We start from the raw sequence: 461373 nt of genomic DNA, 5'->3' as shown, positions 1-461373 counted from the left end.
AGCACATCCAGATCGCTGTCGCCACGCTGGTAGACGTAGGTCTCCGGCAGGAAGCGACCTTCCGGATGCTGGCCACCGAAGCCGAGGCGCTGCATCAACGCGGCGTCATCGAGGTTGTCGGTGGTGTGCAGCAGCGGCTCGGCGCGCTTGAGCGCGGCACGCAACTGGCGGATGTTCCAGCCTTCAATGATCGTGACGCGGTGCTGCAGCACCTTGCCGGCGCGCATGCGCAGCAGCAGATCACGCGGGGTCAGGTCGCTGCTGAGCGCGTACTCACCCACCTTCAGCTTGCCGGCCGCATCGAGCTGGCGCGCCAGCAGCTGCCACTGCGCGTCCTGGCCCTCGTCCACGCCGGCGTCGCGCAGCTTGCGCAGCACCGTGCTCATGCCATCGCCACTGGCGATGACCACGCTTTCGGCGGACGGGGTGATCGGGGCGTCGGCGAACCGGGTCTGCTGGTAGAAGAACCACGCGCCCGCGCCGGCCACGACGGCGGCCAGCACCACCACCAGCGTTACCACGAACAGACACCCGCGCTTGGCTCCCGCCATGGACTACCTCTGAACTCGATTCCGTCGTGCAGGATACCGTGCCGGTGGATTGGGGTCATGACCGGGGGCATGCGCCTGTGCCGACCGACGGTCGGCACCCACCCGAACAATGGCACCCACCGGTACCGGTAGTGCCGGCCGCTGGCCGGCAATCGCGCGGATCATGGGTGCATGAGGTTGCCGGCCAGCGGCCGGCACTACCGGAATACGCCTACCCCTGCTGGCCGAGCGCGCGCAGCAGGCCGCGGGCCTTGGCGCGGGTCTCGTCCAGTTCCTTGTCCGGGTCCGAGTCGACCACGATGCCGGCGCCGGTGCGGAAGCTCACCTCGTGGCCATCCACTTCGGCGGTGCGGATCAGGATGTTCAGGTCCAGGTCGCCATCGCGGTTCAGCCAGCCGAACGCGCCGGTGTAGGCACCACGCGGCACCTGCTCCAGCTCGCTGATGATCTGCATGCAGCGCACCTTCGGGCAGCCGGTGATGGTGCCGCCGGGGAAGGTGGCGGCGATCACCTCGCCGGGGGTGACCTCCGGGCGCAGATGGCCGCTGACGTTGCTGACGATGTGATGCACGTGCGCGTAGCTCTCCACGGTCATCAGCTCATCGACCACCACGGTACCGGGCAGGCAGATACGGCCCAGGTCGTTGCGTTCCAGGTCGATCAGCATCACGTGCTCGGCACGCTCCTTCGGGTGACCGACCAGCTCCTGGATGCGCGCAGCATCATCGTCCCCCTCGAAGCGCGGACGCGTGCCGGCAATCGGACGGGTCTGCGCGTGGCCGGCATGCACCGACACCAGCCGCTCCGGCGAGGAACTGACCACATGGCGGCCGTGCGCGTTGAACAGGCCGGCGAACGGGGCCGGGTTGGCGCGGCGCAGCTGCGCGTACAACGCCTGCGGACTGACCGGTGCGGCAAACTGCGCGCTCCAGCGCCGCGACAGGTTCACCTGGAACACATCGCCGGCACGCAGGTACTCGATCACCCGGCGTACGCCGTCGGTGAAGCGCTGCGGCGCATCCTCGCCCACCGACTGCGGCGGCTGCCAGCCCTGCCCGGCTTCGGGCAGCGCGACCGAGGCCAGTGCCACCAGCGCATCCAGCAACGCCTGCTCGCCGGCTTCGGCAATGACGAAGCTGGCCTCGTGGTGATGGTCGTGCAGCACCGCGGCCGGGCAGCGCAGTGCCAGCGCGGTCGGGCGGCCGTCCTCGCGCGCACGCGCCGGCAGCACCGGTTCGATCTGGCTGGCCACTTCGTAGTCCAGCATCAACGCCCAACCACCGCGGAACGGCAGGCTGTGGCTGCCGTCATGCGGCAGGCGTTCGTGCTGCCAGGCGCGGTCCAGCACCTGCAGGAAGTTGCCGGCCTGCACCGCATCATGCTGGTCGCGCACCTGGCCATCGGCATCCAGCCGCAGGCTATCGCCCTGCGCGGCCAGCAGCAGGCTCCAGCGGCCCTGGGCGGTGCCCGAAGCGGTGGATTCCATCAGCAGCGGGAAGCGCGACGGGTCGTGCTGCTGCAGGGCCAGCAGATCGATCGGGTGCGGCAGCGGGTGGATCAGCGGTGCGTGGGTCATGGCAGCCAGTTCGGGGATTCAGATGCACGGAAGCCGCCTTGCGGCGGCCTCCTCGTGCGTAACGCACGTTCAGTCGAGCATGGCTCGACTCTACACAAGGGCGGAGTCGAGCAAGCTCGACTCTACAACGTCGGTCAGACGCGCTTGAAGATCAGCGTGCCGTTGGTGCCGCCGAAGCCGAAGCCATTGGACATCACCACGTCGACCTTGGCCTGGCGTGCTTCATTGGGCACGTAGTCCAGGTCGCAGCCTTCGCCCGGCTGCTGCAGGTTGATGGTCGGCGGGATGACGTTGTCCTGCAGCGCCATCACCGAGAAGATTGCTTCCACGCCACCGGCAGCGCCGAGCAGGTGGCCGGTCATCGACTTGGTGGAGCTGACCATCATCTTGTAGGCGTGGTCGCCGAAGGCGGTCTTCATCGCCATGGTCTCGCCCAGGTCGCCCAGCGGCGTGGAGGTGCCGTGCGCGTTGAGGTAGCCCACCTGTTCCGGGGTCACGCCGGCGTCCTTCATGGCCATGACCATGCAGCGGGCGGCGCCTTCGCCGTTCTCGCTCGGTGCGGTCATGTGGTACGCGTCGGAGCTGGCGCCGAAGCCGGCCAGTTCGCAGTAGATCTTCGCGCCACGTGCCTTGGCGTGCTCGTACTCTTCCAGGATCAGGATGCCGGCGCCGTCGCCCAGCACGAAGCCGTCACGGTCCTTGTCCCACGGGCGCGAGGCCTGTTCCGGGGCGTCGTTGCGGGTGCTCATGGCCTTCATCGCGCAGAAGCCGCCCAGTGCGGTCGGCGACGAGCCACGCTCGGCACCACCGACCACCATCACGTCTGCATCGCCGTACTGGATCATGCGCATGGCGGTGCCGATCGAATGGTTCGAGGTTGCGCACGCAGACACCGCCGAGAACGACGGGCCCTTCAGGCCGGTGATGATGCTCAGCTGGCCCGGCAGCATGTTGATGATGGTCTTGGGCACGTAGAAGGGCGAGATCTTCTTGCCCTCATGGAACTCGATGGTCTGCTCTTCGATGCCGAGCAGGCCGCCGATGCCGGCGCCGACGATGGCGCCGATGCGCTCGGCATTGGCGTCGGTGATTTCCAGGCCCGAGTCGTGCAGGGCCATGAACGAGGCACCGAGGCCGTAATGGATGAACGGGTCCATCTTCTTGGCATCCTTGCCGCTGACCCGGAACTTGCCGAACAGTTCATTGTCGGCGGTGATGTCGAATCCCTTGACCTCACCTGCAATCTTGGTGGTGAACCGATCCAGATAGGCATCAGAAACGTTGGTCAGCGGACCGATGCCCGAACGACCCTGGGTGATGCCTTCCCAGCTGCTGGCCAGATCATTGCCCAACGGCGAGACGATACCCAGGCCGGTTACGACGACGCGACGCTTCATTGCTGATTCTCCTGGCCCGGATGATTTCAACGGGCAACTCGGTTTGCTTCGGTGTGATGCTCAAACACACGGGGCCGCAACAGCGGCCCCATGGGGTGCGGTGCGCGGCGAGCGTGAGCCCGCGCGCACTGCCGTCTGACATCAGGCCTTGACGTGGGCCTTGATGTAGTCGATGGCGGCCTGCACGGTGCTGATCTTCTCGGCTTCTTCGTCCGGGATCTCGCACTCGAATTCTTCTTCCAGGGCCATCACCAGCTCGACGGTGTCCAGCGAGTCAGCGCCCAGGTCATCGACGAACGATGCGCTGTTGGTGACTTCTTCTTCCTTGACGCCAAGCTGTTCGACGACGATTTTCTTGACGCGTTCTTCGATGGTGCTCATGGGATCTCGCTCCAGATGGAGTTGTGGTTCAAAAGTGGTCGCCATCAAAGGCGATGGCCGTGGGATAGTGTAGTGGAAACCGGCGCGGCCTTGCATCGCAGCAAAAACCTCCGCAGATCAACCACTTGCGGCGCAATCCCTGCGCCCCTTGCTTACGGCATGTACATGCCACCGTTCACATGGAGGGTTTCGCCGGTGATGTAACCGGCAGCCGGGCCGGCCAGGAAGGCCACCGCATGGGCGATGTCTTCCGGCGAACCCAGGCGTTCGAGGGCGATGTCGTTGATCAGCGCGGTACGCGCTTCTTCCGGCAACGCCTTGGTCATGTCGGTGTCGATGAAGCCGGGTGCGACAACATTGACGGTGACACCGCGCGAACCGATTTCCTTGGCCAGCGACTTGCTGAAGCCGATGATGCCGGCCTTGGCGGCAGCGTAGTTGGCCTGGCCGGCATTGCCGGTCACGCCCACCACCGATGCGATGTTGATGATGCGGCCCTTGCGCGCCTTCATCATGCCGCGCATCACCGCCTTGCTGGTGCGGAACACGCTGGTCAGGTTGGTGTCGATGATCGACGCCCAGTCCTCGTCCTTCATGCGCATCAGCAGGTTGTCGCGGGTGATGCCGGCATTGTTCACCAGGATCGAGATCGGGCCGAATTCCTTGGCGATGCCATCGAGCACACTGTCCAGCGCAGCTGCGTCGGTGACGTTCAGCGCGCGGCCGTGGCCACCGTGGGCGGCCAGGCGCTCACCGATCGCGGCGGCGCCGGATTCAGTGGTGGCGGTGCCGATGACGGTGGCGCCCTGGGCGGCCAGCAGATCGGCGATGGCGGCACCAATGCCACGGCTGGCGCCGGTGACCAGTGCGATTTCACCCTGCAGGGGCTTGCTCATGATGTTTTCCTCAGGCTGGGACGGCCGCCGTACCCGTACCGCTTGCAGCGGCCACCGGTACGGTCGGCAGGAACAAGGGAGATCAGGCCGACCATGCCTCGCGGGCGGCTTCGAAGTCGCCTGGCGTGGCCAGCGAACGGCCGTCGATGGCCTTGTCGATACGCTTGACCAGACCGGTCAGCACCTTGCCCGGGCCGCACTCGGCGATCCGGGTGACGCCACGGCCAGCCAGCGCCTGCACGCACCCGGTCCACTGCACCGGCTGGTACAGCTGCTGGACCAGCGCGGTACGGATCGCGTCAATGCCGTCATGCACCTTGGCGTCGACGTTCTGCACCACCGGCAGCTGCGGCGCCTGCCAGGCCAGGCCGGCCATCACTTCGGCCAGGCGGTTGGCGGCTTCGCGCATCAACGGGGTGTGCGAGGGCACGCTCACGGCCAGCTTGACCGCCTTGCGCACGCCCTTCTCGGCCAGCAGCGCCAGCGCACGGTCGACCGCGTCGGCGTCGCCACCGATCACGATCTGGCCCGGCGAATTGAAGTTGGCCGGCACCACCACCTGGCTGCCTGCGGCTTCGGCGCAGACGTCCAGCACCAGCTGGTCTTCGGCGCCGAGCACGGCGGCCATGGCACCGACGCCGGCCGGTGCGGCTTCCTGCATCAGCTGGCCGCGCAGGCGCACCAGGTGCGCACCGTCATGCAGGCTCAGCGCGCCAGCGGCAACCAGGGCGGTGTACTCGCCCAGGCTGTGACCGGCCAGCACCGACGGGCGCGGACCGCCCACGGCGTTCCAGGCGCGCCACACGCCGATGCTTGCGGCCAGCAGGGCCGGCTGGGTGTATTCGGTGCGGTTGAGCATTTCCTCCGGGCCACCCTGGGACAGCGCCCACAGGTCGACGCCGGCACCATCGGATGCCTCGGTGAAGGCTTCACGCACCTGCGGGTGCAGTTCAGCCAGCTCGGCCACCATGCCCACAGACTGCGAGCCCTGGCCGGGGAAGACAAAAGCGAGGGTGGATACGGTCACGCGGTCATCCGCTTGTTGCAATCGAAGCGGGCCATGATAAGGGGGAACATGCCGTGTCGTCTGTACGTGCGCGTATGCACGCGTATGGTGGGCCAGCCGCGGAACGCCGCCGGGCATGGCCCGGCGGACGCACAGTCAGCAGAACAGCTGCAGGACGTCCAGATCGCCGTCGGCGAGGAAATCCACGCACAGGCCCACCAGCATCAGCACGCCAGCGGTGCTGGCGCCATGGGCGATGAAGATCGAATGGGCCAGCGCGCGCCGAGCGCCCCAGCTTCATGCAGACCCGGGCCAGGCTGCGCAGGCGGCCAGTGACCGCGTGCACGTGCTCGCGCACCGGCGCCTGCGCATCGCCCATCGCCTCGGCCATCATCGCCTGCAGGTGCTCGGGGCGGTCGGCGTAGTACTTGGCCACGCCATAGCCGAACATCAGCCAGTCGCGGGCCTGCGCTTCGGACAGATCCATCACTTCCAGCGGATCTTCCTCGAAGTCGATGAAACCGACCTTCTCGCCATCCCAGGTGAGATTGCGCGGCAACGGCTGGCCGAAATAGGCGCCGCGCGCATGCGCTGCGGCAATGGCCAGCATGGCCGCCATCACCAGGCGGTCGCGACCGGCCTCGTCGGCTTCGCGCAGGCAGGTATTGAACGAACTGCCGTTGTCGCCGATCACCAGCGCAGCATGGCCGGTGCCCAGCACATCGGGCACGTTCACGCCCTGCGCCTGCAGTTCTGCAAGGCGACGGGCTTCGGTTTCGCGCGCGGCGTCACCGCCACGGTGCGGCGGCGGGCGCAGGGCATCCAGATGAAAACGACGGGCAACAAAATTGAGCAGGCCAAGGGCCAGCGCGGCTTCCCTTGCCGTACTGCTTCAGCCAGGCACGTTGCCCTTCGATGACGATGGGCTCAACCATGACAGGTCCTCCTTAAACGCGTTACGGCCCCAGAGGGGCCGCAACGACAAAGCTTCACGTTGTCGTAACTTGCACTATCAATAGCGCAGCAGAGCCGAACCCCACGTGAAGCCGCCGCCGAAGGCTTCCAGCAGCAGCAGCTGGCCACGTTCGACCTCGCCCGAGCGCACGGCGGCATCCAGCGCCAGCGGCACCGAGCCGGACGAGGTGTTGCCGTGCTTGTCGACGGTGACCACGACCTGGTCCATCGACATGTCCAGGCGCTTGGCGGTGGCTTCGATGATGCGCAGGTTGGCCTGGTGCGGAATCAGCCAATCCAGGTCGGACTTGTCCAGGCCGTTGGCGGCGAGGGTCTCGTCCACGACCGAGTCCAGCGCCTTGACGGCGTACTTGAACACGTCGTTGCCCTTCATGTTGATGGTGCCGCCGCCATTGGCGCCGTCCTTGAAACCACTCGAGACGCCAACCGGGTTCCACAGCAGTTCCTTCTTGCTGCCATCGGCATGCAGGTGGGTGCTGAGGATGCCGGTTTCTTCGTCGGCCTTGAGCACGACGGCGCCGGCGCCATCACCGAACAGCACGCAGGTGGTGCGATCGTTCCAGTCGACCATGCGGGTCAACGTTTCGGTGCCGATCACCAGCACGTGCTTGCAGTCGCCGGAGCGGATGAATTTGTCGGCCACGCCCAGCGCGAACACGAAGCCGGAACAGGCTGCATTGACGTCGAAGGCGGGGCACCCGGCCACACCGAGCTTGGCCTGGATCAGGCACGCGGTGGACGGGAAAATAAGGTCAGGGGTGGTCGTGCCGACCACGATCATGTCGAGCTGCGAGGCATCGATGCCTGCGGCTTCAAGCGCGCGCAGGGCAGCGTTGTAGCCAAGGTCGCTGGTGGTCTCGCCTTCGGCCGCGATGTGCCGTTCACGAATTCCGGTGCGCGACTGGATCCACTCATCCGAGGTTTCGACCATTTTTTCCAGGTCGGCATTGGTCAGGACTTTCTCCGGCAAATAGCTACCGGTGCCCGCGATCCTCGAATAGATCCGCTTGCTCATCATGTTTCCTGTTGCGCGGGCCGCCGATCACCGGCACGCCCGGGAAAGAAGGCAAAGGCCGCTGCCCGGAGGCAGCGGCCTTCCCGGCACATCAATCTTCTTCGACGGCCGAGGTCTTGGTCTGGATGACCTTCTTGCCGCGGTAGAAACCATCGGCAGTGATGTGGTGACGCAGATGCACTTCGCCGGTGGTCGGGTCGGTCGACAGCTGCTTGGCGCTCAGGGCGTCATGCGAACGGCGCTGGCCGCGGCGGGACGGGGTAACACGGGATTTCTGGACAGCCATGGGATTGCTCCAAACTCGGTTCGTTTTGCTTCGTCGTTTCGTCGCACAGGACGCCAGCGCCCAGCACACTTTTCGCTTTCGCCGCAGCCGCCGACGACAACCGGCTGCTATTGTTTCTTCAATGCCGCCAACGCCGCAAACGGGTTGGCCTGCTTTGTTTCTTCTTCGCTCGGTGCCCAGTCCTGATCGACTGCCTCACCGTCGGGCGACAGCGGCACCACAGGCACCGCCAGCACCAACTCGTCCTCGACCAGGTCCAGCGGACGCAGCTGGCCGTCTTCCGGCACCAGCAACGCCTCGTACTCCTCCGGCAGGGACGATTCCTCGTCCTCGTCGCGGATCAGGCCAAGCCTCTGGGTCACCTTCACCGGCAACAGGAATCGCTGCATGCTGCGCTGACACGTCAGCGGCAACGCGGTGTCGATGGTCAGTTCCACATAGGATACCCGCAAGACGTCGTCGCGACCGAATTCAAGCGAGTAATTGCACTCACCGTCGGTATCTGCGACCAACCCCTGCAGGCGGGTCAATTCAGCCAGGGACACCTGACCGTCGAAGCGCCTTCGCGCTACAACCATCCGCCAGGCATCCAGCGTTTCGGGCACGTTCGCGGACATAAGCCGCTGAATACTAAGGATCGGGGCGGCGGCTGTCAAATGCCCGCCATACAGGACTTGCCGCTGGCGCTGCGGACACGCCAGACTGCCGCGCCCTGCCCCGGTATTCTCGCATGTCACTGGTCCTGGCCTCCACCTCCCGCTACCGCCGCGAGCTGCTGCAGCGATTGGGCCTTGCCTTCGACTGCGCGCCCGGAGGTGGATGAAACCCCGTTGAATGGCGAAGCGCCGCGGGCTCTGGCCACGCGCCTGGCTGCGGCCAAGGCCGCCGAGGTGGCTGCCCGCCATCCGGGCGCCTGGGTAATCGGCTCGGACCAGGTCGCGGACCTGAACGGCCAGCCGCTGGGCAAACCCGGTACGGTCGAGGCCGCCTGTGCGCAGCTGGCAGCGATGTCCGGGCAGACCGTGCGCTTCCACACCGCCGTCTGTCTCAACCGTGATGGAGAATCATTCACGGCCGTCGATCTGACCGAAGTCTGCTTCCGCGCACTGGAACCGGACGAGATCGCCCGCTACGTGACCACCGAGCAGCCACTGGACTGCGCCGGCAGCTTCAAATGCGAGGGCCTGGGCATCAGCCTGTTCGACGCCATCGACAACCGCGACCCGACCGCGCTGGTCGGCCTGCCGCTGATCGCGGTATGCGGATTGCTGCGCAGGGCCGGTTTCGCGGTGCCCTGAACTGCAGCGTCGAGCCCTGCCCGACTGCTTCTGCTGTAGATGGCAGGCGGCCCGGAAAAAGCAGTCGAGCATGGCTCGACCCTACAAAAGCAGAAGCCTCAACGGACCTCGAACGGCTGCTCCTGCCATTGCTCCACGCTGCCATCGCGGCCATACAGGCGCAGGCCCAGCCAGTGCCTGCCCGGCGCCAGCGTGGTGGTATCCAGCGATGCGTCGAAGCCCACCGCCGGGTGCTGCGGATCGGTGCTGTCCGGCCACACGGGGCGCACGTCGAATACACGCCCATAGCGGGCGTCACCGATGGAACGGCCATCGACCAGCACTTCGACGCGTGCCAGGCCGACGCCATCCTTGAACGCCCAGCCCTTGATCGCGAACGTGCCGGACACCTTCTCGCCATTGGACGGCGCATCCAGCCACGCCATCGCCGGCGTCACGCACGGCCCTTCCGCGCGCTGCACCGGCAGGCGGAACAACAGGAAGCGCTGGAACCCGTGATCACTGCTGACCACGCGTGGCGCAGGCATCGGCCCCACCTGATCGCAGATGGCGTGATAGCGCTCCAGCAGTTCGCGATAGCGCTGGTCGCTGGGTGACAGCACCAGCAGCATCGGCGCCGTGCGCTCGCTCTCATGCAGCAGGCCCCACTGTGCCAGCTGCGCGGTGCGGCCATGCTTGTCATTGAGCGGATGCGGCAGCACCTCGATGTTGCCATTGCCCAGCTGGAAGCCCAGTTCGGCGCCGACCTTGAAGTTGCCGGCCAGCACGCGCGTCCCTTCCGGCATCTGCCGAAGCTCTTCATGGACCGCTACGGCCAGTGGTTGCCAGCCAGCGAAATTGCGCGGGTAGTACTTGCTGCCGGCCATCTGCTCGCGCAGTGCCGGCGTGGATGCCATCAGGTAGTAGCCGAACGCCAGCACCATGCCCGCGCCTGCCAGCCACCAGCCGGTGCGGCGCAGCCAGCGCGGCCAGCCGTTGAGCACTACCGGCACCGCCACCAGCAGTGCGAGGTAGCCCGGCAGCGGCCAATGGAAACTGATCCGCTCGACGTCAGTGAAGAAGCCAAGCACGAAAATGCCCAGTGTGGATACGCCGCCCACCAAGCCGAAATAGCGCCACTGCACGCGCGCACCGCCACCGCTCCGGGTTCCTGCCAGCGCCACCTTCCACATCGCCATGCACAGGATCGGCGTCACCAGCATCGGCTGGATCACCAGGAACCACAGCCCGCCCCATTCAAAGGCCCAGGGATGACGCTCGACCACCTGGAATTTCAGACCGGCATCGTGGTTGTCCGCATTCCACGCCAGCAGTGGCAGCCATGCCAGCACGCCCACCGCCAGTGCGACCCATACGCGCGGATCGGCCAGCATGCGCCGCCCCTGCGGCAATGCCAGCAGCGCGATGAAACCGACGCCGATGACACCGATGAAACGGTAGTGGCTGAGCGCACCGATCAGCAGGCCCAGCGCCAGCTTCATCGCCGAGGAGGCATCCACGTTGTGCAGCAGGCGCGCACCGGCGTGCAGGCAGATCACCGCCGCCAGCGCCATCGGCACGTCGGGTACCGCCAGCAGGCCCAGCGTCGCCGACAACGGCATCAACAGCGTGAGGCTGCCCGCCTGCCAACCCGCCACATTGCCGAACCAGCGCGTGGCCGTGCGCACCACCAGCAGCGGCAACAGGGCACCGATGGCCAGGAACGGCAGGCGCAGCGCAAGCACGTGATGACCGCCGAGCTCCACGCCCAGGCGGGCCAGCCAGGCGGTCAACCCGGGCAGATCCGAATAGGCCGCGGCCAGATGCTGGCCTTCCTGCCAATAGAACGCTTCGTCGACGAACAGCGGCAAGCGCGCGGCAACGATCAGCTTGGCCGCTGTGACCAGCGTCCATAACCAGAGAAATATCGTCCGTGCGCGCTGTTCGCCTTGCATTGCTCTATGGATAATCGAGTGGATTCCAGATCTGAGACGATCATGCCAGCTTCGTCCCCCAATCCCAGCATGCTAACCGATCAATTGCGTCAGGCCCTGCGGGAGGCACAGGATCAGGTGAACGCACTGGTACTGGGCAAGGTGCCGGAAGTCAGGCTGGCGTTCGTCGCATTGCTGTCCGGCGGTCACCTGCTGATCGAAGATCTGCCCGGCCTGGGCAAGACCACGCTGGCGCATGCGCTGGCCAGCAGCCTCGGCCTCAGCTTCCAGCGCGTGCAGTTCACCTCCGATCTGTTGCCCGCCGATGTGCTGGGCGTCTCGGTGTATGAAGCCGGCAGCCGTCAGTTCCAGTTCCACCCCGGCCCGGTGTTCACCCACGTACTGCTGGCCGACGAGATCAACCGCGCACCACCGCGCACGCAGAGCGCGTTGCTGGAAGCGATGGCCGAGCAACAGGTCACCCTGGACGGACAGACGCATCCGCTGCCCGACCCGTTCTTCGTGATCGCCACGCAGAATCCGGTGGACCTGTCCGGCACGTTCCCGCTGCCGGATTCGCAGCTGGACCGCTTCCTGCTGCGACTGGCGATGGGTTACCCCAGCGCGCAGGCCGAGCGCGAGCTGCTGCGCGGCACCGATCGCCGCGACCTGATCGCGCGTGCCGTACCGAAACTGGATGACACCCAGGTGCGCGCTGCGCGACGCGGTGAACCAGGTGCATGCCAGTGACGCGCTGATCGACTATGTGCAGGCGCTGCTGACCCGCAGCCGCCAGCATGCCGGTGTGCGCGTGGGCCTGTCACCGCGTGCGGGCCTGGCCCTGCTGCGTGCGGCCAGAGCACATGCCCTGCTGCTGGGCCGCGGCCATGTGGTGCCCGAAGACGTGCAGACCCTGTTCGTGGCGGTGGCCGGTCACCGACTGGTGGCGGAAGCCGAATCCAGTTCGGGTCCGGCACTGGCGCGCGATCCTGCAGACCGTCGCGGTGGACTGAGCGTGGCCACACGCTGGGCACGCATGCAGCTGCTGGCTCGGCCACGCAGGCCCGAAGCCTTGCCGAGGCGGCTGGACCGCCATCGCATCTATGTGCTGCCCACCCGCTTCGGCCTGTTCGTTGCCACCCTGCTGACGGCCATGCTGCTGGGCGCACTGAACTACAACAACAACCCGGCGCTGCTGCTGGCCCTGCTGCTCGCGGCAGCAGCAATCGCCAGTGCCATTGCCGCGCATCTCCAGTTGTCCGGCGTGCAGATCGATGCGATCTCCGCCGAGCCGGTAGCGGCCGGGCAACCGTTGCGCCTGCGCGTGGACCTCTCACTGCGTGACCCGCGTGCGCGGCATGGCCTTCATCTGCAGCTGGGTGACAGCAACGCCTGGACCTCGCTGCCTGCGCACGGCCGTGGCGAAGTGGAACTGGACGTTCCCAGCGAACGCCGTGGCTGGCTGGAACTGCCGCGCATCCGACTGTCCACCACCCAGCCGCTGGGCCTGGTGCGGGCGTGGTCGTGGGTGTGGCCGGAACAGCCGCTGCTGGTCTACCCGCTGGCCGAAGCCGTGGCGCCTGCACTGCCGGAGAGCCGCAGCGATCCGCTGCACACCCGCGCCCATGCCAGCGGCGAGGAACTGCACCAGCTGCGCCCCTACCGGGCGGGCGATGCGCCGCGCAGCATTTCCTGGAAGCACTCGGCTCGCCGCGACAGCCTGCTGGTGCGCGAGTACGAAAAGCCGGTCGGCATCGAAGTGATCCTCGACTGGCGCGCATTGGCGCCGTTGGGCCGTGAAGCACGCATCGCTCGATTGGCGCGCTGGGTGGATGTGGCAGAGCGCGAGGGCCGCCGCTACACCCTGCTGCTGCCTGCACACCCGCCGTTCGGGCCCGGTCAGGGCGCCAGCCACCATCACCTGTGCCTGCGCGCTGGCGCTGATGCCGCATGACTGAGACCCCCGCCCTGCTCGACCGCAATGCCCGCAACTGGACCCTGGCCAGCGCAGCGCTGGCCTTGTTGCCGTTGCTGCTGCAGCTGCCGCCACTGCTGGCTGGTGTGATCGCGCTGGCGGCGATCATCACCGCCGCCCTGTCGTGGCGGACAGTGTTGCCGATGCCGGTACGCCTGCTGCTGGTGCTGGGCATGCTCGGCGCCATCGTCTGGCAGATGGGCATGGTGCGCCCCGGGCGCGATACCGGTTGCGCACTGCTGGCCGCGATGCTGGCGATCAAGTCCAGCGAGCTGCGCAGCCTGCGTGATGCCCGCAGCCTGCTCGGCTTCGCGCTGTTCTCGCCCTTTGCAGCATTCCTGCTCGACCAGGGGCCGCTGACAACCGCGCTGGCCGCGCTGGCCGGGGGCAGCGCACTGATCGCGCTGCAACGCCTGGCCCAGGATGAAGGTCATGCCGGCCGCCTGCCACTGCGCGGGCAGCTGCATGGTGTCGGCCGCCTGTTGGCGATCGGCCTGCCGCTGGCATTGGCCTGTTTCTGGCTGTTCCCGCGCCTGGCCACACCACTGTGGGGTGTTCCCGAGCGCGCCGTGGGTACACCGGGGTTGTCCGACAGCATGGAGCCCGGCCAGTGGTTGGACCTGATGGCCGACGACAGCCCGGCGCTGCGCGTGCAATTCTTCGGCACTCCACCCGAGCCGGCGCAGCGTTACTGGCGCGGCCCTGTACTGACAGCCTTCGATGGACGGCGCTGGACACGCGACCGCGCGAGCGGCGGCCTGCTGCCGTGGTTGAAGCAAGTACACAGGGCTGGGATTACCAGATCGACTACGAGCCGACCGACCGCCGCCAGCTGGTGGCGCTGGACCTGCCCAGCCGCGCGCCTGCAGGCAGCATGCTGGATGCGGACATGAGCCTGAGCAGCGAACGCCCGCTGGCCTCGCTCAGCCGCTGGCGGTTGCATTCGGCCCCTCCCCTGCGTTTCGACAGCACGCTGTCGCCCTATCTGCGCCGCGCGACGCTGCAGCTGCCGACCGGCTTCAACCCGCGCACCGCCACGTTGGCGCAGCAATGGCGACAGGAGGCTGGCAGCGATGACGAGGCCATCGTGCGCCGCGCGCTGCAGTGGATCACCACCGACTTCTCGTACACGCTGGACACCCCTGCGGCGGGACGCGACCCGATCGACGAGTTCCTGTTCGGCTACAAGGCCGGCTTCTGTGAACACTTCAGCTCGGCCTTCGTGGTGCTGATGCGCAACGCCGGCCTCCCGGCGCGGGTGGTGACCGGTTTCGCCGGCGGCACCCGCAACCGCATCGGCGACTACTGGGTAGTGCGGCGAATGGATGCCCACGCCTGGGCCGAGGTGTGGCTGCCGCAGCGCGGCTGGGTCCGGGTCGACCCGACCGCAGCCGTGGCACCGGAACGCATCCTGGACACACTGGATGACCGCCTGCAGGCCGGCACGGACACGCCACTGCAGCAGCGTTGGCTGCAGCTGGGCCAGCTGGGCGACTGGCTGCGCCGCGGCTGGAACGACCTGGTGCTGTCGTTCGATGCGCGCCGCCAGCAACAGCTGCTCAAGCCGTTCGGGCTGGACGATCTGGGCCCTGGGCAGCTGGTCGCTGGCTTCGTGGTGGCCGCACTGCTGGCGCTGGCGTGGATGGCCTGGCTGCTGGCCCGTGGCGAGCGCGAACGCGACCCGCTGCTGCGCGCCTGGCACCGGCTCGGACGGCGCTACGCCCGCCTCGGCCTGGCCCGTGAACCGCACGAAACCGCCCAGGACTGGGCACAGCGCGTACACCGGCAGCGTCCTGACCCGGCCCTGCTCGCGCTCAGCCAGCGTTTCGCTGATGCGCGTTACGCTGGAACTTGCACCGACCTCGCTTCATTATTGCGGGACCTGCGCAGGCATCGCCCGACTTCCGGAGCCTCCCCATGAACACCAAGTTCCTTCTCACCGCTGTGGCCACGCTGGCCCTGTCGGCCTGCGCCACGGCCCCCAAGCCGCTGCAGGGACAGTTCAGCCTGGTCTCCCCTCGCGATTCGGTCGCTACCCAGCAGGTCGGCACGCCGGTCCGTTGGGGCGGTCGCATCATCGAAACCAAGCCCGGCCAGGGCGAGACCTGCTTCCAGATCATCTCGCGCCCGCTCAATGGCAGTGGCCGCCCGAACACCACTTCGTCCGATGCCAGCGACGGTCGTTTCATCGCCTGCCGTGCCGGCTTCTACGACCCGGCGGTGTTCGAAGCCGGTCGTGACGTGACCTTCATCGGCAAGATCGACGGCTACCAGAACACCCGCATCGGCGAATACGACTACCGCCTGCCGAAGCTGTCGGCCGATGTGATCTACCTGTGGCCGGAACAGCGTCAGGTCGACGTGGTGCCCTACCCCTATGGCCCGTGGGGCCCGAGCCCGTATGGCCCGTACTGGGGCGGCTATGGTCGCTGGGGCTGGTGGTGATCGTCACCGCACAGGCATGACGGAAAAGGCCGCCCTCGGGCGGCTTTTTCCATCCTCGTCGGGATACGGTAGATCCACGCCAGGCGTGGATAGGGGCTTCAACGCCCCGGGGTACCGAAGTGCCCCAGCGGCGCACCGGCCAGCAGGTGCATGTGGATATGGAACACGGTCTGCCCGGCGTCCTCGCGGCAGTTCATCACGATGCGGTAGCCGTCCTGAGCAAAGCCCTCGCGGCGCGCGTACTCGGCGGCAGCCAGCGCCAGCTTGCCGATCAGGTGCGCCTGCGACGGCTGCAGGTCATCCAGGGTCGGAATGATCTCGTTCTTCGGAATGAACAGCACGTGCACCGGCGCCTGCGGTGCGATGTCCTTGAAGCCCAGCACCTCGTCATCCTCGTAGACGATGGTGGCCGGGATCTCGCGACGGATGATCTTGCTGAAGAGGGTTTCGTTGCTCATGATCGGCCTCGGCGGGGATGTCTCCCGCATTGTAGGCCGCCCGCGCCCGGCCATGCCGACCGTTGCTCAATCGCGGAATTCGCTGCGCGTCCCGAACGCGTGCGACAGCGTGCCACGATCAACGTATTCCAGTTCGCCGCCCAGCGGCAGGCCCTGCGCCAGGCGGCTGGGCTGCACCTTGCGCGCGCGCCAGCTGCGCCAGGTAATGCGCGGTGGCCTCCCCCTCCACAGTGGCGCTGGTGGCGATGATCAGCTCCTGCACCTCGCCTTCGGCCAGCCGCCGCTCCAGCTGCTCCAGGCCCAGCTCGCGCGGGCCGATGCCATCGAGCGGCGACAGCCGCCCCTGCAGCACGAAGTAGACACCGCGGAAACCGGTGGCGTTTTCGATGGCCAGGCGGTCGGCCGGCGATTCGACCACGCACAGCTGGCTGCGCTCGCGGCTGCCGTTGGCACAGGTCGGGCACAGCTCGGTTTCGCTGAAATCGCGGCACTGCACGCAGTGGCCGATTCGCTCCACCGCCAATGCCAGTGTCTCGGCCAGACGCTGGCCACCTTCGCGCTCGCGCTCGAGCAGGTGATAGGCCATGCGCTGCGCCGTCTTCTGGCCGACGCCAGGCAGCACCCGCAATGCGTCGATCAATTGTTCAAGCAGGGGTGCGGACACGGCGGCATGCTTTCATGGCGTCGAGCACGCTCGACAGCTGTTTGTAGAGTCGAGCCATGCTCGACTGAAGGTTGGAACAGTCGAGCAAGCTCGACTCTACGGGATCCGTGGCACCCGGTTACACGGGTGCCACGCTGAAAATCAGAACGGCAGCTTCATGCCCGGCGGCAGCTGCATGCCGGCGGTGGCCGACCCCATCTTCGACTTCGACTCGGCATCGATCTTGTTCGACGCATCATTGAAGGCGGCGGCGATCAGGTCTTCCAGCATCTCCGGGTCGCTGGTCAGCGACGGGTCGATGCGCACCTTGCGGCATTCCTTGGCACCGGTCAGGGTCACGCTGACCATGCCGCCGCCGGCGCTGCCGGTCACTTCGATCTTGGCGATTTCTTCCTGGGCCTTCTGCAGGTTTTCCTGCATCTTCTGGGCCTGCTGCATCAGTTGGGCGATGTTTCCGCGCATGGTGTCTTACTCGTCAAAAGAACGGATGGAATCGGAAACAACCCGGGCACCGTGCTGTTGGATCAGCACCTGCACTTCCGGGTCGTCCATGAAAATGGCCTCTGCCACCTGCTGCCGCTCACTACGCTGGCGGTCGGCACGCTGGTGCAGGGTCTCGGCCGGAACGTGTTCGGTTTCCACGGTCTCGACCACGATCTTCGGCGCCTGGCCGAGGGCCTTCTCCAGCATCTCGCCCAGGGCGGCCAGCGCGCTCCGAGCGCAGGTATTCAAATCCGGGCGAAAGGCCCAGTTTCAAGGTCCCGTGCTGGCAACTGATGAAGGCAGCGTTGGCGGCCAGCTGCCGCGACGGGCCGCTCAGGCCACTGTTGGCGACCAGATCCAGCCAATCCTCGGCGCTGGCCAGATCGCTGACACCTTCCTGCGGCACGGCATCACGTGCCGGGGCCGGCTCGGCCGGCGCGATGGCAATGCCTTCAGTGCGGAACGGGCGCTCGGGCGGCGCAGGCTCGCTGGGAGCCGCGACGGGAGCTGGCGGTTCATGCCAGGGCGCCACCATGGCAGCGTCCGGCCCAGCCATCTCGGCCGCCAGCGCCTCGTCACGCGCCTCGGCTTCGTCGGTGGCCCACGGCGGCGGGTCGTCGCCCGCTTCGGCTTCAACGGATGCCGGTGCCGCTGCTTCGGCCTTCACCGGCGGCGGTGACACGGGCTCTTCCACCGGAACCGGCTCGGGCTCCGGGGTCGGGTCCGGTTCGGGTCGTGGGGCCGGCTCAGGTTCGGGTTCAGGTTCGCGCGGCGCGACCTGCGCCGGAGCGGCCACCTGCGCTACTACGGCCGGGCTTGCCAAAGTGGCGGCAGCCGCCGGTGTCGCTTCGTGGGTACCCGTACCGCTGCCACCACCGGCAGTATTGCCACCCGGCGCATTGCCTGCACCATCCACCGACTTCGGCACCGGCGGGACCGCCGCGGCCGGGCGGAACGCAAGCATGCGCAGCACAGCCATTTCAAAGCCCGCGCGCGGGCTAGGTGCCAGCGGCAGGTCGCGACGGCCGTTCAAGGCCATCTGATACCAGAGCTGCACCACTTCCGGACGCAGGCGTTCGGCGAACACCGTCGCATCCAGGCCTTCGGCAGCCGCTGCGGCACCCGGTACCAGCTGCTGCACCTGGATGCGATGCAGGCCTTCGGCCAGCGCTTCCAGTACGCCGCTCCAGTCCGGCGAGAACTCCGCCAGCGCAGCCACCACCTGCAACAGGCGCGGACCATCGCCTTCGGCCAGCGCATCGAGCATCGCTGCCACCTGGGTGCGGTCGACCGTGCCCAGCATGGTGCGCACCACGTCCTCGCGCAGCGCGCCGCCGGCGTAGGCGATCGCCTGGTCCAGCAGCGACAGGCCGTCACGCAGGCTGCCGTCGGCGGCCTTGGCCAGCTGCACGATGGCGCTGCCGTCGGCCTCGATTTCCTCAGCCGCCAGGATGCGGGTCATCTGGCCCTGGATCTGATCCTCGTCCAGGCGCTTGAGGTTGAACTGCAGGCAGCGGCTGAGCACGGTGACCGGCAGCTTCTGCGGGTCGGTGGTGGCCAGCAGGAACTTCACGTGCTCCGGCGGCTCTTCCAGCGTCTTCAGCAGCGCGTTGAACGCCGCCTTGGACAGCATGTGCACTTCGTCGATCAGGTAGACCTTGTACTTGCCACGCGAGGGCATGTACTGCGCGTTCTCGATCACCTCGCGCACGTCATCCACACCGGTGTTGGACGCGGCGTCGATTTCCAGCAGGTCGATGTAGCGGCCGGCGTCGATGTCCAGGCAGGCCGCACACTGGCCGCATGGGTCTGCGCTGGTGCCCTGCTCGCAGTTCAGCGACTTGGCGAAGATGCGCGCGATGGTGGTCTTGCCCACGCCGCGGGTACCGGTGAACAGGAACGCATGGTGGACCCGGCCGCTGTCCAGCGCGTTGCTGAGCGCACGGACCACGTGTTCCTGGCCCACCAGCTCGGCAAAACGCTTCGGACGCCACTTGCGGGCAAGGACGAGATAGGACATCAGGCCACCGTTTTCCATCGGATGTTCCATTGTGCCATGCCTGTCCAGCCCCCTCGCCACCCATTGCCATGGATACGCCGTTGATCGGGGTGCTTGTGTCCGGCCGCGCCGCCCGCTAGAATCTGCGCCCCTGCTGAGGCGTTTGCCGATGGCAGGGATCCGGAGAGGTGTCCGAGTGGTTGAAGGAGCACGCCTGGAAAGTGTGTAAGCGTCTAAACCGCGCTTCGGGGGTTCGAATCCCCCTCTCTCCGCCAAATCCAATAAACCATTGATTTTTCAGTGGTTTATAGCAAAACGAGGCAAGTGCCACAGGGTCAAACCTATGGGACGCTTGCATGAACAAACTGCCTCGTTACGTCGTATGCCACGGCAGTGGCTACGCTTTTCGCATCATCGTTCCTTCCCACCTCCGCCAACAGGTGGGCAAGAAGGTCATCAAGCGAAGCCTTCGCACACGTGATCCACGTGTTGCGCAGGCGTGGGCGATGGTGCTCGCTTATCGCTACTCTATGGCCTTCAAACTCGCTGAACGTGCGGACATGATCAAAGACGCTGACGACCTGCTGGCCAGTGCATTGAATGCAGTGGACGGGCCGAGCCAGCAGTACAAGATCAGCCGGAACCGCCACGGAACCTTCTCGGTCCAGACGGACGGCACCGAGCATGACCACAAGCAAGCACTGGAAATGCTGGCGCTCCTGCAAAGCCAGCCATCCGGCCCCGCCGTGGAAGCAATGCCTTCCCCTGCGGACGTGGAGGCTGTCGCGACCAGGGGCCTCAAGCGCATTTCCTTGCGGAAGGCCGTCGAGGAATACAAGGCGCGGATCAAGCCCGCACCCAAGTACAGGGCGAAGGTCAAGACCTTCAACGGCCCTATCAGCAAGGTCTTGAGCGAGTTCGAGGACTGGGCAGGCGCCAACTCCTACGTCTACAACCTCACCCGCAACGACGTAAGCAAATTCACAACCCGCCTGTTAGGGACGGGGCTGGCGAAAAGCACAGTTAGAGATAAGTTGAGTTATCTGAGCGGGTTCTTTGAATTCGCCCAATCGAGCCAGTATTTCGCCAACGGCGACAATCCCGCCTCTGGCCACATCACCGTCACAAAGCGCGACAAGCGCGAGTCAGCAAAGCGCGGTTGGAAGCGTTTCAGCGCCGAACAGTTGAAGACAATTTTTCACCCCGACAATTTCGACCAGATCAAAGACCGAGACACCCGATGGTTGGCTTTGCTCGCCCTTTACACCGGAGCAAGATCAAACGAACTGGCGCAAATTGATCTGGTCGATTGCGCCAAGATTGCAGGCTTGCCCTGCATCACGATCACGGACGAGGGCGAAGACATGAGCGTGAAGGGTGGTCATAGCGTCCGCAATGTCCCCATCCATCCCGACCTTATCGCGCTGGGATTTTGGGAGATGGTGGAAGCGATGCAGACCCGTGGGGAAAAGCAACTGTTTCCCAATGCGAACCGGAAAGCCCTCAACGGCCCCGCCCAAGCCATGGGGAAGAAATTCAGCGCCTACTTGGCCAGCCTGAAAATTTCTGCGCGGGGCGAGGGCAAAGTGGGCTTGCGCAGTTTCCGCCCCACGGTCATTTCGCAGATGGCGGAAAACGGCATCTCCCAAGGCTGGCGAGAACTGTACGTGGGGCATGAGCCAAGCGAGGGCATTAGCACCCAAGAAACCAGCCATGTCATTTCCTACACCAAGACCCAACTGATTGAACAGATCGCCAAGCAATGCCATCCGTCCCTTACATGGTCGAAGACCGTGATCAACCTTCAGGAACTGCGCTTGATGCTTACGCATCAATGATCCAAATGACCGATAGCAATGTCTCACCCAGCGAGACCTCACATTGCTACTTTGACCTGCAAATGACCCGATTTGGAACCGACTCAATGACTTCTTTCGCTCAGCCTCCTGGTCCTATTGTTGGACCCGCCAGCCGTTCATTGGCGAACAAGAAGAACAACGGCCAAAAGGTTCGCCACAAGGTGGTATCGCTGTTTTCTGGTTGCGGTGGAATGGATCTTGGCTTTCTGGGGAATTTTTCCTTCCTCGGGAAAAAGTACACGCGCAATCCCTTCGAAATCATTTGGGCGAATGAACTAAGTCCGGAAGCGTGCAAGACATACGCCCACAACATTGGACAACACATCCACTGTGGTGATATCTGGGAAATGATTGACGCCCTACCCCCGTCCGCTGATGTCGTTATTGGCGGGTTCCCGTGCCAAGACATCAGTGTCAATGGAAAAGGCGCAGGCGTGGAGGGCGCCCGCAGTGGACTTTATCGGGCCATGGTGGAAACGGTTCGCAAAGTTCAACCGAAGATCTTCATCGCCGAAAACGTCAAAGGCTTGTTGATGAAGCATCACAAGTCAGCGCTGGAAAAGGTCATTTCCGACTTCCGAGCGTTGGGCTACGACGTCAATTTCCGCCTTTATCACTCTGCGGACTACGGCGTTCCGCAGACCCGTGAGCGCGTGATCATTGTCGGCACCAAGGGAAAGCAATCGTTCCAGCACCCCGCTCCGACCCATTCAAAGGACGAGTGGGTTACGGCTCAGGAAGCACTGCATGACCTGATCGACATGGAAGAAGACGAGGCGTTCAGCCATACGTGGAGCCGAGCGAGCCGGTCGCCCGAACAAGGCAACCGTCGTCTTGCGCCGGATCGACCGGGTTACACCATCCGAGCGGAGTGCCATGGAAACATTCAATGGCACTACTCTGCCCCGCGACGCATTTCCATGCGGGAGGCCGCGCGCATTCAGTCCTTCCCAGACGACTTCGTCTTCAAGTCCAAACTTCGCCAGACGGAACGCCAGGTCGGCAACGCAGTGCCCCCAGTAATGGCTTGGCACATTGCCCGCGCCGTGGCCAAGCACATTGACCAAGGCTGACCCGTAGCCCACAGCGCAACCATCTTGTAGCCTACGGCTCTTTCAGGGCCGTGGGCTACGGATGAACAAGGCACAATTTGAGAAGGCGCTGGATTGCATCTGCGCCCAGTTGACGGCTGAGGCGAGGCAGGCCCCGTTTCGCGGGGCGAAGGACTTTGAGAACAGGGTCCGAGAGGTTGCACAGCAAGCCCTTCCCCATGTCCAGATCAATCTAAACCCCGCCGATCAAGCGTTTCCGGACGTATGCATCGGGGAGTTCGGCATTGAAGTGAAGTTCACGACCAATGACACTTGGCGAAGCGTCGCCAACAGTGTTCAAGAAACCAATCGCGACCAGAACGTCCGGCACGTCTATATCGTCTTCGGAAAGATGGGAGGACTGCCTGAGGTGCGCTGGGGTCAATACGAACTCTCAGTCGTGCATGTTCGTACTTCCCACGTGCCACGATTTGAGGTTGAAATCGGAGCACAGAATTCGCTTTTCGACACCATGGGCGTAGGTTACGACGACTTCCGCCAGCGACCCATGCACGAAAAGATGGAGTACGTGCGGGCGTATGCCCGACAAAGACTCAAGCCAGGTGAGCGTCTTTGGTGGCTGGAAGATCGCGAAGACGAAGACGCCCATAGCCTTCCGATCCAAGCAAGGCTCTACACCAAACTCCCTCAAGAAGAAAAGACTCGGCTTCGTGCAGAAGCAATCTTGCTCTGTCCCCGAATCGTCTCCTCAGGTCGATCACGAGACAAATACGACGACGTTGTCTTGTATTTGCTTACCTACCACGGCGTGTTGTGCCACCAAGCCCGCGATCTTTTCTCTGCCGGTAGCGTCGCCAACCCAGACAACGATGACGAAGGCGGGGTTTATATCGCCCGTTCGATTAAATTGATCGAGCAAGAATTGATCCTTGCCTCCCTCAGAATGGAAAGCGAACTTTTTGTCGAGTACTGGGGGAACGATGTGCCCAAGCACCAACGCATTCAAGAATGGGTTCGCTTGGCTGACCGCTATGCAAAGGACTGGACGCCTTCCGAATACTTATTCGACGGGCGGTTTGCCTAAACTTTCCACTTGACAGATAAGAAGCGTTTGTTAATTTGCTCTTGTCGGCACGTTGAACGTCACGCAGACGGCTTAACACTTTATCTGTCGTCCAGACGGCTTAGAAGAAATTCGGAAAGGCCTAGCCTTTGACGCCGACCCGAGAAAAAGCCCCCCAGCGCTGGGGGCTTTTTTTTACCTCGCGATCGGTGTCGTCGGCGCAGGACCCGGCGAGACAGGGCGGGTTTGCGACGCCTTCAACCGCGCATTCTCCTTCAACGCCTCGGCCAAAGCCGTCTCCGTTTCTGACTGGCGAAGATATCGCTCAGTCTCGGCAATTTTCGCTTTTAAACCCGCGCACTTTGCCTTTAACGCTTTGATCTCTTCTCTGTAGAAGTCGGGGCTCTTGAGTTGCTTGTGGGATGCAGACATGGGTTTTCTCCTGAAGGAAATGAGGTTTCCTTCAGTTAAAAAGAAAAGCCGGATATGTCAAGCCTTGGGCAAATCTTGAGCCCTGAAGAGCAGACGCAGAAAATCAAAATCATTTCATGTTGAAAAATACTTTTTCAATACACACCTGCACCAAGGTGCGACGCCTTCGGCCCGCAGGCGTGTATCTGTGGGGTTTTCCTGTAATACATCCTAAATTTGTACACGCTTGACATATATAGCTTTTCTGTTTGGATGAAAGGAACAAAGCAATAAAGGGGCAATTCATGGACGAGACAAAAAGCACCATCATCCAAGCCAGAGTCACAATCAAAGAAAAGCGAGAACTGGAACAAGAAGCCCAGCGCCTTGGCTTGTCCGTTTCAGAACTGGTCCGAATGAAACTCACTTCCAACCTGACGGAAAAAATCGCTCCAATCCTTCAAGCGCACTCGGCAATTCTGACCCGAAAAATTGAAAGCGTTTTGAAGCAAAACGCCGAGGAACATGCGCGAACAAACTACGAACTTTACGCCAATCTTCACCATCTCCTTTATTCCAACAAATGAAGGAAAAGCCATGATCAGTTTGGAGAAGTTAAAACTCAAGAATGGATCAGTGGACGGCATCGCCAACTACCTGCAAACCACCGCTAAATACTACGAGCAGACGGGGATGGATCTGCCGGCGAGATGGATCACCAAGGGAAGCGCAGGCGATGCCTTGAACGATCCCGCCCGTGATCCAAATGACGACTTCGCCAGGATGCTGGCAGGCATCGACCCCTTGACGGGCCAAACGCTCCGCAAATCCACCACCGCTAAGACCGTGCTTGCGTTCGACGTGGGCACCAGTTGCCCCAAAGCGTTTTCTTTGGCCTTGGCCACAGCAGACGAACCACTTCGCGGTCAGATCGCCAAAGCGATGGAGAAGGCGAACGGCTTAGCCCTTCAGTACGTAATGAGTGAACTCACCTCACGCACGGGGCAAGGTGGAAAAGGCTCCACCATGCAAGTCCAAGAATGCTTCGCCAGAAGCGTGATGCATTTGGACAGCAGGGAGGGCGACCCCCAAGCGCACTTCCACAACGTCCTGATCAATGTCGCCATCGGAACGGACGGAAAAGCCCGCACGCTGGATGGAAAAAAACTCTACGCCTTGCAACGATCCGCAGGCGCGATCTTTGACCAAGCCGTGGCAAGAGAATTGCAGGCATTGGGCTTTGGCATCACCCGCACCATCGAAGACTCAGACAAAGGAACAATTCGCTGGGGAATTGTTGGGATTGATCGGGAGGTGGAGAAAGTTTTCTCCATGCGTCGAAACCAGATCATTGAACACATGGAGCGAACGGGGGAGAACTCCGACACGGCGAGCAAAAAAACCCGCAAGAGAAAAGACAACGAACTCACGCCTGCCCAAATCTGCGACAACACCGCCAAAGTTATGGCCCAGTTGAAGCAGGAAGGGCTTACACATTGGGAAAGGGCTAAGGACTTGGCAGGGGCAAGGAGCCAGATTGAGGAACTGGACCACATGAAAATTTTCCAGCAATTGCACAAGACCGAAAGCGCCTTTGATCGTGCCCAATTGATCGAAGCCGTGGCCAAGTATGAGGCATTGGGCTTTGATCCAGAAAAAACCGCCGACAACACGATCAAACGATGCCTGTTTGATGGGTCAGTGATCCCGTTGCAAAGCACAGCAGACGGGACAAAACGCTTTTGCAGTCGGGAACAGTACGAACTTGAAGTCAAAGGCGTGGTGTTGGCGCAACGCCTACACGCCAACAAGAAACACGACCTTGATCCGAAACTGGTGGACGAAGCCATCAAGGCCCAAGAACAAGAACTGGGATATGGCCTTGCCGACGAGCAGAAAAACGCCATCCGGCAAATGTGCGGAACCGGAGGGTATGGAAACATACAAGGCTGGGCCGGAACGGGCAAATCCGCATCCGCTGGCGCTTACGTCAAAGCCCACCATAGCGCAGGCTATACCGTTATCGGCTCTTCCACATCGAACGTAGCGACAAAGAACCTTGCCGAAGAAATCAACAAAAACGCACCCGATGGGAAAAAGATCAAGGCCCTAAACACCACCAGATTGCTCAACGCCTTGGACAGTGGGGAAACGATCTTGTCCGACAAGCACCTGATCGTTTTGGACGAAGCGGGAATGATTGGGGCGGAGACACAAACCCGCTTGCTTAGCCACATCGAGCACGCAGGCGCAAAGGTGATTTGCGTTGGGGATTTGAACCAACTTCAACCCATCAATGCAGGCAACAACTTCCGCTACACCTTGGATGCATTGGGAGGCGCAAGCCAGCAAGAGATCAAGCGCCAGAGGAATGAAACGCATCTGGCGCTGGCCAAAGAATTCTACGACGCCAAGAAAACCGGTCAGCAGATCATGGATGAGATGAGAGCCAAGAACATGCTTGTCCAGTGCAAAGACCAAGGCAAAGCCGTCCGCGAACTGGTGCAGGACTACCAAGCCGACCCGAAAGGCCACGAGCAGAAACTGATCTTGGCCACAACCCATGACGAAATCGCCAAACTGACGGACGTTCTCCGCGAGGACATGAAGCAAAAGAAACAACTGGACACAGAGCAATCCAAGTTGATCGGCGTGACCACACCTGGGAAGGGTGGAAAAAATCCAGAAAGCGCCGAAAAAGAGTTCTGCGCGGGTGATCGCATCCGCTTCACCAAGAACAATTCAGCCCTTGGCGTCAACAACAACGACATGGCCACGCTGGTGCGATTTGATCACGAACAAAAGGCCATGATCGTGAAACTGGACGGCAAGCCAAACGAAATGAGCGTGGCGCTTGACCCCAAGATCAACCACTTTACCCACGGCTACGCCCGAACGAGCCACAGCGCCCAAGGTTTGGGCGCAGATCACGTTTTCGCCCTTGGAACCGGAAGCCAGAGTTTTGACCGAAATATGGGACTGGTGAACTTCACCCGCACCAAGGAACAATTTCGGATGTATGGAACCAGCAAACAATTCAACAGCATGGCCGAAGCCATGGACGAATTCAGACCCAAGGAAGGCGTGTTGAGTCTACTCCGACCGGAACAAGCCGAGATGTTTAGGCATGACGTGGAAAGCATGCACCGCAACATCAACGCCAAAAACTTCGTCAAAGACTTCAATGCGAAATTGGTCGAGAAAGCAAACGCGTTAGAGAACGAGCGCAATTCGGCTTTGGCGTTCGTTTCATCTTATGAGGACAAGATGGAAAAGAAGGCTACTCTGACCGAGACCACAGAACTCAAGCGGGGCAAGAAAACAGCCATTGACGGCAGATGCAAAGCCATCAACGAAGAATTGTCCAAGGTCCCGTTCTATGAAAAACTAGGAAAAGAGGCAAGGGAAAAGAGAAAGGAACTGAAGATATTAGGGGAAGAACGTGAGGAAGTGGACAAGTCCCACCGACAGGTTTACCAAAAGATCGAGGAATTGAACGGCGATTTGAAGAAAGACAAGAGCGAGTACGAAGAGAAGACACAAGCCCTTTTCCAGTTGGATCAGGAGCAACAACAGTTGAAGAACAACTATCAGAAGAATGTAAGAGCAGAAGCAACGGCCAAGGGCATGAACTTGGATCGGGACATGAACCAAAAGCCCCTGATTGAAATCATCAGGGAAGCCCAAGCCAAGGAAGAAAAGAAGAAGAAGCAACAGCGCGAGGTCGAAAAGACGATGGAAAAATTGAGGGAGCAAGAACTCGCTCGGTGGGCATGGGAACAGCAAGAACGAGCAAAGCAGGAACTGGCCCGCCAGCAAACGCCCACCCAACAACACCAACCCACGCAACAAATCCGCCAACGGCGAGGTCGTGGGCTTTCGCTTTAATGCTTGTCCATGCTCTTGGCGCGTGATAAAAAACCCCTACTCACCACAAGCCAGGAGCATGGGCACGCATGAGCAAGCCGACGCGGGAGCAGTTGAAAAAGGAAATTGAAGAAAGGCAGAAGGCGCTGGCCAAACTAGACCAAGAAGAAGCATCCACCGCTTTCGCTCAAGTGATGGAATTGCTGGAAACATTTGGCCAGCACTTCAGCAAGGCGCAGAAGAAAGAAATTTCCCAAGTGTTCGGCGAAGTCGGCAAGGGGAAGCAGAAGGAGAAAGCGCCTTCTGGCAACAAGCCCAAGAAGTACAAGATCGGAGACGTTGAATGGTCTGGACAGGGCGGAGACGGCAAAGCCCCGCAGGCGTTTAAGGAGTGGCGGGAGAAGAACCCGAACAAGCCTTGGCCTACCAACCCAGCCTATCAGGCATGAGAAAAGCCCCCGCAAGGGGGCTTTTTCTTGAATTTGTTGTCGAAATGTTGTCGACTTTTTTTCGCCATCAAAGCCTTGTCCTGCAAGGCTATTCGCCTTTTTTTGGCAATTATGAGGAGGGGGGGGGTGTTGCGCAATTATGGTTGTCAAGTTTTCAATATTGACAACAGATTTTTGTTTGGTAAATTTAAATTAACAACAACCGCAACAGAGGAGAAACTATGGGCGTGGTCTCAAAGAAAGGTCAAAAAAGGAACAATGATTTGAAAGAAGCAATCCAGTTAATCACTGGGATGTCGCCAGATGGAAAAGAGAACGCACTTGATGCGATCCGTCTGGCAGTTAATGCAAAAGATAGCGATGCCGATTGGCGCATTCGTGCTTGTAGCCCCAAAACAGGGCCAATCATCACCCTTCTCAACGCATTCAGGGCGGAAACGGACGCACCGTTGGAACTGCCCTTTTTTTGCGCCGTTCATTTGATCAGTGGACTCCTCCTCAAGAATGGCTCAACGCTTTCAGGTCCGATTGGAACGATTACACCAGAGGTTTGGACAATCGTTCTCGCGCCAAGTGGCTCATGCAAAACGCTAACCCACAAGTTGATTTCCGCTCAAGCGCCTATTTCTTCCGATTTCCCAGAATGTGCAAGTAGCGCAGCCTTCTTTGAGGCGCTGAAGAAGGCCCAGGACGAGCAAGGCTTCGCGCTTTGGTTTCAAGATGAATTTGCTCAAATCCTGAAGCAGATCGAAACCCCAAACAGCCCACTGTCTGAGGCGAAGAGTTATTTACTCCGTGCTTACGGGAACGATCGCATCGTACGCACCACGAAGAAATCCGGCGAGATCGTGATCGAAAGGCCTTGTCTGGGAATTTTCGCCCTAAACACGGTGGAAAGTTTCGTGGAAGCGATTTCCATGGAAAGCATGCTTGATGGTTTCGCCCAGCGCTTCGGCATGGTCTTGGCCAGAGAGGACATGAACCGGCCCATGACCGATTTTGCTCTTTATGACACCAAGGTGATTGAAAGCGTTGTCGCTGGCTTCTGGAACGAAATTTCAGGGGTTCGGATCAATTTGACATACCGACTCGGGGAAGATGCGATCAAGTTTTACAAGCAGTCTTTTCGCATGCTCCACGATGAGAAAATGAACAAGAGTTTCTATCGACGGATCATGTTTCGCGCTTTCAAGTACGCAATGATTTTTCATGTCTTGTTGAAGAAGGAAGGCGAAGAGATTGACACCGAGGACATGGCGTATGCCATGGATTTGGTGAAACTCCATCTCCAAGACATGAACCAGTTCATTTGCTTGAAAACCGGCATCAAGTCAGTAGTGGATATTGGTCGCAAAGCCAAGTTTACGATTGACATCGCCAAGCGAGCAGGCAAGAGCGTCAAGGCGCGCGATCTCACTCAAAACCTGCGCCAAGATATTGGGAACGCGGAAGAGGCAAAGTTCTTTCTTGATCTGTTCCATGGCGCGGAGGTCAAGAGTGTTCCCAAGGATCAGACGCCCTTCGGTTGAGGCTTTCCATTGTTCAGGGCGTCCGCTACACTGGGACACCGGTTGGGATGGTCCTTTGGGACACTCTCCCCTACCGGAAAGACGGCACTAAAGCCTTGTTTTTACTAAGGTTTTGAGTGTTGAGAGGGGCCAAGATTACACTCTCCCCTCTCTCCGCCAGATAACTGAAAAAGGCTGCCCCCAGGGGCGGCCTTTTTCAGTTATCTGGCGCGGGACGCGGAGTGCGCTGCGCGCGCTTCGCCCCAAACGTTGCTGCGCAACCTTTGGGCCCCTCCCTTTGCCGGCCTCTACCCGCCCCTGTCGGGGCAGCCCCTCAACAGAGGGGCTTGGTCCTCCAGATGCGCGACATGCACGGACAGATCACCGCAGGCGGGTCCCGAGGCGCAACGCGCATCGGGATCGGGTGCATGGATGCACACGACAATCCCCCCTCTCCGCCAGATAACTGGAAAAGGCTGCCCCAAGGGGCGGCCTTTTTCAGTTATCTGGCGCGGGACGCGAAGTGCGCTGCGCGCTTCGCCCCAAACGTTGCTGCGCAACCTTTGGGCCCCTCCCTTTGCCGGCCTCTCCCCGCCCCTGTCGGGGCAGCCCCTCAACAGAGGGGCGTGTTCCTCCAGATCCATCAGTAGATCCACGCCACGCGTGGATGCTTTTGATCGCCTTACGCACGCTCGTTGGCACTCCAAAACAAAGCTGAACGAAACCTGAAAATTCGCTATCGTAGGCGCCTTCATCCGACGCCTGGCCCATTGCCCATGAGTTCGACCGACAGCGCTCACGTCGACTGCGAGAACTGCAACACCGCCCTGCAGGGCCACTACTGCCATCGCTGCGGGCAATCGGCGCACAACCCGCTCAAGCACGTGGGCCATGCCATCGAAGAAGTGTTCGAATCCTTCTGGCACCTGGACGGGCGCATCTTCCGCACGCTGCGCGATCTCTGGGTTCCCGGCCGCATCACGCAGAACTACCTCAAGGGCCGCCGGGTCGGATACGTGCAGCCTTTGCGGCTGTTCGTCATCCTCACCCTGTTTACGTTCTTCATCGGCAAACTGTTCGTGCACGTCGACGACATCCGCATGGGCGGAGGCGATTCGCTGTATGCCAAGTCCATCACCGTTGAACAGGTCGAGGCCGCACGCGCTAAACAGCTGACGATGATCGATCAACAGCAGGCCAGCTCACCTGCCACCAGCAACGCCGGCTTCGCCATGGCCAGAGCGGCGGTGAATGCGGCAGCCGCACAGCGCAAAGCCGAGCTCACCGGCACCAGCAAGGAGGTCGCCACGACCGAGCCCGGCACCTTCTTCAACCACACCGTCAACGGCAAACCGTGGGACGCTGACACCAACCCCATCGTGGTGGCCGGCTGGCCCCGGTTCGCCAACAACTGGCTCAACAAGCGCCTGCACAACGGCAACGCCAACATCCAGCGCATGGGGGGCAAGACCGATCTGTACATGCAGGCGATCCTGACCGCATTGCCCGGTGCCCTGTTCTTCCTGATGCCGGTGTTCGCGCTGGTACTGCGCATCGCCTACGTGCCACGGCAGATGGGGTATCTGGAACATCTGGTGGTGGCGCTGTACAGCCACTGCTGGCTGATGATGGTGCTGCTGGCAACCTTCCTCATCGCCGGCATCAGCAGCGCGCTCGCATCCCCCGCCTTCGCCGCCGCCAGCCAATGGCTGTATGCCCTGCTGTGGCTGGCGGTCCCGGTCTATCTGCTGTGGATGCAGCAACGCGTGTATGGCGGCAACAAGGCGCTGACCGTGTTGCGCTACCTTGCCATCGGCGGCGTCTACCTGTTCCTGGTGAGCTTCGTGGTGATGTATGCGGTGCTGGCGGGAATCTCGGCCTGAGGGATACACGCACGGCATCCGGCCCATGAATCCACGTGTAGCGTGGATCTACTGACGATCGTCTATCGTGGGCCCATGAACCTCCGCCTCTACCGACCCGCAGATGCCAGCGCCTGCCTGTCGATTTTCGACAGCAACGTGCCAACCTACTTCGCGCCCGAAGAGCGCAGCGACTTTGAACGCTTCCTGCGTGAGCAGGCCATGGACTGCGCCTTCCAGGTGATCGAGCGCGACCACCGCATCGTGGCCTGTGGCGGCCTGTCGCGACGCGGCGATGGTAGTGCCGGTTTCTGCTGGGGCATGGTGCAGCGCGCTGCACCGGCATGGACTGGGCCGCGAACTGGCGCTGGCGCGCCTGCGCCAGGCCGAAGTGGATCCCTCGATCAATCGCGTCACGCTCAGTACCAGCCAACACACCCAAGGCTTCTATTCCGGTCTCGGCTTCCAGGTGACACGTGTGGTGCGCGATGGCCACGGTGCCGGGATCGACGCCGTGGAAATGGAGCGGGAGCTCTAGCGCTCCCGCCCCGGTCCCATCCACGCCCGCCGTGGTTCTACCGCTGGCCCGCTCCCCTCAGAAGCCCACTCGCAGGTTGATCTGCCCGCCGACGTCGCGGCGACCGTCGCCGTGCTGGCCCTGCACGAACATCGACAGCTGGCTGTTTCGGCCGAGCCCAACCGCCACGCCCAGCTGGCTGACCAGCGCGTTGCGTGCCATCACCGCGCTGTACACATCGAACGCATTGCCGCCGACCGCGAAGCGGTTGCGGCTGGCCACGTCGGTGTCACCCGAAGCATGCTGCCAGCCGAGGCCGACCGTCAGCTGTGCCGGGAAGCGCTCGCCGCTGCCCACGTCCCAGCGGCCCCGCACGCCCACGGTGCTGACATTGAGCGTGTCCTTGCCGCCTTCCAGCGCCAGCGCAGCAGTGCCGCCCTGCTCCACCGCGCGATCACTGTCGACCCAGTGCTTGGTGAACTGCACATACGGCTGCAGCTGGGTCCTGCCGTGGGTCCAGGTCCAGCTGCCTTCCACCTGGGCGATGGTCACATCCGAGTCCTGGCGGCTGTACAGGGTCTGGCCCAGCAGCGGCACCTCACGCGTGGTGCGCGTGCGGTAGTCGCCGCGCGACACGCTGCCACCGACCGCAAAGCCGTTGTTCCATTGACCCTGCGCATACAGGCCGAAGGTGTTGCCACGCAGGCGGGCGCGCGAGCTGCGATCGTACAGGCGCGTATCCAGCCGTTCGTTGCCGGCCGCTGCACCCAGCACCACGTGCTCGCCCAGCTGCCAGTCCACGCCGGCCATCAGCGCATTGCGGTTGGAGCGGATGTCGTCGCCGTTGCCATCACCATCCTGCCTGAACACCTTGCCGCTGCCGGCCAGCCAGGCCGAGGCACGCTCACCGCGCACGGTCGGCAGCTCACTGCCCAGACGCTGGCGGATACCCTCTTCCAGGTAATTGTCGTACAACAGCACCGCACGGCTGGCCGCATGCACTTCACCGGACAGCTGGTCGAAGAGCCGCGCGCGCGGTACCCGCGTCATACATCAGCAGCGTGTTGTACAGGCCCAGCGCCGGACCACTCTGCGGCAGGCTGTCCAGCGCTGCGGCGGTGTTGTACTGGTTGCGCGTCTTCGCCGCCGTGGTGAAGGCTGCGGTCTGCGCCACATCGATCTGCAGATTGGCCGTGTTCGCCGTGTAGACCGGGGTGATGGTCAGGAAGGCCGACGGCGTCTTCGCCGAAGCGAACTGCCCGCTCACGCCACCGCCCGCATTGACCACGGTGTACTGCTGGCCCTGCTGGTAGCTGGTGCTCGGCGAGATGGTATTCACCTGCACGCTGCTGCCACCCACGTTGGCACTGCCACCCACCTGCACCGTGTCGCTGCCGGTGGCACCCAGATCGATGCCCAGCGTGCTGCCCGGCGACAAGGTCAGGTTGCCACCCACCGTGATCGTGCCGGTGCCATTGCCCGCACCGCTGCCATTGCCTGGGCCATTACCCGGCGACAGCACGCCGCCACTGGATACCGTCACGCCACCACCGGTACCCCCGATGGTGCCGGTGCCGGACAGCGTGGTACCGCTGCCGATGGTCCACTGGCCGCCGATGTTGCCGGTGACATTCAGGCCACCGCCGGTGACCTGGCCGGTACCGCTGAAACCACCGCTGTCGCCGCCAAGGTTCAGGGCCCCCCGGACCGGCCTGCACGATGCTGCCGCCACCGCTGATGCTGCCGCCCAGCGTGGTGCCGCCACCGGTGTTGATGATCAGCCCACCGTTGTTGGTGATGTTACCGGTGATCGAGCCACTGGCGCCGCCATTGCCAACCTGCACGGTGCCACCGGCGTTGATGGTGGTGCCGCCGGTGTAGGTGTTGTTGCCGGTCAGGGTGATGGTGCCAGCGCCGGCCTGGGTCAGGCCACCGCTGCCGCTGATGGTGCCGCCAACGGTGGTATTGCCACCGACGTTGAACACCAGGCTGCCGTTGTTGCTGACGTTGCCGGCAATCGATCCGCTCGCGCCGCCGTTGCCGACCTGCAGCGTGCCGCCGGTGTTGATGGTGGTGCCGCCGGTATAGGTGTTGTTGCCGCCCAGGATCAGCGTGCCGCTGCCGGCCTGGGTCAGGCCACCGCTGCCGCTGATGGCTCCGCCGACGGTGGTGTTGCCACCCACGTTGAAGATCAGGCTGCCGTTGTTGGTGACGCTGCCGCCAATCGCACCGGTCGCGCCGCCATTGCCCACCTGCAGGGTGCCACCGGCAGTGATGGTGGTCGGGCCGGTGTAGGTGTTGTTGCCGGTCACGGTCAGTGTGCCGCTGCCGGCCTGGGTCAGGCCACCGCTGCCGCTGATGGTGCCGCCCAGCGTGGTGTTGCCCGCGACGTTGGACACAAGCGTGCCGTTGTTGGTGATGTCGCCGACGATCGAGCCGGTCGCACCACCATTGCCCAGCTGCAGCGTGCCGCCGGCATTGATGGTGGTACCGCCGGTGTAGGTGTTGGTGCCGGTCAGCACCAGCGAGCCACTGCCCGCCTGGGTCAAGCCACCCGTACCACTGATGGTGCCGCCCAGCAGGGTGTTGCCCGCGACGTTGGAGATCAGCGAACCATTGTTGGTGATGTCGCCAGCGATCGAACCGGTCGCTCCACCATTGCCCACCTGCAGCGTGCCACCGGTATTGATGATGGTACCGCCGGTATAGGTGTTGTTGCCGACCAGCGTCAGCACGCCGGCACCGGCCTGGGTCAGGCCACCACTGCCACTGATCGCGCCACCGACGCTGGTGTTGCCTGCCACGTCGAAGACCAGGCTGCCGTTGTTGGCGACGTTGCCGGTGATCGCACCGGTCGCACCGCCATTGCCGACCTGCAGCGTGCCACCGGCATTGACGGTGGTACCGCCGGTGTACGTGTTGTTGCCGGTCAGCACCAGCGTGCCAGCGCCGGCCTGGGTCAGGCCACCGCTGCCGCTGATGGTGCCGACCAGCGTGGTGTTGCCCGCCACGTTGGACACCAGCGCGCCGTTGTTGGTGATGTCGCCGACGATCGCGCCGGTCGCACCGCCATTGCCGACCTGCAGCGTGCCGCCTGCATTGATGGTGGTACCGCCGGTGTAGGTGTTGTTGCCGGTCAGCACCAGCGTTCCGCTGCCAGCCTGGGTCAGGCCACCGCTACCGCTGACCACACCACCTACGGTTGCGATGGTGCCCAGGTTGTAGACCAGGCTGCCGTTGTTGGTGATGTCGCCCAGCACCGAACCGGAGCTGCCGCCGTTGCCCATCTGCAGCGTGCTGCCACCATTGATGGTGGTGCCGCCGGTATAGACATTGTCACCGCTCAGGGTCAGCGTGCCGGTGCCGCTCTGCACCAGGCCGCCGGTGCCACTGAGCACACCGCCGAAGGTGGTGCTGCCGTTGTTGCCGCCGGTGGTCAGGGTCGCACCACCCAGCACCACGCTGGATCCGGCTACACCGGCCAGGCCACCAATGCTCTGGTTGCCACCGGCACTGATGTCCAGCGTACCGGCACCGGTCAGATTGACCGTGCTCGCACCCGACAGGGTGCCACCGGCCGCCACCGCCAGCGTGCCGCTGTTGATGGTGGTGTTACCGGTGTAGGTGCTGGCACCGCCCAGGGTGACCGTTGCTGCGCCATCCTTGAGCAGGCCGCCAGCGCCGCTGATCGGGCCGTTCAAGGTCAGCGCGTTGCTGCCGGCAAGGGTCAGCGTGCCGCTGGCCAGCTGCACGGTATTGGCCAGCGTCAGCGCGCTGGTGCCGTCCAGGCTGGCATTGCCGCCCACGGTCAGCGTGCCGGTTCCCAGTGCATTGTTGTTACCCAAGGCAAGGCCACCGGCGTTGAGTGCCACGCCACCGCTGAAGGTATTGCTGCCGGTCAGGCCCTGGATGCCTGCACCATTCTTCACCAGGCCACCGGTACCGGTAATGTCACCAGCGAAGGTCGTGTTTCCTACGCCATTGAGGGTCAGCGTGCTGCCGCCGAGCGCAACCGTACTGCCGGTAACACCCGCCAGTGATCCGATGCTCTGCGCACCACCGGCAGAAATATCGAACGCTGTTCCGGCGTTGGCCAGTGTCACCGCGCCATTCGCTGCCAGACTTCCTCCGGCGCCAATCGCCAGCGTGCCCGCATTGATGGTGGTGCCACCAGTGAAGGTATTGGCACCGGTCAGGGTCTGGGTGCCGGTGCCTTCCTTGATCAGCCCACCGGTGCCCCCCACCGAACCACTGAACGTGCCATCGACGGGACCACCAATTGTCAAGGTGTTGCCGCCCAGGTTCACCGTGCCGTTGCCGATCAGGGTACCGAACTGCTGCGTGCCGCTGCCCGCCGACAGATCGAAGGTCGCACCACTGGCCAGGTTGACGATGCCACTGGCATTCAAGCTCGCGCCGGCGCCCAATGCCAACGTACCGGCATTGATGAAGGTGCCACCGGTATAGGTATTGGCACCGTTCAAGGTCAGCGTTGCCGCGCCCTCCTTGGTCAGCGAGCCGGTGCCACTCAGGCTGCCGTTGAGGGTGAGGTTGTTGCTGCCGAGCACGGTCAGCCCGGCGTTGAGGACGAAGTTGTTGGCCAACGTCACCGCAGTGTTCGAATCGAGCGTACCGTTGCCACCCACCGTTACCGCCCCGGTGCCCAGCGCAGCATTGTTCCCGACCACCAGGCCACCGGCATTGAGCGTTACACCGCCACTGAAGGTGCTGGCGCCGTTGAGGGTCTGCACGCCTGCGCCGTTCTTGACGAGGCCACCATTGCCGGTGATCGCACCGTTGAACGTGCTGTCTACCGTGCCACCCAGGGTCAGCGCGCTGCCACCGAGTGCCACCGTGCTGCCGGCCACGCCGGCCAGCGAACCGATGCTCTGGTTGCCCGCAGAGATATCGAGGGTACCGGTACCTGCCAGGTTCACCGCGCCGGTCGACGCCAGGCTGCCGCCGGCGCCGATCGCCAGCGTGCCGCTGTTGATGGTGGTGCCTCCGGTGTAGGTGTTCGCACCGGTCAGGGTCACGGTGGCCGCACCATTCTTGATCAGCCCACCGGTACCGGAAACCATGCCGCCCAGGGTCAGTGCATTGCTGCCCAGCAGGTTGAGGTTGGCACCTGATGCCAGCGTGATGTTGTTGGCCAGGTTGGCCGCGGTCGAAGCATCCAGCGTAGCGCTGGCCCCCACCGTCAGCGCACCGCTGCCGAGCGCGGCGCTGTTGCCGACCACCAGGCCACCGCCGTTGAGCGCCAGGCCGCCGTTGAACAGGTTGGCGCCGCCCAGCGTGAGGATGCCGGTGCCGTTCTTGACCAGGCCACCGGTGCCGGAAATCGCGCCGTCGAACACGCTGTTGCCGTTGCCGCCGAGGATCAGCGACTGCGCGCCCAGAGTGACCGTGGAGCCGGTCACCCCGGCCAACGAACCAATGGTCTGGCTGGCACCGGACGTCGAGATGTCGAAGCCGGTTCCCGCTGCGGTAAGTGTCACTGCACCGGTGGCCGCCAGGCTGCCGCCCGGACCGATCGCCAGTGTGCCGGCATTGATGAAGGTGCCGCCGGTGTAGGTGTTGGCACCGGTCAGCGTCTCGATGCCCGCACCGACCTTGGTCAGGCCACCCGTACCTGCGATAGAGCCACTGAAGGTGCCATTGGTCGCCCCGCCGACTTCGATCGAATTGGCGCCCAGGTTGACCGTACCGTTGCCGACCAGGGTGCCGAACACCTGCGTGCCACTGCCGGCCGACAGATCCAGCGTCGCGCCGGTGGCGAGGTTCACGGTACCGCTCGCCGCCAGGCTGGCACCGGCACCCAGCGCCAGTGTGCCGGCGTTGATGTTGGTACCACCGGTATAGGAGTTGATACCGTTCAAGGTCAGCGTTGCGCCACCATCCTTGGTCAGGCTGCCGGTACCGGAAATCACCCCGTTGAGCGTCAGCGCATTGGTGCCCAGTACGGTCAGGCCTGCGTTGAGCGCGATGTTGTTGGTCAGTGCTGCCAGGCCGGTGGTGTCCAGCGTGGCGGCCCCGCCGACGGTAAGCGCGCCAGAGCCCAGCGCCGCGTCATTGCCGAGCACCAGCCCGCCTGCGTTGAGCGTCACGCCGCCGCCAAACGTGTTGGCACCGGACAATGTCTGCACGCCTGCACCCACTTTCACCAGGCCGCCGCCGCCACTGATCACGCCATCGAACGCAGCGTTCGTCGCTGTGCCGAAGGTCAGCGAGTTTCCGCCCAGGGCCAGTGTGCTTCCGCCCGCACCGTTGAGCGCGCCGATGGTCTGGCTGCTGCCGGCACCGGAGATATCGAAGCCAGCGCCTGCGCCCAGCATGACATCACCCGCCGCGGCAAGGCTGCCACCTGTTCCCAGTGCCAGCGTACCGGCGTTGATGGTGGTACCGCCGGTATAGGTGTTGGCACCGGACAGCGTCAGCGTGGTGGCACCGTTCTTGATCAGGCTGCCGTTGCCATCGATCACACCCGACAGCGTCAGCGCATTGCTACCCGGCAATGTCAGTGCGACACCCGAGCCCAGCGTGACCGCATTGCCGAGCGTCGCTGCAGCACCCGCATCCAGCGTGGTGCTGGCATTCACCGCCAGCGTGCCGGAACCGAGTGCGCCGTTCGCGCCGACCACCAGGCCACCACCGTTCAAGGTCAGGCCGCCACCGAAGGTATTGGTGTTGTTGAGCGTCAGCAGGCCTGCACCGTTCTTGATCAGGCTGCCGCTGCCGGCCACCACGCCTGCAAGGGTGAGATCGCTGCTGCCGCCCAGCGTCAGCTGCGTACCCCCACCGAAGTTCACGGCGTTGGCCAGGTTCAGTGCCGTCGTTCCGTCCAGGCTGACGTTGCCGCCGATGCCCAGCGTGCCCGTGCCCAGCGCCCCCGAATTCCCGAGGATCAGGCCACCGGCATCAAGCGCGACACCGCCACTGAAGGTATTGGCACCGGACAGCGTCTGCACGCCAGCACCGACCTTGATCAGCCCACCGCTGCCATCGATGACGCCGGCAAAGCTGCCATTGCTGGCGCCACCGAAAGTAAGGGTCTGCGTGCCCAATGCCACATGGCCGCCTGCCACGCCGTTCAACGCGCCAATGGTCTGCCCGGCACCCGCTGCGGAGATGTCCAGCGTCGCGCCGGCACCGGCGAGGTCCACCGCACCGATGGCGGCAAGACTGCCACCCGCGCCGAGTGCCAGCGTACCTGCGTTGACCGTGGCGCCACCGAGGAAGGTATTGGCACCGGACAAGGTCAGCGTCGAGGCGCCGTCCTTGATCAGGCCACCGGCACCACTCACCACACCGCTCAGAGTGAGATTGCTGCTGCCCGGCAGGGTCAGCGTATTGGCGCCCAGGTTCACTGCATTGACCAGCGAAACCGGGGCACTCGCATCCAGAGAAACATTGCCGCCGATGTTCAGTGCACCGGTACCCAACGCACCGTTGGCGCCGACCGACAGACCGCCCGCGTTCAGCGCCAGACCACCACTGAAGGTGTTGCTGTTGTTCAACGACAGCACGCCAGTGCCGGTCTTGATCAGGCCACCGGTGCCAGTGATCAGTCCGCCCAGAGCAACATTCTCATTGCTGGTCAGGCTCAGCTGCGCACCGGCATCGAGATCGATGGCATTGCCCAGGTTCAATGCCACCGTACTGCCCAGGGTCGCGTTCGCGCCCACGGCAAGCAGCCCGGTTCCCAGCGCGCCAGCGTTGCCCAGCATCAGGCCACCGCCGTTGAGCGTCAGCCCACCGGCGAAGTTGTTGGCGCCGTTGAGCGTGAGCGTGCTGGCGCCGTTCTTGACCAGGCCACCGGCTCCGGAAACCACCCCGCCAAGCGTGATCGCCTGCGAACCCGGCAGCGACAACACGGCCCCACTGCCCAGAGTGACATTGTTGACCAGGTTCAACGCCGTGCTGCCATCGAGCGATGCATTGCCACCCACGCTCAATGCGCCCGTCCCGAGTGCACCGCTGTTGCCCAGCAGCAGGCTGCCGGCATTGAGGTTCAGGCCGCCGCTGAAGGCATTGGTGCCGTTCAAGGTCAGCAGCGAGGCACCGTTCTTGGTCAGGCTGCCGGTGCCGGTGATGTTGCCGCCCAGGGTGAGGTTCTGGCTACCCGGCAGGGTCAGCACCGCGCCAAGGTTGATGGCATTGCCCAGATTCAGTGCTGCGGTTGCGTCGAGCGAGCCATTGCCGCTGACCGTCAACGCGCCGGTACCGAGTGCACTGCCGTTGCCCAGCAACAGGCCACCGGCCGCCAGGTTCAGGCCACCACTGAAGGTATTGCCGCCGCTGAGCGTCTGCGTGCCCGTTCCCTGCTTGACCAGGCCACCGGTACCGCCGATCACGCCGCCGAATGCCTGGTTGGTGGCATCACCGAAGGTGAGCGTGCTGCCGCCCAGCGAGAGGATGCTGCCTGCCGCACCGGACAGCGCACCGATGGTCTGGTTGCCGCCGAGCGAGATGTCCAGTTCGGCGCCGGCCCCCGCCAGGCTCACCGCCCCGGTGGCCGCCAGACTGCCGCCACTGGCCAGTGCCACCTTTCCTGCGTTCACGTTCAGACCGCCGGTGAACGCGTTGACCCCACCCAGCGTGAGCGTGGAGGCGCCGTTCTTGACCAGGCTGCCGGTACCACCGATCACGCCGCCCAGCGTCAGCGCGTTGGAGCCCAGCACGTTGAGCGAACCACCCACCCCCAGGTTGATGCCGTTGCCCACGGTCAGTGCCGAGCTGGCATCAAGCGTCACCGCGCCACCGACATTCAATGCGCCAGTTCCCAGCGCACCGCCGTTGCCGAGCACCAGTCCTCCAGCCGTGAGCGACAGCCCTCCACCAAACGTGTTGGCGTTGTTGAGGGTCAGGGTGGCCGCGCCGTTCTTGACCAGGCTGCCGGAGCCACCGATCACGCCATTGAAGGTCAATGCCTGGTTGCCGGACAGATTGAGAATGCTGCCCGCGCCCAGATTGACCGCGTTGGCGAGAGCGAGCGCCCCGGTGCCATCGAGAGACACGTTGCCGCCAACACTAAGTGTTCCAGTACCCAGCGCGCCTGCATTGCCCAGCAGCAGGCCACCGCCGTTGAGCGTGACGCCACCTGTGAAGGTATTGGCGCCCGACAGGGTCTGGGTACCCGTACCGACCTTGACCAGCGCGCCGCCGACACCGCCGATGACGCCGGAGAAGCTGGTGCTGGTGTTCAGGCCACCCAACGTGAGGCTGCGCGCCCAGGTTGAGCGCACCGGATCCGGCGAGTGAGCCGATGGTCTGGCTGGCCGCAACCGAGAGATCGAGGTTGGTACCTGCGCTCAGCGAGATCGCACTTGTCGGCGACAGGCTGCCACCGGCGCCCAATGCCAGCGCACCACCGGTGACCGCGAAGGAGCCCGTAAGCAGGTTGGCACCATTCAAGGTGAGGGTACCCGGACCCGCCTTGATCAGGTTGCCAGCGCCGGAGATCGAACCATTCAGGCCCAGCGCGTTGCTGCCCAGCAGGTTGAGCGTGCCGCCACCGTTGATGACGAGGTTGTTGCCCAGATTGAAGTTGGCCGAGGTATCCAGCGAAGCGTTGCCACCGACGGTCAGACTGCCGCTGCCGAGCGCACCGGCATTGCCGAGCACCAGGCCGCCAGCATTGAGGTTGACGCCACCGCTGAACAGGTTGGCGCCGCCCAGGGTGACAATGCCGGTGTTGTTGACCGTCAGCCCACCGGTACCGGATAGCACGCCACTCAAACCGAAGCCTTGGGCACCGCCCAGGTTCAACCCGCCATTGAGGGTGAAATTGTTGCCCAGCGACAGGCCTGCACCACTGGCCGCGATCGAGCCGCCAGTGACGGTAAACAGGCCGGAACCGAATGCGGCGTTGTTGTTGAAGTTCACCACGCCGCCACCGAGGGTGATCGCGCCCGTGCCCGACCACGGCCCCTGCAGGTTCCAGGTGCCGCTGTTGACGGTGAGCTTCTGGAAGCCGATGTAGTTGGTCCAGCCGATGCTCGACGCAGGCCCGTTGTTACTGGCGTTGTCCTGCAGCACCAGGGTGTTGTTGGCGGCACCGGTGCCGATGCCTGCATCAACCGTGCCCGCCGCTGCGACCTTGACCCCGGTTACGCCGGCGAGCAGGCCTGCAGGTGCGCTACCGCCACCGGTAACCACGGTGGACCCTGCCACGGCAGTGAAAGTATTGCCGCCGGTGGAATCACCCAGATGCACACTGCCCGAGATCGTGCCCGAATTGGTGAACGTATTGCCTGTCGAAGCACCCAGGCCGACACGACCGGTGATGCTGCCACGGTTGGTCACGTTGGCCTGTGCTCCGCCATAGGTCACCACCGACGTCGCATCCGCAAGCTGCCCTATCCCCAGCAGCGACATTCCAATCGAACCATCATTGACCAGCGTGGTGGTCCCACCTGCGGCATTCTGCGCGGTGACCGCCTGGCCGCCGAAACCCAGCAAAGTGCCGATGTTGAAGATGCCCTTGATCTGGCCGCCAGTCTGGTTGTTGACCGTGATCGCGCTGCCACCGGCGGTGTTGTTGCCGACCACCAGGCCGGCCGCGGCCAGGCTGAGACCACCGGTCAGGAACGGATCGATCGTGCCGGCGTTGTTGACCGTGGTGTTGCTGCCGCTCAACGTCACCGCATTGCCGCCCAACAGCAGAGGCACGCTGAACACCGCGCCATTGGCGATGTTCAACGTCAGGCCGCTGGTCGGGTTGACGTAGTTGTTGATGTTAGTGGAGCTGTCGCAGTTGACGGTCGTGGTGCCAGTGCACGCTGCGAAGGCCGAACCACTGGCCAGCGTGGCAGCCAATGCCACCACCAACTGGTGCGCCCGCAATCGCGGCACCCGCCCTGCGCAGACCGCGCTTCCGCCGGGATTCTGAGTGACCTCCGAAGCAACCTGCATTACGCCGAGGGCGCGATTGAAAACCAGACGGTAAATGCGGTTCATCGGTAAATCTCCATGAAAAGACCGGATGGCACTGCAGGCAGGTTTTTTGAAGACAATGCGGCCCACCCCGGCTCCCGACACGGGAACAAGGCCTGGCGTCATTAACTTCTGAAAATCTTCACATCTTCACGCGACCGCACCTGGAAAAGGCAGGTCAACGTGTCCGTCAAGGCGAAAACTCCCCGATTTCGCATGACGAATGGCGGCACTGTGCGGCCGATGGCGCCAGCGGCATGTGAATCACGCTCGTTATTTTCATGACGCACGTCAAATAAAACGGGAGGACAAAATGGTTTTGCCGAAAATGCATATACCTGCAGCAGGCGGAGATTCCTTTCTCCGCCCAACTAAATGCATTCAGCTGCTCGAGAGTTTCATCAGCACCAGGCCGGAAACGATCAGCACCGCCGCACCGATCCGCATCGGGCTGACCTGCTCACCGAGGAAGACGATGCCGACCACGAACGCACCGACCGCGCCGATGCCGGTCCAGATCGTGTAGGCGGTGCCCAGCGGCAGGCTGCGCATGGCCACCGCCAGCAGCCAGAAGCTGGCGATCATGCCGATGATGGTGACCACGGTAGGGGTGAGCTTGGTGAAGCCTTCGGACTGCTTCATGGACACGGCCCAGACGATTTCCAGCAGGCCGGCGAACAACAGATAGATCCAGGCCATGACAGCCCTCCTCTTGGTAGGGCCAGGCCGTCCTGGTCATTGATTCCCGATGTGGGGGAGGTCGTTCCTCCTGGCCGGCATTCTAGCAACGCCGGTCGGCGCGGGGCGTTGCCGGCAGACGCGGGTTACAGCCGATTCAGTGCACGAAGCTGGCGTCGATGTACCTGCCTGCGCTATAGTTGCCGTCTGCCATCGGCCAGCCGATGTGCAGTCCGGCTGTGGTCTCCGGCGCATCGCGCGCTGCTTCCCCTGATCCGTGAACCGGCCGCCCACTGGGCGGCCAACGTCTCTATGGTGGCCCCGTCGGCCCCTCGCGACGCTAGGTCGAAAATCCCGCCAGGGCCGGAAGGCAGCAACGGTATCGATCGACGCGGGCGCCGAGGTCAGCCGGCGGGGCCATCGCCTTTTCCGGCGACGCCCGCGCCTCTGGTAGATGCCAACCTTGGTTGGCGTCCTTTGCCGGGCATCGCCCACCACTACCCCGCCGCGGGCGTGCCCTGGTGAAACACCACCCTCCATTCCTGCGCATGCCGTCGCCACAGCGAACTGCGCAACACCCAGCCCTGGGCTTGGCCATCAACGTGATAGCGGCTGCGGTAGCGCACCTGGGCCAGATCCTCGGCCAACAGCCACACCGCGTACTGTTCCGATTCGATCAGCACCTGAGCGCGCTCCAGCGGGATCTCCTGCAACGCCGCATCACGGCCGTAGCATCGCCCGGAACTGCCGATCTCGCTGAAATCCTCGTCCAGAAGTGCCGCCAGTTGCTCGCGATCGGCCCGCACCTGCGGCGCATGCAGCGCGCGTTCCAGCGCCTCCAGCTCGGCAGCCAGCGCCGCGTCGGCGGGCTGGCCAGCACCGCTCACGGCGGATCCTGCACCAGCACGTGCGCTGCAGTGGGGTTGGCCAGCGGCACGCACTGCCCCGGCTGCGCCACACGGTGCCCCCGCGCGGCCAGCGCCTGGCCGTCGGCCGCGCTCGCATAGTGGTAGAGCATCATCCGCGCCTGCAGTTCGGCGCTGTACTCGCGCTCCAGGTCGTCCACGCCAGTATGCGACGGGTTGCCGTGCAGGCCGCAGTCGTGCGCGATCAGTTCATTGTCGTTGGCGAAGCGGGCCAGCATCTCCGGAATCGGCCGGGTATCGCCGCTCCAGGTCAGCGCGCCCTGCAGGCGCAGGCCATAGGCCGTCTCCGGCCAGTGGTGGCGCACCGGGAACACTTCCAGGCGCACGCCCTCATGCCAGAACGCCTCGCCCACCACGATCAGCTGGAACGCATCCCAGAAGTTGGCACCGCCCTCGGCCAGCACGTTCGGGTAGTCCCCGATGCGCTTGTGCAGCAGCGGCACCACGGTGGCAGGCACATACAGGCGCACCTTGCCGCGCCGGTGCACGTTGAAGAAGGTATCGACGAACAGGCGCTCGAAGCCCGCTACGTGGTCCAGGTGCACATGGGTGACGAACAACGCCTGCGGCATGTGGCCGTAGTGCGCCTTGAACGCGGTCAGGCCTTCGCCGCCACAGTCGATGGTCAGCCACGGCCGACCGTCCCGTTCGATCACCGACATCGGCGACCCCAGCTCGACCGCCGACGCATTGCCGACGCCGAGGAAACGCAACGACCAGTCCATCAGGTGCCCCGGTTCCAGGCCATGTCATAGGCGCGGCGCAGCCGCGCGTAATCCTTCTGCACGTCTTCCATGCTGCGCTCGCCGCGCAGCTTGATCAGCGAGCGCAGCAGGCGCTTGAGATTGCGTTCGCGCCAGGCGGTCGCCGGGATGCGGATCACCCCGCGGTCGAAGTCGATCAACCAGCCGTGGCCGTTGCCGTCGAACAGGATGTTGTGCGCATTGAGGTCGGCATGGTCCAGGCCGGCACGATGGAAGCGGGCAATCAGCCGCCCGGTCTCCTCCCACGGTGCGCCCCGCCCCGCGACCAGCGCGCGGTCGGCCAGCGAACGGACACCCTCGATCCGCTCCATCAGGATCGCAGCCCGGTAGCGCAGGCCCTCGCGCATGTAGAACGCCGCCAGTGGCCGGGGCACCGGCAGCTTTTTCTCGCGCAGCGCGCGCATCAGCCGGAATTCGGCGAAGCTGCGCGTCCGGTCCGCGCCGCGCCAGAGGTACTGGTCATGGCTGATCTTCGCCGCCAGGCCACCGCGCAGGTAGTGGCGCAGCACGCTGGCGCCGAACGGCGCATCGACGAACCAGGCGCTGCCACGACCGCCCTCGCCCACCGGCCGAGCCCTGCTGCCCCAGTGCTGGGGCGAGAACAGGCCGATCTCGGCTTGCCGCAGCCGCTCGCGGTCGAACAGAATGGCCCCGATGCCGCGACCCTCGCGGCATGGCGTCAGCGCTTCATTGGCGTCGAATGCGACCATTTCATTGAGTCTAACAACACATGGCATCAGCGTCCTCCTCCTTGTGCCTCCTGCGCCTGTCCGCACTTGGCGATGTCACCCACGTGGTGCCCCTGGTGCGCACCCTGCAGGCTGCGCGCCCGGATACGCCGATCCACTGGATCATCGACAAGGCCGGCCACAAGCTGCTCGACGGCCTGCCCGGTGTCACCTTCCATGCCTACGACAAGAAGAGCGGCATGGCCGGGGTCAAGGAACTGCGCAGGCAGCTGCCGCCGGGGCGCTTCGAAGCGCTGTTGCAGATGCAGGTGGCGTTCCGCGCCAACCTGCTGTCGGCCTTCATTCCCGCAGAGCGTCGCATCGGCTATGACCGCAGCCGCTCGAAGGACCTGCATGGTCTCTTCATCAACGAACGCATCCCCGACCGCCCCGGCATCCATGTGCTGGATGCCATCGGCAGTTTCTGTGAACCCCTTGGCCTGCGCCAGACCGAGGTCAGCTGGGACCTGGCGGTGCCACAGTCCGCGTATGAGTGGGCTGCCGCGCAATGGCAGGACGATGGCCGCCCGGTGTTGATGATCTCGCCCTGTTCCAGCCACGTGCGCCGCAACTGGTATGCAGACCGCTACGCCGCCGTGGCCAACCACGCCGCACAGCGCGGTTGGCAGGTGGTGCTGTGCGGAGGCCGCAGCGAACTGGAGCGCAGCATGGCCGATGCCATCCAGGCGCAGCTGCACACACCGGCGCTTGACCTGGTCGGCAAGGACACCTTGAAGCAGCTGCCGGCGCTGCTGGCCCGCGCCAATCTGGTGATGACCCCGGACTCGGGCCCGATGCACATCGCCAACGCGATGGGCGCCAAGGTACTGGGCCTGCATGCAGCCAGCAACCCGAACCGCAGCGGTCCCTATTCCGACCGCCGCTACTGCGTGGACCGCTACGACGATGCCGCGCGCAAGTACCTGGCCAAGCAGGCCTCGGATCTGAAGTGGGGCACCAAGATCGAGTTCGACGATGTGATGGAACTGATCACCGTGGAAGACGGTATCGCTGCGTTCGAACGCTACGTCGCCGACCACCTGGGGTGAGCAGCAGGCTGCCCCGGATTACGCGCGCTGCGCGTAATCCTGGTAGGACTTCTCTTCCACGTACGCCGAACCCAGCGCCAGGTTGATCGCCTTCTTGATGCGCGCGTTCGTCATTGCGCAGGTAGACGCTGCGCGCCAGGTCGATGAAACCCTGGTCGAACGCCTGCGCCTTCTCTTTCAGGCGGATGTCGTCCTCGATGTCCCACAGCTGCTCGTTGACCGCCTTCAGCTCGGCACGCAGCTTGGCGATGTCCTTCACCGCCGCCGGGTGTGCCATCCAGGTCTGCTCCAGCGCCGACAGTTCTTTGCGCACATTGGCCAGCTTGCCCTCGTCACTGATGCGCTCGGACTTGATCTGCAGGATCGAGATCTTGTCCAGCAGCTCGCCGAAAGAAACGGGGACGAGGATTTCAGCGGTCATGGGGAAAGCTCCAACAGGTGATGCAGGCAGTTTAACCCGCAGCTCGCGATGGAATGGGCAGATCCACGCCATGCGTGGATGAGCCTGCCAGCAGGAACAGCATCCACGCATGGCGTGGATCTACTGATGCACCTGCCCCGACAGGGGCGGGGAGAGGCCGGCAAAGGAAGGGGCCCACAGGTTGCGCAGCAACGTGTGGGGCGACGCGCAGAGCGCGGCGCGTCCCGCGCCAGATTAAAGAAAAAGGGCTGCCTTTCGGCAGCCCTTTTTCTTTAATCTGGCGGAGAGGGGGGATTCGAACCCCCGAGGCGCTATAAACGCCTGCCTGATTTCGAGTCAGGTACATTCAACCACTCTGCCACCTCTCCGGGTGGTCCCCGGCGGACCGGGGACGCGCATCATACGAGGAAGTGAGGCCGACGACAAGTCATTCCGGCCAACGAAGTGAAAATTTCCTGAGCACACGCCTTGCCGGATGCGCGCAGCCACCCGATGATGCCTGTCTCCCCAGCAACACCCCGCCCCAGCGCCCATGATCGAATTCGGACACCTCACCCACCCCGGCATGCGCCGCGAGCTCAACGAGGACACCTACTACGGTGACAGTGAGCTGGCCCTGTGGCTGGTGGCCGACGGCATGGGCGGGCACGCCTGCGGTGAAGTGGCCAGCGCGCTGGCGCGCGAGACCATCGTGCGCGAGATCCGCCGCGGCGCACCGCTGGCGCAGGCCATCCGCACCGCCGACGAAGAGATCATCCGCGCCTCGCGCCGGCGCAACGACACGTTGCCGATGGGCACTACCGTGGTCGCCGCACGGGTACAGGGCAACCGCTATGAAGTGGCGTGGGTTGGCGACAGCCGTGCCTACCTGTGGCGCGACGGACAGCTGGCCCAGCTCAGCCAGGACCACAGCGTGGTGCAGGAGCTGGTCGCGCAGGGCAACCTGACCGCCGAACAGGCGCGTGCGCATCCGCACCGCAACGTGGTCACCCAGGCGCTGGGCGTGACCGATCCGGCGCATCTGAACGTGGCCACCACCAGCGGCGAACTGCGTCCGGGCATGCAGCTGCTGCTGTGCAGTGACGGTCTCACCGAGGAAGTGGACGACCGCAGCATCGCGCGCACCCTCGCCTTCGAGGATGCCAGCGCACAGGAATGCGTGGACACGCTGGTCGCCGCCGCGCTCGATGGCGGCGGCCGCGACAACATCAGCGTGATCCTGGTGCGCTGCCACTAACCGGTAGATCCACGCCATGCGTGGATGCGACGCTGCCGGCCAGCGGCCGGCACTACTCCACTCCAGGCATTACGCGCTGGCGGGCTCTTCCACCTTCGGGCCATCCCACAGCGCGTGGCCAGCCTTCTTGCGCAGCCGCTCCAGTCGCGCCGCATGCGCTTCCAGCTCCGACGGCGTGGCCACCACGCGCGGGCGCGGCAGCAGCTTGCTGGTATCGAAGGCCTGCAGCGCCGCACCGGCAGCGCCGCCATCGTCATCGCCCAGACCGAAGCCGATTTCTTCCTGGCCCGAGGTCAGCGCGATATAGACGTCGCCCAGGATCTGCGCATCGAGCAGGCCGCCATGCAGCGCACGGTGCGAGTTGTCCACGCCCAGCCGCTTGCACAGCGCATCCAGCGAGTTGCGCTGGCCCGGGAAGCGCTCACGCGCCATCACCAGGGTATCGATCACGGCGCAGCGATCGGTGATCTTCCCGTACTGCGGCCCCAGCAGCGACAGCTCGTTGTCGAGGAAGCCGAGGTCGAACGCCGCGTTGTGGATGATCAGCTCGGCGCCATCGATGAAGGCCAGGAACTCGTCGGCGATCTGCGCGAAGTCCGGCTTGTCATCGAGGAACTCCAGGGTCAGGCCGGTGACTTCCTGCGCGCCCTGTTCGAACTCGCAGTCCGGCTTGATGTACTGGTGATAGTTGTTGCCGGTCGGGCGGCGCTTGAACAGCTCCACGCAGCCGATTTCGACGATGCGGTTGCCCTTCTTCCACTCCAGGCCGGTGGTTTCGGTATCGAGGATGATCTGACGCATGGGCTCAGTTTACCGGGCTGGCGTCGCGGATCTGGATCGCCGCGTTGCGGGCCAGCGTATCCACCCGCTCATTGTCCGGGTCGCCGGAGTGACCCTTCACCCAGCGCCAATCGATCTGATGCCGCAGCGTGGCCGCCTGCAGGCGCTCCCACAGCTCGCGGTTCTTTACCGGATCGCCGCCAGCCGTCTTCCAGTTCTTGCGGATCCAGCCCGGCATCCACTGGGTCAGACCCTGCCGCACATACTGCGAATCGGTATAGAGCACGATGTTGCACGGCTCGGTCAGCGACTCCAGCCCGGAAATGGCCGCCATCAGCTCCATCCGGTTGTTGGTGGTGTGCGCCTCGCCACCGCTCAGTTCGCGCTCGTGGCCCTTGTAGCGCAGCAGCGCAGCCCAGCCGCCGGGGCCGGGATTGCCAAGGCAGGAACCGTCGGTGTGGATTTCGATGGTTTTCAATACAACTCCAGAATCAGGTAGCTACGGTGCCGTGCCAGCGCACCGGCAGCGGTTTCGGCCCAGGCAGGGCCAGCGTACGTTTTTCCGCATGGAACAGGCAGGCCGCGCGCAGCGGTGCCCAACCTCCGGGACGACGGCTGCCCGCACCGCGCCAGAGCGGGCCCAGGTAACGCATATCGTCGCATTCCAGCCCATGACGGCCGAGCAGCAGGCGGATCCGCTGCGGCGTGCGCACCACCAGTCCATGCTGGCGCCATCGCGTGCGATACGGACTGAACGGATTGAGGCTGCTCAGCCACAGATGGCCGCCCGGCATCAGTACGCGCTCGCACTCGTCGAGCAGCCGATCAGCGTCGGCCGCGGTGACATGCTGCAGCACGATCGCATTGACGCTTTCATTGGCCAGCGGCAGCGGCAGCGCACAACGGGTGTCGCCGGCATAGCCCTGCCCCTGCCGGAACAGGCGCAGACCGCGTCCGCCCAACTGTGCATCGTCCAGCCAGGCCGCACTTGGTGCGATCCACAGCCAGGGCTGCGCCGGCAGCACCGACAGCTGCGGCAGCAGCAATTGCCGCTCCAGCACACGCAAGGCCTCCGCCGGTTCGCTGTCGAACCACGGGGTCTGGCTCGCTTGACGGGTGCTCTGCAGCGCGGGCATGGTCCAATTCTATGCGACTGACTGCCCTGCCCGCATTTGCGGATAACTACATCTGGACGCTGATCGACAACGAGGGCGCTGCCGTGGTCGTCGACCCCGGCGATGCCGCGCCAGTGCTCGCACTGGCCGATCAGGGCCTGCGCGTGGACACGATCCTGCTCACCCATCACCACGACGACCACATCGGTGGCGTGCCGGCACTGCAGGCTCGCTTTCCCGGTGTACGGGTCATCGCGCCGGTCGAAGAGCGCATCCCCACGGCCACCGAACGGGTCGGCGAAGGTGAACGCGTTCAGGCACTGGGCCAGACGTTCCACGTACTATCCGTGCCCGGGCATACCCGCAGCCACATCGCGTTTCACACTGCTGAACATCTTTTCAGCGGAGATTCGTTGTTCAGCCTGGGCTGTGGACGCCTGTTCGAAGGTACGCCGTCCCAGCTGCTGGCGTCGATGCGCAAGCTGGGTGCCCTGCCCGCGCAACTGCTGCTTTGTTGCGCTCATGAGTACACCGTGTCAAATGCCGTCTTCGCGCGGCATGTCGACCCCGCCAACGCTGCCCTGTGGCAGCGCCAAGAGGAGGCTTTGGCCATGCGCCGCGATGACCGTTCCACCCTGCCGGTAACCCTGGCCAACGAATTCGACTGCAATCCCTTCCTGCGTGTGCACGCTGCACCGATCCGTGCGTCGGTGTCGGCACACCTGGGCCGTGACGTCGTGGACGACGTCGACGTGATGGCCGGTCTCCGGCACTGGAAAGACGGCTTCCGCGCATGATGCGCCGAAGTCTGCCGCTGGCCCTGGGCCTTGCCCTGGGGCTGGCCGGAACCGCGGGCGCACAGTCGCTGGGCGCCGGCATCAGCCAGAACCTGACCGCCGCTGCGGCGCTGCCGCTGGATCCGTCCGCGCTGCCTGCGCCCTCGGTGCGCAATGGCCAGGAGATCTTCACCAGCTTCCGCGACGGCCTGGCCGAGCCCAGCTGCGATGCCGAGGCTACCAGCCCGCGCTGGCAGAAGCAGTTCGCCCACGCCCCCTCGCGCCTGGCCAACCAGGATGACGATGCGCTGGTGCTGTTCGGCTATGTGGTCGAAGAGCTGCGCAAGGCGAACCTGCCCACCGAATTCGCGCTGATCCCGTTCGTGGAAAGCGGCTATCGGCCCAATGCCCGCAACGGCAGCGGCCCGACCGGCCTGTGGCAGTTCATCGCCACCACGGCGCGCAACCACCGCGTCCCCATGGCCAACGGCTACGACGGCCGCCTGTCGGCGGTTGATTCCACCCAGGCCGCGGTGCGCTACCTGAAGACCCTACATGGCATGTTCGGCGGCGACTGGCGCCTGGCCACCATGGCCTACAACGCCGGCGAGTACCGGGTGCTGCAGTCCATGCGCAAGGCCGGCATGAACGCGCAGAACGCCAAGCCGGCAGCCCTGCCGGGGCTGTCGCCGGTTACCCATGCCTATGTCGAGAAGCTGCATGCCCTGGCCTGCGTGCTGGAAGACGTGGAGGACCAGCCTCGCGTGATGGCCTCGCTGGACCGCACAGTGCCGGTGTTGAAGGACCACACCCTGCCAGCCGGCACCAGCGTCCAGCAGTGGGCCGCACAGCGCGCCCTGGACCCCGCCAGGATCGCCCGCCTCAACCCGGCCCTGGCCGCCGGCAACCGCGCTTCGGGAACCACCCGGGTCCTGGCCCCGGTCTCGGCCGCCAATGCGACGGTGACGGAAGCCGCGACCACGCTGGTGGCCAGCACCGCACCGGTTGCCACGACCACGCCGACGCCGCAGGTGGCCAAGGCCGTGGCCGCGATCGCCGACCGCCCGCGCAGCCGCCGCCACACCGTGCGTGATGGCGAGTCGGCCTGGACCATCGCCCGCCGCTACGGCATGCCGGTAAAGGCCCTGCTGTCGCTGAACGGCCTGAGTGGCAGCAGCGTGCTGAAGCCCGGCGCAGTGCTGCGCGTCGAGGACTGACGCGCTCCAACCCCGCTGTATCTACTCTTTGTAGAGTCGAGCGATGCTCGACTGCATCTGCACGACTCTACAAAAGGCGGTCGAGCAAGCTTGACCACTACCAAAGCTCAAGCGCGCCACAGACGACGCGAAGTGACTCGTCCTGCCATAGGTTGACACCGATGGGTGGATGGTCCGGCCGCCGTCAGGCGGCCAAAGACGCCCGATGCATCGCATCGGGCGTCTGCATTTTAAGGGACAGGTGGGGGCGCTCAGCGTTGTAGATGTCTACGGCCTCAGCCACCATCTGGCGGGCTTGCCCCAGGTCCCGTGGGCGATGAAGCAGGAACTCGCACTTGAGGATCCCGTTGACTCGCTCTGCCAGAGCGTTCTGATAGCAGTCGTAGCCGTCGGTCATCGAGCAGGTCAGGCCGTGCCGCGCATGGATCTTCTGGTAGTAATCCGAGCAGTACTGGATTCCACGATCAGAGTGATGGATCAGCTTCTGCGGTGTCTTTCTCCCTTTCAGCGCCATCTCCAGCGCCTGAGCTACCTGCTCTGTCTGTAGCGTTTCATGCACGCTCCAGCCCACGATCTTGCGCGACCAGGCATCGGTGACCAGGCTCAGATACACGAACTTCCCCTGCGTCGGCAGATAGGTGATGTCCGCCACCCACACCTGCTCGCTACCGGTTGGTATTACGCATCCTTGGCCAGGTTTGAGCAGATTCGGATGCCTGCGAAAGCGATGATGGCTGTCGGTAGTCTTGTGATAAGCCCGACGTTTCGGTACCAGCAGGCGCGCTTCCCGAAGTACGTCAAACAACCGGTCACGTCCCATGGTGATTCCCGCCGCCTGCAGCTTCGGTCCGATCAAATGGTGCAACTTGCGCGTCCCGATCCGTGGCTGCCGCACGCGGCAATCGCTCACCAGCGCCAGTGCTTTGGTCTCGCTGGCGCGTCGTCGTTGATGCCGGCACCCCGCTTGATAGAACGCCTGTCGACTGATGCCGAAATGGCGGCAAGCCCTTGCCACGCTTACGCCTTTGAGGCGCCCTTGCGTGAGGACTTGCCTGAAGGCTTTTTTACGATGCGCACCCCGTAATCCTCTTTGAGGACATCCACGATGGCTTCGAAAAGCTGTGCTTTCTCGTTGGCCTCCCGCAACTGGACCTGCAGGGCCTTGATCTGTTGTTCCGGCGTCAGCGGCGTGGCCGGTCCACTTTTGGGAGAAGTCGTCATGGGGGCAGATGATGCACCACCTGACCAATCCTGCCGACCATGGCGGCGAAGCCACTTCAGAACCGTGCTGCTACCTTGGATACCGTATCGCTCCTGAGCCTTCTTATAGGTCAGTTCTCCACGCTCGACCTGATCGACCACGGACAACTTGAAGGCCAGCGAGTAATCCCGCTGACTGCGCCTGATTGTTGATTTCATTGAACATTCCTTTTCCAGAGGGAAAAGGTGTCAACCCAATTCAGGACGGGTCAAAGGCACAAAAAAGGCCCGGCATTGCCGGGCCTTCTTCGATCCTGCCCCGCCGCGAGGCTTACAGGTTCTCTTCGGTGGTCTGGATCACGAACTTCCTGCGCATCGCCTCGACGTAGGCCTTGGCTGCGGCCATGCCGTCGATCTGGCTCAGCTGATCCTTGAGCTGCTTCTGCTGCTCGGCGGTCACTTCCTTGATGTCGCCCGGGTTGACCTTGTTCACGGCGAACAGCAGCGCGTGGCCGTTGACGTCGACCTTGCCGTAGCTCGGCTTGCCTTCCGCCGGCACCGGCGCACTGAAGATCGCGCGGTTGATTTCCGGGGTCGGCACCGGCTGGCTGCGCGGCAGGCCCGGCATCGGGCTCAGCTGCAGCTTCTCGCTGGCGGCCAGCGACTGCAGGGTGGCGCCCGCCTTCAGCTTGGCCAGCACGGCGTCGGCGGCCTTGTCGCTGGCCTGGCGCTGGCGGTCGGCACGGATCGCGGCGATCACCTGCTCACGCGCCTTGTCCAGCGGCATCGCCTGCTCCGGGGTATGCGCGGCCACGCGGATGACCACGCTGTGGTTGGTGGCACCGCCCAGGGCGATCGGGTCGCTGGCAGTACCATCCTGCACCAGCACTTCGGAGAAGGCCGCACGCAGCACAGCCGGATCGGTGGCGATGCCACTGGCGGTTGCGCGGGTGATCGGGCCCAGGGTCTGCAGCGGCAGGTTTACTTCCTTGGCCGCAGCAGCCAGATCACTCGGGCTCTTGTTGATGGCATCGACCAGGTGGCCGGCCAGCTCGTTGAAGCCGCGCTCGCCGTCGGCCTTCAGCTGCTCGGCGGCCAGCGTGTCACGCACTTCCTCGAACGACTTGCCTTCGCCGCCACGCACCGCGGCGACCTTGATGATGTGGTAGCCGAAGTCGGTCTTGACCGGGCCGATCACGTCACCCGCCTTGGCGGCGAACAGGGCGTCTTCGAATGGCTTGACCATCGCGCCACGCTCGACCCAGCCCAGATCACCGCCCTGGTCCTTCGAACCCGGGTCTTCCGAATTGGCCTTGGCCAGTGCAGCGAAGTCGGCACCCGCCGCCTTGGCTTCGGTGGCGATCTTGTTCGCCTTGGCTTCGGCACCGTCACCGGTGATCAGGATGTGCGCGGCCTGGCGCTGTTCCGGCGAAGTGAACTTCGCCTTCTCGTCCTCATAGCGCTTGCGCAGGGTCGCTTCGTCGGCCGCGGTCGGTGCCGGCAGGTTGGCGCCATTGATCTCGACGTATTCCAGCGACACGCTTTCGGCCTGGCGGAAATCCTTGCCGTGGCTGTCGTACCACTGCTTGATCTGCTCATCGGTGACCGGCGCGGTATCGGCCGGAACCTCCGGCAGCGCGGCCAGTTCGACGTCGCGGGTCTCACCCAGCAGCTTCAGCAGGCGCTCGGTCTCGGCCTGGGTGACGAAGCCCGAATTCTGCAGGCCCGACGGGATCACCGACTGCTGCAGGCTCTCGCGCACCAGCTCCTGGAACTGCGTGGGGGTACGCGGCGGATTGCCACCGGCCAGAGCCAGGCGGTAGTTGTTCTCGTTGAACTTGCCGTTCGAATCGAGGAAGGCCGGGATGGTGGCGATGTACTCGCGCACCGCGCCATCGCCGATCACAACACCGGCCTGCTCGCCCACCAGGCGCACGACCTGCTCGTCGATCAGCTGATCGAGCACGGCCATCTTGTTTTCAGTGCTTTCGAACGCGCGCGGGTCGAAGTTCTCGCCCTGCTGCTGGCGCTCACGCATGCGCTCCTGCTCGAAGCGGGTGCGGAAATCCTGCGCGCTGATCTCGTGGTGCTGCCACAGCATGCGCACCGGCCACCACGACGGTGCCGAACGCCACCAGGTCGGAGGCGCGGAAACCTTGGCCACGTTCTGTGCGCCAACGCCACCCAGGTAGCTGTTGTCGATCACGAACAGGAACGGAATCATCAGCAGCCCCAGGATCACGGTGACGATCCAGCCTGAGGTCTTGTCGCGGAGTTTCTGCAGCATGGTGAGGAATCACAAGGCCTGATTGGCGAGCCCGGCAGTGTAACCCGCTTCGTCGCAGGGACCAAAAGCAGCGCCGGCGTGGCCTGCGCCGATCTCCGCGGACCTGTGCCGTCAGCACCTCGGCAGGCCTGCCGCAGGGCACAAAGAAAAAGCCCCCGGCTTGCGCCGAGGGCTTTTAAAGTTGGCGGAGCGGACGGGACTCGAACCCGCGACCTCCGGCGTGACAGGCCAGCATTCTAACCAGCTGAACTACCGCTCCGCGCTGAAACTTTGCAGGCGCCCAGTATATCCGAAGACTCCCTGGAAACCCAGCCCGATGAACACTTTTTTCAAAGTTTTTTCACAGGGACTTAAGAATTCTGCAATGGCGGAGCGGACGGGACTCGAACCCGCGACCTCCGGCGTGACAGGCCAGCATTCTAACCAGCTGAACTACCGCTCCGTTCTTGCAAAAACCTTTTCGCCTTCCTTCCGAACCTGTCGGTGAGAAGACAAGGCCCCCAGCTTTAGGCCGGGGGCCTCGATGTAGTGGCGGAGCGGACGGGACTCGAACCCGCGACCTCCGGCGTGACAGGCCAGCATTCTAACCAGCTGAACTACCGCTCCGCATTGTTGCTATTTCCTGTTTTCCCACCGGCCTGAACCGGGGAGAAAACAAAGCCTCCAGCTTTTGGCCGGAGGCCTCGTTGAATGGCGGAGCGGACGGGACTCGAACCCGCGACCTCCGGCGTGACAGGCCAGCATTCTAACCAGCTGAACTACCGCTCCACACTCAAACTTTTACCGCGGTGCTGTGGTGGGTGCTGAGGGTTTCGAACCCCCGACCCTCTCCGTGTAAAGGAGACGCTCTACCGCTGAGCTAAGCACCCCAGCGAGCCGCTTAGTTTACAGCATCCTTCAGGGCCTTACCAGCCTTGAACGACGGATTCTTCGAAGCAGCGATCTTGATGGTGTCGCCGGTCTTCGGGTTGCGGCCGGTGCGGGCAGCACGGTCGCGGACCTGGAAGGTACCGAAGCCAACCAGGGTGACCGCATCGCCGTCCTTCAGCGCCTTGGTGACGGCAGCAACGACGGCATCGACAGCGCGGCTGGACTCGGCCTTGGTCAGGTCGGCAGCTTCAGCAACGGCATCGATCAATTCGGTCTTGTTCATTCTCTACAACTCCTTTGGCGGTGGGTTCCGCTTATTCGACAGGGAAGCAACCGCACGCCTTCTGCATGCGGCCGCCATGTGGAAACGGTTCGCCGATTCAGTCATCGCTGACAGCGATCACTCATTCGCGAGTGCTGCTTTTATACCAGTGGCCCTACCCCCACGCAAGCTGGAAAGCCAGCAACGACGCGGGTTTCGGGCCATCGGACAGCGCGCGTCAATGCTTGACGCGCGCTTCCACTCGGTTTGGCCTTGCTGCGCACCGTGACACGCTGCGCACTCTTGCGCGCCTTCTTCGGTGCCAGCGGGCGCTCCAGCGCCAGGTCCAGGACTTCTTCGATGTACTTCACCGGCACGATCTCCAGATCGCGGGTGACGTTGGCCGGAATGTCTGCAAGGTCTTTGCGGTTCTCTTCCGGAATGATGACCGTGCGGATACCACCGCGCAGTGCGGCCAGCAGTTTCTCCTTCAAGCCACCGATGGCGGTGACACGACCACGCAGGGTGATCTCACCGGTCATCGCCACGTCGGCACGCACCGGCACCTTGGTCAGCATCGACACCAGCGAGGTGACCATTGCCGCACCGGCACTCGGTCCGTCCTTCGGCGTGGCACCATCGGGCACGTGCAGGTGCACGTCGTGCTTCTGCAGGAAGTCGCTGTCGATGCCAAAGCCCACGGCGCGCGAACGCACCACCGACAACGCCGCCGACGCCGATTCCTTCATCACGTTGCCGAGCTGGCCGGTCAGGATCAGCTGGCCCTTGCCCGGCACCAGCGTCGATTCGATCTGCAGCAGATCGCCACCGACTTCGGTCCACGCCAGGCCGGTGACCAGGCCGATCTCGTTCTCTTCCTCGGCGCGGCCGAAATCGAAGCGACGCACACCCAGGTACTTGTCCAGGTTCTTGCTGGACACGCTCACCAGCGCCTTGGACTTCTTCGCGCCCTTCTTCGCCTTCACCGGCTGCGGACCGGCCAGCGCGATCTCCTTCACCACCTTGCGGCAGATCTTGGCGATCTCGCGTTCCAGGTTGCGCACGCCCGATTCGCGCGTGTAGTAGCGCACGATGTCCTGGATCGCATCGCTGCCGATCTCCAGCTCTTCCGGCTGCAGGCCGTTGGCCTTGATCTGCTTCGGCACCAGGTAGCGGGTCGCGATGTTGAGCTTCTCGTCCTCGGTGTAGCCGGGGATGCGGATCACTTCCATGCGGTCCAGCAGCGGGCCGGGAATATTGAGCGAGTTCGAGGTGGCCACGAACATCACTTCGGACAGGTCCAGGTCCACTTCCAGGTAGTGGTCGTTGAACGCGTTGTTCTGCTCCGGGTCGAGCACTTCCAGCAGCGCCGACGACGGATCGCCACGGAAGTCCATCGACATCTTGTCGATCTCGTCGAGCACGAACAGCGGGTTCTTGCTGCCGACCTTGTTGAGGTTCTGCACGATGCGGCCCGGCATCGAACCAACGTAGGTACGACGGTGGCCACGGATCTCGGCTTCATCGCGAACGCCGCCCAGCGACATGCGCACGAACTTGCGGTTGGTAGCCTTGGCGATGGACTGGCCGAGCGAGGTCTTGCCCACGCCCGGCGGCCCGACCAGGCACAGGATCGGGCCCTTCATCTGCTTCACGCGCGACTGCACCGCCAGGTATTCAAGGATGCGCTCCTTGACCTTCTCCAGGCCGTAGTGGTCGGCGTCGAGGGTGTCCTGTGCGGCCTTCAGGTCCTTGCGCACCTTGCTGCGCTTCTTCCACGGCACGCCCAGCAACCACTCCAGGTAGTTGCGCACGACGGCCGCTTCAGCCGACATCGGCGACATCTGCTTGAGCTTGTTCAGTTCGTTGCGCGCCTTGGCTTCAACGGCCTTCGGCATGCCGGCTTCGGCGATCTTGCGGGCCAGTTCTTCCAGCTCGCCCGGTGCGTCGTCCAGGTCACCCAGTTCCTTCTGGATGGCCTTCATCTGTTCGTTGAGGTAGTACTCGCGCTGGCTCTTCTCCATCTGCGACTTCACGCGCCCGCGGATGCGCTTCTCCATCTGCTGCACGTCGATCTCGCCGTCGACCAGGCCGACCAGCATTTCCAGGCGGTCGCCCACGGCCAGCGTTTCCAGCAGGCGCTGCTTGTCGGCCAGGCGCACGCTGATGTGCGCGGCGATGGTGTCGGCCAGGCGGGCCGGCTCATCGATGCCCGACAACGTCTGCAGCAGCTCCGGCGGCAGCTTGCGATTGGTCTTCACGTACTGCTCGAACAGCGACATCAGCGAGCGGGCGATCGCCTCCACCTCGCGTGCTTCGCGCTCGTCGGTGGCGTCGATCTCCACGGCCTGGCCGTGCAGCGAGCCGTTGCGCTCGTCGACGTGGGTGACCTGCACGCGCGACAGTCCTTCGACCAGCACCTTGATGGTGCCGTCGGGCAGCTTCAGCAACTGCAGCACCTGCGCCAGCGTACCGACCTGGTAGAGGTCGGCCGCATGCGGGTCGTCGGTCTCGGCCGACTTCTGCGCCAGCAGCAGGATGCGCTTGTCCGCCTCCATTGCCTGTTCGAGCGCGTGCATGGACTTGTCACGGCCGACGAACAGCGGGATGACCATGTGCGGGAACACCACTACGTCGCGCAGCGGCAGGACCGGCAGGTCGAGGGTTTCACTTGGGGAACGGGCCATGGGGGCTCCAGGGAAGGGGGAAAACCGCCTCCGGGAGGGCATCTTCCGGAGACAAAAAAAGCCGATGGCCCCGTTATGGGGCCATCGGCTTTCAGATGCAAGGCATTCCTTGAAAATCCTTTCCAATCAACAACCTGGAAGGATCACTCGGCGCCTGCGGCCTTCTGTTCAGGGGCCGCCGGGGACTGGTAGATCAGGTACGGCTCGGACTTGTGCTCGATCACCGACTCGTCCACCACCACCTTGCTGACGTTTTCCTGCGACGGCAGGTCGTACATGGTGTCCAGCAGGACCGATTCGACGATGGTGCGCAGGCCACGGGCACCGGTCTTGCGCTTGAGCGCCTTCCTGGCGATGGCCGACAACGCGTCCGGACGGAACTCCAGTTCCACGTTCTCCATCTCGAACAGCTTCTTGAACTGCTTGGTGATGGCGTTCTTCGGCTCGGTCAGGATCTTGATCAGGGCCGGCTCGTCCAGCTCCTCCAGGGTCGCCACCACCGGCAGGCGACCGACGAACTCCGGAATCAGGCCGAACTTGATCAGGTCTTCCGGCTCGACTTCGGCCAGCACCTTGCCCACTTCCTGCTTGCGCTCGCTGCTCTTCACCTTGGCGCCGAAGCCGATGCTGCCGACGTCGGTGGAGCGGGCCTGGATCACCTTGTCCAGACCGGCGAACGCGCCGCCGCAGATGAACAGGATGTTCTTGGTGTCCACCTGCAGGAATTCCTGCTGCGGGTGCTTGCGGCCGCCCTGCGGCGGAACGCTGGCCACGGTGCCTTCGATGAGCTTCAGCAGGGCCTGCTGCACGCCTTCGCCGGACACGTCGCGGGTGATCGACGGGTTCTCGCTCTTGCGCGAGATCTTGTCGATTTCATCGATGTAGACGATGCCCTGCTGTGCCTTCTCGACGTCGTAGTCGCACTTCTGCAGCAGCTTCTGGATGATGTTCTCCACGTCCTCGCCCACGTAACCGGCTTCGGTCAGCGTGGTGGCGTCGGCCATGGTGAACGGCACGTTGAGCAGGCGGGCCAGGGTCTCGGCCAGCAGCGTCTTGCCCGAACCGGTCGGGCCGACCAGCAGGATGTTCGACTTCGCCAGTTCGACGTCGTCGTTCTTCTGCCGGCTCTCGATGCGCTTGTAGTGGTTGTACACGGCCACGGCCAGGGTGCGCTTGGCACGGTTCTGGCCGATCACGTACTGGTCGAGGACCTCGAGGATCTCGCGCGGCTTGGGCAGCGAACTGCGCGCCGACTGCGCCTTTTCCTCAAGTTCCTCACGGATGATGTCGTTGCACAGCTCCACGCACTCATCGCAGATGAATACGCTCGGACCCGCAATCAGCTTGCGCACTTCATGCTGGCTCTTGCCGCAGAAAGAGCAGTAGAGGATCTTGCCGGTGTCCGTGGAACGACCTTGGCGGTCTTCGCTCATGCTTCGCTTACCCAGTTACCCCACCCGCTGAACGGGGGTTCGATTCGAGAATAGCACAGGGCCGAGGGGACACCAGTCCCACCCGACCCTGCAGGAACGGGGCCTCCCTGGCCCCGTGAAGGCCGGTCAGCCAGCCTGGATCGACTCATCCGGACGACGCTCCAGGACCTGGTCGACCAGACCATAGGCCTGCGCCTCGAAGGCGCTCTTGAAGTTGTCGCGCTCGGTGTCGCGGGCGATCGTCTCCAGCGACTGGCCGGTGTGCTTGGCCAGCACTTCATTCAGGCGCGAACGCAGGGTCAGGATCTCGCGCGCGTGGATGTCGATGTCGGTGGCCTGGCCCTGGTAGCCGCCCAGCGGCTGATGGATCATCACGCGCGAGTTCGGCAGCGCATAGCGCTTGCCGGCTTCGCCCGCGGCCAGCAGCAGGGCGCCCATCGAGGCGGCCTGGCCGATGCAGGTGGTGCTCACATTCGGCTTGATGTATTGCATGGTGTCGTAGATCGCCATGCCGGCGGTGACCACGCCACCCGGCGAGTTGATGTAGATGTTGATGTCCTTTTCCGGGTTTTCCGATTCCAGGAACAGCAACTGCGCCACCACCACGTTGGCCATGTGATCGTCGATCGGGCCCACGAGGAAGATCAGGCGCTCCTTCAACAGGCGCGAATAGATGTCGTAGGCACGCTCGCCGCGGCTGGTCTGCTCGACCACCATCGGAACCAGGTTCAGGGCTTTGGTTCGGTTGTCCATTACGTGAGGTACCTATCTTGGGGGGCAACAACCCCGCGCCGGCAAAGGCGCGGGGCATCCGGTGATCCGCCCGGGCTTACTGGCGGATCGCGTCCTGGAACGACAGCTTCTCTTCGGTGTGCTGGGCACGCTCGGCGATCCAGTCGATCACCTGCTCTTCCATCACACGGTTCTGCAGGCCAGACATCAGCTGGGGGTCGTTGCGGTACATCTCAATGACCTGTTCCGGCTCTTCGTAGGTCGAAGCGATCAGACGCATCGTTTCGTTCAGGCGCTTGGCTTCCAGGCGCAGGTCGTTGATACGGGCCACTTCACCGACCAGCAGGCCGACCAGCACGCGCTTGGCGGCGGCGTCCTTGAAGCCCTCATGGGCATCTGCCGGGATTTCGCCGACGTTCTGGCCATTGCGGCGGATCTGCTCGACCTGCTGGGCCAGCATGGCGCGGGCTTCGTTCTCGACCAGGCGCGGCGGCATTTCCACCGAGGCGTAGGCCGCGATCAACTGCTCGCCCACTTCACGGCGCAGGCGGTTCATCAGGGCACCCTTCAGCTCGCGCTCCAGGTTGGCGCGGATGTCGCTGCGGAACTGCTCGACGTCGCCACCCTTCACGCCGAAGCTCTTGATGAAGGCTTCGTCGACCGCCGGCACGACCGGCTCGGACACTTCGGCAACCTTGACGGTGACCTGCACGGTCTTGCCGGCCAGCACCGGCACGCGCCAGTCAGCCGGGAACTCGACGTCCAGGGTCTTTTCTTCGCCCTTGGCCAGGCCGACCAGGCCCTTTTCGATGGTGTCGAACATCATGCCCTGGCCGAGCACGATCGAACCCTTCTCGGTGCCCTCGGCCGGCAGGCGCTCTTCGCCGGCCTGCGACCAAGTTTCCACCGCGACCAGGTCACCGTCCTGCGCGCCACGGCTGACCGGGGCCCAGGTACGACGCTGGTTCTGCAGGTTCTCGATCATCTGGTCGATGTCGGCGTCGGTGATCTCGGCGCTGTGGCGCACGACGGTCAGCTTGCTGACGTCGATGTCGCCGAAGTCCGGCACCACTTCCACGGTGGCCACGAAGGAGAACTCACCCTCGTCGCCCTTGTCGATGCGCGGGCTGCCGACGATGCGCAGGTCGTGCTCGCGCACGGCGGCATCGAAGGTCTCGCGCAGCAGGCCGTCCAGCGCCTCGCCACGGACCTGCGCGCCGAAGCGCTGCTCGATCACCTTGGCCGGCACCTTGCCCGGACGGAAACCCTTGATGCGGGTGGTGCGGGCGATTTCGCCCAGGCGGCCGACGATGTGGCTCTGCAGACGCTCTTCCGGCAGCGAGAAGCTCAGGCGGCGTTCCAGGTTGCCGGTGGATTCGATCGAAGCTTGCATGTTGACTCCTGCCACCGGTGGCCCAGGCCCCCGGCTCGATGATTGGGATGAAACGGTTGTAAGGACACGACGTCTGGGACGCGCCTGCTTGCCGCAGCCCTTTAGTTTCGCCCAATTCGGCCTGCACTGCCAGCGCGTGCCGGTCAAGGGGGCGCCGATGGCCCGATCAGGGCGGGGGACAGGCCGGCACTGGTGCGAAAGGGGGGACTCGAACCCCCACGCCTTGCGGCACTGGAACCTAAATCCAGGGCGTCTACCAATTCCGCCACTTTCGCGTGGCCGGCTCAGGCGTTCATTGTCGCAGGCGGGGGCTGGAAGCGGAAGGCCTGCACAAAACTGAATCTGCCGCGATGCGCGGCCCCTGCATCGCTGCCGCCCCGGCGGGCGCACCACCCGCCAGGACGACTGCGGCTTACTGCTGCGGTACAGCGCGGGCCGGTGCCATGCCTGCATGTTCGGCGGGCGCCTCCCCCTTGCGGATCTCCACGCCCCCGTCATCGGTGCGCCGCAGAGCCACCGACTCCGGCATGGCCTTGCGCACATCCACCGAACCGTCCGCATTGCGCTGCACATCCACCGCGTCAGGCAGGACCTCCGCTTCCGCAGGCTGAGCCGGCTGCATCTGCATGGCGTCACCCACCGGGCGCGCCGGAGTGCTCTCCGTGCCCGCGTCGCGTTCAACGGTCTTCGCGGGATCATTGGCTGGTGCGCAGGCAGCCAGCACCATCAACGCGAAGGGAACCCACAGCGTGCGGTGCAATCGATTGATATCAGCCATCAACATCTTCCTTCGTGCATGCGCCATCGGCGCGGAAGATCCATTGGGTGCGATACAGGACGCGATGCGGTGAGAAGCAGCGCACAGCATTGAAAACACTGATGACGCGTATGTCCCTGATTTCAGCATCGCTTCAGTAGATTCACGCCATGCGCCGTTTCAGCAGATCCACACCATGCGTGGATGAAGCGCAACCCGGCGCGCAGACAAGAAAAAAGCCACTTGGATGACCAAGTGGCTTTCGTCTGGTGGGCTGTCAAGGATTCGAACCTTGGACCTATTGATTAAGAGTCAACTGCTCTACCAACTGAGCTAACAGCCCGAAATCGGGGCGCGAATTATGACCCGATCCGCTCGGTGGGTGCAAGCACTTTTTTCAACATCGTTGAAACCAGCACTGCGGTCCCGCTGCATTGCAGATCCACGGCCAAGCGGGGCTCTGCAACCCGTGATCCATCGAAACGATGGGAGTCACACTTATAATAAAAAAGCCACCTGGGATACCAGGTGGCTTCTGTCTTGGTGGGCCGTCAAGGATTCGAACCTTGGACCTATTGATTAAGAGTCAACTGCTCTACCAACTGAGCTAACGGCCCGTGAAACTCAGACGCACATTGTAGCGTGCTTTCTGTTTATTGCAATACCGTTTCGGCTGCGCCGATGCGGTTGAATCAGTGGGGTGGCTGAGGGGATTCGAACCCCCGACCACCGGAATCACAATCCGGTACTCTAACCAACTGAGCTACAGCCACCACTGAAACTTTCGCTCCACCGCCGATGAGGCTGACGCTGGACCTTGATGCTTTGCTAGCGGGTGGAACCAGAAGTCCGTCCCCCGAAGCGAGTCCGGCATTTTCCGGGAGTCGCGAAGGAATTGCAAGCACTTCTTCACATTGATGTGCAGGGGCCGGAACAGGAGATCAATGCTGCTCCGCCGAGGTCACGCGCGCGATGTCCGCATGCCCATCCAGGAATGACAGCGTGGCCTCCCCTTTCGGCGTGACCTGCAGCTGCAGGCGTGGCTGGCCCGCTCCGTCGAGCAACTGAAGCATCACGTTGCGCGACTGCCTCCTGCCAAGAAGCAACTCGACGGGTAATCGCTTGCAGACCCTGCGCGTGCAAGCGCTCATCGTCGGCCCAGAACATCGGTCGCAACTGTCCATCGGCGACATCGTTTCGATCAAGTCGAACGACGTGTTGCGTTCGGCCGTCACCCCCATCAGCAGGCCAGCAAACGCCCGCAAGGCGACACCGCCGCGGCAGAAGGTAAGCCGCCGTTGGCGCCTGCGCCGCCGATGTACTTCGACCAGCACCTGCTTCACCTCACCCACGCCGTTCGAATCTGCATCCATCCCGAGCTAGAGAAGGCGCGTGCCGCACGCACCGGATGTCAGGCGCTGGCGAACAGCCCGCCTGTCGTCGGGCACGCCCCGAGAGCATGAACGTTTAGTGAACAAATCGTGAATGAATCTCAAATAGGAATGGGGGAGATCCATTCATACAACGTTAGCTGCAGGACATGGAACGCAGGGCGCGCGTTTGCAACCATGCCGATTCCTGCAATGAAGGTGAGATCAATAGATGAGCAAGCGGCTAATCGGATTCGTCGCGCTGGCAGCCGTGCTGGCAGTGGCAGCCGTTGCAATGTCCGGCTACCGGCAGCAGGCAACTGCGGATGCCACGGCAGAGGAATCCGGGAAGAGTGGCAGCCTCGATGAACGGCCTGACCAGGGAAGGCAGCTTCCGGCGTCAGGTGCGGCGGCCGCGCAAAGGCTTGAGCGGGACAACAAAATCCCGCCGGGCTCGTACAAGGCCGTGGGCCCCAAGGCCTACGAAATCGTAAGAGGCAATGAGTTCCGGCCTCCCGGTGACGCGCTTGCCCACGTCAAGCAACTGATGCTGCGCTCCGAATCCGGAGATGCCACGGCAACCTACGAAATCTATCGAACCATCGAGCAATGCCAGACCTTCATCTCGGATCGCGCTGACAAGCTGGCGGATTCGGCCACCACGGTCGGGGCCGGCAACTGGTTCCTGGAGCGGTCGGAACGAATCCTCAAAGAGTGTGAGTCGCTGGCTCTGGATCAGGACATCTATCACGCCGATTGGCTTTCGAAGGCCGCCGCCATGGGCTCGCAGGAAGCGATGCGCGCCTACTCGCGATCGCCGGAGAAAGTCATCGGTTCGCTTGATGACGCAATCCGTGATCCCGCGGCGCTCGAGGCGTGGAAGGACACCGCCACCGGATATCTGCGCGAACTGGAATCACAAGGGAACGTCAATGTCATCAGCGACATGGCGATGGCCTACACCTATGGCGGCATCGTTCCTGCGGACCCCGTTGCGGCCCTGGCGTACACCCGCGTCCTCAACCGGCTGGACCCACGTTTTGCCACCACCAATGACATTGCCAACCATGAGAAAAACCTGAGCAGCCAAGAGAAAGAGAAAGCCCGCATTTCATCGAACGAAATCTTCAAGAACTGTTGCATCCCACGATAAGGACCTATTGTGAAAGCTAGACTGATTGGGATTATCCCTTCGCTTGGTAGAAACTCCATTCCCGCCATTGCAGGCGTGCTGCTGTTCATGGCGGCCGGGAGCCTTCAAGCGAAAAAGCTTCCTGGCGTCATCAACTGCACCGCCGGATGCACGCTGACAACCCCGTATCCCGATCCGGTGACCAACCAGCAGCTTTCCCAAGAGGTCCAGAAGCTCAATGACGGCCGGACCACGGTCTGGACTGCCCAGACGCGCGTCCAGTCCGGCGATGTCCTGACCGTCTGTAACGGTATTTCCTGCGTCAACTACACGTGGCGAGGTGCAGGTTTCGACTCCGGCGAAGTGATTTCGACCGTCCTCCCGCCCAACTCCCGCGGTGGTGGCGGCGGCGGTGGTGGTGGCGGCGGTGGTGGCGGTGGCAGCGGCCCGATCAGCGGCGGCTGCCACGGCAACTGCGGCGGTGGCGGCAAGGTGCGGGTGGGCGAACTGGAACAGATGTGATCCATCCGGGGTGCACTCGACCAGAGTGCACCCATCGCGACCATCGCGACATGGAAAAGGCCAGCGCATAGCGCTGGCCTTTTTTCGTTGCCGGGCGCATTGCCCCATCCCAGGCGGCGCTGCTCAAGCACCTGCGGAGTGAGCCGATCGTCGCCAGATGCCGGTCAACCGCAACCTGCATGACATCACGCCGTGCGACTGCACCCCATACAAAGGGTATCTTTCATCGAAAAATAGGAAGGTGGAATGCTCGCCACCCAGGATTGCGCAACCATCGAATGGGAACCGGTGTTCACGGGCGTGAGCGCATAAATCATTGATTCCAATGGCGCGCCCGACAGGAATCGAACCTGTAACCGCCGGCTTAGAAGGCCGGTGCTCTATCCAGTTGAGCTACGGGCGCCCGAACCGGAACGGTGTCCAATCCGACGTTATGTGGGATTGGTCGGGGTAGAGGGATTCGAACCCCCGACATCCTGCTCCCAAAGCAGGCGCGCTACCAGACTGCGCTATACCCCGGTCTTGCAATCCCCTCGGGCCATGCCCGGGGAGCTGGTCATTGTCGCCAAGCGCATTGGGAACTGTCAACGCAGGATGCGTAGATCCGGCACCTGCCACAACGCCGAAAGCAGTCATCGGCTATGCTCACGCCCATCGGCCGGATGGCCGTCCTGACCCTCATTCGCACGGAGAACGCGTATGCGCAGCGGCAACCCGGCTCTTTCCGAGTCCACCTTCCTCGACCTCGCCAGTGGCTCGGTGGTGACCAGCCCCGACCAGGCCATGACCCTCAACGGCACCGTCAACAAGACCGGTTTCCTGCTGCTGTTGACCGTACTGACGGCCGCTTTCGCCTGGAACCAGACCATCGATGACTACGGCCAGGTCATGGCCGGAGCCAAGCTGTATGCCATGGGCGGCGCCATCGGCGGCCTCGTGCTGGCGCTGATCACCGTGTTCAATAAGGAATGGTCGCCGGTCACCGCACCGATGTATGCGCTGGTGGAAGGCCTGTTCCTGGGCGCCATCTCGGCCGTGTTCAACGCCAAGTTCCCGGGCATCGTGTTCCAGGCGGTGCTGCTGACCTTTGGCACCCTGTTCGCGCTGCTGTTCGCGTACCGCAGCGGCCTGATCAAGGCCACCGAGAACTTCAAGATGGGCGTGGTCGCCGCCACTGGCGGCATTGCCCTGCTCTACCTCGCGTCGTTCGTGCTGGGCTTCTTCAACATCGACGTGCCGGTGATCCACGACTCCGGCTGGCTGGGCATTGCTTTCAGCCTGTTCGTGGTGGTCGTGGCCGCGCTGAATCTGGTGCTGGATTTCGACTTCATCGAAACCGGTGTCGCCCAGCGTGCACCGAAGTACATGGAGTGGTATGGCGCATTCGGCCTGATGGTGACCCTGGTCTGGCTGTATGTTGAATTCCTGCGCCTGCTGTCGAAGATCCAGCAGCGCTGAGCCGAAACATGCCGTAGACGACAAAGGGCGCCCTTCGTGGCGCCCTTTTTTGTTCTTCCCTCAGCGCGCCAGCAGTACCGGCAGCGACGACGCCAGCAACGCGATGCCTGACGCGGTCAGCAGGCCCAGCACGACCTGCCGGAAGCGTGCCTCGCTGATGCCGATGTAGACCCGCGCGCCCAGCAGGGTCGGCACCAGCATGGCCGGTGCCACGATGGCGAAGTACGGCAACATCTGCCGGCTCACCAGGCCGCTGCCGACATAGGTGGCCATGGTCACCGCCAGCATCGCCAGGTTGAAGTTCTGGATGACCGCGCGCTGCTCGTCCTTGCCGAAGCCTCGCAGGGTGCTCCACAACGTCGGCACCGGCCCGGCAAAGCCGCCGATGCCACTGAGCACGCCACCGGCCATGCCAGCAATCGCATCACCGATACGGCCGCCGACGCGGACCGGAGGCAACGAGGCGCCATCAGCATCACCGGGCACCACAGCGCCAGGAAGCCACCCAGCAGCGCCTTGAACCAGTCCATGTCCAGCCGTGGCAGCACCGTCACGCCCAGCGGAATGCCGGCCAGCCCACCCAGCACGAACGGCAGCAGCAGGCGCAGGTTGAAACCGCGGCGCACGGTGAACACTGCGACCAGCTGCCCGACCAGCGCACCAAACACCGAAAGCGTCGCCGCCAATCGTGGCTCCAGCCCCCACGCCCAGAACGACATCGCCACCATGCCGAAGGCGAAGCCGGACAGGCCCTGCACGAATCCGGCGACGATCGCGCCCAACGCGACCAGCAGATACACCGACTCCATCACCACCCCGGTTGCAGCCGCGCGACTACCCTGCCGCGCCCACCTGTGCAGCGTAGTGCGCCGCAAGGTGCTCGACCAGCGCGCACCTTCGGCGCCAACGCCCGCGCGTGCGGATACAGCGCGAAGTAGCGCCGCTGTCCGGCGTGCCAGGCGGGCAGCACACGGATCAGGCGGCCGGCACGCAGGTCCTCCTGCACGGTCAGCGCAGTGAACAGGCTGATGCCCATGCCAGCCAACGCAGCGGCATACAACGCTGGCGTCGCATCCACCCGCAGGCGCTGCCCCGCCTCGATGCTCGCGGCGGCACCGCGTGGCCCCTGCAGCTGCCAGGGCGACATCGCCGCTGTGGGACTGAAACCCAGCAGCGTGTGCTGTGCGAGGTCCGAAGCCTGCCGGGGCAGACCGTGCCGCGCCAGATAGGCCGGTGCGGCGACCAGGATGCGTGGGCAGCTGGCCAGCTCGCGCGCGACCAGCTGGCTGTCCGGCAAGGAAGGCGCGATGCGCAGCGCCAGGTCGAAGCCGCCACCGACGACATCGACCAGTTGATCATCCGCCGACAGGTCAAGCGCGACCTGCGGGTAGCGCTGCAGGAACGACGGCAGCCAATGCGGCAACTCCTGGCTGGCCACCACCTGCGGCACGCTGATCCGCACGATGCCACTGGGCTGCGCCTGCCCGGCACGCACGCGATCATCCGCTTCCTGCAGGCGATCCAGCAGCGCTGCCGCCTCGCGGTAGTAATCGCGACCGGCTTCGGTCAGTGACAGCCGGCGGCTGTTGCGATCGAGCAGTCGAACCTCCAGATGTTCTTCCAGCTGCCGCAGTTGCCGTGACATCGCCGAATGGGTGGTACCCAGTCGTTCGGCGGCGGCGGTGAAACTGCCTGCATCGACGATGGCGCGCAGCGCACGCAGGGCGGCGAAATGGTCCATCGGCGGGCAGCTCCAGGTGGCGGGGCCCGCGGCGTGCGGGCCCCGTCAGCTTATCAAGCGCCGTCGCCGGCCTTGCGCACCGGCAGTGCCAGGATCGCGTCAGTCGCCATGACATCGCCGAAGGTGTCCTCAATCTGCGCCAGCGAGGCGTCATGCAGCGCGCGATGACCGATGCGCTGGCCTCCGGCAAGATCCAGATCACGGCTGGCAGTTGCATCGGACGACACGATGACGCGGTAGCCACGCGGTGCCGCTGCGGCATCGCGGGCGGCACCTGCCACGCAGGCATGGGTCTGCAGGCCGGTGACGATCAGGGTGTCGATGCCTGCATCCTTCAGCACCTGGTCGAGCACCGCGGCCGAGTCACCGGCGAACACGCTGACGTTGTCCTTCAGCACCACGGTCTCGCCCTTGCGCGGCTGCAGGTCGCGATGGAAGGCGGCATTGACGCTGCCCTGCGCGAACAGCGGCGCACCCGCCGGCAACACGTGCTGTACATGGATCACGCGGATGCCGTGGGCATCGGCGAACTCGACCACCCGCTTCGCCTGCCGCAGTGCGGCCACGCCATCGGGGATGACCATGCGGCCACCGGCGAAGCCCGGCGCAGCGCTGCCGTCGAAGTATTCGTTCTGGAAGTCGATCACCAGCACGGCGGTCTTCGCCGCATCCAGCGAAGCCACAACGGGTGCGCCAGCCATGTGGCGAATGGTGGGATGGGCCGGTTCGGCAGCGGTGACGGGGGTAACGGTGGCCATGCCGATCAGGCTGGCCAGACCAAAGGCGGTGAGGTTCATGTTCAAGCTCCTGTGCGGTGGAAATTGGGCACATGATGCGGAGCGGACGGCGCACGAACCAGCCATGTAAAAGCACATGATCTGTGCAAATTTCGCACAGACAATCCCCTGTAGAGCCACCCCATGGGTGGCTGCGGACCAAAGCCCCATCCACGCATGGCGTGGATCTACCGAGCCGACCCACAACGCAACGAGGCGCCCGAAGGCGCCCCGCTGTGGTTCCGTCAAGGAACGCCGGCCGCTTACAGGCGGCTGGCGATGGCCTGGGCAAAGCTCATGGTGGTGCCGGTGCCGCCCAGGTCGCCGGTCAGCGAATCCTTGGCTTCCATGGTCGCCACGATGGCCTTGCGCAGGCGCTCGGCATTTTCCGGCTGGCCGACATGGTCCAGCATCTGCGCGGCCGCCAGCAGCAGCGCGCACGGATTGGCCTTGCCCTGGCCAGCGATGTCCGGCGCGGTGCCGTGCACGGCTTCGAAGATCGCCGCGTCCTTGCCGATGTTGGCACCCGGGGCCAGGCCCAGGCCGCCGACGAGGCCGGCGCACAGGTCGGAGATGATGTCGCCGAACAGGTTGGTGGTGACGATCACGTCGAACTGTTCCGGACGCATCACCAGCTGCATGCAGCAGTTGTCGACGATCATTTCCTGGAATTCGATGTCCGGGTACTGCGCAGCCACTTCACGGGCGACATTCAGGAACAGGCCCGAGGTCGACTTGATGATGTTGGCCTTGTGTACGGCGGTGACCTTCTTGCGGCCGGTGCTCTTGGCCAGCTCGAAGGCGTAGCGCACGATGCGCTCGGAGCCCTTGCGGGTGATGCGGGTGCCGGAGAAGGCGGTCTCGCCGTCGGCCGACACTTCCTGGCCTTCGGCCAGGTAGGCGCCTTCGGTGTTCTCACGCACGGTGATCAGGTCGACGTTGTCGAAACGCGACTTGGTGTTCGGGAAGGTGTGGGCCGGACGCACATTGGCGTACAGGTCGAAGTGACGGCGCAGGCTGACGTTGATCGAGGTGAAGCCACCACCGACCGGGGTGGTCAGCGGGCTCTTCAGCGCGACCTTGTTGCGCGCGATCGATTCCAGGGTCACCGCCGGCATCAGGTCGCCGTGCTTTTCCAGGGCCACCAGGCCGGCGTCGGCGTCTTCGTACTCCAGGCCAGTCTTGAGCTGGTCGAGCACGAACAGGGTGGCGTCCATGATTTCCGGGCCAATGCCGTCGCCGCGGATGACCGTAATTTTCTGCGTCATTGATCGATGTTCCGAACAGGGGGAAAAACGCCGTCCGGACGTGCCCGGAAACGCCGGCGCAAAGGAAGTTTCACCGGCAATTATGCCTGAGCCGGGGCCGAGGTCCCAAATAGACCATGGTCCCAGTGCCCGGCTCAGGCAGAATTGCCCGCGCACCCCACCTTATCCCCGCGCCTGTCGGCGCGCCCCCTTGAACAACAAGGGGGCTCCTGGGCTGATGGATCGCGGGGAAGGCGCCCCGCACGTCCGGTAGTGCCGGCCGCTGGCCGGCAACCTCGGCCATGTGGGGTTCACGGGATGCCGGCCAGCGGCCGGCACTACCGGGAGGGCCACAGGGCCCGGTTCCCGGCGCCCGTCAGGTTCAGTGCGCGTGCGCTTCCGGGGCGGCGGCGCCGCCTTCGAGCTGGTCGAGGAAGTCGACCGCGCGGCGCAGGTGCGGGATCACGATGGAACCGCCCACCACCAGGCCGACCGAGAAGGTCTCGAAGAACTCTTCTCGGGTCACCCCGGCGTCCTTGCACTGGGCCACGTGGTAGCTGATGCAGTCGTCGCAGCGCAGCACCATCGAGGCCACCAGGCCCAGCAGTTCCTTGGTCTTCACATCCAGCGCGCCGGCCTGGTAGGTCTGCGTGTCCAGCGCGAAGAAGCGGCGCACCACCTGGTTCGGCTCGCCCAGGATCCGCTCGTTCATGCGCTTGCGGAAGTCGGTGAACTCGGCGATGCGGTCCTTGCTGCCGTCGTCGGCCGCGCTCATGCCTGGCCCTGCCCGGCCAACAGCGGCTCGAGCTTGCCTTCACGGTGCAGGGCCATCATGTCGTCGTAGCCGCCCACGTGGACGTCGCCGACGAAGATCTGCGGCACGCTGGTACGGCGGGTCAGTGCCATCATCTTCTCGCGCTCGACCGGGTCCAGGTCGATGCGGACCTCGGTCCACTGCTGGCCCTTGCTCTTCAGGAAGTTCTTGGCGGCCACGCAGTACGGGCAGACGGCGGTGGAATAGATGGTGATGGCGGGGGCACCGCCGGCGGTCTGGGCTGTCACGGGAAACTCCACGATGGATCGACGGTCTACATATGGTACCGGTGCGCTGGAATTTCCACGCCACGGCCGCAACACTGTGGATTAACGAATGGTTGCCCCCCACCCTGCCACGCTTGGCGCGCCCTGCCCGAGGACCCACTGCTTGCGAGCCCTGCTGCTGACTACCGCCGTCACCCTGGCCCTGGCCATGCCGCTCGCCCAGGCCCAGGAGAAGCTGCCCGACATCGGCTCCTCGGCCGGCGAGCTGCTGACCCCGGCCCGCCAGGCCGAGTACGGCGCGATGATGCTGCGCGAGCTGCGCAACTACGGCTACCTGCTGGATGACCCGCTGGTCAACGACTGGCTGCAGACCATGGGTACCCGGCTCGGCTCCAACAGCGACCAGCCTCGCCAGCCGTACACCTTCTTCGTGATGAAGGACCGCCAGATCAACGCCTTCGCCACGCTGGGCGGCTACATCGGGGTCAATGCCGGCCTGGTGCTGACCGCCGAGCGCGAGGACGAGGTGGCTGCGGTGCTGTCGCACGAAATCGCCCACGTCACCCAGCAGCACGTGCTGCGCGGGGTCGAGCGTGCCCAGCGCGACCAGATCCCGATCCTGCTCGGCATGCTGGCGGCGGTGGTGGCCGCACAGGCCAGCAACAGCACGTCGTCCGGCAACGCGACGATGGCCGCGATCAGCTCGGGCATGGGCCTGATGCAGCAGCGCCAGATCAACTACACCCGCTCCAACGAATCCGAGGCCGATCGCCTCGGCATCCGCACGCTGTCGCGCAGCGGTTACGACGTGGACGCCATGGCCGGCTTCTTCGAGCGGATGGCATCGGCGATGCGCGGCAACGAGGGTGGCTACAGCGTGCCCGAGTTCCTGCGCACCCATCCGGTCAACATCACCCGCATCAGCGAGGCGAAGGCCCGCGCCGACCAGATGAAGAAGGACACGGTGCTGCTGACCACCAGCACCCCCAGCGGCGAGCGCAGGGAGCGCGTGGACCCGGCCGATCCCAGCCTGGCCGAACCCCTGTTGCGCGGAACCAACCCGCTGCTGCCCAGCAGCGTGCTGCGCATCCCGATGGGCCAGCTCAGCCGCGGCGCCAGTGGCGACTTCGACTGGGCCCGCGAGCGCCTGCGCGTGCTCAGCGCGGATTCCACCCCCGAGCTGGAACGCGAGTATGCCGATCTGGCCAAGCGTCAGAAGGACGGCCTCAACGATGCCCAGCGCTATGGCCAGGCGCTGGCGGTGATGCGCAGCGGTCGCGCCGGCGCCACCCAGGCCCGGCAGACTTTGGCAGGCCTGCTGCAGACCCGCCCGGACAACCTGTGGCTGGCTCTGGGGCTGGGCGAGGCCGAATCGCGTGCAGGCCAGACCGCCCAGGCCAACAGCCGCTTCGAGCAGCTGCTGCGTCAGCACCCCAACAGCCGTCCGGTGGCGCTGACCTATGCCGAGATCCTGAACGAACAGGGCAGCCGCGAGGCGGGCCAGCGCGCGCAGGCCATGCTGCGGCCCCTGCTGTCGCAAAGCGGTAACGATCCGGTCTTCCAGCAGCGGTACGCCCGCGCCAGCGAGTTGGCCGGCGACAGCGTGCGTGCCAGCGAGGCCTACGCCGAGGCGGCCTTCCTCAGCGGCCGGCCGGAACAGTCGCTGATGCAGCTGCAGGCGCTCAAGCGCAATCCGGCGCTGGACTACGTAGGCCGGGCACGGGTGGATGCGCGCATCGAGGCGATCACCCCCACCGTGCTGGAGCTGCGCCGGCAGGGCGTGCAGGACCCGGACCTGGACCGCCGCTGAGCGCTGCATGACCGGCCGATGGCAATCCCGACCGGTTCCGGCCAGGCAGTCACAAACATGTCATCAAACCGTAGTCTACTGGCACCACTCCAGTAACCGAGCCCTACGGTGTCCTCGTGCAGAAACGCATCCTGATCGTCGATGACGAGCCCGCGATCCGTGAAATGGTCGCCTTCGCCCTGCGCAAGGGCGATTACGAACCGGTCCACGCCGGCGACGCCCGTGAGGCCCAGACCGCCATCGCCGACCGCGTCCCCGACCTGATCCTGCTGGACTGGATGCTGCCCGGCACCAGTGGCCTGGACCTGGCCCGGCGCTGGCGCAAGGAAACCCTGACCCGCGAAGTGCCGATCATCATGCTGACCGCCCGCGGCGAAGAGAACGACCGCGTGGGTGGCCTTGAAGCCGGCGTCGACGACTATGTGGTCAAGCCGTTCTCGGCGCGCGAACTGCTGGCCCGCATCCGTGCGGTGATGCGCCGCGCCCGCGAGGACGACGAGGACGGCAGCGTGGCGGTCGGCCCGATCCGCATCGACGGCGCCGCCCACCGCGTGTTCGCCAACGATCAGCCGGTACCGATCGGCCCCACCGAGTACCGCCTGTTGCACTTCTTCATGACCCACCCGGAGCGCGTCTACACCCGCGCCCAGCTGCTGGACCATGTGTGGGGCGGCAGCGTGTACGTGGAGGAACGCACCATTGACGTGCACATCCGCCGCCTGCGCAAGACGCTGGAACCGTTCAACGCCGAAAACATGGTGCAGACCGTGCGCGGCGCCGGCTACCGCTTCTCCACTGCCACCTGAGCCTCGTCGTGCCGGCGCCACGCACCTGCGGGTGCCGGCGCCGGCAACTCTGCTATAACCCTCGGTTCACCCCAGTGAACCGCCGCACCTCAACGACGAGATCGCAATGCCCCGCCACATCCGCTCTGCCTGGTTGAAGACCCTGGCCACCGTTGCCGCGGTACTGCTGTTCGCCGGACTGGTGGGGTGGTTCACGGGCCATCTGTGGTTGTGCATCGCGTTGGGCGCGCTGGCCACGCTGGCATGGCATTACTGGCGCCTGCGCAGCGTGCTGCGGCGCCTGACCGCGCGCCAGCGCTGGGATACCGCCGAGGAAGGCACCGGCGTCTGGAACGAGCTGGACCGCCTGCTGTACCGCAACCAGGTGGAAATGCGCGTGCGCAAGCGCCGCCTGCTGGACATGCTGCGCAGCTATCGCGCCGCGGCCGCCGCACTTCCCGATGCGGTGGTGGTGCTGGACCGCAACAGCCAGCGCGTGCAGTGGTTCAACGAAGCGGCCACCGCCCTGCTCGGCCTGCATCATCCCGGCGACCTCGGCGAAGCCCTGGTCGAACGCCTGCAGCCGATGCCGCTGGCGCACTGGCTGGCCGGCGGCCGCAATGCCGAGCCGATCCTCGACGTGCCTTCGCCGGTCGATCCGGCGATCCGCCTGAACCTGCGCCTGATTCCCTATTCGTCGGATTACTGGCTGCTGATCGCCCGCGACGTCAGCAAGCTGCTGCGCTTGGAACAGGTGCGCCGCGATTTCGTGGCCAACGTTTCACACGAACTGCGCACGCCGCTCACCGTGGTGCACGGCTATCTGGACATGATGGACCCGGAGGATTTCCCGGGAACCGGACCGATGCTGGAAGAAATGCGCAAGCAGAGCCAGCGCATGGCCCAGCTGGTGGAAGACCTGCTGACCCTGTCGCGCCTCGAATCGCAGGAACACAGCGAGGAAGAGACCGTGGCCATGCAGCCGATGCTGGCGACCCTGCGCCGCGAAGCCGAAGCGCACAGCCAGGGCCGCCACCAGATCAGCATCGACGACCTGGCCGGCGTTGACCTGCAGGGCTCGACCAAGGAACTGCACAGCGCCTTCTCCAACCTGGTCACCAATGCGGTGCGCTATACGCCGGCCGGTGGCCGCATCGCCGTGGAGTTCCGCCGCGAAGGCGACGGTGCCGTGCTGGCGGTGCGCGATTCCGGCTATGGCATCCCGGCCTCCCACCTGCCGCGCCTGACCGAACGCTTCTACCGTGTCTCCAGCAGCCGCTCCCGCGAAAGCGGCGGTACCGGCCTGGGCCTGTCCATCGTCAAGCACATCCTCGGCCTGCACCACGCACGGCTGGAGATTGAAAGCGAGGTCGGCAAGGGCTCGGTGTTCTCCTGCCATTTCGATGCCGACCACGTGCGCCCGCGCGAGTCCGCCCCCCTGACCTCCATCGAAGAATGACTCCATGAGCAGCCTCGGATCCCTCCCCCTCCCCGTGAGCCCGGACAACGATCCGTTGCGCGACCCGGCGCTGTACATCAACCGCGAGCTGTCGCAGCTGGATTTCAACTTCCGCGTGCTGGCCCAGGCGATGGACCCGCAGGTGCCGCTGCTGGAGCGCCTGCGCTTCATGTGCATCTCCTGCACCAACCTCGACGAGTTCTTCGAGATCCGCGCCGCTGCCGTACGCCACGCACAGGAATTCGGCCTGCCGCCGGCGCCGGACGGGATGAGCCCGCAGGCCATCCTCAACGCCATCCATGACCGCGCCGCGGAACTGGTGGACCAGCAGTACCGCTGCTGGAACGAGACGCTGCGCCCGGCGCTGATGGAGGCCGGCATCGGCGTGCTCGGCCGCCATTCCTGGACCGATCGCCAGAAGCGCTGGCTGCGTGCGTACTTCCGCAACGAGATCATGCCGGTGCTGTCGCCGCTGGGCCTGGACCCGGTGCACCCGTTCCCGAAGATCCTCAACAAGTCGCTGAACATCGTGGTGGTGCTGAAGGGCACCGACGCGTTCGGCCGCGCCGGCCACCTGGCCATCGTGCGTGCGCCGCGCTCGCTGCCGCGCATCATCCAGCTGCCGGAGAAACTCGGCGGTCCGCAGAACTTCGTGTTCCTGTCCTCGGTGCTGTCCACGTTCGTCGATGAACTGTTCCCGGGCATGGAAGTCCAGGGTGCCTACCAGTTCCGCGTCACCCGCAATTCCGAGCTGGTGGTGGACGAGGAGGAAGTGGAGAACCTGGCACTGGCACTGCGCGACGAACTGGTCGACCGCGGCTACCGGCCGGCAGTGCGCCTGGAAATCGCGCAGGACATGCCGCGCGACATCGTGCGCACCCTGCTGCAGAACTTCGGCCTGACCGAGAACGCGGTGTACCGCATCGACGGCCCGGTCAACCTCAACCGCATCATCCAGCTGTACGACCTGATCGCACAGCCAGACCTGAAGTACCCGCCGATGACCCCGCGCACGCTGCGCGACAGCGACGGCATCTTCGAGACAGTGGCGCGCCACGACCTGCTGCTGCATCACCCGTTCGATGCCTTCACCGCCGTGCTGGACCTGATCCGGCAGGCGGCGGTCGATCCCAACGTGCTGGCGATCAAGCAGACCCTGTACCGCACCGGCAAGGATTCGCTGATTGTCGATGCACTGATCCAGGCCGCACGCAACGGCAAGGACGTGACCGTGGTGGTCGAACTGCGCGCCCGCTTCGACGAGGAAGCCAACCTCGGCCTGGCTGATCGCCTGCAGGAGGCCGGCGTGCAGGTGGTGTATGGCGTGGTCGGCTACAAGACCCACGCCAAGATGCTGCTGATCGTGCGCCGCGAGGGCCGCAAGCTGCGCCGCTATGTGCACCTTGGTACCGGCAACTACCACAGCGGTACCGCCCGTGCGTACACCGACATCAGCCTGATTACCGCCGATGCGGACATCGGCAACGATGTGCACCTGCTGTTCCAGCAGCTGTCCGGGCTGGCCTCGAAGATGAAGCTCAAGCGCCTGCTGCAGTCGCCCTTCACCCTGCACACCGGCATCCTCGGCCGCATCGAGCGCGAGACGCGCATCGCCGCCGCAGGCCGCCCGGCGCGGATCATCGCCAAGATGAACGCCCTGAACGAACCGCAGGTGGTGCGCGCTGTACGCCGCCTCGCAGGCCGGCGTGCAGATCGACCTGATCATCCGCGGCGCCTGCACCCTGCGCCCGGGTGTGCCGGGCATCTCGGACAACATCCGCGTGCGCTCGATCGTCGGCCGCTTCCTGGAGCACAGCCGCGTCTACTGGTTCGGCAACGACGGCGCACCGGAGATGTACTGCGCCAGCGCCGACTGGCTGGAGCGCAACCTGCTGCGCCGGGTCGAGACCTGCTTCCCGATCCTCGATCCGGAGCTGGCCAAGCGGGTCTACCGCGAGGTCCTGCAGAACTACCTGGACGACAACCTCAATGCCTGGGAACTGGATGCCGACGGCATCTACCACAAGCGTGCGCCCGCCCACGACGAGGCACCGCATTCTGCGCAGATGGCACTGATGCAGGGTCTCTGACCCGGTAGGTGTCGACCTTGGTCGGCACGTTTGGATTCATCCACGCATGGCGTGGATCTACCGTGTCGACCAAGGTCGACACCCACCAACAGCCGCGCAGAACGCCGTCCCGGCAGATCGCAGAGAACTGTCGAAGGCGGGGTGGGTCCGGTGGCAGGGGTGTGAGCCGCATGGATGCGGCGACCAAGCCCCCATGGACGGGTTCACGGCGTCCCCTGCCATCGGACCCGCCCCGCCATCCCACGGATAGCCCGCTGTTGCTGTTGCTGTTGCTGTTGCTGTTGCTGTTGCTGTTGCTCTGGCCTCTGCGGGTGCAGGGCGCAGCCCTGCCGCACTCCCCTCTTCCAAAATGTGAAGGCCGCGCGGTGACGAGCACACCGCCCCTTCGGCTAACATTCGTCCATGCCGCACACCACCACGACTCCGCCCGCATTGCAGGATGGCGACCTGCTGGCCGCCATCGACCTTGGCTCCAATAGTTTCCACATGGTCATCGCGCGCTACACGCTCGGCCAGCTGCGGGTAATCGACCGCCTGCGCGAGACGGTGCGCATGGCCGACGGCCTGGACGGCAAAGGCGGGCTCTCCTCCGCTGCCCGGCAGCGCGCTGGAATGCCTGGCCCGCTTCGGCCAGCGCATCCGCAATGTACCGCCGCACCGGGTGCGCGCACTGGCCACCAATACCGTGCGCCAGCTGCGTTCACCGCAGTCGTTCCTGGTTCCCGCCGAAACCGCGCTCGGGCACGCCATCGAAGTGGTCAGCGGCCGCGAAGAAGCGCGCCTGATCTACCTGGGCGTGGCCCATGCACAACCGCCCAAGCCCGGCCAGCGCCGGCTGGTCATCGACATCGGCGGCGGCTCCACCGAATTCATCATCGGCATGGGCATGCAGACCCTGGAGCGCGAAAGCCTGCAGGCCGGCTGCATTGCCAGCACCCGGCGTTTCTTCCCCGGCGGCAAGCTGAGCAAGAAGCGCTGGAAGGACGCGCTGGCCGAGATCGGTCGCGAGTTCCAGCCCTTCGCCAGCAAGTACCGCGCGCTGGGCTGGCAGGAAGCGCTGGGTTCTTCGGGCACGCACAAGGCGATCAGCGAGATCTGCGCGACGATGAAGCTGAGCAAGGGCGCGATCACCGCCGAGGCCCTGCCGCAACTGCGCGACGAACTGCTGAAGGCCAAGAAGATCGACGACATCCAGTTGCCGGGACTGTCCAGCGACCGCCGCCCGATCATTGCCGGCGGCATCCTGGTGCTGGAGGCCGCCTTCCAGGCACTGGGCCTGCAGAAGCTGCTGGTCAGCAAGGCCGCGATGCGCGAAGGCATCCTGTACGACATCGTCGGCCGCGCTGGCGAGAACGATCTGCGCGATGAATCGGTGTCCGCGCTCAGCCAGCGCTACGGCATCGATACCGTGCAGGCCGACCGTGTGCAGGACACCGCGCTGTCACTGCTGGAACAGGTGCAGGAACGCTGGCGGCTCGATGCCGACGACGCGCGCATGCTCGGCTGGGCCGCGCGCCTGCACGAGCTGGGCCTGATGATCGCGCACAGCGGCTACCACGTGCATGGCAGTTACGTGCTGGAACACTCGGATATCGCCGGCTTCTCGCGGCAGGAACAGCAGATGCTGGCCGCGCTGGTGCGCAGCCATCGCCGCAGCGTGACCAAGACCGCCTTCGACGCCCTGCCCGAGCGCCTGCTGCTGACCGCTCGCCGGCTGGCCGCCCTGCTGCGCCTGGCGGTGCTGCTCAATCGTGCCCATGAGGACGATCCACTGCCGGCGTTGGAACTGACCGCCGACGACAACCGCCTGTCGTTGATCGTGCCGCAGGCCTTCATTGATGCCCGGCCACTGCTGCGCGCCGATCTGATCGGCGAGACCGACGGCATCGCCGGGCTGGGCATCCAGTTCCGGCCCTTCGTAGCCTGAGGCTCACGCTTTCCCGCGAGGGAAAGAAGGTCACACACCGTTACGGTTCGCGCATGCGCCCCCGGTTGACCTGCTGCGACGCAGCAGATCAAGTCGGGGGAGCGCATTCAGCGTTACAGCTAAGCGACTGCTTTTGTTGAGCTTTCGTGAAATCTGACGATGAAGCCTGGTACAAATCGACACGACCTCTTTACAGGGCATTAACCAACGAGACTACTATCGGGTCATCGGTCCGCTTGTGGGCGGCCGATTTCTTCGACGCCCCTTTTGGCGTCCCTGCACGACCTGAGAGAGAGAGCTCGTCATGACTTCACGTACCACCCCCCTGGGGCAGGCCATCCGCTACGCCCTGGCAACCACTGCGACGCTGGCCGCCCTGCCTGCGTTCGCCCAGAGTGGCAGCACCGCCGCGCCGACCACCCTGGATCGCATCGAGATCACTGGCTCGCGCATCCGCCAGGTGGACGTGGAAACCGCTCAGCCGGTCCTGGCACTGAGCCGGTTGGACATCGAGCGCCAGGGCTTCAGCTCGGTGGCCGACATCCTGCAGAACGTGACCGCCATGGGCAGCCCGGCGATCAGCCGTGCAAACGCACTGAGCTCGGGCGAAAACACCGGCGGCACCTACATCGACATGCGCAACCTGGGCGCGCAGCGCACCCTGGTGCTGGTCAACGGCAAGCGCCTGGGCATCAGCACCTCGGGCCTGCAGGACGTGTCCTCGCTGCCGGTGTCGGCGGTGGAGCGCATCGAAGTGCTGAAGGATGGCGCGTCGGCCATCTACGGTTCCGATGCGATGGCCGGCGTGGTCAACATCATCACCCGTTCCAACGTCAACGGCGTGACCGCCAACGTGTACCACGGTCAGTACAGCGAAGGTGACGGCGCGCGCGATCGCTTCGATGTGGTCGGCGGCTGGAGCAATGACCGGGTGTCGCTGACCCTGGCACTGGAGCACTCGGAAGAGAAGAGCGTCTGGGCCAAGGACCGCTGGTTCAGCAAGTACGGCGTGAGCGACCGCCACCCGAACGATGCCTCCAACTGGACCACGCTGAGCCAGTGGGGCCAGGTCACCGGCCTGAAGGGCGGCCCGGGCTGCACCAACACCAAGGACGGCTGCGGCTATTCGCTCAACCGTGGTGCTGACCCGACCAACCCGGCCAACTACCACCTGACCGATGCGACCCCGTTCACCGGCGACGTCAGCAACGCCAACGAACAGATGCACGTCATGTATCCGCTCAAGCGTGATTCGGTGTACTTCGACGGTCGCTTCAAGATCACCGACCAGGTCAACCTGCGCACCGAATTCGGCTACAACAAGCGTTCGGCCGAGCGCCAGATTGCAGGCTACCCCCTGCAGTCCAGCTCGGTGTCCATCTCGGGCGACCCGACCGCCACCGGCCTGATGTCCAAGGACAGCTACTTCAATCCGTTCGGCAACCAGCACGGCTATGCCAAGCCAACCGACGTGGCCTGGAACCGCCGCACCTGGGAAATCCCGCGTGTGAGCACCAGCGAACTGAAGACCTACCGTGCGGTAGTGTCGCTGGATGGCAGCTTCGAGATCGGCCAGCGCTACTTCGACTGGGACGTGGGCTACCAGTACAACCGCAACGAGCTGACCGCTACCGCCACCGGCAACCTGCACAAGAAGCGCGTGCGTGACGCCGTGGGTCCGTCGTTCCTGGATCCGGCCACCGGCAAGGTGATGTGTGGCCGTCCGGGCGCGGTGATCAGCGGCTGCACGCCGTGGAACCCGCTGGTGCCCTACGGCAAGAACGATCCGAACGGACTGACCGGCAATGAAGAACTGATGGCCTGGCTGTTCCCGGCGGAGCACACCACCGGCCGGACCACCACCAAGAACGCGTTCGCCAACCTGTCCGGCAGCATCATGACCCTGCCGGCCGGCGACCTGGGCTTCGCTTTCGGCGTGGAAAGCCGCAAGGAAGATGGCCGCTACACCCCCGATGCCCTGGCCCAGACCGGCGCTACCACCAACCTGGCCGCAGGCCCGACCGGTGGCAGCTACAACGTGAAGGAAGCCTACCTGGAGCTCAGCGTGCCGGTGCTGGCCGACCTGCCCGGTGCGCGTGAGCTGAGCTTCAGTGCCGCCACCCGTTACTCCAAGTACAACACCTTCGGCAACACGCTCAACAGCAAGTTCGGCTTCAAGTGGAAGCCGATCGACCAGCTGCTGGTCCGTGGTACCTGGGCAGAAGGCTTCCGCGCCCCGACCATCAACGACCTGTACGGTGGTGGTTCGGAAACCTTCGCGCAGTTCAGCGATCCGTGCGACACCGTGTTCGGCTCGGCCAAGGGCAGTGCCGAAGTCCGCGCGCGATGCGCACGTGACATCGCCGATGCCGCCAACTTCCGCCAGCTGAAGCAGGGCAACGCCCCGGTGACCACGGCGCAGGATGCGACCCCGACGCCGTTCGTGTCCGGTTCGAACCCGCTGCTGGTTCCGGAAACCTCGACCAGCAAGACGCTGGGCCTGGTGTGGAGCCCGACCTTCCTCAGCAACCTCAACGTGGCGCTGGACTGGTGGAAGATCCGCATCGACAACACCATCGTCGGTGACAGTCCGAACCAGATCCTGAGGGACTGCTACGAGCAGGGCATCGAATCGCGCTGCAGCCGCTTCAGCCGTGACCCGTCCAACGGCATCGTCACCGGCCTGAAGTTCGGCAACCGCAATGCCGGCTTTGCCGAGACCGAAGGTTACGACCTGGATGTCAGCTACCGCGTCGACACCAGCTACGGCAAGCTGAGCGCAGGCTGGACCAGCACCTACGTCAGCAAGAACGTCTACCGCTCCACCAACGATGTCCGCGAAGCGATCACGCCGATCAACGGCGTTGCCAACACCATCGGCACCGCCACCAGCCTTGCGTTCCGCGTGCGCTCGAACCTGGTGCTGGGCTGGGATGTGGGTGACTTCGGCGTCAGCTGGACGGCACGCTACTACTCCGGTGTGAAGGAGCGCTGCCTCAACGCCTCGCGTTATGCGGACGAATGCTCCGATCCGACCTTCCTGGCTCCGTGGCTGAAGTCGCCGACCGCGTACAACGAGCGCGGTGCCGTGACCTTCCACGACGTGCAGTTCCGCTACAACCTGCCGTGGGATGCCACCGTTTCGGTGGGCGCGAACAATGTGTTCGGCAAGGAAGCGCCGGTGATGTACAGCAAGCCGAACTCGTCGTTCTCCTACTACGGTGGCTACGACATCGGTCGTTTCATGTACATGAAGTACCAGCAGCGCTTCTGATCCATCCGCGCTGTTGAAGCTCGACGACCACGGCCCTTCGGGGCCGTGGTTTTTTTCTGCCTCCGCGCAGACTGTCGCTTTCCACATTGACCGTGATGCGTTCAATCAGGGACACGGTCCTCTGCGCTGCGTCCGCCGCGATGCCACAGGTTGGAGCAATCGATTGATTTGCTTCCGCTTTGTGCAGAAGCGTCACGGCCGTCTGCAGCGCTTTCGTCGCTTGCCCATACGTGTCCCCATCCATCTTCACTAGGTTCGAACATCCACCGCCGCGGTGGAGTTGACGCAGCCCCGCTTGGCTGTGTTCCGAAGACTTCGAAGACTGAGAGAGAGACCCATGACCATCCGTATTCCCGAGCTCGGGTTGGCGATCCGTCGTGCACTGGCGATGACGGCCACCACCGCACTGGCCGCCCCCGCATTCGCCCAGCACGCACCGGAAGCCACCACGCTGGACCGTATCGAGATCACCGGTTCACGCATCCGCCAGGTCGACCTGGAAACCGCGCAGCCGGTGCTGACCATCAGCCGCGCCGACATCGAGCGGCAGGGCTTCAATTCCGTTGCCGACATCCTGCAGAACCTGACCGCAACCGGCAGCCCGGCCTTGAGCCGTGCCAGCCCGCTCAGTGCGGGCGAGGCCGCAGGCGGCAGCTACGTGGACATGCGCGGCCTCGGTGCACAGCGCACCCTGGTGCTGGTCAACGGCAAGCGCCTGAGCATGACCACTTCGGGTTACCAGGATATATCCAGCATTCCCGCCGCTGCCGTGGAACGCATGGAAGTGCTGAAGGACGGCGCCTCGGCCATCTACGGTTCCGACGCGATGGCCGGCGTGGTCAACATCATCACCCGGCGCAACGTCCAGGGCGTGACCGCCAACGTCTACCACGGGCAGTTCAGCGAAGGCGATGGTGCCCGCACCCAGTACGACGTGGTTGCCGGCTGGTCGAATGACCGCGCTTCGATCAGTGTCGCCGCCGAGCATGTCGAAGAAAAGGGCGTTTGGGCGAAGGACCGCGGCTTCAGCGCCTACACCTATACCGATCGTCATCCGGACGATGGCTGGACCACGGTCGGGCAGTGGGGGCGCATCGTCGGCTTCAAGGGCCCGGGCTGCAGCAGCGCCCGTGGCTGCAGCTATTCGCTCGATCGCGGCAGCCAGCCGGGCGGGCCGGACAGCTTCCACCTCAGTGACAACACACCGTTCACCGGTGATGTCAGCAACAGCAATGAACAAATGCACGTGCAGACGCCGATCAAGCGCGATTCGCTCTTCGTCGATGCACGCATGGATCTGAACGACCAGATCCGCTTCAACACCCAGCTGGCCTACAACCGACGCACCACCACGCGCCAGATTGCCGGCTATCCGTTCCAGTCCGGTGCGGCCGGCATCTCGCCGATGTCCGCCGACAGCTGGTTCAATCCGTTCGGCCGCCACCACGGCTATGAACGCCCAAGCGACGTGCACTGGAACCGCCGCACCTGGGAGATTCCACGCGTCAGCACCAGCGAACTGACCACCTGGCAGGGTGTTGCAGCGTTTGAAGGCAGCTTCCAGTTCGCCGGTCGCGACTTCGATTGGGAAGCCGGCTACCAGTACAACCGCAGCGAGCTGGAGCAGCGTGCCACCGGCGACCTGCACAAGCAGCGCGTTGCCGATTCCACCGGTCCTTCGTTCTACAACCCGGCCACCGGCAAGGTGGAATGCGGTACACCGGATGCACCGATTGCCGGCTGCAAGCCCTGGAATCCACTGGTGCCGTATGGCCAGGATGACCCGTACGGCCTGACCGGCAATGGCGAACTGCAGGACTGGCTGTTCCCCGAGGAACTCACCCGTGGCCGCAACACCACCCGCAACCTGTTCGCCAGCCTCAGTGGCGGCCTTGCCACGCTGCCCGCCGGGGAACTGGGCTTCGCCCTGGGTGTGGAGAGCCGCCGCGAGGAGGGTCGCTTCACTCCCGATGCGCTGGCCCAGACCGGCGCCACCACCAATCTGGCGGCGGGCCCCACCGGCGGTGGCTACCGTGTCGACGAGGCCTATCTGGAGCTGAGCGTGCCGGTGCTGAGCGACCTCCCCGGTGCACGCCAGCTGACCCTGGACATGGCAACGCGCTACTCGGACTACACCACCTTCGGCGGAACCCTCAACAGCAAGTTCGGCATCTCGTGGAAGCCGATCGACCAGCTGCTGGTCCGTGGCACGTGGGCACAGGGTTTCCGTGCACCGACCATCTCGAATCTGTACGGTGGCGGCTCGCAGACCTTCACCACCGGCTTCCGTGACCCCTGCGATACGGTCTATGGCGCCGCCGCCAGCAGCCCGGAGGTACGTGCACGCTGCGCCGCCGACATCCCCAACGCGGACAGCTACCGCCAGCTCGGCCAGGGCAACGAGCCGATCACCGGCAGCAGTGGGCAGACGCCCCTGCCCTTCACCAACGGCTCCAATCCCGACCTGAAGCCGGAAACCTCGACCAGCCGCACGCTGGGCCTGGTCTGGAGCCCGACGTTTGCCGAAGGACTGAACATTGCGTTGGACTGGTGGAAGATCCGCATCGACAACACCATCGTCGCCGACCATCCCAACGACATCCTCCGCGACTGCTACGAACTGGGCATCGCCGAGCGCTGCGGCAGTTTCACCCGCGACCCGGAACTGGGCATCGTCAACACGCTCAACTATGGCAGCCGCAACAGCGGGTTCCGCCAGGCCGAAGGCTATGACCTGGAGATCGGCCACAAGATCGAAACGTCCTGGGGCACGCTGAGCGCCGACTGGAAGACCACCTATGTGGTCGCCGCGGAAGAACGGACCACCAACGAGGCGGATGCCCCGCCCATTCCCAGCAATGGCATCGCCAGCAACGGCGGCATCGGCTTCCGTGTGCGCTCCAACGCATCGTTGGGCTGGGAGCGTGGCAACCTCGGCCTTAACTGGGGCCTGCGCTATTTCTCCGCGGTCAAGGAGCGTTGCCTGGATGCAGCCACGTATCCGGGTGAGTGCTCGCACCCGGGCCAGCGCGCCGTGGTTCAGTGGCAGCCGTGACTACAACCGTCGCGGATCGGTCACCTTCCACGACGTGCAGGCGCGCTACAACCTGCCATGGGATGCGACCGTCTCGATCGGTGCCAACAATGTGTTCGGCCGCCAGGGACCGGCCATGTACAGCCAGCCGAGCGCCAACTTCTCCTACTACGGTGGCTTCGACATCGGTCGTTTCATCTACATGAAATACCAGCAGCGCTTCTGATCCACCGCGCCCCCTGCACGACCGCCACGGCCCTTCGGGGCCGTGGCTTCGTACAGGGACCTGACCACCGTCATCCCGTGGTCGCAAAGCGGTCATATCGGCTACATCGCCAGGCCCGAGCATGCCGGAAACCCGGAGGCCCGCCATGCGCTATGCCATCGTCACCGAGACCTACCCGCCGGAAGTGAACGGCGTTGCCCTCACCGTGCAGGGCCTGGAGCAGGGACTGCGCAATTCCGGCCATGACATCGACCTGATCCGGCCACGCCAGACCAGCGAAGCACTGGACTCGGCACCGGGCACGCTGCTGGTGCCGGGCGCCGCACTGCCGCGCTACCCCGGCCTGCGCTTCGGCCTGCCTGCACCGATCCGGCTCAACCGCCACTGGCAGCAGCAGCGTCCCGATGCGGTCTACATCGCCACCGAAGGCCCGCTGGGCTGGTCGGCGCTGCGCACCGCGCGCCGCCTTGGCATTCCGGTCGCCAGTGGTTTCCATACCCGCTTCGACGAGTACCTGCCCGACTACGGCGTGGCCTGGCTGCAGGCTGCCGCGATGCGCTGGATGCGCCGGTTCCACAACCAGGCCGATGCAACCCTGGTGCCCACCCGCGAGCTGCAGCAGTTCCTCGGTGAACAGGGCTTCGAACGCGTGCGCCTGCTGGCACGCGCGGTCGACAGCCAGCAGTTCGATCCGGGCCGGCGCGACCCGGCGCTGCGCGAGGAATGGGGCGTGGACGGCAACGGCCTGGTCGCGATCCATGTCGGCCGCATCGCTGCGGAAAAAAACCTTGGCCTGGCGGTGAAAGCCTTCCGCCGCCTGCAGCAGGTCCGGCCCAAAGCCCGCTTCGTCTGGGTGGGTGATGGTCCGGCCCGCGAAAAACTGGCACATGAAAACCCCGATTTCATTTTCTGCGGCATCCAGCGCGGCGAAGCCCTGGCACGGCATTTCGCCAGCGGTGACCTGTTCCTGTTCCCCAGCCGCAGCGAGACCTTTGGCAACGTGACCCTGGAAAGCATGGCCAGCGGCCTGGCCACCGTCGCTTTCGACTACGGTGCGGCCCGCGAATACCTGCGTGATGGCGAGAACGGTGCGGCCGTGGAAAACGATGAGCAGTTCATCGAGGCAGCGGTGCAGCTGGCCGCCGATGATGCACGGCGCCGCGAATTCGGCAGCAGCGCCGCGCGTGCGATGAAGCGCCTGCATCCACAGCAGGTGGTTGCCGAATTCGATGCCCTGCTGGCCGAGCTGGCCCAGTCGCGGAGGAGCGGCCATGCGCACCACGCCGCTTGAGCTGCTGGCTGGCCGCGAGGCGCGGCTCTGCCGCCGGGCCAACCACTACTGCCGGCGTCGCCGCGTGCGTCGCCTGTTCTCGGTCATCAGCCGGCTCGGCGATGGCGTGTTCTGGTACGTGCTGATGGGCGCGCTGGTGGCGCTGGACGGCTTCGACGGACTGCGTGCATCGGTGCACATGGCCGCCACCGGCCTGGCCGCCCTGCTGCTCTACAAAGGCCTCAAGCGGTGGACCCGGCGTCCTCGCCCGTATGCGGCCGATCTGCGCATCCGCGCCTGGGTGGCGCCGCTGGACGAGTTCAGCTTCCCCTCCGGGCACACCCTGCACGCGGTGTCGTTCACCATCGTCGCGCTGGCCTACTACCCGTGGCTGGCGCCGCTACTGGTGCCGTTCACCTTCGGCGTCGCGCTGTCGCGGGTGGTGCTGGGCCTGCACTACCCGTCCGATGTACTGGCCGCCACCGGCATTGCCATCCTGCTGGCATCGGCCAGCCTGGCCTGGTTGCCGCTGCCGGTGTAGCCCCCGGGGTCAGATCCCTTCGGTAGCGCCGGGCCATGCCCGGCGGTGGATGCCCTAGAATGCCTGCATGACCACGTTGTTCATTTCCGACCTGCACCTGGACCCCAGCCGTCCGGAGATCACCGACCTGTTCCTGCGCTTCCTGCGCGAGCAGGCGCCCGGCGCCGATGCGCTGTACATCCTCGGCGACCTGTTCGAAGCCTGGATCGGCGACGACACGCCCTCGCCTGCTGCCGATGCGGTGGCCGACGCGCTGAAGGTACTTTCCGACAGCGGCGTACCGGTGTACTTCATCCGCGGCAACCGCGACTTCCTGCTCGGCGAAGACTATGCGCGCCGTGCCGGCCTGCGCATCCTGCCCGACCCGTGCGTGATCGAGCTGTACGGCCGCCCGGTGCTGCTGCAGCACGGCGACCTGCTGTGCACGGACGACATCCCCTACCAGCAGTTCCGTGCACAGACGCGCGACCCGGTCTTCCAGGCGCAGTTCCTGTCGCAGCCGCTGGCCGCACGCATCGCCTTCGCGCAGAAGGCACGCGACGCCAGCCAGGCCCGCCAGACGGAAATGAAGCAGGATGATCGTGCGCAGTTCGAGTCGGTAACCGACGTGTCACCCGCCGAAGTCGATGCCACCTTCGTGCGCCATGGCGTGGACACCATGATCCACGGCCACACCCATCGCCCGGCGGTACACACGCTGCAGGCCGGTGGCCGCGCCTGCAACCGCATCGTGCTGGGTGACTGGTACGAACAGGGATCGGTGCTGCGCGTGGATGCCGGCGGCTGGTCGCTGGATACGCTCGCGCGCGAATGATGGATCGCGGGGTGCCAACCAAGGTTGGCATCTACCAGGGCAGGTGAACGCACCCGGGTAGACGCCGACCTCGGTCGGCGGTTGGCCTCAGCGGAAGGCCGCGATGGTGGCCTTGGTATTGACCAGCACGCGCTGGTTGTCGGCGGTGCTGGCATTGCCCATCGGGATGCCGTTGTAGTTGATGTTCGGGTTGGACCAGTAGTTCAGGCGCGGGCAGCCGGCCGAGCAGTCATAAGCCATGATCGTGCGCCAGCGCGAACCGGAGGACGGCTCGTAGCGATAACCGTGCCCATAGGCATAGGGCGACGTGCTGGGATCACTGGCGATATCGTGCCGCGCACTCTGCAGGTGGCCGATCTCATGCGCGAAGGAGTAGTAGCCGGTCGCGCAGTCCCAGTACACCGCCGCGAACGCCGTCGATGCCGTCGAACCGATGCCCGAGGCCAACCCGCAGTAGCTCGTGTTGTTGATCAGCAGCACGCCGACATCGGCCGCAGTGTTGTTGCGGCTGGTGTGGATGCTGTCCATGTAGCCGTCGCTGGTGTTGCGGAAGCGGGTCAGGTCGGTGGTGAAGTTGCCGGATTCGGTGTAGCTGGTGGTTTCATAGCCGGCCAGCTGCAGGGTGATGCCCACGTTGCTGTTGACGTAGCCCTGGTTGGATTCGGCCACCGCCAGCTGCACCAGCGACTGCATGTTGCCGCCATAGGCCGTTACCGCTGCATTGGTTGCCACCACCAGCACGCGGATGGTGGCCGGGGTACCGGACGAGGCCTGCGCGATGCCGATGCGGTCATTGTTGCCCATCGGGATTTTCGGCAGCTGGTTGTAGTCGGCCGGATGGTCGGCCGGCATCCGCGATTCATCCACTTCCACCAGTACATGGCGGTTGCCCAGTGGGCGCAGGCGATACAACTTGCCGTCCTTGCGGATCGAACCGGTGAGGGTGTTGCCCGAACGCACCAGGATCACTGAATTACCAGGATCATCCTGGCCATTCGAAGTGGCGGCAGTCAGCCGATCGGACGGCGAGCGCAACTGGCCGTACCAGATGCTGCCGCCATCGGGCAGGGCTTCCACCTTGCTGCGCACCGCCTGCACGCGCTGGCCAAGCAGTTCGAACTCCAGCTGCGGCTGCGCAGTGGCAGCAGCGTCGACACGCACTTCCTGTACCGTCGCGGTGGACGGGGTGGCCAGCAGCTTGCCCAGCGCGGGCTCACTGTTTGCCGATGCGCGGCTGATGACCGTCACCGGCTCGAACAACGGTGCCGCATGCGCGGCCGCTGCCACCGACAAACCCAACACCAGGCCACCTGCCGCTTTGCCAATCGATCTGGACAACATTGCGTCGCTCCTTGAATGATGTGAACAGCGTTGATGCAGCACGCCCGGGTCTACCGGGTCTGGCCATCTGGCCTGCGCGGGTCGTGTGAATTCAATAGAAGATGGGAATGAAAATCAGGAACTGTGATCGACCGCATCTGCGTTAAGTAAGGTCAAAAGCGTCACTACACTTCGCCAATACACCGCTTTCGCGCTACCGTGACGCAGCCACGACGGGGAACGCACATGGCACCATCGCAGGACACGGACGAAGATGTCGGCTTGCTGCGGATCGGCCTGTTCTTCGATGGCACCCGCAACAACGCACACAACCTGGCACGCGGTCGCCCACAGGTTCCGCAGCCACGCCCGGCGCAGCTGCGCGCGGATGATGATTCGACCTACCAGAGCCGGCTGACCAGCAGCTACGACAACGGCCTGACCAACATCGCGCGCCTGCAGCAGCTGTATCCGGACAGCCGCCGCGATGCGATGGCCGCGCCTTCGCTGTCGATCTATGTCGAGGGCGTGGGGACCCGCGATGATGCCGATGACGATCTGATCGGACTGGCCTTCGGCATCGGTGCCAGTGGCGTTCGCGCGAAAGTGCAGCGCGCGCTGCAGGTGCTGCTGCCGGCGGCACTGGCCGAGCTGTCCGCGCGCTGGCAGCGACCTCTGCGTGGCGTGCAGCTGGATCTGTTCGGCTATTCGCGCGGTGCTGCCGCGGCACGTGATATCGCAAACCAGCTGCAGGCCTGGGACAGCCGCGCTGGCGCCAGCTGCTGCAGGGCGCCGGCCTGCCCTGCACTGCGGACTTCGCCGCCGTCACGCCGGTGCTGCGCTTCATCGGACTGTTCGACACTGTGGTTGCAGTCAATGGTGGCCGCGCCGATGAACACCCGCAGCTCGCCCTGCGCAGTGGCATCGCGGCACACGTCGTGCAACTGGCCGCGCGTGACGAGCATCGCCAACACTATCCATTGACCAGCGTCGCGCCAACGTTCACCGAGATCGCCCTGCCCGGCGTGCACGCCAACATCGGCGGTGGCTACAACCAGCTGGAAGAAGGGCCCAAGCTGCTCAGCCGTCCGCGCCGGCAGCAGCTGCGTCGCCCAGCGGTTTCCGACTACCAGGTCCCTCCACCGGCGTTGCTGCAGGCCACCACGGCCTACGCCGAAACGCAGGCCGACGCCGAACGCTGGCGGCAGCAGCTGGGCGTGGGTGAAAAGGAGATCTGGGTGGATGTCTGGCACCAGTGGCAGCAGCAGCGTCGCGCCGGCAGCCGCAGCGTGCTGTTGTCGCCGGTGCTGTATGTGACCGCCGCGGTGGTGCTGCGTCGGCGCATCGACTGGCGTTACCAGCTGATCGCACTGCAGGTGATGCAGCAGCAGGCCATCGATGCTGGCGTGCAATGGACCGCCAATGCCGCTGGAGTTCCCGGCTGGGAGCTGCCGTCCGCCCTGCAGCCGATTGCACGCCGACTGGTGGCCGGACAGCCGCTGACGCAGACACAGGAGGCGCTGCTGCGACGGCGTTACCTGATGCAGTCGGCGCACTGGAACTTCGATGCACTGGGCGACACCGCACTGACCTACACCGCCGATGCCGGCGTCAGCGAACTGCCGTACCGGCCGGGTCCCGGCCTGTTCTACATCAACCGGCCAACGGTGGATGGCAAGCGCGTGGTGTTGCCGAACGCATGAAAAAAGGGACGGAGGGGGATTAAGTCGTTTGTGCCACAAACGACTTAATCCCCTCCGTCCCCTTTTCTTCAACCGGCCTGTTCAATCAGGTTGGCCAACTCATCCGCATCGAACCCGGCCAGCAGGCGCGCTTCGATGTTGAATGGCCCATGCAGGTAGCCGCCGGCGTACTCCACCAGCAGTTCCTTGAAGCGCGCACGCGGCTCGACAGCGGCGCGGTCGCAGTACCAGCGATACCAGCGCGAACCGGCAGCGACGTGCGCCACTTCCTCGCGCAGGATCACTTCCAGCACATCGGCGGTTTCGCCATCGCCGACATTGCGCAGCTTCCCGATCATGCCGGGCGTTACGTCCAGGCCGCGCGCTTCCAGCACGCGCGGCACCAGCGCCATGCGTGCCAGGCCGTCATGGGCGGTCTTTTCGCACATTTCCCACAGGCCGTTGTGCGCTGGGAAATCGGCATAGTCGTGACCATGCACCTGCAGGCGTTCGCGCAGCAGCATGAAGTGCCGCGATTCGTCGTCGGCACAGCTGACCCAGTCGGCATGAAACGCCGGCGGCAGGCCACGGAAGCGGTATACCGCATCCCAGGCCAGGTCGATCGCGTTGAGTTCGATATGGGCGATGGCGTGGATGAAGGCGGCACGCCCTTCCACACCGCCCAGTCCACGCCGCGGCACTTCACGCGGATGCACCAGCACCAGCTGCGCCGGCCGGCCGGGCATGCGGATCGGCTCCGGCGGCGGTGCATCGGCCGCCACCTTCAGGCGGCCAGCACGGAACGCGGCGGCATAGGCCTGGGTCAGCGCCACCTTGCGCAGCGGGTCGGCTTCGGCCAGGCACTGCTGCGCAGCGCGCAGCAGGTCGCCACCAACGTCGGGTACATCGACCACGCCTGGACCTCAGGCGCGGCGCTTGTGCTTGGCGTCGTCCGAACGCAGTTGCTGGATGCGCTCGAAATAGCCCGGCTCGATACCCGTCGGGTAGTGTCCGTTGAAGCAGGACGAATCGAAGTTGCGCAGCGCCGGATTGCCCTCGCTCACCGCCGCTTCCATGTCTTCCAGGTCCTGGTAGATCAGCCAGTCACAGCCCAGGTGGGCTTCGATCTCTTCCACGGTACGGTTGTGCGCGACCAGCTCTTCGGCCGCCGGCATGTCGATGCCGTAGATGTTCGGGTAGCGCACCGGCGGTGCCGCGCTGGCCAGGTAGACCTTGCGCGCCCGCATCACGGGCCATCTGCACGATCTGCTGGCTGGTGGTGCCGCGCACGATCGAATCGTCCACCAGCAGCACCACGCGGTTGCGGAACTCCAGGTGGATCGGGTTGAGCTTGCGGCGCACCGACTTCACGCGTTCGCCCTGGCCCGGCATGATGAAGGTGCGGCCGATGTAGCGGTTCTTGATGAAGCCTTCGCGGTACTTCACCCCGAGCACGTTGGAGATCTCCAGCGCGGCATCGCGCGAGGTATCCGGGATCGGGATGATGGTGTCGATGTCGTGGTCCGGGCGCAGGCGCAGGATCTTCTCGCCCAGCTTGATGCCCATGCGCATGCGCGCCTTGTGCACCGAGACGTTGTCGATCATCGAATCCGGGCGCGCGAAGTACACGTATTCGAAGATGCACGGGGTGTGCTCGGCCGGCTCGGCGCAGATCTCCGAGAACAGCTCGCCACGCGCGGTGATCACCAGCGCTTCGCCCGGCTGCACGTCGCGCACGCGCTGGAAGCCCAGCACGTCCAGCGCGGCCGACTCGGAGGCGACGATGTACTCGTCACCTTCGGCGTGGCTGCGCTTGCCCAGTACCAGCGGCCGGATGCCATGCGGGTCGCGGAAGGCGACCAGGCCCAGGCCGAGCACCACGCTGACCACCGCATAGCCGCCCTTGCAGCGGCGGTGCACGCCGGCCACCGCGCGGATCGCGGCTTCCGGGCTGAGCTGGCGCTGCTGCTCCAGTTCATAGGCGAACACGTTCAGCAGCACTTCGCTGTCCGAATCGGTGTTGACGTTGCGGCGGTCCTGTTCGAACACCTGCTGGCGCAGCGCTTCGGTGTTGATCAGGTTGCCGTTGTGGGCCAGCGCGATGCCGTACGGCGAATTGACGTAGAACGGCTGTGCCTCGTCCATGCCTTCCGAACCGGCGGTCGGGTAGCGCACATGGGCGATGCCGACGCTGCCTTCCAGGGTGGACATGGTGCGGGCATCGAACACATCGCGGACCAGGCCGGTGGCCTTCTGCACGCGCAGGCGGCTGCCGCTGGCGGTGGCGATGCCCGCCGCATCCTGGCCACGGTGCTGGAGAACGGTCAAGCCGTCATACAACTGCCCGGCGACGTTCTGGTTGCCGACGATTCCGACGATGCCACACATGGTGCGAGGTCTCCGCTGGGCTGTGCCCAGTTACAAGGAAGGTGGCCGTACCTGGCCGCGGTGGTCGCCGCGCGTGGTCGACGTTGGCCGGATCGCCCGGCTCGATACTGTCCGGCAGTGCAGGAGCGTCCGGGCGCACTTCGGCCGGATCGTAGGAATCGCCCTGTTCCGCTTTCGCAGGCCGCAGCCATCCGCTGCCTGCCACTACCTGGTTGAGGATGCCATTATCGCCTGCCGCGCCCGGCTTTCCCAACCCGGCGCCTGCGTTCTTGCCCAACTCCATCAATGCAGATGGGGACAGCGCGTCGGTCGGCAAGGCCTTGGGCAGCAGATCGGCCCCGGGAACCTCCCAGTGCGGCAGTTTGCTGTTCATCCAGGCCACGGTCGGGTTCAGCAACGGACGCACCGCCGAGCGCTGCCAGGAGGGTTCGGCGGTCAGCGGGGTGAAGCTGCCCAGCAGCAGCAGGACCGCGGCGATCAGGCCGCCTCGCACCGCGCCCAGCACCCCGCCCAGCAGGCGGTCCAGGCTGGTCAGCATGCTGCGGTGGACCAGGGCTTTGATGACCATGCCGATGACCGCGACCACGATCATCACGCCGATGCCGACCCCCAGGTAGCCACCGACGAAGTGTTCGCCACCGGGGGCCGCCGGAGCGGCCCACCAATGGGCGGCATCATTGCCGAAGGCGAAGGCCGCCCACGCGGCCAGCAGCCACGACAGGGTGCCGATGACGATTCCGACGAAGCCGCGCAGCATCCCCAGCAGGGTCGAGGCGGCGATCACGATCAGCAGCACCACGTCGATCATGGCGCCCCGCTCCTTCGGCGGCGCTGGCAACGGGGCTGCGCGTGGGTCATGGGTGCGGTCGGACCATGCCGGCCACGCCGACCTTGGCGGCGACCTGCGCCTTCAGCTGCTCGGCGTCAGCGCGGTTGGCCACCGGCCCGACGCGGACGCGATGCAGGGTGCCCTTGTCCGTGCGCACCTGCTCGACGAAAGCGCTGAAACCAGCGGCACGAACCTTGTCGCGCAGGGCATTGGCATCGTTGGCCTGACCGAACGCGCCCAGCTGCACGGCAAAGCCGACGCCGCTGGCAGCTGGTGCTGCCGGTGTGGTCGGCGCCGTCGCCGGCTTGCTGGCGGTGGCCTCCGGCTTCGGTTCGGGCTTCGGCGCCGGCTTCGGCGGTTCCGGCTTGGCGGCCGGCGGTGCGGTCGCCGTTGGCGTGCTCGGCGGCAGGCTTTCGCTGCGGACCGGGTTGCCGCTGGCCGAGGGCGCAACAGCTGCGGACGGGGTGCTGGCGCTCGGCGCAGCCGGTGCCGGGGTGGCCGCAACCGGGGCACTGCTGCCGGCCGCCGCATCCAGGGTGATCACTTCGGCCTTCACATCCGCACGGATCTTCACCGCCTGCAGGCGGGCCGCTTCGGCCTGGGCACGGTCGGCGTAAGGTCCAACGCGCACGCGCCATGCCTGGCGGCCGTTGATGGTGGCCGTTTCAGCGAAGCCCGGCAGCTGCGAGCGCTTCAGGTAGGCGATCACCGCATCGGCGTCGGCCTTGCTGCCGTAGGCACCGAAGGTGACCGCATAGTTGCCGGCGGCGACTGCCGGCGAGGTGTCCACGGTCGGCGGCGTAGCCGGCGTGGCAGCCTCCTGCAGCGGCTTGGCCTGCCCGGTCTGCAGGCCGGTGGCACCACCGGCCGGGGCGACCAGCGGCAGCTCACGGGTTTCGAACTGACCATCGGCCGGCGCATCCGGCGCGGCGATCGGCACATTGGCGACACCGCTGTCGGGTGCGGGTCCCTTGACCAGCATCGGCAGGAAAATCACGGCCAGTGCCACCAGCACGATGGCACCAATCAGACGCTGTTTCAGAGGCGTATCCACGTGAGGCAGGCAACTGTCCGGAGATTGCCGTCGATTATACGGGTGCCGGACCGGCCGGCGTCGGCGTTGGCTGAACGCGGGTCAGGCGTCGCCCTGCAGCCACTGCAGAGCCGCAGCGGCGGTATGGAAGGAGCCGAACACCAGCACCCGGTCACCCCGCTCAGCCTGGGCCAGCACCTGCGCCAGGGCCTGTTCGACGCTATCGGCCAGCGGTGCCTTGGCCGCCACCGTACCGCTCAGGCGTGCCTGCAGCTGAGCGGCGCTCTGCCCACGCGGACCGTCCAGCCCGGCCAGGGTCCACTCGGCCACCACGTCCTGCAGGGCCTGCACCACACCCGCCGCGTCCTTGTCCTGCAACGCGGCGTACACCGCCAGGGTGCGGCCCGCTGACACTTCGGCCTTCAGCGCACGCGCCAGCTGGCCCGCCGCCTGTGGGTTGTGGCCCACGTCCACGCGGATCTGCACGCCGTCGCGCTCGAATGCCTGCATGCGGCCGGAGATACGCGCTGCTGCGATGCCCGCGGCCCACGCCGCACGCGGCACCGGCTTGTCCAGCGCGCGCAGGGCGGCGATGGCAGCACCGGCATTGGCCAGCTGGATCGGGCCGGCCAGCGCCGGGGTCGGCAGCTCCATGCGCAGGCCGACATCGCGCCAGCGCCAGCGCTGGGCGTCGATCGGCTCGTAGAAGTAATCGCTGCCGCCGCGGATCGCATTGGCACCGACCAGATAGGCACGCGCCAGCACGCTGGACGGCGGATCGGTCTCGCCCAGGATCACCGGCTTCCAGCCACGGATGATGCCGGCCTTCTCGGTGCCGATCGCTTCGCGGTCTTCGCCCAGCCATTCGGCATGGTCGATGTCCACGGTGGTGATCACTGCCACATCGGCATCGATGATGTTGACCGCATCCAGTCGACCGCCCAGGCCCACTTCCAGTACCGCCAGGTCCAGCCCGGCGTCGGCGAACAGCTGCAGCGCGGCCAGCGTGCCGTACTCGAAATAGGTCAGCGTGGTCTCGCCACGCGCGGCTTCGACCGCAGTGAACGCAGCGATCAGCGCCGCATCGTCCACGTCCTGGCCATCGATGCGCACGCGTTCGTTGTAGCGCAGCAGGTGCGGCGAGGTGTAGGCGCCGACCTTCCAACCGGCAGCACGGCCGATGGCCTCGATGAAGGCCACGGTCGAGCCCTTGCCGTTGGTACCACCGACCACGATGGTGCGCTGGGCCGGCGTACCCAGGCCCATCGCTGCAGCCACGGCGCGCACGCGCTCCAGGCCCATGTCGATGGTCGCCGGATGCTGGCGTTCAATGTAGTCCAGCCAGTCGGCCAGGGTGGTCGGGGTGTTCGTCACGGCAGTGCTTCCAGCAGGTACAGGTGGTTCGGTGTGGCGGGTCAGAGTGCGCGGTGCTTGGCTTCGCCGAAGAACGGCGTGTGGTGGGCGCAGTCGTTCAGGCGCACCACTTCCAGGCTGTCCAGGTCGGCGCCTTCAAGCAGGTTGAGCGTGGTCGGTGCCTGGCGGAAGGTCCACAGGCGGGAAATCGGCAGGCCCAGCACCTTGCACAGGATCACGCGGTTGACCGCGTCATGGGCGACCACCAGCAGGGTGTCGTGCTCGCCAAGGCCTTCGGTGGCACGGGCCAGGCCACGCCAGCTGCGTTCCAGCACCAGCCGCAGCGATTCGCCACCGGGCATCAGCACGGTATCGGGCTCCTCGCGCCAGGCCTGCAGGCGCGACGGATCCTTTTCGTTGATCTCGCTGGCGAGCAGGCCTTCCCACTCACCGTGGGCGATTTCCTGCAGCTCCGGCTCGGTCAGCAGCATGTCGGCACGCGCGGCGCCAAGCGCCAGCTGCGCGGTGCGCTGCGCGCGCGACAGCGGCGAGGCGACGGCACGGGTGATGTCCACCGAGGCCAGGCGGGCACCCAGTGCCTGGGCCTGGGCTTCACCGATCGGCGAAAGCGGAATATCGATCTGGCCCTGGTAGCGGCCTTCGGCGTTCCACGGCGTTTCGCCGTGGCGGGCAAGCAGGATGCGCATGCGTGCAAGGGGTCCTGGGGGGAGGAGGTTTCCGCGTTTCGTTCACATCCTGTGAAGTACGCGGAACAGGGATGATACCTGTTCGGCGCACCGGGCCGGGCCAGGCATAAAAAAACCCCGCGACGTGGGTCGCGGGGTTTCGGAAACTCCGGCTATCTGGTCGAGGTTGCCGGCCAGCGGCCGGCACTACCCTCGGTACAGGCAGTAGATCCACGCCATGCGTGGATGGACCGCCCCGAACCGCGAACCTTACTTGACCAGGTTCAGTTCCTTCAGCAGCTGCGGCGCCGGCGCCACTTCCTGCATGATCCACTGCATGTAGCGGCTGTCGACGGCGATCATGCGGGTCATCACCGGGTCGAACACCCAGTTGGAGCTGACCGATTCCCAGTTGCCATCGAAGGCCAGGCCGACCAGCTTGCCGTTGGCATCCAGCACCGGCGAACCGGAGTTGCCGCCGGTGATGTCCAGGTTGGACAGGAAGTTCACCGGCACCGAACCAATGCGCTTGTCTTCCAGGCCGCCGTAACGCTTGGCCTTGACCGCATCGAGCAGCGCCTTCGGCGAATCGAACGGATCTTCACCGGTTTCCTTCGCCGCCACGCCTTCCAGGGTGGTGAACGGGGTGTACTTCACGCCGTCCTTGCCATAGCCCATGACGTTGCCGAAGGTGATGCGCAGCGACAGGTTGGCATCCGGATAGACGAACTCGCCCTGGCTCTTCTTGTAGTCGGCCACGGCCTGCAGGTACAGCGGGCGGGCGGTCAGTGATTCGCCTTCGCGGATCTTCTTCTGCTCTTCCTGCTTCAGCAGTGCCGGCATGACGGCCACGGCGTACTGGATGGCCGGATCGCTGCTGGCTTCAAACGCGGCACGGTCGGCCTTGAACCACTTCAGGCGATTGTCCAGGCTGCCCAGCTCGGTGCCGCCCAGCTTGTTCACCAGCGACTTGACCGCAGCGGCATCGCTGCCGGCCAGCCACTTGTTCAGCACTTCGTTGTCGCGCTGCGCGGCCGGCAGGGCCACGTACTGGTCCAGCCAGTAGGTCTGCAGCTGCTGGTCCATCTTTGCCACGTAGCGACGGTCCATCTGCTTCAGGCCACCTTCGATGGTGGTCAGGTCGCGTTCCTGGTAACCGGCCTCGCGCTCGGCATCCGGCTTGCTGCGTTCGATCGACAGGCGGTACAGGGTGATCGCTGCGCCAACGGCCGAGGTGTTGTTGAACTGGCCGACGAACAGGTCGCGTTCGCGGGTCGACTTGCTGGTATCCAGATGCTTGAGCAGCTGCGCGTGGGCGGCCAGGGCCGGCTTGCCGGCAGCACCCTGCTTCTTCAGCCAGGCCAGCACGGCGGCTTCTTCAGCCTGCTTCTGGCCGGCGGCGTCGATGCGCTTGAAGCCTTCCAGCTGGCCCAGGTAGTTCTTGGCCACGTTGTTCATGCTGGCGGCGGTCGCTGCGTACTTCACCTTGACGTCGGCGTCGGCCTTGCCGGCGTCGGCGATCATTTTCAGCACTGCGTTGTAGTGCTTGGCGATGGTCGGGTAGGTGAAGCTGGCGGTTTCGTTGAACTCACCGGCCAGTGCATAGCGGTTGGTGCGGCCCGGGTAGCCGGCCACCATCACGAAGTCGTCGGCGCCCAGCGGCTGGTCGGCGAACTTCAGGAAGTGCTTGGGCTGGTACGGCACGTTGTCGGCGGCGAAGGCGGCCGGCTTGCCGTCCTTGCCGACGTAGGCGCGGTAGAACGAGAAATCGCCGGTGTGGCGCGGCCACATCCAGTTGTCGACGTCGCCACCGAACTTGCCGACGCTGCCCGGGGGCGCGTAGACCAGGCGCACATCCTTGATTTCCATGTTGCGGAACAGGCGGTAGGTATTGCCGCCGGAGAAGCTGTACAGGCGGCAGCGGAAGCCGGCATCGGCTTCACAGGCGGCGACCTGGGCCTTGTCGAAGGCGTCCAGCGCGCGGCTGCGGGCCAGCGGATCGTTGCCGGCGCCAGCAATGGCGGCCTTGGCCTGGGCGGTGACGTCGGTGATCTGGTCGAGCACGAACACGCGGGCGTTCGGGCCGGCACTCAGTTCGTCCTTCAGGGTCGGCGCGTTGAAGCCGTCCTTGATCAGGTTCTTCTGCGCGGTCGAATTCAGCTGGATGGCGCCATAAGCGCAGTGGTGGTTGGTGACCACCAGGCCCTGCGGCGAGACGAAGCTGGCGGTGCAGCCGCCGAGGGCAACGACGGCGCCCATCGGGTCGCCGGTCAGGTTGGCCAGCTGTTCCGGGGACAGCTTCAGGCCGGCCTTCTGCAGCGGGCCGGCGATTTCCGGCAGCTGCTGCGGCACCCACATGCCTTCAGCGGCATGGGCGACCTGGGCCAGCCCAAGGCTGGCGACGATGGAGAATGCAAGCAGGTTCGAGCGCATGGAGCGGCCCCTGGTAGTGGAACCTTCGATTGTAGCCCGCCGCCCTGCCCCGGCCCGAACCCCGGAAGTCATGGGCCTGCTTCTTGCTCTGCCACGCGCACGTGGGCCGCGCACACGGAAATCGTCCAGAGGGGGCGTGGTCACCCTCCCCCGAACCAGGGAGGCGCTGCTGTTCGCAGCACGTTCGAAACGCCCGCCGGCGCACGCCTTTCGTTCCGCCACTGCACCCGCAGCGCAACATGGGAAATCCGCGCGGCACCCTATAATCCGCGCTTTCCCCCTGATGAGTTCCACCCCGATGGCGCAGCAAACGATGAAGGCCCTGGTCAAGCGCGAAGCGGCCAAGGGCATCTGGCTGGAAGAAGTTCCGGTTCCGACCCCGGGCCCAAACGAGGTCCTGATCAAGCTCGAGAAGACCGCGATCTGCGGCACCGACCTGCACATCTACCTGTGGGACGAGTGGAGCCAGCGCACCATCAAGCCGGGCCTGACCATCGGCCACGAATTCGTCGGTCGCGTCGCCGCACTCGGCTCGGCCGTGACCGGCTATGAAATCGGCCAGCGCGTCTCGGCCGAAGGCCACATCGTCTGCGGCCACTGCCGCAACTGCCGTGGCGGCCGCCCGCACCTGTGCCCGAACACCGTCGGCATCGGCGTCAACGTCAACGGCGCCTTCGCCGAGTACATGGTGATGCCGGCCAGCAACCTGTGGCCGATCCCGGACCAGATTCCGTCCGAGCTGGCCGCGTTCTTCGATCCGTACGGCAACGCCGCGCATTGCGCGCTGGAGTTCAACGTGATCGGTGAAGACGTTCTGATCACCGGTGCCGGCCCGATCGGCATCATCGCCGCCGGCATCTGCAAGCACATCGGTGCACGCAACGTGGTGGTGACCGACGTCAACGACTTCCGCCTGAAGCTGGCCGCCGACATGGGTGCCACCCGCGTGGTCAACGTGGCCAACCAGTCGCTGAAGGACGTGATGAAGGAACTGCACATGGAGGGCTTCGACGTGGGCCTGGAAATGAGCGGCAACCCGCGTGCGTTCAACGACATGCTCGACTGCATGTACCACGGCGGCAAGATCGCCATGCTCGGCATCATGCCCAAGGGCGCCGGCTGCGACTGGGACAAGATCATCTTCAAGGGCCTGACCGTGCAGGGCATCTACGGCCGCAAGATGTACGAGACCTGGTACAAGATGACCCAGCTGGTGCTGTCCGGCTTCCCGCTCGGCAAGGTGATGACCCACCAGCTGCCGATCGACGACTTCCAGAAGGGCTTCGACCTGATGGAAGAAGGCAAGGCCGGCAAGGTGGTGCTCAGCTGGAATTGACCCTTCGGGTCAATTCCCCCGCAGGTCTCCTTATCCCCGCGCCGTCGGCGCGCCCCTTGAACAACAAGGGGGCTCTCCCCCAGCCGGGGTAAGGCATGCTGCTGGAATTGAAAAAGGCGCCCATTGGGCGCCTTTTTCGTAAAGCGTGCCAGGCAAGCCTGGCACCTACCGTAACGCCTGCGGCGTTACTTGCCGACGGCGACGCTCAGCATCACGCGGCTGTGGGCCAGCTTGCCGGAGTTGTCGCGGCCGTTGCCGTCGGTGCCGTAGTAACCCAGGCCGACGTTGAACAGGCCGAACTGGCGCGCGACGCCGACGTTCCAGTCGGTGTAGTCCTTGGCGATGCCGTCCTCGAAGGTGCTGCGACCGACGTTGGCATTCAGGGTGAAGTCCTTCGGCAGGCCCCAGCTGCCGCCCAGGCCGAAGTACCAGCCATCGGTGCTGCTGTTCCAGACATCGTTGGTGTAGGCCACCGTCAGCTTGTAGGTGTCATCCAGCGTGGTGGTGGTGATCAGCTCGTTGTAGTTCTGGTGGCTGGACTTCAGGTAGGTGTAGCGGTTCAGCAGCACGTCGAAGTTGACGCGCTCGGTGACGTCCACGCCGTAGCCGATCAGGTAGTCGACCTCGGTCTTCGGGTCACCCGCACCAAAATCCACGCCCGAGCCCCACACGCCTGCGTACAGGCCAACCGGGCTGGTGTAGGTGAAACCGGCCTGCAGGGTCGGATCCTCGTCGGTCTGCGACACACCACGGAACAGGTAATCGGAAACAGCGGTGACGTTCCAGCTGTACGGCGATTCGTTTTCCTGAGCGCTGGCGGCGAACGGGGCGGCCAGGGTCAGGGCAGCGGCAATGGCGAGGCAGGCACGGGCGTGCTTCATGGGCGTCTCCGAGGGTGGCGGGGGCGGGAAGGGGGAGCGGGCAACCGGCGCCAGACAGGCGCGGTTCACGAATTTTTAACCCGTTTGCTATTGCGATGCAACATGTGCCACCCGTGGCGGTGCCCTGCCCGGCCCGGTCGAAGGCCGTCGTAGCCCGGTAGAATCAGCGGTTTCCCCGTTCAGAGCCGTGCCCACGCCATGACCGACGCCTCCTCCGCCCTGACCCGCCACTACGCCGAGGAACTGGACGCCATCCGCGCCCAGGGCCTGTTCAAGTCCGAGCGGATCATCACCAGCCCGCAGTCGGCCGAGATCACCCTCGAGGACGGCCGCACGGTGCTGAACTTCTGTGCCAACAACTACCTGGGCCTGGCCGACCATCCGGACCTGATCCAGGCCGCCAAGGATGCGCTGGATACCCACGGCTTCGGCATGGCCTCGGTGCGCTTCATCTGTGGTACCCAGGACCTGCACAAGCAGCTGGAGAAGCAGATCGCCGACTTCTTCGGCAAGCAGGACACCATCCTGTACGCGGCCTGCTTCGATGCCAACGGCGGCCTGTTCGAGCCGCTGCTCGGCGAGAACGACGCGATCATTTCCGATGCGCTGAACCACGCCTCGATCATTGACGGCGTGCGCCTGTGCAAAGCCAAGCGCTTCCGCTATGCCAACTGCGACATGGCCGACCTGGAAGCCCAGCTGCAGGCCGCCGACGCCGCCGGCTGCAAGACCAAGCTGATCACCACCGACGGCGTGTTCTCGATGGACGGCTTCATTGCGCCGCTGGACGAGATCACCGCGCTGGCGAAGAAGTACAACGCGCTGGTGCACATCGACGAATGCCACGCTACCGGCTTCCTCGGTGCCAGCGGCCGCGGCTCGGCCGAAGTGAAGGGCGTGCTGGAAAAGATCGACATCATCACCGGCACCCTGGGCAAGGCCATGGGTGGTGCACTGGGCGGCTTCACCTGCGCCAGCGCCGAGGTGATCGAGCTGCTTCGCCAGCGTTCGCGCCCGTACCTGTTCTCCAACTCGCTGCCGCCGCATGTGGTGGCCGCCGGCATCAAAGCGTTCGAGATGCTGGCCGCCGCTGACGATCTGCGCGACACCCTGGTGGAAAACACCCGCTACTTCCGCGAAAAGATGGTCGCCGCCGGTTTCGACGTGAAGCCGGGCGTACACCCGATCAGCCCGGTGATGCTGTACGACGCACCGCTGGCGCAGAAGTTCGCCGAGCGCCTGCTGGAAGAAGGCATCTACGCGATCGGCTTCTTCTTCCCGGTGGTGCCCAAGGGCCAGGCCCGCATCCGCACCCAGATCAGCGCCGCGCACAGTCGCGAGCATCTGGACCGCGCGATCGATGCGTTCACCCGCATCGGTGTCGAGCTGGGCGTGATCAAGGGTTGATCCCCACCGGCCAAAGCGTGCCGACCAAGGTCGGCACCTACCGGGCGTGAGGGCGTGCCGACCGAGGTCGGCACCTTCCCGGCATCACTTCTTTTTCTTCTTGCCCTTCGGCTCGTCCTTGCTGGCCACCACCACCGGCTTGGCGGCAGCATCCTGGCCGTTACCCTTGGCAACGCGGATGCCATTGGCCTTCATCCAGGCGTCGAACTCGTCGGCGGTCATCTTCTTGTCGCCGTTGCTCATCAGGAAGCGGTAGCTGCCGCGACCATCCAGCTCCGGGGTCTTCACTTCCACCACCGGGGTCTCGGCCGGCGTTTCCGCCTTGGCCACCTTCTTGTGGCCACCACAGGCGGTCAGCAGCACCATCGGCAGCAGCAGGCCTGCGCAGCGCAGGGTTTGGTTGAGGGTCGGGTGGTACATGGGCAGGCTCCGTTCGGGAAATTCAGCAGCCAGACGCCCCCTACGCCTGGAACGGTGGCCGGCAACCGCCGGCCGCGGGCGATGATCAGCCCGGTGCAGCGGCCCCCAGCCGCTGCTGGTCACTGACCTCCAGCACCCGCCACTGGCCCTTGCCGAGATCGCCGAGCTGCAGCCCGCCGATCGCAACCCGGACCAGGCGCAGCACCTGCAGGTCGAAGGCCGCCAACAGGCGGCGGATGTGGCGGTTGCGGCCCTCGTCGAGGACCACCTCCAGCCACGCGGTCTTATCGCCGCTGCGCAGCACGCGCACAGCCTGGGCGACGAGGAACTCGCCCTCGTCGTCCACGCCGGCCTGCAGGGCCGCCAGCGTGGCGTCATCGGGCAGGCGGTCGACCTGCACGTGGTAGGTCTTGTCCGGCCCGGTCTGCGGGTCGGTCAGGCGCGCCGCCCACTGCGGATCGTTGCTGAACAGCAACAACCCTTCACTGGCCTTGTCGAGGCGCCCGACCGGCGCGATCCACGGCAGGCCGGCACCATCGAAGCACCGGTACACGGTATCGCGGCCACGCTCATCCTGCGCGGTGGTCACCACCCCACGCGGTTTGTTGAGCATCAGGTACAGGCGCTGCGGCGCGCCCATCGGCTGGCCATCGACCTCGATCGGCGGCGCCGGCTGCCCAATCGGGAATTCGGGATCCCGCACGATGCGGCCGGAGACGCGCACGCGGCCATCGGCGATCCAGCGCGCGGCCTCGCTGCGCGAACACACACCGGCCTTGGACAGCACGCGCGCCAGGCCATGACGGACACCGGCGGCTGTGGCAGCGGGAGTCGCACGCCCACGCGGTGCGTGGGAGCGGGCGGCGGGGGCGGCAGGTGGGCGGCGCGTGCGCAAGCCTCTGCTCCCCGCGGTGCTTACTTCTTGTCGACCGGCTTGGTCTCAGCCGGTGCTTCGGCCGGGGCCGGAGTGGCGGCCGGAGCCGGACGCGCCTTGACCACACGCACGCCACGCGCCTTCATCCAGGCGTCGAACTCTTCGGCGGTCATGCGCTTGCCGTTCTGGCTCATGTCGAAGCGCCAGGGCGTGTTGTCGAATTCGGTCTGCGGCTTGTAGGCCGCCGGATCGTTCGGCTTCACTGCCGGGGCGCTCGGAATGGCCTTGGCGATGTTCTGGCAACCATCGATGCGCAGGCGCTGCAGCACCTGGTCCAGCGACTGCGACGGATCGTAGTTGCTGCTCAGCACGCCGGCCGGCATGCCCAGCTGGTTGCCACGGATGTAGAGCTCGTCGGCCACCGGCGCGATGGTCGTGGCCGGCAACGGCAGCGGCGAGGCGCTGGTGTTGACCGAGCAATCGACCGCAGCGTGGGCGGCGGGAACCAGGGCCAGCGCCAGGAAGGCGGCCGATGCAGAGCGCAGCATGAAGGGCATCCAGGAAAGGAAGTGACGCGGCGAGTTTAGCAATGCCGCGACAGCTTTCAAGCGCCACTTTCAATGAATACGGCAACTCATTGGTTTTACGGATAAAAACCCGACGAACGGTTGTTCCCGGACCGACGGACACGCGGATTCCGGGCTACGGAAACAACAAGACCCGGCCGAAGCCGGGTCCTGCTGTGTCCTACTGGCAGAGCGTCAGAACTTAGTTCTGGACGTTCAGCTCGGTACGACGGTTCTTGGCGCGACCTTCCGGGTTGTCCGAACCATCCGGGTTGGTGTTCGGAGCAATCGGACGGCTCTCGCCGTAGCCGATCGGGCCGACCAGGCGACCGGCGTCAACGCCGTTCTTGGTCAGGTAGTTGTACACGGCGGTAGCGCGACGCTCCGACAGCTTCTGGTTGTAAGCGTCGGTACCCTTCGAGTCGGTGTGACCGGCAACTTCAACGCGCAGATCCGGGTAACGCTTCAGGATCTCGGTGGCTTCGCTCAGGATCGCCACGGCGTCCGGACGCAGGTTCGACTTGTCGAAGTCGAAGTTGACGCCCTTCAGGTCGATGGAGACCGGAACCGGGCAACCGTCCGGACCGATGGTCTGACCCGGCTGCGAGTTCGGGCACTTGTCGTCGCAGTTGTTGACGCCGTCACCGTCGTCATCCAGGTCGGCGCAGCTCGGGGCAACCGGAGCCGGAGCCGGAGCAGCCGCGACCGGAGCCGGGCCCAGCGGGATCACGACGCCGACCGAAGCCAGCACGTCACCGAACCAGTCTTCCTTCGGAGCGGCAACGCTCTGGTCGTCGAAGTCAGCGCGGTAAGCCACTTCGGCGCGGACAGCAACGCGCTTTTCGAAGGTGGTCTGCAGGCCGACGCCCAGCTTGGCGGCAACGTTGCCGTCCTTACGCTGGCGCGGACCGTTGGCATTCAGCGCCGGGTACTCTTCTTCCGACTTCTGGTAGCCCAGGCCACCGACGATGTACGGGTTCCAGCCGCGGCCTTCCTTGATGAAGTGGCGACGCAGGTCCAGCGAGACGCCGTACTGCGACCAGTTCAGGTCCTTGTTCGAATCGAAGTTCGGGTTCTGATAGTTCAGCTCACCGTCCAGCGACCAGTTCGGGCTGATGAACTTGCCCAGGCCCAGGGTCACGAACGGAGCGTCATTGGTCAGACGGTCGCTGTCCTGGAAGTTGAAGCCGGCCGAACCGGTCAGGTACCAGCGGTCATCGAACTCCTGCGCCGAAGCTGCCTGGGCAAAAGCCAGGCCGCCCAGCAGCGCGGCAGTAAGGATCTTCTTGTTCATTGAGTACAGCTCCTATTTCGGGGGTATGAAACCGGTAGAGGCATGGGCCAGCACAAGTGCGTCGATGTACGACAGCCGATTCAGCACGCCACCGCCGCGAACATTATGCTCAGGCGGGTGAAGGCCATGTTAACAGTCCCGTAACATGTGAAGTGTTGCGCCCGACCGTCCGCCGGTCCGACGTTGAAACCCTATACAGGATGATGAAAATCCGCAAGACCCTCACGCTGCAAGGGTTTGACGGGGTTTAGGCGGGGAAAACGACATATTGCGCGGCGCGCTGCATCAAACGGTTCAGCGCGTCTGCGGAAACGTGAGGAACCTTATGATGGAGCCACGAACCCAGCCGGAGCCGTGATGAAAGCCGTCGCCCTGAGTCGTGAATCCGCCCCTGCCCTGTGCGATATCCACCTGCCTCCGCCGCTGCCTCCCCGGGGCCGTGACCTGCTGGTCCGGGTCGAGGCGGTTTCAGTCAACCCCGTCGATGGCAAGCAGCGTGCCAGCACGGATCCGGCCACGCTCCAGGCACCCCGCGTGTTGGGTTGGGACGCTGCCGGCGTGGTCGAGGCAATCGGCGACGAGGCGAGCCTGTTTGCCTCCGGTGACGAGGTTTATTACGCAGGCGATGTCACCCGCCCCGGCTGCAATGCGCAGTACCACTGGGTGGATGAACGCTTGGTCGCGCGCAAGCCAACCACGCTGGATTTCGCTGAAGCCGCAGCGCTGCCGCTGACCACGCTCACCGCCTGGGAGCTGCTGTTCGAGCGCATGCCGCTGCGGCTGGACGATCGCCGCCACGCCGGCCAGCACCTGCTGGTGATCGGCGGTGCGGGTGGGGTCGGCTCGATGGCAATCCAGCTGGCCCGCCATGCGGGTTTCGAGGTGATCGCCACGGCGTCGCGCGAGGCCTCGGCCGACTGGTGCCGGCAGATGGGTGCCCGGCACGTGATCGACCATCGGCAACCACTTCAGGCCCAGCTGCAGGCGCTGGGCATCGACACGGTGCAGGTCGCACTCAACCTGGCCGACACCGATCACTACTGGGAAGAACTGGGCCTGCTGCTGGCGCCGCAGGGACATGTGGGCCTGATCGTCGAGCCGCGTGGGCCGCTGCGCATCGGCGATCCCTACAAAGCCAAGTGCATCGGCATCCACTGGGAGTTCATGTTCGCGCGCTCGCGCTTTGCCACTGCCGACTGCATCGAGCAGCACCGCATCCTCAGCCGCACGGCCAGCATGATCGATGCCGGCCAGCTGCGCGGCACCCTCAGTGAAAGCCTGGGCCCGATCAATGCGGCAAATCTGGACATCGCGCATCAGCGCCTGGCCAGCGGACGCACGGTGGGCAAGCTGGCGCTGGCAGGCTGGGGCGACTGAGCCAGGCTGGAACGCCGCTGTAAAGCCGAGCCCATGCCCGGCCGTGCGGTCTGATCGTAGCGTCGAGCGTGCTCGACTGATTCATCAGGAGCAGTCGAGCACGCTCGACGACACTGTAGCGGCGGATTGGTCGGCATCTGTATCTATGGAAGTGACTGGATCGGAATTACGGTGGAAACAGATTCCTCTCCCCCGAGACCGCCATGCCCACCGCCCTGCCCTTGCGCCTGCTGCAACTGATCACCGGCCTGTTCCTGTACGGCTTCGGCGCCTCGCTGATGATCCGTGCGGCCATCGGCGTGGCGCCCTGGGATGTCCTGTCACAGGGCATCGCCGCGCAGACGCCGCTGTCGTTCGGCCTGGCGACCAATGTCATCGGCGCACTGGTGTTGCTGCTGTGGTGGCCGCTGCGGCAGAAGCCGGGTGTAGGGACCGTGCTCAACGTGATGCTGATCGGCCCCTCCGCGCAGTTCGGGCTATGGCTGCTGCCGCCGGCCGTCGGCCTTGGCTGGCAGCTGGCAATGTTCTGCGCCGGCATGCTGCTGGTCGCGCTGGCCACCGGCCTGTACATCGGCGCCAAGCTCGGCCCCGGGCCCCGCGATGGCCTGATGACCGGCCTGCATGCCCGCACCGGCTGGCCGATCTGGAAGGTGCGCAGCCTGATCGAAGGCAGCGTATTGCTGCTGGGCTGGTGGCTGGGCGGCAATGTCGGCCTCGGCACCCTCGCCTTCGCCCTGCTGATCGGCCCGCTGTGTGGTGTCACGCTGGGCTGGTTCGGGATCGGTCGCACCCCGGTAGTGCCGGCCGCTGGCCGGCAGCCGCAGTCCCCCTGAGCTGATCGGGATGCCGGCCAGCGGCCGGCACTACCGCCCCCGGAGTTCGGGGGCAGCGCCGCAGGCGCGGGGGCGTGGAGGCCGGTAAGTGGGGCCCGCGGTTCGCGCAGCGAATTGCGGGAGCGACAGCACGCATGTGCCGAGCGTACCCGGCCAGCGGCCGGCACTACCCCCCGGAGTTCGGGGGGAGCGCCGCAGGCGCGGGGGCGTGGAGGCCGGTAAGTGGGGCCCGCGGTTCGCGCAGCGAATTGCGGGAGCGACAGCACGCATGTGCCGAGCGTACCCGGCCAGCGGCCGGCACTACCCAAAGGCCGGCCCTTGCCCCGGCCGCCGTTTCGCGGCACGCTTCGCGCTTCCGTACGCAAGCGTATCGACAATGTCGCCAGCCAACGAAAGCGCCTACCCCCATCTGTTCGCCCCGCTGGACCTGGGCTTCACCCAGCTGCGCAACCGCGTATTGATGGGCTCGATGCACACCGGCCTGGAGGATCGCGCCCGCGACTTCCCGCGGCTGGCGGCCTACTTCGCCGAACGCGCCGAGGGCGGTGTCGGCCTGATCGTCACCGGCGGCTTCGCGCCGAACGTGGTCGGCTGGCTGAAGCCGTTCGGCGGCAAGCTGTCCTGGCCCTGGGAAGTACGCCCGCACCGTCAGCTCACCGCCGCCGCGCACCAGCACGGCGCGAAGATCTGCCTGCAGCTGCTGCATGCCGGCCGCTATGCCTACCACCCTTTGTCGGTGGCACCGTCGAAGCTGAAGGCACCGATCAACCCGTTCACCCCGCGCGCGTTGTCGGCCAGTGGCGTCGAGCGCCATATCGCCGACTACGCACGCAGCGCGAAGCTGGCCCGCGAGGCTGGCTACGACGGTGTGGAAGTGATGGGCTCGGAGGGCTACCTCATCAACGAGTTCATCGCCCCGCGCACCAACAAGCGCACCGACCGCTGGGGCGGCGATGCGAACCAGCGCATGCGCTTCGCGGTCGAGATCGTGCGCCGCATCCGCGAGGCCTGTGGCCCGGACTTCATCATCATCTACCGCCTGTCGCTGGTGGACCTGGTGGAGGACGGCAGCAACTGGGAGGAGATCGTGCAGCAGGCGCAGGCCATCGAGGCCGCCGGCGCGACGATCATCAATTCCGGCATCGGCTGGCACGAAGCCCGTATTCCGACCATTGCCACCTCGGTGCCGCGCGCCGCCTTCGCCGGGGTCACCGCCAAGCTCAAGCCGCATGTGAAGGTGCCGCTGGTGGCGACCAACCGCATCAACATGCCCGACGTCGCCGAGCGCATCCTCGCCAGCGGCGGTGCCGACATGGTGTCGCTGGCGCGCCCGCTGCTGGCCGACCCGCAATGGCCGAACAAGGCCCGTGCCGGCCGCGCCGAGGCGATCAACACCTGCATCGCCTGCAACCAGGCCTGCCTGGACCACGTGTTCGAGAACAAGCTGGCCAGCTGCCTGGTCAATCCGCGCGCCGCCCACGAGACCGAGCTGGTCTATCGCCCCACCGCCACGCCGAAGAAAGTTGCCGTGGTCGGTGCTGGCCCGGCAGGCCTGGCGTGTGCCACCGTCGCTGCCCAGCGCGGCCACCAGGTCACCCTGTTCGATGCCAACGAGGAGATCGGCGGCCAGTTCAACGTGGCCAAGCGCATCCCCGGCAAGGAAGAGTTCCACGAGACCCTGCGCTACTTCCGCCACACGCTGGCCGAAACCGGCGTGCAGCTGCGCCTCGGCACCCGCGCCGATGCCGCCACCCTGGCCGGCTTCGACGAGGTGGTGCTGGCCACCGGCATCACCCCGCGCAAGGTCGACTTCCCCGGCGCCGACCACGCCAAGGTGGTCAGCTACCTGGACGTGCTGCTGGGCCGGGTTGAAGTGGGCACCAATGCGGCGATCATCGGCGCCGGCGGCATCGGCTTCGATGTCGGCGAGTTCCTCAGCCACGCAGGTGAGTCCCCCTCCCTCGACCCGCAACGCTGGATGGCCGAATGGGGCGTGGACAGCGCGTTCGAGGCCCGCGGCTCGCTGGGCCGGCCCGAGGTCGAGGCGTCACCGCGTCGGCTCTGGCTGCTGCAGCGCAGCCCGGGCAAGCCCGGCGCGCGACTGGGCAAGACCACTGGCTGGATTCACCGCGCCACACTGAAGGCCAAGGGCGTGCGCATGCTCGGTGGCGTCGAGTACCTGGGCGTGGACGACGAGGGCCTGCGCATCCGCGTGGAAGGCAGCGAACAGCTGCTGCCGGTCGACCACGTGGTGATCTGCGCCGGGCAGGAACCGAACCGTGCATTGCAGGCCGAACTGCAGGCCGCCGGCATCAACGCGCAGCTGATCGGGGGTGCCGATGTGGCCGCCGAACTGGATGCGAAGCGGGCCATCGACCAGGGCAGCCGGGTGGCCGCCGCGCTCTGATGAGCGCCTGAATGGGGGGCGGAATGTGATTTCCGTCCCCCCTGCCGAACCTGAATGTCAAGCCGGGCGGTTCACGATGCGTTCGGCTATCCCCCCCTACCTTGCGCCATCTTTCCGCTCACCAGCCAGTTTCCGGTGAGCCGGCGCAGCCCCTCGATCGGTACTGATCGTTTCTTTTGGGGCTGCCCACGGGGCGGCCCCGATGGCCGCCTCCCCATGACGCCAAGTCGTACCCCGCCTCCTGTCGCCCCCGCGGCCGGAACCGGAGCGTGCGGCCCATACGGAGCAAGGAGTTATATGAAGCTGGCCTGGATTCTCTGGCTGTCGCAGTTGTTGCCTCAGCCGGCCGCTGATTCATTGTGTTTGAGCACCACCGTTTACCTGGAAGCCCGCGACCAGACCCTGCGTGGCCAGCAGGCCGTCGCCGAGGTCGCCCTGCGCCGCCTCGACAGTGGCCTGTGGGGCGACTCCATGTGCCAGGTGGTCACCGCGCGCAAGCAGTTCGCACCGACCATCGTCTCGCCCGGCACCCAGCTGGGCAATGATGCGGCCTGGAGCGAGGCGATGAACGTGGCCTTCGACGCCGAGCGCAACTGGGCGCTGCCGGCCGGCGAGCGCCGCGAGATCGTGCCCGGTGCCAGCCACTTCGCCGCGCTGTCCATTGCCAGCCCGAACTGGCGCAATGCCTACCAGGTGGCCACCATCGGCGATCACACCTTCTATAAGGTGCAGAACCTCAAGCCGCGGCAGTCGTAACGATCCGTGCTGGCGGCAGCGTTGCCGCCCGCTGGCAAGCTCTGGGATAGTGGGCGTTTCCCGCCCGCATCACCTGGAGTTTCCATGAAGCTGTACAGCAAGCCCGGTGCCTGTTCCACCGCCGACCACATCGCCCTGCAGTGGACCGGCAAGCCGTTCGAGGTTGAACTGCTGAACAAGGACACCCTGAAGGGCCCGGAATTCCTCAAGATCAATCCGGCCGGTGCCGTCCCCGCACTGGTCGACGGCGACTTCGTGCTGCTGCAGAACGCCGCGATCATGGGCTATATCGCCGACAGCTTCCCGCAGGCCGGCCTCGGCGGCGACGGCAGCCCGCGCCAGCGCGCCGAAGCCACCCGCTGGCTGGCCTTCGTCAATTCCGATGTGCATCCGGCCTTCTCTCCGCTGTTCGCGCCGGGCAAGTTCATTGCCGACGAGAGCCAGTTCGATGCGATCCGCGCCGCCGCGCACAAGCGCCTGCGCGCCCTGTTCGAGACCGCCGACAAGCAGCTGGCCGACAAGCCGTGGCTGGCCGGCTTCCGCAGCTTCGCCGACCCGTACTTCTACATCACGCTGCGCTGGGCCGCCGGCACCAAGGTCGACCTGTCCGGCTTGGACAACCTGGCCGCCTACAAGGCGCGCATGGATGCCGATGCCGGCGTGCAGGCCGCGCTGAAGGCCGAAGGCCTGGCCTGAGCCAGACCATGGGTCGGAGCCGTCTGCACAGCAGACGGCTCTGCCCCCATCGGTGCAATCGCCACACTCAGCCGATCTGGCGGATCACTTCGCCCTTGGCATCGCGCAGGTAGGTCGGCACCACTTCGATGCGCAGCGCCGCCGCCACCGGGTAGATGCCGCGCTCGGCACGCACGCCCGCCAAGGCTTCCAGACCCGTCTCGTCCAACGCCCAGCGCGCTGTCGGCCGATACCTCGCCGGTTTGACCGCGCGCGGCCGGAATGAATTCCCACTGCCGCTCGCGGCTGACCAGTTCCAGTGATTTGCCGTGGCGCAGGCGCAATGGCAGCAGCTCGCACACGCTGGCCACCTGGCCCGCACCGAGCACCAGGGTGGTGACGCCCGCCTCCTGGCGCCAGTCCAGCGTCTCGATGAACAGCATGCCGGTGCTGGAGCCCTCGCGCTCGCTGCCGGTCTGCACCTGTGCAGCCAATGCCGGATCCTCCAGCAGGTTGCCGCGATGCAGGTCGCTGATCCACAGCGGCATCGCCGGTTGCAGCGCCTGCAGCACGCCGCGCGTCGACCAGCGCTTGACCGCTTCCATCTCCTCATCGGTCAACCCGACCAGCTGCAGGAACTGCAGGTGGCCATTGGCGGTGTCGCGTGCGGGCAACTGCGGATCTGCGACGAAGGCCAGATGGCACAAGCGCGTGTTGGTCTCCAACGCGATCGGGCCGTTGGCGTTGAGGTGATGGCCATCCTCGAACACGTTGCCACTGCCGAACACATAGCGCGCCAGGTTCTGCAGCAGGTTCATCGGCCACACCGGCGGCGTGCTGCCGGCGTTCTCACCGGCGTCGGCAGCGAGGCGGAAGGTCAGCTCGAAACCATAGCCACTGGCGGTGGCATCACTGCTCTCCTTTGCGTACAGCTCGGAGAAGCCGTAGGTGATGTAATGCCAATGCGGTACCGGCGCATCCGCCCAGTACACGCTGATGCCATCGAGCGGATCCTGGCCACCGAGCGTGTACGGAAGCGCGGTGCCGAAGTGACGCGGTTCCTGCCCGGCATACAGCGGCGCCAGCGCCGCATTGATCGCGTCCCAGCCGGGGGTATCGGTGTCGTCGTGGTCGTCCTGCACGCGGGACTCCTTGTGGGGAAGTGAACCGATCACTTTACGCGGTGGCTCAGGCCTGCACGACCTCGCCGCCACCATTGACCACGGCCGCCTGGGTCTCCTGCCACCAGCGCTGCGCCAATGCCGGGCTACGCGCCTTGCCCACCGCCGCCAGCAGTTCCGGGCACAGGCGCTCCAGTGCCAGCGCATCGGTGCAGCGTTCGATCTTCAACTGCATGAAATAGCCCTTCAGGCCCAGATGCCGACGCACGGCCTCACTCATCGCGTCGTACAGCTGCTGGTACAGCGCCGGGTCCTGTTCACGGCCGGTGCTGATGCTGCGCGTCGGTGCGGTTTCGACACTTCCGCCGATCACTTCAATCAGGCCCAGCGCGGCCAACTGCTCCAGTGCATCCGGCGGTGCCCGCAGGCCTTCGAACAGGCCGCGCAATTCAGTGTCATCGCGATGGCCGTCGACCATCAGCAGGATCGAACGCAGTGCCGCCGGCAGACGCCGACCACGGTCTTCGATTTCCTGACGGCCAGCAGCCGTCTTGGCGTGCAGCAAAGCCATTGCCTCCCCCTCCCTCGATGCGCAATGCCGGCGCGCCCTGGCGGGCACGCTCCCCTGTGTGCCATCCCCGGACGGCACGCGCCTTCCCCGGCGCGCACCGTGTATTGCAGGTCGATGACAGGCCGAGCTTAGCGCAAGTGCTGCGGGTAGTGCCGGCCGCTGGCCGGCAACCTCGGGATTGATGGGGGGTGCCGGCCAGCGGCCGGCACTACCGGGTCAGCGTCCCAGCGCGCGGCGGATCTCCTCCAGCGCGCTGGGGTCGTCCAGCGTCGACAGGTCACCCGGGTCGCGCTGCTCGGCCAACGCCTGCAGCGAGCGCCGCAGCAGCTTGCCAGAGCGGGTCTTGGGCAAGGCATTGACCACGTGCACATGCGCAGGGCGTGCGACCGCGCCGAGCGAGGTGGTCACCGTAGCCATCATCTCGGCCACCACCGGCGCCGGATCCTCGCCATCCAGCCCCTGCTTGAGGGTGACGAACACCAGCGGCACCTGCCCCTTCAGTTCGTCCTTGACCCCGATCACCGCCGCCTCGGCCACGCGCGGATGGCTGGAGATAGCCTCCTCGATCTCGCGCGTGCCCAGACGATGGCCGGCCACGTTGATCACATCGTCGGTACGGCCGAGGATGAAGGTGTAGCCATCGTCGTCACGGATCGCCCAGTCCAGCGAGCTGTACAGCAGCTCCTTGAAATGGCTGAAGTAGCTCTGCAGGAAACGGCTGTCGTCGTTCCACACCGTGCTCATGCAGCCCGGCGGCAGCGGCGGCGACACCACCAGCACGCCCTTCTGCCCCGGTGCCACTTCCTCGCCGGTGTTCTCGTCGATCACCTTCATCCGGTAGCCGAGATTGGGGAACCCGGGCGAGCCGAAACGCACCGGCTTCATCTCCAGGCCCGGCAGCAGGGTCAGTGCCGGCCAGCCGGTTTCGGTCTGCCAGTAATTGTCGATGATCGGCTTGCCGAGCGCTTCGCTGATCCAGTGCGCGGTCGGTTCGTCCAGCGGCTCGCCGGCCAGGAACAGGTACTTCAGCGCGCCCAGGTCGTGGCGATGGATGAAATCCGCGTCGTGCTTCTTCAGCACGCGGATGGCGGTGGGCGACGAGAACATCGTGCGCACGTTGTACTGCTCGCACAGCGCCCACCAGATGCCCGGGTCCGGATTCGTCGGCAGCCCTTCGTAGAGCAGCGAGGTACAGCCGCCGATCAGCGGGCCGTACACGTTGTAGGAATGGCCGACCGCCCAGCCGACGTCGGAGGTGGAGAACATCACCTGGCCCGGCCTGCAGTCGAACACCGTTTCCATCGACTGCGCCATCGCCACCGCATAGCCCCCCACATCGCGCTGCACGCCCTTCGGCTTGCCGGTGGTGCCGGAGGTATACAGCAGATAGCTCGGCTCGCTCGCTTCCAGCCACTGCACCGGCACGTCGACTTCACCGATCTGCGCACGCAGCTCGGCGTAGTCCACATCGCGGCCCGGCACGCGTGGTTCGGCGGCATCCAGCCCACGCGACACGATCAGCACGTGCGGCGGTGGCGACGTGGCTTCGGCGCAGGCGGCGTCGACCATCGGCTTGTACGGAATCAACTTGCCACCGCGCATGCCGGCATCGGCCGCGATCAGCAGCTTGGGCTTGGCGTCGTCGATGCGCAGCGCCAGGTTGTGCGCGGCGAAGCCACCGAACACCACCGAGTGCACCGCACCGATGCGCGCGCAGGCCAGCATCGCGAACACGGCTTCGGCCATGTTCGGCATGTAGATCACCACGCGGTCACCGTGACCGACGCCGAGGTGCTTGAGCACGGCGGCGAAGTCGTTCACTTCGCGATACAGCTGGCGATAGGTGATTTCGCGGGTGCTGTTGGTTTCGGTGGAGATGGCGACCAGCGCGAGCTGGTCGGCGCGCTCGGCCAGGTGGCGGTCGACGGCGTTGTAGCAGAGATTGGTTTCACCACCGACGAACCAGCGCCGGAACGGCGGGTTGCTGTAGTCGAGCACCTGCTGCGGCGGTTTGTGCCAATGGATGCGCTTGGCTTCCTCGCCCCAGAAGGCCTCCGGCTCGTCGATCGAGCGACGGTAGGTTTCCTCGTAGTTCATGACGCAGCCCTCCCAGACAAAGTCATGGGTTCGAGGATAGTCCGGCGCTGGCGCGCGGGCCGCCCTACCTTGGTAGGGGGTGGGGTTCTGTTCTGCAGGGCTTGCAGCCCTGCACCTGCAGAATCAACGTCAACGTCAACGTCAAAAGCGGGGCCATTGAGGGATGGCGGGGTGGGTCCGGTTGCGGGGGGCGCCGTAAATCCGTCCATGGAGGCTCGGTCGCCGCGTCCATGCGGCTCACGCCCCCGCAACCGGACCCACCCCGCCTTCGACAGTTTCCTGCGATCTGTCGGAAAGGCGTATTGCTCTGGTAGATGTCGACCTTGGTCGACTGCTCTGGTGGGTGTCGACCTTGGTCGACACGGTAGATCCACGCCATGCGTGGATGATTCATTCGATATCTGACAGAAGAATCGTGTCGACCAAGGTCGACACCTACCAACAGCCGCGCGGAACAACGGCCGCAGTTACCAACAGCCGCGGGAACCTGTCGAAGGTGGGACGGTGTCGGAGTGCGGGGTGTCAGCCGCATGGATGCGGCTGCCAAGCCTACAGGGACGTACTTGCGGCGTCCCCGCACTCCGACACCGTCCCGCCAACCCACGGATAGCCCGCTTCTGACGTTGACGTTGATTCTGCAGGTGCAGGGCTGCAAGCCCTGCCGAACCCCTAGAACGGAGTCGCGGACTCGAACGCGAGCGCCTCGCCCGTCACCGGATGGGTGAACCGCAGGCTGCGCGCATGCAGATGCACACGCTGCGCCGGCGCGGCGTCATACAGCACATCGCCAACGATGGGATGGCCGAGACTGGCCATGTGCAGGCGCAGCTGATGGCTGCGGCCAGTGATCGGTTCCAACGCCACGCGGGTGCGCTGCGCTTCAACATCACGTGCCATTACGTGCCAACGTGTCAGCGCCGGTTTGCCGCGTTCGTGATCGACCATCTGCTTCGGCCGGTTCGGCCAGTCCACGATCAACGGCAGGTCCACTTCGCCGGCATCGCCTTCAAGCAGCCCCTCCACGATCGCTTCGTAACGCTTGCCAACCTGGCGCTGCTCGAACTGCATCGACAACGCCACCTGCATGTCCTTGCCGCGCGCATGCAGCAGCAGGCCGGAGGTCACCTGGTCCAGGCGATGCACGGTCAATGCATCCGGGTACAGCGCCTGCAGCCGCGCGACCACGCAGTCCTGGTTCTCGGCGCTGCGGCCAGGCACGGACAGCAGGCCGGCCGGCTTCTCGGCCACCAGCAGCGCGTCGTCGATGTAATGCAGGTGGATCATCAGTTCCTGTATTCCTCAAACAGCAACGGGGAAGCCTGAGCTTCCCCGTTGCTGCGTACCGACCAACGGTCGGTACCTACCTTCTGGATCACGTACCGGCCAACGGCCGGCACCTACCTCGATGGAAGACGTACCGGCCGGAGCCGGTACCGCCTGCATCAGCCCAGCAGGTGGGCGACGCCGGCGCGCTCTTCTTCCAGCTCGGCCAGGGTCTTGTCGATGTACTTCTGGCTGAAGTCGTCGATCGGCAGATCCTTGACCAGGGTGTACTTGCCGTTCTCGGTGGTCACCGCGAAACCGAAGATCACGCCTTCCGGAATGCCGTAGGAACCGTCGGACGGCACGCCCATGGTGACCCACTTGCCGTTGCTGCCCAGCACCCAGTCACGCACGTGGTCGATGGCTGCGTTGGCGGCCGAAGCAGCCGAGGACGAGCCACGGGCTTCGATGATCGCCGCGCCGCGCTTGCCGACGGTCGGGATGAAGGTGTTGGCGTTCCACTCCTGGTCGTTGATTGCATCGGCGATCGACGCACCATCGGCGGTGGCGAAACGGTAGTCCGGGTACATGGTCGGGCTGTGGTTGCCCCACACGACCAGCTTCTCCATGCCACCGACCGGCTTGCCGAGCTTGGTCGACAGCTGGCTCAGCGCGCGGTTGTGGTCCAGGCGCAGCATGGCGGTGAAGTTCTCCGGCTTCAGGTCCGGGGCCGACTTCATCGCGATGTAGGCGTTGGTGTTGGCCGGGTTACCGACCACCAGCACCTTCACGTCACGGCTGGCGACCTTGTTCAGCGCCGCGCCCTGGGCGGTGAAGATCTTGGCGTTTTCCAGCAGCAGGTCCTTGCGCTCCATGCCCGGGCCACGCGGACGCGCGCCAACCAGCAGGGCGATGTCGGCGTCCTTGAACGCGACTTCGGCATCATCGGTGCCGACCATGCCGGCCAGCAGCGGGAAGGCGCAGTCTTCCAGCTCCATCATCACGCCCTTCAGGGCGGCCTGGGCCTTGTCGACCGGCAGTTCCAGCAGCTGCAGGATGACCGGCTGGTCCTTGCCCAGCATTTCGCCGGAGGCGATGCGGAACAGCAGGGCATAACCGATCTGGCCGGCGGCGCCGGTCACGGCAACACGAACGGGTGCTTTCATGGGGGTTTCCTCTTGCTTGCAAGCGTTTGATGGGACGCCGCGGGCGTGGCCACGCAGGCCTGGCGGGCGGCGGGGAACAGGGAAACGGCCACCCGAGGGTGGCCGTTTCGAAGGGGGATCAGGCGGCGAGGTGCTTGTTCCACTCCGCGACGCGCTCGGCCTGGGCGGCCAGCACGGCGTCGACGTCGCCTTCCAGGGTGATCGAATGGATCACGTCGCCCTGCTTGACCGAATCAACGATGGCCTGGCCTTCCAGGACCTTGCCGAAGACGGTGTGGCGGCCGTCCAGCCAGTCGGTCTTGATGTGGGTGATGAAGAACTGGCTGCCGTTGGTGTTCGGGCCGGCGTTGGCCATCGACAGCGAGCCGACCTCGTGCTTCACGCCATTCTTCTCGTCTTCGAACTTGTAGCCCGGGCCGCCGGTGCCACGACCCTGCGGGCAGCCGCCCTGGATCATGAAGTCGGCGATCACGCGGTGGAAGATCAGGCCGTCATAGAAACCGTGCTTGACCAGGTTCACGAAGTTGGCCACGGTCAGCGGCGCCTTGTCGGCGAACAGCTCGACCTTGATCGGGCCCTGGGTGGTGTCGAAAGTGGCGATGAGGGACATGAAGATCCTTGATGCAGATGGGGAACGCGTCTAGCCACCTAGTTTACACCTGCCTCGTGGCGGCGGCGGCTTCGACCATGGGCGCAGATCCGGGCTTCAGCCACGGGACGGGGTGCCCCGCGGTGCAGGCCAGGCGGCCTCGACCGGCGCCGCGGCCCCCCAGCTGAATGGGCCCCATGACGGGTGTGAAATCCACCTTTTCGCGAATCGTCAAGTTCGACGTATAATGTTGGACTTCTTTTTCCAAATCCGGCGCCGACTGGCCCCCTTTCGTATGTCCATCGAAAATCTTCGCAACATCGCCATCGTCGCCCACGTCGACCATGGCAAGACCACCCTGGTCGACCAGCTGCTGAAGCAGTCCGGCACCCTGTCCGAGCGTACCGTCCTCGCCGAGCGCGTGATGGACAGCAACGACCAGGAAAAGGAACGCGGCATCACCATCCTGGCCAAGAACACCGCCATCACCTGGGAAGACAAGAAGACCGGCATCAAGAACCGGATCAACATCGTCGACACCCCCGGCCACGCCGACTTCGGTGGTGAGGTCGAGCGCGTGCTGTCGATGGTCGACACCGTGCTGATCCTGGTCGATGCGATGGACGGCCCGATGCCGCAGACCCGCTTCGTGACCCAGAAGGCCTTCGCGATGGGCTTCAAGCCGATCGTCGTGGTCAACAAGGTCGACCGTCCGGGCGCCCGCCCGGAATGGGTGATCGACCAGGTCTTCGACCTGTTCGACAAGCTCGGCGCCACCAACGAGCAGCTGGACTTCCCGATCGTCTACGCCTCGGGCCTGAACGGCTATGCCGGCCTGGAAGACACCGTGCGCGACGGCGACATGACCCCGCTGTACGAAGCGATCATGCAGCACGCGCCGCGTCCGGAAGTGGACCCGGAAGGCCCGTTCCAGATGCGCATCAGCCAGCTGGACTACAACAACTTCGTGGGCGTGATCGGCATCGGCCGCATCCAGCGCGGCACCCTGAAGAAGAACATGCAGGTCGCGGTCATCGACCGTGAAGGCAAGAAGCGCAACGGCAAGGTGCTGCAGGTGCTGGGCTTCATGGGCCTGGAGCGCATCGAGCAGGATTCGGCCGAGGCCGGCGACATCGTGGCCATCTCCGGCATCCAGGAGCTGACCATCTCCGACACCATCTGCGCACCGGACTTCCCGGAAGCGCTGCCGGCGCTGACCGTCGACGAGCCGACCATCTCGATGACCTTCCAGGTCAACAACTCGCCGTTCGCCGGCAACAAGGACCTGTCCGGTGGCAAGTTCCTGACCAGCCGCCAGATCAAGGACCGCCTGGACCGTGAAAAGGTCCACAACGTGGCCCTGAAGGTCGAGCAGCTGGAAGACGCCGACAAGTTCCTGGTCTCCGGCCGTGGCGAACTGCACCTGTCGGTGCTGATCGAGAACATGCGCCGCGAAGGCTACGAGCTGGCCGTGTCGCGCCCGGAAGTGATCATCAAGGAAATCGACGGCCAGCTGATGGAGCCGATCGAGCAGCTGGTGGTGGACATCGAAGAAATCCACCAGGGCGGCGTGATGGAAAAGCTGGGCACCCGCAAGGGCCAGCTGAAGAACATGGAATCGGACGGCAAGGGCCGTGTGCGCCTGGAATACTCGATCCCGGCCCGTGGCCTGATCGGTTTCCAGAACGAGTTCAAGACCCTGACCCAGGGTTCGGGCCTGCTGTTCCACGTGTTCGACCACTACGGCCCGAAGGAACAGGGCGCGATCGCCAAGCGCATCAACGGCGTGATGATCGCCAATGCGCCGGGCACCACGCCGGCCTACTCGCTGGGCCCGCTGCAGGAGCGCGGCAAGCTCTTCGCTGCTGAAGGCGACAACGTGTATGAAGGTCAGCTGGTCGGCATCCACTCCAAGGACAACGACCTGACCGTCAACGCGATCAAGACCAAGCCGCTGACCAACATGCGCGCTTCGGGCAAGGACGATGCGATCCAGCTGACCCCGGCGATCAAGTACTCGCTGGAACAGGCCCTGGACTTCATCGAAGACGACGAGCTGGTCGAGATCACCCCGAAGGAGATCCGTCTGCGCAAGAAGTTCCTGACCGAAAGCGACCGCAAGAAGGCTTCGCGCGGCGGCTGAGCCAGCACCCCGTGAACCAGAGCGGCTACAACCCGGATCCACACCGGCATCCGGGTCTCCATGTCATCGCCCTGCTCGAAGCGAGCAAGGCGATGCTGGCGCTGTTGGCCGCCACCGGGCTGGAAGTGCTCGGACCGCAGCCGCTACGGCACGGCATCATGGCCCTGATCCGGCGTTTCAGCCTGGATCCGGACCATGGCACCCTGCCCTCGCTGCTGCACATGATCAGCCCCGACGCGGTCCACCTGGCCGCGGCGGGGATGATCGGCTACGGCCTGCTGCACCTGGTCGAAGCCTGGGGCCTGTGGCGGGCCAAGGCCTGGGCCTCCTGGCTGGGCTGCCTGACCGCCGCCCTGTACCTGCCTTTCGACATCTTCGCGATCATCCGCCACCCCGGCTGGCCGTCGTGGACGATCCTGGCGATCAACCTGATCGTGGTCTACGTGCTCGCCCGCGACCTGCGCAAGCGCCACCGCTGAGCACCGGCTACACTGGGGATTGGAGCCGACCAAGCCGCCCCATGCGCCCGTCCTTGCCGCCTCTGCTGACCTGCCTGCTCGCCGCGCTGCCGGCGCTGCTTTCGGCTGGCTGCAGCCCGGCCACGCCCAGCGCGCATGCGGCCGAACCTGCGAGCCGCAACGTGCCGTTCCCGTACGCCGAAACCGATGTCGCCGACCTGCAGGCGCGGATGACCGCCGGGGAACTGGACAGCACCACCCTGACCCAGGCCTACCTGCAGCGCATCGCCGCGCTGGACCGCACCGGGCCGCGCCTGCGCGCGGTGATCGAGCTCAACCCCGATGCCCTGAAGGAAGCCGCCGCGCGCGACCGCGAACGCCGTGACGGCCGCCTGCGCGGCCCGCTGCATGGCATTCCCCTGCTGTTGAAGGACAACATCAACGCCGCGCCGATGGCCACCAGTGCGGGTTCGCTGGCCCTGCAGGGCTTCCGTCCGGACGATGCCTACCTGGTGCGCCGGCTGCGCGACGCCGGTGCGGTGGTGCTGGGCAAGACCAACCTCAGCGAATGGGCCAACTTCCGCGGCAATGATTCGATCTCCGGCTGGAGCGCGCGTGGCGGCCAGACCCGCAACCCCTATCGCATCAGCCATTCGCCGTGTGGTTCCAGCAGCGGCAGCGCGGTGGCCGTGGCCGCCAACCTGGCCAGCGTGGCGATCGGCACCGAAACCGACGGCAGCATCGTCTGCCCGGCGGCGATCAACGGCGTGGTCGGCCTGAAGCCGACGGTCGGCCTGGTCAGCCGCGAGGGCATCATCCCGATTTCCTTCAGCCAGGACACTGCCGGGCCGATGGCACGCAGCGTCGCCGACGCTGCCGCCGTGCTGACCGCGATCGCCGGCCGCGACGATGCCGATCCGGCCACCGCGACCATGCCCGGCCGCGCGGTCTACGACTACACCGCGCGACTGGACCCGCAGGGCCTGCGCGGCAAGCGCATCGGCCTGCTGCAGACGCCCCTGCTGAAGTACCGTGGCATGCCGCCACTGATCGAACAGGCGGCAACCGAGCTGCGCCGCGCCGGCGCCGTGGTGGTGCCGGTGGAGCTGCCCAACCAGGGCGCCTGGGCCGAGGCCGAGCGCACGCTGCTGCTGTACGAATTCAAGGCCGGGCTGGAGCGCTATTTCAGCACCCACCGCGCACCATTGCGCAGCCTGGCCGAACTGATCGCCTTCAACCAGGCGCACAGCAAGCAGGAACTGGGCCTGTTCGGCCAGGAGCTGCTGGTGGAGGCCGATGCCACCGCCGGCCTGGCCGACCCCGCCTATATCCGCGCCCGCAGCGATGCGCGCCGGCTGGCCGGCCCGGAAGGCATCGATGCTGCCCTCGCCGCCCACCAGCTCGATGCGCTGGTGGCGCCGACCACCGGCGTGGCATGGCCGATCCGCAGCGAAGGCGACGACTTCCCCGGTGAAAGCTACAGCGCCGCCGCCGTGGCCGGCTATCCCAGCCTCACCGTGCCGATGGGGCAGATCGATGGTCTGCCGGTCGGTCTGCTGTTCATGGGCACCGCCTGGAGCGAGCCGAAGCTGATCGAGATGGCCTACGCCTATGAGCAGCGCACGCGCGCGCGGCGACCACCGCACTTCGATACCGACGCACTGATCGACGCTGGCGAGCCGTGATCCGGTAGTGCCGGCCGCTGGCCGGCAGATCCCAGGTCGCCGGCCAGCGACCGGCGCTACCGCTCGGGTTCCGGCTCCACCGGCACGATCGCCGCCTCACCATCTTCAGCACCCGGCGAACGCACATCCGCGGTGCGTGCACGTGGACCGCGCGGCATATCCAGCTCATCTTCGTGTTGCAGCCGCGCACGCACCTGCGGCAGCGACTGCGGATGCTCGCTCGCGAGGAAATCGAGCATGCGCTCGCGCACCAGGCAACGCAGATCGAAGGCATCGCCCGAGCTTCGCGCGCTGACCAGCAGGCGCACCTGGATCGCACGCTCGCTGGTCTCGGTCACCTGGGTCACGCAGACCCGGCCATCCCACAGCGCTTCGCCACGGCAGATGCGTTCCAGCTCAGCGCGGATCGCGGCAATCGGCGCACGGTAGTCCAACCACAGGAACGCGGTACCGAGCAGGTCGGCGCTACGCCGCGTCCAGTTCTGGAACGGGTTTTCGATGAACCAGGTCAGCGGCACCACCATCCGTCGCTCATCCCAGATACGGACCACGACGTAGCTGCTGCCGATCTCCTCGATACGGCCCCACTCGCCCTCGACGATCACCACGTCATCCAGCCGGATCGGCTGCGTCACCGCAATCTGCAGGCCAGCGATCAGGTTGCCGAACACCGGCTTGGCCGCGATACCCGCCACCAGGCCGATCAGGCCTGCCGATGCCAGCAGCGCGGTGCCGATCTTCTGCACCATCGGGAAGGTCAACAGCACCAGCGATGCGCCGAGCACGATGATGCCGCCCATCAGCACGCGGCTGAGCACCCGCGTCTGGGTCTGGATGCGGCGCGCTTCCAGATTGTCGGCGACATCGATGGGATGACTGCGCAGGATCGCGCGCTCGCCCGCCGCCACCGCGCGTACCAGCAACCAGATGAAGCACGCGGTCAGCGCGATGTGCAGCACATGCTGCAGGTTGCCCAGCACCGGATCCTGCAGTGGCGTGGCCTGCAATGCGGGAATCAACAACAGCAGCGGCCATGCGGTGGCCAGTGGCAACCCGAGCACGCGACCGATGCGTGCGCGCCGGCGATCACGCCCTTTCAATCGATGGTAGATCCAGAGGATCAGCCACGCGCCGATACCGCCCACTACTGCTGCCAATCCCAACGGCCATGCGTAGGCCTGTGCGCTTTGCCATTGCACCGTTGCCACCTCCACTCGAACAGCCAAGCGGACAGCCTCGCGCATGACGCATGAGTGTCACGTCAGTCGTTCGTAAGAAGGGTGTTGGTCGGCAGGGCTTGCAGCCCTGCACCTGCTGCGAGCCGAAGCAACAGCCGAAGCACAAGCAACAGCAGAGGCTGGCATTCCGTGGGATGGCGGGGTGGGTCCGGTTGCGGGAGACGCCGTAAACCCGTCCATGGGGGCTTGGCCGCGGCATCCATGCCGCGGACACTCCCGCAACCGGACCCACCCCGCCTTCGACAGATTTCCGCGATCTGCCGGCACTTCTGTAGAGCCGAGCCATGCTCGGCTCAAATCGTTCCGATATCGAAATATTCGATTCTGATGGGAATTCATCCACGCATGACGTGGATCCAACAGCCGCGGAGATCTGTCAGAGGCGGGGCGGTGTCGGAGTGCGGGGTGTCAGCCGCATGGATGCGGCTGCCAAGCCTACATGGACGTACTTGCGGCGTCCCCGCACTCCGACACCGCCCCGCCATCCCACGGAATGCCCGCTTCTGCCGTTGCTGTTGCTTCGGCTTCTGGCAGGTGCAGGGCTGCAAGCCCTGCCGAAAACCCCTTACCGCACCTGCTCCTGCTTGCGCACGATCGCCATCGCGATCTCCAGCGACTGCTCGTAGTTCAACCGCGGGTCCACCGTCGAACGGTAGGCGCGCTCCAGGTCACGCTCGGTCAGTTCGCGCGCCACCGGTGCACTCGGTCACGTCTTCGCCGGTCAGCTCCAGGTGCACACCGCCCAGTCGCGTACCTGCGGCCGCGTGCAGATCGAACGACATCTCCACTTCGCCACGCACGTTGTCGAAGCGGCGTGTCTTGAAACCATTGGCAGTGCTTTCGGTGTTGCCATGCATCGCATCGCACACCCACAGCACGCGGCGGCCATCGCGCTTGACCGCATCCAGCAGCGGCGGCAGCTTCTCGGCGATCTGCGCTGCACCCATGCGGTGAATGAAGCTCAGTCGACCCGGCTCGTCATGCGGGTTGAGCACATCAATCAGGCGCAGCAGCTGGTCCGGCGTCACCGATGGGCCAACCTTGATCGCGATAGGGTTGCGCACGCCACGCAGGTATTCCACGTGCGCGCCATCGAGAGCGGCCGTGCGCATGCCGATCCACGGGTAGTGCGTGCTCAGGTTCAACCAGCCCTGCTGGCGCGGCACCTGCCGGGTCAACGCCTGCTCGTAGGGCAACAGCAGCGCTTCATGCGAGGTGTAGAAATCGATGCGGTTGAGGTTGTGCACGCGGGCCCCGGCCAGGGTCTCCATGAAGTGCACCGCATCGCCGATCGAGGCCACCATCTTCTGGTAGTCGGCGGCCAGCGGCGAGTGGCTTACCCACTCCAGGTTCCAGTATTCGGGGTGGTGCAGGTCGGCGAAACCGCCGTCGATCAGCGCACGCACGAAGTTCATCGTCATCGCCGAATGCGCGTGGGCCTGCAGCATCCGCTTCGGGTCCGGCAGGCGTGCTGCCTCGGTGAAGGCCGGCGCGTTGATCACATCGCCGCGGTAGCTGGGCAGGGTCACGCCGTCGCGGGTCTCGGTGTCGGCCGAGCGCGGCTTGGCGTACTGGCCGGCGAAGCGGCCCACGCGGATCACCGGCTGGCGCAGGCCGTGCACCAGCACCAGGCTCATCTGCAACAGTACCTTCAGCCGGTTGGAGATGGTGCCCGATTCGCAGTCGCTGAAGTTCTCGGCGCAGTCGCCGCCCTGCAGCAGGAAGCGCTTGCCTTCCTGCGCCTCGGCCAGCTGCTGCTTCAGCGCCAGGATCTCCCAGGAAGTCACCAGCGGCGGCAGCCGCTTCAGCTCGTGCAGGGCGGCGTCCAGCGCCACCGGGTCCGGGTAGGTCGGCATCTGCAGCGCGGTCTTGCCACGCCAGCTCTCCGGCGACCAGGCGGCGCCAGTGGCGGCTGCGGCGGGATCGGGCACGGGCGGAACGGCGGACAGGCTCATTGCAGACTTCCGGGATGGGGGGCGGTCATGGTCGCAGAGCCGGCCGCTGACGCAAAGGGCCGGTCCGGCCGACCTGCTCGCCTGAACGGCAGAGAAAGGCCGACGCCAGCGGCCAGATCCTGCATGGTCAGCCGCCCGGGACAGGCGCATGCTTTGTTATGGAGTAACACTTCCATGTCATGGACCGGCCCCTTCCACATCCAGCCGCCACCTCTCCCACCATGAAGCCCTCGCCCCTCGCTACCGGCATCACCTTCGCCCTGGCCCTGGCCAGCCTGCCCGCCCTCGCCTCGGCAGCCGACGACACCTCTTCGTCCGTCAAGGATCTGGATGCGGTCACCGTCCACGCCCAGCTCGACCAGGCCCGCAACACGCTGTCGCCGGACATCGGCAGCAGCCAGTACCAGATCACCGCCGAGGACATCCAGAAGCAGCCGCTGGGTGCCTCCGCACCACTCAGCCAGGTACTGCTGCAGGCCCCTGGCGTGGTCCAGGACTCCTATGGCGGCGTGCATGTGCGTGGCGACCACGCCAACCTGCAGTACCGCATCAACGGCGTGCTGCTGCCCGAATCGATCTCCGGCTTCGGCCAGACCCTGGACGCGCGCACCATCAAGAGCATCCACCTGATGGACGGCGCACTGCCGGCGCAGTTCGGCGAGCGCACCGCAGCGGTGGTCGACATCACCACCCGCAACGGTGCCGAGCTGGGCAATGGCGGCAGCGCGGGGCTGACCACCGGCTCGTTCGGCAAGATCAATCCGAACGCCTCCTGGTGGGGCAACCAGGGGCGCTGGAGCTGGTTCCTGACCGGCAACTACGACCAGCATGAGGTCGGCCTGGAGAACCCCACCAACTCGCGCAAGCCGCTGCACGACGATACTCACCAGGGAAAGGCCTTCGCCGACCTCACCTACCTGGTCAACGACAACACCCGCGTGAGCGTGTTCGCCGGCTTCGCCAACAACCGCTTCCAGATTCCGGTCAATCCGGGGCAGACGCCACAATTCGGCTATCTCGATACCACCACCTTCGATTCCAGCCAGCTGGATGAGACCCAGCGCGAGACCACCCGCTTCGGCATGCTGGTACTGCAGGGCACGCTGGGCAGCACCGCCTACCAACTGTCGGCCGGGCAGCGCTACAGCGATGCAGCGTTCAACCCGGACGTCGTCGGCGATCTGGTGTTCAGTGGCGTCGCCTCGAAGGTGCAGCGCAGCAACCGTGCCAACACCCTGCAGGCCGACTTCTCCACACCACTGGGCAACGACCACACGCTGCGCTACGGCTTGTACGGCAACTACGAGAACGCACGGGCCAGCAGCAACAGCTGGGTGTTCCCGGTTGATGACGGCGGCCAGCAGTCCAGCACCACGCCGCTGCTGATTCCTGACCACAGCGCCTTCCATGCCAGCACGCTGGCGTTGTACGTACAGGATGAGTGGAAAATCGGCGACGACTGGACCGTCAACTACGGTCTGCGCGGTGACCGCTACAAGGCCTTCGGCCGCACCGAGGGCCAGCTCAGCCCGCGCGTGGGCGTGGTCTGGAATGCCAGCGACAGCACCACCGTGCATGCCGGCTATTCGCGCTATTTCACGCCACCGGCCAGTGAACTGATCGCCAGCAGCGACATCGCCCTGTACGACGGCACCACCAACCAGCAGCCCAGCGGCGGCAACAACACGCCGCTGGCCGAGCGCAGCGACTACTACGACATCGGCGTCTCGCAGCAGCTGGGTGAACACCTGACCCTGGGCCTGGACGCTTACGACCGCCGCGTCGCCCGCCTGCAGGACGAAGGCCAGTTCGGCGCCGCCTACATCTACTCGACCTTCAACTACCGCCGCGGACACATCCGTGGTCTGGAGTTCAGTGCCGACTACAGCAACGGTCCGTTCAGTGCCTACTTCAATGCCGCGCTGAACAAAGCCATCGGTACGGATGTCATCACCAGCCAGTACAACCTCGATCCCGAGGCGCTGGCCTATGTGGCCAACCACTGGATCCACCTCGACCACGACCAGAAGCTGACCTCGTCGGGTGGCCTCAGCTACGCCTTCGCCGGACACAACCGGATCGGTGCCAACTACGTGTTCGGCAGCGGCCTGCGTTCGGACATCGAAGGCGTACCCAACGGCGGCGAGCTGCCGTCGTACCTGCAGGTGAACCTCAGCGCCGGGCACGATTTCAATGCCGACAGCAGCCATCCATTGCACGTGCAGCTGGCGGTGATCAACGCTTTGGACCGCAGCTACCAGCTGCGCGATGGCGGTGGCGTCGGCGTGTTCGCTCCGCAATGGGGACCGCGCCGCGGCGCCTACCTGAGCCTGCAGCAGGATTTCTGAGAACGGACCGTGGTAGTGCCGGCCGCTGGCCGGCATCTACGGGAAAGCTGCCGTCGTTCACGAGGTTGCCGGCCAGCGGCCGGCACTACCTTGCCTCAGCGCTTGACCTTGCGCAGCGACACCACGAGCGCCCACAGCGCCAGCAGCACGAACCACACGCCCGACCACATCGGCATGGTCAGACCCAGGAAGGTCCAGTCGATGTTGCCGCAGTTGCCAGTGCCGGTCAGCACCGTGCGGAACACTTCCAGCGGCCCCATGGTCTCGCTCAGGAAGGCCAGCGGCGGGCCACAGGTGGACCCCATTTCCGGCGGCAGCATCTGCACGTAGACGTGGCGCGCGGCGATGCCGACACCCACTGCGGCGGCAATGAACGCCAGCACGCCATAGGTCGCGCGTCCGGGGCGGTTGGACGGACCATGCAGTGCACCGATCAGGAACAGCAGGCCAAGCGCGGCGAACGCCAGGCGCTGGAAGATGCACAGCGGACACGGCTCCAGGCCCATCTTCAGCTGCAGGAAGATCGCGTAGCCAAGCAGGCCCGCGCAGATCAGGAAGCCCAGGAAGAACTGGGCGCGGAAGGGCCAGCGCAGTGGATTCATCGTCAACGCTCGAATGGATCAGGCGCCAAGCGTAACCGAGAGTGCGCGCCATTCGAACCGCCACAGGTGACGCCTGTCGGAACGGTGTGGGTCAGAGCCCTGTCCTGCGGAAAGGGATCCGACCCCGGAAACGCAAAAGCCCGGCAGAGGCCGGGCTTTCGCTGTGTCGCATTGGAGCGGTCCGATTACTCGGCCACTTCCTCGGCCACGACCGGACGGTCAACCAGCTCGACGTAGGCCATCGGCGCGTTGTCGCCAGCGCGGAAGCCGCACTTCAGCAGACGCAGGTAGCCGCCCGGACGGTTCGCGTAGCGCGGGCCCAGGATGGTGAACAGGTTGCCCACGGCTTCGTTGTCGCGCAGGCGGGCGAAGGCCAGACGGCGGTTGGCGACGGAGTCGACCTTGGCCAGGGTGATCAGCGGCTCGGCAACGCGGCGCAGTTCCTTGGCCTTCGGCAGGGTGGTCTTGATCAGCTCGTGCTTGAACAGCGAGGCAGCCATGTTCTTGAACATCGCTTCGCGGTGGGCGCTGGTACGGCTGAACTTACGGCCAGACTTCTGGTGACGCATGGTGATATTCCTTGGTTAATGATGAGACTGTGCGGATCGTTGTCGCCATCCTGGCGTTGCTGCGCGGACTGCGGTTGGTCCTGGCCACCCGTCCTGGGCGACCTGCCGCGCGAACCTGGGGTTCGTCATGGCATGGTGTGTTGCGTTGAAGGCCCCACCGCGAACGGTGGAGCCTTCAGGCATTACCGATATCAGCCCAGCATGCCGTGGCTGGCGACACCGGCCGGCGGCCAGTTCTCCAGCTTCATGCCGAGCGACAGGCCGCGCTGAGCCAGCACTTCCTTGATCTCGGTGAGCGACTTCTTGCCCAGGTTCGGGGTCTTCAGCAGCTCCACTTCGGTCTTCTGGATCAGATCGCCGATGTAGTAGATGCTTTCAGCCTTCAGGCAGTTGGCCGAACGCACGGTCAGCTCCAGATCGTCGATCGGGCGCAGCAGCACCGGATCCACGCCGTTGTTCGCCGGCTTGGCTGCACCGCGGTCGCGGTGGGTGAAGTCGCCGAACACCGACAGCTGGTCGCTGAGGATGTCGGCGGCGGTGCGCACGGCTTCCTCGGCGTCGATGGTGCCGTTGGTCTCGATATCGATGACCAGCTTGTCCAGGTCGGTACGCTGTTCGACGCGGGCCGCTTCCACGGCATAGGCGACGCGGCGGACCGGCGAGAACGAGGCATCCAGGACCAGACGGCCGATGGCACGGGTTTCTTCGTCCGGACGACGACGCGCGGCAGCCGGCTGGTAGCCGAAACCACGTTCGATCTTCAGACGCATGTTGATCGCCGTATCCTTGGTCAGGTGGCAGATCACGTGTTCGCCGTTCAGGATCTCCACATTGTGGTCGACCTTGATGTCGGCAGCGGTGACAACGCCCGGGCCCTGCTTGGACAGGGACAGGGTGGCGCTGTCGCCGGAGTGCATACGGATGGCCACGTCCTTGAGGTTCAGCAGGACTTCGAGCACGTCCTCCTGCAGACCTTCGACCGTGGTGTACTCATGCAACACGCCGTCGATTTCGACTTCCGTGATGGCGAAGCCCGGGATGGACGACAGCAGCACGCGACGCAGGGCATTACCCAGCGTATGCCCGTAACCCCGCTCCAAAGGTTCGATAACGACCTTTGCACGGGTGTCGGTAAGGCGTTCGATCTGCGGACCGCGAGGACGCAGAACCTGGTTGGCGGTAACCGTCATGTTGCGGGTTCTCCTAGTGAACCCCCGGCCGTCGCCCGGGGGCTCTCCAATGTGAATTACTTCGAATACAGCTCGACGATCAGCGCTTCGTTGATGTCCGCAGGCAGATCCGAACGATCCGGAACAGCCTTGAAGATGCCGGTGAACTTCCCGGAATCCACTTCAACCCACGACGGGCTCAGGTCATGCTGGGCGGCGACGGTCAGGGCTTCCTGGACGCGCAGCTGCTTGGCAGCCTTTTCAGACAGAGCGATGGCGTCGCCAGCCTTGACCTGGTACGAAGCCAGGTTGACCGACTTGCCATTCACGGTGACGCCGCGGTGCGACACCAGCTGACGGGCAGCCGGACGGGTCACGGCGAAGCCCATGCGGTAGACGACGTTGTCCAGGCGGGTTTCCAGCAGCTGCAGCAGGTTCTCGCCGGTGTTGCCCTTCTTGGTCGAGGCCTTCTTGTAGTAGTTGCGGAACTGACGCTCCAGCAGGCCGTAGATACGCTTGACCTTCTGCTTTTCACGCAGCTGGGTGGCGTAGTCGGACAGCTTGCCCTTGCGGGCAGTGGCGCCGTGCTGGCCGGGCTTCTGCTCCAGCTTGCACTTCGAGTCCAGCGCACGCGCCGGGCTCTTCAGGGACAGGTCGGCGCCTTCGCGACGGGCGAGCTTACAGGTAGGACCGATATAACGAGCCATTTCTTATCGCTCCCTTTAGACGCGACGCTTCTTCGGCGGACGGCACCCGTTGTGCGGGATAGGCGTCACGTCGATGATGTTGGTGATCTTGTAGCCGACGTTGTTCAACGAACGCACGGCCGACTCACGGCCCGGACCCGGGCCCTTGATGCGGACTTCCAGCGACTTCACGCCGTAGTCCAGCGCAGCACGACCGGCCTTTTCAGCGGCCACCTGGGCAGCGAACGGGGTCGACTTGCGCGAACCGCGGAAGCCAGCGCCACCGGAGGTCGCCCACGACAGAGCGTTGCCCTGGCGGTCGGTGATGGTGACGATGGTGTTGTTGAACGAAGCGTGGACGTGGGCAACGCCGTCGGTGACGACGCGCTTGATCTTCTTCTTGGTCTTAGCAGCGGGCTTAGCCATTTCTCAGTCCCTTACTTCTTGATCGCCTTGCGCGGACCCTTGCGGGTGCGGGCGTTGGTACGGGTGCGCTGGCCACGCAGCGGGAGGCCACGACGGTGACGCAGGCCGCGGTAGCAGCCCAGGTCCATCAGGCGCTTGATCGCGATGCCGATCTCACGGCGCAGATCGCCTTCCACGATGTACTTGCCGACTTCGGCGCGCAGGCGCTCGATTTCCGGCTCCGACAGATCGCGGATCTTGGTGGTCGAAGCAACGCCTGCGACTTCGCAGACCTTCTTCGAACGGGTACGGCCGATGCCGTAAATGCTTTGCAACCCGACCCAGACATGCTTCTGGGCTGGCAGGTTGACGCCTGCAATACGCGCCATGACGCGGTTCTCCAGCTGAGTGATGGCCGACAGCGCGCCTCGGGCACGCCAATCCGGCAGGATGGATCAAAAAAGTGAACTAGCGATACTAACAAGGTTCCGGTTTACATGGAAGCCCGTGAAACCATTGGTTTCATGAACCCGGCCTGGGGAGTGTGCCCAGGCTCCGGCGCCGGATGGGGTTGGACCTGGGGTTTCCCCCGGGGCCGCCCGCGCTACTCCAGCGCGGGACCACCTCATCACACCCCCACCCGGAACCGCTGCGGGGGCCGCCCTTCGTTTGTGTGGCCGGAGTCCGCGAAGCGGAGGGACCATCACGTCAGGAAGACGAAAGTATAACAGGCCAATCAGCCGCGGGCAAAACCGCCGCGGTTGCCGCCCTTCAGGTTGGCCTTCTTCAGCAGGCTCTCGTACTGGTGGGACATCAGGTGCGCCTGCACCTGGGCGATGAAGTCCATCACCACCACCACCACGATCAGCAGCGAAGTACCACCGAAGTAGAACGAGGCGTTCAGCTGCGTGCGCATCAGTTCCGGCAGCAGGCAGACGATCACCAGGTAGGCCGAGCCGGCTGCGGTCAGGCGGGTCAGCACGCCGTCGATGTAATCGGCGGTGGCCTTGCCCGGACGGATGCCCGGAATCAGCGCGCCCGACTTCTTCAGGTTGTCGGCGGTTTCCTGCGAGTTGAACACCAGCGCGGTATAGAAGAACGCGAAACCGGTGATCAGCGCAGCGAACACGATCATGTGCAGCGGCTCGCCCGGGCCGAGAGCATTGGCCACCTTCTGCAGGACCTGGCCGAAGCTGCTCTGGTTGGCAGCCTGGCCGGACCACATGGCCAGGGTGGCCGGGAACGCCAGCAGGCTCGAGGCGAAGATCGCCGGGATGACGCCGGCCATGTTGAGCTTCAGCGGCAGGAACGAGGTCTGGTTCATGTACGCGTTGCGACCGCCCTGGCGGCGCGTAGTTGACCGTGATCCGGCGCTGGCCACGCTCGACGAACACCACGAAGAAGGTGAAGGCGAGCACGACGATGGCGATCAGCAGCAGCTGGATGAACTGGATGTTGCCGTCGCGGTAGGCATCGAAAGTGTGGATGATCGCACCCGGCAGGCCTGCGACGATACCGGCGAAGATGATCAGCGACACGCCATTGCCGATGCCGCGTTCGGTGACCTGCTCACCGACCCACATCAGGAACATGGTGCCGGCGGTCAGCGCGACCACGGCGGTGAGCACGAAGCCCATGCCCGGCGCATACACGACCGGAGCGCCCGACGGCGAGACCTGGCCCTGCAGGGCCAGCGCGATCGAGCCGCCCTGCACCACTGCCAGCAGCACGGCGCCGATGCGCGAATACTGGGTGATCTTGCGGCGGCCGGACTCACCTTCCTTCTGCATCGCCTTCAGGGCGGGGAAGATGTGCACGGCCAGCTGCATCACGATCGATGCCGAGATGTACGGCATCACGTTCAGCGCGAAGATGCTGAAACGGTGCAGGGCGCCGCCCGAGAACATGTTGAACATGTCCACGATGCCGCCGCCCTGCTGTTGCATCATGGCAAGCATGGCATCGGGATTGACGCCCGGCACCGGCACGTAGCAGCCGATGCGATAGACGATCAAAGCCCCGACGACGAACAGCAAACGTTGGCGAAGTTCAGTGAACTTGCCCATTCCGCCCGCGAGGTTACCGATGCCAGCTTGCGCCATGATTTTCTTACTCCGTTACGCTGCCGCCGGCAGCTTCGATCGCGGCCTTGGCACCCGCCGTGGCAGCAATACCCTTCAGGGTGAACGCCTTGGTCACTTCGCCCTTGACGACGACCTTGGCCTTCTTGGCAGTGCTCGGGACCAGCTTGGCAGCACGCAGGGCGGCGAAGTCGATCTCACCGGCCGGCAGCTTGTCCAGCGCGTACAGCAGCACTTCAGCGGTGTCCTTGGCGATCGGCGAACGGAAGCCGATCTTCGGCAGACGACGCTGCATGGGGGTCTGGCCGCCTTCGAAGCCAGCCTTGATCTTGCCGCCACCCTTGCGGGCGAACGAACCCTTGTGGCCGCGGCCGGCAGTCTTGCCCAGGCCCGAGCCGATACCGCGACCGACGCGGGTACGCTCGGTGCGGGCGCCCGGTGCCGGGCTCAGTTCATTGAGACGCAGAGTCATGGTCGATTACTCCTCAACCTGGACGAGGTACTGAACCTTGTTGATCAGGCCGCGCACCTGCGGGCTGTCCTTCAGTTCACGCACATCGTTGAGCTTGTTCAGGCCCAGGGCACGCACCGACAGGCGGTGACGCGACTGGGTGCCACGCAGGCCACGCACCAGGCGGACCTTGACAGTCTTGTTGGACTCATTAGCCATGGTTGAGTTCCTCCACCTTCTTGCCGCGCTTGGCCGCGATGCGGGCCGGCGACTGCGCAGCAGACAGGCCCTTCACGGTGGCACGCACCAGGTTGATCGGGTTGCGCGAACCGGTGGCCTTGGCCAGCACGTTCTTCACGCCAACCGCTTCCAGCACGGCGCGCATGGCACCGCCGGCGATGACGCCGGTACCTTCCGAAGCCGGCTGCATGAACACGCGGGCTGCGCCGTGACCATCCTTGATGGTGTGCCACAGGGTGCCGTTGTTCAGGTCAACACTGACCAGGTTCTTGCGGGCCTGTTCCATCGACTTCTGGATGGCGACCGGCACTTCGCGGGCCTTGCCATAACCGAAACCGACCTTGCCTTCGCCGTCGCCGACGACGGTCAGGGCGGTGAAGGTGAACTGGCGGCCACCCTTGACGGTCTTGCTGACGCGGTTGACCGCGACCAGCTTTTCGATCATGCCGTCGTCGATCTTCTCTTCGCGGTTACGGTCGCGATCGCGACCCCGCTGCTGACGCTCTTCTGCCATGTTGATTCCTTGGTTGTTTGGGTATGTACGGCTCGAAGCCGCTTATGGTTGTGGCGTGACGCGGCGTTCCGGTGGGCCGCTGCAGAAGAGCGGCGCCGTCCAGCCTCACTCAGGCTGGCGAGCAGGCAGGCAGGAGGCCAATGGCCCCCTGCCCTTGTCCCTTAGAACTGCAGGCCGGCTTCGCGGGCGGCTTCTGCCAGGGCCTTGATGCGGCCGTGGTAGCGGTAGCCCGAACGATCGAAGGCAACCTTCTCGACGCCGGCGGCCTTGGCGCGCTCGGCGACGATGCGGCCAACCTTGGCGGCGGCATCGGCGTTCTTGCCGTTCTTCAGGCCTTCCATGACGTCGGTCTGGGTGGTGTTGGCGGCAGCCAGCACCTTGGAACCGTCGGCGGTGAAGACCTGGGCGTACAGGTGCTGGCCGGTGCGCAGCACCGACAGGCGGGCGACGCCGAGCTCACGGATGTGGGCGCGGGTCGACTTGGCGCGACGCAGGCGGGCGATGTTCTTGTTCATTTTGATTATTCCTTGAAAGCTGAAGGAAGAGCTTTTCCCTGAGAAGTCCGCACAGGGATGTGCGGGCTCTTGCGAGGGACTCGCGCTTATGCCTTCTTGGCTTCCTTACGGATGATGACTTCGTCGGAGTACTTCACGCCCTTGCCCTTGTACGGCTCCGGCTTGCGGAACGCACGGATCTTGGCGGCAACTTCACCGACGACCTGCTTGTCAGCGCCCTGAACCAGAATCTCGGTCTGGGTCGGGGTCGACAGGGTGATGCCTTCCGGCGCCACGAACACGACCGGGTGCGAGAAGCCCAGCGACAGGCTCAGGTCCTTGCCCTGCATGGCAGCGCGGTAACCCACGCCGACCAGCTCCAGCTTGCGCTCGAAGCCTTCGGACACGCCCTTGACCATGTTGGACAGGATCGCACGCACGGTACCGGTCAGTGCGACCAGGTCGGCGTTCTCGGTGCTCAGGGTGGCAACGCCGTTGTCGACGTTGATGGCAATACCGGCCGGCTTGGCCAGCGACAGGGTGCCCTTCGGGCCCTTGGCGGTGACGCTGTCCGACTGGACGTTCAGTTCAACCTTACCCAGGTCGATCGGCTTCTTGGCTACGCGGGACATAGTTCTACTCCTTTCGCCTTAGGCCACGAAGCACAGGACTTCGCCGCCGACGCCCAGCTGGCGCGCCTGCGCATCAGTCATGATGCCCTTGGAGGTGGAAATAATGGAGATACCCAGGCCGTTCATGACCTTCGGCAGCTCGCTCTTGCCGCGGTACTGGCGCAGGCCCGAACGCGAGAAGCGCTTCAGGGTCGCGATGACCGGCTTGCCTTCGAAATACTTCAGCACGATTTCCAGCTCGGACTTGTTGTTTTCCAGCTGGGTCACGCGCAGGTCGGTGATGTAACCCTCGTCCTTCAGGACCTGGGCAATCGCAACCTTGATCTTGGACGACGGGGCTTTCACCGTCTGCTTGCCAACCGCGGCCGCATTCTTGATGCGGACCAGCAGGTCGGCGATGGGATCAGTCATGCTCATATGAGTACCTTTGAGTGCACCGATATCCGCTTTCGCGAAAATCTGTTGTCTCCTGGAAACGGGCCAGGTCCCTTGTTGCAGCGGGCCGGAAGCCCACTCCTACAACCCCGTCTGCACAGGGCAAGACGCGGGAGTATACGCCAAAAGAGCCCGGCTTGCGCCGGGCTCTTCCGGTTTTTTGCGTCGGGAAAGCTGAATGCCTCCCCTGCCCGGTTCAGGAACCCCCGAAGGGGCGCCTGATCGCAGGGCCGGCTGGGATTACCAGCTGGCCTTGCGCAGACCCGGGACGTCGCCACGCATGGTGGCTTCACGCAGCTTGTTACGGCCCAGGCCGAACTTGCTGTAGACGCCACGCGGACGACCCGACAGCTCGCAACGGTTGCGCTGGCGGCTCGGCGACGAATCGCGCGGCAGCTTGGCCAGCTTGGTTGCGGCGTCGATCTTCTCTTCGTAGGTCGCGTCCACGGAGGACACGATCTTCTTCAGAGCTGCACGCTTTTCAGCGTACTTCTTTGCCAGCTTTTCCCGCTTGATGTCGCGGTTGACCATGGAGGTCTTTGCCATTTCGGTTTCCTCGACAGATCAGTTACGGAACGGGAACTTGAACGCTGCCAGCAGCGCCTTCGCTTCCGCGTCGGTCTTCGCAGTGGTGGTGATGGCGATATCCATACCGCGGATCGCGTCGACGGCGTCGAAGTCGATTTCCGGGAAGATGATCTGCTCCTTCACACCCATGTTGAAGTTGCCGCGGCCGTCGAAGGAACGACCGGAAACACCACGGAAGTCGCGCACGCGCGGCAGCGAGATGTTGATCAGGCGATCCAGGAACTCGTACATCTTGTGGCGACGCAGCGTGGTCTTGCAGCCGATCGGCCAACCATCGCGGATCTTGAACGACGCAACCGACACACGCGACTTGGTGACAACCGGCTTCTGGCCGGAAATCTTGGTCATGTCGCCGACGGCGTTTTCCAGGATCTTCTTGTTGGTGGCCGCTTCGCCGACACCCATGTTCAGGGTGACCTTGACCAGCTTCGGCACTTCCATCGGATTGGTGTAGCCGAACTGCTTCATCAGCGCCGGCACCACTTCGTCCTTGTAGAACTTTTCGAGACGGGAACTCATCTTCTCATTCCTCAGGCGTCGAGCGCCTCACCGCTGGAGCGGAACACACGCAGTTTGCGTCCATCCTCCAGCACCTTGAAGCCAACGCGTTCGCCCTTGCCCGAAGCCGGGTTCAGAACATTCACGTTGGAGATATGGATCGAAGCTTCGCGCTCGACCACGCCGCCGGCAACACCTGCCTGCGGGTTCGGCTTGGTGTGGCGCTTGACGATGTTCACGTTGGCGACGACCACACGGTCGCCGTCGACGCGGACGACTTCGCCCTGCTTGCCCTTGTCCTTGCCAGCGTTGACGACAACCTGGTCGCCCTTCTTGATACGGTTAGCCATGATTATCTCCTGTCGCTCACAGCACTTCGGGAGCGAGCGAGACGATCTTCATGAACTTCTCCGAACGAAGTTCACGGGTCACCGGCCCGAAGATACGGGTACCGATCGGCTCCTGCTTGCTGTTCAGCAGAACGGCAGCGTTGCCGTCGAAGCGGATCAGCGAGCCGTCGGCGCGACGCACACCCTTGCGGGTACGCACCACGACGGCGTCATACACTTCACCCTTCTTGACCTTGCCGCGCGGAATCGCATCCTTCACGGTGACCTTGATGATGTCGCCGATGCCGGCGTAACGGCGCTTGGAACCACCCAGCACCTTGAAGCACATCACCTGCTTGGCACCCGAATTGTCCGCGACGTCAAGGTAGCTCTGCATCTGGATCATGATTCAGCTCCTTATTCAGCCGCGCGCGTGATGACTTCCACCACGCGCCAGTTCTTGGTCTTGGACATCGGAGCAATCTCGGTCACGCGGACGACATCGCCTTCCTTGCAGGCGTTGTCGGCATCGTGGGCGTGCAGCTTCGTCGAGCGCTTGATGTACTTGCCGTACAGCGCGTGCTTGACCTGACGCTCAACCAGGACGGTAACCGTCTTGTCCATCTTGTTGCTGACGACACGGCCTTCGACCGTGCGCAGCGTCTTCTTTTCAGTATTGTCGCTCATAGCGGCCATCCTTACTTCGTGCTGCCGAGCAGGGTCTTGACGCGAGCAATCTCGCGGCGGACCCGGCGAATGTCGTGGGTCTTCGGCAGCTGGCCGGTGACCTGCTGCATACGGACAGAGAACTGTTCCTTACGCAGGTCGATCAGGTGGGCCTTGAGTTCGTCAGCCGACTTTTCACGGAGAGTTTTGATATCCATCAGCGCACCGTACGGGTCACGAAAGTGGTGGTGACCGAGAGCTTGGCGGCGGCCAGGCGGAACGCCTCGCGAGCCACTTCCTCGGAAACACCCTCGATTTCATAGATCATGCGGCCGGGCTGGATCTGGGCCACCCAGTATTCCACGTTGCCCTTACCAGAACCCATTCGGACTTCGATGGGCTTCTTGGTGATGGGCTTGTCGGGGAACACGCGGATCCACATCTTGCCGCCGCGCTTGACGTAGCGGCTGATCGAGCGGCGGGCCGCTTCGATCTGACGCGCGGTCAGCTGACCGTGTGCGGTTGCCTTCAGGCCGTATTCGCCGAAGCTGACAGCGTTGGCGCTCCAGCTCAGGCCATCGTTACGGCCCTTGTGTACCTTGCGGTACTTGGTTCGCTTGGGTTGCAACATTGTCGTTACCTCGCTTCACGGGCCGGGCGCTGACGGTCACCACGGTCGCCGCGATCGTGACGATCGTTGCGCGACGGGGTGTCGTCCTGCTTTTCCTGGCCAACCTGGGAGAAATCGAAGACCTCGCCCTTGTAGATCCAGACCTTGATGCCGATGATGCCGTAGGTCGTCTTGGCTTCAGCGAAGCCATAGTCGATGTCGGCACGCAGGGTGTGCAGCGGCACGCGGCCTTCGCGGTACCACTCCGAACGGGCGATTTCTGCACCGTTGAGGCGGCCACCGACGTTGACCTTGATGCCCAGGGCACCCAGGCGCATCGCGTTGCCGACCGAGCGCTTCATTGCACGGCGGAACATGATGCGACGCTCCAGCTGCTGGGCGATCGACTCGGCAACGAGCTGCGCGTCCAGTTCCGGCTTGCGCACTTCGGTGACGTTGATGTGCGCCGGGACGCCCATCATCTCGCTCACTTCCTTGCGCAGCTTCTCGATGTCCTCACCGCGCTTGCCGATCACCACGCCCGGACGGGCGGTGTGGATCGTCACGCGAGCGGTCTTGGCCGGACGCTCGATCAGGATCTTGCTGATGCCGGCCTGAGCCAGCTTCTTGCGCAGCATTTCGCGCACTTTCAGGTCGGCTGCCAGGTAACCAGCGAACTCGGCCTTGTTGGCGTACCACTTGGAGTTCCAGTCCTTGGAAATGCCGAGGCGGATACCAATCGGATGAACTTTATGACCCATGGTCTTTTCCTTATCCGCTTACTTGGCGGCGCCCACAACCACAGTGATGTGGCTGGTGCGCTTGAGGATGCGGGTACCGCGGCCTTTCGCCCGCGCCATGAAACGCTTCAGGGTCGGACCTTCATCAACCATGATGGTCTGAACCTTCAGCTCGTCGACGTCGGCGCCCTGGTTGTTCTCGGCGTTGGCAATTGCCGACTCCACCACCTTCTTGATCAGGTGGGCAGCCTTCTTGTCCGAGAACTTCAGCAGGTTGACCGCACGCTCGGCCGGCAGACCGCGCACCTGGTCAGCGACCAGACGAGCCTTCTGCGGGGAGATGCGCGCAGTGCGCAGGATGGCTTTCGCTTCCATTGTCATCTCTCCTTACTTGCCCGACTTCTTGTCACCACCGTGACCCTTGAAGGTCCGGGTGATGGCAAATTCGCCGAGCTTGTGGCCGACCATGTTCTCGTTGACGAGAACCGGGATGTGGTTCTTGCCGTTATGCACGGCAATGGTGACGCCTACCATGTCAGGCAGGATCATCGAACGGCGCGACCAGGTCTTGATCGGCTTCTTGCTGCCCGCAGCGGCCTCCACCTTCTTGACGAGGTGGTGATCGACGAACGGGCCCTTCTTGAGTGAACGTGCCATGGTCGATTAGCCCCTACGATCGCGGACGATGAACTGCTGAGTGCGCTTGTTATGGCGCGTCTTGTAACCCTTGGTCGGGACACCCCACGGGGTGACCGGATGCGGGTTACCCTGGCCGGCCTTCGCCTCACCACCACCGTGCGGGTGGTCAACCGGGTTCATGGCAGCACCACGAACGGTCGGGCGGACGCCGCGCCAACGCTTGGCACCGGCCTTGCCCAGCTTTTCCAGGCTGTGCTCGTCGTTGCCGACTTCGCCGATGGTGGCGCAGCACTCGACCGGAACCTTGCGCATTTCACCCGAGCGCAGGCGCAGGGTGGCGTAGATGCCTTCGCGAGCCACCAGCTGCACGGCCGCACCAGCGGCGCGAGCGATCTGAGCGCCCTTGCCCGGCTTCAGTTCGATGCAGTGGATGGTGGTGCCGACCGGAATGTTGCGCAGCGGCAGGGTGTTGCCAGCCTTGATCGGGGCATCCGAACCAGCGATCACCTGATCACCAGCCTTCAGGCCCTTCGGGGCGATGATGTAGCGACGCTCACCGTCGACGTAGCACAGCAGAGCGATGTGCGCGGTGCGGTTCGGATCGTATTCGATGCGTTCCACGCGCGCCGGGATGCCCAGCTTGTTGCGCTTGAAGTCGATGATGCGGTAGTGCTGCTTGGCACCACCACCGACGTGACGCACGGTGATGCGGCCATGGTGGTTACGACCACCCGAGCGGCTCTGCGACTCGACCAGCGCAGCGTGCGGAGCACCCTTGTGCAGGTCGGGAGTGACCACGCGCACGGCCGAACGGCGGCCGGGGGAAGTGGGCTTGAATTTCATCAATGGCATGGGATGTACCTCAGGCCTTGGCCGTTACATCGATCGACTGGCCATCGGCCAGGCGAACGTACGCCTTGCGCCAATCGCCGCGGCGGCCAGCACGGTTACGGAAGGACTTGTTCTTGCCCTTGACGTTGACCACGTTGACGGCTTCGACCTTGACGTCGAACAGCTGCTCAACCGCGGCCTTTACATCGGCCTTGGTGGCTTCGTTCGAAACTTCGAAGACATACTGGTTGGAGAGTTCCTGCAGGCGCGCGGTCTTTTCGGAGACACGCGGGGCACGCAGCACGCTGAAGATTTTTTCGTTGCTGTTCATGCCAGCCACTCCTCGACCTTCTTGACCGCGTCAGCGGTGATGACGACCGTGTCGGCACCCACCAGCGAGACCGGATCCAGACCCTGGACGTCACGCACCTGCACGTACGGCAGATTGCGGGCGGACAGGTACAGGTGCTCGGACGCTTCTTCGGTGACGATCAGCGGGCGCTTGCCCACTTCCAGGCCGGCCAGCTTGGCGATCAGACCCTTCGTGTTGGTCACTTCGACGTCGAAGGACTCCACGATGGTCAGACGGCCCTGACGGTTCAGCTCGGACAGGATCGCGCACATGGCGGCACGGTACTGCTTGCGATTGACCTTCTGCTCGAAGCTGCGCGGCTTGGCCGCGAAGGTGACACCGCCGCCGACGAAGATCGGAGCCGTCAGTGCGCCATGACGCGCGCCGCCGCCCTTCTGCTTCTTCGACTTCTTGGTGGTACCAGCCACTTCGGAGCGAGTCTTCTGTGCCTTGGTGCCGGCGCGACCGGCGTTGCGGTAGGCAACGACGACCTGGTGGACCAGATCTTCGCTGAAATCGCGACCGAACACGGCGTCGGAGACCGAGACCTTGTTGTTGCTACCCGTGATAACGAGTTCCATCGTCATCTCTCCTTATGCCTTGCTCGCCGGACGGACGATCACGTCGCCACCCGCCGCGCCCGGAACGGCGCCGCGAACGGCGATCAGACCGCGCTCGACGTCGACCTTGACCACTTCCAGGTTCTGGGTGCTCTGCTGCACCGCGCCCATGTGGCCCGACATCTTCTTGCCCGGGAAAACGCGACCCGGGGTCTGGCGCTGACCCAGCGAACCCGGCGCGCGATGCGACAGCGAGTTACCGTGGGTTGCATCGCCCATACGGAAGTTGTGGCGCTTGATGGTGCCCTGGAAGCCCTTACCCTTGGTGACACCCTGGACGTCGACGATCTGGCCGACTTCGAAGATGTCCGCCTTGACTTCGCCGCCAACGGCGAAATCGCCGAGCTGCGCGTCTTCAACGCGGAATTCCCACAGGCCACGACCCGCTTCCACCTTCGCCTTGGCGAAGTGGCCGGCTTCCGGCTTGTTGACCAGGGCAGCGCGACGCGCGCCGACGGTCACCTGCACGGCGCTGTAGCCGTCGGTTTCGACGGTCTTGATCTGCGCGATGCGGTTCGGGGTTGCTTCGATCAGGGTCACCGGGATGGAGCGGCCATCTTCAGTGAACACGCGGCTCATGCCAGCCTTGCGGCCCACGAAGCCCAACGAATACTTCTTCGTCATGGTCGTAGTCCTCAGGTCAGCTTGATCTGAACGTCGACGCCGGCAGCCAGTTCGAGCTTCATCAGCGCGTCCACGGTCTTGTCATTCGGGTCAACGATATCGAGCACGCGCTTGTGCGTGCGGGTCTCGTACTGGTCACGCGCGTCCTTGTCGACGTGCGGGGAAACGAGAACGGTGTAACGCTCGATCTTGGTCGGCAGCGGGATCGGGCCACGCACTTGCGCGCCGGTCCGCTTTGCCGTTTCAACGATCTCGCTGGCCGAACGGTCGATCAGACGATGATCGAACGCTTTCAGCCGGATCCGGATCTTTTGGTCCGCCATGGCGGTAGGTTCCTTCGTTAAAAGAGCGACAGACAAAGCCTCTGGGTTGCTTTGTCCCATGAAATTCCTGAATACGGACGGCCCGCAGTCCTGCAGGCCGCCAAGGTCAATCCATCGACCTCAAAAACGTAGGCAGACCAGTTACCCGGCCTGCCCAGACGTAGAAGCATAATGGCACGCAAGGCAGCTGTCAACAGTCGCCTGTTGACGCCGCCTGAATGGCATTGACCCTTCCTGGTCCGGGGAACACAAGGCACATCCTGTGCCTGCTTTCCCATTTGATACGCCCCGATGCCCTACCCAGGCAACATCGGGGCGCTGATACTACCAGATTACTCGATGATCTTCGAGACCACGCCGGCGCCGACGGTACGGCCGCCTTCGCGGATGGCGAAGCGCAGACCTTCGTCCATGGCCACCGGGTTGATCAGGGTGACTTCCATCTTGACGTTGTCACCCGGCATCACCATTTCGACGCCTTCCGGCAGCTTGGCGGCGCCGGTGATGTCGGTGGTGCGGAAGTAGAACTGCGGACGGTAGCCGTTGAAGAACGGGGTGTGGCGGCCGCCCTCGTCCTTCGACAGGACGTACACTTCGCCTTCGAACTTGGTGTGCGGCTTGATCGTGCCCGGCTTGGCCAGCACCTGGCCACGCTCGACGTCGTCACGCTTGGTGCCGCGCAGCAGCAGACCAGCGTTGTCGCCTGCCTGACCCTGGTCCAGCAGCTTGCGGAACATTTCAACGCCGGTCACGGTGGTCTTCTGCACCGGACGGATGCCGACGATTTCGATTTCGTCGCCAACCTTGATCACGCCGCGCTCGATACGACCGGTCACCACGGTGCCGCGGCCCGAGATCGAGAACACGTCTTCCACCGGCATCAGGAACGGCTTGTCGATCGCACGCTCCGGCTCCGGAATCCAGCTGTCCAGCGCGTCGACCAGCTTCAGGATGGCCGGCACGCCGATGTCGCTCTGGTCGCCTTCCAGCGCCAGACGGGCCGAACCGGCGATGATCGGGGTGTCGTCGCCCGGGAACTCGTACTTGCTCAGCAGCTCGCGCACTTCCATCTCGACCAGCTCGAGCAGCTCGGCGTCGTCCACCATGTCGGCCTTGTTCAGGAACACGACGATGTACGGCACGCCGACCTGGCGCGACAGCAGGATGTGCTCACGGGTCTGCGGCATCGGGCCGTCAGCGGCCGAGCACACCAGGATCGCGCCGTCCATCTGGGCGGCACCGGTGATCATGTTCTTGACGTAGTCAGCGTGGCCCGGGCAGTCAACGTGGGCGTAGTGACGGATCGGGGATTCGTATTCGACGTGCGCGGTCGAGATCGTGATGCCACGCGCCTTTTCTTCCGGAGCGGCGTCGATCGAGGAGTAGTCCTTGAACTCGCCACCGAAGCGCTCGGCACCGATCTTGGTCAGTGCGGCGGTCAGCGTGGTCTTGCCGTGGTCGACGTGACCGATGGTGCCGACGTTGACGTGCGGCTTGGTGCGTTCGAACTTACCCTTTGCCATTGTTCTATACCTTGATTGTTCGTAAGTGGTTTCAAGAGAGGCTGAGCGAGGCTCAGCCCTTCTTCATGACGGCTTCGGCGATGTTGGTCGGAGCCGGCTCGTAGTGATCGAATTCCATGGTGAAGGTGGCGCGGCCCTGGGTCTGCGAACGCAGTGCAGTGGCGTAGCCGAACATTTCACCCAGCGGGATCATCGCGTTGATGATGCTGGCCGAACCGTCACCGGTGGTGTCGGAACCCTGCAGCACGCCGCGACGACGGCTGACGTCGCCCATCACGTCACCCTGGTAATCCTCCGGGGTCACGATCTCGACCTTCATGATCGGCTCCAGCAGCACCGGCTTGGCCTTGGCGAAGCCCTGCTTGAAGGCCATCGACGAAGCCAGCTTGAACGCCATTTCCGAGGAGTCGACGTCGTGATACGAACCGAACACCAGCTTCACCTTGACGTCCACGACCGGGAAGCCAGCCAGCGGGCCGCTGGTGATGGTTTCGCGCAGGCCCTTCTCGACCGACGGGATGAATTCCTTCGGGATCACGCCGCCGGTGATGTCGTTGATGAACAGGAAGTCGTCCTTGATCATCGGAGCGATCTTCGGATCGGCACGGTCGGCAGCAGTGATCGGCGACAGTTCGATCACGACGTGACCGTACTGACCCTTACCACCGGACTGCTTGGCGTGCTTGTAGTCCGACTTGACGTCAGCCAGGGTGATGGTTTCGCGGTAGGCCACCTGCGGCGCGCCAACGTTGGCTTCAACGTTGAACTCGCGCTTCAGGCGGTCAACGATGATGTCCAGGTGCAGCTCGCCCATGCCCGAGATGATGGTCTGGCCGGATTCTTCGTCGGTCTTGACGCGGAACGACGGATCTTCCTGTGCCAGACGGCCCAGGGCCAGGCCCATCTTTTCCTGGTCCGACTTGGTCTTCGGCTCGACGGCCATCGAGATCACCGGCTCCGGGAACGTCATGCGCTCCAGGATGATCGGGGCGTCCACGGCGCACAGGGTGTCACCGGTGGTGGTGTCCTTCAGGCCCACGGCAGCGGCGATGTCACCGGCCAGAACTTCCTTGATTTCCTCGCGGTTGTTCGAGTGCATCTGCAGGATGCGGCCGATGCGCTCCTTCTTGCCCTTCACCGAGTTCAGCACGGTGTCGCCACCGTTCAGGGTGCCCGAGTAGACACGGAAGAAGGTCAGCGCGCCGACGAACGGGTCGGTGATGATCTTGAAGGCCAGCGACGAGAACGGAGCCTTGTCGTCCGACTTGCGGGTCATTTCGACGGTGTCGTCGTCAACGTCCACGCCCTTCACGTCCGGCACGTCGACCGGCGACGGCAGCAGCTGGATCACGCCATCCAGCATGGCCTGCACGCCCTTGTTCTTGAAGGCCGAGCCGCAGTACATCGGCACGATCTCGGTGGCCAGGGTGCGGGTACGCAGGGCATTGATGATTTCAGCCTCGGCCAGCTCTTCGCCGCCCAGGTACTTTTCCATCAGCTCTTCGCTGGCTTCGGCAGCGGTCTCGACCATGAACTGGCGAGCCTCTTCAGCCGGGCCCTGCAGTTCGGCCGGGATGTCGCCGTATTCGAACTTCATGCCCTGCGAAGCTTCATCCCAGTGGATGGCCTTCATCTTCAGCAGGTCGACGACGCCCTTGAAGTTGTCTTCAGCGCCGATCGGCAGCTGCATCGGCACGGCAACCGCGCCCAGCTTGGCCTTCAGCTGGCCGACGACCTTCTGGAAGTTGGCACCGGTACGATCCATCTTGTTGACGAACGCGATGCGCGGCACGTGGTACTTGTTGGCCTGGCGCCACACGGTTTCCGACTGCGGCTGCACGCCACCGACGGCGCACAGGACGAAGACGGCACCGTCGAGCACGCGCAGCGAGCGCTCCACTTCGATGGTGAAGTCGACGTGCCCGGGGGTGTCGATGATGTTGAAGCGGTGCTCCGGCAGGGACTTGTCCATGCCCTTCCAGAACGCGGTGGTGGCAGCGGACTGGATCGTGATGCCACGCTCCTGCTCCTGCTCCATCCAGTCCATGGTGGCGGCGCCGTCATGCACTTCACCGATCTTGTGGCTCTTGCCGGTGTAGAACAGGATGCGCTCGGACGTGGTGGTCTTGCCGGCATCGATGTGAGCCATGATGCCGAAGTTACGGTAACGCTCGATGGGAGTGGAACGGGCCACGGGAGCCTCTCAGATTTCTTGGATTTCGGATGGCCGAACGCCGCCTTTCGGCGGCCTTCGGATTGGCGCAGCCCTTCTGGGACCGCGAGGCAGCACGCACCGAAGTGGTGCTGCCCTGCCTGTTTTACAAGGCCGTCAAACTCACCAGCGGTAGTGGGCGAATGCCTTGTTGGCTTCGGCCATGCGGTGGGTTTCTTCGCGCTTCTTGATGGCGCCGCCACGGTTTTCCGAGGCGTCGATCAGTTCAGCAGCCAGCTTCTTCGGCATGGTGTTCTCGCCACGCTTGCGCGCGGAGTCGATCAGCCAGCGCATGGCCAGGGCCATCTTGCGCGACGAACGCACTTCTACCGGCACCTGGTAGGTGGCACCACCGACGCGGCGCGACTTGACTTCGACCGCCGGAGCGACGTTGTCCAGAGCCTTCTGCACCAGTTCAATGGCGTTGGCGCTGCTGTTCTTCTCGGTGATCACGTCCATGGCGCCGTACACGATCTTTTCGGCGACGGACTTCTTGCCGCTCTGCATGACCATGTTGATGAAGCGGGCGATGGTTTCGCTTCCGTGCTTCGGATCGGGCAGGACGGAACGCTGCGGAGTATTACCCTTACGCGACATAGTGCTCTCTCCTTATGCCTTCGGACGCTTGGCGCCGTACTTGGAACGGGCCTGGCGACGCTTGGCAACGCCGGCGGCGTCGAGCGAGCCACGAACGGTGTGGTAACGCACACCCGGCAGGTCCTTGACGCGACCGCCGCGGATCAGGACCACGGAGTGCTCCTGCAGGTTGTGGCCTTCACCACCGATGTAGGAAATCACTTCTTCCTGGTTGGTCAGGCGGACCTTGGCAACCTTGCGCAGAGCCGAGTTCGGCTTCTTCGGAGTGGTGGTGTAGACACGGGTGCAGACGCCACGGCGCTGCGGGCACTTGTCGAGCGCCGGCGAGGCACTCTTGTAGGTGGTCGCTTGCCGCGGCTTGCGGACCAGCTGGTTGATCGTCGCCATCAGTAGGTTCTTCTGATTGGTGGCCGGAAAATCCGACCAGAGATGCGGAAATGTTAAAGCAGGCCGAAATTCTGGCCTGCTGAGACAGACGATTGTAGCAACCTGCCAGGAAAGCAGTCAAACGCCTCCTGTCAAGCCCGTCCCTGATCCCGGGACGTTACTGGGGGGCCTCCATGTACCCCGTTCAGATTGACAGGGTCGATCGCGGACGATCTCCCTGCCCTTTCCCACTCCCATCGATGGACCGACGGGGTGGTCCGGCCTTGCAGCCGGACCGGATACCTCATTCTTCGCCCGACGCCTGTTCAGCTTCGGCTTCAACCACCGGTGCCTCGACCGCGGCCGGGGTGCCGGCCAGGGTCTGCATTTCCGACTCGGTGAGGCCGGAAGCGCCGCGACGGCGGTTGCTGTGGTACGCCAGGCCGGTACCGGCCGGAATCAGGCGACCCACGATGACGTTTTCCTTCAGGCCACGCAGGTTGTCCGAGGTGCCGCGGACGGCCGCTTCGGTCAGCACGCGGGTGGTTTCCTGGAACGAAGCGGCCGAGATGAACGATTCGGTCGCCAGCGACGCCTTGGTGATACCCAGCAGGACCGGATCGAAGTGCGCCGGCAGCTCATTGCGGGCTGCAAGGCGGGCATTCTCCTCGATAACGCGCTGGCGCTCCACCTGTTCGCCGTTCAGGAACTTGCTGCTGCCCTGGTCGGTGATCTCGACCTTGCGCAGCATCTGGCGGGTGATCACCTCGATGTGCTTGTCGTTGATCTTCACGCCCTGCAGGCGGTACACGTCCTGGATTTCCTTCACCAGGTAGGCGGCCAGCGGTTCGACACCCAGCAGGCGCAGGATGTCCTGCGGGCTCGGCTCGCCGTCCACGATGGTTTCACCCTTGGTGACATGCTCGCCTTCGAACACGATGACCTGGCGGTACTTCGGGATCAGCTCTTCGTGCTCCGAACCATCGGTGTCCTTGATGATCAGGCGCTGCTTGCCCTTGGTGTCCTTGCCGAAGCTGATGATGCCCGAACGCTCGGCCAGCACCGCCGGATCCTTCGGCTTGCGCGCTTCGAACAGATCGGCCACGCGCGGCAGACCACCGGTGATGTCGCGGGTCTTCGACGCTTCCTGCGGGATCTTGGCGACCACGTCACCCACACCGACGGCAGCGCCGTCCTGCAGGTTGACGATCGAGCGCGGCGGCAGCAGGTACTGCGCCGGCAGGTCGGTGCCCGGAATCGACAGGTCGTTGCCCTTGGCGTCGACGATGCGCACGATCGGGCGCAGGTCCTTGGCCTGGGTACCACGACGCTTCGGATCGGTGATTTCGCGCGACGCCAGGCCGGTCAGCTCGTCGGTCTTCTCGATGACGGTGATGCCGTCGACGAAGTCGATGAAGCGGATGAAACCGGCCACTTCCGACACGATCGGGTGGTTATGCGGATCCCAGTTGGCCACGGTCTGGCCAGCCTTGATCGCATCACCGTCCTTGGACGTGATGGTTGCACCGTACGGCAGCTTGTAACGTTCACGCTCACGGCCGTGGGCATCGAGCACCGAGATTTCGCCCGAGCGCGACACTGCCACCAGCGAGCCGTTGGCATGCTCGACCGACTTGAGGTTGCTGAACTTGACCGAGCCGGTGGTCTTGACGGTGATGTTGTCGACCGCAGCAGCTCGCGACGCCGCACCACCGATGTGGAACGTACGCATGGTCAGCTGGGTACCCGGCTCACCGATGGACTGGGCGGCGATGACGCCGACCGCTTCACCGATGTTGACCAGGTGGCCACGGGCCAGGTCGCGGCCGTAGCAGCGCGAGCAGACGCCGAAGGCCGATTCGCAGGAGATGGTCGAGCGGACCTTGATGGTCTGCACGCCGGCGTCTTCCAGCTTGGCAACCCAGGCTTCGTCCAGCAGGGTGTTGCGGGTGACGATCGGATCTTCGTCGTTGCCCGGCAGGAACACGTCCTCGGCAACCACGCGACCCAGCACACGGTCCTTCAGCGGTTCGACCACGTCGCCGCCTTCCACGATCGGGGTCATGATCAGGCCTTCGGTGGTACCGCAATCCACCTCGGTGATCACCACGTCCTGTGCCACGTCGACCAGACGACGGGTCAGGTAACCCGAGTTCGCGGTCTTCAGCGCGGTATCGGCCAGACCCTTACGGGCACCGTGGGTGGAGTTGAAGTACTCCTGCACGTTCAGGCCTTCGCGGAAGTTCGCCTTGATGGGCGTCTCGATGATCGAGCCGTCCGGGCGGGCCATCAGGCCACGCATGCCGGCCAGCTGACGGATCTGCGCCTGCGAACCACGCGCACCGGAGTCGGCCATGATGTACAGCGAGTTCATCGACTTCTGGTCGATGGTCTCACCCTTGGCATTGACCACCTTCTCGGTACCGATGGTGTCCATCATCGCCTTGGCGATGCGCTCGTTGGTGCGCGACCAGATGTCGACCACCTTGTTGTAGCGCTCGCCGGCGGTGACCAGGCCCGACTGGTACTGCTCCTGGATTTCCAGCACTTCGGCTTCGGCCTCGGTGAGGATGCCCTTCTTCTCGTCCGGGATCAGCATGTCGTCGATGCCGATCGAGACGCCGGCGCGGGTCGCGTACGCGAAGCCGGTGTACATCAGCTTGTCGGCGAACACGACCGTGTCCTTCAGGCCCAGCTGGCGGTAGCTGGAGTTGATCAGGCGGCTGATGTTCTTCTTGGTCAGCTCGGTGTTGGCCAGCGCGAACGGCAGGCCTTCCGGCAGGATTTCAGCCAGCAGGGCGCGACCGATCGTGGTGTCCACGATCGAGGTCTTGTTCTGCTTGTTGCCGTCTTCGTCGGTCACCACTTCGGTGATGCGGACCTTGACGCGCGCGTGCAGTTCCACCACGCGGTTGTCGTAGGCACGCTTCACTTCGGCGATGTTGGCGAAGGCCATGCCCTCGCCCTTCTTGTTTTCCAGCGAGCGGGTCATGTAGTACAGACCCAGCACGACGTCCTGCGACGGCACGATGATCGGCTCGCCGTTGGCCGGCGACAGGATGTTGTTGGTCGACATCATCAGCGCACGCGCTTCCAGCTGGGCTTCCAGCGAGAGCGGCACGTGGACGGCCATCTGGTCACCGTCGAAGTCGGCGTTGAACGCGGTGCAGACCAGCGGGTGCAGCTGGATGGCCTTGCCTTCGATCAGCACCGGCTCGAACGCCTGGATGCCCAGACGGTGCAGGGTCGGCGCACGGTTCAGCATCACCGGATGCTCGCGGATGACCTCTTCCAGGATGTCCCAGACTTCGGCTTCTTCGCGCTCGACCAGCTTCTTGGCGGCCTTGATGGTGGTGGCCAGGCCACGACGCTGCAGCTTGGCGAAGACGAACGGCTTGAACAGCTCAAGCGCCATCTTCTTCGGCAGGCCGCACTGGTGCAGGCGCAGGTACGGACCGACCACGATGACCGAACGGCCCGAGTAGTCGACGCGCTTGCCCAGCAGGTTCTGGCGGAAGCGGCCCTGCTTGCCCTTGATCATGTCGGCCAGCGACTTCAGCGGGCGCTTGTTGGTGCCGGTGATGGCACGGCCACGACGGCCGTTGTCCAGCAGCGCATCGACCGATTCCTGCAGCATGCGCTTTTCATTGCGCACGATGATGTCCGGCGCGCTCAGTTCGAGCAGGCGGCGCAGGCGGTTGTTACGGTTGATGACGCGGCGGTACAGGTCGTTCAGGTCGGAGGTCGCGAAGCGGCCGCCATCCAGCGGGACCAGCGGACGCAGGTCCGGCGGCAGCACCGGCAGCACGGTCATGACCATCCACTCCGGACGGTTGCCCGATTCCAGGAAGGCTTCGATCAGCTTGATGCGCTTGGTGAGGCGCTTGAGCTTGGTTTCCGAACCGGTAGCGGCGATTTCCTCGCGCAGGCGGGTCATTTCCGACTGCAGGTCGATCGTGCGCAGCAGTTCGTACACGGCCTCGGCGCCCATCGCGGCGTCGAAGTCGTCACCGTGCTCCTGGCGGGCCTGCAGGTACTGTTCTTCGGTCAGCAGCTGGCGGCGCTCCAGGGCGGTCAGGCCCGGCTCGGTCACCACGTAGGCTTCGAAGTACAGCACGCGCTCGATGTCGCGCAGGGTCATGTCCAGCATCAGGCCGATGCGCGACGGCAGCGACTTCAGGAACCAGATGTGCGCGACCGGCGAAGCCAGGTCGATGTGGCCCATGCGCTCGCGACGCACCTTGGCCAGGGTCACTTCGGTGCCGCACTTTTCGCAGACCACGCCGCGGTGCTTCATGCGCTTGTACTTGCCGCACAGGCACTCGTAGTCCTTCACCGGGCCGAAGATGGCGGCGCAGAACAGGCCGTCGCGTTCCGGCTTGAAGGTACGGTAGTTGATGGTTTCCGGCTTCTTCACTTCGCCGAAGGACCACGAACGGATCAGGTCCGGCGAAGCCAGCGCGATCTTGATCGCGTCGAAGTCCAGCGTCTGGCGCTGCTGGTTGAAGAGGTTGAGCAGGTCTTTCATGGTGTTCTCCAGAAGGAGGAATGCTGTGTCGATGGGCTTTCAGTTCACTGCCAGCGGCGCGGCGGCGTTGACCGCCGCGCCGGCATGGATCAGTTGTCTTCCAGTTCCATGTTGATGGCCAGCGAGCGGATTTCCTTCACGAGCACGTTGAAGGATTCCGGCATGCCCGCGACCATCTCGTGCTCACCGTCGACGATGTTCTTGTACATCTGGTTGCGGCCCTGCACGTCATCGGACTTCACCGTCAGCATTTCCTGCAGGGTGTAGGCCGCGCCGTAGGCTTCCAGCGCCCAGACTTCCATTTCACCGAAGCGCTGGCCGCCGAACTGCGCCTTGCCGCCCAGCGGCTGCTGGGTGACGAGCGAGTACGGGCCGGTCGAACGGGCGTGCATCTTGTCGTCGACCAGGTGGTTCAGCTTCAGGTAGTGCATGTAACCCACGGTGGTGTGGCGATCGAACGCTTCACCGGTGCGGCCGTCGTACAGCTGGGTCTGGCCACTGCTCGGCAGGTCGGCCAGTTCCAGCATGCGCTTGATTTCCGCTTCGGTGGCGCCGTCGAACACCGGGGTGGCCATCGGCACGCCGTCGGTGAGGTTACGGGCCAGACGCAGCAGTTCCTCGTCGCTGAACTGCGACAGGTCGACACGGTTGGCCACGTTGGTGTCGTCGTGGTTGTAGATGTCGTCCAGGAACTTGCGCAGGTCGGCGACCGCCGCCTGGGCTTCCATCATCGCCTGGATCTTGCGGCCCAGGCCCTTGGCAGCCCAGCCCAGATGCACTTCCAGGATCTGGCCGATGTTCATACGCGACGGCACGCCCAGCGGGTTCAGCACGATGTCCACGGTTTCGCCCGAGGCCATGTACGGCATGTCCTCGACCGGCACCACGTTGGAGACCACACCCTTGTTACCGTGGCGGCCTGCCATCTTGTCGCCCGGCTGGATGCGGCGCTTCACGGCCAGGAACACCTTGACCATCTTCAGCACGCCCGGGGCGAGGTCGTCGCCGGCGGTGATCTTGCCGCGCTTGTCGGCGAAGCGACGCTCGAATTCCTTCTCGTGCGCCTGGATCTGCTTCTGGGCGCGCTCGATGGCTTCCGAAGCGTCCTCGTCCTTCATGCGCAGGGCGAACCAGTCAGCCTTCTTCAGGCCGTCCAGGAAGGCGTCGCTGATCACGTCGCCCTTCTTCAGGCCAGCGCCACCGTTGACCACCTTGCCCACGATCTGCGAACGCAGACGCATGTAGATGGCGGCTTCCAGGATGCGGAACTGGTCGTCGAAGTCCTTCTTGACGCGCTTGATTTCAGACTCTTCGATCTGGCGGGCGCGCTTGTCCTTCTCGATGCCGTCGCGGGTGAAGACCTGCACGTCGATGACGGTACCGTCCATGCCCGGCGGAACGCGCAGCGAGCTGTCCTTCACGTCCGAAGCCTTCTCGCCGAAGATCGCGCGCAGCAGCTTTTCTTCCGGGGTCAGCTGGCTTTCGCCCTTCGGCGTGACCTTGCCGACCAGGATGTCGCCGGCACGGACTTCCGCACCGATGTACACCACGCCGCTCTCGTCCAGGCGGTTCAGCGCCTGCTCGGAGACGTTCGGGATGTCGGCGGAGATTTCCTCCGGCCCCAGCTTGGTGTCACGCGCGACGCAGGTCAGCTCTTCGATGTGGATCGTGGTGTAACGATCCTCTTCCACCACACGCTCGGAGAGCAGGATGGAGTCTTCGAAGTTGTAGCCGTTCCACGGCATGAACGCGATCAGCATGTTCTGGCCCAGGGCCAGTTCGCCGATGTCGGTGGACGGACCGTCGGCCAGCACGTCGCCGCGGGCGATGACGTCACCCACCTGGACCAGCGGACGCTGGTTGATGCAGGTGTTCTGGTTCGAACGGGTGTACTTGACCAGGTTGTAGATGTCCACGCCTGCGTCGGTGGCGCCAACGATCTCTTCCTCGTTGACCTTGACCACGATACGGGCGGCATCGATCTGCACGATCTCGCCACCACGACGGGCATTCACGGTCACACCGGAGTCACGCGCCACGGCGCGCTCGATGCCGGTACCGACCAGCGGCTTCTGCGCACGCAGGGTCGGCACGGCCTGACGCTGCATGTTGGCGCCCATCAGTGCGCGGTTGGCGTCATCGTGCTCCAGGAACGGAACCAGCGCGGCCGCGATCGACACGGTCTGCATCGGCGAGACGTCCATGAAGTGGACTTCCGCCGGCGGCTTCAGCAGCGACTCACCCTGGAAGCGGCACGGAACGAACTGCTCGGTCAGGGTGCCCTTGGCGTCGGTCAGCGCGTTGGCCTGCGCAATGACGTACTCGTTTTCTTCGATCGCCGACAGGAACTCGACTTCGTCATAGACCTTGCCGTCCACGACCTTGCGGTACGGGGTCTCGAGGAAACCGTACTGGTTGGTGCGGGCGTACACGGCCAGCGAGTTGATCAGGCCGATGTTCGGGCCTTCCGGGGTTTCGATGGTGCAGACGCGGCCGTAATGGGTCGGGTGCACGTCGCGCACTTCGAAGCCGGCGCGCTCACGGGTCAGACCGCCCGGGCCCAGGGCCGAGACGCGACGCTTGTGGGTCACTTCCGACAGCGGGTTGTTCTGGTCCATGAACTGCGACAGCTGCGAGGAGCCGAAGAACTCCTTGATGGCAGCGGCAACCGGCTTGGCGTTGATCAGCTCCTGCGGGGTCAGGCCTTCGGACTCGGCCATCGACAGGCGCTCCTTGACCGCGCGCTCGACGCGGACCAGGCCCACGCGGAACACGTTCTCGGCCATTTCGCCGACCGAACGCACGCGACGGTTGCCCAGGTGATCGATGTCATCGACCACGCCACGACCGTTGCGGATCTCGGTCAGGACCTTGATCACGTCCAGGATGTCGGAGCTGTCGCCATGGGCGGCAACCAGGCGCTTGGACTCTTCGTCGTTGCGCTCACCGTAGTACTTGCGGTCGTACAGCACGGCTTCGCCGGTGGTTTCCTTGCGGCCCACGCGACGGTTGAACTTCATGCGGCCGACCGCGGACAGGTCGTAGCGCTCGAAGGTGAAGAACAGGTTGTGGAACAGGTTCTGCGCGGCGTCCTTGGTCGGCGGCTCGCCCGGACGCATCATGCGGTAGATCTCGACCAGGGCTTCCAGCTGGGTCTTGGTCGGGTCGATGCGTAGGGTGTTGGACAGGTACGGGCCACGATCCAGATCGTTCACCCACAGGGTGCCCACGGCATCCACACCGGCCTTGCGGAAGGCCTGCAGCTGCTCGTCGGTGATCTCGTCATTGGCCTGGGCCAGCAGTTCGCCGGTCGAAGCATCGACCACGTCGTGCGACAGGATGCGGCCGACGATGTAGTCGTCCGGCACGGCCAGAGCGGCGATGCCCGAGGCTTCCAGCTGCTTGATGTGGCGCGCGGTGATGCGCTTGCCGGCTTCCACGATGACCTTGTCGCCGTCGGCGAGGTCGAAGCCCAGGGTTTCGCCGCGCAGGCGCTCCGGCACCAGCTCCAGCTGGACGCCTTCATCCGGGTTGATGTGGAAGGTGTTGATCTCGAAGAACTCGGCCAGCATCTCTTCGTTGCTGTAGCCGAGCGCGCGCAGCAGGATCGACACCGGCAGCTTGCGGCGGCGGTCGATACGGGTGAACAGCGCGTCCTTCGGGTCGAACTCGAAGTCCAGCCAGGAGCCGCGGTAAGGAATGATGCGGGCGCTGTACAGCAGCTTGCCCGAGCTGTGGGTCTTGCCACGGTCGTGGTCGAAGAACACGCCCGGCGAACGGTGCAGCTGCGAGACGATGACGCGCTCGGTGCCGTTGACGATGAAGGTGCCGTTCTCGGTCATCAGCGGGATTTCGCCCAGATAGACCTCCTGCTCCTTCACGTACTTGATGGCCTTGGTCGACGACTCACGGTCGTAGATCACCAGGCGCACGGTCACGCGCAGCGGCGCGCCGTAGCTCATGCCACGCTGGCGGCACTCACGCTCGTCGAAGACCGGTTCGCCCAGCTTGTAGCCGACGTATTCCAGGGCAGCATTGCCGCTGTAGCTGGCGATCGGGAAGACCGACTTCAGCGCAGCGTGCAGGCCGTGGTCCGTGCGCTTGGCCGGATCGACGTTTTCCTGCAGGAATTCACGATAGGAATCCACCTGGATGGCGAGCAGGAACGGCACTTCGAGAATCGAGCGCTGCTTGCCGAAATCCTTGCGGATACGCTTTTTTTCGGTGAACGAATAGGACGTCATGAGGTCTTCCACCTTGTTGTGCGGATCGTGCGCCCACGATCCGAAGGGAACTTGAAATTGTCAGTTGGAAGTCGCTGGTATTGCCGGCACCAGCACGCCTTCTCCCGCTACTTCCAACTGCCAACTCGTCTGCATCCACTCCCCCGCTGCCGCGCTCTGCGCTGGCCTGCCGGGGTCTGACCGCAGCCCGTGTTGGGCTTTTTCTGCTTTTGAAACAGTCGACCAACAGTCGACCCTACCGGTACTGCAACAACGACCAAAGGCCGGGGGCTTACGCCCCCAGCCTTGGCTGCATCGCCGTGAATCGGTGACGATGCAAGGTAACTGCTTACTTGACTTCGACAGTCGCGCCAGCAGCTTCCAGGTCCTTCTTCATCTTCTCGGCGTCGTCCTTCGAAGCGCCTTCCTTCAGGACGCCACCGGCTTCGGCCAGGTCCTTCGCTTCCTTCAGGCCCAGGCCGGTGATGGCGCGGACGGCCTTGATGACTTCGACCTTCTTGTCGCCGGCCGACTTCAGGGTGACGGTGAACTCGGTCTGCTCTTCAACAGCAGCGGCCGGGCCAGCGGCAGCAGCCACGGCAACCGGAGCAGCGGCGGAGACGCCGAACTTCTCTTCGATGGCCTTGACCAGCTCCATCACTTCCATCAGGGACTTCTCGGCGATGGCGTCGACGATCTGTTCGTTGGTAAGGGACATGATTAATACCTTTGGATGATTTTCTGGGTTGAGGTTCCGTCAGGAACCACGGTAAGTCGAAACTCAGGCGGTCTCGGCGGCCGGCTCGGCAGCGTCGGCGGCGACGTCGCCACCACCCTGCTTCTCGCCAACGGCCTTGATGGCGCGGGCAAACATCGTGACCGGCTCGGTCAGGACGCGGGCCAGCATGGCCAGGGCCTGGTCGCGGGTCGGCAGCGAGGCCAGCACTTCGACGTGGCTTGCCGGGAACACTTCGCCACCGATGGCGACGACCTTAGCCTTCAGCTTGTCGTTGCCCTTGGCGGCTTCCTTGATCAGGCGACCGGCAGCGCCGGGCTCCTCGAGCGAGAACGCGTACAGCAGCGGACCAACCATCTGGTCCTGGGCGACTGCGAACTCGGTGCCTTCAACGGCGCGCGAAGCCAGGGTGTTCTTGACAACCTTCAAGAAAACACCGGTTTCACGAGCCTGCTTGCGCATCGCGGTCATCTGGGCGACCGTGGTGCCAGCGTATTCGGCTGCGATCAAGGAGTGGGCCTTGGCGGCGACGTCTGCCAGCTCGGCGACTACTTCTTGCTTCTGGGACAGATTGAGAGCCATTGCACTCCTCCTATTGAACTCCGCTTACGGCTCCTGCCGTGTGCGGTCCTGTGCGGCATCCGTCCTGGACGCCGGGAACATCGGGATGATGTTCCGGGGGTGGGCCGTTCTAGACCTGGAGTGGGCCAACCTGGGAAACCCAGACGTGCGTGAACCAGAAAAACTCCAGAAGGGCACCATCTACGCAGGGTGATTCCGGGGAATCGATTAAGCGCTCATGACTGCTCCGGCGGCGACTCCTTGCCAGATCGAGCTTCCGTGCCCGTCGCCGGTATTGCCACGACCGCGCCTGCGGTCTTTGACGGCTACCGCGGGCGATGTAAGGCCAGCGATGCCTTCAAATGTCACGGTCACGGCACCGAAGGTACCGTGACCGCTTGAAACAATTACTTCAGGGTCAGCGACGACTGGTCGACGGTGACGCCCGGGCCCATCGTCGAGCTGACCGAAACCTTCTGCAGGTAGGTGCCCTTCGAGGTGGCCGGCTTGGCCTTGATCAGGTCCAGCAGCAGCGCGGTCAGGTTCGACTTCAGCGCGTCTTCGGCGAAGTCGGCCTTGCCGATGGTGCAGTGGATGATGCCGGCCTTGTCGGTGCGGTAACGGACCTGACCCGACTTGGCGTTCTTCACGGCTTCACCCGGGTTCGGGGAAACGGTGCCGACCTTCGGGTTCGGCATCAGGCCGCGCGGGCCCAGCACGGTGCCCAGCTTACCGACGACGCGCATGGCGTCCGGGGTCGCGATGACGACGTCGTAGTTCAGATCGCCGGCCTGCATCTTCTCGGCCAGATCATCCATACCGACGGCTTCGGCGCCAGCGGCCAGGGCTTCGTCAGCCTTGGCACCGGCCGGAGCGAACACGGCGACGCGGACCGACTTGCCGGTACCGGCCGGCAGCACGGTGGAGCCACGGACCTGCTGGTCGGACTTCTTCGCATCGACGCCCAGGCGCACAGCGACGTCGATCGACTCGACGAACTTGGCCTTGGTGGCGCTCTTCAGGATGTTGATCGCGTCCTCGAAGGCGTATGCCTTGCCCGGAACGACGGCGGCCTTGATGGCCTTCTCACGCTTGGTCTGTGCCATCTTATTAACCCTCCACCACGAGGCCCATGGAACGGGCAGAGCCAGCGATGGTACGCACGGCGGCGTCCAGGTCGGCGGCAGTCAGATCCGGTTCCTTCGCCTTGGCGATCTCTTCCAGCTGCTTACGGGTGACCTTGCCGACCTTCTCGGTGTTCGGGCGCTTGGAGCCCGACGAGATGCCAGCGGCCTTCTTCAGCAGGGTGGTGGCCGGGGTGCTCTTGGTGATGAAGGTGAACGTACGGTCCGAGTAGGCCGTGATGATCACCGGAACCGGCAGGCCCGGCTCGAGCTTCTGCGTGGCAGCGTTGAACGCCTTGCAGAATTCCATGATGTTCAGACCGCGCTGACCCAGCGCAGGACCGACCGGCGGCGAGGGGTTGGCCTGACCGGCCTTCACCTGCAGCTTGATGTAACCGACAACTTTCTTTGCCATGTGAGTACTCTCCGGGTGCTAGCGCCTTTCGACAACAGGCTCCCCATCGGACCGGGAATCACGCGTCCCGGCATCGCGTTTTGAAATCATGCTGAAGGCCACCTTGCGGCGGCCTCGTCCTACTGGCTTCCCAGCGGGGAGCCGCGCACTATATCAGGTTTTTTCTTCACATGCCTGAAGCGGCACGTAAACGGACGAAACCGGGCAAGGCCCGGCTCCTGGTTCCGTAAAGTCGAGCTTGCTCGACTGATCAGCAAAGTCGAGCAAGCTCGACTCTACCGACAGGTCAGACGGCCTTTTCGACCTGGCCGAACTCGAGTTCGACCGGAGTGGCACGACCGAAGATCAGCACCGAGACGCGCAGACGGCTCTTCTCGTAGTTGACTTCTTCGACGACGCCATTGAAATCGTTGAACGGGCCGTCGGTAACGCGGACCATCTGGCCCGGCTCGAACAGCACCTTCGGACGCGGCTTCTCGACACCTTCCTGAACGCGATTCAGGATGGCTTCGGCCTCGGAATCGGCGATCGGCAGCGGACGGTCGGCGGTGCCGCCGATGAAGCCCATCACGCGCGGGGTTTCCTTGACCAGGTGCCAGCTTTCGTTGTCGATGCGCGGAATACCGGCTTCTTCGTGAGTCTCGATCTGGACCAGCACGTAACCCGGGAAGAACTTGCGCTCGGAGCGGCGCTTCTGGCCAGCACGCATCTCGACCACTTCTTCGGTCGGGACCAGGACATCGCCGAAGCGCTCTTCCATGCCGTCACGGACGATGCGATCGCGCAGAGCCTGCGCCACCGACTTCTCGAAGCCCGAATAGGCGTGAACGACGTACCAACGCTTCATGCAATTCTCCTTAGCGGCTCAGGAACAACTGAACCAGCCACTGAATGACGTAATCGAACCCACCCAGCAACAGACTGAGAATGGTCACCACCACCATCACGACCCAGGTCATGCGGATGGCTTCCTGGCGCGTCGGCCAGACCACCTTGCGCAGTTCGAAGCGCGACTCGGAGAGGAATTCGCGGGTGTCGCGCCCCTTGCCGGTCAGCATGAACACGCCGATACCGCCAACCAGACCGACCACGACCGCCAACGCACGCAGCTGACCCGCCCACGCACCCAGCTGGGTGGCGCGACCGGAGTCGGCGGAGAACCAGAACCAGACGAACAGACCGGCCAGCACCAGCAGCGATGCGGCGACGTACTTGACGATATCCCCGCCGTTGGCGGAGCTGTCCTTGGAGTGTTCGATCTTGCTATTCATCCGACTGTGTCTGCTTTAGCGGCCCAGGCCGCTGGATAAGGTGGGCAGATGGCACGCCAGGAGGGACTCGAACCCCCAACCTGCGGTTTTGGAGACCGCTGCTCTGCCAATTGAGCTACTGGCGTACGTATTGAAACTTGCCTTCCCTTAGACGGCGAAGGCGGACCGAGGTTCCCGGCCCGCCATTCGCGTAACCGGCGGCGCTATGCAACCACCGGTACTGCAGGCTTACTCGATGATCTTCGAGACCACGCCGGCGCCGACGGTACGGCCGCCCTCCCGGATGGCGAAGCGCAGACCTTCGTCCATGGCCACCGGGTTGATCAGGGTGACTTCCATCTTGACGTTGTCACCCGGCATCACCATTTCGACGCCTTCCGGCAGCTTGGCGGCGCCGGTGATGTCGGTGGTGCGGAAGTAGAACTGCGGACGGTAGCCGTTGAAGAACGGGGTGTGGCGGCCGCCCTCGTCCTTCGACAGGACGTACACTTCGCCTTCGAACTTGGTGTGCGGCTTGATCGTGCCCGGCTTGGCCAGCACCTGGCCACGCTCGACGTCGTCACGCTTGGTGCCGCGCAGCAGCAGGCCAGCGTTGTCGCCTGCCTGACCCTGGTCCAGCAGCTTGCGGAACATTTCAACGCCGGTCACGGTGGTTTTCTGCACCGGACGGATGCCGACGATTTCGATTTCGTCGCCAACCTTGATCACGCCGCGCTCGATACGACCGGTCACCACGGTGCCGCGGCCCGAGATCGAGAACACGTCTTCCACCGGCATCAGGAACGGCTTGTCGATCGCACGCTCCGGCTCCGGAATCCAGCTGTCCAGCGCGTCGACCAACTTCAGGATGGCCGGCACGCCGATGTCGCTCTGGTCGCCTTCCAGCGCCAGACGGGCCGAACCGGCGATGATCGGGGTGTCGTCGCCCGGGAACTCGTACTTGCTCAGCAGCTCGCGCACTTCCATCTCGACCAGCTCGAGCAGCTCGGCGTCGTCCACCATGTCGGCCTTGTTCAGGAACACGACGATGTACGGCACGCCGACCTGGCGCGACAGCAGGATGTGCTCACGGGTCTGCGGCATCGGGCCGTCAGCGGCCGAGCACACCAGGATCGCGCCGTCCATCTGGGCGGCACCGGTGATCATGTTCTTGACGTAGTCAGCGTGGCCCGGGCAGTCAACGTGGGCGTAGTGACGGATCGGGGATTCGTATTCGACGTGCGCGGTCGAGATCGTGATGCCACGCGCCTTTTCTTCCGGCGCGGCGTCGATCGAGGAGTAGTCCTTGAACTCGCCACCGAAGCGCTCGGCACCGATCTTGGTCAGTGCGGCGGTCAGCGTGGTCTTGCCGTGGTCGACGTGACCGATGGTGCCGACGTTGACGTGCGGCTTGGTGCGCTCGAACTTACCCTTGGCCATGGCTGCTTATCTCGAATTCGTCTGAGAGGTGATGCTTAAGATGGTGCTCACGAAAGGAATCGAACCTTCGACCTCTTCCTTACCAAGGAAGTGCTCTACCGACTGAGCTACGTGAGCCGAGTTTTGCATTATGACATGAACTCGATAATATTCAAAGTTCATTCAATGGAGCGGGAGACGGGAATCGAACCCGCACCATCAGCTTGGAAGGCTGAGGTTCTACCATTGAACTACTCCCGCGCCGGGAATGTCACAACGTGAAACTGGTGGAGGGAGGTGGATTCGAACCACCGAAGGCGTAAGCCAGCAGATTTACAGTCTGCCCCCGTTGGCCGCTTGGGTATCCCTCCTTACCACCCCATTCCGTTGCCGCCGAAGCGTTGCGGTGTGTGGTGGTGAGCCGCTTATTCTGCTGATGGGACGAGGGGCTGTCAACGCTTTTTTCCATTTTTTTCACACGCTGTCGCAAACCCATTGATACGCAAGGTTATTGCCCGGGAACCGGCAGGGTCTCGTTGGCGAAAATTGCGACATGAGGGACGCCGTCGCCGCCGATCCAGCCCCGATACATGCCCTGGGTGTTGAATGGCGTGGCCATTTTTCCGTCTGCAGCGAGCACGATCGCACCGCCGTCCCCCCCCATCTGCGGAATCGTCTCGTTGATCACGCCCTTGCCGGCCTGTTCCGGCGTCTGCCCCTGGTAGCGCATGCGTGCGCAGATCTCGTGCGCGGCCGCGGTGCGGATGTAGTACTCGCCCCAGCCGGTGCCGGACACCGCACAGCGCGCATCGGCCCAGGTGCCTGCACCGATGATCGGCGAGTCACCCACCCGGCCATAGCGCTTGTTGGTCATGCCACCAGTGGAGGTACCGGCGGCCAGGTGCCCCTGCGCATCCAATGCGACCGCACCGACGGTCCCGAAGTGCTTTGCAGTCTCCAGGTCGGCATGCGCCTGGCCACTGGCCTCTTCTTTGAGTGCACGCTGCAGCTGCTGCCAACGCTTCTCCGTACGGAAGTAGGAGGGATCGACCAAAGACATCCCCTGCTCGACCGCGAAGGCTTCGGCGCCCTGCCCCACCATCATCACGTGCCTGGATTTCTGCATCACGGTCTGCGCCAGCAGGATCGGGTTGCGCACCCGCTGCACGCCGGCCACCGCGCCTGCAGCCTGGGTGGCCCCGTCCATCACTGCGGCATCCAGCTCGTTGTGGCCGTCATGGGTGAACACCGCGCCCTTGCCGGCGTTGAAGGCGGGATCGTCCTCCAGGACGGTGATCGCAGCGGTGACTGCAGCCAACGCGGGGCGACCCGCCGCCAGCTCCGCATGCCCCTTCAACAGGGCCGCCCGCAGCGCGTCACGTGCGGCCTTTTCCTCGGCCGGCGACAGGTCCTTGCGCTCGACGCCGGCGCCGCCGTGGATGACCAGCAGCGGTGAAGCCGCCGGTGCGGCCTGGGCAAGCATGGGCAGGGACAACAGTGCGGACAGCGCCAGGCGCAGTTTCATCGGGTACGTCTCCAGCAGAACGAGGGAATGGATTGCGGGGTAGTGCCGGCCGCTGGCCGGCAAGGGGCGCATCAGGGAAGGCGAGTTGCCGGCCAGCGGCCGGCACTACCGAAGCGTGAACTCAATCTCGCCGTCGCTGACGTCGGCCACGGCCTGGTAGTCGGCGTCGGCCTGGAAGTCATCCAGGCGCATGCGGCTGCCGCTGGCGACCACCGTTACCGGTACGGCGTGGAAGCGCAGCGGCTCGCCCTCGACCAGACGGTCGGCATCGCGGCCGGGGCTGACCACCCAGACCTTGCCTTCGCCGTCGGCGCTGTAGACCTGCGCCTGGCCATCGGGCTCCACGCACAGGGCGGTGTCCTCGTCGACGCCGATGCCGACGATGTCGGGGTCGCCACTGTCCTGCGCGGCGCGCCACGAACACGATCAGGCGGCCAAGCCGATCGCGCTTGTCGAAGTGGGTGTCGGTGACCACGCGCTGCAGGTAGGGCATCTGCAGGAAGCCACTGTCCATGGTCACCGCACTGCCCATCGGGTCGGCCAGCGCACCGGCGGAGGTGATGCTGCCGCCGTCCATCGCGCCGTAGGCGTAGCCACCGAGGATGGCCAGCCCGGCGCTGGTACCGGCAATCGGCTTGCCGGCGCGCACATGGGCATTGAGCGCGCGGTTGAGCGCGGTGCCCTTCCAGAAGCGGATGTAGCGCGACTGGTCACCACCGGCAATGAAGATGGCATCGGCCGCAGCCACCACGCGCAGCACGGCCGGATCGTCGGCGCCGCGGCGGCTGTCGAAGACCAGCGTCTGCACTGCGGTGGTCCCGCCAATCTCGCGATACAGGCGGTCCTGCAGTTCATCACTGCCAGAAGCGCGCAGGATCAGCACGCGGCCGTTGCCGGCCTGCTTCAGCCACCAGTGAAAGGCCTCCGGCACCCATTCGCCACCGCCCATCAGCATCATGGCCGGCGCGCGGGCCGGGCCGGGGTGCGTCGAGATCCCCGGCTTCGTAGTAGGCGAAGCCCGGGCCCTGCAGGTCCTGCGCAAGGGCGGCCAACGGCACGTCCAACACCAGCAGCGCCAGCCAGGCGAAGGGGGCACGCAGGGTGCAATGGAGGCGTCGCATCTTGATCTCCCTGAACAAAATCGACTTGCAAGCGTTTTCACTCTTTGCCAGATAGGGACCCAGTAGTCAAGGGCATGAAAAAGGCGTTAAATGCGCGCGCCCATTCCGGAAATCTGAATGGGGGACAGGGCCCCTCCTCTGCGGGCCGGCTTCATTTCCGAGAATTCCTCATGCGTAGAAAGGCGATGGCGTGGTCGATCCAGCTGGCGTTGATGGGCGTGGCTGCTTCCGCGGCGGCCCAGGCACCGGCCTCCTCTTCGGTTCAACAACTGGATGCGGTGCAGGTCACCGGTTCGCGCATTCCGCGCGCCCAGGTGGAAGGCCCCGCCCCGATCACGGTGATCAGCGCCGAGCAGATCCGCTCCAGCGGCTTCACCAGCGTGCCCGACGTGCTGCGCTCGATGACCCAGAACGGCGGTGAGACGCAGAGCCAGCAGTCGTCCAGCGGCGCCGACTTCTCGCCGGGCGCCCAGCAGGTGGACCTGCGCGGGCTGGGCCCGAACCACACGCTGGTGCTGGTCAATGGCCGCCGCATCGCCGACTTCCCGATGCCGTTCAAGGGCCGCAGCAACTTCACCGACGTCTCCAACATCCCGCTGGGCATGATCGAGCGCATCGAAGTGCTGACCGGCAGTGCCTCGGCCATCTACGGTTCGGACGCGATCGCCGGCGTGGTCAACTTCATCCTGAAGAAGAAGGCCGACGGCACCACCGTCGACATGCGCATGGGCACCACCAGCGAAGGCGGTGGCGAGTCGTTCGACATGAGCCTGGCCAGTGGCTTCAGCCGTGGCAACTTCAACGCCGTGTACAGCGTTGAACTGCAGTCGCAGACCCCGCTGTGGGCGTACGAGCGCGATATCCAGGATTCGACCCAGGACGGCCCCACCGAGGGCTCACGCATCGCACGCCGCGCTTACCTGCGCACGGACTACAACGACGACTACCTGGATCCGGGCGCGGCCACCTGCGAAGCGCTGGCCGGGCAGAACCAGGGCAGCACCTACCGCGCCTACCGCCCGCGCTACGGTTACTACTGCGGCAGCGACAGCTCGATCGGCTACGGCACCATCCTCAGCAAGCGCCGCGGCGCCAATGGCTACGCCTCGCTGAGCTACGACTTCGACAACGGCCAGCAGTGGTTCGCCGATGTGCAGCTGGGCTACCACACGATGTCGCTGATGCGCGACGTCACCAAGTGGGGCCGCATGGACGCCAACGGCGATGAGTCGGGCTATTTCAACAACCAGGCCACCGGCGAGATCGAGTTCTGGCAGCGCCAGTTCTCGCCCGAGGAGATGGGTGGCCTGCGCAATGCAATGGTGCGCAGCACGCAGAAGACCTTCAGCGTGACCACCGGCTTCATGGGCAACCTGGCCGGCAACTGGGACTACGAAGCGGCCCTGAGCCATTCGCAGTACCAGTCGCGGATCAGCTGGGCACAGATCATCGCCGCCAAAGCCAATGACCTGTTCCTGGGCCCGCAGCTGGGCGTGGACGACGACGGCTTCCCGATCTACAACGCCGACCCGTCGCGCCTGTACCGGCCGCTGACCCGCGCCGAGTACGATTCGATCGCGGCGCGCACCACCTACACCCCGAAGTCGCGCACCGAGACGGCTGCGTTCACGCTGACCAATTCCGCGCTGTTCGGCCTGCCGGGCGGTGATGCCGGCTTCGCCGCGACCGTGGAAGTGGGCCAGCAGGCGTACTCGCTGAACCCCGATCCGCTGGCGACCGAGTACTACTACTACAGCTGGAAGGATTCGGACGGCAACGGTTCGCGCAACCGCTGGGCGACCGCTGCGGAGCTGCGCATGCCGCTACACGAGACGGTCAACCTGAGCGTGGCCGGCCGCTACGACCAGTACCGCTATTCCGGCCACACCATCGGCAAGGCGACCTGGAGCGGCGGCCTGGAATGGCGCCCGATCGACACCCTGCTGGTGCGTGGTTCGTACGGCACCGCGTTCCGTGCGCCGGACCTCCACTACGTGTTCGCCGGCCCGGGCAACGACGAGACCAGCGCAGTGGACCTGTACAGCTGCCGCGCCGACGATGCCGCCGACTGTTCCGACTACGAGCACAACCTGATCCGCAGCCGCACCGGCAACCGCCAGCTCGACCCGGAAACCAGCACCTCGTGGAGTGCCGGCTTCGTCTGGTCGCCGGCAATCGGCCTGGACCTGTCGGTGGACTGGTTCGACATCGACATGCGCAAGCAGGTGCAGGACATGGACGTGCGCACGATCCTGGCCAGCGAAGCGAACTGCCGCCTCGGCAGTGCCGACATCAACTCGCCGACCTGCGTGGACGCGCTCGACCGCATCACCCGCACCAGTGATGGCCGCCTGTACGGCGTGCGTGTCGCCCCGATCAACGTCGCCCGCGAATCCACCTCCGGCATCGACATTGGCCTGCGCTACCGCCTGCAGACCGGCATCGGCGACTTCATCCTCAACGGCACCCACACCTGGGTGAAGAAGCACGATTTCCAGCGCTACCCCGGTGATCCGATCCAGGACCAGTTCGCGGTCAACAGCAACTTCGACATCCCGCGTACCAAGACCAGCCTGAGCGTGACCTGGGAGAAGGACGCGTGGTCGGCCACGGTCTATGGTTCGCGCCTGGGCAAGCTGCCGACCTCGGACAGCTACGACCAGGTATTCAAGTGGGACAGCGGTGACAGCCCGTACATCAAGGCAACCTACCGCTACAACGCGTCGCTGCAGTACCGCTTCGACGACCACTCGCGCCTGTCGCTGTCGGTGGTCAACGTGTTCAACAAGATGCCGCCGAAGGACGCCACGTACACCGCGTATCCGTACTACGACGTGTCCTGGTTCGACAGCGTCGGCCGCACCATCAACCTGCAGTACACCCACAAGTTCGGTGGCAGCGCGCTGTAAGGCACGCCGCATTGCAGAACGTGGACGACAGGGCCCGCCATTGGCGGGCCTTGTTGTTTGGGAACCTGGCTCTGGTAGATGCCCACCTTGGTGGGCACTGATCTGCCACGCGCCCACCAAGGTGGGCGACTACCAGAGCGGGCCACGCGGGTTTTCCACACCGCGCGTGGAAAGCGATGGGAACTTGGTGTGGACAAGTGGCCGCGAGGCTTGCAGTGCGGGCGTTTCCGGACGTGGTGATTTTTTGCCCATGTCCTTCGATTGTTTTCCACACCGGACGTGGAGAGCGATGGGAACTTGGTGTGGACAAGTGGGCGCGAGCATTGCAGCGCAGGCGTTTCGAAGCGTGGTGAAATTCTGTCCACGGTCCGACTGCACTGATCGGGGTCGGAGCCCTTTCCCGTGGAAAGGGATCCGCCCCCCACGGTTTTCCACATCCGGCGTGGAAAGCGATGGGAGTTTGCTGTGGACAAGTGCCGGCAAACGTCGCACCGCAAGCGTTTCGCAGCCTGGTGCTTTTTTGTCCATCACCAGAAACGCGAACGCCCCGCACAAGGCGGGGCGTCCTGGGTCGATCCGATGCCGCTGGATCAGACGTTGAAGCGGAAGTGCAGCACGTCGCCTTCCTGCACGCGGTATTCCTTGCCTTCCAGGCGCAGGCGACCGGCTTCCTTGGCGCCGGCTTCGCCCTTGTACTTGATGAAGTCGTCATACGCGATGGTTTCGGCGCGGATGAAGCCCTTCTCGAAGTCGGTGTGGATGACCGCGGCGGCCTGCGGGGCGGTGGCGCCCTTGCGCACGGTCCACGCGCGGACTTCCTTCACGCCGGCGGTGAAGTAGGTCTGCAGGCCGAGCAGGCTGTAGGCCGCGTTGATCACGCGGTTCAGGCCCGGCTCGCTCAGGCCCAGGTCGGCCAGGAAGGTATCGCGGTCTTCGTCATCGAGCTGGGACAGCTCTTCTTCGATCGCGGCCGACACCGGCACCACCTGCGCGCCTTCGGCGGCGGCATGCGCACGCACGGCTTCCAGGTGCGGGTTGTTGTCGAAACCGTCTTCCAGCACGTTGGCGATGTACATCACCGGCTTCAGGGTCAGCAGGAACAGATCGCGCACCAGCGCCTTCTCTTCCTCGTCCAGGCCCGCCGAGCGACCGGCCTTGCCGTCGGACAGCGCAGCCTGCAGCTTGGCCAGCACCGGCTTGCGCGCCGCTGCGTCCTTGTCGCCGCCCTTGGCCGCACGCTCGGCACGGTTCAGCGCCTTCTCGACACTGTCCAGGTCAGCCAGCGCCAGCTCGGTGTCGATGGTTTCGATGTCCGAGATCGGATCGACCTTGCCGGCCACGTGCACGATGTCGCCGTGCTCGAAGCAGCGCACCACGTGGGTGATCGCGTCGACTTCGCGGATGTGCGCCAGGAACTTGTTGCCCAGGCCTTCACCGCTGGCAGCACCGGCCACCAGGCCGGCGATGTCGACGAACTCGACCGCAGTCGGGATGACCTTCTGCGGGTTGATGATGCCCGCCAGCTCGTTCAGGCGCGGGTCCGGCACCGGCACGATGCCGACGTTCGGTTCGATGGTGCAGAACGGGAAGTTCGCCGCGGCGATACCCGCCTTGGTCAGCGCATTGAACAGGGTCGACTTGCCGACGTTGGGCAGGCCGACGATGCCGCATTTGATACCCATGGGTGACAGCTCTCTGGGGTGAAAGTGATTGGTGAAACAGCGCGCGCTGCTTGGCCAATCCATCTCGGTGTCGATCATTGTGTGCCAACCAAGGTTGGCACCTACCGAAAGCGGGCTATTTCGGGGTATGAAGCCGCTTCATCGCTTCGCTGAAGTCGCCCTGCACTGCCAGCGGCAGCACGTCGATGGCATCGTCGATGGCGCGCGAAATCAGTACGTCATCATCCTTGGAAGGGCGTCCCAGCACCCAACCCACCACGCGGTCCTTGTGGCCAGGATGGCCGATACCCACGCGCAGGCGATGGAACTTGCCGTGGCCGAGCAGGCGGATGGTGTCGCGCAGGCCGTTCTGGCCACCGTGGCCACCGTCGAACTTCAGCCGCGCCACGCCGGGCGCCAGGTCCAGTTCGTCGTGGGCCAGCAGGGTTTCTTCCGGCTCGATCTTCCAGAACCGCTGTGCGGCGGTGACCGACTTGCCGCTGAGGTTCATGAAGGTGGCGGGCTTGAGCAGCCACACCGTCTGCCCGGCGATCTCGACCTTGGCGGTCTCACCGAACAGCTTGCTGTCCACATTCCATCGTGCACCGGCTTTTTCCGCCAGGGCCTCAACGAAATGAAACCCGGCATTGTGCCGGGTCCGGGCGTGTTCCGATCCGGGGTTGCCCAGACCGACGATCAGTCGCAGTCCTGCCATGGTTCCTTCCAATACGGTGCCTGCCCGGAGGCAGGCACCGTAGCGGTATTACTCGGCGGCAGCCGCTTCTTCGTCAGCCGCGTCGGCCTTGCCGGCCTTGGCGGTGACGATGGCGTCGTCGTGGTCCTTGCCCAGCGCCAGGGCCGGGATTTCCACGCCCTTCGGCAGCTTGATGTCGGACAGGTACACCACGTCACCGGCCTTCAGCTCGCCCAGGTCGACTTCGATCGACTCCGGCAGGTCCTTCGGCAGGCAGGTGATGGTCACTTCCTTCAGTTCGTGGGTGACCACGACGTCGGCAGCCTTGCCGGCCGGCGAGGTGTCTTCGTTGACAAAGTGCAGCGGGACCGAAGCGGTCAGGGCTTCGTTCTCGTTCACGCGCTGGAAGTCCAGGTGCATGATCAGCTGCTTGTACGGGTGGCGCTGCATGTCACGCAGCAGGACCTTCTGCACCTGGCCATCCAGGTTCAGGTCCAGGATCGAGGCATAGAACCACTCGTTCTGCTGGGCCAGCCAGATTTCGTTGTGGTCCAGGCTGATGGCGACCGGCTCGGCGTTGCCGCCGTACACGATGGCCGGGATCACACCGGCGTGACGCAGGCGGCGGCTCGCACCCTTACGCTGCAGTTCACGCTTGGTGACCTTGATTTCATGGGTCTTCGACATTTTCGACTACTCAGGTTGTTGCCGCGCCCTGCGGCGTGGCGGTTGAAGATGCTTCCGCGACCAGAAGCATCCGGGTATGCCCCCGCCGTTGCCGGCAGGGGCGAAGAACTCAGTCGACGTACAGCGAGCTGACCGACTCGCCGAAGGCGATGCGGCGCATCGTTTCGGCCAGCATTTCCGCCACGCTCAGCTGGCGGATCTTGCTGCACACCCGCGCCGCGTCCTTCAGCGGGATGGTGTCGGTCACCACCAGCTCGTCGAGCTGGGAATTGGTGATGTTGTCCACCGCCGGGCCCGACAGCACCGCGTGGGTGCAGTAGGCGGCGACCTTGAGCGCACCGCGCGCCTTCAGGGCAGCAGCAGCGGCGCACAGGGTGCCGGCGGTGTCGACGATGTCATCGACCATCACGCAGGTCTTGCCTTCGACGTCACCGATGATGTTCATCACGGTGGAGACGTTGGCGCGGGGGCGGCGCTTGTCGATGATCGCCAGGTCGGCGTCATCCAGGCGCTTGGCCACCGCACGGGCGCGGACCACGCCGCCCACGTCCGGCGACACAACAATCAGGTTCTCGGTGCCGTAGGCACGCCAGATGTCGGCCAGCAGCAGCGGGGACGCATACACGTTGTCCACCGGAATATCGAAGAAGCCCTGGATCTGGTCGGCGTGCAGGTCGACGGTCAGCACGCGATCAGCGCCAGCGGTGCTGAACATCTTCGCCGCCAGCTTGGCGGTGATCGGCACGCGCGAGGAACGCATGCGGCGATCCTGCCGCGAGTAACCGAAGTACGGCACCACGGCGGTCACGCTGGCCACCGATGCGCGCTTGAGCGCGTCGATCAGCACCAGCAGTTCCATCAGGTTTTCCGCGCTCGGCGCGCAGGTCGGCTGGATCACGAACACGTCCTGCTTGCGGACGTTCTCTTCGATCTCCACCTGCACTTCACCATCGGAGAAGTGCGAGACCAGCGCCTTGCCCGGGCGAACCCCCAGTTCCTTGCAGATGTTCTGCGCCAGACGTTTGTTGGCGTTGCCGGAAAAGACCAGCAGGTTCGGGGACTCTTGCATCATGATTGTCTCGGGCGGGGACGAGTGGCGGGGATCCGGAGTCGGCAAGGACCCCGATGGACCCTTGCTGCTGACAACACCGCGGTTGTTTCCACGTCCCGCGCGGGCGATGCGCTGGAAGGCGCGGACACAGCCGCTATTGGCAGGGGCGGTAGGATTCGAACCTACGAATGCCAGGATCAAAACCTGGTGCCTTGGGCCTCTTGGCGACGCCCCTGCATTGATAAATCAGTGTTGCTCGAGTGCATCCAGCAGTGGCGAACGCGCAACGCCCGCTGCCACCCTTGCCCGCAACTCCTTCGGCAACTTCGACCGTCCCTGCTCTGCGGCAGACTGCGATGCGAACTCGACGAAACAACCACTTCCCGAACCGGTCAGCCGCGCCGTGCCGATATCGCTCAACGCGGCGAACGCTGCCTCGACGGCAGGCTCACGGCGGCGCAGCACCGGTTCGAACGCGTTCCCGACCAGGGTTCCGGAAGCGAAGTCCTCTATTTTCGCCACTGGGCTGTCGCGCGTCAAATCCGGGTCTGCGAACAGGGCCGGGGTGGGAACATGAACGCCCGGTTCAACCACCACATACCAGGCCGGTTCCAGCGCGATCGGCTGCAGGCGCTCGCCCACCCCTTCGGCCCAGGCATTGCGCCCGCGCACGAACACCGGCACGTCCGCCCCCAGGCGCAGGCCCAGCGCGGCAAGCGCGTCCTCGTCCAGACCGGCCCGCCACAGGCGGTTCAGCACCACCAGCACGGTGGCGGCATCGGACGAACCGCCGCCGAAGCCGCCACCGGCAGATACATGCTTTTCAACGACGATGTCAGCACCTTGCGCGACATTAGCCACTTCTTTGAGCAATCGCGCGGCACGCACCGCCAGATCATCGGCCTCGGCCACGCCAGCCAGCCCCTCGCCCTGCCGGCGCACCTGGCCGTCTTCACGCAGGCGCAGGCCGATGCGGTCGCCCCAGTCCAGCAGCCGGAACACGGTCTGCAGCTCGTGATAACCGTCGGCGCGGCGGCCGGTGATGTGCAGGAACAGGTTCAGCTTGGCCGGGGCCGGCCACCAGGACCAGCCCGCGTCGTCGACTGCCCCGCTCATGGCGCGCCCTGCCCCCACTGGTCCACCAGCAGGCGTACCTTGGCGTCGCCATTGCTGGCTTCGATCCGGCGCGGCAACGCCGGGTGCCCGGCCTCGGCCGGGTACCAGTCCAGGTACTGCACCTGCCAGCCCATCTGCTGCATGCGACGCGGCCGGCCTTCACCGTCGCGCTCGACCTTTTCCGGGCCAGCGGCGTCGCCGGCCACCAGGCCACGGATCCACTCCGGCAGCTGGTTGACCGGAATGTCCCAGCCGGTCGCCTCCAGCAGCAGCTGCTGGGCGTCCTCGCCATCGCGCGGACCGCCGGCCAGCCCTTCCAGGCGGCCAGCTTCCGAATGGGTATCGCCGGTCAGCTTCCAGCTCTGCCGGGTCACCGGCGCGCTCAGCTCGACCACATAACGGCGCCCTTCCTGCTTCCAGTCGATGCGACCGCTGCCACCGTCCTTGCCCTTGCTGACCGCGACCCGGCCCTGGAAGGCCCAGTCCGGCTGTGCCTGCAGCGCGGCCACGCGTGCGGCCTCGGCCTGCGCCGCTTCGGCCGAAACGATCTCGACCACCGCCGGCGCCGGGGTCTTCTGCGTGCCGACGCTGGTGCAGGCGCTGACCGCCAGGGTCGCGGCCGCCAACAGCAGCGGCCGGATCAGGGAAACACTCATGGATTGAATTTCTCGCGGGCGCGCAGCAGCGCGCGGTTTTCAGGGTCGAGCTTGGCCGCTTCCTCGAAGAAATGACGGGCCTCATCGTGCTTGCCCAGCACCCATAGCACTTCGCCAACGTGCGAAGCGATCTCCGGGTCCTTGGCCAGGGTCCAGGCCCGGCGCAGCTGCACCAGTGCCTCTTCCTTGCGGCCCAGGCGATACAGCACCCAGCCGTAGCTGTCGACGATGGCGGCGTTGTCCGGTTCGGCCACGCGGGCGCGGTCGATCAGCTCCAGTGCTTCCTGCAGGCGGCCGGTGCGATCGGCCAGGGTGTAACCCAGCGCGTTCAAAGCCGGCACGTTCTCCGGCTCGGTCACCAGGATCTTGCGCAGATCCGCCTCGGCGCGCGGGATGTCGTCGCGGCGTTCCCAGGTGAGCGCACGGGCGTACAGCAGGCCGTTGTCATCCGGGTAAGCGGCCAGGCCGCGGGCCAGCGCATCCAGTTCACCGGCGCTGTCGTCGGCGCGCTGGCGCAGTTCGGCTTCCAGCAGGTAGGCGTCGCGGCGCACATCGTCGTCGACCACAGCATCGGACTGGATCGCATGCACTTCTTCCAGCGCCAGCGGCAGGCGCCCGGCCAGGGCCTGGGCATTGGCTGCGCGCAGGCGCGCTTCGCTCAGCTCATCGCCACCGGGCACGCTGTGGTACCACTGCACCGCCTCGGGATAACGCTTCAGGTACTCGGCGATCTTGCCCAGCAGCAGGCGCTGCGCCGGGTCCGGCTTGGCCGCCTGCCGCGACAGTTCGTTGTAGAGATTGGAAAGCGCGGCCTTGTCGCCCTGCTTGGCCAGCAGCGAGGCGCGCATGCCCCAGGTCTGCACGTCCTGCGGGCCGAACGCCAGCACGCGCTCGGCGGCGGACGGCTGGCCGAGACTGTCATAGGCAATGGCCACCGCATTGCGCAGCTCCGGGTCCTGGCGGGTCTTCGGCTCCACATCGTGCAGCAGCGACAACGCCTTGCCGGTCTCGCCCGCCTGTTGCAGCTGGCTGGCACGCAGCAGCGCCACACGTGGCTCTTCCGGGAAGCGCTTGACCACTTCATCGATCATGCGCCGGGCCAGCTCGGGCTTTTCCATGCGCAGGGCAAGGCGGCCAAACTCCTGCCAGGCTTCGATCTTCGGCGGAATGGCATTGGCGTCGACCAGCTCACCCAGCACCTGCGCGGGCACCGCCGGATCACGGCCGCCACCGATCAGTGCGGCCAGGGCGAACTTCCAGCCGCGCTCGTCGGGGTCGGCCAGCAGGCCCTGCAGTTCGGTGCGGGCAGCCTTCACATCGCCCTGGCGCATGGCCAGCGCACCGGCCGCACTGCGCATGGTCAACGAGCGCGGGGCGCGCTGCTGCCACAGTGCCAGGCCCTTGGCCGCGCTGGCATCATCGTTGGCGAGCATGGAAATGCGGGTCGCGCTCGGCCAGGCCGGCGTCGCCGTCGGTCTGCTGGGCCGCCTGCAGGTACCAGCGCGCGGCCTCGGCCAGCTTGCCGGCCTGCAGGGCGAACTCACCGGCCATCACCGGTTCCAGCGCCAGTTCCTCAGTGGCCGCAGCCCGCACGGGGGCCTTGGCCGGCACCGCCGCCAGGGCCTGGCTGCAGGCCAGGGACAGCAGCAGAACACTGGGGATGCGAATCAATGCGGGCATCGTCGGCATCGGGGCCTTAAAATGTCGTCCAATGGCCAGCAGCTTATCGCAAGCAACTGAACAATGACCCTGTGGGTGCTCGGACTGAATCACCAGACCGCACCGGTGGAGCTGCGCGAGCGCGCGGCCTTCGCCGGTGAGGCGTTGCCCGCGCGCTCGGTTCGCTGCGCGATACTCCGCAGATCGCCGAGGCGGTGCTGCTGTCCACCTGCAACCGCACCGAGCTGTACGCCGTGGCCGATTCGGCACAGGCGCTGGACCAGTGGCTGCACACCCAGGCCGGCGACCTGCAGGGCTACCTGTACCAGCACGCTGACGCCGAGGCCGTGCGCCACCTGTTCCGGGTCGCCACCGGGCTGGACTCGATGGTGCTGGGTGAACCGCAGATCCTCGGCCAGGTGAAGGATGCCTGGTCGACCGCGCGCGACCATGGCCTGCTCGGCCAACGCCTGGACCGCCTGTTCCAGCAGACCTTCTCGGTGGCCAAGCGTGCGCGCACCGATACCCAGGTCGGCGCCAACCCGGTATCGGTGGCGTCGGCTGCGGTGCGCCTGGCGCAGAACGCGTTCGCGCGGCTGGACGATTCCACCGTACTGCTGGTCGGTGCCGGCGAGACCATCGAACTGGCTGCACGGCACCTGAGCGAAGGCAAGGTACGCCGGCTGCTGATCGCCAACCGCACCCTCGCCCACGCGCAGGAACTGGCCAGCCGACATGGTGGCGTGGCGCTGCCGCTGACCGAACTGGACCGCCACCTGGGTGAGGCCGACGTGGTGTTCTCGGCCACCGCTGCGCGCGAACCGGTGATCCATCGCGAAATGGTGGCCAAGGCCCTGCGCGCGCGCCGGCACAAGCCGATGCTGCTGTTCGACCTGGCCGTACCGCGCGACATCGAGGCCGAGGTCGGCACGCTCAACGACGCCTTCCTCTACACCGTGGACGATCTCGAACGCGCGGTGGAAGACAACCGCCGTGGCCGCCGCGAGGCCGCCGCCGAAGCCGAGGCGATCATCGACCTGCAGGTGTCGCGCTTCGTCGAGACCCAGCAGGCCAGCGCCCATCAGGCGCCGCTGCGGCAGCTGCGCTGTTCGGCGAAGCCACCCGTGCCGAGCTGCTGGGGCGCGCACGCCAGCAACTGGCCAACGGCAAGCCGGCCGACGAAGTGCTGGAGCTGCTTGCCCACGGCCTGACCAACCGCCTGCTGCATCCGCCGACCGCCGCCCTGCGTGCGGCCGCGCTGAGTGGCGATGCCGACCTGACCCGCGCCGCCGAGCGCCTGTTCCCGGCCACGCCGGGTTACCGCCACCCACCCGTGAGACCCGATGACGCCGACCCTGCGCCGTAAGCTGGAAGCGCTGGCCGAGCGCCGCGAAGAACTGGAACGCCTGCTCGCCGAACCCGATGTGGTCGCCGACAACACTCGTTTCCGCGACCTTTCGCGCGAATTCGCCCAACTTGAACCGATCGCCATCGCCCTGGCCGATGAAGCCCGTGCCAAGGCCGATCTGGCCGCCGCCGAAGGCATGCGCGCCGACCCGGACCTGCGCGAGCTGGCCGATGAGGAAATCGCTGCTGCACAGGCGCGCCTGCAGGAACTGGAGCAGGAGCTGGCGCTGCTGCTGGTGCCGCGCGACCCGCGTGACGAAGGCAACCTGTTCCTGGAAGTGCGCGCGGGCACCGGCGGCGACGAGGCCGCGATCTTTGCCGGCGACCTGTTCCGCATGTACGCCCGCTACGCCGAGCGCCAGGGCTGGAAGGTCGAGATCGAATCGGACAGCCCGGGCGAGCATGGCGGCTACAAGGAAGTGGTGGCGCGCGTGGTCGGGCGTGGCGCGTTCTCGCGCCTGAAGTTCGAATCGGGCACGCACCGCGTGCAGCGCGTGCCGGCCACCGAATCGCAGGGCCGCATCCATACCTCGGCGGCCACCGTGGCGATCATTCCCGAGGCCGATGAGGTCGATGACATCGTCATCAACCCGGCCGACCTGAAGGTGGATACGTTCCGTTCGTCCGGTGCCGGCGGCCAGCACGTCAACAAGACCGAATCGGCCATCCGCATCACCCACGTGCCGACCGGCGTGGTGGTGGAATGCCAGACCGAGCGCAGCCAGCACGCCAACCGCGACAAGGCGATGAAGCGCCTGAAGGCACAGCTGCTCGACGCCGAGCGCCAGCGCCAGGACGCGGCGCAGGCCGAGTCGCGGCGCCTGCAGGTGGGCAGCGGTGACCGCAGCCAGCGCATCCGCACCTACAACTTCCCGCAGGGCCGGATCACCGACCACCGCGTGGAAGGCCTGACCCTGTACGACCTGCCCAACGTGCTGGCCGGCGACCTCGACCCGCTGCTGCAGCGGCTCAGCCACGAGCACCAGGTCGACGCCCTGGCCCAGTTGTCGGCGGGCTGAGTCGCATGTCGGCCTGGCAGCAGCGGCAGCACCTGCAACAGGCGATTGCACGCCAGCCGGGCGACTTCGTCGCCTGGGTGATGCTGGCGGACCTGGAACTGGAAGCCGGCGACATAGCCGCCGGCGAGCAGGCCGCGCGCCGTGCACTGCAGCTGCGCCCGAACCACCCTGAAGCGCTGGCGCGGCTGGGCCGCGTGGCCTGGATGGCCGGCGCGCATGCCGATGCGGCGAAACTGCTCGGCCAGGCCTCGGCGTTGGCCCCGCAGCACCCGGGCATTGCCCTGTGGCTGGGCCATGCGCTGGAAGATGCCGATGATGCCGAAGGCGCGGCGGCAGCCTATCGCCGTGCGCATGCACTGATGCCGGGCGAACCCTATATCGCCGCCCAGCGCCTGGCCTGGCAGCGTCGCCTGTGCGACTGGCAGGACGTGGACGTGCTGGCGGCACAGGTACGTGGTGCACTTGCCTCTGGGCAGGGCGTGGTCGAACCGTTCGCGTTCCTCAGCGAAGATGCCAGCGCAGCCGAGCAGTTGGCCTGCGCGCGTGCCCGTGCATCCGCCGTTGCCGCTTCTGTGCGGCCGTTGCCGCCAGTGAAGGTGCGTTCCCAGGGCCCGCTGCGGGTCGGCTTCCTTTCCAATGGTTTCGGCGCCCATCCCACCGGATTGTTGACCGTGGCCCTGTTCGAGCAGTTGCGTCATGACCCGGCGTTGCAGCTGCACCTGTTCGCGTTGAACCACGATGACGGCAGCCGCATCCGCCAGCGCCTGCAGGTGGCCACGCAGCTGCATGATGTGGCCGCACTGCGCCATGCAGACACTGCTGCACGCATCCGCGCACAGGGCATCGACCTGCTGTTCGACCTGCGCGGCTGGGGCGGCGGCGGTACGCCGGAAGTGCTGGCGATGCGCCCTGCCCCGCTGCAGTTGAACTGGCTGGCCTATCCCGGCACGTCCGGTGCGCCGTGGATGGATGCGGTGATCGGCGACAGCTTCGTTCTGCCGCCGTCACTGGAACCCCACTACAGCGAGCGCGTACTGCGCCTGCCGCGTGCGTTCCAGCCCTCGGACAACACCCGCTTGCTGGAACTGGCACCGTCCCGGGCCGAGTGCGGCCTGCCCGAACAGGGCGTGGTGTTCTGCTGCTTCAACAACAGCTACAAGCTCAATCCACGCAGCATGGGCCGCGCCTTCGCGGTGCTGCAGGCGGTGCCCGGCAGCGTACTGTGGCTGCTGTCCGGTCCCGGCCAGGCCGACGCGCGCCTGCGCAGCGCCGCACAGGCCGCTGGCCTGGATCCGGCACGCCTGGTGTTCATGGCCAAGCTGCCACATCCGCAGTACCTGGCTCGCTATCCGCTGGCCGACCTGTTCCTCGACACGCATCCGTACAACGCGCACACCACCGCGTCCGACGCACTATGGGCCGGCTGCCCGGTGCTGACCTGCCCCGGCGACACCTTCGCCGCGCGCGTGGCCGGCAGCCTCAATCACCATCTGGGGCTGGCACGGATGAATGTCGCCGACGATGCGGCATTCATCGCCACCGCCAGCGCGCTGGGCAACGACCCGGCAGCACTGGCAGCGTTGCACGCCGAGCTGGCGCAGGCACGCGAGCGCAGTGGATTGTTCGACATGGCCAGCTTCGCCCGCGACCTGTCGGCGCTGCTGCAGCGACTGGCCGGCGAGCATGGCTGGCAGGGCCTCGACATCGCCTGAGCGATCCCTGCGCTACGCTCGGGCTCCCTCCCCGCGTGGTGTGATGATGGCCAAGCTCAAGCGCAAGGACTACGACGAACTGCTGCTGCCGCTGCAGCTGGAACTGACCGCGATGGCGCGCTGGGTGCAGCACAGCGGGCAACGCCTGCTGGTGCTGTTCGAAGGCCGTGATACCGCAGGCAAAGGCGGCGCGATCCAGGCCATCAGCCAGCACCTCAACCCGCGTCAATGCCGGGTGGTGGCACTGCCCAGGCCCACCGACCGCGAAGCCACGCAGTGGTACTTCCAGCGCTACGCCTCGCACCTGCCCGCCGCCGGCGAGATCGTGCTGATGGACCGCAGCTGGTACAACCGCGCCGGCGTCGAGCGGGTGATGGGTTACTGCAGCGAAACCGAGTACCAGCAGTTCCTGCATCAGGCGCCGGTATTCGAGCAACTGCTGGTGGACGACGGCATCCTGCTGTTCAAGTACTGGCTGTGCGTGGATCAGGAACAGCAGGAAAAACGCTTCGCCGAGCGCCACCTCGATCCGCTGAAGGGCTGGAAGCTGTCCCCGGTCGACCTGAAATCCCGCAGCAAGTACAGCGCGTACACCGAGGCCCGCGAGGCGATGCTGCGCGCGACGCATCGCGAGGCGGCGCCGTGGACGCTGGTGGATTTCAACGACCAGCGGTTGGGTCGGCTGACGCTGGTGCGCAACCTGCTGGACCGGTTGCCGGACACGCGGGTGGATGCGCCGTTGCCGGAGCTGCCGAAGCTGAAGGGCAAGCTGCATCGCGAGCACTATGATGTGCTGAAGCCGATCGAGGACTTCCCGGTCGAGGATTAGGGTGGGTCGGCAGGGCCTGCGGCCCTGCACCTGCAGAGGCAACGACAACAGCCGGCTCTGGGAGTTTTGCTTGTTGGCTGGGGTGGTGTGGGTTGGCAGGACACGCCGTAAACCCATCCATGGGGGCTCGATGGCGCCATCCATGGCGCCAACGGTCCTGCCAACCCACACCGCCCCATTCCCGACGGATTTCCGGTGACGGAGGTAGATCCACGCCATGCGTGGATGAATCTCCATTGAAATCGATTATTTCGACAATTGAACGAAGAGCATCCACGCATGGCGTGGATCTACGTGTCGACCAAGGTCGACACCCACCAAGAGCAGGCCATGCATTCCGACAGATCGCGGAGAACTGTCGAAGGCGGGGTGGGTCCGGTGGCGGGGGCGTGAGCCGCATGGATGCGGCGACCGAGCTTACATGGACGTACTTGCAGCGCCCCCCGCCACCGGACCCACCCCGCCTACCCACAGGAAACCCCGCTTGGGCTGTTGCTTTTGCTGTTGCTGGGGTTGCCGGCCAGCGGCCGGCACTACCGCGGGTGCAGGGCCGCAGGCCCTGCCGCCCAACCCCATTACTTGGCAGCAGCGATCTGCTTTTCGATGTCGGCGGCCGTCACCGGGCCGAGGAAGGTGTGCGCCAGCTTGCCCTGCGGATCCAGCAGATGCGTCAACGGCAGGCCACGCGGCGTGGCGAAGTCCGCCGGCGGATCGAACGGGTCCACGATCACGATCGGATAGGTCACCGGATGCTTGGTCAGGAACGACTGCATCTCCGGCACCTCGATATCCTCATAGGCCAGGCCAACCACCTCGATGTTGCTGCGCATCGCATGCAGCGCCGACAGCTCCGGCATCTCCTTGCGGCACGGGGCACACCAGGTCGCCCAGAAATTCACGATCACCCACTTGCCGCGGTGCGCCGCCAGGTCGTAGTCGCTGCCATCCACCGCCTTCATCCTCAGCGTGGGGAACTCGGCAGTGGTGCGCTCGGCCGGGGTCTCTTCGACCGGTGCCGGTGTGGTCGGCGTCGGAGCCTGTGCCGGCGGCTGGCTGCTGGCGGGGGTCGGCTCCTGCGCCGGCTTGCAGGCCGACAGCGCCAGCAGCAGGGCCAGCGGAAGCAGCAGCAACGGGGTCTTGCGGGTCATGGCATGTCTCCGGAATCGGTGTAGATATCGCTGACCTTGCGCTTGAGGCGTTCGCGCAGGGGCAGCCGCAGATCGTCCAGTGCCGCCAGCGCAGCACGGCCCAGAGTGTCGTCGCGGTATGGCAGATGCTGCTCGGCTACCGGAATGCGCAACTGGGTACATTCGTACAGATCGGCCAGGCTCACCTGGTCCAGGTCGCGCGAGAGCAGCCATTCGCCACGTTCATCGCGGCGCAGCAGGCCGATCTCCTGCAGGTTGCAGGCCAGGTCCTGCAGCAGCGAATCGGTCAGCATCGGCTCCAGCCGCAGGATTTCATCATCGGCCAGGCCCTTGCCCTTGGCTCGGGCATGGTGGAAGCGGCCGAGCAGGCGCAGCAGGCCATAGAACTCGTAGCCCTGCGGCAGGCGCAGTTCCACCGGCTGGTAGCGGAAGGCGGCCATCGACGAGGACAGCGACGCGCCCAGCAGCACCGCCACCCAGCACAGGTAGATCCACAGCAGCAGGATCGGCACGAAGGCGACCGTGCCGTAGAGCTTCTGGTAGGACTGGAAGCTGCCCAGGTAGGCGCCGATGCCCCATTTCACCAGTTCCAGGATGACCGCCGCGAGAATCGCGCCGGGCACCGCGTGCCGCCATTTCACGGTGTGGTGCGGCACCACCCGGAACATCAGCGTGATGCAGACGAACTCGATCAGGATCGGCGCCAGCCGCAGCGCGAACTCGGCCAGCCAGCGGCCCTCCTGGGTGCCGAACAGTGGCATCGCGAACACCCGCGCCGACACCGCCAGCGAAGCGGCAGCGAGCATTGCGCCCAGGGTCAGCACGGTCCAGTAGACCAGGAAGCGGGTCAGCTTGGGCCGGGTCGAGCCGACCCGCCAGATCTGGTTGAAGGTCTCTTCAACGCTGTTGAGGGTGATCAGCAACGAGACCACCAGTGCGATGAAGCCGGCAGCCGTGAGCTGCCCGGCACTGGCCGAGAACTGCCGCAGGTAGCCCTCCGCCGCACGCGCGGCGTTGGGCACGAAGTTGGAGAAGACGTAATCGCTGAGCTGGTCACTCCAGCGGTCGAAGACAGGGAAGGCCGAGAGCACGCCGAACACCACGATGGCCAGCGGCACCAGCGCGAACACCGTGGTGTAGGCCAGCGCCGCCGCTGCCTGGAACAGGCGGTCGTCGAGGAAGCGATGCCACAGGAAGCGGCCGAAGCTGATGGCGCGTGCGCGATCCCGCGCGCGCTCCATCCACAGGTTGAGCGTATCCAAAGGTTCCATCGGCGAAAGGGTACCCGATGCGGAATGCTCGCAGGATAGCCATACTGGTGGCCACACGACGAGGAGAAGCGGGCACGATGGGCGAGATTCTGGTGCTGTACTACAGCCGGGGCGGTTCAGTGGCACGGCTGGCGCGCCAGATCGCGCGGGGCATCGGCGAAGTGCCGGGCATGACCGCGCGCCTGCGCACAGTGCCGCCGGTGGCCGCCGTGACCCAGACCGCACAACCTCCGGTCCCCGACGATGGTGCCCCCTACGTGAGCGTGCAGGACCTGGTCGAATGCCAGGGCCTGCTGCTCGGCAGCCCCACCCGCTTCGGCAACATGGCGGCGCCGGTCAAGCACTTCCTGGACGGGCTGGGCGCCGAATGGGTCAACGGCACCCTGTCCGGCAAGCCGGCCGGCGTGTTCACCTCCACCGCCTCGATGCATGGCGGCCAGGAATCGACCCTGCTGTCGATGCAGGTGCCGCTGCTGCACCATGGCTGCGTGATCGTCGGCATCCCGTTCACCGAACCGGCGCTGAGCCACACCACCAGTGGCGGCACGCCGTATGGCGCCAGCCATGTGGCCGGTGCAGCCGACGACCCGCAGCCGACCGACGATGAAGCCGTGCTGGCCCGCGCGCTGGGACGCCGGGTGGCCGACATCGCACAGCGGTTGGCCCGATGAGCGCGGCGCCGCGCACGGTCCTGCTGCTGGCCCTGATGGGGCTGGCCGCGCTGTTCGCCGGCTGGTTCATCAATGACAAGCACTGGCTGGCCACCCAGCTGGTGTTCACCGCGCCGCCGCTGGCGTTGGCCGTTGCCCTGCGACTGGGCTGGCGCAAGGCCGGTTTCTGGGCCTCGGTGCTGGCCCTGGGCTGGTTCAGCCACGGGGTGATGAGTGCCTGGAGCCACCCGGAAACACGCTGGCTGGCGCTGATCGAGATCGCGCTGGCCCTGCTGGTGATCTTCAGCGCCAGCCTCCCCGGGCTGCGCGCCCGCTTCGGCAAGCGACGCTGACGCTGCGGCCGCCGGGCCGTATCATCTGTGTTCCTGGCCCCGCGCCGCTGTACCTGTCCTGGTTTCGCGCATGCACATGATGGAAGAGCTCCTGGTCGTCACCACCGGTGGCACGATCGACAAGATCTACTTCGACGACAAGTCGGACTACCAGATCGGCGACCCCCAGATCGGCATGATCCTGCGCGAGCTGGGCGTGACGTTCCGCTTCAACGTGATTCCGATCCTGCGCAAGGATTCGCTGCACATCAACGATGAGGACCGCGAACTGATCCGCGCCACCATCGCCGCACAGCCGACCCGCCACGTGCTGGTGACCCACGGCACCGATTCGATGGTGCGGACCGGCAAGGTGCTGGCGACGATCGCGGACAAGACCATCGTGATGACCGGCGCGCTGAGCCCGGCGCGTTTCCGCGGCTCGGATGCGGAGTTCAACATCGGCTGCGCGATCGGTGCGGTGCAGTCGCTGCCGAGCGGCGTGTACATCGCGATGAACGGGCGGATTTTCGACCCGCAGCACGTGCGCAAGAACGTCGCCGCGAACCGCTTCGAATCGGTCTGAGGAACAGCGTGCCGACCAAGGTCGGCACCTACCACGACGCGGCGGCTCGCATCACCGCGCGTCCCCATGCAAAAACGCCCCGGCCGGAGCCGGGGCGTGCCCATGGAGAGGGGCTTGGGCTCAGTACTGGGCGTTGAGAGTCAGGCCCGAGAAGGTGCTGTAGGCCTTCACCCGCACATACCACGTGCCGGCAGCCGGACTGTTGATGGTGCAGGTCTCGCTGTTGCCGCTCAGGTACGGGCGGCAGGTGTAGGCGGTATCGGTCGGGGCACTGCCCTGGCGCACGTACAGGTCGGCATCACCGCTGCCGCCACTGATCGCCACGCGCAGCTGGGTGCTGCCGGCCGGAACGTTCACGGTGTAACTCAGCGAAGCGCCGCTGGCAGCGCCCAGGCCGGTCACCGGAACGTTGTTCTGCAGCACGTTGCCACCCGGGTTCGGGCCGCCACCGTTGATCGCCGCAGCCACGGCCGCGTCGGCGTCGATGATGCCTGCGCCGCAGCCGCCCGAGCAGGCGCCCGGCAGCGGACGTGCGGTGCTCTTGATGATGCTCTCCACCTGCGCCGGGCTCAGCGGGCTCGGGGCTACGGACTGCATCAGCGCGACCACGCCGGCCACGTGCGGTGCTGCCATCGAGGTGCCGTTGTACGAAGCGTAGCTGGCGCTGCCCGGGGTGGTGGTGCCGCTGTTGAGGGTGGACAGGATGCCCTGGCCCGGTGCCGAGATATCGATGCCGTTGCCATAGTTGGAGAAGCTGGCACGTGCACCGGCCGAGGTGGTGGCCGCCACTGCGATCACGTTCGGGCAGTTGGCCGGCACCGACGAGGACACGTTGGTGTTGCTGTTGCCGGCGGCGACCACCACGGTGGTGCCACGCCCGACAGCGCCATTGATCGCGTTCTGGTAGGTGGTCGAACAGCTGCCGCCGCCGCCCAGCGAGAGGTTGATGACCTCGGCCGGATTGGCATTGGCCGGCACGCCGCTGACGCTGCCGCCGGACGCCCACACGATCGCGTCGGCAATGTCGGAGGTGTAACCGCCGCACTTGCCGAGCACGCGCACCGGCACGACCTTGGCGTTGAACGCAGTACCTGCCACGCCGGTGCTGTTGTTGGTCACCGCCGCTACCGTGCCCGCCACGTGGGTGCCGTGCCAGCTGGAGTTCGAACCCGGGTAGCCCGCCTGGCACTCGTTGTCGCCGTACCAGTCGCCCTCATCGTTCGGGTTGTTGTCGCGGCCGTTGCCGTCGCGCGCCATCGCCGCATCACTGATGAAGTCGTAGCCCGGCAGGATGTTGGCATTGAGGTCGGCGTGATTGGTGATGCCGGTGTCGATCACCGCCACGACCACACCGGTGCCGGTGGCCTTGTCCCAGGCCGGCCGGATGTTGATGCCGGCATTGGAGGTGCCGAAGCCCCATTGCTCGCTGAAGCGGGTGTCGTTCGGGGTCAGCGTGGCACGCATGATCTGGTCGACTTCAACGTATTCCACGTTCGGGTCGGCGGCCAGCTTGCGCATCAGCTGCTCGGATTCGGCCTGGTCGAGCGGACGATCGGTCTTGACCAGGGTCGGGCCGACGGCCAGCTTGCGGACCTGCTGCAGGCCCAGCGCGCGGCCCTGGCTGCTGGCCAGGCCGGCGGCGGCGCTCTTCAGCGAAGAGGCCAGTGCGGTGGTGTTGGCCACCGGCGCGCTGCCGTCGCGGTACTTCACGATGAAACGCTGGTGGGTCTGTGCGGACTGCAGGCCGCTGAGCTGGACATCACCGGCCAGCGCAGGCGTGGCCAGCAGCAGCGATGACAGAACGGACGCACCAAGGACCACCCACACTCGACGCACACGCGGTTGCGTTACCTGGGACATCGTATTTCCCTTTCTTGTGGTGTGAATGCCGGAATCGGCAGAAGCACCGGCCCGAACCCTGGGCTGGCTTGCGTTGGCGAGGTTCGAAGTCCGGCGAGCCAGCGGATCCCCCTAACGATCCGCCGTGCAGATGACGCTAATGACCAAAACCGGACACCACAAGATTTTCAGCGTCTTTTCAGCAAGATGAAATGTTCGTTCTGAGACTTTTCGGGTCGAGGGTTTGTGAAGGTGAAGGAACTTTCTCCTGCCCTGCACGCACCTGACTGGGTCATCACGTGTCCTGCGATGACTTTGCCGACATCGGCGTCTACTGCTGACACCAACGACGGCGCAGCGTGCCCGCGGCGTGCCTGCCCATCGCGCCTGCCCATCGCGTCGGACGCGCTGTCTACTTTGCCTGCGGGAGGCGCGCCGGCCGGATCCGCTGACCTTTGACCGGCTCGCCGCGTGCAACTGGCTGGTCATCGGCCACATAACCGGAGAACTGTGCCGGGAGCGCTTCGCCGACACCGAACACGGGCCCGGCCTGCAGCTGGTAGTGCAGGTGCGGCTCGGAGGAGTTGCCGCTGTTGCCGCAGTCACCGAGGTGCGCGCCACTGCGGACAGCCTGTCCCTGCGCCACACGCACACTGCCCTGGCGCAGGTGCGCCAGCACCGAGTATTCCTCGTTGCCGTGGTCGAGGATGACGCGGTTGCCGGTGAGCTGGGCGGCATTCATCTGGCCCGGCACGTTGTCGGCGACACCCTCGATCACCTCCACCACCGTGCCGTCGGCGGGCGCGAGGATCGGGCGACCGAAGCAGTAGTAATCATCGTTGCGCAGGCCATCGCCACGGTGCGAGCGGCCATCGCGGACCACCAGCAGATCCAGCGCGAAGCGCTGGCCGGCATGGGCCGCATGGTAGTTCTGTTCGACACTGCGCCCGCCCCAGAACACGAAGTACTCATCGTCGAACGGCAGTTGCAGCCGTGTGCGGGTCTGGTAGTCGAGGAACCCGCTCGCTGCGGCCTGCGGCGGCGTGGTCTTTAGCGGGCGGATGTAGAAGCCGCCAATCCGCCCGTCGGCATCGATGGCCCACAGCACCTGGATCAGGTCCGGGCTCCTGGCGAAGCGCGCCTGCCGCAGATAGGTGTCGAATCCATCAACCTTCTCGACCTTCTCACTGACCAGCTCGGTTTCTGCGCCCCAGCCCGCCAGCACCTGCTCGCGCAGCGCCACCAGGTTCTGCGGGGACTGCAGCCCCGCCTGCATCTGCGGCGTCATCCGTTCCCACAGTGCGTCGATGTGCCCTTCGTAGAACTGCGTGGTCAGCGCAGCTCCCTGTTGGCGCGGATCTGCAGCCGCAGCCGCGCCGATGAGGGCAGAGAAGGAAACAACCAGAACTGCAAACAGGCGCGGGAGCAATGTCATGTCAGGCGTCCTTTCGATCCGGATCGGGAATGCCGGCAACGATCGCCGCCAGCTGCGTGCGGTACTCGGCCAGGGCAGTGCGGCCCATCGGCGTCAACTGCAGGGTGGTTAATGGGCGCTTGCCGCGGAACGACTTGTCGATGGCGACCAGTCCAGCAGCCTCCAGCTTGCTCAGATGGCTGGACAGGTTGCCCTTGCTCAACCCGCTGAGATGTTCGACAAAACCGAACTCGGCGGATTCGGCACCTGCCAGGATCGACAGGATCAGCAGGCGTGCCGGCTCGTGGATCAAGCGGTCGAGCTGGAGCAGCGCTCTGGAGTCAGGCAGCTGGGTCATTCGGCGTTCGTCCGCGCCGCCATGAACGCGCGCATCTCTACCTGCAGCCGGTGGAAGCGCTGGTGGTCACGCCAGCCGACCACGATCAGTGCGATGGATGCCAGCGGGAACACCGCCGTGCTCGGGCCGAAGCCATACGTCTGCCCGGTGAAGGCCAGCGCGGCCTGGCACAACAGGAACACGCCCACGATGAACTCCAGCGGTGTACGCAGCCAGCGCCACACCACCCAGGGCAGCAGCGCTACCACGGCCAGGTAACCGATGGCGCGCAGGTCCCAGGGCAGCTCGCCCATCGGCGCCAGCCGGGTCAGCACGCTGCCGATCACCAGCACGCTTACCAGCGCGGTGAAGGCAATGAAGAAGCGCTGGAAATTGCGCTCGACCGGCGTGACCTGCTCCTCGACCTGGCCCAGCCGCTGGTAGTAACGGCGTGCCAGCCATTGCTTGCCGACGATCCACAGCACCGGCACGGCAATCAGCACGATGCGCAGCGCCAGGGTGGTCGGCAGCAGCGCGCCGGCAAGGAACGAGGCCAGGCAGGCAATGCCGCCTGCCATCGCCGACAGGCCCCCGGCACTTCGCGAGTACCGCGAATATTCACGGGTCAGCGCCTGCAGGCGCGAGGAAGGATCAATGACGGACGGCTGCTGCATGACACGCTCCATCGGGGTCGCTTGAATTTAGTTTGCAGTGCAAACCTATTTGCGTCAATCGCCCGTCTGCTGCCGTCGACGGGCGGGCCCACAACGCAGAAAGCCCGTCACTGGAACGGGCTTTCAAGAAGAGCCGCCGGGCATGGCCCGGCGCTACCGGTTCAACGCGGGCGATCAGCCCAGCTTGACCAGCCAGTTGTGGCGGTCCGGCAGGCGGCCGTACTGGATGTCGGTCAATTCCTTGCGCAGCGACATGGTCACTTCGCCGGCCGGTGCGTTGATGTCGCCCACCGAGAAGCCTTCGCCCTTCAGCTGGCCGATCGGGGTGACCACCGCCGCGGTGCCGCAGGCGAACACTTCGGTGATCTCGCCGGAGGCAACGCCGTCCTTCCACTCGTCGATGCTGACCTTGCGCTCTTCGACCTTCATGCCGCGGTCGCGGGCCAGCTGCAGGATGCTCTCGCGGGTGATGCCTTCGAGGATGCTGCCCGACAGCTGCGGGGTAACCAGCGTGCCGTCCTTGTAGACCAGGAACACGTTCATGCCACCCAGTTCTTCCAGGTACTTGCCCTCGACCGGGTCGAGGAACAGCACCTGCGAGCAGCCCTGTGCCTGTGCCTTCTGCTGCGGCAGCAGCGAGGCGGCGTAGTTGCCACCGCACTTGGCGGCACCGGTGCCACCCTTGGCCGCACGTGCGTACTCGGTCGACAGCCAGATCGACACCGGGGCGACGCCCTTGGCGAAGTACGGGCCGGCCGGGCTGGCGATCACGTAGTAGCCGGCCTTGTGCGCGCCGCGCACGCCGAGGAAAGCTTCGTCGCCGATCATGAACGGACGGAAGTACAGGCTCGACTCATCGGCCGACGGCACCCAGGCGCTGTCGACGGCGATCAGCTGCTTCAGCGATTCGACGAAGATCTCCACCGGCAGTTCCGGCAGCGCCAGGCGCTGCGCCGAACGCTGCAGGCGACGGCCGTTGGCATCCGGGCGGAAGGTCCAGATCGAACCGTCGGCATGGCGGTAGGCCTTGATGCCCTCGAAGATTTCCTGGCCGTAGTGCAGCACGGCCGCAGCCGGATCCAGCTGCAACGGGCCGTAGGCACGCACGTTGGCGTTGTGCCAGCCGGCATCCTTGTCCCAGCGCACTTCCACCATGTGATCGGTGAAGTGCAGGCCGAAGCCCGGCTTCTCCAGGATCTTGGCGCGCTCTTCAGCGCTGCGCGGGTGGTCCGAACGGGTGACGGCGAAGCTGGGGATGGACTGGGACACCGGAGGATTCCTGTTCTGGTTGCGGGTAGTGCCGGGCCCGCGTCACTGCGGGCCCTGGGTCAAAGCATGCCGGTCTCGAGCCGGGCCGCCTCGGACATCATGTGCTGGTTCCACGGCGGGTCGAACACCAGGTCGACGTCGGCCTCGGCCACCGTCGGGATCATTTCAAGCTTGCTGCGCACGTCGTCGACCAGAATGTCGCCCATCCCACAGCCCGGTGCGGTCAGGGTCATCTTCACGTCGATCTCGCGCTGGCCTTCGTCCAGGTGCTTGATCTCGACCTCGTAGACCAGGCCCAGTTCGACGATGTTCACCGGAATTTCGGGGTCGAAGCAGGTGCGCAGCTGCTGCCACACCAGCTGTTCCACCTGTTCATCAGTGGCGTCGGCCGGCAGTTCCAGCGGTGCCGGTGCCTCCTTGCCGATGGCGTCGCCGTCCTTGCCGGCGATGCGGAACAGGTTGCCCTCGACGAACACCGAATAACTGCCGCCCAGCGCCTGGGTGATGTACCCATAGCTGCCGGCGGGCAGGGTCACGGTGTCGCCCTGCGGGACCATCACGGCCTCGCAATCGCGTTCGAAGTGGACAGGTTCGCTGCTACGGGAATACATGGGGACCGATATGGGGCCGTGGCCAAGGCCACGCAAGACGGCATTCTAGCCCAGCCGCCCTGCCGCCGCCGGTGCACTGCGGCAAACCACAGTATCCTGTGGGTGATCTTCAGGGAGCTTCGATGTCCTCCAATGCCGCGCGTGCCAGGACCGTGACCTGGCTCTGGCCCATCATGCTGTTGCTGGGTCTGCTTGTTGCTCCCCTCGCCTGGATGATGCTGGCGTTGATGACCGGCCGGCAGGTCGGCTGGATGGCGGTACTGACCGCCCTGGAACTGGTGTTCATGCTGCGCATGGGCACGCTGGGCCCGGGCCGGCTGCGCATCGCCCTGGTCGTGCTGGGCACCGTGCTGGTGGCGGCCGTGGCCAATTGGGCCATCGCCAGCGCGTGGATGGGCGGCTCGATCGGGCTGGACCTGTGGGACGCCACCCTGCGGATGGGCCCGCACCTGGCCTGGACCCTGATCACCCTCGCCAATGGCGCGATGGAATGGCTTTGGCTGGCACTGGGCGTGGCCGTGGGCGCCTGGCTGGCGCGCTGACCCACCGGCAGGTAGTGCCGGCCGCTGGCCGGCAGAAGCGTGCGGACCAAGGTCCGCACCTACCCGATGCAACCACCACGCATGGATTCGGTAGTGCCGGCCGTTGGCCGGCAGAAGCGTGCGGACCAAGGTCCGCACCTACCCGATGCAACCACCACGCGTGGATTCGGTAGTGCCGGGCGCAGCCGCCATGCGTGGATGGGGGTAGTGCCGGCCGCTGGCCGGCAAATGCGTGCGGACCAAGGTCCGCACCTACCCGATGCAGCCGCCGCTCAATGCCCGCCGTCGAGCGCCTTCAGTTCGCTCACCAGCGAGGCCGCCGCTTCCGCACCGTCGCCATACAGCATGCGGGTGTTGTCGGCGTAGAACAGCGCATTCTCGATGCCGGCAAAACCGGTGCCCTTGCCGCGCTTGATCACCACCACGTTGCGCGCGTTGACCACATCCAGCACCGGCATGCCGTAGATCGGGCTGGCCGGGTCGGTACGTGCCACCGGATTGACCACGTCGTTGGCACCGATCACCAGCACCACATCGGTGTTGGCAAATTCCGGGTTGATGTCGTCCATGTCGGCGATCAGGTCGTAGGGCACACCCGCTTCGGCCAGCAGCACGTTCATGTGCCCAGGCATGCGCCCAGCCACCGGGTGGATCGCGAACTTCACCTTCACCCCGCGCTGGCCCAACCGCTGCGCCAGCTCCCAGATCTTGTGCTGGGCCTGCGCCACCGCCATGCCATAACCGGGCACGATCACCACGCGTTCGGCGTAGGCCATCATCGCCGCGACGTCCGACGCTTCAATCGGCTTCTGCGCGCCAGTGATCGCCTGCGCTTCGCCGCCGGCGCCGCCGCCGAAGTTGGAGAACAACACGTTGCGGATCGGCCGGTTCATCGCCTTGGCCATCAGCCGGGTCAGCAGGATGCCCGCCGCGCCGACCATCATGCCGGCGATGATCAGCGCCTCGTTGCCCAGCACATAGCCTTCGAACGACACCGCCAGGCCGGTGAACGCGTTGTACAGCGAGATCACCACCGGCATGTCGGCGCCACCGATCGGCAGCGTCATCAGCACGCCCAGTGCCAGTGCCAGCACGAAGAACGCGACGATCGCCCAGGTGTTGAGCGTGCTGGCCGCGATGATCGCCAGCACCACCACCGCCAGTGCCACCAGCAGGTTCATCACCTGCTGGCCCGGCCAGGTCACCCGCTTGTCCAGGCGGCCATCGAGCTTGGCCCAGGCAATCACCGAGCCGGACAGCGACACCGCACCGATGGCCGCGCCGACCACCGCCAGCAGCAGCACCATGCCCGACGGCTGGCGCGCGGCCAGGTCGGCCAACGCCTGCGCACTCCAGTGGCTGGTATCACGGTTGGCGAGGAACGCGTAGCGCAGCAGTTCCACTGCACCGATGGCCGCGGCCGAGCCGCCGCCCATGCCGTTGTACAGCGCCACCATCTGCGGCATGTCGGTGATGGCAACCTTGCCGGCCGACCACCAGGCCAGACCCGCGCCCAGCAGCAGCGCCACCAGGATCAGCGGCACGTTATGCAGTTCGGGCAGGAAGAACGTCGCCACCGTGGCCAGCAGCATGCCCAGCCCGGCCCAGCGGATGCCGCTGCGCGCGGTCAGCGGCGAGGCCATGCGCTGCAGGCCCAGCAGGAACAGCGTGGCGGCGACGAGGTAGCTGGCCTTGACCAGCCAATCGAGCAGTTCGACGGTGCTGATGTTCAAGCCTGCGGGCTCCTTCGGCTCGTCCTTGCCGCCCTTGGGCGCGCTCGGCTTGAACATTTCCAGCATGCGCGCGGTGACCACGTAGCCACCGGCGGCGTTGCCGGCACCAAGCACCACGGCGAGGAAGCCCAGAGCTTTCTCCAGCGGTGTCTGCGCGTGCCCCAGCACCACCATTGCACCGATCAGCACGATGCCGTGGATGAAGTTGGAGCCCGACATCAGCGGGGTATGCAGGATCACCGGCACCCGCGAAATGATCACGTGGCCGGCGATGGCTGCCAGCATGAAGATGTACAGCGCTACGAACCCGTCACTCACCGGCAACGCTCCTGCTCTGTCTTCGTCGTCCCATCATAACCATGGGCTGAACCCGGTGCGCGCCCGGCGTCAACCGAAGCCGCGCTCACGCGTTGTCGATGGTGACCCCGAGCGAGGAACCGTACCCTGTGCTGGTGAGCAGCCCCGCCCCCCCGAGCGCCGAGACCGATGCCCTGCCGGCGTCGCTGGAGGCGTTCCTGGCCAGTGTTGGCCCGCGCGCTGTTCCGCTTCGCCGAGGCCGGCCTGCGCCAGCGCGAAGACGCCATGGACGCGGTGCAGGACGCGCTGCTGCGCATGCTGGACTACGCCGACAAGCCGGCAGCCGAATGGGCGCCGCTGTTCTGGAGCATCCTGCGCCGGCGCGTGATCGACGTGCAGCGCCGGCGCCGCTTCCGACTGCCGTTCTGGCGCGACAACCAGGACGCCGACGGCGGCGAGATCGACTGGGCCGACCCCGGCCCGGACCCGGCACAGGCGCACGAACAGCGCCAGCAGTACCAACAGCTGGTGGACGCGTTGCGCCGCCTGCCCGCCCGCCAGCGCGAGGCCTTCACCCTGCGCGTGCTGCAGGACCTGGACGGGGCCACCACCGCCCGCGCCATGGGCTGCAGCGAAGGCGCGGTAAAAACCCATCTGGCACGCGCCCGCCAGGCGCTGCAGGATTATCTGGAGACCCACCCGTGAACCGCTCCCTGCCTTCCGATGACACCCTGCGCAGCCTGCACGCGCAGTCGCTGCACGCGCTGTCGCCGGCAACGCTGGCCCGGCTGCGCCAGGCTCGCCACGGCGCCACGGCCGCCCATCGCGGGCGCTGGCGCTGGTGGCTGGCCAGTGCCTGTTCACTGGTGGTGGCACTGGGTATCGGCCTGCAGTTCACCGGCCACGGCACCCTGACGGGCCCTGCGCCGGCACCTGTGCTTGCCTCGGCGGAAGACAACAGCGCGCTCTACGACGAAAATCCCGATCTGTACCTGTGGCTGGGCGATACCGACCTGGCGATGGAGTGAATCATGTCCCGACTGCACACCCTGCCCCTGCTGATGACCCTGTTGCTGCTGCCGGCCTTCCCGGCACTGGCGCAGAGCGCCGCGCCCGCCCCTGCCGCACGCCCTGCGCCGGCCGCACCGCTGCCGGCGTGGGAACACCTGAGCGAAGCGCAGCGCGAATCCCTGCTGGCGCCGCTGCGCGACCGCTGGAACAGCGCCGATGCCGGCCAGCGCCAGCGCATGCTTTCGCATGGCCAGCGCTGGCAATCGATGAGCCCGGAGGAGCGCGACAAGGCCCGCCGTGGCCTGCGCCGCTTCGAGCACATGAACCCGGAACAGCGTGAGCAGGCCCGGGCCCTGTTCGGTCAGATGCGGGAACTGCCGCCCGCGCAGCGCGACGCACTGCGCGAGCGCTGGTCGCAGATGACGCCGGAACAACGCAAGGACTGGGTGCGCGACAACCCGCCGCCGGCGAAGCCGCGGTAACGCCGGCATCCGCAGGGTGGGTGCGGACCCTGGTCCGCACGCTGGGCCGTTCCTCCACGCATGGCGTGGATCTACCGGGAAGGCAACCGGCGCTACCGGCTCACGCCTGCCAGCGTGTCTTCGCCAGCAACTCGTCGTCCCAGTCGAAACTGAGCTCCCCTTCGCGCACGAACAAGGCGACGAAGTTGAGCAGGTTGCGCGCGTACATCTCGCTGGCCTGGGTCGCGCCGCGGCTGGCCAGGCCAAGCGGGCCATCGATGGTCACGCCCTGATGTTCGATGCACTGCCCCGGCTGGGTCAGTGCGCAGTTGCCGCCGCTCTCTGCCGCCAGATCGACAATGACGCTGCCGGTGGCCATGCCTTCCACCATCGCGGCAGTCACGATCGTCGGCGCCGGTCGCCCCGGTACCGCTGCCGTGCAGATCACCACATCCACGCTGCGCAGGTGGTCGGCCAGCCGGCGCTGCTGCTCGGCGCGTTCCTCATCGGTCAACGCACGCGCATAGCCGCCTTCACCGGCTGCACTCACACCAAGATCAAGGAAGCGCGCGCCCAGCGACTGGATCTGCTCGCGGGTTTCCGGGCGCACGTCGAAACCTTCCACCTGTGCACCGAGACGACGCGCGGTGGCGATGGCCTGCAGACCGGCCACACCGGCACCGATCACCAGCACCTTGGCCGGGCGCACGGTACCGGCGGCGGTGGTCAGCATCGGGAAGAAACGCGGCGCACGCTCGGCCGCGATCAGTGCCGCCTTGTAACCGGCCATGCCGGCCTGCGAGCTGAGTACATCCATCGCCTGCGCGCGGGTGGTGCGCGGCAGCTGCTGCAGTGGGAACAGGTGCAGGCGGTCGCCAGCGGCCAATGCCGCAAGCGCCGGATCGCTGGCCGGGGTCAGCAGGCCGACCACGCTGGCAGTGGGCTTGAGCTGCTCCAGCACCGCCACCGGCGGTGCCTGCACGCACAGCAGGATATCGATCTCGGCCCAGCGACCTACATCGAACACACGTGCACCGGCGTCGTCATAGGCAGCATCGGTAAATCCCGCCGCCAGACCGGCGCCGGCCTCATACCAGACAGTGATGCCCAAGGCACCGAGCTTGCGCGCGGTTTCCGGCGTCAACGCCACGCGCCGTTCGCCCGGCGCGGTCTCCTTGATCCCCAGCAACGCCACGGCCATGCAGGTCCCCGCTGATCGGTGAGTTTTCCCGATCCTAGCAGGCGGCCACGGCTCAGTGCAGTGTTGCGCTGCCCGGGTCCAGCCGATCGATCACACCCTGCATCGCGCTGTCGAAGGCGCCATCGTCGACGTGGGCGCGCAGGCGGCCCAGCCGCACCATCACTGCCAGTTCTTCCGGCGAGGCCACGCAGAAGCGCACGCCGCGGCGGTTGACGAACAGCAGGCGCGAGGAAATCGGGCTGACCCAGGACAGCTTGCCGGCCTGCACCTTGCCGTCCTTGTCGACGAAGTCCAGCCAGTTGCCGATTTCCATGCGTCGGAAGCGGTCGGCGTCGGCGTTGTCGAAATCGTCGGCGTCGATCTGCCCGCCGAGCTCCACCGCTGGCGACTCAGCCACCGGCGGCGCCGGCAAGGCGACCTGCGGCAGCTCCGGCAGCGCGCTGCAGTTCCGGTCGCGATTCCGCAATGCCCTGCAGGGTGTCGTGCAGGGCGTCGATGGCACCGGTGGCGGCATCGCCGTGCACGCCGACACTGGCAAATACCTTGGCCAGCACCGGCTGCCAGGCCTGCAGCCACGGCTTGCCGACGATCTGGCGGCGGGCCTCGGCCACTTCCTCCAGCAGGCCGTCAGCCAGGCTCAGTGCCTCGGCCACCGACGCGCCCTCCTCGCCCTCGCGCAGCAGCGCCAGGGTCAGGTGGTGCTGCCATGGCTGGCGCAGGAACTCGGCGATGGCCGGCGGCAGGGTGGCATCGCCGATGCGGCGATCCAGTTCGGCACCCGCCCGGCTGCGGGCCATTTCCAGCTTCTCCTGGCCGCGCTGCGTTTCGGCGGCGCGGCGCTCGGCGATTTCCACGCGGCGGCGGTGCTGCACGAGGAACTCGCGGAATTCTTCTTCCAGGGTCAGGAAGATCGCCAGGTTCTCGTTGAACTCAGCCACCAGGCGCTCGATGATTTCCTCGACCTTGGCCATCAGCATGCGCTCGGCCTGGCTTTCGCCGGTATTGCCCTCGCAGGCTTCGGCCAGCGAGTTGAGCAGCTTGCGGGCCGGGTGGGTCTTCTGCACGAACATGCGGCGGTCGAGCATCGCCACCTTGACGAAGGGCACCACCAGGCGGCCGATCAACTCGCGCGAACGGCCCTCCAGCTCGCGTTCGTCCAGCATCACGTCGAACAGCATGCCAACCAGATCGATCGCATCTTCGTCCTGCGGGTCCAGCCGGGTCTGGCCAGGATCGACGCCGAGACGGGTGGCGCTGGACAGCACTTCACTCTTCAGCCGCTGCGCCAGTGATTCGCCGTCCTCGCCGATGGCCGCACGCAGGGTGGCGCTGGGCGTGGCCTGCAGCAGCGACAGCACCGACATCATCTCGCGCTGGCTCAACGGGCGGTGCTGGCCAACCGCGACCTGCGCTGCCGAGGTGGCGTCCTCGCGAACGTGACGGGTCTGCTGCAGCAGCTCATGCAGGGCCTCCAGCAGCATTCCCTGCTGGCCGGCATACGCCTCGCCGTTGCCGGCATCCTCGCTCCCGAGGTGCTGCTGCATGTGGCCACGGCGCTCGGACCAGCGCGCAGCGAAGCGCTGTGCCCAGGCCGGCGCGGCCTGTTCATCATCGCTGAATTCGGATTCGAAGCCCGCCGCGTGGCGCGGCTCGACCAGATCGTCCGACCCGGGCGCCATGCGCGGGTCGGGCGCGGCCGACAATGGACGCCGCGGCGCCCCCATCTGCGACATCACGCCAGCGGCGGCCAGCTGCTCGTCCAGCTTCTCGTAGATGCGGCCCACCGGCGCGCGCAGGTCGCGCTCACACAGCTTGATCAGCACCAGGTGCACTTCCGGCGCCAGTTCGCAGCCGGCAAAGGCCTCATGGATGGCCACGCCCAGATGTTCGGGGCTGACCGGGTTGTGATCGGCATCCAGCTCGGCGCCGCCGATCAGGCGGCCGAGGCGGCGGTCCAGCCGCGCCAGCACCGGCTTGAAGTCACGCAGCAGCACCGTGGCGAAATTGCGCACCGCCAGCCGCGATTCCAGTACATGTTCAGCCAGCAGGCTCAGGCCATCCTCGGCCGGCCCGGACAGGGTGGCTTCGGCCGACAACGGCTCGCCACTGGCCAGTGCATCCCAGGCCCGCTGCAGGTGGCCGGCGAAGGCGGCGGCGATGTCCTCACGGCGACGGCGCAGCTCGCGCATCGCATCCAGGAACAGCAGCTGCGACGAGCCAGCATTGCCGGCGCGGTCGAACAGTGCATCGTCGAAACGCGCCAGTGCGGCCCCGAACGCCTGGCACAGCGCCGGCAGGACCATGTCCCGGGCACGCTGAAGCTGGACCGGGTCACGGCCCGGCGATCCCATCGGTGTGGGCGCGCTCATCATTCGGGAAGGCTCCCCACCTTCTCTGGTACGACAGACAGCATGGACATCGCGACGGCCGGCACACCCCATGTGCCGGTACGTCGATGGTAGGCCGGCCAGCCCGTCACGGACAGTGAAACAGTCCTCACTTCAAACCTCATGACCGGCGGCCCGGCAAGATAGATATCGTAAGCCGTGCGAGGCCCACGAGGCGAGAGGAAGCGGTCGTCCCTTTCCCGCCAGTGGCATGATGTTCATCACAGTTTGATATTCAGGGGCGGGACGCGACACAGACGGCGTCATTGACCACCCCGACTATAATCAAACACCCGTGATGACCGGTTCAGACTCCATGCCCGACCCCGCTGCCCTGCTTGCCCTGGATGCCCGCCGCTCGGTGCCCTCGCGGCAACTGGGCGAGCCCGGACCGGATCCAGCCACCCTGCAGCGCATGCTGGCCTCGGCCGTGCGCGTGCCCGACCACGGCAAGCGCGTACCGTTCCGCTTCCTGAAGATCGCCGGCGATGCACGTCACACTCTGGGCGACTTCCTGGCCGAGCGCAGCCGCCAGCGCGACCCGCATGCGGGCGAGGCAGTATTCGAGAAGGACCGCCAGCGTTTCAGCCATGCGCCGCTGGTGATCGTGGTGGTGGCCAGCCCGCGGCCAGACCCGAAGGTGCCCGAGCAGGAACAGCTGATGACCGCCGGCTGCGTCTGCTTCGCCCTGCTGCAGGCCGCGCAGGCGCTGGGCTTCGGCGCGCAGTGGCTGACCGCCTGGATGGCCTTCGATCCGGCGGTACAGGCCCACCTGGGCCTGGTCGAAGGCGAACGCATCGCCGGCTTCATCCACATCGGTACACCCAAGGCCGATGTACCTGAGCGCGAGCGCCCCGATCCGGCGGCCCTGCTGCGCGACTGGACGCCACCGGCATGAGCCTGCCGGCTCCGCCGCCATCGCTGTATCTGGTCGACGCCAGCATCTACGTGTTCCGCGCCTGGCACTCGCTGCCGGACCAGTTCCAGGACGCGCAGGGCTGGCCGACCAACGCCGTGCACGGCTTCGCCCGCTTCCTGCTCGATCTGCTCGAACGCGAGCGCCCGCGGCACATCGCCATCGCCTTCGACGAAGCACTCGACAGCGGCTTCCGCCACCGGCTGTATCCGGCCTACAAGGCCAACCGGGACCCGGCGCCGGAAGCGCTCAAGCGCCAGTTCGTACACTGCAAGGCGCTGTGCGCGGCGTTGGGCCTTGCGGTGCTTGCCCACCACGAATACGAAGCCGATGACCTGATCGGCAGCGCCCTGCACGTGCACCGTGGCAGCCACCGCGGGGTGATCATCTCCGCCGACAAGGACCTGTCGCAGCTGCTGCTGGATCACGACGAGCAGTGGGACTACGCACGCAACCAGCGTTGGGACGTAGCCGGAGTGAAGGCGCGGCACGGCGTGCACGCGCACCAGATCGCCGATTACCTGGCACTGTGCGGCGATGCGGTGGACAACATTCCCGGTGTCAGTGGTGTCGGCAGCAAGTCCGCCGCCGTGCTGCTGGCCCACTTCGGCAGCATGGATGCGCTGTACGAACGCCTGGACGAAGTGCCGTTCCTGCGCCTGCGCGGCGCGGCACAGATGGCGGTGCGCCTGCGCGAACAGCGCGAGCACGCCCAGCTCTGGCGCCAGCTGACCACCATCGCGCTGGACGCGCCGCTGGACGGCAGCCAGCCCGGGCTGCTGCGCCAGGCGGCCGACCCGGAGCTGCTCGGTGGCCTGTGCCAGACCCTGCGCTTCGGCCCGATGACCCGCCGCCGGCTGTTCGATGCCGCCGGCGTGGCCGACCCTCTTCCCACCCACAGCGAGCCCGCATGAGCCAGCGCAATACCGAAGCCCCGCGCGTCGTCTACGAAGGCAAGTACCAGCGCATGCTGGTGCGCGGCACCTGGGAATACAGCGAACGCACCCATGCTGGTGGCCTTGCCGCGATCATCATCGCCGTCACCCCGGAGGACAAGGTGCTGTTCGTCGAACAGTTCCGCGTACCGCTGCAGGCACCCACCATCGAGATGCCGGCCGGCCTGGTCGGCGACATCGACGCCGGCGAATCGATTGAAGTCTCGGCCGTGCGCGAGCTGGAAGAAGAAACCGGCTGGACCGCCGATCACGCCGAAGTGTTGATGATCGGCCCGACCTCCTCCGGTGCCAGCAGCGAAAAGATCGCCTTCGTACGCGCCACCGGCCTGCGCCGGATCGGCGAAGGTGGCGGTGATGACAGCGAGGACATCACCGTGCACGAGATTCCGCGTGCACAGGCGGCGGCGTGGCTGGTGCAGAAGATGGGCGAAGGCTACGAGCTGGACGCCAAGCTGTGGGCCGGCCTGTGGATGATCGAGCACCACCTGGACGGGCGCCCGCGTGGCTGACGCCGACCTGCACGCACTGCCGCCGCTGCTGGACGCCGACGACCCGGCGATCTACACCCTCCATCGGCCGCAGGGCGCTTCGCCGTACCTGCTGCTGGCTGACCACGCCGGCCAGCAGGTGCCGCGTGCTCTGGGCAGGCTTGGCTTGGCACAGACCGAACTCGGCCGCCACATCGGCTGGGACATCGGCATTGCCGGCACCACCCGCGCACTGGCCGAACGGCTGGATGCCTGGGCGATCGAACAGACCTATTCGCGGCTGCTGATCGACTGCAACCGCCCGCTGGCCTCGCCGACGCTGATTCCGGAAGTGAGCGACCACACCGTGGTCCCGGGCAATGCCGGGCTGTCGGTGGCGCAGCGGCAACAGCGCATCGATGCGATCCACGCGCCGTACCACGCGCGCATCGACGCCGAACTGGACGCACGCCGCGATGCCGGTCGCCCCACCCTGCTGGTGATGATGCACAGCTTCACCCCGGCGATGAACGGCATGCAGCGGCCGTGGCATGCCGGCGTGCTGTACCACCAGGACACGCGCTTTGCGCATGCACTGCTGCAGGCACTGCGCGACGAAGGCGACCTGGTGGTGGGTGACAACGAACCGTATTCGGTCAGCAGCACCAGCGACTACGCGGTGCCGGTGCATGGCGAGGGCCGCGGTCTGGTGCACGTGGAACTGGAGATCCGCCAGGACCTGATCGCCGATGCCGCCGGGCAGCAGGCATGGGCGGAGCGGCTGGCGCGGATCTTCAGCGCGCTGCAACCGCAGTTGCTGGCCGCCGGGTGATTTACCCAGGCTTGGTAGTGCCGGCCGCTGGCCGGCAACTGCAATGATCCAACGAACCTGAGGTTGCCGGCCAGCGGCCGGCACTACCGCAATACGGGCGCATCCATCCACGGGAACGGCTTGAACCCGTGCACCTGCACGGTCGCACCGGTGGCGTCGAAGTCATCCTTGGGAGCGGCTGGCGCGGATCTTCAGCGCGTTGCAACCGCAGTTGCTGGCCGCCGGGTGATTTACCCAGGCTTGGTAGTGCCGGCCGCTGGCCGGCAACTGCAATGATCCAACGAACCTGAGGTTGCCGGCCAGCGGCCGGCACTACCGCAATACGGGCGCATCCATCCACGGGAACGGCTTGAACCCGTGCACCTGCACGGTCGCACCGATCGCTTCGAGATCATCCTTGATCGCCTGCGCGCGGCGACGATCCAGCGCTTCACCCAGCACCAGCGGCAACGCACGGCAGCGCGCCAACGCCTCGCCCACCGGCATCTCCAGCAGGCGCGCCACGCGCTGCGCTGCGGCTTTGATCTGCCCCTCCGAGCACGCCTTCAGCGTCAGATCGAAGGAAGCGAAGATGCCTGCGCCCAGCCCTGCCTCGCGCGCCTCCGCTTGTTCCTCAGCACCCGCTTCGCCCAGGGCCTCGTCGATACCTTCGACCTGCTGGAATGCGTCGTACTCGGTGTAGTACGCCAGCGCCTGCGCGTAGTCCTGCAGCGACGACAGCGGGCGTTGCCGCTTCTGCACATCCAGCACGTCGGCAAACATGGCCGGCTCCAGATACGGGAACAGCCCCATCGCTGCCGAAGCGGCCGATCGCTCGCCGTCGTCATCCAGCGCTTCATCACTGGATGACGGCAACCACAACCGCGCAGCCAGCAGGTCCTCGTTGCTGGCCATCACCCAGCCGAAGGCGTTCCACACCTCATCGTCATCGTTGCAGGCAGCGAAGGCATGCAGGGTCTGTTGCAGGTCCAGCAGTTCGATCATGCGTCGGTGCTCAGGCAGGCAGTCGCTGCCGAGTCTACCGGCGCCGGGCGCAGGCCCAGCGCGATCACCACGCCGAGCGCGGCGAACAGCGCGGCGCCGTACTGTGCATTGACCATGCCCTGCAACGCATCAGGGCTGGTTGCCGCCTGCGTGCCGCGCGGCGTTGGCGACCATCACCAGTACCGCCAATCCCAAGGCGCCGCCGATCTGCTGGGCGGTGGCCGCCATGCCGGACGCGACGCCTTGCTGCGGACCCGGCACGCCCTGCCCGGCCACGATCCACATCGCCGTCCAGCTCATGCCCTGGCCGATGCTGAGCACCACGATGCCCGGCAACAGCGGCCAGTAGCTGGCGCCATGCGGCATCGCCAACGCAACCGCGGCGATGCCGACGGCACCTGCGGCGAAGCCCCAGGCCAGCACCTGCCGTGGCGAACGGCGCCGCAGCATGCGTTCGGCAATCCGGATGCCGAAGGTGCACACCAATGTCGGCAGCAGGAAGGCCATACCGGCCTGCAGCGGGCTCCAGCCATAGCCATCCTGGAAGTAAAGCGCCAGGAAGTAGTACTGCACGCCATAGCTGCTCATGAAAGCGAAGGTCAGACCCAGCGCGGCGCGGAGGCCGGGCAGGCGCAACAGCGAAAACTGCATCAGCGGGTCACGGCTGCGCTTTTCGATCTGTACGAACACCGTCAACAATACGGCTGAAAGCAGCAGGCAGATGAGCGTAGCCGGCGCCGTCCAGCCCCACTCCGGCCCTTGCACCAGGGTGGTGACCAGCAGGCTGCCGCCAGCGGTGACAGTGAGACAACCGGCCAGATCGAAGGAACGGCCCTGCACGCGTGGACCATCGGCCGGCAGCCATGTACCGGCCGCGACCGCGCACGCCGTGGCCAGCGGCACGATCACCGCGAGCACCGCCGGCCAGCCGAACGCCTGGGTCAGCACGCCACCGAGCAGCGTGCCCAGCGCCAGGCCGACCGCGCTGGCCATGCTCCAGATCGCCAGCGCACGATTGCGTACCGGGCCTTCGGCGTACAGCGTGTTGATCAGCGCCAGCGTGGCCGGGAACAGCAGCGCCGCCCCGACGCCTTGTGCGGCGCGCGATGATCAACAGCGTGGCGTTCGGCGCCAGCGCACCGAGCAGCGAGGCCAGCGCGAACAGCAGCATGCCCAGCCGGTAGAAGCGGCGGCGGCCGATCAGGTCGGCGGCGCGCCCGCCGAGCAGCAGGCTGCCGCCGAAGGCCACGGTGTAGGCACTGACCACCCATTGCAGCTGCTGCGCGTTGATCTGCAGCGCGCGGCCCATGTCATGCAGGGCAACGAAGATGATGGTGGCATCCAGGGCGATGATCAGCTGGGCGGTGGCCAGCAGGGTCAGCGCCCAGCGCGGGTATTTGAGGGGAGGCATCGGCGGTCTGGCGCGGTGGGGGAGCGCAGTCTCATTGATGCGAGCCAATCAATAAACCCCTCCCCGACCATATCTGTCATGATTTTCGGCATGAATGGAGCCTCGATGGACCTCAATGCGGTGCGCATGCTGGTGCAGGTGGCCGAAGCCCGCAGTTTCACCGTGGCCGCCGGCCAGCTCGGCCTGAGCCAATCCGGCCTGTCGCGCGATCGGGCGGCTGGAAGTGTCGCTGGGGGTGAAGCTGCTGCAGCGGAACACCCGCAATGTGGCGCTGACCCCGGATGGCCGCCAGTTCGTGGAACAGGTGGCACCACTGCTGGCCGGCCTGGACGATGCCGAACGGCAACTGGCCGACCGCCCGTGCACGCCCTCGGGCACGTTGAAGATCAGTGCGCCGTCGATGTTCGGGCGCAAGGTGCTGGTGCCGATGCTGGCGCCGTTGCTGCAACAGCATCCGCAGCTGCAGGTGGAAGCGGTGCTCAGCGACCGTCTGGTCGATCTGGTCGAGGAAGGCTTCGATGCCGCGCTGCGCACCGGCGTCATCGCCGACCAGCGCATCGTCGCGCGGCCATTGCGGCCGCTGCGCTGGGTGACGGTGGCCAGCCCCGCCTATCTGGCCCGCTGTGGCGCACCGGACGATGTGGCCGCGCTGCAGGACCATGCCTGCCTGGCGGTGCGCAACCTGCGCAGTGGCCGGCTGGTGGACTGGCAGTTCCTGCAGGACGGGCAACTGCGCGAGTTCACGCCGCCGACGCGGATGGTGTTCGACAGCGGCGATCCGCTGGTGGAAGCGGCCATCGCCGGTATCGGCATCGTGCAGGTGATGGATTTCGCCGTGGCCGATGCGTTGGCCGATGGCCGCCTGCAGCGCGTGCTGCAGCCGTTTGAAGGCCGCAGCCGTGCACTGTCACTGATCTATCCGCCCTCGCGCCAGCACTCGCCGAAGCTGCAGGTGCTGGCCGACGCGCTGCTGGCCGGGGAGTGGTAGCGCCCGCCGCTGGCCGGCGCCTCCAGGAATCCAACCGTCTCAGGTTTGCCGGCCAGCGGCCGGCACTACCGCAGCCAGGCGTGGCCTGGCTCTACTGATCAGTGCACCGAACCCGGTCTGGAGCAGAGCCCCCTTGTTGTTCAAGGGGGCGCGCCGACAGGCGCGGGGATAAGGTGGAATGCGTGGATAGTTTTGCCTCAAGCAAAACTGTCGGTGGCGCGCACCAGCGCGTCCACGTTCTCGGCTTCGAACGCCGAGTGACCCGACGCCGGCGTGATTTCCAGCTTCGCCTTCGGCCACACCTTGGTCAGGTCCCAGGCGTTGGCCAGCGGGCAGACCACGTCGTAGCGGCCGTGCACGATCACGCCGGGAATGTCAGCGATGCGGTGTGCGTCGCGCAGCAGCTGGTCTTCCACTTCGAAGAAGCCGCCGTTGACGAAGTAATGGTTCTCGATGCGGGCAAAGGCCAGCGCGAAGTGCGGGTCTTCGTGGCTGTTGATGAAGTCATCATCGACGTGCAGGAAGCTGGTCGCGCCTTCCCACACCGCCCACGCCTTGGCCGCTTCCAGGCGGGTGGTTTCGTCGTCGCTGGTCAGGCGGCGGTGGAAGGCCGAGATCAGGTCATGACGCTCCACCGAAGGAATCGGCTTGAGGTAATGCTCCCACGCATCCGGGAACAGGCGGTTGGCGCCTTCCTGGTAGAACCATTCCAGCTCCCAGCGACGCAGCATGAAGATGCCGCGCAGGACCAGTTCGGTCACGCGCTGCGGGTGGGTCTCGGCATAGGCCAGCGCCAGGGTCGACCCCCAGCTGCCGCCGAACACCTGCCAGCGATCCACCTTCAGGTGCTCGCGCAGCTTCTCGATATCGGCGACGAGGTCCCAGGTGGTGTTGTCCACCAGGTCCGCGTGCGGGGTGGAACGGCCGGCACCGCGCTGGTCGAACAGGATGATGCGGTACTTGGACGGGTCGTGGAACTGGCGCATCTTGTCGCTGCAGCCGCCGCCCGGGCCACCGTGCAGCATCACCACCGGCTTGCCGTCCGGGTTGCCGCACTGTTCGAAGTACAGCGTGTGGCGGTCGTCGACCTTCAGGGTGCCGACGTCGTAGGGGGTGATGGCGGGGTACAGCGTACGCATGCTTGCAGCTCCAGGGTGATGCCCTGCCGGGGCAGGAGAACCTCCATTCTAGGCCGGACGCCGGCCCAGGGTGATGCGGTCGCGCTGCTCCAGATCCTGCACGGTCTGCACCTCGGCAAACCCCGCCGCGTCGAACAGCGCGCGGATCGCCACGCCCTGGTCCCAACCGTGCTCGATCAGCAGCCAACCGCCGGGCAGCAGGTGGGCCTGGCCACCGTCGACGATGCGGCGGATGTCGTCCAGGCCATCCGGACCCGAGGCCAGTGCGGTGGCCGGCTCGAAGCGCAGGTCACCCCGCTCCAGATGCGGATCGTCGCTGGCGATGTACGGCGGGTTGCTGGCAATCAGATCAAAACGCGCGCCCTGCAGCGGTGCATACCAGTCGTGCCCGCCTTCAGCGAAGCGGACGTTGCGCAGATCATGGCGGGCGGCATTGCGCGCGGCCACGGCCAGCGCGCCCGGGCTGGCGTCGGTGGCCAGCACCTGCGCCTGCGGCCGTTCGCTGGCCAGTGCCAGTGCAATCGCACCGCTGCCGGTGCCCAGGTCGGCCAGCTGCAGCGACTGGTCTGGCGGCAGGCGCCCCAGCGCCAGCTCGACCAGCAGCTCGGTTTCCGGGCGCGGGATCAGCGTGGTTGGATCGACTTCCAGGTCCAGCGTCCAGAAACCGCGGCGGCCGGTCAGGTAGGCCACCGGCTCACCGGCCACGCGGCGGGCCAGCAACGCTTCGAAGGCGGCCAGGTCGGCGGCGGCCAGCGGATCGGTGGCATGCGCGAACAGCCAGCTGCGCGGGCGGTCCAGCACGTGCAGCAGCAGCAGTTCGGCCTCGTGGCGGGCCTCGACGCCGCCGAGGCGGGCACTGGCCTCGGCCACGACCTGGCGCAGGGAAGGTTCGGGTTGGAAAGGCATTCCGTAATTGTAGAGCCGAGCCCATGCTCGGCTGCTTCTGGCGCAGTCGAGCTACACATCCACAGGTCCGCAGTCGAGCATGACTCGACTCTACAAAAGGCTGCAATCCGTTCAGGTTCTGCCCGAGCGGATAAGGAGGGACTATTGGCCCTGTTCAGCCGTTCCGGAAGATTTTCCTTGTCACACAGGCAGTTGCAGGATGAAAGCGTCCGGGTTCAGTGCCTGCTCAGTGCATTTTGATAGACTACATCTATCAAATAGATGCAATCAATGGATTGTTCTTATCGCCAGCGAGTCGGTAACCTAGCTCCTGTCGATTCACCCACTCCCCTTCACCAGAGGAAAAACGATGTCCCTGATCAACACCCAGATCCAGCCGTTCGAAGCCAACGCTTACCACAATGGCGAGTTCATCAAGGTTTCCGACGCCAGCCTGAAGGGCCAGTGGTCCGTCCTGATCTTCATGCCGGCCGCCTTCACCTTCAACTGCCCGACCGAGATCGAAGACGCGGCTGACCATTACGCCGAGTTCAAGAAGGCTGGCGCCGAGGTCTACATCGTCACCACCGATACCCACTTCTCGCACAAGGTGTGGCACGAAACCTCGCCGGCCGTCGGCAAGGCCCAGTTCCCGCTGGTCGGCGACCCGACCCACCAGCTGACCAACGCCTTCGGCGTGCACATTCCGGAAGAAGGCCTGGCCCTGCGCGGCACCTTCATCATCAACCCGGAAGGCGTGATCAAGACCCTGGAGATCCACTCCAACGAGATCGCCCGTGACGTCTCCGAAACCCTGCGCAAGCTGAAGGCTGCCCAGTTCACCGCCGCCAACCCGAACCAGGTGTGCCCGGCCAAGTGGAAGGAAGGCGAGAAGACCCTGACCCCGTCGCTGGACCTGGTCGGCAAGATCTAAAGCAGTACCGGCCTGCCGTGGCCCCACGCCACGGCGCGCCTTTCATCCCCGTGCCGGTCCCCCCGCCGGCGTGGGGGTGAACCCAAGACAGCCAACGCTCGCCCGCCTTGGCCAGCCAGCCCCTTCCACGGTCGCTGTCTTGGGTTCACCCCTACCCCCTGCTGGTCCGCTACCTTCTACAGCGGTGCCACGCCCCCTGTTTGCCTGAAGCCAGGAGATGACCCGATGTTGGACGCCAACCTGCAGTCGCAGCTGAAGACCTATCTGGAGCGCGTGACCCGCCCGATCCAGATCACCGCGCACGCCGACGACGGCGCCAAGTCGCAGGAAATGCTGGAACTGCTGCAGACCCTGGACAGCCTGTCGGACAAGATCTCGCTGCAGGTGCTGCGCGATGGCCAGGGCCGTGTGCCGTCCTTCGACCTGGGCACCCCGGGCCAGGATATCCACCTGACCTTCGCCGGCCTGCCGATGGGCCACGAGTTCACCTCGCTGGTGCTGGCGCTGCTGCAGGTCGGCGGCCACCCGTCCAAGGCCACCGCCGAGCTGATCGAGCAGGTGCAGAACCTGGAAGGTGAATACAGGTTCGAAACCTACTTCTCGCTGTCCTGCCAGAACTGCCCGGACGTGGTGCAGGCGCTGAACCTGGCCGCGGTACTCAACCCGCGCATCCAGCACGTGGCCATCGACGGTGCCCTGTTCCAGGACGAAGTCGAGAAGCGCGAGATCATGTCGGTGCCGACCGTGTACCTCAACGGTGAAGTCTTCGACCAGGGTCGCATGACCCTCGAGCAGATCGTCGCCAAGCTGGACACCAATGCCAGCAAGCGCGATGCCGAGAAGATCGCCGCCAAGGACGCCTTCGACGTGCTGGTGGTGGGCGGTGGCCCGGCCGGCGCGGCAGCGGCGATCTACGCCGCGCGCAAGGGCATCCGCACCGGCATCGCCGCCGAGCGTTTCGGTGGCCAGGTGCTGGACACCATGGCGATCGAGAACTTCATCTCGGTGAAGGAGACCGAGGGCCCGAAGCTGGCCACGGCGCTGGAACAGCACGTGCGCGAGTACGAGGTGGACATCATGAACCTGCAGCGCGCCAGTGCGCTGGTGCCGGCCGGTGAAGACGGCCTGGTGCAGGTGCAGCTGGAGAACGGCGCGGTGCTGAAGTCGCGTTCGGTGATCCTGTCCACCGGCGCACGCTGGCGCCAGATGAACGTGCCGGGCGAAGACCAGTACCGCAACAAGGGCGTGGCCTACTGCCCGCACTGCGATGGTCCGCTGTTCAAGGGCAAGCGCGTGGCGGTGATCGGCGGCGGCAACTCCGGCGTGGAAGCGGCCATCGATCTGGCCGGCATCGTGTCGCATGTAACCCTGCTGGAGTTCGATTCCAGCCTGCGCGCCGACGAAGTGCTGCAGAAGAAACTGCGCAGCCTGGCCAACGTCACCGTGCTGACCAGCGCACAGACCACCGAAGTGCTGGGCGACGGCAGCCGTGTCACCGGCCTGGTCTACAAGGACCGTGTCGGCGGCGACGCCCACCGCGTCGAGCTGGAAGGCATCTTCGTGCAGATCGGCCTGCTGCCCAACACCGAGTGGCTGAAGGATGTGGTGGCGCTGTCGCCGCGTGGCGAGGTCGTCATCGACGACCGCGGCCAGACCAACCTGCCGGGTGTGTTCGCTGCTGGCGATTGCACGACGGTACCCTACAAGCAGATCATCATTGCCATGGGCGCCGGTTCGACCGCCGCACTGAGCGCGTTCGACCACCTGATCCGCTCGTCGGTGAGCAGCAGCAGCGGTGCCGTTGCTGAAGCGGCCTGATCCACCGTTCCCAGATCACCGGGAACATTGTCTGCCTGTCGGGTAACCATGCCGTCAGCCGGTCCGTTACCCCTGGGGTGTAAGGATGAACCTACGTGATCTGAAGTACCTGGTAGCCCTGGCCGACCACAAGCATTTCGGCCGGGCTGCCGCCTCCTGCTTCGTCAGCCAGCCCACGCTGTCCACCCAGATCCGCAAGCTGGAAGAGGAACTGGGCCTGCCGCTGGTGGAACGCGCACCGCGCAAGGTGATGCTGACCCCGGCCGGCCAGGAAGCGGCGGCACGGGCACGGGTGATCGTGTCCGAAGTGGAGCAGCTGAAGGAAGCGGCACGTCGCAGTCGCGATCCGGAAGCCGGTACGGTGCGCCTGGGGATCTTCCCGACCCTGGGCCCGTACCTGCTGCCGCATGTGATTCCGCGCATCCGCGATCGCTTCCCGGAGCTGGAACTGCTGCTGGTCGAGGAAAAGAGCGATGTGCTGCTGGACCGCCTGCGCGAAGGCAAGCTCGACGCTGCACTGCTGGCCCTGCCGGTGATCGACGACCAGCTGCATGCCGAGTTCCTGTTCGAGGAACCCTTCCTGCTGGCCGTATCCGGGCGCCACCCGCTGGCCCGTCGCGAACACCTGGACGTGCAGGAGCTGGCCACGCAGAAGCTGCTGCTGCTGGAAGATGGCCATTGCCTGCGCGACCAGGCACTGGAAGTCTGCCGCCTGTTCGGTGCCAACGAGAAGTCCGAGTTCCGCGCCACCAGCCTGGAAACCCTGCGGCAGATGGTCGCCGCCGACGTCGGCATCACCCTGCTGCCAAGCCTGTCGGTGCAGCCGCCGGTGCCGCGCTCGAACAACATCCGCCTGCTCGACTTCACCGGCGAAGGACGCCCCAGCCGCCGCATCGCCATGATCTGGCGCCGCAGCTCGGCCATGAACGACTTCCTGATGGAGCTGGCCGATCAGTTCAAGCGCCTGCCGCAGGCGCTGTTCACCCTGGAAGCGGTCAACGCCGCCGGCGACACGACCGCCCTGCCCGGCCCCGCGCTGAACGGCTGAACCCCCGCAGCACCGGCCTGGAATCGGCAGGAGTCGATTCCGGTCGCATTTGTCCCCACAATACAGACAGGCGGCGCCAGCAGGTGCCGCCTTTTGCATGGCTTTCAACCAAGGAGCTTCACCATGAGTACCGCCAGCGGCCTGCCGCCGTCGATCACCGTTTCCACCTTCGACATGGACCGCCTGGACGCCATGCTCGAATCCCCTGCGCTGAGCCAGACGCCTGCCGCGCTCGCGCTTGCTGAAGAACTCAACCGTGCCACCGTGCTGGCACCGGACCAGATTCCCGAAGGCATCGTCATGATGCATTCGCGCGTGGAGTGCGAAGATGAAGTGTCGGGCGAGAAGCACGTCCTGACCCTGGTCTTCCCCCGCGAAGCCAACGTCGATGAAGGCAAGGTTTCCGTGCTGGCCCCGGTCGGCAGTGCCCTGCTCGGCCTTTCGATCGGCCAGAGCATCGACTGGAACGCGCCCGGCGGCCGCAAGCTGCGCCTGCGCGTGACCGCGGTCCACAACGACCGCCCCTGATTACCGCTGCGCACCGCGCGCGATTCGATCCCCCTGCACCAGGAGCCATAATGAGTACCCCGTCCAAACTGTCCCAGCTGCGCGAACTGTCCGTGGTCGTTGCCGATACCGGTGACTACGAGGCGATCAAGCGCCTGCAGCCGGTGGACTGCACCACCAACCCGACCCTGGTGAAGAAGGCGCTGGACCTGCCGGTCTACGCCGAGCTGATCGAACGCGAACTGGCCTGGGGCCGCCGGCAGAGTGGCGACCGCGAAGCCGTGGTGCACGCCGTGGCCGACCGCCTGACCATCGGCGTCGGCGCGCTGCTGAGCACGCTGGTGCCGGGCCGCGTGTCCACCGAAGTGGATGCCGACCAGGCCCACGACACCGCTGCCACCGTAGCCAAGGCCCGCCAGTTCATCCAGATGTACGCCGATGCCGGCGTGCCGCGCGAGAAGATCCTGATCAAGATCGCCGCGACCTGGGAAGGCGTGGAAGCCGCGCGCATCCTGCAGGCCGAAGGCATCGACTGCAACCTGACCCTGATCTTCAACCCGACCCAGGCGCTGGCCTGCAGCGAAGCCGGCGCGTTCCTGATCTCGCCGTTCGTCGGCCGCATCCTGGACTGGTACGTGGCCAACGGCCAGACCCCGGCCAACATCGATGAAGACCCGGGCGTGAAGTTCGTTCGCGGCGTGTATGCCGAATTCAAGCGCCGCGGTTCGCCGACGGTGGTGATGGGCGCCTCGTTCCGTTCGACCGCGCAGATCGAAGCGCTGGCCGGTTGCGACCGCCTGACGATTTCGCCGGACCTGCTGGAGAAGCTGGACGCCGACCACGGCGAGCTGCCGCGCAAGCTGGTGGCCGGTGCGGCGGATGGCGCGGCGGTGACCCCGATCGATGCAGCGAAGTTCGCAGCGGATCTGGCGGCCGATCCGATGGCGACCGAGAAGCTGGCGACCGGTATCGATGCGTTTGCCAAGGATCTGCAGGCGCTGCGCGAGCGCATTCGTTCGGAACTGTGATTCCGGCCAACGGCTGAGCCCCTCGTGGCGGATCGTTTTGTAGAGTCGAGATCCTATGTTCGTGGTCAAGCCTGCTGGAAGCAGGCTTGACCCACCTTCAGCATGGCCGGATCGAAGTCCCGGCCGCTTTTGAAGACACCCCAGGCGATCCTGGCCAGCTTTCTGGCCAGGATGTTGAAGACGGCGGTGCTGGGGTGACCGCGTTTTGACAGCTCGTCGTAGAGCGGTTGCCCCCGACGACACCGCTTGAGCCCCATGGCGGCCATGTAGAGCATCTGGCGCAGCACTGGCGCGCCCTGTTTGGACAGCCGACGCCGTCCCGTTCTGCCGCCAGACTCGTTAGGCCGGGGATCCAGGCCGGTGCAGGCGATCCACGCGTTGGCGTTGGCCAACGGCCAGCGCGTCATGTAGTAAATCAGGTGAGCGGCGACGGCGGGGCCGATACCAGGGATGGTCAACAGGCGCTTGTAGAGCGCGCCATGCTCTCCATCGCGACCCAAGCGCTGCAGTTCGCTTTCCAGCTCGGACAGCGTCCCAGCCAGAGCGCAGAACAGATCTGACAGCTCCCCGGGGGCACTTTTGCTTACCCCGAAGGATTGCTCCAGGCGCGCGTGTCTTTACCAGCGTCTGCCGCTTGCGCAGCAAATCGTGCATCTGCTGCTGCTCGTCGGTACGCGGTACGTATTCACGCAGGCGATCGTTCTCCTTCTTCACGTACCGGGCGATCGCTTCGGCGTCCATGGCGTCCGTCTTGCCACGCGAGCCCGTCGCCCGGCCGTAGTACTTGATCAGACGTGGATTGATCACATAGACAACGTGGCCTGCCTGGCCAGCCATCCGAGCCAACAACTCGTAGTACCGCCCCGTCGCCTCCATGCCAATCCGGCATCGCTGGGGCAAGGTGTTGAGCCACTGGGCTATGCCGGCCCGGGTGTTGGCGATCCTGTCGCCGGCCTTGCGGTCGGCCACTGCCGGTACGAACTCCTTGGAGTCCACGTCCACGCCAATATCGAGAGAATCAGACATTTGTACGGCTCCCAGCTATCTTTAAGGGGCTGGGGTGGTACCGCACCGACGTTAGCTTGCCTACATCGACGATCCCCTTTGGGGGCCGTACGATCCTTTATCGACGTTCGTGTGCGGGATGGGGATCGCTCGACTCGTCTGTCGGCTAGTATCCGCAGATGCATGCTTGACGGTCCCTCCACCCTGGCTCCTACATACCTCGTAGGAGCCGGGAGGAACATACAAGCTTGCTCGACTGACTGCTAAAGCAAAAGCCGCGCTGGGTCGGGCGGGTTGGGTTCGCGGGAGACGCCGTGAATCCATCCCTGGAGGCTTGGCCGCGGCATCCATGCCGCGGACACTCCCGCGAACCCAACCCGCCCGCCCTCTGACAGTTTCCGGTGGCCGCGCGCCACGGATGAAAGAAAGAAGAGCAAAGCGGGTCGCGCGCTTCGCTTGCTCGGAGCGGAGCATGGCTCCGCTCTACAGAAAGCACTGCAGGATCAAACAAAAAGGACGCGGCGAACGCCGCGTCCTTTTTGTTTTCCTTCAGTTCGTCAGTAACCCAATGCTCTTGCCCCCCGTCACCGGGAAACTGTCGAAGGCGGGACGGGTGCAGATGGCGGGACCGTCCACGGCATGGATGCCGTGGCCGAGCCCCCATGGACGGGTTTACGGCGTGTCCCGCCATCTGTACCCGTCCCGCCAAACTCACAACAACCCAGAGCCGCTTTGGCTGTTGACGTTGATTTTGACGTTGCCCGCCGCAGGCGGACCACCGCGCGTCAGCGCGGCGCCTCCACATCCAATCCGATCGGGCAGCTCACCCCGGTGCCGCCGATGCCGCAGTAACCGTTCGGGTTCTTCGCCAGGTACTGCTGGTGATAGTCCTCGGCGTAGTAGTACGCCGGTGCCGGGTACACGATCTCGGTGGTGATCGGCCCGTAGCCGGCTGCGGCCAGCTGCGCCTGGTAGGCCTCGCGGCTGGCCAGCGCGGCGGCGTACTGCGCCTCGTCGGTGGCGTGGATCGCCGAACGGTACTGGGTGCCGGTGTCGTTGCCCTGGCGCATGCCCTGGGTCGGGTCGTGGCTTTCCCAGAACAGCTGCAGCAGCCGCTCCAGGCTCACCACCGCCGGGTCGAACACCACCTGCACCACTTCGGTGTGGCCGGTCAGGCCCGAGCACACCTCTTCATAGGTCGGGTTCGGGGTGATGCCGCCGGCGTAGCCCACCGAGGTGCTGTACACGCCCGGTTCGGTCCAGAACTTGCGCTCGGCGCCCCAGAAGCAGCCCAGCGCGAAGCGGATCTGCTGCAGGCCGGCGAAACGGTCCTTCAGCGGATGGCTGTTCACGAAGTGCTGGTTGCTGTGCAGCGGCAGCGGTTGGTCACGCCCCGGCAGTGCTTCTTCCGGGCGCGGCAGGCGCTGCTTGAAGGCGCCGATGCCGAGGATGCCCTGGCCAATTCCCAACATGATGCGCTCCTACGCCGGAAGGCCGGCTATGTCGTCTGCATCGGAAATGGGGGCGTCCGGCGCGTGGCCCAAGTCCAGCGCCGCCACGATGTCCTCGGCCTGCGGCCGTGCCGCACCAGGGATGCCCACCCGCAGCACGCCGAACAGTGGCAGCTCGCCCATGCCGCCCAGCAACGACTCGCCGAACACGAAGGCCGGGATGCCGGCATCCTCCAGCGCGTGCTTGACCAGGTGGGCGTCGAACAGGTTGTCGGCCTTGTACACGATGTGCATGCGGCAGCTCCGTGGGACAGGGTTCCAGCATACGCCCGGGGGCTGAATGGTGGTGGTGACGGCGCATGACCGTTCTGCCGGCCAGCGGCCGGCACTACCCAATTGCACGGCGATCCACATTCCGCCGGCCGGCGGCCGGCGCTTCCGGGAAGAGGGCCTGGTAGTGCCGGCCGCTGGCCGGCATCCCCACGCCCCACCGGGCAGCCCTGCCCGGTACGCGCTAGACTGTTGGTCTTTCTGCCTTTCTTTTCGCCGACTCATGTCCGAGCACACCCCCGCCAGCCCCGAGACCCCCGCCGACAGCCACGAAAAGCGCGATTTCATCCGCCAGATCGTGCGCGAGGACCTGGCCAGCGGAAAGCACCAGGCGATCAAGACCCGTTTCCCGCCGGAACCGAACGGCTACCTGCACATCGGCCATGCCAAGTCGATCTGCCTGAACTTCGGCATCGCCGGCGAGTTCAGCGGCGTGTGCAACCTGCGCTTCGATGACACCAACCCGGCCAAGGAAGACCCGGAATACGTGGCCGCGATCCAGGACGACGTGCGCTGGCTGGGCTTCAGCTGGAACGAACTGCGCCATGCTTCTGACTACTTCCAGACCTATTACCTGGCCGCCGAAAAGCTGATCGAACAGGGCAAGGCCTATGTCTGCGACCTGTCGGCCGAGGAAGTGCGCGCCTACCGCGGCACCCTGACCGAGCCGGGCCGCCCGTCGCCGTGGCGCGACCGCAGCGTCGAGGAAAACCTCGACCTGTTCCACCGCATGCGCGCCGGTGAATTCCCGGATGGCGCGCACCCTGCGCGCCAAGATCGACATGGCCAGCGGCAACATCAACCTGCGCGATCCGGCGCTGTACCGCATCAAGCACGTCGAGCACCAGAACACCGGCAACGCGTGGCCGATCTACCCGATGTACGACTTCGCGCACGCGCTGGGCGACTCGATCGAGGGCATCACCCACTCGCTGTGCACGCTGGAATTCGAAGACCACCGCCCGCTGTACGACTGGTGCGTGGACAACGTCGATTTCGCCCATGACGACACGCTGACCCAGCCGCTGGTCGACGCCGGCCTGCCGCGCGAAGCCGCCAAGCCGCGCCAGATCGAGTTCTCGCGCCTGAACATCAATTACACGGTGATGAGCAAGCGCAAGCTGATGGCGCTGGTTACCGAGCAGCTGGTGGACGGCTGGGAAGACCCGCGCATGCCGACCCTGCAGGGCCTGCGTCGCCGTGGCTACACCCCGGCCGCGATGCGCCTGTTCGCCGAGCGCGTGGGCATCAGCAAGCAGAATTCGCTGATCGACTTCAGCGTGCTGGAAGGCGCGCTGCGCGAAGACCTGGACAGCGCCGCGCCGCGCCGCATGGCGGTGGTCGACCCGGTCAAGCTGGTGCTGACCAACCTGCCGGAAGGCCACGTAGAGCAGCTCACCTTCAGCAACCACCCGAAGGACGAGAGCTTCGGCAGCCGCGAAGTGCCGTTCGCACGCGAAGTGTGGATCGACCGCGAGGACTTCGCCGAAGTGCCGCCGAAGGGCTGGAAGCGCTTGGTCCCGGGTGGCGAAGTGCGCCTGCGCGGTGCCGGCATCATCCGCTGCGATGAAGTGATCAAGGATGCCGACGGCACCATCACCGAGCTGCGTGGCTGGCTGGATCCGGAATCGCGTCCGGGCATGGAAGGCGCCAACCGCAAGGTCAAGGGCACCATCCACTGGGTCAGCGCCGTACATGGCGTGCCGGCCGAGATCCGCCTGTACGACCGCCTGTTCTCGGTGCCGAACCCCGACGACGAATCGGAAGGCAAGACCTATCGTGATTACCTCAATCCGGAATCGCGCCGCACCGTCACCGGCTATGTCGAGCCGGCCGCGGCCAGCGCTGCCCCGGAGCAGTCGTTCCAGTTCGAACGCACCGGCTACTTCGTGGCCGACCGCCGCGACCACACCGAAGCCAAGCCGGTGTTCAACCGCAGCGTGACCCTGCGCGACACCTGGTCGGCCTGAGGACCTGCGCGGGCGCCAGCACGGCGCCCGCATGACTCCGACGATGATCACCGCCCTTTCCGTCCTGTTCTGGTTCATCTCGCAGCATCCGCTGCTGACGTTCTTTTCGGCGATGGTGCTGGCCGGGCTGGTCTCGTGGTGGCGGCGTTTTCCGGGCTACGCCATCGTGGTGTTCCCGCTGGCGATGCTCAACATCTTCCTCGGCCACTTCCTCAACGCCGCCTTCCTCAACGTGGTGGGCGAGCGTGGTGAAGCGGTGATCGTGAAGTCCGAGCGCACCAGTTCGACGATGAACGAGCAGTACATCTGGCGCTACGAAGGGGTGCTGCGCACCGCCGAGGGCCGCGACGTGGAGGTGGTGTTCCACACCAACACCGCCTCGCTGTGGCCGCTGGAGAACGCGATCCGCATCCCGGCGCCCGACCAGCCGTTCGTGGTCAAGTACACGCCGGGTTTCCCGCGCAACTTCGTCATCCTCACCAACGAATCCCCGCACGGCATCGCCCAGGCCCGTGCCAGCGCGCGAGCGGGTGGAAGTGGCGGCACGCAAGCTGCATTTCAGCCCCGGCAACGCCGATTTCCGCGCGGACTATCGCCGCGAGTTGGAAACCTGGCTGCGCGACCACGGCAACGATCCGCAGCAGCAGTCCGACGCGCAGCGATATCGCGCCGAACTTGACGCGCTCGACCGCTAGATCCCCAGGCCTTGCCTGGATGTTCCACCCCATCCACAGGCCTGACATGACCACGACCTCCACCGCCCTCCTCCCGCTGCTGCAGCAGGTCCTGCAGGAGGCCGGCATCGCCAGCCACGTCGACGGCGACGCGCTGCTGCTGGACAGCGGCCTGCACCTGACCCCGCATGCGATGGCCGCGCACGCGCGCGACAACGGCGGCTGGCAGACCTCCACCGTCATCGAGAGCCAGCATCCGGTGCTGTTCGCCGATGGCCTGTTCGAGTACCAGCACGCCAACGGTGCCGATGAGCAGGCATCGCTGCTGTCCGGCTTCCAGGCCTGGGTGCGGGTGGACCTGGCCACGCTGCAGACCGCGATCGGCGCCGAAGACGCGCAGGGCCTGCCGATGATGGGCCTGACCTATCCGGCCGGCGATGACGGCGAGGAACACCAGCGCACCGTAGTGCTGGGGCCGCTGGCGCACTACCGCGCACAGGAGGTGGATGCCTCCACCTGTAGCGAGGACGACCACGGTTCCTGCCCCTGCTGCCTGTTCACCCGCAGCATGGAGGCCTTCGATGAGCTGCTGAAAGCCCGCCAGTTCCTCGCCATCCGCCTGTTCGCCTCGCGCGATGCCGACGGCCTGTGCGAAGCCGACTGCCGGGTCAACGGCCACGACTTCGCCGCCGCCCTGCCCCTGCTGCGCGCCTACGCGGCCAGCTGGCCGCAGGCCGGGCTGGAGTTCCGCAAGCAGTACGTAGTGATCCGCACCGGCTCGCCGGGCTGACCCACCGCCACACCCGATACAGGCCGGTGCGGCTACACTGCGCGCCGGTTTCCCAAGCAACCGCACCTTCTTCCATCCCATTACGAGGCACCCCCGCGATGCTGTACGCGCAAGTCCACCTGACCCTTCCCGCCTGGATCCACGACCAGATCGACCTGGATCGTCGATATCCGGGCGATGAGGCCAAGGTCGCGCTGGCGATCGAGCTGTCGCGGCTGAACGTCGAGCACGCCAGTGGCGGCCCGTTCGGTGCAGTGGTGTTCGGCCCGGATGACAAGGTCATCGCCGCCGGCGTGAACCGGGTGATGCCGCACGCGACCTCGCTGGCGCACGCCGAGAACATGGCCTACATGCTGGCCCAGCAGCGCCTGCAGACCCCGCGCCTGAACGCAGTGCTGTCGCCAGTCACCCTGGCCACCAGCTCGCAGCCGTGCTGCCAGTGCTACGGTGCCACCGTGTGGGCCGGCATCGACCGCCTGCTGATCGGTGCCAACTCGGCCGACGTCGAGGAACTGACCCCGTTCGATGAAGGTCCGCTGCCCGCCGACTGGGTGGGCGAACTCAACAAGCGCGGCATCGAAGTGGTGCAGGGCCTGAACCGCGACGCCGCGCGCAGCGTGCTGCGTGCCTATGGGGAAAGCGATGGCGCCCGTTACTGAGGCCGGCATCGGCCTGCTGTGCCTGTGCCGGCAGGGCTTCGAGCCCGAGCTGGCCGGCGAACTGCAGTTCCGCGCAGGTGAAGCCGGTTTCGCCGGCTACGCACGCACCCAGCGCAATGACGGCTATGTGCTTTTCATGTGCGACGAAGCCGCCGCCCTGGCGCCGCGCCTGCGTTGGCGCGAGCTGATCTTCGCTCGGCAGAAGCTGGTGGTGCTGGCCGAGCTGCCACAGCTGGACCCGAGCGACCGCATCACCCCGATGCTGGAGGTGCTGGCCGATGCGCCGCGCTTCGGCGACCTGTGGGTGGAACATCCCGATTCGGACGCCGGCAAGCCGCTGTCCGGGCTGGCCCGTGCCTTCGGCAATGCGCTGCGCCCGGCGCTGCGCAAGGCCGGCAAGCTCACCGACAAGCCGAACGACCGCCTGCCGCGCCTGCACGTGGTGTTCGTCGACGGCACCCACGCCTTCGTCTGCGTGGCCGACCCGGCCGACAGCGCGCCGTGGGCACTGGGCATTCCGCGCCTGAAGCTGCTGCCCGAAGCGCCATCGCGTTCGGCGCTGAAGCTGGACGAAGCGTTGCTGACCCTGTTGACCCCGGAAGAACGCGAGGCGCTGGCCAGGCCCGGCATGCGCGCGGCCGACCTGGGTGCCGCACCCGGCGGCTGGACCTGGGTGCTGACCCGCCAGCACATGCACGTGCTGAGCATCGACAACGGCCCGCTGCGCCAGCACGTGCTGGACACCGGCCTGGTCGAGCACCTGCGCGCCGATGGCTTCCACTGGCACCCGGAACAGCCGCTGGACTGGATGGTCTGCGACATGGTCGAGCAGCCGCGGCGCGTGGTCGAACGCATGGCCACCTGGTTCCGCGAAGGCTGGTGCAGGCACGCGATCTTCAACCTGAAGCTGCCGATGAAGAAGCGCTGGGACGAAACCCGCTTGTGCCTGGACCTGTTCCAGGAGCAGGCCTGCAAGCCGCTGGTGGTACGCGCCAAGCAGCTCTATCACGACCGTGAGGAGATCACGGTACTGGCCTCGCCGCTGCGCTGAGGAACATGCCCGCCGGGCATGGCCCGGCGCTACCGAGGAAGGGAACCATGCGATACCACCCGCTCGCCATGCTGATCACCGTGCTGGCAGCCGCACCGGCCATTGCCCAGCAGCTGCCGCACCCCCTGCACAGAGCCAGCCACTGGGCCCGACCGGCGGTGCGATCCGCCAGCAACCGCTGGATGCCGGCCGGGTCAGCGGCAGCGTCGAGATTGCACGGCCGGCCGGCGAGGCACAGGTGACCGTGCGTTCGCTGGAACCAAGCAGCGTGGTCGGCCAGTACCGCATCCACTTCGCTGCGCTGGATGTGAACAGCGATGGTTTCATCAGCCGCGAGGAAGCGCAGGCCAATCCGGCGCTGGCCGATGAGTTCAATGCGTTGGACGTGAAGCGTCGCGGCAAGCTGGATCGTGCCGACCTGGCTGGTTGGCTGGTTGATTGATCCACCGGCGCGATCTTCATCCACGCATGGCGTGGATCTACTGGATCAACGGCGGTAGCGGAGCCCGCTTCTGGTAGGTGCCAACCTTGGTTGGCACATCCATCAGGCATCCTGGGCCCAGATGAGGCGAGGGTATTTCCAGCCTTGTGCCAACCAAGGTTGGCACCTACCAGAGCGACGTTGGCACCTGCCAGAGCGACCTGTATTCCGGTCAGACGCCGGCGGCGCGCTTCCAGAACGCCTGCACCAGCGGCGGCCATTTGCCGACGCAGCCCAGCGCGCGTCCACGGGCCAGGGTCAGGTGCATTTCGTCGTTGGAGAACAGGCGGTTGATCGCATCGAAACTGTAGGCGGCGATGTGGTTGTCGCTGCGCCGTTCGCGTGCCCAGCGCTGCAGGCGCTGCGGCGACAGCCGCGGCTGGCCGCGGCGTTCGGCCGACGGCGCCAGCCACTGCTGCAGGGCGGCGACATCGCGCAGGCCCAGGTTCACGCCCTGCCCGGCCAGCGGATGCACCACATGCGCAGCATCACCCAGCGCCAGCACGCGGCCAGCCACGTAGTGACGGGCCAGCTGGCGACGCAGCGGGAAGGCCGCACGCGGTGACGCCAATCGCAGTTCGCCCAGGCGCGCAGCGAAGGCACGGGTCAGTTCGCGGTTGAAGGCGTCCTCGTCCAGGGCCAGCACGCGAGCCGCTTCATCCTCGGGCAGGGTCCAGACGATCGAACTGCGACGCTCGGCCACCGGCAGCAGCGCCAGCGGCCCGGTCGGCAGGAAGCGCTGCCAGGCCGTGGCCTGGTTGGGAAGATCGCTGTCCACATAGGCCACCACGCCACGCTGGTGGTAGTCATGCTTTTCAACCTCGATCCCGGCCAGCTGGCGCAGGGTTGACTCGGCACCGTCGGCGGCCACCGCCAGTGCCGCTTCCAGGCGGCGCCCGTCATCCAGCCGCAGGCGCACGCCGTCTTCATCCTGTTCCAGCGCTTCCACCCGTGCTGGGCAGTGCAGCTGCACGCCCGCCGCCGGCAGCGCCGCCCACAGACGATCCTGCAGCAGGCCGTTCTCGACGATGTAGCCCAGCTCACGACGGCCGAAGCGATCGGCGTCGAACAGCAGATCCTCGCCACCGGCCGCATCCCACACCTGCATGCGCCGGTAAGGCCAGGCGCGGGCCTGCGCGATCGCCGGCCACACACCCAGGCGGTTCAACAGCTGCACGTTGTCAGCGGCGAAGGCGAACACGCGCAGGTCCGGCTGTGCGGCCTGCCACGGTGCCGGTTCACGGCCTTCCACCAGCGCTACCGACAGGCCGGCATCGGCCAGCGCCAGCGCACACGCGGCACCGACCACGCCACCACCAACGATGGCCACATCAAGACGCGTGCGCCGGCTCATGCGGCTTCTCCGCGGCACAGGCGCGGCACGTCACCACGGAAGCCCATCGCACCACCGACCAGCATCGACTGCACCGACGCGCGCTGTGCGGCCACCAGGCCGAGGCTGCGCAGCGGCCGCATCAGCGGTGCCGGGTTGCTGGTCAATCGTGCCAGCCCACCGGAGAACGCCACCGTCTGCCGGCGATCTTCCTCGCGACGCGCGACGTAGGCCTTCAGCAGTGCATCACTGCCGGCATCCTCATGCGCATCCTCCAGCAGTTCGGCCAGGGTCAGCGCATCGCGAAGGCCCAGGTTGAAGCCCTGTGCGCCCAGCGGATGGATGGTCTGCGCGGCATTGCCGAGCAGCACCGTGCGCTCACCGGCCAGCGCGCGCCAGCACCTGGATGAGCGGGTAGGCGCTGCGCGGGCCGGACTCGAGCAGGCGGCCGGCACGCCAGCCGATCGCGCTCTGCAGGCGTTGCAGCCAGGCCGCATCGTCCAACGCCATCACCGCATCGGCCTGGTCGCGCGCTACGCCGTGCACGGTGCCGAAGTGACGATCGCCACGCGGCAGCAGGGCGGTTGGGCCGGTATCGGTGAAGCGTTCCCAGGCGGTGCCATCCGGCGCGCTGGCTGCGCACGCGGGCCACGAACAGGGTCTGCTGGAAATCATGGCGGTCGACTTCGATGCCCAGCGCGCCACGCACGCCGCTGGTGGTGCCATCGGCCCCCACCACCAACCGTGCCAGCAGCACGCGTTCGCCAGCCTCGTCAGCCACCCGTACCTGGCGGTAACCATCGACCACCTCACCCAGCCCCAGGAACCGCATCGGCCGGTAACGGCGCAGGCGCGGCAGTTCCTGCAGGCGCGCTTCCAGCGCCTGGCCGAAATCGCGCGACCACCACCTGGCCGAACCACGGCCGGTCGTAATCGGCCGCTTCGAGCTGCACACGGCCGAAATCGCCGGCACGACTGACATGGATGCGCCGGATCGGGCCCGGTGCCATCGCCAGCTTCTGCATCACCCCCAGCGCGGTCAGCGCATTGACGGTGGCAGCGGCGAAACTGAGATTGCGCTGGTCGAACACCGCAGGCAGCTCGCCGGCCGGGCTGGCCTCAAGCAGGCCCACGTCGCGGCCCAGGCGGTCCAGGGCAATGGCCAGGCTGGCACCGACCAGGCCACCACCGACAATCAGCACGTCATGTCGTTCACTCATGTGTTCATGATACGCGCTCGCCCCGACTGTACGCCGAACGGGCGGCACCTGCGCCAACCTGCGCGGCGGGCTAGAATGAAACCTGAATCCGCTCCGGGCCCCCACCATGTCCGATACCGCCAACCGCGCCTTCGTCCTGTCCGTACTCGTACTGCTGCTGGCGGCGACCCGGGTCAATCACTTCGCGGCCATTCCGGATGCCTCCTGGGCCGTGTTCTTCATCGGTGGCTTCTACCTGGCGCGCTGGACGCGCTGGGCGTTCCCGCTGCTGATGGTGTTCGCGGTGCTGGTGGACTGGATCGTGATCCGCAGCAGCGGTCTGGATTTCTGGCAGCACTACTGCGTGTCGCCGGGCTACTGGCTGCTGCTGCCGGCCTACTTCTCTTTGTGGGCCGGCGGCATGCTGCTGGGCCGCAACTACCAGAGCGCGCTGGCCGGTACTGGCCAAGGGCGCAGTGCTGCTGGTCGCTTCGGTGGCGATCTGCCACCTGCTGGCACAGGGCGGTTTCTACTGGAGCAGCCGCAACGTGGCCGAGCCGACCCTGGCCGGCTGGGCACAGAACTACGCACAGTGGTTCGGGCCCTACCTGCGCACCACGGCGATCTATGTGGCGCTGGCTGCCGCGCTGCAGCTGGCCGTGGAGCAGGTGTTGAAGCTCCAGCAGGCCCGCCGCGACATCCGCCACTGAGCCGCACCATGGGTCATCGCCTCTCGCGCATCTACACCCGCACCGGCGACGACGGCAGTACCGGCCTTGGCGACGGCCAGCGCGTGGCCAAGGATGACGCCCGTGTCGCCTCATACGGCACCGTCGACGAGGCCAATGCCGCGCTCGGCCTGCTGCTGGCCGCGCCCCTGCCCGAGGATGTGCGCGCGCTGGTGGTGCATCTGCAGCACCAGCTGTTCGACCTGGGCGCCGAGCTGTGCATTCCCGGCCATGCCGCGATCCACGCCGCGGACGTCTCGGCGCTGGAACAGCAGCTGGACCATTACAACGCCGACCTGCCGATGCTGAAGGAATTCATCCTGCCGGCCGGCGGCGAGGCCGCCGCGCTGCCATCTGGCCCGCACCATCGTCCGCCGCGCCGAGCGCGAAACGGTCACCCTGGCCCGCCACGAGGCTGTGCGCAGCGAAGCGCTGCAGTACCTCAACCGGCTGTCGGACCTGCTGTTCGTGCTGGCCCGGGTGCTGGCCCGTGCCGATGGCCACGGCGAAGCGCTGTGGCAGCCACAGCAGCGCCAGCGCTGAGTCGGCACGATGCTGGTCTATACCCACCCGTCCTGCCTGCTGCATGACCCCGGCCCCGGCCATCCGGAGTGCCCGCAGCGCCTGCAGTACGTACTCGACGCACTGCACGCCGCCTTCCCTGATCAGCTGGACTGGCGCGAGGCGCCGCCGGCCAAGTTCGGCGAACTGACCCGGGTCCACGACAGCGCCCTGCTCGACTTCGTGCTGCAGCCGCAGACCGCGCCGCTGCGCCAGCTGGACATGGACACCTGGACCTCGCCAGGTTCGGCCAGCGCCGCCGTGCACGCCGCCGGTGCCGGTGTGGCCGCGGTCGATGCGGTAATGCTGGGCGAGGACCCGCTGGCCTTCTGCGCGGTACGCCCGCCGGGCCACCACGCCACCAGCAGCACGGCGATGGGCTTCTGCCTGCTGAACAACATCGCCATCGCTGCCGCCTATGCCCGTGACCGCCATGGCCTGGAGCGGATCGCGGTGGTCGATTTCGACGTCCACCACGGCAATGGCACCCAGGACATCTTCCAGCACGATGCCCGGGTCTCCTACTACAGCACCCACCAGGCCGGGCTGTTCCCCAATTCCGGCCTGCGCCGCGACCGCGGTGCCGGCAACCTGATGAACATCCTGTTGCCACCGGGCAGCGGCGGCTTCCGCTTCCGCAACGTCTGGGCCGACGAGATGCTGCCAGCCATCGACGACTTCCGTCCGCAGCTGCTGCTGATCTCCGCCGGCTTCGACGCCCACCTGCGCGACCCGCAGGCCGATCTGATGCTGGAGACCGACGATTTCGCCTGGATCACCCGTGAACTGCATGCGCTGGCACGCCGTCACGCCGCCGGCCGGGTGGTCTCGATGCTGGAGGGCGGCTACGACCTGCAGGCCCTGGCCGAGTGCAGCGTGGCCCATGTCCAGGCCCTGATCACCCCCTCTGCGGGTGCCTCCGCCGGATGAACCCGAACCGGCAGGCTCCGGCGCCCTTCATTGCCCCTATGCAAGGGATGGGGCAAGCTACCGTCCGTTTTCGCCCGAATCCGAACCGCGTGCGCCGAGCCCTCCGCCTGCTTCCCCTGCCTCTGAGCATCGCCATCAGCCTGCCGGCGATGGCCGATGATAAGCCGCTCAACTGGGGCCTGTGCCCGGCCACCGACGTCATTCCCGCGTTCACCGACGCCCCCACCCCGGTCCCGGCCCAGGACAAGGCTGCTGCCGCAGCCGCCCGCGAGAACCAGCCGACCGACATCGAAGGCGACCAGCTGCTGGGCACCACCACGGTGCCGCAGTACGAGGGCAACGTGGCGCTGCGCCGGGGTGACCAGTTCGTCGGTACCGACAAGCTCAGCTTCGACACCGAGACCGGCAACTACATCGCCGACGGCAATGTCCGCTACCAGGACGGGTCGATCCGGATGGTCGCCAAGCGCGCCGAAGGCAACCAGGAAAGCGACACCCACAAGATCTCCGACATCAAGTACCAGCTGGTGTCGCGCCGGGGCAACGGTGATGCCGAGTCGGTCGACCTGCAGGGCGCGGTCGGCCAGATGCACCGCTCCACCTACACCACCTGCGACCCGTCGCAGCCGGTGTGGAAGCTGTCGGCGCCGCAGATCGAAGTGGACAACGACGAAGGCTTCGGCACGGCCCGCAACGCCGTGCTGCGCATCGGCAAGGTGCCGGTGCTGTGGGCGCCCTACTTCAAGTTCCCGATCGATGACCGTCGCAAGACCGGCCTGCTGTTCCCGCAGCTGGGCATGTCCGGCCGCAACGGTGTCGACTACGCGCAGCCGATCTACTTCAATCTGGCGCCGAACTACGACGACACCCTGACCCCGCGCTACATGAGCCGGCGCGGCCTGCTGCTCGACAATGAGTTCCGCTACCTCTACAACGGCGGCCGTGGCGAGGTGCTGACCAGCTACATGCCCAACGACAAGCTGCGCGACCGCGACCGCGGCCGGGTGATGTTCGACGGCTACCACAACGTGAACAGCCACTGGCAGGCCCGCGCCAACCTGGCCTGGGTGAGCGACGAACGCTATGTCGAGGACTTCGCCAATCGCCTGGTGGGGGTGACCGCCTCCAACCTGCAGAGCACCATCGGCCTGTACGGCACCGGCCAGAACTGGACGGCCGGCATCATGGCCGACCGCTGGCAGCTGACCGACTACACCCTCGACGAGCGCGCCCTGCCCTACAACCGCGAGCCACGCCTGTTCTTCAACTGGAACAAGCCGGTGCTGCCGTGGCTGGAAACCGGCATCTACACCGAAGCGGTGCGCTTCACGCATGACGACGTCAACTTCAAGAATGCCGTCGGCGCCGGCGAGGATCTGCAGTACACCCGTAATGGAGTGCAGTGGACCGACGGCGTCGGTGTCAGCGGCGGTTCGCGACTGGACGTGAAGCCGTATGTGTCGTTCCCGATCAGTGGCGCAGCTTGGTATGTGACCCCTACCCTGGCCTACCGCTACACCGCCTATCAACTGGACCGTGGTCTAGTGGATGGGGTAAGGGGCATCCAGGCCCAGATCCTGCGCTCGCAGGGCATCGACCCGGCCACGGCCACTCCGGAACAGCTGCGCGGCAATACCTCGCCCAGCCGCAGCCTGCCGATCGGCAGCCTTGATGCCGGCCTGTTCTTCGATCGCGAGACGTCGATCGGAGGCAAGTCATTCCTGCAGACCCTGGAGCCGCGCCTGTTCTACCTGCGCACCCCCTACCGCAACCAGGACGAGCTGCCGATCTTCGACACCCGTGACTTCACCTTCAGCTGGGGCCAGCTGTTCCGCGACTCGCGCTATACCGGCGCCGACCGCCAGAACGATGCCAACCAGCTGACCCTGGCACTGGGCACCCGCTTCATCGACCAGACCACCGGCAAGGAACGCTTCTCGGCCGCGATCGGCCAGATCCAGTACTTCGACGAATCGCGGGTGAGCACCACGCCGGGCGGCGCGCCGGTGGAGAAGGGCAAGTCGGCGTGGATCGCCGACGGCAACTACATGATCAACGACCGCTGGACCCTGGGCGCCACCTACCAGTGGGACCCGAAGTACAAGCGCGAGGATCTGGCCAGCGTCCGCGCCCGTTATCTGATGCCCAACGATGGCGTGATCAACCTCAGCTACCGCTACCGCATCAATGCCGGCGCCCCGGCAACCGCCAACAAGCATGACCGGACCCTGCTGGAGCAGGCCGACCTGTCGTTCCTGTACCCGCTGAATGCGCGCTGGAGCCTGGTGGGCCGGTATTACTACTCGCTGCAGGACAAGGAACCGCTGGAGATCATCGCCGGCGTGCAGTGGGACAGCTGCTGCCTGGCCGTGCGTGCAGTGGCCCGCCGCTACGTGCGCAACCGCGAAGGCGACATGAACAATTCCATCCAGCTGGAGTTCGTCCTCAAGGGCCTCAGCTCCATCGGCCAGGACACGGACCGTACGCTGCGCCGTGCTATCCTCGGCTACAACCGCGACGACCTCTATCTCGTGCCGCCCAGCAACACCGGGGCGACCCGGGATGACTACGATCCGAATCAGATCCCATGACCAAGCGCTTCCCCGTTCTTCTCGCCTCCCTGCTGGCGGTGTCCAGCGTGTCCGCCCCCCTGCAGGTGCTCGCGCAGGAGGCGCAGCCGTTGGACCGCATCGCCGCCGTCGTCGACGAGGACGTGATCCTGCAGAGCGAGCTCCAGCGTGCGATCGCCAACATCAAGGCGCAGTACGCCGGCCGTGAAAACCAGCTGCCGCCGGAAGACGTACTCAGCCGCCAGGTGCTCGAGCGCCTGGTGCTGGTCAAGCTGCAGGTGGCCCGCGCCCAGGGCAGCGGCATCCGCGTCAGCGACCAGGAGCTGAACCAGGCGATGAATGCCATCGCCCAGCAGAACGGCTCGAACCTGGATGCACTGCGCCAGCGCCTGGCCCACGACGGCATCGACTTCAACGATTTCCGCGCTTCGGTGCGCGATGAAATCACCGTGCAGCGCCTGCGCCAGAGCTTCGCGCAGAGCCGCATCAGCGTCAGCGAGGGCGAAGTCGACGCCGCCCTGAAGCAGCAGGCCACGGTTGGCAACCAGTACCACCTGGCGCACATCCTGATCGCCCTGCCCGACGGCTCCAACGCCGACCAGATCGCCACCGGCCAGAAGAAGGCCGAAGGCGTGAAGGCCCTGCTGGACAAGGGTGAGCTGGACTTCAACGCCGCCGCCGTGCGTTATTCGGACAGCCCCAACGCGCTGGAAGGCGGCGACCTGGGCTGGCGCAGCCTGGACGAAATCCCGCAGGCCTTCGCGCAGATGATGGAAAAGATGAAGCCCGGCGAAGTGGTCGGCCCGATCCGCGGCCCCAGCGGCTTCCAGCTGCTGAAGCTGGTGGAAGTGCGTGATGCCAGCGCCGCCAGCGGTGGCGAGCACACGGTCACCGAGTACCACGGCCGCCACATCCTGGTGCGCGTGGACGATCACCAGACCGACGCTGCCGCCAAGGCCAAGATCGATACCCTGCGTGCCCGCATCGCCGGTGGCGCGGACTTCGAGACCGTGGCCAAGGAGTCCTCCGAGGACAACAACAGCAAGGGCCAGGGCGGCGATCTGGGCTGGTTCCCGGCCGACGCGTTCGGTCCGGCGTTCGGCCAGCAGGTGTCCGGCATCCAGGACGGTGGCGTCAGCCAGCCGTTCCGCACCGATGCGGGCTGGCACATCGTGCAGCGCGTGGGCACCCGCCAGACCGACGTGACCACTGACAACCAGCGTGCCCAGGTCCGCGAGACCATCGGCCGCCGCAAGCTGGAAGACGAGTACAACCGCTTCCTGCAGGAACTGCGTGGCGAAGCCTACGTCAGCTTCCGCAGCGGCGACCGCGCGGAAAACACCGCCACGCCGCCGCAGTCCTGACCGATGCGCCCCGAGCTCGCTCTGGTACCGGGCGAGCCCGCCGGGATCGGCCCGGAGCTGTGTGTCCGCCTCGTCCAGCAGCCGCGTGAAGATTGCCGGCTGCTGGCCTTCGCCGACCCGGATACCCTGCGCGCGGCCGCGGCCGCGCTGAATCTGCCCCTGCAGCTGTTGCCCGAGGACGCCGAAGCACGCGTCCCCGGCGATCTGCGTGTGCGCGTGGTAGCCAATACCGTGCCCGGCCACTTCGGCCAGGCCAATCCGGCCAACGCCGGCGCCGTCATCGGCGCCCTGCTCGGTGCCGGCCAGGCCTGTCTGTCCGGCGAACTGCACGGCGTAGTCACCGGCCCGGTGCACAAGGCGGTCATCAACGAAGGCGGCATCGCCTACAGCGGCACCACCGAACTGCTGGCCGACCAGGCCGGGGTGAAGGTGGTGATGATGCTGGCCAACCACATCGTGCGCGTGGCCCTGGCCACCACCCACCTGCCACTGCGCGAGGTGGCCGACGCGATCACCGCGCCCGGCCTGGAACACACCCTGCGCACCGTGCACGCTGCGCTGCGCCGCGAATTCGGCCTGCCCGCGCCACGCATCGCCGTGCTCGGCCTGAACCCGCATGCCGGTGAAGACGGTCATCTGGGCCGCGAGGAACTGGACCTGGTCATCCCGCTGCTGCAGCGCCTGCGCGCGGAGGGCATGGACCTGATCGGGCCGCTGCCGGCCGATACCGCCTTCCTGCCGGCCAAGCTGGCAGGCTTCGACAGCGTGCTGGCGATGTACCACGACCAGGGCCTGCCGGTGCTGAAGTATTCGGGCTTCGAGCAGGCGGTGAACCTGACCCTGGGTCTGCCCTACCCGCGCGTGGCGGTGGACCATGGCACCGCGCTGGACCTTGCCGGCCGCGGCATTGCCGATCCTTCCAGCCTGCAGGCGGCAACGACGTTGTGTGCGCAGCTTGCGCGGCAACGTACACTGAGCGCATGAATTCCCCGCATTCCCCCTCCGGCCCGGTGTTCACCGCCCCGGCCAAGAAGCAGCTTGGCCAGCATTTCCTGGCCGACCGCCACTACATCGACAAGATCGTGATGGCGGTCAACCCGAAAGACGGTGACCGCCTGGTCGAGATCGGCCCCGGCCAGGGCGCGATCACCCTGCCGCTGCTGCGCGTGCATCCGAAACTGACGGTGATCGAGTTCGACCGCGACCTGATCGCGCCGCTGACCGCCGCCGCCGAGCCGCTGGGCGAGCTGACCATCGTCCACCGCGACGTGCTGCGCGTGGACTTCACCGAGCTGGCTGCCGGCCAGCCGATCCGCCTGGTCGGCAACCTGCCCTACAACATCTCCTCGCCGATCCTGTTCCATGCACTGGAACATGCGGCGGTGATCCGCGACATGCACTTCATGCTGCAGAAGGAAGTGGTCGACCGCATGGCCGCCGGCCCCGGCAGCAAGGTGTACGGCCGGCTCAGCGTGATGCTGCAGGCCTACTGCCAGGTGACCTCGCTGTTCGTGGTGCCGCCGGGCGCGTTCCGGCCGCCGCCGAAGGTCGATTCGGCCGTGGTGCGGCTGGTGCCGCGTGACCCGGCCACGATCAACATCCACGACCACAAGCGTTTCGCCGAGGTGGTCAAGGCCGCCTTCGGGCAGCGCCGCAAGACCCTGCGCAACGCCCTGAACAACGTGGTGTCCGCCGAACAGTTCGTTGCCGCCGGCGTGCGTCCCGATGCCCGCGCCGAACAGCTGGACGTGGCCGAATTCATCGCTTTGGCCAATGCCTCCTGATTACACTGCCGGTATGGAAGACGCTGACGTTTATGCCATCTCCGTCGAAGTCGCACCGCGCTTCCTCGACGATCAATCCGCGCCGGAAGACGGGCGCTATGCGTTCGCCTACACGATCCGCATCCACAACCAGGGGCGTGTTGCCGCGCGCCTGGTCGCACGCCACTGGCGCATCACCGATGCCAACGGCCGCGTCGAGCATGTCGATGGTGACGGGGTGATCGGCGAGCAGCCGCGCCTGCGTCCCGGTGAAGACTTCCATTACACGTCCGGTGTCATGCTGGGGACCGATCACGGGACCATGCAGGGCCACTACGACATGGTCGCCGACGACGGCACCGAATTTGCCGCGCCGGTCGCACCTTTCGTGCTGGCCATCCCGCGTACCCTGCACTGACACGGAGGCCGAACGATGAGTGTGTGGGCGATCGGCGACCTGCAGGGCTGCTATGACGTCACCCAGCGACTGCTGGAGAAGATCCGTTTCGACCCGGCGCAGGACACCCTGTGGTTCTGCGGCGACCTGGTCAACCGCGGTGGCCAGTCACTGGAAACGCTGCGGCTGGTGCATTCGCTGCGCGAGCACAGCGTGGTGGTGCTGGGCAACCATGACCTTTCGCTGCTGGCCGTCGGTGCGCGCACCGAAGAGGAACAGCGCAAGGTCAACCCGGACCTGCTGCGCATCGTGCAGGCCGAGGACCGCGACGAACTGCTGGACTGGCTGCGCCTGCAGAAGCTGGTGCACGTGGACCGCGAGCTGGGCTGGATGATGGTGCACGCCGGCCTGGCGCCGAAATGGACCACGCAGATGGCCGAGAAGCATGCGGCCGAAGTCGAGGTGCAGCTGCACGGCGCCGGCTACCGCAAGCTGTTCCGCAACATGTACGGCGACAAGCCGAGCTGGGCACCGAACCTGTCCGGCTACGACCGCTCGCGCGATCATCAACGTGCTCACCCGCATGCGCTACTGCACCCCGCGCGGGCGCATCGGCATCGAGGACAAGGGCACGCCGGGCACCCAGGAACAGGGGCTGTATCCCTGGTTCGAAGTGCCGGGCCGGGTCGAGCGTGACCTCAAGGTGGTCTGCGGCCACTGGTCGGCGCTGGGCCTGACCATCACCCAGGGCGTGCACGCCATCGACACCGGCGCGGTCTGGGGCGGCAAGCTGACCGCGATCCAGCTCGATACCGATGAACTGCGCGTGGTACAGGTGCCAGGCCGCGATGTACCGGCACCCGTGCCCAACGCCCGCCCGCCAGCGCGCCCGGCGCGCGAGCGCCCGGCTGCACCGGCGCAGGGCAAGGAACAGGGCGGCGGCAATGCTCCGGCCGCCAACCCGGGCAACCGCGGCCCGCGCCGTCGTCGTCGCCGTGGTGGTGGTGGTGGCTCCGGCGGTCCCAACAACAACAGCACCCCGCCGCAGGCATGACGCGGCACGGCTGGGCACCATGGACGGTGCTGCTGCTGACGCTGGCCCTGGCCAGCGGCTGCCAGCCCGGCTCGCCGACTGCTCCCACGGCTGCGGACAGCGCTGAACGCACACCGACGCCACCACAGGCGCCTTCGCCGCCACTGGTGGCTGCGGCGCGCGCGCAGATCGGCGTCACCACCCGCTACGACCCTGCCTATCAAGTGCTGGCCTATCCCGGCGGCGACGTGCCACTGGATCGCGGCGTGTGCACCGATGTGGTGGTGCGCGCCCTGCGCAGCCAGGGCCTGGACCTGCAGGCACGCGTGCATGAAGACATGCGCGGCAACTTCAGTGCCTATCCGGCGATCTGGGGCCTGTCACGGCCGGACCGCAACATCGATCATCGTCGTGTACCGAACCTGATGCGCTGGTTCGAACGGCAGGGCTGGCAGCAACCGATCACCGCCCTCGCCACCGACTATGCGGCCGGTGACATCGTTGCCTGGAAGCTCAACGGCAACGGCCTGCTGCACGTGGGCATCGTCTCCGACCGGCAGCTGGCCGATGGCACGCCGCTGGTGCTGCACAACATCGCGCGGCACCCGCGAAGAGAACCTGCTGTTCCGGCACGCCATCATCGGGCATTACCGGATGCCGTAGGCAATCCTGTAGAGCCGAGCCATGCTCGGCTACGGGATGTGTCCGGCAACAGCAGCCGAGCATGGCTCGGCTCTACAGATGGGCGGCGGTCAACGGCGCACGTAGTGCACGAAGCGGAACGCGTACGCGTGACGTTCGTCGGCCGGATGCGGCTCGCTGCTCACTTCCCGCCAGTCCTGCACGTCCACTTCGGGGAAATGGGTATCGGCGGGGACTTCGGCATCCACCCAGGTCAGGTACAGGTCACTGGCCTGGTCCAGCAGCTGGTGGAAGATCTCGCCGCCGCCGATGATGCATAGCTCGCTGGCGCCCTCGCCTTCGGCAATCGCCTTCGCCTCGTCCAGCGACGCCACCGCGCGCATGCCCTCGAACGGCACCTGGCCGCTGCGGGTCAGCACCAGGTTGGTCCGCCCCGGCAGCACGCGGCCGATCGACTCGGCCGTCTTGCGCCCCATCAGGATCGGCTTGCCCAGGGTGAGCGCCTTGAAGTGCTTGAAATCATCCGGCAGGTGCCAGGGCATGGCATTGCCCTGGCCGATGCCACGGTTGCGGTCCAGCGCCACGATCATCGACAGCTTCATTGCTACCACCTCCTCAGCTGGCGTCGATCTGCAGGCGTTCGCAGGCAGCGTTCGCGGCACTGGCGGCCTGCAACGCCGCAGCCAGCGCAGGGTTGGACGTGGACCGCTCATCCAGGCCACCGAGGATCTTCTGCTTCTGCGCCTCTTCGATATCCTTCAGGCCCGATCCTGACAGGATGTCTGCCGACAGCGCAGCGATATCGTCGCTGGTGCCGCGCGCCAGGAACGCCTTCAGCTGGTCGTTGGAATAGACGGTGGCCAGACCCTGTTCAAGCTCACGCTGATACGCCGGGTTCTCGACGCCCGCCTTCAGGTGCTCGGTCATCGCCGTGTACATGCCGGTTACCGCCTCACGCATCTGCGCCCGGCAGCCTTCCGGAACATCCTGGGGCATCATCGTGCTGCCGTTGAATGCCCCGGCGAACGCCTGCACTTCCTCGCGCATGTGCTTGTGCACGATCTGCTCGTTGACCTGCCTGGCCAACGACAGCGCATCGGCCGGTCCGGCCTGCACCATGGCCAGCGGCAGCATGCCGCACAGCGCCAGCAGGCCGCTGGAAATCAGGCGGGTACTCATACCGCCACCGGCGCCTTGATGACCGGGTGCGGATCGTAGCCGTCGATGCGGATGTCGTCGAACTGGAAGCCGAACAGGTCGGTCACCTCCGGGTTCAACCACAGCGCCGGCAGCGCGCGCGGTTCACGCGACAGCTGCTCGCGCGCCTGCTCGAAGTGGTTCGAATACAGGTGCGCATCGCCCAACGTGTGCACGAAGTCACCCACGCCCAGGCCGGTGGCCTGCGCCACCATGTGGGTCAGCAACGCGTAGCTGGCAATGTTGAACGGCACGCCGAGGAAGATGTCGCCGCTGCGCTGGTACAGCTGGCAGCTGAGCTTGCCGTCCACCACGTAGAACTGGAACAGGTTGTGGCACGGCATCAGCGCCATCTGCGAGAGCTCGCCCACGTTCCAGGCGCTGACCACCAGCCGGCGCGAGTCGGGGTTGCGCTTGATCTCGTCCACCAGCCATTGCATCTGGTCGATCTCACCGCCATCGGCGGTAGCCCAGCTGCGCCACTGCTTGCCGTAGACCGGGCCGAGGTCGCCGTTCTCGTCGGCCCACTCGTCCCAGATCCGCACCTGGTTGTCCTTCAGGTAGCCGATGTTGGTGTCGCCCTTCAGGAACCACAGCAGCTCGTGGATGATCGAGCGCAGGTGCAGTTTCTTGGTGGTGACCAGCGGGAAGCCTTCGGCCAGGTTGAAACGCATCTGCCAGCCAAACACGCTGCGGGTGCCGGTGCCGGTGCGATCGCTCTTCTCGGCGCCGTGTTCCAGCACGTGCGAGAGCAGGTCCAGGTAAGCCTTCATGCCTTGCCCTCGGCAGCTACCAGCGGCTGCGGCTGCAGTACCGGCGCGCGGCGCGACATCACCAGCAGCACCAGACCGAAGGCGATCAGCGGCAAGCTGAGGATCTGGCCACGGGTCAGCCAGTCGAAGGCCACGTAGACGCCGTTGTCGGGCATGCGCACAAACTCCACCGCGAAGCGGAACAGGCCGTACATCAGCGCGAACAGGCCACCGACCAGGTAGCGATGACGCGGCTTGGCAGACACCGTCCACAGCACGACGAACATCACCAGGCCTTCCAGCAACGCCTCATACAGCTGCGAGGGATGGCGGGCGAACTGGTTCAATGCGCCGGTGGCGAACTGCGCCTGCAGCGTCGCGTGGTCAAGCTGGTTCAGCGGCGCCGGCAGGCCGGACGGGAACACCACGCCCCAGCTACCGTCGGTGTACTTGCCCCACAGCTCGGCACCGATGAAATTGCCGATACGGCCGAAGCCCAGGCCCAGCGGCACCAGCGGCGCCATGAAGTCCATGGTGTCGAAGAAATGCAGCTTGTGCTTGCGCGACCACCACCAGCAGGCGGCAATCACGCCCAGCAGGCCGCCGTGGAAACTCATGCCGCCATCCCAGACCTTGAACAGCAGCAGCGGGTTATGCAGGAAATCGCCCAGCGCGTAGAACAGCATGTAGCCGATGCGCCCGCCCAGCACCACGCCGAGCATGGCGTAGAACAGCAGGTCGGAGAAGCCGTTGGCATCGACACCCGGCAGGCGCCCGTCAGCGATGCGCTTGCGGCCCAGCAGCCAGGCCGCAGTGAAGCCGAGCAGGTACATGATGCCGTACCAGTGCACCTTGATCGGCCCCAGCGAGAGGGCGATGGGGTCGATGTCGTGGAAATAGATCATGGAAGGTGCCTTGCGGTTGAACGCCTATTCTCGGGCCAGTGCCGCCCCGGCTCAACCAAGGAGCTGGGGCGAGTTCGGCAACGCGTCATCGTTCGACCGCGTCGAGGCCGGAAAGTGCCCTTCGATCAGGCTGGAGACCTCGTCGATGGCATCCTGCAGCGCTTCCACCGGATGGGAACCACGCAGGCCCTCGCGCAGGTGGGTGCAGACCCGCTGCCACTGTGCCGGGCTGACCCGGCCGTGCAGGCCCCGGTCGGCAACGATCTCGATCGCGTGATCGGCCAGCAGCAGGTAGATCAGTACACCGTTGTTGTGGGTGGTATCCCAGGTGCGCAGGCGGGCAAAGGCATGCTCGGCGGCCTGGCGCGGGGTCACCCTGTGCCACAGCGCCCCCAGCGGCAGGTCCGCTTCCACCGCGAACATCACCTGCCCACCGTGGCGCTGCTCACCGGCCGCGATGGCCTCGGTGATCGCCTGCAATGTGGCGGGCGGGAACGCGCGCCGTACCGACGGCGAAAACACGTGCCGACATAGACGTTGGATCATCACCAGCCCCCCGAAGCACCGCCACCACCGGAGCGGCCACCACCGCCACCCCAGCCGCCACCACCACCAAATCCACCGCCCCCGCCGAAGCCGCCTCCGCCGCCCCAGCTGCCACCGCCCCAGCCGCCGCCACCGGCAAAGCGGCCCGGATGGCCGGAGAGCATGGCCACGATCAGCCCTACGATGCCGGCCAGGCCACTGGCCAGCAGCGTGGACGTGAACAGGAACGCCGCCAGCGCTGCACCGGCGCCGCCGAGCAGGCCGCGCAGCGGGCGCGGCACGCGCGAGAACACGCCGCGCAGGATGCTGCCGGCGAACACACCGATGAACAGCGCTAGGAACCAGGTATCGCCACCACTGCTGGGCTCACGCCCGCGATGGCCGCTGACCGGTGCCGGCAGCGTTTCGCCGTCGATCAGCTTGACCAGCACCGCCGTGGCGTCGGTGATGCCACCGGCGTAGTCGCCGCTGCGGAAGCGCGGCACCAGGTATTCCTGGATGACCCGGTTGGCGATGGCATCGGGAATGGCGCCTTCCAGACCGTAGCCCGGCTCGATGCGCACGCGCCGGTCGTCCTTGGCCACCACCAGCAGCACCCCGTCATCCACGCCCTTGCGGCCGATCTGCCACTGGTCGAAGACCCGCGTGGTGTACTGCGCGATGTCCTCCGGCTGGGTGCTGGGCACCACCAGCACCTGCAGCTGGCTGCCCTTGCGCTGCTGCAGGTCAGCCGCCTGCTGCACCAGTGCCTGTTTCTGCGTGGTGTCCAGCGTGCCGGTGGTATCGACCACCGGCGAATCCAGCGCCGGAATCGGCGCCAGCTGCTGCGCCTGCGACGCCAGCGGCAGCCACAGCAGCAGGGCCAGCAGCGCAGTGGCCAGGCGCATGGGTCAGTGACCCGGCTGCGGTGCCGGCTGCTGCTGCGGCGCGTTGCCGAAATCGACCGCCGGCGCGTTGGAGATCTGCGCTTCGTTGTCCACCGTGAAGTTCGGCTTGGTCTTGTAACCGAAGATCTTGGCGGTGATCACCTGCGGGAACGAGCGGATGTAGGTGTTGTAGTCCTGCACCTGCTGGATGTAGCGGCCGCGGGCGACGGTGACCCGGTTCTCGGTACCTTCCAGCTGCGCCTGCAGGTCGCGGAAGTTCTGGTTGGACTTCAGTTCCGGATAGTTCTCGGTGACCACCAGCAGCCGCGACAGCGCGCTGCCAAGTTCGCCCTGGGCCTGCTGGAACTGCTTGAGCGAGGCTTCGTCGTCGGCGTTGACGTTGATCTGGCCGACGCGCGAACGGGCGTTGGTGACTTCGGTCAGCACGCGCTCTTCCTGGCTGGCGAAGCCCTTCACGGTCTGCACCAGGTTGGGCACCAGGTCGGCGCGGCGCTTGTACTGGTTGATGACCTCCGACCAGCTGGCCTTGACCGCTTCATCCTTCTGCTGGATGGCGTTGTAGCCGCAGCCGGAGAGCAGGGAGGCCAACAGCATCAGGGGCAGGACACGGGTGAACAGGCGCATGGCGGAGGTTCCGGGTGGGCTTGGCGCCGAGCATGCCATGGTTCGGGTGAAAGACCGGCCATCGGGCGCCGCCCCCTCCGCGGTGGTTGGCGGGCTCTCTGTGGTTGGCCGGGAGGGTGGGTTGGCTGGGGGGCGCTGCAAGTACGTCCATGTAAGCTCGATCGCCGCATCCATGCGGCTCACGCCCCCAGCCAACCCACCCTCCCGACCAGGGACAATTTCCTGCCACCGCGGGAAAGATCAGAAAAAAGCAAAAGCAAAAGCAAAAGCCGGTTCTTCAGGCATTCGTGTCGACCAAGGTCGACACCTGCCAAAGCAGAACGACGTTCCGACAGACCGCGGGAATCTGTCGAAGGCGGGGTGGGTCCGGTTGAGGGGGCGTGAGCCGCATGGATGCGGCGACCGAGCTTACATGGACGTACTTGCAGCGTCCCCCTCAACCGGACCCACCCCGCCAACCCACGGAATGCAGGCTTTTGCCGTTGACGTTGACGTTGATTCGGCGGGTGCAGGGCTGCAAGCCCTGCCGGAATCCAACACTCCTCAGCAAGCCTCGGCCACCGCAGTGCGCGGACGCCCCAGCCATGCCAGCAGCAACCCCGAGGCCGCCAGCAGGCCACCGGCCACCGGAATCGCGGCGTAGCCCAGGCCCGAACTGATCACCGCACCGCCCAGCGCCGCACCCACGGCATTGCCCAGGTTGAACGCACCGACGTTGATCGACGACGCCAGTCCCGGCGCCTCGCTGGCCGCCTGCATCACTCGGATCTGCAACGGCGGCACGATGGCGAAAGTCGCCGCGCCGAACAGCAGCACGCCCAGCGCCGCCGTGGCGTGATTCATGAAGGCCAGCGGCAGCACGAACATCAACACGGCCAGGACCGCCAGCAGGATGCGGGTGGCGCCATCCAGCGACCAGTCGGCCATGCGCCCGCCGATGCCGTTGCCGAAGGTGAAGCCGATGCCGATCAGCGCCAGCGACATCGCGATGAAGGCGTTGGAGGCACCGGTCAGCTCGGTCAGCACCGGCGCCACGTAGGTGTAGAGGGTGAACATCGCGCCGGCGCCAAGCACGGTGGTAGCCATCGCCAGCAGCACCTGCGGCTGCAGGATCGCTCTCAGTTCGCGGCGCACGTCCGGGCGCGGCCCCGGCGCGGATGCCGGCAGTGCGAGGCCGAGCGCGGTGATCGCGACCAGGCCCAGCACCGCAGTACCGGCGAAGGACAGGCGCCAGCCGAGCTGCTGGCCCACCCAGGTGGCCAACGGCACACCGCCGATGTTGGCGATGGTCAGGCCCATGAACATGGTGGCCACGGCGGCAGCCTGCTTGTCCTTCGGCACCAGGCTGGCGGCAACCACCGCACCGATGCCGAAGAAGGCACCGTGATTGAGGCTGGTGACCAGACGCGACAGCAACAGCAGGCCGTAGTTCGGGGCCAGTGCCGAGAGCAGGTTGCCGACCACGAAGATCGACATCAGCAGCATCAGCGCGGTGCGCTTGCCAAACCGTCCCATCAGCAGGGTCATCACCGGCGCGCCCAGCATCACGCCCACGGCATAGGCGGTGATCAGCATGCCGGCGGTTGGAATGTTCACGCCGACGCCGTCGGCAATGACAGGCAGCAGGCCCATCGGCGCGAATTCAGTGGTGCCGATGGCGAAGGCGCCGACGGCAAGGGCCAACAAGGCGGCTCTGGAGTTCATGGGGTCATCCTGCGTGGGGCAGGTCCTGGAAAAGAGCGCGTAGCCTGCGCGCTTTGTCGGCCCGGATTAAGCCTCGCCCCGGGAAAACACTGTTGACCCCAATTCACAGCTGGCGGGAACCTCCCCGCCGGGCATGGCCCGGCGAGCCCAATGGGTCCCATAACGCAGAACCCCCGGCGCTGGCCGGGGGTTCTGGGACACACATTTGCCTGTGATCTGCTTACCAGTCGCCAGCACCCGGCACGTGGTGATCGCGTGCGCGGCGGCGCATCAGCAGGTTCAGCCATTCCACCAGCACCGAGAAACCCATGGCCGCATAGATGTAGGGCTTGGGCACGTGCACGTCCAGGCCATCCAGGATCAGCACCGCACCGATCAGCAGGATGAAGGCCAGTGCCAGCATCTTCACGGTCGGGTTTGCGTCGATGAAGCGGCCCAGCGGGTTGGCGGCCAGCAGCATCACCAGCACCGACAGCAGGATGGCGGCGACCATCACCGGGATGTGATCGGCGATGCCGACGGCGGTGATCACCGAGTCCAGCGAGAACACGATGTCGATGATGGCGATCTGCAGGATGACCATGCCGAATACACCCGAGGCCTTGCTGGTGGCCGGGTTCTCGTCTTCGCCACCGGTGATCAGCTCCTTGATCTCCATGTAGCCCTTGATGATCAGGAACAGGCCACCGACGATCAGCACCAGGTCGCGGATGGAGATGCCCATACCAGCCACGGTGAACAGGTTGGCGGACATGTGCGCCAGATAGGCCAGCGACACCAGCAGGGCGATGCGGGTGATGCAGGCCACGGCGATGCCGAGCTTGCGCGCGAACGGGCGACGCTCTTCCGGCAGCTTGCTGACCGCGATGGAAATGAACACCAGGTTGTCGATGCCGAGCACGATTTCCAGTGCGCTCAGGGTGAACAGGGTCACCCAGGCATTGGGGTCGGCGAGGAACTCAAAGGACATGGAAACTCTTCAGGGCAGTGGGGGAATGGGGATCAGCCGTAATTGCCGGCCATTGCATGCGGGACCACGACCAGCGCCCAGCACAGAAGCACGTTCATCATCAGCACGAACACTGCCGCCGAACCCATGTCCTTGGCGCGGCCGGCCAGCTCGTGGATCTCGCTGCCGTAACGTTCGATCACCGCCTCGATGGCCGAGTTGGCCAGTTCCATCGCCAGCACCAGCAGCATCGAGCCGATCAGCAGCGCACGCTCGACCGGGGTCTGGCCCAACCAGACCGCGACCGGGGTCAGCAGGATCAGCAGGTAGACCTCCAGCCGGAACGAGGACTCATGCAGCCAGGCGGCGCGCAGGCCCTGCCAGGACCAGCGCGCGGCCTGGAAGATGCGGCGCGGGCCGCGGGGCAGATGGCCGAACTGATCAGCCACGGGTGGAACATCCAGCAACAGGGGCGCGGCGCAGCGACCGCTCAGACGCACGGCAGGGAATCATGGGTGCACAGGGATAGGCAGATGGCCGCCATTTTGCCACAAGGCCGCCAGCCGCATCCCGGCACCGGCCCGGTGAATGGACTGCCAGGGGCAAGCCCCGGCCCGCCCCAGCTTCTATGATGGCTTTCCCCTTCCCTGCTGGAGCGCCTGATGTCCCGTCGCCGTACCTGCCTGCTGATGCTGGGCCTGCTGACCGCCGCCCCCCTGGCCCAGGCGCTGAGCCCGGCCAAGCCGCCGCGCGTGCCCGAGCAGGTCTCCAACGTGGCCTGGGCCGGCGACATGGCCCACTTCGCCAGCGCCGACCAGGCCAGCCCGCCGCCGCGTGGTGGCATCGAGTTCATCGGCAGCTCCTCGATTCGCTTCTGGGAGAGCCTGGCCACCGACTTCCCCGGCCAGCCGGTGTTCAACCGCGGCTTCGGCGGCTCGGAAGTCCGCGACAGCACCTGGTACGCCGGCCGCATCGTGGTGCCGTATGCGCCATGCAAGGTGTTCTTCTACGCCGGCGACAACGACCTCAACAGCGGCCGCAGCGCCGTGCAGGTGCGCGACGATGTGGTTGCCTTCGTGCAGCGCGTGCATCGCGACCTGCCGAAGACGAAGGTGGAGTACCTGTCGATCAAGCCAAGCCCGTCGCGCGCACCTGCTGCCGGCGATCAACGAGGCCAACACGCTGATCAAGGCCGCGCTGGCCAAGCTGCCCAATACCGGCTTCACCGACGTCTACACGCCGATGCTGGGCGCCGACGGCCAGCCGGATGCGTCGCTGTTCCGCGAGGACATGCTGCACATGACCCCGGCCGGCTATGCGATCTGGACCAAGGCGCTGGCGCCGAAGGTGAAGTGCAACTGAGCAACCCCATCCACGCATGGCGTGGATCTACTGCGGATCGCGGGAAACTGTCGAAGGCGGGGCGGTGTGGGTTTGCAGGACCGTTGGCGCCATGGATGGCGCCATCGAGCCCCCATGGACGGGTTTACGGCGTGTCCTGCAAACCCACACCGCCCCGCCATTTCACGGAATGCCCGCTTTTGATGTTGATGTCGCCTCGGCGGGTGCCGGGCGCAGCCCGGCAAAAGCCCTCTACCGGAAGATCACCGTGGCCTCGGTGCCCTGACCCGGCTCGCTGGCCAGGCTGACCTTCCAGCCAAAGCGATCGCACAGCCGGCGCACGATCGACAGGCCCAGGCCGGTGCCCTGCGGGCGGCTCGGCTCGGCGCGGTAGAACGGCTCGAAGGCCCGCGACAGTGCGTCGGCCGACATGCCGATACCGGTATCGCGCACCACAACCCGATCGTTGTGCACATGCACGTCGATGCGCCCCTCATCGGTGTAACTGCACGCGTTGCGCACCAGGTTGCTGACCACCACCTGCAGCACCCGCGGCGGCGCATGCAGCTGCACCGGGCCATCGCTGTGCAGATGCACCGACACCGGGCGCGTACCCAGCAGTTCGTTGGCGTTGTCCACTTCGTAGCGGACGATGTCATTGACGTCGAACAGCTCGACCTGGGGTTCGACGTCGGCCTCGCGGGCCAGGATCAGGAAGGCATCGATCACCGCCTCCATGTCACGGCCGGCACGCTGGATGCGCTGCAGGCTGCGGCGCAGGCGCGGCTCCAGGCTGTCATCGCCCAGCGCCATGTCGCTGGCCACGCGGATGACGGTCAGCGGTGTGCGCAGTTCATGGCTGGCATCGCGGGTGAAATTGCGCTCGCGCGCCACGTGCGCGCTGACCCGGTTGGCCAGCGAATGCAGTGCGGCCGCCAGCTGGCGGGTCTCGCCCTGCATGTCCGCCGGCAGCTTGTTCGGCTCCAGGTCGGCCGCCTCCGGGTGGCCCGGGTCCCAGCGCGAGACGCGCCGCGCCAGCCAGTTCACCGGCGATACCAGGCGCTTGGACGCACGATAGGTGACCCAACTGGCGCCATACACCGCCAGCAGGGTCAGCAGCACCGGCACGATGCCGAACCAGAACGCCAGCATCTCCGCACGCGAACGCAGGAATACCAGGTAGAGGCGGCCGGCCGGGCGCACATCGACCAGCACCAGCTGGTCGTCCTTGGGCAGTTCGTGGAAGCCGGGCTCCAGGTTGCGCAGATTGGCCGGCAACGACAGGGCCGACTGCCCGCTTTCCAGCAGGTAGCCACGGATGTTCTGGGTGTTGGGTGGCGGCTGCACCGGCGAGGCCTCGTGCAGCGTCCAGAAGTACGCCGCCTCCTCGCGCAGGGCGGCGCCGACCAGGCTGTGCTTGATCACCAGCGAAACCAGCCACGCACCGAGCAGGATGCCCAGGCTGGCCAGCACTGCCTGCAGGATGAAAGCGATACGGATCTTGCGCGGCAGGCCGTGCGGCATTGCGGGGTCCCGGTCAGAGCGCTGCGATTATAGGCAGCGCACCGCGCCGTTGGGATGCACGGGCGATGACCGGCGGCACTGCCGGACGGTCATCCCCTGCCCTTGTGCCTGGCCGCAGCCCGGCCCGGCCTGCGGCTGCACCGGCGCGGGCCTGCTCAGGCCATCGGCTGGGCGATGTCGGCAATGCGGTAGCCGGCACTCTGCACGGTATGCAGCAGCGGACGGTCGAACGGCTTGTCGATGATCTTGCGCAGGTTGTACAGGTGGCTGCGCAGGGTGTCCGAATCCGGCAGGCCGTTGCCCCAGATCTCGCGTTCGATCTCCTGGCGGGTGACCACGCGCGGCGATTCGCGCATCAGGATGGTCAGCAGGCGCAGGCCGATCGGCGACAGCTGCAGCTCGGTACCGGCACGGGTGGCACGCATGCTGACCGGATCGAGCACCAGGTCGGCGACCTTCAGCACTTCCGAACCGACCTGGCGACGCTCGCGGCGGATCAGCGCGCGCAGGCGGGCTTCCAGCTCCTGGATCGCGAACGGCTTGGTCAGGTAGTCATCGGCGCCGAAACCGAGGCCGGTGAGCTTGTCGTCCAGCGTGTCGCGTGCCGTGAGCATCAGCACCGGGGTGGACTTGCGCGCATCGTTGCGCAGGCGACGGCACACTTCGATGCCATCCAGGCGCGGCAACATCAAGTCGAGCACCACGACGTCATAGCTGTTCTCCGCCGCAAGGCGGTAGCCATCCAGGCCGTCCTGTGCATAGTCGACTTCGAAGCCGCGACCTTCCAGGTATTCCCCGATCATCTCGGAGATGTTGCGGTTGTCTTCGACCACCAGCACCAAGCCGGAGGTCTCCTTCGTCTGACGCATGTGATTCCCTCTAACTTCAGCTTTGTGAAACATGCCGGATCGACGGTGGACGCGATGTGAAGTTCCGTCAAGAGGTAAACAAACGGTTCAGAGCAGCGGTCTGAGCAGCGGCCAGACGTTGTCCAGCACCTTCGGCTGCGCCTGTGCGGTCGGGTGCAGGCCGTCGGCCTGCATCATGCCCGGCTGCAGGGCCACGCCCTCCAGCAGGAAGGGCAGCAGCGGCAACTTGTACTGCGTGGCCAGCGCCTTGTAGGCCGCCGCAAGGCGCTGGCGATAGGCTGGCCCGTAATTGGGCGGCACGTCGATGCCCAGCAGCAGCACCTTGGCACCGGCCTTCTGGCTGGCCTGCACCATCTTTTCCAGGTTGCCCTGCACCTGCGCCGGGGTCAGCCCGCGCAGTGCGTCATTGCCGCCGAGGGCAATCACCACCACGGTCGGCTTTTCCTTCGCCAGCAGGCCGGGCAGGCGGGTCAGCGCGCCAGCGGTGGTCTCCCCGCTCATGCTGGCGTTGACGATGCGCGCCGGCGTTTTCGACTGCTGCGTGACCCGCTGCTGCAGCAGGCTCACCCAGCCGGCGTCGGCAGGGATATTGTGGGCAGCACTGAGGCTGTCGCCGAGCACCAGCACGGTGCCAGCCGGACCTTTGGCACACGCCAGCCCGGGCAGCAGCAGGAACCCTAGCAGCAGCACCATCATCACGCCGGCTCGCCGGCTCCATCCCGTCTTGCGCATTGGAGTCTCCTCATCGACAGCCTGTCCCCCCGCAGCGCGTCCGTTGCCATCGCCGTCGACCGGGTCGGCAAATCCGTGCAGGGCCCGGAGGGTGAAGTCCACATACTGGACAACATCACCCTGACCGTCCATGAAGGGACCAGCGCGGCCATCGTCGGCGCCTCCGGTTCCGGCAAGACCACCCTGCTCGGCCTGCTGGCCGGGCTGGACCTGCCCAGCCGCGGCCGCATCGCGCTGGCCGGCCAGGACCTGGCGGCGCTGGACGAGGAGGCCCGCGCCCAGCTGCGCGCGCGTGAAGTCGGCTTCGTGTTCCAGAGCTTCCATCTGCTGCCGGCACTGACCGCCGCCGAGAATGTCGCGCTGCCGCTGGAACTGGCCGGGCGCGAAGACCGGGCGCGGGTCGAAGAAGTGCTGGCCCAGGTCGGCCTGGCCCATCGCGCCCGCCACTATCCGCGCCAGTTGTCGGGCGGCGAGCAGCAGCGCGTGGCACTGGCACGTGCCTTCGTCACCCGCCCGCGCATTCTGTTCGCCGACGAACCGACCGGCTCGCTGGACCACGCCACCGGCCAGCACATCAGCGACCTGCTGTTCGAACTCAACGCCGGCAGCGGCACCACCCTGGTGCTGGTCACTCACGACCTGCGCCTGGCCCAGCGTTGCCAGTACATCCACCGCATCGACGACGGCCGCCTGCTGCCGGTCGAGCGTGGGGCGCAGGCATGAACCTGCTGCAACACGCGTGGCGCGCTGCGCCGCGAGGCGCTGGCCGGCGACCTGCTGACCGTGTTCGCCGCGCTGGTGCTGGGCGTGGCGGTGATGACCGCAGTCGGCACGCTGGTGAACCGGGTCAACCTGGCACTGACCGGCAGCGCAGCGGAAATGCTAGGCGGCGACCTCGGCATCGCCGGGCGCGATGACCCGCCGCAGGCGTTCGCCGACGAGGCGCAGCGGCGCGGACTGGCCTACACCCGTATCGCCAGCTTCGGCAGCGTGCTCTTCAACGGTGATGCCAGCCAGATGGCCAGCATCAAGGCGGTGCAGGCGGGCTATCCGCTGCGTGGCACGCTGCGGGTGCGGGCCACGCCCGGGGGCGCCCTGATCGACAACGCCGGCATGCCGGCCAAAGGCCAGGCCTATGCCGACCCACGCCTTCTCCAGGGGCTGGGACTGAAGGCCGGTGACGACCTTGAATTCGGCGCTGGCACGCTGCGCATCGCCGGCATCATCGAGGCCGAGCCGGATACCGGCGGCGACCTGCTTACGCTTTCCCCCACCCTGCTGGTCAACCGCGCCGATGTGGAAGGCACCGGCCTGCTCGGTCCGGGTAGCCGCATCAACTACCGGCTGATGTTCGCCGGAGCAGCAGAACCGATCGCGGCACTTCGGCAATGGCTGCTGCCGCAGGTGAAGGGCCTGCGCCTGCTGAGTGTGGACGACACCCAGCGTGGCGTGCGCCAGGCGTTCGACCTGGCCGGGCGCTTCCTCGGCCTCAGCGCGCTGCTGGCGGTATTGCTGGCCGGTGTTGCCACGGCGCTGGCGGCGAACCGCTTCGCCCTGCGCCGCATCGACCAGGTGGCGATCCTGCGCTGCCTGGGCGCGCCAGCGCGACATCCTGTCCGGTCTGGCACTGCAGCTGCTGATGCTGGCGGTGCCGGCCTGCGCACTCGGCATCGGCCTGGGCATGGCGGCGCAGGAAGGCCTGGTGCAGGTGCTGGGCAGCCTGGTGCCGCAGCGCCTGCCGCTGCCCGAGGCAATGCCTGCGCTGACCGGTGCCGGCATCGGGCTGTTGCTGCTGTTCGGCTTCGGCCTGCCGCCGCTGCTGCGCCTGCGCGGGGTGCCGCCGATGCGGGTGCTCAACCGTTCCTTCGCCGCCCTGCCGCCGGCCTCGCTGCTGGCCTACGTGGCTGCCCTGGCGGCCAGCCTGCTGCTGGCGGTGCAGGTCACCGGTGATCTCAAGCTGGCGCTGTGGGTGCTGGGCGGGTTGGCCGCGCTGGCGGTGGCGGCCGGCGTGGTCGGCTTCGTGCTGCTGCAGCTGCTGCGCGGCCTGCAGCACCGCCTGCATGGCCACTGGCGGCTGGGACTGGCCGCGCTGACCCGGCGCCGGATGCTGGCGGTGATGCAGCTGGTGGGGCTGTCGCTGTCGCTGTGCGCGCTGTTGCTGCTGGCGGTGACCGGCCCCGGCCTGCTGCAGCAGTGGCGCGAGCGACTGCCCGCGGATACGCCGAACTACTTCCTGATCAACATCCAGCCCGAACAGCGCGACAGCGTGCTGGCCGCACTGCGTGGACTGGGCGCCAACGACGCCAGCATCGAACCGATGGCCACTGGCCGCCTGATCGCGATCAACGGCAAGCCGCCGCTGCGCGTGGACCGCTCGCCTGAGCAGAACGGGCAGCCGGCACAGGGCGAAGGCCAGCGCGATGACGACGACGAGAACCGGCCGTTGAACTTCAGCTGGCGCAGCAGCTTCCCGCCGGCCAACACACTGGTCAACGGCACCTTCTGGAAGGCAGACAGCACCGCCGCCGAAGCCTCGGTGGAAATCGGCTGGGCCAAGCGCTACGGCGTGCATCCCGGCGACCGCATCACCATTGCGGTGGGCGAGCAGGAACGCGAGTTCACTGTCACCAGCGTGCGCAAGGCCGACTGGAACACTTTCCGTCCGAACTTCTTCGTGCTGCTGAACCCGAATGCGGTGGGCGATACGCCACACAACCTGCTGTCGGCATTCCATCTACCGGCCGGCAAGGCCGCCGGACTGGGCGAGCTGGTACGCGCGCAGCCGAACCTGTCGTTGCTGGACGTGGATGCGGTGATCTCGCAGGTGCGCGATGTGATGGAACGGGTGGCACAGGCGGTGCAGCTGGTGATGGTGTTCAGTCTGCTGGCCGGCGTGCTGGTACTGCTGGCCGCGCTGCAGGCCACGGCGGGCGAACGGCGCTACGACAGCGCGGTGCTGCGCACGCTGGGCGCGACCCGTCGCCAGCTGCGTGGCGCGGTGCTGGTGGAATTCGGTACGCTGGGCACGCTGGCCGCGTTGCTGGCGGTGGGCGCGGCCGCTGCGATCGGCGTGGCGGTCTCGCAGAAGGTGTTCGAACTGCCGTTGCTGCCGCCGTGGCCGGGCCTGCTGATCGGCGGCGTGGTCGGCATCGGCTTGAGCCTGCTGGCAGGCTGGTGGGGTACGCGCGCGATCCTGCATACGCCACCGGCACTGGCCCTGCGCGAAGCCTGACGCGATCGTGACACGCTCGGGGGGGCGCTATGCTGCGCGCCCCACCCGATCAGATCGTCCGGAAGCGCGGAACGTTGCTCCCGCGCTCCCGAGGTTCAAGGAATGAAGATGAAATACAGCCTCTGTCTGCGCATCCTTCTGGCCAGTTCCCCGCTGCTCACCGCGGTGCTACCCGCAGGCGCCCGCGCGGCGGAGGGCTATGTTCCTGACGCGGTGCAGGCCTTCGTGCTGGAAACGGTGCTGGCTGATGAAGCGCAAGCCTTCCTCGAGGGCCACCCGACCTATCTGGTTCCGGCCAGCGTGTCACGCACGCGCAGCGATGCCGGCGTGGTGGCCGACCTGCGTGCTGAGTTCGACCGGTTCTACCGGGGCCAACCGAAGCCGAGAAAGGAAGTGGCGCACATGGCGATCCTCGTCGCACAGACCGCGCTGCTGCTGCCGGACCGTAGCGCCTGCAGCACGGATCGAGTGCGTTGCCACCAAGCTGTCATGGGCGTCCGCACCCGCGATGACGAGGCCAGCCTGCAGGCCACCTTGCGTGCGTTCCAGGACGCCGGGCTGGACCTGACCACCTTGGGCGAGAAGGCGTCTTGAGTGCACCGCATCCACGCATGGCGTGGATGCAGCGTGCGATCACCGATGGAGAGCGTGCCGAGCAAGCTCGGCACCTACCAGGAGCAGATATCCGGCACGGCACATCCACATCACGCGTGGATGCGGTGTGCGATCACCGGCGAAGAGCCTACCAAGCAAGCTCGGCACCTACCGGAAGCAGGGGTTGGTAGATCCACGCCATGCGTGGATGCGGCTCACAACGCCTGCTGCTTTGCCCAAGCCACGGTCGTATCCATCGCACGCTGCATTCCCGAAAGCGCTGTGAACACGCAGAGCTCGTCCTTGGCATTGTCATCCCCTACCCGGTTGTGGACTTCGGTGTAGTCCGGAGGGCTTTCGAAAATGACGATACGGACGATGTTGCCGCTGATCAGATGCTTGGCGGAGAAAATGGGGTTGGCTTCGCGGTCTTTCGTACCATCGACGAAGAACACGTTGTAATGCGGGCTGCGGAAGTCTTCAGCACGCAGATTGGCCGTCTGGATGCCGGCCGTGAACGCGTCGAGGAAATGCTGTTCGAGACGATCATGAACTGCGGATCGGACAGGTACGTTTCGAACAACTGGCGCTCTTCCACGAGCATCAGCGAACCTCATTTTCGAGCAATGGAATCGCAAGGACACGAACCACGTCGTGACCTGGAGGACCATCAGTGCGGCTCTCGCAGAAGCGAAATCCAGCGAGCATGCCAGCATCTTCGAACACGGAGCGCACGATGTCGATTTCAGCCGAAGCCGCCCTGTCGGATTCGTGCCGACGGTGGCTCCCGAACGCAACCCCTTCGGGGCCTGGATAATAGAAGACGCTTGGAAGCAGGATGCCCTCTTGCGCGTGCAGCTCGAAGTCGGTGAAGCTCAATGCGAGGAACATCTTCGCATCGGCTGAATCACGTGCACGACCGGAAATGCGGACTGTTGAAAGCACGTGACTGCAGAGACTGAGCAGATAGGCCGAGGTCCATCGAGGCCCAAGGCGCTCCAGCACTCCATCAATCCGACTCAAGCGCGAGACAAGTTCCACCTCCTCGAAGTCGTCGATTTCGAGATGGAAACTGTCGATGTCGTCACAGGCTTCGCCGGACAACAGTTGACTACAGAGGTCGGAGAGCTTCATCGGTGGGATGATCAAGGGCGGCGTGGGCAGCCACCCTATCGCACACCCAACCTCCGAGCGGAGGTTTCGAGAGAATGTGGCGAATTACGTCAAAGCGATACGCATCAGGCGCCATGTAACGCGACCCCGAGCATGGATGCCACGTGCAATCGCCGGCGAAGAGCGTGCCGAGCAAGCTCGGCACCTACCAGAAGCGGATACGCGGCGCTGCACCTGACCAGAGGATCTGCGCCATGAGTCGAGCAGGGCTCGACTTACTGGGCCTTTTCCACGTACTTGGCGAACACGTCGTCGATCTGCTTGTCCTTCACCTTCTTGCCGGCCTGGATCTCTTCGGCCTGGGTGAACATCGGGATGATCATCGCCATGCCGTCGATCTTGGTCTTCAGGTGCACCCCCGGGGCCTGGCCGAGGAAGCCATCCCAGCGCTGGCGCACCTTGGCCCAGTATCCGGCGGTGGCCTTCCAGTAGTTGCGCGCCGGGGTGAAGTCGACCTCGGTGGTCTTCACGTAGTCGTTGAAGCCGAACTCGCGGGCGGTCTCCACCTGGCTGCCATCGGCGTTGCGCTGCACCTTGGTGTTGAACTGCTCGTGGGTCCAGCCGTTCGGGGTCAGCGTGTGGCGGTTGATCACGGCCAGCGCGTTGTAGTCACTGCGCTTGGTGTACTCGCGGCGCGGCAGCGGACGCCAGCTCAGGTCGCTGGTCCAGCTCGGCACGTTGTTGGTGTAGGTCCAGGTGCCGGTGCCGCAATAGCGCGGTGCGTCGCTCACTTCGTATACGCACTGGGTCCAGGCGCCCTGGTTCACCGCCGCCGGAATGCTGCGCACCTTCCAGGTCTGGTCGGCACTGAACTCGAAACGGTTCGGTGCTTCGTACACCCAGTCCTGGCGCCAGTGCTTGGTGATGTGGCCGCTCTTCTCGTCCAGCAGCAGGTGCTGCAGCACGATGCGCTTCGGCGTGTCTTCGACCACGATGACCACTTCGCTGCCGCCGCTGCGCATCGCCGGCGCGCTCGTAGCCCGGCTTCAGCAGCACGGTCTCGTCGAAGGCGAAGTCCACGGTGTACTCACCCTGCATGGCAAGGATGCTGTCGTGGTCACGGGCGATATCGGAGGGCTGCGCGCTGGCCACGCCGCTGGCGGCGAGCACAAGCAGGGCGCTGGCTGTCTGGAGCTTCATCGGGGTCTTCCTTCGGGGTTGCAGATGCGTTGAGAGGCCGTCCGTGGCCGACAGGCGTTCCATCAGGAGTGGGTCACAGGCGGATCAGCGGCAGGTCGCCGGGAATTCGCGGCGCCGGACGCCGCGCGGCATCGGCACAGCAGCAATCGTCGATTGCCAGCTCGCCTTCGGCACCTTCCAGCCGTGCAATGCGGCGCGGTGGCTGCGCCCAGCGAGGACAGGGTCGACAGACTGGCGGCCAGCGTGCGGCCATCGTCGGCGGCATGCAGGCGCAGCGCGCACAGGCGCCAGCGCTGGCCACCCAGATGACCGGCCAGGCGCCGCCACAGGCGTTCGCCGACGCTGCCATCGCTGTCGTGCTCGGGCCCCGGCGGCAGCGCAGCCACCAGCCGGTCCCAGGCCAGGAAGTCGCTGTCCGGCAGCAGGTACAGGCGCCACACGCAGCGGCCGCGGCCATCGAGGAAGCACAGGCTTTCGCGCAGGCCTTCGCTGTCCACGCCCTGGCAGGCATGCACGCGTACGGCCTGGCGCCAGCCGCCCAGCTCGTTGCCGTCGGCGTGGTACAGGCACAGCACGGTGCCGAGCGTGGCCAGCTGTGCCGGGGTCGGCCAGGCCGCGCTGTGCGGCGCGGCGATGGAGTCATTCCTGCGTGCGGACAGTGCTCGGCTCATGAGGTCACCAGGAAACGGCAAGGCTGGCGGAGAAGGTGCGGCCCGGGCTGCTGAAACGATCGCTCAGTGCGCGATTGGTGATCAGGCTCGGCGTGATGGACGACCATTCGATGTAGCGCTTGTCGGCCAGGTTGAACACGCCGACATTGAAGGTCGCACCCGGTGCGAAGTTCCAGTGCGCCATCAGGTCCAGCACGCCGTAGCCGGCCGGCTGGTAGACGAACGGCGCCGGTGCGTTCGGATTGGTCTGCGCAGCAGGCGGCGGCAGGCGCTTCTTGCGCTGCACGAAGGTGCCGGCCAGTTCGACTCCCCATGTATCGGTGTCGTACATCAGGCCCAGCGTGCCACGCAACGGATCGACCGAGGCCAGCGGTTCGTCATCGGTCCGGTTGTCACCACGCGACCAGGCCAACGCACTGCGCAGCGCCCAGCCCTTCAGCGCCGGACTGAGCTCACCGAATTCGATGCCGGCCTTCATTTCCGCACCATAGATGCGCGCGTCGGCGATGTTCTGCGACTGGAACACGGTCAAACCCTGTGCGTTGCGGCCGGTATCGACGTTGGACTCGATGAAATCCTTGTAGTCGTTGTAGTAGCCACTGACGCTGACGTACGCCGCCGGCGCGATGAAGCGCAGGCCAAGCTCGTAGCCGTCGCTGGTTTCCGGCTTCAGGTCCGGGTTGGCGATGGCGGTGTAGCCGAAGGCCACGTTGGTCAGGCCGATGTTGACGTCGTTGTACGGCGGCGAACGGAAGCCACGCGCATAGCCGGCGAACAGCGACCACTGGTCGGTGAAGCGCCAGACCATGCCCAGCTTCGGCGACACGCTGGTCTTCTTCAGCTGCGCCACGGCCGTGGTCGGGTTGTCTTCGGCGAAGATGCTGTCCACTTCCGGCTTCAGCTCGTAACGGTCCACGCGCACGCCCGGCACCAGCGACAGCTTGCCGTCGGCCAGGCGCATTTCATCCTGCGCGTACAGGCCCAACTCGGTGGTCTTGCTGATCGGGAAGTCACGCACCGGGAAGGTGTCGGGGGTAACGGTGTTGCTGACCACACCGGCACGGTTGACCTGGTAGCCGTCGCGCTTCTGGCGGATCTCGGTACGGGTGCCTTCGAAGCCGTAGGTCAATGCGTGCTCGACGCTGCCGGTGCTGAACGCCTTGTTGAACTGCGCCTGCAGGCCAAAGGCATGCTGGTCGAAGGAGAACACGCGGTGACGGCGGCTGCCGTCGGTGCGGGTCTCGTCGGTCTGCTGCCGCGTTTCGCTGTTCTGCGCATACACCTGCCAATGCAGGCTGTCGGCGAACGGCTGGTCCAGCGCATCCATTTCGTGGGCAAAGGACACGCGGGTACGCTTCTGCGTGTCGTGGGACTTCATGCCAGTAGCCGCAGCCATCGCGCCGGGGCGCGGTGCAACGCTGGCAATCGCCGACAACACATTGGTATCGGTGGTGTCTTCGTTGCCTTCCACGGTCAGGCGGAAGCGCTGGTCTTCGCTCGGTGCGTAGACCAGCTTGCTGAGCAGGCTGCGGCCGTCGCGGTCCTGCGGATTGGACGCCGTACGGGTGTCGTTGTCGCTGCGCACCGTGCCCTTGCTGTCCGTTTCCTGGCCTTGGTGGTGGTTGACGTTGACCAGGCCGCTCCAGTGGTCGCCACCAAAGGCGGCGGTGGCACCGCCGAGCAGGCCCTTCCACTCACCGTCGTAGCCGAACTTCAGGCCGAAGTAGCTGTTCTTGCCGTCCTTGAGGTAGTCGGCCGGGTCCTTGGTGACGAACGCCACCACGCCGCCCAGTGCATCGGAGCCGTACAGCGAGCTGGCCGGGCCGCGCACGATCTCCACGCGCTTGAGCGTATCGAGGTCGGTGAAGTTGCGGTTGGAACTGGCGAACGAACCGATGTCGAACCGGGTCGGCATGACGATGCCATCGGTCTGGATGCGCACACGGTTGCCGTCCAGGCCACGGATGCGGAAACCATCCAGGCCGAAGCGGGTCGCGCTGCGGGTGACCGACAGGCCCGGCTCGTAGCGCACCAGATCCTTGATGTCCTGCACCAGGTGCCGGTCCATCTGCTCGCGGTCGATGACGTCCACGGTGGCCGCCACGTCACTCACGGCCCGCTCGGTGCGGGTGGCGGTGACCTGCACCCGATCGAATTCGCGCGCATCAGGGGCGGCGGTGGCAGCAGCGTGGGCGGACAGCGGCAACGCCATCCAGACAGCAAGACACAGGGCGGTATGGCGGGTCATCGGGTTCGTTCGGTCAGGCAGGGGAACCCCCGGTTACCGGCACACCCGGAAGGTGCACGCGGTAGACCGAGGGGGAGAGAGCGGGAGCGGACGGGTCGCCCACCCTGTCGGCGCTGCCGGCAGGAGGGAGGGAGGCGGGCGACCAGGCCGCGATTACTTGGTCAGGATCAGCTTGTCGTTGCTGGTGTGCCGCAGGCGATAGAAGCGGTCGCCGTGCTGGATCAGGATTTCACGACGGCCCTTGAGCAGGGCTTCGCTGTCGATGACCTCTTCCGGCGGAACGACGCGGACCGGTCGATCGCGGAGGGTCAGCGTTTCGGGGCGCAGCAGTACAGGTTGAGCATTCATGAGCATCTGGACTCGTGCGAGGGACGAGTTAAATGATAATGATTCTCAGTTGACAATCAACAACCATTCTCAATTTGATTGATGAGATTAATGATCGAATTCTGAAATTCGATAGATTTCATATATTGAAAGGTGGGGGCACACGGCTTTTGTAGAGTCGAGCCACGCTCGACTGCTCTCGCGCCGTCGCCTGGAAATGCCCGCGCTACGTGCGGAGTCGAGCATGGCTCGACTCTACAAAGGCCCGACCAACCTGGAGTCGAGCGTGGCTCGACTCTCCAAAGGGTTGTCAGGCGAAGACGGCTTCGACCTGGGCCCAGCCGGCCGCGTCGACCTGCTCCAGCACGTCCAGTGCCTGCAGGTTCTGCAGCAGCTGGCTGACCCGGCTTGCGCCGAGGATCACGCTGGAAACGTTCGGGTTGCGCAGGCACCAGGCGATGGCCAGCGTGGCCGGGGCATGGCCGAGCGCGTGCCACCTCGCTGAAGCGCCGCACCTGGCCCAGGCGGGCCCCGGCGTCGGCCCCCAGCACCAGGCCCTGCAACCACTCCATGCCTTCCCGCCCCAGCCGCGCATCGGCCGGGATGCCCTGGTCGTACTTGCCAGTGAGCAGGCCCGAGGCGAGCGGCGAGAAGATGGTGGTGCCCAGGCCGGCACCCGCATACAGCGGCGCGTACTCGACCTCGACCCGCTCGCGGTGTAACAGGTTGTACTGCGGCTGCTCCATCGACGGGCCCTGCAGGTTGCGCGCCTCGGCGATGTCCAGCGCCTGCTGGATCTGCGCCGCCGACCACTCCGAGGTGCCCCAGTAGAGGATCTTGCCCTGCCGTACCAGGGTATCCATGGCGTGCACGGTCTCGGCGATCGGCGCGTCCGGATCCGGGCGGTGGCAGTAATAAAGGTCCAGGTAGTCCACCCTCAGGCGCTTGAGCGCGGCATGGCAGGCGTCGGTCACGTGCTTGCGCGACAAGCCGCGCTGGGTCGGCCGCGGGTCCTTGGCACTGCCGAAGAACACCTTGCTGGACACGCAGAAACCGTCGCGCGGCAGGCGCAGGTCGGTGATCACGTCGCCCATGACCTGTTCGGCACGGCCGTTGGCATAACCCTCGGCGTTGTCGAAGAAGTTGACGCCATGATCCCAGGCGGCGGCCACCAGGTTGCGGGCCTCATCGCGCGGGACCTGGTCGCCGAAGGTCACCCAGGCGCCGAAGGACAAGGCGGAAATCGGCAGGCCGGTGGAGCCCAGGCGACGGTATTGCATGCGAATCTCCTGCTGCGGGCCCGCATCCGGGCCGGGATCGAACCCCATTCTACCCGCCGCCGCCAGCCGCAAGCCCTTGCCGTTGCTGGCCTGATCGGTACCGTTGGCCGCGCGCACGCTGCTTTTTCTTGCCCCGGCCCCTGCCCTGCACTAGGCTTCCCGTTTTTCGCGACGCCCTAGGGGAGTCACTCACATGGTCGAAGGTTTGGGCAGGATCGGCTTCGGCCTGTTCGGGTTGGCGGTGCTGATCGGCATCACCTGGTTGTTTTCCAATAACAAGCGCGCGGTTGACTGGAAGCTGGTTGCCACCGGTATCACCCTGCAGATCGCCTTTGCGGCGCTGGTGATCCTGGTGCCGGGCGGGCGCGACGTGTTCGACGCGCTGGGCAAGGGCTTCGTCAAGATCCTCAGCTACGTCAACGAGGGCTCGGGCTTCATCTTCGGCTCGTTGATGGACACCAAGAACTACGGCTTCATCTTCGCCTTCCAGGTGTTGCCGACCATCATCTTCTTCTCTGCGCTGATGGGGGTGATGTACCACCTCAACATCATGCAGGGCATCGTGCGCGTGATGGCCTGGTCGATCACCAAGGTGATGCGCGTGTCGGGTGCGGAAACCACCAGCGTCTGCGCCAGCGTCTTCATCGGCCAGACCGAGGCGCCGCTGACCGTGCGCCCGTACATCGCCAGGATGACCCAGTCCGAGCTGCTGACCATGATGATCGGCGGCATGGCGCACATCGCCGGCGGCGTGCTGGCGGCCTACGTGGGCATGCTCGGCGGTGGCGATCCGGCGCAGCAGGCCTTCTACGCCAAGCACTTGCTGGCGGCCAGCATCATGGCCGCGCCGGCCACGCTGGTCGTGGCCAAGCTGCTGATTCCGGAAACCGGCACCCCGCTGACCCGCGGCACGGTGAAGATGGAAGTCGAGAAGACCTCCAGCAACATCATCGACGCGGCCGCAGCCGGCGCCGGTGACGGCCTGAAGCTGGCGCTGAACATCGGTGCGATGCTGCTGGCCTTCATCGCCCTGATCGCGCTGCTGAACGCCCCGCTGACCTGGATCGGCGATGTGACCGGCCTGGCCGCTGCCATCGGCAAGCCGACCAACCTGTCGACCATCTTCGGTTACGTGCTGGCCCCGATCGCCTGGGTGATCGGCACCCCGTGGGCCGATGCCACCACCGTCGGTTCGCTGATCGGCCAGAAGGTCGTGATCAACGAGTTCGTGGCCTACACCGAGCTGTCGCAGATCGTGAACGGTCAGATCGCCGGCGTGAGCCTGTCCGAGGAAGGTCGCCTGATCGCCACCTACGCGCTGTGCGGCTTCGCCAACTTCAGCTCGATCGCGATCCAGATCGGCGGCATCGGCGGCCTGGCCCCGGAACGTCGCCACGATCTGGCCAAGTTCGGCCTGCGCGCGGTGTTGGGCGGTACCATTGCCACCTTCATGACGGCGACCATCGCCGGCGTGCTGACGCACTTCAGTTGAACCCTTGGTTGAGAAAAGATTCCCTATGAGCAGCAGTGTCGTTGTCGTCGGTTCCTTCAATGTCGATCACGTGTGGCGGTGCGAGTCGCTGCCGGCACCGGGTGCGACCATTGCCGGCCGTTACAGCACCGGCCCCGGTGGCAAGGGCTTCAACCAGGCCGTGGCGGCCTGCCGCGCCGGTGCCGACACGCACTTCGTATGCGCGCTGGGCGACGACGCCGGTGGTGCCACCGCCCGTGAGCTGGCCGCGCAGGATGGATTCGCGCTGATCGCCGAGGCCAGCAGCGAGCCGACCGGCACCGCCGGCATCTACGTCGATGCCCGTGGCCGCAACACCATCGTGATCGGACCGGGTGCCAACGCCGCGCTGAGCACCGACTTCCTGCAACAGCAGCAGGCCCTGCTGACCGGCGCCAAGGTGGTGCTGGTGCAGCTGGAATCGCCGGTGCAGACCATCGAAGCGGCGCTGGCCACGGCCCGCGAGGCCGGCGTCACCACCGTGCTCAACACCGCACCGGCCGACGCCCCTTCGACCATCGGCCTGCTCAAGCTGGCCGATGTGATCACCCCGAACGAGACCGAGTTCGCAGCCCTGCTCGGCCGCCATGTCGGTGAGCGCGTGGATGCCAACGACGTCGCCGCGCTGGATGGTGCCAGCCTGCATGCGCTGTGCCGCAAGCTGGTCGGCAACGGTACCGTGGTGGTGACCCTGGGTTCGGTGGGTGTATTCGTGTCGCATGCCGACGAGAACCTGCGCGGCGATACCCAGCCGTACTACCGCGTGGGTGCCGAACAGGTGCAGGCGATCGACACCACCGGTGCCGGTGACGCCTTCAACGGTGCGCTGGCCGCGTCGCTGGCGCAGGTGGCCGACGCCCCGTTCGCCCGCCACGTGCGCTTCGCCAACCAGTTCGCCGGTCGTTCGACCGAGAAGGAAGGCGCTGCTGCGGCAATGCCGCGCTTCACCCCGGCCGACGTGGAAGTGAAGTAGATCCACGCCATGCGTGGATGGGAAGGCCCGGGTGCGCTGGCATCCGGGCCTTTCTTTTGCCCATTGTCCAGCTCTGCGACCGCCTGCCGCATTGCCCTCACCCCGCCCCTCGCCGAACATCCGCGCAGCTTCTCTGCACGGGCAGGACATGGACGGATTCCCCTGGTTGCTGGTTGCCGCCGCCGGCAGTGCCATCGCAGCCTTGCTGCATATCGGCTGCATTGCCTTTGGGGCACCCTGGTACCGGTGGTTCGGCGCTGGCCAGCGCATGGTCCGGCTGGCACAGGCGGGGCATTGGTGGCCACCACTGATGACCGCCGGCATTACTGCCGTGCTGGTGGCCTGGACGCTGTACGCGCTGGCAGCCGCAGGCTGGCATTCGCCGCTGCCGGCCAGCCGTCCGGTGCTGTCGGGCATCGCCCTGCTGTTGCTGGTGCGCGCGGCGATGGGCTTCGGGCTGGCGCTGCTCCGGCCCGGCTACAACGGCCGGCACTTCTGGGTACTCAGTTCACTGGCCTGCCTCAGCCTGGGGCTGGCCTTCGCGCTGGGGACCCGCCAGGCCTGGCAGAGCCTGGGGTAGCCGCCTACCATCGCCCGCCCTTGGGGGCGGCGGAAGCAACCGTCAAGCATCTGTTGATGCCGGTACGGCATGAGCTGGGTGCGGATCGGCCTGAACCGGACCGCGCCCGACACGGCCGTACCGCCGCCCGCGCCCTACAATGGGCGCATGCAGATCGGCCCGTACACCATTGCCCCCAACGTCGTGCTGGCGCCCATGGCCGGCGTCACCGACAAGCCTTTCCGCCTGCTGTGCAAACGGCTGGGCGCGGGACTGGCCGCCTCGGAAATGACCATCAGCGACCCGCGCTTCTGGACCACGCGCAAGTCGATCCATCGCATGGACCATGACGGCGAGCCGGCACCGATCAGCGTGCAGATCGCCGGCACCGAGCCGCAGCAGTTGGCCGAAGCCGCCCGCTACAACGTGGACCACGGCGCGCAGATCATCGACATCAACATGGGCTGCCCGGCCAAGAAGGTGTGCAACGCCTGGGCCGGTTCGGCACTGATGCGCGACGAACAGCTGGTGGCGCGCATCCTCGAAGCCGTGGTCAACGCGGTGGACGTGCCGGTCACGCTGAAGATCCGTACCGGTTGGGACTGCGACCATCGCAATGGTCCGGTGATCGCGCGCATCGCAGAGAACAGCGGTATCGCCGCACTGGCGGTGCACGGCCGCACCCGCGACCAGCACTACACCGGCCAGGCCGAGTACGCCACGATCGGCGAGATCAAGGCCGCACTGCGCATTCCGGTGATCGCCAACGGCGATATCGATTCGCCGCAGAAGGCCGCCTACGTCCTGAAGGAAACCGGCGTGGATGCAGTGATGATCGGCCGCTCGGCACAGGGCCGGCCATGGATCTTCCGCGAGGTGGCGCATTACCTGGCCACCGGCGAGGAACTGCCGCCGCCGTCACTGGCAGAAGTGCGCGACATCCTGCTCGGCCACCTGCATGCACTGCATGCGTTTTATGGCGAGCCGCAGGGCGTGCGCATCGCGCGCAAGCACCTGGGCTGGTACGCCAAGGATCGACCGGAGAATGCCGCCTTCCGCGCGGTGGTCAACCGTGCCGAAGATCCGGCCAGCCAGATCGCATTGACGACCGAGTACTTCGACCGCCTGATTGCCGGGGAACCGGCGTTGTCTTCGGCAGCCTGAGCGCGCCAGCCCCTCGTAACCCGCCCGACTGCCTTGATCCGTAGAGTCGAGCTTGCTCGACTGCTCCACACCGTAGAGTCGAGCGTGCTCGACTGGCTTTCTGAACAGTCGAGCACGCTCGACTCTACGCGCCCCTTCCATTGATCACGCTCGACGCTACAAGAGCCCGCCCCCATGACCCCGCCGATTTCCTCCCCGACCTACCTGCACGGATTCTCCGGCACCGAGCAGCAGCGCCTGATGACCCAGGCACGGCTGCTGGAATCGAGCATCTTCGGCCAGATCGACTACAGCGGCGCGCGTCGCCTGCTGGAAGTCGGCAGCGGCGTCGGCGCGCAGACCGAAATCCTGCTGCGCCGCTTCCCCGATCTGCACGTGACCGGCGTGGACCTGAGCGAAACACAGCTGGCCACCGCGCGCGAGAACCTGGCGCGCACACCGTGGTGCAGCGACCGCTACACCCTGCAGCAGGCCGACGCCGGCGAGCTGCCGTTCGAAGCACGCAGCTTCGACGCGGCGTTCCTGTGCTGGGTGCTGGAGCACGTGCCGTCACCAGCACGCGTATTGAGCGAAGTGCGCCGCGTGCTGGCCCCGGGTTCGCCGGTCTACATCACCGAGGTGATGAATGCCTCGTTCCTGCTCGACCCGTATTCGCCGCATATCTGGCGCTACTGGATGGCCTTCAACGATTTCCAGTACGACCACGGGGGAGATCCGTTCGTCGGCGCCAAGCTGGGCAACCTGCTGCTAGCCGGCGGCTTCCGCGACGTGCACACCGAGATCAAGACCATCCACCTGGACAACCGCGAACCGGCCCGTCGCAAGACGATGATCGCGTTCTGGGAACAACTGCTGCTGTCGGCTGCCGACCAGCTGTTGCAGGCCGGATCGGTGGACGAGGAAACCGTGGAAGGCATGCGTCGCGAGTTCCGCCTGGTGCAGAACGATCCGAACGCGGTGTTCTTCTATTCGTTCGTGCAGGGCCGCGCCACGGTGTATTGATTCGGTGGAGCCACGTCATGCGTGGCTGCCTTGGCCGATGCACCCCGCCATCCACGCATGGCGTGGATCTACGGATGCGACACTGCACCGCCGATGGAGGCAGTAGAGCCACGCCATGCGTGGCTGCCATCGCCGATGTCCGCGCCATCCACGCATGGCGTGGATCTACGGATCAATGCACGGCGCTGTGGTCGACCGCACCCGGCTGTGCTGCCGGCTGATGCCAGATCCGCTGCCACATCGCGGCCAACCGGCGTCCGACGTCGGCGCGTGCAGCCGGGCTGCTGTAATCCACCCGCACCTGCTCGGGCGTGATCGCCCGCCACTGCCCATCAGCCTGCTCGGCCACCGCGAAGTTGAAGGTGTAGTCCGGTTCCAGCCCCATACGCAGGTCGCTCAGCACCAGCCGGCCGTCCACCACCTGCGCACGCATGAAGCCACGATTGAACCACGTCAGCTGCTGCACCGCCGGGATGGCCTGCGCTTCGCGCAAGGCCTGCACGTTGGATGCGTGGCCTTCGAACCGCATCGGCCCGTGGTCGGCCACCAGCGAGCGGTCGCCCACCACGTAGCCGTTCGGCGTCATTGCCACCACGCGCCACAGCAGGGTGTTGAACGGCATCGGCACCGAGAAGCGCGGCGCATCGCCCAGGCCCATCGCCGCCAGGCTCTGCTGGGCAGCACGGTCGACCTGCGCCTTGGCGATCAGGCCCCAACCCAGGTAGGCACTGCTGACCAGCAACGCCACACCCAGCACCTTGCCAGCCCAGGGGCGGGCGCGACCAAACCAGGCCAGCACGCAGCCCAGCAGCAGCCATACCGTGTAGCCGAGATCGATGATGAAGACACTGGAACCCATGGTCGGGTGTGGGCGCAGCGGCCACCACAGCTGGGTGCCGTAGACGGTGAACGCATCCAGCATGGGATGGGTGACCAGCGCCAGCTGGATCGCCCAGAACCAGCGCACCGGTGACTGGGCGACGCGGCCATTGCCGAAGCGCTTGAACAACCACCAGATCAGTGCCGCCACCCAAGGCAGCACCAGCAGCGAGTGGCTGAAGCTGCGGTGCTCGATCATGTTCGCCACCGGGTCGGCGGCAGTGAAGCCGAGCCACAGGGCGTCGAGGTCCGGCAGGGTGCCGAGCGCGGCACCGGCCAGCAGGGCCGCACGGCGATGTCCGGGCGGGGCGATGGCAGCAGCGACGGCGCCGCCGAGCACGATCTGGGTCAGGGAATCCATGGGCCGATGCTAGCGGCTTGCGGGCGTGCCGTCTTGATGGCACAGCCGCTCGCGCTCTTTTGTAGAGTCGAGATCCTATGTTCGTGGTCAAGCCTGCTGGAAGCAGGCTTGACCCACCTTCAGCATGGCCGGATCGAAGTCCCGGCCGCTTTTGAAGACACCCCAGGCGATCCTGGCCAGCTTTCTGGCCAGGATGTTGAAGACGGCGGTGCTGGGGTGACCGCGTTTTGACAGCTCGTCGTAGAGCGGTTGCCCCTGGCGACACCGCTTGAGCCCCATTGCGGCCATGTAGAGCATCTGGCGCAGCACTGGCGCGCCCTGTTTGGACAGCCGACGCCGTCCCGTTCTGCCGCCAGACTCGTTAGGCCGGGGATCCAGGCCCGTGCAGGCGATCCACGCGTTGGCGTTGGCCAACGGCCAGCGCGTCATGTAGTAAATCAGGTGAGCGGCGACGGCAGGGCCGATACCAGGGATGGTCAACAGGCGCTTGTAGAGCGCGCCATGCTCTCCATCGCGACCCAAGCGCTGCAGTTCGCTTTCCAGCTCGGACAGCGTCCCAGCCAGAGCGCAGAACAGATCTGACAGCTCCCCGGGGGCACTTTTGCTTACCCCGAAGGATTGCTCCAGGCGCGCGTGTCTTTACCAGCGTCTGCCGCTTGCGCAGCAAATCGTGCATCTGCTGCTGCTCATCGGTACGCGGTACGTATTCACGCAGGCGATCGTTCTCCTTCTTCACGTACCGGGCGATCGCTTCGGCGTCCATGGCGTCCGTCTTGCCACGCGAGCCCGTCGCCCGGCCGTAGTGCTTGATCAGACGTGGATTGATCACATAGACAACGTGGCCTGCCTGGCCAGCCATCCGAGCCAACAACTCGTAGTACCGCCCCGTCGCCTCCATGCCAATCCGGCATCGCTGGGGCAAGGTGTTGAGCCACTGGGCTATGCCGGCCCGGGTGTTGGCGATCCTGTCGCCGGCCTTGCGGTCGGCCACTGCCGGTACGAACTCCTTGGAGTCCACGTCCACGCCAATATCGAGAGAATCAGACATTTGTACGGCTCCCAGCTATCTTTAAGGGGCTGGGGTGGTACCGCACCGACGTTAGCTTGCCTACATCGACGATCCCCTTTGGGGGCCGTACGATCCTTTATCGACGTTCGTGTGCGGGATGGGGATCGCTCGACTCGTCTGTCGGCTAGTATCCGCAGATGCATGCTTGACGGTCCCTCCACCCTGGCTCCTACATACCGCGTAGGAGCCGGGAGGAACATACAAGCCATGCTCGACTGCTGTACGCGGGGCAGTCTGAGAAGAGCAGTCGAGCATGGCTCGACTCTACAAGAGTGGGTCAAGCCGCTTGCTTGATGCGCGCCCGGCAGTTCCACCAGGGTCTGGCCATTGTGGTCAAGCAGGCGCAGCGCGCCATCATGGTCTTCGGCCAGCGCGGTCAGGCTCTCCACCCAGTCGCCGTCGTTGGCATAGACCAGGCCATCGCGCTCGATCAGCGCGGCGCGGTGGATGTGGCCACAGACGATGCCATCCAGTCCGCGCCGCCGCACGTCGTCCAGCCCGGCCTGCACGAAGCGTTCGATGTAGCGTTCGGCCGCACCGCTGCGCTTCTTCAGGAACTCCGACAGCGACCAGTAGCGCATCCCCAGCAGCCGCCGCACCGCATTCAACGCCTGGTTGCCGGTCAGGATGCGGTAGTACAGCCAGTCACCGAACTTTTCCTGCAGGCCACCGAAGTGGGTCACGCCGTCGTACTCGTCCCCATGCGCAACGAGCAGGCGACGGCCATCGGCGGTCACATGGATGGCGCGGCGGCGCACCTGCATCGCTGGGAGCATCAGCCCGCACACGTGGCGCAGTGACGCGTCATGGTTGCCGGGGATGTAGACGATCTCGGTCCCGGCACGGCGCAGCGCGTGCAGGGCCTGGATGACTTCGCTATGCGACTGGCGCCAGTTGGCGCGGCGATGCGCCATCCACCACAGGTCGATGATGTCGCCCACCAGGTACAACCGTTCGCAGCGCAGCTGCGAGAGGAACCGCGCCAGCTCGGTGGCATGGCAATGACGTGACCCCAGGTGCACGTCGGAGACGAACACTGCGCGCCGGTGCGGCGACAGGTTCGCCAGCGCGCTCATGCCGGCGCCCCCGCGTCGCGCAGGTAGCGTTTGCGCTTGTTCGGCCTGATCGCGCACAGGTCCACTTCAATCAGGCCGTCGATCGAATCACTGAAGTCCGGGTCGACACCGAAGGCAAGGAAACGGGCGCCACCGGGTTCGCACAGATCGGTGTACTGGCGATACAGCGTCGGCACGCCGGTGCCGAGTGCGGCCAGGTTGGCCTTGAGCACATCGAACGCGGCACCTGCATCCAGCTCGCCGAAACTTGGCGGCGCGGCGAAGTACTGGAACGGGCGGTTCGATTCGGCCAGGCCGGCGGTACCGCTGTAGTAGCGCTGGTAGTACGCCACCAGCTGCTCGCGTGCATCGCGTGGCAGCGCTGCGCTGATCGACACGGCGCCGAACAGGTAGCGGATGCCGGGCCGGCACTGCAGGTAGGCACCGATGCCCTGCCACAGGTAGTCCAGGCTGCGGCTGCCCCAGTAATCAGGCACCACGAAGCTGCGGCCCAGTTCCAGGCCTTCGGCGATGTGGGTGATGGCGTCGTCGGAATAGCGGAACAGCGACGCGCTGTAGAGCCCGGACAGGCCGTGCCGGGCCAGCGCGTGGGCACCACGCATGATCCGGTAGGCGCCGGCGATGCGCTGCGCGGCCGCGTCCCAGATCACGATGTGTTCGTACCGCGGATCGTAATCGTCCAGATCGCGGCTGCGCCCGGTGCCCTCGCCTACCTGGCGGAAGGTCAGCTCGCGCAGACGCCCCAGCTCCAGCAGCAGCGGCGAATCGGCGGTACAGGTCGCCAGCAGGATCTGCTTGCCGTCGGCGGTCTGGCCCAGCTGGGTCGCCGCGGCGATGCCTGCGGCCACCTGTGAAGGCGGCACCGGGGACGCCAGCGGCTCGGGGCCTGCTACAGCAGCTGCATCGCCCGCGGCCCCATTACGGCCCAGCGCATACAGCGCGCGGCGCACCGCCAGCAGCTGTGCGCCCGGGTCGCCGCCCTTGCCCAGCTGCATCGGCTCACCGATGCGCAGCCGCAGCGGACGGCCACGACGGGTGAACATCTCGCGCGCCAGCAGCGCGGTGCCCGCCGGCTTGAACAGGGTCGAGGCGCCGTAGAACAGCGCCGAGTTGCGCGCCTCCACACGCACCGGCAGCACCGGCGCGCCAGCGGCACGGGCAAAGCGGACGAAACCGCGCTGCCAGCGACCATCACGGATGCCGCGCAGCGACAGCCGCGAGACCTCGCCGGCCGGGAACACGATCACGCACTGCTCGGCGGCCAGCGCCTCTTCGACGGCATGCAGGCTGCCACGCTGGGCCTTGCCACCGAGGATGCGTACCGGCAGCAGCAGGTCCTGCAGTGGCGCGATTGCCCCCAACAGGTCGTTGGCCACGATCCGCACGTCACGGCGGATGCGGCCGACCGCGTCCAGCAGAGCGAGGGCATCCAGTGCCCCGGAGGGATGGTTGGCGACGATCAGCAGGCGGCCGGTGGCCGGGATCCTGGCCAGCGCGGCCGGATCCACCTGGTACTGGCCGTCGATGAACTCCAGGCCGGCGGCGACGAAGCCGAAGCCACGCAGGCCTGAGCTGCGCTGCAGGAAGGCTTCGATCTGGTCCAGCCGCGACCAGCGACCGACGCTGCGCAGCAGTGGTCGCGCCAGTTGGCCCCGGCGGCCATGGAACCAATCGGGGAAGCGTTGCTGGAGACGCTGTTCAAGTTCCTGCATGGCGGATCCACTCATGCCCGGCGGCCGGATTGGCCGACAGCCTGCGCCCGGCAGGCGGCAGCCAGATGGCGGTTTTTGGGCAGAACGATGACGGCCGCACAGCCGCTGCCGGGCGTTGTGGCCCGCGCAGTCGGGGCCGGTAGCCGCCCGCTGCGTTGTCACGCTGGTGGAACACTGGACCTCGAGGCTGAGCCCCAATCCCGGCCGGACGGCCCCTGCCGGGGCTACGCGGGCTTAACCACCGGCAACCGGTACAGGTTCACAATGCACAGGCGGCGCACCCCGTGTATCATTCGCGCCCATCTTTCCATCCGAATCAAGGGATATTACGCCTGATGTCCAGCTATCTCTTCACCTCCGAGTCGGTCTCCGAAGGCCATCCGGACAAGGTTGCCGACCAGATCTCCGATGCGGTGCTGGACGCGATCCTGACCCAGGACCAGCGCGCCCGCGTGGCCTGCGAGACCATGGTCAAGACCGGTGTTGCCATTGTGGCCGGTGAGATCACCACCAGCGCCTGGATCGACCTGGAAGCGCTGACCCGCAAGGTCATCACGGACATCGGCTATGACAGCTCCGACGTCGGCTTCGACGGCGCCACCTGTGGCGTGCTGAACCTGATCGGCAAGCAGTCGCCGCACATCGCCCAGGGCGTGGATCGCAAGAAGCCGGAAGAAATGGGCGCTGGCGACCAGGGCCTGATGTTCGGCTATGCCACCAACGAGACCGACAGCTACATGCCGGCCGCGATCCACCTGTCGCACCGCCTGGTCGAGCAGCAGGCCAAGATCCGCAAGAAGAAGAACTCGCCGCTGTCGTGGCTGCGCCCGGACGCCAAGAGCCAGGTCACCCTGCGCTATGAAAACGGCGTGGTCTCGGCCATCGACGCCGTGGTCCTGTCGACCCAGCACGCCCCGGGCATCAAGCAGAAGGACCTCATCGAGGCCGTCCGCGAAGAGATCATCAAGCCGGTGCTGCCGGCCAAGTGGCTGCACAAGGGCACCAAGTTCCACATCAACCCGACCGGCAAGTTCGAGATCGGCGGCCCGGTGGGCGACTGCGGCCTGACTGGCCGCAAGATCATCGTCGATACCTACGGCGGCTGGGCCCGTCACGGTGGTGGCGCCTTCTCCGGCAAGGACCCGTCCAAGGTCGACCGTTCGGCAGCCTACGCGGCCCGCTACGTGGCCAAGAACGTGGTTGCCGCCGGCCTGGCCGACCGTTGCGAAGTGCAGGTCTCCTACGCCATCGGCGTGGCTGAGCCGACCTCGATCTCGGTCACCACCTTCGGCACCGGCAAGATCAGCGACGACAAGATCGAGAAGCTGATCCGCAAGCACTTCGACCTGCGCCCGTACGGCATCATCAAGATGCTGGACCTGGTGCACCCGATGTACCAGCAGACTGCGGCCTATGGCCACTTCGGCCGCAAGCCGAAGGAGTTCAGCTACCTCAACGGCGAAGGCGAGACCGTCAACGCCACGGCCTTCTCCTGGGAGAAGACCGACCGCGCTGCCGCCCTGCGCGCCGATGCGAAGCTGAAGTAAGAAACACGAAGGGCCGCTCACGCGGCCCTTCTGCTTCTGGTAGAGCCGGCCGCTGGCCGGCTTTTTCATGGCCTCCGGAAACAATCGCGTGGTTGCCGGCCAGCGGCCGGCACTACCGGTTGCCGATACAATCGCCCCATGTCGACCGAACTCAAAACCCACCAGCTGTCCATGACCGTGCTGATGTCGCCGGAGATGGCCAATTTCTCCGGCAAGGTCCACGGCGGCGCCATCCTGCGCCTGCTCGACCAGGTCGCCTACGCCTGCGCCAGCCGTTACGCCGGCAGCTACGTGGTCACCCTGTCGGTGGACCAGGTGATGTTCCGCCAGCCCATCGCGGTGGGCGAGCTGGTCACCTTCCTGGCCTCGGTGAATTACACCGGCACCTCGTCGATGGAGATCGGCATCAAGGTGGTGGCCGAGGACATCCTCAAGCGCAGCGTGCGCCACGCCAACAGCTGTTTCTTCACCATGGTGGCCGTGGACGAGGAAGGCCGGCCGACGCCGGTGCCGTCGTTGCAGCCGGTCACGTCGGACGAGAAGCGCCGCCAGGCAGCCGCATTGATCCGCCGCCAACTGCGCCAGGAAATGGAGCAGCGCCATCTGGAACTGCTGGCGTCGAACCCGCCGTCGCCGGAAGAGTGAGGTAGCGCCGGCCGCTGGCCGGCAACCTCGCGCGTGCTGCCAGACATCATGAGGTTGCCGGCCAGCGGCCGGCACTACCATTTCGAATTCGCCGGGCCACGCCCGGCGGATGCATTTCACCCGGTGTTCTGCACACCCTGCGAAACACCGTTCACGCAGGCCACCAGCGCGCGCAGCAGCTCGTCATCCTCGCGCCCGCTTTCGCGCCAACGCTGCAGCAGATCCACCTGCAGCACGCTGATCGGATCGACATAGGGATTGCGCAGACGGATCGACAGCGACAGCCGCGCATCGTGGTCGAGCAGCGTCTGCTGGTCCATCAGCGCCAGCAGCCAGTGCCGGGTCAGTTCCAGTTCGCGCTGTACCTGCGGGAAGAAGCGCCCGTGCAGGTCGCCCGACAACAGCGAGAACTGCTCGGCAATGGTGATATCCCCCTTGGACAGCACCATCGCGATGTCGTCCAGGAAGGTACGGAAGAACGGCCAGTCACGTGCCATCTCGCGCAGGGTCTGCTCGTGACCAGCATCGACCGCCGCCTGCAGTCCGCTGCCCACGCCATACCAGCCGGGAATGACGGCACGCGCCTGGCTCCAGGCGAACACCCACGGAATCGCACGCAGGTTGCCCAGTGCTGCGTCCTGACCGAGCCGGCGCGACGGACGCGAACCCAGCGTCATCCGCTCGATCACGTCGATCGGCGTGGCCGTGCGGAAGTAGTCCATGAAGCCAGACTGGCCGACGAAGGTGCGGTAGACCTCGCTGCTGGAGCCGGCGACCACATCCATCACCGGCCGCCAGTCATCCTCGCGCGGCTCCGCTGCACGCGGGCGCAGGCTGGCGCGCAGCACCGCACCCGTGGCCTGTTCCAGCGAGCGCAGGGCCAATGCACGGATGCCGTACTTGCGGTGGATCACCTCGCCCTGCTCGGTCACCCGCAGGCGGCCATCGATGCTCCCGCGCGGCGAGGCGTCGACCGCATGCGTGGTCTTGCCACCACCACGGCTGATCGAACCGCCACGGCCATGGAAGAAGGTCAGGCGGATGCCCGCCTCGGCCGCCACTTCCATCAGTTCCACCTGTGCACGTTGCAGGCCCCAGCGTGAGGCAGCGATGCCTCCGTCCTTGCTGCTGTCCGAGTACCCCAGCATCACCATCTGCACGTCATCGCGTGCACGCAGATGCGCACGGTACACCGGGTCGGCCAGCAGGTCGCGCAGGGTCGCGGTGCCACGCTTGAGGTCGTCCACGGTTTCGAACAATGGCGCAATATCCAGCGGCACCGCCCCGCCCGCTTCCACCAGGCCGCCACGGCGTGCCAGCGCAAGCACGGCCAGCACGTCACTGCGGTCGTGTGCCATCGAGATGATGTAGCTGCCCAGCGCATCGCCACCATGGCGCACACGCGCATCGGCCAACGCCGCAAATACCGCATCCAGACGCTGGTTGCCTTCGTCGTCGCCCTTCGGCAACGGCGCGTCACCACTGGCATGCGGCGCCAGCAGACGCGCACGCCCCACGGTATCGAGACTGTCCCACGCTGCGTCGCCGCCCAGCACGGTGGCCAGCGCGCGCATGCACGCTCGATTCCTGGCGCACGTCCAACCGTGCCAGGTGGAAGCCGAAGGTCTTCACCCGCCACAGCAGGCGCTGTACGGCGAAGCCACCGGCATGTTCGCCGCGGTTGGCGCGCAGGCTGTCGAGGATCAACTGCAGGTCCTCGATCAGTTCATCAGGGCCGGCGTAGGCGCCTTCGCCGTCATCCAGCGTGGCCTGCAGGCGTGCACGCATGCGGTCATTGAGCAGGCGGTAGGGCATGTCGGCATGGCGCGGGCGCGACTGCACCTGCGGCAGCAACTGGTGGTACTGCGCCACGCGCGCCTGCAGTGCATCGCTTACGCCCACCCGCTCGGTGGACTGGCTGAGCAGGCTGGCCAGCTGCAGCAGTTCCTTCTGGTAACGGCCCAGTACCGCCTGCCGCTGCGCATCCAGCGTATTGCGGATGGTATGGGCATCCACGTTCGGGTTGCCGTCCATGTCGCCGCCCACCCAGGTACCGAAACGCAGCAGGCGCGGCAGCGGCAGTTCTTCGCCATAGGTATCGCGCAACGCCTGCTGCAGCGATTCGTACAGCACCGGAATCACCCGGTACAGCACCTGCACCAGATAGAAGCCGACGTGCTCGCGCTCGTCATCCACGGTGGGCCGCACCGGTGAGGAATCGGTGGTCTGCCACGACGCGGTGAGCGCCATGCGGAAGCGCGCGGCATCGGCGGCGGCCTCACCCGGGGTGCGCTGGCCGTCGAGGTTGTCGACCAGGCTGGCCACCATCAACTGCTCTTTTTCCAGCAGCGCGCGGCGTACCGCTTCGGTCGGGTGTGCGGTGAACACCGGTTCAATGTCGATGCGTGGCAGCCACTGCGCCAGCTCGTCCAGGCCCACACCCTGCGCCTTCAGGTGCTGCAGTGCATCCTGCAGGCCATCGGGCTGCGCCCCTGCGGTACCGGCGCGCTGGTAGTCACGGCGACGGCGGATGCGATGCACGCGCTCGGCGATGTTGACCACCTGGAAGTAGGTGCTGAAGGCCCGCACCATGGTTTCGGCCTGCTGCGGCGTGCGCCCGGCCAGGCCATCGGCCAGCTCCGACAACGGCGCCTGGTTCTCGCGGCGGGCGATGGCGCGGGTGCGCACGTCTTCCACATCGTCGAGGAAGGCGGCGGAGACCTGTTCAACCAGCAGGTCGCCAACCAGCGCGCCGAGCCGGCGCACATCATCGCGAAGCGGAAGATCGGGGGAAGCAAACTCGATGCTGCTGCGGTACTCGTTCATCGGCGACGCACAGGCCTCGGTCATCGGATCCAGACCCCAAGCCTATCCCAGAACGGGCATCGTGCTGCGTTGCAAAAATGGTTTCATCTGGTAGTGCCGGCCGCTGGCCGGCAACCTCAGGTCGCGTAGGTCCATGAGGTTGCCGGCCAGCGGCCGGCACTACCGGGTCACGTCAGCGCTTCTTCTTCGCCTTGCCCTGCTCGGCCGGGCCGATGGTCTGTTCCAGCCAGCGCTCGCTTTCGGCCAGCATGGTCATGATCGACTCGCGTGCACGGTAGGCATGCGATTCGTTCGGCAGCATCACCAGGCGCGCGGTACCACCCAGGCCCTTCACTGCGGCGAACATGCGCTCGCTCTGCATCGGGAACGTGCCGGAGTTGTTGTCGTCCACGCCGTGGATGAAGAGGATCGGATCCTTGATCCTGTCGGCGTAGTTGAACGGCGCCATCTTCTGGTAGACGTCCTGCGCCTGCCAGTAGTTGCGCTCCTCGGCCTGGAAGCCGAACGGCGTAAGCGTGCGGTTGTAGGCGCCGCTGCGCGCGATGCCCGCCTTGAACAGGCGCGTATGCGCCAGCAGGTTGGCGGTCATGAACGCACCGTAGGAATGGCCACCAATGGCGATGTGATCGCGATCGGTCACGCCACGGCGCACCACTTCATCCACGGCTGCCTGCGCGTTGGCCACCAACTGTTCGATGTAGGTGTCGTTCGGCTCCTTGTCGCCCTCGCCGATGATCGGCATCGACGGGCTGGCCAGCACCACATACCCCTTGGCCAGGAACGCCTGCGGGCCCCAGTAGCTGACCGAATTGAAGCGGTACGGCGAATCGGTCACCTGGCTGGCCGCAGCCGCACTCTTGAACTCGCCCGGGTAGGCCCACATCAGCAGCGGCCGCGGGCCGTCGCGCTTCGGGTCGTAGCCCGGCGGCAGCAGCAGGGTCGCGGTCAGGTCGACGCCATCCTTGCGCTTGTAGCGGATCTGCTCCTTCTGCACGCCCTTCAACTGCGGCAGCGGATGCGCGAAGTGAGTCAGCGCACGCGGTGCAGCACCGGCATCGGCCAGCGACTGCACGTAGAAGTTGGCCGGCTCATCCGGGCTCTCGCGGCTCAGCAGCAGCGAGCTGGCCTGGTTGTCCAGCAACGCCACCGGCAGCGCATAGCTCGGCGCCTGCGAGTGGAACAGGCGGGTGGCCTTGCCCGTGGCAACGTCGAAGCGGTCCACGAACGGACGATCGCCTTCCGGCGATGCACCGGCACCGGCCAGATACAGGCTGCTGCCATCGGCGCTGGTCTGCAGCAGCGAGCGCCCGCGGTCGTCGCTGGACAACAGCGGCCGGCCCGGATCGGAATAGCGGTCCTGCCCGTCGCGATCCCACAGCAGGCGCGGCTCGGCTCCGGCATTGTCCGGGGCGATCAGCCAGGTCCTGGTCTTGCGCGTCTTCCACCACGACTCGGTCAGCAGGGCCAGGTCGCCACGGCCCCAGTTGATGCCCACCAGACGGCTGCCGAGCTGGGCCAACGTGACCGGCGGCTTGTCGAACGGCGCAGCCTGCATCAGCACCGCATCGCGCACCTTGGCCTCCCTGTTCGGGTCGCCGCCGTCCTGGGCTTCGGCCCAGACCAGCGTGGCATCGGCATCACCACGCCAGCTGATATCGCGCACGCCGGTCACTTCAGCGTCGTTGCCGGTCGGCAAACCTTCCACCAGCGGACGCACGGCCACGGTGTGCACCAGCTTGCCGCTGGCACGGTCGATCACTTCAATGCGGCGCGGGAAACTGCTCACCGGCACCACGTAGGAATACGGCCGCTGCACCGGCTGGCGCAGCACGAAGCGGCCATCCGGCGACACCGCAAAGCCCATGAAGATGCCAGCTGCGCCGATCGCGCGGGTGTTGCCATCCAGGCTGACTTCCATCGGCTGGGTGGTGGCGTAGTAATCGAACTGGCGCGCGTCGGCCTCGTTCTTCAGCAGGTCCTGGTAGGTACGGATCGACACCACGCCGCCGCCCTGGCTGGTCTGCTGCACGGCCGGGCCGGTCGGAATGCCGTCGGCGGCCGGGGCCGCACCAAGGTTGGCCGGACGGGTGAACACCACCAGGCCGCGGCTGTCCGGCAGCCACTGGTAGCCACTGCCGATCACCGTGTTCAGGCCGGCGACCAGACGACGGGCGCTGCCGCCGGCCACATCCACCAGCCACAGTTCATTGGCGCCGCTGGCGGCGTCGACCTGGTTGAAGGCCAGCCACTTCTGGTCCGGCGACCACATCACGCTGGCGATCGACAGCGTGGCCGGCAGGCCGCTGATCTGCCGTTCCTTGCCGTCGGCCACGTTCATCAGCCACAGCTTCTCGCCGAAGCTGAAGCGGCTGTCGGAGAAGGTGCGCGGGTTGATGCGCAGGCCGGCCAGCTTCAGTTCCGGCTGCGCCACCACCTGGATCGACGGCAGCGACGGCATCTGCATCATCGCGGCGACATCGCGGCGTGGCGACAGGTACAGCGAGGGCGCGCGGCGCGTCCACCACCGCCTGCAGCGCCGCCGACGGCAGTTCGTAGCCGTTGACGCCCTGGGCCTGTACCTGGGCGGGCTGCGGGGACGCGGCCCAGGCCAGCGGAGCCACCGCCAGCAGTCCCATCGACAGGACCAGGCCGGTCCAGCGCCGTGTGCGGCGCGCGTGCATGCTCATCGTTCCACCTGTGTGATGCGTGAAAACACCGACCTTAACAGGCCGTGCACGTGATCCCACCTGCCGATGGTTGGGTCATCCGGATGTCACGCCGGGGCCGCGATATAATGGGGGTTCTCCCCTGCCGAGGGGCGCTGCGACCGGATCCCATGAGGCCCGGCCAGGCTCGGTAAGGTGGCTTTGTAACAACGGCGCCCGGCTAGATGCGAGCACCCGCTCGCCCACAACCGGAGCACACGAATGAACGCTGTTGCCAAGACCTTCTCCACCGAAGGTGATTACAAGATCCGCGACATCACGCTGGCCGACTGGGGCCGCAAGGAACTGGACATCGCCGAGCACGAAATGCCGGGCCTGATGTCGATCCGCCGCAAGTACCAGGCCGAGCTGCCGCTGAAGGGCGTGCGCGTGACCGGCTCGCTGCACATGACCATCCAGACCGCGGTGCTGATCGAGACCCTGAAGGACATCGGTGCCGACGTGCGCTGGGCCTCGTGCAACATCTTCTCGACCCAGGACCACGCCGCTGCCGCCATTGCCGCCACCGGCACCCCGGTGTTCGCCTGGAAGGGCGAGACCCTGGAAGAGTACTGGGACTGCACCCTGGACGCGCTGACCTTCACCCTGGCCGACGGCACCCTGACCGGCCCGGAGCTGGTGGTCGACGACGGCGGTGACGTGACCCTGCTGATCCACAAGGGCTACGAGCTGGAAAACGGCAGCGACTGGGTCAACACCGCCTCTGCCTCGCACGAAGAACAGGTCATCAAGAACCTGCTCAAGCGCGTCGCCAAGGAGCGCCCGGGTTACTGGGGCCGCGTGGTCAAGGACTGGAAGGGCGTCTCCGAAGAGACCACCACCGGCGTGCACCGCCTGTACCAGCTGGCCCAGGCCGGCACCCTGCTGATCCCGGCGATCAACGTCAACGACTCGGTCACCAAGAGCAAGTTCGACAACCTGTACGGCTGCCGCGAGTCGCTGGCCGATGGCCTGAAGCGCGCGATGGACGTGATGCTGGCCGGCAAGGTGGCCGTGGTCTGCGGCTACGGCGACGTCGGCAAGGGCTGCGCGGCCTCGCTGCGTGCCTACGGCGCGCGTCATCGTCACCGAGATCGACCCGATCTGCGCCCTGCAGGCGGCGATGGAAGGCTATGAAGTCAACACCATCGAATCGACCCTGGGCCGTGCCGACCTGTACGTTACCACCACCGGCAACAAGGACATCATCCGCATCGAGCACCTGAGCGCGATGAAGGACCAGGCCATCGTCTGCAACATCGGCCACTTCGACAACGAGATCCAGGTCGATGCGCTGGTGTCGTTCGCCGGCATCAAGCACGTCAACATCAAGCCGCAGGTGGACAAGTACATCTTCCCGAACGGCAACGCGATCTTCCTGCTGGCCGAAGGCCGCCTGGTGAACCTGGGCTGCGCCACCGGCCACCCGAGCTTCGTGATGTCCAACAGCTTCGCCAACCAGACCCTGGCACAGATCGACCTGTGGGCGAACAAGGACAGCTACGAGAAGAAGGTCTACCTGCTGCCGAAGAAGCTGGACGAAGAAGTGGCCCGCCTGCACCTGGAAAAGATCGGCGTGAAGCTGACCACCCTGAGCCAGGAACAGGCCGACTACATCGGCGTGCCGGTGGAAGGCCCGTTCAAGCCGGACCACTACCGCTACTGATCGTTTTTATCTATCCGACGGGGCCTTACCGCCCCGTCGGTTTGAGGGACACAACATTGTTGAGCAACAGCAGTGTTACACGACTCGGCGAGCAGCTGAAGAATGGTAATGACGATGCCAATACGCTCACCGAGCTAGAAGCATATCGTTCAGAATTCGTACCCGCATACAACCACGTAGTTCGAATCCTGAAAGATAAGCTGCTTCTTTCGGTCACCGGGCGCTTCAAATCAACAATTTCGATCATTGAAAAATTGAGACGAAGCAGCAGCAGACTTGCTCAAATTCAAGATATTGCGGGTTGCCGCGTCGTCGCCACTACGACAATGGAGCAGAGGGAGATTGCCGACTCTCTCAGACAGTGGTTTCCTGACATTAAATTCATTGATCGCACTACACGCCCAAGTAACGGTTACAGAGCTATACACGCACTTGTTCGACATGATGGCCGCGTTGTCGAAATTCAAATCAGAACGCTCATTCAGAATTTCTGGGCAAGCATCTCAGAGAAGGTCGCCGATCTCCATGGTCAGGAAGTCAAATACGGAGGGGGGCCTCCGGAATTGCAGCGCCACCTCATTGATCTCTCAGAAGCATTCAGAGTGGCCGAGGATCGCAACGAGCAGTATGCACTGACGCACGTTAGCGTGGTGCAAGCGAAGCGTTCTGGCGTCTCCAAAGACACTTGGAAGAAGCTTCGCGACGATAAATCTAGCGCCAAGAAGAGATATGAAAGCGCCATGAGCCACGTTAGCAAGCTACTTGCTAGCAAGCTGCTTAAGGGAATCTAAATATGTATTACCTTGTTCACTACAATCGGCGCTCCAGATCAGTCCTCAGGCTAAGTGAGTTTGTGGACAGACCTTCTGCATCACGCGAAAAGCTCGCAATTGAGATCAGCCTAATTGGGCACGACGACGGACACGAGGTCGTCATACTGGAAGCTAAGGACATGACAGACCTTCAGCGCAGTCATAGCAGATACTTCGCTGATTTGACGAAGCTAAATCCTTTTGGCCGCAGGACCGAATAGGTCTGATGGTGCAGTAGCCTCGGTCAAGGCAACACCCCTGCCCCGCGCTACGATGCCCCCATGACCCCGGCCATCAACCTGCTCAAGCGCGAGAAGATCGCCCACACCGTGCGCAGCTACGTGCACGACGCCCACGCCGAATCGTATGGGGGCGAAGCCGTCGACAAGCTCGGCCTCGACCCGGCCCAGGTGTTCAAGACCCTGCTGGCCAGCACCGAAACCCACGAGCTGCTGGTGGCGATCGTGCCGGTGGCCGGCCAGCTGGACCTGAAGGCGCTGGCCGAAGCAGCCGGCTGCAAGAAGTGCGAAATGGCCGCGGCCGATGCCGCGCAGCGCGCGACCGGTTACCTGGTCGGTGGCATCAGCCCACTCGGGCAGAAGAAGCGCCTGCGCACCTTCCTGGACGCCAGCGCGCAGGCATTGCCCGCGCTGCATGTCAGCGCCGGTCGCCGCGGCCTCGAGGTGGAACTGGCGCCGACCGACCTGCTGCGATTGACGGCCGGCCACTACGCCGCCATCGGCAAGTCACGCTGATGCGCTGGCCGTGGTCTGCAGCACCGATACCCCGGCTCGACGAAGCACAGGCCGACGTGCTGCTGCAGGACCTGTTGTCGCGCGATGCAACGCGCATCACCGATGCCGCGCGTACGGTCGCTCGGCTGTTCAGCGCCTCATCGTTGGACGCGCTGGTCGCGCATGTGGATACGATCGAACGCAGCTGCCAAGGCATCGCCCTTGGCGGCATGCTGATCAGCAACCAGGCGCACCTCAAGGCGGCCCTGCAACGGCTGCGCTACTGGCAGGCACGCGAAGGCTGCCTGTGCGCGCTCTACCCATCCTATGTGTTCTTCAGTCCCGAGCCGCTGCTGGAACAAGGTCACGTGCAGCTGCGTGCACGGGGCGAAGCGGAGGACGGCTGGGGCGAATGCTACCGGCTGACGTGCACCTGCTGCGCGCAGCAATGGAGCGCGACCGAGCGCGAATACCACTACACCTGGTGGGAGTGGAAGCCCGAGCCCGCCCTGCAGACGCCTTAGTTGAGCTTGAACGTGACCGTGCCGCGTATCAGGCTCATGCTTGGTGCCTTGCCTGCCGCTTCACGCTCGTAGCGCCAGTCACGCGCGTGCTTGAGCGCCGCCGCATCGAGCAGCGGGTAGCCGCTGGATCGGGACAGGATGATCGCCTGGGTCTTGCCCTGCGCATCCAGCAGCAGCATCAGCTCGACACCTCCCTGCTGGGCCTCGCGCATGGCGGCCGCAGGATACGTCGGGACCGACGAAAGTCGCCGCTGGTGCCAGCCTCCTTCCCGGGCAATCAACGGCGTGCTGGAAGAGAGTGGGCAACGTGCAGGCATCTGCAGGTCGAAGCCTGCAGCCCCTTGCGAAGGCCGGGTGGTGGCTGGCGCACCACAGGCGATCGCAGACACGCTCTGCAGCAACGACTGCTGACGCGAAAGCGCTGCAGCGTCATCCGCTTCCACATGGAACGTGCAGCGCCCCAACGTTGCCTGCGCCTGCAGTGAACCCACGCCGGCATCACGGATCGGCGTCACGTCGGACAGGGCACCACAGGCGGCGCCTGCATCGTACTTTGCTGCCGAGCCTTCACTTGCGGCCAGCAGACCTGCGGCGACCCATGCAAACGGCATCCAACTGCGAACATCCATCCCTGTGCTCCCTGCGTTGATTCACTGCCATGGTAGCGCCCCGCTGCAATCCTCCCTGTTCACATGCCGACTGTCCGGCCGCAGCGTGGGCTCACGGCCGCCAGTTGGCGTTGTTCTCCCAGAACGCGACGGAGCGCTGGTAAGCCTCGCGATCCAGCGGCACACCGGAACCGCCCTCCTCCACGCCCAGTGCATTGCGCATCATGGTGATTGGTGCCATCGGCACTTCCTCGGGCTCGGAGGTATAGATGCAACCGACGATGCCCCAGTCGGCTTCGATCGGTGAACCCTCCTTCGCCAGCTGCCCGGCGCTGTACAGGATTACCACCAGGTAGTTCGCGCGCGGTGATTCCACGCCCTCGAACCAGCGCACCAGCACCGGCAGTTCCTCACGGTTGCGCGCCTCATAGCCGCTGCGCAGCTGGTGGCGGTTGGCGTCGGTGACCGGCACCGTCAGGCAACGCGTGCTGGTCCAGTTCTCGTAGACGAACAGCTTGCAGAACGGGGCGTAGCCATCGAGCACCTTCAACGGCGCGTGCGCATTGAGGTGTGCCTCGAACTGCTCGGCAGTACAGTCCTGGATGGTGTTGCCGCGCGGCACGCGCGGGAACAGGCGGGGACGGGCGAAATCGGTGAGGACGATGGACATAGCAGGGCGTGGTCAGGAGTTCCACCGCACAGGGTAACCGCCCCGGAGGCAGGCAGGGCCGGATGCCGATGGTCACTGGCGCCCGCGTCCGGCTTGCAGCACTCTGCGGGCGACCCAATGCAAGGATCGCCGGCTCATGGATGCAGCACACGCCTTGCCCCGTTCCGCCCGCCGTCGGCGATGGCCGATCGCCCTGGCCGTCCTCCTGCTGGCGCCGCCATTGCTGTTCACCGCCGCCCTGCTCTGGCCGCTGTCGGCACCGCCGTTGCCCGAGCCGGGCAACAGCCGCATGATCGTCAACGCGCGGGTGGTGGACGTCGCGCGCGGCCAGGTCAGCGAACCCACCACAGTGACAGTGCGCAACGGCACGATCACTTCCATTGGCGAAGCTCCACGGGACACCGCGTTGCCGGTGCTCGATGCCGGTGGCCGCTGGCTGCTGCCCGGTTTCTGGGACATGCACACCCATGCACTGCAGTTGTCGCCGCAGCTGCAGTTCCCGCTGATGCTGGCCAACGGCATCACCGGCACCCGCGACATGATGGACTGCCCGCAGGCCACCGATCCGCTGATCGCCTGCGTGGCCGACAAGCGCCGCTGGACCGCACAGGCCATTGCCGGGCAGCAGGTTGCACCGCGCTTCGTGCAGATCGCCAGTTTCTACTTCGAGGATCCATCACTCGCGCCGGAGGCCGCCGCCGAGCGTGCACGCACGTACAGCGCGCGGTGTCGACGCGTTGAAGGTCTACAACCAGCTGCGTGCGGACACCTACCAGCGGCTGGCCACCGAGGCGCAGCAGCTGCGCCGTCCGTTGATCGGCCACCTGCCCAAGGCCGTGCCTCTGGACGCCGCGGTGCGGGCGGGCCAGCGCAGCTTCGAGCATGCCCATCTGTTCGTACGCCACTGCTTCGACAACGCGGCGGCGTGGCGCGGTGGCACGCTCGACAGTGAGGATCCAACCGCGCTGGCCGAACGCATGGTCGGCGGCTACCAGCCCGCGCTCTGCAACGAGGCGTTCGGTGTGATGCAGGCCAGCGGTGCCGCGTTCGTACCCACCCATGTCACCCGCGAAGAGGATGCGCGTGCGCGCGACCCCGCCTTCATCAACGATCCACGTCTGGCCTATCTCGATCCACTTTCGCGCTGGGCATGGCGCGATGATCTGACGGCCACCACCGAACGCTATCCTGGCCTGCGCGGCGAAGACGCGTTGAAGGCGTACTTCGAGCATGGACTGGCCCTCACCGGTGCCGCGCATCGTGCCGGCGTCACCGTGCTGGTCGGCACCGATACCGGGCTGGGTGGCTTCCGCTATCACGAGGAACTGCAGTGGCTGCGCCAGGCAGGCCTGAGCCAGGCCGACGTGCTGCGCGCGGCAACGCTGCACGCGGCGCGTCATCTGGAGCTGCAGGCATCGCATGGCAGTGTCGAGGTCGGCAAAGCCGCCGACCTGGTATTGCTCGACGGCAACCCGCTGCAGGACACCGCCAACACCCGTCGTGTGCACGCGGTGCTGCTGGCCGGGCACCTCTACGACCGCTCGCGGCTGGATGCACTGCTCGCCTACACCCGCGCGCAGGCACGTTCACCGGCGGTGATGGCGCGCCTGCTGTGGGGCTTCATCACCAGCCCGGTCAGTGCCGAGCTGTAGCGGCAACTACAACGCCATCCGCTCGCGCAGTTCACGCGCCTGCCGGCGCGACACCTCCACCTCGCTGCCGTCGTCCAGTGCCAGGTCATAACCATCAGCGATGCTGGGCGTCACGCCTCGGATACGGCGCAGGTTGACCAGCGTGTTGCGGTTGGCACGGAAGAACAGATCCGGCGGCAGGCGTGCCTCCAGCGCACTCAGGCTGCGGGTCAGCAACGCGTTCTGGTCGCGGAACCACAGCCGCGTGTAGTTGCCATCCACCACCAGCCGGCGGATCTCCGAGACCGCGACGAACCAGCAGCGTTCGCCCTCGCGCACGAACACCTGGTCCTGAGCGCCCAGCGTGCTGCGCGGCTCCGGCGTTTCGCCCGCCACCACCTCGCGCTGGCGCGCCCGCTGCAACGCTTCCAGCAAGCGCGGTGCCTCGACCGGCTTCACCAGATAGTCCAGCGCGTTGGCCTGGAACGCGCGCACCGCGTAGGTGTCATAGGCGGTAACGAACACCACCGCCGGCACCGCCTCCAGCCCGTCCAGCACATCGAAGCCACTGCCGGACGGCATCTGCACATCCAGCAGCACCAGGTCCGGCGCCAGTGTGGCGATCGCCTCGCGTGCGGCAGGCACATCGTCGGCTTCGCCCACGCACTGCACCCACGGCAGCGCCGACAACAGCGTGCGCAGCTCCTGCCGCGCCAGCCGCGCATCATCAACGATCAATACGCGCAGCACGCCACTCATTGCGGAATCTCCAGCAGGGCCTGCATGCGGTCGCCGACCGGCTGCAGGGTGAAACGACCTTGCGTACCGAGCTGCGCACGCAGGTAGGCCAGGCCGACGCCATGCCCAGGGGTGGGCTCGTTGGCGCTGCCCAGCGGATTGTCCACCTGCAGGCGCAGCACGTCATTGTCCAGCGTGGCACGGATCTGCACCTCGCCGCCGCCGGGGCGGCTGGCGATGCCGTGCTTGATCGCGTTCTCCACCAGCAGCTGCAAAGCCATCGCAGGCAGCTGCGCCTGCATGGCATCGGCATCGATCTGCTGCCGCACCTGCAGGCGCTGCTCGAAGTGGATGGCCTCGATGGCCAGATAGTCGTCGACCACCGCCAGTTCCTCGGCCAGCGTGACCTGCTCGCTGCGGTTGTGCGCCAGCGCCTGGCGCAGCGTGCGCGACAGGCGGGTGACCATGTCGCGCGCACGCTCAGGATCTTCCAGGATCAGCGCACGCAGGTTGTTCAGCGCATTGAACATGAAGTGCGGGTTGAGCCGCGCACGCAGCGCATCGCGTTCCAGCGCACTGCGCTCGGCTTCGGCGCGCAGGCGGGCCAGTTCCGCCCCGCGTATCCGGCGCAGGCTGTGCAGGCTTGCCCAAAGCGCTGCCCACAGGGCCAGCATCACCGCAGTGGTGTACCAGTAGAGCAGCAGCGCCTTGGGGCTGAAGTCGGCCGTCTGCCGCCCCAGGCTCACCCAGTTCCAGGCCAGCGCCGAGTGCAGCGCGATGTTCACCAGCAGCTGCGCCACTGCCGCGCCCAATGCCACCGACAGCGCCAGCCGCAGCAACAGCCCGGCCGTACCGCGCGCCCACCAGTCGGCGCGCAGCGCCAGCGCACGGATGGCACCGCTGCACCCGAACAGGGCCAACGCCAGGCCCAGCGTGATCAACACGCCCGCGCTTCCGGCATCGCTGAAATAGGTCTGGCGCAGGCCGATTCCGGCAACGCCATAGAGCGCCCACACCAGCGCATTGAGCAGCCAGAAGCGTACCGTCGAGGAGGAATCCGGCATGTCCATTTCCAGGCGTGTTGAAACTCAGTGGTGGTGGTCGAGGAAGGCCTGCACCTGACCGCGCAGCCAGCGCGGATCATCCCACATCAGGAAGTGGAAACCCTGCGCGCTCATCGCGATCTGCACGCCCCGCAGTTTCGCGTACTGCGCCTGGAACACCGCGCGTGCTGTCCTCGGTGCCGCCCATCGGCTGGTAGCCGGCCCAGCTGCCCAGCACCAGCGTCGGTGCGGTGATCGAGGCGATGCTGTCACGCAGGTCGGTGGTCATCACCGCATGCATGGCGTCAGCGGTGGTCTGGCGGTCGCTGGCTTCGCCCCAGCGCCCCAGCTCGGCCTGCCGCTGCGGATCGCGGGTCATGCCCGGCAGGCCGGCCTTCAGCTGCGCCTGCCACTGCGCGGCATCGGCGGCGAGCATGCCCTTGCGCAGCTGGTCAGCCATTGGCCGCACGCTGTCTGCGGTGGCGTTCGGGTCACGCGCCGCCGGCAGGAACGGCAATGCGTCGACCACCGCCAGCGCACTGACTGCCTTCGGCTCGGCCTGCGCCACCTGCAGCCCCAGCAGGCCGCCAAGACTGTGGCCGATCACCACCACCGGGCCCAGCTGTTGGTCATGCAGGTAGGCAAGCAGCTGCCCGCGCATGGCCGGCAGGAATTCGGCCGGGCGCGGGTCGGCTGGCGCAGCGCCGGCAAAGCCCGGCAGCTGCACCAGATGGCACTGCACGTCCTTCAGCGCCAGGCAGGTCTCGCGCCAGACCTCGGCGCTGCTGTTCAGGCCGGGGATCATCAGCAGCGGACGGCCCTTGCCGACCACCTCGACCTGCACCTTGCCCGCCGCCGGGGCGCTGGCGGCGTGCGCCGAGCCGGAGCCGAGCACGGCCATCGCCATGCCGATCATCGCCAGCCGGGCCAGGGCCTTCATTGCATACCAGAGTGCCAGGAAGATCTTCATCGTCTGCTCCTTCGTCAGGTGGGTGGTCCCGGAATGGGCTCAGCGTGCCGCCGGCCACGGCACCCGGAGGGCGATTTCGGAGCAGCGGCCGATCGCCGGGGCGAACGGTCGCAGGCGGCTGACGATGTACGTCCGCATAAATTGACAACATCCATCTTGATGAAGCGATATACTAATCCGCACCCGCCGCTGCCGCCCGTGCCATGACCGCCATCAGCTTCGAGTTCTATCCGCCCAAGACCGACGAACAGCGCAGCCAGCTGGACCGCGCCGCGGCCAGGCTGAAGGACTACGGTCCCGAGTACGTGTCGTGTACCTTCGGCGCCGGTGGCTCGACCCTGAGCTATACCTCCGAGACCGTGCGCCATCTCAACCAGCACCATGGCTTCGATGCCGCACCGCATCTGTCCTGCGTCGGCGGCACCCGTCAGGAAATCCGCGAGCTGCTCAAGCTGTATCGCGCCATCGGCTGCCGCCGCCTGGTCGCGCTGCGCGGCGATCTGCCGTCGGGCATGGGTTTCCCCGGTGACATGCGCTATGCCGCCGAACTGATCGACTTCATCCGCGCCGAGCACGGCGATGCGTTCCATATCGAAGTGGGCGCGTACCCCGAAACGCACCCGCAGGCTTCCGACGCACTGGCCGACCTGAAGCATTTCAAGGCCAAGATCGACGCCGGTGCCGATGCGGCGATCACCCAGTACTTCTTCAACCCTGATGCCTACTTCCATTTCGTCGACGAAGTGCGGCGGCTGGGCGTGCAGGTACCGATCACGCCCGGCATCATGCCGATCGCCAACTTCAGCCAGCTGCGCCGCTTCTCCGAACAGTGCGGTGCGGAGATCCCGCGCTGGATCAGCCGCAAGATGCAGGCTTATGGCGATGATGCAGAGTCGGTGCGTGCATTCGGCACTGAAGTGGTGGCCAAGCTGTGCCAGCGCCTGATCGAAGGCGGCGCACCCGGCCTGCACTTCTACACCTTGAACCTGGCCAAGCCGACCACTTCGGTGCTGAAGCTGCTGCAGGGCTGAAAGCACGGCGCGCAAGCGTGATCGGCGCTACCCTGCGAGGATGATCCGGCTTTCCTTCCTGCTGTTGCTGTTGCTGCTGCCGCTGTGCGTGCTGTCGAGCGTCGCCCACGCACAGTCCACGCGCCTGAACCGCTGCACCGATGCCCAGGGCCAAAGCGTCTACACCGACCGGCCCTGCGACAGCCTGGGCGCGCGGTCGCGGTTGCCACCGCCTGCGCCCGCCGGCAATACCCTGCAGCGCGACACCTTGGGGGCACGCTGCCCGCGGCGGCTGAGTGAACTGGTGGACGCGCTGCGCATCGGCATCGTCAGCAACGATGTGAATCGGCTGTCCTCACTGTATCTGTGGGGCGCGGTTTCCGATGCGGGCGCGCAGCGCATCCTCGGCCAGCTGGAATCCTTGGCGCGGCGGCCCCTGGTGGACGTGGTGCCGGTGTATCCGTCACAGGCGCTGCAGCAATCGCAGGATGAGGATCAGAGCCCTGCCGTGTTGGGATCCGACCCTGTGGCCTCTGTGGCGCGGCAACCCATCGGCCTGCGCCTGGAGCAGACGTTGCCCGGCAGCGCGTCGCGCGCGTCGACGGTGCTGGGGTTGCGGCGCCAGTACGGGTGTTTCTGGATCACGTTGTGATCGGGCGGGGTCAGAGCCCTGCTGCGCAGGGATCTGACCCCGCATGCCGGCTCACTCCGGCCACAGCGCGCGGATGGCGGCGATGCCCTGCCCACCATGGCGACGCGCTTCGGCGATGTGACCGCGGCCCATGCCGCCCAGCGCATAGATCGGCAGTGACACCTGCGCGCGCAGCTCGGCGAACGCGTTCCAGCCCAGCGGCACGGCATCGGGATGGCTGGCCGTGGCCTGCACCGGGCCCAGCACGGCGAAGTCGCAGCCCAACCGCTGTGCGGCCTGCAGCTGCTGCAGGTCATGGCAGGACGCGGCCACCAGCTGGCCTTCGGGCAGCGGACGCTGCGACAGCTCCAGCAGCTGCTCGCTGCCCAGGTGCACCCCAACGCCCAGTACGCGCGCGTTCGATATCGCGGTTGAGCAGCCACTGCACCCCGCTGCGACGATGTGCGCGCACGGCCTGTTCGACCATCGCCTGGCGCTCCGGATGTGCCGTCGGCAACCGCAGCTGGATGCGCTGCTGGCCCGCCGCCACCACACGCTGCAGCTGCTCATGCCAGTGCTGCACGCCGTCGGCGTCATCGGCCGGCGCCGGGGTGATCAGGTAGCTGTCGGGTTGGCGCAGCGCGGCCACCACCGGCAGATCGGCCGGTGGCATCGAATAGCGACCAAGTTTATCCGGCGCCACCCAGGTAATGGCCTGGCCCTCGCGGCCACGTGGCGTCCCCTTCCAGCTGCGCACGTGGCGCACTTCCAGGGTCAGGTGCTTGTCCGGGTAGCGCTGCGGCACATCCATCAGCCATTCGCCGACATCGGCTTCGATGCCCAGTTCCTCGCGCAGCTCGCGAACCAACGCCTGCTCGGAGGTCTCGCCGGATTCGCGCTTGCCGCCGGGGAACTCCCACAGGCCGGCCATGTCGCGGTTCTCGGTACGACGGTTGAGCAGCACGCGGCCACGGGCGTCGGTGATGACGGCGGCCACGACGTGGATCGATCGGGTGGGGGGAGCCATGGGGGAAGCATGCCCAGAACAGGGCGGCCCGCGCAATCTCGGATCGGGCCGGATCAGCCCCACGAAACAGCCGCCATGAAAAAAGAGCCCCGCTTTCGCGGGGCTCTTCGGGGTCAGCTCAGCTGGCCGTGGCAGTGCTTGTACTTCTTGCCACTGCCGCACGGGCATGGATCGTTGCGGCCGATCTTCGGCTCATCGCGCTGCGCCTGTGCAATGCCCTGCTGGGCAGCCTGCACCTGCGCGGCTTCCTCGTCGGCACTGTAGCCGCCCACGTCCTGGTGCTGGAACTGCGACTGGCTCAGGCGCGCTTCGGCCTGCTGGCGTTCGGCTGCTTCCAGCGCCTGCACTTCCTCGTCGCTGCGGATGCGCACGCGCGACAGCAGGGTCACCACTTCGCGCTTGACGTTCTCCAGCATGTCCGAGAACAGCTCGAAGGCTTCCTTCTTGTACTCCTGCTTCGGCTGCTTCTGCGCGTAACCACGCAGGTAGATGCCCTGGCGCAGGTAGTCCATGCGCGCCAGGTGCTCCTTCCAGCTCTGGTCCAGCACGGTCAGCATCACGTGCTTCTCCAGCGCACGCATGGTTTCCTCACCGACACCGGCTTCCTTCTCGGCGAAGTGCTGGTTGACGCGCTCCTGCACCTTGGCGGCGATGGCTTCGGCGTCCAGCTCTTCGTGCGACTTGACCAGATCGGTCAGCGACATCTGCAGGCCGAAGTCCGACTCCAGGGTTGCTTCCAGGCCACGCAGGTCCCACTGCTCGTCGATCGAGTTCGGCGGCACGAAGCGGGCCACCACGTCGAAGATCACGTCGTCGCGGATGCCGTCGACGTTGTCCTTCACCGACTCGGCGTCCAGCAGCTCGTCGCGCTGGGCGTAGATCACCTTGCGCTGGTCGTTGTTGACGTCATCGAAGTCCAGCAGGTTCTTGCGGATGTCGAAGTTGTGGGCCTCGACCTTGCGCTGCGCCTTCTCGATCTGGCGGCTGACCAGGCGGTCCTCGATGACGTCGTCTTCCTTCATGCCCATCATGCGCATGGCCTTCTGCACCCAGTCGGAGGCGAAGATGCGCATCAGGTTGTCTTCCAGCGACAGGTAGAAGCGGGACGAACCCGGGTCACCCTGGCGGCCCGAACGGCCGCGCAGCTGGTTGTCGATACGGCGCGATTCATGGCGCTCGGTACCGACGATGTGCAGGCCGCCGGCAGCCTTGACGGCCTCGTGGCGCTTCTGCCAATCGGCCTTGACCGCGGCCTTCTGTTCGTCGGTCGCGCCTTCGCCCAGCTCGTGGATCTCCGCTTCCAGCGAACCGCCCAGCACGATGTCGGTACCGCGGCCGGCCATGTTGGTGGCGATGGTCACGGCCGCCGGACGGCCGGCATTGGCGACGATGGTCGCTTCGCGGTCATGCTGCTTGGCGTTGAGCACTTCGTGCTTCACGCCCGCCTTGCGCAGGTGCTCGGACAGCATTTCCGAGGTTTCGATCGAGGTGGTACCCACCAGCACCGGCTGGCCGCGCTTGGCGCACTCTTCGATGTCGGCCAGCACCGCATTGAACTTGCCCTTGCGGTTCAGGAATACCTGGTCCGGGCTGTCCTTGCGGATGGTCGGGCGGTTGGTCGGGATCACCACCACTTCGAGGCCGTAGATGCTCTGGAACTCGAAGGCTTCGGTATCAGCCGTACCGGTCATGCCGGACAGCTTCTTGTACATGCGGAACAGGTTCTGGAAGGTGATGCTCGCCAGCGTCTGGTTCTCGCGCTGGACCGGCACGCCTTCCTTCGCTTCCACCGCCTGGTGCAGGCCATCGGACCAGCGGCGGCCGGACAGGGTGCGGCCGGTGAACTCATCGACGATGACCACTTCGCCATCGCGCACGATGTAATCCACGTCACGCTGGTAGATCGCGTGCGCGCGCAGCGCGGCGTTCAGGTGGTGGACCACGGTCAGGTTCTGCGGCGCGTACAGGCCTTCGGTCTCGCCGTCGAGGATGCCGGCCTCGACCAGCAGCTGCTCGGCGTGCTCCATGCCCGCTTCGGACAGGTGCACCTGCTTGCCCTTCTCATCGACCCAGAAGTCGCCTTCGCCGTCTTCCGCTTCCTGCTTGACCAGGTTCGGCACGACGCGGTTGACGCGGATGTACAGCTCCGGGGAATCGTCGGCCGGGCCGGAGATGATCAGCGGGGTACGCGCTTCGTCGATCAGGATGGAGTCGACTTCGTCGACGATGGCGTAGTGCAGGCCGCGCTGGTAGCGGTCGGCCTTGGACAGCGCCATGTTGTCGCGCAGGTAGTCGAAGCCGAATTCGTTGTTGGTGCCGTAGGTGATGTCCGAGGCGTAGGCTTCGCGCTTGTCGCTGTGCGGCATGCCCGGGTACACCACGCCCACGCTCAGGCCCAGCCAGTTGTACAGCTTGCCCATCTGCGCGGCGTCGCGGCGGGCCAGGTAGTCGTTCACGGTGACCACGTGCACGCCCTTGCCTTCCAGCGCGTTGAGGTACACCGGCAGGGTCGCCACCAGGGTCTTGCCTTCACCGGTGCGCATTTCTGCGATCTTGCCCAGGTGAAGCACCATGCCGCCGATCAGCTGCACGTCGTAGTGGCGCATGCCCAGCACGCGGCGACCGGCTTCGCGGCAGACCGCGAACGCTTCCGGCAGCACCTTGTCCAAGGCTTCACCGTCGGCGATGCGCTGCTTGAACTCCGGCGTCTTGGCCTGAAGCTGCTCGTCGGAAAGCTTCTCGATCTCCGGCTCCAGCGCATTGATCTTGGCGACGATGCGGTTGAGCTGGCGCAGCTGTCGTTCGTTACGACTGCCAAATACGCGGGTAAGCAGGCTGTTGATCATTGAAGGAACCGGGTTGGATGGACACGACGCCCGGCCTCCCCCTTGGGATCCGTCCGCCGCAAACGAAACAGGGCGCCTGGCGCCCTGTCGATGGCAACACCCATTGTAGCTTGGGACGGCCGCAAGGGGTTTCAACCCTTTGGCGGCAATGGCATCCGAACACTCCCGGTAGTGCCGGCCGCTGGCCGGGTACGCGTCAGCGCATGCGCGCTGGCGCTCCCACGCTTCGCTGCGCGAACCGTGGGCCCCACTTACCTCGCCTCCACACCCCCGCGCCTACGGCGCTGCCCCCGTACTCCGGGGGCGGTAGTGCCGACGGCAGCCGGCACCCCAATGGGGCATCAGCCGCGGCTGACGCGGCCGACCGGCGTGTTGCCGCCGTCGCCGAGGAACTTGCGCGGGTTGACCACGTTGCCGTTTTCCCACACTTCGAAGTGCACGTGGGCGCCGGTCGAACGACCGGTGGAACCGGCCTTGGCCACTTCCTGCCCGGCACGGACCAGGTCGCCGACCTTCACCACCAGGCGCGAATTGTGCGCGTAGCGGGTGACGTAGCCGTTACCGTGGTCGACGTCGACCACGTTGCCGTAGCCGCCCTTCACGCCGGAGAAGCTGACCACGCCTTCGGCCACGGCCATCACCGGGTCACCGACCCTGGCGTGGAAGTCCATGCCCTTGTGGGTGGCGGCACCGCGGCCGAACGGGTCGGCACGGGTGCCGAAACCGGAGGTCACGTAGCTGTTGCGGATCGGCATGCGCGACGGCACGGCGTTCTGCTGCAGCTGGTGGTCGAACATCAGCGATTCCATCACCGACAGCTGGCGGCCTGAAGCAGCGAAGCGCTGCTCCAGCACCTGTAAGTCGGCGTTGACGTCCTTGACCGGGATGTCGCTGGTCGGGCCGCCGGCGTCGCCGTCACCGAGACCGGGGGTCTCGTTGAAGTCGAACTCGCCGTCTTCCAGCTTGCCCATCTGGGTCAGCCGTTCGCCGAGGGCGTTGAGGCGGGTGGCCTGGGCCTGCAGCTCGCCGAGGCGGGCCGCCAGCGCGTTGACCTGGGTCTGCGCATCGCGCTTGATCTTGGCCAGCTCTGCATCCTGGCGCTCGACCTTGGCCTGCAGGCGGGAATCATTCAGCGCGCTGGCGCCAATGCCGCCGGCAAGGCCGATAATGCAGCCTACCCCGAGCACGCTGCCCAGCAGGGCGCGGGGGCGGTCCTCGAAATAGAACCGCAAACGCGCGATCGGCGACGCTTTGGCCTGTCCTTCACGCGTTTTGATTACGATCTTTTTGAATGCCATCAGTGAGTTTTCATGTCTGAGCCGAAATCCAGCGTTCGCCCCGCGTCAGTGCCGAAGCCGGCGCTGGATGCGGTGATGGCGGACAAAAGCGGGAACCCGCTGCGGCGTGCCTTGTGGCTTGACGCGCTGGACCGTCAGTTGCGCCCCCAGTTGCCGCCACCTCTGCGCAGCCGTTGCCGGCTGGCCAATGTGGACGGGGAACACCTCGTTTTTCTCGTCGAGTCCCCGGTCTGGCATGCCAAGTTGCGGCTTGCCGAAGCCCAGTTGCTCGACGCGGCCCGTTCCATCGGGCTGAAGGCCACCAGGGTGACCATCAAGACTGCGTCTCCCACTCCCACGCGCTCCCCAGCGCTCGACAACCGGAATGGACCCCACGCAGTTTCAGCCGCCACGCACAAAGGGCTACGCGACGCCTTGGCTTGCCTGCAGGACGTTCCTTCGAAGCCGAAGAAGCGGTCCTGACGACAACGGAGCATCCGGCTCCGCTCCCCGTCGCGCGTGTCACCACGGCGTGAAACATTTCGGGGGCCGGGTCGCATCCTAGCTGCCATCCGGGGGCCTGTCGTTAGATTGTTGTTAAAACTACGTTAAATTCAGGCTTCCGATCCAACAGGTTCACAAAACCGTGACCTCGAACCGGCCTTGACGCGCGTCAAGCATGCTGAATGCGCCGGACACGCCTGAAACGACAACGCCGCCCTGGAAGGCGGCGCTTTTGTCTTTCAATTCAACGATCTACAGGAATCAGGCGTAGGCCGGAGTGGCATATTCCACCGGGTCCGGGGTGGCCGGCGAGTCGAAGCTGACCCATTCCCAGGCGGTGGCGTCGGCCATCAGCGCCCGCACCAGCTTGTTGTTGAGGGCGTGACCGGACTTGAAGCCTTCGTAGGCACCCAGCACCTGGCCACCGGCCAGATAGAGGTCGCCGATCGCGTCGAGGATCTTGTGGCGCACGAATTCGTCGGCGTAGCGCAGGCCGTCTTCGTTGAGCACGCGGAACTCGTCCAGCACGATGGCGTTGTCCATCGAACCGCCCAGGCCCAGGTTGCGCTCGCGCATGTATTCCAGGTCGCGCATGAAACCGAAGGTGCGCGCGGGAGATTTCCTTGGTGTAGGCCAGCGTCGAGAACTCGATTTCCTGGCGCGACTGCTTGGCCGGGATCATCGGGTGATCGAACTGGATGGTGAAGCCCAGCTTGTAGCCCTCGTACGGGCTGAAGCGGGCCACCTTGTCGCCCTCGGTCACTTCCACGGTCTTCAGCACGCGGATGAAGCGCTTGGGCGCATCCTGTTCCACGATGCCTGCCGACTGCAGCAGGAACACGAACGGGCCGGCCGAACCGTCCATGATCGGCAGCTCGGCCGAGGACAGTTCGACGATGATGTTGTCCACACCCAGGCCGGCCAGCGCCGACATCAGGTGTTCGACGGTCTGGATCTTGGCGTCGTTGCAGGTCAGGCCGGTGCACAGGGTCACTTCGGTGACCAGTTCGGCCTTGGCCGGCACTTCCACCACCGGGTCCAGGTCCACGCGACGGAACACGATCCCATGGTTGACCGGTGCCGGGCGCAGGGTCATGTAGACCTTGTCACCGCTGTGCAGGCCAACGCCGGTGGCGCGGATCGTGTTCTTGAGGGTGCGTTGCTGGATCATGGGGGATGGGCCGGAAGTGACACATTAGATTAACACGCGCCCTCCCCTACCCTGGCTGAAACGCCAGTGAAGGCTGCAGGCAGGACGCACCGGCACGCCGTGGGGACGCGCGTGAAGCAGGGCAGCCGGACCCATCCTGGCCCGGCGCCCGCGTTTTCAGGACATGGTGGCGCAACCCGGGGAGGACAAGCCCCGGGTGCCCCGCTTAGTCCGCCTGGCGGCGCAGGAACGCCGGGATGTCCAGGTAGTCGTTCGGCAGTTCCGCCGCCGCCGGGGCCGAAGCGGCCGGGGCCGAGGGAGCGGAGGCTGCCGCGGTATCGCTGCTGGCGCGACGCAGGCCCAGACCCATGCCGCCCACGGCCTTGGACACGGCGTCGCCGCCGTTGTCGAAGTCACCGAATTCCGGCTGGCCGGTGGTGGCATTGCGGACCAGCTTGATCGGCGCACGCTCGCCCGGACGCTGGGTCTTGCTGGCCGACACGCGGTTCAGGCCGGTAGCGACCACGGTCACGCGCACTTCGTCCTGCATGTCCGGATCCAGCACGGTACCGACCACCACGGTGGCGTCTTCGGAAGCGAAGCCATCGATGGTGCGGCCGATTTCGTCGAACTCGGCCATGGTGAAGTCGGCGCCGGCGGTGATGTTGACCAGGATGCCGTTGGCACCGGCCAGGTTCACATCGTCCAGCAGCGGGTTCTGGATCGCGGCTTCGGCGGCGGCCTGGGCGCGGTCATCGCCACGGGCGGTGCCGGTACCCATCATCGCCAGGCCCATTTCGGACATGACGGTGCGCACGTCGGCGAAGTCGACGTTGATCAGGCCCGGACGCACGATCAGGTCGGCGATGCCCTGCACGGCGCCCTGCAGCACGTCGTTGGCGGCACGGAAGGCCTGGATCATGGTCGCGTTGCGACCCAGCACGGTGATCAGCTTCTCGTTCGGGATGGTGATCAGCGAGTCGCAGTGCTGGCTCAGTTCCTCGATGCCCTTCAGCGCCACCTGCATGCGGCGACGGCCTTCGAACGGGAACGGCTTGGTGACCACGGCCACGGTCAGGATGCCCATTTCCTTGGCCAGCTGTGCCACCACCGGCGCAGCGCCGGTGCCGGTACCACCGCCCATGCCGGCGGTGATGAACACCATGTCCGCACCCTGCAGGGCGTCCATGATGCGCTCACGGTCTTCCAGCGCGGCCTGACGGCCGACTTCCGGGTTCGCGCCTGCGCCCAGGCCCTTGGTCACGTTGGTACCCAGCTGCAGCTGCAGCTTGGCACCGCAATTCTTGATGGCCTGCGAGTCGGTGTTGGCGGTGATGAATTCCACGCCGTCCACCGCCGAGTTGACCATGTGCGCCACGGCATTGCCGCCGCCGCCGCCCACGCCAACCACCTTGATCACCGCATTGGGTGCCATCTTTTCGATCAGTTCAAAATGCGCCATGTCCGTGTCCTCGTTGTATCCGCTTTGGCTGGCATGGGCATTCGGGCGTCCTGCCGTCCTGCTGCATGCCGACGTTGCGGCTGTGTGGGTTGTGTGTTGCCGGTGTTGCGTTGTGCTACGGGTACTGCGGGTGCTGCGCCCGGGCGATGCCCGGTGTTACGGGTTCCGCGTCAGAACTCGCCGCGGAACCAGGTCTTGAGTTTCTTGAACATGCTTCCAGCGCGCCCGGTCGGCAGCGACGGCCGCCGCGGGTGCTCGATCTGGCTGCCCATCAGCAGCAGGCCCACGCCGGTGGCATGCACCGGGTTGCCCACCACTTCGCCCAGGCCGGTGACGTGCTGCGGGATGCCCACGCGAACCGGCATCTGCAGCATTTCCTCGGCCAGTTCGACCACGCCTTCCATCTTCGAAGCGCCACCGGTCAGCACCATGCCGGCGCGTACCAGTTCCTCGAAGCCGGAGCGGCGCAGTTCGGCCTGCACCATCTCGAAGATTTCCTCGTAGCGGCCCTGCACGGCCTGCGCCAGCGAATGGCGCGGCATGCGGCGCGGCGGGCGGTCGCCCACCGACGGCACCTGGATGCTTTCCTCGGCGGTGGCCAGCTGGGCCAGGGCGCAGGCATAGCGCACCTTGATCTGCTCGGCTTCCGGGGTCGGCGTGCGCAGCATGTGCGCGATGTCATTGGTGACGTGGTCGCCGGCGATCGGCAGCGAAGCCGTGTGGCAGATCGCGCCCTGCACGAACACCGCGATATCGGTGGTGCCGGCGCCCATGTCGACCAGCACCACGCCCAGCTCGCGCTCGTCAGCGGTCAGCACCGCCACGCTGGAGGCCAGCGAGGACAGCACCAGGTCGTCCACCTGCAGGCCGCAGCGCTGGACGCACTTGCTGATGTTGGCCGCAGCCGACTGCGCGCACACCACCAGGTGGGCATGCACTTCCAGGCGCACGCCGGTCATGCCGACCGGGTTGCGGATGCCTTCCTGCGAATCGTCCAGGACGTACTCGCGCGGGATCGCGTGCAGGATCTTCTGGTCGGCCGGAATCGCCACGGCCTTGGCCGCATCGAGCACGCGATCCAGGTCGCCCCAGGTCACTTCGCCGTCGCGGATCGGCACGATGCCGGGCGAATTCTTGCACTGCACGTGGTTGCCGGAGATCGAGGCATACACCGAGCGGATCTCGCAGCCGGCCATCAGCTCGGCTTCTTCCACCGCGCGCTGGATCGACTGCACGGTCGATTCGATGTCCACCACCACGCCACGCTTGAGCCCGCGCGACTCGTGCGAGCCGATGCCGATCACTTCGATCGGGTTGCCCGGCGAGTACTCGCCCACCAGCGCCACCACCTTGGAGGTGCCGATGTCCAGCCCAACGATCAGCGATTTGTCACCCTTGCGATTCATGTCCTTTCCTGCGTCCTGCTGGCTGGGGTCGCCGGCGTTTTCGCCGGCGTGGCCGGGGTACCCCAGCTCAGCGTGAAACCATTGGTGTAACGGAGATCGGCGCGCTCGATCGGCGCGTCCTGACGGTTGAGCTGCGGCAGCACCTTGACGAAGCGCTGCATGCGCGAGCGCGCGTCGTCGCGGCCGACCACCACTTCGGTACCGTTGCTCAGCACCAGCGACCAGCTGCCGCGCGCATCCATCGTCACCCGGCGCACGTCGACGCCGGCCGGTGCGAACAATGCACGCGAGTCGCTGTACAGCTTCATCACTTCTTCGGTCTGGCTGTCGGGGCCGTCCAGTTCGGGCAGCGCCAGATCGGCCAGCTTCTTCGGCGTGGGGAACAACTTGCCCTGCTCGGAAACCAGGCGGTCGTTGCCCCAGCGCGCGAACGGCTTGTGCTCGACCAGGGTCACTTCCAGCACGTCCGGCCACTGCTTGCGCACCTGCGCGCTTTCCACCCACGGCAGCTGCTCCAGGGCGTCCTGCGCGTCCTGCAGCTTGACCGCGAAGAAGCCCGCATGCGCGTACGGCAGCAGCACCTGCTGCAACTGCTCGGCCGGCACCCGCTTGAACTCACCATGCACGCGCAGCTTCGCCAGCGGCCAGCGCTCGGCGCCGACCCAGCCATTGACCACGGCCACCACCGGCAGTGCAACCACCGACAGCGCCAACAGCCAGACGAAGATGCGCAGCACCGCGTTCATGCGTGCGAGGCCTCCAGGGTCTGTTCCAGCACGCGCCACACCAGCTCTTCGAAGCTGATGCCGGCCTGGCCTGCGGCCTTGGGCACCAGCGAATGGCTGGTCATGCCCGGCGCGGTATTCACTTCCAGCAGGAAGAAGCGACCGCTGCTGCGGTCACGCATCACGTCCACGCGGCCCCAGCCACGGCAGCCGGCGGCACGGAACGCGGCCAGCGCGATGCGGCGGATTTCCTCTTCGTCGTCACCATCCAGGCCTGGGCACAGGTACTGGGTGTCCTCGGCGATGTACTTGGCGTTGTAGTCGTACCACTGGCCCTTGGGCACGATGCGGATCGACGGCAGTGCGACATCGCCGAGGATGGCCACGGTCAGCTCGTCGCCCACCACCATCTGTTCCATCAGCAGCTGGCCGTCGTAGCGCGCGGCCAGCGCCACGGCTTCATCGAGGCCCGCGTCATCGGTGACCCGGCTGATACCCACGCTGGAGCCTTCATTGGCCGGCTTCACCACTACCGGCAGGCCCAGTTCGGCTGCCAGTGCATGCACCGTGGTCGCGTCCACCTTCCGGTACTGCGGGGTGGGCAGGCCCAGCGACAGCCACACCTGCTTGGTGCGGATCTTGTCCATGCTCAGCGCCGAGCCCAGCACGTTCGAGCCGGTGTACGGCACGCCGAAGGCGTCCATCAGGCCCTGCACGATGCCGTCCTCACCGCCACCGTTGTGGCCATGCAGGATGTTGAACACGCGATCGATGCCACCGGCGGCGAGCGCCTTGGCCAGCGCCGGAATGCCATCCACCGCGAACGCATCGACGCCGCGCGACTGCAGCGCTTCCAGTACGTTGCGGCCGGAGTCCAGCGACACCTCGCGTTCGCTGGAGCTGCCGCCGAGCAGCACGGCGACGCGGCCGAACACGGCCGGGTCGGTCACGCGCAGCGGCGGGAAGGTCAGCGCGCTCACGCCTCGCCCTCCCCCTTGAAGCCTTCCACCGCAATATGGGTGGCCACGGCACCGATGTCGCCGGCACCCATCATCAGCAGCAGGTCACCGTCCTGCAGCACGTCCGGCAGCACGCTGGCCAGCTCGGCGGCCTTGCCCACCACCACCGGCTCGCTGCGGCCACGCGCACGGATGGCGCGGGCCAACGCATGCGAATCGGCACCAGCAATCGGTTCCTCGCCGGCCGGGTAGACCTCGCTCAGCACCAGTGCATCGACGCTGGACAGCACCGCGGCGAACTTGTCGAACTGGTCGCGGGTACGGCTGTAGCGGTGCGGCTGGAAGGCCACCACCAGGCGCTTGTCGGCCCAGCCACCACGGGCGGCGGCAAACACCGCTTCCAGCTCGCTCGGGTGATGACCGTAGTCGTCGATGATGCGGACCTTGGCGCCGCTGGCGGTGGTCACTTCGCCCAGATCGTTGAAGCGACGGCCGACACCGGCGAAGCCTTCCAGTGCGCGCGATCGCGTCCGGTGCCACGCCCAGCTGCCAGCCCACCGCAGCGGCGGCCAGCGCGTTGAGTACGTTGTGCTTGCCCGGCAGCGCCAGCACCACTTCCTGGCTGGTGCCCTGCGGCAGGCGCAGGGTGAAGCGCATGCGCGAGCCTTCCTGCACCACGTTCTCGGCGCGCACGTCGGCCTGCGGGCTCATGCCGTAGCTCATCACGTGGCGCGGGGTCTTGGCAGCCAGAGCCGCGACTTCTGGATCGTCGATGCACAGCACCGCCAGGCCGTAGAACGGCAGGCGCTGCAGGAACTCGGCGAACGCCGCCTGCACGCGGGCAAAGTCGTTGCCGTAGTTCTCCAGGTGATCGGCGTCAATGTTGGTGATGATCGACATCAGCGGGTTCAGGCGCAGGAAGCTGCCATCGCTTTCGTCGGCCTCGGCCACCAGCCACTGTCCACCGCCCAGCTTGGCGTTGGCGCCGGCAGCCAGCAGCTGGCCACCGATCACGAACGTCGGGTCGAGCCCGCCTTCGCTCAGCACTGCAGCGGTGAGGCTGGTGGTGGTGGTCTTGCCATGGGTACCGGCCACAGCGATGCCGCGGCGGAAGCGCATCAGCTCGGCCAGCATCGCCGCACGCGGCATGATCGGAATACGCTGGCTGCGCGCTTCCATCAGTTCCGGGTTGTCTTCGCGGATGGCGCTGGAGACCACCACGCAGTCGGTGCCCAGCACGTTGGCTGCGGAGTGGCCGCGCATGATGCGCGCACCCAGGCTGGCCAGGCGACGGGTCGCCACGTTGTCGGCGTTGTCCGAGCCGGACACCTCATAGCCCAGCGTCAGCATCACTTCGGCGATACCGCTCATGCCGGTGCCGCCGATGCCGACGAAATGCACGCGCGGGAACGCGCGCACCAGGTCGTTGGTGTCGTGCAGGCGACGGATCATGCGCGGCCTCGCGCAGGGCAGGCGCGGTGGCATGCCTTCTTCATACAGCTTCCTCAAGAATGATATCGGCGATGCGCTCGGCGGCATCGACCTTGGCCAGGGCACGCGCGGCTTGCGCCATCTGCATGCGGCGGGCGGGATTTTCGGACAGATCGCGCAGCAGTGCGGCAATGCCGTCGGCCAGCGTTCCGTCCTGCTTCAGCAAAACCGCCGCGCCGCGTTCGACCAGGTACTCCGCATTGCGGGTCTGGTGATCGTCGACGGCAGCGGGGAAAGGCACCAGCACGCTGCCGACACCCACCGCACACAGCTCGGCCAGCGTCGAAGCGCCCGCACGGCACACCACCAGATCGGCCCAGGCAAAGGCCTCGGCCATGTCGGCGATGAACGGCGTGATTTCAGCCTGCACGCCGGCCTTGGCATATGCCTCGACCGCTTCGGCATGCAGCTTTTCGCCGCTCTGGTGGCGAACCTGCACCGGCACACTCGTGCCCAGCGCAGCAATCGCCTGCGGCACGCCGGTGTTGAGCGCACGCGCGCCCTGGCTGCCACCGACCACCAGCACGCGCAGCGGACCCTGGCGGTCAGCGAAACGCTGTTCCGGCGGTGCGATGGCGGCGATCTCCGCACGTACCGGGTTGCCGACGAACTCTTCGCCCTTGGCGAAGGTGCCCGGGAAGCCGGTCAGCAGCCGGCGCGCATAGCGCGACAGGATGCGATTGGTCATGCCGGGAGCGCGATTCTGTTCGTGCACCAGCAGCGGCAGGCCGTGCAGGCGTGTGGCCATGCCCCCCGGGCCGGACGCGAAACCACCGAAGGCGACCACCGCACGCGGCTGGCGCTTGCGGATGATCATGCCGGCGGCACGCAGCGCGCATCAGCCGCCACGGCGCGCCCAGCAGGGCCAGCTTGCCTTTGCCGCGCAGGCCGGTGATGGCCAGCGTGTCGATCGGAATGTCGTGCTGCGGCACCAGGCGGGTTTCCATCGCACCATCGGCGCCCATCCAGGTGACCGGTACGCCGCGCGCGCAGCACGCGGGCCACGGCCAGGCCGGGGAAGATGTGACCGCCGGTGCCACCGGCCAGGATCATCACCGGGCGCACGTTATCGGTGGCTGCGCTCATGACAGCCTCCCGAAGGTCGGTTCGATGCGCGACTGCAGGCGGCTGGTACCGCGTGCGGCGTTCGCTGCAGCGGCAGCCGTCGGCTCGGCGCTCATCGGCACGCTGGCCGCAGCCGGTGCGGCCGGCGCGTCCACGGGTGCATCGGCCACGGCCTCGTCGCCACCGCCGATGCGCACGGCCTGGCGACGCTCGGCGCGCTTGAGCTCATAGGAGACGCGCAACAGCAGGCCCATCGCCACGCAGGTCATCAGCACCGACGAACCGCCGGAGGAGATCAGCGGCAGGGTCAGACCCTTGGTCGGCAGGATACCCAGATTCACGCCGATCGAAACGAAGGTCTGCATGCTGATCCACAGGCCGATGCCGAAGGCGATGTAGCCGGAGAAGTGGCGCTTCATTTCCACGCAGCGCATGCCCAGCCAGAACGTGCGGCCGACCAGCAGCGCGTACAGGGCCACGATCACGCAGGTGCCGAGGAAGCCGAACTCCTCCGCGGTGACCGAGAAGATGAAGTCGGTATGTGCTTCCGGCAGGTAGTACAGCTTCTGCACCGAGTTGCCCAGGCCAACGCCGGTCCACTCGCCGCGGCCCACGGCCATCAGCGCGTTGGACAGCTGGTAGCCGTCGCCCTGCTGGTCGGCCCACGGGTCGAGGAAGGAGGTAATGCGGCGCATGCGGTACGGCTCGATGATCGCCAGCGCGCTCATGCCGACCAGGCCGATGATCACCGGCATCGACATGCGCGGCATGTTCACACCGCCCAGCACCAGCATGCCGGCGGTGATCGCCAGCAGCAGGGTCGAGGAACCGAAGTCCGGCTGCAGCAGCAGCAACAGCACCAGCGCACCGGCCACGCCCAGTGGCTTGAGCATCGCCGGCCAGGTCGCGTTGACCTCGTCGCGGAAGCGCACCAGGTAGCTGGACAGCCAGACGATATAGAGCACCTTCACCGCTTCCACCGTCTGGAACTTGGAGATGCCCAGATTGATCCAGCGGCGTGCGCCGTTGACCGTGCTGCCCAGGCCCGGTGCGAACACCGCCAGCAGCAGCACGAAGCAGCCCAGCAGCAGCATCTGGTTGTACTGCTCGATGGACTTCAGTTCAGTGCGGGCGGCTACGACCGCCAGCACGATACCCACCGCCAGGAAGATCAGGTGGCGGTTGAGGTAGTAGAACGGGCTGCTCATCAGAGCGATCGAGCTGGACGCCACCATCACCACGCCGATGCCCGTGAGCGCGATGATCGCGCCCAGCAGCCACTTGTCGTAGCTGCCTTCGATGGCCTCAAGGCGTGTTGCCTGGCGGGACAGGTCGTTCATCTCAGCGCACCTTCAACGTGGCCAGGCCGATCAGCACGAGCACGACCGAGATGATCCAGAAGCGCACGATCACGCGCGGCTCCGGCCAGCCCTTCAGTTCGAAGTGATGGTGGATCGGTGCCATGCGGAACACGCGCTTGCCGGTCAGCTTGAACGAGGCGACCTGGATCATCACCGACAGCGTTTCGATGACGAACACGCCGCCCATGATCACCAGCACCAGCTCCTGGCGGGTGATCACTGCGATCGTACCCAGCACCGCACCCAGCGCCAGCGCGCCGATGTCGCCCATGAACACCATGGCCGGATAGGTGTTGAACCACAGGAACCCCAGGCCCGCACCGGCGATGGCCGCGCAGATGATGACCAGCTCGCCGGCGCCCGGGATCTGCGGGATCTGCAGGTAGTTGGCAAACACCACGTTGCCCGAGGCGTAGGCGAACACGCCCAGTGCGCAGGCCACCAGCACGGTCGGCATGATCGCCAGGCCGTCCAGGCCGTCGGTGAGGTTCACCGCGTTGGAGAAGCCGACGATCCAGAAGTAGGCGATGGCCACGAATCCGATGCCGGCCAGCGGCAGCGCGATCGACTTGAACATCGGGATGTAGAAGGTCAGCGCCGCCGGCACGTCGGCCGTGTAGAACAGGAACAGGCCCGCGGCCAGGCCGAAGATCGACTGCAGCAGGTACTTCCAGCGCGACTTCAGGCCGTTCGGGTCGCGGCGGACGATCTTGATCCAGTCGTCATACCAGCCGATGGCGCCGAAGCACAGCATCACCGCCAGCACCAGCCACACGTAGCGGTTGCGCAGGTCGGCCCACATCAGCACCGACAGGGTGATGGTGAGCAGGATCAGCGAACCGCCCATGGTCGGCGTACCGGCCTTGGAGAAATGGGTCTGCGGACCGTCCTTGCGGATCGGCTGGCCGCCCTTGAACTGGGCAAGCTTGCGGATCATCGCCGGGCCGAGCCACAGCGACAGGAACAGGGCCGTCAGCGCGGCAAGGATGGCGCGGAACGTCTGGTAGTTGAACAGCCCGAACAGGCTCTCCAACTGCTGCAACCATCGAGCCAGTTCATACAACATGCGGGGATTCCTCTCCTTGCGCCAGCAGCGCTTTGACAATCGTGTCCATGGCGCTGCCACGGGAACCCTTGACCAGGCAGCGCACGCCGGCGTGCAGCTCGTCCTTCAGCGCCTGCGACAGCGCGTCATGGGTGGCGAAATGACGGCCGCCTTCACCGAAGGCGGTGGCGGCAGCGGCGCTGAGCGGGCCCAGCGCATACAGGCGCTTGAGGCCAGCAGCGCGCGCGGAGCCCTGCCTGCGCGTGCAGCGCTTCGGCGTCCGGACCCAGCTCGCGCATGTCGCCCAGCACCAGCCAACCCTCTTCCGGCGCGGCGGCCAGGGCGTCGATGGCCGCGGCCAGCGAACCGGGGTTGGCGTTGTAGCTGTCGTCCACCAGCACCGCGCCGTTGCGCAGCTGATGGGCGATCTGGCGGCCCGGTACCGGCTGTGCTTCGGCCAGGCCGGCCGCGATCAGCGCCAGATCGACACCGGCGGCCAGCGCCAGGCTGGCAGCGGCCAGCGCATTGCTGACGTTGTGGCGACCCGGCAGGCCCAGCACCACGCGGGCTTCGCCGCCCGGTGCGACCAGGGTGAACTGGCTGCCCTGCGCGCCGGCGCGGATGTCGCGCGCGGTGATGTCCGCGGTGTGCTCCAGGCCATAGCGCAGTACGCGGCAGCGCGGCGGGGTGCCGACGAAGTGCTGTTCGAACCAGCGGCCGTAGGCATCGTCGACGTTGATCACCGCCACGCCATCGGCCGGCAGCGCGGCATAGATCGCGCCCTTGGTCACTGCCACGCCGAGCAGGCTGCCCATGCGTTCCAGGTGCGCCGGGGCGATGTTGTTGACCAGCGCATAGCGCGGGCGGGCGATGTCGGTCAGGTAGGCGATGTCACCCGGCTTGCCCGCGCCCATCTCGTAGACAGCGTAGTCGGCATCTTCCGGGGCATCGATCACTGCCAGCGGCAGGCCGATCTCGTTGTTGCGGTTGCCCGGGTTGGCGTAGACCACCTTGTGCGCATGACGGGCCACCTGCTGCAGGATCGACAGCAGCAGGCTCTTCACGCTGGTCTTGCCGTTGCTGCCGGTGATCGCGAACACCTCGGTATCGCGGTCGCGCTGCATGCCGGTGGCGATCTTCGCCAGCGCCAGTTCGCTGTCGGCCACCAGCACCTGCGGCAGTTCGATCGGCAGCAGGCGCTCGACCAGCAGCGCGCTGGCACCGCGCGCCTGCGCGTCGGCGGCAAAGTCATGGCCATCGAAACGCTCGCCGCGCAGCGCCACATACAGGCTGCCCGGGCCGAGGCTGCGGGTGTCATTGCTGACCGCATCGATGGCCACGTCGTCGCCGTGGATCTCGCCGCCGGCCCAGTGTGCGATCAGCGAAAGCAGAGTGCGCTTCATGCGATGCCCTCCCCGGCCTGCGCGCTGAGCACACCGGCCTTGGCTGCCAACGCAGCGGCGGCCACTTCGGTGTCGTCGAAGTCATGGCGCACGCCATTCACCTCCTGGTACGGCTCGTGGCCCTTGCCAGCGATCAGGATGATGTCGCCGGCACCGGCACGCTTCACCGCCAGGCCGATCGCACGCGCGCGGCTGCGCTGCACGGTCACGGCATCGGCGTTCTGGAAGCCGGCCAGGATGTCGGCCACGATCACGTCGCCGTCTTCGCCACGCGGGTTGTCGTCGGTAACGATGACCTGGTTGGCCAGGCGCTCGGCGATCGCAGCCATCTGCGGGCGCTTGCCGGTATCACGCTCGCCACCGCAGCCGAACACGCAGAACAGCGTGCCCTGCAGGTGGCCGTGCAGGCTGTCCAGCGCCTGTTCCAGTGCGTCCGGGGTATGTGCGTAATCGACCACCACGGTCGGCAGGCCGTCTTCGCCGCCCAGGCGGTTCATGCGGCCACGGATCGGCTGCAGCGCCGACAACACCTCGGCAATGCGCGGCAGCGGCTGACCCTGCGCGTGCAGGGTGCCGGCCACGGCCAGCAGGTTGTCCACGTTGAAGCGGCCCAGCAGCGGCGACTGCACCGCCGCGCGCTGGCCGTCGATGACCAGTTCGAAGGCAATGCCACGGCCGTCCAGCTGCAGCGCCTCGGCGCGCACGCTGGCATCGGTGGCACCGCGCGAGCTCAGGCCGATCGGTTGCACGCCCGCCGGGAGGCCGGCGAACAGCTGGCGACCGAACGCGTCGTCAAGATTGATCACCGCGGCCTTCAGTCCCGGGCGATGGAACAGCCGTGCCTTGGCCGCGCCGTAGCTGGCCATGTCGCCGTGGTAGTCCAGATGATCGCGGGTGAGGTTGGTGAATACCGCCACGTCGTAGTGCACCGCATCCACGCGGCCCTGGTCCAGCGCATGCGAGCTGACTTCCATCGCCACCGCGCGCACCGGCATCACGCAGCTGCGCCAGCAACGCATGCATCTGCAGCACCAGCGGCGTAGTGAAGCCGGTCGGCTCAACTGCACCGTAAAGTCCGGCGCCCAACGTGCCGATACTGCCACTGGGCGTTCCGAGCAGGTGCCAGGCCTGGGCCAGCAGCTGCACGGTGGAGGTCTTGCCGTTGGTGCCGGTCACGCCCACCATCGCCATCGCCCGCGACGGTGCGCCATGGAACTGGTCGGCCATCGCACCCATGCGCGCGCAGGCCCGGCACCGCAATCGCATCGGCCGGTGCCGGCAGTTCGACCGGTGCCGGCGGTTCGAACAGGATGGCGCCAGCGCCGGCCGCACGGGCCTGCTCGACAAAGCCCAGGCCATGCGCGCCGAAACCGGCGATGGCGACGAAGGCATTGCCGGGGCGCACGGCGCGGCTGTCCAGCACCAGGCCGGTCAAAACGGGATCGTGGCCCGCCAGGGCCACATCCGGAAGCAACTGCGAAAGCAACATCGAAGGACTCATTGCGTGCCTCCCGTAGCGGGCGGCGTCTGGGCTTGCGCGCTGGGCAGCGCAGCGTCGAATTCAGCGGCGGCATCCACCGGCAGCGCGGCCTCGGCCGGCGGCGCGGGCAGGATCGAGGCCGAATGGCCGACCTTGCCGGACTGCTGTGCGGCCAGCCACGACTGCAGGTCGTCCAGCGGCACGTCCATCAGGCGCAGGGTGCCTTCCATCACGTTGTGGTAGACCGGCGCCGACACCAGGCCGCCATAGAACTTGCCGGCCTGCGGGTCGTTGATGACGATGACGGTGGCGAAGCGCGGATTGGTGGCCGGCACCACGCCAGCGAACAGCGCGTTGTAATGGCCGCGCTCGTAACCGCCGGGGCCGGCCTTGCGCGCGGTACCGGTCTTGCCGGCCACGCGGTAGCCCAGCACCGCCGCCTGCTTGGCGCCGCCCTGGGTGACCACGGTTTCCATCATCGCCACCACCTGCTTGGCGACGTTCTCGTCGATGATCTGCTGGCCTTCGTTGCGCTGGCCCTTGACGAAGGTCGGCGCGATCAACCTGCCACCATTGGCCAACGCCGAATAGGCAGTAGCGATCTGCAGAGGGGTGACGTTCAGGCCGTAGCCGTAGGACATGGTGGTCTTGGTGGTGCCTGACCAGCGCGCCGGGCGCAGCACGACGCCGCCGGATTCACCCGGGAAACCGCTGTGCGGCACCGAGCCGTAGCCGAAGCGGCGCACGCCGTCGTAGAACACCTGGTCCGGCATCTTTGCCGCGACCTTGGCCGCGCCCACGTTCGAACTGCGGGTGATCACGCCGGTCACGTTCAGCACGCCGTTGTTGCGCGGCACGTCGCGGATGGTGAAGCGGCCCAGGGTCATGTAACCCGGGTTGGTATCGATGATGGTGTCCTTGGTCACCGCACCGGCCTGCAGCGCAGTGGCAATGGTCAACGGCTTCATCGTCGAACCCGGCTCGACCAGGTCGGTCACTGCACGGTTACGGCGCGCATCGGGCAGCGCGCCGGTCAGCGAATTCGGGTTGTAGGTCGGCAGGTTGACCATGGCCAGGATCTCGCCGGTGGTCACGTCCATGATCACCATCGAACCGCCGGCCGCCTTGTTGGCCACCAGCGCGTTGCGCAGTTCCTTGAACGCCAGGTACTGGATGCGGCGGTCGATGCTGAGGGTCAGGTCCTTGCCCGGTTCGGCGGCGCGCAGCAGATCGCTTTCGACGGTCTCGCCCTTGCGGTTGCGGATCACCCGCTTGGCACCGGCCTTGCCGCGCAGCCATTCGTCGAACGCCAGCTCCAGGCCTTCCTGGCCGCGGTCGTCGATGTTGGTGAAGCCCAGCACGTGCGCCATCGCCTCACCCTGCGGGTAGAAGCGGCGGAACTCGCGCTGCGCGGCCACGCCCGGAATCTTCAGCGCGACCACCTTCTCTGCCTCGTCCGGATTGATCCGGCGGCGCAGGTACATGAATTCCTTGTCCGACTTCTGCGACAGGCGGCTGCTCAGCTCATCCACCGACATGCCGACCGCCTGAGCCAGCTCAGGAATCCGCTCGGGCGAACGCAGCAGGTCCTGCGGGTTGACCCAGATCGAAGCGACCGGGGTCGACACCGCCAGCGGCTCGCCGTTGCGGTCGGTGATCATGCCGCGCGAGGTCTTGATCGGCAGCTCGCGCAGGTAGCGGGCTTCGCCCTGGCGCTGGTAGAAATCGCTGTTGATGATCTGCACGTAGGCCGCGCGGCCGACCAGCGACACCGAGCACAGGCCGAGCGCCAGGGCAACCCAACGCAGGCGCTGGCGCAGGTTGAAGGCGTTGCGCGGGCGGTTGCGGCCGGTCTTGCTCATGGGCGCACCACCACGATGTCGGCGGCCTCGGGGAACTTCATGCCGAGCTTCTCGCGGGCGATGCGATCCACACGGTTGGCTTCGGCCAGGGTGGCCTGTTCCAGCTGCAGGCGGCCGAATTCCAGATTGATGTCATCGCGCTTGCGCTCAGCGCGCGACAGCTCGATGAACGTCTGCCGGTGACGGTGACGCACGAACACGACGCCGATCGCCGAGGCCACGGTCGAGGCCAACAGGATGATCAGCAGCAGCCGGCTCATGCATCGGCCTCCCGCTTCTGGGCCACGCGCAGCACGGCGCTGCGGGCACGCGGGTTGGCCGCCAGTTCTTCGTCGGTGGCCTTGATGGCGCCACCGATCAGATCCAGGGTCGGCACGAACACCTCCGCCTCGGGCAGGCGGCGGTTGGCCGGCGGCGCCTTGGCCAGGCGGTTCATGTACTGCTTGACGATTCGATCTTCCAGCGAGTGGAAGCTGATGATCGCCAGGCGGCCGCCGGGCTTGAGCCGTTCCACGGCCGCATCGAGCCCGGCTTCCAGATCGGCCAGCTCGCGGTTGATGTGGATGCGGATGGCCTGGAAGCTGCGCGTGGCCGGGTGGATCTTGTCCTTGCCGCGCGGCATCACCGAGGCGATCAGCTCAGCCAGTTCGGCGGTGCGGGAGAACGGCTGTTTCTCGCGGCGGGCCACGATGGCACGGGCGATACGGCGGCTCTGACGCTCTTCGCCGTAGGTCCACAGCACGTCGGCAATCTCGCGATCTTCGACGCGGTTGATCCACTGCGCGGCGCTTTCACCGCTGTCCGGGTCCATGCGCATGTCCAGCGGGCCGTCCTTGCCGAAGCTGAAGCCACGCTCGGCCACGTCCAGCTGCGGCGACGACACGCCCAGGTCGAACAGCACGCCGTCCAGGCCTTCAGCCGTCGCATCCCACTGCAGCAGCTGGGCGAAGCTGCCACGGAAGATGGACACGCGCGGGTCCGGCGCGAAATCGCGCTCGGCTACGGCGATGGCTTCCGGATCCTTGTCCATGACCAGCAGGCGCCCCTCGGGACCGAGCTGGGTGAGCACGCCACGTGCATGACCGCCACGACCGAACGTGCCATCCAGATAACGTCCGTTTTCGATCACCCTCAGGCCTTCAAGGACCTGGGTGTACAGGACCGGCAGGTGCACCGCCGGCGACTGCGACACCGGAAGGTGACCGGCCTGCGCTTCTGGGCGCATCCGGGCACCCCGGCTCACAACTTCAGGTCGAGCAACCCATCACCCAGATCCTCGTCAGACAATGTCTGCTGGATCAGGGCCCGATGCGCCTGCTCGCTCCACAATTCGAACTTGTCGCCCATACCGAGCAATACCGCCTTCTTCTCAATGCCCACCGCACCGCGGTGGCTGGCGGGGATGCTGATGCGACCGTTGCCGTCCAGCTCAAGATGGGCGGCCGAGCCGACCAGCTTCTGCTGCAACAGGCGCACGACGCGCTGGGTGTTGGGCTTGGACATCACGTCGTCGCGGACCCGCTCCCATTCCGACTCTGCATACAGCCACAGGCAGCCGGCTTCGAACGGGTTGTAGGTCAGCACGAGACGGTTGTTGCTGGGCGCGCGACGAGGTCGCGGTAAGCGGTGGGAACCGCCATGCGCCCTTTATCGTCAACTGTGATGGCCGTCTCGCCCTGGAACACGACGCGTGCACCTATCCTTCGCCCGGTGAAACATTGAACCACGAAAACCCACAAAACACCCGGATTTCCCTCTGATGCCCACCTTAGCAGCGGCCGAAGGGTTGTCAACAACTTTTCAGCGGGGAAATCGCCAGCCACATCAATGGCTTGCAACAACCTTTAGAGAATTGTTCAAGGCTTATCCACAAGTTGCTGATCCGTCTCAATTTTTGAGATTGAACGGAAGTTCAGGGCTGTGGACAGCGCGTGAAACATCGGCCGCGCATTCATCCAAAACGGGCCGGAAGCGGCGCCAGACTGCGCAAACCGTGCACAATGAGGCCATGTGCCTGCTCGCTCTTGGCTGGATGCACCACCCGCGCTGGCGGCTGGTGATGACCGGCAACCGTGATGAGTTCCACGCCCGCCCGACGGCGGCGCTGGCCGCCTGGCAAGATGAGACCTCCGTCATCGGGGGGCGCGACCTGCGCTCCGGCGGCGGCTGGGCGGGCGTCGGTGCCGTAGGCCGGATGGCAGTGGTCACCAATGTGCGTGATCCGCTGGCCGCCCAGACCGGCCCTTCACGGGGCGCGCTGGTGGCCGACTTCCTGCGCGGCCGCGACCCGGCCGCCGTGCATATCGACCGGTTGGCAACGGTGGCCGGCGCCTACGCGCCGTTCAACCTGTTGCTGGCCGACGGCCACAGCCTGGAGTTCCTGGGCAACCACCCCGCCGAGCGGCAGAGCCTGGGCCCGGGCGTGCATGGCATGTCCAACGGTGCGCTGGACGCGCCCTGGCCGAAGACCCGGCGGCTGATGGCGGCCCTTGAAGCCTGGCTGCAGGAAGACCGGGTCAGATCCCTTTCGCAAAGCGAAAAGGATCTGACCCCGGACCTGACCCCGCTCTGGGCCGCCCTGGCCGACGAACATCGCCCCGCCGACAGCGACCTGCCCGACACCGGCATCGGCCTGGAACGCGAGCGCTGGCTGAGCCCCGCCTTCATCCGCGGCGACGACTACGGCACCCGCGCCAGCACCGTGCTGCTGATCGACGCCGACGGCCACGGCCAGATCCACGAGCGCCGCTTTGGCCCACAGGGCGCAGCCAACGGACAGAGTCACGTCATTTTCTGACCGGGTCGTGCCGGCCGCTGGCCGGAATCTCTCTCCAGCAGGGGTATTGCCTACCGTTGGCCGGAATCTCTTTCCAGCAGGGTAGTGCCGGCCGCTGGCCGGCAACCTCCGGATCTTCGGGCAGGCCACGCCGCTGCCGGCCAGCGGCCGGCACTACCCGTCACTGCGATCCAAGGCTGCCAACGTCATTCAGCTTCCGGACGCAGCGCCTTTCCGCCCGCGCCACAGGGCCTGCGTTGCCGCAGCCACCCCACTGTGCCCTTTTTGCGCTTGGCACTGTGTCTATAAATGCCGCCCGCAACCTCCCAAGGTGGTCATGCCCGGCACCATGCCGCGCGATCCACATCCACATGGAGGCCCCATGCGCCGCACCCTCATCCTGCTCGCCACCCATCTGCTCACTCTCGGCCTCGGCTTCGGCCTGGGCGTCTACTTCCTGCCGATCCTGATCGCTCCTGATGATCCGCCCGCAGCACAGGTGCAGGCCGCCATGAACGACGCCACCCATCACACCACGTTCCGCCGCGACCTCAAGGGCAGCGACGCGGTGCACTGGGCGGAAGGCAAGGTCAGCGTCAGCGCACGCCAGGTGGCCTTCGACGGGAAGATGGGACCGGGACCGGACTACAAGGTCTACCTGGTCCGCGATTTCGTCGACAACAAAGCGGACTTCCTGAAGATCAAGGCGCAGGCCCGGCGCATCGGCGAGGTGAAGACCTTCAACCGTTTCCTGGTCGATGTACCCGATGACGTCAACGTCGACGACTACACCACGGTGGTGGTGTGGTGCGAGCGCTTCTCGCAGTTCATTTCCGCAGGGCAGTACCGTACGCCGGGCTGACGAACGCGCGACGTCGAGGTAGTGCCGGCCGCTGGCCGGCACTCTGTCCGCCCTGCAGGCATCGTGAAGCTGCCGGCCAGCGGCCGGCACTACCGATGCGCGGTTCACGCATATGGAAGAAAGAGGCGGAGCCGGCCGATAAGCCGGGTTCTGTCGTGGACAGTCATTCCTCTAGGCGTTACGTCACCGCAACGCTCAAGCAACCTACCCGGATCCAACGCGGGCCGCGCCAAAGGATCCCTATTTGGTCTTGCTCCAGGTGGGGTTTGCCGTGCCGGTCTGTTGCCAGACTCGCGGTGCGCTCTTACCGCACCATTTCACCCTTACCGGCCTTCCGAAGAAGACGTAGGCGGTATCTTTCTGTTGCACTTTCCGTCGGCTTGCGCCGCCCAGGCGTTACCTGGCACCTTGCCCTATGGAGCCCGGACTTTCCTCGGCATCCCCGAAGGGATGACGCGACTGTCTGGCCGGCTCCGCCAACGCACATTCTAGCCTACGAACGCCCTTCCTGCCGTGCTGATCGCGGCATCCGGTTCATCCATCCACGCATGGCGTGGATCTACCGATTCCGCTGCTCTGGTGGGTGCGGATTCCGCTCTGGTGGGTGCGGACCTTGGTCCGCACCATTTACTCGTCACTCGCCGCAGCCAACGATGTTCCTTTTTGTCGGTCGATATTCAAAACACCCGACGTTATGGAACAATGCCGTCATGGGAAACGCCGAGGCCAAGGCACGAAAGCTATTGCGACGCGCAGGCACCCTGCGCGCCCGCGAACTGGTGACTGCCGGGATCGCCCGCGCCCAACTGACCCGCCTGGTCGAGGCAGGCGCACTCATCCGGCTGTCCCGTGGCGTCTACGCGTTGGCGGAAAGAAAGAGCGACGACACCGATGATGGACTGCGGATCATTGCAGAACGCCTGCCACACCCCCGTCTATGCCTGTTGAGTGCCCTGCGCCTGCATGGCCTGACCACTCAGGCACCATTCGAACGCTGGGTCTCCATCGGCAACAGCGACCGCGTTCCGCGGATCGACTGGCCGCCCCTCCGTGTGGTCCGCATGTCGGCAACGACCCTCAATGCGGGGCTGGAAGAACGTCGCGTAGGCGGACGTCTCATATACGTCAGCAACGTAGCCAAAACCGTCGTCGATTGCTTCAAGTTCCGCAATCTCGTAGGGCTTGATGTCGCACTTGAAGCCCTGCGTGACGCGCTTCACAGCCGTGCAACCACGCCGGATGCGTTGATGGAGTATGCGCGGATCTGCCGCGTTGCCAGACTGATGAGACCGTACCTCGATGCCCTGGCTTGATCCCCTCTCCAACACCTCCCCACCGCGTTGCTTCCATCCGGCAACGGCTGCTCGATCTCGCACGCAAGCAGGGTGAGGACTTTCAGTTCGTGCTGGACAGGTTCGCCGTTGAGCGCCTGCTCTACCGGCTCTCCGCTTCTCGATACCGCAACCAGTTCCTGCTGAAGGGTGCCATGCTGTTCGCAGTGTGGTTCGACGCGCCGCACCGCCCTACACGGGATGCCGATTTCCTGGGATCCGGCAGCGCTGAGCCCGATCGCCTGCTACATATCGCACTTTCGCTCTGTGGAATGCCCGGGGACGACGGCCTGCGCTTCGATCCAGGCAGCATCGTCATCGAGGCCATACGTGAAGAAGCCACGTACGAGGGGCTGCGCATGCGCCTGATCGCACATCTGGGCCGGGCACGCTGCCATGTGCAGTGGGACGTCGGGTTTGGCGACGCGGTGATCACCCCGCCGCCGGAAATCACCTATCCGGTGATTCTGGAAGGATTCCCTCCAGCCTGCCTGCGCGTCTATCCACGCGAAACCGTGTTTGCCGAAAAGCTCGAGGCTATAGCGGCACTGGGCATCGCTAACAGCAGGATGAAGGACTTCTTCGACTTGCTGGCACTGATCCGCGAAGACGCCATGGATCGCCCGCACCTTGTTGCGGCCATTGGCGCGACGTTTGATCGACGAAGGACCCCGGCGCCAACGCCCCTGCCCTACGGACTGACTCAGTCATTCGCCGCAGATACCCAGAAGCAGACCCAGTGGCGCGCCTTCCTGCGCAGGAATCGCCTGATCGCGCCGGACCTCTCTTCGGTGATTGCCGAGATTGCCAACTATCTGGACACCCTCGACACACCCGTACAGTCCTGACGTCGCAAGGCCTGGCGCTATCGGTCCGCCCGGGTGGGTGCAGACCCCGGCGCGGCCCGTTCATCCACGCATGGCGTGGATCTACCGATTCCGCTGCTCTGGTGGGTGCGGATTCCGCTCTGGTGGGTGCGGACCTTGGTCCGCACGATCCATCAACTCCCGTACAACGCCTTGCGCGGTGCGCCGGTCAGCTCGGCAGCCAGCTTGGCGGCGGTCGACGGCGGCAGATGCTCGCTCAATTTGGCGTAGACACGGCGGCCATGCGCCAGCTGCGCTTCCTCATCGTCGCCAGCACCCTGCACCATCACCACGAACTCGCCCTTGCGCTGGTTCTCGTCAGCTTCCACCTTCGCCAGCAGGCCGGCCAGGTCACCATCAAGCACGGTCTCGAACAGCTTGGTCAGCTCGCGGGCCAACACCGCCGGGCGCTCACCGCCGAAGATCGCCGCCATGTCGGCCAGCGATTCGGCGATGCGGTGCGAGGATTCGTAGAACACCATGGTGCGTACTTCACCGGCCAGCGCCTGCAGGCGGTCGCGGCGGCCGCTGGCCTTGGCCGGCAGGAAACCCTCGAAACTGAAACGGTCGCTGGGCAGGCCGGCCACGCTCAGCGCAGCGATGGCGGCACAGGCGCCGGGAATCGGGCTGACCTTGATGCCCGCCGCGCGCGCAGCACGCACCAGGCGGAAACCGGGGTCACTGACCAGCGGGGTGCCGGCATCACTGACCAGCGCCAGCGATTCACCGGCCTGCAGGCGCGAGACCAGGCGCTGGGCCAGGGCCTCTTCATTGTGTTCGTGCAGGGCCACCAACGGCTGCTGGATGCCGAAATGGGACAGCAGCTGGCCACTGCGGCGGGTGTCTTCAGCACAGATGGCCGCCACCGACCGCAGCACCTCCTGCGCGCGCGGGCTCAGATCGGCCAGGTTGCCGATCGGGGTGGCGACGACGTACAGGGTTGGCACACTCATTTCAGCGGTACTCACGGGGCAAGGGTAGAATCGTAGCGTGTACCCGGCCAAGGCCGCTGCCCTCATCGCATGGACCCGATCATGAACAAGCCCGCCGCACGGATCTCCGCCCTGTCGCTGTCGCTGATGCTGCTGGCCGGTTGCGCCACCACCAGCCTGACCAGCACGCCCGATTCGCCGGCCCAGAGCCAGGCGCTGGCGCTGATCGAACAGGGCAAGCCCCGCGACGCCGCGCTGCAGCTGGAAGGCCTGGCCGCCACCCTGCGCGGCGGCGCTCGCAGCAATGCGCTGGCCGACGCGGCCTGGGCCTGGCACCTGGCCGGTGACAGTGCGCGCCGCGCAGCCTGCTGGGCCAGCTCACCGCCCGCCAGCTGTCCGGCGCCAGCCTGCAGCGCTACCAGCTGACCGGCGCCGAGCTGGCACTGGCCGACAAGCAGCCGGCGCAGGCCCTGGCCCTGCTGAAGGACCACGGCGACAACGTGCTGCCGGCGCTGCGTACGCGCTGGTATCTGGCCCGCGCCAACGCGCTGCAGGGCACCGGCGATGCCTTCGGCGCCGCCACCGAACGTGCACGCGCCCATGCCAGCCTGACCGGCAGTGCGCGCAGCGAGAACCAGGCCGCCATCTCCGGCCTGCTCGGTACCCTCGACGACGCCACTTTGCGCAGCCGTGCCGCTGCCCTGCCGGCCAACGATCCTCTGTACAACTTCGCCGGCCGTGCGCTGATCGCGCGCGGCCTGCCGCTGCCGCGCCCGTTCGACCGCGATGGCGCGGCCCAGTTTGATACCAGCAAGCGTCCGCCGGCGATGAGCGACGGCTACCGACCGCCGGCCAAGCTGGCCGTGCTGCTGCCGCTCAGCGGCCGCCTGGCCACCGCCGCGCAGCCGGTGCGCGACGGCCTGTTGAGCGCCTACTACGGTGAAAGCCGTCGCCGCCCGGACATCAATTTCTTCGACACCGCTGGCACCCCGGCTGGTGCCCTCGCCGCCTACGACAAGGCCGTCGCCTCCGGTGCCGACTTCGTGGTCGGCCCGCTGGGCCGCGACGGAGTGGACGCCGTGTACGGCCGCCAGCAGCTACAGGTACCGGTGCTGGCCCTGAACCGCGGCAAGGATGCACCGCCGGCCGGCAGCGCTGGTTTCTCGCTGGCACCGGAAGACGACGGCATCGTCGCCGCCGAGTACCTGCGTGGCCGCGAGCGCAACCGCGCGCTGGTGATCAGCAGCAACGACGACACCGGCCGCCGTTCCGCCGCCGCCTTTGCCCAGCGCTTCGCACAGCGCGGCGGCCAGGTGGTGGCCACGGTCAATGTCAGCGAAGCCGTCGGCGATGTCGGCGCGCAGGTGCGCAATGCCGGTCAGGTCGATGCCGTGTTCCTCGCCGTGCGCGCCCCGCAGGCCCGACTGCTGGCGCCGCAGCTTGCGCTGGCCGGTGCCGGTGGCGCGACCCGCGTCGGCACCTCGCAGCTGACCGTCGGCAGCGGCAAGGTGGAAGAAGACGTGGCGCTGGACGGCATCGTCTACCCGAACGAAGCCTGGAATGTGCGCAGCGTGTCCGGCCTGCCGTCGGCCAGCCAGGTGGCCAGCGCGCTGCCCAGCGCTCGCGGCGCCGCTGGCCGCCTGTTCGCTTTCGGTGCCGATGCCTGGAAGATCACCGCCTATCTGGACAAGCTGTCCAACGAGGGCGGCCTGGACGGTGCCACCGGCACCCTGTTCCTGGACAGCAACGGCAACATCCTGCGCCAGCCGGCATGGTCCACCTTCAATGGCGGCCGGCCGATGCCGATCGTCGGTGGTCGCTGAGCGCAGCCAACGTGGCTCGGCGGTGGAAGCCGCCGCCGAGCAGCACCTGCAACAGGCCGGGCTGCTGCCGCGTGCGCGCAACGTGCGTTATCGCGGCGGTGAACTGGACCTGGTGATGGATGACGCCGGTACCGTGGTGTTCGTGGAAGTGCGCTATCGCGCGCTCCGATTTCGGTGGCGGCGCCGCTTCGGTGGATGCGCGCAAATGCCGGCGCCTGGCGCATGCCGCGCAGCTGTACCTGCAGGACAACCCGGCACTGGCCAATGCGCCCTGCCGTTTCGATGTGGTTGAAGCCAGTGGTGAACCGCCGCAGCTGCGGTGGCTGCGTGATGCGTTCCGGCTGGATGACTGCTGATGGTTAACGTCCGCTCTGGTAGAGGCCGAACTTGGTCGGCGCCTCTGTGCCAACCATGGTTGGCACCTACCAGAGCGCAGCCTGGCCGGCACGACCACGGTGCGTGACTGATGCCTTCGATCATCACCCATGCCGCTGTGCCGTTGGCGCTCTGGTGCGCCGCTGACCGTGGCCGCATCCCACCGCGCCTGCTGGCGGCCGGTGTGATCGCTGCGATGCTGCCCGATGCCGACGTGCTGGCCTTTGCACTGCATATTCCCTACGCCGATGCGTTCGGACATCGTGGTGCCAGCCATTCGTTGCTGTTTGCGTTCGTGCTGGCGGCGTTGGCCGCGGTGTTGGCGTTCTTCGGTAGCCGCCGGCCTTGGTCGGCGCCCCGCAACTCCGGTAGTCGCCGACCTTGGTCGGCGCTTCGGTGCCAACCAAGGTTGGCACCTACCGAAGAGGCAATGGCACGCTCTGGTAGTGGCCGACCTTGGTCGGCGGTTTCGTGCCAACCAAGGTTGGCACCTGCCAAGGCAGGGCCAACGATGGCATCGACCCTACAAGCGGCGGTGTTCGTCTTCGTCTGCGCCGCCAGCCACCCGCTGCTGGATGCGATGACCTCCGGCGGCCTCGGTGTCGCCCTGGCCTGGCCATGGAGTGAGCAGCGCTTCTTCGCGCCGTGGCGACCCATCCGCGTTTCTCCGTTCGCGCCACAGTTCTTCAGCGCGCGTGGCCTCGCCACCGTAATGTCGGAACTGCGCTGGGTGTGGCTGCCACTAGCCGGCGCCGTTGTTGCCTGGAAACTGATCCAACCCGCTCCCGTTGCCCCACGAGATCCGTCATGAGTCCTGCCCTGCCTGCTGCCCTGGTTGCCGAACTGTCCGCCCTGCTGGGCGCGGAGGGCTGGCGCATGGATGACGGCGCGCTGGAGGCGAACGCGCAGGACAACTCATGGCGTCACCAGCGCCCGGCGGCGGTGGCGCTGCCAGCCGACATCGAACAGGTGCAGGCTTTGGTGCGGGCCTGCCGTGCGCATGGCGTGGCCCTGGTCGCACGTGGCGCTGGTACCGGCACCACCGGCGCGGCGGTGCCGCTGCCCGGCAGTATCGTGCTGTCGTTCACCCGCATGGACCGCATCGTCGAGATCCGCGCCGGTGACCGTTGCGCGGTGGTGCAACCGGGCGTACTCAACGGCGCCCTGCAGCAGGCGCTGGCCCCGCATGGCCTGTTCTGGGCGCCGGATCCATCCAGCGCCGAGATCTGCAGCATCGGCGGCAACCTGGCCTGCAACGCCGGTGGCCCGCGCGCGGTGAAGTACGGCACCAGCCGCGACAACGTGCTGGGCCTGGTTGCCGTTACCGGCACCGGCGACGTGATCCGCTGCGGCGGTGCCTACACCAAGGACGCCACCGGCTATGACCTCACGCATCTGCTGGTAGGCAGCGAAGGCACGCTGGCATTGATCGTGGAAGCCACGCTGAAACTGACCCCGCTGCCGGTCAGCCAGGCCGGCCTGCGCGTGCTGTACCGCGATGCCGATGCCGCCGCGGCCGCCGTATCGCGATTGATGTCGCAACCGGTGGTGCCCACGCGCCTGGAATTCATGGACGCACGCAGCCTGGAGCTGCTGCGGCTGAATGGTGCCGACGTGCCGGAGGCCGGTGCGATGCTGCTGGTCGAAGCCGATGGTGACCACGACACCCTGCCCTACCTGCTGCAGGCACTGGCCAGCGCTGCCGAAGGCGACGGCATGATCGAGCTGGACGTCGCGATGGAGGGCCGCGCGCGTGACCAGCTATGGGCCGCACGCAAGGCGCTGTCGCCGGCGCTGCGCAGCGTTGCCCCGGGCAAGATCAACGAAGACGTGGTGGTACCGGTATCGCGCATTCCGGAACTGGTGGCCGGCGTGCAGGCATTGGCACGCGACTACGCGCTGACCATCGTCACCTTTGGCCATGCCGGCAACGGCAACCTGCACGTCAACATCCTGTACCACCCGGACGATGCCGACGAGAACGCGCGCCCATGCCGCGCTGCCAAAGATCTTCGAGCTGACGCTGGCGTTGGGCGGCACGCTGTCGGGAGAACACGGCATTGGCCTGGCCAAGCGAGATTTCATGGCGAAGGCCTTCACCGCAGAAACGCTGACGACGATGCGAGCGATCAAGGCCGCGCTGGACCCGGACGGCATCCTCAACCCCGGCAAGGTGCTGCCGCCGGTGTAGTGCCACTGCCAATGTGTTGACGACGACCCGCAGGAGCCCTCCCCAGCTGGAGGCGTCGCACTGTACCCGCTACGGACCTTCACGCTGCCAGCCGTCAACTGAAGCTCCATCCGGTGTCCAGTGTGCTTTGCAACTTGTTGCATGGGAAAACTGCTCCTTTGCCAGGAACATATCGCCAACAGCACCACACAGCTCTGACCCACACCCGTCGTGAGCGCCAGCTGCCTGGTCCAGCGAGCCTGCAGTGACAGCACCATCGGCATCTCTGTGAGCCGTTGGCAACCGCCGAACGGGTTGGGTCGAAGCAACAGCGCCCACGCCCTGCGAACAAGGATGCCGAGATGTACAAGCCTCTCTATCCCCATGTCATCACCACTCTTGGCGAAGCCGCTGCGCGCCTGCCACATGACCTCGCGCCGATCCTGGAGCAGGCCCTGGCCGCGGTCAACGATGCGCGGTCGCTGGCAACGGTCACGTGTGAGTCCTGCCTGCAGCAGCGTCGCGGCAGGCAGCCGCAGGCTGACTGAGTACTGGATGTGCAGTTGCAGGCAGCTTAGCGACATCTGCAGAGCCGAGCCCATGCTCGGCTGCCATGGGGCACATCGCGATGAAAGCCGCGCTTCGCGCGTGAGCCGAGCGTAGGCTCGGCTCTGCAGCGTCGATGTCATCCAGCAACCGCGCACCGATACGGCAGCACCCGGTCATGCCCGGCGGTTTCAGTCGCGTGGCAGCGCCGGGCCATGCCCGGCGTCATCAATCAGACGAAGTGCTGGTATCCGCCGTCGGCGGCTTCGCCATCCACGTGCACGCCCTGCCCTTCGGCAATGCGACCGATGCGGGTGAGCGGCACGTCCAGCGATTCGGCCAGGTAGTGCAGCGCGTCGCGCTGGTCGGCGGCGGCGGTGAAGCACAGTTCGTAGTCGTCGCCACCGCGCAGAGCGCAGTCGCGCGCGCCATCGCGGCCGAGCAGCTCACGCAGCGCGTGGGAGATCGGCAACGAATCGGCATCGACATGTGCGGCCACGTTGCTGCGCGTGGTGATGTGACCCAGATCGGCCAGCAGGCCATCGGACACATCCACCGCCGCGTGTGCGAACGCACGCAGGCGCAGGCCCAGGGTCACACGCGGAGTCGGCCGCAGCAGACGCAGGCGCAGGCTTTCGTAGTCGACCAGCAGCGTGGCGGTGGCGATGCTCAGCGCAGCTTGCTGCCACAGGCGCAGCGCACCGGCGGCATCGCCGAGCGTGCCGCTCACCCAGATGTCATCGCCCACCTGCGCGCGGTCGCGACGCAGCGCCTGGCCACGTCCCACCTGGCCCATCGCGGTCACCGACAGCGACAACGGACCACGCGTGGTGTCACCGCCGATCAACGCGATGTCGTGCTGATCGGCCAGGGCGAAAAAGCCATCGGCGAACGCATCGATCCAGTCTTCGGAGGCTTCCGGCAGCGACAACGCCAGCGTGCACCACGCCGGGCGCGCGCCCATCGCGGCCAGGTCCGACAGGTTGACCGCCAGGGTCTTCCAGCCGATATCGAAGGCCGGGGTTTCCACCGGGAAGTGCACGCCGCTGTTGAGCGTGTCGGCAGTGACCACCAGTTGCTCATTGGCACGCGGCTGCAGCAGCGCAGCGTCGTCGCCGATGCCGAGCAGGATGTCGTCGCGCTCGAGGGTACGGGCGCGGATGCGGTCAATGAGGGCGAATTCGGCCAGGGACATGGGGCGTTCCCGCTGTTGTACGTGCCGCGCGGTGCGCGGTGGGCGGTAGTGCCGGCCGCTGGCCGGCAACCTCAGGATCCCTGCAGCTGCCGGCCAGCGGCCGGCACTACCACAGGTGGGTCAGTGACCCGATTCGACCTTGCGCCATTCCACGGCGGCACGATCCAGCACGCCGTTGACGTAGGTATGGCCATGCTCGGAACCGAAGCGCTTGGCCGATTCGATGGCTTCGTTGATCACCACGCGGTACGGCACGTCCAAGCGGTAGCGCAGCTCGTACGCCGCCAGGCGCAGCACCGCGCGTTCGATCGCGTCCACTTCTTCGATGCCACGGTCCAGGTACGGGCCGAGCGCTTCGTCGATGTCGCGGCGGTTGTCGAGCACGCCGTGCAGCAGTGCTTCGAAGTACGCCAGGTCGGCGATTTCGCGGGCCTGCTCGTGGGCGAACTGGGCGATCAGCGACTGGGCGTTGCCGCCGGAGATCTGCCAGGCGTAGACGGCCTGCACAGCACGACGGCGCGCGCGAGCGCAGCACCGGATCGACGCCATCACGGCGGACGGGTTTACCGGAGGGCTTGCCCTGGGTGTTCTTGTTCATGGCAGCTGCTCCAGAAGATTGACCATTTCCAATGCGGCGAGTGCGACTTCCTCGCCCTTGTTGCCGTGGCTGCCGCCTGCGCGGGCCTCGGCGTCTTCAACGCGTTCCACCGCCAGCACGCCGTTCAGCACCGGCACGCCGAAGTCCAGCTGCACGCGCATCAGGCCTTCGGCGCAGCGATCGGCCACGTGCTCGTAGTGGCGGGTATCGCCACGGATCACGCAGCCCAGGGTAAGGATGGCGGCGTGTTCGTGGGCGGCGGCCAGGCGCGCGGCCACCAGCGGCAGTTCCCAGGCACCCGGCACGCGGATCACGTCGATGTTGGCTTCGGTGATGCCGTTGCCAGCCAGGCTCTGGCGGGCGCCAGCGACCAGCGTGTCGGTGATGCGGGCGTTCCAGCGGCTGGCCAGGATGGCGAAGCGCGCCGATTCGGGAGTGCGAAGATCGCCTTCGAAGTGGCTCATATGCGGCTTGGGGGACTCGATAAGGGGGTAATTCTAGCGTGGATGGGCCCCGGCCGTGGCCGATGGGGGCCCGGGGCGTGCCGACCAACGGTCGCCACCCACCGGTAGTGCCGGCCGCTGGCCGGCAATCACGGGGACTGCGGTTGCCGGCCAGCGGCCGGCACTACCCATTACAGGGTCACCGTCTCCACCACTTCCAGGCCGTAGCCGGCCAGGCCGATCTGGCGGCGCGGGGTGCCCAGTACGCGCAGCTTGCCCAGGCCCAGGTCGGACAGGATCTGTGCGCCAGCACCATTGCGGCGCCACTGGCTCACGTCCTTGTCCTTGCCCGGTACCACCGGCGCCGGCTGCTGCCGCAGGCGGGCCAGCAGGGCCTCGCCGTCGCGCGGGGCCGACAGCACCACCATCACGCCGGCGCCTTCGGCATCGATCGCGCGCAGGGCATCGGTGGCAGCCACGCCGAAGTCATCACGGCGCCAGTGCAGCAGGTCGGCCAGCGGGTTTTCCACCTGCACGCGCACCAGGGTCGGCGTTTCGGCATCCGGGGTGCCGCGCACCAGGGCGAAATGCACGTCGTGGGCGATGCGATCGCGGTAGGTGACCAGCTTGAACGGGCCGAACTCGGTCTCGATCTCGCGCTCGTCCACACGCTCGACGGTCTTTTCGGTGGCCAGGCGGTAGGCGATCAGGTCGGCGATGGAGCCCATCTTCAGACCGTGCTCGCGGGCGAACACTTCCAGTTCCGGGCGGCGTGCCATGCTGCCATCCGGGTTCAGGATCTCCACCAGCACGCCGGCCGGTTCCAGCCCGGCCAGCATGGCCATGTCCACGGCCGCCTCGGTGTGGCCGGCGCGGGTCAGCACGCCGCCCGGCTGAGCGATCAGCGGGAAGATGTGGCCCGGCTGGTGCAGGTCCGACGGCTTGGCGTTGGGCTTCACCGCGGTACGGATGGTGTGCGCGCGGTCATGCGCCGAGATGCCGGTGGTGACGCCCTCGGCGGCCTCGATGCTGACCGTGAAATTGGTCTGGAACTGCGCGGTATTGGCCTGCACCATCGGCGCCAGGCCGAGATCGGCGGCGCGGGTGCGGTTCAGCGGCAGGCACACCAGGCCACGGCCATGGGTGACCATGAAGTTGATGTCGCTGGCCTTGACCAGCTCGGCGGCCATGATCAGGTCGCCTTCGTTCTCGCGGTCTTCGTCATCGACGATGACGACCATGCGGCCCAGGCGGATGTCTTCCAGGATTTCCGGAATCGGGGCGAAATTCATGCTGCATCTCCATGCGGGTGCTGGCCGTTGGCCGGCACGCTGATCAGGCGTTCGACGTAGCGGGCGACCAGATCGATTTCAAGATTGACCGCGCTGCCCACGCCTGCGGCGGAGAAGGCGGTGTTGGCCACCGTGTGCGGGATCAGGGCGACTTCAAAACCTTCATCGTCCACTTCGTTGACGGTGAGGCTGACGCCGTCCACGCAGATCGAGCCCTTCTTGGCGATGTAGCGGCGCAGCGAGGCCGGCGCTGCGAAACGCCAACGCTGGGCACGCGCGTCTTCGTGGATGGACAGCACCCGGCCGAGGCCGTCGACGTGGCCGCTGACCAGATGGCCGCCGAGGCGGTCGGTCGGGCGCATGGCGCGTTCCAGGTTGATGACCGCACCCTCGCCCAGCTGGCCCAGCGTGGTCAGGCCCAGGGTCTCGGTGGAGGCATCGGCCTGGAAGCTGCTGGCGTCGAATGCGATGACGGTGAGGCAGACGCCGTTGATGGCAATGCTCTCGCCCATCTGCACGTTGTCGAACGGCAGAGTCCCGACATTGAAGGTGAAGCGGACATCGCCGCCGATGGATTCGCGTGCGGCCAGACGGCCGACGCCTTCGATGATTCCAGTAAACAAGTAACGTTCTCCGCGAAAAGTGAGCGAAAAACGCCGCAAGGCAAACAGGCGCACGCAGGGCATGAGCCCTGTGGCACCGTCTTCTTTCATCCGGACTATGACCGTCGGCTCCGGCATTGGACCGGATCTGCTGACCCCCGGCCGTGGGCCGGGGCGCTCGCGGGCTCGTGCTTGCGCACCTACCGCCGGTGGGGAATTGCACCCCGCCCTGAAGACGTTTGTGTACCGGCGAACCGGCGTGGCTAGTGTACCAGCCCGTGCTGAACGGGGTCGGATGCCACAGCTGTGACGGCCGTCGCTCGCAATTTGTAAAACTTTCATTAAAATTCTGCCCCGGACGACATGAGGTCGCCACGGGCAGCCCGCTGGGCATGCCCGCCAAAGGACTGAAATTCACAGGAATTCCCATGCGCAAGATGCTGATCGTGGCCGCCCTGCTGGCCGCCGCCCCGCTCTCGGCTTCGGCCGACGCCCTGAGCTACACCTACGTTGAAGGCGGTTGGACGCAGGTCAAGGTTGACGACAACGCACTGGACGACCCGAAGGTCGACGGCGGCTACCTGCGTGGCTCCGTGGCCATCGCCGAACAGGTCTACGTGTTCGGTGGCTGGTCGCGCACCAGCAAGACCTATCACTACAGCGACGGTTCGCTGAAGGTTGAACTGAATCAGCCGGAGCTGGGCATCGGCTACCACATGCCGTGGACCGACCGCGTCGACTTCACCGCCGACATCGCCTGGGTGCGCCAGAACGCCGAGCTGACCGATCGTTATGACGGCTACAGCGACCGCTACAAGGACCACACCAACCTGGCCCGCGCCACCATGGGCATCCGCGGCAAGCCGTCGCGCATGACCGAAGCCTGGGCCAAGGCCGGTTACATGGACGGCGGCAACAACTACAAGGGCACCTGGGTCGGCACCATCGGTGGCCAGATCAACTTCACCAGGACCTGGGGTCTGGTGGGCGAGATCTCCGGCTACCGCGACGTCACCCAGTACTCGGCCGGCGTCCGCGCCAGCTTCTGATCCAGCGATCGCTTCTCGTGGTGCGATCGAACGGGCCCCGCAAGGGGCCCGTTTTTTTGGCCGGCATACACGACCACGTGACCCCATAGCGCCATCGAAAGCCCACGCAGATGCGCTAGGCTTGCGCGCCTCTGGAACAGGAAAACACCGTCATGAAGACCCCCACCCGTACTCTGCTGGCCAGCATGCTGCTGTGCGCCCCGCTGATCGCCACGGCCGCCCCGGCCACGCTGTCGCCCGAACAGGCGTTCGACCTGTATGCACGCACCCTGCTGGAAGACGACGCGGCCGCCACGCGCACGCTCAACGACGCACTGAAACCGGCATTCGAAGGCCAGGACGCCGTGACCCCGAACCCGGGTGCGCTGGCCAAGGCGCTGGCCGAACCCTGGCAGACCGTCCTCGCCAGCACCGGCGCCAAGGTCGACGCTGCGGCCACCGAAGCGCTGTATGCCAAGGCGCTGCGTGATTCGAAGTGCCGCGCGACCAAGAGCGTGATCGAAGACAACGAATACGTTGAAGACCAGAAGCTGGCACGGATCACCTTCAGCTGCCAGCTGCCCGACCTGGGCAAGGTGCGCCCGCTGTTCGCCGCCAGCCTCGCATCCGATGCCAGCCCGGCCTCGCGCAAGCAGTTCACCGATGCCTACACCCAAGCGCTGCAGAGTGGCGCGCGTGCCGGTCATCGGCACCTTCACCCTGTACCCGGCCAAGGACAACGGCTACTGGTACAGCGGCAACTTCGATGACCTGGTGGGCACCGTGGCCGGTGCGCTGGCACCGTTCGAGGACTGGATGCAGGACGCGCAGGCGGCCAACGCGCCGAAGGTGACCGGCGTACCGGGCTGCGACCTGTTGCTGCAGCAGCATCGTGCCTGCGTGGCGAAGGTCGCACCGGACCAGATCAGCGGCGTGGACGCCATGGCCGAGGAGCTGAAGGCCAAGGCACAGGTGCAGTCGGCCGATGAGATGACGCAGGAGTGCAAGGCACTGCGCCCGATCGCCGAGATGATGTGGACCGACGAGTGCGCGTGAGCCTCGTGTAGAGCCGAGCCCACGCTCGGCTCATTGTCGCCGACGACGAGGGCGGCCGCACTTTCAGAACCGTTGCATGGCCCTGCGTGGCCTGCATGGTCAATGCTGTTGCCCTCTTCCATCGGGGCAACCGCATGAAACACCGCACGACGTCGACCATGGTCATGTTGCTGACGCTGCTGGCGCTTGTGGCGTGCGGGCAAGCCAAAGCTCCCAAGTCCAGGATTACGACCTTCTCGGTCATCCCAGCGGTTGCCTTCGAGTCAACCCTGCTGAGCGACAGGCAGCTGGATGCGTGGATGAGCGAAGACGACGACTGCCACGCGTTCCTGATGTATCACGATCAGTGCGCAGTGCTGGTATTGCCGCATGAGTACGACGACGGTTTTACCCGTCACCAGCTGCGATTGAAGGCGAGGAAACTGCCGGGCGAGGCACTGGGCGCGTACTGCCGCAACCTGCATGGGCTGTGGAAGCAGCAGTGGAAGGGCCAGTGCCCCGTCGGCGAAGAAGACGACGAGGAAGCCTGACGACAAGGGCATCGCCCCTGCTTCGCGTCATTCCCTCACGGGCGCAGCAGCAGCCTGATGTCCTCACCGACCTGACGCTGGTCAACCACGCGCAGGCGGCGCTGCTGGTCCATGGCATCGATGCCGAGGCCAGCCAGCAGCGGGCGACCGGTATCGCCCAGCAGCGTGGGCGCCTGATACAGCAGCAGTTCGTCCACCCAGCCGCCGTGCAGCAAGGCACCGGCCAGCGTCGCGCCGGCTTCGGTATGCACCTCGTTGATGCCGCGTTCGGCCAGCAGTGCCAACACCGCGCCAAGATCGAGACGGCCGTCAACACTGGGCACGCTGGCGAATTCGGCATCGGCCGCATCCGGTGCACTCACTGCAGCATCGTGCAGGTACAGCGTCGGTGCCCCGCCCTCGCGCACGCGGCTGCATTCGAGCGAACGCAGGCGCGAATCGAGCACCACGCGCAGTGGCGGCATCACTTCGGTGTCCGCCAGGCGCACGGTCAGCATCGGATCGTCGGCCAGCACGGTTTCGGCGCCGGTCAGGATCGCACCTGCGCGCGCGCCAGTGCTGCACGTCTTCGCGCGGCCGGGCCGGTGATCCACTTGGAGCTACCATCGGCCATCGCGGTGCGACCGTCGAGGCTGACCGCCAGCTTCACCCGCAGCCACGGCCGGTTGCGCTCCACACGCGACAGGAAGCCCTTGTTGAGCTCACGTGCCTGCGTCGCCATCAGCCCTTCAGCGACTTCGATGCCGGCATTGCGCAGCAGATCGAAGCCACCCCCATCGACCTTCGGGAACGGATCGCGCATCGCGGCAACGACGCGCGACACACCCGCTTCGATCAAGGCCAGCGCACACGGCGGTGTGCGCCCGTAGTGCGCACAAGGCTCCAGGGTGACGTAGGCGGTGGCACCGCGCGCCTCGCTTCCTGCCTCGCGCAGCGCGAACACTTCGGCGTGCGGTCCACCGGCACGCTGGTGCCAGCCCTGCCCGACCACGCGTTCGCCGTGGGCGATCACGCAGCCGACCATCGGGTTGGGGCGGGTGGTGTAGGCGGCACGCTCGGCCAGACGCAGTGCGTTGGCCATGTGCAGGTGGTCGAGAACGGAGAACGGGGCGGTCATGCGGCCATGGTAGCGCCGTTGGTGGCGGTGTAGATCCACGCCATGCGTGGATGGGCGCCACTGTGCCAACCAAGGTTGGCACCCACCGAAGCAGATATCTGTGCCAACCAAGGTTGGCATCTACCGGGGCGTCAGCCCTTCTTCTTCTTGGTCAGGGCGATCACGTCGCCCAGCAGCTGCAGCTGTTCGGTACTGGATGGCAGGTCGCGCTCCAGCTTCTCGATCTCCTCGCGGAAATCGGCCACGTCCTCGAAGCTGCGGTAGACCGACGCGAAGCGCACATAGCCGACATGGTCGAGCTTGCGCAGTTCGTTCATGACGAACTCGCCGACCTTGATCGAGGGTACTTCGCGCTCACCGCTGATGCGCAGCTGATGGACCACGGCGCGTACCGCCGCTTCGATCTTGTCTTCGGCCACCGCACGCTTCTGCAGCGCGCGGTCGAAGCCAGCGCGGACCTTCCGCTGGTCGAATGCTTCACGGGTGCCATCGCTCTTGACGATGGCGGGCAGTTTCAACTCCACCGTTTCCATGGTGCTGAAGCGCTCGCCACAGGCTTCGCATTCACGCCGACGACGGATCGTCGCGCCGTCTTCGGAGACGCGCGAGTCGATGACCCGGGTATCGGCATGTTGGCAGAAGGGGCAGTGCATGGAACGCCTGGCTCAGGAAAGTACCTATTGCCACGGTCATGGCAGCGTCGCAAAGGTACCTGAGAAAGGGCCCCGCAGCAAATGCTGTCTGCGCGGAAGTGCCTGCATTTCGGCCGAACAGAACCGCCAGCGCGGTCAGCGCTGCGCGTTCAACCGGGTGCCGGCGGCGCCGAGGCCGCGCGCCCAACGCAGCCACGCCAGATGCCCTGCCATCACCAACAGCGGCGGGCCGAACCCGAAGAAGGCCAGGGTCGAGATCTCCCCGCGCTTGAAGGTGAAGTACAGCGTGGCGGCGACCACGCCCAGCGCGGCCAGGCTTCCCAGCGCCAGGCCTATCCAGGCGACAACCGGCGATTGGCGCAGGCCGGTAACACCGCGCCACAGGAACAGGCCGCTCAGCCACAACCACGACAGCAGGCCGATGATCCCGGCCGACGACCACAGCAGCAGGATCCTGTACTCGTCACCGGTCAGGTACTTGCCATCCCATACGACCATCAGACCCAGCACGGCACCCGTGCCTCCGGCGGCCACCGTGGGCAGGCCCACCAATAGGCCGGCAATGGCCATCCAGCGTTTGTGCAGACGCTCATCCATGCGTTCGGTTTCCTTCCCTGGGCCGCATCATCCGCAGCGTTTGATCCACACCAGCATCGCAGCCGGCACCAGCATCGACGGGCCCAGCAGCAACAAGCCGAGGCCTTCGCCGTGCACGGCGATGCCCCACCACAGCGCCAGCCCCAGCGGGGGCAAGGCGGCGAGACCGCCCGCCAGCAGCATCCACCACCAGAGGCGGTGCACGTGCAGCCCGGCACGCCCCTGCAACAGAAAACCCGCGCTCAGCCACAACCAGGCCAGGCAGCCGGCAATGCCGGCCAGGCCCCACAGCGGCATCACCGTTACCGAGACCAGCGTGCCATGACCAAACTGGCCCAGCCCCATCAGCAACAGCATCGTCGCCGCCGCGCCGCCCATCGCCAGGCTGGGCAGGCCGAACAGCACCGCCAGCGCGGCGTAGAGGTACTTGAGGTGGCGCTCATCCATGCGCGGTTGCTCCGATACCGGGGTCAGAGCCCTTCCCTGCGGGAAGGGATCCGACCCCTGCTTCGATCCGGGCTTCGGGGTCGGAGCCCTTCCCGGCGGGAAGGGATCCGACCCCTGCTGCGATCAGCCGTAGACCGGGTACTTGCGGCACTGCGCGCTGACGGCGTCGCGCACGCGGGCGATGACGGCGTCATCGTTCGGTGCGTCGAGCACGTCGGCGATCCAGTTGGCCAGGTCCACGCAATCCTGTTCGACGTAACCACGGGTGGTCACCGCCGGGGTGCCCAGGCGCAGGCCCGAGGTCACGAACGGCGAACGCGGATCGTTCGGCACCGAGTTCTTGTTGACGGTGATGTGGGCCTTGCCCAGCGCGGCTTCCGCGTCCTTGCCGGACACGTCCTTGCCGATCATGTCGACCAGCATCAGGTGGTTCTGGGTGCCGCCGGAGACGATCTTGTAGCCGCGCGCGATCAGCGTGTTGGCCATCGCCTGGGCGTTCTTCACCACCTGCTGCTGGTAGGCCTTGAAGCCCGGTTCCAGCGCTTCCTTGAAGGCCACGGCCTTGCCGGCGATGACGTGCATCAGCGGACCGCCCTGGATGCCCGGGAACACGATCGACTGCAGCTTCTTGACCAGGTCTTCGTCGGCGCCCTTGGCGACGATGATGCCGCCACGCGGGCCGCGCAGGGTCTTGTGGGTGGTCGAGGTGACCACGTGCGCGTGTTCCAGCGGGCTGGGATAGACGCCAGCAGCAACCAGGCCGGCGACGTGGGCCATGTCGACGAACAGGTAGGCACCGACCTTGTCGGCGATGGCGCGGAAGCGCGCCCAGTCGATCACCTGCGAGTAGGCCGAGAAGCCGGCCACGACCATCTTCGGCTTGTGCTCCAGGGCCAGGCGCTCGACTTCGTCGTAATCGATCAGGCCCTGGTCGTTCACACCATACTGCACGGCGTTGAACAGCTTGCCCGAGGCGTTGACCTTGGCACCGTGGGTGAGGTGGCCGCCGTGGGCCAGGCTCATGCCGAGGATGGTGTCACCCGGCTGCAGCAGGGCGAAGTACACGGCCTGGTTGGCCTGCGAGCCGCTGTGCGGCTGCACGTTGGCGTAGTCGGCGCCGAACAGCTGCTTCAAGCGGTCGATCGCCAGCTGCTCGGCGATGTCCACGTATTCGCAGCCACCGTAGTAGCGCTTGCCCGGGTAGCCTTCGGCGTACTTGTTGGTCAGCTGGCTGCCCTGCGCTTCCATCACCGCCGGGCTGGTGTAGTTCTCGCTGGCGATCAGCTCGACGTGGTCTTCCTGGCGCTGGGTTTCAGCGGCGATGGCCTTGGCCAGTTCGGGATCGTAGGATTCGATGCGGACGTCACGCGGGAACATCGGGTACTCCAGCAGGCAGGGAAAAGGGGGTACGGCTCAGCCCCCGATTGTAGCCCCGCACCGGGCCTGCCGGGGCCGAAACGGACGGGGCCGGCATCCCCGAAGGAATCCGGCCCCGTATGGTTTCGAGTGGCGTTGCGGGGGCAGAGCCCTTTGCGCTGCAAAGGGATCCGACCCCGACTGCGATCCTCAGCGGCTGCTGAGCACGTACTGGGCGATCACACCGGTGGCGATGGCCACCAGCAGCATGTTGCCGCGGTCATCGCGGATCCAGTGGTGGCCATATGGCGGGCGACGCAGGTGATAGCGCGGGTAGTCGTTCACCACATAGACCGGGCCACGGTAGTAGTCGCGGTAGCGATGGCCGACCTTCCAGCCGTAGCCCGGGCCATAGGCCGGGCGGTACACCACACGCGGCGGTGCCGGGCGGTAGTAGCGGTCATGGTCGCGGTGCCACTCGCGGCGATCCTGGCGGTAGTCGCGCCGGGCCTCGCGGCGGTCGCGTTCCCAGTCACGACGGTCCTGGCGCCATTCGCGGCGGTCCTCGCGCCACTCGCGGCGGTCGTGGTCGCGGCGGTGGTCGTTGTCGGCGAAGGCCGGGGCCACGGCGCCGGCCATTACTCGATTGATGCGCATGTCAGACCTCTGCTCGGGTGGGTGGTGAGCCCATATTGCGCACCCGATCTGAACCGTTTCCGGCTGGAAACGCTTCCCGCTACAGGACTGTGACCGGGTATTCAGGCCGCGGCCAGCCCGGCGCCCCTGCCCGGGCGCGGCCCGGAACCGGTTCCGGCTATAATTGGCGGTATTCCATTTCAGTCTGTGCCCGCTGCCGCAACGGGATGTTCCCGTGACGGGTCGGGCGCAGGGCCGCGCCTACGGAGACCGCATGTCCTCGCAATACATCTACACCATGAACCGCGTGTCCAAGGTGGTCCCGCCCAAGCGGCAGATCATCAAGGACATCTCGCTGTCCTTCTTCCCGGGCGCGAAGATCGGCCTGCTGGGCCTGAACGGCGCCGGCAAGTCCACCGTGCTGAAGATCATGGCCGGCGTGGACACCGATTTCGAGGGCGAAGCCCGCCCGCAGCCGGGCATCAAGGTCGGCTACCTGGCGCAGGAACCGGAACTGGACCCGACCAAGACCGTGCGTGAAGCGGTCGAGGAAGGCGTGGGCGAAGTGCTGCAGGCCCAGGCCGCGCTGGACGCGGTGTACCTGGCCTACGCCGAGGAAGGCGCCGACTTCGACGCGCTGGCCAAGGAACAGGAGCGCCTGGAGGCGATCCTGGCCGCTGGCGACGCGCACACCCTGGAGAACCAGCTGGACGTGGCCGCCGATGCGCTGCGCCTGCCGCCGTGGGATGCCGTGGTCGGCAAGCTGTCCGGTGGTGAAAAGCGCCGCGTGGCGCTGTGCCGCCTGCTGCTGCAGAAGCCGGACATGCTACTGCTCGACGAACCGACCAACCACCTCGACGCCGAGTCGGTGGAATGGCTGGAACAGTTCCTGGCGCGCTACACCGGCACCGTGGTGGCGGTCACCCACGATCGCTACTTCCTGGACAACGCCGCCGAGTGGATCCTGGAACTGGACCGCGGCCGCGGCATTCCGTGGAAGGGCAACTACACCGACTGGCTGACCCAGAAGGATGAGCGCCTGAAGCAGGAAGACAACCAGGAAAAGGCTCGCCAGAAGGCGATCCAGAAGGAACTGGAGTGGTCGCGCCAGAACGCCAAGGGCGGCCGCACCAAGGGCAAGGCCCGTCTGGCCCGCCTGGAAGAGCTGCAGTCGGTCGATTACCAGAAGCGCAACGAGACCAATGAAATCTTCATTCCGCCGGGCGAGCGCCTGGGCAATGCGGTGATGGAGTTCAAGAACGTCTCCAAGAAGTTCGGCGACCGCCTGCTGTTCGACAACCTGAGCTTCCTGGTGCCGGCCGGCGCCATCGTCGGCATCATCGGCCCGAACGGTGCCGGTAAGTCGACCCTGTTCAAGATGATCACCGGCCAGGAAAAGCCGGATACCGGCGAGATCGTGGTCGGCCCGACCGTGAAGCTGTCCTACGTGGACCAGAGCCGCGACGCGCTGGAAGGCAACCACAACGTCTTCCAGGAAATCGCTGGCGGCCTGGACATCCTCAACATCAACGGCATCGAGATCCAGTCGCGCGCCTACATCGGCCGCTTCAACTTCAAGGGCCAGGACCAGCAGAAGATGGTTGGTTCGCTGTCCGGTGGTGAGCGTGGCCGCCTGCACATGGCCAAGACCCTGCTGCAGGGTGGCAACGTGCTGCTGCTCGACGAACCGTCCAACGATCTGGACATCGAAACCCTGCGTGCGCTGGAAGATGCGCTGCTGGAGTTCCCGGGCAACACCTTCGTCATTTCGCATGACCGCTGGTTCCTGGATCGCATCGCGACCCACATCCTGGCGTTCGAAGGCGACTCGCACGTGGAGTTCTTCCAGGGCAACTACCGCGAGTACGAAGAAGACAAGCGCCGCCGCATGGGCGACGACGCTGCGCCGAAGCGCCTGCGCTTCAAGGCGCTGAAGTAAGGCAACAGGAAAGGCCGCGCTCGCGCGGCCTTTCTCCTTCTGTGGGTCGCCCGCTTGCTGGCGACACCTTCGCGAGAAGCCCCATGTCCCTGTTCGAGCGCCTGTTCCAGCTGCAGCAGCACGGCACCACCGTGCGCACCGAGCTGCTGGCCGGTGTCACCACCTTCCTGACGATGTCCTACATCGTCTTCGTCAATCCCGAGATCCTTGGCACCACCGGCATGGATGCGGGCGCGGTGTTCGTGGCCACCTGCCTGGCTGCTGCACTGGGTTCGGCGGTGATGGCGCTGGCCGCCAACTTCCCGGTCGGCATGGCGCCCGGCATGGGCCTGAACGCGTTCTTCGCCTTCACCGTGGTCGGCGCTGCCGGCCTGCCGTGGCAGCAGGCACTGGGCGCGGTGTTCATCTCCGGCCTGGTGTTCCTGGTGCTGTCGCTGACCGGTGTGCGTGCATGGCTGGTGTCGGGCATTCCTTCGTCGCTGCGCTCGGCCATCGTGGCCGGCATCGGCCTGTTCCTGGCGATCATCGCGCTGCAGAAGTCCGGCGTGATCGTCGGCAATGAAGACACGCTGGTGGCGCTGGGCCCGTTGAACACGGCGCCGCCGCTGCTGGCGCTGGCCGGCTTTCTGCTGATCGCGGTACTGGAAGCGCGCCGCATCCGTGGCGCGATCCTGATCGGCATCCTGGCCGTGACCGGCGCTGGTTGGGCATTGGGCGACGTGCAGTACCAGGGTCTGGTCTCGCTGCCGCCGAGCCTGGCACCCACCTTCCTGCAGCTGGACCTGCCGGGCCTGCTGCACCATGACGGCGGTGCGCCGATCGCGGTGCTGCTGCAGGTGGTGCTGGTGTTCGTGCTGGTGGAAGTGTTCGATGCCACCGGCACGCTGTACGGCGTGGTCGGTCGCGCCGGCCTGCTGAAACTTCCAGGCGCGCAGAAGCGCTTCGGCCGTGCGCTGCTGGCCGACAGCACCGCGATCGTGGCCGGCTCGATGCTCGGTACCAGCAGTACCACCGCGTTTGCCGAAAGCGCCTCGGGCGTGCAGGTAGGTGGCCGTACCGGCCTGACAGCACTGGTGGTATCGGCACTGTTCCTGGCCGCGCTGCTGTTCTCGCCGCTGGCGGCGATGGTGCCCAGCTATGCCACCGCACCGGCGTTGCTGTTCGTGGCCGGGCTGATGCTGCGTGAGCTGGTGGAAGTGGACTGGAGCGACCTGACCGAATCGGTGCCGGCGGCACTGTGTGCGCTGGCGATGCCGTTCACCTACTCCATCGCCAATGGCCTGGCGTTCGGCTTCATCGCCTATGCCGCGCTGAAGGCCGGTACCGGCCGCTGGCGCGAAGTGCATCCGGCGGTGTGGCTGGTGGCGGTGCTGTTCACCCTGCGCTACGCGTTGGAATAAGCGGTAGGTGATGCCGGCCAGCGGCCGGCACTACCGGAGCACGCTTCGGCCAGCGGCCGGCGCTACCGGGCGCTGGTTCACCTGCCGCGCACGGTGCTTTGGGATGATGCGGGCATGCCACCGCCAGTCCTTCCTGCTGATCCGTCCTCGCCGTTGCGCCGCCGGCTGCTGCGTGCGGCAGTGCTGGCGCCATTGGCCGGTACGCTCGCCACCCTGCCCGGCTGCTCGCTGCCGGTGCAGGTGGATGGCACCTTCCTGCAGCCCTGGCGCAGCCACCTGCAGTGGGGCCTGGCCGACTGGCAGCGATCCTTGAAGCTTGCACGTACGCTGGGCTGCAGGCAGCTGGTGCTGCAATGGACCGGCATCGTCGGTGGCAGTGACGGCGACTGGTCATTGCCCGACGGCAGCCTGCAGCAGCTGTTCACCGCTGCCAGCGAGAACGACATCCGCATCCGCGTCGGCCTGCCCTTCCAGCAGCGCTGGTGGCAGGCCATCGGCGCAGACGACGCAACGCTGCAGGCCTTCCTGGCCGAGAGCCTGGCGCACGCACGCAGCTGGTTGGCACAGGCACCCTGGGCGCAGCAGCCGGCCTTCGGGGGCTGGTACCTGCCCTACGAGCTGGAGCAGTACCACTGGGCCGATCCGGCCCGCCAGCAATGGCTGGCGCAGTGGCTGCACGGGCTGGTGCAGGCCGCCAGCGCACGCGGTGGCGACTGCGCGATGTCCTGCTACTTCAGCCGCCTGCAGACCGATGGCAACTTGGTCACGCTGTGGCAGGCGGTGTTGGCACAGACCGCGCTGCGGCCAATGGTGCAGGACGGCGTGGGGGTGGCCGGCGCCGGCAACGTGCAGCAGCTGCAACCGCTGCTCGATCATCTCCATGCCAACGGCATCGGTTTCGATGCGATCGTTGAACTGTTCCGCGAACTGCCCGGCGGCCCCGCCGACGGCAGCGGATTCAAGGGCGAAACGGCCGATGCCGCACGCATCCAGCGGCAGTTGGCATGGGCACGCGACAGCGGCGCACAGCACGTGCTGGTCTATGCATTGGAGCCATGGCTGACCCAGGACACACCGCAGGCCGCAGCGCTGCGGCGACGCTGGGGCCTTCCTCAGTAGTAGAGGATGGCGGTGGCGAACAGGCCCTTGGCACGCTGCGTATCACCACCGCCGATCGCGATGCGGTACTGCACGGTCAGGTCCAGGTAGGAACGCGGCGTGTTGTAGTGGTCCTCCCGGAACCAGTAACGCACGCCCACGCCTGGCCCTGCGCCAAGTGACCAGCTGCGCTGCGTATCGTTGAGCGCGAACGACTGCGCCGGGAACGGCGGATAACGGATGTCACGCACGCGCGAGCGCTGGTCCAGCCAATCGGCGCCAACCACGACATAGGGTGTCACCACCCAGTGCGTCTGCCCGGCACCGAAACGGAAGCTGCGCCCGGCACGCAGTTCACCGGCAGCGAACCACTGTTCGCGATGCAGGCGGCCATTGGCCTCGCCAAGGCGCCGCACCGGCGTGCCGTTGGCATCGAGCGCGTCGAGGGTGAAGGTGGCACCGTTGTCGTCCCAGGTATATCCCCCCTGCGCATAGCCACTGACCATCCACCACTGGTTCACATCGGTGCGCAGATCAGTGCCGTGGTAATAGCCGTAGGTCAGGTAGGACATCCATCCACCGGAACCGCTGGCCAAGCGGTAGCGCGCCAGCGTGCTGGCTTCCAGTGGCCGGTTCAGGGCCAGCTGCAGGCGGCACTGCACCGCTGCCGATGCGGGGTAGACCTCGCCCTGGCGGGTGGCACTGCCCAGGAACTGGCGGCGCTCGATGCCGGCGCTCAAACCGGTCTGGCCAAAGGCGTAGCGCAGGCCGAAAGAGGCGATGGTGGACGGCCAGCCGGTGGTCGAGCGCGAATGACTGAGGCGCTCGGCGCGTGCACGCGCATCCGGCGTTGATTCGCCGGTGCACGGATCCACCGCACGGATCGATTCATAGGTGCCGCCTTCGTCGTACAGCGTATTGAGCAGGCGTGCGTAGAGCTCCAGCGTGCCATGCTGGTCATTGAACGCTGGTGGCCGCCAGAACGCCTCCAGCGTGCTGAACACCGAATCGCCCGGCGTGCTGATCGCCGCACCGCCGACATTGGTTGCGGCCTGGCGCGCACCCCGGAAACCCGCCGAGGCGACCACGCCCCACTCGCGTGAATAGTTGGCGATGGCATTGCGCACGTTGTAGCGCTGATGCTCATCCAGCGGCAGCTCACCGACGTCGGCGCGATCAATGGCGCTACGCAGCAGCGTCACCGCCTGTGGATGATCGCCGTTGGCCGCACTCGCGTACGCCTGGTCCAGCACCACGCTCTTCGGCGCCTTGCCGGTGGCCTCGGCGGCACGGAAGTCGGCCAGTGCCTGTGCCGGATCCCTGGCCTTCTGGTTGAGGTAGCCGCGCTGCATCAGTGCTCCTGCGTCATCAGGGTGCTGTGCCAGCGCCGTATCCAGCCGCCGCCGCGCTTCGTCCTGCTGGGCACGGTTGCCCGCTGCCAGCGTGGTGGTCAGCAGGCCTTGCAGGTTCGCGTCGTCCGGTGCGTGCTGCACGGCCTGCCGTGCCTCATCGATGGCGTCAGCGTAGTCCCGCCGCGCATAGGCAGCGTAGGCGCGCTGTGCGGCACCGCCATCCCCCTGCAGGTCGGCCGGCATCAGCTCGCAGACATTGCCTGTGTCGCCGGACTGGCAGTGCTGGACCGGTGCCGGGTAGGCCTCGGCGCTGATGCGGGGAAGCGCGCGACTGGAGCGAATCGCCTTGGCGCGCTGCTCGATGCCCTGCTGCAACAGCAGCTGTGCCCGTGCGTCTCTCTCATCTGCTGGCACTGGCGCCTGCAACGGTGCCAGCAGTGCAGCCGCACGCACCCGATCGCCGGCAGCCAGTGCCGCATCCACCGCGAGCAGGCGCACGTTGCGCTGCTGCGCGGTTGATCCCGGCGTGGCAAGCGCGGCGTCGAAATCTTCATTGGCCCGCAACGTGCTGCCCTGGCGCTGGCGCAGGTAACCGCGCATGACCCGTGCATTGAGGTCGTTGGCATCTACCTGCAATGCCTGATCAGCACTGTGCTCAGCGTCGGCCAGCTGATCGCCCTGCAGCTGCGCGGTGATCAATAGCAGCCGGTATGAAGCCACGTCGGGGGCCAGTTCCACGGCAGCGTGTGCCTGCTCAATGGCGGCGGCATCCTCGCCTGCGGACAGCGATTGATAGGCCTGCTGGGCCTGCAGCAGGGCGCGTTGGCGACCCAGTGCCACGCGGCGCGCGCAGTTCCTCGACGTTGGGTGCCCCCAGCTGCAGCGCGGTGCCGATGGCGGCGTCGGCCTGTTCGGGCTGTTGCTGTGCCTCCAGTGCCGCCACCCACAGCAGGGCCCATGCGCTCTGTTTCGGCTGCTGCCGGAACGCCTGCTCGGCCTTGCTGGCCGCCTCTCCCATCCGCCCGGCGTCATAGGCCGCGTACGCCTCGGTGGCCAGCGCGTAGGCCTGCTGCCTGCTGCGGTCTGCGGCGCTGCCGACCGGACGCGATGGGGATGTCGTGCGCGCACCTTCGCCTCCGGTTGCCGCGCTACGTGCAGCGGTGGCAGCCGCCAGCGCCGGCAAGGCGGGATCCTTCAACCCCGCATCCAGCGCACGCCGCGCCTGCTGCTGCGCTTCTGCGCCACGCCCGAGCTTCTGCAGCGCATAGATCTGCAGCAGGCGCAGCCGCACCACATCCGGGCGCAGCCGGATCGCTTCAGTGGACTGCTGGTACGCCGCTCGGTAGTCACCACGCTCATAGGCGGCAAACGCCTGTTCGGCGATACGGTAGGCAGCTCCAGACAATGGCAGCTGCGCATCGGCCTGGGCCTGTACCGATACGCTGGCCGTGGCCAACGCGACGGCAATGACGGTGGACAGCAGCGTGGTCTTCATGCCGGCAAGGCTCCGGGAGGCGGTGACTGCAGCGCGGCCGCACGTCGACGCTGCTCCTGCATGGCCTGGGCCACGGCCTCCTCGGTGGTGATGCCCTGCTTGACCAGGTAATCGCCGATGCGGCCGTCGCGCTGCGGCATGTAGTCATCCAGTGCGATCTCGAAGCGCGCGTGGTCGATCAGGCGCATCTCCACCAGCAGGTCGCCCAGCAGCGGCACGTTGTCCAGGTGCCACTGCCGGTCGCCACCGATCAGGCGCAGGCCCGCGTTGATTTCGCTTTCGCGGGCGATGCTCTGTTCGACGTGCTCACTGCGGGTTTCCTGCTTCAGCAGTGCCAACGCCTCTTCGGGCAATGGGCTGGCCACGGCCAGCCGCAGGGTGCCTTGCTGGCGCGGTGGCAGCGGCAGCATGCGCCATTGCACACATGCATCGGCACTGACCGGGAACTGGCAGGCGCGCAGGTAGTCCACGTCGATGACCGCGCGTGGCAGGTCGCCCTGGAAGGCGATCGCCTCGGCCAGCGTTTCATCATCCAGCCAGCCCTGGGTGAGCAGGATGCGACCCAGCGGCTGCTGGCGCCCTGCCTGCTGCTGATCCAGCGCCTGCTGCAGGCGTTCGGGTTCCACCGCCTGCCAGGTGGTCAACAGCTCACCGAGCTGCTTGCGGGTCTGCACCAGCTGCGCCGCATCCGGGAAGTCGTGCATGGTCTTGTCCCAGACCATGCGCTTGCCGAACAGCAGGTAGGCCAGGAACACCTTCCACGCGCGTGCGGTGGCCATGAAATTGATCATGTTGCCGACCACCATGCGCGGGATCGACATCAGCGCGTGTTCCCAGCCATACAGCCGGTTGACGAAGTAGAAGCGCTGCACGACGCGGGTCGCCAGCGCCGCCGTGGTCAGCAGCGCCACGTTCATCTGCCAGGTACCGGCCTGGAACACGCTGGGAAACTGCATCGTCCACAGCCCGGTCATTTTCAGCAGCCAGAACAGCAGCAGCTGCAGGAAGATGAGGTAGGCGATGATGCTGACGAACGAGGTGATGATGCCCTTGCGGTCGCGCGCCAGCAGGTACTTGGTGGCCAGCGAGCCGCGCCAGCCCAGCGACTCCCAGCTCTGCAGCCCGATGCCCAGCACCCACCGCGCCTTCTGCCGGTACGACGCGCGGAAGTTGTCGGGGAAGTACTCGCGCACGCACAGCGCCATCTGCTGGGTGCGCTCGCGCACCGGTCCCCAACCGAACCAGGACGGGCGGCGCACGCGGAACTGCACCGGGAAGCGCGCGAAGATCGACTGCATGCCCATCGCCGCCAGCCGCGCACCGACGTCGTAGTCCTCGGTGAGGCTGTCGGTGTTGAAGGGCTGGTTGTCGGTCTGCGCGCTCAGCGCCAGCAGCGCGCCGCGAGAAGCAGGTACCGACGCCCGCCGACGGCACCATGCCGGAAACACTTTCGCGCACCACCAGATCCTTGGCATGCCATTCGGCGAACTCGTCCATGTAGACGCCGGCCACCAGTTCGTACCACTCGCGGTCCAGCGAGGTGACCGGCAACTGGATCATGTCCTTGCGCGGCAGCAGGTAGTTGTAGAAGCGCAGTTCCATCGGGTGCAGCACGTCCTCGCTGTCGTGCAGGATCACCCCGGCGAACTCGATGTCGTGGCGTTTCTCGTAATCGAAGATGGCCAGGATCAGCCAGTTCAGGCAGTCGGCCTTGCTGGTCGGCCCGTCATGCGGCACTTCCACGCGGCGCAGGCGCTTGTAGCGGCGGCGCATGCGCTCCACTTCGTCGATGGTCTGCTGGTCGTTGGGATAGGTGCCGACGAACACCACGTACTCGCGGTAGTCGAGCACGTTGATCATGTTCTCCACCATCTGCGCGATGACGTCGTAATCCATCCACGCCGGCACCATGATCGCCAGCGGCTGTTGCGGCCGCTGCAGCAGGTCTTCCTGGCTCAGTGGCCGGTACGCCGCGCGACGCTTGATGGTGAGCGCCCGCCAGCTCTCGCGCACCCAGTACCAGACATCGATGAACAGGTCATCGAGGCTGGAGATCAGGATCAGCACGGCCACCGCCGCCGCCGTGGTTTCCAGGGCAGCGTAGTAGTTGGCCAGCTGGATGTTCCAGAACAGACCGTCCACGGTGGATCAGTGCCCTGTGTTGGCGGACTTGCGGCGGCGCACCTGGGTGACGCGGGCGGCCAGCAGCGCGAACACGATCACGCCGACCAGCAGCAGCAACCAGATCATGTGCCGTTCCCACTTCGATTGCGGATTGCCATCCTGGGCAACGCGACTCCCGTAAGGATCCTGGCGGTCGAACTCGCGCACGGCATCACTGCCGTCGAGCACGGCGAGATCACCGCGCAGCAGCCGGAACGGTGCGCCGAATGACGGTGCCTGTGCGCCCAGGTCGCTGTACAGCACGCCGAGCTGGCCGCCGGAGGTGCCGACCTGCACCACCGCGGCGCGGTCCAGGCCGCTGACATCCAGCAGCGGCTGCGGCTTCCCGCCGATCAGCAGATGACCGTCCTTCAGGCCGGCCACATCGACACCCGATGGCGCCACACCGAATGCCAGCCACGGTACGCCCGGGCTGACCGCCGCACCGGCATCGACCACCTTCAGTTCCGACGCCTCCGGCGAGGCACCCACTGCACTGGCCACCGCAATCACCTTGCGCAGCGATGCCGGTGCATCCTGCAGCCACGTGGCCGGCACGAACACCTGGTTGCCGCGCGACAGCTGACTGCTGGCGCCGACGAAATCACTGCCCAGCGACCGCTTGGCCAGGGTCAGGTGGCTGCTGGGCAGGATCGAGACCGGATAGGCGGTGGCCGGATCGTGGCAATAAGGTCGTGCCGGCTGGCGCAGGAAGCTGACGCGGATCTCGTTGCGCGCCGACAGCGCGTAGGCCGGCACCTTGGCCACCAGCCGTTGCGGCTGGCCATTGGCCGACAGCACCTTGCCGCCCAGCAGGTAATCGTTGAAATGGATCGTGGCCACCGCGCCCTGCCCGGCGGCGTTGGGCGCCGCCGAGACATCGATCACCACTTCCTCGGGCAGGCGCCCATCGGCCGACAGCACGCCGAGGTCGAAGGTGGCACTGCGGTCCGCGCGGGTGACCACATCCATCGTGCCGGCGATGTTGCCGAGCCGGCTCAGCAGCACCTGGTCTCCGTCCAGCTTCGGTGTTCCCGCCGCGCTGACCTGCAGGCTGCGGCCCAACGCGTAGCTGCGCCACTGTTCGGCGAACAACCCGGCGACCTTGCCCGCCGCCGCCGGGTCGACCACCAGCGTCGGACGGCCAGCAACGGCGACCACGCTGACCGATGCGTTGGCCGTGGGCTTTTCCAGGCCACCCATATCGGTACCGCGCCACGCGGCGAAGGCAGCGCCCGCATCGGCACCCGTAGCCGCAACCTGTACGGCCAGCGCGTCCAGTGCCGCGCGTACGCCGGCCCGCAGCGCATCACTGCCGATCATCACGTCAGCGGCCAAGGGCCCGCTGTCACGCAGCGACAGCAGCGCGCCAACTTCGGCCAGATCCTTGATCACATGCGCACGCTCGCCCGTCGCCAGCGCAGCGTAGGCCGGCACGCCCTGCAGGCTGGCCGGGATGCTGATGCCGGTCAGGTCGACACTGTCACCGACCTTGGGTAGCGCCACCACCTGCACCTGCTTGCCACCGCCCTGCAACGCGGTACCGACGCGCCAGGCGGCGTCGTAGGCGGGCGCCTGCAGCGCCTTGCCATCCACCAGCAGGCGCACCTGCGGTGGCAGCGCGCCCCAGGCCTTGGCCACGGTGTCCACGGCCCGGCCATCGAAGCGGTAGCTGAAACGCGAGTCCGGCGACAGCCGCAACACGTTGGCCGGCGCGCTCTGGTCGGCACATTGGTAGTCGGAGACGATCGACCACCAGCCGACGCCGACCCGCACGAAGCCGTTCTGGCGAGGTTCGCCATCGATGGCCAGCAGCTGGCTGGCGTCGCCCTGCGCGTCGGTAATCGAGCGCGCGGCGATCGGATCGCCATCGACCGACCACAGGCCCGAGGTGCGCCCGGCGTGACCGCGCACATAACGCCCATCCAGCTGCAGCTGCGCATCGCGGGTGGCGACGCCGGCCGGCACCGGCAGGTAGACCTCGCGCTGGCTCTCCTGCCCGCTCAGCACCAGCGGTTGGCGGAAACCAAGTTCGCGCAGGGTCATCTGCCGGTTCACCGTGCTGTCGCCGCTCCATTCGGCGAACTGGCCGGCGACGTTGTCGGCGGCATGGGCAGTGCCGACCACGCCCGACAGGACGAACGCGGCGGCGGAAACAAACAGGGCAGAGCGGCCGGTCTGGGTCATGGCGTCACTTCATGCGGATGGGGGTGGGCGGCACCGCCGCTGCGGAGACCGGGCGAGAATTCGGGAAGCGGCGTGCCGCGCAGGGCAGCGACGATGCGGGCGCTGGCGCGGCCGTCCCCGTAGGGGCTGGCATCAGGATCGAAGCGGGTCGGCTGCGGTGGCTGGGCCAGTGCCGCATTGACCCCCTCGACGATGCGCGAGGGCGTGGTGCCGACCAGCGTCACCACTCCGGCCTCGACCGCCTCCGGGCGTTCGGTGACGTCGCGCATGACCAGCACTGGCTTGGCCAGCGCAGGCGCTTCTTCCTGCACGCCACCGGAGTCGGTGAGGATGACGTCCGCACGCTGCATCAGGCGCACGAAGCGCAGGTAATCCTGCGGTGGCACCAGGTGCACGTTGTCGAGATGGCCGAGGTGGGCGTTGACCGGTCCCTGCACGTTCGGGTTGAGGTGCACCGGGTACAGCACCTGCAGGTCCGGCCGCCGCGCCAGCTCAGCCAGCGCACGGCAGATGTCCTCGAAGCCCTGGCCGAAGCTCTCGCGGCGATGGCCGGTGACCAGCAGCAGGCGACGATCGGGGTCAAGCATGTGGAAGGGTTCGTCAGCCCGCGCACGCAGCGCCGGGTCGGCATCCAGCCGCTCTACGGTCTGCTGCAGGGCATCGATGACGGTATTGCCGGTGACCAGGATCTGCCCGCCCAGGTGTTCACCGGCCAGGTTGGCGCGCGAGCTGGGCGTGGGCGCGTACAGCTGGTGGCCGACCACATCGATCACCCGCCGGTTCATTTCCTCCGGCCACGGCCGGTTGATGTCGCCGGTGCGCAGGCCGGCCTCGACGTGACCGATCGGAATGCGGTGGTGGAACGCGGCCAGTGCGGCGGTCATCGCCGTGGTGGTATCGCCGTGCACCAGTACCCGGTCCGGGCGAACCTGCGTGTAGAGCGCGTCAAGCCGTTCGAACAGCTTGGAACACAGGCCATTGAGGGTCTGGTTAGGCACCATGACATCGAGGTCATGGTCGGCGGTGATCGCGAACAGCGACATCACCTGGTCCAGCATCGCCCGGTGCTGGCCGGTGATGCAGACCACCGATTCGATGTCCGCAGCCTCCGCCAAGGCCCTTACCAGCGGCCCCATCTTGATCGCTTCCGGTCGCGTGCCGAACACCGACAGGACCTTCATCGCAGCGCTCCGAAAGGCCGGCGCGAGGGAATGCCAGGAGCTGTAGCCACGTCTGGATCCTTTCGGCGTTCCCGTCCAACACCCGCAGGCAGGAGACGGTCACCTCATGAGGAAACTCCAAAATCGCGACGTACATCACATTCGAATGATGGTACGCGCGTCGTGGCATTGATCTTCATCGTTGGAAGATCAAGACGCAGTCAACGCCGCCCGTGGAACGGGCGACGTTGCGGTGGAACGCAGCAGTGGCGCGGCCTGCGGCCGCCTTACTCGTACTGGATGGTGAAGGTGGCCTGGCCGTTTGCGACACCTGCACCCACAGTGCCGGCCTGGGTCTGCACATAGCGGGCACGCAGCGGCAGCGCCATGACACTGGTACCCGGCACGGTGGTACCGACGTTGACGGTCTGGCCGAAACGCACTTCGCGCTCGGTGCTGCCATCACGCTGGACCATCTGGATGCCGATGCGGGTGGCACTGTTGGTGGCCGCGCTGAGCTTCAGCACGCCCGGCATGTTCGAGCTGTCCTGGTCGGCGTCGAGGCGGATGCCGATCTTGCTCTGGTAGGCAGCAACGTTGCTGCCCTGGCAGTTCAGGCGGATCTCGAAATCGCGATCTACAGCCTTGGAACCGACACCGGTGAACGTGGTGTTGGGCACGCTGCCGAAATCGACGGCAATGTTGCGACTGCCCGCCTGCACTTCGCAGGTCGGGCTGACCACGGTGGTGCCCGAGCCCTTGAAGGTGGAGGTCAACACCGGGCGACGGCTGCCATCACCATCAAAATAGTATGTAGTGAAACGACCGTTCGGCGCGATCACGCCGGAACCGGTCTGCGCGGCTGTCTTGATCAGCTGGATACGGAATCGACCGCCATTGAGATTGATCCTCGCCCCACCGTTGAATGGAATGCTGTGCGGATAGTAGGCCTGGATCGCCCCTGAATCGCGGAATAGCTTGATGCCAACGCCAGGGACATCGGTTTCATAGGTATTGGCAAAACCGGGCACCGGGCGCTGCTGCGCCGCGTTGACATACTCGCCGCGCGAGTAGCCGCCACTCCAATCACAGCTGGCCACGCTATCACGCTGAGTGATCGATTCACTGATCTCCTTGATCACGCCGCCGACCGGCGTGCTGGGCAGGATCACGATCTGGCCCATGTCCATGGTGACGTCCTGTGCGGTGAACCACGAAGAGTTCAGGCTGCACGCGGCGCTGGCTTGCTGGGCCAGCAGCACGCCGCCCAGCAATGCAAGGGCACTCAGCGCCTTGCGGCCACGGGAAGAAATCATCGGCATGCTGCCTCCAGCGGGATGAAGCCGGTCTTGGACGCATCGGCGCCCGCCGGAACCTGGTAATCGACCGTGCAGCGCTGGTCGGCGCCGGCGCCCCACTCCACCAGCAGGCTGCCCTGGTTCTTGTCACTGCGCACGTACAGGCGGCCGCCCTGGCTGACCATGCCCACCGGCTGGCCCTGCTCGTCCTTGACCTGCGCACCGAACGGCATGGTGCGGCCATCGGTGTTGCGCACCTGGATCAGCAGCGCGTTGCCCTTGCGGGTATCGAAGCGCAGGTAGCTGATGGCACCGGCGAACGGCGCGATCGACTGGCTGGTGCTTTCCAGCTCGACGTCGTGAGCCATGCCCTGCGGGTCGAGGGTGACGGTGTTGAGGCGGTACGGCGACACGTACGGGACCACCGCGTAGCCGCGGCCGTCGACGCGCAGGCCCGGGGCGTTGCTGACGATCGCATCGCGCGCCCGGTGCTTCGACCAGCACCATGGTGTCGCCACGCTGCGGGGTGAAGGTGAAACCGCCCGGATGCACGACCACGCTGCCATTGGCACCCACCGACGCCTGGCGGAAGTCACGCGAGTGGCTGTAGCTGGCGTTCAATGCGGAATAACGGCTGCGGTATTCGACGTTGCCGATCGCGGTGGTGCTGCCCTCGCGGGAATCGGACAGGGCCGCGCCATAGCTGAAGTTGTTGTCGACACCGGCCGAACCGGTGATGCCAACGCGGCTGTTGTCGTAGCCCCCGCGGTCGCGCACGCCAAGATCAGCACTGAATGACACAGGGTGGGTACCACGGCCCAGCGGCACACTCATCGACAGCAGGTACTGGGTATCCGAGCGACCGAGTACGCCCTCTTCGGTGCGCAGCGCCGAGAAACCGTAGTTCACCGAACGCCAGGCGTTGTTGTAGCCGACCTGGTACTGCTTGGAGGTGCCGGAACGGTCGTAGAAGTCACGCACCGAACCGGTCACGTACAGCGCGCCGCCACGACGGCCCAGCGGCTGGTTCAGCGTTACCTGGAACTGGCTGCGCTGACGGCCACGTGTGGTCGGATCGATGCCGCGCTTGTCCGAATCACGGCCATACAGCGCGTCCTGCAGGCTGTAGAAGCCTTCGGTCGAATAGCGGTAGGCGGCCAGGGTCAGATTGGTCCCGGTCTCGCCGATCATGTTGCTGTAGCTCAAGCGCACGCTGGCACCGGTGTGGTTGCCGTAGTGGTCGAACGTCGTACGTGCATGGGTGACGTCGGCGGCGAACGCGCCAACCGGCGTGGACAGGCCGACGCCGTACAGCAGCGACAGGTAGCCGTCGCTCAGTGCACTGCCGCCATACAGCGTCAGCTGGTTGCCGATACCGCGCTGGTAGGTGCCCTGCACCAGCCACGGCTCATCGGCCAGCAGCTTGTTGCGCACCTGGCCGGCGGTCAGCGAGTAACGCGACACGCCTTCGCGCAGCATCTGCGGCACCGAACCGAACGGCACCTTGAATTCGCGGCGGCGGCCATCGGCCTCGATCACGCTCACTTCCAGGTCGCCGCCGTAGCCGGTCGGGTACAGGTCGTCGATGACGAAGCTGCCCGGCGACACGGTGGAGGAGTAGATCAGCTGCTCGTTCTGGCGCACTTCGATGCGTGCGTTGGTCTCGGCGATGCCGCGCACGACCGGCGCGTAACCGCGCAGCGAATCGGGCAGCATGCGGTCGTCGCTGGCCAGGCTGGCACCGCGGTAACCGATCGAGTCGAACAGTTCACCGGTGGTGTAGGCCTCACCGATGGTAAGCATGCCGCGCACCTGCGGGATGCCGCGCTGCGCATAGGTGGCGATGCTCTGCCAATGGCGGCCATCGCCCTCGGACCAGGTCAGGTTCGAATCGTGGCGGAACTGCCAGCCACCCAGGTTCATGCCGGCGTTGAGGCCGAGGTAGGCACTGCGGTTGCGCTGGCCACCTTCGACACGGCTGTCGCTGTCGATGGCATTGAAGCTGTAGCCGACGAAGCCGGCATTGATGCCGCGGTCCCACAGCGCCGGGTTGACGTAGCCGCGTGCCTCACGACGCAGGAACACCTGCGGGATGCTCAGGTCGTAGCGCAGGTTGCCGCTGTCATAGACACCATAGGCATTGGCCATGCGCTGCTGAACCGGCACGCAGCTGGTCTTGTCGGTCGGCACGGACGGATCCTGCTGCAGCAGCACGGCTTCGCTGTCCACGCCCATTTCTTCCAGCATCGGCAGCGGCAGGCAGGCGTCGACACGGCCCTGCGCATCGGCCTTGAACTGCAGATCGCGACGGCCCTGCCAGGCACCGTTGACGTAGACGTCGACACGGTAGTTGCCGGCCACCATCGGGTTGCCGTTGCTGAAGGCCGCCAGATCGACCTGCTTGGCCTGGCCAGACAGGAAGCTGGAGTTGAACTGGGCCGATTCCGGTGCACGCGCATTGGCCGCACCACTCTGCGCCATCAGCGCCTGTTCGCCGAGATTGGCCGGGGCAGCCAGCGCCCATCCTGGGCAGGCCACGCCAGCAACCAACAGGCAAAGCGCCTGATGGATCGACAATGTCAATCTGTTTCCGATCACACTGACATTCCTTCAATTCGCCGCACAGCGGCGGTGGCGGGATGCGCAGGCCCAAGGCCGGCGCGGCGCGTTCAGCCCCCGGTGCTGCCGAGGCGGATGGTGTGTTCCACCCGGCCGCCGTAGTCGTTGATGGTGATGAAGCGGACCTGGTCGGTGCCCGCCGGTGCGGCGAACTCCAGGCTCTGCTTGGGCGCGACCATCGCGCCCTTGTCCTCGACGGCCTTTTCACTGCTGCCGGTCACGGCATGTACTTCGGCCAGAGTGACGTGGAAGGGGCTCGGGTTTTCCACCCGCAGACGGTCGCCCGTGCGGGTCCAGCGCAGCGCTGCGGGCGCGTCGTTGGCGACGCCCTTCAGGCCCTGCGGCCGGTAGAAAAGCTTCAGGCGCGAACGGAACGCGACCTGCAGGTAATTCTGTTCGCCGCTGTCGGCGTTGTCCGGGGACGGCGGAACATCCAGCACATTGAGCCAGAACACCGACTCACGGTCGGTCGGCAGCTGCGCGCCGGAGAAGATCAGTCGCAGCGCCTGGCTGCGGCCCGGCTCGACGCGCGATCGGCGGCGTCAGCACGAACGGGGCATCGCTGGTATCAGCGGTCTGGTTGGCGTCGCCGCTGTCGATCCAGGCCTGCACCAGCGCCGGCGAATCGCCCACGTTGTCGACCTGCACGGTGACTTCGCGCGCCTGCGCCGGATAGATCACTCGCGTGCCATTGACCACCACGCCGGCCAGAGCGTTCTGGCAGAAGGGCAGCGTGAACGCTGCCAGCAGCAGCGCCCGGGGAAAGAATGCTTTCATCGGAAGTACTACGCTCGAGGTATGTGGCCAGGGGCCGCGATGCACTGGCCGGCGCGTACGCCGGCCAGCGCGGGTACGACTACGATCAGTTGTAGATGATCGTGTACTTGACGCTGCTGGTGACGTCGCCCGGGGTGGCGGCGTTAGTGGCGTAGTACTCAGCGTAATAGTTCAGATTGGCCGAGCCGTCGGTGCCGACGGTGACCCACTGCGAGTTCTCCTGGGCCAGACCGAGGCCAGCCGCCTTGATCGGCAGGAACGTGTTGTTCGAGCCCAGCAGCTGCAGCTGCACGTTGGTGGCAGCGTTGGCCGAAGCCTGATTGACCAGGCGGCCGCTGTTGAAGTCAACAGTGGAACCCGGCTCGAAGTAGGTGGCGACGTTGCCGGCGCTGCACTTGCTCAGGTTGATGGCGAACGGGGTACGGCCCGCAACGGCACCGGCGGTGGCCAGGGTGTTCTTGGACACGGTCGGCAGGTTGACGGCGAAGTCCTTGCCGCCCGGGGTCGAGATGGTGCAGGTCTTGTCGGTCACCTTGCCGTTGAAGGTGATGGTGCCGTCGGCGGCGTTGGCGGCCAGCGGAGCGGCGGCCAGCATCAGAGCGGCGATGATATTGATCTTGTGCATTCGCTTTTACCTAACCCTACTGAAGAGATGAGAAGTAGAGGAGGAAGCAAGGAGCACTGCCGGGCTATCAAGACCCATCCTTGCGTCTCACCTGTGGCCGGACTCGGACATACCTTCCCCTGAATCCGTGACGCAAGTATAGGCACAACTGTGATGAAAGTCTCATTATTTTTCTGAACGCCAATTCATTGACGCCTCAAATGTGACGTGGTAGGCGGAATGAGAGCCCGGCGGGCGTAGGGGATTTGACGGCAAGGCGATCAGGTCACAAACGACCCTGCATGACGCTTCCCGTGGCGCGTTCGGCATGCGCGAAAACAGGCTTTTTTCAGGTGGAAATCGCCTTATTTGATGCGCATCACTCTTTCTTGGTGATGGCCCTAGCAGATTCGGATTTGTCCTATTAAAGACGGATCGAACCTGTCGCTAACTAGGACACACCGAACCAGAGAACGTGTCATGAGGAACTCCATTCTGCTGTGTGTGGCCCTGATGTCCGTCAGTGCGCTGGCCCAGGCCAGCAGCGGCAGCATCCGTTTCAGCGGCCGTATCGCCGAGCCGGGCTGCACGACGAACCTGTCCCAGGGTGAGCTGAGCCTGGCCGCCTGCCCGCCCTCGGCCAAGGGCTCGACGGTGGCCGTGACGGCGCTGGCCGATGGCCAGGCCGCGACGCTGCGCGACGGCAAGCGCCAGGGCCAGAAGCTGTCGGTGTCGGCCAGCGCGATGCGCGCCGGCGATATCGCCTTCTCCGAGCGTTACAGCGTGCAGGCTTCGAAGCAGCAGCCGCTGCAGGGCGCCTACCTGGTGGTGGTCGACTACCTGTAAGCCGGCGTGTTTACGCCGGCGGCAGCTCGAAGACCTGGCGCAGATAGGCCAGGTAGCCCGGGTCGTCGCACATGCTCTTGCCCGGCGAATCGCTGAGCTTGGCCACCGGCTGGCCGTTGCAGCGGACCATCTTGATGACGATGTTGAGCGGCGTTGGCCCCAGATCATTGGTCAGGTGGGTGCCGACGCCGAAGGCGACCTGGCAGCGACCACGGAAGTAGTCGTACAGGCGCATCACCTTGGCGATGTCGAGCCCATCGCTGAACACCAGCACCTTGCTGCGTGCATCCACCCGGCGCTGCTGGAAGTGCGCCAGCATGCGGTCGCCCCAGTCGAACGGATCGCCGGAGTCATGGCGGACGCCGTCGAACAGCTTGCAGAAGTACATGTCGAAGTCGCGCAGGAACGCATCCAGGCCGACCACGTCGGACAGCGCGATGCCGAGGTCGCCGCGATACTCGCGTGCCCACGACTCCAGTGCCGCCACCTGCGAATCGCGCAGGCGCGGGCCCAGCGCCTGGAACGCCTGCAGGTACTCATGGGCCATGGTGCCGTGCGGGGTCATGCCGTACAGGCGGGCGAAATGCACGTTGCTGGTGCCGACCAGCTGCGGCCCGAGGGCGTCGCGCAGCAACGGCAGCAGGCGGGCATGCCAGTCGCGCGAGTAGCGGCGGCGGCTGCCGTAGTCGGCGATGCGGCACTGCTCGAAGCCGGGGGTATCACGCAGCAGCGCGGCCTTGGCCTGCAGGCGGCGCTCGCCCTCGGCGAAGTCGGCGGTGGTGGTGTTGCGGAACCAGACTTCGTTGATGATCGCCAGCAGCGGCACTTCGAACAGAATGGTGTGCAGCCAGGGCCCGGTGATGTCCAGTTCGATCTCGCCGGGCACGGTCTTCGACGCGCGCAGCTGGATGTACTTGCGGTCGAGGTGGAACAGGCCGAGGAAATCGGCGAAGTCCGGCTTCACGAAGCGCAGGCCACGCATGTAGTCCAGCTCCGCGTCGCTGAAACGCAGGCTGCACAGGTGGTCGATCTCTTCGTCGATCTGGTCGATGTAATGGGCCAGGTCGATGCCGGGCGTGCGGCACTTGAACCGGTACTGCACCTGGGCGCCGGGGTGCTGGTGGAGCACCGCCTGCATCATGGTGAACTTGTACAGGTCGGTGTCGAGCAGGGACTGGATGATAGGCATGGGGCGGATTATGCGCCCGGCAGGGTGAACCGGGGTGCCTGCGGCCACACTCAGCTCACGGGAAACAACATTGGTAGATCCACGCCATGCGTGGATGCTCTTGCGGCGCTACAGCGCCTTGCGCAGCAGCTTCGGCACCAGCATCAGCGCGTGCGCCCAGATCGCGCCCCACACCGCTACCCGCACCGGCAGCGAACGCTGCCTGGCCTCGAACTTCTGGAAATAGCGCCACAGGCCCTTGTGCTTGTGCCATTCAACGAAGAACGGCCGCGAGCGGCTGGAGACGCCACGAACGTGGGTGACCTGCAGGTCATTGGCGATCGCCACCACTGCTCCGGCTTCGCGTGCACGCCGGCACAGGTCCAGGTCTTCGGCATGCAGACGATAGCCGGCGTCCCAACCTCCGATGCAGTTGAACAATGCACGCGGCATCATCAGCAGCGCACCGGACAGCGCCGGCACCCGCTGCAGCGCCTGCTGCGGGTCACGCGGCACCGCCAGCTTCGAGCCCTTGCCCGGCGAGCGCAGCATCATCAGGAAATCCGGGTCGCGGCGGCGCACGGCTTCGTCGGCATGGCCCTGCTCGTCCACCTGCTCGACACCGAGCAGGCAGTCGCCCAGTCCTTCCGCGCGGCTGCGCAGTGCGGCCAACGTCTCCGGTTCAACCATCAGGTCCGGGTTGATGAAGGCCAGCCATGGACTGTGCGAATCGGCCACGCCCTGGTTGTTGGCGGCGGCAAAGCCGGGATTGTCCGGATTGCCGACGAGACGCACGCGCGGGTCGTGGCTGGCATGGCGCTGCACGATATCCAGCGTGCCATCCATCGAGCCATTGTCGATCACCCGGATCTCGGCCACGTCCTGCGCCTGGCGCAGACGCGAGAGGCAGGCGTCGATGGTGCTGCCGCTCTGGTAGGTGACGACGATGGCGGCAATGGCAACATTCAAGCAGGAGGCTCCGGCGCGGAAGACGAGACGAACAGGTCACCCTGTTCCTTCGGCATTATCGCCTGCCGCATGCGCTGCTGCAGATCGGCACGCAGGCCATGCAGCGGATCGTGCATGAGGAAGTCAGCCAACCGTGGCACCCACCCCGGCCAGCGCGCGGCCAGGGCCTCGAGATCGCCATCACGGCTGACCGCCTCCCCTTCCCGGCTGACGAAGGCGGTCTCGCACAGCACGTTGCGCCATCCCAGGCCAGCCATGCGCAGGCTCAGGTCCACCAGTGCCGCGTTCCAGCCGGCGTAGCTGTCCACGTCCAGGCCGCCGGCGCGGCGACGCGCGTTGCCGCGCACCAGTACCGCGTGGGTGACCGCCGAGGGCAGCTCCGGATGCAGCACCGGCAGCGTGGCACAGGTGTGTGCCAGCAGCGCCGGGTCCTCCGGTTCCGGATTGATCTCGCCCAGCCGCGGCCATGCAGCGGTTTCGCCGGCATTGCACCACGGGGTTGCGGTGGCGATGGCGGCGTCGCGGGCGAAGGCATCCTGCAGCTGCTGCAGCCAGCCCGGCGCGGGCACGCTGTCCGGCGCCAGCACCGCCACGTCCATGCCCTCGCAGGCGCGCAGCATCTCATCCAGATGGGCGACCTCGCCCAACGGCCGCGCGCGGCGGGTGTATTCGGCCTGCAACGGCGTATGCGCCAACCAATGCTCCACCACCGCCTGCGCACGCGGGCCGGTCTGCGCGTCATCGGCCAGCCAGACCGCGGTTCCCGGCGCGGTGCCGGCATCCAGCGCGGCCAGGCAGCGGTCGAGCGCGGCATCGTCCACGCACAGCGGCAACAACACGATCGCCCCCATCCCGCCTCCGTGGTTGTCGGTAGCCACAGCCTAGCACTGGGAGGGTATCGGCCGGGTTGCACCCGGCGCCTGCAGAGGCCAGAGCCAGAGCCGAAGCAACAGCCGGAGCAAAAGCTGGGTTCCTGGGGGATGGCGGGGTGGGTCCGGTTGCGGGGGCCGCTGCAAGTCCCCCTCCGGGGCCCGGCCCAGCCGCTGGCGGCTGTGCGTTCGGGCGCTTGCGAAGCAATGCTTCGCAAGCAAAGCGCCCTCACCCATGTAAGCTCGGTCGCCGCTTGCTCGTGTGCGCAGTCCTGCGCACACGGCAAGACCGGGGTTGGGCGTCCTGCTCAACCCGCCCGAGGCATGCCTCGGGCCCATGCGGCTCACGCCCCCACAACCGGACCCACCCCGCCTTCGACAGATCTCTGCGATCTGCAGTAGATCCACGCCATGCGTGGATGAATCTCCATCGGAATCGAATATTTCGAATTGGAATCGAAAAGCATCCACGCATGGCGTGGATCCAGCGTGTCGACCAAGGTCGACACCTACCAACAGCCGCGGGAATCTGTCAGAGGCGGGGCGGTGTGGGTTGGCAGGACCGTTGGCGCCATGGATGGCGCCATCGAGCCCCCATGGAAGGGTTTACGGCGTGTCCTGACAACCCACACCGCCCCGCCATCCCCCAGAAACCCGCTGTTGCTGTTGCTGTTGCTGTTGCTGTTGCTGTTGCTCCAGCTCTGGCCTCTGCGGGTGCCGGGCGCAGCCCGGCCGTAACCCCTTACTTCTTTGCGCGCGGCTGGTTCAGCGGTTCCATCGCGCGGAAGCGCTGGCTGTACTCGTCGGTCAGGGTGCGTGCCTCCTGCCCGTTGCGCACGATGCTCGGCGTCAGCAGCACGATCACCTCCGAACGGCGGCTGGTGCGGCTCTTCTGCCCGAACAGTGCGCCCACCACCGGAATCCGGCTCAGGCCGGGGATGCCGCTGCTGCCATCGGTGCCCGTGTCGGTGATCAGGCCGGCCAGCATGATGGTGTCCCCGCTCTGCACCGCCGCTTCGGTCGACAGCTTCTTGGTGGAAATACGCGGGTTGCAGTTGCGCTCCGTCGGATTGCAATTGTCCGGCACGTTGGAGGCACTGCTCACTTCCTGCACGATGTCGAGGAACACGGTGCCATCACGGGTCACGCGCGGCCGCACCTTCAGGATCACGCCGGTGTCGATGTACTGCACCGAACTGTAGGTGCCGGCGCCGATACCGGTGTTCACCGTGGTGGTGTTGATCGGCACCTTGTCACCCACGTTGAGCGTGGCCTCGGCGTTGTTGCGCACGAACACCGAGGGGGTCTGCAGCAGGCGCACATCGGTGACCTTGTCCAGCGCGCTGACCACCGCCGCGCCATTGTGGCCGGTGAACGCCCAGCCAAGGCCTTCGCCACCGGTCGCGGCACCGGCAAAGCTGCTCCAGGAGCCGCCGGCGGCGGCCGGCAGGGTCACGCCGGCCAATGCGCCGGTCAGCGCGCCCGGCCACCGCGTTGTCGAAGAACCAGTTCACGCCGTACTTCAGGTCACCCTCCAGTGCGACCTCGGCCACCTGCGCTTCGATATGCACCTGCAGCGGCATCACGTCCAGCTTCTCGATCACTTCGCGGATCGAGCGCCAGGCCTGCGGGGTCGAGCGCACCAGCAGGGTGTTGGTTTCCTCCACCGCCGACACGCCCACGCGATCGCCTTCCACTTCCAGGCTGACGCTGACGTTGCCGGACTGGCGCTGCGGCAGGTTCATGCTGCCGTTGCCGGTGCCACTGGAGCCACTGCCCGGCGTCGAACCGAAATTGCTGCTGTTGTTGCTGTCCATGCCACGCTCACCGTCGCTGCCCAGCTGCGACGGCATTGCACCCGGTGCCAGCGAGGCCGGGCTGGAGCCGCCGCGATTGCCGCTGCTGGCGAAGGCTTCACTGAGGCGTTCGGCCAGATCCCGCGCCTTGATGTAGCGCAGCTCATAGGAGAACAGGCGGGCGCTGCCACCGGCGGTATCGATGCGGTCCAGCCACTGCTGGATCTGGTCCAGGTAACGCACCTGCGGGGTGATCACCAGCACCGCGTTGGCGTTTTCCAGCGGCAGGAAGCGGAACATGCCGGCGCTGGGCGTCTTGCTCTCCTCGCCGAACACCTTCTCCAGATCGGCGGCCACCTGCTCGGCCTTCCCCGACTGGATCGGGAACACGCCCACCGACATGCCCGACAGCCAGTCGACGTCGAAGATCTCGACAGTGCGCATGTAGTTTTCCAGCTCGGCGCGGGTACCGCCCAGGGTGATCACGTTGCGGCCGCTGTCGACGTTGACGATGGCGTTGGGGCGCGCGTACGGCTCCAGCACCTTCTTCATTTCAGTTGCGGAGATGAACTGCAGCGGGATCACCCGCACCTCGAAACCGCGTGCGCTGGCCGCCGGCGCCGTACTCGGTGCGACGGTGCCGGCCAATGCCTGATCGGCGGCGACGATGTTGTAGCGGCCGCCGCTGTAGACCATGCGGGCATTGTTCCAGCCCAGCACCATCTCCAGCAGGTTCAACGCCTGCGCCGGCGACACCGGCTTGGGCGTGGCCAGGGTGACTGTGCCCTGCACCCCCGGTGCGATCACGTAGTTCTGGCCCAGCATGTCACCGAGGATGGCCTTGACCACCGCATGCACCGATTCGCCTTCGAAATTGAAGGTTGCTTCACCGGTGCTGGCGCCATGCAGTGCCGGAGCCGGTGCGCGTGCTGCTTCGCGGTTGATCATGGTGCCGGTGCCACGGCGGATCACCGCCTGCGGAGCGCCCTGGGCGTCACGGGCAGCATCAGCGGCGACTTCGGCCGCCTGGCCGGCCTCGGCAGTGGGCGACAGATTGCCCTTGCGCTGCACATGCGGTGCGGACACGGTGCTGCAGCCGACCAGCAGCGCGAGGGCAAAGGACCAGGGAAGGAAACGCAGGCTCATGCATTCACTCTATCGGTTGGTGCCATCGCCCGGGGGCGGCGACGGTTGTTGCTGCTGTTGTTGTTGCTGCAGCTGGCGGCGACGGGCCTGGATGCGTTCGCGAATGGCCTGCATCTGCGCTTCGCTGGGGCCGTTGTTGTTGGCAGGCGGTGTGGCGGCCGCCGCAGCCGAGGATGCCGGCGCACTGCCAGCAGGCGACGGCGATGCGGTTGCCGCAGCCGGCGGCGGTGCCGGCGGAGCGCCTGCCGGGGGCGGCACAACGATCGCACCGGCCGGTGGCGCACCGTTGGCGCCGCGCAGCACGGTCGGCGGTTCCCCCCCCTGCCCGTTGAATACCGCCAGTTCCAGCACCTGGTTGCCACCGGGGCCGATCACGGTGGCCTGGCGCGGCTGCAGTGCGACCAGCTGCCAGCCGTCGACGGCTTCACCGTTGAGGCGCAGGCGCAGCGAGCGGTTCTGTTCGGTGGTGAAGGTGGCCATGCCGAAGTCGCCGGTCAGCAGCACGCCGGTCAGGCGCAGCGCGGCGCTGGCGGCGGGCTCGCTGCCGCCGAGCAGGTAGGGCTTCGGCCTGCGGTCCTCGGCGAACAGCGGTCGCTCGCCGATCGCGCTGTAGCTGTCGGCACTGGCCATGCGTTCTGCAACCAACGGCGGCAGCACCGGCAACGAAGGCACCGCATCGGCATCACCGTCCGCACCTGGCAGCTGGCTGCCCAGACCGAAGCCGGTGGCCAGCCAGACCGCTGCCGCCCAGCCGGCCAGTGCCAGCAGGAAGCCGGTGCGAAGGCTGATCTGCTCAAGCTTCATCGGCCACCTCCTGCCCTTCTTCCGGCGCAGCCGGTGCGGCGGCCGGTGCAGGTGTGGCCGAAGGCGGTTGCGGCGCCGCGCCCGGTTCGGCTGCAGGTGCCGGCGCAGCGCCATCGGCCGCAGCACCGGGCAGCAGGTAACCGGCCAGTTCGAACGACACGTCCAGGCCGAGCCCGGACTCGTTGGGCGACTGCTGGAAGCGCTGCGCGATCAGGTTGAGGTTGTCGACGAACAGGCGCGGGCTGCCGGTTTCCAGGCTGTGCAGCACCGTGGCCAGTTCGGCCACACCGCAACGCAGGCGCACCTGCATGGCCACGCGCACGAATTCGGCGTCACGGCGGTTGTCGGTCAGTGGCGTGCGGTTGCTGATGGTGCAGCTGCGGTTGCCCGGGCTGGCCATCGCCACCGCATCCTGCAGCTTCGCGCCCAGCGCAGCGGCCGCAGCTTCGGCGGTGGCTTCGCGCAGGAAGCCCGGCCGCTGCTGCAGTGCCTCGCGGGTGGCGCGCAGGCGCTGTTCGATCTGCGGCTGCTGCTGCAGCTGCGCCTGCACGCGCTGCTCGCGCTCGCGCAGGGCAGCCACGTCGGCGTCGATTTCGCGCAGTGGCTGGGTGAACCAGGGGTGCACCAGCAGCAGGTACGCCAGACCCAGCACTGCCAGCAGCAGCGCCAGTGCCAGCCAGCGGTCACGGCGTGCGCTTGGCATCGGCATCGGCCGCCTCCCGTGTCGGGGCCGCAGCCGGCAACGGCTGCAGTTCGGCGGTCATGGTGAAGCGGTCACGGCCACTGGCTGCGCCATCGGCCTGCAGTACGCCGGTCAGGTTGACCTTGCGCCACTGCGGTGCGTCCTGCAGCAGCTGCACCAGCTGCGAGGCCTCGCGGCTCAGGCCGATCAGCTGCAGGTTGTTGTTCTCGATGGCCAGCTTTTCCAGGTAAGTGCCCTCCGGCAGGCGCCGGGTCAGTTCATTCCAGATTTCCACCGTTCCGGCGCGCTGGCTGCGCTGCTTTTCCAGGAATGCGGCACCATCGATCAGCGCCTGCAGCTGCGCGTTCGCTGGCGACACCACGCGCACTGCGTGCACTGCGCTCGACCTGCGCACGCAGTTCGTCGGCGGCGGCGCGGCGGTTGTCGAGCAGCTGCAGGGCCGCCAGCACCAGCATCACCAGCGCGGCCACGGCCAGCAGCACATTCCAGCGCCGCGTCGGGTCTGCCCGCAGCTGGCGCTGCCCCGGTGGCAGCAGATTCACCTGCAGGGATTCACCCTCGGTGTCGATGGCATCGACACCGGCCAGTGCATCGGCCCATTCGCCTACGCTGGCCCGCCACGCCTCAAGCTGGCGCAGTGGCCAGGCGATCAGTTCGACCTGCAGCTGGCCCTCGGCGGCGCCCCCGAGTTCACGCACGTCATAGCTGACCTGGCTGGATTCGAACGGCGTCTGGCGGTCGATCTCGAAACCGACCACGGCGCGCAGCCGGTCGGCCGCAGCCGCAGGTAGGCGCAGATGACGACGCAGTACCTCGCTGGCCGGCAGCAGCCACACCCGCGGCAGGCTGCGCAGTCGCGGTTCCAGCACGCGGTCCAGTTCGGCCGGCGACAGCGGCCATGGCACGCTGGCAACTGCTTCGCGGCGTTCTCCGGCCTCTCGCCAGACCTGCAGCTGCTCACCCTGGCGCTGCAGCAGCAGGCGCGCCTGTGCCCAGCCCAGTGCCCACTGCCAACGTGCCGGCACCCAGGCCAGCAGCGATTGCCGCCACCAGCGCAGGAAACGGCCGGCGCCAGGGCCGATCCGGCCCTGCACCTGCCGCACACTGTCCTGCCATGCCGTCATCTTGCTGTCATTCCCTGCTCCCAGCGAAGCACTGTGTAGGACCGCCCGGGAACCCCGCCCGAGCCATTGCGTACCACTGCCTGCAACACCGACCGGCGTCCACTGCCGTCGGTTGCACGAGACTCGATACTATAGGTGCCGCTGCTGCTGGCAAGCGTTGTCGCACCGCCAGCGGTATCTGCGTCACGCTCCTGCTGTGCGCGCTGCGCCAGCACGGTATCCGCATCCAGGCCCAGTGCGGTCAGCACCGGCGCGCTGGCGAACTGGGGATCCGGGCGTGCCTGGCGGCTGTACAGGGTCAGGTGCGGCAGCATGGCCTTGTACAGCGGGCCGCGCATGCCCAGTACCCGCTGCAGTTCACCGAGCGTCTCGAAACGCTTGTTGCGTGGGCCATACGGCAACCCCGCCGCCGCATAGTCCGGGGCTTCGGCACCGCCGCCCGGCTGCAGCAGGCTGTCTTCATCACGCCAGTCGACAATGGCACCGGCCAGCTGCCGGGCTGCCCCTTCGTCTTCGCCGAGCGCCTTGAGGAACGCGGTCAGCAAGGTCACGTCGACCAGGTTCAGGTTGATCTTGCCGTTCTCGTCCAGCACCTTGATCTCGATGCTGGCGTCATCGAACTGCCAGCGGTAGGTTCGGCCATCAGCGCGCCAGGGCGCCCGCAGCGGATCGGCGGACAGGCGCAGCAGCGCGTACTCCAGGCCGGCGCGCGCCCGTTCCTGGCCGCGTGCATCGTCATCCAGCACCCGCTGCTGCAGATGCTCGACCCGTGCGCTCAGCGCGAACGCACCGACCAGCGCGGTCATCAATGCGATCAACCACAGCACCAGTACCAGTGCCGCACCGTGTTGCCGGTTCATCGCGCGCCTCCGCTGCCACCGTTGCGCGGCGCCACCACCAGCGTCGGCCAGGGCGCGCCCCTGGCCGGGACGATCTTGATCTCCACCAGCATCGGCAGGCGGCGGGTATCGTCCCAGCGCGGCATCCAGTCGCTCACCTGGCCGGTACTGGCATCGATGCCGCGATAGCGAAGTTGTACCGACTTCAGGTTTTCCACCAGCACTTCCGGCGGGCGCGGCGGGTTCTCGGCGATGCGCTCGCCTTCCTGCAGCAGCACCAGGTCCAGCAGCAAGCGCTGCTGGCCATCGCGGCCGTCCACCTGCAGCGCGTGCAGGTAGGGTCCGCCGCGGCCGAGGTAGCCCGGCAGATCGGCGGCGAACAACATGCGCTGCTCTTCGCCCTGGAAGAAGATCGGTTCGCGGGTGGGATCGGGTACTTCCAGCGGCGCGCGCAGCGCACCGGCCAGCTGCCGCCGCAACAGCGCCTGCACCGCGCGCATGCGCTCACTCTCGGCCGCGATCTGCTCGCCACGCTGACTGACCGCCATTGCCGAGCGGACGCTGGCGAACGCCAGCGCCAGGCCACCGGCCAGCAGCACCGTGGCCAGCATCACTTCAACCAGCGTGAAACCCGCGGCGCGGCGCTTCATCGCGCGCTCTCCAGGTCCGGCGGCAGCAGGCGCAGGCTGCGCCAGCGCAGCTGCTCGCGTTCGCTGTCGCCCCAACGCACCTGCAGCTGCAGTTCGGCCAGCCAGGGGGCACCGGCCGACTGTGACTGCACGGCGTTGCCGGCACGTGGCTCCACCCACGGCTGCACCTGCAGCTCCCAGTGGTAGCGTCCCTGTTCCCAGTCGCCCTGCTGGCTACCCACCTGCAGTGGCGTGGCGACACCGGTTTCGGCCAGCAGCGACTGCGCATGCAGTATCGCGCGCGTGCGCAGCTCGGCCTCGCGCACCTGCCTGGCACCACCGGACAGACTGCCCAGCAGCAGGGTCAGCGCCAGCCCGAGCAGGGCAAAGGCGATGATCACTTCCAGCAAGGTAAAGCCGCGAATGTGCCGCTTCATTGTGCCCGCCAGGGGCCGGAGCGGACCTCACCGGTCAGCCAGCCCACGTCGATGCGCCATTCGGCATCGTCACGCTGCAGCCGGATGCGGCCACCGCTGGAGCCACCATCGGGATGGAACTCGATCACGCCCTGCCCTGGCGCGGTGGCCAGCTGCGCGGCGCCTTCGAACTGCACCTGCAGCTGTGCCGGCACGTCACCATGGCGCTGGTTGGCGCCTTCCCAGCGCCGCTTTGCCGGTTCGATGACAAAGCGCTGCGGCTCGCCGCGGGCGATCGCCTGCGCGCGTACTACCCGCAGCTGGTTGGCGATGTCCTTGCCGGCGCTGCGCAGCTGCATGCCGGCGAAGCCGCGCGACAGGCCGGCGGCGGTAATCAGGCCGATCGCTGCGATCAGCGCGATCACCAGCAGCATTTCCAGCAGCGACAGGCCTGCTGCGCGCCTGCCGTGCAGGCGCGGGCGAGGCAGCCGGCGCGGCAGGAAATACGTCATGCAGGATTACGGCTGGTAGCGGATGTCGGCATCGACGCTGCTGCCGCCGGCCTTGCCATCCTTGCCGAGGCTGATCAGCTCGTACGGCTGGCCTTCGCCCGGCGCACGGTACTCCAGCGCGTGGCCCCACGGGTCGTTCAGGTCAGCCGGCTTGGCATACGGCCCCAGCCAGCCACCGACACCCGCCGGTGCGGTCACCAGATCGTTGAGCGAGCCGGGCAGCTTGCCGGTATCGATCTGGTAATTGTCGACCTTGGACGCAACGGTCTGCACCTGCGCCTTGGCGATGTTGGCCTTGCCGCGATCGGCGCCGCCCAGCACGCGGCTGGCGACCAGGGTCAGCACCGCACCGATCAGCACGATGACGATGATGATTTCCAGCAGGCTCATGCCCGACTGGTTGCGCGCGGCGGTGAAGGAAAGGCGGATCGGTCGACGGGAAGCAATCATGGTCGGTCCTTTCAGTTGCGGAGTGTCGGGGTTGCGTAGGGATCCATCGTCAACCGATGGCATTGGTCAGGTCGTACAGCGGTACCAGCACGGCAACGATCACCGCACCGACCACCGAGGCCAGCACCAGGGTGATCGCCGGCACCATCGCCGCCAGCAGGCGGTCGATGCGCCGGGCGCTGTCCTGTTCGAAGGTATCGGCGGCTTTCAGCAGCATGGTATCGAGTGCACCGGATTCCTCGCCGACCTGGATCATCTGCAGCGCCAGGCGCGGGAAACGCTTGCCGCGCGACAGCGCCAGCGACAGGCCGGTACCGTTCTTCACTTCATCCGCGGCGGCTTCCACATCGGCGGCCAGCGCGCGGTTGCCCAGCACGTTGCGGGCGATGCCCAAGGCACCCAGCAACGGCACGCCATTGCGCAGCAGGGTGCCCAGCGTGCGGGCCAGCCGCGCGGTTTCCAGTTCGCCGAGCAGGCGGCCGATGCCGCGACGCTGCAGCAGCCAGCCATCCAGCGCCAGCCGGAAGGCCGGTTGCCGCGCCTTGCGTTCGAAGAACAGCGCAAGTATCCCTGGCACCACCAGCAGCAACACCCACCAGTCGCGCACGAACAGGCCCAGCTGCAGCACCGCGTTGGTGAACCACGGCAGCGCCACATCCAGGCTTTCGTACATCTGCGCGAACTGCGGCACCACGTAGCCGAGCAGGAACAGCAGCGCGCCACCCACCACCACCAGCAGGATGGCCGGGTACACCAGCGCGTTGATCACCTTGCCCTGCAACGCGCGGCTGCGTTCGAGGTAGTCGGCCAGGCGCTGCAGGGTTTCGTGCAGGCTGCCGCCGGCTTCACCGGCCCGCACCATGTTCACGTACAGGCGCGAGAACAACCCATGCTGGCGCTCCAGTGCGGTCGACAGCGGCGCGCCACCGCGCACCACATCGCGGATGTCGGTGATCGCGCGGCGCGAGCGTTCGTCTTCGGGCAACCCGAGCAGGATCGACAGCGCGCGATCCAGCGGCTGGCCTGCACCGAGCAGTGTCGCCAGCTGCTGGGTGAACTGCAGCAATGCCGCACCCTGCAGCGGCCGTTGGCGGAACAGGTTGCGCCAGGTACTGCCACCGATCGCACCGCCATCGGCCAGCTGGGTCTCCATCGGCAGATGGCCCTGGTCCTGCAGGCGCGCGACCAGCTCGGCCTCGCTTGCCGCTTCCATCTGCCCGTCGAAGATCTCGCCGTGCGGATTCAGTGCCTTGTAACGGTAGGTCGGCATGTCAGCCCCGGCGTCCTGCGCGCATCAGCTTTCCTCGGTGACACGCAGCACTTCCTCGATGGTCGTCTGACCACTGAGGGCCTTGGACAGACCATCTTCGTACATCGTGCGCATACCGGCTTCGCGGGCAATGCGTTCGATCTCGCCCATGCCGTCGCGGCGCATCACCGCGCGCCGCAGCGCGTCGTTCATCACCAGGAATTCCATGATGGTGGTCCGGCCGAGGTAACCGGTCGGCGCCAGCGCGGAGGGCTTCGGGCGGTACAGGTGGATCGGTCCTTCCGGCTGCAGGCGGCGCAGCTCGAAGCGTTCGATCTCCTCCGGCGAGGCTTCATAGCGCTCGGCATGGGTCGGCTCCAGCCGACGCACCAGGCGCTGGGCCAGGATGCCGTTGATGGTGGAGGTAAGCAGGTAGTCTTCCACGCCCATGTCGAGCAGGCGGGTGATGCCGCCGGCTGCGTTGTTGGTATGCAGGGTGGACAGCACCAGGTGGCCGGTCAGCGCCGACTGGATCGCGATGCGCGCGGTTTCCAGGTCGCGCATTTCGCCGATCATGATGATGTCCGGGTCCTGGCGCACGATGCTGCGCAGGGCGTTGGCGAAGTCCAGGCCGATCTGCGGCTTGGCCTGGATCTGGTTGATGCCTTCGATCTGGTATTCCACCGGGTCTTCGACCGTGATGATCTTGACGTCGGCAGTGTTCAGCTGGCTCAGCGCGGTGTACAGCGTGGTGGTCTTGCCTGAACCGGTCGGGCCGGTCACCAGCAGGATGCCGTGCGGCTGTTCCAGCACCTTGCGGAACTGCGGCAGGAAGGCGTCAGTGAAACCGAGACGATGGAAATCGAACACCACCGTTTCGCGGTCCAGCAATCGCATCACCACGCTTTCGCCGTGCGCGGTCGGCACCGTGCTCACGCGCAGGTCCAGCTCCTTGCCCTGCACGCGCAGCATGATGCGGCCGTCCTGCGGCAGGCGGCGCTCGGCGATGTTGAGCCGGGCCATGATCTTGATGCGGCTGATCACCGCAGCAGTGAGGTTGGCCGGCGGGCTTTCGCCTTCCACCAGCACGCCATCGACGCGGTAACGCACCTTCAACCGGCTTTCGAACGGTTCGACATGGATGTCCGAAGCGCGCAGCTCCACTGCACGCTGGATCACCAGGTTGACCAGGCGGATCACCGGCGCTTCCGAGGCGAGGTCACGCAGATGCTCGATGTCATCGACCGCACCGCCCTCGCCATCGGCGGTTTCGACGATCGCGCCCATCGCGCTGCGGCCCTGGCCGAACCAGCGTTCGACCAGGTCATCAATTTCTGCGCGCATGCCCAGCACCGGTGTCACCGGTACACCCAGTGCCAGCTGCACGGCCTGCTGCGGATAAGGATCATGGGCATCGGCCAGCCACAGCCGGACCCCCTGTTCATCCAGCGCCAGCGGGCAGACATGGAACTGCTTGAGGAAGCGCAGCGACAACGGCAAGCCTTCCGCCAGCCCTTGTGGCGGTGCTTCCGGCAGCTGTTTGCCTTCCAGCAGCGGCAGCCCCAGCACTTCGGCGCTGGCCTGGGCCTGGTCACGCTCGGAGACCAGCCCCAGCCGCACCAGCAGGCCCAGCAGGCTGCCGCCGGCCTCTGCGTGCAGCGGCCGCGCACGTGCCAGATCGCCTTCCTTCAGCCGGCCGCGCGCCAGCAGCGCATCCAGGATGCGGCCTTCAGCGTCGTCGGCAGCGGCGGTAGCAGCAAGCGCGTTCACATGACTCTCCTGTCAATCGGCTCGACTTTAACAGTTAAGCCATGATTTCCGCCGCCCCTGCGCCACCTTTCGTAAAAAGACGAAGCCCGTCACATGGGATGACGGGCTTCGGCCATTCAACTACGACAGTTCAAGCTTACTGCGTGGCGAGAATGCTCACCCCGTTGTAGGCCGCTTCACCCACCACCTTGATGTAGTAGGTGGCCGCCACCGGCTTGGTCACCCGCACCGTCTCGGAGGTGCCCGGACGGGTCGACTTGGCGTCGTTGTCGCTGGCACTGGGCTCACGGCCTTCAGCCACGTAGACCGAAACGTTGCCGGTGCCACCGTAGGTGATCACGCTGAACTGCTTGCCGGCAGCCGCTTCGAAGCTGTAGAGCTTGCTGCTGCCGGCCGCACCGGACAGGCCACCGACGGCGGCCTTGTTGGTCAGCGGCGTGGCCACCGGCCCGCAGTTCTCGGTGCACGGTTCTTCCAGTGCCTTGGCCAGCGCGGCCTTGGCATCGAGGATGCCGGTACCGATCGGCGTGGCTGCCGGGATGGCGACCGGGAACGGACGTGCGGTTTCCTTCAGCAGGGTACGCATCGCGGCCGGGGTCAGCGGATCCTTGCCCTTGGCGATCAGTGCGCTCTGCACCAGTGCAGCAACGGCGGCCACATGCGGCGAGGCCATCGAGGTACCGCCCATGCCCATGTAGCCCGGCGTGCCCGATTCCGGCGTGGTCGCCGCATTGGAGCCGGTCTGCCAGATGTAGCCACCCGGGTTGCCGTCGACACTGCCGCCGCCACCCGGACCGGACAGGTCCACGCGGGTGCCGTAGTTGGAGTAGTAGGTGATGCCGCCGGTGATGCGCGTGGCACCCACGGTCACCACGCCTTCGCAGCTGGCCGGACGGTACTTGGATGCGTTGTCGGCTTCATTGCCCGCCGCGACCACCACCGTGGTGCCACGCGAGATCGCGCCGTTGATGGCGTCCTGGTAGGTGCTGCCGCAGGTACCGCTGCCGCCCAGGCTCATGTTGATGATCTCGGCCGGGTTGGTGTTGGCCGGGATGCCGGTCACCGTGCCACCCGATGCCCAGACCACCGCGTCGGCGATGTCGGACAGGTAGCCGCCGCACTTGCCCAGCACACGTACCGGCAGCACCTTGGCCTTGTAGGCGACACCGGCCATGCCGACGCCGTTGTTGGTCTGCTCGGCCACGGTGCCAGCGACGTGGGTGCCGTGCCAGGAACTGTCCTCGGCCAGCGAGCCGTCATAGCACTCGTTGTCGTTCTCGACCCAGTCACCGTAGTCCTGCGCACCCGGCACACGATCGTTGGTCGGGCGCCGCGAGGTCTCCGCATCGCTGATGAAGTCGTAACCCTCCAGCAGGTTGCCGACCAGGTCCGGATGCTGCGGCAGGATGCCGGTATCGATCACCGCCACCACGATGCCCTCACCCTGCGAGACATCCCATGCCGCCGGTGCGTTGATGCCGCCGACCGCATTGTGCAGATGCCACTGGTTCTGCTGGTAGAAGGGATCGTTCGGCACCAGCGCCGGCTGTACGTTGCCGGCACGCAGTTCGGTGCGGCGCAGCTTCACGTCGGCTTCGGCGTACTGCACCGACGGGTCGGCCTGCAGTTCCTTCAGCACACGCTGCAGTTCGGCCGGGGCCAGGCGGCCCTGCACGCGGATCAGGTCCGCACCGGTAGCGAGCTTGCGTACCACCTGCGGGCCGAGGGTACTGGCACGTGAGGTACCGCCGGACAGGCTGGCCCGGGTCAGCGCCGACTGCACGGTGGACAGCTTCGCCGAGCGGTCGGTGGCGGCGGCAGCGCCGGCCCGGTACTTGACGATGATGCGCTCGGTGCCCGGCTGGGCGGTGCTGGCCTGGCGCACCGGTTCGCGGGTCGGCAGGCCGGCGGCGTGGACGGCACCGACGGCCGTCATCGACAGCACGGCGGCGGCAAGCACATTGATGCGAAGGTTCTGCTTCTTGATCACGTCGAATTCCTCTTCTGGGTCATGGATCGAACCAACACTGCGGCCATCATTCCTTGACGACTCCCGGCCGGCCCAGCCGGGATTGCCGTGACCTCCCCCCAGGCCCTCACTGCAGGTGCTGCGCCGGCGTGGGTGGCCGCCGGCGCGATGGAGTGGCTTACCAGCCGAAGCCGGCACCGACGCCAACCGAGCTGTCGTCGCTGCTGAAAGCACCGCCGAAGGTCACCGTGGCGCGATCGCTGATCGCACGCTGGTAGCCCAGCGACAACGCCGACTCGCCGCCCTGGAAACCAATGCCGACGCCGACCCGGTTCTGGGTGCGGATACCGGCGGCACTGGTGGCCATGTTGAGCATCGCCGCGCTCATCGCACCCTGGCGGTCGATGCGGCGATCCATGTGGCGCAGGCGTCCGTCGATCTCGCCCTTGAACACATCGAAGCTGTCGGCGACGGCCTGGACGCGGCTGTCGGTGTAGCTGTTGGCCGTGGCCATGCCACGGTCGAGCTGGCCCTTGTTGACCGCATCGGTGGCCGTGGTACCCGCCGCCACATTGGTGACCTGGCGCTCGTTGCCTTCACTGCCCACCGAGACCGTGTTGGCACGATCGGCAACCGAGCCCTGGCCCAGCGCCACGGCATTTGCCGCAGTGGCATTGGCGCCCTGGCCGATGGCCGTGGACGAAGCGCCACTGGCGACGGCGCCCTCGCCCATGGCGACGGCATTGAAGCCCGTCGCGGGAGTGCCAACCGGAATCCCGGCACCGGCGGCAGCAGCGGTCGGCGTGCCCTGCACACGCGCGGTGCTGGCCGGTGCCGCGTCGGCCGTTGCAGGTGCATCAGCGGTGCTTGCCAGCGGGCTCTCATCCAGCGAGGCACTCATCGCGCGCAGGTTGGCAGTCCCGGCACGCGAGCCACCGGCGGTTCTGCGGTCGATCTCGCTGACCTTGCGGTCCAGCGCGCCGAGCGCATCGCCGACGTTGCTGTAGGTGGCGCCCTGGATCACGTAGTTCGGGGCCACGAACACCCCCTGCATGCCGACGCTGGCACCACCGCCGAGGAAGCTGGCGGCATCGCTGAGCGACTGGAACAGCTGGCCGCCGTTGATCGCCTGGCGACTGCCCGCAGCGATGCTGCCGGCACCGACGTTGTCGATGGTGGTGCCCTGGAAGCCGGACAGGGTCAGGCGGTCACGGCTGGCGTCGTCGTAGCCGACCGCGCTGGCCGCGGTGGTTTCCACGGTGGCGATGCGCGAATCGAAATCGCCCACGCGCGTTTCCACCGCACCCACCCGCTGGTTGGTGACGTTGAGCTGGGAGCCGGTGATGGCATCGCTGCTGCCGGCGGCGATGCGGCCATCGGCCACATTGACGATGCGGCGCGTGGCCGGACCCTCGGTGCCGTTGCCACCGCCGACCGACACCACGTTGGCATCGAGCGCACGCGAACCTGCGCCCAGTGCCACCGAGTTGGCACCGGATGCGCCGGCGCTGGTACCCAGCGCAAGTGCACCATTGCCGATCGCCATCGCATTGGCACCCAGTGCATTGCTGCGTGCGCCGCTGGCGCTGGCCGCCGAACCGATCGCGGCGGCATCACTGCCGCTGGCGCTGGCGATACCTGCGCCGGTGGCCTTGACGTAACGCGCCGTGCCATCAGCGGTTGCGGCGACCGCATCAAGCTGGCCGCGATTGACCGCATCGGTGCGCTCGGTACCGGCGGCGACGCGGGTGATCTGACGATCACTGGTGCTGCTGCCCACCGACACGGTGTTGGCACGGTCGGCCACCGAGCCTGCGCCCAGTGCGATGCTGCCGGCCGCCGACGCGTTGGCACTGACACCCACCGCAGTGGCATTGGCGCCGGTGGCCTTGCTGCCGTAACCCACTGCAGTGCCAAGGCGACCACTGGCTTCGGCATAGCTGCCCAGCGCCGAAGCGCCGTCGGCCGAAGCATTGGCGCGGAAACCACTGGCCTGCGACTGGGTGCCGCTGGCCGTGGCCTGCGCGCCGCTGGCAGTGCTGTAAGCGCCCTTGGCCTGGGCGCCGGCGCCGGTAGCACTGGCGCCGAGTTCGCTGGCGCTGGCGCCACTGCCCACGGCTACGCTGTCGACACCAGCAGCCTGCGCCGCGTTGCCGAGCGCCGCCGCATTGTTGCCGGTGGCGAGCGCATCGAAGCCCACGGCCGTGGCATTGCCGGCCATGGCATTGGCACCACTGCCCAGCGCGGTGGCGCCGTTGCCGATGGCGTTGGCCGCGTTGCCGGCGGCCAGTGCGTTGTCACCGTCCACCAGGGCACCGGCCTCGCCATCGGCATTGCCGCTGGCCTGGAACTGCCGGCTGGTCTTGTCGGCGACGCTGGCGACTGCATCCAACTGGCCTTTGTTCACCGCATCGGTGGCTTCGGTACCGCCTGCGACATGGGTGACCTGGCGCTCACCGCCCGCCTTGCCGACGGCCACAGTGTTGTCACGGTCGGCCTTGGATCCGGCGCCGAGCGCGACGCTGTTGTTGCCATTGGCGGTGGCGTTGGCACCCAGCGCGGTGGCGCTGCTGCCCGCCGCCCACGAATTCCAGCCGATCGCCGTGGCGTAGTCTTCGGTGGCCCACGCGCCCGCACCGAATGCCGCGGCACCGGTGCCACTGGCACGCGACGGGATCAGGCCGAAGAAGGTGCTGCCACCGATCGCCACGCTTTCTTCGCCACTGGCTTCGCTGGACTGACCGACCGCTACTGCACCGGTACCGGCGGCGGCGGCACCGAAGCCGACCGCCGTGGTGTTGGCGCCACTGGCCGCCGAACCGTAGCCCAGTGCCGTGCCGAGCCGACCGCTGGCTTCGGCATAACCGCCGACAGCGGTAGTGCCATCGGCGGACGCGGCGCTGCGGAAGCCGCTGGCCAATGCCTGGGTGCCGCTGGCATTGGCTTCGGCGCCGCTGGCGGTGCTGTACGCACCACTGGCCTGCGCACGCGCACCGGTGGCTGTGGCGCCCAGTTCACTGGCGCTGGCGCCGGTACCGAGCGCCAGGCTGTCTTCGCCGGTGGCCTGTGCCGTGCTGCCCAGGGCAGCCGCGTTGCTACCGGTGGCCAGCGCATCGATGCCCACGGCGGTGGCGTTGGCGGCCAGCGCATTGGCACCACTGCCAAGCGCGGTGGCACCGTTGCCGATCGCATTGGCCGCGTCACCGGCCGCCAGCGCGTTGTCACCCTCGACCAGCGCCCCGGTTTCGCCATCGGCATTGCCACTGGCCTGGAACTGCCGGCTGGTCTTTTCCGCTGCCGCGGCTACGGCATCGAGCTGATTCCTGTTGACCGCATCATTGCCCTGGATGCCGTCGGCCACATTGGTGATCTGGCGGGTATTGCCACCGCCGCCCACCGATACGGTGTTGTCACGGTCGGCAATCGAGTCCGCACCCAGCGCCACGCTGTTGGCACCACGCGATTCGGCGGCGTTGCCCAGTGCGGTGCTGTTGATGCCCCCCGACCAGGCGCCACCACCCACCGCAGTGGAGTAGTTGCCCGATGCCTCGGTGGCCAGCAGACCGAACAGCGAGCCGCCAACGGCGACACTGTTGGTGCCGGTGGCCAGGCTGCCCTGGCCGGTGGCGGTGCTGTAGGCGCCGGACGCTTCCGAGTCGCCACCCACTGCCACGCTGTTGGAGCCGGAGGCGTTGGCGAAGTTGCCGAACGCGGTGGCATTGAACGCCGAGGCCTGCGCGTAGCCACCGATGGCGGTGCTGTAACCGCCGCTGGCTTCGGCACCGATACCGAAGGCCGCCGACGCCGTACCACTGGCTACGCTCTCGCTACCGACAGCGGTGGCCGCGTCACCACTGGCATTGCTGAAGTAGCCCACGGCCACGGCCTCTTCGCCGGACGCTTCGGACAGCACGCCATTGGCAGTGCTACCGGCGCCGCTGGCGATGCTGGCCGCACCGAACGCCGCGCTCTGCTCGCCGCTGGCTTCGCTTTCCGCGCCATGCGCGGTGGCGTACTCGCCCGTGGCCTGTGCGTTGGCACCAACAGCGCTGGCGTTGGCTGCGGTCGCCAACGCATTGAAGCCCAGCGCCTGTGCGTTGCTGGCCAGCGCGTTGGCGCCGCTACCCAGTGCGGTGGCGCCATTGCCGATGGCGTTGGCGGCATCACCGGCCGCCAGTGCGTTGTCACCTTCCACCAGCGCACCGGCTACGTCATCACCGTTGCCGCTGGCCTGGAAGAAGCGGCTGGTGGTGGTGGCCGTGGTCGCCACCGCATCCAGCTGCGCCTTGTTCACCGCATCGGTGGCCTGGGTGCCGGCGGCGACGTTGGTGACCTGGCGTTCGTTGCCGGCGCTGCCCACCGACACCGTGCGCGCTCGGTTGGCGACCGAACCGGCACCCAGCGCGACCGTATTGCTGGCGCTGGCATTGCTGCCCGCACCCAGCGCGATCGCGCTTTCACCACCGGCTACCGTGTTGGTGCCGATGGCGATGCTGTTGATGCTGTTGCCCAGCGCCTGGAAGCCCAGCGCCACGCTGTTGTCGCCATAGCCGAAGGCACCACGGCCGACCGCTGTGGAGCTGGCGCCGTTGGCCCAGCTGTTGTAACCGATGGACGTTGCGCCGCTGCCACTGGCCCAGGCCGCGTTGCCGAACGCCGAGGCATTGGTGGCAGTGGCCCATGCACCCGAACCGAATGCTGCTGCGCCACTGGCAGTCGCCCAGCTGTAACCGCCTACTGCAGTGCTGTCATCGCTGCTGGCGAATGCGCTGTCGCCGACCGCAACCGCATAGCTGCCGGTGGCGCGCGACTTGCCGCCTGCGGCGAAGCTGTTGTCACCACTGGCCTTGGCCGCGTTGCCGAAGGCGCTGCTGGCAGCCCCGGTGGCCTGCGCGCCGCTGCCGACTGCGGTGGCATCGGCAACAGCGGTGGTGCCCACCTGCTGCGCCGTGCCATCGGCACCGATGATCGGCTGGTTGAACTCGTCGTAGGCCTGGCCGAGGCCACCGATGGCGACACCGCCATTACCGGTGGCCGCGCTGTTGCGGCCCACGGCCACGCTGTCATCGCCGATGGCCGACGCGGCAGCACCATGTGCAATGGCACCTGCGCCGATCGCATTGCTCGACGAACCCACAGCGATGGAGCCTTCGCCATCAGCCAGTGCGCCAGCATCACTGCCCGCCTCCGGCTGTGCCTGGAAGAAACGCGCGGTGGTGTCGGCAGTGCTGGCCACGGCGTCGAGCTGGGCTTTGTTCACCGCATCGGTGGCTTCGCTGCCTGCAGCAACACTGGTGATCTGCCGCTCGTTGCCGGCGCTGCCGACGGCCACGCTGTTGGCGCGCACCGCTTCGGAATTCGCGCCGAGTGCCACACTGTTCGCGCCGCGTGCGGTGGCGTAGTAACCCACGGCCGTGCTCTGCGCACCGCTCGCCCAGGTCTGCGCGCCGAGGGCACTGGCGTTCTCGCCCGGTGCATAGGCGAAGTAGCCGACCGCGGTCGCTTCGGCGCCGGAGGCTTCGCTGAGGCTGCCGTTGGCCACGGCACGGTCGCCACTGGCGATGGCACCGGCACCGACGGCGGTGGCGGCTTCGCCACTGGCCTGGGTCTGCACGAAGAAGCCCAGGCCGGGGATCAGGTCAGCCGGACCACCGATGGCGACGCTGCTGGTGCCCGTCGCGTTGCTCTGCGTACCCAGCGCGGTGGAATAATCGCCGATGGCATTGGCCACGGCGCCGAAGGCCGACGCCTGCGCACCGGCCGCATAGGCGCCGACGCCGTAGGACGACGCCGCAAAACCACTGGCTTCGGCACTGGCGCCGACCGCAGTGCCGCCGACGCCTGCGCTGGTTGCGCCGGTTTCCACCGGCACGCCGCCGCTGGTGATCAGCGGGTTGCCGTCGGCATCCACCGCAGCGCCACCCACGGCAACGCTGCCCGGACCGTTGGCCTGCGCGTTGTTGCCGAACGCGGCACTGTTCTGGCCCGAGGCCAGCGCGTTGTTGCCAACGGCAGTGGCGTTCTGCGCGACGGCGGTGGCGCCGGCACCGACTGCAGTGGTGCCGTTGCCGATGGCATTGGCGGCCTCGCCGGCCGCCAGCGCCTCGTCGCCCTCGGCCAGTGCACCGGCATCGCTGTTGCTGCTGCCATTGGCCTGGAAGCGCTTGGCGGTGGAATCGGCCACGGCGGCGACGTCCTTCAGCTGACCGACATTGACTGCATCGTTGTCTTCGGTGCCTGCGGCCACGCTGGTGATCTGCCGGGTCAGCCCGTATTCGGCGGCACCAACGGACACGGTATCGACGCGGTCGGCCAGCGAGCCCGCGCCGAGCGCCACGCTGCCGGTGGCAACCGCAGCGGAATTCGAGCCCAGCGCGGTGCTGTATTCACCAACGGCGGTGCTGAATGCACCCACCGCAATCGACGCTTCGTTGGCGGCGGTAGCGCCGCGGCCCAATGCGGTGCTGCCCGGGCCCATCGCCACGGCACCGCCGCCCACAGCCGTGGCGCCATCGGCAGTCGCTTCGGACAGCGCACCCAGTGCGGTGGCCGCGCCGTTCTCGCTGGCGGCGGTCGCGCTTGCGCCAACCGCGGTGTCGCCAAGACCGAAGGCCGCAGCGCTCTGCCCGACCACCACGCTGGCATCGCCGATTGCCAAGGCGCCCTGGCCGAACGCGCTTGCGCCCAGGCCCGCGGCAATGGCCTGGGTACCGATGGCAGTGGTGGCATTGGCCAGCGACTGCGCGCCGGCACCGGCCGCGACTGCGCCCTGCCCGTCGATCTTCGCCGCGTCGCTGTCATCGCCTGCGCCATCGGCCTTGAAATAGCGGTTGCCATCTGCGGCAACGTCGGCCAGCGCAGCCTGGGTGGCGCGCCTGCGCGTCCAACTGCGCCTTGTTCACCGCATCGGTCGCCTGGGTGCCCGCCGCAACGTTGGCGATCTGCCGTTCCTTGCCGGCATCGCCGACGGACACGGTGTTGGCCCGCGTGGCCTTGGAGCCAGCGCCCAGCGCAACGCTGTTGGCGGCACTGGCATTGCTGTTGCTGCCGATCGCCACCGCGTTGCTGCCCTTGGCCGTGGCCGAGCCTTCGATCAGGCACTTTTCGAGCAGCTTGCCGCTGAATGCAACGCAGGTGGCGCTGCCGCCGATCTGCACCGACTGTGCTGCGGCGCTGCCGCTCATGCCCAACCCCATTGCCAGGCCCAGTGCCACTGCCAACAGTGCGGGCGTGGCCTGTGTCGCATCGCGGCGCTGGTCGACGACCCCGCCGCCGCTGTCGGAGGAGGCCAGTTCCGAGGCCACCACCAACTGACCCAATGCTTTGTTCCAGACCTTGCGATAAATCCGATTCATCGGTACGGCTCCTGATTGGACTGGTTTTGGGCAAAGCAACGCCACCGCTGGGCTTTCCGGCCCAACGTCCCCTGGGGGCGTTTATTCGCGTGATTTACTGCGGGGTATTGCCGAACGGCGCGCAGCGACAGAAAACCGAGCGCGTGCGCCAAGCGGTTACTGCGAAATGAATGATTCTGAAACGGGGCTCAAGTGTTAACGGCAACTTTGCAGATCGTCAAGACTTTGACACAGCAAATCCTATTGCCGTGAAGCACATCACTATTTCACGTGTTTATGAAAGTATTTTGTTATACATGCGTGACGATTCCTCGACGCATGAAAATGCATGTAACTAGCGGTCGCGACTGGAGTTTCAAGCGCGCAAAGAAAAACCCGCCGATCAACGGCGGGTTTTTCCATACGCGATGGCATTGAGGCCTGCGCGATGCAGTGCGATCAGCCGCACCACACCCGCGCGTTGCGGAACATGCGCATCCACGGCGAGTCACCCTGCCACTCGGTCGGAGCCCAGCTCAGGTTGAGCGCGCGGGGTGCGTTCCGGGTGCGGCATCATGATGGTGACGCGGCCGTCACTGCTGGTCAGGCCGGTGATGCCGTCCGGCGAACCGTTCGGGTTCAGCGGGTACTGGCTGGCGACGTTGCCATTGCCGTCGATGTAGCGCAGCGAGACGCGTGCGGCGGCCTGGTCAACGGCGTTGTCGAACACCGCCTGGCCTTCACCATGCGCCACCGCCACCTGCAGGCGTGATCCGGCCATGCCACGCAGCAGGATCGACGGCGATTCCACCACCTCCAGCAGCGCGGTACGGGCTTCGAACTGCTCGCTGGCGTTGCGGCGGAACTGCGGCCAGTGCTCGGCCCCCGGAATGATGCCCTTCAGCTGGCTCATCATCTGGCAGCCATTGCACACGCCCAGCGCGAAGCTGTCCTCGCGCGCGAAGAATGCGGCGAAGGCATCACGCAGCGCACTGCGCTCCAGGATCGAGGTGGCCCAGCCACGGCCGGCACCGAGCACGTCGCCGTAGCTGAAGCCACCACAGGCGACCAGGCCGGTGAAGTCCTGCAGGGCCACGCGGCCTTCGATCAGGTCGCTCATATGCACGTCGAACGCGCGGAAGCCGGCACGTTCGAAGGCGTTGGCCATTTCAATCTGGCCGTTCACGCCCTGCTCGCGCAGCACGGCCACGCGCGGGCGCGCACCGGTGCTGATGAACGGCGCCGCCACGTCTTCGTTGAGGTCGAAGCTGAGCTTGGGCTTCAGGCCCGGCGCCGTGAAGGAACGCGCAATCTCGCGCTCGGCGTCGGCGTTGGCCGGGTTGTCGCGGCGCTTCTGCATCGCGTGGGTGACCGACCACCAGGCGTCGAACAGCGCGTCCCAGCGCCACTCGGCCAGGTTCTCGCCGCCCAGCGACACGCGCACCACCGGCGCGGTGGTCGGCTTGGCGATGCGCTGTGCGCATTCGGTCAGTGCGTGGCGTTCGACCAGATCGGCGAACGCAGCACGGTCTTCGCGCGATCTGCACCACCGCACCCAGTTCTTCATTGAACAGGCTGCGGAACGGATCATCGCCCCAGGCATCGAGGGTGATGTCCAGGCCCAGGCGCGAGGTGAAGGCCATTTCGCACAGCGCAGCGAAGGCACCGCCGTCGCTGCGGTCGTGGTAGGCCAGCAGCAGCCCGGACTGGCGCGCATCGCGGATCAGTTCGAAGAAGCCACGCAGGCGCTGCGGGTCGTCCAGGTCCGGAGCGGCACCGGCGAAAGCCGGCAGTTCGCCGTGGTCGGCATGCACCTGGGCCAGGATCGAACCGCCCAGGCGCTGCTTGCCGGCGCCCAGGCCGATCAGCCACAGCTCGCTTTCCACGTCGCGGTCGAGCAGCGGCGTCAGCTGCTGGCGCACGTCGGCCACCGGCGCAAACGCCGAGATCACCAGTGACACCGGCGACACGCTCTTGTGCGCTTCGCCCTGGTCGTGCCACTGCGCCTGCATCGACAGCGAGTCCTTGCCCACCGGGATGCTGATGTCCAGCTGCGGGCACAGTTCCATGCCCACCGCCTTCACTGCGTCGTACAGCAGCGCGTCTTCGCCCGGGTGGCCGGCCGCGGCCATCCAGTTCGCCGACAGCTTGATCTCATCCAGCGCATCGACCGGGGCCGCGCACAGGTTGGTCAACGCTTCGCCCACCGCCATGCGTGCCGAAGCAGCGGCGTCGAGCAGGGCCAGCGGGGTGCGCTCGCCGATCGACATCGCTTCACCGGACACGCCTTCGAAGTCGGCCAGGGTGATCGCCACGTCGGCCACCGGCAGCTGCCACGGGCCGACCATCTGTTCGCGTGCGGTCAGGCCACCGACGCTGCGGTCACCGATGGTGACCAGGAAATTCTTTGACGCCACCGTCGGGTGCGCGAGCACGCGAAGGCCGGCTTCCTGCAGGTCCAGGCCGCCGGTCTTCAGCGCCGGCCAGCGCGGGGCCGACGGATGCGCGGTGTCGCGGTGCATCTTCGGCGGCTTGCCGAACAGCACATCCATCGGCAGGTCGATCGGCGCATCGGCCGGGGTGTGGCCCGGCACCGCACCGTAGGCCACCACCAGGTGTTCCTCGGCAGTCGCCACGCCAACCGCGGCGAACGGGCAGCGCTCGCGGGCACACAGTGCGGCGAACTCGGCCAGGCGCTCCTGGGCCACGCCCAGCACGTAGCGTTCCTGCGACTCGTTGCACCACAGCTGCATCGGCGACAGCGACGGATCATCGGTGGGCACCTTGCCCAGGTCGATGACACCGCCGACCTTGGAGTCGTGCAGCAGTTCGGGGATGGCATTGGACAGGCCACCGGCACCAACGTCGTGGAAGAATTTGATCGGGTTGTTGGCGCCCATCGCCACGCAGCGGTCGATGACCTCCTGGCAGCGGCGTTCCATTTCCGGGTTGTCGCGCTGCACGCTGGCGAAGTCCAGGTCCTCGGCGCTCTCGCCGGAGGCCACCGAACTGGCGGCACCGCCGCCCAGGCCGATCAGCATCGCCGGACCGCCGAGCACAATGACCGCATCACCGGCCTGCAGCTGGATCTTGTCGACCTGCACGCGGTCGATCGCGCCGAGGCCACCGGCCAGCATGATCGGCTTGTCGTACGCGCGCACCAGATCGGCGCCTTCCGGCAGCTCGAAGCTGCGGAAGTAGCCGAGCAGGTTCGGGCGGCCGAACTCGTTGTTGAACGCAGCGCCGCCAAGCGGGCCGTCGGTCATGATTTCCAGCGCCGGTGCCATGCGCGGGTTCAGCGCGCGCGGCGCTTCCCACGGCTGCGGCAGCTCCGGAATGCGCAGGTGCGAGACCGAGAACCCGGACAGGCCCGCCTTCGGCTTGCCGCCGCGGCCGGTCGCGCCTTCGTCGCGGATCTCGCCACCGTTGCCGGTCGAGGCACCCGGGAACGGCGCGATCGCGGTCGGATGGTTATGCGTTTCCACCTTGATCTGGAACGCGCTGGGCACCTGCGGCTCGCGGCGGTATTCGCCGCTGGCCGGATCCGGGCGGTAACGCGACGCCGGATGGCCTTCGATCACCGCGGCGTTGTCGCTGTACGCGCTGAGCGTGTGCTGCGGGGTCTGCTGGTGGGTGTTCTTGATCATCCGGAACAGCGAGCGGTCCTGCTCCTGGCCGTCGATGGTCCAGCTGGCGTTGAAGATCTTGTGCCGGCAGTGCTCGGAGTTGGCCTGCGCGAACATCATCAGCTCGACGTCGGACGGCGCGCGGCCGAGCGCGGTGAAGCGTTCGCGCAGGTAGTCGATCTCGTCCTGGGCCATGGCCAGGCCGAGGCGCTGGTTGGCAGCCTCCAGCTGGTCCACCGGCACGCGTTCCAGTTCACCGCGGGCCGGCGCCGAGAACAGCGCCTGGCCCTGTTCCACGGTCTCCAGCACCGACTGCGTCATCGGGTCGTGCAGCGCCTTGACCAGCGCCTGCTGGGCGGCGGCATCGGCCGGCCACCCCTGCACGTCGATGCGCAGGCCACGCTCGACCCGGCTGACCGGCTGCCCGGCACCACGGACCAGTTCGGTGGCCTTGCTCGACCACGGCGACAGCGTGCCCAGGCGCGGCACCACGATGCGGCTGACCGCGCCGTCGGCCACGGCCTCGGCCTGCGGCGCGGCTTCGAGGATGCGGCACAGGGTGGTCAGGTCGGGGGCGGCGCTGCCTTCGGGCTGCACGAAGTAGACGTGCCAGGCACCGCTGATACGCAGGGAGGGAGCGATGGACTGCAGGCGGGATTCAAGACGTTCGCGGCGGAACGGCGACAGGGCGGGCGCGCCCTCGAGGACCATCATGTCCGGGGAACCGTAGTTGGGAAACGGGCCCGACATTGTACCGGAAGCGGGGGAAGGGCTTTGGCCGGGCGGCGCCCGGCACCCGCCGAGGCCAAGGCAACGGCAACTGCCAAAGCAAAAGCGGGGTTCCCGTGGGATGGCGGGGTGGGTCCGGTTGCGGGGGACGCCGTGAATCCGTCCATGGAGGCTCGATCGCCGCATCCATGCGGCTCACGCCCCCGCAACCGGACCCACCCCGCCTTCGACAGATTTCCGAGATCTGCAGTAGATCCACGCCATGCGTGGATGCTCCCCGGTAATGCCGGCCGCTGGCCGGCAACCAGGGAAATCTCAGAAGTCAGGCATTGAAGAGCGAAGCGATCGGCTTCTGCTTTTGATTTTTTGTTCTGTCTTCCGTGGCTGGCCGCGCAGGAACCTGTCCGTGGCCGGGCGGGTGGGCTGCGCAGGGGCGTAAGCGCCATGGATGGCGCGCCCGAGCCTCCAGGGATGGATTCACGGCGTCCCCTGCGCAGCCCACCCGCACGGCCACCCCCCAGAAATCCGCTGTTCGCGGAAAGCCCCAGCCACGAGGGGGCTCCGCCGATGGCCGCCGACCGCGCACCAGCGCCGCTCTCCGCCAAATCCCCGAACCATGCACTCGCTCACGGATTGACCACACGATTGATGACAACGTTGTCCCTACCTGGTGCCGGACTCTCTCCCCGGCCTCCCAGGTACCTCCGTCCGCCCCCTCCGTCGCCTTCCCGGGCGACGCCCGGACCTGCGTCACGCGCGGCGCCATCGGGGCCCGCGCGCCCTTTGATCGGAGACTTACCCATGTACGACCCGATTGTGCGCAGTGCCGAACGTTCGACCCGAAGCTGTCGTCCCCGCCGCCTGGCCTGGCTGCTTGCCCTGGCCGCCGGTACCGCCGCCCTGCCCGGCCTGGCGCAGGCCGCCAGCTGTGCCGGCGTGGCCCAGTGGGACCAGGCCAAGATCTACCGGGCCGGCGATACCCTGCAGAAAGGAGGCGTCCTCTATCGGGCGAACCAGGACATCTGGAACGCGCCGCCGGACCATCCGGCCGGTGCGCCCTACTACACCAACCTCGGTGCCTGCGATGGCAGCGGCAGCAACCAGCCGCCGGTGGTCAGCCTGACCTCGCCGGCCAACGGCGCCACCTTCAGCGCCGGCAGCACGGTCAACGTGACCGCCAACGCCAGTGATCCGGACGGCAGCGTCGCCAAGGTCGAGTTCTTCCGCGATGGCAGCACGCTGGGCGTGGCCACCAGTGCGCCGTACGCGGCCAGCTGGGCCAATGCCAGCGCCGGCAGCCACACCCTGCGTGCAGTCGCGACCGACAACAACAACGCCACCACCAGCACCGCGACCATCACCATCACCGTCAATGCCGCCGGTGGCGATACCACCGCACCGAGCGTGCCGGGCGGGCTGGCGGTCGGCACCCGCACCGCCAACAGCATCGCGCTCAGCTGGAGCCCGTCCACCGACAACACCGGTGGCAGCGGCGTGGCCGGCTACGACGTGTACCGCAACGGCAGCCTGGTCGGTTCACCGTCCAGCGCCAGCTACATCGATGGCGGGCTGACTGCCTCCACCACCTACCGCTACCGGGTTCGTGCCCGCGACAACGCCGGCAACGCCTCGGCCCAGGGCACCGAGATCAGCGCCACTACGCTGGCCGGCGACGGCGGCACCACCGGCAAGCGGGTGATCGGTTACTTCACCCAGTGGGGCATCTACGGCCGCAATTACCGGGTCAAGAACATCGACAGCAGTGGCTCGGCCGCACGCCTGACCCACATCAACTACGCGTTCGGCAACGTGCGCAACAACCGTTGCGAAGTGGGCATCACCCAGCCGTCGGATCCGAACAGCGGTGCCGGTGGCGATGCCTTCGCCGACTACACCAAGGCCTTCAGTGCCGCCGAGAGCGTCAGCGGCAGTGCCGATACTTGGGACCAGCCGTTGCGTGGCAACTGGAACCAGCTCAAGCAGCTCAAGGCCAAGTACCCGGGCATGAAGGTGCTGATCTCGCTGGGTGGCTGGACCTGGTCGCGTGGTTTCTCCAGCGCGGCGCGCCCGGAAAACCGCCAGGCCTTCGTCGCCTCGTGCATCGACGCCTACATCAAGGGCAACCTGCCGGTGACCGACGGTGCCGGTGGCGCCGGTGCCGCACTGGGTGTGTTCGACGGCATCGACGTCGACTGGGAATACCCGGTGGCGTGTGGCATCGAATGCGGCAAGCCGGAGGACAACGCCAACTTCACCGCGCTGATGGCCGAGTTCCGCCGCCAGCTCGATGCGGTGCGTCCGGGCCTGCTGCTGACGGTGGCGGTGGGTGCCGGCATCGACAAGATCCGCGTCACCGATCCGGCCGCGTACCACCCGTACCTGGACTACATCAACGTGATGACCTACGACTTCCACGGCGCGTGGGATGCGAAGACCAATCACCAGTCGGCGCTGTTCGATTCGCCGAATGATCCGTCCACCGGCGACCAGAAGCTCTACAACAGCAACGACGCCATCGAGGCCTTCATCAGCCGTGGCGTGCCTGCCGCCAAGCTCAACCTGGGCATCGGCTACTACGGGCGTGGCTGGACCGGTGTGGCCAACGCCAACAACGGCCTGTACCAGACCGCGACCGGCGCTGCCCCGGGCACGTATGAAGCCGGCATCGAGGACTGGAAGGTGCTGAAGAACCTGGCGTGGCCGAGCTACACCGACAACACCGCCGGTGCCACCTGGATCTACAACGGCAGCACGCTGTGGAGCTTCGACACCCCGGCCAACATCACCCGCAAGATGGGTTACGTGAAGACCCAGGGCCTGGGCGGCGCGTTCGTCTGGGAGTTCAGTGGTGACGATGCACAGGGCACGCTGACCAAGGCGGTCAGTGATGGCCTGAAGTAAGAAAAAAGCCGGGGATGCGGCACGCATCCCCGGCCTCCCACCTGTAGAGGTCGGCGGCGATCAGCGCTTGGCCGACAGCTTTTCCAGCGCCGCACGCAGCTGCGCCGGCGGCAGGTAACCGCCCAGCTGGGTGCCATCCGGCGCGAAGATCGCCGGCGTGCCGTTCACGCCCAACTGCTGGCCCAGCGCGTACTGCATCGCCACCGGGTTGGTGCAGTTCTTGGCCGGCACACTGCCACCGCGCTTGGCGTTGGTCAGGGCCTGGCGGCGATCCGCTGCACACCAGACCGAAATCATGTCGGTGTAGTCCTTGCTGCCCAGGCCCATGCGCGGGAATGCCAGGTACTCGACCGAGATGCCGTTGCGGTTGAGCTCCGCGATGTCCTGATGCAGCTTGCGGCAGTAGCCGCACTCGATGTCGGTGAACACGCTGATGGTGTACTTGGCGTTGGGCGCAGCGAATACGATGCGGTCGCCGTGGTTGGCCTTGGCCAGCAGATCGCGGCGGTAGCCGAGCAGGCCTTCGCTGTTGGCCGGGCCCTTGGCACGCGTGTCGTAGGGCTGCGACTGGAACAGGTAGCGGCCATCGTCGGACACGTACAGCAACTGGCCGGAGACCACGACCTCGCGGAAGCCGGGGAACGGCGCAGCGCCGATGTAGTCCACCTGGAAGCCGGGATTCAGGGCGGTCAGCACGGCGCGTACGGCCTGGTCGGCCGAAGCGTTGGCGGCCGGGACGGCCTTGGCCGCGGCCGCGGCGGGTGCCTTGGCGGCCGGCGGAGCCGGCTGGGCGCAGGCGGTCAGGCTGAGCGCACCGAACACGGCGGCGATGGCAAATCGGAGCATGGAGCGGTCCGCGACAGAAGAAGACCCCGGATTCTGACACAGCCGCCGCTACCGGGCCGCGACACCGCCCACCGTCCGAGGCCGGGGTTCAGGCCGCTGCTCAGCCGCGCGGATGGTGGCGCGCGTGCAGCTTCTGCAGGTGTTCGCGGGCCACCAGGGTGTAGATCTGGGTGGTCGACAGCGAGCTGTGGCCGAGCAGCATCTGCAGCGCGCAGGTCGGCGCCGCGGTTGAGCAGATGCGTGGCGAAGCTGTGGCGCAGGCCATGCGGGCTGATCCGCACCGGATCGATACCGGCCACCTGCGCGTGGCGCTTGACCAGATGCCAGAACGCCTGGCGGGTCAGCGCATGCAGCGTCGGCTCGACAAACAATGGGGTCTGCCCATCGGCCAGCGCCTGCACCTTGCCCTTGCCGACCAGCTGCGGGCGCGACGCCTGCAGATAGCGCTCCAGCCAGTGCTGCGATTCCTCGCCCAGCGGCACCAGCCGCTCCTTGCTGCCCTTGCCCGTGACCCTCAGCACGCCCTGGCGCAGGTTGACTGCCGTGGCCGGTAGCAGCACCAGCTCGCTCACGCGCAGGCCGGCCGCATACATCAGCTCCAGCATGGCACGGTCGCGCAGGCCCAGCGGACTGTCGATGTCCGGCGCCGCCAGCAGTGCGTCGATCTGGCTTTCGGCCAACGCCTTCGGCAACAGCCGCGGCAGCTTCGGCGGGTCCAGCAGGGCACTGGGGTCCTCGCTGCGTTCACCACGGCGCACGCCATCGGCGAAGAACGCGCGCAGCGCCGACAGCAGGCGCGCATTGCTGCGCGGTGACCAGCCATGCCGGGTGCGCCAGGCCAGGTAATCGAACAACCCCGGGCGCTCGATGCCGGCCAGGCCACCGTCGCGTCCATCCATCCAGCGCGCCAGCCCTTCCAGGTCGCGCCGGTAGCTGTCGAGGGTGGCGCGGGCCAGGCCGTTCTCGGCCCAGATCGCATCGAGGAAGCGCTGGATGCGCGCTGTCGTCGGCGCGCAGCTCGGGCAGTTGCTGCACCAGCTGGCGGCGTTCGGCGGGGGTGGAAACAAGGGCCATGGGTGCAGGATACGAGGGCCACTGCGGACGCGGCCAGCTTTGCGTATGCTCGGCGCATGTCCCGCCCCGCCACCGACACGGCCCCTGCGGCCGCTACCGAAATGCCCCGCCCACGTGCCTTGTTGGCCTGGCGCGTGCTGGCGATGGTCTACGACGCACTGCCGGTGCTGGCGCTGTGGATGCTGGCCGGCACGCTGTTCACCCTCGCCTACACCTTCAGCGGCCACGCGCAGCGCGAGAACATCGCACCGTTCAGTGCCTGGCAATGGCTGCTGTGGGCGGTGTGCTGGGGAATCACGGGGTGGTACGCCACGGCCAGCTGGCGCCGTGGCGGACAGACGCTGGGCATGCGACCGTGGCGGCTGAAACTGCAATCGAGCGATGGCACGCCGCTGCGGCGCGGCCAACTGTGGCTGCGCTTCGCGGTGGGCTCACTGTCGCTGCTGCTGGGTGGACTGGGGTTCTGGTGGGCATGGGTCGACCGCGACCGCCTGACCTGGCACGACCGCGCCAGCGGCACCCGCCTGATGCGCATGCCGAAGCGGTGATGCACCACGTGTAGAGCCGAGCATGGGCTCGGCTCCACACGATCAACGCAGCGATCAGCCAGCAGGTGCCGGATCCGGCAGGATCACCGCCGGCTGCGTCCAGAGGTCGAAAAAGGCGGACGCAAACGCATTGGCCTGCACATCGTCAGCCGCCGGCGACTGTCCGCTCAACTGCGCACGGGTCTTCACGAACTCCTGCCACAGTTTCAGGCTGGCCTTCTTCAGGCGCTTCTGCTCGCCTGCATCGGTTGCGGCAAGGTACTGCGCGTACAGCTCGCGCATCGGTTTGCCCTGGGCCTCATAGGCCGCCGGAAGCGGCGGCAGCTGGGCGGCAGTGAAAGCCACCGATGCTGCCGGCGGCCGGTAGCCATCCGGCCCGAAAGCCTCCTTCAGCTCGTCCCCGGCATCCAGGTATTCGAAGAAGCCAGGCACGTTGTAGAGCTTGGTCCGGTAGTCGGACGAGGTATCCGGGCTGCTGGAGACCACCGTGTCAGGCAGTTCGCCCTTCAGTCCTGCGTCCCAACGGCGCGGAATGAAGAAGCCGGTCGCCTTCACGTAGGGACCCTCGATCTCCACATCGTTCAGTTCGATCTTCGACGCCAGGTTGCCGGTATTGGTTTTGCTGGTGACGTACTGCTCGGTGACGATCACGTACTCGGCCATGGCCGGGTTGATCAGCCCGCCGATCCCGTCGGCGTAGACAACCATGCGTACGCTGCCGATCTTCTCGCTCTGCAGCCGGTACTGGCCCGGCTCCAGGACCAGGGGCATGGAGGTGTGCGGCGGCAGGGTATGCACCTGCTGGTCGACCGACAAGGTCAGCGGTGCATCCGTCGGGTTGTCGATCTCGAAGTCGACGGTGGACCGGCTGCAGCCGGCAGAAAGCAGCACGGCCGCGATGTACGGCAGAAAGCGTTGGAAGCTCATGTTCGTCCTTGAAGTGAAACGGAAACAGCCGGGCCTTGCCCGGCTCCCTGGGAATCAACCTGATTTGCGCCGGAACAGCAATCCGGACACTGCCAGCATCACGATCGGTGGCAGCGCATAGGCAATGCGGTAATCGAACTTCAGCGCGCCGGCCATGCGCCCGAAGAACAGCTGCAGCAGCCAGAAGCCCAGCGCGAACAGGATGCCCAGGAACAGGCGCTTGCCCATGCCGCCGCTGCGCAGCGAGCCGAACGCGAACGGCACCGCCGCCAGGCACAGCGCCAGCACGTTCAACGGGTAGAACCAGCGGCTCCAGTACACGTCCTCGAAGTCACGCGCGTCCAGCCCGTTGCGCTGCCGGTAGGTGATGCTGGTGCTCAGTTCGGCGAGGCTGAGGTTGCGCGGCTTGGCGATGCCGGTGGCCAATGCGGCCGCATCCAGCTTCGAATTCCACGGTTCGCGCGCGATTTCCTGGCGGGTCGCCGAGCGCTCGCCGAAGGTATCGCGACGTACCCCTGTCAGCACCCAGCCATCCTTGTCATGCTCGGCGGTGTCGGCATGGGTCAATGAGGCGATGCCCCCGTTCTCGGCGATGCGGTACAGGCGCACGTCTCGCAGGATCAGGCGCGTGCCCTTGTCGCCGACCAGCTGCTCCTCGCCGCTCTGCGCGTTGAGGAAGGTATCGCCCTCGCGTGCCCACAGGCCCGAGTAGCGGCTGGTGGCGATATCCCGCCCCCACTTGGCGCTGGACTTCAACGCATCGGCGCGGTCCTGGCCCCAGGGGCCCAGGGTCTCCGCGCTGAACACCATCACCGCGGTCAGCAGCGACAGCGCGATCGCCACCGAAACGCTCAGGCGCTTGCGCGACAGGCCCAGCGCTCGCAGCGCGGTCAGCTCCGAGGTCGCCGCCAGCTGGCCCAGGCCCATCAGTGCACCGATCACCGCGGCGGTGGGGAACATGGTGTAGGCGCGGCGTGGCACCGTGTACAGCACCCAGGCGGCGGCATGGCCCAGCGTGTAGCCATTCTTGCCGATGTCCTTGAACTCGCCGGAGAACGCCATCACCACGTCCAGGCCGACCAGCACGGCCCAGGTCAGCAGCACCGTGGTGAACACCGACCGGCCCAGGTACAGGTCGAAACGCATCGGGCGCAGCCTCATGCGCGGGCTCCCTTCGGGCGGCCCAGGCGGCCATCACGTGCATACATCCAGATTGCCAGCGCCAGCAACGGCAGGGTCAACCACCACAGGCCGAGCGCTGGGGGGATCTTGCCGTTGGCGATCCAGCCGCTGCCGATGAACATCAGATTGGTACCGACCATGTAGGCCATCAGCGCCAGCATCATGCGGCCGTAGCGCTGCTGGCGCGGCGAGCTGCGGCCCAGCGGCACGGTCAGCAGGGCGAACGCCAGCGCGATCAGCGGCGGCGCCAGGCGGCGGTGCAGCTGCGCCTGCGCCTGCGGACGCTCATCGCCGATCAGCTGCAGGGTCGGCATCAGTTCCGGGTCATCCTCGGTGCGGGTCTGCGCGCCATCGGGCAGGGCCACGTCATTGCGGGCGAAGGTCGCCAGGCGGTAGTCCAGGCCACCGGCCACCGGCCCTTCCACCTGGTGGCCGTCATCCAGCTCCAGGAAGCGCTGGCGGGTACCTTCGAAGAACATGCGGCCGCCATTGGCCGACACCACCTCCAGGCGGTCATCCTTCTGGCGCTGCAGGAACACCTTGCCCAGCTGGGTGCCATCGGGCGAGATCGAGGACAGGTAGACCACGCCGCCGTTGGGCAGGGGGGTGAAGCGGCCCGGCTCCAGACCGGCCATCAGCACGCTGCGGTTGGCCTCGATGATCATCTGCTCGGCCACCCGGCCGGCCCACGGGCCCAGCCACAGCGAGCAGGCGCCCACCAGGGCCACCACCGGCACCACCAGCATCAGCAGTGGCCGCAGCAGTCGCTTGGGGCCGACACCAATGGCGGTGATCACTGCCATTTCCGAGTCGCGGTACAGGCGCGCGATGGCCAGCAGCAGGCCCAGCATCAGCGCCAGCGGCAGGATCAGCGGCAGGTAGGCGATGAACTGCAGGCCCAGCTGCGAGAACAGCAGCTTGGCCGGCAGGCGCCCGTCGGCGATGTTGCCGAGGATGTCCACCAGCACGCCGCCCACGCTGACCACCAGCAGGACGATCAGGGTAGCCAGGAAACTCTGGACGAAATCGCCCAGCAGGTATCGGTCGAGCTTCAGCATGGGGCGGTGGTTTAAACTCTGGGGTTCGTTCGCGGTGCCGCCCAGTCTACTGTCTGGGCGTAAACGGCCTGCGATTGTACGGACTCGCCAATGGAATCTGCTCAATGGCCCTCGAATTCACCCTGAACCACGTTGCTCCGGCCGCCGCCACCGTCGATTGCCTGGTGGTTGGCGCGTATGCCGACCATACCCTGACCCCGGCCGCACAGACCCTGGACGCCGCCAGCGGTGGCCGCCTGGCCGCCCTGGCCCAGCGCGGCGACCTGTCCGGCAAGACCGGCGCCACCACCCTGCTGCATGACCTGCCGGGCGTGACCGCCCCGCGCGTGCTGGTGGTCGGCCTCGGCGAAGTCGCCCGTTTCGGCGTGCCGCAGTACCTGAAGGCCGTCGGCGACGCCGTGCGCGCGCTGAAGGCCGGTGCTGCCCGCAGCGCACTGTTCACCCTGTCCGAAGTGGCGGTGAAGGACCGCGACGCGGCTTGGGCGATCCGCCAGGCGGTGATCGCCGCCGATCATGCCGCGTACCGCTACACCGCCACCCTGGGCAAGAAGAAGGCCGACGACGCCGGCCTGGCCCAGCTGGCCATCGCCGGTGACGACGCGCAGGCCCTGGCCCAGGGCCAGGCCATCGCCGCCGGTGTCGAGTTCGCCCGCGAGCTGGGCAACCTGCCGCCGAACTACTGCACCCCGGCCCATCTGGCCGAGGTCGGCGTGAAGTTCGCCGGCGAGCACGACGGTGCCGAAGCCGAGATCCTCGACGAGCACCAGATGGAAGCGCTGGGCATGGGCTCGCTGCTGGCCGTGGCCCGTGGTTCGGCCAACCGCCCGCGCCTGGTCGTACTGAAGTGGAACAATGGCGGCGACGCCAAGCCGTACGTGCTGGTCGGCAAGGGCATCACCTTCGATACCGGTGGCGTCAACCTGAAGACCCAGGGCGGCATCGAAGAGATGAAGTACGACATGTGCGGTGGCGCCAACGTCATCGGCACCTTCGTCGCTGCGGTCAAGGCCAAGCTGCCGCTGAACCTGGTGGTGGTGGTGCCGGCGGTGGAAAACGCCATCGATGGCAACGCCTACCGCCCGTCCGACGTGATCACCTCGATGTCGGGCAAGACCATCGAAGTGGGCAACACCGACGCCGAAGGCCGCCTGATCCTGTGCGACGCGCTGACCTACGCGCAGCGCTTCGAGCCGGCCGCGCTGGTCGACGTCGCCACCCTGACCGGTGCCTGCATGGTCGCCCTCGGCCACCAGACCGCCGGCCTGATGAGCAAGCACGACGACCTGGCCAACGAGCTGCTGGCCGCCGGCGAGCAGGTGTTCGACCGCGCCTGGCGCCTGCCGCTGTGGGACGAGTACCAGCCGATGCTGGATTCGACCTTCGCCGACGTCTACAACATCGGCGGCCGCTGGGCCGGCGCGATCACCGCTGGCTGCTTCCTGTCGCGCTTCGCCGAAGGCCAGCGCTGGGCCCACCTGGACATCGCCGGCGTGGCCAGCGATGAAGGCAAGCGTGGCATGGCCACCGGCCGCCCGGTCGGCCTGCTGAGCCAGTGGCTGCTGGACCAGGCCGCCCGCGCCTGATGCCGTACCCGACCCTGGCCGGCGCCCGCCGGCCAGGGCCTCGCCCGGCACTGCCGGGCCCCTGCCTGACCCGGACCCTGCCATGCCCCGCGCCGACTTCTACCTGATCGCCAAGCCCCGCTTCCTGACCGAGCCGTTGCGCCTGGTCTGCGAGCTGGCGCGCAAGGCCAACGACGCCGGGTTGTTCACCCTGGTGCTGGCCCGCGACCAGGCCCAGGCCGAGGAGCTGGACGAACTGCTGTGGGCGTTCGACAACGATGCCTACATCCCGCACCAGATCGCCGGCGAGGACATGGACGAGGAAGAAGCCCTGGTGCTGATCGCCGTGCCGGGCACCGAGGCACCGGCGCGCCCGCTGGTGATCAACCTGCGCGATGAACCCTGGCTGGGCGAGTGCGAGCGCGTGCTGGAAGTGGTTCCGGCCGACCCGGAAGCGCGCGAACCGCTGCGCGAACGCTGGCGCCAGTACAAGACCGCCGGTTACGACCTGAACAAGCACGACATGTAAGTCCAGCGAGGACCCCTTGATGCGCCTGTTGATCGCCCTGATTCTTCCCTGGCTGTCCTTCTTCACCATCGGCCGGCCGTTTGCCGGCATTGTCTGCCTGATCCTGCAGATCACCCTGATCGGCTGGCTGCCCGCCGCCATCTGGGCCGCCTACGCGGTCAGCCAGTACCACACCGACCAGAAGATCCGGCGCGCCCTCGGGCCGCGCTGATCTCCCTTCCGCCTTGATTACCGGTTCCCCCGCATGACCCAACTCGCCTCCAGTTACGACCCGAAGTCCTTCGAGACCGACCTCTACGAGGCCTGGGAGAAGGCCGGCCACTTCAAGCCGTCCGGCACGGGCGAGCCTTACACCATCCTGCTGCCGCCGCCGAACGTGACCGGCACCCTGCACATGGGCCACGCCTTCCAGCAGACCCTGATGGACGCGCTGGTGCGCTACCACCGCATGCGTGGCTACGACACGCTGTGGCAGGTCGGTACCGATCATGCCGGCATCGCCACCGAAATGGTGGTCAGCCGCAACCTGGCGCTGGAAGGCAAGGGCGAGACCCGCGATTCGCTGGGCCGCGAAGGCTTCATCGGCAAGGTCTGGGAGTGGAAGCAGCAGTCCGGCGACACCATCGAACGCCAGATGCGCCGCCTCGGCACCTCCGCCGACTGGTCGCGCAGCACCTTCACCATGGACCCGCAGCCGTCGGCGGCGGTCAACGAGGCCTTCGTGCGCTGGTACGAGCAGGGCCTGATCTACCGCGGCCAGCGCCTGGTCAACTGGGACCCGGTGCTGAAGACCGCCATTTCCGACCTGGAGGTGGAGAGCGCCGAGGAAGACGGCTTCCTGTGGTCGATCGCCTACACGCTGGATGAGGGCCTGAGCTACGAACACGTCGAGCGCGATGCCGACGGCGTGGAAACCCTGCGCGAAACCCGCGACTACCTGGTCGTCGCCACCACCCGCCCGGAAACCCTGCTGGGCGATACCGCGGTGATGGTGCACCCGGAAGACGAGCGCTATGCACATCTGATCGGCAAGAGCGTGGTGCTGCCGCTGACCGGCCGCCGCGTCCCGGTGATCGCCGACGACTACGTGGACCGTGCCTTCGGCACCGGCGTGGTCAAGGTCACCCCGGCGCACGATTTCAACGACTATGAAGTGGGCGTGCGCCACAGCCTGCCGATGATCAACCTGTTCACCCCGGTGGCGGCGCTGAACGAGAACGCGCCGGAGCGTTTCCAGGGTCTGGACCGCTACGCCGCGCGCAAGGCCGTGCTGGCCGAGCTGGAAGACCTGGGCATCCTGGTCGAGACCAAGGCGCACAAGCTGCAGGTGCCGCGCGGCGACCGTACCGGCCAGGTGATCGAGCCGTACCTGACCGACCAGTGGTTCGTGAAGATGGACGACCTGGCCAAGCGCGGCCTGGAACTGGTCGAGGATGGAAGCATTTCCTTCGTGCCGCCGAACTGGATCAACACCTACCGCCACTGGATGAACAACATCCAGGACTGGTGCATCAGCCGCCAGCTGTGGTGGGGCCACCGCATTCCGGCGTGGTTCGACGAAGCCACCGGCAGCTGCTACGTCGGTCGCAGCGAAGAGGAAGTGCGGGCGAAGCACAACCTGGGCAGCGACGTGGTGCTGAACCAGGAAAGCGACGTGCTGGAGACCTGGTTCTCCTCGCAGCTATGGCCGTTCTCCACCCTGGGCTGGCCCAACGAGCAGGCCATGGCCGAGCGCGGCTTCGACCGCTACCTGCCGTCGTCGGTGCTGATCACTGGCTTCGACATCATCTTCTTCTGGGTGGCGCGCATGATCATGGCCACCGACAACCTGGTCGGGAAGATCCCGTTCAAGGACGTCTACTTCACCGGCCTGATCCGCGACGGCCAGGGCCAGAAGATGTCCAAGAGCAAGGGCAACGTGCTCGATCCGCTGGACATCATCGACGGCATCACCATCGACGATCTGGTCGCCAAGCGCACCGGCGGCCTGATGCAGCCGAAGATGGTGGAGAAGATCGAGAAGGCCACCCGCAAGGAATTCCCGGACGGCATTGCTGCCCACGGTGCCGATGCGCTGCGCTTCACCATCGCCGCGCTGGCCACCCACGGCCGCGACATCAAGTTCGACATGAACCGCGCCGAGGGCTACAAGAACTTCTGCAACAAGCTGTGGAACGCCAGCCGCTTCACCCTGATGAACACCGAGGGTGCAACGTTCACCGGCGTGCCGACGCCGCGCACCGATGCCGAGCGCTGGATCCTTGCGCGCCTGGCGGCGGTGTCCACCGAGGCGCAGGGCCACTACGCCAACTACCGCTTCGACCTGCTGGCGCAGTGCCTGTACGAGTTCGCCTGGAACGAGTTCTGCGACTGGTTCCTGGAGCTGAGCAAGCCGGCACTGAATGGTGCCGATGCCGCCGACGCCGAAAGCACCCGCCACACTCTGCTGTACGTGCTGGAAGCGCTGCTGCGCCTGCTGCACCCGCTCACGCCGTTCATCACCGAACAGCTGTGGCAGCAACTGGCCCCGCGCCTGGGCTTGGCCGAAACCACGCTGTCGCTGCGTCCGTACCCGACCGCCGCCGAGTTCGAAGGCGATTTCGCCCAGGCCGAGGCCGACGTGGAATGGCTGAAGGCCGTGATCAGTGCCGTGCGCCGCGTGCGCAGTGAGCTGAACGTGGCCCCGTCCAAGCTGGTGCCGCTGCGCCTGCAGGCCGGTCTGGAGCAGGACCGCGTGCGCATCGAACGTTTCAGCGCCTCGCTGTCGTTCCTGCTCAAGCTGGACAGCATCCAGTGGCTGGCTGAAGGCGAAAGTGCACCGCCGGCTGCCGCCGCGATTGTCGGTGAGCTGAAGCTGCTGGTGCCGCTGGAAGGCCTGGTTGATCTCGACGCCGAGCGTGCGCGCCTGGACAAGGAGATCAAGCGCGTGGAAGGCGAGCAGGAGAAGAGCGAAACCAAGCTCGCCAAGTTCACCGACAAGGTGCCCCCGGCGGTGGTCGAGCAGGAACGCGTGCGCTTGGTCGACTGGAACACCCAGCTGGCCGGCCTGCGCGAGCAGCGCGCGAAGCTGTAAGTGCAGGGAAACGCCGGGTACTGCCCGGCGTTTCCTTTTGTAGAGTCGAGCCGTGCTCGACTCATGACAGCAGTCGAGCATGGCTCGACTCTACATTTCCCGCGCATGGCATCATCGCTGGATGCCGCTTTCCATCTTCCTGCTGGTTCTCGCCGCTGCCGCGCTGCATGCCAGCTGGAACGCAATCGTCAAGCGCGGGCCGGACAAGTTCCTCGGCACCGTACTGGTGACCGGCAGTGCCGCGCTGCTGTCGGCTGCCGGCCTGCCCTTCCTGCCATTTCCCGCCGCGCACAGCTGGCCGTGGCTGGGCGCGTCGGTGCTGCTGCAGGTGACCTACTACGGCCTGGTCGCACGCTGTTACCAGCAGGTCGACATGAGCCTGGCCTACCCGCTGATGCGTGGCAGCGCGCCGATCCTGGTCGCGCTGGCGGGCACTCTGCTCGGTGAGCAGCTGCCGCCTGCGGCGTGGCTGGGCGTGGTGCTGGTCAGCACCGGCATCCTGTGCATGGCGCTGGGCGCGCGTGGCGGTCAGCTGCGCCTGCCGCTGCTGACCGCGGCGATGATCGCCACCTACACGCTGGTCGATGCGCAGGGCGCGCGTCAGTCCGGCAGCGCACTCAGCTATACGTTGTGGCTGTTCCTGCTGTCGGGCATTCCACTGCCACTGTGGGCGCTGTACACGCGCCGCGGCGCGGTGCTGGACTATGCGCGGCAGCACTGGCCGCTGGGGCTGGCCGGTGGCGTCGGCACCACCACCTCGTATGCGATGGCGTTGTGGGCAATGACCCAGGCGCCGGTGGCGATGGTCTCGGCGTTGCGCGAATCGTCGATCCTGTTCGCGTTGCTGATCTCGGTGTTCCTGCTGCGCGAACGGATTCCGCGCGCGCGCTGGCTGGCGGCGGCGTTGATCGTCGGGGGTGTGTTGGCACTGCGGCTGGCGTGAGGAAAGCGTGCCAACCAAGGCTGGCACCTACCACGGTAGGTGATGTGTCGATGACAGCGGAGATCCATCGGTAGTGCCGGCCGCTGGCCGGCCCCCTTCTCCGTTACAGCGGCGGCATCGCCTGCAGGTCGCCGTCGACCAGTTCGATCGCCATCACCACCGCGTCTTCGCGGCCCTGTGCGGCCGGGTAGTAACGCGGGCGGCGACCGATCTCGTTGAAGCCTTCTCTGTGGTACAAGGCCAGCGCGGGTGTGTTGGACGGACGCACTTCCAGGAACACACGCTGCGCACCCCGGTCGCCGGCCAGCTGTACCAGCGCGCAGCAGCTGGCGCCCGAGCCCACGCGACTGCGTCAGCGGGTCGATGCAGACGTTCAGCACATGGGCTTCGTCGGCCGCGATGCTGAGTACGCCATAGCCGATCAACTGGCCATCGCGCTCCATGGCCAGGCCCGGATAGCCCGCACGCAGGCAGTCGACGAAGATGCCGCGGGTCCAGGGAAACGGATAGCCGCGTACTTCAATCGCCATCACCGCGTTGAGGTCGCTCTCGCGCAGCGCGCGCAGGCTGACCGGACCGGGCTGGCTGACCGCACTCATGGCGCGCCCCGCTTGCGCAGGGCGCGCAGCTGCGGCCACAGCGCGCTTGGCGGCCGGGTCCTGACGCAGCTGGTCCAGCGGCCAGCTGTCCATCAGCGCCTGCGTGGCCGGATCATTGGGATTGCAGCCGGACGCGCGCAGCAAGGCGATCTGCAGGCGATCCGGCAGGCGCACCACCGGCTGCCGGGCATTGCCGCCAGGCAGCGGCCGGGCAGCCGCGGGCGCGGTGTCCGGTGCGCTGATCGGGGTCTCGCGACGCGCTGGCGCCGGGCGTTCCTGGCGGGAAACCGGTGCGGCCGCAGCCAGAGGTTCGCGCGCGGGTGCGGTCGACGCCCGCGCCTGCTCCGCCGCTGGTGTGGCAGCCGCCTCGGCTTCGGCCACGCTCAGCTGCAGCGCGGCATCCAGCTCGGCGGCCAGCTGGCCGTCGTGATAGACGGTGTAGCCCATGGCCTGCAGCCAGGCCTGCTGGGCCGGTGACCACAGCACGGGCAGGTCCTCGCTCACGCGGCCTCGGGCTTCTTGCTCAGGCGCTGCACGGCCCACATCACCGGGCCCGACAAGGCGTACAGGATGCCCACCGCGAACAGCACGCGCGGCAGGTCGATGACCGCAATGGCGATCGCCACTGGCACCAGGGCCAGTACCAGGAACGGCACGCGGTCGGAGCGGGTGCCCTTGGCGCCGCCGCCCTTGAAGCTCCAGAAGCGGATGCGGCTGACCATCAGCAGCGCCGCGATGATCGTCACCGCCAGCGCCACGTAGCGCAGCTGGTTGCCGTCCCAGCCCAGGTTGCCATCGGCGAACGCCCAGACGAAGGACATCATCAGGCCGGCCGCGGCCGGGCTGGCAAGGCCGACGAACCAGCGCTTGTCGACCACCGCTACCTGGGTATTGAAGCGGGCCAGGCGCAGCGCCGCGCAGGCGGCATACAGGAAGGCCACGGCCCAGCCGACGCGACCCAGCAGCGGGTCGTCGAACTTCAGCCACGACAGCGACCAGTGGTACATCACCAGCGCCGGGGCCATGCCGAAGCTGACCAGGTCGGCCAGCGAGTCGTACTGCACGCCGAATTCGCTGCTGGTGCCGGTCAGGCGCGCCACGCGCCCATCCAGGCCATCCATCACCGCCGCCACGAACACGGCGATGCTGGCGTTGACGAAGTCCCCGTTGGCCGCGGCGATGATCGCGTAGAAGCCGGCAAACAGGCCGGCGGTGGTGAACAGGTTGGGCAGCAGGTAAATCGTGCGCGAACGCGGCGGCGGTGTGATCGGGTCCATGGAATCCAGTTTAATCGACTTGCCAGTGCTCGGCGCCAATGCTGCAATCGGCGTTCTACGCCCATTCCGTGGAGTTTGCCATGCGTGCCCTGTCCTGCCTTGGATGCCTGCTGTTGTTGGCCAGTGCCAACGCCGTGGCCGGCCCGGTCTATAAATGGAAGGACGCCAATGGCGTGACCCAGTATTCGGAGACCCCGCCGGCGGGCAGGAAGTTCGAGACCCGGGCGCAGGCGCGCAGTCCCCAGGCGGCGGCCAGCGCCGAGACCCCGGCCGCGCCGGTGCCCGAGCAGTGCAGCACCGCCCGCGCCAACCTGGCCCTGCTGGAGGGCGGCGGCCAGGTGATGCAGGACACCGATGGTGATGGCAAGGCCGATACCCCGTTGGCTCCGGAGCAGCGCAGCGCGCAGAAGGGATTGGCTGAAGCCGCCATCAAGGCCTACTGCCCGGCGGAGTGAGGGTTATCGGCAGGGCTTGCAGCCCTGCACCGACAGAGGCGGTAGCAAGGGCAACGTCAAAAGCGGGCATTCCGTGGAATGGCGGGGCGGTGTCGGAGTGCGGGGACGCCGCAAGTACGTCCCTGTAGGCTTGGCAGCCGCATCCATGCGGCTGACACCCCGCAATCCGACACCGCCCCACCCCCGACAGATTCCCGGTGGTCAGTAGATCCACGCCATGCGTGGATGAATCTCCATGGAAATCGAATAGTTCGAGAATTGATCGAACAGCAGCCGAGCATGGCTCGGCCCTACAAAAGGGCGACAGATCGCGGAAAACTGTCGAAGGCGGGGTGGGTCCGGTTGCGAGGGCGTGAGCGCCATGGATGGCGCGACCGAGCCACAGGGACGTATTTACGGCGTCCCCCGCAACCGCCCCCCCCGCCATCCCACGGGAAGCCCGCTGTTGCAGTTGCAGTTGCAGTTGACGTTGCTTGAGGCGGGTGCAGGGCGCAGCCCTGCCGATACCCCTCCCCCCGGCCGGGCTGGCAGAATAGGCGTCTCTGCCGTTATCCGAAGCCGACGATGCGCCTCTCCCAGTTCCACCTGCACACCACCAAGGAAACCCCCAGCGACGCCGAGCTGACCAGCCACCGGCTGATGCTGCGCGCGGGCATGATCCGCAAGCTGGCATCGGGCCTGTACACCTGGTCGCCGCTGGGCCTGCGCGTGCTGCGCAAGGTCGAGCGCATCGTGCGCGAGGAAATGGACCGCGCCGGTGCCGTGGAATTCCAGATCCCGACCATCCAGCCGAAGGAACTGTGGGAGCAGACCGGGCGCTGGCAGAAGTTCGGCCCGCAGCTGCTGAAGATCAAGGACCGCAAGGACCAGGTGTTCTGCTACAGCCCGACCGCCGAAGAAGCCGCCTGCGACTTCGCGCGCAGCGAGCTGTCCAGCTACAAGCAGCTGCCGGTCAACTTCTACCAGGTGCAGACCAAGTTCCGCGACGAGATCCGTCCGCGCTTCGGCGTGATGCGTTCGCGCGAGTTCCTGATGAAGGACGCCTATTCGTTCCACCTGCACGATGAGTGCCTGGTGCGCGAGTACGAGAACATGAAGTCGGCCTACAGCCGTATCTTCACCCGCCTCGGCCTGGATTTCCGCATGGTGCAGGCCGACTCCGGCGCGATCGGCGGTGATGCCTCTCAGGAATTCCACGTCATCGCCGATTCCGGCGAAGACGCGCTGGTGTTCTCCACCGGTTCGGACTACGCGGCCAACATGGAAGCGGCGATCGCTGCCGATCCGGCACCGCGTGCGGCCGCCAGCGAAGCCATGCGCAAGGTCGATACCCCCACCCAGAAGACCTGCGAGGATGTCGCGGCGCTGCTCGGCATCGACCTGCAGCGCACGGTGAAATCGGTGGCGCTGATCGCCGGCGAAGGCAAGGCACAGCAGTTCGTGCTGCTGCTGGTACGCGGCGACCATGAGGTCAACGAGATCAAGCTGGCCAAGGTTGCCGGCCTGGACGAACAGCGCTTCGCCAGTGAGGCGGAAATCGCCGAGCACCTGGGCAGCGTGCCGGGCTTCCTCGGCCCGGTCGCCCCGGCCAAGGCCATCCGCGTGGTGGCCGATCGCGAAGTGGCGGCGATGTCCGACTTCGTCGTCGGCGCCAACGAAGCCGGTTTCCACCTGGCTGGCGTCAACTGGGGCCGCGACCTGCCGGAACCGGAAGTGGCCGACATCCGCAACGTGCGTGCCGGTGACCGCGCGCTGGACGGTGGTGAACTGAAGATCGCCCGTGGCATCGAAGTCGGCCACGTGTTCCAGCTCGGCCGCAAGTATGCCGAAGCGCTGGATGCCACCGTTCTGGACGAGAACGGCAAGGCCGCGGTGATGGCGATGGGCTGCTATGGCATCGGTATCTCGCGCGTGGTGGCTGCCGCGATCGAACAGAACCATGACGATGCCGGCATCATCTGGCCGGACGCGATGGCGCCGTGGCAGGTGGTGGTATGCGTGATCAATCCGAAGGGCGACGCCGCCGTGGCCGACGCCGCGGCCAACCTGCTGCAGGAGCTGCGCGATGCGGGCCTGGACGCGGCACTCGACGACCGTGGCCTGCGCCCGGGCGCGATGTTCGCCGACATGGAACTGATCGGCATCCCGCACCGCGTGGTGGTCAGCGAACGTGGCCTGGCCGCCGGCACCTACGAGTACCGTTCGCGCCGCGCCAGCGAAGCGGAAAGCCTGGACAAGGCCACCCTGCTTCAGCGCCTGCAGGGTTGATCAGGAAAAGACCGGGGCATGCCCCGGTCTTTTTTTGCCTGACGCCCATTTGAGCAATATTGCAGCGGACATAATCCGGTCAAAATCGACGCAATGCAGCCGGGATGCTGCCAGGCCATGACCGGTCTGCATTTGTGCTGCGATTAATTCATCTTTATTCTGTCCCGCGACGCCAGGGACTGGCTCGTCCCGTCCACTTATTAGTTTCCGGAGTAACCGTAAATGAGCATTGACCTGACCGGCCTGTCGGCACGCGAGCTGGGCGCCCTGATCCGCACCGCCAAGAAACAGCAGACCATCGTCGCCAAGCGCCGGCCGATCACCAAGGTCCGGGCACAGCTGACCAAGCTGGCCAAGACCGAGGGTTACACCATCGAGGAACTGTTCGGCGACGCCCCGGCCCGCGCGCGCAAGGTGGCCAAGGTTGCCAAGGCACCGTCGAAGACCGCTGGCCGCAAGCTGGGCAAGGTTGCGCCGAAGTACCGCAACCCGGCCAATCCGAAGGAAACCTGGACCGGCCGTGGCAAGCAGCCGCGCTGGATGGCCGAGCTGACCGCCAAGGGCAACAAGAAGCCGGAAGATTTCCTGATCAAGAAGGCCTGAGGCCGGATCGGGATGCAATGAAAAACGCCGGCGAAAGCCGGCGTTTTTTCATTCCCCGGAAAGGAAAGGTGTGTGGACCAACGGTCCACACCCACAGGAAGCAGCCCAGAGGGCGATTACAGGGTTTTGCGGGCCGGCATCAGCAGGTTGCCGAACAGCAGGCCAGCGACCAGCGCCATCACCACGTTGAGCACGGTGAGGAACACGCTCTGGCCGGCGCCCACGTCCTGCTGCTGGACCAGGGTCAGCACGCCGCGCAGGCTGGTGCTGCCGGGCACCATCATGATGATGCCGGGCAGGCGGATGATTGCGCCCGGGCGGCCGACGAGGCGGCCGAACAGATTGCCACCGGCGGTCAGCAGCATCGCCGACAGGAAGATGCCAGCCGGCGCTCCCCAGGCGTGGCCACCGAACTTGGAGATCGCATAACCAGCGACCGAGGCCGCGATCACCCACGGATAATCGCGGCGGTTGGCCTTGAACAGCATCGCGAAGGCAAACGCCGCGGTCAGCAGTGAGCCCCACTCCACCCACGGCCCCTGCGGCCGCGTGGCGCGGATCACCGGATCGAGGCCGAGCACATCGGCCAGGGTCACCGCGATCATCGCGCCGACGCTGAGCTTCATGATGGTGGTCAGCGCACCGGCAAAGCGCGCGGTACCCGACACCCAGTGCTGGCTGGCCAGCTCATTGACCGCATTCGTCAGCGACATGCCGGGCAGCAGCACCACCAGCGAGGCGATGATCACCGTGTTGAGGTTGAGCGCGCCGATGAAGGACGCCACCAGGGTGGCGACCAGGCCGGCCAGCAGCGCAGCCAGTGCCTCGGCGGCTTCGCGGGTGGCCGGGCGACGGTCGGTGACCATGCCGAGCAGGCCGATCATCAGGCCGATGACACCGGCGGTGGCAATGTCCAGCCACGGCAGCTTCCACATGCCGGCCACGCCGGCCGCGCCGAGGGTGAACGAAAGGATGGTGCGCAGCTTGCCGCGCCGGCCCGGATCCTTGTCCAGCTGGCGCAGCGCGGTGTGGCCCTGGGCGATGCTCATCCGCCCGTTGGCCACTTCCTCGGCGATATGATCGGCCACGCTGAGCTTGTGCAGGTCGTTCTCGCCGGGGGCCAGGCGGATCACGCGGGTGATGTCACTGGAGCCGATCGCCTGCGCAGGGTCGCTGAAGCTGAGGATGATACCGGTGGGATTCGACCACGGTTCACAATCCAGATCGAGCTGGCGGGCCAGTGCCACCACTGCCGTTTCCAGGCGCTGGGCCGTTGTGCCGTAGCTGTGCAGGCGTCCGGCGATCTCGGAAACGAAGGCCACGCGCTGCGCGTAGGTGGCCTGGGGCGTGGGGATCGTGTGAGCGTCTGCGGACATGCGCCGTAGTATTACCTAGGCTGGGCCTTACCGGAGAAATTCATCCGAGTTCGACGCGATGCCCAATACAGAACGGTTATGCTGCGACCCGAATGGCCCAAGTGACCCCGAACCACGCCCCCCAGCTCGAACAGGATGCCCATGACCCGGGCGTGATCCGCCTGTCCGGCACCTGGACCTTGAAGACCGCGCTGGCCGCGGCCGAAGTCCTGCGCGGCGTTCCCGACACGCTGACCGGCATCGATGCCACCGCCATCGAGAAGATGGATTCGGCCGGCGTGCTGCAGGTGCTGCGCGTAGCCCACCGTGCCGACCTCGGCGAGGACGCACTGAAGTTCCGCCCGGACCACCAGGCGCTGGTGTGCACCATCGAGGAAGTGGCCGACGACCGGCCCAAGCCCAAGCGCGACTTCGGCGTGCTGGCTGCACTGGAACGGCTGGGTGTCAGCGTCCATGCCACCGGCCACAACATCAAGGCGCTGTGTAGTTTCCTCGGCGAGAACCTGGTCAAGGCCGCGCGCCTGGTCAAGGAACCCCGCCGTTTCCGCCTGACCGCCACCGTGCACCAGATGGAGCAGGTCGGGCTGGATGCGGTACCGCTGGTGGCACTGCTGTCCTACCTGGTTGGCGCGGTGATCGCCTTCCTCGGCTCGACCATCCTGCGCGACTTCGGCGCCGAGATCTATGTGGTCGAACTGGTCAACATTGCCTTCCTGCGCGAATTCGCGGTACTGCTGACCGCGATCGTGCTGGCCGGCCGCACCGCCAGCGCCTTCACCGCGCAGATCGGTGCGATGAAGGCGCGCGAGGAAATCGATGCGATGCGCACTCTGGGCCTGGACCCGATCGACCTGCTGGTGCTGCCACGGCTGCTGGCCCTGCTGGTCACCCTGCCCCTGCTGACCTTCATCGCCATGGTCGCCGGCCTGGCCGGCGGCATCACGGTGGGTGCGTTCGACCTGGATATTCCGCCGCAGATGTACATCGCACGCATGCACGAGACGATGGAAGTGCGCCACATGCTGGTCGGCCTGTCGAAGGCGCCGGTGTTCGCGCTGGTGATCGGCCTGATCGGCTGCCTGGAAGGCCTGAAGGTCGAAGGCACGGCGCAGTCGGTCGGCGAACGCACCACCTCCAGCGTGGTGCAGACCATCTCGCTGGTGATCATCATCGACGCCTTCGCGGCGTTGTGGTTCATGCACATGGACTGGTGACATGAGCACGCATCCGACCCCCGAAGAAGTTCCCATGCAGGACGACAACGGCCACGAGCTGGCCATCCGCGTGCGCGGGCTGGTCAACCGTTTCGGCAGCCAGACCGTGCATGAGGACCTGGACCTGGACGTGCGCCGCGGCGAGATCCTGGGCGTGGTGGGTGGTTCGGGTACCGGCAAATCGGTGCTGATGCGTTCGATCCTCGGCCTGCGCGTGCCCGATGCCGGGCAGATCCAAGTGCTCGGCCGCGACGCGCGTGCCGACGATGCTGAGAGCCGCCTGCACATCGAGCGCAACACCGGCGTGCTGTTCCAGGACGGCGCCCTGTTCTCCTCGCTGACCGTGGGCGAGAACGTGCAGGTGCCACTGAAGGAGCACCATCGCGAACTGCCCGAGCGCTGGCACTACGAGCTGGCGCTGCTGAAGGTGAAGCTGGCCGGCCTGCCCGCCGATGCGATCAACAAGCTGCCCTCGCAGTTGTCCGGTGGCATGCGCAAGCGCGCCGGCCTGGCCCGAGCGCTGGCGCTGGATCCGCCGCTGCTGTTCCTGGACGAACCGACCGCAGGCCTCGACCCGATCGGTGCGGCTGCATTCGACCGCCTGATCAAGACCCTGCAGGAAGCGCTGGGGCTGACCGTGTTCCTGATCACCCACGACCTGGACACGCTGTACGCGATCTGCGACCGGGTCGCGGTGATCGCCGACCGCAGGGTGGTGGCCAACGCACCCTTGCCTGACATCGAGAAACTGGATCATCCGTGGATCCAGGAATACTTCCACGGACCCCGCGCGCGCCGCGCGTGGCGAACAGATCGAGAGTGCCTGAGCCATGGAAACCAAAGCCAACTACGTGCTGATCGGCGCGTTCACCCTGATCACCGGCCTGGCCCTGCTGGCCTTCGGCCTGTGGGCCGCCAAGTACTCTTCCGACCGCACCTGGCAGGAATACCGCGTGGTGTTCCGCGAAGCGGTGACCGGGCTGTCGGTGGGCAGCCCGGTGCAGTACAACGGCATCGCGGTGGGCTCGATCACCGAACTGAACCTGGTACCGGACGACCCGCGCCAGGTGGTCGCGCGCATCCGCCTGAACTCCAACACGCCGGTCAAGACCGATACCCGCGCCAAGCTGGCGATCACCAGCCTGACCGGCCCGTCGATCATCCAGCTCAGCGGTGGCACGCCGCAGTCGCCGGCGCTGACCACGGTCAACAAGGACCCGGCGCCGATCATCCCGACCACGCCCTCCGCGCTGCAGAACATCACCGACGTCGCCAACCGCATCGTCGAGCGCATGGACCAGATTCTCAGCGACCGCAACGTGGCTTCGATCAACGCGACACTGGCCAACCTGGAAACCATCAGCGGTGGTCTGGCCGACCGTGACCAGGGCACGCAGGCGCTGCTGCTCAGCGCGCGCGACGCCGCCCGCAGCCTGGACACCACGCTGAAGACCACCAACGGCACCATCGAGCGCCTGGACAAGAACCTGGTGCAGCAGCTGCCGGGCATCATCGACAAGCTCGACGGCACTCTGGCCAAGCTTGATTCGGCCGCAGGCAACGCCGATTCGATCCTTGGCGAGAACCGCGCTGCCATCAACAGCTTCGCCAACGATGGCCTCGGCCAGCTCGGCCCGACGCTGACCGAACTGCGCGGCCTGATCCGCGACCTGCGCCGGGTCAGCGACCGCCTCGAGAACAACCCCGCGCTACCTGCTGGGCCGCGACGCACCGAAGGAGTTCGAACCCAAATGAGCCCGACCACCCTTCCGCGCCTGCTGCTGGCCGCTTCGATGGTCACCCTGCTGGGCGGCTGCTCCATCCTTGGCAGCAGCGAGAAAACCGCAGTGACGCTGTACTCGCCGTCCGTGCAGGTCAAGGCGGACCCGGCGTGGCCACAGGCCAGCTGGCAGCTGGTACTGGCCAAACCCAGCGCCGCGCGCATGGTCGACAGCCCGCGCATCAACGTGCGGCCGACGCCGTCGCAGCTGGAGATCTACAAGGGCGCCAGCTGGGCGCAGCCGGCCACCAACATGATCGAGGACACCCTGCTGCGCGGCTTCGAGGATTCCGGCCGCATCCGCGGCGTGGCGCGCAGCACCGCCGGCATCCGCGCCGACTACAAGCTGTCCACCGACGTGCGCCGCTTCGAATCGGACTACCAGGGACAGGCCACGCCGACGGTGGTGATCGAGGTCAACGCCAAGCTGATCCACGTCGCCGACCAGCGCGTGGTCGCCGACCGCACCTTCCGCCAGGCGCAGCCGGTCGGCAGCACCGATGTTCCTGCCGTCACCGCCGCCTTCGAACGTGGCCTGCAGCAGCTGGCGCAGGACGTGGTGGGCTGGACGCTGACCAGCGGACAGGCCGACCAGCCGACCGTCGCGCTGATCGATCAGCGCGGCGTGATCCAGCGGAACGTCAGGTTGATCCGCTCCCCCTGCACGCGTGCCATCTTCGGCAGCGCGTGCTGATAGAACTGTTGGGTCTGACCGGCCATCACCAGCAGATCGCCATGGCCGAGCAGATACTCGGCCTTCCGCGCCGGGTCATCGCGCCGGCGCAGCAGGAAGCGCCGCGCCGCGCCCAGGCTCAGCGAAGCAATCACCGGGGCCGGCCCCAGTTCCGGCTCGTCATCGCTGTGCCAGCCCATGTAATCACCGCCGCCGCGATAGCGGTTCAGCAGCACGCTGTTGAAGCGGCCGAGGCCCTCCACCTGCAGGCGATCACGCATGGCCTGCAACGCGGGTGGCCAGGGGTGCGGCACGAATTCAGCCCCGGAATAGCGGTAGCGCGCCTGCGGATCGCCGATCCAGCAGCTCAGCCGCGGCGAATCCACCCAGTTGCCGAACATGCGGATGCGGTGGACTTCCCAGAGGACTTCGGCCTGCAGCACGGACAGGAGCCGGTCTGCATCGGTCGCGGCCAGCCAGCCCGGCAGGTGCTGGACATCGGCATCGGGCAGGTCGTGAGGGAAAAGCATGGCGCTACCTGAGAATGGGGCGTCCCTGAGCCGGGCCGCCCCAGACCTTCAACCGCGAACGAACGCCACGCCCGTCTTTTCCTTCAACTCGTCATCGCTGACACCCGGCGCGGCTTCCACCAGCAGCAGGCCCTTGTCAGTCACGTCGAACACGGCCAGATCGGTGATGATGCGGTCGACCACGCCCACACCGGTCAGCGGCAACGTGCATTCGGGCAGGATCTTCTGCTCGCCGTTCTTGGCGGTGTGCTCCATCAGCACCACCACGCGCTGCACGCCGGCCACCAGGTCCATCGCGCCGCCCATGCCCTTGACCATCTTGCCGGGCACCATCCAGTTGGCCAGGTCACCCTTGTCGGTGACCTGCATGGCGCCGAGGATGGCCAGGTTGACATGGCCGCCGCGGATCATCGCAAAGCTGTCGTGGCTGCCGAAGTAGCTGGCACCGGCACGTGCGGTCACGGTCTGCTTGCCGGCGTTGATCAGGTCGGCATCGACTTCGGCATCGGTCGGGAACGGGCCGATACCGAGCAGGCCGTTTTCCGACTGCAGCCACACATCCACGCCTTCGGGGATGTGGTTGGCAACCAGGGTCGGCAGGCCGATGCCCAGGTTCACGTAGGCACCATCGGTCAGTTCGCGGGCGGCGCGTGCCGCCATCTCATCGCGGGTCCACGCCATGTCAGTTGCCCTCCGCGCGGATGGTGCGCTGTTCGATACGCTTTTCAGGATGCGGGTTGTGCACGATACGGTGCACGTAGATGCCCGGCAGGTGCACCTGGTCGGGATCGATCGTGCCGACCGGCACCACCTCTTCAACTTCCACGATGCAGACCTTGCCGGCCATCGCGCAGGCCGGGTTGAAGTTGCGTGCGGTCTTGCGGAACACCAGATTGCCAGCCTCGTCGGCCTTCCACGCCTTGACCAGCGCCACGTCGGCACGCAGCGCGGTCTCCATCACGTAGTGCTTGCCGTCGAACTCGCGGGTTTCCTTGCCCTCGGCCACCACCGTGCCGTAGCCAGTGGCAGTGAAGAACGCCGGGATGCCCGCGCCACCGGCACGCAGGCGCTCGGCCAGGGTGCCCTGCGGGTTGAATTCCAGCTCCAGCTCGCCGGCCAGAAACTGGCGCTCGAATTCCTTGTTCTCGCCCACGTAGGACGAAATCATCTTCTTGATCTGGCGGGTTTCCAGCAGCTGGCCCAGGCCGAAACCATCGACGCCGGCATTGTTGGAGATCACGGTCAGGCCCTTGGCGCCACTGTCACGCAGCGCGGCGATCAGGGCCTCGGGAATGCCACACAGGCCGAAGCCGCCCACGGCCAGCGTCTGGCCATCGGCGACCACCCCTTGCAGGGCCTCCGCCGCACTGGCGAAGCGCTTGCCGCGCTTGCCGGTGGAAGTCGATTGCTGCATTGCTGTACTACCCTGCACGTTGAGGATGACCGCATTCTAGCTGGAGGGCGGCGAAGGGCCTGGATGCGCCGCAGCATTGACGGAGGACCAGGCGGGCATTGGGTAGAATGGGCGATTCCACGCAGAAGGGTGCTTCAGCGCCTACGCCCCTCGATCTACGATGACGCCGACCTTCACAGACGAAGACCTGTTCCGCTGGATCGACGAATGGACACTGCAGAAAAGCGAGCAGTGCCTGGGTGGCGTGCGCAACCGGCAACTCCGCGATGGCCTGCTGACGGCCGAGGTACAGGGTTCGGCCAGGCATCCCTACTACGTGGAGATCGATCTGACGGCCAGTACGCGCACCGCGCGCAGCCGCCTGCAGAGTGCCTGTTCCTGCCCCGTCGGCCGCACCTGCAAGCATGTGGCGGCGGTGCTGGTCTCGTACATGCTGGATTCGCTTGCCATGGACGACGAGAGCCCCCTGACCGAACAGGACCTGACGCAACCGCCGCGTCCTGAACTGCTGGCAGAGCTTTCGCGTTGGCAGAGCGCGCGGATCCGGCCGGCCCAGCCACGCCGAAACGGTGTCATCTTCGAACTGTCCACCTACAACCACCACCCCGCCGTGCTGGTCCGGCGCGTCAAGTACGGGACCGATGGTGCGATCAGCACGGGCAAGTGGATGGATATCACTGCGGACCTGCTGCTGGATCCTCCGGCCTATCTCACGCCGACTGATCTGGCGGTGATGATCCAGCTACGCACCCAGCGGCAGCCCGCGACGAAGGACGAATGGATCGACTTCGCGGCCACCCTGCAGTTGATCGTCTCCAGCGGCCATGGCTGGGTCTCCTGCGGTACGCACGGCGACGTGCCGGCCCGGTCAGGAGCTCCACGCCGCGGCGAACTGGGCTGGACCGTTGGCATGACGCAGGGCGCAACGCTGCTGGAACCCGCGTTGAGCGTGGAGGGCGGCGCCAGAGGCGTGGTCCTGGGCCGGAGTGCGTGCTATCTGGACCCGGTCACCGGCGAGGTCGGTCCGCTGCTGCTGGATGTCAGGGCCGAGGACGCCGACGCCTTCCTGAGCCTGCCCAATCTGTTACCCAACGAAGAAGCGGTGGTCGCACAGATGCTGCAACAGATCGACCCTGCCCTGCCGCGCCCCGGTGCAAGCGACACGCTGCCTACCCTGCAGATCAGCGCGATGATCCCCGTGCTGCGCCTGCATACGATTGAGTTCCGGCCGGCATGGCTCGGTCGCCGCGACCCGTCGCAATGGGCCGATATCGCGACCGTGGCCTTCGAGTACGACGAGCACGTGCGGTTCCTGGATGATCCGAGCCTGTTCGCACTCGATCCGGAGGGCCAGCTCGCCCTGCTGCCCCGTGACCTGGCTGAGGAATCACGGCGCGAGGCCCAGCTGCGCACGGTGGGACTGTATCGCGACACGGACCCGCGGGCGCCATTGGACGGCGCTGGCCCGCAGTTCCAGCTGCGCACCCATGACTGGACACGGTTCCTGCTGGATGACGTGCCGCGCCTGGAAGCCTTGGGCTGGAAGGTGGAGACGGACGACGATTTCCGCCATCGCATCACCCGGGTGGATGAGATCGACCTGGACATCCAGGCGGACCCGACGGATGCGGGCTGGTTCAACCTGGGTCTGGACATCCAGGTGGAAGGCCGCAACGTATCGATGGTTCCGCTGCTGCAGCAGGTGCTGCAGTCCGATCCCCGCTGGATGCGTGGCCAGCTGGACGCCATCGGCGACGACGAGAACGTCCTGTTGATGGCAGGCGACAACACCCGCCTGGCACTGCGGGCCGCGCGACTGAAGCCGATCATGGCCCTGTTGGCGGACCTGTTCGCCCAGCGTGGCGCGCCGCTGCGCTTGTCAGCGCTTGACCGTGGCCGCCTGCAGGCACTGCAGGACACGGCGCGCCTGCAGTTCCGGGGCCGCAAGGATACCCAGGCGCTGGTGCAGCGGCTGATGCAGGCACCCGCACTGGGCGAAGTGCCGCCACCGGCGGGGCTGGTGGCAACGCTGCGTCCCTACCAGCTGGAGGGCCTGTCGTGGCTGCAGTACCTGCGCCAGCAGGGGCTGGGCGGGGTGCTGGCCGATGACATGGGGCTGGGCAAGACCCTGCAGACACTGGCGCATCTGCTGGTCGAAAAGGAAAGTGGCCGCCTGGACCAGCCGGCGCTGCTGGTGGTGCCGACCTCGCTGCTGCACAACTGGCAGAGCGAAGCGGCACGCTTCACTCCGGGCCTGCGCGTACTGACCCTGCACGGACCGGCACGTGAAGCACTGTTCGAGGCGATCCCCGAGCACGATCTTGTACTGACCACGTATCCCCTGCTGTGGCGTGACGAGCAGGCGCTGCAGGCACATGCCTACCATCTGCTGATCCTCGACGAGGCCCAGCAGGTGAAGAATCCGAAATCGCGTGCGGCCGTCACGCTGCGCACGCTGCAGGCGCGTCATCGCCTGTGCCTGACCGGTACGCCGCTGGAAAACCATCTGGGCGAACTGTGGACGCAGTTCGATTTCCTGCTGCCCGGCCTGCTCGGCAGCGAGAAACAGTTCAACCAGCATTGGCGCCATCCGATCGAACGCGGCAGCGACCACCGCCGCGCCACGTTGCTGGCGCAGCGTCTGCGTCCCTTCATCCTGCGCCGTCGCAAGGACCAGGTCGCGTCAGAGCTTCCGCCCAAGACCCTCATTACCCGCGCGGTGGAGATGGAGGGTGGCCAGCGTGATCTCTATGAAACCGTGCGTGCTGCGATGGAAAAGCAGGTGCGCGAGGCCATCAGCGGCAGCGGGTTGGCGCGCAGCCATATCGTGGTGCTGGATGCCTTGCTGAAGCTGCGCCAGGTCTGCTGCGATCCGCGCCTGCTGCCGGGCGACGCCCCTGCACGCAATGCCGGCTCGGCCAAACTGGAGCTGCTGCGCGACATGCTGCCGTCGATGGTCGAGGAAGGCCGGCGGATCCTGGTGTTCTCACAGTTCACCGGCATGCTGGCGCGGATCGGGCAGGCGCTGGAGGAGCTCGGGCTGGCCTATGTGACGCTGACCGGCGACACCCAGGACCGGGCCACGCCGGTGCAGCGTTTCATGCAGGGCGAGGTACCCGTGTTCCTGATCAGCCTGAAGGCCGGTGGCGTCGGGTTGAACCTGACTGCTGCAGACACCGTCATCCACTTCGATCCCTGGTGGAACCCGGCGGCCGAAAACCAGGCCAGTGACCGCGCCCATCGCATCGGCCAGCAGCAGCCGGTGTTCGTCTACCGGCTGATCGCCGCAGGCAGCATCGAAGAACGGATTGCCGAGCTGCAGGAACGCAAGGCCCTTCTGGCGGAATCGATTCTGGAAGGCGGCGGCAGCACGGGTCCACGCTTCAGTGAGGAAGACGTCCAGGCGCTGCTGGCGCCGTTGCCGGGCCTGCCGGCCAAGCGCACCGGCCGGCCAGGCCGACGATCGCCGCAGGCCTGATCCGTGGCGCCAGTCAGGTGGCGTTCTCCGATGGAAACGATTCCCATACGGGACTGGGGCTACAATTGAGCGCTGAGCTCACAAAGGATCTGATCGATGCCCCTGCCCGCCTTCAAGGCCTACGATATCCGCGGCCGCGTGCCGGAAGAACTGAACGAAGACCTGGCGCGCCGCATCGGCGTCGCCCTGGCTGCGCAGCTCGCTCCCGGCCCGGTGGTCCTCGGCCACGATGTGCGCCTGACCAGCCCGGCGCTGCAGGATGCACTGGCCGCAGGCCTGGGTGGTACCGGTCGTGAGGTGATCGACATCGGTCTGTGCGGTACCGAAGAGGTCTACTTCCAGACCGATCACCTCGGCGCAGCCGGCGGTGTGATGGTGACCGCCAGCCACAACCCGATGGACTACAACGGGATGAAGCTGGTCAAGGAGAACGCCCGCCCGATCAGCTCCGATACCGGCCTGTTCGCGATCTCCGATGCGGTCGCCGTCGATACGTCCGAGGCCCAGCCGCCACGCGCCGGGCAGACCGCCCAGCATGACAAGAGCGCCTATATCCAGCATCTGCTGAGCTACGTCGACGCCGCCAAGCTCAAGCCGCTGAAGCTGGTGGTCAATGCCGGCAACGGTGGTGCGGGCGCCATCGTCGACCTGCTGGCACCGCACCTGCCGTTCGAGTTCATCCGCATCTGTCACGAACCCGATGGCAACTTCCCCAACGGCATTCCCAACCCGCTGCTGCCGGAAAACCGCGCCGCCACCGCCAATGCGGTGCGCGAACACGGCGCCGACTTCGGCATTGCCTGGGACGGTGACTTTGACCGCTGCTTCTTCTTCGACCATACCGGCCGCTTCATCGAGGGCTACTATCTGGTCGGCCTGCTGGCCAAGGCCATCCTGGCACGCAATCCCGGTGGCAAGATCGTGCATGACCCGCGGCTGGTCTGGAACACCGTGGAAATGGTTGAACAGGCAGGTGGCGTGCCGGTGCTGTGCAAGAGCGGCCACGCTTTCATCAAGGAAAAGATGCGCGCCGAAGATGCGGTGTACGGCGGCGAGATGAGCGCACACCACTACTTCCGCGAATTCGCCTATGCCGACTCCGGCATGATCCCGTGGCTGCTGATCGCGCAGCTGATCTCCGAGAGCGGCCGCTCGCTGGCCGACTGGGTCGAAGACCGCATGGCGGCCTATCCCTGCAGCGGCGAGATCAACTTCAAGGTGGCCGATGCCAAGGCCGCCGTGGCCCGCGTGATGGAGCACTTCGCCGCGCGGTCGCCCGCGCTGGACCATACCGATGGCATCAGCGCCGATTTCGGCGACTGGCGCTTCAACCTGCGCAGTTCCAACACCGAGCCGCTGCTGCGCCTGAACGTTGAAGCCCGCGGCGACGCAGCGCTGATGCAGGCGCGCACCGACGAAATCTCCCATCTCCTCCAGCAGTAATCAAGGAAGACCATGAGCAACATCCAGCCCGTCATCCTGTCCGGTGGTTCCGGCACCCGCCTGTGGCCACTGTCGCGCGAGGCGTATCCGAAGCAGTTCCTGCCGCTGGCAGGCGAACTGACGATGCTGCAGGCCACCTGGCAGCGCGTCGCGCCCATCGCCACCCACGGCCCGTTGGTGATCGCCAACGAAGAGCACCGCTTCGTCGCTGCCGAGCAACTGCAGCAGGTCGGCGCCGAGCCGGCTGCCATCATCCTGGAACCGGTTGGCCGCAATACGGCGCCGGCGATTGCGGTCGCAGCCCTGGAGGCCACCCGCGACGGCGCCGATGCGCTGCTGCTGGTGCTGCCCTCGGACCATGTAATCACCGATGAGGCTGCATTCCGTGCAGTCGTGCAGGCTGCAGCCAGCGCTGCCGAGTCCGGCAAGCTGGTGACCTTCGGTATCGTGCCGACCGGTCCGGAAACCGGCTACGGCTATATCAAGGCCGCCACTGGGCAGGGCCTGCGTGCGGTCGAGCGCTTTGTCGAAAAGCCCGACCTTGAGACCGCCACCGGTTACGTCAGCAGCGGTCAGTATTACTGGAACAGCGGCATGTTCCTGATCAAGGCCTCGCGCTACCTGCAGGAACTGGAGCGCTTCCAGCCCGACATGATGGCCGGCAGCCGCCAGGCCTGGCAGCAGGCCCGTCGCGATTCGGATTTCACCCGTCTCGACAAGGAGGCGTTCGCAACCGTTCCCTCCGATTCCATCGACTATGCCGTGATGGAAAAAACCGCAGACGCCGTGGTGATTCCGCTGGACGCCGGCTGGAACGATGTCGGCTCGTGGACAGCCCTGCGCGATGTCTCGCATCAGGATGGCGATGGCAATGCGCATCAGGGTGACGTGATCGCGATCGACTGCCGCAACACCTATGCCTATGCACAGCGCCTGGTGGCACTGGTCGGTCTGGATGACGTGATCGTGGTCGAGACCGACGACGCGGTGCTGGTCGGCAAGGCCGACCGCATGCAGGAGGTCAAGACCGTGGTGGCGCAGCTGAAGGCCGACGGTCGCAGCGAGGCCACCTGGCATCGCAAGGTCTACCGCCCGTGGGGCGCCTACGATTCGATCGACAACGGCGAGCGTTTCCAGGTCAAGCGCATCACCGTCAAGCCCGGCGGTACGCTCAGCCTGCAGATGCATCACCATCGCGCCGAGCACTGGATCGTGGTCAGCGGCACCGCCGAGGTGACCCGCGGCGACGAGGTGATCCTGCTCAGCGAGAACCAGAGCACGTACATCCCGCTGGGCGTGACCCATCGCCTGCGCAACCCGGGCAAGCTGCCGCTGGAGCTGATCGAGGTGCAGTCCGGCAGTTACCTCGGTGAAGACGACATCGTGCGTTTCGAGGACACGTACGGGCGTAGTTGATCCGACGACCTGCGGCGGGTGCCGACCGTTGGTCGGCACTTCGCCTGCCGGGTCAGGCAATCTCCGCCATCACCCGCTTCAGGCCGTCCTGCCAGTTCGGCAGCACGATGCCGAAATCCTGCTGCAGCTTGCGGTTGTCCAGCACCGACCAGGCCGGGCGCTTGGCCGGGGTCGGGTATTCGGAACTGGGGATGGCTTCAACCGACGGCACCTTGGCCAGCACGCCCGTCGCCAGCGCTTCAGCGAAAATCGCTTCGGCAAAGCCATGCCAGCTGGTCTGCCCCGACGCCGTCAGGTGCCACGTTCCCGACAGCGCGCGGATGCTGCAGCGCCTGCACGGTGACATCGGCAATCAACGCGGCCGGTGTCGGCGTGCCGATCTGATCGGCCACCACACGCAACTGGTCGCGCTCGGCGCCCACCCGCAGCATCGTGCGCAGGAAATTGGCGCCATGCGAGGCATACACCCACGCCGTGCGGAAGATCAGATGACGACCGCCGGCCGCGCGAACCGCATCCTCGCCATCGCGCTTGCTGGTGCCGTACACGCCCAATGGCGCGGTCGGCTCGTCTTCGCGGTAGGGCGCGCTGCCCTGTCCATCGAACACGTAGTCGGTGGAGTAATGCACGAACGGCACGCCGTGCGCCGCACACCAGCGCGATCATGCCCGGCGTCTGCGCATTGGCGACGAAGGCGGCCTCGGCATCCTGCTCGGCACGATCAACCGCCGTATAGGCGGCCGCGTTGACCACCACCGATGGCTGCAGGCGATCCAGCAATGCCGGCAGGCTGTCGGGCTGGCCGAAATCGGCGGTTTCGCAGCCACTTCCGTCGGGCAGTTGCCCGCTGCGGGTCGTTGCGACCACCTTGCCCAGCGGCGCCAGCGCGCAGCAGCTCCTGGCCGACCTGGCCATTGCCGCCGAACACCAGCACCGTCACGGGATGTAGACCGGCAGGCGGTCTTCGGCAATGTCCTTCAGGAACGGCGCGTTCTCGTCCTTGGCCGACAAGGTCGGTGCGCTGACCGGCCAGTCCACCGCGATATCAGCATCGTTCCAGCGGATACCCGCATCCGCCTCCTTGACGTAGACATCGGTGCACAGGTAGCTGAACAGCGCACGTTCGGACAGCACGGCAAACCCGTGCGCGAAGCCTTCCGGAATCCAGAACTGCTTCCTGTTTTCCGCACTCAGCACCACCGCTTCCCACTGGCCGAAGGTCGGCGAGCCACGACGGATGTCCACGGCCACGTCATAGACCTCGCCCTCCAGCACGCTGACCAGCTTGCCCTGTGGGCGCGGCCACTGGTAATGCAGGCCACGCAGCACGCCCTGTGCGGACGTCGATACGTTGCTCTGCACGAAACGGTCCGGCAGGCCCAGTGCAGCGAAGCGCTCGGCATTCCAGGTTTCGAAAAAATAGCCACGCGCATCGCCAAACACGGCCGGCTCGATGATCTTGCAGCCGGGAAGCTTGGTTTCAATCACTTTCACGGAACGACTCCACGCAGCGCGAGTTTATGCAGGTACTGGCCGTAGCCATTCTTGATCAGCGGCGCAGCCAGCGCCTCCAGCTGCTCGGCATTGATCCAGCCCTGACCGAACGCGATTTCTTCCGGGCAGCACACCTGCAGGCCCTGGCGGGTCTGGATGGTCTCGATGAAGTTGGATGCCTCCAGCAGCGACTGATGGGTGCCGGTATCCAGCCAGGCATAGCCACGGCCGAGCGCTTCCAGGTGAAGATTGCCTTCCTCCAGGTAGCGCTTGTTGAGATCCGTGATCTCCAGCTCGCCGCGCGGCGACGGCTTCAGTTCCTCCGCGTAATCGCTGGCCTTGCCGTCATAGAAGTACAGGCCAGTCACCGCATAGTTCGAGCGGGGATTTTCCGGCTTCTCCACCAGATCGATGACCTTGCCGCTCGTGTCGAACTCGGCCACGCCGTAGCGCTCCGGATCATTTACCCAGTAGCCGAACACGGTCGAACCATCCACGCGCTCATCGGCGCGCTTCAATACTTCGCGCAAACCGTGACCGTGGAAGATGTTGTCACCCAGCACCAGGCAGCTCGGCTTGCCGGCCACGAAGTCGCGGCCGATCAGGTAGGCCTGGGCCAGGCCATCCGGACTCGGCTGCACCGCATACTGGATGTCCATGCCCCACTGAGAGCCGTCGCCCAGCAACTGCTGGAACAGCGCCTGTTCGTGCGGGGTATTGATGATCAACACTTCGCGGATGCCCGCCAGCATCAACACGCTGAGCGGGTAGTAGATCATCGGCTTGTCGTACACCGGCAACAGCTGCTTGCTGACGCCCTTGGTGATCGGATAAAGGCGGGTGCCGGAACCACCGGCGAGGATGATGCCCTTGCGCTGGGTCATGGTGTCTCCTGGGTTCAGGCTGCAGTGCCGATGCGCTGCAGGCGGTAGCTGCCGTCGAGCACGCCGTTGACCCAGTTCTGGTTGTCCAGGTACCAGTCGACGGTGAAGGCGATGCCCTGCTCGAAGGTGTAGGCCGGTTCCCAGCCCAGGTCGTTCTTCAGCTTCGACGCATCGATTGCGTAACGGCGGTCATGGCCCGGGCGGTCGGTGACGTAGGTGATCTGGCTGCTGCGCGGCAGGCCATCCTCACGCGGGCGGCGCGCATCGAGCAGCGCGCAGATGGCCTGCACCACTTCGATGTTCTGCTTTTCCGAGTTGCCGCCGACGTTGTAGGTCTCGCCGACCTGGCCTTTGGCCAGCACGGTGCGGATCGCCTCGCAGTGGTCGGACACGAACAGCCAGTCGCGCACCTGCTTGCCATCGCCGTACACCGGCAGCGGCTCGCCGGCCAGCGCCTTGGCGATCACCAGCGGGATCAGCTTCTCGGGGAAGTGGTAGGGGCCGTAATTGTTCGAACAATTGGTGGTCAGCACCGGCAGCCCATAGGTGTGGTGGAACGCACGTACCAAGTGATCCGACGCAGCCTTGGACGCCGAGTACGGCGAATTGGGCGCGTACTGGGTCGTTTCACTGAATTTGCCGGTCTCACCCAGCGTGCCGTACACCTCGTCGGTGGACACGTGCAGGAAACGGAACGCCGCGCCCTGTTCGGCCGGCAGCGCCTTCCAGTAGTCGCGGACCGCTTCCAGCAGGCCCAGGGTGCCCACAACATTGGTCTGGATGAAGGCGCTGGGACCATCGATGGAGCGGTCAACGTGGCTTTCAGCTGCAAAGTTCACGACCGCGTCCGGCTGATGCTCGGCCAGCAGGCGGGCGACCAGATCACGGTCGCCGATGTCGCCCTGCACGAACAGGTGGTTCGGGTTGCCATCAAGGCTGGACAGGGTCTTCAGGTTGCCGGCGTAGGTCAGCACATCGAGGTTGATGACCTTGACGCCGCGCGCGACGGCCTCGAGAACGAAGTTACCGCCAATGAATCCGGCGCCGCCGGTGACAAGCCATGTGGGCACTACCTGTTCTCCTGATCGAGATTCGTGGGACGGGGCCTTCATGGCCACGACAATGCAACGTTGAAGGATACAACGGGCCTCCGGTAACACGCGATCACACAAGTGAACTCAGGCCGACTGCATTGCTGCATCGCAACAGCCGGAGCTCCCACCATACGCATTCGCATGGTCACCCCAAGCCAGCTAGAATCGGGGTCCCACCCCCGAACCGGTTGCTGCTCCAGGACCGGACGTTCTCTCCGTTATTGAAGGACCCCGTACCAGATGAAAATCCTCGTCGCGTACAAGCGCGTGGTGGACTACAACGTCCGCATTCAGGTCAAGCCGGACGGTTCCGGCGTGGTCACCGACGGCGTCAAGCTGTCCCCCAACCCCTTCGATGAAATCGCTCTGGAAGAAGCCCTGCGCCTGCGCGACAAGGGCATCGCCAGCGAAGTCGTGGTTGCCACCATCGCCCCGGCCGACGCCCAGGCGCACCTGCGCAACGGCCTGGCCATGGGCGCCAACCGTGCCATCCACGTCGTCACCGACCAGGCGATCCAGCCGCTGACCGCGTCGCGCACCCTGCTCAAGCTGATCGAAAAGGAGCAGCCAGATCTGGTGATCCTCGGCAAGCAGGCCATCGACGACGACGCCAACCAGACCGGCCAGATGCTGGCCACGCTGTGGGGCCGCCCGCAGGCGACCTTCGCCAGCAAGCTCGAAATTGCCGATGGCAAGGCCACGGTGACCCGTGAAGTCGACGCCGGCCTGGAAACGCTGGAAGTGGATCTGCCGGCCGTGGTCACCACCGATCTGCGCCTGAACGAGCCGCGCTTCATCAAGCTGCCGGACATCATGAAGGCCAAGGCCAAGCCGCTGGAGACCCTGCAGCTGGCCGACCTCGGCGTTGAAGCCGCCGACACCTTCAAGACCACCCAGTACGCCGCGCCGTCCAAGCGCAGCAAGGGTGTGATGGTCAAGGACGCGGCCGAACTGGTTGCCGCACTCAAGCAGAAGGGGTTGCTGTAATGAGCAGGATTCTCGTCATCGCCGAGCACCACGACGGCAAGCTCAATGCCGCCACCGCCAAGACCGTCAGCGCCGCCGCCGCCATCAGCGGTGCCAGCATCGACGTGCTGGTGCTGGCCGCCGATCCGGCCGCTGTCGCCGCTGAAGCCGCGAAGATCGCTGGGGTCGCCAAGGTCCTGACCGTCGCCAACGCGGCCAACGCGCAGGCCATCGCCCAGGTGCTGGCGCCGCAGATCGCACAGCTGGCCAAGGGCTACACCCACGTATTCGGCCCGTCGACCACCTTCGGCAAGGACCTGATGCCGTGCGTGGCCGCCCTGCTCGGCGTCAACCAGGTCTCCGACCTGATGAGCGTTGAAGGCAGCCACACCTTCAAGCGCCCGATCTACGCCGGCAACGCGATCATCACCGTGGAAGCCCCGGCCGACCAGATCGTGGTCGCCACCGTGCGTGCCGCCTCGTGGCCGGAAGCCGCCCAAGGTGGCAATGCCGCCGTTGAAGCAGCCAGCGTCGACGCTGCCCTGCCGACCCATACCCGCTTCGTCGGCCTGGCCGCCGGTGCCAGCGACCGTCCGGACCTGCAGAGCGCCAAGCGCGTGGTTTCGGGTGGCCGTGGCGTCGGTTCGGAAGAGAACTTCAAGGTCATCTTCCAGCTGGCCGACAAGCTCGGTGCTGCCGTCGGTGCCTCGCGTGCGGCGGTCGATGCCGGCTACGTGCCCAGCGACCTGCAGGTCGGCCAGACCGGCAAGATCATCGCGCCGGAACTGTACGTGGCCGTTGGCATCAGTGGTGCGATCCAGCACCTGACCGGCATCAAGGATGCCGGCACCATTGTCGCGATCAACAAGGACGGCGACGCGCCGATCTTCGAGATTGCCGATATCGGCCTTGTGGGGGATCTGTTTGCGATCCTGCCGGAGCTGGAAGAGGCGCTGGCCTGAAGCAACAAGGCAGGCCGGTCTGTCACCGGCCTGCCTTGTTCGATCATTTTTCAGTTGTCGCCGAAAAGATCGCGGGTATACACCTTGTCCTTCACATCCAGCAGGGCGTCGGCCATCCGGTTGCTGATGATCAGGTCCGCTTGCTGCTTGAAGGATTCCAGGTCGTTTACCACCCGCGAGCGGAAGAACGCGTCTTCATGAAGTTCCGGCTCGTGCACGATCACCTCAACGCCCTTAGCCTTCAAGCGCTTCATGATCCCTTGAATGCTGGATGAGCGGAAGTTGTCCGAACCGGCCTTCATGATCAGGCGATAGATACCCACCACCTGGGGATTGCGCCGCAGGATATCGGCCGCGATGAAGTCCTTCCGCGTAGTGTTCGAATCGACGATGGCCCGGATCAACGTCTGAGGGACGCTCTGGTAGTTGGCCAAAAGCTGCCGGGTGTCCTTGGGCAGGCAATAGCCACCGTATCCGAAGGATGGATTATTGTAGTGCCCGCCGATGCGTGGATCGAAGCTGATGCCTTCGATGATCTGCCGCGAGTCCAGCCCATGCGTCAACGCGTAGCTATCCAGCTCGTTGAAGTAGGACACGCGCATGGCAAGGTAAGTATTGGCGAAGAGCTTGATGGCCTCGGCTTCGGTCGGTTCAGTAAACAGGACGGGCACGTCCTGCTTGATGGCGCCCTCTTGGAGCAGGCGTGCAAACGCCTCGGCCCGGGGCGAACGCTCGCCCACGATGATGCGGGACGGGTGCAGGTTGTCGTACAGCGCGCGGCCCTCGCGCAGAAACTCCGGCGAGAAGATGATGTTGTCCACGCCGAACTTCTCACGTGCCTTGAGCACGTAGCCGACCGGGATAGTGGACTTGATCACCATCGTGGCCGATGGATTAATGGCCAGCACGTCAGCGATGACCGACTCGATCGAACGGGTATTGAAGTAATTGGTGTCGGGGTCGTAGTCGGTGGGCGTGGCGATGATGACGAACGACGCGCCTTCGTAAGCCTCCCGGGGCTCGAGCGTCGCGCGGAAATCCAGCGCGTCGTGTGCCAATGCCTGTTCCAGCTCGGCGTCCGCGATGGGAGACCTGCGCGCATTGAGCGCTTCTACCTTAGCGGGCATGATGTCGACAGCGACAACCTCATGTTTCCGCGCAAGCAACACGCCGTTGGATAGGCCTACGTACCCGGTACCTGCAATTGCGATCTTCATCCGTGTGTCTTCTGTGGGGAGAATGGATTCAAGGAACTTCGACGTGGACTGACGGGATCCGCATGCCTTCATCGTGGAACCAGAACATCGTCTCTTGGACCAGCGACGCCTCCAGGGTGTAGCTCCCCGATGCGACGGGCGCCTTGACGTGCAGCTCCGCCTGGTCACCGGGCGCCAACTCCAACACCAGCGCTTGGCGTGCATCCCAGTCGACGGCTCGTTCGTCGCGACCGTCGGGGATGAACCGCCACGACAGCAGCACGTCGCGCCCCAGGACCTCGCGGGTCGAGAGGACGCCATCCGAGCCATTGGCCAACGTGAGCGTGAACGCAACCTGACCCGGCTGGATCGTGGTGCCAGTGATGTCCAAGCGCAGGTGTTCTGCAACACCGGACGCCACTCGCCCGGACATCCTGCTCATGCGGCCACCGGAGCAGTCCCCGAGCGGCACTAGTACTAGGCGGTGGCTAAGCGCTTCGATGGCAGGAGCAGCGAGGCCGTTGACGGCGCCGAACAGCGCGCAAACCCTTCGGGCGACTCACAGGGGCCCGACACGCCCGCGCCCTTCGGCACGTAACCCGAATAGCCGTTCACGGAGAACATCCCGTGGTCCTGCGCGTAAATCATGGCATCTAGGTCGTCAAGATACGGGGCCTCGGCCGACCTGTCGGCGAATAGGACGTCACCCTGCCGTGCAGAAGCGGGAACGCGGGCAGCGAACGCTACCTGCCGTTGTTGCCATTGGGCAAAGGTCGCATGGCCAGCCTGGAAGGTCACGGACTCGGCAGTCAGCAACACAAAGGCAACCACACAGGCCAGGGCGCCCGTCCAGGTACCGCGACGCGAGGCCAGCAGCAGGACACGCTGGAATCCGATGCCGGCAAGCAGGCCTATCGGCATCACCATGACGAGCATCACGCGTGTAACGGCACGGATGGAATCAATGCCGGGAAGATGCAGGAAGACACGATAGAGCGACACATTGCTGACGTTGAGCGTGCAGATCACCAGCACCAGCGTGGCCAAGCCGGCCAGCATGCCCAGTTCTGCATCGGCGATGCGCCGCAGGGCGAGGAGCAGCCCCACGACGGCGAACAGCAGGACGCCCAGGCCCAGGAAGAGCTGGTGCTCGTGGCGCATCGAGATGTCACCAATCGAGCCGCCGATGAACCGCGTCAGCGGTGAGAAGTCCGCGATCAGGTAGCTCCACACCCGCGGCAACATCCCCAGGATTTCGTCGCGCGGCCTGACGAACCCCTGTACCTCAGTTACCGCGTGATAGCTGCGCAGCAGGGCGAGTACTGCGATGGCAGACGCGAGCACGACGGCAAGGCTGGCCAACGTGCGCCCCAACTCGTTCCTGCCGAAACTGGCCCGGACTTGCGCTGCTAGGGTTCGGCCACGCCCCAACAGCAACCAAGCGGCCGTCATCGCCAGCAGTAGGTAGGCCGCGAAGACACCCGTGTAAATGGCACAGTAGACTTGGGCAGCGAACAGCAGGGAGCTCCAGGCCAGGGATGAGGGGCGGCCGTGCTGCAGCCATCGGGAGAAGGTTAGGAACAGCAGAGGGACGAACATCCGGAATGCGAACTGCGCATGCGCCTGCTGTGCCAGAACGGGAAGGGAAAACGCAAATACGAATGCCGCCGCTCCCGCGCCGGAAGGACGCAGCCCCAAACTACGGGCGGCGACGTAGGCGCATGCGTAGTTGAGTACGCCCCCCAGCATTAGCCAGGCCGACAATGCCTCCGAGCGATCCAGCCCCCACCAGCGGAAGGCCGCATAAGGAAGGATTGAGCCGAAATGGTTGTCGCTCAGGGCCAGTACGTTGGCCACCGGGTAGAAGAAGCCCGGGCTCCACACATCGGGCGTGGCGCCGGTCAACCAAAGGTAGACATGCTCAAGGACCACCGAGTTGAAACGGGCGTCGATAAGATCGCCGGGGACCGCCGTGAAATATGCGTTCGCCTTGAGTTGGTAGAACACGACCCCGACGAGCAGGAAGACCGAGGCAGCGAACAGGTCGTTGCGCCAGCGGCCTGCGCTCTTACTGGCACTCATAGTCGGTCACCTGCTTGCTGGAGCGGAACGGATCGGTCAGTGCATCCGTGTACTGGCCCATCAGCAGACGTTGGCGTGGAAGGAAGTTCTGTCGATAGAAACGGCTGGCGGTTGCCAAAGCCTGGCCACGGGGCGTGAGCCGCACGCAACCATCGTGGATGGCGATGGTGCCCGACTGTTCCTGCTCCGTCAGCCGCACCTCCACCAAATGGTGCTCCGGGAGGTACTCATCAGTGAACACGCGTGCGAAACCATCCTCACGGATACCGCCTCCGCGTTGTTGGATCTTCTCCAGAATATAGAAGGACAATGATCGATCAATCACAGTCGGGACGGATATGGCGAACAGGTAGCCGCCCAACAGCCAGATCGTGATCAGCTGGACTTTCTCCAGCACCGAGAACCCGGAAAGCGCGCCCCCCCCTCGTGCCGCCACGCCGACGATGAGAGCCGCCAGGAAGCCGTCGAAAATACTGGCGTACAGGACGACATCGACCTTGAACCAGCGCATGTGCACGATGTAGACGACAATCAGTGTAACGACGTACGCCAACGTCAGGAGCAACGCTTTGACCAGCTTGTTCATTTGAAGACCACCAACTTGTTTGCAAGAAAACTACAGGCCACCTGCACGCAAGTCGCCACGAGGAAGCCCAGACGGTAATCCCAGCCCGCTCGATCGGACCACAGGTAGAGCACGAGTGCATGGAGGAGCGCGATGACGGCGTAAAGCGCTACGAACCGGACACCCTGGCCGACGAAACTGCCCGAGGAGGCGCGGAAGACGAAGTAACGGCTGCCCAGGAACGACGCGGCAATGCCCACGCAGGCTGCGGCGCCATTGGCAAGTCCCGCTGATCGAAAGCCCCATACTTCCAGCGCGCAGTAGAGGACCATGAAGTGCAGCGCGGTCGCCAGCAAACCGTTGATCCCATAGCGGACGACCTCGCTGGCCAGCATGCGCTCACTCAGTGCGCGCATGCAGGATCTCGGCGATGAACGCCCTGTAGCCACCGACTTCAAGAATGCCGCCATTGCGCAGCGTTCCGGAGAGCATCAGGATGATCAGCGTCAGCGCACCGGTCTGCAGGAACACCAGCAACAGGATGCCGGTCACCAGCGAGAACCAACCCGGTGTAGCGAATCCGACCGCCTTGAGCCCGAGTGCAAGGACAGTGCCAAGCACTGACAATCCGGCGATCGCGGTGCAGGCGATGCCCACGCGTACCAGCACATCCTCGGCAAACACCATCAGCGCGAAAACCGTGCAGTGCCAGCCCAACGAAGTTCATCTTGCTCTTGCCGGCGTAGCGCGGGCCACGGTCGACAGCTACCGATGCCACCCGCAACTTGGATGTCAGCACGCAGGCCGCAACGTGCACCCAAAGCTCCTGCATCACCGCCAGGCGCTTGATCGCATGCAGCTTGGCCGCCATGAAGTTGCCGAAGCTGATGCGCCGGCCGCTGAGCATCGCGAACAACCACTTGTACACGACGTAGAACGCACGGAACTTCAAGGTTTCCACCCGGCTCTTGCGCGAGGCCACGACGATATCGACGTCGGGGGACTCCAACGCCTCCAGGAGCTCGCTGATGCTGCGCGGCGTATCTTCGCCGTCCGAGTCCATGACGACCACGCGCTGCCTATCGACGAAGTGTTCGGATACGTAGCCGATCCCGATCGCGATGGCTTTCTGATGCCCGACATTACGCCGCAGCTTCAGGACCACGCCATCGAGACCCGCAGCGGCGATCGCGGCGGCGTCCACCGGCTGCCGCACGGAGCCATCGTCGACTGCGACGATGTAGACATCATTGCCCTGGTCCCGTGCCAAAGCCCTGAACAACATGGACGAAGCCTCGACATCTTCGTAAACAGGCATCACGACGACCAGCGACGAGCTTTTCATATCCGTCATTCCTGCAAGCGCTTGCGGAAGTAGGCGATGGTCTCCTTCAGGCCGTCCTCCAGGCTCACGCGAGGCTCCCAGCCAAGCGCCGCCCGTGCCATCGAGATGTCCGGCTGGCGCTGGCGGGGATCGTCCGAGGGCAGGGGCTTGAACACGAGCTTGGAGTGGCCGCCCACCAGCCGGATGACCGTTTCGGCCAGTTCCAGCATGCTGTACTCGCCCGGATTGCCGATGTTGACCGGCCCGGTCAGCTCTGCGGGGCTGTCCATCAGGCTGATCATGCCGCTGATGAGATCGTCGACATAGCAGAAGCTGCGCGTCTGCTGCCCATCGCCATAGATCGTGATGTCATCCCCGCGCAGTGCCTGCACGATGAAGTTGCTGACCACCCGGCCATCTTCTGGATGCATGCGGGGGCCGTAGGTGTTGAAGATACGCATCACCTTGATTTCCAGCTGGTGCTGGCGCCAGTAGTCGAAGAACAGAGTTTCGGCACAGCGCTTTCCTTCGTCGTAGCAGCTGCGTATGCCGATCGGATTCACCTTGCCCCAGTAATCCTCCACCTGCGGATGGATCTCCGGATCACCGTAGACCTCGCTGGTGCTGGCCTGCAGGATGCGTGCACGCGTCCGCTTGGCAAGCCCCAACATGTTGATCGCGCCGTGGACGCTGGTCTTCGTCGTCTGCACCGGATCGTGCTGGTAGTGCACGGGGCTTGCCGGGCATGCCAGGTTGTAGATCCGGTCCACCTCGACATACAACGGGAAGGTCACGTCGTGACGCATCATCTCGAAGCGCGAGTTCGAGAGCAGGGACTCGACGTTCCGCTTGGAGCCCGTGTAGAAATTATCGACGCACAGGACTTCGTCGCCCCGTTCGACCAATCGATCGCACAAGTGCGACCCAAGGAATCCCGCACCACCTGTAACCAGTACTCGTGCCATATGCCTGCCCTAAATCTGTGATCAAGCGATCGTGTTGAAGAATTTGATGAAGACGGCCCGGAAATTCGCCTGCGAATACTTCTGGACGCTGGCACGTGCGCGGGCGGCCCACTGCGCCAGTTCGGGCGTCCCATAGAGCTTCATCAAGGAAAGGGTGCGCTCCTGGAGTTCCCTGGCGTCACTGAAGTAATAGCCATCGACGCCGTCGGTGACGACCTCGCGTGGCCCGCCCAACGGCTGCACGATGGGTACGACGCCGGCGGCCATCGCTTCGCAGGCGGTCATTCCGAAGTGTTCCAGTTTCTCGGGCTCCTGGTCACCACGCTCCCCCCAGCCCGCACCATGCCAGAAGATAGATGCCTCCGCATACTCCTGCAGCAGCTCCCGTGATCCAAGGTTTCCGAGAATACGGATCGGATAGCCCTCCGCCAGTGCGTTGACCTTCTGGAAGTAGCGGCGATGCTCCTCGCTTTCCGCATGGACGCTGCCGGCGAGATGGTACTCCCAACCCTCCGGCACGAGGCCCTTGTCGTGCATTTGCCGGAAAGCAGTGATCATCTCGATATGCTTTTTGTTGTGGCCGCCGGAGAAGAAGCGGCCGACACTCAGAATGACCTTCTTCTTGTTCGACAGGTCCACCGAGCCGAAGCGCTCCACGTCGATTGGCGGAGGAAGCACCACGGCATCACGCGCCCAGCGCTTGCGAATCCACGCTGCCGTGAATTCAGAGTTCGCCATCGGATCTTCGTAACTGTCGATGAACGGGCGCCGACTGGACGCCACGCCACGACGCAGCGTGCGCTGCGCCAAACTCGACATACGCGAAAGCCAAGGGTGTCCGGTACGATCAAATCTTCCCGCCGCACGCTGAAAAAGCCTGGGAAGCGGCGCGGCCTCGATGAGTTCATGGGGAAAGAATGCCAGGTACAGCGATTTTCTGGCCTGCGGGACCATCGAAGAGCAGTAAGTGGAATTGATGAATACATCGTACCCGGCCGAGCGTGGCGCGAGCTCGCTGCAGGAGGAGCCGGGCCACTCGACCCAGTGTGCCCCCGCCAAGTTGAGGTTCATCCTGCTACTGAACTCTGCTTCGTCGACGGGGCCGACGCGGATCAGGTCCACCTGGTGGCCTTCGGCCAGCAGGATCTCCGCGATCGTGCCGACGTGTTTTTCACCGCCGCCCATCGTGGCCCAGTAACGATTATAGATGCCTACTTTCATGCGGGGACGGCCCCGATGCGATCCTTGCAGGACGGCAGGCCGCCCCAACGTTGCCGCAGTACGACTGGAAGCAGCTTGAACAGGTCACGCTGGATGCGCAGACGCAGCCCGAACTCCGCGTTCAGGCGCTTGTCAGTGAAGCCGCGACGCGCTGCCGCGACTGCAGAGCGCAGGCATCTCAGTACTTCCCTTCCGTAGGCCCGGCCCGCGACGGCGGCCGGGGCATGTTTGATCTTGATCAGCACATGATTCCTGGAGACGTGGAAAACAAAGACTGGCGACCATTCGACGCTGGATCCCGTATGCACATGGCGTACGACGCTGGCCGGCACGTAACGCAGGCGCCCCCCGCCCTTGCGCAGGCGCCAGCTCAGGTCGGTGTCCTCGTAGTACATGAAAAAGTTCGAATCAAAGAGCCCCGCCTGTACCAGAGCAGAGCGGCGCATGAGCATGGCGGCGCCACAAAGGGCCTGCATGTCCTCCGGCTCATCATACTGACCACGGTCGTCCTCGTAGATTCCACGGTCACCCGCCTCGCCATTGCCATCGAGCAGCGTGCCAGCGTTATTGATGACGTCACAGGCAGCGCCATCGAGCAGGGCGGCCGGGCAAGTAAACACATGCTTTGCATAATCCGCTGCAAGAACACCCGTGCCCAGCACCGTACCCGCGAGGCTCACCGTGAATTCACGGCCCGCTGCGGCATTCGTCCCGGAGACATCCAACTCAAGAACATACCGTCCATCAACCGGATCCGGCGGTAGCGGCAGGCGGATCGTGCCCCGCCCGCTCGTCCAGCGCACGCTCCGGTCTCCGTGCTGTTCCCTGCCCCAGAAGCCCTCCCCGTACAAAGGCTTCTTGTAGCCACTTTCGACAAAACCACTGGCTTCGTCAACAAGCATCCCAAGCTCGCGCGTATCGCTGGACTGGCCCCCCGCACTGGGCTGGAACGGCAGGCTTTCTATCGTCAGCTCGACGTATCGCCGGAAGAACAGGATCTTTGAACCCGCCGCCGTGACATCCGGCTCGTCCATCAGTGCCCGGACAAGCGCCGACAACCAATCGGGATCAACGACGGTGTCGTTGTTGATCAGGCCGATCAGGTCGCCACGAGCCACTTGCATCCCAAGGTTGTTGCCTCCTGCGAATCCAAGGTTGCCTCCCGACTCCACGATCCTTACCCACGGGAAGGCGGAGCGGACGAAGTCCACCGAGCCGTCAGACGAGGCATTGTCCACCATGACGACCTCATAGCGCGGATAGTTCAAGGCGCCAAGGCTCGCCAACAAGGGCTGGAGATAACGCATGCCGTTGTAGTTGACTACGATCAGACTGACCAAGGGCAACATGCCGGTCCAATCGCCCGCGCCTCCCGCGCCAGCACCATCGTCGGAATCGATCGCCAGCGACCCAGCACCATGCCCTGCCGGCACCGTCGCCGGCGCGGCTTCCATGCGGGCCGTCGGCCCCGCGCTGTCGCCGCCTGCGGTACCAGCACCACGGGCATCCTCATACTCCCGAGCGACTTTCCTGAGCTCTGCCTCCCAGGCAGCGTCCTTGTCGGCCAGCGCTTGGTCACGCTCGGCCGCTATGCGGCTTATCTCGGACCGGTAATCGGCAGCCACCTGCTCGACCCGCGCTTCCCACGCCACATCCTTGTCGCGCAGCATACCGTCGCGCTCTTGGCCAATACGTGATATCTCCCGCCGGTAATCGTCCGCGACCTGCTGCACGCGCGATTCAAAATAGCCGGGAACTTCAAACACGGAGTCCGGCAAGCTGGGCAAGGCTCCGGCGGACGCCAGTACGATGAAATAGACCGGCTCGCGCGGCATGCTGCCCGAGCGGACGCTCTCCAGCCCTTCGCTCTCGGTCCAGTAATGGATTCCTGGCGCTACCGGCTCGGCCGCGCCACCGCCATCGGCAACGCGGCCGATCATGGAGGCCATCGTGGTGCGCTGCCCGAGCAGTCGGTAGTTGGGGAAGTAATCCCCCACCAGCGCCTCCAGTTCCTGCCTGTAGAGCTCCTTGACGTGGAACTCATTGCGGAAACCAGGACGATCGGAGTACTCGTAGCGATCCGGGCTGGACATCATGAGCACGCCACCAGGACGCAGCACTCTCACGATCTCCGCCATCATCTCCTGGTGCTGGTTGTGGTGCTCGATGGTCTCGAAGCTGACCACCACATCCACGCTCGCATCGGGCACCGGGATGGCGGCGCACGAGCCGAGCTTGAACTCCAACCCCTCGCGCGGATAGGTCGCTGCCGCATGCGCCACCGCCACGGCATCGATGTCCACGCCGGTGACACGCGCCGCACCGATCGACAGGAGGGCAGATCCATATCCTTCGCCGCAGGCGATATCCAGAACATCCTTGCCGGCGACAATGCGCGATGCGAGCTGGTAGCGGTGGTAGTGCTCCATCTCGATTTCGCCGCTAACGCCCGGCAGAAACCGTTCGCCGGTGAAGCTCATCTCGCCGTCAGGCACCTGGGAACGATCATGGCTCACGACGTTGCCTCCAGTTCAATAGTTCGCATTGGCACACCAAATAGCCCCAGGCAGACGGCGCTGGACTGCACGTGGAGGATCAGCGCATCGTGCACCCACTCGTGCTGGACATGGTCGGCCTGGGTGCCCTCGGCGATGGCTGGGGAAATGCTGTATTCGCCCGCTGGAAGTACCGGAAATCTGAAATCAAACGTCGCCACGACCTCGCCGTTGCGCGGAACCACGATGGCACGGTCGCGGTGCGCCAGGTATGTGTTGTCGGCAAAGATTATCTGCCCCAGCTTGTCCTTCACGACGAACCCCACGATGGGCCGGCTGATCTGTTCGTTGGCGCGCGATGATCCGAAGCTTGACGTCCTGCCCGCCTATCGCCCAGTTCACCTTCTGGCCCTGCGCATCCAGTAGATGCACCGCGGTGATGCGCGCAGCGCCCGTCCCGAACGAAGCACGGTTCTCGTCGAACTGGAAGACCTCGATGTCGTTCCGGAGCATCGACGCATCGATGAGCGTCTGTCTCATATCCACATAGGCGGGTTCCGCGGTCAACTCCAACGGGGAAGGCTGGCCATCCGCGGACGTGTCTTCGACTTCGACTTCGCCTCCACCGCCTTCGACCAGAGCAGTCTCTGCCATGCTGCCATCCTCCGGTTCGAACAGCGACGCCAGGTACTCCTGCGACAGTTCCTTGGGCGCGCCGTTCATGCGCATGACACCCTTGTCGAGCCAGATTGCGCGCTCGCACAGGTTGATGATGGCCCCCATGTCGTGGCTGCAGAAGAGCAGCGTCCCTCGCTTCATGAAAGAGCGCAGGAAACGCATGCACTTCTGCGTGAAGTAGGCATCTCCCACCGAGAGCGCCTCATCCACGACCAGGATATCGGCGTCGACGTGGGCGATCACGGAAAACGCAAGCCGCACGACCATGCCGCTGGAGTAAGTTTTAACCGGTTGGTCGATGAAATCCGGGATGCCGGAGAAGGCCACGATGTCGTCGTAGCGTTCCTCCATCTGCTGGGCCGTCAGCCCGAACAGCGCTCCGCTCAACATGATGTTCTCGCGACCGGTGAACTCCGGATTGAAGCCCGAACCCAGCTCCAGCAACGCGGCGATGCGGCCCGTGGTGCTCACCTGTCCGCTGGACGGCGTCAGCGTGCCGCAGACAAGCTGCAGGAGCGTCGACTTTCCGGAGCCATTGCGTCCGATGATTCCAACGGTCTCGCCGCGACGGACCTTGAAGGAAACGTCCCTCAGTGCCCAGAACTCACGGTGGTACTGCTTCGGTTCGCCACCCAGCGCCCGATCAAGCACCGGCAGGACGAACTGCTTGAGCCGGTCCTTGGGATCGGCGTAGATCTCGTAATACTTGCCCAACCCGGTCACTTCGATGGCGAGTTCGGGCTGGCCCGGATTTTCACATGACATCGGCAAACCCCTTGCGCATCTTCTGGAACACGGCGAACCCTGCGAAAGCAACGAGCAGCGCGATCGACAGGTATGCCGCCAGGCCGACGAAATCAGGGAGCTTGCCCCACACCAGCACTTGGCGCGATTGCTCCATGATGAAGGTAAGCGGGTTGAGCAGGAAGAGTTTCTGGTATTTCTCTGGCCACGCCGATTGCGGATAGAACACCGGCGACAGGAAGAGCATTGCAGTGGTGACGAACGTGGTGGTCTGCTTCAGGTCTCGGATGAACACGCCCAGCGCGGCGAGTATCCAAGTTATCCCCACAGCCATCACCAGCAATGGCGCCAACACCACGGGGAACAACAGCGCATGCCAATGGAGGCCGCCATTGCAGATCAACAGGCCCACCAGCAGCACCAAGGCGCTTGCCAGCGTATGGAACAGCGCGGAGCCGAGGCTGATCACCGGCAGCGCTTCAAGCGGGAAGACGACCTTCGTAACGTAATTCGTGTTCTCGAAGATCATGCCCGGCGCACGATTCACCATCTCGGCGAAGAAGCCATGGATGATGACGCCGACGAACATCACGAGCGCGAACTGGGCCCGACTGTCCCCTACCTGGCCATGCCAGCGGGCCTTGAAGATCACTGCAAAGACGAAGGTGTAGATGAGCAGCATCAACAGCGGATTGATCAGTGTCCATAACAAGCCGCCGAACGATCCCTTGTACTTGTTCTGGACGTCGCGTTTCCCGAGCAGCCAGATGATGCCGCGATTGCTCCAGAGTGACCGGAGCATGGCAGCAGGTGTTATCGCATTCATGACGCGTGTATTCCAGTTGGCAGTCTGATTCCCATGGGGTGGCGTAGGCAGGCTCAGGTCGCCGCGTTCCCGCCCAACGCCCGTTCCAGATCCACCTGCAGATCCCCCAACTCCTCCACACCCACGCTCAGCCTTACCAGCGCGTCGCTGATGCCCAGCTGCTCCCGCCGCGCGACCGGAATCGAGGCATGCGTCATCACCGCCGGGTGGTTGACCAGGCTTTCCACGCCGCCCAGCGACTCGGCCAGAGTGAACAGTTCGGTCTTCTCGCAGAAGCGCTTGGCCGCCTCGAAACCGCCCTTGAGCACGATCGAAACGATGCCGCCGTAACCGGCCATCTGCTTGCCGGCCAGCTCATGCTGCGGGTGCGAGGCCAGGCCCGGGTAGATCACTTTTTCCACGGCCGGGTGCTTCTCCAGCCACTGTGCCAGGGCCAGCGCATTGGCGCAGTGCGCCTTCATGCGCAGCGGCAGGGTCTTCAGGCCACGCAGGGCCAGGAAGCTGTCGAACGGGCCCTGCACGCCACCCACCGAGTTCTGCAGGAAGGCCATCTGCTCGGCCAGTTCGGCGTTGTCGCCGACCACGACCATGCCGCCGACCATGTCCGAGTGGCCATTGAGATACTTGGTGGCCGAATGCAGGACCAAGTCAGCGCCCAGCTCCAGCGGGCGCTGCAGCATCGGCGAGGCGAAGGTGTTGTCGACGACGACGATCAGGCCATGGCGCTTGACGATGGCAGCGACCGCGGCGATGTCGACGATCTTCAGCATCGGGTTGGTCGGGGTCTCGATCCACACCATCTTCGTCTTCGGCGTGATGGAGGCCTCGAACGCGGCCAGATCGGTCAGGTCGACGAAGCTGAAATCCAGCCCGGCGGTGCGGCGACGCACGCGCTCGAACAGACGGAAGCTGCCGCCGTAGATATCGTCCATTGCCACCACATGGCTGCCGGCGTCCAGCAGCTCGATCACGGTCGAGCTGGCCGCCATGCCCGAAGCGAAGGCGAAGCCACGGGTGCCGCCTTCCAGCGACGCCACGCAACGCTCATAGGCGAAGCGGGTCGGGTTGTGGGTACGCGAGTACTCGAAGCCCTGATGCTCGCCCGGGCTGGACTGGGCGTAGGTCGAGGTGGCGTAGATCGGCGGCATCACCGCGCCGGTGCTGGGGTCGGGCGACTGGCCACCGTGGATGGCCAGGGTAGCCAGGGCCAGGGCGCGATCCTGGGAAGTTGCGTTGGACATGTTCTTTCCTGAGGGGCGCCGACGCACGGCGCCATCGAAGGTGCGGAAGTCTACCAGCGCGGCCTTAACGACCTTTGACGCGGATAAACCAGGATTCAGCGGTGAACGTCGGCGATCAGCGGCTTACTGCACGCGACGGCGCAGATAGTTCAGCAGGTCGATACGGGTGATCAGGCCCAGGAAGGCGTCGCCGTCCATCACGATCGCCACCTGGCCGCGGTCGAACACCGGCAGCAGCGCCTCGATCGGCGACTTCACGTCCAGCCGGTCCAGCTTGCTGACCATCGCGGTGGCGACGGTGTCGCGGAAGCGTGCCTCATCGCCATACACGTGCAGCAGCACGTCGCTTTCGTCGACGATGCCGACCAGCTGCTCGCCGTCCATCACCGGCAGCTGCGACACGTCGTACAGCTTCATGCGCTGGTAGGCAGTGGTCAGCAGGTCGTTCGGACCGATCACCACGGTGTCGCGCTGGCCGTAAGGGCGCAGGATCAGGTCGCGCAGGTCGCCGTGCTGCGGGCGCTGCAGGAAACCGTTGTCCAGCATCCAGTAGTCGTTGTACATCTTCGACAGGTACTTGTTGCCGGTATCCGGCACCAGCACCAGCACCTTCTTCGGCGTGGTCTGCTCCTTGCAGTACTTCAGGCCGGCGGCCAGCAGGGTGCCGGTGGACGAACCACCCAGGATGCCTTCCTTGCCCAGCAGTTCGCGTGCGGTGTGGAAGCTCTCGGCATCGCTGATGGCATAAGCCTTCTTGACGCGGCTGAAATCGGAGATCGACGGCAGGAAGTCCTCGCCGATGCCTTCCACCAGCCAGCTGCCCGATTTGTCGTTCAGATTGCCGTCGTTGATGTACTCGGCCAGGATCGAACCGACCGGATCGGCCAGCACCAGTTCGGTCTTCGGCGACAGCTTGGCGAAGGCACGCGACAGGCCGGTCATGGTGCCGGAGCTGCCGCAGCCGAACACGATGGCGTCAAGGTCGCCGCCCATCTGCTCGAGGATTTCCGGGCCGGTACCGAATTCATGCGCGGCCGGATTGTCCGGGTTGCCGAACTGGTTGATGAAGTAGGCGCCCGGGGTCTGCTCGGCGATGGTCTTGGCCAGGTCCTGGTAGTACTCCGGATGGCCCTTGGCCACGTCAGAGCGGGTCAGGCGCACTTCGGCGCCCATCGCCTTCAGATTGAAGATCTTTTCCCGGCTCATCTTGTCGGGAACGACCAGAATGAGCTTATAGCCCTTCTGCTGGGCCACCAGCGCCAGGCCCAGGCCGGTGTTGCCAGCCGTGCCCTCGACCAGGGTGGCACCGGGCTTCAGGTCGCCGCGCTTTTCCGCCGCCTCGATCATCGACAGGCCGATGCGATCCTTGATCGATCCGCCCGGGTTGGCGCTCTCCAGCTTCAGGTAGAGCTCGCAGACGCCGGTGTCCAGGCGCTGGGCCTTGACGATCGGGGTCTGGCCGATGAGTTCGAGGACGGAAGAATGGATGGGCATTCGGAGGACTTTCGGTTCGCGCCGCACAGGGCCGGACCGATGATTATCCGACGGATGGCGATGAAAGTCAGGTCGGCAGGGCCGCAGCCCGTCCACCGTAAAAAGAGATGCGGACAGCCCCGGATCGACGAGGAGACCGGTACCGCCCGCATCGATGAGCTGTGCCTGCAGGCCAAGGCACCACGGCCTGTGGTGCCTTGGCGCGGCCGCCTCATCGGCGGTGCCGCGATGCCGGGGCAGGAGCGCCCGGCGGGGCCATCGATGGCCGGGTCACGCCGTTCCGGGCGTGACGGGGTGCGTCAAAGCGTGGGGGACGTCATTGGGAGCGGTGTTTCGTACATTCGCAGAAGTCGTTGCTTGGCCAGCAGCTTCTCGCGCTTCATGCGACCCAGGGTGACATCATCGATCGGGAGTACACCCAACTCCGCGTCCATGCACTTCTTGTTCAACTTGCGGTGCTGGTCATGGAGTGCCCTGAACTCCGGATCACGCGCGCGACGGGCGTCGATCTCGCTCTGGGGCTGATCTTCAAACATGATGGACCTCCTTCGACAGATACACGAACGCCCCGGCCGCAAGGCACGGGGCGTTGTTCATGGAGGAGCGCCGGTCGATGGCCACCTGGACGCCTGCAACGACCTGCGGCACTGGCCTGCGCACGTCGATCTGCTGCGGTTCGCGCCCTGTTTGCATCGGCCCGGCCCTCCCATCGTCCGGTCCGCGGCATTGCGTCCCGGACGATTGACCCTACGCCTGCTCAAGGCGGGGTACAAGACCCCTGCGGCAAAAAGACCGAACCCCGCCGGGGCGGGGTTCAGGCTGAATGCTCATTGCAACGAAAAACAAACAATATCAAGCAATTACGGGGCGATGATGACCTCGGCCGAGCGTGCCCGGGTGGACGCCGCCTTCTTGCCGCTGAGCTGGATCCGGTTGCTCGCGACACCCGCCGCGACCAGGGCATCGCGCAGGGCCTCGGCACGCTTCTGACCGACCCCGTTGGCGCTGTCATAGGCCTCGATGCGCAGGCGGCCCTTCTTGCCGATGTTCAGGTACTCGGCCAGTGCCTTGGTCTGGTTGCGGGCCCCACCGGACAGGCTGGCGGCGCCAGCGGCAAATGCGTCACCATTGAAGGTGAAGACTTCGCCACGGCCATCGAACTTCGAACCCGGCAGCTTCTGCCCGGATACCAGCTCGGCTTCCTCGCGGGCCAGCTTGGCGGCGTTCTGCTGGGCGGCGCTGAGGCGCTGCTGCTGCTTGCCGGCCACGCTGGTCAGGGCATTCTCGGCATCCTGGCGGGCCAGGGTCTCGGCCTCGGCGGCCTGGCGCAGGCGCTCAGCCTCCTCGGCCTGCATCTGCGCCTGCATGCGCAGCTGCTCGGCCTCCTGGCGGGCACGGGCGGCATCGCGGCGGCTGGCCTCGATCAGCAGATCACTGCGGGTGCGCTCGAGGCGATCGACCTCACGCGCGGCCAATGCGGCACGCACGGCAGTCTCGGCAATCTCCACCCGGCGCTCGGCCAGGTAGGTGGCCAGCTCCTGGTCGCGGCGCTTGGCCTTGTCCAGGGTGGCGATGGCCTGCTGGGCCTGCATGCGCTCGAAGGCGCCCAGCTCAGCCGTGTCGGGATTGGCCTGGATGGCCATCAGACGCTGGCTCAGCTGCGCCACCATCGGGTTGTCGGCGGCCAGGGCCAGGGTCGGCAGCGTCAGCAGGGCAGCCAGGGTTGCGGCAGTCATCGGCTTCACCGGCGGTCCTCCCCGGTCGACAGCTGGCGTTGCAGCTGGTTGACCTCGTTGCGGCGCAGTTGCAGCTGCGCGGTGACGGTGGCTTCCTCGCTGCGGGCGCGGGCCAGGTCGGCATCGGCAGCGGCGCGCAGGGCGATCGCCGGGGCGTTCTTGCGCTCACGGCGGTCGCCGGCAGCACGCTGGGCCTGTTCCAGCCCCTGCCGGGCCAGCCCGATCAGGTCCGGGGCGTACTGGTCGGCGTCGGCCTGGGTGGCCTTGTCGACCGCCTGCCGGGCCTGGGCCAGTTCCAGTGCGCCGTCCTGCGCCCAGGCGGGGGCAGACAGTGCGAATGCAAACGCCATCACATACAGGCCATGGCGCATTCGTGCGAAGCTAAGTCGTTTCATTGGGGAGGCCGTACCGGTTGTCGGTTCACGGCCATTGTCGTCAAGCCGACACCGTGCTTGCAACGGGCGTCGGCCGTTTCGTTGGGGAAAATTCGCAATGGATATCGGCTACTTCCTGAAGCTGATGACCGAAAAGAACGCTTCGGACATGTTCCTGACCACCGGAGCACCGGTCTACATCAAGATCGAGGGGAAGCTTTATCCGCTGGGCAACACCGGCCTGCCGCCGGGCATGGTCAAGAAGATCGCCTACTCGCTGATGGACGAAGGCCAGGTGCCGCAGTTCGAGCGCGAGCTGGAGCTCAACATGGCCATCGCCCTGCCCGATGCCGGGCGCTTCCGCGTCAACGTGTTCAAGCAGCGGGGCGAAGTGGGCATGGTCATCCGCGCCATCCGCAGCCGCATCCCGAGCATCGAGGAGCTGAACCTGCCGCAGGTACTGAAGGACGTCATCATGACCCCGCGCGGGCTGGTGCTGGTGGTGGGGTCCACCGGTTCCGGCAAGTCCACCTCGCTGGCGTCGATGATCGACCACCGCAACAGCACCACCACTGGTCACATCCTCACCATCGAGGACCCGATCGAGTACCTGCACAAGCACAAGATGTCGATCGTCAACCAGCGCGAGGTCGGGCTGGACACCCATGCCTTCCACAACGCGCTGAAGAACGCGATGCGTGAAGCGCCGGACGTGATCCTGATCGGCGAGATCCTGGATGCGGAAACGATGGAGGCAGCGATCGCCTTCGCCGAAACCGGCCACCTGTGCCTGGCCACCCTGCACTCCAACAACGCCGACCAGACCATCGAGCGCATCCTCAACTTCTTCCCGGAAAGCGCGCACAAGAACGTGCTGATGAACCTGGCGCTGAACCTGCGTGCGGTGATCAGCCAGCGCCTGGTGAAGAACAAGGAGGGCCGTCGCCTGCCGGCCACCGAGGTGCTGATCAACACGCCGATGATCCGTGACCTGCTGCGTCGCGGCCAGGTGCACGAGATCAAGGCGGCGATGGAAGGCTCGCTGGAGGAAGGCATGGAGAGTTTCGACCAGTGCCTGTTCCGTCTGGCCAAGGCCGGCATCATCGAGCAGGAGGAAGCGCTGCGCGCGGCCGACTCGCGCGATGGCCTGGCCCTGAAGTTCCGCCTGTCCGAAGGCAGCAGCGGCGAGCACGACCCGTATGCGGATTTCTCGGCCGGGCAGCCAAGCATCACTCACGGGTTCTGACCGCACGAAAAAGGGGACGGTGGGGATTAAGTCGTAAGTGCATTTACGACTTAATCCCCACCGTCCCCTTTTTCTGAAGAATTCAGGGGCGGTCTCATCCAATGAGACCCCTCATCCGTAGGTTTCCTCAATGGAAACCATCCGCAAGCTGGCCATCCTGGCCGATGCCGCCAAATACGACGCCTCCTGCGCCTCCAGCGGCTCGGGCAAGCGCGATTCGCGCGCCAGTGGCGGCATCGGCAGCACCGAGGGTATGGGCATCTGCCACAGCTATACACCCGATGGCCGCTGCGTTTCATTGCTGAAGATCCTGCTGACCAACTTCTGCGTCTACGACTGCGCCTACTGCGTGAACCGGGTCTCCAGCAACGTAGCCCGTGCACGTTTCAGCGTGGACGAGGTGGTCGCACTCACCCTGGACTTCTACAAGCGCAACTACATCGAGGGGCTGTTCCTGTCCAGCGGCATCATCCGCAATGCGGACTACACCATGGAACAGATGGTGGAAGTGGCCCGGCAGCTGCGCGAAGAACACCGCTACGCCGGCTACATCCACCTCAAGACCATTCCCGAGGCCTCGCCGGAACTGCTGGCCAGTGCCGGGCGCTATGCCGACCGCCTGTCCATCAACGTGGAACTGCCGACCGAAGCCGGCCTGAGCGCCTTGGCGCCGGAGAAGACGGTGCATTCGATACGCGGCGCGATGGGCGAACTACGCTGGCGCATCGAGGAAGCCAAGGAGGCGCGCAAAGCCCCCGCAGCGGTGGCGCCGAGGGCCAGCCGCAGTCCACACCCTCCCCGTTTCGCACCCGCCGGGCAGAGCACGCAGATGATCGTCGGCGCGGACGGGGCCAACGACCAACAGATCCTGGCCAGCGCCGATGCGCTGTACGGCAACTATCGGATGCGCCGGGTGTACTACTCCGCGTTCAGCCCGATTCCGGACGCCAGCCGGCAGCTGCCACTGCAACCGCCTCCGCTGCAGCGCGAACATCGCCTCTACCAGGCCGACTGGTTGCTGCGTTTCTACGGTTACGGCGTGGATGAGATTACCGATACCACCCAGGACGGCATGCTCGACCTGGACATCGACCCGAAAATGGCTTGGGCGATCCGTCACCCCGAGCGCTTTCCCGTGGATCTCAACCGCGCGCCGAAGGAAATGCTGCTTCGCGTACCCGGGCTGGGCGTGCGCAACGTGAAACGGGTGCTGATGGCACGCCGCCACGGTCGCCTGCGGGTTGCCGATGTAGCACGCCTGAAGGCACCGATGAGCAAACTGCTTCCGTTTGTGCAGCTGGCTGACCACCATCCACGCAAATCGCTGGACGATCCGGCGGCGCTGCGCGCGCAGTTGGCCCCACCGCCTCGTCAGGGATCGCTGTTTGATGCACCGCCCGCCGCCTGACGCGCAGCGCTGGTCGCTGCGGGTGGACCCGCAGTGGTCGCTGCAGGCCTGGCGCGACGCTGCGCGCGAAGCGTTGCTGCGAGGCGTGGCCCCGCCTCAGCTGGACTGGCTGGAAGGGAGCGAAACGTCGTTGCTGGATGCGCCGGCCGTGCAGCGGGCGCCGATGCTGGCTGATGCCAGTGCACCCAACGTGCCCCGCGATTTCCTGGAACTGGCGGCCACCTGCCTGTGCCATCGCGACCCCCAGCGACTGGCCTTGCTGTATCGCCTGCTGTGGCGCATCGTCCATGGCGAGCGTTCGGTGCTGAGCAACCCCGCCGACGCCGATGTCCTGCGCGCAACGGCGCTCGCCCAGGCCGTCCGCCGTGACACGCACAAGATGAAGGCATTCGTGCGCTTCCGCGAGGTGCCTGGCCAGCCTGATGCGTTCATCGCCTGGTTTGAGCCACAGCACCACATTGTCGACCGGGTCGCGCCCTTCTTCGCGCGCCGCTTCACCGGCATGCGCTGGGCGATCCTCACGCCTTCGCGCAGCGTCGCATGGGATGGGCAGGCGCTTGCCTTCGGCCCCGGCGCACGGCGCGAGGATGCCCCGGCCGAGGATGCGCGCGAATCACTGTGGCAGACCTACTACGCCAACATCTTCAATCCGGCGCGACTCAATACACGGATGATGATGCAGGAGATGCCGGCAAAGTACTGGCGCCACCTGCCGGAGGCCCAGCTGCTGCCACGCCTGGTGCGCGATGCGGCCGACCGCGTGCAGGAAATGCATGACCGTCCCGCGCAGGCGCCGCAGCGCAGGATCCCCCTGCGTGCAGGTGTTGCGATGCCAGCAGCGGATGCCAGCAGTCTGGAGAATCTGCGCGGACAGGCCAGCACCTGCCGCCAGTGCCCGCTGTGGGAGCAGTCCACGCAGACCGTGTTCGGGCAGGGGCCTGCAGACGCCCGCATGATGCTGATCGGGGAACAACCTGGCGACACCGAGGATCTGCGCGGACAGCCGTTCATGGGTCCTGCCGGTCAGCTACTGGACCGTGCGCTGACCGAACTGGGAATCGATCGCGCGACGCTGTACCTCACCAACGCGGTGAAGCACTTCCATCATGAACGGCGCGGCAAGGTACGGCTGCACAAACGACCGGAAAGCCGGCACATCCAGGCCTGCCGCCCCTGGCTGATGGGCGAGATCGCGCGCGTGCGGCCCCAGGTGATCGTGTGCCTCGGCGCAACCGCGGCAGCCTCGGTATTCGGCCGTGATTTCGACCTGTCACGTGACCGCGGACGCTGGCACACCCTCGAGGACGGCACCCGCGGCTATGCCACGGTGCACCCGGCATGGGTATTGCGGCAGACCGACGATGCGCGCCGCGAGGATGCCTATCGGCTGTTCCGCGATGATCTGGCCCGATTGCAACAAAAAGGGGACGGAGGGAATTAAGTCGTAAGTGCACAAACGACTTAATCCCCTCCGTCCCCTCTACTTTCAGGCGGCGTCGGGCTGGTTTTCCGGGCGTGCGCGGTCGAAGGCGTCCACTGCCTGGCACGCCGCTTCGATGCGGCGCAGGGTCGGGTACGGCGTCAGGTCCAGGCCGAAGCGATGCGCGTTGTACAGCTGCGGCAGCAGGCAGATATCGGCCAGGCCGGGACGGTCACCGTGGCAGAAGGTGCCCGTCGCGCTGCTGTTGGCCAGCATCGCTTCCATCGCAGTGAAACTCTCGGCGATCCAGTGCAGGGTCCACTGCGTGCGGGCGTCGGCCGGCAGCTGCAGGGTGCGCTCCAGGTACTGCATCACCCGCAGGTTGTTGATCGGGTGGATATCGCAGGCCACCAGCTGGGCCAGCGCACGCACCCGCGCACGGCCGGCGGCATCGGCCGGCAGCAGCGGCACCTGCGGGAAGCGCTCGTCCAGATACTCCAGGATCGCCAGCGACTGGGTCAGTGCATGCCCGTCATGCAGCAGGGTTGGCACCAGCTGCTGCGGATTGAGCGCGCGATAGGCGTCAAGGTGCTGCTCGCCACCATCGCGTACCAGGTGCACCGGCCGGGCTTCCCAGGCCAGGCCCTTCAGCTCCAGACCGATGCGCACGCGGTAGGCGGCGCTGGATCGCCAGTAGGTGTACAGCACGATGCCGTCGTCGACCGGGATCTCCATCGCCGCCTCTCTGCTCAGGGCCTGGTCGCCTGTTCGATGCGCTGCTCGATCGCACCGAAGATGCTGTTGCCGGCGGCATCGAGCATCTCGATGCGGACCACGTCGCCGAAGGACATGAACGGCGTGCTCGGCTTGCCGTCGCGCAGGGTCTCCACCACGCGCTGCTCGGCGAAGCACGAGGCACCCTTGCTGGTGTCTTCGTTGGCGATGGTGCCCGAGCCAACAATGGTGCCGGCGCTGAGCGGACGGGTCTTGGCCGCATGCGCGACCAGCTGGGCGAAGTTGAACTGCATGTCCACGCCGGCTTCCGGCGCGCCGAACCACTGGCCGTTGATGTGGGTCAGCAGCGGCAGGTGCACCTTGCTGTCCTGCCACGCGGCGCCCAGCTCGTCGGGGGTGACGAACACCGGCGACAGCGCCGAGCGCGGCTTGGACTGCAGGAAGCCGAAGCCCTTGGCCAGCTCGCCCGGAATCAGGTTGCGCAGCGAGACATCGTTGACCAGGCCGACCAGCTGGATATGGCCTGCGGCCTGTTCCGGGGTGGCGGCCATCGGCACGTCGTCGGTGATCACCACGATCTCTGCTTCCAGGTCGATGCCATAGTCCTCGCTGACCACCTTGACCGCGTCGCGCGGACCGTAGAAACCGGCGCTGGTCGCCTGGTACATCAGCGGGTCGGTGTAGAAGCTCTCCGGCACCTCGGCGCCACGGGCGCGGCGCACGCGCTCGACATGCGGCAGGTAGGCGCTGCCATCGACGAACTCATAGGCACGCGGCATCGGCGCGGCCAGCGCCTGCGGGTCCAGGTCGAACACGCCATCGGCGTCGCCCGCGTTGAGCGATTCGTACAGGGCGTTCAGGCGCGGCGCGATGTGGCTCCAGTCCTCCAGGGCCTGCTGCAGGGTGGCGGCAATGCCGGTGGCGCGCACGCCGTGGCGCAGGTCACGCGAGACGACGATCAGGGTGCCGTCGCGGCCGCCTTCCTTCAAAGAACCAAGCTTCATGGGTGGGTGTCCGGAGTCGTGGGCAAACAAGTTTCAAGTGTAATCAAATCTGCGTCGACGCCAAGCTGCAGCGCGGCATCGGCCCACCCTACCGTAGTGGGGGGTTCGGCAGGGTTGCACCCTGCACCTGCTTCAAGCCAGGGCAACGTCAGCAGCAACAGCCGGCTCTGGGTTGTCTGTGAGCTGGGCGGGACGGTGTGGGTGGGCAGGACACGCCGTAAACCCGTCCCTGGTGGCTCGATGGCGCCATCCATGGCGCCAACGGTCCTGCCCACCCACACCGTCCCACCCCTGACAATTTCCCGATGACGGATCGAACATCCACATCATTCATCGTCGAAATCCGTCAGATATCGAAATTGATCGAATGAGATTCGACAGATCGCGGAAAACTCTCGAAGGCGGGGTGGGTCCGGTTGCGGGGGCGTGAGCCGCATGGATGCGGCGACCGAGCTTACATGGGTGAGGGCGCTTTGCTTGCGAAGCATTGCTTCGCAAGCGCCCGAACGCACAGCCGCCAGCGGCTGGGCCGGGCCCCGGAGGGGGACTTGCAGCGCCCCCCGCAACCGGACCCACCCCGCATCCCTCAGGAAACCGGCTTTTGACGTTGACGTTGACGTTGCTTCGGCCTCTGCGGGTGCAGGGCGCAGCCCTGCAGAGAGCCCCCTACCTGAACAGGCCTTTTTGCGTGAAGTCTCAAACATCGTTTAGACTTGCAGGGTCTGCAGCGGCCGTCCGTTTCCCTCCGGGACCGCCGGCGACCAGGGTCCGCCCTCTTCGCCCGCCCCCACTCCGACGCCGTTCGTCACGCATTCCAGCCTGCGCTCCGTGCCGGCTGCACCCAATTCTCGCAGCGCGGTTCACGGGAACGCTCCGAGTCAGCCGATCAGTTTGATCTGCCCCCGTCTGTCCGTTCGGACAGGCGTTTCTTGTACTTGGAGCAATCTCAATGTCTTTTGAATCGCTGGGCCTGGCGCCCTTCCTGCTGCGTGCGCTCGCCGAGCAGGGCTACGAAAACCCGACCCCGATCCAGCAGCAGGCGATCCCGCTGGCGCTGGCCGGTCGCGACCTGCTGGCCGGCGCTCAGACCGGCACCGGCAAGACCGCCGCCTTCGGCCTGCCGCTGCTGCAGCACCTGGGCACCGCCTCGCAGGAAGTGCGCAGCGGCCCGCGCAAGCCGCGCGCGCTGATCCTGGCCCCGACCCGCGAGCTGGCCACCCAGGTGCATGACAGCCTGCGCGGCTACAGCAAGTACCTGCGCATCCCCAGCGCCTGCATCTACGGCGGCGTCGGCATGGGCAACCAGCTGGACATCCTGCGCCGTGGCGTGGACCTGCTGGTGGCCTGCCCGGGCCGCCTGATCGACCACCTCGAGCGTCGCAGCATCGACCTGTCCGGCATTGAACTGCTGGTGCTGGACGAAGCCGACCGCATGCTCGACATGGGCTTCCTGCCGTCGATCAAGCGCATCCTGGCCAAGCTGCCGAAGCAGAACCGCCAGACCCTGCTGTTCTCGGCCACCTTCGAGGACAACATCCGCCAGCTGGCGCTGGAGTTCATGCGCAACCCGGAACAGATCCAGGTCACGCCGAAGAACACCGTCGCCGAAACCATCACCCATCGCGTGCACCCGGTCGATGCCGGCCGCAAGCGCGACCTGCTGCTGCACCTGCTGGCGCAGGACAGCCGCGAGCAGACCCTGGTGTTCGCCCGCACCAAGCACGGCAGCGACAAGCTGGCCACGTTCCTGGAAAAGTCGGGCATCAAGACCGCGGCGATCCACGGCAACAAGAGCCAGGGCCAGCGCCTGCGTGCGCTGGGCGACTTCAAGGCCGGCCGCGTGACCGTGCTGGTGGCCACCGATATCGCCGCGCGCGGCATCGACATCAACGAGCTGCCGAAGGTGATCAACTTCGACCTGCCGATGGTGGCCGAAGATTACGTGCACCGCATCGGCCGCACCGGCCGCAACGGCGCGACCGGCCAGGCGATCTCGCTGGTGGCGCAGGATGAAGTGAAGCTGCTGCGCGCGATCGTGCGCCTGCTGGGCCGCGACATGGACATCCGCGATGTGCCGGGCTTCGAGCTGCAGACGCCGATCCGCTGGGGCAACAGTGCGCCGGGCAAGGCCGAGCACGATACCGGCGAGCGCGCACCGCGCAAGAGCCACGCACGCCGTCCGCACGGCGATGCGCCGCGCCATGCGCATGCGGGCCCGAAGAAGGCCGGTGGTGGCCGTCGCGAGGGCGGTGGCAATGGCCAGCAGCGTGCAGGCGCCGGTCAGGGCCAGCGTCGTGGCGGTGGCGGCAATGGTGGCGGCCGTGGCCGCGGCCAGGGTGGCAACGGCGGCGGTCGCGCCGGCTGATCGCAGCTGACATGGAGGGTGCTTCCCGCTGCGCGGGGGCTATCGAGGGACGGCGCTGACGCGCCGTCCTTTTTTTTGTTGCGGGCTACCGGGTGATAAAGCACGCGGTGGCAGTACCGAGGGCGGATGGGCATGGGGGCAGCGCAGAACACGCTGTAAATACGTCCATGTAAGCTCGATGGCGCCATCCATGGCGCCAACGGTTCTGCGCTGCCCCCATGCCCATCCGCTTCAAGCATTGCCTGCACCTTCTTCTCCCGCCGGGTAGCCGGGAGAAGAAAGATCAAATTCAAATTCAAATTCAAAGGCAAAAGCCGAAGTCGCAATTCCTGGTTCTGCTTTTGCTTTCGCCCTTGCTCCCGCCTTGGGGTTCGATGCGTCCGCGCCCGCAGGAAACTGTCGAGGGGAGGCCGGGCGGGCTGCGCAGGACCGTGAGGCGCATGGATGCGCCGATCGAGCTTACATGGACGTATTTACAGCGTGTCCTGCGCAGCCCGCCCGGCCTCCCCCCCACACGCATCAATCGAGGCGCGCAAAGCCTCAACCCCGCGCTTTACTCGGATTCACCAGATTCCCGAAGAAGATCGCGTTGATCAGCAGTCGATCCGTCCCGTGCCAGTACTTGCGATGCGCCGGATCATCGGCGAACAGCACCACGTTGCCCTGCCCCTGCGCCGACACCAGCAGCCACGCGCTGCCCGCCACCCGCGTGCGATTGCGCTCGGACAGATAGCCATTCACCCGCGGCGGCGTGTCGATGCGTACCACCGTCGAGAACGGGTTAGCGCTTGGCTGCAGCGTCACCGTGTTTTCCTTGTTGATCGCCAGCTGCCGGCGTGGCACGCCAAACGCCAGCGGATGGCTGGTATCCACGTCGGCACTGAGGATGTTGCCGCTGACCCGCTCGATCGCGGCGATGTCGCGCTGGTCGCCGAACGCACGGCGGCTCTCGTCCGCGGTCTCTTCTTCCTTGCCAAGCTTCTCGCCGTCGGCGAGCTTCTGTTCGATCGCCCACTTCGAGGCACTGCCATAGGTAACCAGTGAACCACCGGCCTGCACCCAGCGCTTCAGTGCAGCCACCGCCGTGGCATCGATGCCTGTGTAGGTTCCACCGGACAGCACGATGGTGGTGTAACGATCCAGCGGTGCTTTGCCCAGCTGCTGCGGATCCAGCTTGCTGGCGGGCAACCGCAGCTGCTGGTCCAACAGGAACCAGGCCGAGCCGATCTCGGTGGCGGCCACGCCCTCGCCCATCACCAGCGCAACCGCAGGTTTGCGCAGCGCTTTGACGCCATCACTGCCGAGGTCGATGCCCTTACGGCTGCGGCCGCTGGACAGCGCGTGCACCTGCACACCGGCAGCACGCGCGGCAGACGTCACGGCTTCAAGCAACGCCGTGCCCTGCAGTGATTGCCCGGCCACCGGAATCACCAGGCTGCCGGCGGCGAAGTTGACCTCGCCCTGCGTGGTCGCGGTGGTGAACGGCTGGAATGCCGCGCGTGCATTCACGCCCTTGCCCTGCAGCGCGGCCAGCGCGCGCCCGGCATTGTAGTCGCGCCAGTCGATCGCGTAGGCGAATCCTGCCTGGCCGCCCAGCAGGGTGCTCTGCTCCGCCGGCAGCGCCGCCACGCGTGCGCCGCCGTCGATGCGGCTGCGGCTACCGGCGAAGGCCACACCGTAGGCCGGTGCAATCGCGTAGCTGGTGCTGCCGTAGAACACATCGCCCTTGATCGGCGGCGTCTCGGCAAAGATCGAATGCACCAGGCGGAACTGCGCCTGCTGCACCGGCACCACGTAGGCGCTGCCGGCATCGAAGCGCTGGCCATCGACACTGACGTCACGTTCCAGCGCGCACCTCGATGCGATGCAGCAGCAACAGTTCCAGCAAACGACGGGTCAATGCGGGGTCATGCGCATCGCCGAATACGAAGCTCTTCACCGGCTGCTGTGCGGCCTGCTTCAACGCGCTCTGGAAGAACTGCTTCTGCAGGTCGAACAGGCCGCTGCGCTCGGCTACCGCGCCGCGCACCGTGCCCAGCCCGGTAGCCACCTGGTTGCGGATGGTGAACGGGAAGGTCAGCAGGCCGTTCACCGATTCCTGCACGCGGCCGCGCGAGCTGGCCTGCTCGACGGTAACGCCGACGGCACCGTGGAAATCAGGATAGGTCGAGCCGTACACCGGCGAGAAGTTGTCGAAGTTCTCGCCGGTGTAGTACAGCGAGCCCAGCGCATCCAACGCCTGCGCGTGGTACTTGGCCAGGGTCTTGTTGAATTCATACGACGCCGCTGGAATCAGCGGGCTGTGCATGCTCTTCGGCGACGGTTCGAAGTAATAGGTGCTGTCCTTGCCCATCTCGTGGAAATCAATCTGCACGTTCGGGTACCACTGGTGGAACACCTCCACCTTCGGCCGCGAGTCCTGCTGGGTCAGGGCCAGCCAGTCGCGGTTGAGATCGGTGAAGTAGTGGTTGGTGCGGCCCTGCGGGAACGGCTCAACGTGTTCCTTGTCGGCCGGGTCGGCCGAGGCCGGATCAGAGGCCCAGGCGTTGTGCCAGTTGGCGGCACGATCACGGCCATCCGGGTTCTGCGCCGGGTCGAACAGCACCACCGCCTGCTGCAGCCACTGCTGGGTTTCGGCGCTGCGGTTGGCCACCAGGTAGTACGCCGTCAGCATCGCCGCTTCGGCACTGGAGGTCTCGTTGCCATGCACGCTGTAGCCCAGCCACACCACCACCGGGCTGTCACCGGCGGCGCTGCGCGGCTGCGCCGGATCGGCCAGGGTCGCGTGCTGCTGGCGGATCTGTTCCAGCCGCGCGTGGTTGCCTGCAGCAGTGACGGTGGCGATCAGCAGCGGGCGACCTTCATAGCTGCGGCCGATCTCGCGCACGCTGATCTTGTCCGAGCGTTTCGCAAGTTCCTGGAAGTACGCCACCAGCTGGTCGTGCCGGGTGTAACGGCTGCCGATCGGGTAGCCGAGGAACTGCTCCGGCGTGGGCACCGCTGCATCGAACGCCGCTGCGTCGGTCACCTGCGGGAAGAAGTACGCGCTCTGTGCCTGCGCCGGCTGCGGCGAGGACAGTGCGGTGGCGGCGGCAAGCAGCAACGGAAGAACGGCACGGCGATGCAAGGACACGATGACTCCCCTGGAACACAACGGCAGACAGTCGCGCGGCCGGTCCCTTCAGGTGACCGGCCGCGGCGGATGGATCAGAAGCGGTAATCGAAGCCCAGCGTGAAGTAGCGGCCACGCAGGTCGTACTGGCTGAAGTCGTACGGCGCGCGGATGCCCGGGAACGAGGCGTCGTACGGCGGCGTCTTGTCGGCCAGGTTCTGCACCTTGGCGTACACGGTCAGCTTGTCGATGCCGGTGTAAGCCAGGTACAGGTCGTACTGGCTGTAGCTGCCGACACGCTGCTGCACGGCCTTGGCGGCGGTACTGGCTTCCTGGCGGTAGCTGCTGGTGTAGTACCAGGTCACGGCTGCGTTGAAGTCGCCGTACTTCCAGTCCAGCGTGGTGGTGGCCTTGTCCTTGGGCAGGGTTGCGCCCAGGTTGCTGCCGGCGTAGTCCACCAGTGGGCCGCCGACCACGGTCGGGCGACGGTAGTCGCGCACGTGGGTGTAGGCCGAGGACACGGTGAAGTCACCCAGCGCAGCGGTCGGGATGCGCTGGCGCAGCTCGACGTCGATGCCCGAGGTCTTCAGCTCGCTCAGGTTCTGGTAGCGGTTGTAGACCGCCTGCAGCTTGCCGCGCTCATCGCGCTGCACGGCGCCGGCCACGTTGTCGTTGACCAGGGTCTGGGTGTTGTTGGTGCCGACCAGGTTGTCCAGCTGGATGCGGTAGTAGTCCACGCTCAGGTTGGTGTTGGCCCACGGCGACAGCACCACGCCGAAGTTCACGCTCTTGGTGCGCTCGGGCTTCAGTTCGTTGTTGCCGACGGTGAAGAAGGTGGGGTTCTGACGCGAGCCCGGCACGTCCGGGTCACGCGGATCGACCACGCTGCCGTAGGCGATGCTGGTGCTGTTGGAGTTCTCCGACAGCGACGGCGCACGGAAGCCCTTCGAGGCCGAGGCACGCACCAGCAGGAAGTCGAGCGGCTGCCAGCGCAGGCCGATCTTCGGCGAGAACGCATCGCCGAAATCATCGTAGTGATCGGCGCGCGGCAGCGGACAGCTCCAGCGTCGATGCCAGCGGCACGTTCACTTCGGCGTAGGCCGCACTGACCTGGCGCTTGCCGTGCACTTCGGCGATGGCCGGGCGCACCTGCAGGCCTGCGTCGATCTGCCACGGGTTGTTGGAATCGAGCTTCTCGCGGCGCCACTCGGCACCGGCGGCGAAGCCGATCTCGCCGGCCCAGGTATGGCCCAGGCTGCCGGAAATCTTCGCATCGATGCCCTGCAGCTTGGACTCGGCCGGACGCAGCGTGGCGATGTTGATCGAGTCGCGCACCGACTGCGGGGTGGCGGCCGGGTTCAGCAGGTTGTAGCTGCCCGTTGCCAGCGCATCGGCCAGCGCCCAGCGGTTGGCGAAACCGCCAGAGACACTCTCACGCTCGCTGCTGCGGCGCCGAACGCGGCCACTTCCCAGTCCCACTTCGCGGTGGTGCCACGCAGGCCGAACACGCCGCGGTAAGCGGTGGAGCGGTTGGTCTTGAGCGTGCCGCCCAGGTCGAAGAAGGTGTATTCGATCGGGATCGCACGGCCGTACGGGTTGTACGGATTGTTGGCCGGCAGCAGCGACGACACCGGCTCGGCCAGGCCACTGTCCGCGTTCAGTGCGAAGCGGCCGCTCTCCAGGGTGAAGAACGGGCTGCTGCCGAACCACGCGGTGCTCTTGATCTGGCTGTACAGCACTTCGCCGAAGGCTTCGACGTTGTCGTTCAGGCGGAAGGTACCGTTGGCATAGGCCTGGTAGCGCTTGGTCGAGGGAATCAGCGTGGTGAACGGCGCCTGGTTGAAGCCGCAGGTATCACCGGCCAGGCCGTCGATCGGTGCGCTGGCGACGCGGGTAGTACCGGCCGGGCAGTTGCCGCTGGCATCGAGCATCGGCACCGACACACCGTTGACCAGATAGCGCGCCCTTGGCCGACCAGCCGTTCCAGCGGCCACCGGGCTTGTCGGTGTAGATGCCGCTCTTGGTCAGGTTGCGTTCGTCCTGGTCCAGGCGCTCGCGGTTGTAGCCCTGCAGGCTGAAGAGGATGTTGTAGCCATCGGTATCGAGATCACCGAGGCCGCCGACGAACTTCAGGTTCTGCTCGTGCAGGCCGCCCTGGTCGGCGCCGCCGAAGCTGCCGCCGATCTCGGCGCCTTCGAAGTTCTGCCGGGTGATGATGTTGACCACACCGGCCACGGCGTCGGAGCCGTAGACCGCCGAGGCGCCATCCTTGAGCACTTCGATGCGTTCGACCGCGACCAGCGGAAGCGCGTTGAGATCGACAAAGGTGTCGGACAGGCCACCGGCCGGGAAGCCGTAGTTGGCCAGGCGACGGCCATTGAGCAGCACCAGCGTGTTCTTCTGCGACAGGCCACGCAGGCCGATGCCGGCCGAGCCGGAGGCCCAGCCGTTGTTGGTGGTTTCGTTGCTGGCGTTGCCGGTGTTCGCCGAGATCGAGCGCAGCACATCGGCCACGGTGGCCTTGCCGGTCTGTTCCAGCTGCTGGCGGCCGATCACCTGCACCGGGTTGGAGGCCTCGGTATCGGTGCGCTTGATGTTGGAACCGGTGACGCGCACGGCAGCCAGGGTGCTGGCTTCGCCACTGGCGTCGGCGGAGGTTTCGGCGGCGGCGGACAAAGGCGCGGCCAGAGCGACGGCCAGGGCCGCCACGAGCAGGGTGTGCTTGGGCATGACGATGTGGGGGAGGTGGTAAGGGCGACGAAGTTCCGCAGTAGTCCATGCTTGGCCGGGGTCCGGCCAATAACATCTCTTCATACGGATATAAGAGAAACTATCATCTCTTCATCCGGATGGAAAGAGTTGCTTCACGAAAGTCCAACATCCGCTCAGGCTGGCCGGCCATCTGCGGCGTACAATCGCGTCATGGAAATCTTCAAAGTCTTCATGCTCGAGGCGGCGCACCGCCTCCCCAACGTGCCGCCGGGGCACAAGTGCAGCGCCTGCACGGCCACTCGTTCCGGGTGGAACTGAAGGTCGAGGGCGAGCCTGGCGCGCAGACCGGCTGGATCATGGATTTCGGCGACGTGAAGGCGGCCTTCCAGCCGATCTACGACCGCCTGGACCATCACTACCTCAATGACATCCCCGGCCTGGAGAACCCGACCAGCGAGAACCTGGCGGTGTGGATCTGGAACGAGCTCAAGCCGAGCCTGCCGGCGCTGAGCGAGATCACCGTGCACGAAACCTGCACGTCGGGGTGCCGCTACCGTGGCCCCACTGCCTGATCAACCCATTGATCTGAAAGGTGTTTCAAAGGCGCCTCGGGCGCCTTTGTTATTTTTGTTGCATTGCCGCATCAAGGGCGTATGCTGCATTGCATCAAGCCACTCCCTGATGCCCCATGGCCGCCGCCTTCAGCGATCGCTTCAGTGATGCCACCCGCCAGCTCGCCGCCGCGGCAACGCGTGCGAACCGGTTGGCGTTGGAGAACGCGGAAAGCATGTTCGGCGTGCAGCTGAAGGTGATGGAGCGCAACCTGACCGCGACCGGCGGCTGGCTGGGTGAACTGGCCCGCGGCGAGGATGCGGCCGGGACGCTCTCCAAGGGTGCGCAGCTGTGGCAGGACAACCTGCAGCGGCTGGGCCAGGCCCAGCAGGACGTGGTTGGTCTCGGCCTGCAGGCCAGCAAGGCCTGGTCCGAACTGGTGCAGGGCTACAACGAATCAACGGCGGACGCGAACAACCACTGACGCGACGCAACGCTCATTGCGTGGGTCCCTCCCCCCACGCAATCCGGACCCGGCAGATCCCTCCCTCTGCCGGGTCTTTTTTTACCTGGCGTTTGGATTGAAGAGCGCTTCTTCGCCTGGATTCCCTGCGAGCTGAGGGGCCCCGCCGGGGCAGGCAGGGGCCTGGGCAAATGTCCCCCGGCGCCGGCCGTTGGCCGTCACCTCCTCCTTTACTTTGCCCAGACCCCTGCCCGCCCCGACGAGGCTCGGCTTACGGCAGGTAAAGCGCAGCGCTCGTGGCGCCTTTCAACTAGGCGCCGGAGGACATTCGTACGCAAGGGCCTCCGCCCCGCGCCACGCTGATTCAATCCGCTGCACGCAATGCAGAAACGGCTCAGCGCCCGCGACCACCGTGCCAATGCTGGTGCCACGCCTGGAACATCAGCACGTTCCACAGGTGCGTGTGCCACTTGCGCTCGCCACGCAGGAACGCCTCCCAGATACCGCGCACGCGTGCCACATCGAAGCAGCCCTGGTTGCGCAGCAGCTGCGGATCCAGCAGCGCCTCCGCCCAATCGCGCAGCGGGCCCGCCAGCCAACGCGCCATCGGCGGGCCGAAGCCGCGCTTGGGACGGTACACCAGCGGTTCCGGCAGGTAGCGCGCCAGCAGGTGCTTGAGGATCCGCTTGTGCTCACCATCGTGGTACTTCAGGTGCTGCGGCAGGCGCCAGGCCAGACGCACCACCTCCATGTCCAGCAGCGGCGCACGCGTCTCCACGCCCGCCGCCATGCCGGCACGGTCGACCTTGGCGAGGATGCCCTCGGCCAGATCCATGCGGAAATCCAACAGCTGGATGCGCGCCTCGGCCGGCAGCGCAGAGTCCTGCTGCTGGAAGATCGTCATCGGCTCACGTGCGCCCAGCACCACCTGCGCCGGCTGCCGCCAGCGGGTGACACGTTGCAGGTAATGCCCTTCCACATCGTTGGCGGCAACCTCGGCCACCAGCGCACGCCAGCCGCCGAGGCGGCCACGCTCGACGTTCATGCGGTTGCCACTGCGCCGCGCCAGATCACGCACCCAGTCCGGCAAGCCACCACAGAGGCGTGCATTGCGCAGCGCCCGGCCATAGCTGGGATGACCGAAGAACAGTTCATCGCCACCGTCGCCGGTCAGCGCCACCGGCTTGCGCGCGCCCAGCAGTTCACTGGCCAGCAGGGTCGGCAGCTGCGAGGCATCGGCGAACGGTTCGCACCAGACCTGCGGCAGGCGCTGCAGCAGGTCCAGGCCCTGGCGCGCATCCATCCGGTGCAGATGGTGCTGCACACCCAGGTGGCGAGCGACCTGCGAGGCCCAATCGCTTTCGTCGTGGCCGGGATCGTCGAAGCCGACCGTCCAGGCCTCGATCGGCAGCGTCGACTGCGCCTGCATCATCGCGGTCACCAGCGACGAGTCGGTGCCGCCGGACAGGAACGCACCGCAGGCCAGCGGCGAATGCATGCGTGCCGCGATCGCCTTCTGCAACACCACTTCCAGCTGGTCGGTGGCCTGTTCCAGGCTCGGCGCCGGCTGCAGGGGTTCCTGCAGCGCACTCTGCATCGCATCGCGTGCGCACCAGTAGCGCGCCCCCTTCCGCCGCCTGGCTGGAACCGCCGGCAGCGTGGTCATCCAGATCGACGCGCAGCACCGCGCCGGCCACCAGCTTGTGGATGCCCCGGTAGATGGTGTGCGGCGCCGGCACATAGTCGTGGCGCAGCAGCAGGCTCAGCGCATCCTGGTCGATGCTCGGCGCGAAACCGGCGAAGGCCTGCAGCGCCTTCATTTCCGAGGCGAACAGGAACTGGCCCTGGAACCAGCCGTAATACAGCGGCCGCTCGCCAACCGGATCACGCGCCAGCCACAACTCACGCGATTCGCGGTCCCAAACACTGAAACCGAACGCGCCTTCGATACGCGACAGCGCCCGCTCTACGCCCCATTCAACGATCGCCTGCAGCAGCAGCCGGGCGTCACTGCAGCTGCGTGGCAGCTCGCGCAGCTGCGCCTGCAGGTCGGCGCGGTTGTACAGGCGGCCGTCCAGGCACAGCACGTAACGGCCACAGTCCGAGCTCAGTGGCTGCAGCGGAGTGTCGGTCGGCGCCCGGCAGTGACCCAGCGCCAGACCGGCCTCGGCGTCGGTCCAGTAACCGATGCGGCCCCGGCCACGCTGCTGCAGGGCGCGCAGCATCGGCGCCAGCTGCTGCAGCAGGTGTTCGTCCTCGGCGGGCGGCAACCAGGCCCCGACCACGCCGCTCATCGGGCACCTCCGTAGCGGCAGCGGCGGGACGGGTTCAGCAGGCAGGGGGCGGCGAGCGACATGGGAACGGCACGCGGAGCGGAGGAGACTCCATGCTCGGCGCCCCACCTGCCCCGCGTCAGTCGCTTTGCTGTCAGCGATGGTCACCAGACGTATCACGAAGGTAACGTTTTGTAACGGCAACAAGCTATGCTGGGCGCCAAGTTGTTGCCAGGCCTGAGGCCCGGCCCGAGCGCCAGCAACCCCGGCTGAATGGCGCCCGCCCCCGGGACCCGGGCGGCCCGCAGGCTGGGATAGCATCGCCGCGCTCGTGCCGTGGCGGTACGTTTGCGCCCACGGAGGCCTTGAAAATGCTGGATATCGTACTGGTTGAAGACGATGCCCGCCTGGGTACGATGGTCAGCGACTATCTGCGGCGGCATGGCTACCAGGTGGCCCATGAGCGCAGTGGCGAGCGCGCGGTGGCCCGGATCCTGGCCGAGAAGCCGGCCCTGGTCCTGCTCGATGTCGGCCTGCCCGACCAGGATGGTTTCGAAGTGTGTCGGCAGATCCGGCCCCACTATGACGGCATCATCTGTGTGCTGACCGCCCGCACCGACAACATTGACCAGGTGCTGGGACTGGAGCTGGGGGCCGACGATTACATCGGTAAACCCATCGAACCGCGGGTGCTGCTCGCCCGCCTGCGTGCCCATCTGCGCCGCCACCGCCGGGTCGAACCGCGCGACGGCAGCCTGCGCTTCGGCGAGCTGAACATCGACCCGTCCACCCGCAACGTGCACCTGCAGGGCGGCCTGCTGGAGCTGACCACGGCCGAGTTCGACCTGCTGTTCCTGCTGGCCAGCAACGCCGGCCAGATCCTGGACCGCGATGCGCTGCTGCGCGGCCTGCGTGGCATCGCCTTTGACGGCCTGGACCGTTCGATCGATGCGCGCATCTCGCGCCTGCGCCGCAAGCTGGGCGACAACCCTGAACAACCGGAGCGGATCAAGACCGTCCGTGGACGCGGCTACCTGTTCAGCCGCTCGGCATGGGGATGAAGCGCACGCACTCGGCGATGCGCGGCCACGCCTTCCACTTCCTGCGCTACGGCATCGGCTTCCTGGTCGCCCACCTGCTGCTGATCGTGCTGGGCCTGTGGGCCTGGGATGCGCTGCTGGAAGACCGCACCGAAGCCAGCCTGCTGGCCGAGATGCGTGGCACCCATGCGCTGCTGCAGCAACGCTTCGCGGAAACACCACGTGACCAGTGGCCGGCGCTGGCACGAGGGCTCGACGCCGACTTCGCCTATGCCCTGCGAATGGTGCCGCTGGCCGAGGCGGAGAAGGCGCTGTCGGCCAGCCAGCGACCGCCGTTCAACAACGGCCGTGTGCAGATCGACCTGGAACACATGCGCAGCCTGCAGCGGATCGGCGACAGCAACTATGCCGTGATGCTGGGGCCACTGGATGAAGCGTTGCCTGAGGAAGGCTGGCAGGACAGCGAAGTGTCCGGCGTGGCGATCCTGCTGCTGATCCTGATGGTGGCCGTGGCGCTGCCGATGTACGTGATGGTCTACCGCCTGTGGCGCGACGTCTCGCAGCTGGCCCAGGCCGCCCGGCAGATGCGCGATGGTCAGCTGGACACGCGTGCGCCGCGCGCCGGCACCGCGCTGGTGCGGCCGCTGGCCAATGCCTTCAACCACATGGCCGAGCAGCTGCAGCAGCTGCTGGAAAGCCAGCGCGTGCTGGCGCAGGCGGTGGCGCACGAAGTCCGCACGCCGTTGGCGCGGATGCGCTTCGGCCTGGCCGACCTGGAGGACACCGCGCTGGACGAGATACAACGCGATGCGCTGGGTGGCCTGCGCACCGACGTCGATCGCCTGCAGCACCTCACCGATGCCGGCGTCGAGTACGCCGCGCTGGGCCGCTGCCATCAGCTGACCCGCCAGCGCCTGCAGCTGGCCGCGCTGGTCCGTGGCGTGGTGGCCCAGTTCGCACCGCTGCCGCTGCCGGTACAGCAGGCGCTGTCGCCAGCAGGCCTGGTCAACGTCAACCGGCATATGCTGGAACTGGCGCTGCGCAATCTGCTCGGCAATGCCTTGCGCTATGCGCGGCGGCAGATCCGCATCGCCAGCACGGTCAACGATGGCTGGCTGTGCCTGCAGGTGGAGGACGACGGCCCCGGCATTGCGCCCGAACTGCGCGGCCAGGTGCTGCAACCCTATGTGCGGCTGGACCCGGGCAGCCCCGGTTTCGGTCTCGGCCTGGCACTGGTGCAGGTGGTGGCCGACAAGCATGGCGGCCACGTTGAAGTGACCGACTCCGAACTGGGCGGTGCCTGCATCCGCCTGCACCTGCCTCTGGAAAGCGGCGGTGCCGTGGTGAGCGAGGCGGCCTGCTAGGCCGCCGGCTCCGCGCGCGGCAACGCGAACACGAACAGCGCGCCACGCTCACTGTCGCGCAGTTCGATGCGGCGGCCATGCAGCTGCACGATACGCTGCACGATCAACAGGCCGAGGCCACCGTTCTCGCCACGCCGTGCGCCCAGTGCGGCCGGCGCCTGGAACAACTGTGCGCGCAGCGCCGCTGCCACACCGGGACCATCATCGGCCACGCTCACCTCGATGCTGTCCGCGGTCGCACGCAGGCACACTTCGATCCGCCCACCTTCCGGCGCGTGCCGCAATGCATTGTCGAGCAGGTTGGTCAGCACCCGCTCGACCAGGCCCAGGTCGGCACGTACCAGCGGCAGGCCGGGCGGAAATTCCGCGTGCAGGCGCTGGTTGCGCGCCTGCGCGGCCAGCTCGAACTTCTGCAGTACGTCCTGCAGCAGCTCCGGCAGCGCGAACACTTCCCACTCCAGACGCACTTCACCGTGCTCCAGCCGCGCCAGCTCGAACAGCGCGCGCGCCAGCCGGCCAACCTTGGCGCTCTGTGCCAGCGCGATACCGAGGTAGCGGCGGCGCTCGTCCGGTGACAGCGTGGCGTCCTTCAGCGCCAGCGTTTCCAGGTAGCCATGCAGCGACGACAACGGCGTACGCAGGTCGTGCGAGATGTTGGCAACCAGCTCGCGCCGCTGCAGGTCCTGCTGGCGCAGCTGCTGCCACTGCTCCCCCAGCCGCTGCGCCATCTGCGCATGTGCATGTTCGAGAATTACCAGCTCGTCGCGCTCGCCCGGGCGCAGCGGTTCGGGCGGCGGCAACGGTGTCGGCGCATCGATATCGAAGGCTTGGATGCGCCGGGTCAGCCGCCGCAGCGGACGCGTCACCCAGTAGAACGCCACCAGCCCGGCCAGCAGGCCGAGGCTTCCGACCAGCATCACCGACCACCATGTGGTGTTCCACTGGCTGCCGGCCGCGAGGTCGTCGGCCAGCATCTGCCGGTGTTCGCCCACCAGCACCACGTACACATAACCGGCCTGGCGGCCCTGCACGATCAACGGTGCAGCACTGAACACCTTGCGGCCATCGGCGCTGCGCGGGTCATCGCCGAGGATCGGCAGTGGCGCACCCGACAGCAGGCGGCGTAGCGGTGCCACGTCCACCTTGTTGCGCACCAGATGGCCGCTGGGCGCGTCGTGGCCGAGAATGCGGCCTTGGTCGTCCAGCAGGTAGACCTCGACGCTGGGATTGACCGCCATCAGCTGGCCGAACAGCGCACGCACCGCAGCATCGCGCATGCCGCTGGTGTCCATCAGTTCGCTGCGTTGGGCGATGTGTTCGGCCAGGCCCAGCGACAGCCGCTGCACCACTTCCTGCTCATGGCGGGTGTTGGCGCGCATCTGCAGTGCCAGCAACGCCATGCAGCACATCAGCATCAGCGCGGCGATCACCGCCGCCAGCTTCTGCCACAGATTGGGCTTGATCATGCCGCCGCCCCGGCCGGGTCGACCAGCTTGTAGCCGCGGCCCCACACCGTCAGCAGCCGCCGCGGGTTGGCCGGGTCCGGCTCGATCTTGCTGCGCAGGCGGTTGATGTGGGTATTGACCGTATGCTCGTAACCATCGTGCTGGTAACCCCAGACCTGGTTGAGCAGTTCCATGCGTGCGAACACCTGGTCCGGGTGGCGGGCGAAGAACAGCAGCAGGTCGAACTCGCGCGGGGTCAGTTCCAGCGCATTGCCATCCACCGAAGCGGTGCGCGCGACCGGATCCAGCTGCAGCCCGCCCAGCTCGATCGCGCCCGCATCGATGCGTGCGCTCTGTGCCATCGCCTCGGCGCGGCGCAGCAGGGCGCGCACCCGTGCCACCAGTTCCGGCATCGAGAAGGGTTTTGCCAGGTAGTCGTCCGCGCCCAGCTCCAGGCCGACAATGCGCTGGGTCTCACTGCCGCGCGCGCTGATGATAATGATCGGCACGTAGCGCGCCATCGCGCGTGCACGCTGGCACACCTGCAGGCCGTCGACACCGGGCAGCATCACGTCCAGCACCAGCGCATCCCATGGGCCGTCCTGTTCCAGCAGGCGCAGGCCACCGTCACCGCTGGCGGCGTGGGCCACGTCATAGCCTTCATCGCCCAGGTGCATGCGCAGCAGGTCAGCGATGTGGGCATCGTCTTCGACGATCAGCACGCGTTTGGTCGACATCGGCAGCTCGGAGCCAGTGGGGAAGCTGGCTGCATTGTGGCGCGGGACGGCCGCCGATACCTCACGAAAAATTGAATCCTGCGTGAGGATTCGTTGACCCGGGCGGGCGCAGCATGGCCCCGTCGCCCCTTCCCGGAGTCCGCCATGTCCCTCTCCCGCCGCCATCTACTCGGCCTGGGCGGTGTTGCCACCGCCGCCGGCCTGCTCGGCCTGGGGGCCTGCAGCCGCGCCGCCCCGGCCGCCGCCGAAGCGCGTCCGTCGCGACAGTTCGAGGTCATGCGCAGCGATGCTCAGTGGCGCCAGCAGCTGACCCCGGCGCAGTACGCGGTGCTGCGCCAGCAGGCCACCGAGCGCCCGTACAGCAGCCCGCTCAACAAGGAACATCGGCAGGGCACCTTCGCCTGCGCCGGCTGTGCACTGCCGCTGTTCTCCTCGTCCACCAAGTTCGAGAGCGGCACCGGCTGGCCCAGCTTCTGGGCACCGCTGCACAACGCCATCGGCGAAGACCGCGACGTCACCTTCGGGATGCTGCGGGTGGAGGTGCATTGCCGCCGCTGCGGCGGCCATCTCGGCCATGTGTTCAACGATGGGCCACGCCCGACCGGGCTGCGCTACTGCATGAACGGTGCGGCGATGGTGTTCGTTCCCGGTGCCACTGATGGCACTGCCGACGGCTGGCGGGTGCCGGTCGGTTCTTCCCCTGCTTCCGGAGCCTGACGATGCTGCTGTTGCTGCTTGCCTATCTGGGGGGCGCGCTGACCCTGCTCAGTCCCTGCATCCTGCCGGTGCTGCCGTTCGTGTTCGCGCGTGCCGATCGCCCGTTCCTGCGCAGCACGCTGCCGTTGCTGCTGGGCATGGCGCTCACCTTCACCGTGGTCGCCAGCCTGGCTGCGGTGGGCAGCCAATGGGTGGCGCAGGCCAACCAGGTTGGACGCTGGATCGCCCTGCTGCTGATGGCGTTGTTCGCGGTCGCCCTGCTCTGGCCGCGGCTGGCCGACCATCTGCTGGCGCCGTTCCAGCGTGTGGGTGCACGCCTGAGCGCGTGCCGATGCCGCTGATGCTGCTGGGCATGGCGGCGCATGGACCTCGCTGTTGATCGGCATCGCCACCGGCCTGCTGTGGGCACCGTGCGCCGGGCCGATCCTCGGCCTGGTGCTGACCGGTGCTGCCCTGCATGGCGCCAGCGTCGGTACCAGCACCCTGCTGCTTGCCTATGCATCGGGTGCGATCACCGCGCTGGCGCTGGCGGTGTGGGTCGGCGGCCGCGTGTTCCGTGCGCTGCAGGCGCGGCTCGGCCTCGGCGATGTCCTGCGCAAGGTGCTGGGTGTAGCCGCGCTGCTGGCCGTCGTGGCGATCGGCCTCGGCTGGGATACCGGCCTGCTGACCCGCCTGTCCACGGTCAGCACCGCGCGCATCGAGCAAAGCCTGCTGGACGCAGTGCCCGGCGCGCAGCCGGCGGCACCGCCGATGATGATGATGGCCGGCGCCAATGCAGGTGCCGATGCACCGCTGCCGGTGGAAGGCGCCCTGCCCGCGCTGGATGGTGCCACCGGCTGGCTCAACAGCCCGCCGCTGAGTGCACAGCAGCTGCGCGGCAAGGTGGTGCTGGTCGATTTCTGGACGTACTCCTGCATCAACTGCCTGCGCGCGATGCCGTTCGTGCACGAATGGGAGCGCCGCTACCGCGACCACGGTCTGGTGGTGGTCGGCGTACACACGCCGGAGTTCGCGTTCGAGCGTGACCCACGCAACGTGATGAAGGCGGTGCAGCAGCTGAAGGTCGAGTACCCGGTGGCGCTCGACAACCAGTACACGATCTGGCGCGCCTTCAACAACCGCTACTGGCCGGCACAGTACTTCGTCGACGCGCAGGGCAACATCCGCGGCCATCAGTTCGGCGAGGGCAAGTATGCGCGCTCGGAACAGATGATCCGTCGCCTGCTGACCGAAGCCGGGCAGACCAACCTGCCACCACCGGCCGATCCCGCTGCCGCCGACCTGAAGGGCGTGGCCGTGCAGGCCGACATGGGCAACCTGCGTTCGCCGGAAACCTACCTGGGCCACGCCCGCGCCGAGCAGTTCGCCTCGCCCGGCGGGCAGCGCAGCGACACCGCGTTCGACTACAACCTGCCGGCCACCCTGGCGTTGAACCGGTGGGGACTGTCGGGGCGCTGGACCGTTACCGACGAAGCTGCGCAGCTGCAGCAGGCCGGTGGCCGCATTGCATTCCAGTTCCATGCGCGCGACCTGCACTTGGTGCTGGCACCGAGCGAGGACGGCAAGCCAGTGCGCTTCCGCGTCTGGCTGGATGGCAAGCCGCTGCCCATCGCCGATGCCGGCAGCGATGTCGGCGCCGATGGCAGCGGCGTGGTCAACGAACACCGCTTGTACCAGCTGGTGCGCCAGCGCGGCGCGGTCGGCCCGCATCGCTTCGAGATCGAATTCCTCGATGCGGGCGTGCAGGCCTATGCCTTCACCTTCGGTTGAAACGGGAGCACACGATGAAACTCTCTTTTGAACAAGGTATCGCCGCCGGTGTCGCCGGCTTGGTAGCTACTGCATTGATCGCTGGCGTGCTGCTGGTCGACCACGGCGCAGTCGCGGCACCGCTGGAAGCCAGCGCGCAGGCCAAGGCACTACCGGCGCCCAGCGGCGACGCCGCGTTCCGCGATGACGCCACCCATGCCAGCGTGGTGTTCGCCGGCGGTTGCTTCTGGGGCGTGCAGGGCGTGTTCCAGCACGTCAAAGGCGTGAGCAATGCGGTGTCCGGCTACATCGGTGGCAGCGCGGCCAATGCGCGCTATGAGCGCGTCAGCGGTGGCCAGACCGGTCATGCCGAGGCGGTGAAGATCGACTACGACCCGCGCCAGGTCAGCTATGGCCAGCTGATGCAGGTGTTCTTCTCGGTGGTGCACGATCCGACCCAGCTCAATCGACAGGGGCCGGACCACGGCAGCCAGTACCGCTCGGCGATCTTCAGTGATGACGCACGCCAGCAGGCGGCCAGCCGCGCCTACATCGCCCAGCTCGGCCAGGCCGGCAGCTACCGCGCACCGATCGTCACCCAGCTGGTCAGCGGCCAGCACTTCTACCCGGCCGAGAGCTACCACCAGAACTACATGACCAACTACCCGCAGGCGGCCTACATCCGCTACTACGACGCACCGAAGCTGGCTGCACTGGGCAAGCAGTTCCCGGCGCTGTACCGGCGCGACGCGGCACTGGTGCCGATGCGGTAACGACCCGGGTAGTGCCGACCGCTGGCCGGCTCCTGCGGATCTGGGGATCGCCGGCCAGCGGCCGGTACCACCTCCAAAAAGACGCACGGCCATCCAGCCGTGCGCTTGGGAAGTATCGGCCGTGCCCCGATCAGGCCCGTCCGACAACGACATGCTAGGCTCGCCATCATCATGGGTACAGAACCAGATGGCGGGAAGTTCGATGGATACAGATAACCAGAGCGCGATGATCCCACCCCGCTACCAACGGCTGTCCGATGAACTGGCCGAAGCCATCCACGGCGGACGTCTCCCGGTCGGCAGCCGCCTGCCTTCACTGCGGCAGATGGCCCTGCAGCGAAGGCTCAGCCTGAACACGGTGATCGCGGCCTATCGCCAGCTGGAGGACGCCGGCCTGGTCATTCCGCGGCCAAAGGCCGGCTTCGAGGTGGCGCCGCGATTGTCGGTGCCAGAGCGTTCGCTGCGTGATACCCCGTCCGCACCCACCGCACCACTGCAGCAGGTGCTGATGGCGCGCGTGCTGGAGGCACAACGTCGCTCCCGGAGTGATCGACCTGGCCTTCGCCGGTCCGCGCGGGCGCCAGTTCTATCCGGGCGCGCAGCTGGCCCGGCATACCGCGCAGGTGCTGCGGCACGGCCAGCAGACAGTGGAATCCTACGCGCGCCCGAACGGCTCCCCCAGGCTGCTGGCGCAGATCGTGCGTCGCGGTCCACGCATGGGCCTGCACACCCATAGCGAGCGGCTGCTGCTGACCCACGGCGCGATGGAGGCCCTGCAGCTGGCACTGCGCGCGGTCACCCAGCCCGGTGATGCGGTGGGCATCGAGGCGCCGTCCTACTTCAACCTGTACCCGTTGCTGGCCAACCTCGGCCTGCAGGCCATCGAGCTGCCCACCCACCCGCAGCACGGCCTGGATGTCGATGCACTGGAAGCGATGCTGGAGCACACGTCGCTGGCCGCACTGGTGGTGATGCCGACCGTACACAATCCGCTGGGCTGTACCATGCCGACACCCGCCAAGCAACGCCTGGCCGAACTGGTCAACGCGCGCCAGCTACCGCTGATCGAAGATGCGGTGTATGCCGAGCTGCAGT

The 461373-nt window shown here is 66.1% G+C and carries 327 protein-coding genes, 18 tRNA genes, 2 other RNA genes, 85 pseudogenes and 2 riboswitches (2 of these 434 running past the window's edge); of the genes and pseudogenes, 150 read left to right on the top strand and 282 right to left on the bottom strand.

Annotated elements, in window-relative coordinates; translation table 11 throughout:
* The 10 genes and pseudogenes from mltG to ACZK2V_RS05030 form a co-directional block, all read right to left on the bottom strand.
* Window positions 1–551: the 5' portion of an endolytic transglycosylase MltG gene (gene mltG, locus ACZK2V_RS05075; protein ID WP_107431411.1), read on the bottom strand. It extends 511 nt beyond the left edge of the window; the window shows 551 of its 1062 coding nt (coding positions 1–551); its start codon is at window positions 549–551; its stop codon lies beyond the left edge, outside the window.
* A gap of 211 nt (window positions 552–762) precedes the next feature.
* Complete coding sequence (locus ACZK2V_RS05070; RefSeq protein WP_107431410.1) at window positions 763–2127, bottom strand: aminodeoxychorismate synthase component I; 1365 nt, start codon at window positions 2125–2127, stop codon at window positions 763–765.
* Between the two features lie 134 nt (window positions 2128–2261).
* The gene (fabF, locus tag ACZK2V_RS05065; protein WP_049463472.1) at window positions 2262–3524 is read right to left on the bottom strand and encodes a beta-ketoacyl-ACP synthase II; all 1263 of its coding nucleotides are present in this window, start codon (window positions 3522–3524) and stop codon (window positions 2262–2264) included.
* A 141-nt stretch (window positions 3525–3665) separates the two neighbouring features.
* Window positions 3666–3905, bottom strand: coding sequence for an acyl carrier protein (gene acpP / locus ACZK2V_RS05060; protein ID WP_005415509.1), 240 nt, complete (start codon window positions 3903–3905; stop codon window positions 3666–3668).
* Window positions 3906–4057: 152 nt separating this feature from the next.
* Window positions 4058–4801: a 3-oxoacyl-ACP reductase FabG gene (fabG, locus tag ACZK2V_RS05055; RefSeq protein ID WP_004146899.1), complete on the bottom strand. Its 744-nt coding sequence runs from the start codon at window positions 4799–4801 to the stop codon at window positions 4058–4060.
* 82 nt (window positions 4802–4883) lie between these two features.
* A complete protein-coding gene (fabD, locus tag ACZK2V_RS05050; protein WP_032127764.1) occupies window positions 4884–5828 on the bottom strand; it encodes an ACP S-malonyltransferase in 945 nt (314 codons plus the stop codon).
* 135 nt (window positions 5829–5963) lie between these two features.
* Window positions 5964–6742 (bottom strand): annotated as a pseudogene (locus tag ACZK2V_RS05045) (BUD32 family EKC/KEOPS complex subunit).
* Between the two features lie 77 nt (window positions 6743–6819).
* Window positions 6820–7797 carry a beta-ketoacyl-ACP synthase III gene (locus ACZK2V_RS05040; protein ID WP_189720632.1) on the bottom strand — a complete coding sequence of 326 codons (978 nt, stop codon included), beginning with the start codon at window positions 7795–7797 and terminating at the stop codon, window positions 6820–6822.
* A gap of 91 nt (window positions 7798–7888) precedes the next feature.
* Entirely contained in the window at window positions 7889–8083 is a 195-nt protein-coding gene (gene rpmF / locus ACZK2V_RS05035; RefSeq protein ID WP_005408308.1) for a 50S ribosomal protein L32, read from the bottom strand.
* Window positions 8084–8190: 107 nt separating this feature from the next.
* The gene (locus ACZK2V_RS05030; protein WP_071228022.1) at window positions 8191–8700 is read right to left on the bottom strand and encodes a YceD family protein; all 510 of its coding nucleotides are present in this window, start codon (window positions 8698–8700) and stop codon (window positions 8191–8193) included.
* Window positions 8701–8813: 113 nt separating this feature from the next.
* Between ACZK2V_RS05030 and ACZK2V_RS05025 the strand changes: the two are divergent.
* Window positions 8814–9381: pseudogene (locus ACZK2V_RS05025) on the top strand (Maf family protein).
* Between the two features lie 98 nt (window positions 9382–9479).
* Here ACZK2V_RS05025 and ACZK2V_RS05020 read toward each other — a convergent pair.
* Window positions 9480–11315 (bottom strand): glycosyltransferase family 39 protein, encoded by a 1836-nt coding sequence (locus ACZK2V_RS05020; RefSeq protein ID WP_189720631.1) that lies wholly within the window; start codon window positions 11313–11315, stop codon window positions 9480–9482.
* Window positions 11316–11357: 42 nt separating this feature from the next.
* Here ACZK2V_RS05020 and ACZK2V_RS05015 point away from each other — a divergent pair.
* The 4 genes and pseudogenes from ACZK2V_RS05015 to ACZK2V_RS05000 all read left to right on the top strand — a co-directional run bounded on the left by ACZK2V_RS05015 (window position 11358) and on the right by ACZK2V_RS05000 (window position 15714).
* Window positions 11358–12307: pseudogene (locus tag ACZK2V_RS05015) on the top strand (AAA family ATPase).
* A 23-nt stretch (window positions 12308–12330) separates the two neighbouring features.
* Window positions 12331–13252: pseudogene (locus tag ACZK2V_RS05010) on the top strand (DUF58 domain-containing protein).
* Window positions 13245–15190: pseudogene (locus tag ACZK2V_RS05005) on the top strand (transglutaminase TgpA family protein). The pseudogenes ACZK2V_RS05010 and ACZK2V_RS05005 overlap by 8 nt, the downstream one beginning before the upstream one ends.
* Window positions 15187–15714: a Slp family lipoprotein gene (locus tag ACZK2V_RS05000; protein ID WP_032127773.1), complete on the top strand. Its 528-nt coding sequence runs from the start codon at window positions 15187–15189 to the stop codon at window positions 15712–15714. The pseudogene ACZK2V_RS05005 and the gene ACZK2V_RS05000 overlap by 4 nt, the downstream one beginning before the upstream one ends.
* A gap of 98 nt (window positions 15715–15812) precedes the next feature.
* On the opposite strand, the gene ACZK2V_RS04995 is transcribed toward ACZK2V_RS05000, so the two are convergent.
* The 4 genes and pseudogenes from ACZK2V_RS04995 to dnaX all read right to left on the bottom strand — a co-directional run bounded on the left by ACZK2V_RS04995 (window position 15813) and on the right by dnaX (window position 19339).
* Window positions 15813–16172 carry a histidine triad nucleotide-binding protein gene (locus tag ACZK2V_RS04995; RefSeq protein ID WP_014646179.1) on the bottom strand — a complete coding sequence of 120 codons (360 nt, stop codon included), beginning with the start codon at window positions 16170–16172 and terminating at the stop codon, window positions 15813–15815.
* A gap of 66 nt (window positions 16173–16238) precedes the next feature.
* Window positions 16239–16836, bottom strand: a pseudogene (gene recR, locus ACZK2V_RS04990) (recombination mediator RecR).
* Window positions 16837–16977: 141 nt separating this feature from the next.
* Window positions 16978–17298 carry a YbaB/EbfC family nucleoid-associated protein gene (locus tag ACZK2V_RS04985; protein WP_005408298.1) on the bottom strand — a complete coding sequence of 107 codons (321 nt, stop codon included), beginning with the start codon at window positions 17296–17298 and terminating at the stop codon, window positions 16978–16980.
* Between the two features lie 6 nt (window positions 17299–17304).
* Window positions 17305–19339: pseudogene (gene dnaX / locus ACZK2V_RS04980) on the bottom strand (DNA polymerase III subunit gamma/tau).
* A gap of 161 nt (window positions 19340–19500) precedes the next feature.
* Here dnaX and ACZK2V_RS04975 point away from each other — a divergent pair.
* The 4 genes from ACZK2V_RS04975 to ACZK2V_RS04960 all read left to right on the top strand — a co-directional run bounded on the left by ACZK2V_RS04975 (window position 19501) and on the right by ACZK2V_RS04960 (window position 23313).
* Window positions 19501–19593: transfer RNA gene (locus ACZK2V_RS04975), tRNA-Ser, on the top strand.
* A gap of 81 nt (window positions 19594–19674) precedes the next feature.
* Entirely contained in the window at window positions 19675–21156 is a 1482-nt protein-coding gene (locus ACZK2V_RS04970; RefSeq protein WP_486322950.1) for a DUF6538 domain-containing protein, read from the top strand.
* The gene (locus tag ACZK2V_RS04965) at window positions 21099–22250 is read left to right on the top strand and encodes a DNA cytosine methyltransferase (RefSeq protein ID WP_486322949.1); all 1152 of its coding nucleotides are present in this window, start codon (window positions 21099–21101) and stop codon (window positions 22248–22250) included. Before ACZK2V_RS04970 ends, ACZK2V_RS04965 begins: the two co-directional genes overlap by 58 nt.
* Window positions 22251–22311: 61 nt before the next feature.
* Window positions 22312–23313, top strand: a complete 1002-nt coding sequence (locus ACZK2V_RS04960) for a hypothetical protein (RefSeq protein ID WP_414613769.1) — start codon at window positions 22312–22314, stop codon at window positions 23311–23313.
* Between the two features lie 174 nt (window positions 23314–23487).
* Here ACZK2V_RS04960 and ACZK2V_RS04955 read toward each other — a convergent pair whose 3' ends face one another.
* On the bottom strand, window positions 23488–23724 hold the full coding sequence (locus ACZK2V_RS04955) for a hypothetical protein (RefSeq protein WP_414613768.1): 237 nt from the start codon (window positions 23722–23724) through the stop codon (window positions 23488–23490).
* A 284-nt stretch (window positions 23725–24008) separates the two neighbouring features.
* On the opposite strand from ACZK2V_RS04955, the gene ACZK2V_RS04950 reads away from it, so the two are divergent.
* From ACZK2V_RS04950 to ACZK2V_RS04925, 6 genes and pseudogenes are all read left to right on the top strand, one after another.
* A complete protein-coding gene (locus ACZK2V_RS04950; protein ID WP_414613767.1) occupies window positions 24009–24290 on the top strand; it encodes a plasmid mobilization protein in 282 nt (93 codons plus the stop codon).
* On the top strand, window positions 24229–27591 hold the full coding sequence (gene mobF, locus ACZK2V_RS04945) for a MobF family relaxase (RefSeq protein WP_486322948.1): 3363 nt from the start codon (window positions 24229–24231) through the stop codon (window positions 27589–27591). The genes ACZK2V_RS04950 and mobF overlap by 62 nt, the downstream gene beginning before the upstream one ends.
* A gap of 68 nt (window positions 27592–27659) precedes the next feature.
* Window positions 27660–28019: a hypothetical protein gene (locus ACZK2V_RS04940; protein WP_486322947.1), complete on the top strand. Its 360-nt coding sequence runs from the start codon at window positions 27660–27662 to the stop codon at window positions 28017–28019.
* 263 nt (window positions 28020–28282) lie between these two features.
* Entirely contained in the window at window positions 28283–29548 is a 1266-nt protein-coding gene (locus ACZK2V_RS04935; RefSeq protein ID WP_414613786.1) for a DUF3987 domain-containing protein, read from the top strand.
* A gap of 755 nt (window positions 29549–30303) precedes the next feature.
* A complete protein-coding gene (locus ACZK2V_RS04930; RefSeq protein ID WP_189720628.1) occupies window positions 30304–31410 on the top strand; it encodes a DUF3667 domain-containing protein in 1107 nt (368 codons plus the stop codon).
* A 75-nt stretch (window positions 31411–31485) separates the two neighbouring features.
* Window positions 31486–31927: pseudogene (locus ACZK2V_RS04925) on the top strand (GNAT family N-acetyltransferase).
* A gap of 57 nt (window positions 31928–31984) precedes the next feature.
* Here the strand turns inward: ACZK2V_RS04925 and ACZK2V_RS04920 are convergent.
* Together ACZK2V_RS04920 and ACZK2V_RS04915 are read right to left on the bottom strand one after the other, a co-directional pair.
* A pseudogene (locus ACZK2V_RS04920) lies at window positions 31985–42865 on the bottom strand (autotransporter-associated beta strand repeat-containing protein).
* Between the two features lie 357 nt (window positions 42866–43222).
* On the bottom strand, window positions 43223–43540 hold the full coding sequence (locus ACZK2V_RS04915; protein ID WP_010483859.1) for a DMT family transporter: 318 nt from the start codon (window positions 43538–43540) through the stop codon (window positions 43223–43225).
* Window positions 43541–43840: 300 nt separating this feature from the next.
* Between ACZK2V_RS04915 and ffs the strand changes: the two genes are divergently transcribed.
* Window positions 43841–43937: signal recognition particle sRNA small type (gene ffs / locus ACZK2V_RS04910), an RNA gene on the top strand.
* A 79-nt stretch (window positions 43938–44016) separates the two neighbouring features.
* Here ffs and ACZK2V_RS04905 read toward each other — a convergent pair.
* The 3 genes from ACZK2V_RS04905 to ACZK2V_RS04895 are packed head-to-tail and all read right to left on the bottom strand — an operon-like array spanning window position 44017 to window position 45919.
* Window positions 44017–44406: a nuclear transport factor 2 family protein gene (locus tag ACZK2V_RS04905; protein WP_125894644.1), complete on the bottom strand. Its 390-nt coding sequence runs from the start codon at window positions 44404–44406 to the stop codon at window positions 44017–44019.
* Window positions 44403–45170, bottom strand: a complete 768-nt coding sequence (locus ACZK2V_RS04900; protein WP_107431918.1) for an MBL fold metallo-hydrolase — start codon at window positions 45168–45170, stop codon at window positions 44403–44405. The genes ACZK2V_RS04905 and ACZK2V_RS04900 overlap by 4 nt, the downstream gene beginning before the upstream one ends.
* Window positions 45170–45919, bottom strand: coding sequence for a 3-deoxy-D-manno-octulosonic acid kinase (locus ACZK2V_RS04895; RefSeq protein ID WP_049400634.1), 750 nt, complete (start codon window positions 45917–45919; stop codon window positions 45170–45172). The genes ACZK2V_RS04900 and ACZK2V_RS04895 overlap by 1 nt, the downstream gene beginning before the upstream one ends.
* A 20-nt stretch (window positions 45920–45939) precedes the next feature.
* On the opposite strand from ACZK2V_RS04895, the gene ACZK2V_RS04890 reads away from it, so the two are divergent.
* A complete protein-coding gene (locus ACZK2V_RS04890; RefSeq protein WP_049400633.1) occupies window positions 45940–46986 on the top strand; it encodes a glycosyltransferase family 9 protein in 1047 nt (348 codons plus the stop codon).
* Window positions 46987–47004: 18 nt separating this feature from the next.
* Here ACZK2V_RS04890 and ACZK2V_RS04885 read toward each other — a convergent pair.
* Window positions 47005–47407: pseudogene (locus ACZK2V_RS04885) on the bottom strand (DUF6165 family protein).
* 278 nt (window positions 47408–47685) lie between these two features.
* A tRNA-Ser gene (locus ACZK2V_RS04880) sits at window positions 47686–47775 on the bottom strand.
* 164 nt (window positions 47776–47939) lie between these two features.
* Here ACZK2V_RS04880 and ACZK2V_RS04875 point away from each other — a divergent pair.
* Window positions 47940–48644 carry a PP2C family protein-serine/threonine phosphatase gene (locus ACZK2V_RS04875; RefSeq protein WP_032129328.1) on the top strand — a complete coding sequence of 235 codons (705 nt, stop codon included), beginning with the start codon at window positions 47940–47942 and terminating at the stop codon, window positions 48642–48644.
* Window positions 48645–48713: 69 nt separating this feature from the next.
* Here the strand turns inward: ACZK2V_RS04875 and dnaQ are convergent, their stop codons facing one another.
* The 3 genes from dnaQ to ACZK2V_RS04860 are packed head-to-tail and all read right to left on the bottom strand — an operon-like array spanning window position 48714 to window position 50560.
* Window positions 48714–49445, bottom strand: a complete 732-nt coding sequence (dnaQ, locus tag ACZK2V_RS04870) for a DNA polymerase III subunit epsilon (RefSeq protein ID WP_049420978.1) — start codon at window positions 49443–49445, stop codon at window positions 48714–48716.
* Window positions 49446–49449: 4 nt separating this feature from the next.
* The gene (rnhA, locus tag ACZK2V_RS04865; RefSeq protein WP_032129326.1) at window positions 49450–49902 is read right to left on the bottom strand and encodes a ribonuclease HI; all 453 of its coding nucleotides are present in this window, start codon (window positions 49900–49902) and stop codon (window positions 49450–49452) included.
* A 13-nt stretch (window positions 49903–49915) separates the two neighbouring features.
* The gene (locus tag ACZK2V_RS04860) at window positions 49916–50560 is read right to left on the bottom strand and encodes a methyltransferase domain-containing protein (protein ID WP_049400387.1); all 645 of its coding nucleotides are present in this window, start codon (window positions 50558–50560) and stop codon (window positions 49916–49918) included.
* Window positions 50561–50571: 11 nt separating this feature from the next.
* On the opposite strand from ACZK2V_RS04860, the gene gloB reads away from it, so the two are divergent.
* Entirely contained in the window at window positions 50572–51336 is a 765-nt protein-coding gene (gloB, locus tag ACZK2V_RS04855; protein ID WP_071228861.1) for a hydroxyacylglutathione hydrolase, read from the top strand.
* Entirely contained in the window at window positions 51333–52532 is a 1200-nt protein-coding gene (locus tag ACZK2V_RS04850) for a lytic transglycosylase domain-containing protein (RefSeq protein ID WP_071228862.1), read from the top strand. Before gloB ends, ACZK2V_RS04850 begins: the two co-directional genes overlap by 4 nt.
* A 184-nt stretch (window positions 52533–52716) precedes the next feature.
* Here the strand turns inward: ACZK2V_RS04850 and ACZK2V_RS04845 are convergent.
* The 18 genes and pseudogenes from ACZK2V_RS04845 to ACZK2V_RS04760 form a co-directional block, all read right to left on the bottom strand.
* A protein-coding gene (locus ACZK2V_RS04845; RefSeq protein WP_223224739.1) for an IS3 family transposase occupies window positions 52717–53951 on the bottom strand; the annotation gives its coding sequence in 2 pieces (ribosomal slippage) (window positions 52717–53600 and window positions 53600–53951; 1236 coding nt in all).
* 112 nt (window positions 53952–54063) lie between these two features.
* Window positions 54064–56019 (bottom strand): peptidyl-prolyl cis-trans isomerase, encoded by a 1956-nt coding sequence (locus ACZK2V_RS04840; RefSeq protein WP_032129322.1) that lies wholly within the window; start codon window positions 56017–56019, stop codon window positions 54064–54066.
* Window positions 56020–56201: 182 nt separating this feature from the next.
* Window positions 56202–56278 (bottom strand) — tRNA-Asp (locus tag ACZK2V_RS04835).
* 106 nt (window positions 56279–56384) lie between these two features.
* Window positions 56385–56461, bottom strand: a tRNA-Asp gene (locus tag ACZK2V_RS04830).
* A gap of 87 nt (window positions 56462–56548) precedes the next feature.
* A tRNA-Asp gene (locus tag ACZK2V_RS04825) sits at window positions 56549–56625 on the bottom strand.
* A gap of 85 nt (window positions 56626–56710) precedes the next feature.
* Window positions 56711–56787 (bottom strand) — tRNA-Asp (locus ACZK2V_RS04820).
* A 26-nt stretch (window positions 56788–56813) separates the two neighbouring features.
* Window positions 56814–56888 (bottom strand) — tRNA-Val (locus ACZK2V_RS04815).
* Window positions 56889–56899: 11 nt separating this feature from the next.
* The gene (locus ACZK2V_RS04810; RefSeq protein ID WP_004146343.1) at window positions 56900–57172 is read right to left on the bottom strand and encodes an HU family DNA-binding protein; all 273 of its coding nucleotides are present in this window, start codon (window positions 57170–57172) and stop codon (window positions 56900–56902) included.
* Window positions 57173–57399: 227 nt separating this feature from the next.
* A pseudogene (gene lon / locus ACZK2V_RS04805) lies at window positions 57400–59838 on the bottom strand (endopeptidase La); the annotation flags it as partial.
* 143 nt (window positions 59839–59981) lie between these two features.
* Window positions 59982–61271, bottom strand: coding sequence for an ATP-dependent Clp protease ATP-binding subunit ClpX (clpX, locus tag ACZK2V_RS04800; RefSeq protein ID WP_049463494.1), 1290 nt, complete (start codon window positions 61269–61271; stop codon window positions 59982–59984).
* Between the two features lie 126 nt (window positions 61272–61397).
* Entirely contained in the window at window positions 61398–62024 is a 627-nt protein-coding gene (gene clpP / locus ACZK2V_RS04795) for an ATP-dependent Clp endopeptidase proteolytic subunit ClpP (protein WP_004146318.1), read from the bottom strand.
* 76 nt (window positions 62025–62100) lie between these two features.
* Window positions 62101–63396: a trigger factor gene (gene tig / locus ACZK2V_RS04790; protein ID WP_014036145.1), complete on the bottom strand. Its 1296-nt coding sequence runs from the start codon at window positions 63394–63396 to the stop codon at window positions 62101–62103.
* A gap of 190 nt (window positions 63397–63586) precedes the next feature.
* Window positions 63587–63671, bottom strand: a tRNA-Leu gene (locus ACZK2V_RS04785).
* A 137-nt stretch (window positions 63672–63808) separates the two neighbouring features.
* Window positions 63809–64174 carry a hypothetical protein gene (locus ACZK2V_RS04780; protein WP_189720624.1) on the bottom strand — a complete coding sequence of 122 codons (366 nt, stop codon included), beginning with the start codon at window positions 64172–64174 and terminating at the stop codon, window positions 63809–63811.
* A gap of 246 nt (window positions 64175–64420) precedes the next feature.
* Window positions 64421–64496 (bottom strand) — tRNA-Lys (locus ACZK2V_RS04775).
* A 198-nt stretch (window positions 64497–64694) separates the two neighbouring features.
* Window positions 64695–64770, bottom strand: a tRNA-Lys gene (locus ACZK2V_RS04770).
* A 79-nt stretch (window positions 64771–64849) separates the two neighbouring features.
* Window positions 64850–64926, bottom strand: a tRNA-His gene (locus tag ACZK2V_RS04765).
* A gap of 168 nt (window positions 64927–65094) precedes the next feature.
* On the bottom strand, window positions 65095–65526 hold the full coding sequence (locus ACZK2V_RS04760) for a hypothetical protein (RefSeq protein WP_486322946.1): 432 nt from the start codon (window positions 65524–65526) through the stop codon (window positions 65095–65097).
* 229 nt (window positions 65527–65755) lie between these two features.
* On the opposite strand from ACZK2V_RS04760, the gene ACZK2V_RS04755 reads away from it, so the two are divergent.
* Both ACZK2V_RS04755 and ACZK2V_RS04750 read left to right on the top strand, forming a co-directional pair.
* The gene (locus tag ACZK2V_RS04755) at window positions 65756–66676 is read left to right on the top strand and encodes a hypothetical protein (protein ID WP_032129316.1); all 921 of its coding nucleotides are present in this window, start codon (window positions 65756–65758) and stop codon (window positions 66674–66676) included.
* A gap of 75 nt (window positions 66677–66751) precedes the next feature.
* Window positions 66752–67177: a hypothetical protein gene (locus tag ACZK2V_RS04750; RefSeq protein WP_458074879.1), complete on the top strand. Its 426-nt coding sequence runs from the start codon at window positions 66752–66754 to the stop codon at window positions 67175–67177.
* 326 nt (window positions 67178–67503) lie between these two features.
* On the opposite strand, the gene ACZK2V_RS04745 is transcribed toward ACZK2V_RS04750, so the two are convergent.
* Window positions 67504–67580, bottom strand: a tRNA-Arg gene (locus tag ACZK2V_RS04745).
* Between the two features lie 39 nt (window positions 67581–67619).
* Window positions 67620–67696, bottom strand: a tRNA-Pro gene (locus ACZK2V_RS04740).
* Between the two features lie 180 nt (window positions 67697–67876).
* Between ACZK2V_RS04740 and ACZK2V_RS04735 the strand changes: the two genes are divergently transcribed.
* Window positions 67877–68635 carry a Bax inhibitor-1/YccA family protein gene (locus ACZK2V_RS04735; protein WP_486322945.1) on the top strand — a complete coding sequence of 253 codons (759 nt, stop codon included), beginning with the start codon at window positions 67877–67879 and terminating at the stop codon, window positions 68633–68635.
* A 60-nt stretch (window positions 68636–68695) separates the two neighbouring features.
* On the opposite strand, the pseudogene ACZK2V_RS04730 reads toward ACZK2V_RS04735, so the two are convergent.
* The 6 genes and pseudogenes from ACZK2V_RS04730 to grxC all read right to left on the bottom strand — a co-directional run bounded on the left by ACZK2V_RS04730 (window position 68696) and on the right by grxC (window position 73461).
* A pseudogene (locus tag ACZK2V_RS04730) lies at window positions 68696–69444 on the bottom strand (sulfite exporter TauE/SafE family protein).
* Between the two features lie 25 nt (window positions 69445–69469).
* Window positions 69470–70376 (bottom strand): annotated as a pseudogene (locus ACZK2V_RS04725) (LysR family transcriptional regulator).
* A gap of 53 nt (window positions 70377–70429) precedes the next feature.
* Window positions 70430–71173: a cysteine hydrolase family protein gene (locus ACZK2V_RS04720; RefSeq protein ID WP_189720621.1), complete on the bottom strand. Its 744-nt coding sequence runs from the start codon at window positions 71171–71173 to the stop codon at window positions 70430–70432.
* 242 nt (window positions 71174–71415) lie between these two features.
* The gene (locus ACZK2V_RS04715) at window positions 71416–72420 is read right to left on the bottom strand and encodes an isocitrate dehydrogenase (RefSeq protein ID WP_032129081.1); all 1005 of its coding nucleotides are present in this window, start codon (window positions 72418–72420) and stop codon (window positions 71416–71418) included.
* A gap of 361 nt (window positions 72421–72781) precedes the next feature.
* Entirely contained in the window at window positions 72782–73174 is a 393-nt protein-coding gene (locus ACZK2V_RS04710) for a carboxymuconolactone decarboxylase family protein (RefSeq protein WP_004146041.1), read from the bottom strand.
* Window positions 73171–73461 carry a glutaredoxin 3 gene (gene grxC / locus ACZK2V_RS04705; protein ID WP_049400919.1) on the bottom strand — a complete coding sequence of 97 codons (291 nt, stop codon included), beginning with the start codon at window positions 73459–73461 and terminating at the stop codon, window positions 73171–73173. Before grxC ends, ACZK2V_RS04710 begins: the two co-directional genes overlap by 4 nt.
* Before the next feature lie 142 nt (window positions 73462–73603).
* Between grxC and ACZK2V_RS04700 the strand changes: the two genes are divergently transcribed.
* The 10 genes and pseudogenes from ACZK2V_RS04700 (at window position 73604) to lpxH (ending at window position 90670) form a co-directional block, all read left to right on the top strand.
* Window positions 73604–75250 (top strand): M48 family metalloprotease, encoded by a 1647-nt coding sequence (locus ACZK2V_RS04700; protein ID WP_032129079.1) that lies wholly within the window; start codon window positions 73604–73606, stop codon window positions 75248–75250.
* Window positions 75251–75366: 116 nt separating this feature from the next.
* Entirely contained in the window at window positions 75367–76056 is a 690-nt protein-coding gene (phoB, locus tag ACZK2V_RS04695; protein WP_005408258.1) for a phosphate regulon transcriptional regulator PhoB, read from the top strand.
* Window positions 76057–76162: 106 nt separating this feature from the next.
* On the top strand, window positions 76163–77494 hold the full coding sequence (gene phoR, locus ACZK2V_RS04690) for a phosphate regulon sensor histidine kinase PhoR (protein WP_032129078.1): 1332 nt from the start codon (window positions 76163–76165) through the stop codon (window positions 77492–77494).
* 4 nt (window positions 77495–77498) lie between these two features.
* Window positions 77499–79584 (top strand): annotated as a pseudogene (gene ppk1, locus ACZK2V_RS04685) (polyphosphate kinase 1).
* A 402-nt stretch (window positions 79585–79986) separates the two neighbouring features.
* A pseudogene (gene ppx / locus ACZK2V_RS04680) lies at window positions 79987–81511 on the top strand (exopolyphosphatase).
* Between the two features lie 304 nt (window positions 81512–81815).
* Entirely contained in the window at window positions 81816–84785 is a 2970-nt protein-coding gene (locus ACZK2V_RS04675) for a TonB-dependent receptor domain-containing protein (RefSeq protein WP_049422614.1), read from the top strand.
* 337 nt (window positions 84786–85122) lie between these two features.
* A pseudogene (locus ACZK2V_RS04670) lies at window positions 85123–88045 on the top strand (TonB-dependent receptor domain-containing protein).
* A 145-nt stretch (window positions 88046–88190) separates the two neighbouring features.
* Entirely contained in the window at window positions 88191–89336 is a 1146-nt protein-coding gene (locus ACZK2V_RS04665; RefSeq protein ID WP_049462832.1) for a glycosyltransferase family 4 protein, read from the top strand.
* Complete coding sequence (locus ACZK2V_RS04660; protein ID WP_049400923.1) at window positions 89317–89856, top strand: phosphatase PAP2 family protein; 540 nt, start codon at window positions 89317–89319, stop codon at window positions 89854–89856. Before ACZK2V_RS04665 ends, ACZK2V_RS04660 begins: the two co-directional genes overlap by 20 nt.
* A 67-nt stretch (window positions 89857–89923) precedes the next feature.
* Window positions 89924–90670, top strand: a complete 747-nt coding sequence (gene lpxH, locus ACZK2V_RS04655) for a UDP-2,3-diacylglucosamine diphosphatase (RefSeq protein WP_049462831.1) — start codon at window positions 89924–89926, stop codon at window positions 90668–90670.
* A gap of 87 nt (window positions 90671–90757) precedes the next feature.
* Here the strand turns inward: lpxH and ACZK2V_RS04650 are convergent, their stop codons facing one another.
* Window positions 90758–92011 (bottom strand): zinc-dependent metalloprotease, encoded by a 1254-nt coding sequence (locus ACZK2V_RS04650; protein WP_032129071.1) that lies wholly within the window; start codon window positions 92009–92011, stop codon window positions 90758–90760.
* 225 nt (window positions 92012–92236) lie between these two features.
* Here ACZK2V_RS04650 and ACZK2V_RS04645 point away from each other — a divergent pair.
* Window positions 92237–93693: pseudogene (locus ACZK2V_RS04645) on the top strand (DUF2235 domain-containing protein).
* Between the two features lie 68 nt (window positions 93694–93761).
* Here the strand turns inward: ACZK2V_RS04645 and ACZK2V_RS04640 are convergent.
* From ACZK2V_RS04640 to ACZK2V_RS04610, 7 genes and pseudogenes are all read right to left on the bottom strand, one after another.
* Window positions 93762–94586: a ferritin-like domain-containing protein gene (locus ACZK2V_RS04640; RefSeq protein WP_071229161.1), complete on the bottom strand. Its 825-nt coding sequence runs from the start codon at window positions 94584–94586 to the stop codon at window positions 93762–93764.
* A gap of 9 nt (window positions 94587–94595) precedes the next feature.
* Window positions 94596–96060 (bottom strand): annotated as a pseudogene (gene purF / locus ACZK2V_RS04635) (amidophosphoribosyltransferase).
* A 30-nt stretch (window positions 96061–96090) separates the two neighbouring features.
* Window positions 96091–96868 (bottom strand): annotated as a pseudogene (locus ACZK2V_RS04630) (CvpA family protein).
* A gap of 46 nt (window positions 96869–96914) precedes the next feature.
* Window positions 96915–97943, bottom strand: coding sequence for an SPOR domain-containing protein (locus tag ACZK2V_RS04625; RefSeq protein ID WP_049400927.1), 1029 nt, complete (start codon window positions 97941–97943; stop codon window positions 96915–96917).
* 81 nt (window positions 97944–98024) lie between these two features.
* The gene (folC, locus tag ACZK2V_RS04620) at window positions 98025–99296 is read right to left on the bottom strand and encodes a bifunctional tetrahydrofolate synthase/dihydrofolate synthase (RefSeq protein ID WP_189720618.1); all 1272 of its coding nucleotides are present in this window, start codon (window positions 99294–99296) and stop codon (window positions 98025–98027) included.
* Between the two features lie 41 nt (window positions 99297–99337).
* On the bottom strand, window positions 99338–99982 hold the full coding sequence (locus tag ACZK2V_RS04615) for a histidine phosphatase family protein (RefSeq protein ID WP_010483945.1): 645 nt from the start codon (window positions 99980–99982) through the stop codon (window positions 99338–99340).
* 249 nt (window positions 99983–100231) lie between these two features.
* Complete coding sequence (locus tag ACZK2V_RS04610) at window positions 100232–102394, bottom strand: S46 family peptidase (RefSeq protein WP_049400929.1); 2163 nt, start codon at window positions 102392–102394, stop codon at window positions 100232–100234.
* A gap of 313 nt (window positions 102395–102707) precedes the next feature.
* Between ACZK2V_RS04610 and tdh the strand changes: the two genes are divergently transcribed.
* The gene (gene tdh / locus ACZK2V_RS04605; RefSeq protein WP_010483949.1) at window positions 102708–103730 is read left to right on the top strand and encodes an L-threonine 3-dehydrogenase; all 1023 of its coding nucleotides are present in this window, start codon (window positions 102708–102710) and stop codon (window positions 103728–103730) included.
* A gap of 185 nt (window positions 103731–103915) precedes the next feature.
* Here the strand turns inward: tdh and ACZK2V_RS04600 are convergent, their stop codons facing one another.
* On the bottom strand, window positions 103916–104611 hold the full coding sequence (locus ACZK2V_RS04600; RefSeq protein ID WP_005412357.1) for a TorF family putative porin: 696 nt from the start codon (window positions 104609–104611) through the stop codon (window positions 103916–103918).
* A gap of 198 nt (window positions 104612–104809) precedes the next feature.
* Here ACZK2V_RS04600 and kbl point away from each other — a divergent pair, with 198 nt between their 5' ends.
* Window positions 104810–106018 carry a glycine C-acetyltransferase gene (kbl, locus tag ACZK2V_RS04595; protein ID WP_121504060.1) on the top strand — a complete coding sequence of 403 codons (1209 nt, stop codon included), beginning with the start codon at window positions 104810–104812 and terminating at the stop codon, window positions 106016–106018.
* An 84-nt stretch (window positions 106019–106102) separates the two neighbouring features.
* Here kbl and ACZK2V_RS04590 read toward each other — a convergent pair whose 3' ends face one another.
* The 4 genes from ACZK2V_RS04590 to ACZK2V_RS04575 form a co-directional block, all read right to left on the bottom strand.
* The gene (locus ACZK2V_RS04590) at window positions 106103–106438 is read right to left on the bottom strand and encodes a hypothetical protein (RefSeq protein WP_005412356.1); all 336 of its coding nucleotides are present in this window, start codon (window positions 106436–106438) and stop codon (window positions 106103–106105) included.
* 85 nt (window positions 106439–106523) lie between these two features.
* Window positions 106524–107333: a pseudouridine synthase gene (locus ACZK2V_RS04585; protein WP_197616478.1), complete on the bottom strand. Its 810-nt coding sequence runs from the start codon at window positions 107331–107333 to the stop codon at window positions 106524–106526.
* Between the two features lie 20 nt (window positions 107334–107353).
* Window positions 107354–107860, bottom strand: coding sequence for a hypothetical protein (locus ACZK2V_RS04580; protein ID WP_010483956.1), 507 nt, complete (start codon window positions 107858–107860; stop codon window positions 107354–107356).
* Between the two features lie 220 nt (window positions 107861–108080).
* Entirely contained in the window at window positions 108081–109172 is a 1092-nt protein-coding gene (locus ACZK2V_RS04575; RefSeq protein WP_010483958.1) for an OmpA family protein, read from the bottom strand.
* Window positions 109173–109529: 357 nt separating this feature from the next.
* Between ACZK2V_RS04575 and ACZK2V_RS04570 the strand changes: the two genes are divergently transcribed.
* The 5 genes from ACZK2V_RS04570 to ACZK2V_RS04550 all read left to right on the top strand — a co-directional run bounded on the left by ACZK2V_RS04570 (window position 109530) and on the right by ACZK2V_RS04550 (window position 115241).
* A complete protein-coding gene (locus ACZK2V_RS04570; protein ID WP_189720616.1) occupies window positions 109530–110549 on the top strand; it encodes a zinc-binding alcohol dehydrogenase family protein in 1020 nt (339 codons plus the stop codon).
* Window positions 110550–110752: 203 nt separating this feature from the next.
* Window positions 110753–111382 (top strand): membrane protein YczE, encoded by a 630-nt coding sequence (gene yczE / locus ACZK2V_RS04565; protein ID WP_071229484.1) that lies wholly within the window; start codon window positions 110753–110755, stop codon window positions 111380–111382.
* 376 nt (window positions 111383–111758) lie between these two features.
* Window positions 111759–113789 carry an NADPH-dependent 2,4-dienoyl-CoA reductase gene (locus ACZK2V_RS04560; RefSeq protein WP_049422603.1) on the top strand — a complete coding sequence of 677 codons (2031 nt, stop codon included), beginning with the start codon at window positions 111759–111761 and terminating at the stop codon, window positions 113787–113789.
* A gap of 297 nt (window positions 113790–114086) precedes the next feature.
* The gene (locus tag ACZK2V_RS04555; RefSeq protein ID WP_004154513.1) at window positions 114087–114545 is read left to right on the top strand and encodes a cell wall hydrolase; all 459 of its coding nucleotides are present in this window, start codon (window positions 114087–114089) and stop codon (window positions 114543–114545) included.
* 84 nt (window positions 114546–114629) lie between these two features.
* Window positions 114630–115241: a glutathione S-transferase N-terminal domain-containing protein gene (locus tag ACZK2V_RS04550; RefSeq protein ID WP_189720615.1), complete on the top strand. Its 612-nt coding sequence runs from the start codon at window positions 114630–114632 to the stop codon at window positions 115239–115241.
* Window positions 115242–115308: 67 nt separating this feature from the next.
* Here ACZK2V_RS04550 and ACZK2V_RS04545 read toward each other — a convergent pair.
* The 6 genes and pseudogenes from ACZK2V_RS04545 to ACZK2V_RS04520 all read right to left on the bottom strand — a co-directional run bounded on the left by ACZK2V_RS04545 (window position 115309) and on the right by ACZK2V_RS04520 (window position 122048).
* Window positions 115309–116362, bottom strand: a pseudogene (locus ACZK2V_RS04545) (suppressor of fused domain protein).
* A 46-nt stretch (window positions 116363–116408) separates the two neighbouring features.
* Window positions 116409–116912 carry a hypothetical protein gene (locus tag ACZK2V_RS04540; protein ID WP_049461269.1) on the bottom strand — a complete coding sequence of 168 codons (504 nt, stop codon included), beginning with the start codon at window positions 116910–116912 and terminating at the stop codon, window positions 116409–116411.
* A 216-nt stretch (window positions 116913–117128) separates the two neighbouring features.
* A complete protein-coding gene (gene prpE / locus ACZK2V_RS04535; RefSeq protein WP_049400974.1) occupies window positions 117129–119009 on the bottom strand; it encodes a propionate--CoA ligase in 1881 nt (626 codons plus the stop codon).
* 669 nt (window positions 119010–119678) lie between these two features.
* A complete protein-coding gene (locus tag ACZK2V_RS04530; protein WP_032129767.1) occupies window positions 119679–120293 on the bottom strand; it encodes an RluA family pseudouridine synthase in 615 nt (204 codons plus the stop codon).
* 158 nt (window positions 120294–120451) lie between these two features.
* Window positions 120452–121438, bottom strand: a complete 987-nt coding sequence (locus ACZK2V_RS04525) for a malate dehydrogenase (protein WP_004153634.1) — start codon at window positions 121436–121438, stop codon at window positions 120452–120454.
* A gap of 118 nt (window positions 121439–121556) precedes the next feature.
* Window positions 121557–122048, bottom strand: a complete 492-nt coding sequence (locus ACZK2V_RS04520; RefSeq protein ID WP_004153629.1) for a peptidylprolyl isomerase — start codon at window positions 122046–122048, stop codon at window positions 121557–121559.
* 274 nt (window positions 122049–122322) lie between these two features.
* On the opposite strand from ACZK2V_RS04520, the gene typA reads away from it, so the two are divergent.
* Genes typA through ACZK2V_RS04505 form a run of 3 tightly spaced genes read left to right on the top strand, consistent with a single transcriptional unit; the run spans window position 122323 to window position 126313 of the window.
* On the top strand, window positions 122323–124170 hold the full coding sequence (typA, locus tag ACZK2V_RS04515; RefSeq protein WP_049455386.1) for a translational GTPase TypA: 1848 nt from the start codon (window positions 122323–122325) through the stop codon (window positions 124168–124170).
* Between the two features lie 11 nt (window positions 124171–124181).
* The gene (locus ACZK2V_RS04510; protein WP_005408223.1) at window positions 124182–124649 is read left to right on the top strand and encodes a DUF2127 domain-containing protein; all 468 of its coding nucleotides are present in this window, start codon (window positions 124182–124184) and stop codon (window positions 124647–124649) included.
* 41 nt (window positions 124650–124690) lie between these two features.
* Entirely contained in the window at window positions 124691–126313 is a 1623-nt protein-coding gene (locus tag ACZK2V_RS04505; protein WP_049401441.1) for an amidase, read from the top strand.
* A 56-nt stretch (window positions 126314–126369) separates the two neighbouring features.
* Here ACZK2V_RS04505 and ACZK2V_RS04500 read toward each other — a convergent pair whose 3' ends face one another.
* Both ACZK2V_RS04500 and ACZK2V_RS04495 read right to left on the bottom strand, forming a co-directional pair.
* Complete coding sequence (locus ACZK2V_RS04500) at window positions 126370–127557, bottom strand: mechanosensitive ion channel family protein (RefSeq protein WP_486322944.1); 1188 nt, start codon at window positions 127555–127557, stop codon at window positions 126370–126372.
* A 559-nt stretch (window positions 127558–128116) separates the two neighbouring features.
* A pseudogene (locus ACZK2V_RS04495) lies at window positions 128117–129506 on the bottom strand (class II 3-deoxy-7-phosphoheptulonate synthase).
* Window positions 129507–129727: 221 nt separating this feature from the next.
* On the opposite strand from ACZK2V_RS04495, the gene ACZK2V_RS04490 reads away from it, so the two are divergent.
* A complete protein-coding gene (locus tag ACZK2V_RS04490) occupies window positions 129728–131854 on the top strand; it encodes a TonB-dependent receptor (RefSeq protein WP_486322943.1) in 2127 nt (708 codons plus the stop codon).
* A 95-nt stretch (window positions 131855–131949) separates the two neighbouring features.
* Here the strand turns inward: ACZK2V_RS04490 and ACZK2V_RS04485 are convergent, their stop codons facing one another.
* From ACZK2V_RS04485 to ACZK2V_RS04255, 47 genes and pseudogenes are all read right to left on the bottom strand, one after another.
* A complete protein-coding gene (locus tag ACZK2V_RS04485) occupies window positions 131950–132456 on the bottom strand; it encodes a disulfide bond formation protein B (protein WP_010483974.1) in 507 nt (168 codons plus the stop codon).
* 185 nt (window positions 132457–132641) lie between these two features.
* Window positions 132642–133025: a 50S ribosomal protein L17 gene (gene rplQ, locus ACZK2V_RS04480; RefSeq protein WP_005408217.1), complete on the bottom strand. Its 384-nt coding sequence runs from the start codon at window positions 133023–133025 to the stop codon at window positions 132642–132644.
* Window positions 133026–133216: 191 nt separating this feature from the next.
* Entirely contained in the window at window positions 133217–134215 is a 999-nt protein-coding gene (locus tag ACZK2V_RS04475) for a DNA-directed RNA polymerase subunit alpha (protein ID WP_010483975.1), read from the bottom strand.
* A 56-nt stretch (window positions 134216–134271) separates the two neighbouring features.
* Window positions 134272–134901 carry a 30S ribosomal protein S4 gene (gene rpsD / locus ACZK2V_RS04470; protein ID WP_004145446.1) on the bottom strand — a complete coding sequence of 210 codons (630 nt, stop codon included), beginning with the start codon at window positions 134899–134901 and terminating at the stop codon, window positions 134272–134274.
* A 15-nt stretch (window positions 134902–134916) separates the two neighbouring features.
* A complete protein-coding gene (gene rpsK / locus ACZK2V_RS04465) occupies window positions 134917–135306 on the bottom strand; it encodes a 30S ribosomal protein S11 (RefSeq protein ID WP_004145443.1) in 390 nt (129 codons plus the stop codon).
* Between the two features lie 11 nt (window positions 135307–135317).
* Window positions 135318–135674, bottom strand: a complete 357-nt coding sequence (gene rpsM / locus ACZK2V_RS04460) for a 30S ribosomal protein S13 (protein WP_004154500.1) — start codon at window positions 135672–135674, stop codon at window positions 135318–135320.
* A 347-nt stretch (window positions 135675–136021) separates the two neighbouring features.
* Window positions 136022–137387, bottom strand: a pseudogene (gene secY / locus ACZK2V_RS04455) (preprotein translocase subunit SecY).
* A gap of 7 nt (window positions 137388–137394) precedes the next feature.
* Window positions 137395–137838, bottom strand: coding sequence for a 50S ribosomal protein L15 (gene rplO, locus ACZK2V_RS04450; RefSeq protein WP_004154498.1), 444 nt, complete (start codon window positions 137836–137838; stop codon window positions 137395–137397).
* 6 nt (window positions 137839–137844) lie between these two features.
* Entirely contained in the window at window positions 137845–138036 is a 192-nt protein-coding gene (gene rpmD / locus ACZK2V_RS04445) for a 50S ribosomal protein L30 (RefSeq protein WP_005408214.1), read from the bottom strand.
* Window positions 138029–138571 (bottom strand): 30S ribosomal protein S5, encoded by a 543-nt coding sequence (rpsE, locus tag ACZK2V_RS04440; protein ID WP_005408213.1) that lies wholly within the window; start codon window positions 138569–138571, stop codon window positions 138029–138031. The genes rpmD and rpsE overlap by 8 nt, the downstream gene beginning before the upstream one ends.
* A 161-nt stretch (window positions 138572–138732) precedes the next feature.
* Window positions 138733–139092 (bottom strand): 50S ribosomal protein L18, encoded by a 360-nt coding sequence (rplR, locus tag ACZK2V_RS04435; protein WP_024957318.1) that lies wholly within the window; start codon window positions 139090–139092, stop codon window positions 138733–138735.
* A gap of 80 nt (window positions 139093–139172) precedes the next feature.
* On the bottom strand, window positions 139173–139697 hold the full coding sequence (gene rplF, locus ACZK2V_RS04430; RefSeq protein WP_005408211.1) for a 50S ribosomal protein L6: 525 nt from the start codon (window positions 139695–139697) through the stop codon (window positions 139173–139175).
* A gap of 18 nt (window positions 139698–139715) precedes the next feature.
* On the bottom strand, window positions 139716–140114 hold the full coding sequence (gene rpsH / locus ACZK2V_RS04425; protein ID WP_005408210.1) for a 30S ribosomal protein S8: 399 nt from the start codon (window positions 140112–140114) through the stop codon (window positions 139716–139718).
* A 258-nt stretch (window positions 140115–140372) separates the two neighbouring features.
* Entirely contained in the window at window positions 140373–140678 is a 306-nt protein-coding gene (gene rpsN / locus ACZK2V_RS04420) for a 30S ribosomal protein S14 (protein ID WP_005408209.1), read from the bottom strand.
* Window positions 140679–140696: 18 nt separating this feature from the next.
* A complete protein-coding gene (gene rplE, locus ACZK2V_RS04415; RefSeq protein WP_004154491.1) occupies window positions 140697–141239 on the bottom strand; it encodes a 50S ribosomal protein L5 in 543 nt (180 codons plus the stop codon).
* Between the two features lie 11 nt (window positions 141240–141250).
* On the bottom strand, window positions 141251–141568 hold the full coding sequence (gene rplX, locus ACZK2V_RS04410) for a 50S ribosomal protein L24 (protein ID WP_004154490.1): 318 nt from the start codon (window positions 141566–141568) through the stop codon (window positions 141251–141253).
* A gap of 16 nt (window positions 141569–141584) precedes the next feature.
* Window positions 141585–141953, bottom strand: coding sequence for a 50S ribosomal protein L14 (rplN, locus tag ACZK2V_RS04405; RefSeq protein ID WP_004145357.1), 369 nt, complete (start codon window positions 141951–141953; stop codon window positions 141585–141587).
* An 11-nt stretch (window positions 141954–141964) separates the two neighbouring features.
* Window positions 141965–142234 (bottom strand): 30S ribosomal protein S17, encoded by a 270-nt coding sequence (gene rpsQ / locus ACZK2V_RS04400; RefSeq protein ID WP_004154489.1) that lies wholly within the window; start codon window positions 142232–142234, stop codon window positions 141965–141967.
* Window positions 142235–142245: 11 nt separating this feature from the next.
* The gene (gene rpmC, locus ACZK2V_RS04395; protein WP_004154487.1) at window positions 142246–142431 is read right to left on the bottom strand and encodes a 50S ribosomal protein L29; all 186 of its coding nucleotides are present in this window, start codon (window positions 142429–142431) and stop codon (window positions 142246–142248) included.
* Window positions 142431–142844, bottom strand: a complete 414-nt coding sequence (rplP, locus tag ACZK2V_RS04390) for a 50S ribosomal protein L16 (RefSeq protein ID WP_004154486.1) — start codon at window positions 142842–142844, stop codon at window positions 142431–142433. The genes rpmC and rplP overlap by 1 nt, the downstream gene beginning before the upstream one ends.
* A 5-nt stretch (window positions 142845–142849) precedes the next feature.
* A complete protein-coding gene (gene rpsC, locus ACZK2V_RS04385; protein WP_004145350.1) occupies window positions 142850–143584 on the bottom strand; it encodes a 30S ribosomal protein S3 in 735 nt (244 codons plus the stop codon).
* Window positions 143585–143602: 18 nt separating this feature from the next.
* Window positions 143603–143938, bottom strand: coding sequence for a 50S ribosomal protein L22 (gene rplV / locus ACZK2V_RS04380; protein WP_004145348.1), 336 nt, complete (start codon window positions 143936–143938; stop codon window positions 143603–143605).
* A gap of 12 nt (window positions 143939–143950) precedes the next feature.
* On the bottom strand, window positions 143951–144220 hold the full coding sequence (gene rpsS / locus ACZK2V_RS04375) for a 30S ribosomal protein S19 (RefSeq protein WP_004154485.1): 270 nt from the start codon (window positions 144218–144220) through the stop codon (window positions 143951–143953).
* Window positions 144221–144226: 6 nt separating this feature from the next.
* Window positions 144227–145054 carry a 50S ribosomal protein L2 gene (rplB, locus tag ACZK2V_RS04370; protein ID WP_004145339.1) on the bottom strand — a complete coding sequence of 276 codons (828 nt, stop codon included), beginning with the start codon at window positions 145052–145054 and terminating at the stop codon, window positions 144227–144229.
* 10 nt (window positions 145055–145064) lie between these two features.
* Window positions 145065–145364, bottom strand: coding sequence for a 50S ribosomal protein L23 (gene rplW / locus ACZK2V_RS04365; protein ID WP_004145338.1), 300 nt, complete (start codon window positions 145362–145364; stop codon window positions 145065–145067).
* Entirely contained in the window at window positions 145361–145966 is a 606-nt protein-coding gene (gene rplD, locus ACZK2V_RS04360; RefSeq protein ID WP_004145337.1) for a 50S ribosomal protein L4, read from the bottom strand. The genes rplW and rplD overlap by 4 nt, the downstream gene beginning before the upstream one ends.
* A 12-nt stretch (window positions 145967–145978) precedes the next feature.
* The gene (gene rplC, locus ACZK2V_RS04355) at window positions 145979–146629 is read right to left on the bottom strand and encodes a 50S ribosomal protein L3 (protein WP_004145336.1); all 651 of its coding nucleotides are present in this window, start codon (window positions 146627–146629) and stop codon (window positions 145979–145981) included.
* An 11-nt stretch (window positions 146630–146640) separates the two neighbouring features.
* Window positions 146641–146952 (bottom strand): 30S ribosomal protein S10, encoded by a 312-nt coding sequence (gene rpsJ, locus ACZK2V_RS04350; protein ID WP_005408208.1) that lies wholly within the window; start codon window positions 146950–146952, stop codon window positions 146641–146643.
* Between the two features lie 332 nt (window positions 146953–147284).
* Window positions 147285–148475: an elongation factor Tu gene (gene tuf / locus ACZK2V_RS04345; protein WP_049416993.1), complete on the bottom strand. Its 1191-nt coding sequence runs from the start codon at window positions 148473–148475 to the stop codon at window positions 147285–147287.
* A 52-nt stretch (window positions 148476–148527) separates the two neighbouring features.
* Window positions 148528–150669 (bottom strand): elongation factor G, encoded by a 2142-nt coding sequence (gene fusA / locus ACZK2V_RS04340; RefSeq protein ID WP_049422946.1) that lies wholly within the window; start codon window positions 150667–150669, stop codon window positions 148528–148530.
* Window positions 150670–150810: 141 nt separating this feature from the next.
* Window positions 150811–151284: a 30S ribosomal protein S7 gene (rpsG, locus tag ACZK2V_RS04335; protein ID WP_004145321.1), complete on the bottom strand. Its 474-nt coding sequence runs from the start codon at window positions 151282–151284 to the stop codon at window positions 150811–150813.
* 12 nt (window positions 151285–151296) lie between these two features.
* Complete coding sequence (rpsL, locus tag ACZK2V_RS04330; RefSeq protein WP_004145320.1) at window positions 151297–151671, bottom strand: 30S ribosomal protein S12; 375 nt, start codon at window positions 151669–151671, stop codon at window positions 151297–151299.
* A 283-nt stretch (window positions 151672–151954) separates the two neighbouring features.
* Window positions 151955–156178, bottom strand: coding sequence for a DNA-directed RNA polymerase subunit beta' (rpoC, locus tag ACZK2V_RS04325; RefSeq protein WP_049462863.1), 4224 nt, complete (start codon window positions 156176–156178; stop codon window positions 151955–151957).
* 89 nt (window positions 156179–156267) lie between these two features.
* Window positions 156268–160422, bottom strand: a complete 4155-nt coding sequence (gene rpoB, locus ACZK2V_RS04320; RefSeq protein WP_107433390.1) for a DNA-directed RNA polymerase subunit beta — start codon at window positions 160420–160422, stop codon at window positions 156268–156270.
* 328 nt (window positions 160423–160750) lie between these two features.
* Window positions 160751–161119, bottom strand: coding sequence for a 50S ribosomal protein L7/L12 (gene rplL / locus ACZK2V_RS04315; RefSeq protein WP_010480374.1), 369 nt, complete (start codon window positions 161117–161119; stop codon window positions 160751–160753).
* A 63-nt stretch (window positions 161120–161182) separates the two neighbouring features.
* Window positions 161183–161719, bottom strand: coding sequence for a 50S ribosomal protein L10 (gene rplJ / locus ACZK2V_RS04310; protein WP_010480377.1), 537 nt, complete (start codon window positions 161717–161719; stop codon window positions 161183–161185).
* A 386-nt stretch (window positions 161720–162105) separates the two neighbouring features.
* Window positions 162106–162804, bottom strand: a complete 699-nt coding sequence (gene rplA / locus ACZK2V_RS04305; RefSeq protein WP_004154350.1) for a 50S ribosomal protein L1 — start codon at window positions 162802–162804, stop codon at window positions 162106–162108.
* A gap of 4 nt (window positions 162805–162808) precedes the next feature.
* Window positions 162809–163237 (bottom strand): 50S ribosomal protein L11, encoded by a 429-nt coding sequence (rplK, locus tag ACZK2V_RS04300; protein WP_004145248.1) that lies wholly within the window; start codon window positions 163235–163237, stop codon window positions 162809–162811.
* Between the two features lie 286 nt (window positions 163238–163523).
* Window positions 163524–164084: a transcription termination/antitermination protein NusG gene (gene nusG, locus ACZK2V_RS04295; RefSeq protein ID WP_004154362.1), complete on the bottom strand. Its 561-nt coding sequence runs from the start codon at window positions 164082–164084 to the stop codon at window positions 163524–163526.
* Between the two features lie 10 nt (window positions 164085–164094).
* On the bottom strand, window positions 164095–164508 hold the full coding sequence (gene secE / locus ACZK2V_RS04290; protein ID WP_049462865.1) for a preprotein translocase subunit SecE: 414 nt from the start codon (window positions 164506–164508) through the stop codon (window positions 164095–164097).
* A 49-nt stretch (window positions 164509–164557) separates the two neighbouring features.
* Window positions 164558–164633, bottom strand: a tRNA-Trp gene (locus ACZK2V_RS04285).
* A gap of 103 nt (window positions 164634–164736) precedes the next feature.
* Window positions 164737–165927, bottom strand: coding sequence for an elongation factor Tu (tuf, locus tag ACZK2V_RS04280; protein WP_049416993.1), 1191 nt, complete (start codon window positions 165925–165927; stop codon window positions 164737–164739).
* A 41-nt stretch (window positions 165928–165968) separates the two neighbouring features.
* Window positions 165969–166044: transfer RNA gene (locus tag ACZK2V_RS04275), tRNA-Thr, on the bottom strand.
* A 49-nt stretch (window positions 166045–166093) separates the two neighbouring features.
* Window positions 166094–166167 (bottom strand) — tRNA-Gly (locus ACZK2V_RS04270).
* 24 nt (window positions 166168–166191) lie between these two features.
* Window positions 166192–166277, bottom strand: a tRNA-Tyr gene (locus ACZK2V_RS04265).
* 137 nt (window positions 166278–166414) lie between these two features.
* A complete protein-coding gene (locus tag ACZK2V_RS04260) occupies window positions 166415–167431 on the bottom strand; it encodes an isoaspartyl peptidase/L-asparaginase family protein (RefSeq protein ID WP_459003597.1) in 1017 nt (338 codons plus the stop codon).
* Window positions 167432–167536: 105 nt separating this feature from the next.
* Window positions 167537–168552, bottom strand: a pseudogene (locus tag ACZK2V_RS04255) (cyanophycinase).
* Between the two features lie 170 nt (window positions 168553–168722).
* On the opposite strand from ACZK2V_RS04255, the gene ACZK2V_RS04250 reads away from it, so the two are divergent.
* Window positions 168723–171461, top strand: a complete 2739-nt coding sequence (locus ACZK2V_RS04250; RefSeq protein WP_459003599.1) for a TonB-dependent receptor plug domain-containing protein — start codon at window positions 168723–168725, stop codon at window positions 171459–171461.
* 590 nt (window positions 171462–172051) lie between these two features.
* Here the strand turns inward: ACZK2V_RS04250 and ychF are convergent.
* The 8 genes and pseudogenes from ychF to ACZK2V_RS04210 all read right to left on the bottom strand — a co-directional run bounded on the left by ychF (window position 172052) and on the right by ACZK2V_RS04210 (window position 179006).
* Window positions 172052–173143, bottom strand: a complete 1092-nt coding sequence (gene ychF / locus ACZK2V_RS04245) for a redox-regulated ATPase YchF (protein ID WP_459003601.1) — start codon at window positions 173141–173143, stop codon at window positions 172052–172054.
* Between the two features lie 115 nt (window positions 173144–173258).
* Window positions 173259–173837 (bottom strand): aminoacyl-tRNA hydrolase, encoded by a 579-nt coding sequence (gene pth / locus ACZK2V_RS04240; RefSeq protein WP_014036086.1) that lies wholly within the window; start codon window positions 173835–173837, stop codon window positions 173259–173261.
* A gap of 48 nt (window positions 173838–173885) precedes the next feature.
* Entirely contained in the window at window positions 173886–174503 is a 618-nt protein-coding gene (locus ACZK2V_RS04235) for a 50S ribosomal protein L25/general stress protein Ctc (RefSeq protein ID WP_005415401.1), read from the bottom strand.
* A gap of 109 nt (window positions 174504–174612) precedes the next feature.
* Window positions 174613–175572: a ribose-phosphate diphosphokinase gene (locus ACZK2V_RS04230; protein WP_005415400.1), complete on the bottom strand. Its 960-nt coding sequence runs from the start codon at window positions 175570–175572 to the stop codon at window positions 174613–174615.
* 140 nt (window positions 175573–175712) lie between these two features.
* A tRNA-Gln gene (locus ACZK2V_RS04225) sits at window positions 175713–175789 on the bottom strand.
* 11 nt (window positions 175790–175800) lie between these two features.
* Window positions 175801–176670, bottom strand: a complete 870-nt coding sequence (gene ispE, locus ACZK2V_RS04220) for a 4-(cytidine 5'-diphospho)-2-C-methyl-D-erythritol kinase (RefSeq protein ID WP_049462699.1) — start codon at window positions 176668–176670, stop codon at window positions 175801–175803.
* Window positions 176667–177326: a lipoprotein insertase outer membrane protein LolB gene (gene lolB, locus ACZK2V_RS04215; protein WP_132809287.1), complete on the bottom strand. Its 660-nt coding sequence runs from the start codon at window positions 177324–177326 to the stop codon at window positions 176667–176669. The genes ispE and lolB overlap by 4 nt, the downstream gene beginning before the upstream one ends.
* Window positions 177323–179006 (bottom strand): annotated as a pseudogene (locus ACZK2V_RS04210) (tetratricopeptide repeat protein). Before ACZK2V_RS04210 ends, lolB begins: the two are co-directional and overlap by 4 nt.
* Before the next feature lie 63 nt (window positions 179007–179069).
* On the opposite strand from ACZK2V_RS04210, the pseudogene hemA reads away from it, so the two are divergent.
* From hemA to ppk2, 4 genes and pseudogenes are all read left to right on the top strand, one after another.
* Window positions 179070–180351: pseudogene (hemA, locus tag ACZK2V_RS04205) on the top strand (glutamyl-tRNA reductase).
* The gene (gene prfA / locus ACZK2V_RS04200; protein ID WP_010481754.1) at window positions 180329–181411 is read left to right on the top strand and encodes a peptide chain release factor 1; all 1083 of its coding nucleotides are present in this window, start codon (window positions 180329–180331) and stop codon (window positions 181409–181411) included. Before hemA ends, prfA begins: the two are co-directional and overlap by 23 nt.
* Window positions 181412–181416: 5 nt before the next feature.
* Window positions 181417–183123 (top strand): O-linked N-acetylglucosamine transferase, SPINDLY family protein, encoded by a 1707-nt coding sequence (locus ACZK2V_RS04195; RefSeq protein WP_049462695.1) that lies wholly within the window; start codon window positions 181417–181419, stop codon window positions 183121–183123.
* Window positions 183124–183169: 46 nt separating this feature from the next.
* On the top strand, window positions 183170–183952 hold the full coding sequence (gene ppk2, locus ACZK2V_RS04190; protein ID WP_049462703.1) for a polyphosphate kinase 2: 783 nt from the start codon (window positions 183170–183172) through the stop codon (window positions 183950–183952).
* Between the two features lie 575 nt (window positions 183953–184527).
* Here the strand turns inward: ppk2 and ACZK2V_RS04185 are convergent.
* Together ACZK2V_RS04185 and ACZK2V_RS04180 are read right to left on the bottom strand one after the other, a co-directional pair.
* Window positions 184528–185100, bottom strand: a complete 573-nt coding sequence (locus tag ACZK2V_RS04185; protein WP_049463525.1) for a TlpA family protein disulfide reductase — start codon at window positions 185098–185100, stop codon at window positions 184528–184530.
* Entirely contained in the window at window positions 185097–186371 is a 1275-nt protein-coding gene (locus tag ACZK2V_RS04180) for a YihY family inner membrane protein (protein ID WP_032130426.1), read from the bottom strand. The genes ACZK2V_RS04185 and ACZK2V_RS04180 overlap by 4 nt, the downstream gene beginning before the upstream one ends.
* Window positions 186372–186448: 77 nt before the next feature.
* Between ACZK2V_RS04180 and wrbA the strand changes: the two genes are divergently transcribed.
* The 3 genes from wrbA to ACZK2V_RS04165 all read left to right on the top strand — a co-directional run bounded on the left by wrbA (window position 186449) and on the right by ACZK2V_RS04165 (window position 187939).
* Entirely contained in the window at window positions 186449–187042 is a 594-nt protein-coding gene (gene wrbA / locus ACZK2V_RS04175; protein WP_012510135.1) for an NAD(P)H:quinone oxidoreductase, read from the top strand.
* On the top strand, window positions 187039–187374 hold the full coding sequence (locus tag ACZK2V_RS04170) for a DUF2069 domain-containing protein (protein WP_032130425.1): 336 nt from the start codon (window positions 187039–187041) through the stop codon (window positions 187372–187374). The genes wrbA and ACZK2V_RS04170 overlap by 4 nt, the downstream gene beginning before the upstream one ends.
* Before the next feature lie 79 nt (window positions 187375–187453).
* Complete coding sequence (locus ACZK2V_RS04165) at window positions 187454–187939, top strand: asparaginase domain-containing protein (RefSeq protein WP_486323305.1); 486 nt, start codon at window positions 187454–187456, stop codon at window positions 187937–187939.
* Window positions 187940–188059: 120 nt separating this feature from the next.
* Here the strand turns inward: ACZK2V_RS04165 and ACZK2V_RS04160 are convergent, their stop codons facing one another.
* The 6 genes from ACZK2V_RS04160 to sufT all read right to left on the bottom strand — a co-directional run bounded on the left by ACZK2V_RS04160 (window position 188060) and on the right by sufT (window position 194083).
* Entirely contained in the window at window positions 188060–189799 is a 1740-nt protein-coding gene (locus ACZK2V_RS04160; protein ID WP_004144921.1) for a S8 family peptidase, read from the bottom strand.
* Between the two features lie 391 nt (window positions 189800–190190).
* Window positions 190191–191213: a M23 family metallopeptidase gene (locus ACZK2V_RS04155; RefSeq protein WP_486322942.1), complete on the bottom strand. Its 1023-nt coding sequence runs from the start codon at window positions 191211–191213 to the stop codon at window positions 190191–190193.
* Window position 191214: 1 nt separating this feature from the next.
* Complete coding sequence (locus ACZK2V_RS04150) at window positions 191215–191550, bottom strand: transcriptional regulator (RefSeq protein WP_012510131.1); 336 nt, start codon at window positions 191548–191550, stop codon at window positions 191215–191217.
* Window positions 191547–192203 carry a hypothetical protein gene (locus ACZK2V_RS04145; RefSeq protein WP_049463522.1) on the bottom strand — a complete coding sequence of 219 codons (657 nt, stop codon included), beginning with the start codon at window positions 192201–192203 and terminating at the stop codon, window positions 191547–191549. The genes ACZK2V_RS04150 and ACZK2V_RS04145 overlap by 4 nt, the downstream gene beginning before the upstream one ends.
* 174 nt (window positions 192204–192377) lie before the next feature.
* A complete protein-coding gene (locus ACZK2V_RS04140; RefSeq protein ID WP_486322941.1) occupies window positions 192378–193472 on the bottom strand; it encodes a branched-chain amino acid aminotransferase in 1095 nt (364 codons plus the stop codon).
* A gap of 59 nt (window positions 193473–193531) precedes the next feature.
* Window positions 193532–194083 carry a putative Fe-S cluster assembly protein SufT gene (gene sufT / locus ACZK2V_RS04135; protein WP_012479222.1) on the bottom strand — a complete coding sequence of 184 codons (552 nt, stop codon included), beginning with the start codon at window positions 194081–194083 and terminating at the stop codon, window positions 193532–193534.
* Window positions 194084–194205: 122 nt separating this feature from the next.
* Between sufT and ACZK2V_RS04130 the strand changes: the two genes are divergently transcribed.
* Entirely contained in the window at window positions 194206–194625 is a 420-nt protein-coding gene (locus ACZK2V_RS04130) for a hypothetical protein (protein ID WP_100437932.1), read from the top strand.
* A 272-nt stretch (window positions 194626–194897) separates the two neighbouring features.
* On the opposite strand, the gene ACZK2V_RS04125 is transcribed toward ACZK2V_RS04130, so the two are convergent.
* Complete coding sequence (locus ACZK2V_RS04125) at window positions 194898–196676, bottom strand: NAD(P)(+) transhydrogenase (Re/Si-specific) subunit beta (protein WP_486322940.1); 1779 nt, start codon at window positions 196674–196676, stop codon at window positions 194898–194900.
* 98 nt (window positions 196677–196774) lie between these two features.
* On the opposite strand from ACZK2V_RS04125, the pseudogene ACZK2V_RS04120 reads away from it, so the two are divergent.
* From ACZK2V_RS04120 to ACZK2V_RS04110, 3 genes and pseudogenes are all read left to right on the top strand, one after another.
* Window positions 196775–197360, top strand: a pseudogene (locus ACZK2V_RS04120) (RNA polymerase sigma factor).
* Window positions 197357–197683, top strand: a complete 327-nt coding sequence (locus ACZK2V_RS04115; protein WP_032130086.1) for a hypothetical protein — start codon at window positions 197357–197359, stop codon at window positions 197681–197683. The pseudogene ACZK2V_RS04120 and the gene ACZK2V_RS04115 overlap by 4 nt, the downstream one beginning before the upstream one ends.
* A 3-nt stretch (window positions 197684–197686) precedes the next feature.
* Window positions 197687–198148: a DUF3106 domain-containing protein gene (locus ACZK2V_RS04110; protein ID WP_486322939.1), complete on the top strand. Its 462-nt coding sequence runs from the start codon at window positions 197687–197689 to the stop codon at window positions 198146–198148.
* Window positions 198149–198248: 100 nt separating this feature from the next.
* On the opposite strand, the gene ACZK2V_RS04105 is transcribed toward ACZK2V_RS04110, so the two are convergent.
* Both ACZK2V_RS04105 and ACZK2V_RS04100 read right to left on the bottom strand, forming a co-directional pair.
* A complete protein-coding gene (locus ACZK2V_RS04105) occupies window positions 198249–199328 on the bottom strand; it encodes an NAD(P) transhydrogenase subunit alpha (RefSeq protein ID WP_032130088.1) in 1080 nt (359 codons plus the stop codon).
* A 52-nt stretch (window positions 199329–199380) separates the two neighbouring features.
* Window positions 199381–201700, bottom strand: a pseudogene (locus ACZK2V_RS04100) (DUF1631 domain-containing protein).
* A 331-nt stretch (window positions 201701–202031) separates the two neighbouring features.
* Here ACZK2V_RS04100 and ACZK2V_RS04095 point away from each other — a divergent pair.
* From ACZK2V_RS04095 to ACZK2V_RS04080, 4 genes are read left to right on the top strand one after another with little or no spacing between them, the layout of a single operon-like run.
* Window positions 202032–202613 (top strand): nitroreductase family protein, encoded by a 582-nt coding sequence (locus ACZK2V_RS04095; protein WP_049399990.1) that lies wholly within the window; start codon window positions 202032–202034, stop codon window positions 202611–202613.
* Window positions 202610–203545 (top strand): 5'-3' exonuclease, encoded by a 936-nt coding sequence (locus ACZK2V_RS04090; RefSeq protein ID WP_486322938.1) that lies wholly within the window; start codon window positions 202610–202612, stop codon window positions 203543–203545. The genes ACZK2V_RS04095 and ACZK2V_RS04090 overlap by 4 nt, the downstream gene beginning before the upstream one ends.
* Window positions 203542–204096, top strand: coding sequence for an NUDIX hydrolase (locus ACZK2V_RS04085; protein WP_075675308.1), 555 nt, complete (start codon window positions 203542–203544; stop codon window positions 204094–204096). The genes ACZK2V_RS04090 and ACZK2V_RS04085 overlap by 4 nt, the downstream gene beginning before the upstream one ends.
* A complete protein-coding gene (locus tag ACZK2V_RS04080; RefSeq protein ID WP_189720597.1) occupies window positions 204089–204886 on the top strand; it encodes an N-formylglutamate amidohydrolase in 798 nt (265 codons plus the stop codon). The genes ACZK2V_RS04085 and ACZK2V_RS04080 overlap by 8 nt, the downstream gene beginning before the upstream one ends.
* Window positions 204887–205198: 312 nt before the next feature.
* On the opposite strand, the gene ACZK2V_RS04075 is transcribed toward ACZK2V_RS04080, so the two are convergent.
* Window positions 205199–205870, bottom strand: a complete 672-nt coding sequence (locus tag ACZK2V_RS04075; protein ID WP_189720596.1) for a hypothetical protein — start codon at window positions 205868–205870, stop codon at window positions 205199–205201.
* A pseudogene (locus tag ACZK2V_RS04070) lies at window positions 205867–207281 on the bottom strand (MFS transporter). Before ACZK2V_RS04070 ends, ACZK2V_RS04075 begins: the two are co-directional and overlap by 4 nt.
* A 105-nt stretch (window positions 207282–207386) precedes the next feature.
* On the opposite strand from ACZK2V_RS04070, the pseudogene ACZK2V_RS04065 reads away from it, so the two are divergent.
* Window positions 207387–208269, top strand: a pseudogene (locus ACZK2V_RS04065) (LysR family transcriptional regulator).
* 197 nt (window positions 208270–208466) lie between these two features.
* Here ACZK2V_RS04065 and pip read toward each other — a convergent pair.
* On the bottom strand, window positions 208467–209408 hold the full coding sequence (gene pip, locus ACZK2V_RS04060; RefSeq protein WP_014646006.1) for a prolyl aminopeptidase: 942 nt from the start codon (window positions 209406–209408) through the stop codon (window positions 208467–208469).
* Window positions 209409–209456: 48 nt separating this feature from the next.
* Window positions 209457–210314 (bottom strand): peptide chain release factor N(5)-glutamine methyltransferase, encoded by an 858-nt coding sequence (prmC, locus tag ACZK2V_RS04055; RefSeq protein WP_486322937.1) that lies wholly within the window; start codon window positions 210312–210314, stop codon window positions 209457–209459.
* 349 nt (window positions 210315–210663) lie between these two features.
* On the opposite strand from prmC, the gene ahpC reads away from it, so the two are divergent.
* The 5 genes from ahpC to ACZK2V_RS04030 all read left to right on the top strand — a co-directional run bounded on the left by ahpC (window position 210664) and on the right by ACZK2V_RS04030 (window position 215628).
* A complete protein-coding gene (gene ahpC / locus ACZK2V_RS04050; protein WP_005408159.1) occupies window positions 210664–211227 on the top strand; it encodes an alkyl hydroperoxide reductase subunit C in 564 nt (187 codons plus the stop codon).
* 225 nt (window positions 211228–211452) lie between these two features.
* Window positions 211453–213045, top strand: coding sequence for an alkyl hydroperoxide reductase subunit F (ahpF, locus tag ACZK2V_RS04045; RefSeq protein ID WP_149908812.1), 1593 nt, complete (start codon window positions 211453–211455; stop codon window positions 213043–213045).
* Window positions 213046–213130: 85 nt separating this feature from the next.
* A complete protein-coding gene (locus tag ACZK2V_RS04040) occupies window positions 213131–214093 on the top strand; it encodes a LysR substrate-binding domain-containing protein (RefSeq protein WP_032129919.1) in 963 nt (320 codons plus the stop codon).
* 123 nt (window positions 214094–214216) lie between these two features.
* Complete coding sequence (rnk, locus tag ACZK2V_RS04035; protein WP_005408156.1) at window positions 214217–214621, top strand: nucleoside diphosphate kinase regulator; 405 nt, start codon at window positions 214217–214219, stop codon at window positions 214619–214621.
* A 50-nt stretch (window positions 214622–214671) separates the two neighbouring features.
* The gene (locus tag ACZK2V_RS04030; RefSeq protein WP_486322936.1) at window positions 214672–215628 is read left to right on the top strand and encodes a transaldolase; all 957 of its coding nucleotides are present in this window, start codon (window positions 214672–214674) and stop codon (window positions 215626–215628) included.
* Window positions 215629–215693: 65 nt separating this feature from the next.
* On the opposite strand, the gene ACZK2V_RS04025 is transcribed toward ACZK2V_RS04030, so the two are convergent.
* The 4 genes from ACZK2V_RS04025 to ACZK2V_RS04010 form a co-directional block, all read right to left on the bottom strand.
* On the bottom strand, window positions 215694–216035 hold the full coding sequence (locus ACZK2V_RS04025; RefSeq protein ID WP_486322935.1) for a transposase: 342 nt from the start codon (window positions 216033–216035) through the stop codon (window positions 215694–215696).
* Window positions 215968–216654: an IS110 family transposase gene (locus ACZK2V_RS04020; protein ID WP_486322934.1), complete on the bottom strand. Its 687-nt coding sequence runs from the start codon at window positions 216652–216654 to the stop codon at window positions 215968–215970. Before ACZK2V_RS04020 ends, ACZK2V_RS04025 begins: the two co-directional genes overlap by 68 nt.
* Window positions 216655–217418: 764 nt before the next feature.
* The gene (gene msrA / locus ACZK2V_RS04015) at window positions 217419–218084 is read right to left on the bottom strand and encodes a peptide-methionine (S)-S-oxide reductase MsrA (RefSeq protein WP_049460935.1); all 666 of its coding nucleotides are present in this window, start codon (window positions 218082–218084) and stop codon (window positions 217419–217421) included.
* 30 nt (window positions 218085–218114) lie between these two features.
* The gene (locus tag ACZK2V_RS04010; RefSeq protein ID WP_049460931.1) at window positions 218115–218378 is read right to left on the bottom strand and encodes a putative signal transducing protein; all 264 of its coding nucleotides are present in this window, start codon (window positions 218376–218378) and stop codon (window positions 218115–218117) included.
* A gap of 259 nt (window positions 218379–218637) precedes the next feature.
* On the opposite strand from ACZK2V_RS04010, the pseudogene ACZK2V_RS04005 reads away from it, so the two are divergent.
* From ACZK2V_RS04005 to ACZK2V_RS03980, 6 genes and pseudogenes are all read left to right on the top strand, one after another.
* Window positions 218638–220384, top strand: a pseudogene (locus ACZK2V_RS04005) (glutamine--tRNA ligase/YqeY domain fusion protein).
* 43 nt (window positions 220385–220427) lie between these two features.
* Window positions 220428–221079 (top strand): annotated as a pseudogene (locus ACZK2V_RS04000) (hypothetical protein).
* Window positions 221080–221125: 46 nt separating this feature from the next.
* A complete protein-coding gene (locus ACZK2V_RS03995) occupies window positions 221126–221848 on the top strand; it encodes a DUF6348 family protein (RefSeq protein WP_049460925.1) in 723 nt (240 codons plus the stop codon).
* 98 nt (window positions 221849–221946) lie between these two features.
* Window positions 221947–222507 carry a nucleoside deaminase gene (locus ACZK2V_RS03990; protein ID WP_004154307.1) on the top strand — a complete coding sequence of 187 codons (561 nt, stop codon included), beginning with the start codon at window positions 221947–221949 and terminating at the stop codon, window positions 222505–222507.
* Entirely contained in the window at window positions 222491–223558 is a 1068-nt protein-coding gene (gene rlmM, locus ACZK2V_RS03985; protein ID WP_486322933.1) for a 23S rRNA (cytidine(2498)-2'-O)-methyltransferase RlmM, read from the top strand. Before ACZK2V_RS03990 ends, rlmM begins: the two co-directional genes overlap by 17 nt.
* A gap of 47 nt (window positions 223559–223605) precedes the next feature.
* A pseudogene (locus tag ACZK2V_RS03980) lies at window positions 223606–224000 on the top strand (EF-hand domain-containing protein).
* 211 nt (window positions 224001–224211) lie between these two features.
* On the opposite strand, the gene ACZK2V_RS03975 reads toward ACZK2V_RS03980, so the two are convergent.
* On the bottom strand, window positions 224212–225393 hold the full coding sequence (locus ACZK2V_RS03975) for a UbiH/UbiF family hydroxylase (protein ID WP_049398145.1): 1182 nt from the start codon (window positions 225391–225393) through the stop codon (window positions 224212–224214).
* A pseudogene (ubiH, locus tag ACZK2V_RS03970) lies at window positions 225390–226592 on the bottom strand (2-octaprenyl-6-methoxyphenyl hydroxylase). Before ubiH ends, ACZK2V_RS03975 begins: the two are co-directional and overlap by 4 nt.
* 106 nt (window positions 226593–226698) lie before the next feature.
* Here ubiH and ACZK2V_RS03965 point away from each other — a divergent pair.
* From ACZK2V_RS03965 to ACZK2V_RS03920, 10 genes and pseudogenes are all read left to right on the top strand, one after another.
* Window positions 226699–227281, top strand: a pseudogene (locus ACZK2V_RS03965) (hypothetical protein).
* Window positions 227282–227289: 8 nt separating this feature from the next.
* A pseudogene (locus ACZK2V_RS03960) lies at window positions 227290–227842 on the top strand (cob(I)yrinic acid a,c-diamide adenosyltransferase).
* A gap of 9 nt (window positions 227843–227851) precedes the next feature.
* Window positions 227852–228790, top strand: coding sequence for a histone deacetylase family protein (locus ACZK2V_RS03955; protein WP_032129908.1), 939 nt, complete (start codon window positions 227852–227854; stop codon window positions 228788–228790).
* Window positions 228791–228879: 89 nt separating this feature from the next.
* The gene (lptD, locus tag ACZK2V_RS03950; protein WP_486322932.1) at window positions 228880–231381 is read left to right on the top strand and encodes an LPS-assembly protein LptD; all 2502 of its coding nucleotides are present in this window, start codon (window positions 228880–228882) and stop codon (window positions 231379–231381) included.
* On the top strand, window positions 231378–232724 hold the full coding sequence (locus tag ACZK2V_RS03945; RefSeq protein ID WP_032129906.1) for a peptidylprolyl isomerase: 1347 nt from the start codon (window positions 231378–231380) through the stop codon (window positions 232722–232724). Before lptD ends, ACZK2V_RS03945 begins: the two co-directional genes overlap by 4 nt.
* Window positions 232725–232727: 3 nt before the next feature.
* Complete coding sequence (pdxA, locus tag ACZK2V_RS03940) at window positions 232728–233708, top strand: 4-hydroxythreonine-4-phosphate dehydrogenase PdxA (protein WP_486322931.1); 981 nt, start codon at window positions 232728–232730, stop codon at window positions 233706–233708.
* The gene (gene rsmA / locus ACZK2V_RS03935) at window positions 233705–234508 is read left to right on the top strand and encodes a 16S rRNA (adenine(1518)-N(6)/adenine(1519)-N(6))-dimethyltransferase RsmA (protein ID WP_049398140.1); all 804 of its coding nucleotides are present in this window, start codon (window positions 233705–233707) and stop codon (window positions 234506–234508) included. Before pdxA ends, rsmA begins: the two co-directional genes overlap by 4 nt.
* 13 nt (window positions 234509–234521) lie before the next feature.
* Window positions 234522–234905 (top strand): Co2+/Mg2+ efflux protein ApaG, encoded by a 384-nt coding sequence (apaG, locus tag ACZK2V_RS03930; protein WP_005412297.1) that lies wholly within the window; start codon window positions 234522–234524, stop codon window positions 234903–234905.
* 15 nt (window positions 234906–234920) lie between these two features.
* Window positions 234921–235938: pseudogene (locus ACZK2V_RS03925) on the top strand (symmetrical bis(5'-nucleosyl)-tetraphosphatase).
* A pseudogene (locus ACZK2V_RS03920) lies at window positions 235935–236580 on the top strand (DUF1287 domain-containing protein). The pseudogenes ACZK2V_RS03925 and ACZK2V_RS03920 overlap by 4 nt, the downstream one beginning before the upstream one ends.
* An 89-nt stretch (window positions 236581–236669) precedes the next feature.
* On the opposite strand, the gene ACZK2V_RS03915 reads toward ACZK2V_RS03920, so the two are convergent.
* From ACZK2V_RS03915 to ACZK2V_RS03870, 10 genes are all read right to left on the bottom strand, one after another.
* A complete protein-coding gene (locus tag ACZK2V_RS03915; protein ID WP_049446393.1) occupies window positions 236670–237161 on the bottom strand; it encodes a dihydrofolate reductase in 492 nt (163 codons plus the stop codon).
* A 13-nt stretch (window positions 237162–237174) separates the two neighbouring features.
* Window positions 237175–237738: a hypothetical protein gene (locus tag ACZK2V_RS03910; protein WP_486322930.1), complete on the bottom strand. Its 564-nt coding sequence runs from the start codon at window positions 237736–237738 to the stop codon at window positions 237175–237177.
* Window positions 237735–238529 carry a thymidylate synthase gene (locus tag ACZK2V_RS03905; RefSeq protein WP_486322929.1) on the bottom strand — a complete coding sequence of 265 codons (795 nt, stop codon included), beginning with the start codon at window positions 238527–238529 and terminating at the stop codon, window positions 237735–237737. The genes ACZK2V_RS03910 and ACZK2V_RS03905 overlap by 4 nt, the downstream gene beginning before the upstream one ends.
* Entirely contained in the window at window positions 238526–239413 is an 888-nt protein-coding gene (gene lgt / locus ACZK2V_RS03900) for a prolipoprotein diacylglyceryl transferase (protein WP_049422854.1), read from the bottom strand. Before lgt ends, ACZK2V_RS03905 begins: the two co-directional genes overlap by 4 nt.
* Window positions 239414–239464: 51 nt before the next feature.
* Window positions 239465–239959 carry a TPM domain-containing protein gene (locus tag ACZK2V_RS03895; protein ID WP_149908807.1) on the bottom strand — a complete coding sequence of 165 codons (495 nt, stop codon included), beginning with the start codon at window positions 239957–239959 and terminating at the stop codon, window positions 239465–239467.
* Window positions 239959–240846 carry a TPM domain-containing protein gene (locus ACZK2V_RS03890; protein WP_486322928.1) on the bottom strand — a complete coding sequence of 296 codons (888 nt, stop codon included), beginning with the start codon at window positions 240844–240846 and terminating at the stop codon, window positions 239959–239961. The genes ACZK2V_RS03895 and ACZK2V_RS03890 overlap by 1 nt, the downstream gene beginning before the upstream one ends.
* A gap of 3 nt (window positions 240847–240849) precedes the next feature.
* The gene (locus ACZK2V_RS03885; protein ID WP_049460899.1) at window positions 240850–241470 is read right to left on the bottom strand and encodes a LemA family protein; all 621 of its coding nucleotides are present in this window, start codon (window positions 241468–241470) and stop codon (window positions 240850–240852) included.
* 543 nt (window positions 241471–242013) lie between these two features.
* Entirely contained in the window at window positions 242014–243174 is a 1161-nt protein-coding gene (locus ACZK2V_RS03880) for an MFS transporter (RefSeq protein WP_032129923.1), read from the bottom strand.
* A 220-nt stretch (window positions 243175–243394) separates the two neighbouring features.
* Window positions 243395–244144, bottom strand: a complete 750-nt coding sequence (locus ACZK2V_RS03875) for a TerC family protein (protein WP_004144462.1) — start codon at window positions 244142–244144, stop codon at window positions 243395–243397.
* 32 nt (window positions 244145–244176) lie between these two features.
* On the bottom strand, window positions 244177–244572 hold the full coding sequence (locus tag ACZK2V_RS03870; RefSeq protein WP_032129924.1) for a diacylglycerol kinase: 396 nt from the start codon (window positions 244570–244572) through the stop codon (window positions 244177–244179).
* 213 nt (window positions 244573–244785) lie between these two features.
* Between ACZK2V_RS03870 and ACZK2V_RS03865 the strand changes: the two are divergent.
* A pseudogene (locus tag ACZK2V_RS03865) lies at window positions 244786–245485 on the top strand (SGNH/GDSL hydrolase family protein).
* A gap of 231 nt (window positions 245486–245716) precedes the next feature.
* Here ACZK2V_RS03865 and ACZK2V_RS03860 read toward each other — a convergent pair.
* The 3 genes from ACZK2V_RS03860 to ACZK2V_RS03850 all read right to left on the bottom strand — a co-directional run bounded on the left by ACZK2V_RS03860 (window position 245717) and on the right by ACZK2V_RS03850 (window position 248589).
* Window positions 245717–246988, bottom strand: a complete 1272-nt coding sequence (locus tag ACZK2V_RS03860) for a sensor histidine kinase (RefSeq protein ID WP_032129926.1) — start codon at window positions 246986–246988, stop codon at window positions 245717–245719.
* A 155-nt stretch (window positions 246989–247143) separates the two neighbouring features.
* Window positions 247144–247857 carry a response regulator transcription factor gene (locus tag ACZK2V_RS03855; protein ID WP_002811889.1) on the bottom strand — a complete coding sequence of 238 codons (714 nt, stop codon included), beginning with the start codon at window positions 247855–247857 and terminating at the stop codon, window positions 247144–247146.
* 87 nt (window positions 247858–247944) lie between these two features.
* On the bottom strand, window positions 247945–248589 hold the full coding sequence (locus tag ACZK2V_RS03850) for an arylesterase (protein ID WP_049461574.1): 645 nt from the start codon (window positions 248587–248589) through the stop codon (window positions 247945–247947).
* Window positions 248590–248664: 75 nt separating this feature from the next.
* On the opposite strand from ACZK2V_RS03850, the gene ACZK2V_RS03845 reads away from it, so the two are divergent.
* From ACZK2V_RS03845 to ACZK2V_RS03835, 3 genes and pseudogenes are all read left to right on the top strand, one after another.
* A complete protein-coding gene (locus ACZK2V_RS03845; RefSeq protein ID WP_049461575.1) occupies window positions 248665–249312 on the top strand; it encodes an ABC transporter ATP-binding protein in 648 nt (215 codons plus the stop codon).
* Window positions 249309–251821: pseudogene (locus ACZK2V_RS03840) on the top strand (ABC transporter permease). Before ACZK2V_RS03845 ends, ACZK2V_RS03840 begins: the two are co-directional and overlap by 4 nt.
* 108 nt (window positions 251822–251929) lie before the next feature.
* Complete coding sequence (locus ACZK2V_RS03835; protein WP_228355089.1) at window positions 251930–252415, top strand: hypothetical protein; 486 nt, start codon at window positions 251930–251932, stop codon at window positions 252413–252415.
* A gap of 215 nt (window positions 252416–252630) precedes the next feature.
* Here the strand turns inward: ACZK2V_RS03835 and ACZK2V_RS03830 are convergent, their stop codons facing one another.
* The 7 genes and pseudogenes from ACZK2V_RS03830 to ACZK2V_RS03800 all read right to left on the bottom strand — a co-directional run bounded on the left by ACZK2V_RS03830 (window position 252631) and on the right by ACZK2V_RS03800 (window position 259254).
* Complete coding sequence (locus tag ACZK2V_RS03830; RefSeq protein ID WP_143048246.1) at window positions 252631–253032, bottom strand: hypothetical protein; 402 nt, start codon at window positions 253030–253032, stop codon at window positions 252631–252633.
* On the bottom strand, window positions 253019–253549 hold the full coding sequence (locus tag ACZK2V_RS03825) for a hypothetical protein (RefSeq protein ID WP_049461579.1): 531 nt from the start codon (window positions 253547–253549) through the stop codon (window positions 253019–253021). Before ACZK2V_RS03825 ends, ACZK2V_RS03830 begins: the two co-directional genes overlap by 14 nt.
* Window positions 253550–253803: 254 nt before the next feature.
* Window positions 253804–254728, bottom strand: a pseudogene (locus ACZK2V_RS03820) (DUF6607 family protein).
* A gap of 73 nt (window positions 254729–254801) precedes the next feature.
* Window positions 254802–255399, bottom strand: a pseudogene (locus ACZK2V_RS03815) (Hemin transport protein).
* Between the two features lie 4 nt (window positions 255400–255403).
* On the bottom strand, window positions 255404–257647 hold the full coding sequence (locus ACZK2V_RS03810) for a TonB-dependent hemoglobin/transferrin/lactoferrin family receptor (protein ID WP_349675293.1): 2244 nt from the start codon (window positions 257645–257647) through the stop codon (window positions 255404–255406).
* A 153-nt stretch (window positions 257648–257800) separates the two neighbouring features.
* Complete coding sequence (hemP, locus tag ACZK2V_RS03805) at window positions 257801–257995, bottom strand: hemin uptake protein HemP (RefSeq protein ID WP_005412278.1); 195 nt, start codon at window positions 257993–257995, stop codon at window positions 257801–257803.
* 289 nt (window positions 257996–258284) lie between these two features.
* Window positions 258285–259254 (bottom strand): annotated as a pseudogene (locus ACZK2V_RS03800) (aldo/keto reductase).
* Window positions 259255–259447: 193 nt separating this feature from the next.
* Between ACZK2V_RS03800 and ACZK2V_RS03795 the strand changes: the two are divergent.
* The 5 genes from ACZK2V_RS03795 (at window position 259448) to ACZK2V_RS03775 (ending at window position 264462) form a co-directional block, all read left to right on the top strand.
* On the top strand, window positions 259448–260746 hold the full coding sequence (locus ACZK2V_RS03795; protein ID WP_010481870.1) for a NupC/NupG family nucleoside CNT transporter: 1299 nt from the start codon (window positions 259448–259450) through the stop codon (window positions 260744–260746).
* Between the two features lie 25 nt (window positions 260747–260771).
* Entirely contained in the window at window positions 260772–261737 is a 966-nt protein-coding gene (locus ACZK2V_RS03790; RefSeq protein WP_032129936.1) for a ribokinase, read from the top strand.
* 148 nt (window positions 261738–261885) lie between these two features.
* Window positions 261886–262317: a hypothetical protein gene (locus ACZK2V_RS03785; RefSeq protein WP_049425064.1), complete on the top strand. Its 432-nt coding sequence runs from the start codon at window positions 261886–261888 to the stop codon at window positions 262315–262317.
* 147 nt (window positions 262318–262464) lie between these two features.
* Window positions 262465–263460 carry a tRNA dihydrouridine synthase DusB gene (dusB, locus tag ACZK2V_RS03780; protein WP_049425080.1) on the top strand — a complete coding sequence of 332 codons (996 nt, stop codon included), beginning with the start codon at window positions 262465–262467 and terminating at the stop codon, window positions 263458–263460.
* Between the two features lie 174 nt (window positions 263461–263634).
* The gene (locus tag ACZK2V_RS03775) at window positions 263635–264462 is read left to right on the top strand and encodes a class I SAM-dependent methyltransferase (RefSeq protein ID WP_032129690.1); all 828 of its coding nucleotides are present in this window, start codon (window positions 263635–263637) and stop codon (window positions 264460–264462) included.
* A 172-nt stretch (window positions 264463–264634) separates the two neighbouring features.
* Here the strand turns inward: ACZK2V_RS03775 and ACZK2V_RS03770 are convergent, their stop codons facing one another.
* The 5 genes and pseudogenes from ACZK2V_RS03770 to olsF form a co-directional block, all read right to left on the bottom strand.
* Complete coding sequence (locus ACZK2V_RS03770) at window positions 264635–265702, bottom strand: metal-dependent hydrolase (protein ID WP_049461582.1); 1068 nt, start codon at window positions 265700–265702, stop codon at window positions 264635–264637.
* A gap of 87 nt (window positions 265703–265789) precedes the next feature.
* A complete protein-coding gene (locus ACZK2V_RS03765; RefSeq protein ID WP_486322927.1) occupies window positions 265790–266224 on the bottom strand; it encodes a transposase in 435 nt (144 codons plus the stop codon).
* A 166-nt stretch (window positions 266225–266390) separates the two neighbouring features.
* A pseudogene (locus tag ACZK2V_RS03760) lies at window positions 266391–266750 on the bottom strand (IS110 family transposase); the annotation flags it as partial.
* Between the two features lie 317 nt (window positions 266751–267067).
* Window positions 267068–267847 (bottom strand): annotated as a pseudogene (locus ACZK2V_RS03755) (UDP-2,3-diacylglucosamine diphosphatase); the annotation flags it as partial.
* On the bottom strand, window positions 267844–269559 hold the full coding sequence (gene olsF / locus ACZK2V_RS03750) for a bifunctional ornithine lipid synthase OlsF (RefSeq protein WP_049461607.1): 1716 nt from the start codon (window positions 269557–269559) through the stop codon (window positions 267844–267846). The gene olsF and the pseudogene ACZK2V_RS03755, both read right to left, overlap by 4 nt.
* Before the next feature lie 335 nt (window positions 269560–269894).
* Between olsF and metK the strand changes: the two genes are divergently transcribed.
* Both metK and ACZK2V_RS03740 read left to right on the top strand, forming a co-directional pair.
* A complete protein-coding gene (metK, locus tag ACZK2V_RS03745) occupies window positions 269895–271106 on the top strand; it encodes a methionine adenosyltransferase (RefSeq protein ID WP_010481882.1) in 1212 nt (403 codons plus the stop codon).
* Window positions 271107–271244: 138 nt separating this feature from the next.
* Window positions 271245–271751 (top strand): acyl-CoA thioesterase, encoded by a 507-nt coding sequence (locus tag ACZK2V_RS03740; protein WP_049399791.1) that lies wholly within the window; start codon window positions 271245–271247, stop codon window positions 271749–271751.
* Window positions 271752–271867: 116 nt separating this feature from the next.
* Here ACZK2V_RS03740 and ppc read toward each other — a convergent pair.
* Window positions 271868–274577, bottom strand: a pseudogene (ppc, locus tag ACZK2V_RS03735) (phosphoenolpyruvate carboxylase).
* A 172-nt stretch (window positions 274578–274749) separates the two neighbouring features.
* Window positions 274750–277264, bottom strand: a pseudogene (locus tag ACZK2V_RS03730) (S9 family peptidase).
* 120 nt (window positions 277265–277384) lie between these two features.
* A riboswitch (S-adenosyl-L-homocysteine riboswitch) is annotated at window positions 277385–277468 on the top strand.
* 36 nt (window positions 277469–277504) lie between these two features.
* Between ACZK2V_RS03730 and ahcY the strand changes: the two are divergent.
* The 4 genes and pseudogenes from ahcY to ACZK2V_RS03710 all read left to right on the top strand — a co-directional run bounded on the left by ahcY (window position 277505) and on the right by ACZK2V_RS03710 (window position 281018).
* Window positions 277505–278948: pseudogene (ahcY, locus tag ACZK2V_RS03725) on the top strand (adenosylhomocysteinase).
* 59 nt (window positions 278949–279007) lie between these two features.
* On the top strand, window positions 279008–279739 hold the full coding sequence (locus tag ACZK2V_RS03720; protein WP_161802495.1) for a GTP pyrophosphokinase: 732 nt from the start codon (window positions 279008–279010) through the stop codon (window positions 279737–279739).
* Window positions 279740–280041: 302 nt separating this feature from the next.
* Complete coding sequence (gene ybaK, locus ACZK2V_RS03715) at window positions 280042–280515, top strand: Cys-tRNA(Pro) deacylase (RefSeq protein ID WP_049425053.1); 474 nt, start codon at window positions 280042–280044, stop codon at window positions 280513–280515.
* Window positions 280515–281018, top strand: coding sequence for a hypothetical protein (locus ACZK2V_RS03710; protein WP_049461611.1), 504 nt, complete (start codon window positions 280515–280517; stop codon window positions 281016–281018). Before ybaK ends, ACZK2V_RS03710 begins: the two co-directional genes overlap by 1 nt.
* Here ACZK2V_RS03710 and ACZK2V_RS03705 read toward each other — a convergent pair.
* Together ACZK2V_RS03705 and ACZK2V_RS03700 are read right to left on the bottom strand one after the other, a co-directional pair.
* Window positions 281015–281629: an energy transducer TonB gene (locus ACZK2V_RS03705; RefSeq protein WP_049461612.1), complete on the bottom strand. Its 615-nt coding sequence runs from the start codon at window positions 281627–281629 to the stop codon at window positions 281015–281017. The two genes, ACZK2V_RS03710 and ACZK2V_RS03705, sit on opposite strands and share 4 nt — an antisense overlap.
* 109 nt (window positions 281630–281738) lie before the next feature.
* Window positions 281739–282296, bottom strand: coding sequence for a DUF3228 family protein (locus ACZK2V_RS03700; RefSeq protein ID WP_049461613.1), 558 nt, complete (start codon window positions 282294–282296; stop codon window positions 281739–281741).
* Between the two features lie 154 nt (window positions 282297–282450).
* On the opposite strand from ACZK2V_RS03700, the gene ACZK2V_RS03695 reads away from it, so the two are divergent.
* Window positions 282451–283248 (top strand): hypothetical protein, encoded by a 798-nt coding sequence (locus tag ACZK2V_RS03695; RefSeq protein ID WP_486322926.1) that lies wholly within the window; start codon window positions 282451–282453, stop codon window positions 283246–283248.
* Window positions 283249–283273: 25 nt separating this feature from the next.
* Entirely contained in the window at window positions 283274–283948 is a 675-nt protein-coding gene (locus ACZK2V_RS03690) for an amidohydrolase family protein (RefSeq protein ID WP_486323304.1), read from the top strand.
* A 6-nt stretch (window positions 283949–283954) separates the two neighbouring features.
* Here ACZK2V_RS03690 and ACZK2V_RS03685 read toward each other — a convergent pair whose 3' ends face one another.
* The 3 genes and pseudogenes from ACZK2V_RS03685 to ACZK2V_RS03675 all read right to left on the bottom strand — a co-directional run bounded on the left by ACZK2V_RS03685 (window position 283955) and on the right by ACZK2V_RS03675 (window position 286678).
* A complete protein-coding gene (locus tag ACZK2V_RS03685) occupies window positions 283955–284686 on the bottom strand; it encodes a LytR/AlgR family response regulator transcription factor (RefSeq protein WP_049461615.1) in 732 nt (243 codons plus the stop codon).
* Entirely contained in the window at window positions 284683–285729 is a 1047-nt protein-coding gene (locus ACZK2V_RS03680; protein ID WP_049461616.1) for a sensor histidine kinase, read from the bottom strand. Before ACZK2V_RS03680 ends, ACZK2V_RS03685 begins: the two co-directional genes overlap by 4 nt.
* 24 nt (window positions 285730–285753) lie before the next feature.
* A pseudogene (locus tag ACZK2V_RS03675) lies at window positions 285754–286678 on the bottom strand (alpha/beta fold hydrolase).
* A 203-nt stretch (window positions 286679–286881) separates the two neighbouring features.
* On the opposite strand from ACZK2V_RS03675, the gene metF reads away from it, so the two are divergent.
* Together metF and ACZK2V_RS03665 are read left to right on the top strand one after the other, a co-directional pair.
* Window positions 286882–287709 (top strand): methylenetetrahydrofolate reductase [NAD(P)H], encoded by an 828-nt coding sequence (metF, locus tag ACZK2V_RS03670; RefSeq protein ID WP_049399801.1) that lies wholly within the window; start codon window positions 286882–286884, stop codon window positions 287707–287709.
* A 40-nt stretch (window positions 287710–287749) separates the two neighbouring features.
* Complete coding sequence (locus ACZK2V_RS03665; RefSeq protein WP_049461618.1) at window positions 287750–288340, top strand: DUF4124 domain-containing protein; 591 nt, start codon at window positions 287750–287752, stop codon at window positions 288338–288340.
* Window positions 288341–288391: 51 nt separating this feature from the next.
* On the opposite strand, the gene ACZK2V_RS03660 is transcribed toward ACZK2V_RS03665, so the two are convergent.
* The 4 genes from ACZK2V_RS03660 to ACZK2V_RS03645 all read right to left on the bottom strand — a co-directional run bounded on the left by ACZK2V_RS03660 (window position 288392) and on the right by ACZK2V_RS03645 (window position 293490).
* Window positions 288392–288715 (bottom strand): thiamine phosphate synthase, encoded by a 324-nt coding sequence (locus tag ACZK2V_RS03660; RefSeq protein WP_486322925.1) that lies wholly within the window; start codon window positions 288713–288715, stop codon window positions 288392–288394.
* Window positions 288633–289316, bottom strand: a complete 684-nt coding sequence (gene mutT, locus ACZK2V_RS03655) for an 8-oxo-dGTP diphosphatase MutT (protein WP_486322924.1) — start codon at window positions 289314–289316, stop codon at window positions 288633–288635. The genes ACZK2V_RS03660 and mutT overlap by 83 nt, the downstream gene beginning before the upstream one ends.
* 143 nt (window positions 289317–289459) lie before the next feature.
* A complete protein-coding gene (gene secA, locus ACZK2V_RS03650; protein ID WP_032129708.1) occupies window positions 289460–292192 on the bottom strand; it encodes a preprotein translocase subunit SecA in 2733 nt (910 codons plus the stop codon).
* A gap of 341 nt (window positions 292193–292533) precedes the next feature.
* A complete protein-coding gene (locus tag ACZK2V_RS03645; protein WP_049461620.1) occupies window positions 292534–293490 on the bottom strand; it encodes a M23 family metallopeptidase in 957 nt (318 codons plus the stop codon).
* A gap of 12 nt (window positions 293491–293502) precedes the next feature.
* On the opposite strand from ACZK2V_RS03645, the gene ACZK2V_RS03640 reads away from it, so the two are divergent.
* Window positions 293503–293952, top strand: a complete 450-nt coding sequence (locus ACZK2V_RS03640; protein ID WP_005408086.1) for a DciA family protein — start codon at window positions 293503–293505, stop codon at window positions 293950–293952.
* 282 nt (window positions 293953–294234) lie between these two features.
* Here ACZK2V_RS03640 and lpxC read toward each other — a convergent pair.
* The 15 genes and pseudogenes from lpxC to ACZK2V_RS03565 form a co-directional block, all read right to left on the bottom strand.
* Window positions 294235–295144 (bottom strand): annotated as a pseudogene (gene lpxC / locus ACZK2V_RS03635) (UDP-3-O-acyl-N-acetylglucosamine deacetylase).
* 205 nt (window positions 295145–295349) lie between these two features.
* Entirely contained in the window at window positions 295350–296585 is a 1236-nt protein-coding gene (ftsZ, locus tag ACZK2V_RS03630; protein ID WP_043397963.1) for a cell division protein FtsZ, read from the bottom strand.
* 170 nt (window positions 296586–296755) lie between these two features.
* The gene (ftsA, locus tag ACZK2V_RS03625) at window positions 296756–297991 is read right to left on the bottom strand and encodes a cell division protein FtsA (RefSeq protein WP_005408083.1); all 1236 of its coding nucleotides are present in this window, start codon (window positions 297989–297991) and stop codon (window positions 296756–296758) included.
* A gap of 68 nt (window positions 297992–298059) precedes the next feature.
* A pseudogene (locus tag ACZK2V_RS03620) lies at window positions 298060–298737 on the bottom strand (cell division protein FtsQ/DivIB); the annotation flags it as partial.
* Complete coding sequence (locus tag ACZK2V_RS03615) at window positions 298734–299696, bottom strand: D-alanine--D-alanine ligase (protein ID WP_049399805.1); 963 nt, start codon at window positions 299694–299696, stop codon at window positions 298734–298736. The gene ACZK2V_RS03615 and the pseudogene ACZK2V_RS03620, both read right to left, overlap by 4 nt.
* Window positions 299693–301127, bottom strand: a pseudogene (gene murC / locus ACZK2V_RS03610) (UDP-N-acetylmuramate--L-alanine ligase). Before murC ends, ACZK2V_RS03615 begins: the two are co-directional and overlap by 4 nt.
* 46 nt (window positions 301128–301173) lie before the next feature.
* Window positions 301174–302252 (bottom strand): annotated as a pseudogene (murG, locus tag ACZK2V_RS03605) (undecaprenyldiphospho-muramoylpentapeptide beta-N-acetylglucosaminyltransferase); the annotation flags it as partial.
* Entirely contained in the window at window positions 302249–303571 is a 1323-nt protein-coding gene (ftsW, locus tag ACZK2V_RS03600) for a putative lipid II flippase FtsW (protein ID WP_049399807.1), read from the bottom strand. The gene ftsW and the pseudogene murG, both read right to left, overlap by 4 nt.
* A gap of 1 nt (window position 303572) precedes the next feature.
* Complete coding sequence (mraY, locus tag ACZK2V_RS03595) at window positions 303573–304658, bottom strand: phospho-N-acetylmuramoyl-pentapeptide-transferase (RefSeq protein ID WP_010481929.1); 1086 nt, start codon at window positions 304656–304658, stop codon at window positions 303573–303575.
* Window positions 304648–306040 (bottom strand): annotated as a pseudogene (locus ACZK2V_RS03590) (UDP-N-acetylmuramoyl-tripeptide--D-alanyl-D-alanine ligase). The gene mraY and the pseudogene ACZK2V_RS03590 overlap by 11 nt, the downstream one beginning before the upstream one ends.
* Window positions 306037–307541 (bottom strand): annotated as a pseudogene (locus tag ACZK2V_RS03585) (UDP-N-acetylmuramoyl-L-alanyl-D-glutamate--2,6-diaminopimelate ligase). Before ACZK2V_RS03585 ends, ACZK2V_RS03590 begins: the two co-directional pseudogenes overlap by 4 nt.
* Window positions 307538–309382 (bottom strand): peptidoglycan D,D-transpeptidase FtsI family protein, encoded by a 1845-nt coding sequence (locus tag ACZK2V_RS03580; protein ID WP_049461624.1) that lies wholly within the window; start codon window positions 309380–309382, stop codon window positions 307538–307540. Before ACZK2V_RS03580 ends, ACZK2V_RS03585 begins: the two are co-directional and overlap by 4 nt.
* Window positions 309379–309642: a cell division protein FtsL gene (gene ftsL / locus ACZK2V_RS03575; RefSeq protein ID WP_005412242.1), complete on the bottom strand. Its 264-nt coding sequence runs from the start codon at window positions 309640–309642 to the stop codon at window positions 309379–309381. The genes ACZK2V_RS03580 and ftsL overlap by 4 nt, the downstream gene beginning before the upstream one ends.
* A complete protein-coding gene (rsmH, locus tag ACZK2V_RS03570) occupies window positions 309639–310607 on the bottom strand; it encodes a 16S rRNA (cytosine(1402)-N(4))-methyltransferase RsmH (protein WP_012510046.1) in 969 nt (322 codons plus the stop codon). Before rsmH ends, ftsL begins: the two co-directional genes overlap by 4 nt.
* A 14-nt stretch (window positions 310608–310621) precedes the next feature.
* Window positions 310622–311022 (bottom strand): annotated as a pseudogene (locus ACZK2V_RS03565) (division/cell wall cluster transcriptional repressor MraZ).
* A gap of 368 nt (window positions 311023–311390) precedes the next feature.
* Here ACZK2V_RS03565 and ACZK2V_RS03560 point away from each other — a divergent pair.
* Together ACZK2V_RS03560 and ACZK2V_RS03555 are read left to right on the top strand one after the other, a co-directional pair.
* Window positions 311391–312179 (top strand): NRDE family protein, encoded by a 789-nt coding sequence (locus tag ACZK2V_RS03560; RefSeq protein ID WP_049461626.1) that lies wholly within the window; start codon window positions 311391–311393, stop codon window positions 312177–312179.
* 361 nt (window positions 312180–312540) lie between these two features.
* Window positions 312541–313020, top strand: a complete 480-nt coding sequence (locus ACZK2V_RS03555; protein ID WP_049461627.1) for a DM13 domain-containing protein — start codon at window positions 312541–312543, stop codon at window positions 313018–313020.
* A 123-nt stretch (window positions 313021–313143) separates the two neighbouring features.
* Here the strand turns inward: ACZK2V_RS03555 and rnpB are convergent.
* An RNA gene (gene rnpB / locus ACZK2V_RS03550) (RNase P RNA component class A) lies at window positions 313144–313495 on the bottom strand.
* A gap of 178 nt (window positions 313496–313673) precedes the next feature.
* Here rnpB and ACZK2V_RS03545 point away from each other — a divergent pair.
* Both ACZK2V_RS03545 and ACZK2V_RS03540 read left to right on the top strand, forming a co-directional pair.
* Window positions 313674–314333 carry a type IV toxin-antitoxin system AbiEi family antitoxin domain-containing protein gene (locus ACZK2V_RS03545; RefSeq protein ID WP_177179501.1) on the top strand — a complete coding sequence of 220 codons (660 nt, stop codon included), beginning with the start codon at window positions 313674–313676 and terminating at the stop codon, window positions 314331–314333.
* Window positions 314330–315199 carry a nucleotidyl transferase AbiEii/AbiGii toxin family protein gene (locus ACZK2V_RS03540; RefSeq protein ID WP_197573250.1) on the top strand — a complete coding sequence of 290 codons (870 nt, stop codon included), beginning with the start codon at window positions 314330–314332 and terminating at the stop codon, window positions 315197–315199. The genes ACZK2V_RS03545 and ACZK2V_RS03540 overlap by 4 nt, the downstream gene beginning before the upstream one ends.
* A gap of 152 nt (window positions 315200–315351) precedes the next feature.
* Here the strand turns inward: ACZK2V_RS03540 and rsmI are convergent, their stop codons facing one another.
* Complete coding sequence (gene rsmI, locus ACZK2V_RS03535) at window positions 315352–316170, bottom strand: 16S rRNA (cytidine(1402)-2'-O)-methyltransferase (protein ID WP_005412235.1); 819 nt, start codon at window positions 316168–316170, stop codon at window positions 315352–315354.
* A gap of 81 nt (window positions 316171–316251) precedes the next feature.
* On the opposite strand from rsmI, the pseudogene ACZK2V_RS03530 reads away from it, so the two are divergent.
* The 5 genes and pseudogenes from ACZK2V_RS03530 to ACZK2V_RS03510 all read left to right on the top strand — a co-directional run bounded on the left by ACZK2V_RS03530 (window position 316252) and on the right by ACZK2V_RS03510 (window position 321065).
* Window positions 316252–317972: pseudogene (locus ACZK2V_RS03530) on the top strand (penicillin-binding protein activator).
* Window positions 317962–318328: pseudogene (locus ACZK2V_RS03525) on the top strand (YraN family protein). The pseudogenes ACZK2V_RS03530 and ACZK2V_RS03525 overlap by 11 nt, the downstream one beginning before the upstream one ends.
* Before the next feature lie 110 nt (window positions 318329–318438).
* A complete protein-coding gene (locus ACZK2V_RS03520) occupies window positions 318439–319158 on the top strand; it encodes a metal-dependent hydrolase (RefSeq protein WP_049462854.1) in 720 nt (239 codons plus the stop codon).
* Window positions 319155–320538, top strand: a pseudogene (locus ACZK2V_RS03515) (FAD-binding oxidoreductase). Before ACZK2V_RS03520 ends, ACZK2V_RS03515 begins: the two are co-directional and overlap by 4 nt.
* 341 nt (window positions 320539–320879) lie before the next feature.
* The gene (locus ACZK2V_RS03510; protein ID WP_032128040.1) at window positions 320880–321065 is read left to right on the top strand and encodes a hypothetical protein; all 186 of its coding nucleotides are present in this window, start codon (window positions 320880–320882) and stop codon (window positions 321063–321065) included.
* Window positions 321066–321295: 230 nt separating this feature from the next.
* Here ACZK2V_RS03510 and thiL read toward each other — a convergent pair whose 3' ends face one another.
* The 5 genes and pseudogenes from thiL to ACZK2V_RS03485 form a co-directional block, all read right to left on the bottom strand.
* Window positions 321296–322258, bottom strand: a complete 963-nt coding sequence (gene thiL / locus ACZK2V_RS03505) for a thiamine-phosphate kinase (protein WP_486322923.1) — start codon at window positions 322256–322258, stop codon at window positions 321296–321298.
* A 120-nt stretch (window positions 322259–322378) separates the two neighbouring features.
* A pseudogene (gene nusB / locus ACZK2V_RS03500) lies at window positions 322379–322856 on the bottom strand (transcription antitermination factor NusB).
* Window positions 322853–323320: a 6,7-dimethyl-8-ribityllumazine synthase gene (ribH, locus tag ACZK2V_RS03495; protein ID WP_005408061.1), complete on the bottom strand. Its 468-nt coding sequence runs from the start codon at window positions 323318–323320 to the stop codon at window positions 322853–322855. The pseudogene nusB and the gene ribH overlap by 4 nt, the downstream one beginning before the upstream one ends.
* 170 nt (window positions 323321–323490) lie before the next feature.
* Window positions 323491–324591 carry a 3,4-dihydroxy-2-butanone-4-phosphate synthase gene (gene ribB, locus ACZK2V_RS03490; RefSeq protein ID WP_049425006.1) on the bottom strand — a complete coding sequence of 367 codons (1101 nt, stop codon included), beginning with the start codon at window positions 324589–324591 and terminating at the stop codon, window positions 323491–323493.
* Window positions 324588–325214: a riboflavin synthase gene (locus ACZK2V_RS03485; protein ID WP_049462851.1), complete on the bottom strand. Its 627-nt coding sequence runs from the start codon at window positions 325212–325214 to the stop codon at window positions 324588–324590. Before ACZK2V_RS03485 ends, ribB begins: the two co-directional genes overlap by 4 nt.
* 74 nt (window positions 325215–325288) lie before the next feature.
* Window positions 325289–325434: riboswitch (FMN riboswitch) on the bottom strand.
* 187 nt (window positions 325435–325621) lie between these two features.
* Here ACZK2V_RS03485 and ACZK2V_RS03480 point away from each other — a divergent pair.
* From ACZK2V_RS03480 to ACZK2V_RS03470, 3 genes and pseudogenes are all read left to right on the top strand, one after another.
* Window positions 325622–326242, top strand: coding sequence for a hypothetical protein (locus tag ACZK2V_RS03480; RefSeq protein WP_032128042.1), 621 nt, complete (start codon window positions 325622–325624; stop codon window positions 326240–326242).
* A 152-nt stretch (window positions 326243–326394) separates the two neighbouring features.
* Window positions 326395–327277, top strand: a pseudogene (locus tag ACZK2V_RS03475) (hypothetical protein).
* Between the two features lie 95 nt (window positions 327278–327372).
* Window positions 327373–327807 (top strand): hypothetical protein, encoded by a 435-nt coding sequence (locus ACZK2V_RS03470; protein ID WP_223224668.1) that lies wholly within the window; start codon window positions 327373–327375, stop codon window positions 327805–327807.
* A 35-nt stretch (window positions 327808–327842) separates the two neighbouring features.
* Here ACZK2V_RS03470 and ribD read toward each other — a convergent pair.
* From ribD to ACZK2V_RS03440, 6 genes and pseudogenes are all read right to left on the bottom strand, one after another.
* Window positions 327843–329044, bottom strand: a pseudogene (ribD, locus tag ACZK2V_RS03465) (bifunctional diaminohydroxyphosphoribosylaminopyrimidine deaminase/5-amino-6-(5-phosphoribosylamino)uracil reductase RibD).
* Window positions 329045–329055: 11 nt separating this feature from the next.
* Complete coding sequence (gene nrdR / locus ACZK2V_RS03460; RefSeq protein ID WP_004143350.1) at window positions 329056–329577, bottom strand: transcriptional regulator NrdR; 522 nt, start codon at window positions 329575–329577, stop codon at window positions 329056–329058.
* A 149-nt stretch (window positions 329578–329726) separates the two neighbouring features.
* Window positions 329727–330174 (bottom strand): annotated as a pseudogene (locus ACZK2V_RS03455) (hypothetical protein).
* Window positions 330175–330201: 27 nt separating this feature from the next.
* Window positions 330202–330621, bottom strand: a complete 420-nt coding sequence (locus ACZK2V_RS03450; RefSeq protein WP_049462847.1) for a hypothetical protein — start codon at window positions 330619–330621, stop codon at window positions 330202–330204.
* A gap of 123 nt (window positions 330622–330744) precedes the next feature.
* A complete protein-coding gene (gene glyA, locus ACZK2V_RS03445; RefSeq protein WP_010481990.1) occupies window positions 330745–331998 on the bottom strand; it encodes a serine hydroxymethyltransferase in 1254 nt (417 codons plus the stop codon).
* A gap of 189 nt (window positions 331999–332187) precedes the next feature.
* Entirely contained in the window at window positions 332188–332634 is a 447-nt protein-coding gene (locus tag ACZK2V_RS03440) for an RcnB family protein (protein WP_049462846.1), read from the bottom strand.
* Between the two features lie 253 nt (window positions 332635–332887).
* Here ACZK2V_RS03440 and ettA point away from each other — a divergent pair, with 253 nt between their 5' ends.
* The 3 genes from ettA to ACZK2V_RS03425 all read left to right on the top strand — a co-directional run bounded on the left by ettA (window position 332888) and on the right by ACZK2V_RS03425 (window position 337071).
* Complete coding sequence (gene ettA / locus ACZK2V_RS03435) at window positions 332888–334552, top strand: energy-dependent translational throttle protein EttA (protein WP_005412220.1); 1665 nt, start codon at window positions 332888–332890, stop codon at window positions 334550–334552.
* Window positions 334553–334635: 83 nt separating this feature from the next.
* A complete protein-coding gene (locus ACZK2V_RS03430; RefSeq protein WP_005408048.1) occupies window positions 334636–335952 on the top strand; it encodes an NCS2 family permease in 1317 nt (438 codons plus the stop codon).
* Window positions 335953–336066: 114 nt separating this feature from the next.
* Complete coding sequence (locus tag ACZK2V_RS03425; RefSeq protein ID WP_177179499.1) at window positions 336067–337071, top strand: DUF4434 domain-containing protein; 1005 nt, start codon at window positions 336067–336069, stop codon at window positions 337069–337071.
* Here the strand turns inward: ACZK2V_RS03425 and ACZK2V_RS03420 are convergent.
* From ACZK2V_RS03420 to ACZK2V_RS03380, 9 genes and pseudogenes are all read right to left on the bottom strand, one after another.
* Window positions 337065–339897, bottom strand: a pseudogene (locus ACZK2V_RS03420) (NfrA family protein). The gene ACZK2V_RS03425 and the pseudogene ACZK2V_RS03420 overlap by 7 nt on opposite strands.
* Window positions 339894–342039: pseudogene (locus ACZK2V_RS03415) on the bottom strand (glycosyl transferase family protein). The pseudogenes ACZK2V_RS03420 and ACZK2V_RS03415 overlap by 4 nt, the downstream one beginning before the upstream one ends.
* Window positions 342040–342045: 6 nt before the next feature.
* Window positions 342046–344247 carry a membrane protein gene (locus ACZK2V_RS03410; RefSeq protein WP_049462843.1) on the bottom strand — a complete coding sequence of 734 codons (2202 nt, stop codon included), beginning with the start codon at window positions 344245–344247 and terminating at the stop codon, window positions 342046–342048.
* Entirely contained in the window at window positions 344244–345428 is a 1185-nt protein-coding gene (gene wecB / locus ACZK2V_RS03405) for a non-hydrolyzing UDP-N-acetylglucosamine 2-epimerase (RefSeq protein ID WP_049462842.1), read from the bottom strand. The genes ACZK2V_RS03410 and wecB overlap by 4 nt, the downstream gene beginning before the upstream one ends.
* Before the next feature lie 266 nt (window positions 345429–345694).
* Window positions 345695–346729: a fimbrial protein gene (locus ACZK2V_RS03400; protein WP_049462841.1), complete on the bottom strand. Its 1035-nt coding sequence runs from the start codon at window positions 346727–346729 to the stop codon at window positions 345695–345697.
* Window positions 346720–346938 (bottom strand): FimD/PapC C-terminal domain-containing protein, encoded by a 219-nt coding sequence (locus ACZK2V_RS03395; RefSeq protein ID WP_486323303.1) that lies wholly within the window; start codon window positions 346936–346938, stop codon window positions 346720–346722. The genes ACZK2V_RS03400 and ACZK2V_RS03395 overlap by 10 nt, the downstream gene beginning before the upstream one ends.
* Window positions 346939–347055: 117 nt before the next feature.
* Window positions 347056–349186 (bottom strand): annotated as a pseudogene (locus tag ACZK2V_RS03390) (fimbria/pilus outer membrane usher protein); the annotation flags it as partial.
* A gap of 188 nt (window positions 349187–349374) precedes the next feature.
* Window positions 349375–350101 (bottom strand): annotated as a pseudogene (locus ACZK2V_RS03385) (fimbrial biogenesis chaperone).
* A gap of 85 nt (window positions 350102–350186) precedes the next feature.
* Window positions 350187–350726 (bottom strand): fimbrial protein, encoded by a 540-nt coding sequence (locus ACZK2V_RS03380; RefSeq protein WP_049462839.1) that lies wholly within the window; start codon window positions 350724–350726, stop codon window positions 350187–350189.
* Between the two features lie 459 nt (window positions 350727–351185).
* On the opposite strand from ACZK2V_RS03380, the gene ACZK2V_RS03375 reads away from it, so the two are divergent.
* The gene (locus ACZK2V_RS03375) at window positions 351186–351551 is read left to right on the top strand and encodes a hypothetical protein (protein ID WP_014645902.1); all 366 of its coding nucleotides are present in this window, start codon (window positions 351186–351188) and stop codon (window positions 351549–351551) included.
* 10 nt (window positions 351552–351561) lie between these two features.
* On the opposite strand, the gene pncB is transcribed toward ACZK2V_RS03375, so the two are convergent.
* From pncB to purL, 20 genes and pseudogenes are all read right to left on the bottom strand, one after another.
* A complete protein-coding gene (pncB, locus tag ACZK2V_RS03370; RefSeq protein WP_010482009.1) occupies window positions 351562–352740 on the bottom strand; it encodes a nicotinate phosphoribosyltransferase in 1179 nt (392 codons plus the stop codon).
* A gap of 108 nt (window positions 352741–352848) precedes the next feature.
* Complete coding sequence (locus tag ACZK2V_RS03365; RefSeq protein ID WP_049462838.1) at window positions 352849–353688, bottom strand: glycosyltransferase family 2 protein; 840 nt, start codon at window positions 353686–353688, stop codon at window positions 352849–352851.
* The gene (locus ACZK2V_RS03360; RefSeq protein ID WP_049462837.1) at window positions 353685–354539 is read right to left on the bottom strand and encodes a glycosyltransferase family 2 protein; all 855 of its coding nucleotides are present in this window, start codon (window positions 354537–354539) and stop codon (window positions 353685–353687) included. The genes ACZK2V_RS03365 and ACZK2V_RS03360 overlap by 4 nt, the downstream gene beginning before the upstream one ends.
* A gap of 760 nt (window positions 354540–355299) precedes the next feature.
* Window positions 355300–357499, bottom strand: a pseudogene (gspD, locus tag ACZK2V_RS03355) (type II secretion system secretin GspD).
* Between the two features lie 9 nt (window positions 357500–357508).
* A complete protein-coding gene (locus ACZK2V_RS03350) occupies window positions 357509–358303 on the bottom strand; it encodes a hypothetical protein (protein WP_049461667.1) in 795 nt (264 codons plus the stop codon).
* Window positions 358293–359012 carry a type II secretion system protein GspM gene (gspM, locus tag ACZK2V_RS03345; protein ID WP_032130127.1) on the bottom strand — a complete coding sequence of 240 codons (720 nt, stop codon included), beginning with the start codon at window positions 359010–359012 and terminating at the stop codon, window positions 358293–358295. The genes ACZK2V_RS03350 and gspM overlap by 11 nt, the downstream gene beginning before the upstream one ends.
* Window positions 358987–360130: pseudogene (locus ACZK2V_RS03340) on the bottom strand (PilN domain-containing protein). Before ACZK2V_RS03340 ends, gspM begins: the two are co-directional and overlap by 26 nt.
* On the bottom strand, window positions 360127–360990 hold the full coding sequence (locus ACZK2V_RS03335; protein WP_049424963.1) for a type II secretion system minor pseudopilin: 864 nt from the start codon (window positions 360988–360990) through the stop codon (window positions 360127–360129). The pseudogene ACZK2V_RS03340 and the gene ACZK2V_RS03335 overlap by 4 nt, the downstream one beginning before the upstream one ends.
* Window positions 360987–361619: a type II secretion system protein J gene (locus ACZK2V_RS03330; protein WP_071228220.1), complete on the bottom strand. Its 633-nt coding sequence runs from the start codon at window positions 361617–361619 to the stop codon at window positions 360987–360989. The genes ACZK2V_RS03335 and ACZK2V_RS03330 overlap by 4 nt, the downstream gene beginning before the upstream one ends.
* Complete coding sequence (gene xpsI / locus ACZK2V_RS03325) at window positions 361616–362035, bottom strand: type II secretion system protein XpsI (RefSeq protein ID WP_049461664.1); 420 nt, start codon at window positions 362033–362035, stop codon at window positions 361616–361618. Before xpsI ends, ACZK2V_RS03330 begins: the two co-directional genes overlap by 4 nt.
* Complete coding sequence (gene xpsH / locus ACZK2V_RS03320) at window positions 362032–362526, bottom strand: type II secretion system protein XpsH (protein WP_032130132.1); 495 nt, start codon at window positions 362524–362526, stop codon at window positions 362032–362034. Before xpsH ends, xpsI begins: the two co-directional genes overlap by 4 nt.
* 6 nt (window positions 362527–362532) lie before the next feature.
* Window positions 362533–362976: a type II secretion system major pseudopilin GspG gene (gene gspG, locus ACZK2V_RS03315; RefSeq protein WP_004142831.1), complete on the bottom strand. Its 444-nt coding sequence runs from the start codon at window positions 362974–362976 to the stop codon at window positions 362533–362535.
* A gap of 49 nt (window positions 362977–363025) precedes the next feature.
* Window positions 363026–364246, bottom strand: coding sequence for a type II secretion system protein XpsF (gene xpsF, locus ACZK2V_RS03310; protein WP_032130133.1), 1221 nt, complete (start codon window positions 364244–364246; stop codon window positions 363026–363028).
* A 24-nt stretch (window positions 364247–364270) separates the two neighbouring features.
* Window positions 364271–365995, bottom strand: a complete 1725-nt coding sequence (gspE, locus tag ACZK2V_RS03305; RefSeq protein ID WP_049424954.1) for a type II secretion system ATPase GspE — start codon at window positions 365993–365995, stop codon at window positions 364271–364273.
* A 136-nt stretch (window positions 365996–366131) separates the two neighbouring features.
* Window positions 366132–367985: a S8 family peptidase gene (locus ACZK2V_RS03300; RefSeq protein WP_049461663.1), complete on the bottom strand. Its 1854-nt coding sequence runs from the start codon at window positions 367983–367985 to the stop codon at window positions 366132–366134.
* Window positions 367986–368142: 157 nt separating this feature from the next.
* Window positions 368143–374463: an ESPR-type extended signal peptide-containing protein gene (locus tag ACZK2V_RS03295; protein ID WP_486323302.1), complete on the bottom strand. Its 6321-nt coding sequence runs from the start codon at window positions 374461–374463 to the stop codon at window positions 368143–368145.
* Window positions 374464–374836: 373 nt separating this feature from the next.
* A pseudogene (locus ACZK2V_RS03290) lies at window positions 374837–375004 on the bottom strand (hypothetical protein); the annotation flags it as partial.
* A gap of 18 nt (window positions 375005–375022) precedes the next feature.
* Window positions 375023–375148, bottom strand: a pseudogene (locus ACZK2V_RS03285) (hypothetical protein); the annotation flags it as partial.
* 87 nt (window positions 375149–375235) lie between these two features.
* Window positions 375236–375319 (bottom strand): annotated as a pseudogene (locus ACZK2V_RS03280) (ESPR domain-containing protein); the annotation flags it as partial.
* Window positions 375320–375757: 438 nt separating this feature from the next.
* Window positions 375758–379638 (bottom strand): annotated as a pseudogene (gene purL / locus ACZK2V_RS03275) (phosphoribosylformylglycinamidine synthase).
* A gap of 816 nt (window positions 379639–380454) precedes the next feature.
* Between purL and ACZK2V_RS03270 the strand changes: the two are divergent.
* A complete protein-coding gene (locus tag ACZK2V_RS03270; RefSeq protein WP_049461831.1) occupies window positions 380455–382554 on the top strand; it encodes a glycosyl hydrolase family 18 protein in 2100 nt (699 codons plus the stop codon).
* Between the two features lie 60 nt (window positions 382555–382614).
* On the opposite strand, the gene ACZK2V_RS03265 is transcribed toward ACZK2V_RS03270, so the two are convergent.
* On the bottom strand, window positions 382615–383400 hold the full coding sequence (locus ACZK2V_RS03265; protein WP_049461830.1) for a DsbC family protein: 786 nt from the start codon (window positions 383398–383400) through the stop codon (window positions 382615–382617).
* 100 nt (window positions 383401–383500) lie between these two features.
* Window positions 383501–384474: pseudogene (gene xerD, locus ACZK2V_RS03260) on the bottom strand (site-specific tyrosine recombinase XerD).
* Window positions 384475–384530: 56 nt separating this feature from the next.
* Between xerD and ACZK2V_RS03255 the strand changes: the two are divergent.
* Window positions 384531–385022: an RDD family protein gene (locus ACZK2V_RS03255; RefSeq protein ID WP_049461829.1), complete on the top strand. Its 492-nt coding sequence runs from the start codon at window positions 384531–384533 to the stop codon at window positions 385020–385022.
* Between the two features lie 54 nt (window positions 385023–385076).
* On the opposite strand, the gene ACZK2V_RS03250 is transcribed toward ACZK2V_RS03255, so the two are convergent.
* The 3 genes from ACZK2V_RS03250 to lptF are packed head-to-tail and all read right to left on the bottom strand — an operon-like array spanning window position 385077 to window position 388189.
* Complete coding sequence (locus tag ACZK2V_RS03250) at window positions 385077–385949, bottom strand: hypothetical protein (protein ID WP_049461828.1); 873 nt, start codon at window positions 385947–385949, stop codon at window positions 385077–385079.
* A 54-nt stretch (window positions 385950–386003) separates the two neighbouring features.
* Window positions 386004–387110, bottom strand: a complete 1107-nt coding sequence (gene lptG / locus ACZK2V_RS03245; protein WP_032128009.1) for an LPS export ABC transporter permease LptG — start codon at window positions 387108–387110, stop codon at window positions 386004–386006.
* Window positions 387107–388189 (bottom strand): LPS export ABC transporter permease LptF, encoded by a 1083-nt coding sequence (lptF, locus tag ACZK2V_RS03240; RefSeq protein ID WP_032128008.1) that lies wholly within the window; start codon window positions 388187–388189, stop codon window positions 387107–387109. Before lptF ends, lptG begins: the two co-directional genes overlap by 4 nt.
* A gap of 104 nt (window positions 388190–388293) precedes the next feature.
* On the opposite strand from lptF, the gene ACZK2V_RS03235 reads away from it, so the two are divergent.
* The 5 genes from ACZK2V_RS03235 (at window position 388294) to ACZK2V_RS03215 (ending at window position 394296) form a co-directional block, all read left to right on the top strand.
* Complete coding sequence (locus ACZK2V_RS03235; RefSeq protein WP_049461827.1) at window positions 388294–389772, top strand: leucyl aminopeptidase; 1479 nt, start codon at window positions 388294–388296, stop codon at window positions 389770–389772.
* Window positions 389773–389854: 82 nt separating this feature from the next.
* The gene (locus ACZK2V_RS03230; RefSeq protein WP_032128006.1) at window positions 389855–390280 is read left to right on the top strand and encodes a DNA polymerase III subunit chi; all 426 of its coding nucleotides are present in this window, start codon (window positions 389855–389857) and stop codon (window positions 390278–390280) included.
* 19 nt (window positions 390281–390299) lie between these two features.
* The gene (locus ACZK2V_RS03225; RefSeq protein ID WP_012510005.1) at window positions 390300–390491 is read left to right on the top strand and encodes a YqaE/Pmp3 family membrane protein; all 192 of its coding nucleotides are present in this window, start codon (window positions 390300–390302) and stop codon (window positions 390489–390491) included.
* A gap of 33 nt (window positions 390492–390524) precedes the next feature.
* Window positions 390525–393353, top strand: coding sequence for a valine--tRNA ligase (locus tag ACZK2V_RS03220; protein WP_049461826.1), 2829 nt, complete (start codon window positions 390525–390527; stop codon window positions 393351–393353).
* Between the two features lie 121 nt (window positions 393354–393474).
* Window positions 393475–394296, top strand: a complete 822-nt coding sequence (locus tag ACZK2V_RS03215; protein ID WP_049461825.1) for an EamA family transporter — start codon at window positions 393475–393477, stop codon at window positions 394294–394296.
* Between the two features lie 103 nt (window positions 394297–394399).
* Here ACZK2V_RS03215 and rimI read toward each other — a convergent pair.
* From rimI to pssA, 3 genes and pseudogenes are all read right to left on the bottom strand, one after another.
* A pseudogene (gene rimI / locus ACZK2V_RS03210) lies at window positions 394400–394895 on the bottom strand (ribosomal protein S18-alanine N-acetyltransferase).
* Window positions 394892–395399, bottom strand: a pseudogene (locus ACZK2V_RS03205) (hypothetical protein). Before ACZK2V_RS03205 ends, rimI begins: the two co-directional pseudogenes overlap by 4 nt.
* A complete protein-coding gene (pssA, locus tag ACZK2V_RS03200) occupies window positions 395396–396172 on the bottom strand; it encodes a CDP-diacylglycerol--serine O-phosphatidyltransferase (protein WP_049461822.1) in 777 nt (258 codons plus the stop codon). Before pssA ends, ACZK2V_RS03205 begins: the two are co-directional and overlap by 4 nt.
* A gap of 80 nt (window positions 396173–396252) precedes the next feature.
* On the opposite strand from pssA, the gene ACZK2V_RS03195 reads away from it, so the two are divergent.
* From ACZK2V_RS03195 to ACZK2V_RS03185, 3 genes are all read left to right on the top strand, one after another.
* Window positions 396253–396627 (top strand): DUF4124 domain-containing protein, encoded by a 375-nt coding sequence (locus ACZK2V_RS03195; RefSeq protein WP_049461832.1) that lies wholly within the window; start codon window positions 396253–396255, stop codon window positions 396625–396627.
* A 564-nt stretch (window positions 396628–397191) separates the two neighbouring features.
* Complete coding sequence (locus ACZK2V_RS03190) at window positions 397192–398895, top strand: proline--tRNA ligase (RefSeq protein ID WP_032128001.1); 1704 nt, start codon at window positions 397192–397194, stop codon at window positions 398893–398895.
* A 222-nt stretch (window positions 398896–399117) separates the two neighbouring features.
* Complete coding sequence (locus ACZK2V_RS03185) at window positions 399118–399498, top strand: H-NS histone family protein (RefSeq protein ID WP_486322922.1); 381 nt, start codon at window positions 399118–399120, stop codon at window positions 399496–399498.
* Window positions 399499–399614: 116 nt separating this feature from the next.
* On the opposite strand, the gene ACZK2V_RS03180 is transcribed toward ACZK2V_RS03185, so the two are convergent.
* Complete coding sequence (locus ACZK2V_RS03180; RefSeq protein ID WP_049398420.1) at window positions 399615–400874, bottom strand: threonine/serine exporter family protein; 1260 nt, start codon at window positions 400872–400874, stop codon at window positions 399615–399617.
* Between the two features lie 92 nt (window positions 400875–400966).
* Here ACZK2V_RS03180 and ACZK2V_RS03175 point away from each other — a divergent pair, with 92 nt between their 5' ends.
* The 4 genes and pseudogenes from ACZK2V_RS03175 to ACZK2V_RS03160 all read left to right on the top strand — a co-directional run bounded on the left by ACZK2V_RS03175 (window position 400967) and on the right by ACZK2V_RS03160 (window position 404562).
* Complete coding sequence (locus ACZK2V_RS03175) at window positions 400967–402088, top strand: ABC transporter permease (RefSeq protein ID WP_032127999.1); 1122 nt, start codon at window positions 400967–400969, stop codon at window positions 402086–402088.
* 1 nt (window position 402089) lies between these two features.
* Window positions 402090–402902, top strand: a pseudogene (locus ACZK2V_RS03170) (ABC transporter ATP-binding protein); the annotation flags it as partial.
* Window positions 402903–402918: 16 nt separating this feature from the next.
* Window positions 402919–403843 (top strand): annotated as a pseudogene (locus ACZK2V_RS03165) (MlaD family protein).
* Window positions 403840–404562 (top strand): ABC-type transport auxiliary lipoprotein family protein, encoded by a 723-nt coding sequence (locus tag ACZK2V_RS03160; protein WP_486322921.1) that lies wholly within the window; start codon window positions 403840–403842, stop codon window positions 404560–404562. The pseudogene ACZK2V_RS03165 and the gene ACZK2V_RS03160 overlap by 4 nt, the downstream one beginning before the upstream one ends.
* On the opposite strand, the gene ACZK2V_RS03155 is transcribed toward ACZK2V_RS03160, so the two are convergent.
* Genes ACZK2V_RS03155 through ACZK2V_RS03145 form a run of 3 tightly spaced genes read right to left on the bottom strand, consistent with a single transcriptional unit; the run spans window position 404484 to window position 406485 of the window.
* On the bottom strand, window positions 404484–405071 hold the full coding sequence (locus tag ACZK2V_RS03155; RefSeq protein ID WP_049461376.1) for an alpha-ketoglutarate-dependent dioxygenase AlkB family protein: 588 nt from the start codon (window positions 405069–405071) through the stop codon (window positions 404484–404486). The two genes, ACZK2V_RS03160 and ACZK2V_RS03155, sit on opposite strands and share 79 nt — an antisense overlap.
* A 48-nt stretch (window positions 405072–405119) precedes the next feature.
* Complete coding sequence (locus tag ACZK2V_RS03150) at window positions 405120–405752, bottom strand: CoA transferase subunit B (RefSeq protein ID WP_049461374.1); 633 nt, start codon at window positions 405750–405752, stop codon at window positions 405120–405122.
* Window position 405753: 1 nt separating this feature from the next.
* Window positions 405754–406485 (bottom strand): CoA transferase subunit A, encoded by a 732-nt coding sequence (locus ACZK2V_RS03145; RefSeq protein WP_049461372.1) that lies wholly within the window; start codon window positions 406483–406485, stop codon window positions 405754–405756.
* 160 nt (window positions 406486–406645) lie between these two features.
* Here ACZK2V_RS03145 and ACZK2V_RS03140 point away from each other — a divergent pair, with 160 nt between their 5' ends.
* The 3 genes from ACZK2V_RS03140 (at window position 406646) to ACZK2V_RS03130 (ending at window position 412822) form a co-directional block, all read left to right on the top strand.
* The gene (locus ACZK2V_RS03140; RefSeq protein ID WP_049461370.1) at window positions 406646–409963 is read left to right on the top strand and encodes a DEAD/DEAH box helicase; all 3318 of its coding nucleotides are present in this window, start codon (window positions 406646–406648) and stop codon (window positions 409961–409963) included.
* Between the two features lie 96 nt (window positions 409964–410059).
* Window positions 410060–411406, top strand: coding sequence for a phosphohexomutase domain-containing protein (locus ACZK2V_RS03135; protein WP_049461368.1), 1347 nt, complete (start codon window positions 410060–410062; stop codon window positions 411404–411406).
* Window positions 411407–411418: 12 nt separating this feature from the next.
* Window positions 411419–412822, top strand: a complete 1404-nt coding sequence (locus tag ACZK2V_RS03130; protein ID WP_049461366.1) for a mannose-1-phosphate guanylyltransferase/mannose-6-phosphate isomerase — start codon at window positions 411419–411421, stop codon at window positions 412820–412822.
* 52 nt (window positions 412823–412874) lie between these two features.
* On the opposite strand, the pseudogene rfbD reads toward ACZK2V_RS03130, so the two are convergent.
* The 4 genes and pseudogenes from rfbD to rfbB form a co-directional block, all read right to left on the bottom strand.
* A pseudogene (gene rfbD, locus ACZK2V_RS03125) lies at window positions 412875–413762 on the bottom strand (dTDP-4-dehydrorhamnose reductase).
* On the bottom strand, window positions 413759–414316 hold the full coding sequence (rfbC, locus tag ACZK2V_RS03120; RefSeq protein WP_049461362.1) for a dTDP-4-dehydrorhamnose 3,5-epimerase: 558 nt from the start codon (window positions 414314–414316) through the stop codon (window positions 413759–413761). The pseudogene rfbD and the gene rfbC overlap by 4 nt, the downstream one beginning before the upstream one ends.
* Window positions 414313–415200: a glucose-1-phosphate thymidylyltransferase RfbA gene (gene rfbA, locus ACZK2V_RS03115; RefSeq protein ID WP_049461360.1), complete on the bottom strand. Its 888-nt coding sequence runs from the start codon at window positions 415198–415200 to the stop codon at window positions 414313–414315. The genes rfbC and rfbA overlap by 4 nt, the downstream gene beginning before the upstream one ends.
* A gap of 14 nt (window positions 415201–415214) precedes the next feature.
* On the bottom strand, window positions 415215–416270 hold the full coding sequence (gene rfbB / locus ACZK2V_RS03110) for a dTDP-glucose 4,6-dehydratase (RefSeq protein ID WP_049461358.1): 1056 nt from the start codon (window positions 416268–416270) through the stop codon (window positions 415215–415217).
* Between the two features lie 264 nt (window positions 416271–416534).
* Here rfbB and ACZK2V_RS03105 point away from each other — a divergent pair, with 264 nt between their 5' ends.
* Both ACZK2V_RS03105 and ACZK2V_RS03100 read left to right on the top strand, forming a co-directional pair.
* Entirely contained in the window at window positions 416535–417281 is a 747-nt protein-coding gene (locus ACZK2V_RS03105; protein WP_012509979.1) for an electron transfer flavoprotein subunit beta/FixA family protein, read from the top strand.
* Window positions 417281–418222 carry an electron transfer flavoprotein subunit alpha/FixB family protein gene (locus ACZK2V_RS03100; protein ID WP_049461356.1) on the top strand — a complete coding sequence of 314 codons (942 nt, stop codon included), beginning with the start codon at window positions 417281–417283 and terminating at the stop codon, window positions 418220–418222. Before ACZK2V_RS03105 ends, ACZK2V_RS03100 begins: the two co-directional genes overlap by 1 nt.
* Before the next feature lie 50 nt (window positions 418223–418272).
* Here the strand turns inward: ACZK2V_RS03100 and ACZK2V_RS03095 are convergent, their stop codons facing one another.
* The 17 genes and pseudogenes from ACZK2V_RS03095 to ACZK2V_RS03015 form a co-directional block, all read right to left on the bottom strand.
* Window positions 418273–419439 carry a nucleotide sugar dehydrogenase gene (locus ACZK2V_RS03095; RefSeq protein WP_049461354.1) on the bottom strand — a complete coding sequence of 389 codons (1167 nt, stop codon included), beginning with the start codon at window positions 419437–419439 and terminating at the stop codon, window positions 418273–418275.
* A gap of 28 nt (window positions 419440–419467) precedes the next feature.
* On the bottom strand, window positions 419468–419860 hold the full coding sequence (locus ACZK2V_RS03090) for a hypothetical protein (RefSeq protein WP_486322920.1): 393 nt from the start codon (window positions 419858–419860) through the stop codon (window positions 419468–419470).
* A 35-nt stretch (window positions 419861–419895) separates the two neighbouring features.
* A complete protein-coding gene (locus ACZK2V_RS03085; RefSeq protein WP_486322919.1) occupies window positions 419896–421500 on the bottom strand; it encodes a hypothetical protein in 1605 nt (534 codons plus the stop codon).
* Window positions 421487–422086, bottom strand: coding sequence for a hypothetical protein (locus ACZK2V_RS03080; RefSeq protein ID WP_486322918.1), 600 nt, complete (start codon window positions 422084–422086; stop codon window positions 421487–421489). Before ACZK2V_RS03080 ends, ACZK2V_RS03085 begins: the two co-directional genes overlap by 14 nt.
* Complete coding sequence (locus ACZK2V_RS03075) at window positions 422083–422481, bottom strand: GtrA family protein (RefSeq protein ID WP_049461348.1); 399 nt, start codon at window positions 422479–422481, stop codon at window positions 422083–422085. Before ACZK2V_RS03075 ends, ACZK2V_RS03080 begins: the two co-directional genes overlap by 4 nt.
* A pseudogene (locus tag ACZK2V_RS03070) lies at window positions 422465–423410 on the bottom strand (glycosyltransferase). Before ACZK2V_RS03070 ends, ACZK2V_RS03075 begins: the two are co-directional and overlap by 17 nt.
* A 5-nt stretch (window positions 423411–423415) precedes the next feature.
* Entirely contained in the window at window positions 423416–424354 is a 939-nt protein-coding gene (locus tag ACZK2V_RS03065) for a UDP-glucuronic acid decarboxylase family protein (RefSeq protein WP_049461344.1), read from the bottom strand.
* A 21-nt stretch (window positions 424355–424375) separates the two neighbouring features.
* Window positions 424376–425575 (bottom strand): glycosyltransferase family 4 protein, encoded by a 1200-nt coding sequence (locus ACZK2V_RS03060; protein WP_049461342.1) that lies wholly within the window; start codon window positions 425573–425575, stop codon window positions 424376–424378.
* Window positions 425572–428091 carry a glycosyltransferase gene (locus ACZK2V_RS03055; RefSeq protein ID WP_049461339.1) on the bottom strand — a complete coding sequence of 840 codons (2520 nt, stop codon included), beginning with the start codon at window positions 428089–428091 and terminating at the stop codon, window positions 425572–425574. The genes ACZK2V_RS03060 and ACZK2V_RS03055 overlap by 4 nt, the downstream gene beginning before the upstream one ends.
* Complete coding sequence (locus ACZK2V_RS03050; RefSeq protein WP_486322917.1) at window positions 428088–428384, bottom strand: Wzt carbohydrate-binding domain-containing protein; 297 nt, start codon at window positions 428382–428384, stop codon at window positions 428088–428090. Before ACZK2V_RS03050 ends, ACZK2V_RS03055 begins: the two co-directional genes overlap by 4 nt.
* On the bottom strand, window positions 428278–429513 hold the full coding sequence (locus ACZK2V_RS03045) for an ABC transporter ATP-binding protein (protein ID WP_486322916.1): 1236 nt from the start codon (window positions 429511–429513) through the stop codon (window positions 428278–428280). Before ACZK2V_RS03045 ends, ACZK2V_RS03050 begins: the two co-directional genes overlap by 107 nt.
* Entirely contained in the window at window positions 429503–430318 is an 816-nt protein-coding gene (locus ACZK2V_RS03040) for an ABC transporter permease (RefSeq protein ID WP_049461335.1), read from the bottom strand. The genes ACZK2V_RS03045 and ACZK2V_RS03040 overlap by 11 nt, the downstream gene beginning before the upstream one ends.
* A gap of 53 nt (window positions 430319–430371) precedes the next feature.
* Window positions 430372–431559, bottom strand: coding sequence for a cystathionine gamma-synthase (locus ACZK2V_RS03035; protein WP_049461333.1), 1188 nt, complete (start codon window positions 431557–431559; stop codon window positions 430372–430374).
* A gap of 123 nt (window positions 431560–431682) precedes the next feature.
* The gene (locus ACZK2V_RS03030; RefSeq protein ID WP_049461332.1) at window positions 431683–433053 is read right to left on the bottom strand and encodes a pyridoxal-phosphate dependent enzyme; all 1371 of its coding nucleotides are present in this window, start codon (window positions 433051–433053) and stop codon (window positions 431683–431685) included.
* Between the two features lie 299 nt (window positions 433054–433352).
* Entirely contained in the window at window positions 433353–433589 is a 237-nt protein-coding gene (locus tag ACZK2V_RS03025) for an HP1242/YdcH family protein (RefSeq protein ID WP_004154075.1), read from the bottom strand.
* 324 nt (window positions 433590–433913) lie between these two features.
* Entirely contained in the window at window positions 433914–434798 is an 885-nt protein-coding gene (locus ACZK2V_RS03020; protein WP_080356499.1) for an OmpA family protein, read from the bottom strand.
* Window positions 434795–435160 (bottom strand): DUF4398 domain-containing protein, encoded by a 366-nt coding sequence (locus tag ACZK2V_RS03015; RefSeq protein WP_049398394.1) that lies wholly within the window; start codon window positions 435158–435160, stop codon window positions 434795–434797. Before ACZK2V_RS03015 ends, ACZK2V_RS03020 begins: the two co-directional genes overlap by 4 nt.
* 121 nt (window positions 435161–435281) lie before the next feature.
* On the opposite strand from ACZK2V_RS03015, the gene ACZK2V_RS03010 reads away from it, so the two are divergent.
* The 3 genes from ACZK2V_RS03010 to ACZK2V_RS03000 all read left to right on the top strand — a co-directional run bounded on the left by ACZK2V_RS03010 (window position 435282) and on the right by ACZK2V_RS03000 (window position 439258).
* Window positions 435282–436409, top strand: a complete 1128-nt coding sequence (locus tag ACZK2V_RS03010) for a PilT/PilU family type 4a pilus ATPase (RefSeq protein WP_032127971.1) — start codon at window positions 435282–435284, stop codon at window positions 436407–436409.
* 130 nt (window positions 436410–436539) lie between these two features.
* Window positions 436540–437817 carry a putative DNA modification/repair radical SAM protein gene (locus ACZK2V_RS03005; protein WP_049461330.1) on the top strand — a complete coding sequence of 426 codons (1278 nt, stop codon included), beginning with the start codon at window positions 436540–436542 and terminating at the stop codon, window positions 437815–437817.
* Window positions 437798–439258, top strand: a complete 1461-nt coding sequence (locus ACZK2V_RS03000) for a UdgX family uracil-DNA binding protein (protein WP_071227723.1) — start codon at window positions 437798–437800, stop codon at window positions 439256–439258. The genes ACZK2V_RS03005 and ACZK2V_RS03000 overlap by 20 nt, the downstream gene beginning before the upstream one ends.
* Before the next feature lie 45 nt (window positions 439259–439303).
* Here ACZK2V_RS03000 and maiA read toward each other — a convergent pair whose 3' ends face one another.
* Both maiA and ACZK2V_RS02990 read right to left on the bottom strand, forming a co-directional pair.
* Entirely contained in the window at window positions 439304–439972 is a 669-nt protein-coding gene (maiA, locus tag ACZK2V_RS02995; protein WP_049461325.1) for a maleylacetoacetate isomerase, read from the bottom strand.
* A gap of 14 nt (window positions 439973–439986) precedes the next feature.
* Window positions 439987–440976, bottom strand: coding sequence for a fumarylacetoacetate hydrolase family protein (locus ACZK2V_RS02990; protein WP_032127967.1), 990 nt, complete (start codon window positions 440974–440976; stop codon window positions 439987–439989).
* A gap of 949 nt (window positions 440977–441925) precedes the next feature.
* Here ACZK2V_RS02990 and ACZK2V_RS02985 point away from each other — a divergent pair.
* The gene (locus ACZK2V_RS02985; RefSeq protein WP_049461652.1) at window positions 441926–443341 is read left to right on the top strand and encodes a DEAD/DEAH box helicase; all 1416 of its coding nucleotides are present in this window, start codon (window positions 441926–441928) and stop codon (window positions 443339–443341) included.
* Window positions 443342–443881: 540 nt separating this feature from the next.
* Here ACZK2V_RS02985 and ACZK2V_RS02980 read toward each other — a convergent pair.
* Together ACZK2V_RS02980 and ACZK2V_RS02975 are read right to left on the bottom strand one after the other, a co-directional pair.
* A pseudogene (locus ACZK2V_RS02980) lies at window positions 443882–446474 on the bottom strand (M14 family zinc carboxypeptidase).
* Between the two features lie 74 nt (window positions 446475–446548).
* A pseudogene (locus tag ACZK2V_RS02975) lies at window positions 446549–449183 on the bottom strand (TonB-dependent receptor plug domain-containing protein).
* Window positions 449184–449375: 192 nt separating this feature from the next.
* Here ACZK2V_RS02975 and queD point away from each other — a divergent pair.
* Window positions 449376–449737, top strand: a pseudogene (queD, locus tag ACZK2V_RS02970) (6-carboxytetrahydropterin synthase QueD).
* A gap of 116 nt (window positions 449738–449853) precedes the next feature.
* Window positions 449854–450201 carry a phasin family protein gene (locus tag ACZK2V_RS02965; RefSeq protein ID WP_014035870.1) on the top strand — a complete coding sequence of 116 codons (348 nt, stop codon included), beginning with the start codon at window positions 449854–449856 and terminating at the stop codon, window positions 450199–450201.
* 373 nt (window positions 450202–450574) lie between these two features.
* On the opposite strand, the pseudogene asnB reads toward ACZK2V_RS02965, so the two are convergent.
* Window positions 450575–452474: pseudogene (gene asnB, locus ACZK2V_RS02960) on the bottom strand (asparagine synthase (glutamine-hydrolyzing)).
* 350 nt (window positions 452475–452824) lie between these two features.
* On the opposite strand from asnB, the gene ACZK2V_RS02955 reads away from it, so the two are divergent.
* Entirely contained in the window at window positions 452825–453514 is a 690-nt protein-coding gene (locus tag ACZK2V_RS02955) for a winged helix-turn-helix domain-containing protein (RefSeq protein WP_049461656.1), read from the top strand.
* Window positions 453511–454857 (top strand): ATP-binding protein, encoded by a 1347-nt coding sequence (locus ACZK2V_RS02950; protein WP_049461657.1) that lies wholly within the window; start codon window positions 453511–453513, stop codon window positions 454855–454857. The genes ACZK2V_RS02955 and ACZK2V_RS02950 overlap by 4 nt, the downstream gene beginning before the upstream one ends.
* Here the strand turns inward: ACZK2V_RS02950 and ACZK2V_RS02945 are convergent.
* Together ACZK2V_RS02945 and ACZK2V_RS02940 are read right to left on the bottom strand one after the other, a co-directional pair.
* Window positions 454854–456323, bottom strand: a complete 1470-nt coding sequence (locus ACZK2V_RS02945) for a sensor histidine kinase (protein WP_049461658.1) — start codon at window positions 456321–456323, stop codon at window positions 454854–454856. The two genes, ACZK2V_RS02950 and ACZK2V_RS02945, sit on opposite strands and share 4 nt — an antisense overlap.
* Window positions 456320–457039 (bottom strand): response regulator transcription factor, encoded by a 720-nt coding sequence (locus ACZK2V_RS02940; protein ID WP_012509950.1) that lies wholly within the window; start codon window positions 457037–457039, stop codon window positions 456320–456322. Before ACZK2V_RS02940 ends, ACZK2V_RS02945 begins: the two co-directional genes overlap by 4 nt.
* Before the next feature lie 144 nt (window positions 457040–457183).
* Between ACZK2V_RS02940 and msrB the strand changes: the two genes are divergently transcribed.
* From msrB to ACZK2V_RS02920, 4 genes and pseudogenes are all read left to right on the top strand, one after another.
* Entirely contained in the window at window positions 457184–457756 is a 573-nt protein-coding gene (msrB, locus tag ACZK2V_RS02935) for a peptide-methionine (R)-S-oxide reductase MsrB (RefSeq protein WP_049424854.1), read from the top strand.
* Between the two features lie 2 nt (window positions 457757–457758).
* Window positions 457759–459526: pseudogene (locus tag ACZK2V_RS02930) on the top strand (cytochrome c biogenesis protein DipZ).
* Between the two features lie 14 nt (window positions 459527–459540).
* Complete coding sequence (msrA, locus tag ACZK2V_RS02925; RefSeq protein WP_049424850.1) at window positions 459541–460278, top strand: peptide-methionine (S)-S-oxide reductase MsrA; 738 nt, start codon at window positions 459541–459543, stop codon at window positions 460276–460278.
* A gap of 202 nt (window positions 460279–460480) precedes the next feature.
* Window positions 460481–461373: pseudogene (locus ACZK2V_RS02920) on the top strand (aminotransferase-like domain-containing protein) (it continues 557 nt past the right edge of the window).

Source organism: Stenotrophomonas sp. 93052_Sma (genome assembly GCF_056481145.1).
The sequence above is the reverse complement of the archived record's forward strand: the minus strand, read 5'-3'. Positions and strand labels throughout refer to the sequence as shown.

What these genes read in the sequence shown, in the direction of transcription:
- ACZK2V_RS05070 (WP_107431410.1), bottom strand. Translation starts at nt 2,127, where the DNA reads ATGACCCACGCACCGCTGATCCACCCGCTGCCGCACCCGATCGATCTG.
- fabF (WP_049463472.1), bottom strand. Translation starts at nt 3,524, where the DNA reads ATGAAGCGTCGCGTCGTCGTAACCGGCCTGGGTATCGTCTCGCCGTTG.
- acpP (WP_005415509.1), bottom strand. Translation starts at nt 3,905, where the DNA reads ATGAGCACCATCGAAGAACGCGTCAAGAAAATCGTCGTCGAACAGCTT.
- fabG (WP_004146899.1), bottom strand. Translation starts at nt 4,801, where the DNA reads ATGAGCAAGCCCCTGCAGGGTGAAATCGCACTGGTCACCGGCGCCAGC.
- ACZK2V_RS05040 (WP_189720632.1), bottom strand. Translation starts at nt 7,797, where the DNA reads ATGAGCAAGCGGATCTATTCGAGGATCGCGGGCACCGGTAGCTATTTG.
- rpmF (WP_005408308.1), bottom strand. Translation starts at nt 8,083, where the DNA reads ATGGCTGTCCAGAAATCCCGTGTTACCCCGTCCCGCCGCGGCCAGCGC.
- ACZK2V_RS05030 (WP_071228022.1), bottom strand. Translation starts at nt 8,700, where the DNA reads ATGTCCGCGAACGTGCCCGAAACGCTGGATGCCTGGCGGATGGTTGTA.
- ACZK2V_RS05020 (WP_189720631.1), bottom strand. Translation starts at nt 11,315, where the DNA reads ATGCAAGGCGAACAGCGCGCACGGACGATATTTCTCTGGTTATGGACG.
- ACZK2V_RS05000 (WP_032127773.1), top strand. Translation starts at nt 15,187, where the DNA reads ATGAACACCAAGTTCCTTCTCACCGCTGTGGCCACGCTGGCCCTGTCG.
- ACZK2V_RS04995 (WP_014646179.1), bottom strand. Translation starts at nt 16,172, where the DNA reads ATGAGCAACGAAACCCTCTTCAGCAAGATCATCCGTCGCGAGATCCCG.
- ACZK2V_RS04985 (WP_005408298.1), bottom strand. Translation starts at nt 17,298, where the DNA reads ATGCGCGGAAACATCGCCCAACTGATGCAGCAGGCCCAGAAGATGCAG.
- ACZK2V_RS04970 (WP_486322950.1), top strand. Translation starts at nt 19,675, where the DNA reads ATGAACAAACTGCCTCGTTACGTCGTATGCCACGGCAGTGGCTACGCT.
- ACZK2V_RS04965 (WP_486322949.1), top strand. Translation starts at nt 21,099, where the DNA reads ATGGTCGAAGACCGTGATCAACCTTCAGGAACTGCGCTTGATGCTTAC.
- ACZK2V_RS04960 (WP_414613769.1), top strand. Translation starts at nt 22,312, where the DNA reads ATGAACAAGGCACAATTTGAGAAGGCGCTGGATTGCATCTGCGCCCAG.
- ACZK2V_RS04955 (WP_414613768.1), bottom strand. Translation starts at nt 23,724, where the DNA reads ATGTCTGCATCCCACAAGCAACTCAAGAGCCCCGACTTCTACAGAGAA.
- ACZK2V_RS04950 (WP_414613767.1), top strand. Translation starts at nt 24,009, where the DNA reads ATGGACGAGACAAAAAGCACCATCATCCAAGCCAGAGTCACAATCAAA.
- mobF (WP_486322948.1), top strand. Translation starts at nt 24,229, where the DNA reads ATGCGCGAACAAACTACGAACTTTACGCCAATCTTCACCATCTCCTTT.
- ACZK2V_RS04940 (WP_486322947.1), top strand. Translation starts at nt 27,660, where the DNA reads ATGAGCAAGCCGACGCGGGAGCAGTTGAAAAAGGAAATTGAAGAAAGG.
- ACZK2V_RS04930 (WP_189720628.1), top strand. Translation starts at nt 30,304, where the DNA reads ATGAGTTCGACCGACAGCGCTCACGTCGACTGCGAGAACTGCAACACC.
- ACZK2V_RS04915 (WP_010483859.1), bottom strand. Translation starts at nt 43,540, where the DNA reads ATGGCCTGGATCTATCTGTTGTTCGCCGGCCTGCTGGAAATCGTCTGG.
- ACZK2V_RS04900 (WP_107431918.1), bottom strand. Translation starts at nt 45,170, where the DNA reads ATGGACTGGTCGTTGCGTTTCCTCGGCGTCGGCAATGCGTCGGCGGTC.
- ACZK2V_RS04895 (WP_049400634.1), bottom strand. Translation starts at nt 45,919, where the DNA reads ATGGTCGCATTCGACGCCAATGAAGCGCTGACGCCATGCCGCGAGGGT.
- ACZK2V_RS04890 (WP_049400633.1), top strand. Translation starts at nt 45,940, where the DNA reads ATGGCATCAGCGTCCTCCTCCTTGTGCCTCCTGCGCCTGTCCGCACTT.
- ACZK2V_RS04875 (WP_032129328.1), top strand. Translation starts at nt 47,940, where the DNA reads ATGATCGAATTCGGACACCTCACCCACCCCGGCATGCGCCGCGAGCTC.
- dnaQ (WP_049420978.1), bottom strand. Translation starts at nt 49,445, where the DNA reads ATGCGTCAGATCATCCTCGATACCGAAACCACCGGCCTGGAGTGGAAG.
- ACZK2V_RS04860 (WP_049400387.1), bottom strand. Translation starts at nt 50,560, where the DNA reads ATGCCCGCGCTGCAGAGCACCCGTCAAGCGAGCCAGACCCCGTGGTTC.
- gloB (WP_071228861.1), top strand. Translation starts at nt 50,572, where the DNA reads ATGCGACTGACTGCCCTGCCCGCATTTGCGGATAACTACATCTGGACG.
- ACZK2V_RS04850 (WP_071228862.1), top strand. Translation starts at nt 51,333, where the DNA reads ATGATGCGCCGAAGTCTGCCGCTGGCCCTGGGCCTTGCCCTGGGGCTG.
- ACZK2V_RS04840 (WP_032129322.1), bottom strand. Translation starts at nt 56,019, where the DNA reads ATGCTGCAGAAACTCCGCGACAAGACCTCAGGCTGGATCGTCACCGTG.
- ACZK2V_RS04810 (WP_004146343.1), bottom strand. Translation starts at nt 57,172, where the DNA reads ATGAACAAGACCGAATTGATCGATGCCGTTGCTGAAGCTGCCGACCTG.
- clpX (WP_049463494.1), bottom strand. Translation starts at nt 61,271, where the DNA reads ATGAGCGAAGACCGCCAAGGTCGTTCCACGGACACCGGCAAGATCCTC.
- clpP (WP_004146318.1), bottom strand. Translation starts at nt 62,024, where the DNA reads ATGGACAACCGAACCAAAGCCCTGAACCTGGTTCCGATGGTGGTCGAG.
- tig (WP_014036145.1), bottom strand. Translation starts at nt 63,396, where the DNA reads ATGCAAGCTTCGATCGAATCCACCGGCAACCTGGAACGCCGCCTGAGC.
- ACZK2V_RS04780 (WP_189720624.1), bottom strand. Translation starts at nt 64,174, where the DNA reads ATGGCTGATATCAATCGATTGCACCGCACGCTGTGGGTTCCCTTCGCG.
- ACZK2V_RS04760 (WP_486322946.1), bottom strand. Translation starts at nt 65,526, where the DNA reads ATGGATGCAGATTCGAACGGCGTGGGTGAGGTGAAGCAGGTGCTGGTC.
- ACZK2V_RS04755 (WP_032129316.1), top strand. Translation starts at nt 65,756, where the DNA reads ATGAGCAAGCGGCTAATCGGATTCGTCGCGCTGGCAGCCGTGCTGGCA.
- ACZK2V_RS04735 (WP_486322945.1), top strand. Translation starts at nt 67,877, where the DNA reads ATGCGCAGCGGCAACCCGGCTCTTTCCGAGTCCACCTTCCTCGACCTC.
- ACZK2V_RS04720 (WP_189720621.1), bottom strand. Translation starts at nt 71,173, where the DNA reads ATGAACCTCACCGCCTTTGGTCTGGCCAGCCTGATCGGCATGGCCACC.
- ACZK2V_RS04715 (WP_032129081.1), bottom strand. Translation starts at nt 72,420, where the DNA reads ATGACGCAGAAAATTACGGTCATCCGCGGCGACGGCATTGGCCCGGAA.
- ACZK2V_RS04710 (WP_004146041.1), bottom strand. Translation starts at nt 73,174, where the DNA reads ATGAGCGCGGCCGACGACGGCAGCAAGGACCGCATCGCCGAGTTCACC.
- phoR (WP_032129078.1), top strand. Translation starts at nt 76,163, where the DNA reads ATGCCCCGCCACATCCGCTCTGCCTGGTTGAAGACCCTGGCCACCGTT.
- ACZK2V_RS04675 (WP_049422614.1), top strand. Translation starts at nt 81,816, where the DNA reads ATGACTTCACGTACCACCCCCCTGGGGCAGGCCATCCGCTACGCCCTG.
- ACZK2V_RS04665 (WP_049462832.1), top strand. Translation starts at nt 88,191, where the DNA reads ATGCGCTATGCCATCGTCACCGAGACCTACCCGCCGGAAGTGAACGGC.
- ACZK2V_RS04660 (WP_049400923.1), top strand. Translation starts at nt 89,317, where the DNA reads ATGCGCACCACGCCGCTTGAGCTGCTGGCTGGCCGCGAGGCGCGGCTC.
- lpxH (WP_049462831.1), top strand. Translation starts at nt 89,924, where the DNA reads ATGACCACGTTGTTCATTTCCGACCTGCACCTGGACCCCAGCCGTCCG.
- ACZK2V_RS04650 (WP_032129071.1), bottom strand. Translation starts at nt 92,011, where the DNA reads ATGTTGTCCAGATCGATTGGCAAAGCGGCAGGTGGCCTGGTGTTGGGT.
- ACZK2V_RS04615 (WP_010483945.1), bottom strand. Translation starts at nt 99,982, where the DNA reads ATGCGCATCCTGCTTGCCCGCCACGGCGAAACGCCGTGGAACGCCGAA.
- ACZK2V_RS04610 (WP_049400929.1), bottom strand. Translation starts at nt 102,394, where the DNA reads ATGCGCTCGAACCTGCTTGCATTCTCCATCGTCGCCAGCCTTGGGCTG.
- tdh (WP_010483949.1), top strand. Translation starts at nt 102,708, where the DNA reads ATGAAGGCCCTGGTCAAGCGCGAAGCGGCCAAGGGCATCTGGCTGGAA.
- ACZK2V_RS04600 (WP_005412357.1), bottom strand. Translation starts at nt 104,611, where the DNA reads ATGAAGCACGCCCGTGCCTGCCTCGCCATTGCCGCTGCCCTGACCCTG.
- kbl (WP_121504060.1), top strand. Translation starts at nt 104,810, where the DNA reads ATGACCGACGCCTCCTCCGCCCTGACCCGCCACTACGCCGAGGAACTG.
- ACZK2V_RS04590 (WP_005412356.1), bottom strand. Translation starts at nt 106,438, where the DNA reads ATGTACCACCCGACCCTCAACCAAACCCTGCGCTGCGCAGGCCTGCTG.
- ACZK2V_RS04580 (WP_010483956.1), bottom strand. Translation starts at nt 107,860, where the DNA reads ATGCTGCGCTCTGCATCGGCCGCCTTCCTGGCGCTGGCCCTGGTTCCC.
- ACZK2V_RS04575 (WP_010483958.1), bottom strand. Translation starts at nt 109,172, where the DNA reads ATGAACAAGAAGATCCTTACTGCCGCGCTGCTGGGCGGCCTGGCTTTT.
- ACZK2V_RS04570 (WP_189720616.1), top strand. Translation starts at nt 109,530, where the DNA reads ATGAAAGCCGTCGCCCTGAGTCGTGAATCCGCCCCTGCCCTGTGCGAT.
- yczE (WP_071229484.1), top strand. Translation starts at nt 110,753, where the DNA reads ATGCCCACCGCCCTGCCCTTGCGCCTGCTGCAACTGATCACCGGCCTG.
- ACZK2V_RS04560 (WP_049422603.1), top strand. Translation starts at nt 111,759, where the DNA reads ATGTCGCCAGCCAACGAAAGCGCCTACCCCCATCTGTTCGCCCCGCTG.
- ACZK2V_RS04555 (WP_004154513.1), top strand. Translation starts at nt 114,087, where the DNA reads ATGAAGCTGGCCTGGATTCTCTGGCTGTCGCAGTTGTTGCCTCAGCCG.
- ACZK2V_RS04550 (WP_189720615.1), top strand. Translation starts at nt 114,630, where the DNA reads ATGAAGCTGTACAGCAAGCCCGGTGCCTGTTCCACCGCCGACCACATC.
- ACZK2V_RS04540 (WP_049461269.1), bottom strand. Translation starts at nt 116,912, where the DNA reads ATGGCTTTGCTGCACGCCAAGACGGCTGCTGGCCGTCAGGAAATCGAA.
- prpE (WP_049400974.1), bottom strand. Translation starts at nt 119,009, where the DNA reads ATGAACTACGAGGAAACCTACCGTCGCTCGATCGACGAGCCGGAGGCC.
- ACZK2V_RS04530 (WP_032129767.1), bottom strand. Translation starts at nt 120,293, where the DNA reads ATGATCCACCTGCATTACATCGACGACGCGCTGCTGGTGGCCGAGAAG.
- ACZK2V_RS04525 (WP_004153634.1), bottom strand. Translation starts at nt 121,438, where the DNA reads ATGAAAGCACCCGTTCGTGTTGCCGTGACCGGCGCCGCCGGCCAGATC.
- ACZK2V_RS04520 (WP_004153629.1), bottom strand. Translation starts at nt 122,048, where the DNA reads ATGTCCCTCATCGCCACTTTCGACACCACCCAGGGCCCGATCAAGGTC.
- typA (WP_049455386.1), top strand. Translation starts at nt 122,323, where the DNA reads ATGTCCATCGAAAATCTTCGCAACATCGCCATCGTCGCCCACGTCGAC.
- ACZK2V_RS04505 (WP_049401441.1), top strand. Translation starts at nt 124,691, where the DNA reads ATGCGCCCGTCCTTGCCGCCTCTGCTGACCTGCCTGCTCGCCGCGCTG.
- ACZK2V_RS04500 (WP_486322944.1), bottom strand. Translation starts at nt 127,557, where the DNA reads ATGCGCGAGGCTGTCCGCTTGGCTGTTCGAGTGGAGGTGGCAACGGTG.
- ACZK2V_RS04490 (WP_486322943.1), top strand. Translation starts at nt 129,728, where the DNA reads ATGAAGCCCTCGCCCCTCGCTACCGGCATCACCTTCGCCCTGGCCCTG.
- ACZK2V_RS04485 (WP_010483974.1), bottom strand. Translation starts at nt 132,456, where the DNA reads ATGAATCCACTGCGCTGGCCCTTCCGCGCCCAGTTCTTCCTGGGCTTC.
- rplQ (WP_005408217.1), bottom strand. Translation starts at nt 133,025, where the DNA reads ATGCGTCACCAGAAGTCTGGCCGTAAGTTCAGCCGTACCAGCGCCCAC.
- ACZK2V_RS04475 (WP_010483975.1), bottom strand. Translation starts at nt 134,215, where the DNA reads ATGACGGTTACCGCCAACCAGGTTCTGCGTCCTCGCGGTCCGCAGATC.
- rpsD (WP_004145446.1), bottom strand. Translation starts at nt 134,901, where the DNA reads ATGGCTCGTTATATCGGTCCTACCTGTAAGCTCGCCCGTCGCGAAGGC.
- rpsK (WP_004145443.1), bottom strand. Translation starts at nt 135,306, where the DNA reads ATGGCTAAGCCCGCTGCTAAGACCAAGAAGAAGATCAAGCGCGTCGTC.
- rpsM (WP_004154500.1), bottom strand. Translation starts at nt 135,674, where the DNA reads ATGGCGCGTATTGCAGGCGTCAACCTGCCAGCCCAGAAGCATGTCTGG.
- rplO (WP_004154498.1), bottom strand. Translation starts at nt 137,838, where the DNA reads ATGACTCTGCGTCTCAATGAACTGAGCCCGGCACCGGGCGCCCGCACC.
- rpmD (WP_005408214.1), bottom strand. Translation starts at nt 138,036, where the DNA reads ATGGCTAATGAGTCCAACAAGACTGTCAAGGTCCGCCTGGTGCGTGGC.
- rpsE (WP_005408213.1), bottom strand. Translation starts at nt 138,571, where the DNA reads ATGGCAGAAGAGCGTCAGCAGCGGGGTCGCGATCGCGACCGTAACCGC.
- rplF (WP_005408211.1), bottom strand. Translation starts at nt 139,697, where the DNA reads ATGTCCCGCGTAGCCAAGAAGCCGATCGACCTGGGTAAGGTTGAACTG.
- rpsH (WP_005408210.1), bottom strand. Translation starts at nt 140,114, where the DNA reads ATGAGCATGACTGATCCCATCGCCGACCTGCTGGTCCGCATCAAGAAT.
- rpsN (WP_005408209.1), bottom strand. Translation starts at nt 140,678, where the DNA reads ATGGCAAAGACCTCCATGGTCAACCGCGACATCAAGCGGGAAAAGCTG.
- rplE (WP_004154491.1), bottom strand. Translation starts at nt 141,239, where the DNA reads ATGAGTTCCCGTCTCGAAAAGTTCTACAAGGACGAAGTGGTGCCGGCG.
- rplX (WP_004154490.1), bottom strand. Translation starts at nt 141,568, where the DNA reads ATGGCTAACCGTATCAAGAAGGGCGACCAGGTTGTCGTCAACGCTGGC.
- rplN (WP_004145357.1), bottom strand. Translation starts at nt 141,953, where the DNA reads ATGATCCAGATGCAGAGCTACCTTGACGTCGCGGACAATTCGGGTGCC.
- rpsQ (WP_004154489.1), bottom strand. Translation starts at nt 142,234, where the DNA reads ATGAGCGACAATACTGAAAAGAAGACGCTGCGCACGGTCGAAGGCCGT.
- rpmC (WP_004154487.1), bottom strand. Translation starts at nt 142,431, where the DNA reads ATGGATATCAAAACTCTCCGTGAAAAGTCGGCTGACGAACTCAAGGCC.
- rplP (WP_004154486.1), bottom strand. Translation starts at nt 142,844, where the DNA reads ATGTTGCAACCCAAGCGAACCAAGTACCGCAAGGTACACAAGGGCCGT.
- rpsC (WP_004145350.1), bottom strand. Translation starts at nt 143,584, where the DNA reads ATGGGTCATAAAGTTCATCCGATTGGTATCCGCCTCGGCATTTCCAAG.
- rplV (WP_004145348.1), bottom strand. Translation starts at nt 143,938, where the DNA reads ATGGAAGCGAAAGCCATCCTGCGCACTGCGCGCATCTCCCCGCAGAAG.
- rpsS (WP_004154485.1), bottom strand. Translation starts at nt 144,220, where the DNA reads ATGGCACGTTCACTCAAGAAGGGCCCGTTCGTCGATCACCACCTCGTC.
- rplB (WP_004145339.1), bottom strand. Translation starts at nt 145,054, where the DNA reads ATGCCATTGATGAAATTCAAGCCCACTTCCCCCGGCCGCCGTTCGGCC.
- rplW (WP_004145338.1), bottom strand. Translation starts at nt 145,364, where the DNA reads ATGAACAGCAACGAAAAAATCTTCAGCGTGCTGCGTGCCCCGCGTGTC.
- rplD (WP_004145337.1), bottom strand. Translation starts at nt 145,966, where the DNA reads ATGGAACTCGTTATCACGGGTAGCAACAACAAGGTCTCGGTCTCCGAC.
- rplC (WP_004145336.1), bottom strand. Translation starts at nt 146,629, where the DNA reads ATGACGAAGAAGTATTCGTTGGGCTTCGTGGGCCGCAAGGCTGGCATG.
- rpsJ (WP_005408208.1), bottom strand. Translation starts at nt 146,952, where the DNA reads ATGGCGGACCAAAAGATCCGGATCCGGCTGAAAGCGTTCGATCATCGT.
- tuf (WP_049416993.1), bottom strand. Translation starts at nt 148,475, where the DNA reads ATGGCAAAGGGTAAGTTCGAACGCACCAAGCCGCACGTCAACGTCGGC.
- rpsG (WP_004145321.1), bottom strand. Translation starts at nt 151,284, where the DNA reads ATGTCGCGTAAGGGTAATACTCCGCAGCGTTCCGTCCTGCCCGATCCG.
- rpsL (WP_004145320.1), bottom strand. Translation starts at nt 151,671, where the DNA reads ATGGCGACGATCAACCAGCTGGTCCGCAAGCCGCGGCAAGCGACCACC.
- rpoC (WP_049462863.1), bottom strand. Translation starts at nt 156,178, where the DNA reads ATGAAAGACCTGCTCAACCTCTTCAACCAGCAGCGCCAGACGCTGGAC.
- rpoB (WP_107433390.1), bottom strand. Translation starts at nt 160,422, where the DNA reads ATGACGTCCTATTCGTTCACCGAAAAAAAGCGTATCCGCAAGGATTTC.
- rplL (WP_010480374.1), bottom strand. Translation starts at nt 161,119, where the DNA reads ATGTCCCTTACCAACGAACAGATCGTCGACGCCATCGCCGAGAAGTCC.
- rplJ (WP_010480377.1), bottom strand. Translation starts at nt 161,719, where the DNA reads ATGGCTCTCAATCTGTCCCAGAAGCAAGAAGTAGTCGCCGAGCTGGCA.
- rplA (WP_004154350.1), bottom strand. Translation starts at nt 162,804, where the DNA reads ATGGCACAGACCAAGCGTGAGAAGGCCATCAAGGCCGCCGTCGTTCCG.
- rplK (WP_004145248.1), bottom strand. Translation starts at nt 163,237, where the DNA reads ATGGCAAAGAAAGTTGTCGGTTACATCAAGCTGCAGGTGAAGGCCGGT.
- nusG (WP_004154362.1), bottom strand. Translation starts at nt 164,084, where the DNA reads ATGAAGCGTTGGTACGTCGTTCACGCCTATTCGGGCTTCGAGAAGTCG.
- secE (WP_049462865.1), bottom strand. Translation starts at nt 164,508, where the DNA reads ATGAATAGCAAGATCGAACACTCCAAGGACAGCTCCGCCAACGGCGGG.
- tuf (WP_049416993.1), bottom strand. Translation starts at nt 165,927, where the DNA reads ATGGCCAAGGGTAAGTTCGAGCGCACCAAGCCGCACGTCAACGTCGGC.
- ACZK2V_RS04260 (WP_459003597.1), bottom strand. Translation starts at nt 167,431, where the DNA reads ATGAAACTGCGCCTGGCGCTGTCCGCACTGTTGTCCCTGCCCATGCTT.
- ACZK2V_RS04250 (WP_459003599.1), top strand. Translation starts at nt 168,723, where the DNA reads ATGCGTAGAAAGGCGATGGCGTGGTCGATCCAGCTGGCGTTGATGGGC.
- ychF (WP_459003601.1), bottom strand. Translation starts at nt 173,143, where the DNA reads ATGGGTATCAAATGCGGCATCGTCGGCCTGCCCAACGTCGGCAAGTCG.
- pth (WP_014036086.1), bottom strand. Translation starts at nt 173,837, where the DNA reads ATGGCAGGACTGCGACTGATCGTCGGTCTGGGCAACCCCGGATCGGAA.
- ACZK2V_RS04235 (WP_005415401.1), bottom strand. Translation starts at nt 174,503, where the DNA reads ATGTCGAAGACCCATGAAATCAAGGTCACCAAGCGTGAACTGCAGCGT.
- ACZK2V_RS04230 (WP_005415400.1), bottom strand. Translation starts at nt 175,572, where the DNA reads ATGCAAGAGTCCCCGAACCTGCTGGTCTTTTCCGGCAACGCCAACAAA.
- ispE (WP_049462699.1), bottom strand. Translation starts at nt 176,670, where the DNA reads ATGAGCGGGGCAGTCGACGACGCGGGCTGGTCCTGGTGGCCGGCCCCG.
- lolB (WP_132809287.1), bottom strand. Translation starts at nt 177,326, where the DNA reads ATGAGTGTTTCCCTGATCCGGCCGCTGCTGTTGGCGGCCGCGACCCTG.
- prfA (WP_010481754.1), top strand. Translation starts at nt 180,329, where the DNA reads ATGACGCCGACCCTGCGCCGTAAGCTGGAAGCGCTGGCCGAGCGCCGC.
- ACZK2V_RS04195 (WP_049462695.1), top strand. Translation starts at nt 181,417, where the DNA reads ATGTCGGCCTGGCAGCAGCGGCAGCACCTGCAACAGGCGATTGCACGC.
- ppk2 (WP_049462703.1), top strand. Translation starts at nt 183,170, where the DNA reads ATGGCCAAGCTCAAGCGCAAGGACTACGACGAACTGCTGCTGCCGCTG.
- ACZK2V_RS04185 (WP_049463525.1), bottom strand. Translation starts at nt 185,100, where the DNA reads ATGACCCGCAAGACCCCGTTGCTGCTGCTTCCGCTGGCCCTGCTGCTG.
- ACZK2V_RS04180 (WP_032130426.1), bottom strand. Translation starts at nt 186,371, where the DNA reads ATGGAACCTTTGGATACGCTCAACCTGTGGATGGAGCGCGCGCGGGAT.
- wrbA (WP_012510135.1), top strand. Translation starts at nt 186,449, where the DNA reads ATGGGCGAGATTCTGGTGCTGTACTACAGCCGGGGCGGTTCAGTGGCA.
- ACZK2V_RS04170 (WP_032130425.1), top strand. Translation starts at nt 187,039, where the DNA reads ATGAGCGCGGCGCCGCGCACGGTCCTGCTGCTGGCCCTGATGGGGCTG.
- ACZK2V_RS04165 (WP_486323305.1), top strand. Translation starts at nt 187,454, where the DNA reads ATGGAAGAGCTCCTGGTCGTCACCACCGGTGGCACGATCGACAAGATC.
- ACZK2V_RS04160 (WP_004144921.1), bottom strand. Translation starts at nt 189,799, where the DNA reads ATGTCCCAGGTAACGCAACCGCGTGTGCGTCGAGTGTGGGTGGTCCTT.
- ACZK2V_RS04155 (WP_486322942.1), bottom strand. Translation starts at nt 191,213, where the DNA reads ATGACATTGCTCCCGCGCCTGTTTGCAGTTCTGGTTGTTTCCTTCTCT.
- ACZK2V_RS04150 (WP_012510131.1), bottom strand. Translation starts at nt 191,550, where the DNA reads ATGACCCAGCTGCCTGACTCCAGAGCGCTGCTCCAGCTCGACCGCTTG.
- ACZK2V_RS04145 (WP_049463522.1), bottom strand. Translation starts at nt 192,203, where the DNA reads ATGCAGCAGCCGTCCGTCATTGATCCTTCCTCGCGCCTGCAGGCGCTG.
- sufT (WP_012479222.1), bottom strand. Translation starts at nt 194,083, where the DNA reads ATGTATTCCCGTAGCAGCGAACCTGTCCACTTCGAACGCGATTGCGAG.
- ACZK2V_RS04130 (WP_100437932.1), top strand. Translation starts at nt 194,206, where the DNA reads ATGTCCTCCAATGCCGCGCGTGCCAGGACCGTGACCTGGCTCTGGCCC.
- ACZK2V_RS04110 (WP_486322939.1), top strand. Translation starts at nt 197,687, where the DNA reads ATGTCCCGACTGCACACCCTGCCCCTGCTGATGACCCTGTTGCTGCTG.
- ACZK2V_RS04105 (WP_032130088.1), bottom strand. Translation starts at nt 199,328, where the DNA reads ATGGCCGTGGCGTTGCTGGGGATCAAGGAGACCGCGCCGGGCGAACGG.
- ACZK2V_RS04095 (WP_049399990.1), top strand. Translation starts at nt 202,032, where the DNA reads ATGCCCGACCCCGCTGCCCTGCTTGCCCTGGATGCCCGCCGCTCGGTG.
- ACZK2V_RS04090 (WP_486322938.1), top strand. Translation starts at nt 202,610, where the DNA reads ATGAGCCTGCCGGCTCCGCCGCCATCGCTGTATCTGGTCGACGCCAGC.
- ACZK2V_RS04085 (WP_075675308.1), top strand. Translation starts at nt 203,542, where the DNA reads ATGAGCCAGCGCAATACCGAAGCCCCGCGCGTCGTCTACGAAGGCAAG.
- ACZK2V_RS04075 (WP_189720596.1), bottom strand. Translation starts at nt 205,870, where the DNA reads ATGATCGAACTGCTGGACCTGCAACAGACCCTGCATGCCTTCGCTGCC.
- pip (WP_014646006.1), bottom strand. Translation starts at nt 209,408, where the DNA reads ATGCGTACGCTGTACCCCGCCATCACCCCCTACGACGTCGGCACCCTG.
- prmC (WP_486322937.1), bottom strand. Translation starts at nt 210,314, where the DNA reads ATGCCTTTCCAACCCGAACCTTCCCTGCGCCAGGTCGTGGCCGAGGCC.
- ahpC (WP_005408159.1), top strand. Translation starts at nt 210,664, where the DNA reads ATGTCCCTGATCAACACCCAGATCCAGCCGTTCGAAGCCAACGCTTAC.
- ahpF (WP_149908812.1), top strand. Translation starts at nt 211,453, where the DNA reads ATGTTGGACGCCAACCTGCAGTCGCAGCTGAAGACCTATCTGGAGCGC.
- ACZK2V_RS04040 (WP_032129919.1), top strand. Translation starts at nt 213,131, where the DNA reads ATGAACCTACGTGATCTGAAGTACCTGGTAGCCCTGGCCGACCACAAG.
- rnk (WP_005408156.1), top strand. Translation starts at nt 214,217, where the DNA reads ATGAGTACCGCCAGCGGCCTGCCGCCGTCGATCACCGTTTCCACCTTC.
- ACZK2V_RS04030 (WP_486322936.1), top strand. Translation starts at nt 214,672, where the DNA reads ATGAGTACCCCGTCCAAACTGTCCCAGCTGCGCGAACTGTCCGTGGTC.
- ACZK2V_RS04025 (WP_486322935.1), bottom strand. Translation starts at nt 216,035, where the DNA reads ATGACGCGCTGGCCGTTGGCCAACGCCAACGCGTGGATCGCCTGCACC.
- ACZK2V_RS04020 (WP_486322934.1), bottom strand. Translation starts at nt 216,654, where the DNA reads ATGTCTGATTCTCTCGATATTGGCGTGGACGTGGACTCCAAGGAGTTC.
- ACZK2V_RS04010 (WP_049460931.1), bottom strand. Translation starts at nt 218,378, where the DNA reads ATGCACATCGTGTACAAGGCCGACAACCTGTTCGACGCCCACCTGGTC.
- ACZK2V_RS03995 (WP_049460925.1), top strand. Translation starts at nt 221,126, where the DNA reads ATGACCACGACCTCCACCGCCCTCCTCCCGCTGCTGCAGCAGGTCCTG.
- ACZK2V_RS03990 (WP_004154307.1), top strand. Translation starts at nt 221,947, where the DNA reads ATGCTGTACGCGCAAGTCCACCTGACCCTTCCCGCCTGGATCCACGAC.
- rlmM (WP_486322933.1), top strand. Translation starts at nt 222,491, where the DNA reads ATGGCGCCCGTTACTGAGGCCGGCATCGGCCTGCTGTGCCTGTGCCGG.
- ACZK2V_RS03975 (WP_049398145.1), bottom strand. Translation starts at nt 225,393, where the DNA reads ATGAGCCGGCGCACGCGTCTTGATGTGGCCATCGTTGGTGGTGGCGTG.
- ACZK2V_RS03955 (WP_032129908.1), top strand. Translation starts at nt 227,852, where the DNA reads ATGCTGGTCTATACCCACCCGTCCTGCCTGCTGCATGACCCCGGCCCC.
- ACZK2V_RS03945 (WP_032129906.1), top strand. Translation starts at nt 231,378, where the DNA reads ATGACCAAGCGCTTCCCCGTTCTTCTCGCCTCCCTGCTGGCGGTGTCC.
- pdxA (WP_486322931.1), top strand. Translation starts at nt 232,728, where the DNA reads ATGCGCCCCGAGCTCGCTCTGGTACCGGGCGAGCCCGCCGGGATCGGC.
- rsmA (WP_049398140.1), top strand. Translation starts at nt 233,705, where the DNA reads ATGAATTCCCCGCATTCCCCCTCCGGCCCGGTGTTCACCGCCCCGGCC.
- apaG (WP_005412297.1), top strand. Translation starts at nt 234,522, where the DNA reads ATGGAAGACGCTGACGTTTATGCCATCTCCGTCGAAGTCGCACCGCGC.
- ACZK2V_RS03915 (WP_049446393.1), bottom strand. Translation starts at nt 237,161, where the DNA reads ATGAAGCTGTCGATGATCGTGGCGCTGGACCGCAACCGTGGCATCGGC.
- ACZK2V_RS03910 (WP_486322930.1), bottom strand. Translation starts at nt 237,738, where the DNA reads ATGAGTACCCGCCTGATTTCCAGCGGCCTGCTGGCGCTGTGCGGCATG.
- ACZK2V_RS03905 (WP_486322929.1), bottom strand. Translation starts at nt 238,529, where the DNA reads ATGAAGGCTTACCTGGACCTGCTCTCGCACGTGCTGGAACACGGCGCC.
- lgt (WP_049422854.1), bottom strand. Translation starts at nt 239,413, where the DNA reads ATGATCTATTTCCACGACATCGACCCCATCGCCCTCTCGCTGGGGCCG.
- ACZK2V_RS03895 (WP_149908807.1), bottom strand. Translation starts at nt 239,959, where the DNA reads ATGATCCAACGTCTATGTCGGCACGTGTTTTCGCCGTCGGTACGGCGC.
- ACZK2V_RS03890 (WP_486322928.1), bottom strand. Translation starts at nt 240,846, where the DNA reads ATGCGCCTGGCCACTGCGCTGCTGGCCCTGCTGCTGTGGCTGCCGCTG.
- ACZK2V_RS03885 (WP_049460899.1), bottom strand. Translation starts at nt 241,470, where the DNA reads ATGCGCCTGTTCACCCGTGTCCTGCCCCTGATGCTGTTGGCCTCCCTG.
- ACZK2V_RS03880 (WP_032129923.1), bottom strand. Translation starts at nt 243,174, where the DNA reads ATGAACTCCAGAGCCGCCTTGTTGGCCCTTGCCGTCGGCGCCTTCGCC.
- ACZK2V_RS03875 (WP_004144462.1), bottom strand. Translation starts at nt 244,144, where the DNA reads ATGTCCTTTGAGTTCCTCGCCGACCCCAATGCCTGGGTGACCCTGTTC.
- ACZK2V_RS03860 (WP_032129926.1), bottom strand. Translation starts at nt 246,988, where the DNA reads ATGCCGCACGGCCTGCCGCGCAAGATCCGTATCGCTTTCATCCTGCAG.
- ACZK2V_RS03855 (WP_002811889.1), bottom strand. Translation starts at nt 247,857, where the DNA reads ATGCGTCAGACGAAGGAGACCTCCGGCTTGGTGCTGGTGGTCGAAGAC.
- ACZK2V_RS03850 (WP_049461574.1), bottom strand. Translation starts at nt 248,589, where the DNA reads ATGCGCAAGACGGGATGGAGCCGGCGAGCCGGCGTGATGATGGTGCTG.
- ACZK2V_RS03835 (WP_228355089.1), top strand. Translation starts at nt 251,930, where the DNA reads ATGAAATACAGCCTCTGTCTGCGCATCCTTCTGGCCAGTTCCCCGCTG.
- ACZK2V_RS03830 (WP_143048246.1), bottom strand. Translation starts at nt 253,032, where the DNA reads ATGAGGTTCGCTGATGCTCGTGGAAGAGCGCCAGTTGTTCGAAACGTA.
- ACZK2V_RS03825 (WP_049461579.1), bottom strand. Translation starts at nt 253,549, where the DNA reads ATGAAGCTCTCCGACCTCTGTAGTCAACTGTTGTCCGGCGAAGCCTGT.
- ACZK2V_RS03810 (WP_349675293.1), bottom strand. Translation starts at nt 257,647, where the DNA reads ATGACCCGCCATACCGCCCTGTGTCTTGCTGTCTGGATGGCGTTGCCG.
- hemP (WP_005412278.1), bottom strand. Translation starts at nt 257,995, where the DNA reads ATGAATGCTCAACCTGTACTGCTGCGCCCCGAAACGCTGACCCTCCGC.
- ACZK2V_RS03795 (WP_010481870.1), top strand. Translation starts at nt 259,448, where the DNA reads ATGGTCGAAGGTTTGGGCAGGATCGGCTTCGGCCTGTTCGGGTTGGCG.
- ACZK2V_RS03790 (WP_032129936.1), top strand. Translation starts at nt 260,772, where the DNA reads ATGAGCAGCAGTGTCGTTGTCGTCGGTTCCTTCAATGTCGATCACGTG.
- ACZK2V_RS03785 (WP_049425064.1), top strand. Translation starts at nt 261,886, where the DNA reads ATGGACGGATTCCCCTGGTTGCTGGTTGCCGCCGCCGGCAGTGCCATC.
- dusB (WP_049425080.1), top strand. Translation starts at nt 262,465, where the DNA reads ATGCAGATCGGCCCGTACACCATTGCCCCCAACGTCGTGCTGGCGCCC.
- ACZK2V_RS03775 (WP_032129690.1), top strand. Translation starts at nt 263,635, where the DNA reads ATGACCCCGCCGATTTCCTCCCCGACCTACCTGCACGGATTCTCCGGC.
- ACZK2V_RS03770 (WP_049461582.1), bottom strand. Translation starts at nt 265,702, where the DNA reads ATGGATTCCCTGACCCAGATCGTGCTCGGCGGCGCCGTCGCTGCTGCC.
- olsF (WP_049461607.1), bottom strand. Translation starts at nt 269,559, where the DNA reads ATGCAGGAACTTGAACAGCGTCTCCAGCAACGCTTCCCCGATTGGTTC.
- metK (WP_010481882.1), top strand. Translation starts at nt 269,895, where the DNA reads ATGTCCAGCTATCTCTTCACCTCCGAGTCGGTCTCCGAAGGCCATCCG.
- ACZK2V_RS03740 (WP_049399791.1), top strand. Translation starts at nt 271,245, where the DNA reads ATGTCGACCGAACTCAAAACCCACCAGCTGTCCATGACCGTGCTGATG.
- ybaK (WP_049425053.1), top strand. Translation starts at nt 280,042, where the DNA reads ATGACCCCGGCCATCAACCTGCTCAAGCGCGAGAAGATCGCCCACACC.
- ACZK2V_RS03710 (WP_049461611.1), top strand. Translation starts at nt 280,515, where the DNA reads ATGCGCTGGCCGTGGTCTGCAGCACCGATACCCCGGCTCGACGAAGCA.
- ACZK2V_RS03705 (WP_049461612.1), bottom strand. Translation starts at nt 281,629, where the DNA reads ATGCCGTTTGCATGGGTCGCCGCAGGTCTGCTGGCCGCAAGTGAAGGC.
- ACZK2V_RS03700 (WP_049461613.1), bottom strand. Translation starts at nt 282,296, where the DNA reads ATGTCCATCGTCCTCACCGATTTCGCCCGTCCCCGCCTGTTCCCGCGC.
- ACZK2V_RS03690 (WP_486323304.1), top strand. Translation starts at nt 283,274, where the DNA reads ATGGTCGGCGGCTACCAGCCCGCGCTCTGCAACGAGGCGTTCGGTGTG.
- ACZK2V_RS03685 (WP_049461615.1), bottom strand. Translation starts at nt 284,686, where the DNA reads ATGAGTGGCGTGCTGCGCGTATTGATCGTTGATGATGCGCGGCTGGCG.
- ACZK2V_RS03680 (WP_049461616.1), bottom strand. Translation starts at nt 285,729, where the DNA reads ATGCCGGATTCCTCCTCGACGGTACGCTTCTGGCTGCTCAATGCGCTG.
- metF (WP_049399801.1), top strand. Translation starts at nt 286,882, where the DNA reads ATGACCGCCATCAGCTTCGAGTTCTATCCGCCCAAGACCGACGAACAG.
- ACZK2V_RS03665 (WP_049461618.1), top strand. Translation starts at nt 287,750, where the DNA reads ATGATCCGGCTTTCCTTCCTGCTGTTGCTGTTGCTGCTGCCGCTGTGC.
- secA (WP_032129708.1), bottom strand. Translation starts at nt 292,192, where the DNA reads ATGATCAACAGCCTGCTTACCCGCGTATTTGGCAGTCGTAACGAACGA.
- ACZK2V_RS03645 (WP_049461620.1), bottom strand. Translation starts at nt 293,490, where the DNA reads ATGGCATTCAAAAAGATCGTAATCAAAACGCGTGAAGGACAGGCCAAA.
- ACZK2V_RS03640 (WP_005408086.1), top strand. Translation starts at nt 293,503, where the DNA reads ATGTCTGAGCCGAAATCCAGCGTTCGCCCCGCGTCAGTGCCGAAGCCG.
- ftsZ (WP_043397963.1), bottom strand. Translation starts at nt 296,585, where the DNA reads ATGGCGCATTTTGAACTGATCGAAAAGATGGCACCCAATGCGGTGATC.
- ftsA (WP_005408083.1), bottom strand. Translation starts at nt 297,991, where the DNA reads ATGAATCGCAAGGGTGACAAATCGCTGATCGTTGGGCTGGACATCGGC.
- ftsW (WP_049399807.1), bottom strand. Translation starts at nt 303,571, where the DNA reads ATGAACGACCTGTCCCGCCAGGCAACACGCCTTGAGGCCATCGAAGGC.
- mraY (WP_010481929.1), bottom strand. Translation starts at nt 304,658, where the DNA reads ATGTTGTATGAACTGGCTCGATGGTTGCAGCAGTTGGAGAGCCTGTTC.
- ACZK2V_RS03580 (WP_049461624.1), bottom strand. Translation starts at nt 309,382, where the DNA reads ATGAGCAAGACCGGCCGCAACCGCCCGCGCAACGCCTTCAACCTGCGC.
- ftsL (WP_005412242.1), bottom strand. Translation starts at nt 309,642, where the DNA reads ATGAGCCGGCTGCTGCTGATCATCCTGTTGGCCTCGACCGTGGCCTCG.
- rsmH (WP_012510046.1), bottom strand. Translation starts at nt 310,607, where the DNA reads ATGCGCCCAGAAGCGCAGGCCGGTCACCTTCCGGTGTCGCAGTCGCCG.
- ACZK2V_RS03560 (WP_049461626.1), top strand. Translation starts at nt 311,391, where the DNA reads ATGTGCCTGCTCGCTCTTGGCTGGATGCACCACCCGCGCTGGCGGCTG.
- ACZK2V_RS03555 (WP_049461627.1), top strand. Translation starts at nt 312,541, where the DNA reads ATGCGCCGCACCCTCATCCTGCTCGCCACCCATCTGCTCACTCTCGGC.
- ACZK2V_RS03545 (WP_177179501.1), top strand. Translation starts at nt 313,674, where the DNA reads ATGTTCCTTTTTGTCGGTCGATATTCAAAACACCCGACGTTATGGAAC.
- rsmI (WP_005412235.1), bottom strand. Translation starts at nt 316,170, where the DNA reads ATGAGTGTGCCAACCCTGTACGTCGTCGCCACCCCGATCGGCAACCTG.
- ACZK2V_RS03520 (WP_049462854.1), top strand. Translation starts at nt 318,439, where the DNA reads ATGCCTTCGATCATCACCCATGCCGCTGTGCCGTTGGCGCTCTGGTGC.
- ACZK2V_RS03510 (WP_032128040.1), top strand. Translation starts at nt 320,880, where the DNA reads ATGTACAAGCCTCTCTATCCCCATGTCATCACCACTCTTGGCGAAGCC.
- thiL (WP_486322923.1), bottom strand. Translation starts at nt 322,258, where the DNA reads ATGTCCCTGGCCGAATTCGCCCTCATTGACCGCATCCGCGCCCGTACC.
- ribH (WP_005408061.1), bottom strand. Translation starts at nt 323,320, where the DNA reads ATGAGCCACTTCGAAGGCGATCTTCGCACTCCCGAATCGGCGCGCTTC.
- ribB (WP_049425006.1), bottom strand. Translation starts at nt 324,591, where the DNA reads ATGAATTTCGCCCCGATTCCGGAAATCCTGGAAGACATCCGCCTGGGC.
- ACZK2V_RS03480 (WP_032128042.1), top strand. Translation starts at nt 325,622, where the DNA reads ATGCGCAAGATGCTGATCGTGGCCGCCCTGCTGGCCGCCGCCCCGCTC.
- ACZK2V_RS03470 (WP_223224668.1), top strand. Translation starts at nt 327,373, where the DNA reads ATGGTCAATGCTGTTGCCCTCTTCCATCGGGGCAACCGCATGAAACAC.
- nrdR (WP_004143350.1), bottom strand. Translation starts at nt 329,577, where the DNA reads ATGCACTGCCCCTTCTGCCAACATGCCGATACCCGGGTCATCGACTCG.
- ACZK2V_RS03450 (WP_049462847.1), bottom strand. Translation starts at nt 330,621, where the DNA reads ATGGATGAGCGCCACCTCAAGTACCTCTACGCCGCGCTGGCGGTGCTG.
- glyA (WP_010481990.1), bottom strand. Translation starts at nt 331,998, where the DNA reads ATGTTCCCGCGTGACGTCCGCATCGAATCCTACGATCCCGAACTGGCC.
- ACZK2V_RS03440 (WP_049462846.1), bottom strand. Translation starts at nt 332,634, where the DNA reads ATGCGCATCAATCGAGTAATGGCCGGCGCCGTGGCCCCGGCCTTCGCC.
- ettA (WP_005412220.1), top strand. Translation starts at nt 332,888, where the DNA reads ATGTCCTCGCAATACATCTACACCATGAACCGCGTGTCCAAGGTGGTC.
- ACZK2V_RS03430 (WP_005408048.1), top strand. Translation starts at nt 334,636, where the DNA reads ATGTCCCTGTTCGAGCGCCTGTTCCAGCTGCAGCAGCACGGCACCACC.
- ACZK2V_RS03425 (WP_177179499.1), top strand. Translation starts at nt 336,067, where the DNA reads ATGCCACCGCCAGTCCTTCCTGCTGATCCGTCCTCGCCGTTGCGCCGC.
- ACZK2V_RS03410 (WP_049462843.1), bottom strand. Translation starts at nt 344,247, where the DNA reads ATGACCCAGACCGGCCGCTCTGCCCTGTTTGTTTCCGCCGCCGCGTTC.
- wecB (WP_049462842.1), bottom strand. Translation starts at nt 345,428, where the DNA reads ATGAAGGTCCTGTCGGTGTTCGGCACGCGACCGGAAGCGATCAAGATG.
- ACZK2V_RS03400 (WP_049462841.1), bottom strand. Translation starts at nt 346,729, where the DNA reads ATGCCGATGATTTCTTCCCGTGGCCGCAAGGCGCTGAGTGCCCTTGCA.
- ACZK2V_RS03395 (WP_486323303.1), bottom strand. Translation starts at nt 346,938, where the DNA reads ATGCCGTTCGGTGCGCAGGTCAAGGACGAGCAGGGCCAGCCGGTGGGC.
- ACZK2V_RS03380 (WP_049462839.1), bottom strand. Translation starts at nt 350,726, where the DNA reads ATGCACAAGATCAATATCATCGCCGCTCTGATGCTGGCCGCCGCTCCG.
- ACZK2V_RS03375 (WP_014645902.1), top strand. Translation starts at nt 351,186, where the DNA reads ATGAGGAACTCCATTCTGCTGTGTGTGGCCCTGATGTCCGTCAGTGCG.
- pncB (WP_010482009.1), bottom strand. Translation starts at nt 352,740, where the DNA reads ATGCCTATCATCCAGTCCCTGCTCGACACCGACCTGTACAAGTTCACC.
- ACZK2V_RS03360 (WP_049462837.1), bottom strand. Translation starts at nt 354,539, where the DNA reads ATGGGGGCGATCGTGTTGTTGCCGCTGTGCGTGGACGATGCCGCGCTC.
- ACZK2V_RS03350 (WP_049461667.1), bottom strand. Translation starts at nt 358,303, where the DNA reads ATGAAGCTTGAGCAGATCAGCCTTCGCACCGGCTTCCTGCTGGCACTG.
- gspM (WP_032130127.1), bottom strand. Translation starts at nt 359,012, where the DNA reads ATGCCGATGCCAAGCGCACGCCGTGACCGCTGGCTGGCACTGGCGCTG.
- ACZK2V_RS03335 (WP_049424963.1), bottom strand. Translation starts at nt 360,990, where the DNA reads ATGAACCGGCAACACGGTGCGGCACTGGTACTGGTGCTGTGGTTGATC.
- ACZK2V_RS03330 (WP_071228220.1), bottom strand. Translation starts at nt 361,619, where the DNA reads ATGAAGCGCCGCGCCGCGGGTTTCACGCTGGTTGAAGTGATGCTGGCC.
- xpsI (WP_049461664.1), bottom strand. Translation starts at nt 362,035, where the DNA reads ATGAAGCGGCACATTCGCGGCTTTACCTTGCTGGAAGTGATCATCGCC.
- xpsH (WP_032130132.1), bottom strand. Translation starts at nt 362,526, where the DNA reads ATGACGTATTTCCTGCCGCGCCGGCTGCCTCGCCCGCGCCTGCACGGC.
- gspG (WP_004142831.1), bottom strand. Translation starts at nt 362,976, where the DNA reads ATGATTGCTTCCCGTCGACCGATCCGCCTTTCCTTCACCGCCGCGCGC.
- xpsF (WP_032130133.1), bottom strand. Translation starts at nt 364,246, where the DNA reads ATGCCGACCTACCGTTACAAGGCACTGAATCCGCACGGCGAGATCTTC.
- ACZK2V_RS03270 (WP_049461831.1), top strand. Translation starts at nt 380,455, where the DNA reads ATGTACGACCCGATTGTGCGCAGTGCCGAACGTTCGACCCGAAGCTGT.
- ACZK2V_RS03265 (WP_049461830.1), bottom strand. Translation starts at nt 383,400, where the DNA reads ATGCTCCGATTTGCCATCGCCGCCGTGTTCGGTGCGCTCAGCCTGACC.
- ACZK2V_RS03255 (WP_049461829.1), top strand. Translation starts at nt 384,531, where the DNA reads ATGTCCCGCCCCGCCACCGACACGGCCCCTGCGGCCGCTACCGAAATG.
- ACZK2V_RS03250 (WP_049461828.1), bottom strand. Translation starts at nt 385,949, where the DNA reads ATGAGCTTCCAACGCTTTCTGCCGTACATCGCGGCCGTGCTGCTTTCT.
- lptG (WP_032128009.1), bottom strand. Translation starts at nt 387,110, where the DNA reads ATGAGGCTGCGCCCGATGCGTTTCGACCTGTACCTGGGCCGGTCGGTG.
- lptF (WP_032128008.1), bottom strand. Translation starts at nt 388,189, where the DNA reads ATGCTGAAGCTCGACCGATACCTGCTGGGCGATTTCGTCCAGAGTTTC.
- ACZK2V_RS03235 (WP_049461827.1), top strand. Translation starts at nt 388,294, where the DNA reads ATGGCCCTCGAATTCACCCTGAACCACGTTGCTCCGGCCGCCGCCACC.
- ACZK2V_RS03230 (WP_032128006.1), top strand. Translation starts at nt 389,855, where the DNA reads ATGCCCCGCGCCGACTTCTACCTGATCGCCAAGCCCCGCTTCCTGACC.
- ACZK2V_RS03225 (WP_012510005.1), top strand. Translation starts at nt 390,300, where the DNA reads ATGCGCCTGTTGATCGCCCTGATTCTTCCCTGGCTGTCCTTCTTCACC.
- ACZK2V_RS03220 (WP_049461826.1), top strand. Translation starts at nt 390,525, where the DNA reads ATGACCCAACTCGCCTCCAGTTACGACCCGAAGTCCTTCGAGACCGAC.
- ACZK2V_RS03215 (WP_049461825.1), top strand. Translation starts at nt 393,475, where the DNA reads ATGCCGCTTTCCATCTTCCTGCTGGTTCTCGCCGCTGCCGCGCTGCAT.
- pssA (WP_049461822.1), bottom strand. Translation starts at nt 396,172, where the DNA reads ATGGACCCGATCACACCGCCGCCGCGTTCGCGCACGATTTACCTGCTG.
- ACZK2V_RS03195 (WP_049461832.1), top strand. Translation starts at nt 396,253, where the DNA reads ATGCGTGCCCTGTCCTGCCTTGGATGCCTGCTGTTGTTGGCCAGTGCC.
- ACZK2V_RS03190 (WP_032128001.1), top strand. Translation starts at nt 397,192, where the DNA reads ATGCGCCTCTCCCAGTTCCACCTGCACACCACCAAGGAAACCCCCAGC.
- ACZK2V_RS03185 (WP_486322922.1), top strand. Translation starts at nt 399,118, where the DNA reads ATGAGCATTGACCTGACCGGCCTGTCGGCACGCGAGCTGGGCGCCCTG.
- ACZK2V_RS03180 (WP_049398420.1), bottom strand. Translation starts at nt 400,874, where the DNA reads ATGTCCGCAGACGCTCACACGATCCCCACGCCCCAGGCCACCTACGCG.
- ACZK2V_RS03175 (WP_032127999.1), top strand. Translation starts at nt 400,967, where the DNA reads ATGGCCCAAGTGACCCCGAACCACGCCCCCCAGCTCGAACAGGATGCC.
- ACZK2V_RS03160 (WP_486322921.1), top strand. Translation starts at nt 403,840, where the DNA reads ATGAGCCCGACCACCCTTCCGCGCCTGCTGCTGGCCGCTTCGATGGTC.
- ACZK2V_RS03155 (WP_049461376.1), bottom strand. Translation starts at nt 405,071, where the DNA reads ATGCTTTTCCCTCACGACCTGCCCGATGCCGATGTCCAGCACCTGCCG.
- ACZK2V_RS03150 (WP_049461374.1), bottom strand. Translation starts at nt 405,752, where the DNA reads ATGGCGTGGACCCGCGATGAGATGGCGGCACGCGCCGCCCGCGAACTG.
- ACZK2V_RS03145 (WP_049461372.1), bottom strand. Translation starts at nt 406,485, where the DNA reads ATGCAGCAATCGACTTCCACCGGCAAGCGCGGCAAGCGCTTCGCCAGT.
- ACZK2V_RS03140 (WP_049461370.1), top strand. Translation starts at nt 406,646, where the DNA reads ATGACGCCGACCTTCACAGACGAAGACCTGTTCCGCTGGATCGACGAA.
- ACZK2V_RS03135 (WP_049461368.1), top strand. Translation starts at nt 410,060, where the DNA reads ATGCCCCTGCCCGCCTTCAAGGCCTACGATATCCGCGGCCGCGTGCCG.
- ACZK2V_RS03130 (WP_049461366.1), top strand. Translation starts at nt 411,419, where the DNA reads ATGAGCAACATCCAGCCCGTCATCCTGTCCGGTGGTTCCGGCACCCGC.
- rfbA (WP_049461360.1), bottom strand. Translation starts at nt 415,200, where the DNA reads ATGACCCAGCGCAAGGGCATCATCCTCGCCGGTGGTTCCGGCACCCGC.
- ACZK2V_RS03105 (WP_012509979.1), top strand. Translation starts at nt 416,535, where the DNA reads ATGAAAATCCTCGTCGCGTACAAGCGCGTGGTGGACTACAACGTCCGC.
- ACZK2V_RS03100 (WP_049461356.1), top strand. Translation starts at nt 417,281, where the DNA reads ATGAGCAGGATTCTCGTCATCGCCGAGCACCACGACGGCAAGCTCAAT.
- ACZK2V_RS03095 (WP_049461354.1), bottom strand. Translation starts at nt 419,439, where the DNA reads ATGAAGATCGCAATTGCAGGTACCGGGTACGTAGGCCTATCCAACGGC.
- ACZK2V_RS03090 (WP_486322920.1), bottom strand. Translation starts at nt 419,860, where the DNA reads ATGAGCAGGATGTCCGGGCGAGTGGCGTCCGGTGTTGCAGAACACCTG.
- ACZK2V_RS03085 (WP_486322919.1), bottom strand. Translation starts at nt 421,500, where the DNA reads ATGAGTGCCAGTAAGAGCGCAGGCCGCTGGCGCAACGACCTGTTCGCT.
- ACZK2V_RS03080 (WP_486322918.1), bottom strand. Translation starts at nt 422,086, where the DNA reads ATGAACAAGCTGGTCAAAGCGTTGCTCCTGACGTTGGCGTACGTCGTT.
- ACZK2V_RS03075 (WP_049461348.1), bottom strand. Translation starts at nt 422,481, where the DNA reads ATGCGCGCACTGAGTGAGCGCATGCTGGCCAGCGAGGTCGTCCGCTAT.
- ACZK2V_RS03065 (WP_049461344.1), bottom strand. Translation starts at nt 424,354, where the DNA reads ATGGCACGAGTACTGGTTACAGGTGGTGCGGGATTCCTTGGGTCGCAC.
- ACZK2V_RS03060 (WP_049461342.1), bottom strand. Translation starts at nt 425,575, where the DNA reads ATGAAAGTAGGCATCTATAATCGTTACTGGGCCACGATGGGCGGCGGT.
- ACZK2V_RS03045 (WP_486322916.1), bottom strand. Translation starts at nt 429,513, where the DNA reads ATGTCATGTGAAAATCCGGGCCAGCCCGAACTCGCCATCGAAGTGACC.
- ACZK2V_RS03040 (WP_049461335.1), bottom strand. Translation starts at nt 430,318, where the DNA reads ATGAATGCGATAACACCTGCTGCCATGCTCCGGTCACTCTGGAGCAAT.
- ACZK2V_RS03035 (WP_049461333.1), bottom strand. Translation starts at nt 431,559, where the DNA reads ATGTCCAACGCAACTTCCCAGGATCGCGCCCTGGCCCTGGCTACCCTG.
- ACZK2V_RS03030 (WP_049461332.1), bottom strand. Translation starts at nt 433,053, where the DNA reads ATGCCCATCCATTCTTCCGTCCTCGAACTCATCGGCCAGACCCCGATC.
- ACZK2V_RS03025 (WP_004154075.1), bottom strand. Translation starts at nt 433,589, where the DNA reads ATGTTTGAAGATCAGCCCCAGAGCGAGATCGACGCCCGTCGCGCGCGT.
- ACZK2V_RS03015 (WP_049398394.1), bottom strand. Translation starts at nt 435,160, where the DNA reads ATGCGCCATGGCCTGTATGTGATGGCGTTTGCATTCGCACTGTCTGCC.
- ACZK2V_RS03010 (WP_032127971.1), top strand. Translation starts at nt 435,282, where the DNA reads ATGGATATCGGCTACTTCCTGAAGCTGATGACCGAAAAGAACGCTTCG.
- ACZK2V_RS03005 (WP_049461330.1), top strand. Translation starts at nt 436,540, where the DNA reads ATGGAAACCATCCGCAAGCTGGCCATCCTGGCCGATGCCGCCAAATAC.
- ACZK2V_RS03000 (WP_071227723.1), top strand. Translation starts at nt 437,798, where the DNA reads ATGCACCGCCCGCCGCCTGACGCGCAGCGCTGGTCGCTGCGGGTGGAC.
- maiA (WP_049461325.1), bottom strand. Translation starts at nt 439,972, where the DNA reads ATGGAGATCCCGGTCGACGACGGCATCGTGCTGTACACCTACTGGCGA.
- ACZK2V_RS02990 (WP_032127967.1), bottom strand. Translation starts at nt 440,976, where the DNA reads ATGAAGCTTGGTTCTTTGAAGGAAGGCGGCCGCGACGGCACCCTGATC.
- ACZK2V_RS02985 (WP_049461652.1), top strand. Translation starts at nt 441,926, where the DNA reads ATGTCTTTTGAATCGCTGGGCCTGGCGCCCTTCCTGCTGCGTGCGCTC.
- ACZK2V_RS02965 (WP_014035870.1), top strand. Translation starts at nt 449,854, where the DNA reads ATGGCCGCCGCCTTCAGCGATCGCTTCAGTGATGCCACCCGCCAGCTC.
- ACZK2V_RS02955 (WP_049461656.1), top strand. Translation starts at nt 452,825, where the DNA reads ATGCTGGATATCGTACTGGTTGAAGACGATGCCCGCCTGGGTACGATG.
- ACZK2V_RS02950 (WP_049461657.1), top strand. Translation starts at nt 453,511, where the DNA reads ATGAAGCGCACGCACTCGGCGATGCGCGGCCACGCCTTCCACTTCCTG.
- ACZK2V_RS02945 (WP_049461658.1), bottom strand. Translation starts at nt 456,323, where the DNA reads ATGATCAAGCCCAATCTGTGGCAGAAGCTGGCGGCGGTGATCGCCGCG.
- ACZK2V_RS02940 (WP_012509950.1), bottom strand. Translation starts at nt 457,039, where the DNA reads ATGTCGACCAAACGCGTGCTGATCGTCGAAGACGATGCCCACATCGCT.
- msrB (WP_049424854.1), top strand. Translation starts at nt 457,184, where the DNA reads ATGTCCCTCTCCCGCCGCCATCTACTCGGCCTGGGCGGTGTTGCCACC.
- msrA (WP_049424850.1), top strand. Translation starts at nt 459,541, where the DNA reads ATGAAACTCTCTTTTGAACAAGGTATCGCCGCCGGTGTCGCCGGCTTG.